Below are 461,373 nucleotides of genomic sequence, written 5' to 3'. Positions count from 1 at the left end.
TAGCTCTTCGGGATAAACCATTTGGGAAGTGTAATATTTCTCCAAATCGTAATCCCATTTCGCCCATCGGGGAGGCTCTATGGTTGACAAGTCTTTGATTGGCTTTCCGGATATTGAGGCAACGCCCTTGTTCCAGATGTCCTCTTTGCGCCAGATACTGTCCAGCCGATTTTCATTCTCACGCATCTTGGCAGGCGAATTAACGATATTGATGTATTTCACCGCCCCGACACCTATTGTCATCCTTTCCGGCAAGTAAAGGATAACCAGCGTACTGTCTGTGAGTTCAAGTATTTTATATTGTTTACGGTCATACGTTTTGATGGTATCACCGCATATCCCGTAGGAGGTTTCAAGCGTGTCTGTTTTCCCCTTGTACAAGAATGTAGACCTCCAAACATGGTCGCGAAACTCCATTTCCGTGACATATTGTTTCTCGTCCGGCAATTGTGCCCGCCAGATTTTGTTTTCCAATAAGACAAGCGTGTCTCCCTGAACGGTGTTTTCTTGTGCTTGGACAACACAGACGGTCGCAAGTAAAAGTATGAAGGCGAAGAATCTTTTCATGACACGATACATTTATGATATGACAAAAATAGCGAAAAGGAATAACCTAATCAATTATTAGACTATCCCTTTCCCGTTAGGTTTAAGCAAATTAACTCTTATTATCGAAGACTTTTTCTGCTTCGAGGCGATATGACACTTTTCCGTATGGACAAAAACAGTCTGTCAAACTGCTCCCCGAAGCATTCGCCAATCAGTCGCCCGTTGATAGCAAGCGTTCTCCCGTCACTATCGGCACAACCGTTGCACGGATGTGCGGTGTGTGCTCGTCCATGTGCAACACTGCCGATATGGTGTTCTCCTTGCCGAACGTGCGGTGCAGCCGCTGAAGGTTGTCTTCGTACCATTCATTTAGTCTGCCCTCGTCCTGCATTTTAATCATGTCCTCGTACGTTCCTGATAGCACGATGCGGATTGCCCGCACTTGGTCGGGCGGGTAATGGTTTGGAAGTGCATCATTTGCTGCACCGCCTAAATCCGTTTTCCGCCCTTAAACCATTTTGTGCCAATCGAAACCAAACTCTCTGACCGTCAGTGAGAATACCCAAATTCTATTTATTTTGCGTTTTATCCTATTATTTTATCTTAAAAAGAAAGACTGTTGTTTTTTTATTTTGAGCATTTGTTCATTACCTTTGCGGGCAGAAACAATATATATAATGTCACCACGTCCAAAAAACATCCGCAAAGTTAATGACATGCCCGTTGCCGCAGGATTCAAGCCCATAGGTCTGAACGGTTGTTGTAAGAATACCATATTCTTGCATTTTGAAGAGTATGAGGCGATACGGTTATGCGATTATGAAATGAAAACCCAGCAGGAAGCGTCTGTTTCAATGGGGGTATCACGTCCGACACTAAGTCGGATATATGTCAGCGCAAGGCAAAAGATTGCCAGGGCATTGGTTTGTGGTGTTACCATAATGATAGAAGGCGGAGCAGCGTACACAGACAGTGAATGGTTCCGTTGCGGAGCATGCGGTTTTTTATTCAATAATATCAATCCCGCGCTTAAAATCCGCAAGATGGAATGTCCGGTATGCCACTCCGACGACTTAAGCATAAGTAATATTAACATTAATAAAAATGAGATCATGATGAAAATTGCTATTCCGACCAGAGACAATGTAGTCGATAACCATTTCGGTCATTGTGAGTATTACACAATCCTGACAGTAGGACAAGACAATCAAATTTCAAGCAGCGAGACTATTCCCTCTCCGCAAGGATGCGGATGTAAATCCAATATCGCAGGAGAATTGGAAAACATGGGAGTCAGCGTTATGCTGGCAGGAAATATGGGGCAAGGTGCCTTGAATGTACTTACATCCCATCATATCAAAGTCATAAGAGGCTGTTCGGGTAATATTCTGGAAGTTGCCGCTGATTATTTAAGCGGGAAACTTACAGACTCGGGAGTGGGTTGTTCATCCCATGAACATCACCATGAATGTCATGGACATAGTCATAAAGAATGATGTCCGGAAAGAATAGGATGCCCATCATTCTCTTTTCATTGAAGGCTATCAGGTCTCTCCGGAACTGATAGAAAAGATACGTTCCGGGAACTGGAAACCGGAAGATGATGACAAGGAATATAAGAATGCATGGGTGGCCTATGGATATTATCAGACGTTTCCCTGATCAGATAAGGTCAACAATCGGAATAAGAACACCCGGTAATTTTTTATTTACCGGGTGTTTTTTGTTTTATCCATTTAATACTCGAACTTCATATTAGATGCTCATTTTTCATCACTACTGGAAATAATGCAAATATAGATGCATTGTATTGCTCTTCAATAATTTAGTATATATTGTTCCGTACTATCTCTGTGTAAAAGGAAGTTCCGTATACAACGCCGGGGAACTTCGATGAAAAATTACGGTTACAAGTGAATAAGAACCGTGTCTTCAACCTTTCCGCAGTTCTTCGTCCTACTCTTTCGATGAATCAAAACAAATTCGATATGGACGAAAAAATGCTTTCACTGGAACAGGAGACCAAGATCAAGGAAAAAGCCCTCAAACTGAAAGAGGAGAAAAAACTCCGCAAGATTTGTCCGATGGTCGTTTTCGGAGACACCGCAAACGGCGAGAAAGAGATTTATGTGGCCTACATGTCCGAACCGAGCTTTCCGCAGTTCAGCAAATTCATGGCCGCTTCCAAAAAGGACGAGGTAATCGCCATGCGCACGCTGGCCCGCGACTGCTTCGTGGACGGCGACAAGGAACTCGTGGACGATGAGTCACTCTTCCTGTTCGGCCTGATGGGACAGCTTTCCGAGCTGATCACCACCCGCCAAAGTGTCCTGGTAAACTTATAAGCCGGTGGGTAGTGACCGACGAGCAGCGCATCCGCCAGCGGATGATCTATGTCCGCCACTACTTTCCCGGCGTCAACCTTGACACGATTTCCGACGAGGAGTTCGCGATGCTTTCCGAAGAGGCGTTGTGGCTGCACGAGCAGATGCTCATCAGCCGTATGCCCGTTCCGATGTCATTGCCGGAGAGGACTCCCTGACCTGCCGCCGTAAGCCTCCGGTTTGCGGCGGCCTTCGTTTCATAATCTCCGCCCTTGCGGAAAGACTATTCTTTTAACGCAGTACCCATTACCATGGCCCAGGAACAGAACTATCAGGTCAACTACTCCATCAACGTGGATGCCTCTCAGGGCACCAGGCAGGTTATCGCCTTCGGTGAGGCGGTAGGCAAGCTGGTACAGGCGAAAGCGTCCCTGACCCCGGCCGTCACGAACATCAAGAATATGATGGACGAGATAGACCGCGTGTTCCGTACCAAGAACGGCAGGAAACGTAATTTTGATTACCGCCTGACCATCGATACGAAAAAAAGCGAAGAGAAGCTGGAACGTATCAAGGGGTTGCTCACGGATATTTCCTCCCTTTCCAAAGGCATCAGCCTGACCATCAATGCCGGGCAGGTCTTGGACAGCAAGAAAATCAAGGCCAATGCCAAAAGCCTTTACGAGAAAAAGGCTGCCGAGATGCGCAAAGCGGAGATCGAAAAGAATGCTACCTCGTCCGTTGGCACGATGACAGACGCGCAGAAACGCATTACCAAAGCCATCGGGAAAATCAACTCCGCTCTGGTTTCCATGGAACGTGGTCGGGAACTGCAAATCAAGACCGAAACGGCGGAAAACAGGTTGCAGCAGATTCTTTCCCTGTTGGGACGTATCAAGGGGGCTGCCGTCATTCCACTCAACATACAAGGTGGAATGCTCTCCGGAGGATTCCCGTCTTCCGTTCCGGTGCCATATGCCCCGCAGTCATTCGTAATGCCCGAAAAAGCCCGGCAGAAACTGATGGAACGGCTTTATGCCGGGCAGCAGTTGCATCGCCAGAAACTGGCCCACGTGGAGGAGATCTTTGCCGCAGAGCAGCGCCGTAAGGCGGCTCTGGCAGAAACGGCAGCAGCGGAAAAGCGGCGTGCCGATGAAGCGCGGGACAAGGAACGGGAGCGCAAGAATGCCGCCCGTGCAGCGGAGAAAATACGTCGGCAGGCAGAACAGGCACGCCGTAAGGCTGAAACGGAACGTGTAAAGGCCGAGCAGGCTGCAAGACGGCAGGAACAGCGCAATGCGATGCAGTCCGTCAGGCTCATGCAGCGGGAACATACCGCAGCCGGTACGCTCTACCGCAGTAAACGCCGTGCCGCCATCAACCGTATCCAGTATTCGAAAGCGCCGTCACTCAGTAACCTCCCGTTCGCCTCGATGCTCAATGCCTATATGGGGTACAGCCTGATCCGTTCGGAACTGACGAAGGCCATCGACTATTCCAACATCATGGAATCGGCACATTCCATTCTCCGTGTGGCGGACAGCGACCTCAAGACATTCGAGACCCGTTTTGACAGCATGGCCCGTCATGTCCGTAAAATCGGCATCGACACGAAATACACAGCCGTGGAGATTGCCGGTGCCGTCAAATACCTGTCGATGGCGGGCATGAATATCGAGACAATCAACAAGTCCATCCGCCCGATCACGAACCTGGCTCTTATCGGGGACAACGACGTGTCGTATATCGCTGACCTGGCCACGAACATCATGGCCGGTTATGATATCCATAACGACAGCATGGACAGCGTGGCGGACATCATCTCCTCCACCATTTCCCGTTCGAATGTGAATATCGTGGAGATGGCGGAGTCATACAAGATGGCTGCCGGTTACCTGCGTATGGCGGGCGTGGACTTCACGGAGAGCAGTGCCGCCATCGGTCTTCTGGGAAACATGGGCCTGAAGGGAACGCTGGCGGGAACCTCGCTGCGTGCTCTCTCCACACGTTTTGCCAAGCCTACCAAGGAGGCACAGGAAGTTCTGGACCGCCTGGGCATCCGGTTCACGGAAATGCGTGACATCGAGGGGGTACAGGTCGAGAAGCTCCGTCCTATAGCGGACATTTTCGAAGAGTTGAACAAGAAGGGCGCGTCGATAGCGGATGTCCAGGCAATCTTCGGGAAAATTGGCGGTAACACGGCGATGATGTTCCTGAAAAACTACGACAAGCTGCGCGAACTGACCTCGTACAATCGCGGCTCACAAGGCATTTCTTCTGAACTGGCATTGGTAAAGCAGAATACGACCAAGGGATTGTGGGCGCAGGTGACCTCCCAGCTGACCGAAGGGTTCATGCAGGCATACGAGGTGTTGGAGCCCTCTATCCGTACTGTACTCCGCACTTTTCTGGCAAAGTTCAAGGCTCCGGAATTTACCCGTGGCCTGGTGTCCATCGGGAATGCCCTGTTGGACATCTTCACCGTGATCGGCAATATCGGCGCATGGGTGACCCGCAATTTCCATTGGATAGAACCGCTTGTCTTTACAGGCGTTGTCGCGACCCGGCTGTTCAAAGTGGCGGGTGCCCTGACGAATATCGGCATCGCCATGGGTTTTATCGGCAAACAGTCTGCGGCCACGACATCGGTCAGTGCCGTGCAGGGACTGTTGGGCGCAGGCGGTATCGGCAAGGTTTCGTTTGCCCAGAAACGGGCCATCGTGTTGGCCATGCAGTCCGCTGGCGTGGCGGGACGGGGTGCGATGACCCGCGCCTTGATGGCCGGGGGCGGTGTCATCGGAGCCAAAGGAGTCCTGCAGTCGCTGTTTGCCACACAGGTGGCTACCGGCAGCGGACTGACCGGTGCTGCCGCCTCGTTGAGTGCCATCAGTACGGGTGCGGTTGCCGCCACGGCAGGTATAGCCGCATTGGTCGGGGCTTTGGGATGGGTGGCTTACAAGACCTGGAAGATAAAGGAGGCGAAGGATGCCGTACTGGAAGAGATCGAATCGAACCGCAAGTACCGTTATCCGTCCATTGATGCCCTTTATTCCTCGTTGAGCGAGACCTATAACATGGCTGTCAAGACAAAGCGTGCCGTGGACGAGGTTGTTGCCGGCAAAAGTATCGAAGAGGCTTCGGGACATAAAATCGGAGCTTTCACATCCAACTGGTGGGCCGGGTTCTTGGGGGAATTTGCCATCGCTTCATCGGAGGGGATGGTATCGCGAGACCATGTGTATAACATGGACAAAGCCCGTCAGGATGACATAAGGGATGCGCTTGTCACCCTTGCCAAACGCGACAGCCAGACACGTATCGATGCCGCGTACGCCGAGTTCGGGAAGATGGGTACGGTATTGGAAGTGGACGCTTTCCTCAAGACGGTAAAGGAGCGTTTCGGGCAACAGGAGAAGGATCTCGACAAGTCTTTGTGGCGTATGCAGGACGGCAAGGCCGTCTATGTGAATGATATCGGGGACAGGTCGGAAGCGGTTGCCGCCCGCACATACGACTATGCCCGGTACATGAACACGCAGACCGTTCCGGAGATTGTGCGTGCCGCCACCGCTTATCGTAATGCCATATCGAGTGCCGCCAATGCGCATGAGCTGATGCGTAAGGGAGGGTTCGACTTTGACCAGCTCAGGGCCTGGGGATTCGAGCAGGACGAAAACGGGCTGTGGAAGCAGCGGGCATTGGGGCAGAACGCCACCGATGCGCAGCGCGTAGACAACATCGCGCATCGCAAGCTGGCACATACGACACTCGTGAAGTTCTTTTCATCGCTCCGGCAGACTTTCGGAGGTTCGGCGGAGGCAGCCGAGAATATCCTCCGCGTGGCGGGCTTCACTCCCGACCAGTACGGCAACGAACCGGATTCCAACGATACACGTCCGTTTGCTGCCAACCCGATTACCAACACGCATCTGGATGACGGAGGGGCCGGCGGCAACTATTCCGGCACGGGGCGGTTGTCCTCGGCGGCACCGAAACAGGTCATCGTGAACATAGAGAGCCTGCTCAGTGTCAGGACCATCGACCTGATGAAGTCGAAGGAGGGGCAGACGGAAGAGATACAGAACCTGAAAGAACAACTGGCACAGGCGCTCATCGATGTCGTGCATGACTTCGATGCCTCCTGGAACGCATAAAATGAAAGGATTATGGGAAGACTGATACAAATCGCGGCCTCGACTTTGTTGAGCGGAGGCATACTCAACCACGGTTCGCTTGGCGGATACATCAGCAACGCCACGCGTCTGGCGTTGGGCATGGGGCTTGCCGAATTGCAGGACGGGCAGGTACATTACTTCTCCAGGCACCATGACCTGCTCAAACGGGCAGCCATACAGGTTGCCTCGCAGACGGCTTACGGGTTGCTACGTTCCTATCCCCGATACCTCAAATACTGGGAACAGCAGGTGCGGGACAAGTATCTTCAGACACAGTCGCAGTCCAGCCTTGCGAACAAGACCGGACAGTACTACCAGCTCATCAGGGAACAGCAGGCGGTGGCGCAGAAGAAAAACCATACCGATTCCATCGTCGGCCGGACAGTGGCGGATTTTCTGGAACTGTCCATATCAGAGGAGGGGAAGTATTATGACAACAGCGAGTGCAAGGTTTTGCCGAACAGCCGGTATGGACTGGTGACATTCGTGGACCTGGGACCGCAGGTACAGGTCAGCAGCCGGAACAATATCCTGCTGACCCGGGTACAGGGGCGGGACTATACCCGCAAGGAATATATATCCGGGGGTGACCTCGAGATTACCATCAACGGCAAGATCACCTCCAAATACCCGGACGTGTATCCCGAGGCGGAAGTGTCCAAGTTTATCAGGCTGGTACAATACAAGGGTGTCATCGATTGCGACAACACGGTATTGCGCCAGTTCAACATTTCACGGTTGATTATACAGGGCTATACCTTACAGCCTACGGATTGCCGGAACGTGCAGCCGTATTCGCTCAACTGTGTCGCCGTGGAGCCATCGGAAGCCGTGGAACTGAAACTGGCGGAACAGGAAAAGGTGGACACGGCCATCAAGCACACGAACAAGTGGATCAAGTATGTTAAATTCGGTACGGAGGTCATCGACCCCGCCTCGTTGCTTAAACTGACACGTCTATGGGTATAGCTGCAATGGATATCCTCTGCTGCCGCATCACCATCGGGGATGCCGACCCGTCCAATCCGATGAGGATACAGAACGGCGTGGAGATTACGGAAGTACAGTCGCTCGAAATCAACGAGAGTTACAAGAAGCTGATTGGAACGGCCAAAGTGATATTCCCGAAAGGGTCGGTATGCCGCTCCACGATTATCGGGAACGTGACATTGGAGGGCAAGGACGTGTCGAGGATAACGACGGAGGTGATGCAGGACGGTGTCATCATCGAAAAACGCAGCACGCAGCGGCTGGTCGACGAGACGACATTCAAGGTCGGACAGCGCATCAACATCAAGCTGGGCTACAACGGCGTGCTGAAAAATATGTTCGACGGATACATTACCGGCTACAATTCAGACAGCACGCTGGAAATCCAGTGCGAGAACATGGCCTACAAGCTCAAACTGAAACAGGCACCTCATTTCGAGACCCCGGCGAAAGGGACGACGGTAAACGAAGTGCTGGAAGGCAGGTACAATATCCTGAAAGATACCGGATTCAGAATACACTCGGATACGAAACGGTTTGAGATACATATCGGCAAGGTAAAGGTCACGGACAACTTCACGGTGGCGGATATCCTTTCCGAATGGTCGAAGTACAAGGTCTACTGCTTTTTGAAATACGATGCCGATAATGACGGGGCGATGCCGTCCATTGCCGTCGGGCGTCCTTATTCGTCCAGCAAGGCACAGCCGGTATTTCCGGAGGACGAATCGACAGGACCGTACAGGATATGCTTCAACGAGCATGTGGCGCAGAGCAACCTGAAAGTGGTCAGGACCGATCCGAAGTTTCTGGCGGTGACCGGCAAGGCTCTCGGGACGGATGAAAAATTCTTTGAGGTGACGGTACGCATGAATCCTGAATACGACCCGGCGACGCCGGGCAGCAAGGAGTTTCAGACGGTCAATGCCACGCAGATTTCAAAGAAGACACACAAGGTAACGGGCAACACGACGGCATCGGGAGCAAACACCAGGACCAAGGTGGATTTGTCCACATATACCATCGTGCCGTATATGTCACCTCATGTCGGAATCAATTCCGACCGGCTTGTGGAAGAGACGACGGAATACTTCCGGAATTACAATATGAACGGAATCACCGGCAATGTGACCATATTCGGGGATTTCGGGCTGTCGCCTGCCGTACAGGTGGAACTGATCGATTACCGTAATCCTTCCAAGAACGGCGTGTATCTCGTGGAAGAGGTAACGACTACTTTCGGAGTGGGTGGATACAGGCAACAGTTGTCAATCCCCTACAAAATCAGAAAATAACCTGCGATGAGGTAGCTGTGTATGGGCAGCCGGATTATTTAATCGAAAACATTGAGATCCCACGACAGGAATTCCTCTACCGGCACCCCTCCGGATCCGACCACAAATGAATGTACAGGCCGGAATTTAGTACTGAATACAGACAATCCCTTGTTAGTTGTACGACGGCCGCTTTTGACCTCGATAGCGACACATTGCCGGTTGCATTCGATCACGAAGTCGACTTCATCGTTCTGTTCCCTCCAATAATAGACCTTAAAGTCCTGCTCGTCTGCCATATTCAGAATATGTGCCCCGATAGTGCTCTCTACCCATCGTCCCCAGATTTTAGGGGTGGTAAATGCCTTTTTGAAGGAAATTCCGGATAATGCACTGAACAAGGATGTGTTAAACACCATCAACTTGGGAACCGAATTGTATTTTCTTGCATTGTCATTCGCATATTTCTGTAAGCCACAAAGCAGTTGCGATTCTGTCAGTGTTGTCAGATAATTAGCCAATGTCGTCACGTTACCGGCATCCTGTAACTGCCCGAGCAGCTTTGTCAACGAAATCTCTTCCCCGGAATATGTACACCCCAGCTCAAACAATTGTTTCATCAGTTCCGGCTTATATATGACTTTAGTCATCAGTATGTCATGTTCAATGGCAGGCGCAATGATGCTGTCCTTTATGTAACGGCGCCAGCGGGCTTCGCTCGCCGTCAGCCTGGCTCCGCCAGGATATCCACCGAAATAGATGAATTTGTCCAAATCCATCCCGAAGGCATCCCGCATCTCCGTATAGCTCCAATGCGGCATTCGGATCAGTTCGTAGCGACCGGCGAGGGATTCCGTAAGCCCGTCCTTGAGAAGCAGACGGGATGAGCCCAAAATGACGATCTTTAGATTTATATCATTGAAAGTATCTGCATCCCACTGTTTTTTGACTTCCTCACTCCAGTTGTCCAACTTGTGGACTTCGTCTATCACAAGCAAATATTCATTGTGTTTGCCCATCCTCATACGCGCCCGTGCAGTATCCCACATTTCACCAATCCATGTCGTGTTATTTTTTTGTACGGAATCGGCTGAAACCAGCATATTCGGAATGGACACCTCTTGCATTACCTGCTTGACCATGGTGGACTTTCCCACTTGTCGTGGCCCTGAAATTACTTGTATCTTATCCCTTCTCTCTGATAATCTGGATAGTAATTCGCTAAATTGCTTTCTCTTGTACATAATCAACTGTATATTACGGCACAAAGGTATATAAAATGTTCAAATTAGCAATGATTTTTACTCAATTCTATTATATGTTTTACTCAAATCTAAACCGAAATCTGCTCATTTCTTTACGAACAAACCAGTGCAACCGTCTATTTATCATCCTATTATATGTTTGCTTCTTGTTTTTTATGATCGACTGAAATCAAATTATCTTCCAGTATCCTATTCTTAAAAAAAACTCATGTCCTCAGACAAATCCAACCAGTTGCTTATCCGTGAGGCTATCCGCAAGATAGCCCTCGGCCGTAGTATGGAACGAATCAACCTGGCTCCCGGAGGCATGTCCGGTATCGGTACGGCCCGCATGATACACGGTTATGTCGCCAAGATACACGACGACCCCTCGGACGAGGAGTTTTCCGACTACGGCGGTACCATCGATGTCGGCGAGTACCCGGACGAGACGGCCTCCGCCGAACCTGTCATCCATAAAGGCGTGCTGCTCTCGGCCGCCACCAACAGCGAAGGCGGCTTCCTGATCGTACCCGTACTCTTTTCCGACGTGACCATCTTCATGGATGCCGCCACCCGCTATGCCTATGTGGTTAACTTCTCCCATGTGGATATCCTGCGGCTCAATGCCCGCACGGAAACCGTCATCGGCGTGACTGAAATGGAGGAGCTGGATCCGGAAAGCGATTCCTCCCCGGACTACGATGAATTGGAAGCCACCGGCAACGAGACCTCCACCCGCTATACGCCGACTGCCGTCACAACAACCGTCAGAAATGACAAGGACAAGGAAGCGGCAAGCGTTATCGATGCGGAAAGCATCACGCATACGGTGGACAAGTCTGAAGTCAGACAGACGGCGGACAAAGTGGTGCAAAAGGTCAATTCCACGACCGTTGCCGTTGCCGACAACAAGGTGACGCTCGGTGACGAAAATGCCACCGAGCCGCTGGTTCTGGGTAATGAGCTTGCCCGGCTGATGCTCGACTTCCTGACGGAATGTTCGAAAATCATGACCCCCACACTGATGGGCACAATGTCGCCGATCAATATGCCGAACTTCATCTCGCTGACATCACGTATCCAGAATTTTCTTTCCAAGACCAGCTACACCAAATGAGCGTACAACTGCATCCCGATATAGAAACCCTCGACAAGGAGAGCCTGTGCTATTCCATCTACGCACAGCTGTACCATAACTTTTTCAATGCCCAGCAGAAAAAGGACGACGAGCATCCTTACGGCATCGAGGAAGGCGACGAGACCAGCCTGAGACTGAAGAATACCGCTTACGGTTTTGCATCCGCCATTGCCGGAGCCGTTGCGGGGGAAGGCGGTTCCGGAAGCGGCGGTTTGCTGTTGGATTACCTGAAGAAATCGGGCGGTGACATGACCGGCAGGCTCAGTGCCAATTACGGCTTCGAAGCCGGCATTGGAAACACCCGTATCCTGGAAACCTATTCGCAGGACATTACCGATCCGGAAGGTGTGGTAACTGCCGTCGAGTACGGCATCAGGATTACCGGTAACCTGAAAGTCGGGGGTGACAGCCTGTACATCGGCGGCAGGCAGTTGCTCCGTTACGACGCGGACAAGACCACCGCTACAATCAATGCCTCCCATATAGACTTTCTGGATGCGACGGTACATTCCAAAGGGGCATGGATTATCGGGGACGAGGATACAGGAATATCCATCTCCCCGACACGGCTGGCCGTGGGCGGGCAGGATGTCTACCATCGTGGCAACGCCAATACGGACACGGCGGATTGGACGATGCGGGACGGCATGGTGAGACGGAATCTGACAGTGCGAGGGGGTACGGTCATGGACGGCGGGCTGAAAGCCCTGCAGAGCGTGGAACTGGGCGACAAAGGGAAATGTCTGCTTTCGTTCTCGGAAGAGGATGTCGCGCTCGGCGGATTCCTCTCGTTCCTGGACGGGTTCGGCATCCGGATCGGAGATGTTCCCGTACTGCTGCGTACCGACAAGGACAAGATACAGTTCGGGAGTATCGGCGGTGACCTTCTTTTAGGCGGCGACCATACCCCGAAGATACGCCTGTTCTCCGGCATATCAGACGTGGACGGCGAGTGTCTGATGCTTTCCCCTTACGGAAAGGCTTGTTTTCCGGGCTCGCTGACTGTCCGCCACAACTACGGCGCCGACCTGCTCTCCTCATACCGGGTAGACACTTCCGATGAAGGTATCGTTATCCACAAGCGCTTGCGGATGGGCACGGCAGAGGGATTCATGCTCACAGGCGACAGGGAGCGCGTATCGCTTTCTTCCGAGGTAATCTACGAGGAAGAGGACGCAAGGACGGCTATCCCTCACAGCACGGATTTTTCACACCGTCCGTCCGTGAGCTGTTATGCCCCGCAGAACCGTCACAGCGAATCGTTCCATATCCGCACCGATGCCGATTTCGTTACGGTCGGCGTTCCGTTGGAAGCAGCCGGGCATATCGGAATCCATGCGTCGCCCACCCGGATTACTGACAGAACCCTATACTTGACAGAGGCGTTACGCCTGCAAGCGGAGAAGGATGGTATCCGGCATTACGGAAACAGCGTCTTTACCGGGTCGCTCTCTTCGGAGTTCTTTTCCTCGGGCCTTTCCGGAAGCGGATGGGCTATCCGTCGGAACCGGACGACAGGAGGCGTCTCCGCCACATTCGACGAAGTGGTGGCCCGCCGTAAGTTCCGCGCCTATGAGTTCGAGGTCCAAAAGACTTCGGTAACCAACGGTTCCTTCTGGATCAGCGACAGCTGTTCGGGGGACACCGTGGAAAAACTGTCATAATCCATGTCCGTATTCCGTTATCCGACATACAAGATCCGTATCGCCCCCGACTCGCAGAAGACACAGGGACTGCAAGCCGGGGATATCATCCGCAGGCAATATGCCGAACGGGAGCGTACCGTCTATTCGCTGATGTGCGTGACAGAAACCGGAACGGAGCTTGTCGGGGACAGGAACGCCCCTTATTTCGTCGGGGCATTACTGGACGGGGACGAGCCGCAGGGCGGTGAACTGCTGGACTTCGTGCGGGTTACCAACCTGCTGGATACGGCACGCAGCGGGGCCTTGTACCTGACGGCTTCTGACAGCGATTCACCCTATATGGATGTCATCGACGGCATGGCGACCGAACGCTCCCTGTGCTATCCCGTCATGGATGGAGGCATGGCGGGAGTGCCGGACAAGTCCAGGTACGCCGTTTATGGCAGCATGCTGCAAACGGAATATCCGGATGCCGATTCGGAAGCGACACGCGTTGTCCGCATTATCCGCAACGCGGAACCGGCAGGAAACGCATCTTGCGGGCTGATACTGACATTGGAAGAACCGGTCGGGCATCCGGAACGCCTGCTGGTATCGTTCAAGGCCAGGTCCTCCAAAGCATCGGACTCCGTACCGATACGGTTCGGCTATACGAACCGTGAAAAGACGGATGCGGAAGATGTAATCTCCATCGACCGGGACTGGGAGTACAAATTATGGGTCATCACGGTGGATTACCCGGCACAGTACAGCCGGAGCCTGTTTCTTGACCTGACATCAAGCCTGACCGCCGAGGGGGACTGGTGCGAAATCGCCGACCTGAACATTGTCCGTCTTGCGTCCGTATCCGCCTTCAGCGAGGCGAGCAAGGTCCGTGTGGGAAAGGTCAGCGGCATCATCGATCCGGTCTTCGGTATATTGGACGGTTACGGGGCCTATTTCCAGAATCTCTATGCCACACGCAATGTCAATATAGCCGGCACGCTTACCGCAGGAGACGGGAACGGTTTTTCAAGCACGTTCTATGTGGGCAAAATCCATAAGAATGTCATACCCGACAGCCTGTCCTGCCGGTTCAGCCATTCGGAAGAACTGGATGAAACATCTCCCGCCGGACTCGGACGGTGCATACGGATAACGGAAGAGAGTCTCCTTACCATGCAAAGTGCCGCATGGCGGGAGGCTCATGCCGGAATCTATTATTGCTTCTCGGTCTGGATAAAAACGGAAGAGACGGCGACTGTCCGCTTCTATCAGGACGAACACCTTGTCGGAGAGCGGACGGCGACCGCTGTCAAAGGGTGGATACGCCATAGTATCCCTTTCCCTATACGCAAGTCGGATTCACCGGTCATGTATCTCGGCATTGCCGCTTCCGCCCCCTTGTCGTTGTCCGCCCCCCAATTGGAGGCCGGAAAGAACGTGACCCCCTATCAGGCGACTGATGAAGCCTTGTCCTACACGGACGATTACGGAGCCTGGTTCAACAAGGGAGGTATCGGAGGTACCATACAGAATCCTCTGTTGCGGCTGAACGAAGACGGCTCGATCGCTTCACGGGACGGTTCTTTCGTCATCAATCCGGACGGGACGGGGCATTTCGCTTCGGGGTGTTTCAAGTGGGACAAGGACAGCATCGAACTGCGCGATGTGACCATCCGTTGGGAAGACCTCGATGAGGAGGCGCAGGAACTGCTCAAGCCCCGTTCCGTCTCCCTGACAGGCGGCACGGCGTTCCATTTCACGGACGAGCTTTCAGGCGCATGCGAACCGGATAATATCCCGCTTGTGGCGACCGAATACAATTTCGAGCCGGAAAGCCGGCAGTGGGAATACCTTGCCGCTGACGGCATATGGAAAGATGCCGGGTGCAATGCCGCCGTATTTGAAATGACACCCCTGTTTCATGGCTGGGAAGGACGCGACGTGCTGACCCTCCGCTACACGGCGACATACTGTAATGAAAAAATCAGTGCGACCCATACCTTTTTCAAACTTTACGACGGATCTCCCTCCTATACTGTTTATGTAGAGTCTGAAAACGGCACGACATTCCGCAACGGAATCGTTTCGACGGTGCTCCGTGCCAGGGTGTACAGGGGCGGTGAAGAGATTACACCGCTCATTCCCGACGGCAATTTCCGCTGGATACGGACGAGCCGCGATACGGAGAGCGACAGGATATGGAACGCCGCACCGCATTACGGCAAGGAGATAGAGATAACCGGCGGGGACGTATGGCGCAAGGCCGTTTTCGACTGCGAAGTGAATATATCGACAACATTACAATAAGCATATGGCAATCAAAGTAGCACGCGGACAAGTCACCATCATTGACCAGAATGATGCTGTCTCCTTACAGGCGTTTATCGGTTCCTCGCAACCGCTGACCCAGGTGTTCAACAAGGATACCGGCGCGTATGCCCCCTCGTGGGCGGCATCCCCGTATCTGATATTGACCCCTTCTCTGTTTGTCAGCGGCAAGGCGGCCGTAGACCAGATCTCATCCGTCGGCAATGCGGCGACACTGACAGCCGGTGTCAAGAGCGGCTCCGCCAAATGGTACAAGGACGGCGCGGTCATAACTTCAGGACAGGACAGCTGCACGATCGGCGCCGCTTCCGCCAAATACGCCCTGACCGTCAAGGCAAACCACATGACCGTTTCCGTCCCGCAGGTACGGTATACTTTCGAGGCAATCTACATCGATGCCAACGGGTTGGAGATTCCTTTCCGTGCGGAGGTACAGTTCACCCAGCATCTGAACGCAGGAGCGATGATTGCCGCCGTGGCTTATGCTCCCGACGGCATTGTCTTCAAGAACGATGAAGTGGCTACGCTCAAGGCGCATTGCGACCTGTGGCGGGGCGCCACTATCGATACGACCAATGTGACCTATGCCTGGGGCATCAAGGACTCCGCGGTATTCGCCAACACGACCCTTACAGCCGAGGCAAAAACCGGCACGAACACCGTTACCGTCGCTTCCGTCGCCAATATGGAAGCCGGGGGTAAAATCTCTATCGGTTCCGTGCAGTACACCATATCGGCGGTAAGCGCTTCAACCAAAGTGGTAACGCTGACTTCGGCACTTACGGGGACCAGTGCTTCTGGCAGTCCGGTATCCTGTCCGTATTACAATGCAATGCTGGGTGCCGGATGGGCCTGCCTGACTTCCACCAATCCCCGTGGAGTGACGGCAGGTTGGACTACGAACGAGATTACCATTACGGCAGATGCCGTGCTGAATTTCGAGACATTCAAATGCGCCATCAAGGATACGGATACATCCGCAGGCAACAGTTCGGCAAACAAGGTAGTCTGCGACATCATCTCGTTCACGGACATGTCGGACCCCATCACGGTGGATCTTGTCAGCCAGAAAGGGTTCACGATAAAGAACAACGGCAACGATGTCGACGCCAAGGCGGTACTGTACCGCAACGGAGAGGAACTGGATGCGAACGGCACAGCCTACACTTATACATGGAAATTGTGGAACTCGGCCGGAACATCGGTCATAAAGACCTATACGGGAAAATCCATCACCGTATCGAAAGCGGATGTGACCGGCAAGGGCGTACTTATGTGCGAGGTATCGAAATAACAGAAACGCTATTGATTTTAATGGACGGCGACCGGTGCGAATCGGTCGCCGTATTTATTGAATGGCAACATTCTTATTTGTGACGGCAACCTGCCACCATTCTTTCATCCTATACTTTCCGTAAAGAGCTCATATGGCAAAGACATTGGTCGCCCGGGGGCAGGCGACAATCCACATACAGAAAGACGGCTATACCATCAGCCAGTCGCTCGGAGAATATGTCTTCCCTGCGGATGCGGACGGGAAGATCCCCTCCGCCATATCCGTCACTTCCACCATCCAGGTAACGCTCGGGGATTCCGATTTTTACGGATTCTCCATCGGACCGGTTGTCAAACCTGCCGGGTTCTCTTCCATATCCGTCAACAACAGCAACAAGACCATTACCTATAGCATTGCGGCGGGTACGGCCACGCTGGCCGACCATGGTACGGTTTCCATTCCCGTCATCATATCCGGAGCTACCTATACATTGTCTTTCGTCTGGTCAAAGGCCAAATCCGGTACGCCGGGCAAAGACGGTGCTGACGCCGCCATGCTCGACTGGGTCAAGGAATGGAATACGGGCAAGACGCTCATCAATGGCAATACGGTCATTACCCCGAAACTGTTTGCCGGTACCAAGAACAGTGACGGTACCGTTTCCGGTATCGCCATCGGTTCATTCCCGCTTTCCGTCAAGACAGCTTCCGGAACGGTAACTGTCGAAACTGTCAACGGCATCTATGGCTTCAAGGACGGCTACAAGACCTTCTATGTGGACAACGGGGGCAATGTGCAGTTGGGAAACGGCTGCCAGTCCATCAAATACAACGCTTCCACCGGTAAGATCGAGTTTGGGGCTGATGTCAGCCTGAACTGGGCCGGTGCGGCCTATATCGATAAGGACGGCATCTTTACCGGAAAACTCTCCGCCGATACCGTAAAAGCGTTGCATCTCGACGCCTCACAAATCACCTCGGGCACGATTTCAGCCTCGCGTATCGATGTGGTCTCCCTGAAAACCTCGCTCATCACGGCCGGAAACATCAATGCCCTGACCCTCACGACCACCAAGGGAACCATCGGAGGATGGAGCATCGACAGCGACAGCATCTATCGCGGTACGAAAAAGAATGTTGCCAACGCCTATACGGCGGCATCCGGTTCGATGACTGTCGGCTCGACGGGTATCCGTGGCTATAAATGGCGTCTTGAATCGACGGGAGCCGGTGCGGTGGCGGGCGGCAACATCGCGTGGGACGCTTCCGGAAATGTTACTTTCGCCGCTTCCGTTTCCCTTCAATGGACAGCCCCGATTGATTCCATAACCACCGCTTTGGGCGGTGGCACTTACCCCAAACTGACAAAAATCACCGCAGCGGGCATCTATACCGGAAGCATTACCGCCGGTCAGATTACTGCCGGCACCATTTCCGCCGACCGTATAGCGGCGGGCAGCATCAACGCCTCCAAACTGGATACGGCCAGCGTGAAAGCCTCGCTGGTTACGGCAGGCAACATCGAAGCCCTTACGCTGAATGTCACCAAAGGCAAGATAGGAGGCTGGACAATCGGAGCGGCGGCATTGACCGGCAGCCATATCCTGCTTGACAGCGGGAACAGGCGCGTGGTGGTCTATGGTTTGAACTCCAGCGCGACATCCGGACAGCGGGTACAGCTGTATTATGGCAGCGACAGCGATTTCGGGTTGTACGCGACCAACAGCGCGGGGGCATGTATCGCCCGTCTCGGCTCACAGAACAATATCGCCGGATGGACGATAGATGTGTCCTCCATCCGGAAAGGCAACGTGGTGTTGGGCAGCGACGGTTCGATAACGAACGGTACCAAATGGAAACTGAACAATGACGGCAGCGGACAGGTCGCTTCCGGAAACATTTCGTGGGATGCGGCCGGGAAAGTCTCGTTTTCCTCCGCTGTCTCCCTGCTGTGGAAAAACGACATAGAGGCGGCCAAGAAATCAAATTACGGCTATCCCTACTACCACAAAATCGTCATCAACGGAGAGGAAAATGTATATTATCCGGTCATTTTCAAAGGCGGCGAGCAAACCGTCAAGCGCGATATCCTGATCCGTCGCGGTTACAGCGAGCAGGCTCCTGCCAGTTGGAACACCTCCACCCATAAAGGCGGACTGATCCTGCTTATCAAAGCCAACTTCGGCGGTTGGGGTGGTATTGCCTATTCGTGGGACATCTATGAGCTTTCCGAGATGTACTGCCGCATGTTTGCCGGGGCTGCCCTATGCGGCAACAGCTGCATGTTCGCCGTGTTCCTGCGTGGCGGCGGGACAGGCGGTGCGGTCTACCATATCTATTCCGACCAGCCGATTGTCAGCAGTGCCATGAGTCCGTCCCCCATACCGGCGGCCCCCCAGATAGCCTATAACTCGGATTTGATTTTCCAGAGCGGTTCCACGAAAGCGAACGCCCCGGCCCCCCGTACGCTGACCGCTTCCGTGGAGGAAGAGATACGGCGCAGGCGCTTTATCGCGTTGGCGCAAGGCAGCGACAGTACCCTTGCCGCCCATCCGTTGACTTATATCGGCTCTACGGGAATTTACACCGGAACATTGACGGCGGCGCAGGTCAATGCCGTCAGCATCAACGCATCCAGCATCAAGGCCGGGACACTCTCGGCTGACCGTATTGCGGCGGGCAGTATCAATGCCTCCAAGCTCGATGCGGCCAGTATCAAATCCTCGATCATCAATACGGCCTATATCAACGGTCTGAGCTGTACCTTCACCAAGGGGAAAATCGGGGGCTTTACCATCGGGAGCGACAACATCACCGTCGGCAGTGTCGGAACAGCCGGTGCCATACCCTTGCAGATCCGCTCGGCATCAGCCGGAAGCGGTTACTGGTACACGGGAGGGTACAAACCATTGGGCATTACGCTGACCTGGCATCAGAGCAGCAATGCCGGCCATATTGTCTTCGGACAGATTGCGGCAAGCGGGAATACGGTCAAGACCGGATTCATCGGCATACAGATGATGTCCTGGGACCATCTGGAATACTTCTGCCTGTCGGCCAATTATACCAAAAGCGGAGCGAAGGAGGTCTATAACCGCATTGCAGGGTGGGCATTCGACCATAACCACATCTGGAAGAACAACATCTCGTTGGGCTCGGACGGTTCGATCACGAACGGTACAAAATGGAAACTGAACAACGACGGCAGCGGGCAGATTGCGGGCGGCAATATCTCATGGAACGCTTCCGGTTCCGTCACCTTTGCCTCTTCCGTGTCGGCACAGTGGACGACCGGCATTACGACCGCCCAGGAACTCGCCTCGGCCATGGCGTTCGGCAAGATGCTTTACCGTGACCCCACTTTCTGGAAAGGGAACAATGGTGTCGGTATCTATAACAATTCCAGTAACGGTATGGTGACGATTACCCGGGAGCAGAATTCGACCGCCCCCAATGACAGCAAGTATGTACTGAAAATACAGACCAAGGGTACGGCCAGCCCCGGCAACGGGGGATTCTATTTCGGAACGACTTGCAGTTCACGCAAGGTGCTGGTGGCCCGTATCATCGCCAAGATACCGACGGGACGCAACATCTGTTGGGCGAGCAACAATATCGGTACAGGCGGATCAAGCCGCTGGCTCACCCCCACAGCCGGAACGGGAGACTGGAAAGAGTATGTCTACAAGGTCGTCTGCGGAACCTCGAATTTCTCCACCACCCATTTCTTCTATATCGACGGGGCACAGGGAACGGCTTCCGCACCGCTGACCTGGTATGTGGCCTATGCAACGGTTTTCGACCTGACATCGACGGAGAAGTATACCACGACCATCGATGCCAACGGTATCTATACCGGTACGGTAAAGGCGAACCAGATAGTCGTGGACAGCGCACTGGTGGTAGGCGGCAGTTCCTATAACGGCAGCATATCGGTCAGGGATGCGGGCAATTCCGTCAAGGTTACCCTTGACAGGACTGGCATCACGGCCGTGGCCGGCAAGATTGGCGGATGGGCGTTAGGTACCAGCTCGCTTACGGCATCGGCTCCAAGTTCCGGACACCGGATTGTAATGGCGGCATCCGGATATATCTATCATGACAACCCCTCCACTGGAAAGGAGTATTGGGCATTGAAAACCGACGGGTCCGCTGTCTTCGGATGCGGCAAGATATCGTTTGCCGCTGACGGTTCCGGGTATCTTGCCAGCCGGAATATCAAGTGGGACGCAAACGGTAACGTGACCATGACCGGAACGATCAATGCCAACGCCGGAACCATCGGGGGCTTTTCCATCGGTCAGGGACGTATCGGCTCCACCGCTTCGGGCAGCGGCTCCGGGGGTGGCCTGGCCATTTACAACGACCTGTTCCGCGTGGGAAATACCACTTCCTATGTCCTTTTCGGGGCGAACACGTTCCCGGCATCCACCGGCGGCACATGCGCCACCGGCAGAATCGTGAACAACAAGTATAATTCATACCTGAACAACTACGGGTTGTATATCGAGGTAAAGAATGGATACAGGAACTATGGCGTGTGGTCCAATGCCTCGCTGGTCGGGTCTGCCGCCATAGGAATCAAGATGAAGACCGTATATTTTACGGGTTCCGGGTACACCATTGACTTCTCGGCCGCCAACATTTTCTGCATCTATGCCAATGCCACCTATAATGTCAACCTCCCGAGCGCATCTTCAGTCGCGAGCATGTTCGGGTATTCGAGCCTTCCGTCGGATTTCGCCTACGTGTTCACGCTGTTCTACAACTATAACAGAAGCGGACGTGTGAACATCATGAACGTGAGAAACCATAATGGCGGTACGACAAACTACGGCATGGAAAGAGGGGATTCACTGACCCTTCTTTGCTGCAACTACCCGTCATTTCACTACCAGGTATTAAATTACAGCAGTTAATAACCGGAATTCGCCATTTCACCCTATACTTGTTTAAAAGCCATAGCGTATGAACATTACCAATGTCACTGTTACCAAAATTGCTGAAGAGAAAACAGAGAACGCCTCCTACGTGTTGGAGTATTCCGTTGTCAATGACGAGCTGAACCGTCTTCATGTTTCCGTGAACGAGAAGGAAGCCGATCCGGAAGGAAACATAAAACCCGTCGGAATTATTTATATGGAACAAGGGGTCATCTCCTGCAACTTTCCTGCGGAAAAGGAGCTCGGGCCCATATTCCTGGACTTCGACAAGATACAGCGATATATCCGTGAAAGTATCAATCCTAAAAAAGAATCATAATGGAACTGAGTGTCAAGGACCGCCTTTACCTGCCGACTTTCCTGCCGGCACGCGGCAACTTCAAGGAATTCAACCTCAAAAAGGAAATCCTGCGTAAAATCGCCATCGGTGACGAGGAACGCAAAGCCATCAACCTTCGTGAAAATGCGGAAGACAAGCGTATCGAGTGGGACGTGGAGAAAGAGCACCCCTTGAAGGTGGAATTCTCCGCAGACGAGATGGCCTACCTGCAAGCCGCCTGCGAGAAGATTTCGGACGAGGAACTGCCCGACGACATGTGGGGTACCGTGGAGGCGATTTATAACGAAATCTCTAAAGAAGCATAAACCGAAATTTCTGTCTGCCGCTACTCTTTACACAAAGAGTACCCCGGCCGTACTCTTGGGTGCGGCCGGGATTTTTATATCAACACCATGGCCAGAGAGGATATCATAATGGATGCCGAATACGGGGAAGTGGAAATGTCCGGACGGGTTGCCGGAAAGACTTTCCATAACTTCCGCCTGCTTGACAGCGTGGAAGATGCCGACAATGCGGACTTCCGTCACGGGGAGATAACCGTACCGGCGGACTTCCTCTCATCGTATAGCGATGCAAAAGGTATTCATATCCGTATTCCCTATACGCCCGACAACCGGTTATTGACGGTACGGATTGCCATGGAAAGCGGTTCCGGCGGCGTGGAATATGTACGTTGCGCAGCCACCGGCAAATGCTGGTTCCCTGTCATGCAGGAATATGATGACGGGACGAGGCAGGCGGTGACCCTGCCTTCGCTCTATGCCTTGAATGAAGACGGCCTCTATAACCTGCTGATCCGGGAAGACTGCCTGGTTGTCTACAGCGGCGAGGAGACGGACTTCGGAATCGGAGCCTCCAAGATGCAGAACGGGACATTCCTGCTCAAGGCCGTGGCCGGCAATCTCTACCAGCATCCGACTACCGGTGTGGGGCTGATAGACTTCCTGCACTCCAACATGGAGAACAACGGCCTGGCCGCCAAACTGCAGGCGGAGTTTGGTGCGGACAAGGTCGTCATCAAGAACGCCTATATAGACTCGGCAACGGGAGAATTGTTGCTGGAAACCGAGGAGAAGGAGGACAACCATGGGTAATTACCGTGTCATCACCGGACAGAACATCTATGATGTGGCCCTGCATCTGTACGGAAGCATCGAAGGGATTGTGGACCTGCTTATCAACAATCCGGATCTTTCACTGGAAACGGAACTCCGCACCGGGCAGGAATTGACCTATACCGACGGATTCATCATCAATGCCGATGTGGTTGCCTATAACGGGATGCACGGCATTGTACCCTCCAACGGTGAACGGCATGTCTATCCCAAACATTTCACCCTCCCGCAGGCGGCCGTATTTTCGTTGTCAGCGGCACTTGTGTCCGTGCAGTGCGAGGTTTCCGGAACGGGAACGTTGGAAATCGACTGGGGCGATGACAGTGCAGCGGAAACCGTCATTCTCGGCCATATACCGTACACGCTGCACCATACGTTCGACAGCCGTGTACGCCACAAGCGCAGGATCCGGTGGTTTGCCGATGCCTCGTTCCGCCATATCGACTGGAGCGGCATGAATCCCTCGTCCGTCATCCTTCTCCGTGAGCTGCACGTGGAAGAACTGACGCTCCGGGATTGTGCCCTTGCACTGGACGGTTTCCGGATTTTGTCGGGCACTTACCGGATAGACCTGTCCGGAAGCATGATATCCGACCTCTTGCCGCTCGTCGAATGCCGTGGCCTGATGGAACTCGACCTGTCGGAGGCGCGGATCAGGCCGACCGTATTGGACGAATACCTGATGGCTGTCGTGGAACGCTACGGCAACCGGCGCAACTGCCGGATGACACTGCCTGTCTCCCCGACGGGGACTTACAGGGAGCCGGACCGGGACGAAACGACCGGGCGTTACCGTATCATATCGGGTATGGAGGCCATATGGGTCATCCTGCATGAGGAGAGCTGGAACGAGGGCGGAGCCTGGGAGTTTATCATCGACAATAAAACCTATACAGTGGAATGAGCCGTACGATCAAGGAAATATACAACGAGTCCGTTGCGGAACGCAACCGGAGACTGGAGCTGGCGGAGTTCGCCAGCGACTCCAAGCTGTCTGTCATGAACGGTATCCTGTGGGTAGTGGCGGCAGTCATATACAGTTTCGAGACCCTGCTGGATGTCTTCGCGGTGGATATTTCCGAAGCCATCAACGGGCGTATCAACGGTACGCCTGCCTATTATGCCAACGCCCTGCTGCAGTACCAGCAGGGGGACGAACTGACGGTGCGGGAAGACGGGCTGGCGTTCGGCTATCCGAATGTCGATGAGAGCAAACGCATCATCACGCAGGTATCGTATGTGGAGAGTACCGATGACCGGAATCTGGACAGCAAGCTGATCCTGAAAGTGGCCACCGGCACGAAAGGCAACCTTTCCGCCATACCGCCTGAAGACCTGGTACCCATCAACGCCTATATCGGCAAGTTGAAGTTTGCCGGAACACGGGTGGAGGTCATCTCCACCAAGGGCGATGTGCTGATACCGCGCCTGACGGTCTTCCATGACGGGGCCGTGCCCGAATCCGAGGTATATGACGCCATCGAGGAGCAGCTGAACGCCTATATGATGGAAATTGACTTCGATGCCGCTGTCTATGTCTCCCGTCTGACGGATGCCGTACGTCGTGCGGAACATGTGACCGATGTCCATATCGACGAGGATGCGGTACCCGAACAGGGAATCTTCATAGCCAGCCACGATACCGACGGCCATATCCGGCCCCCGCAACGTGTCACCCGCATGACCCATACCGCATCGGGATATTTGAAAGAATCATCCGGTAAGGACGAGGAAGCCGGCCTGCCCAACTTCCGTGAGGCCATCATCCTGAAAATAGAGAACCATGAGGTATAAGTTATCCATAGACCGCACCGTAAACCGCCTTGTCCCGCATTATCTGTCGGGACGGAAATTCATCCTGTTCGTGCAGAGCTGCCTCTACCCGTTGCAACGCACCAACGAGTGGTTCCGCAGTTTCACGAGGGAACGGCACATCGAGGCGCGCATGACCTCGCAGGTCATCTATTTCGAGTGGTTTCTGAACTACCGGTTCGGCAAATACATCAAGGACGGCAAGGACCGCATCTTCATCAAGGACAGCACGAGTGTCGGTGTGGACCTGTACCACGAAGGGGCGGAATACCAGCGTCCTTTCACCGTATGGTACAACGGGGAACAGGTTACAACGGACAACGAGGCGGAACGCCCCCGTCCGTTCTATCTGCTGGCGGAAGAGAAGCTGATCAACAAGGTCAGCTTCATGGTCTGCGTCCCGCCTGTCACCATACCTCCGCAGGAACTGGTCTATATGCTTTCCTATGTGGTGAACACTTACAAGACAGCAGGCAAGACCTACCTGATCAAGATCGACGAAGACGAATACACCCCCAATAAGAATACAGGACAATGAAAGAATATATTGCGGAAACCGGCGGACGGTATACCTACTCGGACGATATCCTGAACTTGCAGGAACTGGCTCTCAGCATGAGTGCCGTTTTTGACGGCTGCTCGGACTTCATCATCTCCGGATGCGAGATCGAGGGTCCCCGCGTCTCCCCGGGTTATGTCTGGCTCGGCGGAAAGGTACGCCGTTTCGACGGCTGCGCCGATGCCGTCTATCCCTATTATATATACGAAATCAACCGGCATGAATCGGTGGTCTACGCCAATGAGGTCAACAAGCGCGGGCGTACCTGTTATCTCTGTGCCGGAGCCAAGGCTGTCCCGGATACGGTCGATCCGGTTACCGGCAAACTGCCGGCGGCTATCGAGGTGACGGAGAGCTACGCGCCCCGGTTCATCGACAAGTTCTTCGGACGCTATGCCGTCCTGCTCGACACGCCTTTTGCCCGGCAGACCGTCAAGAAGGATCTGGTGCTGGCCGGCACGTTCACCGGGCAGAAAGAAATCAACTCCAAGACCGCCGTCTCCGTCAGCGGCGGGAACGGCTACATGCTCAAAGGCATCGTCAAGGCGGACGGCCATGCCGCCATCGGTGCCTACCTGCACGGTCTGCTTGTCAACGAGATTCTCATCCGGACGGACGGCTCGTTCAGTTTCATGAAACAGGGAAAGGAACTGGCCAGGGTTACGGAAGACGGCATATCCTGCGGTACTTCGCTGAGTGAAAACGCCCGGATCGGGGCTGTCCGCATCAAGGGATACGACATCTATAACACCTCGGATGTGACGGACGAGGGTTGTATCCGTATCAATTACCACGGCACGGAGGGCGGCGGAACAAAATACCGTGACTTCGCCGTGCATGACGGAAAAGCCTGCGCCACACCTGTTTTGAAAGTCATCGGGCGTACCGCCACCCTGCAGGTCGGCGGACTGCTCTCCCTGCAAAGCGCCGGACGGGGTATCGATATTCAGAATACCGCCTATACGAAAGACAATGCCAGGCTGACAAACCTGATTACCTGGCGCGACAGTGCCGCCGCGCTGCTCGCCACCGTCGGCTTCGACACCGCTGACAGTTTCCGTTTTGCGCTGAGGAACGCTCTGGGCGACATCGTGCTTGCCCCTTTGGGAGCGGTGGATGTGCTCGGTACGCTTAAAATCAACGGAAAATCCGTGTCCGACACCTATGTGACCGTCACGGCCTTTACGGAGGCGATGGGAAAGAAAGTGGATGCGGTAGAAGGCAAACAGCTCTCTACCGAAGACTTCACGACCGAATACAGGAAGAAACTGGCGGCTATCACTACCGGAGAACTGACGGAGGGCGGCGAAGGTTATGTCACATCGGGAACCGTCGCGGCGGCTTTGAAAATGAAACTCTCCGCCGACGGGAACCTTTCCGATGTCATGGACAAGGCTGCCGCCCGGAAGAATATCGATGTCTATTCCAAAGCGGAAGCCGGGGAGGTATTTCTGGAAATCTCCGAAGGATTAAAGGAGCTGGTACGCCTGACGGCGGACGAAATCAGCGGGCTGACGGCAGAGGAAGCCGCTGAACTGAAAGCAAAGCGGCAGGCGGCCGTCAGGGATACCCTCGATGCCGAAAAGAAAGGTACCGGGGAGCTGAAACTGGCCAAGACTTCGAACCTGTCCGACCTTCCGGACAAGGGCAAGGCACGCAAGAACCTCGAAGTCTATTCCACGGCCGAGATAGACCGGATGATGGACGGCAAGCTCGGGACTGACTCCGCTTACGAGGGCATTGTCTTCACACCCGAACTCAGGGACAAACTGCTGGAAATCAAGACCGGTTCGTTCGCTTACATAGATGAAGGTGGCATTTCGCACGCACAGGTCGAGGGATACGTGATGACCTCGCAGGTTGTCAGGGAACTTAAGAAAAAGGCGGAACGGCTGATGGGCGGCTACAACGCTTCCGAAAAGGATACCATCGCCGCCAACCTGAATCTGTATACCAAGGTCGGGGCGGACGCCCGCTTCGCCGCGCTTGAAAACCTGTTCCAGGATTACATCGACTTTTTGACCGGGCAAGGAAAATCCCCCATGGAAGCCCGGCAGCTCCTGCGGAACAAGTTGGACGTGCTGTCCAAAGACGAAATCGTCAAGGACTACCTGCGCAAGGACGGCAAACTTTCCGACCTGTCCTTGCCGACAGCGGAGGCGAAACGGCAGGCCTGCCGCGCTATCGGAGCCGCCTATGCGGAAGAATACCAGCCCCTGCTGGCGGATACGGGATGGATGCACATGGAGAACAGCGGCTCGGGAACAGATACCCAGGGGCTGTTTGTCCGCCAGATCGGGAATATCGTGTCCATACAGGGGTATATCAATACCGCACGCAGGGACGGCAGCAACTGGGGCGGCATCGTTGCCGTCATCCCGAACAAGATACAGCCCCCGAGATACAGCGTGCGCTGCAGCGCCGCTGACTGGAACGATGACCACAAGTACAACCGGGGCTCCTCGTTCACCATCTACGGCGGTTCGCGCAGGATACAGCTTTACGAGCGCGGTATGTACAATGTCAATGTAGAACTCAACTTCACCTATTTTGTATAGTCATGAAACATAAACTCAATGTAAACGGCGATATTGAAAGCCGCCGGAGGATTGCGGAGCGCAGGAACGTTCCCGTCCGTGAAACCGTACAGCAAACCATTCAACCGCAACATCATGAAACAGAAGAAAATCAGGCCGCAGCCGCAGAAGAAACCGTCTCCCCGGCAGCAGAAGCCCCGAAAGCGAGAAGACGGAAGACCGCAGGGGACGCTTAAGCGCTTTCCTTTCGACGAGACACGGATAGGCTTCATGCTCCGGTATGAGATGCCGGTAGTCTATCATCTGCTCCGCAGGTTATGCGCCACGCAGCAGCCCTTCGAGCCGGACTGGCAGGTCATACGGTCGGTGGCGGAGGCATCGAAAGACCCTTCCTGCGGCAAGGCGAAGTTCCGCCGCTACCTGGACGAGTACCGCCGGGACGGGGTCTATTGCCGGCGCGGGAAACGGCTCACGCCGGGGCGCAAAGCCTACTATGAAGGCATATGCCGCCGAAAGAGAGAAGAGTATATCCGCCGGAACCGCAGGAGGCTGCTTGCCGAAGTGCGGAACGCGCCGGGCGGCGACAGACTGCTCGGGGAGATTAAAAACATTCTTAAAATGAAACGGTAATGCGCTGAAGGACAATGCCGGTGACAAACATTCATGTACATGTATGGCTGTTCCGGGTGATTTGCCTAATTTTGTATTCCACGGTCGCTGCAAGACCTTTCCATATTGTCAAATGAGTATCCTCTTTCGGGATACGGTCAGCGAGACATCCTCTCCCAGTTTTATCAGTTGAACGCGGACGGTGCAACCGAACCCGTCCGTCCTGTTACCAGTTTCTTTGCGATGCGGGTATGCCGTGTCGCATTCTTCGGGCATTTTTAAATCCATAAAACAAAGCGTTTATGCAAGAAGAAGAAAAGAACAACGGCATGGAAGGCATGTCTGTCGAGGAAATGTTCCTCGGCGTTCAGGAATCTTATCAGGAGGCACAGTTGCGTGCCCAGGAGGAGAACAGGGCGTTCGCCCGCACGGAGTTCTTCCGCATGGACAAGTTCGGGACTTACCGTCTCCGTATCCTGCCCATCGCTCCCAATCCGGACGGCTCGCCGACACGTCCGGGCTATGAGTATCCCGTCCACCAGCTGCTTCTGGAGCTGGAGAAACCCGCTACGGGGAACAAGCCCCAGAAGATGTATGTCACTGTCACCCGCGCTACCGATGCCGGATATAGCATTGATCCCATCGAGACTTACCGCCGCATGGCCGTCGAAGCCGCAAAAGAGGACGGGGACGACAAACTGGCGGAAAAGATTGCCGGGGGCTCGTTCGGCGGCGGTCTGAAATACAGTTACGGCCACTGTCTCTATGTATTCGACCTGGGTGAACGTGCCAAAGGCGTGCAGATGATGACCCTTTCCCATGCCCAGTTCAAGGACCTGGATGAGAGGAAGTTCAAGCTGTGGAGCAAGAAACTGGCCAAGAATCCGTCTTACCCGTGCCCGGTTTCCTCGGTGTATGACGCCTATCCGGTGGAGATTGAAAAGCGCAAGAACGGAGCCAAGACCGAGTATGTCATTTCCATTGACAACGAATCGGAACCGGTACCGTTGACCAGGGAGGAACTGACCGCCTTGATGGGTGCGCCGCGTATCCCGGAAATCATCTACCGCTACACCCGTTATCATCTGGGAGCCACCGTCGAGTTCCTCAAACAGTGCGACGGTATCTACGGCATGTCGCTCATGGAGACGGATGAAATGAAGACGGTCATCGACACGCTGGACGGTGAACTGCCCAAGGAGGACACATCCGCGTTCTCGTTCGACCGCCGTACGAAAGATAACAGGGAAAACGGGCGTGAAGGCGGAGGCATCTCGCTGGACGACCTTTTCGAACGTTATGACGAGCTTCAGCGGCAGGAACTCGGTGACAAGACCGAGGAGGGCCAGGAGCTGCGTGCGATGATTCGCGGCTACATTGAGCAGGAAGGGCTCTCTGTGCGTGTCACACGCTCCACGAGCAACCGTGAACTGCTCGACCTGATCGAAAGCGAGATGGAGGGTCCGAAGCCCGGTGACGAACCGGAGGATGCCCCCGGGGAGGAAGAAGAGCAGCCGGAGGAAACGGAAGAACGCGCCGGGCGTCCCCGCCGCCGCAGATAAGCCTTTCACAAGTTCTTGAATTCTAATCCGACGGGAGGCATCCGGGCCTCCCGTCCTAATCACAATCGCTTAGTATGAAAGAGAACAAACCCTGCCTTTTGTTATTGAATGACATCCACATCTCGAAAGACAACATCCCTGCATTCCAGGCCAACTGGCAGGAGGCCATGGGAATTTGCAGGGAACGGGATATCCGGGAAGTGGTTATTGGAGGAGACCTGTTCTTTTCCCGTGCCGCCCAGACACTCGATGTCCTGCTGGCCGTCAGGGATATGCTTGTATCCGCCGCAGACCATGGCATCCATGTCACGCTGGCGGAAGGAAACCACGACAAGGTGAACCAGGAATCCCTGCGCGGATATTGTCATGTCTTCGACTCTCATCCGAATGTGACTGTCGTGGATGAATCCCTGACCCTGTGCCGTCCGGAATGGAAGTTCGCGCTCCATGTAATGAGCTATTTTCCGGAAGACGGCTCTTTTGCCGAAAGGCTCGGACGATTGGCTGCGGAAGCGCTTTCCGGAGAACCGGAGCACTTCCTCTACATCCATGAGGGTATCAACGGGGCATTGGCACAGCCTTCGGAAAAGGAACTGCCTGCCAGGATATTCTCTCCTTTCGACAAGGTCTTTGTCGGCCATTACCACAACCGTACCGTCATTCCGGGGACGGGAATCGAATATATCGGTTCCTCGCGCCAGCATAACTTCGGGGAGGACGAGGAGAAAGGATACACGGTGCTGTACACGGACGGCACGCACGAGTTTGTCAAGAACCGCGTGAACATGCGGTACCGTGTCATGGATGTGCCGGCGGAACGAGCCGGGCTGCACCTGATGGACGAGCTGCGTGAAATGGAGGCCGACGGCCGCTACAAGGTCAAGGTACGTGTCCATGCACCTGCCGCCGCAATGAAATCGGTGGACAAGGCCGCCCTGCTGGAAGCCGGAGCGGCGAAGGTGGAACAGGTTGCCGATGACGAGCAGCTGCCGGAGGCGGTAGCCTCTTCGCTCTTCGAGAAATTCGACAGCCGCCGCATCCGGGAAACCTACGAGGATTTCTGCCGGGAGAAACAGATCGAGGATGTGTCGATGGGATTGGAGTATTTATCTAAAATAGAAAACAGATCATGTGGAAATTAAAGACGATAGAAGCCGAAAACCTCTGCGCGTTCCGTTCGCTATCCTACACGCTGCGACAGGGCGTGACGACATTGATTTTCGGCGATAACCGGGACAATGACTCCCAGCAGTCGAACGGGGCCGGCAAGTCTGCCCTGTTGGAATGCATTGCCGTGGGTATCACGGGCAGCCCGCTTAGAAAGATACGCTCGGAGGAGATTATCAACGATGCGGCGGAAGAATGCCGTATCGCTTTGCGTTTCATCAACGATTCCGCCGCCGAGGAACTGCTCGTCAACCGCCGTATCCCGCGCAAGGGGGCCTCCTCTGTCAGCTGTACGCTTTACCGTGGCGGCAAACAGGTAGTAACCGATGAAGCGGTACAACCTTCGGTGGATGCCTATAACCGGTATATTCTTGACAAACTGGGTATCACACGCGACGAGCTGCTCAACAATTTCATCCTTTCCAAATATCGGTATGAGGATTTCCTCTCGTCATCGGACAAGGAGAAGAAAGAGGTCATCAACCGTTTTTCCAACGGTATCCTGGTGGATGAAGCCATCGCCAAAGTGGAGGAAGACATCGTACCGCTCTCTGAAAAGAAACGGCAGGTGGAATTGGAACTGGCCGGGTTGGACGGCCGTATCGGGATGTTGCAGGAGCAGATACGCAAAGAGGAGGAAGCCGGAGCCGAGCGGGGACGTACCCGTGTGGAACGTATCGCGGGACTGGAAGCGGCCATAGCGGCCAAGAGGGAGCAGATCCGCACCGGGCACGAGACCGTGGACAGGCTTGAGGAACAGCTTGCCGGAGTGCAGCGGGCGGACGAGGCTTTGCAGGAACTGGAAGCCGGAGATACCGCATTGGAAGCGTGTTTGGAAAAGATAGCGGAAATGATGTCCCTCTTTCCCGATGCCCGGCAGACGGACTGGGACAAGGTCATTGCCGAAAAGAAAGGACGGTTGCAGACCGCCACAGAGCGGCTGAAGGATTGCGATGCCGTCTTGAAGCAGGCGGAACAGGAACTGAAAAACAGGACTGACGGCTGGGAACAGTTCAAGAAGGAGTATGCCGCATTCTGTGAGGCATACAGGGATCAGTCCGATACGACTGCGGAGAGGCTGCGGGAAATCGACATCCGTCTGCGCGACCTGTCCGGCAGCATCGAGGAACTGCGCCATAAACGGCGTATCGTTTCTGCCGGTATCGACAGCCTCTCGAACAAACTGGCCGGCTCCATCACCTGTCCTTTCTGCGGGCATGAGTTTCTGGTGGCGGAACCGCAGTTCGACATCGAGGCCGGCATGAAGGAACTGAAACTCCGTCAACGGCAGCTCACGGAAATCAACGGCCGTATCGATGAGAAGCAGGAAGAGACGGATGCCGTGGAGTTGCAGCAGAACCGGCTGAACCATGAGCGCCGAACATTGGAAGGCAGACGCATCGGATGGGAGGAGCAGCTGGCCGGGCACGAACGGGCCGTCAGGAATGCCACCCGCCGCGTGGAAGAGGTGGAAAGCGGGCATAAACGCATCGCTTCCGAAATTACTGCCCTGCAAAGTGAAATCGAAGGTGTCCGCCGCAAGGTATTCGACGAGGTGTTCGGATTCATAGACGAGCGCAATGCCGCACTGAACCGCGGCATACGGGCAGGCAAGGAAGATATACAGGCCGCGGCCGGCGCCATCGACACCTTGCAGACCACGATCCGGGAGCTGGATGAGGCGGCTTCACCCGACCTCATACAATCGCTCAAGGACACTCTCCGTGAAACGCGCGGGAAGTCCAACGAAGCGGCAGGGCGCAAGACGGCCGTCGATGCCCGGGTCCGTGCCCTGAAGATACAGCGGGAACGGTTCGTGCAGTTCAAGACCTATCTGGCCAACACGAAAATCGAGGCGCTCAGCCGTATCACCAACGAATTCCTGCAAGACATCGGCAGCGACATCCGTATCCGCTTCGACGGGTATACCGTCCTCAAGAGCGGTAAGGTAAGGGAGAAGATCTCCATCTCGCTGCTGCGCGACGGCATGGACTGCGGCTCGTTCGGCAAGTTCTCGGCAGGCGAAGCCGCCCGTGTGAACCTGGCGACCATCCTTGCCATGCAGAAACTCGTGAACGGCAACTGCGACGGGGACAAGGGACTGGACCTGCTCGTGCTGGACGAGATACTCGAGGCGGTCGATGAAGCGGGGCTGGCCTCCATGTTCGAGGCGCTGAACTCGCTCGGCGGTACCGTGCTGGTCGTCTCGCACGGGAATGTGGCGGAAGGATATCCGCATAAACTGGTAATCGTGAAAGAGAATGGCGAATCGAGACTCGGAGAATAGCGTACTGACCCGGGAGCAGGTACTGGCGCTGGACATCGCCACGCATACCGGATACTTCTCCCTGCATGAGGCCGGGACATGGAACTTCACCGAAAGCAAACGGCGCAACGGCAACAAGATGCACGGCGCTTTCAGGACTACGCTGCTCTCGCTGCTCCGTCGTTACGGCATCCGCCGCATCGTGGCCGAGGATGTGAGCGTGAACCGCCATTTCTACGACATGCGGCGGCTCTCGGAACTCAGGGGCATCCTGCTCGAAGTGTGCGATGAACTGGATATCCCGGAACCGGAGTTCGTCAACCCGGCTGTCCTCAAGAAATGGGCGACGGGAGACGGACGCGCCACCAAGACGCAGATGGTCGCGGCCTGCAAGGACAAGTACGGTATTGTCCCGGTGGATGACAACGCGGCGGATGCCTGCCACCTCTTCTACTATTACATCCGCAGGCACAGGCTGTGACAAGTCGGCAGCGGTTTGGATTTTTCCGGGCGGCGGTAATGCTGCCGCCCGTTTTTTCAATTGACGCTCACGGTAGCTGACAGATTAGGACATGAGATTCATTATCAACCTTTTCAGTCAGTGGAAACGTGGAAAAGAAAGATGTGTTTATTGCGGTTCTCCAGCCTGAAGACGAATCCGCGAGACAGAGGGCGGAACTTCTCAGAAAATATGTGATGCCGCACAGGAATCTGATATACAGCATTTGTATCAAATATACCTATAACCAGGAAGATATCGAGGACAACTACCTCGAGGCGTTGGTCAACTTCTTCAAGTATATGGACAGTTATGACCCTGCCCGGCCGGTAAAGACCTGGATCTATGCCGTGACCAAACGGCTTGTGGCGGACCTGAACAACCGCAACAGGAACCGTATGCCCTCGGATGACAATATCGACATTTCGGAAATATCCTCTTCTCTGCCGGATGAGGACGAGCCGTCGGGAAACTGCATGGGGATGGACAACTACCGCGAGTTCTATAACGATGACATCCTCTGGGCGTTGGAGCAGCTCAAACCGATTTACCGGGAAGCCCTGCTCTTGCAGCAGGCAGGTTACAAACTCGGGGAAATCATGGAAATCACCTATAACAACGGTACTTTGCAGACCAGGAACGTGGAGACAGTAAAAAGCCGCCTCTTCCTGGCCAAGACGCAGCTGCGCAAACTATTGACACGCGATGGAGAGAAAAGAATGGATTGACGGGTGCAGGAGACTTTTTGCACGGCTGGTCCGCACCACGGTGTGGGCGGATTTCGTGTTCCCTGCCGGCGGCAAGGCGGACAGGCAGCTCGGGATGTGTTTCGACGGCTTGTGCCGGGAGGTTGTCTCCGTCAGCGCGGAACGCCTGTCCGACTTCTGCATCTGCCAGGCATATGCCATTTCCGGATATGATACCGCGTATCGCAAAAAATGGAACGTTTCGCATTCATTCGGAAAGAAAGCCATCGACCGCTATCTCCGCTCAGGAAAGGAACGCCGCTACCGGGAGGACCGGTGGCTGAAGAGTTTCGGGCTGTCACGGCATGATTTGGTGTGGGCGGTGGAAGACCGCCGCAGCCATCCGTTCGGACGTTTTATCTATCCGGAATACGAGGAGACGACCAAGCGGCGACTGCTCTCTACTGAAGCGGGATATCTCATCTGTGCGCTCTCCACGCTGATGTGGACACCTTTCTCCCCGTCATGCTCAAAATGTGCGAAAGCGGAGCCGTGCCGCAAAAGGACACAGGCGCGCTATCCGGAACTGTACCGTATTCGCTGTGAGACGTGGCGGAAAAAGGAGGCAAAGCCATGAGTGCCGTCAATCCGCTCAGTGCCGAGTTCCTGTATGAACTCTATGCCACGGCGCTCAGGCAGGAGCCGTTGTGTGCCGTCCTTGCCCGGCATATGCGTAAGGAATACCTGCCGGACCGTTCGTTCCAGCGGGTACAGGAGGCGATAGCCGCACATTTCAGGACATACAAGACACCGCCGTCGTATGCCGTGTTGGCACAGACCTTCCATGAGGATTACGACGCCATCGAGCTGATAGACACTTTCCGGGAGTATGACGAGGGACAAAGCGCCGAGGTGATGACCGACATGCTGGAGTCCTACATCAAGGGGGTCCGGTTACAGTCGGTCTATGCGGAGGTCGGGAAACTGTATAACGAGAACAAACAGGACAAGGCGGAGAAGACTCTTCGGGAATATGCCGAGTGGCTGGCAGGGTTCATGCTGAAGAGCACCTCGTTCGTCGATGTGGCCGCGACTTTCAAGGAGCGTTTCGAGAGGAACCGCCGGCGTGAGGAGGAAGAGGAACGCTCGGCCGCCCCTCGTGTGTCCCGCTTCTACATCCCGTATCTGGATGCGCTCAATGCCGGACGTAACCTGCGAGGTCAGCTGACCTGTTTCCTGGCCAGCACAGGCGTGGGAAAGTCGCACATCGCCAAATGGATCGGTGTCAGGGCGGACATCGATGACGGGCTGCATGTGCTGCATTTCCAGCTGGAAGGTTCGGAGGAAGAGGCGTTGAACGCCTATTCCGGCGGACTGATTTCCAGGAACACCTACTATTACGAGCGGGGAAAGATTTCGGATACGGAGATGAGACATCTGGAAAAACTGGTCGCCTCGTATGCCGGAAGCATCACGGTGCGCAGTTACCCGCGTTTCAATGCCCAGGTCTCGACACTCGACATCAAGAACGGCATTTCGGAATACAGGAAGCTCAAAGGATATAATCCGGACATCGTGATTGTGGATTCGATGGACTTGCTGACGGATGCCAACCGCCGTTCATGGGGAGCCGACCATGAACGGGCGAAGCGTATCGCGGTGGCCAATGACCTGAAGGACCTGGCGGCGGACGAAAAGGTATGGATGGTGGTGACTTACCAGTCTACCATCGAAGACCGGGAGTGGCTGAATGACGAGCGGAACGTGCTGACCGAGTACAACTGTTCGGAGGCCAAAGGTCTGGCACGCCCATGCACGCATCTTATTTCGCTCAACCAGTCATCGGCCGAGCGCAAGGAGAACGTGATGCGCCTGCATGTGGCCAAGAGCCGCTTTTTCAAAAAGGGCGATACCATTAAAATAGCGACGGACTATGATAACGAGGTGTTCTATGACGGGCAGAGGACGCTGAATCTGAACAGGGAATAAAAAGTCGTTCAAAATGAAAACTCAATAGCGGATAGTTTTATTCCTGTGAAAATGAACTGCAAAAGGCAGGCCAATCTCCCCCATATAGAGAAGGCTATGCTCCATGTTCTTCCGGCAGGTCATCCCGCCAGGCATGCTGTACAGAGCTCTGTAACAGGCAGGTAATAGCGGTACGGGACTGCCACCGGAAACCGCTTCATCCCGAGTAACGGAGAGTGATTACGGCATGCCCTTTTTCATAGCGTACCCTAAGTCCGAGTTTCTCCAGTTCCTCCCTGATAAGGGAGTCCTCTAACCCTTCGGACATGAATTTTTCCCTGAGCAGGCCGGTGATATTCTTCGTTCCGGTACTTCCGGAAAGAAAATCCTCCACCCACTGGCGGAAACTGCCACCCGTACGTATCAGGTTGTAGCGCCTCAGACAGAAATTCTCCACACTTTGCAAATCGAACTCCTTATAGGACAGCAGGGCGCAGAGAAGCGGCCCGTTAGTATCATCCTCCCTTAATTCAGCCGTCAGTACGCAGACCGGTATGCCTGTCCCGCTATCGGGTCTGTAATAAAGCCGGATGTTTTCCCTTATATACAGCCCCGTGGCGTATGTCATGCCATCCGGGGATTCCGTCATGACGGGAAACGCCTGCCACCCGGAGTCCCCTTCCCGTTTCAACAAGGTTATTGCCGGTTTCCCGGACTCCCCGTCTGATGTGGAGCGTGACCTCATCGTCCCGTTGGTCTTTTTCCATCCGAGAAACCGCAGACAGTTCTCAACATCTTTCAGAAGCTTTTCCTTTGCCGGATTCCCATTAAGGTACGGGCGGAGCGTATCCACTATTTCGGACCAGTCCTCGTTTGTCTTCATATACTACTTGTTGATAAATTTTATTAAACACTGTCGCTTCGTAATTGAAATATAGCAATTTTATCCTGACCGGTCAAATAAATTCCCTAAAAAATCATGGAAAGAGCCACTCATGGAATCTCCCCGAGGTCTTTTCGCATTCCGGTACAGTCTGTATGTCCTTGGGGCAGAGGTGAAATCTTGCCGGGCTTTTTTCCGCCCTTTCGTGCAGAGTCTGCCGACAGGTTCTTATTGTACAGATTTTTTCGATAATGCATGGGAATTTCCTCTATTATATCCTTTTTCGCCGGATAAGTTCGCGGTATCCTGCCATGAACCTCTGTCCGGGAGAAGGCCTGTTCCCATTGACCTCCTTGTTATCCGCACCAGCGCCTGCCACGACACATGGGCAGGTTTTCGTCCTGCTTTTTAAGGCATAGAGGCTCCCTCTCTTGTCGCGGCAGTGTGCGATACCCATTTCCACCTTGAGAAAGCGTATCAAAACAATGAAATTTATGAGGCGTTTTTAAACTTTAGTCCTTGTACTGCAGCTATACCTTTTATATGGAACTGTCTGTACAGGAATATCAATATCTGGTTTCGGAGATAACCCGCGAGACGGGTGCCAAACGGGACGGGAGCGGTAAGAACCTTATCGTTCCACGCTGCCCGTTCTGCGGAAAGTCGGGCGGTAAGTTCGGTATCTACATCGGCAAGGAGACTGCCCACCGCCGGCCTTTCATGGCCCACTGCTTCTCCTGCGGGGCATCCACCCGTACATTGGAGCAACTTCTGGCGGCTATCGGCCGCATGGACCTGATGGTTTCGCAGACAGCCGACATTGCCGCACCGTTGAACCTGCACCTGCTGGAGGAGGACGAGGCGGAAGAGATAGACGACGAACTGGTGCCGGTCGAATTGCCGGACTTTTACAAGCGCACTTTCCGGCATCCGTATTTGCAGCGGCGCGGCTTCTGTTTCGACGATTACGAGTATTTCCCGATCGGGATAACCGGCAGGCTCAATCCGCGCTACGCGGACTATGTCGTCTTTCCGGTCATCGATGACAGTACGGTTGTCGGCTATGTCTCCCGCCATACCTGGCCGAAAGAGGATATAGACACCCACAACCGCAAGACCAGACATAGCGGCGGGTACAGGATCCTGCGTTACCGGAACTCCACGGAAAACGACTTTTCCAAACTCCTTTATAACTACGATGCCATCCGTATGGATGAAACCGATACGGTCATCCTCGCGGAAGGTATTTTCGATGTCATCGCCCTGACCCGCAGACTCGAACTCTATGACAATTCCCATGTCGCAGCCGTGGCCACTTTCGGAAAGAAAATCTCCGATGTCCAGATCTACAAGCTGCAATCGAAAGGCGTGAGAACCGTAGTCATCGGTTACGACGGCGATGCCGTCGAGTCGGTAAAGCGGACGGCGGAACGGCTGAAACCCTATTTCGAGGTTTTCATCGCGGACATTGCCGATGCCGCCAAGGACTGGGACGAACTCACGGAATCGGAAATCTACGGGATTTTCGCCTGCCGCCTGCTGTCCGTCCTTGAATACAAACTCAAAAAAGTACAGGAAAAATGATACAGGAACTTTTCTCATGGCTCGATGCACAACGGATAACCTATATCCCGGTCGATACGGAAGTGGTGGATATTCCCGGCTTCGGGCGGCTTTTCACGGCCGACCTGTCGGGAGTGGAATCCATCTTCCGCAGTGATGGGGACAGGTTCGTGTTCAACCTGATGGAAAGTCCGGATGTGCTGATGGAAGAAGGAATCTTCCATGTGGCTTTCCCTTTCGGCAGGAACTGGTACTACTATGACCTGCGGGAAGAATTCCGTTTCAACCTGCTGAAATATATCGGCCGGCCCAAGCCTCCGGTACACGATGTGCCTTTCGTGAACCTTGGCATCCATACCTCCTACGAACTGCTGAACGCCTGCGGCTCGCCGGAGGATTTGTGCCGCAAGGCGAAATGGCTCGGGCATACGGCTGTCGGCATCTGCGACCGCAATACAATGGCCGCCACGCTGAACCTTCAGAAGGAGTGCGCCAATACCGGGCTGAAACATATATTCGGCTACTCGCTGACAATGATGCACGAAGAAGAACGTGTCGGGCTGAAGATTTATGCCCTGGATAACGAGGGGTTGCATAATCTGCTGCGCATCCAACGGGCCGTCATGGTCGATTCGGAAGACAACACCCTCCGCTATGAACAGCTGCTGATGTATGCCGCAGGTTGTGTGCCGGTCTTTGCCACCCGTTCAGTCTACTGGATGGCCGGACATCCCAAACAGGTGGAGCGTATCCGAAAAGGAGCCGAAGCGGTCTATTACCAGGTCGACGCCAACGAATACAAGGCGGACCGCATCGACAGGGAGCAACTGGAAGCCCTGAAATATTATTTCGGCAACTGCTATGATGCCGACACGGATTCATTTACAGTAGAACCGGTCCTGATTCCGGACTGCTACTACATGGACAAGGACGATGCGGGGTACAGAATCGTGGTGAACAAGATTGCCACGGGAGCAGCCCATGAACAGAGCGATGACCAGTATTTCAAGACAGCGGATGAATTGTATGACACGCTCCGTCCTCTGTTCTCCGGGCAATGGGACTTCGACTCCCTGTTCAGGCGCATGTGCCGTCCCACGGTGGAGATTGCCGGACGTGCGGACGCCTCATTCGAGACCGGGCGCATGTTCATGCCGGAATACCGTATGCGGCCACAAGAGCGGGAACGGTATGGCGACCGCCGTACGATGTTCCTCAGACTGCTTGACGACTGGCTGGACCGGGAAGTGCCGGAGCCGGAACGGGAACGCTATCGGGAACGGCTGGACGAGGAAGTCTATATCATTGAATCGACCGACAATGTGGACTATTTCCTGGTGCAGTGGGATATGGTGCGGGAGGCACACCGGAGAGGCATCGCAACCGGTATAGGTCGCGGTTCCGCCGGGGGATCGCTGGTTTCCTACCTGCTTGGCATAACCTCCATCGACCCGCTGAAATATGACCTTATATTCTCGCGCTTCCTCGTGCCGGAACGCTGCGGGCTCAGCTGGAAAGACGAACTGACGGTGCTTGCCCCGGACATCACACTCGGCAAAGGCGAGCGTTACGTGGAAATCGAGTCCGAAGGAAAGAGCTACCGTCTTTGCCCGGATGCCCGCCTGCGGGTAATCCGGGCTGGAGAAGAGCGGACGATATACGCAGATGAATTGATGTGTGGCGACGAAATCCTTTTTGACCGCCGAGATTGCTTGTGGAACTTAAAGGAACTCGAAACCCATGAATCCGATCTACGAACATCACCGTCCCTATGACGGTTGCGACCTTTACCGGGGCGATGCACTCGATGTGCTGCCCCTGCTGGCTGAAGAAGGCATCACTGCCGACATGGTATTGTCAGACCCTCCATACGGTACGACACATTGCCGCTGGGACGCCGTGATAGACATCCCCAAGATGTGGAATGCCGTACAGGGCATATCCAGACCTGACACACCCATCCTGCTGTTCTGCCAGCATCCTTTTACGAGCGTGCTGGGCAGCTCCAATCTTCGCAGGCTGCGGTATGCCTGGGTATGGGAGAAGACGCAGGCGACAGGTTTCCTAAACGCCAGGCGTATGCCGATGAAGGCGCACGAGGACATACTGGTCTTTTACGACAAGTTGCCGAAGTATCATCCGATCAAAACGGACGGGCACAAGCGCAAGGTCGTGATGGCCGAACACCAGCGGAAATGCGATGCCGGCGAGATATACCGGAAGCACGACAATTTCCGGGACTACATATCCACGGAACGCTATCCGCGCAGCGTGCTGAAATTCAAGACCGACAAGCAACAGTCCTGCCTGCATGCGACACAGAAACCTGTCGCCCTACTGGAATACCTGATACGCACCTACACCAAGGAAGGAGACATCGTCCTCGACTTTGCGATGGGCAGCGGCAGTACAGCCGTGGCCTGCCGGAATACGGGACGCCGGTTCATCGGCGTGGAGATAGACCGGGGAATTTTTCAGACAGCACTAAACCGTATAACCCATGGCTGACACCCGGGAAATCTGGGTGGATATCAAGAACTATGAAGGAAAGTACAAGATCAGCAACCTCGGGCGTGTCAAGAGTCTGGAACGGCAGGTTTCGCATAACGGCATTACCTGGATACAACCCGAACGCATTATGTGCCATTGGTGCGGGACGACTTCGCTCTATGACTGTGTCCGGCTCTACAAGGGCGGTGTCGGGAAGAAGTTCTCCGTGCACTGTCTGGTGGCACAGCACTTCCTGCCCGACTGGAATCCGGGACTGGAGGTGAACCATATCGACGGGAACCGCGACAACAACCGTGCGGATAACCTGGAGATGTGTACGCACCAGCGGAATATGGAACATGCCATAGCGGGTGGCCTCAAACGGGATTACGGCGAGAAAAGCGTGAACGCCAAACTGACCAACGGGCAGGCGGAAGAGATACGGGTGAGGTATTCCTCCGGCCAGGCTTCCCAGAACAGCCTGGCAAAACAGTACGGCGTCAGCCGCCAGACGGTAAGCGCGATAATACGATACAAGAAATATATACGATAATGGACGAGGAAGAAATTTGGAAAGATATTCATCATTACGAGGGAATTTATCAAGTAAGCTCCTGCGGTAGAATTAGAAGTGTCGGAAGATATGTCCGTAATGCCACATCCCAATATTGGAGGAACGGACAAATCATCAAACCGTGGGTCGGGGGTACATCCCCGTATTACAATGTTTCTTTGGCCTATGACGGAAAAATATGTAAAAAATTAATCCATAGACTTGTCGCAGAACATTTTCTTGATGATTGGAATGCGGCAAAGGAGGTTAATCATAAGGATGGCAATAAGCACAATAATCGAAGTGACAACCTGGAAATGTGTACCAGGCAAGAAAACGTCATGCATTCTATGGTGCATAAACTCAGGGATGATTATGGAGAGAACAGTGTGAACGCCAAACTGACAAATGAACAAGCGGATCATATCAGGCGGTTACACCGGTCGGGAGTCATGCAAAATGAACTGGCTGAACAATTCAAGGTTTGCAAACAGACGATATGCGATATCGTCCACTATAAAAAGTATAAAAATGAAAGTGACAAACGTAACAATTAAAAAAGCGAATGAAGCATTCACCGTAATGGATTCGTTCGTGGGGAAAGGACTTGTGGAGGGCGGACATTCCGCCCTCCCGTAAGGCGGATATAGATGTCGACTATGCCTCCGACCGGCGGCAGGAGATCAAGGATTATCTGGAAGAACGGTACAACGCGGACGGCCGCCAGCGTGTCTTTTCCGCCGGCACCTTTACCACGATGAAACTGAAAGCCGCCTTGAAGGACGTGGCCCGCGTACACCGCGTGCCTCACTCCATCGTGAACTATATTACCGCCATGATAGATGACGGCACGGACTGGACTGGACTGTTCAGACAGGCTGCCTCCAACAGAAAACTTCGGGACTTTATCCAGACCTATCCGCTGGTCATCGAGGACGTGCAAGGATTGCTCGGACAGCCCAAAGCGGCCTCCATACACGCCTCGGCCATCGTTGTCACACCGGACACGCGGGACGGCAGGCCCGCCGAATGCTTCGATTTCCTGCCGGTCCGCAAGATGGACGGGGCACTGGTATCGGAGTTCGACGGCTATTCGGTCGATGAGATCGGATTGTTGAAGGAGGATGTGCTGGCGACAAAGGAACTTGCCAAACTGAGTGCCGTCATCGCGTTGGTCAACCGGAATTTCAGGCAGGAACTCACCATCGGGCGTATCACGCAGGATATGCTGGAAGACGGGAAGACCTACCGGCTGCTCTCGGACGGTAACACGCAGAATGTGTTCCAGTTCTCTTCGCCGGGCATTACCCGGTTTATCCAGGATGTACGGCCGGAGTGTATCGAGGACCTGATCGCCATCAATGCCCTGTACCGTCCCGCCACACTCGACATCGGCGCCACCGATGATTATGTCCGTTTCAGGCGTGGCGAGGTGGCCCCGGTCTATAACTACGGCTGTTATGAAGCGACGAAGAACACTTTCGGAATCATGGTCTACCAGGAGCAGTTCATGTCCGTTGCCCATACGCTCGGGGGATTCGACCTCGGGAAGACCGACTACCTGCGCAAGGCCATAGGAAAGAAGAAAGCCGACCTGATGGCCACGCTGAAGGCGGATTTCATTGCCGGAGCCGTCGGAAACGGATGCCCGGACTATGAGGCGGAGGAAATCTGGCACAAGATAGAGGTAGCCGGGAAATATTCGTTCAACCGTTCCCATGCCGCGGCATACGCCCTGACAGCCTATTGCGGGGCATGGCTCAAGGCCAATTACCCCTCGGCATTCTACACGGTGGCATTGCAATGGGCGGACGACAAGGAGATTCCTTCGTTGATGGCGGAGATGGAACGCTGCTCGTCGGCCAAGATCGTGCCGCCGGACATCAACCGCTCCGGGACGGAGTTCTTCACCGACTATGCCACCGATGAAATCTTCTGGTCGCTTACCCGTATCAAACAGGTCGGTGTCAAGACAGTGGAATACATCGTCACGGAACGCGACCGGGGCGGGGCATATACCGGTATCGAGAACTTCATCCACCGCATATTCCGTTACAAACTCAAGAAATACAGTTACTGGGACGACCCCGACAACGCGGAAGAGGCCGTGAAAGTCCCCGTGAACGCCCGGCATGTCAAGCACATGATCCTTGCCGGATGCTTCGACCGTATCGAAAAAGTCGGGGCGGTTACCGAACGCTGCGCGCTGCTCGAACGCGCAGCACGGGAACTGGGATTCTCCCTTTCTGAAAAAGACTTCCCGCAGGACATGCGCGGGCGGCATTTCTTCTGGTCGCAGCAGCAGATTGCCGTGTCGGGCATAGGCAGCATCGATTATCGCCGCATCTTCAACAATTCGGAAGCCCGCAGGCAGGTCAAGGGAAAAGCCTCTTACCTGACCCTGGACGAGGTGGCACGGGACGAGAACGACGGCAGGCGTGCGACTGTCTGCGCCACGGTGGTGGATGTAACCGAACATACCTACAAGGACAGGGAGACGGGAAGCCGGAAGCGTTTCGCCAAGCTGACACTCTCCCAGAACAACCGTCTGGCGGAATGTGTATGCTGGAACGACTATTACATGGAACACCACACCGTGATCCAGTCGCTCAAAGACCGGGTGGTCATCCTCACTGCCGTCATCCGTTACAGCGACTACAACGGATGCAATACATTACAGACCTATAGGAACTCATTGTTATTCATTCAATCCTGAAAAGATATGGCACCCAAGACAGAACAGAAGATATATGTAGGCATCGGGCTGGACTTCGAGACCGGAGGGCTGGACTGCCGTGAATGCGCCTGTACACAGATCGCCCTGCAAGCCGTCCGTTTCGACACATGGCAGGTATTCGACCGCTATCAGGCGTATATCGCCCCCTACGGGAAACAGGACGCGGGGCTTCCCCGACGCAAGGTGTTGCGTACCCGCCATGAACAGGCGAAAGAACCGGAATATGTCCCGATGAAGTACGAACAGACGGCATTGGACTATTCCGCCATTACCATGGAGATGCTGCGCACACAGGGTGTGGACATGAAGAAAGTCGCCGGAGAAGTCATCGCCTTCGCCAAACGCAGCACCCTCTCGAAGGGCTATCAGTGCAAGCCCGTGCTGGTCGGACAGAACATCGCTTTCGATATCGGATTCCTGCAACAGCTGATGAACTATGCCGGACTGGCCGCCGAGTTTGAAAAGACCTTTTCCGGTACCAAGGACTATTACGGCAACTTCCAGCCGCACTACATCGACACGCTTGTCATGGGACGGTTGGCTTTTGCCGCTGATCCGGAGGTTACTTCGTATAAACTGGAACTGGTAGCCTCAAAATTGGGGGTGGAACTGGACGATGCCCACGATGCGGCTGCGGATGTGACGGCCACGCTTGACATCCTGGGGGTCTATACCTCCCGTCTGCGCCAGACGGAAGGGGCGGCAATCGCTACACAGAAGAAAGAGAAAACCCGTAAATATTTCAAGATATGAGTATGGACACGAATAAGGAAGCCCAAGGCATTGACCGGGAACAGATTCCCGAGACCATTACATTCCGTACGGCGGACCGGATGACCTACGGGGCGCTGGGCTATGACGGGAACGAACTGATGGCGTTCATATCGGGCTACGACCTGGAAATCAAGTTCAACCTGCGGCTCATCAACTCGCTAGCGGATGCGGAGGCGTGTGCCGATGCGTTGGCCCAGGTATTCTATGACGCATTAATGGAGCAGTTGCTCAATGAAAAGGCGGATTTTGTAAAACCTCCGGGATACAAACCCGCTACTCTTTCAGAAAAGGAAGGAAGAACCGATGTCAGACAAGATAACGAACACGCAGGATAGGCCGGAAGAGAAACCGCTCACGGAGCAGGAACTGCAATTCTGCAACCTCTATGTGAACGGCGGGCTGGAATATGCCGGACGGCCGAAAAAATGCTTTGTGGAGGTATTCGGTGAGGATACGGTGAAGAACCCGTATGCTTCGGCCAATTACCTGATGAACAAACCGCATGTGCTGGCACATATCAAGGCATTGCTCTCCTCGGAACGGTTCGAGATGGAGACGATGGCTGTAAAGCTGCAGGTGACCGAGACTCTCAAGGCAATCATGGACGAGACGGCCACTTCGGACTATACAGACCGTTTCGGTGTGCCGCTCTCTCCGGCACCGCTCAGGGCCGTGTCGGTCAATGCCGCCAAGGCGCTGATGGATATCTTCCCCATCAGGCACAAGGAGGAGAACCGCCTGCGTATCGAAGGCAGCGACGGCAATGTTATCTTCAATGTAATCGTACCCCAAAATCCTGTAAAAGATGGCGAAGCGGAAACGTAAAATCACTAAGGAAGAAATCGCCTGGTGGGTCTATCTGGCGATGATGATCGCGCTTGTCATCTATGGGTTCCGGGATAGTGCGGCAGCCGAGACTCTGCTGAGGGCTATCAGGGACGCATTCTCACTTTTAATGGAATAAGATATGGAACAACTCAAAGAATTTGTAATGAAGTACTTCAAGATCATTGTCGTGGTACTCTCGTTCTCGCTGACACTGTACATACAGCATGTCAACAACACCGCCCAAATTGCAGAACTGGAAACCAAATGTATCGGTTTGGAAGTGGAAATCAAGAACCAGTATGACCGTATCAACGCCATGAAGCTGGACAAGTCCGTGTTCGAGGCAACCATGATGCAGCTCAACACGGTACAGAATGACCTGCACGAAATCCGTGCCGATATCCGTGAACTTCTCAAATGTCAGGGAACGCACAAATAAAAACATTACCGGTCATGATCAGGAATGCATACATTACCATTATCGCTTCTCCCGAACTCTCGGAAATGAGGTTGGAGGAGTTGGACGGTTACCGCGGGCTACTTGTGGAAGACCTGTCACTGGCCAGGAAAAAGAACCGTGGCGGACTTGTTTTGCTGGAAAAAACCTATATGGATGAATTCCTATGGTTCATCCCTGAAGAATCAATATCTTATGAATAGACTTAACAAAACACTTCTGATAACCGTACTACTGCTCGGCGGTATCCTCTGGTTGCAGCACCGACGGACAATACGCCTCACGGAAGAACGAGACCGTTTCCGCATGAATAATACCGCCCTGCTTTCTGATGTGAAGCGGATGCGGATTGATTCAGCGACGATGGCCGTCGATGCCAAGGCACTGAAGCTGACCATAGACGAGTATAAGGAGTTTCGGGCCGAAGATGCCGAAACCATCAGGCGGCTCGGTGTGAAAATCAGGAATCTTGAAGCAGCGGCTCGGCATGAAGTCGAAGTGAAAGCTCCGATAGACGCCGCTATCCGTGATACACTCATTGTTCGTGATACCATTCCGCTACTGCGGCAGAAAGTGGAGATGGTTACGCCGCATATACACTTCAGCGGACTGATTGAAGAGAACCGTCTCAAAGGAGACATAAAGATACCCGTGACACTCAACCAGGCTGTATGGGTGGAATACAAAGGATGGTGGTTCTGGAAGAGGGTCAAAGCTATTCGTCAGGCCATATCCAGCAACAACCCGCATGTGGAAATTAGGTATTCGGAGTATATACGCATACGGTGACAGAACGTGTGTCTTTTATATGTGAAAAGTTCCTATCGCGTCGGTGCGTTAAGGGACTTTTTGCTTTTAGATGTGTTAAAGGGCGATGAATGTTTATGCAATGGTTCTCTATGGGGTTAGTTTTCAGGCGAAAATTTAAATTAATAAATATATTCATGGCAACAATAAAAGTTAAATTCCGTGCCTCTTCCGTCGAGATGAAGGAAGGCTCGCTCTACTATCAAGTGATTCACAACCGTCTGGTAAGACAAGTGCATACCGGCTACAGGCTTTTCCCTTCGGAATGGGATGCCGGCATTTCCGAGGTCGTGGTGGCTTCCGGCACAGAAGAGGGACGCAGGAATTACCTGCTCTCCATGAAGACCGCCATAGCAGACGATCTGTCCCGGCTCAGAAGTATCATCGCACGACTCGAACGTTCCGACACGGGATATACCGCCGACAAGGTGGTGGAATTGTTCTCCTCTCCGGCTGACTGTGGCGGTTTCCTTTCCTTTGCACGACAACTCATACAGGAACTGAAAAAGATAGGCAAAAGGCGCACGGCCGAAACGTATACGACCGCCTTGAACAGTTTTTTGCGTTTCCGGGGCGAGCGAGACCTGCTGTTCGAGGAGGTGGACTCCAACCTGATGGTGGAATACGAGACCTTTCTGAAAGGTATCAACGTCTGCCCGAACTCCTCCTCTTTTTACATGCGCAACCTGCGTGCCATCTATAACCGTGCGGTGGAAAGGGAACTGACCGTACAGCGCTATCCCTTCAAACATGTCTACACGGGCGTGGACAAAACGGTGAAACGTGCCGTCCCGCTGAAAGTAATCCGCCGGATACGGGATCTGGACCTGACGCTCAGTCCAGTGCTGGATTATGCGAGAGATCTGTTCATGTTTTCATTTTACACCCGGGGAATGGCATTTGTGGATATGGCTTACCTGAAAAAGAAGGATTTGCAGAACGGGGTGCTGAGCTATCGCCGTCAGAAAACGGGACAGCAGCTTTTTATCAAGTGGGAGAAACCCATGCAGGAGATTGTCGACAAGTACGATACGTCCGGGACTCCTTATCTGCTGCCGATCATCCGGGATATGGATACGGATGCCCGAAAGCAATACAAGAACGCCGCCCATCTTGTCAATGACAAACTGAAAAGAATAGGCCAGCAGTTAGGGCTTGTCATACCGCTGACAAGCTATGTTGCAAGGCACGCCTGGGCTTCTATTGCAAAGAGCAAGAACATTCCAATCTCTACCATCAGCGAAGCGATGGGGCACGATTCGGAGAATACCACGCGTATCTACCTTGCCTCGTTAGACACATCGATTGTTGACAAGGCCAACAGCCTTATTCTAAAATCACTGTAATCGGGGGAAGATTTGCATAATACCCGCACAACACCGGTACGAATGGTAAAAAAGCCATCCGAAAAATGGCTATAGAAACTGAAAAGTTGTGCAATTTAAAACATCTCTTTTTAAGAGAAGTATTTGGAGGTGCAAAGATACACAAAAATCAAATAAGTACTTCATGATTAATGAAATTTATTGTCTGTCAGAATAAAAAAAACAGATGAGCCGTTAAGCAGACATTTGCAATTTGTTTAGTAAAAATTACCGTTCAAAAAATAAACAGTAGAAAACCAAGCCTTTTCCTGAACGGTATTTTTCTTAAAAAGAGACAGACAAGAGACGGAATGATTTGACAGGAATCATACAACCGAAAAACGTTTTGCTAAACTTCAGAAAAAACATTGGAGTTTTAAAAAAACAAGTCGTTGAAATAGTGCGGGTAACTCCCGACAACGCAATAAACTGTTGAGTATTTGCCCGTTTTTCTCCGAAAGAGAAGTATTTAACAGTGCAAAGATACGTATTTTATTGATAATAACGGCATAAACGGCTTGTTTTTTAAGTCTCAATCCGAGTTCTAAACCGGTTCTACTTCAATGAATGTTAAGCATCTCCAATTACTTGAACCGAAAACAATCTGTTTTTCAGCCACTTATCATCAATATTATGTATCACTACTTCTCTTTCGGAGAGAAGTGGCGTTTTTGGAGTTGACGTGCCGGTTTTTCCGGCCCGAATGAGATAACAAGAATAAGGAAAATATGAAAAAATTGATCTTCGGTGTTTTTCTTGCGGTTTGTTGGTGCACGGGCACTGTCAAAGCGCAGGATATCGCAGTAAAGACCAATCTATTGTATTGGTCTAGTACCACGCCCAACTTGAGTCTGGAATTTGGGCTGGGCAAACGCACGACCCTTGACCTCACGGGCGCCTACAACCCGTGGACGCTGAATAAGGACAAGAACAAGAAAATCAAACACTGGATGGTAATGCCGGAGTTCCGCTACTGGCTCTGTGAACGCTATAACGGTCATTTCTTCGGCCTGCACAGCGGCTACGCGTTCTACAACATCAGTGGCGTGAGAATCCCGTTTCAAAGCAAGTCCACGAAGGATCACCGTTATCAGGGTTGGGCTACGGGTCTCGGATTGTCGTATGGCTACTCGTGGATTTTGGGCAAACGCTGGAACCTCGAAGCCACGCTCGGTCTGGGCTACGTCTACACGCAATACGACAAGTACGAGTGTGCCACTTGCGGCAAGTTCAAGGGCAACAAGGACAAGCATTATTTCGGCCCGACCAAGGCGGGCATCTCCCTGATATACATAATCAAATAACAATGGAATGACTATGAGACGCATATACATCCTATTATTGCTGATATTGGCATGTTGTCCCATGATGTTACATGCCGAAAATGAAACCAGTTACCTGTCTTTGATCGGGATTCGTCAGGGAGGGGTTGTCAAACAGGGTCGCACGGTAGAGCTGAAGATGTCCGTCGATTTGAGCAAGGCGAAAATCCGTACGCAGCACACCGTGGCGCTGACACCCGTACTCATGTCGGCGGACAGTAGCCGCGAAATAGCCTTTCCCCCGATAGTCATCGACGGCAAGACCCGTCACAAGGTTTACTTGCGGGCGCAGCGCCTCGAAAGCGTGGAGTTCCCCCCTTTCCATAATGATTCCGCACAGGTAATCATACGCCACAGCAGCAAGGAGCAGCATTACGATTATGCGGCCACTGTGCCCTACGAGCGTTGGATGCTCGACGGACGGGTCGAGATCCGCGAAGAGGTACACGGTTGCGTGAACTGCGACAAGGGAAAGGCGGAGCGTCCCCTGTGGGCGGGCATACTCCCTGCCTATGTTCCCGATTACAAGCTCGACAGCATAGCCCCTGAACCTGAACCCGTGAAAGTACGTGCCGAAACCCGCACCGCCCGGTTACAGTTCCGGCAGGACAGTTATAATATATTGCCCGGATTCAAGAACAACCGTGCCGAACTGGGCACCGTTTCCAACTCCATCGAGCTGGTAAAGAAGAATACCGACGTCAAGATTATCGGCATCTACATCACAGGTTACGCCTCTCCCGAGGGTAGCATGGCGCACAATATGACCTTGTCCGAGAACCGTGCCAAGGCACTGGCCGACTATATCCGCCGCCACGATGCCATATCGCCCGACATGCTCCACGTTGACTGGAAAGGCGAGGACTGGGAAGGTTTCGTCCGTGCGCTCGGCGACTTCCCGAACCTGCTCAAGCGCGACGAGGTGTATGAAATCATCGAACGCTATCCCGACGAACGGGACTTCTGCGAGTTGCAGCTCCAGAAACTCGTGCCGCCGACCATTTACCACAGGCTGCTCACCGAGATATACCCCGCGTTGCGCCGCAACGAGTACCGCATCGAGTACAACGTGCGCAACTTCAACCTCGAAGAGGCTCGCCGCATGGTCGATGAGCGTCCCGACCTGTTGAGCCTGTCGGAAATGTACAAGGTGGCCGGTTCCTACGGGAAAGGCACGCCCGAATACGACAAGGTGATGGCCACCGCGGTACGCTATTTCCCCGCTTCACCCGCCGCGCTCAACGAGAATGCCGTGAACGCCATCTCCCGCGAGGAGTATGCCGCGGCAGTAGAGTTGCTCGAAAAATCGGAAGTCACCGCAAAATCTGCCGAGTTACTGACTACGCTCGGCGTGGCATACGCCGGAGCCGGACAATACGACAAGGCGGAGGACGCGTTCCGGCGTGCTGCGGAGGCAGGCTCGGAGACTGCCCGGCATAACCTCGAAGAGGTGCGGCAGGTCATCGACCAGTTATAGACAAAATCCATAAATGAGATGTTATAAAAAACCTTTTTACTAATTTTTAAAACAACAAAAAAAATGAAAGTCAAGAGTTTTTTGTTGACAGCTTTAGCTGCTTCAATGACGTTTGTTGCATGTGACAACAAAGACGATGAAATGGGACAGTTGGACAACACCCCAAAGAGTGTAAGTATTGACCTGTCTAATGTGATTCCAGTAACCAGAGGCGCCGGCCAAGCGATAAAAGGCAACCCAAAAGTTTCTTTGGCAGATTTACAGGTATTCTTTACAGACGGAACTTCCCTGTATACAGGAAAAACAACCGAAGGAACTGATGCGGAGCATTACTTCAGCACTAAAGACAATTTTGACAATCGTACAGATAAGGTATTCCATTTTTTACCTGCTGAGGTGAACAAGGTAATCGTTGTAGGTAACAACGGTGAAAAAATAACTGCAACTACTTATGCACAGTTAAAAGAAGAACTGTTAATCGCCGAACAGCAAGATCCGGATGATCTTGACCTTTATAAAGAAGTTGCATTGACTTCTGTGATCGGTCAAGACAAATTTGGACACCCGCTTTACAAAGCGGATGTAAAGCTTGAACCGCGTGTATCCAGAATCGAAATCGGTGCATTCAAGTATAAGGCTCCTACTGAAGGTCAGCGTAAGTATAAGAGCATTGAAGTTCAGCAGGTCATGTTGAACAACTATTTCGAGAAAGCAGACAATCAGACGGGAATAGCCAATACAATAAACAATTCTACGATTACAGAAGCTACTGTATTCGGTATTTTCGAGAAAGCTGCTCAAGCCGATCCTGTGTGGTATAGCGATGTATTTAAAGAGACAGAGACTCCTACAACCACCTTGCCTTTGGTTACATTGGATGAAACAGCACAGTATGAGCATACTTACGCAGATGGGAATGTACGTCCTGCATATCACTTCTTTCCTAAAGATGATGCGATTGGCAGTACTAACCATCCTCAGATACTTGTAAAACTGATTGGTACAACAGCTGAAAACACCAAGGTTCCTCTTTACTTGGCTACCAATACATTCACCCCTGCTGTTACAGCAAATTTCGCCAAGATTTACGTTATGAACTTTGAATTTGACGATACAGACTTGGAAAATCCTCAAAAATGTGTGGAGGTAACTGTTGACGTCATGAGCTGGGATGTAGTTCCTGTCACACCTGAATTTTAATTGATAACCCGATAGGCGGCAGGGCGAAAGTTTCGCCCTGTGCCTATCTTTAACACTTCAATCACATATATATGAAATTGACGAATATTGTTTTCTGCCTGACGTTGCTCGCCGGAGCTGCCACATCCTGCATCCGTGAGGATTTGGACGACTGCCTGAGCACGAACACGCTGTTGCTCAGCTACAAGGGTGACGGCACCACGGAGATATTCCCCGACAAGATCTGCCGGGTGGAAATGTTCGTATTCGATGCAGAGAATCGATGCGTCAATTCGAGTATCTTACCAGAGGAACAGGTTAAGGGCCGCACGGCCACGCTTCCCCCGCTCGCTGCCGGAGACTACCGGATTGTCTGTCTGGGGAACACCCACCACACGAAGGTCGATGGCATCGCCTCGGGCGATTTCGGCCGGATGCTTTTTGCCGCCGGGGATTATTTCGACGAGAAACAGGTTACCGGCAACGATTCACTTTACTATGCTACGACCTCTTATACCGTACTGCCTTACAGCGGTGATGAAGAGGCAAACCAAACCAAAACCATAGAGTTCGCCAGCTCTCACTACGATCTGTCGGTGGAAGTGGCCGGAGTTCCTGCCCCGGGAACCCGCGCAGGCTCGTTGCCTGTGCTTGAGATATGCGGAGTCTCGCCCTGTACCGATTTTGAGAATCGGGCCTGTGGGGAGGCAACCGACTATTTGCTTGAAACCGAATACGAGGCCGGAAAAGCGTTGCTCACGGCCCGTACCAACATAATGCGTCACAAGGACCACGAGAATGTGAACATCCGCCTGAGCGCCGCCCCGAACGGGGAACCGCTGGCAGAAGTCAACCTCGCCAGGTTCCTTGCCGACAATCCCGTCATAGACTGTTCCAAACACGAAGTGCTCATCCCGATACGCATCGAGTTCAAGTCGGGAGAAATCACGGTAAGCGTACCCGAATGGTACATCGAACAAGTGAAACCTGAGTTTTAGACCGAACCGAAAAGAATATGCTGAATACAAGAAAAATATTATACTGGGCAGTTACAGCAGTATGCTGTGGCCTGTTGCCGTCCGGATGCGTCAAGGAAGATGTCGCATCGCTTGGGGAACGGCACGATGTGGCAGTGCGGCTCAACGTAGGGACACGCGCTGTCGGCGAAACCGACGGCACACCTGCCGATGTCGAGTCCGCCATCCATACGCTTCGTGTCTATGCTTTCGTCGGTGGCCGGCCTGCGGGACATCACTTGGTAGAAAACGTGGAAAAACTTCCGCACACGTTCTTCATGGATCTCACTTTCTATTCGGTCGCTGAACAGAAAGTGGACTTCTATGTCGTGGCAAACGAGAAAGCCATGGAAGCGGAAGGACCGGGTGCTCCCGCGCCTTTGTCACCGACCACAACGGAAAGTCAGCTGAACGGATACTGGTTCGCCAATCTGAATTCAGACATAGAAACATACGGTCTTCCCATGTTCTGCAAACAGCCTGCCACAATCGACTTCACAAAAGTAAAGGGAGAATCCCCGAATGACCCCAACCACGCCGGGCATACATTGCTCGATTACAACATCACGTTCGAGATGCAACGGCCTGTGGGCAAGCTCGGCGTATTTGCCGCCAAGCCCGAAGGCGAGACCGGCGACTTGCGGATAACGGAGCTGACCATGCTGGCTTCCGGTATACGTACACGCAATTACCTCATGCCGCAGAGCGAAGAGACACTAAAGAAAGTAACGGGTATCAAAGGGGACGTTTCTCTTGAAGTCATCAGCGGAAATGTTGCCAAGACCTTGCCTTCCGGCATTTCCGATACCGAAAGAAAGAATCCCGCGAACTATACCCCCGTGCAGAACTCACCTTTCTATCCGTTTGAGAATCCGTGGGGCAGCACTGCATGGAGCGTCAAAGGAGACGAGGAGGGCAACATTCTCCGGATTGGTTACACATACGGCGAAGGAGATGCACGTACCGGGTTGGTCTATCTGCCCCCGATTAAGAGGGACCACTATTACACAGTGTGCTGCCTGATGCACAACGACGGCAAGATAACCGTTGAATATACGGTAGCCGACTGGGAAGGCGTAACATACCCGCTTGAATTTGACTATCCGACTTACGACAATCCCATCACACCGGCGAACGGCACTCCGCTTCCCGGAGAAAGGAAATATCCCCAGCCGACAGTCTATTTCAATTCAGATCCTGATTCCCCGCTCGGAAGTTACTCTTTTCATTTCAAGATAACAGGCCCTACCGGACAGACCTGGACTCCCACGTTGCTCGACAATCCCGGGAAATTCGAGGTATCGGTTTTCCAGCACGGGCAGAAGATTGAAGATGCCGACAAGTTGGTGGCGTCCCCGGATGTTTATGAAATACGGGTCAAGGCGCTGTCAGCCGAAAATGTAGGCGAAACCGTAAGCCTTGGTATCAGTTATAAGCCGACCTGGAGCGACGCAAGTTCGCTGTTGCTGATTAACGGACGGAACGACGACCTGAAATGGGAAGGAAGTAAGCTTGCCGAGACTGTCGTGATAAAACAAATAGAAGTACCTCAAAATTGACGAGCTATGAAACAACTATTATATCATATTGTTTTCTGTTGCTTGACGTTATTGTGTCTTACCGCCTGTGACAAGAATGACACCCTGCCCGTTTCCGGGCCGGAGGGAGACGGTAACAGTATCATACTCGACCTTGCATCCACATCGTTACCCGTAACCCAGGCAACCGTGGATGCTACCGGTTCGGAAATAGCGGTCGATCATCTCGATGTGCTGATTTTCAGGGAAGACGGAACGAAAGAATGGCACGAACGGGTAAATGGCAGTACCGGGGGCAGCGGTAAAATCACCCTGTCGGCCCAAAGAAGCGGTTTCACTGCGAGAGAGGGATACTGGGTATATCTGATAGCCAACAGTACAGCGGATGCCGGTGTCTTCGAAGCCGAAACTTTCAATCTGGCCGGTCTCAAAGGACTGATGCAGGAAGACGAACGTATCCATGTAACCGGACTGGACGTCACCGGTGCACCGCAGACATTCCTGATGGACGGTATAGCCTACCCGAAAGGGACGGACGAACCTGCAACCGCGGCACCGGTCGTGCTGAACAACGGAAGGGAAGCTGACGACACGGAACTGCAGGTGGTGCTGCGCCGTGCTGCGGCCAAGATTGTGGTCAAAATAAACAAGGGCAAATACGTGGAGTTCGGTGACACTCCGGTAGGTCATGAAGCAGGATACTACCTGCGTAACATGCCTTACACCACCTCTGTGGTACCACCCGAGCATATGGATGAAGACCATGCCGGACTGAGAACCCCCGACCTATTAGGCAGTGGTAATTATTTTAATTGGACCTCCAATGTAATTACCGTGACGGCCTATGCCTATGCCCATGTTTGGGAAAACGCAAGTACCCTGGAAAAGGAGACGCGCCTGATCGTAAACATCCCGATGACCTATACCCCTCATGATGAGACGGGTCCTACCGGAGACGCACAATTCTTGGAGAGCAGTTATTACCAGATTCCGGTCAGCGCGAGCAAGGAACTGAAGCGCAATACCTGCTACAAAGTCGAGGTTACGGTGAATGCACCTGGAGGCAGCAACCCGTCAAAGCCGGTTGAGTTGACAGAAATAGCATATTCGGTGTACGACTGGGAGAAAGAACTGATAAATGTCGGTGGTGAAGAAGACCGTCCGGCATACCTCACGCTGAACAGGTACGAGATGGAGATGCATAATACCCAAGATGATTACGCGACCCTGCAATTCGCATCTTCGTCGGAGGTTACCTCGAATATCAAGGAGGTATATTACATCGATAAGTTCGGGCAGAAAAAGATTTTGGAACGGAATCCGGAAACCGGTCGGTACGGGGAGAAATACACTACAGGAGGCTGGTGGCCGACGACACATTGGAAAAATACATGTGATATTAAAGTCACGCCGGATGAGAATATTAACGGAAATATTCATGTACATAGCACCGTACCCGAAAATAACACGATACGATACATCGAGTTCGAAATAACGAATAACGAAGGGATAACCCGTCCGGTGAAAGTAATCCAGTATCCGCTGGAATATATCACCAATATCCAAAGTTGGTATTCGTACCGCGATGACTTCAAAAACGGGGATTCTAAACCTACTACTTATGAATATAAAGGCGACCGTATCGTTGGGGTAAGTTATAATTCTCGAAATGGCAATTATAGCTATCATACAAGTCGCGGTAACGGATTCTGGCGTTCAAAGGTAGCAAGCAGGCATAATAATGACGGAAGTTCGGAAATCGATTACTACTACTATGGTAATTATGCTAATAGACCCAGTACGAGTTCGGCCGAGACTGGCAATGCCCGTATGTACCATGTTCGGATTACGGCATCGTCCGGTGATTATACATTGGGGCGCCCTCGTATAACCAACGGCTATACAGACCCGGGAGCGGACAATGCCCGACTGGTTTCCCCGTCATTTATGATTGCATCGCGTTTGGGCTTTGTGAATACTAGCGAAGGAGGGGTATCTTGGGGGCAAGAGTATGCATTGGAAGTAGCCAGAAAGCATTGTAATGAATATGTGGAGGTCTATAAAGACGAACAAGGAAAGCCGGTTGTCTTGGATGATTGGCGATTGCCCACGACTGCCGAATTGGAGATTATCATGAAATACCAGGGAACAAAAAATGAAGATGCCGATGCTATCGACTACTTGCTGAATGCCGATTATTATTGGAGTGCCAGTGAACGTGTCCGTAATAGCAAAGGCTCTTCTTCGGGAACTTCAATCCGCTGTATACGTGATAATTTTGATAAGAAATAACGAAAAAGACAGGATATGATGCAAAGATTGATACATACAACCATGGCTCTTGCCGCGATAGCTGTCCTGCTGGTCGCTTGCCGACAGGACGAGTGGCTGGAGACATTACCCGCAGCCCGCGAAGGCTACGTGGCGCTCCTGTTCAGTGCGGACATTCCGGACATGCAGGAAGTGGCTACCCGTGCGGTAGATCCCGACGGAGGAGGCGTGCAGGATATGACGCTGTTCTGTTTCGACAGTTACGGCCTTTTCATCACGACCGTAACGGCAGATGTCAAGGCTACAACGGTTGCCGCAGGTACGTTCAAAGCCGAGGTGCCCGAAAACACCCGGACCGTGCATTTTGTCGCCAATCAGGTGATGACGGAGTTTGAGCAGGACCAGTTCCGCAACAAATCGGAAGCGGAAGTGATGGCACTGCTCGAAGGCTCGTCGGGACGCATGATTTACTGGGCGCGCTTCGCCTGTGACAATTCCACCGAGGAACAGAAGAAAAAGACCATTGCCGACCAGATGGCCGCCGCAGGAAACCAGATAAAGATGCTCCGGAACCATGCCAAGGTTTCCGTTTCCAATCCGGGTAGCCAGTGGTTCACCGCAACCGGTTTTGCCGTCTGTAACACCAATGCTTTCGGTACGGTGGCTCCGTTCCATCCGGAAAAAGGTTTTGATTTCGACGAGAGTGACTGGCTTGCCGACGACTTCGTTACACTTCCGGCCAATGATGCCAAGCTGAGCGATATTACGGACGTGACCACCGATATGGGACAATATATTTTCGAGAGCGAGAACAGAGCGGATGACCCCGTCAGCATCATCCTGCGCGGACGCAATGCGGGGGATACGGAAGAACTGTATTATCGCGTGATGCTGGTGAAGGAAGACGGAAACCAGATACTCATTCGCCGGAACCACGATTATCAGTTGAATATTACGGGCAGGCTCTCTTTCGGTCAGGCTACTTTTGCCGAAGCGTTGGAGGCGGCAGCCACGAACAACGTGTGGATTTCCATTTCCGACAAGGTGAACGAGGTGGAGGATAATGACTATATTCTCACGGTCTCACAAACCGACCATGTCCTTGGCGCAGAATATGCCAACGAGCTTTATACGCTCTCATACACCATAAAAGGCAAAGGAAGAAAGGAGATAACGGATTCAGACAAGGCGGATGTGACGTGGATAGACAACCATGTGGCCCGACAGGGGATTGCAAACAACTTCGTAGTCCAAAACGGTGTAGGCGAAGGTTCCATTTCCATCTCCCTGCTTCCTATGGGGGGCAACGAAAAATTGGAGGGTACCTTGCTCGTGAAGCACGGACGGTTGCAGCGTAAGATCAAGGTCATCATGGTGAAGGAGCAGTCGTTTGTCCCCTCGTGGGTGGGTACACAGATTTATGGAGGAATGGACGGGACAGACCCCACCAAAAACCGTTCGCACGTGACGGTGATGTTTACCGTTCCCGAGACCTGCCCGGCGGAACTCTTCCCGATGAAGGTCTACATATCCGTCGGGGGACTCGACATCCGTCCCGAATCGGGTATGGCTCTTACAGTGGTTAGTAACGGAGAGAAAGAGTGGTACAGCAGCGGTGACATCACTCCGGAACCGGATTACAAGTATATCTACACCGTAAAACAACCCGGCGTGCAACGTGTCTATTTCGAGAACGTCCTGTCTCAAGACGAAGACTATCAGGGAAGGCTCTATATCGAGGCGGAACACTTTGAAACCATGGAACGGGTATTTACTTACTCGAACAACAGAAACTCCATCACGGTAACCGGTCTGAATACCTGTAATGGAAGCGGAGGAGGTATCGAAGGATATCCTGAAGACGAATTGATTCTTTACCGCCTGGTTCCGCAGAAAAAACATGCCAATGTGCAATTCGACCTGCAGTTGCTCACGAAAAAGGGAGACGGAATAGATGTTTCCGGACAGGGAACACCGTTCAATGCAGGAGTAAAGGATGAATTCCTGCTCTATTCACAATTTTTGGATTATTATGAGGATGGAGAAGAGGACAAGGCAGGTGTGACTGCATTTGATTGTGAATTTTATCCCAATGAATCGAACAGTTGGTGGCAAGCCAACAACCCCCAAGGTGGCCGTATGCTGATGTTCAAGCCACGTCCTGACGTGATAGATCAGACGGGTGAGAATGTTGGGAAATATTCAATCTATATGAAATCCAGCCGTCCCAAAAGTGCCGAGGTTGTCCGTATTGCCTCAAACGTATCCGGCAGGGATGCTGTGTTGGACGCAGACAACAACGGAGTCGACCAGGGATATGGCGGCAATTCTTACCGCAGCGTCACTTTCGAGCTGGCAAACTACAATCCGTTCCGTTTCGGGGCAAGGCTGAAGTATAACAACAATGAATGGGCCGGGCAGGAACCGGACAATACTCCGACTGCGGACGTACCCGAACTTATCACCCCTTTGGAATGGACATACGAACCCGGCAAACCGGTAGACATCGCCATCGACATAACCAGTTTTGCCGGTTTTGACAAGAAGTCCGTGGATCCGTTCGGCGAGGAGTTCGAAATCTATATCGACGCGCCTATGCTGGCATTGGGCAACAATCCCGGTCTGGACAACAAACTCTATGAGGTAAGTCCGGGACGCTTTGTCTACAAGGTGGATGCGGATCGTGAGAAGGAACGGAACTACTTCCCGGGTACGCAAGTCGTCAATCAAGACAATACTCCTAATGCAAACGTGAACCAGTCGGGAGAACGCAAGACGCTGCGTTTTACCACGAAAAGCATCGTGAGTGCGGGGGACATCGTCATCTCTTCCAACGAGGAGCAGGTAGTGTTCTACTCCAAGACGTTCCGTGTAACGAACCGGTCGATGGGCGGAAACATCCATTATACAGATGAAACCGGAAGTCGGAAACCGGTGCCTGCCGGTGCATTCGTTGCGTTCGAGCGTGTCAGCAACAGCAGCCGTATCGGTGCCGTAACCGTGACAGCCGAAGGCCGGTACGAACTGCGCCTGCGCAAGGAGTACTCGTTCGACTGGTATACCAATCCGGTACAGTTCCATTACGAAGTGGATGGCAAGGTTTACCACCGCACGTACAATAATCTGGCAGAGCTGTTCGGCAGTCAGGAAAATGTGGAACTCACGTTGGGGAACTGATATTCTGAATGATACAAACGGAAACTCCGGGCGCTTCTACGTTCGGAGTTTTTCATAAACACGATATACAATGAAAATTTTGAATCTTACCTTTTTTGCGTGTCTCTTCTGTGCAGGAATCGCATCCTGTTCATATGCCCAGCGGCAGAAGAAGACCAAGGAATTCCGTCTGCCTGACGTGCCTGTCACGCTGACGGCGCCCGAAGACCGTGCCGCCTATCTTTCCCTGCATTATTGGGACCACTTCGATTTTGCCGATACATCACTTATCTCCCGACCTGAAATCACCGAGCAGGCCTTTGTCGATTTCCTCAGCATCCTGCCCTATACCAATCAGGCACCGGCTGCCGTTGACACCCTTTTCCGCCGCGCCGCAACCGGACAGGAGATGCTGTACCACTTCATCGGGCTGAGTGACAAGTACCTCTACGAATCCAACTCACCCATGCATGACGAAGAACTGCATATCCTCGTATTGCGGGCACTGCTGGACAATCCCCGCCTGTCCGATACGGACAAGGCACGTCCCCGCTACCTGTTGGAAATGGCCATGAAGAACCGTCCGGGAGACGTGGCGGCGGATTTTACCGTCACCTGCCGGGACGGCAGGCACAGGCAGCTTTCCGGCATAAAGGCCGATTACGTGCTGGTCTACTTCAACGACCCCGATTGCGAGGACTGCCGCCGGGTGAAGGAATTGCTCTCCTCGTCCCCGGTTGTGAACGGGCTGTTGGAATCCGGTCGCCTGAAGCTGCTTTCCATGTGCGTGGAGGGAAAGACCCCCGCATGGGAAAAGGAGGATTTTCCCAAGAACTGGATCGACGGCTATGACGACGGGCAGCGGCTTACCCGTGAACAGGTGTACGACCTCAAGGCGATGCCGACCCTTTACCTGCTCGATGCGGAAAAACGGGTGATACTCAAGGACGCTTCGTTCAAGCAGGTGGAAGAATGGTTGTCCGGAAAAAACGCTTCATGAATGGAAACCGATGAAAACAACCGGAAAAGACAGTAAAGAAAGCAACCGTTTCAGGGGCGTCAGGCCGGAGACGGAGGAGAAATACCGCCGGGCGATTGAAATGTACGCTTCCACGGAGCTTTCCGGCCGTGAGATATGCCGTATCTGCGAAGTGACGGAATCGGGATTCCGGTGTTACCTGACCAAGTACCACCGCGAACTTGTGCTGGCCCGTTACGCCATCCTGTGCAGCAAAGAGGAGGCCGGCCACATCAGGTTGGGACAGCTGCGGGGACAGTTGCCCGCTACCCGTGCCAAGTACAAGGACGCTATCGAGGCGTGCGGAAGCATGGAGCATATCAAGTGCAACGTCTCGCAGATTGCCCGTAAATTCGGGTTGGAAGGCACGAACCTGGGCAGGCAGCTGCGCACGCATTATCCCGAGATAATCGAGTGGCGCGAGAAGGTACGCGAATGGCTGGGGATCGGTGACGGGCTGCTGCGCGGCACACGCCGGGCCTGTAAGGAGCAGTATGCCGAAGCCGTGAAACTGTTGCGTCACAGCCCGTATGTCACGGTGCAGGAGGCCGCCGATTCATGCGGGGTTTCCTACACCGGCCTGGAACAACACCTGTTGTACTACCACAAGGAACTGGTAAAGCGGCGTATCAAGATACGCGAAAAGGCTCTACGCAATCAGCGGAAAGGGGAAATCACCGGCAGGGGTACCGTTCATGCCCCCTCGCGGGAGACGGCGGACAAGTATGCCGAGGCGGTGCGCCTGTATAGCACGACACCCATGTCAGCCGCGCAGATAGCCAAGAAGACGGGAGTGTCGAGAAAGGGATTCTACGAACACCTGCAAAGGTGGCATCTGGACCTGATATGCAGGCGGAAGAATATCCCCTACGAGGAAGGACAGCCCGTGGACTGGTCTAAAGTCCGGAAATACAATCCTGCAACAAAGGCCAAGTATGCCGAAGCCATCCGTCGGCTGAAAGAAAGCGGACTGCCGACAGCCCGGGTGGCTGCCGAGTTCGGGTTACAGCCGGAAGGCTTCCGTTCCTACCTGAAAGAACACGAGCCGGAACTGTATGCCCGGCAGGGAATGGTCAGAACGGATACTGGCGGTATGGTATCCCGTCGCAGTATGGAGAAATACAGCGAAGCCATAAGGTTGTACGCTACTACAACCGAAAGCGTGAAGTCGTTGGCCAGGCGGTTCGGATTCAATGACTGCCCGTTTCGGCAATTCATCAAAAGGAATTTTCCGGAACTGGTCGAACGACACAAGGAACTTCTCCGGAAAGAAGGGATAAAGGATATGTGATAGGCTTTTGTATGCCGATCCGTTGCGGAATGATAAACTGTCATAGACAGCCTGCCCCTCACCAATAATCATCAGGGAGATATAAACATTCATCTCGTTTTCCCTGTCTTTTAATACCGAGTGTTATATAAAATGATCGGATAACGATTTTGGCCCAACGCCACTGACTACTTTATCCACTTGGTTATCGTTTCTTGGGGCACGACCAAGTATCATGAACATTTTTCAGTATCCGGTTGCGACAAATACTACATTCTTTCTTGAAATACTGTTGTTGGGGAGCCAACATCATGCCTGACTCATAAAAACAAGGTATCTATATACTAACACCCTTCCAACTTTGTTATACTTTCTCTGGAAACAGATAAAGTTAAATTACTTATTATCTGTTTGGGAAATAGAATTTTCCCTCTGTTTATAAAGGAGACAAGCAATTAAATGAGTGTAAAAGAAGATTTGCTCATTATCTGCTAAACGTAGCCCATTTGAAATCCGTTCGGCTTCACTTAGTACGAAGTGACAAAAATTTGGCATGAAATCAAGTATTCCGTTCATGCCCTATAAAGTGGTACATAATCACCTTCTGCTTTAATATAGATAATAAGAAAACGTCTAATTCTTTTCAAGAGAAGTATTAATACGCACAAAGGTATGAAAAAAACGTGAAAGTTATTAAGAATAACCCAAAAAAATCTTTGAACAAATCTTCTTGGAAAGGAATAAAGTTTCGTGAATTGAAGTAAATGTTAAGCAAATTAGCCTTTTTATCTTAGTAATACATTAATAACCAAGCTTTTCAATTCTAATACTTCTCTTGAAAAGAGAACTATCGGAGACAGAATAATTTTGATAGAAATTATGCGGCTGAAAAACTTCCTTAACACCTACATGGGCACGAAGGAACTTTGAAACGGCAAGTTGTTGAACTAAGTAGATAATAGACTTGCAAAGCAGATAAGATGTTGAGCGTTTGAATGGTTTTCTCCGCAAGAGAAGTAGTAATAATGCAAAATTACATAATTTATTGATAATAGCGGCATAAAACGGGTAGTTTTTTTAGGATAAACCAATAGTTTAAAACTATTTACGTCAACATTTGCTGAGCAAATCTAACTTTTCCCAATTCTATTTCATCTGTTTATCAGCCAGTTATTATCAATATATCACCTTACTACTTCTCTTGCGGAGAGAAGTAGCAAAAAATGGAATCAAAAACGGTTTTGGATTCCTTTTGCAGGTGTAAAATAACAGAATCTTTTATAGCAAACATAAACAGATGTATAGACACGGGGAGTTACTCTCCCAAACTTTTGAAAAGAATGTTTGTAACTGCTTGATGTATAATACGATATGCAATCATGCAGGATTAGAAGAATTGTATTAACCCCCAAATATGGCTGTTTCGGAAGGAGAAAAGCAGATATGTTGGTACGTGATGCGCGACCTTAAACGGGCCAATGCCAAGCTGCCCGCATACAAGCAATTGTCGAACGAGAATTTTGAGGTGTTCACTCCCATGAAAGAGCAGTTGAGTGTTCGTGGCGGCAAACGGATTCGGGAAGACGTTCCCTTTATTCGGGATTTGTTTTTTGTCCATGGTACACGGGAAGCTATCGATCCGTTCGTGGAGAAGTATTCCACGATACAGTACCGTTTCCAGAAGGGAGGTGGTTACAAAAATCCGATGACTGTTGCAGATAGGGACATGGAGCGGTTCATACATGCCGTAAGCGTATCGAAGAATCCGAAATATTATCTTCCTGGCGAATTGACACCCTCTATGTGTGGACGGCACATCCGTATTGTGGGCGGCCCTTTGGACGGTTATGAAGGAAAATTGCTGACTGTACGCGGGTCGAAAACAAAACGTCTGTTAGTGGAACTGCCTGAGTTCTTTTCCGTAGGGGTGGAAGTCAATCCTGAATATATCAGACTATTATAAAATAGCGATATGTAAGTATGACCGATTCGATTTTGGATGATATATGGTCCAGAGTTAAAGCGGTGTTGCATTGATCATGATATGTCGGACGATCTGCAGCTTCGGTAGAATAGGATACACTAGTCACTCCATGAATTGAATGCGTGTATCCGTCGGGACGATACCACCAGGAAACGCTCCGCCATATTGTACTGGATAAAGCTGTTGGTTGACGAATACGTTTTCCGTTGCCGAGATTATAATGATCCCGGCAAATTGGGACGTTTTTTACCATTGCTTTACCGTATGGCAAACTCTGCGTGATAGTCAAAATATAAATGGCTGTATAGCTGCGTACGATACGGGACATCCTGTCAATCTATGGGTAAAACAAGAGTTCTTTTCCAGAAAGGAAGCTCATGGGGGCTATGTATGCTGTAATCTGACTGACAAGTGTGCTGAATGAATCCCTTTTCAGAAAATTACGCGTGGGAGAACACTTCGGATATGCAAAATTGAATATACGCTAATTTACAACAACGGATGAAATATTTTTGAAAGTAATGAATGATTATAACTCTGGAGCTGAACCTTGCTGGATACCATTGACGGAACTCATCGAAACACGCTTGTTCGACATCATTCGTACGGAAGATATAACCGGACGATTCATCCGTTTATATGGAGCAGGTGACTATTGGCACGCATTCGAAGAATCCGCCTACCAGTTGAGTCAGTTGTTCGGAACGCACGATGTAACCGTACTCAGGCATAAAGTTTATCCATTTCCCGTTTTAATGGCCAGCATCTCGGATGACGAACTCCAGGCTTACGGCAAGAATCACATCTTCAGAAAGAAAGTATCAGGGTACAGGGAACTTGTCGGGATGGGAATCTCGATGAAGCGGTACAAGGAATGGCACAAAAAAGAGGTGATGAAATTCTCTTCTCTTCCATGACTTTGCACAAGTAAAGAACAAATTCTGACATAATATGATTTTTTGGATAGTTAATTGCAGTATTGCATTCCTGATCTGTGTGTTCTGTGCGGGTATCATCATTCCCCAGATTTTGTTGATCGCTTTCCGCAAGCGGTTATTCGACCTTCCCGACGAACGGAAGATTCATCATTGTGCCGTGCCCCGGTTGGGCGGCATCGCATTCAAGCCGGTAGTGTTTTTCACCGTAGCCTTGTTGCTGGGGATCAATATGGTTATGGGGCATTCGGAGATGTTGTCCGAAATCGAGAACGATGTTCGGCCCTTGGCTTTCGCCTTCTGCTCCATCATGGTTCTGTATCTGGTTGGCATGGCCGATGACTTGATCGGCATCCGTTATCGAGCCAAGTTCGTTATCCAGATTCTGTGCGGCATGATGCTTATCGCCGGTGGTATATATATCGATAACCTGTACGGCATTCTAGGCATTCATTCGGTTCCATTATGGCTGGGGTATCCTCTGACCATTCTGTTCGTGGTCTTCATCATCAATGCCATCAACCTGATCGATGGCATTGACGGACTGGCTTCCGGGCTATGCAGTATTGCCTGTTTGCTTTATGGGTTGACTTTTCTTATGTTTCACCAGTATATATATGCCATGCTGGCGTTCGCCACATTAGGGGTGTTAGTGCCGTTCTTTTATTACAATGTTTTCGGGAATGCCGAGCACGGAAAAAAGATTTTCATGGGTGACACAGGCAGCCTGACCGTTGGCATGATGCTCTGTCTTCTCAGTCTCAAGTTGACTATGTGTGGGACAGATGATAATACGGTACATATAAATCCGATGGTGCTGGCATTCTCCCCGCTGCTGATTCCTTGCTGTGATGTGGTCCGGGTTTATCTGCATCGGGTACGCAACGGAAAGAACCCGTTCTTGCCGGATAAGAACCATATCCACCATAAACTACTTGCTGTCGGAATGCAGCAGCGAAGTGTCATGATTATCGTCATATCCGTATCGACCGTATTCATACTGTTTAATATTCTTCTCTCCCTTTATCTGAATGTAAACTGGATCGTACTAGTCGATATCCTGATATGGACTTTCACCAATATCCGACTGACGAAACGTATCGGACAGCTTCAGTCGAGACAGGCAACCAACAAATAAAAATCAATGAAATATGAAAATCAGATACATTTTACTCTTATTGACCGTGGCTTCCCTGCTAGGATCATGTGCCGCGCCGAAAGTCGCTTATTTTACGGACCTGAAACCGGGTATGGCAGAGCAGGTTCTTAATCCATTGGAAATCAGGGTACGTCCCGAAGACAAGATTTCCATATTGGTCAACAGCAAAGACCCTTTGTTGATGGACCTTTTCAACCTTCCGATTATATCCCGACAAATCGGTATAAGATCAGAAGCATCCAACAATCAAGGAATGTCAGGATACACGATAAACAAGGATGGAAATATCGATTTTCCCGTGCTGGGGCATATCCATGTGGCGGGAATGACACGCGAGGAGATTGCCTTGTGCATAAAAGAAGAGTTGATCTCGAAAAACCTCGTAAAAGATCCGGTAGTAACAGTGGAATTCATGAACCTGACCGTTTCCGTGTTGGGTGAGGTCGCCAACCCCGGACGTTTCAATATCGACAAGGACAGGCTGACGCTCCTGGACGCTTTAAGCATGGCCGGGGACCTTACCGTCTACGGGAAACGGGAGAACGTGCTGGTACAGCGGGAGGAAAACGGCAAAAAGACCCTGTACCGGGTCAATCTGAATTCGGGATATGACCTTTATGCTTCTCCCGTGTACTACCTGCAACAGAACGATATTGTTTATGTCGAACCTAACTCGGTCAGGGCAAGACAATCGACAGTCAATGGGAACAACGTGCGGTCTACCTCTTTTTGGTTATCGTTGGCCTCGCTGCTGACCACCATTACCGTGTTGATCGTGAAATAAATATAGAATCTGATATGGCCGTAAATCAAAAGAATACAAAACCGGGACAGCCGGATGATTTCCTGCGGATACAGGATCTGTTGTACCTGTGCCTCGCGAGGTGGAAGTGGTTCGTCCTGTCTTTGGCGATAACGACAGGTGTTGCTGCTGTCTATCTGCTGTGTACCCCTGCCGTATATACACGCACTGCTTCGGTGTTGATCAAGGAGGATTCCAAAGGCAAGTCGGTTTCCCCGGATCTGGAATCCTTTTCGGAGTTTGGGTTGTTCCAGTCCAGCACCAATGTAAATAACGAACTCATCACCTTTCAGTCGCCGGCTTTAATGACCGAGGTAGTTAAACGATTTCGTTTGGATATGAATTACTTCGTTCCGGGGAAATTCCACCGTCAGGTGGCCTATGGACTGACATTACCAGTGGATGTAACGATAAGTGACTTTCCTGAAAACGAATCGGCTGGGTTTACATTGGAAGTACAGCCAGACAGCACATTACTCTTATCCGACTTTACACGTAACGGGACGGAGCTCGACGGAAAGGATATAAAGGGCCGCTTGCTCGACTCCATCACTACGCCATTAGGGAAAATCATTATCCATGCAACCCCCAATTATGTGAAAGGCGAGACATACACATTGTATGTAGGTAAATCCAGTTTGTATGATGCTGTAAACTCCTGCTCGTCCAATCTGTCCGTTTCATTGAATAATGAGAAAGCGTCAGTTATCGACCTGTCATTCAGGGATAATTCTGTACAACGGGCGGAGGATGTATTGAGCATGTTGATTTCCGTTTATAATGAGAACTGGGTGAAGGACAAGAACCAGATCGCTATCAGCACCTCGATGTTCATCAACGAGCGTTTGGGCGTAATCGAACAGGAACTGGGCAACGTGGACGAGGACATTTCATCCTACAAGTCCGAACATCTGTTACCCGACGTGCAGGCGGCTTCGAGCATGTATATGGCGCAGAGCAGCCAGACGAATGCGCAGATTCTGGCTTTGAACAACCAGCTCTACATGACCCGCTACATCCGGAACTATTTGTCCAATGACGCCAACCGTACCCAACTGCTTCCGGCCAATTCCGGCATTGAAAGCGCCAATATTGAATCGCAGATTGCCGAATACAACAAACAACTGTTGCAGCGCAACAGCCTGGTTGCGAACAGTAGTACGGAAAATCCGCTGGTCGTTGATATGGATCAGGCCCTGGCATCCATGCGTGGGGCGATAATCAGGTCTATCGACAATCAGATAGTAACCTTGAATTCGCAGATAAAAAGTTTGCGGCAGACGGAGCAACAGACAACATCACGTATAGCAGCTAACCCTACACAAGCCAAATACCTGCTCTCGGTGGAACGCCAGCAGAAGGTAAAGGAGGCTCTTTATTTGTTCTTACTGCAAAAGCGTGAGGAGAACGAACTCTCACAGGCATTTACGGCCTACAATACCCGTATTGTTGCCCCGCCCCACGGTAGCATGTTGCCGATGTCACCCGTGCGCAAAAACATCTTAATGGTCGCGTGTGCTTTGGGACTGCTTATTCCGGTAGTCATTATCTTTATATGTGAGAACATGAATACCCGTGTACGGGGAAGAAAAGATCTGGAAAGCGTAACCGTACCGTTCATCGGTGAAATTCCGCTGTTCACAAGAAAGAAGAAAGGAATATTCAGAAAGAAACCACAGGAAGTCAGGGCCATTGTTGTCAAGGAGGGCAGCCGTGACATCATCAACGAGGCATTCCGTGTATTGCGTACCAACTTGGAGTTCATGACTGGCAAGGATAAGGCATCGAATGTCATCATCGTGACCTCGTTCAATCCGGGCAGCGGCAAGTCGTTCCTGACCATGAATATCGCCGTGAGCTTTGCCATTAAAGGGAAGAAAGTGTTGGTAATCGACGGTGACCTGCGTCACGGCTCTGCGTCATCCTATATCGACTCTCCTACCAAGGGGTTGAGCGACTATCTTGGCGGCAGGATTGACAATCTCAATGAAATAATTGTCACCAATCCGAAACAGAAATATCTGGACATCCTTCCTGTCGGCACCATACCTCCCAACCCCACCGAACTGTTGTTCGACGACCGGCTGAAACAGGTAATAGATACCGTAAGGGAACAATACGAATATGTGCTGATTGACTGTCCGCCCATCGAACTGGTGGCCGACACGCAGATAATCGAGAAGCTGGCTGACCGTACTATTTTCGTGGTTCGTGCAGGATTGCTTGAACTGAGTATGCTTGCTGAACTGGAGAAAATCTACGGGGAGAAAAAATACAAGAACATGTCCCTGATCCTGAATGGAACCGAGGGAAGCGGTGGTCGCTACGGATACCGTTATGGCTATCGGTATGGTTATCACTATGGTTACGGTTCGGAATATCACTATGGTTCCGATGAAAAATATATAGAGTAAATCGTTGATTATCAAGCAATTAAATACGGAGTAAGAATGTAAATTTGATTTCCCTATTGTTTCACTAAAAATCACAACTATGGCACAGAACGATTTTACAGAAGACAAAGCGACCTTATTCGGTGCGGGTATGGTTACTGTAGGTGTATTTGGTAAAACAGCATTGATTACCAAAGGAGTCGGAGTGGTTGCCGCAACAAAAGCCGGAGTATTGGCTGGTGGATTTATCTGTCCTCCTGCGGCTATCTGTATCGGTTTAGCTTGTGTTGGGGCCGGGTTGATAAATCATTTCGGCAAGCGAAACTGGTGGTGAAGTTTATCACCGGGACAATCAATTCATTCCCGGATTCCGCATATATGTCATGTGGAATCGGGAATGATTAAAAAGTTTTATGTCATTATATGTGGTTTTTTAAAAAAAGGGAAAAACAAAATATAATAAAGCTAATCGGTTTTACAGACTATCATTCGCATATTCTTCCGGGCGTGGATGACGGTGTACAAACGATGGACGAATCTTTGGAAATTCTACGTTTGTATGAGGAGCAAGGGATCAAATCCGTATGGCTCACACCGCACATCATGGAAGACATTCCCAATACGACTGCCCATCTTCGCGACCGTTTTGCAGAATTGCAGGCTGCTTACACAGGTGGCGTACAACTGCACCTTGCAGCGGAAAACATGCTTGACAATCTCTTTGAGGAACGGCTGGGAAAGAATGACCTGCTACCTTTAGGCGAGAATGGCGACCACCTGCTGGTGGAAACCTCTTATTTCAGTCCTCCGATGGGCTTGAAAAATATCCTGCTTCGCATCAAATCTAAAGGATACCACCCTGTTCTCGCCCATCCGGAGCGTTATGCTTATATGGATGAATCGGATTACCGACAGCTAAAAGACATGGGTGTGAAATTCCAGATTAATCTTCCATCAATAGCGGGTATGTATGGCAACCGGATTAAGAAAAAGGCCATGTTTCTTATGAGAGAACAGGCTATTGCTTATATAGGGACAGATATTCACAGTTACAGTATATTTCAAAAGTTCATTTGTACAAGCGTTACAAGAAACGTACAAAAACTGCTTGATTTATAGTCAAGATTATTGCGGCTATGGATAGCCAAGCTATAACAAAAATTCCTATTAATAAACAACAAGATGACAAGCGGAGAAAAGGCTCTTTATCATTCCATTATAGAGCAGTTAAAAGATAAGGAACTTTCCGATAGCCAAAAAGACAATTTTGTGAAAAAGCTGGATGAACTGTTCAAAAGTATGAATGACCAATCAAAAGAATTTCAATTAAACTCAATTTTATGAAAGCATGTTTTATGGGCTTGGGCTATATCGGATTGCCTACAGCCATTATCGCAGCAAAGCACGGAGTACAGGTAACGGGTGTTGACATCAACCCCAAAGTTGTAGAGCTGACCAATCAAGGTAAGCTCCACATCATTGAACCGGGGATGGAAGAAATGCTGCAAGAAGTTGTGAAAAACGGGACATTGCACGCAAGCACGAAGCCGGAGACAAGTGACGCTTACTTTATGGTTGTTCCCACCCCGTTCAAAGGTAATCATGAGCCTGATATTTCGTATGTAGAGGCGGCAACTCGTGCTGTACTTCCTTTTCTCAAGGAAGGTGACTTATATGTAATTGAAAGCACATCACCCGTTGGTACGACTGATAAAATGCGTGACTTAATTTTCGCTGAGCGTCCTGAATTGGAAGGTAAAATTTATATCGCCTATTGCCCCGAGCGTGTACTTCCGGGCAATGTGATTTATGAGTTGGTACATAACGACCGTGTCATTGGCGGTATGAACGAAGAAAGTACAACAAAAGCAATCGAGTTCTACTCGCAGTTCGTACAGGGGACGCTGCATCGGACTAATTGCAAGACCGCTGAAATGTGCAAACTGACTGAGAACAGCAGTCGTGACGTGCAGATAGCTTTTGCCAATGAACTTTCATTGATTTGCGACAAGGCAGGGATTAATGTTTGGGAACTTATCAGGCTTGCCAACAAACATCCGCGCGTAAATATCCTGCAACCTGGCTGTGGAGTCGGAGGTCATTGTATTGCTATCGATCCATATTTCATTACAGCGGATTTTCCGGTTGAAAGTCGCATAATTTCTACAGCACGCGAAATCAACAATTATAAATCGTTCTATTGTGCTGAAAAAGTAAAGAACGCCATGTTTGAATTTGAACTGAAAAATCACTGTAAGCCTGTGGTAGCAATGATGGGGTTGGCATTCAAACCGGACATTGACGATTTGCGTGAATCTCCAGCAAAATATATCACAACTAAAGTAATGCAAGGATGTAATAATGCCAACATTTTAGTGGTAGAGCCAAATGTGAAAGAACATAACGTGTTCAAGTTGACAGACTATAAAGAGGCTTATGACAAAGCCGATATTGTTGTGTTCCTTACAGCCCATACACCTTTCAAAGAACTACCGTGGAAAGATGATAAAGTGATACTTGATTTCTGTGGAATATTTAAGCAATAGAGGTAGACAATCATTAAGTTTACCAAGACTTACCCTCCCAATAAACGTACACATATACTGATTGCAGATTTACAGAAAATCTATTGCTTTAAGAAGATGACATTAAGCCAAGTTTTCAAATCAAGATTGTTGTCAAATATTTGGAATCAGTTTCTCCTTTATGGTTTCAGTAGCATTATACCAATTCTACTAATTCCATATTTGTTGAACGTTATAGGAGTAGAAAAATACGGTCTTGTAAATTTTGCCATTATATTTAGCTTTTACTTTCAGATATTCAATGAGTTCGGTTTCGATTTATCTAATGTCAGGCATGTCGTCAATAATAGAGACAATCAAGAAAAATTGGGAAGGATAGTTTCTTCTATTCTGCAATGTAAGTTTTTTCTCATACTCTGTTCTCTATTTGTTTATATTTTAGTTGTAGGGTTGATTCCTTCACTAAGGAATGAACTCACGCTTTATATATTAGCCTTTATTCGTTTGATAGGGGTTGTCATTGCTCCCTATTGGCTTTTCCGTTCAATGGAGGACATTAAATATATAACACGTATCAGCGTGCCAATAAAGCTATTATGTATATTGCCTATTTTTTTAATCGTTAAGTCTACTGATGATTATGCATTGGTGATGTTGTGCTATGCTCTTGAAACATTTGTTTCAGGTATTGTCGCTTTATTCATTGCCCAAAAAAGATACGGGATCAAACTTCAAATAGTCTCGGCACAAGAAGTGAAATTTTATCTTAAGGATAGTATTCCGTTTTTCTCATCAACTTTTTTGATGAGAGCCTATAAAACAATGAATACCTTAGTGCTTGGCTTTATTCTTGGAGATTTTGCAGTCGGATTATATACAGCTGCGGAAAAACTTCATAATGCGTATTCATCATTTGTTTCTCCGCTTTTATCTCAGATATTTTACCCATATTTCACAAGGATAAAAAATATGGGTAGAGCGACTAAGATGGTATTGCTTTTATGTATTGCCAATACAATCGCTTTAGCTTGTATATATTTCTTATCACCGTATCTTATACCGATTTTTATTAAGACTGAAACAGCAAGTATAACCACGTATTTCAACCTATTCTTGCTTTTATTGGCGATTAGTGTGCCAGCTGACATGTTCGGTTTCCCTTATTTGGGCGTACTTGGAAAAATCAATGAGGTAAATATGACAACCATTTATTCTGCAATCATATACATCATTGTTGTCCTTGTCTTGATTCTTACTCACAGTATTAGCATAGGAAGTGTTATTTGGGCTTTGATTATAGCGAACGTGGGATGTTTGGTTTTGCGCCTATATTTAGCCAATAAAGTAAGAGTTGGTAATGTTGATAAACAATAGGATATACAATATAGATACTAATTCTCGACATTGGGCTATTTCTTTAGCCTTAATTGTAATCTTGTCTGTAATAATGACATTTATTCCTTTTGTAGGACTGTGTTTGTCATTAATGTTTTTCAGACAAAGGTTTGCCCCCATTCTATTTATTATCTTTTCTTTCTATTTTGGTTGGTTTTATGAGCCACAAATGGATTTGTTGGTTCATTATGAGCATTTTCATCGTATTGCCGACAAATCATTGGTTGAGCAATGGATGGACTCTGGAACATCAAAATATGGCAAAGAAATATATCCTGTATTATTTAAATATTTCATTGGTTTAATTGCTGATAACCGGAATTTTTTCTCTGCTTGTGCGTGTGTGGTATATACTTCTCTATTTATATTTGGAGTCGTAAAACCACTCCAGCCATTATATATGCAGAAAATGTCAATTCCTGCATGGCTACTCTTCCTGGGAGTGATTTTTACTGTAGAATACTATTGGTTTCTCGGTTTTCGCTTTTGGAGCGGAGCATTTGTTTTTACTGGCTTCTATTTGAGATACCTTAATTCAGGAGCCGTTAAGTACCTTTGGTTATCTGCGTTATGTATTTGTTTTCACTATTCACTACTCGCCTTATGTGTCGCGGCTGTATTAAACCTACTCTTGCGATATAGGTTTAAAGTGTACTATTTAATTCTTATCGTATCATTCATCGTTCGCTTTGCGAAAATCGCGTTTGTCACTAATATCGCACAATTTGGCATATTTGAAAACTACGTCAAAGAGAGCGTTAGGAATCAAAATATCATACAGTCTGTTGGAAAGTATGCAGAGGAAATACGCGAGTATGGTAATCAGTTCTATTTGCTTCGTGAAACAATTGCCGTTTTCGGTGTCTTGGCTGTGATCTATATACTATATAAAAAAATAGGGAAAGAATTTTGGGAGCAGAATGTCAAATTCTGGGGGTTCTGTATTCTCCTATTGTCTTTTGCCAATTTCGGATATGTCAGTTTGACTTTTTATGATAGATTCTTCAAACTTGCCGTGCTATTCTTATATGTTTTTACATATATGTGGGTTATGGATATTCAATCCAAATTGAGTTTTAAGTCCCAGCTACTAATAACTATGGTTACAATTATACCGGTATTGTATTTCATTGTTACACCATTAGTTGAACAGAGGCACATGTTGTTCCAACTAAACTTATGGTTTAGTAATCTATGTTCATGATGAAAAATTTTGTAATCTGAATTTCTCATCGTGCTGATGTATGGTCTATGGATAGCTACCAATACGAACAACCAAAAAGGCATAACATCAGAAAACGAAAATAGATTAACCGTTGATGTTCAATGTTCTTAATTATTTTAATCATATCAATTGAAACACTAACAATGAGGGTATTAATAACTGTTCCCACTAAATCCGGATATGGAGGAGTAACTAATTATTATTTAGGGATTAAAGAGTATTGGAAAGAAAATATTGAATATTTTTATTTCGGTCGTAAGCCTTGGCGTAATATATTTTATCCATTTTTAATTATCCGTTTTATAATCCGATTGATTTGCTTTAAACCTGATATAGTACTACTTAACCCATCGCTTGGAGATAAAGCCTTAAAACGAGATTTTATATATTTAAACATTTGCCGATTTTTCAGAAAGAAAACATCCGTATTTATTCATGGTTTCAATTTCGAGTATGCTAAAAATGCAGATTGGAAATGGATAAGTGCCAATTTGAATAAGGCCTTGTGTATTTTTGTGTTATCCCAAGATTTCAAGAATGAATTGATAAGGAGGGGGATAAAATCTGATATACATCTAACTTCGACAAAAGTACCCGATTATTTTATTTCAGGTTTTGACCTTTCGATGAGACAAGGAAAAGCCGAAAACATTATGTATAGCGGGCGAATAGAAAAGGCCAAGGGTGTATATGAAACAGTCGATACATTTTCAATACTTAAGTCACAATACAAGGATCTGACATTGACCTTTGTCGGTGATGGCTCAGAACTTCCTATGTTGAAACAATATGTTGAGAATAAGAAAATAAAGGATGTCCGTTTTACTGGAGAGTTACGTGGGGAAGATTTTAAAAAGGAATACATTAACGCCGATATGTATTTGTTTCTAAGTTATACGGAAGGTATGCCAACTGTGGTTTTGGAAGCAATGATTTTCGGACTCCCTATTTTTACCAGAAAAGTGGGTGGCCTAATAGATTTCTTTGAAAATGGAAAGATGGGATATATATCAAGTTCGTTAGATCCGGCAGTTTTTGCAGAAGCAATGAAACCATATATCGAGAATCCTGCTAAAATGAGGAGTGTATCAATATATAATTCCGAATATGCGAAAACCCATTTTGTTGCATCCGTTGTTGTCCGAAAATTTGAAAATACACTAAAGAAATATATTGAGCTATGAATATTCTGAGAATCAAGAAGCTAATATTTTTACACCTCCAACATCTACCCATGAAATCAAGGGCATGGAGACCATTAGTTTGCAAATGGGGTGGAGTGCAGATAATCAGCCCCAAAAGAACGTTTATCGGTGAGGGCGTCATATTTGACACAAATTATCCACAAGATATTTTTATCGAAGAAGGTGTTCGTTTGACATCGGGGGTGAAAATAGTAACACATTTCATGAATCCTAATACTGGAAGTTACGACAGGGGGAAGGTTCATATCTGCAAAGGCGCCTATCTCGGAATGAATACTTTGGTGGTAAAACCTGTAACAATTGGAGAGCGAGCTATAATTGGAGCAGGTTCTGTTGTGACCAAAGATATACCAGCCAATGAAGTTTGGGCAGGAAATCCCGCAAAATTTATAAGAAAACGGTAGGATTAATTCATATGGACATTATATCATTCTATAGGGTAGAACGTTGGCTATTTGAACGCCATATTCCGGTTTTGCCCAAAATCGTACAACTATTGATTTTTCTCATTTTCAATTCAAAAATAACCGCTGATTCAAAAATAGGAAAAGGGTCATACTGTGTGTGCAAAGGGATTAGCACTGTCTTAATACCGGGAACAGAAATCGGAGAAAATTGCGTATTAGGATTGCGATTTTCTACTGTACGGCAGTTTCCATATAAAGAAGTTCCTTGTCTAAAGAATAATGTTTGGGTGGGACCTAATGTTATTATTGCTGGCCCTGTTGTAATAGAAGATGATGTGGTAATCGCTGGAAATTCATTTGTCAACCGAAGTGTTCCCAAAGGTGCTATTGTAGCAGGATGTCCGGCAAAGATTATTGGCTGGAGAAAGAATCTTGATTATGCGATTGAGACAAACCCAAAGTATAAAGATGGCCGTATGCCATTCTTGACAAAATGAATAACACCAATGAATGATATTGCAGATGCTTTTTATAAGCTAAAAATTTATTGTGAGACTGAACATTTCAAGGGTTGGGATCCGTATGATGGTCTCAACTCTAAAATTTTTCAGGCAATTCCGCTGCTGAAAAAGTCTGTATTGTGCAGATTGATGGTCATACAAGGTTTCAAGCGTTGCCCTTTCAATATGAGACGGATGGCTTTCGTTCCGAAAGAGTATAACGCAAAAGGTATCGGGCTGTTCTTGTCCGGATATTGCAATCTGTATAAAGTTGTGGAAAATCATCCGCAATTATCCGAAAAAATGGGAACGTTGGAGATGATAAAGGCTCGGATTGAAGAATTGGCAGAGTTGCTTATATCCTTACAATCTAAAGGCTACAGCGGTGCTTGCTGGGGGTATAACTTCGATTGGCAGGCACGCCGTCTGTTTCTTTTTCCCAAATTCACGCCCACAGTAGTTGCTACAAATTTCTGTGCCACGGCACTGATGCAGGCATATGAAATAACTAGGAACAAACACTATTTGGAGATTGCATTAAGTGCAGCGGATTTTGTAATAAAAGATTTGCATCGCACGCCGTATAATGGTGGCTTTCTCTTTTCTTATAGTCCGTTAGAGGGTAATGACACTGTGTTCAATGCTTCGCTGCTCGGTTCTCGATTGTTGAGTTATTGTTTTTATTATACACAACAGGAGGAATACAAAAGACTAGCGGAGCTATCCATTAAAGCCTGTTGTTCCGGGCAACGGGAAGACGGGGCTTGGGTATATGGAATGCTCCCCGTACAGAATTGGGTAGACAGCTTTCATACAGGATATAATTTAGATGCGCTGATCGCTTATCAAGAGTTGACAGAGGATCATGCTTTCAATGGTTACATCGAAAAAGGTTTCGACTACTATGTCAATCATTTTTTCGAAGCGGACGGAACTCCTAAATATTATGATAACCGAATGTATCCTATTGACATCCATTGTCCAGGGCAGCTATTGATAACATTGACCCGCCTACATAAGATGAAAAAATATGAGGAACTTGCCAAAAAAGTATTGCAATGGACAATCCGAAATATGCAAGATAAAAAGGGGTATTTCTACTACCAATTAAAACCTGGCATCAGTTCTAAAATCTCGTATATGCGATGGAGTAATGCATTTATGTTTAATGCAATGTCGCATTATTTACTCGCAATATAAAATTTCCAACATAAATGAATAAAGTTTCTTTAAACGGAGTCGAAATATATCCGTTCGATTCCGAACAGTCTTTGTTGTCTTTTGTAAACGATAATAAGGGCATATTAGTAGCCATAAATGCTGAGAAAATTTTACATGCTACAGATCAGACACGAGGAATTATCAATCGGAACATAGGGTATTGCGATGGAGCCGGCGCACAAATGGCTCTCAAACAAAAAGGTTTTGAAAATGCGTGTAAAATTCCCGGTTGTGAGTTGTGGCTCAAAATTGTAGCTCAATTTTATAGAGAAAAGACTTTTTATTTGATAGGTGGTAAACCTCAAATCATAGAAGAAACTGTGTCTAAACTGCGTAAAGAATATGCAGGGATTCACATTATCGGTTATCGGGATGGATATATCAAGGCAAACGAGGAACGGGAAAGACTTATAAAAGACATAACCGAAAAAAGACCTGATGTGGTATTTGTGGCTATGGGGTCTCCTAAACAGGAATTACTGATGGAAGAAATACAGCATAGACACAAAGCCATCTTTCAAGGATTAGGCGGCAGCTTCGATGTATATACTGGCCATGTGGAAAGGGCTCCTAAATGGTGGGTGAACCACAATCTTGAATTTGCCTATCGGTTGCTCAAAGAACCGAAAAGAATAAAACGGCAAATTCACTTGATAAAGTATGCCTGGTGGCTGATAACTAAAAAATTATAGAACAATGAAGAAGGTAATGCTGGTCTTCGGGACTCGTCCGGAGGCCATTAAGATGGCTCCGTTGGTGAAGGAGTTCCAAAAAAAATCAGCAGACTTTGAAACAATCGTCTGCGTGACGGGGCAGCATCGTGAAATGCTCGATCAGGTGTTGCAGATATTCGATATCAAGCCGAATTATGACTTGAACATCATGAAGCAGGGGCAAGATCTGTATGATGTAACCGCCCGTGTGCTGACCGGGATGCGTGATGTGTTGAACAAGGCGAAACCTGATGTGGTATTGGTGCACGGTGACACAACCACTTCTACTGCCGCCGCACTCGCAGCTTTCTATCAGCAGATCCCTGTAGGTCATGTAGAAGCGGGCCTGCGTACCCACAACATATACAGCCCTTGGCCGGAGGAGATGAACAGACAAATAACAGGGCGCATTGCCACCTATCACTTTTCTCCGACCGCTTTAAGCAAGAAAAATCTGTTGACGGAAGGTGTGCAGGAGGACAAGATAACCGTAACAGGGAATACGGTCATCGATGCCCTTCATATCGTTGTTGATAAAATAAAGACTGACGGAGCTCTACAACAAGAACTTGCCGGGGTGCTGGAAAAAGCGGGTTACGATACCTCACGGCTTGCTGATGGCAAGAAACTCGTTTTGATAACCGGACACCGACGTGAAAATTTCGGAGACGGATTCATCAGCATGTGCACAGCCATTAAGGATCTGACGGCAAAATATCCATATGTGGACTTTGTCTATCCGATGCACTTGAACCCCAATGTCCGCAAACCTATCCATGAAGTATTCGGGGAGAATTTGAATAGTTTGGGAAATATGTTCTTTATCGAACCATTGGAATATCTGAGTTTCGTGTTCCTGATGGAAAAAGTGACCCTTGTCCTTACCGACAGCGGTGGTATTCAGGAAGAGGCTCCGGGGTTAGGCAAACCGGTACTGGTGATGCGTGACACCACCGAACGTCCGGAGGCGTTGGATGCAGGAACGGTAAAATTGGTAGGAACCGATTATAACAAAATTGTCTCCGAGGTATCGATTTTATTGGATGATGCATCTGCTTATGAGCAAATGAGTAAAGCCATTAATCCTTACGGTGACGGAAAAGCGTGTATGCGTATAACGCAAACACTTAATGTTCGGTTGTAACTTTTGTATTTTCTTGACACATTCACCAGAAGAAATATGTTAGTACCGAAGGTGAATGTCGTATTGCAGGCGGACAAAGACATCGGCAGCATAACAGAGGCAGACATTTGGCTCAATTGTATGGACGGCAACGGTAACTTCTTGTCTGTGGCTGCGGAAGACCATACCGGCGACGGACATTACATTGCCACCTTGCCGTTAGACTACAGCCCGGTAGAGCCTTTCATCCAAGTTCACTTGAATGAAATGGTCTATGATTACCTGTCCATTCCGAATTTCAAAGCGGGACAGGAATGTCAAATCTCGCTTATACTCGGTACGGACGGGCTTCGCACACCGGGAATAGGAGCTGAAATCGACGACTGGGAAGTTGTGGAAGGAGATGTCACATTCGTAAAATGACAAAATATAATAAATGACGCCTGCTGGTTTTGTTATCATTGGCAGGCGTTTCACTTTTTATCCCTCATTCAGGAATCCCGGCATTTACCGAGTGTTCCGCTTGTTCTGCACGTCTTTTTCCCATTTCGATGTGAAGGATTTACCACAAAGGGCTTGGAGAAGAAGAAACACATAGCAGAACTGAAAATCCGACCTAGCTAAAAAGAAAAACAGATTTCTTATTTATGCCTTCAGACTCCGGACAAATTAACTCTATAGTTTTTTGAGCATTCCTTCGTTCGTATTGGGATTTATGGTTATTTTTGTAATTCAATCAATAATATGACGATAATGGCAAAGACATACCAAAGGACTAAATTACAAGAAGTCACGATCAGAGGATATAAATCCATAGCCTATGACAGACCTGTGACCTTGAAGCTGGGTGATGTCAGCATCTTGTTGGGTGCCAACGGTGCAGGCAAGAGCAATATCATCAGTTTTTTCCGGATGCTGAGCTACATGATGAGCAAGTCATTCGGGAGATATGTGGAAATATCGGGCACGTCTCATGCCTTGCTGCATTACGGCATTAAACGGACACCGGTCATGTCCGGAGAACTGAAGTTTGCCGACAGCAATTCCATGGATGTTTATGGCTTTTCATTGGCCAATGCCACTCCCGACAGGCTGATTATCACGGAAGAGCGGATTACATGGCATCGCAAGGGGGAGAAAAAGCCCTATGAGATAGCACTGGAACCGAATTTCAAGGAGTCCGCTCTCGCAGAGTGTGAGGATCCGGTTGCCAAAACTATTTTCCAGATGCTTTCTTACTGCAAGGTATATCAGTTTCACGATTCATCGACAGAGGGGCCGCTACGTCAGGCTTGTCCCGTCGAGACGGCCAATTACCTCCAGTCGCACGGAAACAATCTGCCTTCTTTCCTGCTGTTCCTGCGGGAGAACTACAAGGATGCCTACAACCGGATTGTTGACTATGTCCGTGACGTAGTTCCCCAGTTCCAGGACTTCTATCTGGAGCCCGTGGGTGGTATCATTTCTCTCCGGTGGATAGATAATTCTGCCACGGACTATCGTTTCAATGCCTACCAGTTCTCCGACGGATCTATCCGTTTCATTGCCCTGGCCGCCTTGCTTCTGCAGCCTGCCCAGACAATGCCCAACGTCATCATTTTGGATGAACCGGAACTTGGCTTGCATCCCTATGCCATCAGCCAGCTGGCAGAAATGATTAAGGATGCGTCCATACACGCACAGGTCATTATTGCCACGCAGAGCAAGGATTTGGTCGATCATTTCGACATCGGCGATATCTCTGTGGTGGAAATGAACAAGGAAACGCAGGCAACCTCTGTCACTCACCTTGACGCCAAAGAATATCATCTTTGGCTTCAGAACTATACGGTGAGCGAACTTTGGGACAAAAACATCATAGGAGGACGTCCCGTATGAAAGCGAAGATTATTCATGTCCTTTGTGAGGGACAGACGGAACAGGGATTTGTGGAGGAAGTGTTGCGTCCCTACCTGCAAGCGCAAGGTGTGGCAGGTGTAAAAAGCATCCTGATTACCACTAACAAGAAAAAGAATGCCCGTGGTGGAATGCTGAGCTATGCTCAGGCGGTGACAGACCTAGAACTGTTGCGGAAAATGAAGATGGACGGCGAATACGAACGTCATGTTTTCACAACGATGTTCGACCTCTACGCATTGCCGGATGATTTTCCCGGTTATGAAGCAGCCAAAGCAATCGGTGAGCCTTACGCCCGTGTCGCAGCATTGGAAACGGCGTTTGCTGAAGCAATCAACGATAGTCGTTTCATTCCCTATATTCAGCTGCATGAATTTGAAGCTCTGCTCTTTTGCGGTATTGACTATCTGGCAAAGCGTTACCCCGGTTGTGAGAAACGCTGCGAACAGCTGAAAAAAGACCTGGAGAAAACCAGCAACCCCGAGCTGATAAACAATAGTCCGGAAACGGCTCCGAGCAAACGTATTATCAAGGCGATAGAAGGAGACAAAAAACAGCATTACAACTACAATAAGCCGGCTACCGGCAAAGATGTTACCAAAAGTGTCGGCATGGATGAACTTCGTGCCCGGTGCAGTCACTTCAATGAATGGATAGAAAAGTTGATAGACTGCTGATTCTGTAATCAGATAATATCAAGGTTCTGACAGACAGGTTCGAGTGTTTATCTCAAAAATGGAAGAGATGGGGATTATACAGAAAGAGGGTGTAGGAAGAAATACTCGCTATATAAAGACTGCGAGTTTCCCATCTTTTAATTGAGAAGACAATTTTTGCTCTGTCCAAAAAACAAGTTTTTGGTCAAAAAACAGCACAAATAACTGATTATCAATTATTCTTTCAATGCCCGAAAATCTGTTTTTTTGTACGAAAGAGTTCTTTCACTTTTCTATCCCTCATTCCGGAATTCCGGCATTTACCAGATATTACTAATTAAAAAATTTAGATAAGTAACGAGATGCTAGATTTGATTAGTTGCTCGTAAGGTATAAGGCATCGACATTCTTCTGTTATTTAGTCAGTTGAAAAAATGTAACAATTATTTCTCTGATACCTAATACTTTTTCTATTTACACCATCCACGGATTCTTATACGGATCATAATCCGTCTGGAAAGTAGCCAGTTGCCAGTCGGTGACAGGTTTCTTCGAGTCATCGACTTTGCGGGGAATCTGCGGATTAAGCCGTAGTTTGGCGGCATCATTGAGCCATTTCATGCTATCCTCGTAATCGCGCATGCGGACAACACTGACATTATTCGGAGCAATGAGTTTCGTGAGTTCGTAGATGGCCAGCCGGACCATGTGCTTCTTGAGATTGTAGTTGCGGGGGTCATGCAACGAGAGGTTCTGCCCGACTTGCGGTGTGTCCGCGTTCACATCCGTTTCCGGGTAAAATACCCGTCCGTCATAAACGACATATTCGTGTTCCGACAACTCATAGGCATTGTATGATGAATCGTAATCGGCTATGGCTCCCCAGCAGTCGGAAACCATCGGGTCAAGATTGTAATCGAAACCTTCAAGCGTCATCAAAGTATAGAATGCTCCTTCATACTCGACGACTGCCCACAGAGGATACTCGACAGGCTGCCATAACGAGGCTTCCGCCTCGATCCAACCGCCGACCAACGGGATACGGACATCATCGAACTTGTACCCGTTTTCATTAAGACAAGTATAAACAATGCCGTTATAATTCACTTTATCTCCCGGATAATAGGTGTTGAACTGGGAATAATTTACAACTTGTCCCGCATCGACACGGATATCAGAACTCTCTTCCCAATAGACAACCGTTGCCGGCTTGCGATAGCCGCTGACGGAGCGTATCACCTCATGGATTTGTCCCTCGAAATAGACATGCACACCCACGGGATAGGTAATCCGACGGTCGTATTCGGCGATATATTTTCCTTTTGCAAGTTCCTTTTCAATCTCGTAGTTCTCCGACAAATATTCCACGATACTCATCTCCGTCGATTCTTCCGCCTGGATGAATCGTGCATCATTGCCCCGCGTGAGTTGTGCCAGGGCTTCCGGAGTAATTATCCCAAGATAGTCGTCATTATTGAGAAACCGTCTGTACATATCCTTGTTCCGTTATTAGTATGAAAATCCTTCCTGAATTACCGATGTGGATACCACATACCCGTTCCCGTCGCCTCCGCTCTTGAACTTGTACCAGCTGTCACGCAGGTAGTAACAGAGCAGGTAGTCAAGGCAGTCGGACAAGTGCCCGTACCGTTCATATTTGACACCGGTTTTCGGGTCGGTGGTCTTCTGTTTGCTCTTGGTACCGTCCTCGTTACGAAGCTGGTAAATCAGATCCTGGGTAAGTTTGCGACATTTGATATCGATTTGTATCTCCCAGCCTTCATAGCCCCCGAATACCTCGTTGACGAACTCGCACCGTGTAGCCTGCGGAGGCTGCTTGCGTAATAGCTTTACCTTCGGTCGCAGGATTCCTCTGCCGAAAGTGTCCGTGATGATGGTATAGTTGTTGATGCCGTCCTCGTTGGTGGTGGAGCGTTGTAACCCGGAAGGGTCACCGGTCACATCCACTCCGCCGATATGCTTGTCCCGGTAAAGTTTTAAGCGTACTTTCCGTGCCAACGCAGGTGTGTTGTTCTCCTTTTCCTCCGGCTTGCCGAGTATCTCTTCCAGTATATAGACCTTCCTGTTTTCATAGTCTATTTGTGCGGAGAGCACCGACATTTGGGGGGCAACATTGAAGTCCCACACCGTGATGAGCGGCTTGGTCGGATCGTATGCTTTTTCTTTCAGTCCGGTAACGAGATGCCGGGAGCCGTCGAAACTGTTATAAATCGCCATATCGTTGGCTTCCACGAAATCCCAGTTGCCATAGAGCAGGCGTTCCTTTGTCGCCTGATCCCGGATCTTGTTCAGGGCCGCCTCGTACACCTGACGGAAAGCGATATTCGGGTTGTCAAACACGGAAAAAGGTATATACGCTTCACCCTCGCGGCAGATGACCTTGTCTCCGTTTTCGTCCTGCACGAAGCGGGAACGCACCCAGTTAATCGTCGGATTGGTGGTGAGCAGCATTCTCGGAGTCTTGAATGTCTCATGGGTTCTCCAGCGGAGACGGGAGAACAGCACTTCGACGGCCCGTTCCGAGATTTCCGACACCTCGTCCACCATGGCGATGGTGTATTCCGAAGAGCCGAAACGCTCGAAGTTGGGGTCGCTGGGGATATCCGCCATCTCCTTCATGATGATGACCGAGTCATTCCAGAATGTGAGCGTGCCTTCGAGGTTGTTTATCTTGTAGTTTGTATCCTCTTTCAGTCCCCAATCCTTCAGAATCGACTTGATGGTATTCCATGTCGATTCCTTCAACGACTTGAGTGTCTTACGGGCCACCACCGCACGGATATTCTCGAACCGGATACATGAAGACACCAGCCAAACGCTGCCGATATACGATTTTCCGCCGCCGGCCGCTCCGCCTCCCAGTATCAGCTGCGGCAGGTTCTGCGACTTGCAATGCCTGCATTGGGGCCTGTACTGAGGGTTGCCTTGCTGGTCATAGCCGATAAGGATTTGCTCGATCTCCCCGCCACAATGGGGACAATAGTTCGGTTGCAACAGTTTCCAGAGTTCATACTGCCGTGGGGACGGTTTGAACTCGATGCGCAGGTTTCTGGGTGGTTTGAGCCTGTTGACCGCCATTAGATTTATACAATCTGAATGGTTATGTCCCTTTCGGACTCGAGTATAGCATACAGTTTTTGGAATGTAGTACGGGATTCCAAAACTTTTCCCTTGACCGTATTCTTTCCCACGATGATACAGCCGGCGGAATCGACTTCGGTATTGCCGGAATGGATCAGGATGCCGAGGAAATGCGGCACATCATGCAGATATGGCATTTTCTTCTTGTACCTGGGACTGTACTGAAGAGTGACTTTATAAGTCCCGGCAGGAATGGCAGTCTTGGCATAGACCTTTTCCTTGCAGGTACAGGAACGGCCGCGAGGAGTATCCGGACAGGTTGCCGGAAGTTCCCTCACGGCATCTTCGATGGTATTACAGAAAAATTTGCCGTCGATGGACAGGTCACCTATGGTATAGGTCTGACCTTTGAATTTGCGGTTGAGTGTCAGCTTCATACTTCGATACTATTTGTATCGAAAGAGTAGAGACGGACGCCGGCTAATGTTTATTATATGTGTTTGTAAAAGGAGGATATTTCAGGAAATGATGTATCTTTGTGAACGGATTGACAGTATTTAATCAAGAGTTAATATGACAAAAGCGGATATCGTCAGGGAAATAGCAACGCAGACCGGTCTGGAGAAGCAGGTCGTGTTACAAGTTGTCGAAGGATTCATGGATAGCGTAAAGTCTTCCATGATAAACGGCGAGGAGGTTTATCTTCGCGGCTTCGGCAGTTTCATCATCAAGCACCGTGCGGAAAAGACAGCACGCAACATAAGCAGGAATACCACGGTGATAGTGCCTGCCCACAATATCCCGGCATTCAAGCCGTCAAAAGCCTTTGCAGGAAGGATGAAATCAGACAAATAAGGTGATTATATGCAACAGGAGCGTTATTCAGATGATCCTGTTACTTTATACAGGGCAACGAGGTTGGCATTGTCCGATTGGAACAGGAAACGGCCGTTGCTTAAAAGGCATTCGTGGATGGTGTTGTCATTAGGATCCGACTCCAATAAAGCCCCCGCCTTGTTTTCATCGATAAGAAGCATTTCTATGCCTTGTACGGTGGCGGCAGTTGCATCAGCAGGAATTTTCAAAAGTTCATCCATCAGATTCATGTCGTTCATAATATCTCCGTATTTGGCTTGAGTCCCGTCAAGCATTCAATGTACCAAGACCAAAAAGCGTGGGACATAACCCGTAGCACCGAGGTTCTGGTAAACCTATCCGCAAACAAGTTAAGCCCACGCAAAAGCATAGGCGAAAACTGTTTGTCCTGCGGATAAGTGAAATTTACCAGATTTCGGTGCATGACAAAAGCTAACGCTTTCCGTATTTTATTATGTCGTTCTGCCAATATGGTTTTTATGCCGCATCTGCAGAAGAACCGGCATTATGTGATAACGACCGGACGTGTAAAGGCTATTTCTTGGATTCTTCCAAGGAAACCTTACGAAACTCTTTCATCAGTTTTTCCAATTCCAACGAAGTCTTGCGGGCACGGGTACCTGCGGCCTTGTTGCCTTTTTCAATCTGAAGTGCCGCATCCGTGGAGAATGTAGCATATACTTCCTGTATCTTTGAAACCAACTCTTTCATATAAATATTATTTAAGTTATTGACTACAAAGGTAGTGAAAATAATCAAGAATAAGAGCGATTCTGTCAATATAATAAATATCACATTGGTAATCAATGACTTTTAACAGCCATTATACCGTATGATTTATCCATCAGAGAAATTGTCAAGGTGTTTACAACTTTATGGATATGTCTGGTCAGAACATTTCTTCCATCTGCCGCTTGATTTCTTCCCGCTTTGTATTCTTGTAGTAATGCTTATAGATGGTCAATGGGCTGTTACCAGCCATCTCTGCAACCACATACGGATTATTACCGGCATCTACCATCTTCGATATGAAAGAGCCACGGGCGGAATACCATGTGATGTTTTCTTTAATGCGCAACATCTTGCATGCTTTCGTCAAGGTTTGTGAAAGGCGTGTGGAAATTTGCTTGACACGTGTAGTCTTCTTGGAAGTGGTCGTGTGTTTATGAGTAAAAACAGGAAATACATAATTTCCATAACTTTGCCCACGGTATTTATTCATGATGGCTTTTGCTTTACTGAGTAATTCCGGTTTGGCTGTTTTGGGAAACTTGATACGTTCATAGACGATGCGGTCTTCCTGGACCAAATCCCATGTCAGGTTACATACATCGACATTCGCCATACCTCCGGTATAGTAGCTGAACAGGAACAAATCAAGATGCAACTGCTCTTTTTTCGTAAACAAGGTACGGTCAACATTTGCGATTTTAGCTATGACTGTTTCCGGAACTGCTCTTGAAGTGGTTTCCGGCCAATTAATATCATCACCGAGACAGAGGAAGTTATCCATATTCACCCCGTACATCTCTTTCTTTTCTGCCTGCCTGCATACGGCACGGAGCAACCTTAGTTTGTGTGTAAGTCCGGCCTTGTTGCCATTTCTGATACCTCTTTCTTTAAGCCAAAACGCAAAGTCAAGAAGAAACTCTTCTGTAATATCCGTAAAGAAATAAGAGGAAAAGGCTTTTTCATATTTTTCCTTTGTAAACGCCTGCAGTTCACGCTTGAGATAGACATACCGTTTAGCATTGGTCGTGCTGTCGACAATCTGACCGTTCTTGATGCGTTTCTTGTTTTTGAATGTCTCTTCAAGATAATCGATCATCTGCTGGACACTCTTTACTTTGACCTCGGGTTTGGCCGCCTTGATTTCATCGAAGCAATGTGATAGCTGGACGGGCGACCAGTTCCTGCCTTCCATCTCCCAGGTATCGGCGACATGCAGATATTTGGTTCGCAAATCGAAAAGCAGTTTGTTCTTGGTAGTGGCCTCCGCACTCCCTACACGGAAACTCTGAGACTTGACATCCCAGTCTTTTAATAGCCCTGTGATGTTTATAACCTTCGGCACACGGGCGTAACCGGTCTTGAAGAAAATTATCTCCAGCTTGACCATCTTGGTGTCTTTCGGGTTCTGCTTACCCCTGATGTTAATCGTGTACATAGACTGATAACGAGTTAGTTAATGACTTATTATTAATTCGCATTAGTAGGAATCAATTGGTATTAATTAACCTACATAGAAACCTACATGAAAAGAGTAGTTTCCTTAGCGAAATAATGTTTATACGGATAAATCCGTACTTGTGTCATTTACTAACTCGTTATCAATCAACTATTTTCCCTAATCACAAAAGTTGTGTCCGAAAAAAGGGTGTGCCTTGTTAGATACGCCCTTTTTGATTGTTTGACATTTTTGAAATAATTGACTATTCTTTGATGAAGATAAATCCACTGGAAGCAGAATGAGGACCTTCTCCTCCAGCGTTTACGGCACTAACACGAAATTCAACTTCACTGCCTTCAATAAGATCTCTAATCGTTATTTTGTATAGAAGTTTCTCAGCACACCGTTCCCAAACTCCTCCTTTATATCTGCGATCAATGAGATAAGTGGTTATAGGAGAACCGTTGTCGGTTTCGGGTGGAGTAAATTTAATTGTACACCAATCATCCCCGACGTCAACCATTTCAGGTTTCCCTGGTGCTCCAGGAGGATCATACGCTCTTGCACTCATAAGCACTACAGCCATTAAGCCCAAACAAATAAACATGAATGGCTTAAAAATGTTTCGATTGATTTTTTTCATAACTTGATTATTTAGTAATTAATATATATGCAAATATAGCAAAATTGGTGTTGATTCAGAATGTTCTATTGAAATATGGGTAATTATATATCATTTTACAATGTATGAAAGTAATCATTGAAAATATCCAAACAAAACATATCGCTGGTATAAGATTTGATGCAACTCAAGTGTTGTTCATGGTAAACTTGTAACCCAACGTTACGGTATTCCGTAAACATATACTCAAACAAAGTAAAATGTCAGAAAAAGAAATTCATACGAAAGAGACCTTCCAAGTTTTGGGCATGAGTTGTGCCGTTTGCGCTTTGAACGTGGAAACGACACTTGGTGCTCAAGAGGGAGTTTACGAGGCAAAGGTAAATTTTGCTGCTTCAACCGTCTTAGTGGATTATAATCCGCGGGTAGTTACACCCGTGGAACTTCAAAAAGCCGTGGAGGCTGCCGGTTACGACCTGGTGGTGGAAAATACGGAAGATACGGATCAGGCGGATCGTTTGCAGCGGGAAGAATTTCTCGCGTTAAAACGAAAGACGATCGGGGCTATTGTTTTGGCAATACCCGTCTTCGTGATCGGTATGTTTTTCATGCACATGCCTTATGGCAACTGGATTATGCTGGCCTTTACCATCCCGGTGATGGCGCTTTTCGGGCGTGGCTTTTTTGTCCATGCCTACATGCAGTTGAAACACGGGCGTGCGAACATGGATACGTTGGTGGCTGTCAGTACGGGCGTGGCGTTTTTATTCAGCCTGTTCAACACGATTTGGCCGGAATACTGGACAAGTCGGGGACTGGAGGCACACGTGTACTACGAGGCCGCGGCGGTGATTATTGCCTTGATCCTGTTGGGACGCTTGCTGGAGGCAAAAGCCAAGTTCAGCACCTCGACGGCAATCAAGAAATTGATGGGATTGCAGCCCAAGACGGTGACTAAAATCCTTGCCGACGGTAGTGAGGAGGAGGTACCGATTCGTGAAGTGGCGGTAGGGGATATTCTGGTCGTGAAACCGGGGGAGAAAATCCCGGTGGATGGTGAAGTGACGGAGGGGTCTTCTTTTGTCGACGAGAGCATGATTACCGGGGAGTCGCTACCCGTGGAAAAGGTGAAGGGACAACCCGTGTATGCCGGGACGATAAACGAGAAGGGAAGTTTTCGTTTCCGTGCCGATAAGGTGGGAGGAGAAACCGTGTTGGCCAATATCATCCGGATGGTGCAGGAAGCGCAGGGAAGTAAAGCTCCCGTGCAGAAACTGGTGGATCGTATTGCCGGAATTTTTGTCCCGGTGGTGATGGGGATTGCCGTGATCACGTTTATCGTGTGGATGCTGGCAGGGGGCGACCTTGCTTTCACTCATGCTTTGCTGACCTCCATCACGGTGTTGGTTATAGCTTGCCCGTGCGCGCTGGGATTGGCCACGCCTACGGCAATCATGGTCGGGATAGGCAAAGGGGCGGAACATAACATACTGATCAAAGATGCCGAGAGCTTGGAGTTGATGTATCGGGTGAACGCGATCGTGCTGGATAAAACGGGAACGATCACGGAGGGAAAACCTGTCGTGACGGATATTCACTGGACGGGGGAATCGGAAGACGAGCGTTATCGATCCATCCTGCTGGAGATCGAACGGCGTTCGGAACATCCGTTGGCAGATGCCGTGGTGCAGAAATTCAAGGGAAGCGCCGTGAACGAAATATCGGTTTCGGACTTCGAAAATCAAACCGGTAAAGGCGTGACGGCAAAAGTCGGGGATGAGACATATCTCGTCGGGAACCGGGCTTTGCTGGAGGTAAATCATCTCGTTTTAGACGATGACAACGAGAAACTTGCCGTCCGGTGGGAAGGAGACGGTAAAACGGTTGTCTTTTTTGCCGGGGAGAACCGGGTGCTGGCTTTGATTGCCATTGCCGACAAGATCAAGGAGAGCTCCCGTCAGGCGGTAGCGACACTACATGAAAAAGGAATTGACGTTTATATGCTGACCGGGGATAATGCCTTAACGGCTCGTGCCGTGGCAGACCGGGTGGGCATTCGTCATTTTAAGGCCGAGGTGATGCCCGGAGAGAAGGCTGATTTCGTGGAGGCTTTGCAACACGAGGGGAAAGTGGTGGCCATGGTGGGAGACGGGATCAACGATTCGCAGGCATTGGCACGGGCCGACGTGAGCATTGCCATGGGTAAAGGATCGGATATTGCCATGGATGTGGCCAAGGTGACGTTGATTACTTCCGACTTGAACGTGATTCCCCGTGCCATCGCGCTTTCGCGTCAGACGGTGCGGGCGATTCGACAAAATTTGTTCTGGGCGTTTATTTATAACATAATCGGTATCCCTTTAGCGGCAGGGGTATTGTACGGGATCGACGGGTTTTTACTCAACCCGATGATCGCGGCGGCCGCGATGGCTTTCAGTTCGGTATCCGTCGTGACGAATAGTTTGAGAATCAAATGGAAAAAATTGTAGCCATAATATAAACCATGTTAGTTATTTTATCACCGGCCAAAACCATGGATATGTCCGTGGTGGAACAAGAACTCCCGGGCACCACCCCGGAGTACGCGGAAGAGGCGGAATACCTGGCGGAACAGATGCGTCGTTTCTCCGCGTCCGAGTTGGAGAAAATGTTGAAAATCAGCCCCAAACTGGCGGCGGAGAATTACGAACGTTATCAAAAATTCGGATCGCTTTCGAATCCTCGCAAACAGGCACTGTTGGCTTACAACGGGAGCGTGTTCAAAGCCATCGACCCGGCTTCTTTCTCGTTGGAGGACTTGAAGTACGCCCAAAATCGCGTGCGAATAATTTCGACGCTTTATGGTTTGGTGCGTCCGTTGGATTTGATACAGGCTTATCGGATCGCTTTTGCCGTGAAGTTGGACGGGGCAAACCTGTACGATTACTGGGTGCCGAAATTAACGACACCATTATTGGAAGACGTGCGTAAAGTGGGAGGGGTTATGGTAAATCTGGCCAGTATGGATATTCAAGGTGCGTTGAAGATGGACGAGTTGAGGAAAGAGGTGAGGGTGATCACGCCGGAATTTCAGGAATGGCGGGAGGGTAAATACGAGACGGTTCGCACGTATGCCAAAATCGCGCGGGGCACGATGACGAGATACATCGTGATGCACCGTGTCGAGGACCCCGAAGAGTTGAAAGCTTTCCATGGGGACGGGTACGCGTTTAACGCTGATCTCTCGGACGAGGAACATTATTTCTTTACCCGGATAAAGAAGTAAAACGCGAAAAATCGCAACTACTTATTTCACTTAGCCTCCCGGGGCGCAACTTTTTCTAAAATATCGGGTCCGGAAAGAAACAAAAAAGGCCTTTCGCGGGTATATCTATCGTAATAATTAATCTGATATACCTATGAAAGAACGTGAGATAGAACCGGGAACACCCGAAATCAATAAAAAGTATTCCATCGTGGTCGATAAAAAAGGACCTTACCTGGTGTACGGCCATCCGCTGTTGAAACAACAGTTTATCGTGCAGAATGAAGAGGGTCATTCGTGGTCATACCGGGATGGGGGTGAGTACGACACGCGCAACGAACCCACGGCTTTATGCCGTTGCGGGGCTTCTGCCAACAAACCGTATTGCGACGGGGCGCACCTGCACGCGCGTTGGGATCCCTCGCTGACGGCCGATAATATTCCTTTGTTGAAAGATGCCGATGTGGTTGACGGGCCCACGCTTGAGTTGACGGACAACGAGAAGTATTGTGCTTTTGCCCGTTTTTGTGACGCTTACGGGAGGGTTTGGAATCTCGTGGAGGAATCCGATGACCCGGAGGCCAGGGAGTTGGCCATTCGGGAGGCTAACTATTGTCCGGCAGGTCGTTTGAAGGCTTGGGATAAGGATAAAGGGGAATTTATTGAAAACGAACTGGCACCCTCGTTGGTGTTGTTGGAAGATCCGCAGGAGCGTTGTAGCGGTCCTTTGTTCGTGCGGGGTGGGATTCCGGTTGATGACACGGAGGGCGTGAGGTATGAGCTTCGTAATCGGGTCACGCTATGCCGTTGCGGGGCTTCATCGAACAAACCTTTCTGTGACGGGACGCACGCGAGTGTTCGTTTTCGGGACGGGTTGCCGGGACCGCGTGACGGGGTAAAATGAAATGATTCGTGCCTGTAAATGCGGTGATGATTGGGATGTTATGCCACATGTAACTAGCATCGTGTTATTTGATAGGTATTATGTACCTATCAAATAATAAATACTTACTATCTCGTTACAATATTTTGCATTTGTAATAGGAGCGGAATGGGAGGAGAATGGGAGCGGAATGGGAGCGGCTCGCAATTTGATGGCAATTTGATGGCAATAGGATAGTAATTTGATAACTTTGTTTTACATTATTTGGGATTTTGCTGTTTCTGAATTGATTTGATTTTTCGGATGTGAAAAACATAGGGGACGATGAAAAGTTTTTTCGTGCGGATTTGAATTTTTCTATCGTTCTTAACATTTATTGTTTATTGGCATGATATTTGTTAGCTACTTGTGTAATCAATAAAATTGTAGGATGGATTCGTTTCATATTTTTCTGGCCGTGATGACAGGAATTGCTGTTATTGTCTTTGTTGCCTTGTATTTCGTGAAAGCGGGTTACGGTATGTTTTTCGATGCCAAGTGGGGGCGACCGGTGGATAACCGCATCGGGTGGGTGTTGATGGAGGCTCCTGTTTTTATTGCTATGGCACTTTTCTGGTATTTTTCGGAACGGAGATGCGAGCTGGTGCCGTTGATATTCTTCGTTTTTTTCGAGATACATTATATGCAACGTTCGTTTATTTTCCCGTTGCTGTTGAAAGGGAAGGGACGGATGCCGTTGGGAATCATATTGATGGGTATCACGTTTAACGTGTTCAACGCGTGTATGCAGGGGGGATGGATATTCTATTTTGCCCCGTCGGATCTTTACACCCCGGGGTGGTTGACGTCGCCGCAGTTTATTATCGGGACGCTTTTGTTCTTTGCCGGGATGTACACGAATATCCAGTCGGATCATATCATTCGTCATTTGCGGCGTCCCGGTGATACGGGACATTATTTGCCGCGGGGCGGGATGTTTCGTTACGTGACTTCGGCAAATTATTTTGGCGAGATCGTTGAATGGGTCGGTTTTGCCATTCTCACGTGGTCGCTTGCCGGGGCCGTTTTCGCCATCTGGACGTTTGCTAATTTAGTACCGAGAGCTAATACAATTTATCACAAATATTTAGGGATGTTCGGGGATGAGGTGAAAAGACGTCGTCTTAAACGAGTGATTCCTTTTATATATTAAGAATATGACACGAGAATCCAAGTTATTCACGCCATTGACAATCGGACCGCTGACTTTGCGCAACCGGACGATACGGGCAGCGGCATTTGAGGGTATGTGTCCGGGGAATGCACCTTCGGAAATGTTACATGATTATCATCTTTCGGTGGCCCGGGGAGGCATCGGGATGACGACGATCGCTTACGCGGCGGTTGTTCGTAGCGGTTTGTCGTTTCCCCATCAATTGTGGTTGAGGCCGGAGATTCTTCCGGCGTTGCGACAGATCACGGATGATATCCATGCAGCGGGTGCGGCCGCGTCCATACAGATCGGGCATTGCGGTAATATGTCGCATAAGGGTATCTGTGGTTGCACGCCCATATCTGCTTCGAGCGGTTTTAATATCTATTCGCCGACGTTGGTGCGAGGGATGAAGAAGGAGGAGATCGCGGAGATGGCAAAGGCGTTCGGGCAAGCCGTGAATATGGCCAGGGAAGCGGGTTTTGATGCCGTGGAGGTTCATGCCGGACACGGGTATCTGATCAGCCAGTTTCTTTCGCCTTACACGAACCATCGGAAAGACGAGTTCGGGGGATCGCTGGAGAACAGGATGCGGTTTATGCGTATGGTGATGGCGGAAGTGATGGCGGCGGCGGGGGATGATATGGCCGTGTTGGTGAAGATGAATACCCGGGATGGGTTCCGGGGTGGGATGGAGGTGCCGGAATGTATCGAGGTGGCCAAGGCGCTGGAGGCGGCAGGGGCTCATGCCTTGATTTTGAGTGGCGGTTTTGTCAGCCGGGCACCGATGTACGTGATGAGGGGGGCTATGCCTATCCGCAGTTTGACGTATTACATGAAACAGTTCTGGTTACCGATCGGCGTGCGGCTTGCCGGGCATATGATGATCCCGACGGTACCGTTTAAGGAGGCTTATTTTTTCGAGGATGCCTTGAAGTTCCGGGAAGCGGTGAAGTTGCCCCTCGTGTACGTGGGAGGTTTGCTTTCTCGGGAAAAGATCGATATGGTGTTGGATGCCGGGTTTGATGGGGTTTCGATGGCTCGCGCCTTGTTGAATGAACCGGATTTCGTGAACCGGATGGCACGGGAGGAGAATGCCCGGAATGCTTGCGAACACACGAATTATTGCATTGCCCGTATGTATTCCCGGGAGATGGCTTGTCATAAGCATATTCCGGATTTACCCAAGAGGTTGTTGAAGGAATTGGAGGCGGAAGCAAAGAAAAATTGAAATATGGTGATTTATGGAAGTACAGAGTTTGTCTAGCGTTCATCCGGTTGCCATTGTGACAGGAGCCAGTTCGGGAATCGGGTTGGAGTACGCCCGGGAGTTATGTGCCCGGGGGTATGATGTCGTGATGGTCAGCAACGAGGAGGAGCGCCTCACGCGATGTGCCGGGGAGTTGTCGCGCACGTACGAGGTGCAGACGTGGCCTCTTTACATGGATTTGTCGCTGCCGGATGCGGCGGAGCATTTGCACGGTTTCTGCGTGGCGTTAGGTTTGCAGGTGGAGGTGCTGGTGAATAATGCCGGTATTTTCCGGTACGATCATGTGGTGAATCTTTCCGTGGGGGTTGTGCGGACCATGTTGATGTTGCACGTGAATACGGTCGTGCTGCTTTGTCGTTATTTTGGCGAGGATATGAGAAGACGGGGAAAAGGGTATATCCTCAATATGTCTTCCATGTCGGCTTGGTTTTCTTATCCGGACATATCGTTATACGCTTCCACGAAGTGTTTTTTGAAGAGTTTTTCCCGAGCTTTTCGTTTGGAGATGCTTGATTACGGGGTGAACGTTACCACGGTTTGTCCGGGTGCGGTTGCTACCAATTTATATAAATTGCCCCTTCATTTGCAGCGGTTGGCCGTGCGAATCGGCGTGATGATGAAACCGGAAACGCTTGCCCACCGGGCGATTAACGGGATGTTTCGTCGCCGTGCCCAAATGATTCCCGGGGTAATTAATTACTTTTTTATCGGCTTCATGTTACTTTGGCCTTACGGGCTAGTGAGGTGGACGATGAAGAAGGTGAAAAAGGCAATTGGGAATGAAAGAATCCATTAATTTATGATTTATGAATTACGATTTACGATTAAGAAAAGAAGCAGTTAGTGGGAGGAAATCACCTAATCTAAAATCATAAATCAAGAAATTAGTTGGATCAAAAATCATAAATCAAAAATCATAAATGGATAAAGGTTTGTTTATCATCACTGGGGCCAATGGCGGCATGGGAAAGGCGATCACGAGAGCGATTGCCGGGACGGGTGTTCCCGTGATTATGGCTTGTCGGAACGTGGAACGGGCGGCAGAAGTAAGGGATGAGATTGTGCGGGAGACGGGAAACGGGCGGGTGGAGTTGCACCGGTTGGATTTGGCGTCGGTCGCTTCAATTCGTTCTTTCGTCGACGGGTTGAATGGACGGGAGGTGCGTGTGTTGGTGAATAACGCGGGGATCATGTGCCGGGATTTTTCGACGACGGAGGATGGGGTGGAGACGACGGTGGGGGTGAATTACATGGGGACTTGGTTGTTGACGAATTGGTTGCTTCCGAATATGGGAAGGAGCGGGAGGTCTCGGATTATTAACACGTCGTCGGTTACCTGTAAGATGGGGAAGGTCGGAGATCATTTCTTTGCATTGGATCCGGAGCATTACCGTCGTTTTAAGGCTTATCCCGATTCTAAGTTGGCGATACTGATGTTCACTACCGAACTGGCCCGACGGTTACAGGGGCGTGCGATTACCGTGAATGCTGTCGATCCGGGCGTGGTGAACACGGGAATGATTACGATGCACAGGTGGTATGATCCTTTGGCGGATATTTTTTTCCGTCCGTTTATTAAATCTCCGGAACGGGGGGCGATGACGGCCATTCTTTTGGCTACTTCCGACCGGTACGCGAATGTATCGGGAGGTTTTTTCAAGAGTAAGCGTCAGGTGGGGTTACCCCAATCGGCTCTTGACGTGGAGGCTTGTCGGAAGTTGTGGTCGCAGACGGAGCAATTCGTGGCCGAGCTTGTACGCTCGAAATTGAAAAAAGGAGAAAATGAAGGTAGGTAAAAAGTTAATATTATGCGATTAGAGGAGAGGTACGATAAGGTGTTGGCATGGTTTAGAGAACGTATGCCGTTAGCTGATACGGAGTTGCAGTATAAGGATCCCTTCCAGTTGTTGGTGGCGGTGATTTTATCGGCGCAATGTACGGATAAGCGGGTGAATATGGTGACTCCCGCTTTGTTCGAGCGATTCCCGGATGCCGTGTCCATGTCCCGGGCGAGCGTGGAGGAGATTTTCGAGTTGATTAAATCAATCTCTTACCCGAATAGTAAATCCAAGCATTTGTCGGCGATGGCGAAAAAGTTGGTGGAAGATTTCAATGGGGTTGTCCCGGATGATTTCGAGTTGTTGCAAACGTTACCCGGGGTGGGGCGTAAGACTGCGAATGTGATGGAAGCGGTGGCTTTCAAGCGTCCGGCGATGCCTGTTGACACGCACGTTTTCCGGGTTGCCGATCGTATCGGACTGGTAACGGGTGCCAAGACGCCGTTGGAGACGGAGAAACAACTCGTGGCGCATATTCCTGCCGAATGGTTGTCCTCGGCTCATCATTGGTTGATATTGCACGGACGGTATGTTTGCATGGCAAGAAAACCGAAGTGTGAAGAGTGCGGGATTGCCGAATGGTGTCGATATAATCAAAAAAAGCTGTCTTGACATGAGACAGCTTTTTCACTATTTACTACTAACCCTAAAATTTGGAACTACTTCGAGCATCCATTTTTTGCAATAAGCCCGTTTTTATTACTTCGTGTGAATTCATTTATTAGATGCAGATTTTTGGAAAAGGTTGCGTGAAAAAATAAAAAAATAGAGGATTGTGGTTCACAATCCTCTATTTTTTTATTTTAATCCTTTGCGTTTTAGTAGCGGATCAATAGATGGTTCTTGCCCTCTGAATTTTTGGTAAAGGGTCATGGCGTCTTCGGAAGCTCCTTTGGAAAGGATGTTTTCCCGGAATGCTTTTGCTTTTTCGGGGTTGAAGATGTCACCCGTTTCTTTGAATGCTTCGAACGCGTCGGCGTCAAGTACTTCTGCCCACGTGTAGGCGTAATACCCGGAAGAGTAACCACCGGCAAATATGTGCTGGAAGTAGGGGCTGCGATAGCGTACTGTAATCTCGGGTATAAGGCCGATTTTTTCCAACGTGGCTTTTTCGAATTCATTCGGGTTGACGGGATCGGTCGTGTTACGCGTGTGGTAAGCCATATCCAGTAGGGCCGCTGCCATGAATTCGGTGGTGACGAATCCTTGGTTGAAATGTCCGCTATTCTCCAATTTGTCGATAAGTTCTTGCGGGATGGGTTCTCCCGTTTTGTAATGACGGGCGTACACTTTCAGTACTTCGGGATCGGCAGCCCAGTTCTCCATAATTTGGGACGGGAGTTCCACGAAATCTCGGGGAACAGAGGTTCCTGATACTTTATTATATGTGCATTGTGACAATAGGCCGTGAAGGGCATGACCGAATTCATGGAAAAGGGTTTGTGCCTCGTCGAAGCTCAATAATGCCGGAATGTCCCCGGTAGGTTTGGTGAAGTTGCAGACGTTCGTGATGATCGGGGTTACTTTTTTGCCTAACGCGGATTGCTTGCGATAAGCGTTCATCCAAGCTCCTGAACGTTTGCTTTCTCTCGGGTGGAAGTCCATGTAGAGGATCCCGATGTGGTCGCCATTTGCTTCTTTCACCTCGAATGCCAAGGCGTCCGGGTGGGGAACGGGAAGGTCGGTACGTTGCGTGAACGTGATTCCATATAATTTATTGGCCGTGTAGAAAGCTCCTTCTCTGACGTTTTCCAACGGGAAGTATTGACGAAGTTCGTTCTCGTCCAGCCCGTATTTGGCTTTCTTTACTTTTTCCGCGTAATAACGCCAGTCCCAAGGTTGTAATTTGAAGTTTTTGCCTTCTTTCCGAATCATGTCTTGAAGTTCTTTGGCTTCTTTTTTAGCGATCGGGAGGGCGGCGTCCCAGATTTGGTTACACAGGTTGTACACGTTCTCCGGGGTTTTGGCCATGTTGTTGTCGAGAACAAATGCCGCGTGGGTGTCGTAGCCGAGCAATTGGGCTTTTTGTACTCGCAGGGAAACGATCTTGGATATAATTTCTTTGTTATCGAATTCGTTGTCGTTGTTACAACGGTTGATGTAAGCCTTGTAGATTTTTTCTCTTAAATCCCGATTGTCGGCGTATTGCAGGAAGGGGATCATGCTCGGGTTGTGAAGGGTGAATACCCATTTCCCTTCCAGACTGGCATTTCGGGCCGCGGTTGCTGCCGTGGCGATCACGTTCTCGGGAAGACCGGATAAATCTTTTTCGTTATCGATGACCAGCTTGAAGCTATTGGTTTCGTTCAGCAGGTTTTCGCCGAATTGCAGGCTGAGCATGGATAGTTCGCTATTCAATTTCTTGAATGTTTCTTTGTCTTCGGGAGAGAGGTTTGCTCCACCCCGAACGAAGCCTTGGTAATATTTGTCGAGTACGGTTAGTTGTTCCGGGGTCAGGTTTTCTTTCTCCTTATTATTGTATACTGTTTTGATTCGCTCGAAGAGTTTGTCATTCAAGTTGATCGCGTCCCAGTGAGCGGTGAGTTTTGGAGTAATCTCTTTGGCAATGGCCTTGATCGAATCGTTCGTGTTCGCTCCTTGTTGGTTGCCGAACACGGAAGATACTTTGTTCAGTAGTTCGCCGGAAGTTTCGAGTGCGTCGATCGTGTTTTTAAATGTCGGTGCTTCCGGATTGTTGATAATCGCGTCGATTTCCGCTTGGTGTCGCTTCATCCCTTCTTCGTAGGCGGGGAGATAATGTTGATTTTTAATCAAGTGGAAAGGGGGAACTTCATAAGGGGTTCCATACGTGTTGAAAAATGGGTTTTCATTCTTCACTTGCCCTGATTGGCAGGATTGCAGCGCTAGTCCTACGCAACAAACTAAGTAAGTGACTTTTTTCATTTTAAATTTCATTATTTGGTTTTAGAATGTGACAAATATAATTAAGTCGGGTAGAATATACAAATAAATGATTTTCTCCTTATTTTTGTGTCTTCAAAAATGGATAAGATTGATATGAGTATTCAAGAGAATGTTGCGACTTTTGTCACGAAGTTACCCAAGGTGATTTTGTTATGTGTTGTCATTTACTTGATTTCGCTGAATTTTAAGACGGCCAACGAGGTTTCGAAGGGCCAGGAGGCGAAAGCAGAAGTTTCGAATGTTGTCCCTTTGGATGCGGTGAAGAAATATTTTCCGACCTGCACGGGTGTTGAAAAAGTGAACGAGGTTCATTACGTTGTGAAGGCCGACGGGAAGACGATCGGTAAATTGCTGGTTACTACCCCGATCGCGGACGATTTGATCGGTTATGCTGGGAATGTTCCTTTGTTTTTGGCGATTTCCGAGGAGGATGTAATTTTGGGGCTTACCTTGTTGGATAATAGCGAGTCGCCCGGTTTTTTAAGACGTCTGGAGAAAAAGAATTTGTTGTCGGCATGGGATGGTAAGATGCTGGAGGAGGCCGCGCTGCTGAACGTGGAAGCGGTGAGTGGAGCCACGATGTCGAGCGATGCTATCCGGGGAAGCGTGAAGAGGGCGTTGGAGTTTTACTTGGAACGTGACGGGGGAGGTTTTGACGTGGATTGGGTGAAGTTGTTGCAACATGTTTTGGGGGGCATCGTGGTTTTGTTGGCGTTAGCCAGTATGTTCTGGGGTAGCCGGATGAAGCGTTGGCGCTACGTGTTGCAGGTTGCTTCCGTGTTGATTCTTGGTTTCTGGTTCGGGTATTTCGTTTCTTTGGAGTTGCTGTTTAACTGGTTGTTGAACGGGATTCCATGGGGAGCACGTATTTTGTTGCCCGTGATTGCCGTGCTGGCGTTGGCTTTCCCGTTGTTCTTGAATAAGGCTTATTATTGCGCGTATTTATGTCCTTTGGGGGCAGCGCAGGAGTTGTTGGGAAAAGTGCGTAAGAAGAAAATAGCCCCGAAGGGCGTGTGGAAGAGTATATTTAAATATACCCGCGTGATCTATTTTATGGTGATTCTCGCTCTGTTGTTGGGGGGTATCCCGTTGGATTTGGCGTCGTTGGAACCTTTTTCGGCATTTTTATTGACCGCTGCAACGGGGTGGGTGATTGCTTTGGCTGTCATATTTTTACTTTTATCCGTATTCTTTGCCCGTCCTTGGTGTAACTATTTTTGTCCTACCGGGGCGTTGCTGGATATTTTGAGAAAGGCCGATACGAAGGCCAGTTTGGAGAGAAGAAAAAAAGTAATTAGGGAGTTTGTTGCTTTGGTAATGTTTCTCGTGATATTATATTTTATCCTGAGGTAAAAAAAACTTGAAACTTTTTTACTGAAACATTTGATTGTTTGAATAAAAAGTGCGTAATTTGCATCCTGTTTGGAAAGCGTTTATAAAAATATTGAGAGATGTCAAGAATTTGTCAAATAACTGGAAAGAAAGCGATGGTTGGTAACCATGTTTCTCACTCCAAAAGAAGAGTGAAGAGAACATTCGAGATCAACCTGTTTAAGAGGAATTTTTATTGGCCAAAAGAAGATAGATGGATCCGTTTGAATGTATCTGCAGCCGGATTGCGCCTGATCAACAAGAAAGGTATTAGTGCTTGTTTGAAAGAAGCTACTGCCAATGGTTTAATTAAGAACGTATAAAGTAAGAAGAGATGGCAAAGAAGAGCAAAGGAAACAGAATACAGGTGATTTTGGAGTGTACGGAACACAAAGAATCCGGAATGCCGGGTACGTCTCGTTATATCACTACCAAAAATAGAAAGAACACCCCCGAGAGAATGGAGTTGCGTAAGTACAACCCGATTCTGAGAAGAGTAACTTTACACAGAGAAATAAAATAATTAAGCTATGGCAAAGAAAGTTGTTGCAACACTTAAAACAGCAGATGGTAGGGGATATGCGAAAATCATCAAAATGGTGAAATCTCCGAAAACCGGTGCCTATACTTTTAAGGAACAAATGGTTCCTAATGATCAGGTGAAAGAAGCCGTGAAAAAGTAAGATTTAAGATCTTTATATAAGAAAGAGCGTCGTGAGGCGCTCTTTTTTTGTGTTCTTCGGAAACTACCCCTCTAACTCCCCCTTGCACAGGGGGAGGACATGCTACGTTGAGATATTGTGATGTTTGGTAATCAGCTCTCCCCCTGTGTAAGGGGGAGCTGGAGGGGGTAGTTTCTTTTTATATTTACTTCGAATTTCATCAGAACAAAAAAATATGATTTTTTACCTGAAAACTGAAACCTATCCCGGTAATTCCCGTTATACTCTATGTATTCACCATCAAGGAATGCTTCTTGATGATTGAAAACAGAAGAGTTAGTTTGAATAATTGAAAAAATAAAATTTCTCGATTTTTTTTCGAGAAAAACGAAACCTTTCTTTAGCAGTAACGTTAAAGAGGTAGAATAGATGATGAACTTATGATTTATTTTTAGCTGTTATTAGATTGAATCATCTAGCATAAAGAGAGGGGATAGCTTTGACTGAGGTTTAAGCTGATTTTCTGACAGAGTTCTTAAAAGTACTGGAATATATCCTACGGGACACCACGCACACACACCACACACACAGACGCACGCACACACACACATACATACAACATCTTTTCGTCAGTCCCAGAATATTCCATTTAAGACGCTACAGGGAATCCCTCCTTTTTTTATTTTTGATTTTTGATTTTCGATTTTTGATTCTTGATTCTGACCACACGTTTTACCATATATTTATTAGATTTCTTCTGTATCAGGTTTACACTTTTTTATTCGTAATTTGTAAATCATAAATTATAAATTTTTCTTTCATTCGAAATAGTTTCTCTATCTTTGTAAGTTGATTTTTAAGGAATAGGAATTCATGGAGAACAGAGAAGAAGATAACAATATAGCCATATTTGGTGCCAGAGAGCATAACCTGAAAAACATAGATCTGACGATTCCACGCGATAAGTTGACAGTAATTACCGGGTTAAGCGGGAGTGGAAAATCATCCTTGGCTTTTGATACGATATATGCCGAGGGGCAGCGTCGGTATCTGGAAACTTTTTCCGCGTATGCCCGTCGTTTCTTGGGGGGAATGGAACGTCCGGATGTGGATAAGATTACGGGGTTAAGTCCTGTGATTTCAATAGAACAGAAGACCACGAATAAAAATCCTCGTTCTACAGTCGGTACGACCACCGAGATTTATGACTTTTTGCGTTTGCTTTACGCTCGTGCAGGGGTGGCTTATTCTTATGCCACGGGTAGTAAGATGGTAAAGTACACGGATGAACAGATATTGGAATTGTTGCAGCGTGATTTTGCCGGACGACGTATCTTGTTGTTGGCACCCGTGGTAAAAGGGCGTAAGGGGCATTACCGGGAGTTATTCGAAAATTTGCGAAAGAATGGTTTTATCTCGGTACGGGTAGACGGTGAGTTACGGGAAATGAAGATCGGGATGAGTGTTGATCGTTACAAGATGCATGATATTGAAATCGTGGTGGATAAGATTGTTATGGATCAGATCGATCTGAAACGCTTGAAAAATTCCGTGGCTACTGCCATGAAGCACGGTAAGGGGGTGATGATGGTAAAAGATTACGCGTCTGACGAGATTAAATATTATAGCCGCCATTTGATGTGTCCGGATACCGGGCTTTCCTATAAAGATCCGGCCCCGCATACTTTTTCTTTCAATTCACCTCACGGGGCTTGTAAGAAATGTAAGGGGTTGGGGTATGTCAACGAGGTGGCAATGGAAAAGATTATCCCGGATAATTCTTTGTCGATTTATGCCGGGGGAATCCTACCCCTGGGAAAATATAAGGCATCTCTTATTTTCTACCAGATCGAAACGATTTTAAGAAAACATGGTGCCGATATTAAACAACCGATTCGGGATTTGCCCGAAGAGGCCTTGACGGATGTCCTGTACGGTTATCCGGGGCAATTTCGTTTGGAGAACGCGGAGATCGGGGTGTCATCCAACTTTCTCACGACGTACGAGGGGATATTGAAGTATGTCACCATGCAGGAGGAAAATTCGACTTCCAAGAAAGCGAATAAATGGGCGGAACAATTTATTTCCGTGTCAACTTGCGACGCGTGTAACGGTCAACGCTTGAATCAAGAGGCTCTACATTTCTATATTAACGGGAAGAATATTTCCGAGTTGGCTAATATGGAATTGTCTGATTTGTACGAGTGGATCAGTAACGTGGAGGAGCATTTGGAGGATAAGCAGAAACAGATTGCCGGGGAGATTTTGAAGGAGATCCGGACGCGTCTGAAGTTTACGCTTGATGTGGGTTTGGAGTATCTATCCTTGAATCGACAGTCCATGACGTTATCGGGCGGGGAATCCCAGCGTATTCGCTTGGCGACACAGATCGGGTCGCAGTTGGTTAACGTGCTTTATATATTGGATGAACCGAGTATCGGGTTGCACCAGAAGGATAACCGGAAGTTGATTCATTCTTTACAGGAATTACGGGATAACGGTAATTCGGTGATCGTGGTGGAGCATGATAAGGAGATGATGGAGAATGCCGATTACATCGTGGATTTGGGGCCCAAGGCGGGAAGGAAAGGCGGGGAGATCATGGCTATCGGGAAATATTCCGATATTCTGAAAAGTGATAGTCTGACGGCACAATACTTGACAGGGAAGAAGATGATCGCTATTCCGGCAGAACGTCGTGTGGGGAACGGAAAGAAGATTTCTTTGAAAGGATGTACGGGGAATAATCTTAAAAATGTGGATGTCGATTTTCCTTTGGGAAAATTGATCTGCGTGACAGGTGTGAGTGGGAGTGGAAAATCTTCTTTGATCAACGGTACTTTACATCCGATATTGAGTGCTTATTTTTATAATGCTTTGGCCGCACCGTTACCTTATAAATCGATTGAAGGGATAACCGACATCGATAAGGTGGTTGTGGTGGATCAAAGTCCGTTAGGTAGAAGTCCTCGTTCCAATCCAGCTACTTATACGGGGTTGTTTACTGATATTCGAAAGATATTTGAGAAATTACCGGAATCACAGGTTCGGGGATACACGGCCGGACGTTTTTCTTTTAACGTGAGCGGGGGACGTTGTGAGGTATGTAAGGGTGCGGGCGTGAAGACGATTGAGATGAATTTTCTCCCGGATGTTTACGTGCATTGCGAGGCGTGTGATGGTAAGCGTTACAATAAAGAGACCTTGGAGGTTCGCTATAAAGGAAAATCCATCGGGGACGTGCTGAACCTGACGATTAATCAAGCGGTAGAGTTCTTTGAAAATTTGCCTCACCTGCAATCCAAATTGAAGATGTTGCAGGATGTGGGGTTAGGGTATATCAAAATCGGACAACCTTGTACCACGTTAAGCGGTGGTGAGTCCCAGCGTATTAAATTGGCTACCGAACTTTCGAAGAAAGATACCGGAAGTACGCTGTATATACTGGATGAGCCTACAACTGGGCTACATTTTGAGGATATAAATATATTGTTGGGCGTGTTACAAAAACTGGTTGATAAAGGAAATACCGTGATTGTTATCGAGCATAATTTGGATGTGATTAAAGTTGCCGATTATCTTATCGATATGGGACCCGGGGGAGGTAAAATGGGAGGTACCGTTGTTTGCACCGGAACTCCGGAAGAAGTTGCCCGAAATAAAAAATCCGTGACGGCACCTTTTTTACGGGAGGAGTTGGGATGAAATGAAGATCTTTATAATGTTTTTGTTGTATAAATAAAAACAAGCTGGCTGATATGAAGAATTTATTACGGGATAATTTGGAAGGTAATGTCGTTTTTAAGAAAATCTTTGCGACTTATTATGCCAGAATCGTTTATTTTGCCTTCCAAATTATAGGTGATCGGGCTGAGGCGGAGGATATTGCTCAAGATACTTTCGTGAATTTCTGGAATCAAAAAGAGCATGTGAGTCAACATGAAAGCGCAATAAAGAATTACTTGTATCTGACGGCTAAAAATCTTTGCCTTAATCAAATCAGACATAATAATATCGTCAAGGAGTATCAGACTAAAAATCAATTCCCCGTATTTGATGATACGGATATCGTGAATGCTATTGTTTCATCTGAAATTTCTTCACGGATTTATCAAGCCATAGAAACTTTACCGGGGCAATGTCGGGAAGTTACTCGTATGGCCTACATTCTTGGATTGAAAAATCAAGAGATTGCAGATTGTTTACAAATTTCTATTAATAGTGTAAGAGCTCATAAACAACGTGCTATTCAGTTACTTCGGGATAAGTTGGATAAAAAAGATTTGTTGTTAATGATAATTTTTGAAAAAAAGTTGAATTTTTTTTAGTCGTTTTTTCTTTTCATGTGTCTTTATTATAAAACGAGATAGATTTCATGGATCGGAAAACGTATCATATTGTACAATTGCTTTTTAAGTATTATCGGGAAACACTGGGTGTTTCCGAGAAGGCTGAGTTAGAGGCTTGGTTGACAGAGGACGAGCGTAATCGTGAACTATTGAAAAGTTACGAGCATTTTTCCCGCTTTGTTCAAGATATGCACTTTTATGGAGAGACCGATGTGGAGAAGGGGTATGATCGTGTTTTCCAGAAAATCGAAACACAACGAAAGAAGAGGGTTTACCGGATGCGTTGGATTGCATGGGGACGTGTGGCGGCTTGTTTGATGGTCGTGGGTACATTTATGATATTGTGGCAGCAGGGGGCTAATGAAAGGGAACAGTATCCCATGATAGCTCTTGCCACCCCTGATCGTTCTGATGTGCAGTTGCAGCTTTCTGATGGGAAGACTATTTCTTTGGCTCATGTGTCAGAAGTAAAAGAGACCGATGGGAGAAATGTGGCAACAAATGACACGGCGGGAATTATTTATCAAAGCGAGCAGGGGAATGTATTGCGAGAGGAAGAGGTAATATATAACACGGTGATTACTCCTCGGGGGACGGAGTACATGTTGACGTTATCCGACGGTTCAAGAGTTTGGTTAAATTCCGATTCTCGTTTGAAGTTTCCGGTGAAGTTTTCTAAGGGAACGAGACGGGTTGAACTTGTTGGGGAAGGCTATTTTGAGGTAGCGAAGGATTCTTCATCACCTTTTATCGTGAATAGTGGAAAGTTAGAAATAAAGGTCACGGGAACTTCTTTCAATGTTACGGCTTATCCGGATGAAAAAATGGTGCAAACCACGCTGGTATCCGGTTCCGTTGACGTGAGTTGTCCGGAGTGTTCGAATTCTGAAAGTGTGTCGTTGGTTCCGAATGAGATGGCCGTTTTTGAAGCGGGGAGGCAAAAGATAGAAAAGAAGAGAGTTGATATCACTCCTTACGTGGCTTGGCATGAAGGCTTTTTGACGTTCCATGATGAGAGTTTAGGTTCCATCGCAAAAAAATTAGAACGTTGGTATGATCTTACTTTTGAATTTGATCAGCCGGAAACGAAAGAACTTGTTTTTTACGGGAGTATCAAACGACATGAAAATATCTCGCAGGTTTTGGATATGCTGAGATGCACAAATTTGATCAGTTTTACAATTATAGATTCGAAAACAGTACGCGTAACTCGATTATAAAAAACCATTATTTATTAAAATTAGACTATATGAATGAATTGAACGATTGGCGGCTACAATCGTGTAGCCCGAGGTATATCTTTTTACGAAAGTGTTTTTTTATACTTATCGTGATGTTTTTCAGCATGGTGACAAGCTTTACTTCTTTCGGACAGACGAAGGAGCGGATTACTCTCAAGTTGGAGAATATGACATTGGAACAGGTATTAAAAAGGATAGAGTTAGAGTCCGGCTATCGGATGTTGTACAACAAGGAGCTTGTGGCTCCGGTAAAAGGAATTACTATTCAGGTGAATAATGAATTGTTGGCTACCGTGATGGATAAATGTTTAGATGGAACGAATCTATCATACACGATTAAAGAGAATACAATTATTATTGCTAAAAAAGGTGCGGAAAATAGAATGAAGATGCCCACGACAATCGTTAAGGGGGTGGTGAAGGATAAGAAAGGAGAACCGTTAATTGGTGTTTCCGTCGTGATTGCCGGAACTGCAATGGGTACGGCGACAGATGGAAATGGTAATTTTTCTTTGCCGGTGAAGGATTCGACTGGAACTTTGTTGTTCACGTATATTGGTTTCAAAATGCAGCGGGTGGTATTTCACCGGGGCAAAGAGTTGCTGGTTGTAATGGAAGAGGATTTATCAGAATTGGATGCCGTGACCGTGATTGCTTATGGTTCTCGTAAAAATAGGGAATTAATTGGTGCTGTATCTTCAGTAAAGGCAGATGATATGAAGGAGTTACCGACTGCAGGTTTTGAAAATTTGTTGCAAGGGCGTATGGCTGGAGTGGAAGTTGTGAATCAGTCCGGGGCTCCGGGAGGAGGAGGAACATTGGTTGTTGTTCGGGGGTATAATACGTTTAATTCGCAGTTTGATGAACCTCTTAGTAATAGTGCTCCTCTTTACGTGATTGACGGTGTTCCCATGTATTCATTCACTTCTCCTCGTACGGGAACCAATACCATCGCGGAGATCGATCCGTCTATTATTGAGTCCGTGGAAGTGTTGAAAGATGCGGCTTCAGCTGCTATCTATGGTTCCAGGGCTGGAAACGGTGTTATTTTGATTACGACTAAAAAAGGGAAGCAAGGACATTCAACTTTTTCCGCTAATTTTTCATATACAGGTTCTATTTTCCCAAAAGCTCCGAAGCATTATGGTGGGATGATGGAACGCAATTATAATATAGCGGCGTTGAGAGGTTATCGTACGGCTAGTCTTTTTACGGGGGAATATCCCAATTCAATTGCAGATGCAAGTAATTTTATGGGGGGACAATATGATTATTTTTGGAATAAAGGTAATTCTATTGACAGAAATACGATAAAAGCACTTCGGGTTTTACAAGATAGTTTGAATCCATTTTATAATAATGCTACGGATTGGTATAAAGAGGCTTTCCGCACGGGGAAAATATATAATGTTAATTTGCAAGCTAGCGGGGGAACGGAGTTAATGCGTTATATGGTAGCAGCCGGGTATTATAGTGAATCAGGAATTATGTTGAGTAGTGATTTTAACCGGATGAATGTGAATGTGGGATTGAATATTCAACCTCATAAACGGATAAAGTTGGATACACGTCTTTATGCTGCTTATACGGATCGTAGTAGAGGAAAGTCTACGAATGGGAAAAGGTTGAATTATAAGGTTGAGGGATTAACCGTGGATCCGAGAACAGCCTCTTCTTTAACATTGAATTCTGGTGTAGTGAAAGATAAATTGTTAGAAGCTCTTAATGAACAGATAGATAAAAATAATTCTTATCGGTTCATGGGAAATATGGGGTTGAGTTTCGAGTTTATAGATGGATTGAATGTAAGGATAGATGGTGGTATTGATTATAATCAGAATAACCGTAACTTCTTTCGCCCTAGTACGATGGATGTAACTAATATGAATGAAAATTATATAGAAGAGGGAATTACTCGGAATATTTTCATGCAGGGTGAAGCTCTTTTGAATTACAGGTTTTCTATCCAGGAGAAACACAATTTTGAGTTATTATTGGGAATGTCTGTGGATAAATCTCAATTGTTTGAAAATGATGCAGATGCTCTTGGTACTCCAAGTGATTACATTCATTATATACAGGGGGTAACTTCTATTAAATACACGAATCCCGAATGGGGTGAGCCACAGCCTTATGAAACCGTGCATGCTTCTTCTAGTTTGGAAGAAAAGATAAATTTGAGTTATTTTGGTCGTTTGGCTTATAATTTTAAAAGTCGTTATTTGTTTGAGTTAACCTTGCGTCGGGATGGGTCTTCTGTTTTCGGTGAAGATCAACGTTGGGCAACATTCCCGTCGGTGGCTATAGGTTGGACATTTTCAGACGAGTCCTTTTTGAAATCAGTTGATTGGTTGAGTTTTGGAAAAATTAGAGCAAGTTGGGGACAATCCGGAGTACAGTTTGATAAGGCTTATCTAGCTCATGGATTGATGGGAATAGGTTCTATTTATGATGGAGAACGAGGAATGAGTGCTAGTGGTATATTGAATCGGAAGTTGGGTTGGGAACAATCCGATCAGTATGATTTGGGATTGGACTTGGATTTTCTTGATTATCGGATCAAATTTAAATTTGATTACTATTATCGTTATACGAAAGATAAATTATGGAATGTAAACCTGCCAAGTAGGGGAAGTTTTTTAGGTGGATTCTCTAAGCAATGGCGAAATGCCATGGAAGTTTCCAATGAAGGTATTGAGTTTGAGGTTACTTGTGATATTCTTAGAGAGACTAAAGTTACTTGGCGGAGTAAAATCACGGCTGCTAGAAATTGGAATCGTTTTGAAAAATCTTATTCGGGTAAAGATGAGGATTCGTTTATCATCGGTAAACCTCTTTTCAATATTTATCTATATAAAGACAATGGCTATTATAATTCACAGGATGAGGTTCCTGTTTATTATCAAACTGACGGATCTAAAAAGTATTTAATGCCGATGTATGCAACACAATATTTTACGGCAGGAGATCCTAAAATTATGGATGTCAATGGTGATGGTAGAATAGATATATCTGATCTCGTGAGAGTCGGTTCTTCCGTGCCGAAACTTTATGGCGGTTGGGCGAATGAACTGAAATGGCGGGATTTTGATTTAAATTTACTTTTTACCTATTCTTTGGGAAGGGATATGTATAAAACTTATGATATTCGTTCGTTAGATGCTTACGATGGTGGACAAGGTGGACAGGCATTGTATATCAATACAGATAAAGCCTCGTTTTGGACGGAAGACAACCATAAGGCTCAGTATGCTCGCTTGGGAACATTGAATGCCATGGGAGGTATGTTGGAATCTAATCTTGAAACAGTTTCTTACATGAAACTCAAACAACTCACGTTAGGTTATAATCTTCCGAAAGAATGGGCTAAAAAAGTGGGAATGGTTGGATTAAGAGCGTTTATTACAGGGGAGAATGTATTTACTCTTTCTAATTATTCGGGTGTTGATCCGGAGGTTGTCAGCATAGAGAATGGGCGGGATGATTTTAATGCTTACCCGTTAGCACGAAAATGGACCATAGGTTTAACTCTTAATTTTTAAAAACATGAGACTGAAAAGATTGTTGTATATAGCGGGATTATTACTATGTTGTTCTTGTGACAACATGTTGGATGTAGAGCCTGAGATTGCTGTAACCTATACGAATTATTTTCAAAATGAACAGGATGTGCATAAAACGTATATTGATATGTATGCTAAATTACGAGAAGTATATTTTCAATATCAATTGCAACCGCATCATAAAATGGGACTGGTATATGATCAATGTAATGAATATTACTCTTATGCCGATGAATTGAAAAATCTTTCTGCTGAAGCTTTTAAAAAAGTTGACGGAACGAGTTGGCTGCTTCATTATAATGTAATTTTTCAATCCAATTTGATATTGGATAATCTGTATCGGGTGCAGGATTTGCCTAAAGACAGAGAGAATTTTTATAGAGGACATTGTTATTTTGCCAAAGGGTTAATGTATTATGAAATTGCTCGGCGTTGGGGGAATGCTCCGATTACGAGAGATTCCAAAAGTATAGATCCGTTAGGACGTAGTGATGCGAAAGTTGTATTGGATACGGCGTTGTCCAATGCTTTGAGGGCTTTTGATCTGTTAAAGAATTACGAGGAAGCGGTTGATTATAACGGACAGAAATTGAAAAAATATTATGCACATAAAGGAGCGGCTGCGGCGCTTTTAGCTAACATCTATGCGTGGAAAGGTGGTGTGTTCAATGATCCGGATGCTTACAAAGAGACAGAAAAGTACTGTACTTTAATTATTGAAAATAAAGTGGGGATTTATAAAATGGTTGACACGCCCGAAGAAGTCTGTTCTGTTGTCATGGATCGCTTGAGTTCTGAGTCTGTTTTTGAATTGTTGAATAGTAGTATTGATTTTGGTTTCACGACCGGACGTTTTTCTCCAGGGATAAATTTCCATATAGGAGAAAACTATGGTTCTGGAGGTTATCCGTTAAATCCATTTGGCTCGTTGTCTAATAATCAATATGAAAATCTTTATTTGATAAAAAACGATCGGGTAAAGAAAATCTGGAGTGATGGAGATTTGAGACGTACGGCTTATTTCTGGAAATTTGATGAAATGGCAGCTGCTGATGAGGAGATCACGGGTGGATTCGCTTATCCCTATTTCTGGCGTAAACCATTGTTGGATGCTGCTTGGGATCCGGCAGAAATGATAAATGTGGATGGGAATAAAATATTCTGGCGTTTGGCAGAGATTTATTTATTACGGGCTGAAGCACGTTGTCGTGCAAATTTGCCGGGAGCAGAAGATGATTTGAATTGTGTTAGAAATCGGGCTCATGCAAAAGCATATCCCGCAGATACTGATACGGAAGGTTTGCAGATGGCAATATTCCGGGAGAGAGAACGGGAAATGTTTTTTGACGGAGAACGCTATTATGATATTGTTCGGAATGGGTATTATACTCTTCCGGGAATGATTTCGGAGGTATTTGAGCAACTTACCGAACAAGATGTAAAAGATGGAGCGTTATATGTTCCGATAATGGATACGGAAATGCAGCGCAATACTTTAATGCGTCAGAATCCGTATTGGTTAGCAAGATGGTAATGATTGGTAAAATATACAGTGTAGTTATGAGTAAATTATTAGTTACAATGATCGTACTCCTTGCATTAGGAGGGTGTTCTACAAATTGGAATTTTGAGAATACGGGATTAGCTAAAGAGCATTTCGACGGAAATATGTATGAATATCTAAAAAGTGATTCTTATAATTGGGATTCAATACGTTTGATAATAGAAAGGGCAGAGTTGGTGCCTTTGTTCGAGGGGGAAGACCCGATCACGTTTATAGGTCCCACGAATCACTCTGTTAGAAAGTGGATGAATAACAAGTTTATAACTTCCATCAATGACATAGATAAGGATGATTGTATTAAAATTGTTAAGGATCATTTGTTTGCCGGGAAAATATTGCGTGACGATATTCCCAAAGGAGAATATCTTACACAGGAAGGAGGAGATGTTTATACGACTCTTTCTGGGAAGAGTATTTGGATGGGGTTGTTTTATGAGGATTATGGCAATGTTGTAGAAGGGGGAGTGCGGGTGATCTATTTAAAGGGAAATGTGACTATTGATGTTGCTTCTTCTAACATACAGCCTACCAATGGGGTTGTACATTCGTTGAGCTATAATTACGTGTTAGGTGGATTATAATGAACTTTAAATAATGGATTATGAGAGGTTATTTTATATATTTAATATGTGTCGTGTTTCTTGTTGCGTGTAATGATGTTACGGTAGGATACTTAGAGACTGAAAATGCCGAATATATGCCTGATTACATGGAAATACCTCAAATCGGGGAGCTGGATGAGATTGCAGATGCCCAACGTATAAAGAATAATGCACCTTGGGTAACACAACCCATTCAGGGAATAGAGGGAACTGCTCCGTTGATTTATACTATCGAGGAAGTGACAGCAACAGAAGGAGGGGATGCCGTGATGTTTAAACAGGAATTGAGTATTATAGGAAACGGTAGTTTTTATTATCCTTTAGAACACAAAGCTCCAGCAGGTAAGTATGTGGTTTCGATCCGGATTACAAACGAGGGATATAGCCATGTTCTAAAAGATGTTTACACTTTTATCGTGAAGTAAACAAAGAGCGATCGTAGAGGCTTGAGGGGTCCGTGTTGTGCGGATCCCTTATTTTGTTTTCTTGAAAAAGCGTTGTCACACGTGGTCCTTTTATTTATGGTACTCGTGCGCCTTGAATATTCATCAAATATATTTTTATCTTTGTGATGAGTAAAATTATTCATTCCATTGAGTGAAAAATGTTAGTATGTATAATCGATAGTTATCAAGCAGGTATTGAAGGATTTCAGAATTTATAAGTGATATTGTATGAATACTTTTAAATCCATAGATGAACTTTTACGAGTTCTTGAAAGGGAGAAGGTTCTGCTAAAGGAAATGTTCCACAAAAGAACATCGTCTTCTTTTAAGTACGACTATGCCTTGGAGCTTACGGAGTATAAGGAAGAAAGGATAAAGTATCTTATTGACTATGGAATAATAAGAGACAGCGGAAATTTTCTCGAGATGGAGGATGTATATCTGAAATTTTTTGAAGATGTATTGCAAGTGAATGAAAATATCAATGTTTCTTTTGTTAATGATTATCTGGGAAGTCTCAATGAGAATATAGAATATTATCTGAAAGAAGATAATGAACAGCGTAAGTATAATTATCAGAGGGAAGTCAAACGATGTTTGAAAAATATTGCAATGATTACTGTGCGTAATGTTATCGATTTGAAACGTAATATTGACAATACATATAAGAATGAACCAAGTTATCAGATTAAACTTTCTAAACTGAGAAATTTGGATGAAAAGCGTAAGAACATAGCCATGCTCATCAATAGGAGTGAGGATGTGATAGAGAATCAGCAACCGGTGTTTTTTAGAGTTGCCATGGATACGCAGATGCGAATGGTTGTGAACGATGTGAAATATCAGTTGAACGATTCTTACCATAATCTGATCGAGATAGAGAAACAGATAATTCATTATTTGAATTTGATTGCTTATCAGAACCGTATTTTCGAGAAAGTGCGCCGTCTGAAGTATCTTCGAGATCAGTTTCTATTGGAGGAGAAAAGTGATATCCGTCAAGTTCTCAGTCTTAGGAATCCTGTATGGATGGAGTCTCAGACAAATTATCGTATAAAACTCTCTATCGATTATTTGCGAACCTCTACTACGGCTCTCGAATTGATAAAGAAAGTTGTTGCCAGAAGAAAAAAACAGAGTAAGGGACCCAAGAATATAGCCGGAGCCATTCCGGAAGAGTATTTGTATGGCAGTAGTGAAATCATGGATTCTGTTAATTTGCAGGAAGTCTATAATGCTTTTACAGCTTCGAGCAGTCATTTGTTTAAGTTTGTTATGAACTATAATTATCACAAGGATCTGAGTGTTGACTGCAAGATTTTGTATTTCTGTCAGATAGCATCGCAATATGCAGATAACCTGAATTTTACTGATGTTTATGAAACAAGCTATGGCGTGGAGTATCCTGTCGTGTATTCCAAATAACTTTAAAATTTAAATTCAACATGAGATATACGGAAGAAATATTCAATATACTAAGTAAGGGAGGTTTCATCTCAGCTAATAGTGTATCGTCTGCGATAAAACGGTTTTATGATGCTTTAGAAGAAGACTTCACGGATTATTATGAGTATTATAAAGGAATTGGTTTCTATCTTGAAGGTGGTGACGGGTATTATATGTTTACCCGTCAGGAATCCAAGGTGGATCTTGAGCGTAAACTTGAGGCGGTAATGAAGTGGATAGACTATTTGAGTTTCTTGAAAACCTATGATGCTACCTTTGGGCCGGGATTTAAATTTCGTCCTGCCGACATAGAGGTACAGATTAGTTGTCAGATAGAACTAAAGGAGAAGGCTTCCAAACTTTTTTCAGATAAGAAGAAATACAATGAAGTTGTAGAAAAACTTGTATTGGAACTTGAAAAGTCGGGGATGATTGAGTTGGAGAACGAGCATGACAATACGTATAAAGTATTAACTGCATTTCACTATATGGAGGATTTAGTGGACTGCATAACGATATCGGAGGAAATGAATGATGAGATATCTCAATAAGGTTATTTTTCTTAATAGCGCCCATGTGCCGTATGCCGAAGTAAAAGTTGACGGTAATGTACACTTTATAGGAACGCAGGGAGTAGGAAAAAGTACTCTTCTGCGTGCAGTTCTGTTCTTTTATAATGCGGATAAACTTAGGTTGGGAATTCCGAAAGAAAAGATGAATTTCGATACATTCTATCTCCCTTATGCCAATTCCTATATCATTTACGAGGTGATGCGCGAGAATGGCGCTTACACGGTAGTGGTAACGAAGTCGATGGGAAGGGCTGCTTTTCGGTTTATTGATACCCCCTACCGGAAAGAGTGGTTTGTAAACGGAGAAAACGAGGTGTCGGCAGACTGGAGCGAGATTCGTACACGCATTTCCAATTCCGGCAGTAATGCCTCTTCATTAGTTTCAGGATACGATATGTTTCGTGATATCATATTCGGTAACAACAGAAAGCCGGAGATGGTGCAGTTTCGTAAATATGCCATCGTGGAAAGCCCCAGATACCAGAATATACCCCGTACAATCCAGAATGTATTTTTAAATTCAAAACTTGATGCGGATTTTATAAAAGATACCATCATACAGTCAATGAATGATGATGAGTTTATTATTGATTTGGGATATTATCGCAGTCAGATTGAATCGTTTGAACAGGAATATTCCGATGTGATGCTTTGGATAAAGCAGGATAAGAATGGTGTTGTTCCGGTCAGAAGACAAGCCGATTCGGTAATAAAAGGATATAGAAAGCTTTTGTATTCAAAAAAGCAGATAGATGACGGCAGGGCAGAGCTTAATTATTCGGAAAAAATGGCATTGCAGATGCTTCCAAGGCTCGAAGAACAGATTGCTTCTTTGAACAAGGAGGTTGAACGTTATAATCGTTTGCTTAACGAAGAGAAAGACAAGTTTGAACAGGAGCGTGACAAACTTGTAAAGCAAAGTGGAATCATAGAATCAGATTTGAAGAGTGTCAAGAGAAAACATCAATATTATGAACAGGAGCATATAAATGAGGTAATATCAAGAGTAAGTAAAGAGCCTGCATTGGAATACGAGTTGAAATCTTTGACTCGGATGTATAACGAGTTGACGAACACGTATAGTGATATTATCCGCAAATATAATTTGCTTGAGCAAGGAATTGATGCTGAATTTGTAAAATTTGAAAATGAATCGAATAAAAGAATTCTTCTTTTGAAAGAGAAACTCAATAATAAAATATCTGCCCTGAAAAAGACATGTGACGAGCAGGTTGACGAAATAAGGACTATTTATGACGAAAAGCTGAAAACATTGTCAGATAATAAATCTTTCATACTAGAGGAGATATTCAATTTAAAACAGCAAAAGACCAAAATAGAGTATACGGTTCATTTTAAAACGGAAATAGATGATTATGAAGATCAGTTGAGATCTCTGTCTGTCGAAGAAAAAGATACAGCCATGAAAGTGGAGCGTATGAAGTTGGATTGTGACCGCTTCCGACAAAAATCACAAGAGGAAACAGGGCTCTCCGACAAGAAATATGATACAGAAATTGATGATATCGTATGTCATAGAAAACAATTGGATGTTGAAATGGAGGCCTTGCGAATTCTTATAGACAATAGTAAAGGCTCCTTTTGCGAATGGCTTGAAAAGAATAAGCCCGGATGGCAGGAAAGTATTGGTAAGATTGCAGACGAGAAACTGATTCTCTATAATCAGAATCTTAGTCCGCAACTTGGGGAAGACGGTAATAATTTCTTTGGTGTGAAGGTAAATCTTGCAGGAGTGGAACGTGATCTACGTACTCCCGAGCAACTAGAGGCGGAATTTGAAACTAAATCTTCTGAAAGAGATGCTGATACGAGAAAGATTAATCTACTGAATGAGGAAAAAGAAAAGCAAGCAGAATCTATAAGGAATAAATACAGAAGGCAAATTTCCGTGATATCAAACGAGATGCATCTTCTTGAGAGTCAGCTTCAGCAGTATCCGACAAAGATGAAAAACTTGAAAGCAGAATTGGTATCCTGGCAACGCAAGGAAGATGAGTGGAAGAAAAAACAGTTGGAAGAAATAGAAATAAGCATCGGCGGTAAGGAAAAGGAAAGACAGAAATGCTCTGATGATGAGGGAGTATTAAAAAAGGAAAGGGATAAGCGCATAGGTCTTATTTATGATGAACAAAGAAAGGCCGAAAAGAGAGAAAGGCTTGCTGTAGACAGCGAAACAGAGGCTATTGGAAATGAAATTTCTGATCATCGGTTGGAAATGGAAATCAAGAAAAAAGAGCTATTCAAACTTCAAAATGATGAACTAAGCGGTAAAGGGGCCGATACATCGGTTATAGATGTATACAAGTCAAAGATAAATTCTATAAAAAACGAATTGAAATACATATCTAGTAAACGTTCTTTAGTGTCGGATTATGAAAAGGATAAAAGAGAACTTTTTGACCGGGAGCAGCAATTGCGTGACGATAAGAAAAATAATGAGTTGCATCTTAATGACTTGAATGAAAAATATGCATTGAGGAAGAAAAAACTTATTGATCAGTATAATGCTGCAAAAAATGAAGTGGATGCCAGAGATAACGAGAGAAACTCTATAAAGAAGGATTTTGATGTACTTGATAGTTTTAGAAAGGATGAAAATTTTTGTCCACCGGAATCATACACGTCATGTGAACTTGTTACCAAAAAGACATGTGGAATTATTATTGAAGAACTGAAAAGTCTTATTATTTCCTTGAGTAAGGATACGGAGAATTTTAAGAAGGCCGTAAATCTTTTTAATAGTAATTTTACGGCAAGGAATACTTTCAGTTTTCCCTTGGCACTTGTAAGTGATTCGGACTATATGGATTTTGCATCCAATTTGAGTGAGTTTGTAGAGAATAATAAGATTGCTGAATATCAAAATCGTATAAGTGAAAGGTATGTGAATATAATCCGACGAGTATCAAAAGAAACGGGGAACCTTACCCAGAATGAAAGTGAAATACATAAAACGATAAATGATATAAACGATGATTTCGTGAAACGGAATTTTGCCGGAGTGATACGTAGCATCGAACTTCGTCCGCAGCAAAGTAACGATAAGCTCATGCAGTTGTTGACCGAAATAATGAAATTCAATAACGAGAATAGCTTCAACATGGGAGAGATGGATCTGTTTTCACAAGATTCGCGTGAAAATGTCAATCTTCGGGCCGTGAAATACTTGAATACATTCAGTAAACTCCTCAAGGACGAGCCGTCGCGCAAAAGTCTGGTTGTATCCGACACCTTTAATCTGCAGTTCCGTGTAGTGGAAAATGACAACGATACCGGGTGGGTAGAGAAAATTGCGAATGTAGGTTCCGATGGAACAGATATTTTGGTAAAAGCTATGGTGAATATTATGCTTATTAATGTATTCAAGGAAAAGGCTTCAAGAAAATTTAGAGATTTCAAAGTACATTGCATGATGGACGAAATAGGTAAACTGCATCCTAATAACGTAAAAGGGATACTTGATTTTGCTAATTGTCGAAATATCCTTCTAGTAAACAGTTCTCCTACAACATATAATGTTGAGGATTATAAATATACTTATCTGTTAAGCAAGGATTCCCGGAGTAATACCAGAATTGTACCATTGCTTACACGTAAATAGAAGATTTGTTTCGGTAATGCATTTTGAAATATGGAGAGAAATAAATTTACAGTTTCGATAGCGAGAAAAGTATTGCGTATGTTTGGCGGAGAGTCGCTTCCTTCAAGCTCTTTGCCACATTGGATCGCTGACGAACTTAAAGAAGAAGGACTCATCTCTGCTGTTGCTCGCGGTAGCAGGTATTCGTATCGTCTGACGGATGTTGAGGCCTGTCGTAGATATGTTAAAGATAAATACACCTCAGGCACGGCACTTGAACGGTGGATTGAAGTTTTGAGTGAAGATGATGATGCCTTGGGACGCCATATGCTTGTACAAGAAACAGGAAACTCTAAATCAGTGAAGTTAAGAACGTTCCGAGGTTTTCTTGTGAATAGTTATGAACCTGTAAAAGCAATGATGGGTGACTCTGATTTTATTATTTCGCCTACTGAGAGTACTGCTGTTTTTATACAAAATCCCGAAAAATTCCATATCCCATCCGACGTTGTAATTGTTGGTATTGAAAATGGAGAAAATTTTCGGTATATCCGTCATCAGAAATATTTGTTCGGTAACAAAAAGATACTTTTTGTATCCCGTTATCCGCAGTCGTCTGATTTGAAAGATTGGCTTAGGGGGATATCTAATGAGTACATTCATTTTGGTGATTATGATCTGGCGGGTATAAGTATATATCAATCTGAATTTTACAGGATTCTTGGTGAAAGGGCAAGTTTTTTCGTCCCTAAGGATATCGAGGAAAGATTGAGAACGGGTAATGAAAAGTTGTATAATGCTCAATATCTCCGATATAGGAATATGAAGATTATTGATTCACGTTTGAATTGGTTGGTTGAAATGATTCATCGTTATCGGAAAGTATACGAGCAGGAAGGGTATATTGTCTGATTCTAAAAATGGCAGAAATAACTTGAGGGTTTCCTGTAGTTTTTTGATTTATACTCCTTGCTTATTTCCAAAAAGAGATATATGCAGTCGATCGCAGAAACGCCATCCGTTTCGGATGCAATGTTCCAGTGTTTTAGGGATCGAGAGGTTTAATTCTTCGGGAGTGGCACCCATGGGCATTAACAAAATGTCTTCGTTTGCCCATCCGTCTAGTTGTCTCAAGAGTGCTTGAATTTCACTCACGTCGTTTTCCCCGGAGTAAACGAATTTTAGTTGAAATTCTTTTTTGTTTTTGCGTACGTGCGTGATAAATGATTGTATGGCCGGAATGTTGATACGGGTATTGTTGTGGTGCTCTGCGTAGGGAGTGGGAGGAACAGAGCCTGACAATTTGGGAGAAAGACTAAAAAAGTCGATCGTTTGGGCACACTCTTCTACATAAAGCGTGGCGTTAGTTTCGACGGTAATGTGAAAATGGGCCTCTTTTTTTAATTGCAGACACAACTCCTTGACTTTATCCGCTTGCAAGAAAGGTTCACCACCCGTGATCACGAGATGATCTATGTTTCCCCGGTTGTGACCGATAATTTGTATGATCTCTCTTATTGGTAGGGAGAATGAATTCTCAACTTTAAAAGCGGCATATGCCGTGTCGCATTCGCAAGTGTTCCCGGCAAGTGTTTTCCACGTGCAATGGAGGTTACACCCGGCTAACCGGATAAACAGGGAAGGTATGCCGTTTAATTTTCCCTCGCCTTGAATCGTTCCCGGCACGTGTAATCCCGAGGCAGGTAATTCCTTTAGCAGTTTTCCGTCCTTGTCTTTCGTGATGGGGAATATACCATCTTTTGCCAAATGCAACATGCTTAAGTTTTTAGTTTTTATCTTTTTTCATTTCTTCCCACCACAGCTCATCTTTCCATTCTTCCCGGATAGCCTCGGAAAAACGGATATCATGAATATTGAAGTTCACGAGTTTCAAGTCTTCCCGGAAAGCCTCGGCATACCCGGTTGCCGTTTCGTGTACCCGAACAGAAGAGAGCCGTACGTTTCCTTCTCCGTTTTTATGCTCCGTGTTTTGCAGAATTTTGTCGATCAAGTAAAGGAGCAACAAAGCGTACCCTTCTGCAGAAGGAGAGACGGGGATTTCTGCCACCCGCCGGTTATATTTGTAGATAAAAGTCTTCAAATCATCGGATTCTTCCTGCCACAGCGAGTAGGTGTGGTCAAAACTATCCACAAGTTCCTTCACTTTATCCAGCAGCACGAAGTCCATCACCATATATCCCCGGTCCAACTTGTCGGACGTGATAAACACTTCCACGATGTATGAATGTCCATGAATGTTCTCCCGACAACGATGTGAAGAACAATTCCGCACGATGTGTGCCCCCTCGAATTTGAATAACTTTCTGATTAACATGTATCAATTTTAGATTTTAAATCCGACTAATTTCTTGATTTTTGATATTACATCGTTTTTTTCATTTTCAATTCTCCATTTTCAATTAACTAACGGATCCTTTATTCCTGCCTCTTCAAATGCTTTGGCCCGGAGAAGGCAACTATCGCAGGTGCCGCAAGGTTTTTCATTGCCGCGGTAACAGGTCCAGGTGAGGCTGTAGTCAACCCCTAGACGATCGCCTAAACGTACCTCGTCGGCTTTGGTCATGTGCATGAAAGGAGCGTGAAGGGTGATTTTTTGTTTTTTCTCGGCACCGAGAACGGTTCCCAAGTTGATCGTTTGTTCCATGGAACGGATGAATTCCTCCCGGCAGTCCACGTACCCGGAATAATCCACTTCGCTGACCCCGATAAAAATGTCAGTGATATCGAGGGCGTCGGCATAGGAGGCCGCCACGGAAAGAAATACCATGTTTCGGGCTGGAACGTACGTGTCCGGAATAGTAGTCCGGTTTATATCTCCGTCGTGAATATCCATTTTCTCGTCTGTGAGGGAACATCCATCCCATTGGTTCAGCATGATCTTCACGAATTTGTGTTCTTTTACTCCGGCAGCTTTTGCCACGGCTTTTGCCGCTTTTATCTCTTTATCGTGTTTTTGCCCGTACTCGAAGGTGATGGCATATAATTCATCAAATCCTTGTTCTTTGGCAACGTATAGAGCTGTCGTGGAATCCAGTCCACCGGATAATAAAACAAGTGCTTTCTTCATGATTTTTCTTTCTTCTTTTATTTATAGATGCAAAGGTAATATATTTCGGGTTACGATCAATAAGATATGGAATGAGTAATTAATAAGACTTTTTGTCAGTTATTTTGATCATCGGAAATCTTGCCGTGCGGCATTAATTACGTTCGTTTTTCACTTTTATAAAACTTTTTTTATTTACTATTTTGCTCTTATTTTCCCCATTTATTTTATATTTGTCAGATACTAATATTTGAAAATCAAAGAGTGTTCATCTTTTTTAATGACTAATTCGTATTTGATATGTTTGGAAAGAAAAAGAATGAAGATGACTCTGAAAAATTAATAGAAGTCAGTGCTGACAACCTGACAATGCTAACAATAGGGACAATAGTGAAAGGGATAATTACTATTGCGGGAGGATTACATCTGGAGGGAACGTTAGAGGGAGACATTATTTGTAAAGGGAAAGTTGTCATTGGTTCACAAGGAAAAGTCAAGGGAAATGTAAACTGTGATATTGCGGTGTTATATGGTTCGTTGCAAGGAGATATTCACGCGACGAATGAACTGTACATGCGATCTGGGTGTATGGTAAAAGGTGATGTCTATACGCGTAAGCTGGAAATAGAACCGAATGCCAGGTTTGATGGAGTTTGTAATACTACCGGAATGAATGCACCCGTGAAGGAAAAAACATCAAAGTAAAAAAGGTCATGAAGGAGAAGAAGTTACCCAAGGCTGAATTATAGAACACTTAAATTGAAATCTAAATAGATAGAAAATGAAACGAGAATTTTTAACACAGTTTATGGAGCGACTTATTGTTGAGTTGGAACGAGAGCAGCGAGATGGTACTGCTCATGTTTATCAAAGTACTTTGAAACGATTGAAGAAATTTTCGAATGGGTGTGATGTTAGTTTTAAGCAATTGACCCCAGAATTGTTATCTCAATTCGAGCGAAAGTTATTGTCTGACCAGTTGAAATGGAATTCCATTTCAACATATATGCGGACGTTGAGATCCGTTTATAACCAAGCGGTTGAACGAGGAATTGCCCCTTATAAACCCCGTCTTTTCAGTCGGGTACACACCGGGATTGATTGTCAGGTGAAAAGGGCGGTTTCCCCAGAGGTAATCTGTCGATTAATGACAGATAAAAAGCCTCTGCCTGAACGACTTTCTTTTACCCGGGACATGTTTGTCTTGTTGTTTTTGTTGCGTGGAATGCCCTTTGTTGACCTAGCATTCTTGCGTAGATGTGATTTACAGGGGAATGTGATTGTTTATCATCGGCACAAGACGAGACGGAAATTGACTGTTGTGGTTTGCCCCGAGGCGATGGCTATTATCGAGAAGTACAAGGATATATATCCTGATTCTCCTTATTTGCTTCCTATTATTCAGAACTCCAAGCAGGATGAGTACCGGCAGTATTCCAAGATGTTACGCTTGCATAATTACCGGTTGCGGCAAGTAGGGTATTTTCTGAAGATCAGGGAGCAGCTAAGTACTTACGTGGCACGCCATACATGGGCAACGACGGCCTTGCGGCAGAATTATAATTCCAGTCTGATCTGTGATGCAATGGGGCATTCTTCGATAAAGGTGACAGAAACTTATTTCCAGCGTTATCGGGAAGATGAGGTGAATCGATTAAATAATGCACTTGTAGCTTTTGTTTTGTCTAAGAAAGTGTAGTGTTGAGAATAATATAGAAATTATGTGATGTTTGGGGATATAAATATCTGACAATTAGTCAGAAAAGATTCCGTTACTTTGTAGGTAACGGAATCTTTTAATGTGTGCAAATTTATATATATTTTTTTATTATTTCAAATAATGCGACGATTATTTTTCAATAGATGATAAAATAATTCAATTTTTTTTGAGTAGTAGTTTTGGAGGAGACAAAAAAACCTACTCCCCATCTCTAATTTCTAAAAATGGGTGTATTCAAGATCGCCTTCTCTGGGCTACAAAAATTCATTATATAAATAACAAACCGCCGAAAGACCTCTTTTTTATTTGAAATTTTATGTTTTACCGTTACCTACAAAGTAACGGTAAATTTAAATCGTGTATAGTAAAATTTTTTGATGACATTCTGTCAGATTTCAAATGTTAGGTAATTTTAAAGTATGGATTATGAAAAAAAAAATTAGTTTATTATGGCCATTGCTCGCAATGGTAGTAGTGTGTGCTTGTTCAAAGAATGGTGGTTCGGATTATCCGGATCCAGAAAAGGCCGGTTTAACGTTTCAGGTTACTTTTGACAAAACCGGAATGGAAGGAAGAGCTCCGCAATCCACGGCAATCCCGGAAACTTCATGGGCAAATATCAAGCAACTACAATTTTTATTGTACAACTCGTCTGGTCAAGTGGTTTATTCAACCATCGTGAATCCGTCAAGTGCATTGACTACTTTCACGTACACGGATGTACCGGTAGGAACTGGTTATACATTAGTTGCAGTTGCGAACGTGAAAAGCTCTTCCGATGCAATCACCACTTATATAGACGGAGGTACAACTCCAACTGAATGGACGATGTGGAATGTGCGTCAGAAAACAATTCAGAATTTAGTGATAAAACATAAAACAGGGGTTTTCCCGACATTCTGTTCAACTAAACAGACAACTGCAGGTAATACTGCTTATGTTGAACCGTCAGAGATTTTTATGGGAGCAGCAACAGGTATTAATGTTACAGCGGGTGTTACCACTTCCGTGCCGGCAGTTGCTTTGAAACGTGAAGTCGCCATGATGCGTGTTCGTCTGAATGTAAAGGATAGCGAGACGAATAATGAAAATACGATTGATTTTACAAAGGATGCTTCTATCATGATTTACCGTTTGCCTGAAAACATGAAAGTTGGGGCTACAACTGCAGGTGGGGTGAGTTCAACGTCGATTAATACCAATGTATTGACAGTAAAAGATGGAACTATTTTCAACACGGCTAATCCTACTTCCGGGTATAATCCTAAGGTTATTTTGGGTGGTAATTTTACGATGTGGAGAGATGTTATTGTGTGGCCGAATAATGGAGGACGTACTATTAATGGTGCTTCAACGGCAGATGCATCAGTAGATCGTCAATACTTTATCGTTGTTTCTGGACGTGGTAAAGTCGGTCATGTTCTGGCAAACGGAGATAAAATGCTCTCTGAGGGTCCTGTTTATTGGTCAGGTTTGATCAAGGAGAACTTTACACCCAATACTATTCGTGAAGTAAATTTGACTTTACGTTCCGGAGGTTCCACGGAGGTTCCAACTACTCCTAGAGAAGAGGGTGGTTTGACAATTGCTGTTACTGTACCGGTAGCTTGGAGTAGTAATATAGTAGAATCAGCACTTACATTGTAAAATTCCTTTTTATACACTCAGATGATTACTTGGGAGCGTGTGATTACTCTGCTCCCGGGTAATCTGAAATCGGTGTAAAATCAACAAAAATATTAAATATGGGAAAGAACAGACTTCTCATAGTATTTACGGGTGTGATTACCCTACTCCTGCTCGTGTCATGTACCTATGATTATTTTAAAGATGAAACCAATTACCAAGTTTACGTACAAGAAGTGGTTGATAATAAGGTTAGTGACTGTCGAGTTCTGGTTTATGATAAAACTGGAGTGTTGGTGGGAGCACGTTACGAGGCTGCCCCATGGAAAGATCCCCGTATGAGAGCAGGGTTGTTTAGTTTCAGATTACCCCCTGGTGAATATAAGGTCTATTGTTATACGAATACGGATAGCCTTTCATTTGTGGATGAACAACAACTGGAAACCTCTGCTTTTATGTTGAATAATAGCAGTTCCGGGAAAAATCAGTACGTGCATCCTTCGGACGTCTTGTTCCAGAAGTTTGTGCCTGTGATCGATCATCCTGGAATTTTACATACCGACACGGTAGAATTGGAACATTATACAGGACGGATAACTGTACGTTTTAAAAATTTTCCTGGCGACGTGTCTCGCATAGCCAATGTGCAATTGTTGGCAGAAGGGGTGTCCACCGTACAATATTTAAAGTATGATACTATTGCTGGTCGACAAACAGAGGATGATCATATGTTTCATTTCGGAAAGTTACCGACACAGACGACTGATGAGTATTTAGAGGTTGATTACCGTTATTTACCGTCTATAGAAGGCGAATTTATGCGGCTGAATTATACATTCCTAGATCGTGACGGTATTGCTGTCAATCATTTACCAGTGGAAGTGAAAGATAAACAGACCGGGTTGCCACTCAGGTTATTGCATGGTCAACGAATCATTATCGAAATCGATTCTTACGTGGTGATCAAAGTTTCGATCGTGGGATGGAATGAAGATATTGAGAGTGGAAATACGAATATGGAATGATATGATATTCATGAATAAAGAGAATAATATGAAACCAGTTGTACGATATATTTTACTTGTTTCCGTTTTACTTTGTTTATTTGGCGGGGTACGGGCACAAAGTGTTAAGGTAAATATACCTTTATGGTTAACCGGTTCACCTAATATCGGTTTTGAATACACGTTAACGCGACAATTGACGGTAAATGCCGAGGGGGCATGGTTACCGTATATGTTTAAAAAGCATGAAGAGGTTTTTCGCATATTAACGGGGGTTGCAGAGTTGCGCTACTACTGGAACCCACAAAATTTTTATACAAATGATTCATGGGATGGATTTTATATCGGTCCTTACGCTATGTATGGCAACTTTAATATCGGATTGTTGAAACATAATGATCCTCTCCAGAGTTATCGGCGGAAAGGATGGGGAATATCAGGAGGTATTACTTTCGGATACAAATTTGCTTTTAATTCCCGTTTGGGACTGGATTTGAATCTCGGTGTCGGGTATGTTCATTTCCAGTACGATAAATATAAACTAGGAGGAGAGTACGCGAATTTCCCGTTGGAAGTCAAAAAGACTAAGCAATGGATTGGCCCGACAAAGTTTGGCGTAAGTCTTACGTATAATATATTCCGCTAGTGTTACAGATAAAATGTTGCTGAAAAATGAGAAAAAAAAAGATACAAATTCTCTTGTTGGCTACCGCATTCCTTTTCTTGATGGATGGGGTAATTCCTGTTAAAGCGCAGGAACGTAAGTTGGGACGGGTGGAGAGGCGTGCTGACCGTAATTTTGTGGGGCAAAAGTTTAATAAGGCTATGATGCAGTATGAAACGGCTCTTAAAAAAGAAGAGAATGTGCAAAACCAAGCAGCTCTTCACTTGAAGATTGCGCGCTTGTATTTTATGGTACGGGATTATAATTGGGCTATAGAACATTACGAGAAGGCAATGGAACAGGAACGAGATTTATTTCTCGTGGATGACGTGTGTGATTATATCGATGCGTTGCGTTTTCAAGGTCAGGCTCGGAAAGCCGAGGCAATTTGTCTGGATAATGCCTATAAAGATCAGTATAGCAGGTACCAACGTTATCAGAATACCCTGGAGGCTCTTGCTATGCGTCATTCTGTGCAGGGATTTCCCGGATTCACGGCCAAACGGTTGTCTTTGAATACGCCGAATGCAGAATATTGGGTCGGAAATTACGGGGAACAACCTTTCTATGCCATTAGTTACAGTAAGTTTAACGATCCCGGGAAGTTATTTTTTCATCGTACACACTATTACGAGTTGAAGGAAGCCGGGGAAAAGGTGATGGCTCAGAAATCACCGAGGTATTCCGATTATTTCCGGAGGATTCCGGTGGATTTGCAGAATGGACCGGTAACGTTTTCATCAGATATGAAAATGATGGTGACCACTGTGATCGAGTATGATAAAAAGAATGTATCGGTGGAAATGGTGAATAAAAAGCATCGTCCTTTCCGTACCAAATTGTATTATTCCGTGATCAAAAGCCAGAGTAAACGTTTTGGGAAATACATTCCGATTTTTCCACAAAATCCGGAAAATTCGTACGCTCACCCTTATTTGTTTAATGATGGAAAGTCGTTGTTGTTTACTTCTGATATGCCGGGTGGGTTTGGTGGATTTGACTTGTATGTCGTTCATTGGGACGAAGAGATGCAAGAGTGGGGAACCCCGATGAATTTGGGTGCAGATGTTAATACGGAAGGGAATGAAATTTTTCCTATACTTTACGAAGGACATCTTATTTTTTCATCTAACGGGTTACCCGGTTTCGGTGGATATGACCTGTTTAATGTTGATTATGATCACGAAGGAGTAATCCCGGGCAGTGTGCGTCATTTCCCTTATCCGGTGAATTCGGTTTTCAATGACTATTTTATGTGTCCACTGGATTTGCGAACTGCTTATTTTGTTTCAGACCGGGAAATGAAGTTCCGGGATGATATTTATTATCTGCAAACAGAGGAAGATTTGGGGGTTCAACGGGGAGACCCTTATTTCGGAATGAGTGAAGAAAGTGCAATTCTAGGTGGAGTTTTGTTATTGAATGGGGCCACAGAAGCAGTTACCAAGGAAATTATTTCACTAAAACAATATGCACCAGAAGGTTTACTAATGACTCTTTATTTTAATTTCGATTCGGATAAATTAACTACAGAATCCATTCAATGCCTGGAGCGGTTTATTAATGAAATGGGCACTTATTATTTTTCTGAATTGAGGTTTGACGGTTTTGCGGACGAAATGGGTAGTGACAATTACAATTATGCCTTGTCTGCAAGAAGAGCAAAGAGGGTTGCCGAGTTTTTGCAGAATCATGGTGTCAATATAAATTTCAATATAAAAGCTCACGGTAAGGTGAAACTTTCTCCAGAAGAGATAAAGGAAGAAATGGAAAAACAATCGGAAGGAAATATTGATTGGATTCAATTGAATCGTCGGGCAAGACGTGTTGAGATATATCATAAGAGGTAGAATTAAAAAGTAAACGATAATATATGAAGAAGATAAGAATTCATAGCGTGTGGATGTTGTTCCTGCTGAGCGTTTTCACTTGTTTGCAGGTGAAGGCTCAGTATATGCCGGTGGTGTTCGATAAGGTGTATGGTGATAAAAATCAGATTCAACTGGTTTGCCCGCTGCCCGGTGATGAAATAGCTATAGTAGGTAAAGAAGGTCAGAAATATAACCTGACCTGGATAGAACGAGAAGGAAATGTGGTCTTTTCACTTTCTTTAATGGGTTTTACTGTCGTGAACGAAATTGTGGAGTTGGATAACAACCGGGTTTTGGTGGTAGGACAGTCTACGATGCAGTATGTTAAAGGTAAAAAAGGTAAAATTACATTATGTGGACGGGTCGTTGTGATTGAACGTAACGGACGCATCGTTACTGATATTTATGCAGGGGATCAAGGAAGTAATTTCTTGAAAGGAATGTTACTGCGGAGCGGCTCGTTCGTAGTGTCCGGCTCGGAACCGAAAGGAGCCGATGGTCGCCAGGGAATTCTGTTGAAACTGGACCCGACCGGTAGTGTTGTTTACCAGTATAAAAATGCCGGAGGGGGTATTGTGACCAGTTCGCTGTGATGGGAAATTCGATTGAATATATTTGTGCGGCGTTTTCAGCCGGAAAGGATAAAGAACAGGCACTGGTGGTTCGTTTGGATGATAAGGGAAAACCTTATTACATGACAACAATCCCGGCAAAACAGTTTGTCGTGACCGGGTTGAATGCCAATATCAATGATGGTTCGGTACTTGTGATTGGTAATTCTCCGGCAGAGGGGGGAATTATTTACAAGATTCGCCCGGAGGGAGATATTGTGTTTGCAAAAAATATGATTCCAGCTAATCAAGGAATTGCAATGTTAGATCATCTTCAAGTGGCTCGTAATGGTAATATTTTAGTTGGAGGTAGCGGGAGTCAAGGATATTACGCTTTGTTACGTAATGATGGAACAGCCTTGTATTCGGGTACATCCAAGGGAAATGTACAGGGAATAGGGATGAACCCGGTAACCGGAGAATCTGTAGTAACGACTTACGATGTGAATGGGCGTCGAGGGACGTTTATACGTATTCACCCGACGGGAAAAGTTGAGTTTGAACGTTCTCTGGATGGTAATTTTGATAAGATGAAGGTGACCAATAGCGGGGAGATATTATTATTATCTTCTTCCGAAGGGCGGGTTTGTATGTACTCCTCCACGGGTGAAAAAGAGTTTGACCGTTACGTGACAGATAATAAACCGACGGCTTATCGTCAGGCATATACGGCTTCTTCCGGAGAATTACTTTTCTTGGGAGCAGGAAGTCGTCTTGTGAAGCTGGGACATGGTCTTTATGTTTCGGACGTGAAGATTACGAAACCGGTGAATGGAGTTGCCACGGCGATCTTTACCGTTACGTTGACCGGATATGCGACAACCAAGGAAGGTGCACCTATTCCGGTAAGCGTGGGATATGCTACACAAGAGAAAACGGCTAATGTCATGAATAATTTTACCCCGGTAAAAGGCAAACTTTCGTTTACCCCGTCACGGGGAACAGCAGACCGTTATTTGGTAAAACAAGACATAGAGGTTTCCGTGAAAGCGAATAATTTGATCGAAGGGATGAAAGAATTCGAACTTGTGCTTTCGGATGCGCAACAAAGTTATTTGGTGAAGCCCGTGGGTAAAGCGGTTATAGAAGATCAACAGGCTGTTGTGAAGATGGTACGCACGGAACAGGGAGAAGAGGGAACAAAAGATATTTTGTACGAACTTGGATTGTTCAAACCGGATGGAACTCCTTTAACAAATTCGACGGGAGCCAATATAATCGTGGATGGTATCTACGGGGAAGGAACAGCCGATGCTCTTGATTTCGATATGGGTTTAACTCCAAGGGTGATGTTTGCTAATGGCTCGCAGAAGTCATCTTTCTCTGTAAAAACGTTGGAGGATACCCGTTATGAATTACCTAAAACGGTTGTGATAAACTTTAATAAGATACATTGCTTGAGTGGTTCGAACGTGGCTTTTGAAGGAGAGTTGTTGAGTTGTAGCGGGGTTCTTGTCGATCAACCGGCACGCTTGATGATCGCTTCTCTTGGTGATCACAGATTGAATAATAATGTTGTGTCAGGATTCTTCACCGTGTCTTTGGTACGGACTTCTGATGGGGCTTTGCTAATGAACGCGACGGGAAGTGATGTTATCGTGAATTGCACGACAATTCCGGATGCTTCTGCTAAAGAAGGTAAAGACTTTGTATTCACGAATATGCATGATCTTCGTATCAATGGTGATGGAAATCATAGTTCCGCGAATGTATATGGAGTGGTGTTATATAGTATGGATGCAGCGGAAAAACAAGTGAAATTGAAGATCAAATCTGTAGTTCAACCTACGGGTGCACAACCGATCAGTGTTTCGGATGCAGAATCCACGGCTGAGTTTACGATTCGTAAATAAACAGAAACTCCTTTGGGGGAGAAAATGGATAAAAAAGAGAATTTTATGGCAGGAAAATATATAAACATATTGTTAGGGTTATTGACTATTTTCTTATCTGCTTGCTCGGACGATAGGGATTCCCTGTCCGGGCAAGCGGGTGGAGATCCTCTACTGACGTTCAATATGACGAGAGCAGGAGGGAATATTGTCAGTAACACGTTGGTCTATCTTTTTGATGGACAGGGAAGTGATGCCGGAAAGTTCAACCATAAGGTTCAAGAGGTAACTTACGGCCCGGATCGACTTTCGATGACTGTCGCTGCCGGGACGTGGAATATAGCTCTTGTGACTGCCAATACAAATTTTAGTGGTGGGTTGATACAGCCTGTTCGTAGTGCTGCCCGCAAGGATTTGAAAATGTGGGAAACACAGCCGGCGGGAGGAGTATTGCCTTCTATGCCGGAATTACGTACGGCCAGTATTGATGGACAACAGGTTATAGGCGGACAGGATAATTCGGTTGCTGGTACAACGATATTGTCACGAAACGTGGCTTTGGTAAAGGTGGTTATTGCCGATGCGGGTGGGTTGGATGTGAACGGGACTCATAAACTTGAATTAAAAGATGTTCCTACTACCTTAAATTGGGAAGGGGGATTATTCCCGACGGCAAAGAATCCTCGGGTGAGTACCGTACCAATGACTGGGACTTTCCGTGTTAAGGATAGCACCTCGTTACCGGGCCACCAACGTAGTGACACGTTGTACTTTGTTATCCCGGCTCATAAAGGGAACGATTACTTGAATGCTAATCCCAAAGATACGATAGAGAGCCATATGAAAGTGAGTGTTGATCTGGCTTGTGTGGGGGGAAGTCATTTTCAAAAAACAGATGTGGTCATTCCCCGGGTTCCCCGTGTAAACGGTATATTACTTGTACGTCTTCTTGTAGGTGGAAAGCTGGATGTGACGGCTGATATTTTGGGTTGGGAGGATGTGGAATTAAATGCCGACCTATCCCAAACTCAGCTTTATACGGACAAAGCTTCCGTGGGACTATCGTATAAGGATACGCTTTACGTGAATACGAATGCTTCCGATTTTACGGTAAACTACCCGACAGGTGGCTGGATTACTTCCGTTCGGAAAATCGAGAATAATGGTGTCGAGATCACGGCTGATGTGAATTCTTACGTGGATGGTCAACCTCGTAGTTCTTATATCACGATTAAGGCGAATAACGTGACAAAGAGGATACCCGTGACGCAAAGACCGGATGAAGGGACAATCCGTGTGAATAATAAACGACTGGTTTTCTGTCCGAACCTTCACGAGAATAGGCAGGTTGAAATTACTAGTATTGGTGGGGGATGGAAATTTCTGACGGCAGACCCCAAGAAAGCTCGGGCAAACGTGCAGAGTGGAAACGCGGGAAAAAGTAATGTGAATTTTACGCGTTCTTCTGTCGCGTACAACAAGACGTTGGATGAAGGACATTTGGTGTATGGAGATACTCTTGTCATCGTAAAAAACATCATGACACTTGCTACCGATACGATACGTTTGGTTAATTGTTATATATATGTTGATAATGATAATACGATCAGTGCGGCAGCTCCGCAAGGAGGGGCAACAACTGCGGTGACTAACTCGGAGGATGTTATTGTATATGGTGGAAACAGAATGATTGAGAATTTTTCGTCACCACAGAGCTGGATTCATGATATTTCATGGGATTTTATCGCTCAAAAATTAACGTTTACAACAGATCGTAACATAGGAAATCCTAATCCGGAAGATGATGATGAACCGCGAGCGGGTACGATGAAATTTAGACATGCTGCGTGTCCGGATTACGAGGTGACTGCTGGTGTTTATCAAGATATATTAGTAACGATTCCTCCATTCCATTTCTTTGTAGTGAAATTTACATGGAATGGGAATGATGTGGATATTGCTGTGGAGTTTGCAGGTAATGATCTTGCTGGCAATGGGAATAATAATTCTCTTTATGACAAAAAAGCTGTAGGTTGGAGTTTACAACGTGATGTTTCGTATAAAGGACAAGTCCTTTTACAATGGGGAGGAGATGCCACGGGAGGACAAGGAGAAACTGCATTCTTTAATGCTCCGATATTGGAAGGGGATGTTAATTCTCCTCGAAAAATTAAACTTGACGTTTATGCTACGTGGTATACTAGTGGGCGAGCTCCGGATAAGATGACATTTACCATGTATGCTTATAAAGGAGGAACAATGAACCACGTCGGAACTAATTTTGTCAATGTCGGTGGCGAACTTTTGTATAATGAGGCTCATACCGTAATGATTACTACGACGAGAGGGGTGGGTAGTTATGCTACAGGAGGGTATACTAGAGTGGCAACCATTACTTATGATCGTGTTAAGCATTCTGCAAAAGTTCAAATTTGGGCTGCTAAAATATAGAATGTACGAGGAATGAACTTTCGTGTGTATAATGTGAAATATGCGATGAAGATGAAAATAGAATATATAATATGTATGCTTATTGCTTTGGGACTTGGTTCGTGTTCTGATAAGGGAGAGAATCAAGGAACCGTGTACGGTAAAGTGAATGTTGCTCTTTCAGTAACATTGCCGGAACCGGAAAACGTACATTCCTTCAGTCGGGCCTATACGGATAGTGAGATCAGAAACGTAGACGTGCTTGTGTTTGGAGAGGATGGTAAGTTCATTGAACGGGTGAAAGTTGACGGGGGAGAATTAACGCCGAGCGGTACGGAAATTTCTTTCTCCATTCGTTTGGATGCGACCTCAAAACGACGTGTCATCCATTTGATTACTAACGGGCGGACTCCTGATGGCATGACAGATCGATTAAATTTTAATGATATCACTCCGGGAATGTTGGAAAGTGCAGCTATCCCCGCGTTGAAGACAACAGCGATCACTTCCGGAAGTTGGGAGAATCACGTGATGCCTTTGATTATGTGGGGACGTGTTGAACTTCCGACAGGAATAAACATTGTGACAAAAGCCGAAGGGGTAAAACTACTACGTGCCGCGGCTTGCTTGCAAGTGAAGAAAGGGGTGACGAATTCGACGAATGGATTGAATGATTTTGTTATTCAAAGTATAACGGTGAACAAAGGATTTGATCGTGGTTATCTGACACCTACCAATTATTCGACAACGGTTACTCCGGCGACGGGACGTCCTCTTGCTGGTAGTACATTGAATTATGCAAATGGATGGTCTGCTGGTGAAACTCCTTCTTTGTATATTTACGAGTGTAATTGTACCATTTCCGATTATATGGGAGTGATTATTAAAGCTAAGTATAAAGGACAAGAGGGGTATTATAAAGTGATGATGTTTGATAATGGAGGGACACCTTTGAATGTCGTGCGGAATCATCGTTATATAATTACGATAATAAGCGTGAATGGTCCAGGGTACGCGAACGTGACGGATGCCATTAATTTTGCCCCATCAAATGCCTTAAAGGTGGAGTTGACGGATGAGGACGCAGATTTCCCTTGTATCGTGGCTGACGCTCAACACCGGATGACAATATCCAATAACGTGTTTAACTTGTATGGTAAAAATCAGGCTACTTCTGTTGCTAACAATATTGAAATTTGCACGGTGTATTCAAGCCGTGGTGTCACACCCGTGGTGACGGGAGGAACTGCTTGGCTTACCGGTTTACAAGTCCAAGCATTGGGAAGCAACAAATACAAGCTCGTCGGAAACTTCGGGGGAATGACTACTTTAGTATCTACAACATTGACAATTGCTTGTGATAATTTGTCTCAGACTGTTGATGTCAATTGGCATCCGGAAATTTCGAGTCAAAAGGATGGGAATTCGTATGTTCTGGATTTGGTGAACACAACAAATCATAATTGGTCTATACAGATTATGAATCCATCGTCTACCACCTGGTTGGCCTTGCATCCTACCGCCAGCTTGCCTGCAGCCTTCCCGGGAGTAGACGGTTTTTTATCGGAACTTAATAGTAATCACTATACTCATGCTTACCTGCATGTCGGCTTCGGAAATAACAGGAGCGGGAAGGTACAGATGAGTTCGGTTGTCAGCGGTAAGACAAAAGCGTATAAAATAATCATTGTTCAATAAAATTCATATGTGTATGGAACTGGAAGAGATATTACAAAAGGAAAAACGGAATGAAGAATATATTTTTCTTTATCAAGAGGATGGAAATTGGTATGCCTACGAGCATTCTGCTTTTTATTGTTATTCTCTTTTAGGAATATTCGATGTGGATTGGTTAACCTGTACTTCTAGGGTAGTAGAGAAAAGGGTTATCCGGATATGTGTTAACAACTTGGATAGGCTTTTGTATGCTTCCTCGTTACAATTAATCCGGAAACAAAGTACTGAATGTGTACTGATGTGTAAAATTTTGTGTGGAGGTTTTCATTTTTGGCGAGGAATAATAGAGATGAAATACCAAGGATTACAGAAAGAACGGATTTAAACATTAATAAGATCTTCATAACTTAATTGATAGAGACGGTCAAAGTCTATTTTTTAACGACTACCTCCCCTAACTCTTCCTAACACAAGAGGAAAAATCGCTTGGTAATCAACCTCCCCTCTGTGTAAGGGGGAGTTGGAGAGGATAGTTTGTAATTATATTAAACTTCTATTAAAATAGAGTTACAAATCATAATTACTAGCGGATCACTTCCGAATATAAAGTTTTCAGTATGCTTATAAAGCATTATTAAAACGCTATACAGAATAGCGTTTTAATAGCGTTCTAATAGGGTTTTAATAGCGTTTTACACGGTAGTGCTCCGGATGTAATCATGTGTTTATTCTCATTTGGTTAATAAAATCGGATTTAAAACCGGACTATTTCCCGACGCTTACCTCTTCTAATTTTTCTAAGTCCTTATGTAGTTGCTCTTCTTGTTTTGTTTTAAATTCTATCGGACGTGCGTAAATATTTTCAATTAATCCTTTATATTTGCACGAAAGAATGAATGTGCATGGTCTTGGATTATTCAGAAGATAGGGAATTGTTAACGTTATTGAGGCGTGGTGAGATCTCTGCATTTGTAGATATATACACCACGTATTATGATGCGTTGCTGAATTATGCCGATCGTTTGCTGAATGATGTGGAGACGGCCCGAGATGTTGTACAACAGGTGTTCTATAAAATATGGGAAAATCGGGATGCGTTGAGTATTTCTCTTTCTGTTAAAGCTTATCTTTTTAAATCGGTTTATCACGGTTGTTTAAACACGCTTGCTCATCAAAAGAATATTCAGAAGTATGAACAGGAACAATTGTCTGATTTTTATTTTTCCACGGTAATTCAGTCCCCGGAAGCAGAAGAGGTTTTGTGGAAGTCGGATATAGAAGAGGCTATTCGGGAAGCCATGGCTGTTTTACCGGAAAAGTGTCGAGAAGTTTTTGTTTTAAGCAAAATTGAAGGATTAAAAAATCGGGAGATTGCTGAAAAATTGGGTATTTCTGAAAAAACGGTAGAACGGCATATGTCGATCGCTTTGAGTAAGTTAAGGGAGGAGTTGAATTGGCTTCTACAATTTATTTTATTTTTTTCGGTTTCTCATTGGGGGTAAATTTTTTTTGAACTGTCTTTAGAGTGTAAAAACACAAAAAAGATGGACGATAGAACCGTAAATATAGAAGAATTATTACTCCGTATTCTAGAGAAAAAAGCGAGTAAGGAAGAAATTCGATATTTTTCTGCGTGGATTCGGGTGGAGGAGAATCGGATATTTTTTGAAAAATTCAAAAAGTTATGGAATCTTTCAACAGGATGTCATGTGAATAAAGAAATGTTGGAAGCAGGAGTAAAGGATTACCGTTTATTTATGGAAAATTCTTTGAAACCTCGACGAAATATTGGATTATTCAAGAAAATTGCTTCTGTCGCTGCCGTGTTGTTGATAGTATTATCGTCTGTTTTATGGATGCAGAAAGATGCTATGGTTGATTCTTTAAATCAAAAACAGGAAGAACGTCCGGTGTCAGGTGTGATTCTAAAACTTGCGAATAATAAAGAAATCAATGTACTTTCAGATTCATTATATTTGTCGGGAGAGGTCGGAGAGGTTGTAACGATTAATAAAACAGATCTGCGGGGAATCGCTTATGACGTTCGAGATTCGGTAGTTGTCGAAGAAGGTGAGTTGAATTACAACCAGATTATTGTTCCCGCGGGAGAACGTTTTTCTGTACGGTTGTCGGATGGTACTAAAGTATGGATTAATTCAGAAAGTTCTTTACGTTATCCGGCGTATTTCGGTAAAACTATACGAGAAGTTGAAGCTAGAGGGAATGTATATTTTGAGGTTGCTAAGGATTCGACTCGGCCCTTTGTTGTCGTTTCCAGAGAATTGAGGACAGAAGTTTTGGGAACTCGTTTTGAAGTGAATACTTACGGAGACCGGGATGAGGTGAGTGCCACGCTGGTGGAAGGATGTGTGCGTGTGAATGTGGGAAGTCGTTTTGTTGTTATGAAACCTAATCAACAGTTTGTATTTAACACGAAGAACGGGAAAATAGATGTAGCAGAAGTGGATGCATCTCGAAAAGTAATGTGGAAAGATGGCATTCTGGTGATTGATAACGAATCATTTCGAGATGTCGTTTGGAAATTGGAACGGTGGTATGGTGTGTCTATCGTGAATGAAACGGGTCTTGTATTTACTCAATCTTTTAGTGGTGAGTTTGATAGAGAGGATATTCGGACTGCAATAGAGACGATGTGTGTGAATTTGAATATTACTTATACGATGGATAAAGATCGAATTATTTTGAAAAGGTAACAAAAGAGCATCTCATGCTACCAACATATCAGATGCTCTTTGTATTAACCTTACTTATTTAATAAACTTAATATGACAAAATTATGAAAAAAAACAAGTATTCGTTGTCTTTGTCATTAAAATTTCTCTGTAGAGTTGTTTTAATGACACTTTTAGGGACAAGTTTCTTATGCTTTTCAGTAAAAGGGGATCCGGTGGAACCCCAGCGGGTGACCTTGAACGTGAAGGAGGTTTCTCTTTCTGTATTGTTTCAGGAGATAAAGAAACAGACTTCTTTCAAATTCTTCTACAATGATACGCAGGAGAAAGACATGGGAAAGATCACGGTTAACGTGAAGAACGAGACGGTGGAGGCGGTGTTGGAACAAGTGTTCCGAGGTAAGGGGTATACCTATAAGATCTCGGGAGAGCAAATTATTGTGGTTAAGCGAGAGGAGAAGAAAAAGTCTGTAGAGGAGGTTGTTATTGAAGGAACAGTTGTGGAAAAAGATGATACACCTATCATCGGTGCCACGGTTGTTTTACAAGGTACTACTACCGGTGTTGCCACAGATGTGAATGGTAAGTTTAGATTAGTGGTGCCGATAAGTAATGAAATTTACATTGAAATCTCTTTTCTTGGGATGAAAAAACAAGTGCATAAAGTGTTGGGATTACCGAAGCCTAAACCGTTACGTATTGTGATGCAACCGGAGGCTGTAGGTATGGACGAGGTTGTTGTGACAGGTTACGCAAACATTCGGAAAGAGAGTTTTACCGGTGCTGCCACAACTGTGACAAAGGATGAAATTCTAAAAATTTCACCAAGAAACGTTATTGATGTTTTGCAGGTTTTCGATCCCTCTTTGCGTGTAGTAAAAAATAACGAAATGGGAGCAGACCCGAATACATTACCGGAATTCTACATTCGGGGACGTACCGGAATGGACGGTGTGACCCAATTGGATAAGTTGGAAGCGCAACAGGGAGGAGATATGTCTAAATTTTCTTTAACAACGAATCCGAATTTACCTGTTTTTATTTTGGATGGTTATGAAGTGGATGTCCAGAAAATTTATGATATGGATCCGAATAGAATTGCAAGCATTACTATTTTGAAAGATGCTGCGGCAACGGCTATGTATGGATCGCGCGCATCCAATGGTGTGATTGTTATTGAAACGGTAACACCGGAATTGGGTAAATTGCAGGTGTCTTATACATTTAATGCATCGTTGACAGCTCCTGATCTTTCTGATTATAATTTAATGAATGCAGAGGAAAAATTGCAGGCCGAATTATTGTCTGGATTGTATGACCTTTCAAAAGCAAACGATATGACGGCTTATGTTACTAAAAAGAATTATATAACGAAAGGTGTTGATACGGATTGGATGTCGCAACCATTACAGAATCAATTTAACCATTCTCATAGTTTGTATATATCCGGAGGTACCGAAGGATTTCGTTTTGGAGCGGATTTAAGTTATAACCATGAAGGTGGAGTGATGAAAGAATCTTATCGTAATCGAATGAGTGTTGGTGTATATGTCGATTATCGTGTAGGAAAGTTGCAAATACGTAATCATGTATCATATGATTTGGCAAGATCATCTGATTCTCCTTATGGCTCGTTTAGCGATTATACAAAGCAGCAGCCTTATTATCCAATCTATGATGATAATGGAAAAATCCTTAAAACTCTGGCAATTGGTATTTCAAATCCTCTTTATGAAGCTACTTTAGGTAATTTCAGTCGGGGAGAAAGTTCGAATTTAACGAATAACTTAAGTTTTTATTGGTTTATTAGTGATCATTTGCAGTTGCAAAGTCAACTCTCTATATCTAAGCAAGATACAGAAAATAAAAAATTTACAGATCCATTGTCTACGACTTACGGTTCTTCTGACAATCCTTTTACTCGGGGAAGTTTAAATGTTGAGAGTACAGATAATTTCAATTGGAACTTGAATGCTTTTTTGGCATACAATAATTCTATTGGAAAGAATTATTTGAATCTTTCTTTTGGTGTAAATGCACAAGAAACGCAATCCAGTAATTTGTCTGCAGCATATAGAGGATTCCCTTCTGCTGCTTTGCATACGGTAGGTCATGCTAAAGAAATTGTAACGAAACCTTCCGGTGCTGATAACAAAACCCGGTTGATGGGAGTTTTCTTAAGTGGGAACTACTCTTGGGATAACATCTTTTTAGGAGATATGTCTATTCGTTTTGATGGTTCGTCAGAATTTGGTTCTGATTCCAGATGGGGTTCTTTTTGGTCTTTGGGTGCAGGAATTAACGTACATAATTTCCAATTTATGCAAGCGCTTCCTTGGATCAATCAATTTAAAATTCGTGGAACTTATGGTGCAACGGGTAAGGTGAACTATCCTCCTTATGCAGCTAGAGATATGTATAATATCTTATTTGATGATTGGTATTCCACGGGTATTGGGGCCACATTGCAGGGTGTCGGAAATGAGAATTTGGTGTGGGAGAAAACCAATACGACGAATATTGGTTTTGATCTCAGCTTTTTCAAAAGCAAGTATAACCTTACTTTTTCATGGTACAATCGCCAAACGGTGGATATGATTACGGATGTAACCATTCCTTCTTCTGCCGGTTTTACTTCCTATAAAGATAATATGGGAGAAACTCGTAATCGAGGATATGAAATTAGTTTGAATGCAACACTTGTGAATCACAAAGATTTCGGATTAAATATGTTTGCCAATTTTGCTCATAATGAGGGAAAATTGATGAAAATATCAGAATCTTTGAAAAAATATAATGAACGAGTTGATGCTTATCTAACACCAACGTATTCATGGTACAAACCGACAGCGGAACAATCTTTACCATTTTTGAAATATGAAGAGGGGGGATCTTTGACGGCTATTTATGGCATGAAGTCTTTGGGTATAAACCCTGCCGATGGGAATGAATTATTTTTAGATCGTTCGGGAAATGTAGTTGGAGAATGGATGGCTTCACAGCAACAAATTATAGGAAATACAGAACCTAAAGGTCAAGGTTCATTCGGTATTAATATCCGGTGGAAAAGATTGACGTTGTATACTAGTTTTATGTATGAGTTTGGAGGACAAGCGTATAACTCTACATTATTGAGTAAAGTAGAGTGTGTCGATTTATCTTCTAGTAATGCGGACAAGCGTGTGTTAACTCAACGTTGGCAGAAACCTGGAGATGTTACACCTTTAAAAAATATTGCGGATAGAAATAGAACAACTCAATCCACATCTCGTTTTGTACAGGATAATAATGAATTTTCTATTAATTCTCTTTCTTTATCTTATGATTTTAATCCGGAATGGGTTAAACGTATAGGGTTTGATGTAGTTCGAATTCAGGCTAGTACCAATGATTTGGCAACATTCTCGTCCATTAAACAAGAAAGAGGTTTAGATTATCCGTTTGCTAGAACGTTTAATTTTGGCTTAAGTGTTAGTTTCTAAAATCATGCGTTTATGAAAACATATAAAAATATATTATTGTCAATCTTGCTGCTTCTATCTTTTTCCTCTTGTTCTGATTGGTTTGAAGTGCAACCGGAAAACGAAATTGCCAAAGAGGATCTTTTTGCGACTTATGATGGTTACAGGACAGCATTGAATGGTATTTATCGAAATTTGTCAGATGCTTCATTGTACGGGAATAATCTGTCGTTTGGTTTTATTAGTTTGTTGGGACAGAATTATGAAGTTCCTGCATATATTCTTCCGTATGATGTTTCTGGAAATATAATGAATTATGAGTATGATAATGCTGATTTGAAGAGTATTACTCAAGCTATTTGGGAAAAAGCTTTTAATACTGTTGCAAATTGTAACGTGCTTATTCAAAATGCAGAGTCACGAGGAAATGATTTTTTTGATGAAGGAGAGAATGAAAAAAATGTTATTATTGGTGAGGCTAAAGGGTTGAGGGCATTTATTCATTTTGATATGTTGAGATTGTTTGCTCCTGCACCTGTTACTGGGGATGATGCAGCTTATCTTCCGTATGTATCGTCATATTTAACTTCTCATCCCGTGCATTTGCCAACTTCTGTTGTTTTGGATAGTATTATTAATGATTTGCAACAAGCCCAAAAGTTATTGGCGGATAATGATACATTGAAAAATGTAAAGATGATGCAGAACGCAAATTATCGTTTTGAAGGAAATTCTAATGGAGGAGGTTTTTTTGCTTACCGTGGAACTCGTATGAATTATGTGGCAGTGACTGCTTTGTTGGCTAGAGTTTATCAGTATAAAGGAGATAAAGCTACTGCTTATGAATATGCATGCGAAGCCTATCGTTTCTATAATGAAAAACGATGGTATAGTTTTACATCAGAGAGTAATTTAAGCAATACAAATATAGAATATCGTAGATGTAAATTATATGAAGATATTTTGTTAGCTTTTTACAATACCAATATATATGACATTTATGAAAATTGGCTACAAACACATTTTTATTGGAAAACTAATCATTTACCGATAAAGAACAGAGATGATTTGTTTGCCGAAGACGCTTCGGATTTCAGGTATCGTTATATGTTACATTCTTCCAATGGTTATTCATTGAAATGGCTCCCTGTGACTGATGCCAATGCATTATGGTATATATCAGATCAATATCCTTTATTACCAGTTATAAGAATGAGTGAAGTGTTTTATATCATGTGTGAATATTTGGCGGATAATAATCTAACAGAAGCAATTTCTTTATTGAACACGTTGAGAAAAGCTAGAGGAGCTTCACAATTGGGTGTTTCATTGACAAAAGATGAGTTTTTAACATCTTTATATAATGATGCTACACGAGAATTTATAGCAGAAGGGCAGACGTTTTATTTGTATAAACGTTTGAATAAGGACATGTACAATGGAGAGTATCCGATAAACATGAGTGGAAAATATGTAATTCCACTTCCGGATAGTGAAACTATTACACAATAAAGAGGAGGAAATTATGAAGAATAGAATATTTATCATATTGGTCTGTGTGTTTGTGTGGATGGGGTGTGATGAACGAGAGATTCCTGAATATAATACAGGGAAATATTATATAGAATTTGAAAATGAGACTATTGATTCAACCATTTTCACGTTTATTTACTATCCCAATAATGAGTATTATGATTTACCGATTCCTGTAAAAATTGCAGGAGAAGCTGCCGATAAGGATTTAACATATAAGGTGTCTGTAGATGGAGAACTTTCCACTGTCGAGAGTAAGCATTATGCTTTACCGGAAACAATGGTATTTCGTAAAGGGTTGTATCATGATACTTGTTATGTGCGTTTGAATAAAACGGCAGATTTGTCTAATGGTGCAGTAAGATTGGTTCTTTTCTTGGAAGCAACATCGGATATGGCGGTCGGAAAGTTGGAAAATTCAGTAGCTATTATTCAAATTTCTAACACGATTGCTAGACCTGCATGGTGGGATTCGAATGTGGAACAATATTACTTAGGTACTTATTCGCAAAAGAAATTTGTTTTGTTCCTTCGTGTAACAGGAGCGGATTTAACGGATGCGAGCGATAGTGAAAAACGTGCTTACGCTTTGGATTTTAAACAATATTTGATCGATCATCGCGGAGATCCGGAAACCATAGATGAAGATGGTCAGCCAATGACCGTACCTGTGTTAGGTTTGGAGTAATAACAATAGTTCTAGAGAAGTATGAAAACGATAAACTATATTTTGGGGTGTTTAATGATAATAACATTATTAAATGCCTGCATAGATGATAAAGGAAATTATGATTACTCGGAATTAAAAACGGTAAAAATTACTAATGTGTATAGTAATTGGTCTGTACCATTGGGAGAAGAGTACGTGATAAAACCGGAAATCGATTATGGGGATGCTGATTCATCGGAATTTGCTTACACTTGGGTAAGTGAAATTCAAGGGGAATGGAGTGATACCATATCACATGATAAGGAGCTGCATTATGCGTTTAAAGAGCTTGGTCGATATATGACAACTTTTGTGGTAGAACATGTGCCAACAGGCGCTTTAACTTCAACGCAGATAGACCTTAATACAACATCGCGTTATTCAACCGGATGGTTGATTTTGTCAGAACAGAATAATAAATCTGTTTTGAGTTATATTCGAGTTGAACAGTCTGGTGAGAGTAATGTAACTTATAATCTTTTTGAGAATATCTACACGACACTTCGAGGAGATGATTTAGGTACAGGGCCTATTCGAATGGGAAGACATTTTTCAAGTTCGAGTGACCAAATTTTAGTTCTGCAGGAAAGTGGAGCGGTAGAAATAAATGGGCAAGATTTTTCAAAAGCCATCACCACTCGAGAGGAATTTGTAGGTGGGGCATATCCTAGTGGTTTCGTACCAAAGCAAGCAGAATATGGTGCTAGATTGGAAGTGATTTTGGGAACGGATGGAAATGTGTATACAAGAGTAAATCCGAATGGAAGTTTTCAAATATGCCAGTATAATACACGTCCGGCATTTAGTAATGCTCGAATTGCTAACATGTATTATTGTGCTTATTTAGGATATATTTATATGTATGATGAGTTAAATCATAGGATGCTTGCTTTGACAGATGAACCTCAGGCTTATACGGGAATGGTAATCTATCCATCAATGCATCCTGATAGTACACATGTGAATAGTTTTACACCTGTAGATAATATGGGAAATGGAACAGAGGTGGTATTTATCGATTCTTATAGCGTAGCGGGAGCAACGGGACGTGATTTTATACAAATTATAAAGAAAGGGTCGGATTATTACTTCCAAACTTATAAAGCTTATTCACGTAGTGGATCATCAAATTTGTATGTTTTTGATGAAAAAGAAGAGTTATTTATTGGGAATAATTATGTAGATAATAATTCGAAATATTGTATAGACGGGAATTCGTATTTCTATTTTACAGCAGGGAATGTCCTTTATTGTTGGAATCGTCTTAATAGTGTTGAACCTTACTATACTTTTCCGAATGGAAGTGTAATTGTTGATATAGAACGTTATGCAAATGGAGAAAATCGAGAGGAAATAGCTGTCGGTTTGGATAATGGAGAATTCTATGTTTTAGATGTATCTTATGAAGCAATTAGTGGACAAAAAGATAAATTGTTATTTAAAGCAGAAGGATTAGGACGTATCGTGGATTTGCAATACAAGTACGGAAATTCATCGAATTTTAATAAAGAATCAAGGTTGTAGCCTTTTTTGCACACGGGATTGCCATTGTGGCTTTCCCCGTGTGCAATAGATTGTAAATTAGATAATTCTGGGATTGTAGAAAAACAATCTCTAAGGGAGTGTTGTGTATATAAATAGGTCATTGTAAAAAGAAATTTATGGAAGAACCAATTGTAAGAGTGGAACATTTATCCCATCGTTATAGCGTGCAGTGGGCGATCAGGGATATAAATTTTGAGATAAATCAAAAGGGAATTCTAGGGCTTTTAGGTTCTAATGGAGCAGGTAAATCGACCACGATGAATATTATTTGTGGCGTTTTGAACCAAACGGAAGGAACTGTTTACATTAACGGAATAGATACCCGTAAAAATCCTGTAGAAGCCAAGAAATATATCGGTTTTTTACCGCAGAAGCCGCCTTTGTACACGGATCATAACGTGGATGAATACCTGACCTATTGTGCCCATCTTCGGTTGATGGATGATAGAGAGGTAAAGGCTGCCGTGAAGTTGGCAAAAGAACGTTGTGGGATTGCTCATTTCAGCAAACGTCTGGTAAAAAATCTTTCGGGAGGTTATCAGCAACGTTTAGGTATAGCGCAGGCAATTGTGCATAATCCGAAGCTTGTGGTATTGGATGAGCCCACGAATGGATTGGATCCCAATCAGATATTGGAGATTCGGGAATTGATTCGAGAGATTGCACAAGATCATGCGGTACTGCTTTCCACGCACATCTTATCCGAGGTGGAGGCTATCTGTCATACGATTAAGATGATTGAACACGGGAATCTGATATTCTCCGGTTCAATAGATGAATTCCATAATAGCGTTAAATCCAACAATTGCATTGTTAGATTGGAAAATGCCCCGACAGAAGAGGAGTTGAAGAATATTCCGGGTGTTGTCAAAGTGAAAAAACTGGATGAACATACTTTCCGGTTACAATTCGAACGGGAAGGAGAGGAAGAAGCGAAACGTGTGGCAGAAATTTGTGTGAACCGGGGATGGAGGTTAAGTGAAATTCAGATGGAAAAAGTGTCTATGGATGAGATCTTTGCCCAGCTATCGGGAAAGCGAGTGGTCGATAAATTTTAATGTTATAGTGTATGAAAACAATATATAGAATAGCGAAATCAGAATTAAACTCTTTGTTTTGTTCGCCGATAGCCTGGTTGGTATTGGTGATATTCACGTTTCAGCTGAGTATGGTCTTTACAGACAGGATTATATGGGAATTGAAAGATTTTGTGGTAAATAACCGGGAAAGGGACGGATTGACCGTTTATTTCTTGCTTTCCGGTTTCGGTACGCCATTGTTTCCCGGGGTACTTTCTTATTTGTACCTCTATTTCCCGTTATTAACGATGGGGTTGATGAGCCGGGAATTCAGTAGTGGTTCGATCAAGTTATTGTATTCTTCCCCGATTACCAGTACCCAAATCGTGTTGGGTAAGTTCCTTTCCATGATGTTCTATGGGTTAATTATGCTGGCTATCGTTACGGTTTACGTGGTCTTTTATATGTTTATTATAAAGGATTTTGATTATCCAGTGGCTATCACCGGTTTAATCGGGATTTACCTGATCATGTGCCTTTACTCTGCGGTAGGGTTGTTTGTTTCTTGTTTGACCTCCTATCAGGTAGTTGCGGCTATCGGTACTTTTGCTGCATTGACTTTTTTACAAGTGATTGGTGGGGTTTTCCAGGGAGTTGATTTTTGGAGAGATATAACTTATTGGATTTGTAGCGGTCCTCATGGTCCAATAGCCGGTTTGATAAATAGCGGTGATGTTTTGTATTTTATTTTGATGCCTGCTTTGTTTATCGGAATGTCTATTATGAAATTACAGTTTGCAAGACAGAGTAAACCGTGGTACGTGAAAATGGTGAAATATTTGGCTTTGGTTGTCGTGATTGTAGGTATCGGTTATGCCACATCCCGTCGAACGACAGTATGTATCACGGATCTCTCTCGCGATGAACAATTGACGCTAACACCCAAAAGTCGTGACATATTAAAACGTTATGATGGACAGGAACTGACTTTGACAACTTATGTCAATATCATGGATGAACATATGGCAGCCAAGGTATTTCCAAAAAGTCGGATAGGGGATATGTCCGCGTTCAGCAAGTACTATCGTTTCAAACCGGACATGAAGTTTAAATATATTTATTATTATGACCACGTGTTGAACGGACATTCTTGTTGTGCCCCGGGAGATGATTTGGAGGAAGCGGCGCGTAAACAAGCTAAAGTGAACGGGTTGGATTTCGATGACGTACTTTCTCCTGAAGAGATGCGGGAAATTCATGATTTGAGCGGGGAGAATAATCAAGTTGTTCGTACTCTTGAAGACAGTGAAGGGAATTGGACGTATTTGCGTATGTATAATGATTTAAATCCTTATCCGAGTGAACAGGAGATTTCAGTTGCCTTATTGAGAATGAAAGATGGGGCTGTGAAAATGGGAGCTCTTTATGGACATGGAGAACGTGAAATGAACAAGAGTGGCGATCGGGAGATAGGGTGGCTTTTCACCAATGGTTCAGGCCGGCATTCATTGATCAACCAGGGATTTGATCCGGTAAGCATTCCGCTCACGGAAGATTGGGGTATTCCTGACGATGTGCAGATACTTTTAATTATAGATCCGAAAGAAGCCTTCTCAAAAGTAGAGCTAGAAAAAATAAGGGATTACGTGGCAAGTGGTCGCCATTTGATTATAGCCACGGATGTCAATCGTTCTGCCGTGATGGGTGAGTTACTTGCTGACTTTGGAGTGCAAGCATTACCGGGTATGTTGGTTTTACCTCGTAAAGATGAAAATCCTACAAATATAAATGCTGTTTTTACCCCGCAAAGCGGGATGATTAACCCGACATTTGCACATTGGTCGAGTAGAAACTATCCGTTAAGTATGACAGGGGCTGTAGCCTTGAATTATACGACGGATAAAGGTTACAATGTTGTACCGTTGGTTGCTTCTCCTGCAGGTTCATGGACGGAATTGGAAACGACAGATTTTGAGGGGGAAACTCCGGTTTTTAATCCGAAAGCAGGAGAAATCAATCAGCAATTACCCGTGGTGTTGGCATTAACTCGCCAAGTGAATGGTAAGGAACAACGAATCATGATTTTTGGTGATGCAGACTGGATGACGACTGGCGAATTCAGTAAACAGAGGGTTTACTGGGTTGCTAACGGGCAATTGACCACGCTGATGTGCAGCTGGATGGCCGATTATCGATACCCGACTTATTTCCCTCGTCCTGATCAACCGGATAATCATATAAAATTGTCGTACCAATCAAGAGGTACTTTGAAATTAGTATTTGTGGTTATCTTCCCGGCTGTGATACTATTGTTGTATTTCTTGGTATGGTTTAAGAGAAGGGGTAAATAGTAATTTTTAAACAGAAAAATCATGGAATCTATTGTAAGAGTAGAACACTTGTCCCATCGCTATACGGTGGATTGGGCAATTCAAGATATAAATTTCGAGGTAAACCGCAAGGGGATATTAGGCTTATTAGGGTCCAATGGTGCGGGGAAATCAACAACGATGAACATTATTTGCGGTGTATTGAATCAGACTGACGGAACCGTATATATTAACGGTATTGATACTCGCAAAAATTCAGTGGAGGCAAAAAAGAATATCGGTTTTCTTCCTCAAAAACCACCCTTGTATCCGGATCACACGGTGGATGAATATCTTACGTTTGCCGCAGAAATGAGACTCATGGATCCCAAAAAGATCAAGCAAGCGGTTGAAATAGCCAAAGAGCGTTGCAGTATAGCCCATTTCAGCAAGCGACTCATTCGTAATCTTTCGGGCGGATACCAGCAGCGGTTGGGAATAGCGCAGGCGATCGTGCATAATCCGAAGTTTGTCGTGTTGGATGAACCGACGAATGGTTTGGACCCGAATCAAATTCTTGAAATACGTAAACTGATTAAAGAGATTGCGGTCGATCATGCCGTCTTGCTTTCCACGCACATTTTGTCGGAAGTTCAAGCCATGTGTGATGATATCAAGATGATAGAACACGGGCACCTTGTATTCTCCGGTACGTTGGAAGAGTTTGATAATTACGTGAAACCGGATACATTTATCGTCAAACTCGATAATCCTCCTGCAGATGAAGACCTCCTTGCCATTCCCGGGGTTGTACGTCTCAAACATCTGGATAAAAATACTTTAAGAGTACAATTTGACAAGAGAGAAGATATAACAGAAGTCGTGGCAAATGCTTGCGTTCACGGTGGTTGGGGATTGTGTGAGATTACGTTGGAAAGAATTTCTTTAGAAGAAATTTTTGCTCAATTGTCAGGAAAAAGATTGATCGATAAATTTTAATAAACGTTATGAGAGCAATATATAAAATAGCAAAATCGGAGTTAGGTACACTCTTTTATTCTCCGATAGCCTGGTTGATATTAGTGATATTCGTATTTCAGGTTTTTGGCAGTTTTGTAAATATATTAGAGTATTCGGTGAACGCGAAGACTCTTGACCAGGTACAAGGATACCAGAGTTATATGCTTTTCGTTATAGGAGGTTTTGCTCCTTATACAACGATACAAACCACGCTCTACCTCTATATCCCATTGCTGACAATGGGTTTGATGAGCCGGGAATATAGTAGTGGTTCTATAAAACTGCTTTTTTCTTCCCCGATCAGTAGTTTCCAGATTATTTTTGGAAAGTATCTTTCCATGTTGATTTATGGTTTTATCATGATGGGAAGCGTACTGATACTGGTCATTGTTGCTTATTTTTCCATTAAGGATTTTGATCTCTCACTTGTACTTTCCGGTTGGTTGGGACTTTATTTGTTGATGGCCACTTACGCGGCGATCGGGCTTTTCATGTCGACGTTGACTTCTTATCAGATTGTGGCTGCTTTGGGAACGCTAACGCTGATCAGTTTCTTAAATTTTATCGGCAGCCTGTGGCAGCACATAGAGGGGGTTCGTGAGATTATGTATTGGTTCTCGATCAAGGGCCGTGCAGATGAATCCATTCGCGGGTTGATATGTAGTGAAGATATTCTTTATTTTATCCTTGTGTCTGCCATGTTCATCGGTTTTTCCGTGTTGAAATTGCAATTTGCCAGACAAAGTTGTTCTATGGGAGTAAAAGTGGGTAAGTATGTGGGTTTGGTCGTTTGTATCGCGTTTCTCGGCTATGTTTCCACGATCCCTCAACTCAAATGCTTTTATGATGCCACGGCCAATAAGGATCGTACGCTTACCCCCAATAGCCAAGAGATATTGAAACAGGTGGATGGTGGTCTTTCTATTACCTCCTACGTGAATCTTCTTGACCAATTGGGATATCTGGGAATGCCTACCAATTGGAATAATAACCGGCGTATATTTGAGACGTTTATTCGTTTCAAGCCGGAAATTAAATTGAAAAGCTACTATTATTACGATAATGCTGCCGGAGCCAATGCTTCACGCGAGGAAATGGATAAAGCAATTGAACGCCTTGTACTGACTTCCGACATCAATCCCAAGAGTATTCTTACACCTGAACAAATGCGGGAGAAGATAGATCTTTCTACACAGGAGTATCGTTATGTATTTCTTATCGAGCGTGAAAATGGTCAAAAAGCTTTCTTGCGTATGTTTAACGACCAAGGGAAATATCCTTCAGAAGCGGAAATTTCAGCCGCGTTAAAGACCATGGTTTCAAAAAGTCCTCAGGTAGCTTTTTTAGGAGGCCACGGAGAGCGTAGCATACATGACAAGTCAGGGATAAACTATACCTCTTTTACAACCATTCTTGATTCTCGTGGTGCCCTTATCAACCAGGGATATACACCATACACGCTTACGCTTTCGGCCGGAGGGGACATTCCTGCAGATGTGGATGTACTTGTTGTTGCTGATTTACGGAAAGCTTTGACAGATGATGAATTGATTCAAGTAAAACGTTACATAGAACGTGGCGGTAATTTGATCGTGATCGGGGAACCGCGTCGTCAAGAATATACGGCTCCGGTTTTGAAACAATTAGGACTTGCTTTTGTACCGGGAGTGTTGGTACAGCCTCGTGAAGGATATACAGCCGATTATCTTTGGACTACCTTTACACCGGAGGGAGCTAAGTTAGAGCCTATTTTTACCCGTATGGTTGAATTGAATAATGTACTTACGATGCCTTCTGCTGCAGCTATTTGTGAGACGGAGAATGTCGGGTTTGAGGTAATACCTGTATTTACAACAGATGCTACGGGATGTTGGAATGAACTGGAAACTAAAAACTTCTCTCTTGAAGAACCAACCTTGAATGAGGCTATAGGTGAAAAAGAGAAAGCTTATACGACCGGTTACGCTTTACGACGCGATGTGAAAGGAAAGGAACAGCGTATTTTTGTTCTTGGTGATGCGGATTGTATCAGTAATGCGGAACTTGGGGCTAATCGGGATTTCCGTAGGTCTAATTATGCTCTAATCGATGGCATGTTCAAGTGGTTGGTGAATGACGAATATCCCATTGATGTCAATCGTCCGGCAGCTAAAGATAATGATGTGTATTTGACTCCGGCAGGATTTGCTTGGGTTAAGATTTTCTTACGTTGGATATGTCCGGCATTGATTGTCGTGTGTGGTTGTTTGATTTGGGTGATGAGACGGATGAAGTAAAGGAATAAAGTAAACTTTTCCTAGATAATACACGTTTATCATCCATAGCATATTCGATGTTCTTAGGGATCAAAGACGTATTAATTTCGTATCAAAGACGTATCAAAGACGTTCACGAACGTCCGCGATACGTCTTTGTTGCGAAATGAATTGGCGCTTGTCTTGGAAATGAATCCCTTATCCATTTGATTACGAATGGTAAATATACCTTCTTGCATGTAGGAGTTAACATCTCACTACAAAATAGTATATAACTACCATATTTTTTTGTATTTTTGGCTCGGAAATCATTTAATAAGACGATATTATGGGATTCTTTAATAAAATATTCGGAGGTGGTGGAAATGATGGGAAGAAAGAGACTTCGGCAGATCGAATGCTGAGGATTATCAAGGAAAAAACGATGACGGAGTGTGTGAAGCTGATCCCGGAAAAGGGAGCGACCAAACCTTGGGAGAGTAAGATTGGGGGACTACCTTATATGCCTAAAGGGTTTGATTATCCTTATGAAGAGGCCGGGAGTACGGTGGTGACGGAAGGACAAGCCCCCGTGGAGGCTGCAAAGGTGGCAACCGGACCTTTTGCTGGATTGGACGGGAATACGGCTGCAATGCCTTCCGCGGCTTCGGGTGAGATCGTGGAGCAGGTGGAAGAACGGAAGTTGTTGCCGTTGCGTTTTTTGGCGCAGATAAATTTCAGTGAGATGCCCCCGTTGGAAGGTTTCCCGACCAAAGGAATTCTTCAGTTTTATATTGCAGGAGAAAATGCCCATGGCTTGAACTTTGAGAACCCGGAAGAGCAGAAAGGGTTTCGGGTGATCTACCATGAGGAGGTTGTAGAAGATGAATCTGCCTTGCTTTCGGCTTTACCGACGGATGGGGTGGAATATCCGGATGGATTCCCGGTAGATAGTGAATTGAAGTTGAATTTTGAGAAGTCATCCATGCCGATGGGGGGTGGCGATTATCGTTTCGATAAGCTGTTACTTGATGCATATAATGAGGCAAATCCTGATGCTCGGATACCCTCTTTGGATCGTGCCTCGGAGGATGATCTGGATAAGGTATACGACCAATTGGACATGGGAGGACACCGCGTTGGGGGGTATCCTTTCTTCACGCAACTTGATCCGCGGGAATATCATCAAGAGTTAAGGGGAAATTCAATCTTATTATTCCAGTTGGATTCTGAGGAAACCGATGATTATAAGATCATGTGGGGTGATTCCGGTGTGTGCAATTTCTTTATCCGTCCGGAAAATTTAGCCAAACGGGACTTTAGTCGGGTGTTGTATCATTGGGACTGCTACTAGAATGTAGAATTTAAAATGTAGAATTGACTATTTCATTCTACATTCTACATTCTAAATTTTAAATTCTATTTTTCCTGCATCCACTCCATGTTCGTCGGATATTGGAATACTTTCAGTTTGAAAAGCGGGAGGATGGCAAACAAATGATCGAAGATGTCGGCTTGCACCCGTTCGTAGATCACCCACTCTTTGCGTGCCGAGAAGCAGTAGATTTCCAATGGAATTCCCGTCGGGGTGGGTTGTAGTTGCCGTACCATGTGGGTCATATCAAGGTTGATGTTGGGGTTGGCGGCAAGCCATGCTTCCATGTATTCCCGAAAAGTCCCGATGTTAGTCAGATGGCGTTTGTCAAGCGGGTTCTCCACGTTGGCATTGTACTCGTTTAGCTCTTTCATTTTGCCTTCAATATAGTTTTTGAGCAGGGCGGATTGTTTTAAGTTTTCAAGGTCTTCATGGGTGAGGTAATGCACCGAATAAATGTTAATGTTGACGGAACGTTTGATGCGTCGCCCTCCGGATTCTTGCATTCCTCGCCAATTGGTGAATGATTCAGAAACGAGCTTGTAAGTCGGGATGGTGGAGATGGTTTTATCCCAGTTCTGCACTTTCACGGTGGTGAGATTGATTTCAATCACATCGCCATCGGCATTGCTGCTGGGCATGACGATCCAATCACCGATGTTTACCATTCTGTTGGATATTAGCTGTATACCTGCTACAAACCCGAGAATGGAATCCTTAAATACCAACATGAGAACGGCAGAGATAGCTCCTAGTCCGGCGAGTAGTGCGAAAGGATCTTTGTCAAGCAGTATACTGATAATGATGATGATGGCGGCACAGTAAAAAAATATCTTGATCACTTGAATGAATACCTTGATCGGGCGGTCTTTGGCTATCGGGTAACTGTCGTATATCCGGTTGATACCGTCCAAAATACTCGACACGATGAGCAGGAAGGAGAGCGTGATCCAGACGTTGATCAGTTGCATGAGGAAGGAAAATTGAGTCCACTCGAACTCCTTGAATACGATTTGTATGATGATAGGGGCGATAAGCAGACCCAGTCGGTTGAAAAATCGTTGACTGAACATGAGGTCATCCCAGTTCGTTGCCGTCCGTTTGGTCAGTTTAAGTACAAAGCGTGCCAACCATTGGCGGGTAAGCACGTGGGTGATCCAGTTGATCATACCGATAATCACAAGCAGAGCTAGGAAATAGATGATGTCGGAGATGGTTTCCGAGTAGACACCTAAATGTTGCAAGCCGGCTTGAATGTAATTTTCAATCGTCATGTTTCAAATATTTTAATTGGTTTAATGTGTGGGCAAAATTAATAATTTTAACCTGGTATATAGAATTTACGGATTAATACGTGACTACTGACGTTTGTTTTTTACCATCCATCCACACGGTTAACGGGGCTTTGAAGCGCACGTGGCGGGAGTATTTAAATTCCTCGATGACCTCCTGTTGTCGAAGAATGTCAAAATTGACGAAGGCGTCAGCAGATTGAAAGGGGATTGCGAAGTAACCCACTTTCATGGAAGTGACGTTGTGAAAAAAGTGCGAGCCAAGGGAGGCATCTAGCGGAAAATCGGGAAGTCCTTGTTCCACGATAACTTTGGCATTGGCGATGTCGGACCATTGCACGGGTATCCCGGTGAGTGGGTCGCGTGTGCCCCAGCGGCCTGGCCCGATGAGTAGGTAACTGTCGCCTTCCCGGGCGATCCGTGAGTTGTGGCGCTTGATCTCTTCGGCAATTTCCTCGGTACGCAGGCGGTCGAATTTGTCGGGATCGACGTACACGACGTCACGAATGTATTGCAATTTCCCGTTTCCCATACCCTTGTCGGCTTTCAGCAATACGTGGGTCGGATCGATAGAAAGGTCGTCAATGTCAATGTTATACTCGTTTTTAATCAACGGTTTGATCTGTAATAGGTAAAAGACAGGCATGCCGTTTTCAAAGTTGACAGAGAACTCAATCTCAACGGGTGAGCCCATGGCCTGTGAGAATATGTTTAGTAGAATCTGCAGGGTGGGGGCCAGTGGAAAATAGTCGTACTGGAGTATTTTGGAGAAGTCTACAATACGGGGTCCTTTGACAGAGAAATCATAGGTAATCTGGTCATTCATGAAATCGTAGACGGAGGCCGTGTATTCCAGCGTGCCGTCACGCTCTGCTTCAGAGATGTCGTATGCTTTGATAGCGGCATTTTCCCCGTCCCGGTAGAGGTCGTAATCCCGAGCGAGCATATCGATGCCATAGAAGTAGCGTTGCGATGCTTTAATTTTATCCTGCGTGGAGGCCAGTTGTAGTTTGGGATAGGCGGGACTGAAACGATGTGTCTTTTCCCCACCCACGACGTAGGCTCCTAATCCGATGGCGGTGACGGCGAATCCGTCTTCCGGCTGAATGTAGGAAAAGGGGTAGAAGTTGTAAGACTGGGCCACGCCGCTGATTTCAGGGTAGTACCGTCCGTTGTGTTCGTTACCGATGACCTCCTGTATGATGACAGACATTTTCTCTTCCTCGATCATGTAGTCGATAGCGTTGAAATAGGCTCGTGATTCCGGTGAATAAATGGAGGCAAAGACGAGCTTGATGGCGTTCTCGACATCCTCTAGCCGACGTTCGAAGTCCGGGTGATTGTTGGGGAGCAGGTAGGTGGAATACACTCCGGCAAACGGTTGATTGAGCGAGTCCTCGAAGAGTCCGGAGGAACGCACGGCTAGCGGTTTGGTCATAACTTGAAGATACTTCCGCAGATTGTCGCGCAGTTTATCGGAGAGGCGTGCCATGCGGAACGCTTCCAAAACGTGATCGTATTCCTTGTCCTCAAAGATAACGTCATAGAGGTTGTTGGTCTCTAGGAAATTGTCGAATTCATCTACGCCGATAATGGCCGTTTTAGGGATGGCCACACGTAGGTCGGGAATGAGTTTTTTAAGGTAAACGTTCTCGATGAAGTTGGAGAGAAACGCCAGTCCTCGCCCCTTGCCTCCAAGAGACCCGTCACCGAGCAGGGTGATATAACGATTGGAGTTCACGAGTTTTGGGTTGAACTTAATGATGCGTCCCCGTAGTTTTTTGAGTTTCGATGCTTCGAAGACGTTCGCTATGAAACGGCGTATCTCGTCCGGACTTTTGAAGTAGCTGAAACTGTAACGGCGTAATTTTTTCGCCAGGTTGATTTCGGCCCGTGCCATGAGCCAGGTGGAAATTCCATTGCGAATGGCATGGTATTCCAACGATTCATCGGGAATGATCATGAGTTTCTGGCGAAATTCTTCGATATTGTGCGCTCGGTCGATGACCTTTCCGTTGTGATCTCGAAAGATGAAATCCCCGAAACCGAGTTGTTTTTTGATGAAGTCTTGTATTTCCCTTGCCAGTGTGAGTGAATTTTTATTGATGAAATGGGCATTTACTTCCCGTGCTCGTTGTTCGTTTTCAGCCTCGTGACTTTGAAGTAGACAAGGGATCTTGTTGTCAAGCTGTTGTACGTATTTTATGAGGCTGACTCCGGCATCCTCGTCTTCCACACCGTTGCGGGCGTAGCGAACGTCGGAGATGACACCGATGATGTTATTGCGGTATTTGTTGATGATCTCTACGGCATCCTCGAAGTTACTGACAAGAATTAGTTTGGGTCGCACCCGCATCCGGAGGATTACGCCCATTTCGTCATTGGAGGGTTCCTCGGCAATGATGGCTTGTGTCTGGCTCATGATCTCGGTGTAGAGAAGAGGCAGGTAGCGGGAATAGTACTTGACGGAGTCCTCGACAACAAGAATTACCCGCACATCGCCCAATTTGGTGTCTGCCTCTAGGTTTATTTTGTCCTCCAGGTATTTGGCCATGGCAAGGAACACTTTCGTGGAACCGTTCCACACGAAGACCCGCTCGATGGATTCACTAATCTCCTTTTCCGACCGCAGGAGATAGGAGAGGTCGGCGTTGTTATTGACCAGCATGAGTTGGCAGATATCGGGATATTGCTCTTTTATGTGACGGCTGGTAAGAATTGGAGTTTCTTTGTCCAGCCCTGCCATGATGATAATTAAGTCGAAATGATGTTTCTTCAGTTCGTGCAAGGCTCCTTCCTCGTTTGCCACGGAGGTGAAACGGGGAGCGGTGAAAAGATTCAGTTGAAGGTATTCTCCGAATATCTTCCCGGAGAATTGTCCTTCCCGCTCGATTGTGTAAGAGTCGTAATAGTTGGCGATGAGTAGAATCTCCTTGACCTTAAAGGGCATAAGTTCTTGAAAGATATCGCGATCACTCTTTTTCCGTTTGTATATTTTGTTCAGGTCTATTTTTTCCATGATGTTTTGTTTTGTACAAAGCTAAAGATTTGTTGGCGGAATGACAAGAGAAAGATAGCGGTTAAAAGCTAAAAAACTAGAAGATTTTTATTAACTTGCGACGTTTTATAATAACGGTAACATTTGATATGAACAGACGCGTCATGCAATCCGGTTTGATGTTATGCTTTTCCCGTTGGAACAGGAAAGGATATGCCATTTTTGCCTCACTGGGCCGGAATATCCGGATCGGAAGACTGGCTATTCATATTTGTGAGATGTCGTTGCGAAAATCGTCAAGAAAGGGTGTCATCGTGGAGTTGGCAAAAGTATTCGAGCTACTGGAGAGGTTGTTTGAGGGGTACGAGAAGAAGGCGAAACGAGTGAGTTGTGAGTTATTGCCGGTTCGTGCCGGTATGGAAGATGTATTCATGAATTCTTATCATAGTTTAAATTGAAGGTATTTCTGTTCTTGGACAGGGTACCTTTTTGTTTTTTTATAAAGAACAGGAAATGAAAGAAGAAAATATTATAGAGGAATTAAAGCAAAAGATTGAAGCGGGTGGACAAATCACCCGGGAGGAGGCGCTGGCCTTGTCGCGAGTGGAGAACAAGAAAGCCTTGTACGAGGCAGCTGGGGCGATTCGGGATCGTTTTGTGGGGCGGTATTTCGACACTTGCTCGATCGTGAATGCCCGTTCGGGACGTTGTTCCGAGAATTGCAAGTGGTGTGCACAGTCGGCTGTGTTCAAAACGCACGTGCAGGAGTACGAGCTGATTGACGAGGAGAGTTGCATGGAACTGGCACGCTTGAACGCCAAGTACGGGGTGAACAAATTCTCGTTTGTTACGAGCGGGCGCTCTTTGTCAAACAAGAATATTGACAAGTTATGCGAGTATGCCGTGAAGATCAAGCAGGAGATGAAGATAAACCTTTGCGCTTCCATGGGCTTGCTGACGAAAGAACAATTGAAAAGATTGAAAGAGGCAGGCATAACCCGCTACCATTGTAACTTGGAAACGTCACGCCGTTATTTCCCAACCCTCTGCACGTCCCACACGACGGACGAGAAGATCGAGACCATTCGCCACGCGATTGAACTGGGGATGGAGGTTTGTTCAGGGGGTATCATCGGTATGGGGGAGACGATGGAGGATCGAGTGAACTTAGCGCTGACTGTTCGAGAGCTGGGAGTGAAATCTATCCCGATGAATGTGTTGAATCCAATTCCGGGAACCCCGTTGGAAGGAGCGGCACCACTTGCTGACGAGGAGGTGCTGACGACGGTGGCTGTTTTCCGATTCATCAATCCTGATGCCTTCCTGCGCTTTGCCGGGGGACGGGCGTTGATTGCCCATATTGAGGAAGATGCCATCCGGGCCGGGATTAATTCGGCCATTGTGGGAGATCTTCTGACCACGATTGGCTCGAAAGTGATGGAGGACATGGAGAAGGTGAAAAGATTAGGCTTTACAACAGATGGAATTTAGAATGCAAGACAGTCTGTATGTTTAAAAACTAAATGGGATTTCAGATTCTAAATTCTAAATTTTAAATTCTAAATTAGATAAAGTGAATACGGCAGAATTATTGAAATTTGACAGGGAGCATTTATGGCATCCCTATACGTCAACGGTTAACCCACTCCCGGTTTACCCGGTAAAGAGGGCGGAAGGAGTGTATATTGAACTGGAGGACGGGACACGGTTGATTGATGGAATGTCCTCGTGGTGGTGTGTGGTACACGGGTACAATCATCCGGCTATTAACGCTGCTATTGAAGAGCAATTAAAGAATATGTCGCACGTCATGTTCGGTGGACTGACACATCGTCCCGCCGTGGAGTTGGCGGAGAAGTTGGTGGAACTGGCTCCCGATGGGATTGACAAGGTGTTTTATTGTGATTCCGGGTCGGTGGCCGTGGAAGTGGCGATGAAGATGGCCCTGCAATATTGGTATGCTGCCGGGAGAGACGATAAACGCCATTTTTTGACGATCACAAAGGGATACCACGGGGACACGTGGAATGCCATGTCCGTGTGTGATCCCGTGACGGGGATGCATAGTATATTCCGAGGATCGTTGCCCATGCAGTATTTTATCCACCGACCGGAAGCTCGCTACGGAGAGCCTTGCCTGCCGGAGCATATCGAGGAGTTGAAGCAAAACCTGCGGAATAACCACAACCGTATCGCTGCCGTGATACTGGAACCTATTGTGCAGGGGGCAGGGGGAATGTGGTTTTACTCTGCGGATTACTTGCGGCAGGTGCGGGAGTTGTGTAATGATTACGACGTGTTGCTGATCTGTGACGAGATTGCCACCGGGTTTGGACGTACGGGGAAGATGTGGGGTGTGGATCATGCGGGAATAGTGCCGGATATTATGTGTGTCGGGAAAGCGATTACGGGCGGGTACATGAGTTTTGCGGCTACAATGGCGACGGAGAAAGTGGCCACCCAGATCTGTGCGAAAGATCCCGGTGTATTTATGCACGGTCCGACGTTCATGGGTAACCCATTGGCCTGTGCTGCAGCAAACGCCTCGTTGGATTTGATCCGGAGTTATGACTTGACAACCATGATCGGGCGGATTCAGAACCAGTTGGAAAGAGAACTTGCCCCGGCCCGGGAATTCCCGAACGTGGCAGATGTACGGGTGTTGGGAGCTATCGGAGTGGTGGAGATGAAGGAACCCGTGAACATGGGATTAATTCAAGCCGCTTTCGTCAAAGAGGGGGTATGGGTGCGCCCGTTCGGCAAGTTGGTGTACGTCATGCCGCCTTTCATCATCCGAGACTGGGAACTACAAAGGCTGACATCCGCCTTATTGCACGTGATCTCGTGTTTGAGATGATTGAAAATGAAAAGATAAAAAATTGAAATTTAGAGAGGTAAGAACTTGTAACTTTGCCGAAGGCAAAACATCATGAATAAGGAACGATATATTAATAAACTGAACAAGATTAAGGAATCGGGGAATTACCGGGTGTTGCGAAACGTGCAGCATAATGGATTCTTGATACATTATAACGAACGGGAAATGCTGAATCTCTCGTCGAATGATTACTTGGGGTTGGCATCGAACCCGGTGTTGTACGAGGATTTTCGCAAGGAGACAGACGTGAAGTTGCTGTCGTATAGTGCCGTGTCGTCCCGTTTGTTGTCGGGAAATCATGAATATTATAGCTTGTTGGAAAATGATTTGAGCGATTTGTACGGGAAGGAGGCTGCCTTGGTGTTGAATTCCGGTTATCACGCGAATATCGGGATATTACCCGCGTTAGCGGGTAAACGCGACTTGATCGTGGCAGATAAGTTGGTACACGCCAGTATTATTGATGGCTTGCGGTTGAGCGAAGCCGAGATGTTACGCTATCGTCACTTGGATTACGAACATTTGCGGGAAATCCTGTTTAATCACCGGGAGGAGTACGAGAACGTGTTTATCGTAACAGAATCCATATTCAGTATGGATGGTGACGTGGCGGACCTGCAGGAGTTGTGTGATCTGAAGAGAGAGTACGACACGTTCCTGTACGTGGACGAGGCGCATGCCGTCGGGGTGCGGGGCACGAATGGACTGGGGTGTTGCGAGGAACAGGGATGTATTGATGATATTGATTTTATCGTGGGTACTTTCGGGAAGGCTTTTGCATCCTACGGGGCTTTCGTGGTCTGTGACGAGATGTTCAGGGATTTTCTGGTGAACACGCAGCGTAGCTTGATTTTCACAACGGCATTGCCCCCGGTGAACGTGGCATGGACTCGTTTTATCCTTAACCGGATGCCGGAATTTTACTCTTACCGCATGAAACTGTCGGGTATCGCCGAGCGACTGCGTGCTACGCTGGCAAACCGGGGATTCGAAACACGGGGTGATTCTCATATTGTGCCTTTCTTGTGCGGGAGTAATGAGAATAGCGTTTATATGTCAGAATTATTCCAAGATAATGGTTTTTTTGTGTTACCTGTGAGATACCCGACCGTGCCGAAGAACGAGGCTCGTATCCGTTTCTCGTTAAATGCGGCGATACCGGAGGAAGATTACGATTGCTTGATGGAGTTTATAGAAATCAGTCTTTAATAATTTTAAATTTCATGATTTTAGATTTTAAATTCCAGTCGTACGGGTCAGATCCTCAACTTGAAACTTGTAACCCGGCAAAGGCGATTTTCATGAAAAGAAAATGGATTACTAAAGAAGGAAGCCGGGTACTTACGTTATTTTTTTGCGGTTGGGGTATGGATGAACGTGCCGTGCAACACGTGAAGGGAACGGGTGATTTGCTTTTGTTCTACGATTATCGGGATATATCCGGGGAGGAAGCTCCGGAGGTCGCGGGGTACGAGTGTGTGCGTGTCGTGGCTTGGTCGATGGGCGTGTGGGCGGCATCGGTATTGTTGGGGCGTTGGAATATCCCTGTTGCTTACCGGGTAGCTATCAATGGGACAGAACGTCCGGTAGATGAACATTACGGGATTCATCCTAAAATATATTTGTTGACCGAGCGGGGAATGACCGTGCAGGGGAGAGATAAGTTCTTTGCCCGTATGCTCTCGGGGAAGGAGGAGATGGAACGTTTCGAGGAAAACAAGCCTTGCAGGGATATTGATGAGCAAAGGGAAGAGTTGCGACTTATCCGGGAGCAGGCGGCACGGGAGATGCCCGAAATGCATTGGGACCGGGTTTATGTTTCCGAGGGGGATGTTATCTTCCCGGTGGAAAATCAACGGAACTGGTGGAGAGATCGTGTTGAGAGGATTATTACCCTGTCGGGAGGGCATTACCCGTTTTACGTGCTAGATAATTGGGAAAAGATATGGAAATAAATAAAGAAGAGGTAGAACAGCGTTTCAGGCGGAGTCGAGCCAGTTATAACGACAATGCACGGGTGCAGAAAATGATCGTAGACCGGATGGTTCCCATGATCTTGTCATCCGTGAAGCGTGTGCCGGAGAAAATATTGGAGATCGGTTGTGGTACGGGGTTGTTGACGTCACAGTTGCAACGAACCTTTCCGAACGTTGACTTGTACTTGAACGACTTGGTGGAGGAATTATGTTATCATGCGGCGACGATTAACCAGGTACCGCAGACGTGTTGTTTCCCGGGAGATGTGGAGAAGTTGTTTCTGCCCCTTAGTTTTGATCTGATTGCTTCGGCGTCCACCTTCCAGTGGTTTACGACTCCGGAAGAGACGTTCATGAAATTATCTAAACAGTTGGAACAAAATGGTGTACTGGTGTTTAGTACCTTCGGAAAGTTTAACTTGCAGGAGATACGACTGACCACGGGGGGCGGGCTTGATTATCGGAGTAAGGAAGAACTGGAAAAGATGCTGAAACCTTACTTTAAAATTGAAGGAATGGAAGAAGAGTTGCATACGCTTGAATTTGACAGCCCGTTAGCGGTACTCCAACATTTGAAAAAGACAGGGGTGAATGTTTCGGGTGATCCGACCATCTGGACGAAAGGACGGATGGATGCCTTTATCAAGGACTATAATGCCCGCTTTGCCGTAGATGGGAAGGTGACCTTAACCTACCATCCGTTTTATTTTGTGTGTAGGAAGAACAATTTATAACAGAGTACCCCAAAGGGAGAGGGTGGGAGTTTAATCATAAATCGTAAATCATAAATCAAAAATCAATAACGTGGTATATTTTGTAAGTGGAATAGATACGGATACTGGGAAGTCGGTAGTAACCGGCTTGCTGGCTCGCTCTTTGAGAAAAAGAGGGGTAAACGTGATTACCCAGAAGTTTATACAGACGGGATGTGTCGGAATATCGGAGGATATTCTGAAGCACCGGGAGATTATGGGGATCGAACCGCAACCCGTGGATAAGGACGGGACGACGTGTCCTTACGTGATGACGTATCCCGCCTCGCCTCATCTGGCAGCGGAGATCGACAAGGTAACGCTGGACATGGATCGAATTGAGGCGTCTACTCGTAAGTTGGATGCTTTGTATGACGTGGTGTTGTTGGAGGGAGCCGGGGGACTATACGTGCCTGTTACTCGGGATTACTTCACGATCGACTATATTCAAGAGCATGGACATCCGTTGATTCTTGTGGCCTCATCCAAGCTGGGAAGTATTAATCACACGCTGATGAGTTTGGAACTCTGCCGTACGCGGGGAATCGAGGTGGCTTCTCTCGTGTACAACCGTTTCCCGAATGACAGCGAGTGGATCACGAATGATTCGATCACGATATTCAAACAGTATCTGGAGCAGTATTTCCCGTCGACGGCATTGATCGAGGTACCCGTGGTACACGGAAACGATTACCCGGACGTGGATGTCAGTGCGTTGGAGGGCAGGGAATGAGAAGAGTGGAGCTACTTTCCCCGGCAAAGAATGTTGATGTGGCGATTGCTGCTATCAATAACGGCGCGGATGCCGTGTATATCGGCGGTCCGGCTTTCGGGGCTCGGAAAGCGGTGGGCAACAGTCTGGAGGACATCGAGAAGGCGGTACGGTATGCACATCGGTTTTATTGCCGGGTATTTGTTACGTTAAACACGATTCTCTACGACGAAGAGTTGCCGGAGGTGGAACGTTTGATTCATGACTTGTACAGGATAGGCGTGGATGCTATTATCGTGCAGGATCCGGCCGTACTGAAGTTGGATTTACCTCCGATAGCACTACACGCCAGCACGCAGATGCATAATTATGACTTGGAGCGAATCAAGTTTTTGGACCGACTGGGATTCCAACGTATCGTGTTGGCGCGGGAGTTGTCGTTGGAGCAGTTACGGGAGATTCGCCGGGAGGTGAAGGCCGAGTTGGAATACTTTGTCCATGGGGCCTTGTGTGTTAGTTTAAGCGGGCAATGCTACATGTCGTATTACCTGACGAATCGCTCGGCTAACCGGGGCGAATGTGCCCAAGCCTGTCGGATGCGGTGGACCGTGGAGGATGATGCGGGAAAGGTGGTGTTAAAGGATAAATATGTACTTTCACTGAAGGATTTGAACTTGTCGGCTCACTTGTCGGAATTGGTGGAGGCGGGCATTGATTCTTTTAAAATCGAGGGCCGGTTGAAGGAAGCGGATTATGTGGCAAATGTTACGAATTACTATTCCGGTCGTCTGGATGTAATCGTGGCTCGCGATGAGAATTTGGCACGTGTGGGTGCCGGATACGTGAAGGCCAGTTTCGAGGCCGATCCCGAGCGAAGTTTTAACCGGGGATACACGGACTATTTTTTCAAGCAGAGGAAACCGGGTATGGTGAACATGGATTCTCCGAAGTCAATGGGGAAGAAGGTGGCCGTGGTGAAACAGGTGAAGGGAAACCAGATGTGGGTGGAACCGTTGGAACCCCTGCATAACGCGGATGGATTGTGTTACTTTGACGGTCGGGAATTGCAGGGGGTGAAGGTGAACACGGCCGAAGGAAATCGACTGACATGCAACGAGAAAGTGAACGTGAAACCGGGAACGTTGTTGTACCGGAATTATGACCACGAGTTCGTGACACGCCTGGCGAAAGGAACTTCCGTGAGAAAAATCAAGGTGAAAATTGATGTCTACGCGGAGGATGCTCGGCTGGTATTGGTGGCCACGGACGAGAATGGTGTTTCTGTGAGTGTTCGGAGTGACGAGACATTCGAGAAGGCCACGAATCCTGTACAGGCAGAACGTGTAGTCGGGCAATTGCGGAAGAGTGGGGATACGGAGTTCGATTGTTGTGAGGTGGAGTATCACGATGAAACGGTGTTATTTATACCTTCTTCCGTGGTGAATGGTTATCGTCGGCAATTACTGGATGCTTTGAGTCGGGAACGGGAAGAGCAACGGGAGAGATGGGTGCAGGAGCCTTTGAACTGGGACGTGAAATATACCGGGCCTGCCGATTGGCGACTGAACGTGGTGAATCGTCTCGCGACGGAGTTCTACCGGGAGCATGGTGTGGAGACGCTTGAACCGGGGTTTGAAGCCGGAAACAGGAAGAGTGGCCGGGAGGTGATGACTACCCGCTATTGCCTGTTGTTCGAATTGGGTATGTGTCGTAAGACGGGGAAGGATAAGGCACTGAAGTTACCGTTGTACCTTTCTAACAATTTGGGGCGGTTCCGGCTTGAATTTGATTGTAAACATTGTTTCATGAAGGTACTATCTATGTAATAGATAATCTGTTTATAGTATTTATATACCACTTTGCAACGGAATGTATTATAAAAATACGTGATATAATTGGAATATATGGGTATTTTTTATTATTTTGCATGAGTTTATGTATTTATTATAAGGAAGTTATGCGAATTATACAATATATAGGAGTGATCCTTTTCTTTTTCCTCGTGTCCTGCGGGAAAGATGATGTGGAGCCGCAGAAGACGAGGACGTTGATGGTTTACTTGGCGGGTGATAATACTCTTTCGTCTGCAATGCAGAAGAATATCAATGATATGATGGTTGCATGGAAAAAGAGTTATAATGCGAATATTGTTATTTATTTTGATGGTCGCGGTTCCACTCCGGAACTTTACACGTTCCAGTTTAAAGGAAAAGAGGTGGAAAAGCAGGTGTTGAAAACGTATGAGGAGATGGATTCTGCAGATCCGGAAGTGCTGAAAGAGGTGTTGAACGAGATGCAGGAGTTGTACCCGTCAGATTCGTATGGATTAATTCTCGGTTCACACGCTTCGGGATGGCTGCCTCCTAATCTTGGGCGTAGTCGGTATTTGTATCAGGAACCCAGACTTACTCGGAGTTTTGGTGATGATGGTGGTAATTTGATGGATACGCGGGATATGGCAAAGGCAATTCCTTTTAATAAGGAGAATCTGGAGTTTATCTTGTTCGATGCTTGCATGATGTCTTCTATTGAAGTGCTTTATGATTTACGGGAAAAAGCAAAATACGTGATCGCTTCCCCCGCTGAACTGCCAGCACCGGGTTTCCCTTACGACCGAGTGATGCCTTATTTCTGGGGGAAGGGGGCCGATTTGGAAAAGGATTTGGTGAAAGTGTGTGATGAATTTTGGAATTATTATAACACGTATAATGCAGCTAGTCGATTTGGAACAATAGCATTAATTAAAATGGACGGGATGGAGCATTTATTTGATCTTACCCGGGAAATTTTGAAAGGGGAAAAAGAGGTGGTTGCCGGTTGGGGAAAAAATGATGTTTGGTGTTATCCTAAAGTGGAGTATGGTAAACACTATATGTTTTTTGATTTAGGAGAGTATATAAAGCATGTGACAGGGGGGGAAGGACGACTTTATGAGGAGTTTCGAGACTTTTTGGATAACCAGGTCGTGATCCATAAAAAAGCAACTAACCCATTTTATTATACAGAAATATCCGATGATACATTCAGTGGAATAGCAACTTACATTCCTCTTGGTGTATGGACTACCGAAACAAAGGCTTATTGGAACTTTTCCTGGGCGAGAGTTTATGATGCGGTGACGGAATAAGTAATATGTAATCATCAGAAACAACTTCTACTGAAAACGATGGGAAATCCTACTGAGAAGCTAGGGAAATACTCCCCCTTATTCGTAGCTCAACCGTTGTTCATCCGTAGCTCAGCCGTCCTGTAATGGTTGAGCTACGAGTAAACTTCAAATGATCTCTGAGTATGTGGGATTATTTGGGTATATTTACTACTTTATTTGGGTAAGATGTGAGTAATATCACGGGAGTCGGTTTCTTAGCATTCTATCGTGGTACACTTAATCATCTTTGATTTTCTTCAGCGATCATGTAAAACAGGGTTGCTCCCGTTTCAATCACCTCGTCCGGGAAATCGTATCGTGGGGAGTGGAGTGGAGCACAGTTTTCCCCGGCCCCCAAACCGAATAGGGCTCCTTTGTATTGTTGCGTGAATAATCCGAAGTCTTCTCCCCAACTGAAGGGTGTCTGTAATTCTATGTACGGCAAATCATTGCGAATGGCCGCACTTTTAATCAGGCTTACGGACTGCGAGTCGTTTTCATTGGCGGAGAAAGGTTCCAACCATTCCATCTCGTGTTGCAGGTCGGGGGTACGTTCACATTCGGTGGCAACCAACTCTTTCAATTGTTGAGCGTGTTGGTGTAAGAGTTTGTCGGTTTTGGCCCGGAGTGTGGCCCGGATTACGCTGTTGCCCGCCGATACTCCGTATGCCTCTTCACCGACGTGAATTTCCACGATCGTGGAAAGAAAGTAGTCGTCAGATTGAATGTCTGTGTTGTTCCAACGTAACAGTTTGTCAACAATGCTGAGCGTGGCGGGAATGGGACTGATGCCTTTTTGGGGTTCGGCCGCGTGTGATGTTTTCCCCGTGAGCGAGATGGAAACGCTTACTACGGCACACGTGAAGCTGCCTTCTTTGCAAAGAACGGCGGAAGCGGGATAGCCCGGGATGTTGTGTAGGGCAAACGCTTTGTCGATCTTGTAGTAATCTAGTACTTTCGTGTCCATCACGGCTTTTGCTCCGCTACCATCCTCTTCTGCCGGTTGAAAAAGGAGCAGTACGCGTCCTTTGGTCAACGGGTGTTCCGACAGCATTTGGGCAAACCGGAGTAATATGGTTGTGTGGCCGTCATGGCCGCATTTGTGTGCTACTCCCGGATTCTGTGAATGGTAGAGCATATCGTCCGGTTCCTGTACCGCAACGGCATCCATGTCAGCCCGAAACAGGAGGGTAGGGCCATCTTCCGAGAAGAAGTATTCAACGAGCAGCCCGTGGCCACCCACGTGACGAATGACTTTAGTCGGGTTGAACGCTTGTAATTTATCCTCGACGAAACGGGCCGTCTGAGCCTCGTGCCCCGAGAGTTCGGGATGTTGGTGCAATTCCCGGCGTATCTGGTAAAAGGTATTGCTTTGCATAATTTTTCAATTTACACCGCGAAGGTAAAATAATTAATTGTTCGTGTGGTTACATTTATTTTCTATCTTTACGTCGAATTATAAAAGAAAGCAGTCATGAAGTTAAATAAGTCACAAGGGGATTTGTTGAAACGAGTGATCGAGCAGTGGGAGGCGGAAGGCACGATTGACACGAGTACGGCGGATCGGTTGAAGGAGAGTTATACGGTGCGTTCTTTCGAATGGAAGGAATTGGCGAAGTACTCGTTCTGGATTGCCATCATTTGCGGGGTGATTGCCGTGGTATCGGTGTTGGCAGATCATTTGATCATGGGTTTACTCGAGAGATTGTTTCTTTCCTCTTATTCTTTGGCTAGCGGCGTGTTTGCCGTGCTGGCGACTTTGGTGTATTACTGGGGGTGGAAACGGCGGAAGCGGATGCCTTACAAGGTTTTCAGTAACGAGACGATTCTTTTTCTTGGCGTACTGCTGACGGCTGTATCGGTAGGTTATTTGGGGGCTGCCCTGGATAGCGGAAGCGGGCATTTCTCGTTGCTTTTTCTGTTGGCGGCGGTGATTTATGGCGTACTGGGTTTTTATTTCTTGTCGGTACAGGTGTGGGTGTTTGCCCTGTTGTCGCTGGGAGCGTGGTATGGGGCCGAGACGGGGTATTTGACGGACTGGAGCAATCATTTTCTAGGACTGAATTACCCACTGCGTTACGTGGTTTTCGGGGGATTGCTGGTGGCATGTCGTTTCCTGTTGGCCAAGAAGAAATGGTTCACAACTTTTGATTATTCGACATACGTGGTAGGGATGCTTTACCTGTTTATCTCGTTATGGTTTCTTTCTGTATTCGGGAATTCGGAAAGTTGGATTCGCTGGTATTCCACGAAACAGGTGGAGCTGTGGACTTGGAATTTGTTGATTCTTCTGGGGGCGGCGGTTGCCATATTTATAGGTTTGAAACGAGATGATGCTGTTGCCCGCGGGTTCGGGATCACTTTTTTTCTACTGGGTATTTACACGTTATATTTTTCCTTGTTATGGGATGTTATGCATGCCGGGTTGTTCTTTTTTATCCTGGCTGTATCTTTCTGGTTGCTGGGACGTAAAGCAGAGAAAATATGGCACTTGGAGTTTCTACGTGACTCGAAGAAACTGAATGATGATATGAATTAAAGTATGGATACACTGGTAAGTTTAGGATATTGGGGGTTGTTTATCGGTTCTTTTCTCGCGTCAACGATTATCCCGATGAGTGCTGACGTGCTGTTGGTAGGCGTGTTGGCATTAGGAGGAAACGTGTGGGGATGCTTGGCGATAGCCACGGTGGGAAACTGGTTGGGTGGGTTGACCTCGTACTGGATAGGATGGTTGGGACGCTGGGACTGGATCGAGCGCTGGTTTAAGGTGAAGCGGGAAAAACTGGAGCAACAAAAGGAACACGTAGATCGTTATGGCGTTTGGCTTGCTCTTTTCACGTGGTTACCCGTCGTGGGTGATTTGTTCGCCATTGCCCTCGGGTTCTATCGTGTCCGTCCGAGAATGTCTGCTTTCTATATGCTCGTGGGGCGTTTTGCCCGCTTTCTGGTGTGGGTGTTGCTGTACATCAAGTACGCCGATCGTTTTATCGAATGGATCCGTTGATCAAGTGGTCGGTTACCAGCTACCACTGGAACCTCCACCTCCGAATGAACCGCCCCCGAATCCGCCGAATGACCCGCCACCGCTGCTGAATCCGCCGAATCCTCCGCTACTGCTGCCTCCCATGGGGAAAATGAAGAATCCTCCGCTACCGGAGGTGTGACCGGGCGAGTAACCACCGCCTCCTCGTTTCCGGTATATGAGTGATAGGATGATCGCGAAAATGATGACCCCGATCACGATGTCAAGGGGACTGCCTTCACTCTTTTTCTTATACTCGTCTGCGGTATATTCGCCTTTGGATAAGTCGATTAGTACATCAGTGGCTTTGTCAATGCCCTTGTAGTAGTTGTCAGCCTGGAAAGCGGGAATGATTTCATTCCGGATGATGCGGGATGCCGTTATGTCCGGAACAACGCCTTCTAGCCCGTAACCGACGGAAATGGCTACTTCTCCTTTTTCTCTTCCGGATTTCGGTTTAATCAGAATGACAATGCCGTTGTCTTTTCCCTTTTGGCCGACACCCCATTTTTCCCCGAGACGGGCCGCGTAGTCGTTGATGTCGTACCCGTTGAGTGAAGGCACGGTGACCACGGCGATCTGGGTGGAGGAGTTGGTGTTGAAGTTTACCAGTTTTTTCTCCAACGCCTCCCGTTCCTGGGTACTGAATAATCCCGTGAAATCATTCACGATGCGTTTCGGGCTCATGGGTTCCGGAATATCTTGGGCTTGAACGGTAAACAGGGTTCCCGCGATGAAGGCGAATAATATGAAAAGTCTTTTTATCATTTTGCTATAAGTTACAAATTAGAGTACGGGTTTTCGTACAAAATCGTGATTCCTCTTTACTGGAAGGAGATTTCGTCGGGGAGTTCGTTCACGTCGTCAGCCTGGTAGGGGAAGTACGCTTTCAGTTGTTCTCCGGCGGTGACGACTGCCTCGCAGATGCCTTCCGTGATCTTGCCTTCCTTGAATTTCCCGATCATGTTTTTCATGATCGAATCCCAGAAGTCCGAGGGGACTTTGGCGTTGATCCCGGCATCTCCCAGGATGGCGGATTTGTGGTCGAGTAAGGCCACGTAGATCAAAACCCCGTTTCTTTGTGCCGTTTTGTGCATGTTTAAGCGGGCAAAAACGTCGGCAGCCCGGTCGAGTACGTCTATTTTACTATGATTTTCAATATGTACCCGGATTTCCCCGGACGTGTCTTTTTCTGCTTGCTTGATGGCAGCTACCATGGCGTCTTTCTGTTGTTGGGTAAAGGCCTTTTCGGGAGACATGAGCTGATGGATTTTAGATTTTAAATTTTAGATTTTGGATTCCGGCCGCACGAGGCAGGCGTTCTGACTTCCCCTTGTTCCGGGGGGAGACCAATACACGGAGCGCTATCATGCTACAATGTAGCGTGTCCTCCCCCTGTGTAAGGGGGAGTTAGAGGGGGTAGTAGTTGGTTAAAACTTAACTTCCGGAGCTTTTTCCGCACCGGCAGTGGCCTCGAAGTAAGGTTTCGGGGTGAAGCCGAACATTCCGGCAATGATGTTTTTGGGGAATGAGCGGATGTAGGCGTTATAATCTTTCACTTCCTCGTTGAATTTACGTCTTTCGACGGCAATACGGTTTTCTGTCCCTTCCAGTTGGGCTTGTAAGTCACGGAAGTTCTCGTTGGCTTTCAAGTCCGGGTATTGTTCGGAGATTGCCAGCAAACGGGAGAGGGCAGAGGAAAGTTCGCCTTGCATATTATTGAATTTCCTGATAGTTTGCTCATCCAGTTGATCAAAGTTCACCTGCATCTGCGTGGCTTTTGCACGGGCTTCCACGACTTGGGTCAACGTGTTCTGTTCATGCTCCGCGTAGCCTTTCACCGTGTTCACGAGGTTTGGAATTAGGTCCAGACGACGTTGGTATTGATTTTCCACGTTCGACCATTGGGAGGATACATTTTCACTCCGGGTTACCATTTGATTGTAACTTCCTTTGAACCACATGAAAATTCCAATCACGATAACGATAATTACTCCAATTACAATATAACTCTTTTTCATATGTTGCTTTTATTTTAGTGTTACGGGTACAAATATAATGCTTTATTAATTGTTTGTAGCAAGAAGTTCCTTGCAATTATTCCCATAAATGTGGTGTGAACTGAATTATATTGACTATCTTTGTGGCATGAAACATTGTGAGTTCATTTTGATCTTTATCTTCTTTGTATTTTCCGGATACGTTCCCTCCGGCTCTTTCCATCGTTGAATTGACCTTTGTAAGCTTTCTTTGTTCAGATAATTTTTTGCCCGAGTAAGTTTGTATGTACGAACTAAAAATAACAAGAGGCAATTTAAAACGTAACAATTATTATTATGACATTTAGAGAATTAGAAATTGCAGAGCCTATTCTTAAGGCTATCTGTGAAAAAGGATATGAAAAACCCACCCCGATACAAGAGAAGGGGATACCCGTGGCTCTTCGAGGTGGTGATATGCTGGGGATTGCCCAGACTGGAACCGGTAAGACGGCAACATTTGCAATACCGATATTACAACATTTGCTCGTTGAGCGTTCCACTGAAAGTCGTTCGGAAGCCCGGGGCAGTAAAGGACGGTTCGTGAAAAAACGAGCCGTTAAAGCTCTAATCTTGACTCCAACCCGGGAATTGGCTATCCAGATCGGAGAGAGCATCACGGATTACGGGAAGCACACGGGAATCAAGCAGGCGATTATATTCGGCGGGGTGAAACAGGGAGTGCAGACGGATCAGTTGCAGGCGGGAGTGGATATTCTTGTTGCCACACCGGGACGTTTGCTCGATTTGATCCGGCAAGGATACGTGAATCTTTCCTCGATCACGCATTTTGTTTTGGATGAAGCCGACAGGATGTTGGATATGGGATTTATCGCGGATATACGACGTTTGTTACCCATGCTGCCAGTAAAGCGTCAGACGTTGTTTTTCTCGGCAACGATGCCTAAGGATATCGTGAATCTATCGAAAAGTATTCTTTCAAACCCGACAAGGGTGGAGGTAACCCCGGTTTCTTCAGCCGTCGACACGGTAGAACAGTGCGTCTACTTCGTGGAGAAGCCGGAAAAGAAGAAACTTCTTGTTTCTTTGTTAAAACAAGAGAAAAAGTCGGTACTTGTTTTCTCCCGTACCAAACATGGGGCAGATAATATATCACGCTTGTTGAAGAAATCCGGAATCAAAAGCGAGGCGATTCACGGGGATAAATCACAAGGGCAACGCCAACGGGCCTTGTCAAACTTTAAGGCAGGCACTACCCGGGTGATGGTGGCCACGGACATTGCGGCTCGAGGAATTGATATTCAGGAGTTGGAGATTGTCATAAATTATGATCTGCCTGATGTGGCAGAAACATACGTACATCGTATCGGGCGTACCGGACGTGCAGGGCATCTCGGCACGGCGGTGACCTTCTGTTCCGAAGAAGAACAACCTAAGATTCGAGAGATTCAAGGTCTGACAGGTAAGAAAATCAATCGGTTGTCTTTTCAGATATGATACTGAACGTAAATAAAAAAACGACCGGTAATACCAGTCGTTTTTTTTATATGTGGAAACAATAGCTTATTTCACGAGATTCATGGTGTCTGTTGCGATAACCAATTCCTCATCCGTGGTGATACTCATCACGATTACCTTGGAGTCGGCGGTAGACAGTATTTTATCTTGTCCGCGAACGCCTTTATTGGCTGCAACATCGAAGTGGATACCCATGTATTCCATGTTGGTACATACTTGCTCACGTACTTCGCTGTCATTTTCTCCGATACCTCCGGTGAAGACAATCAAATCTGCTCCGTTTAGTGCGGCAGCGTAACTACCCACGTATTTCTTCACGTCGTAAGCGAGAATATCAAGAGCGAGACGGGCTTTATCGTTTCCGGCTTCAGCAGCAGCCTGTAAGTCACGACAATCGGAAGAAACTTCAGATACTCCTTGCAATCCTGATTTCTTGTTCACGAGGTCGTTTGCCTGTGCCGCGTTTAAACCTTCTTTTTCGCAGATGTATAACAATGCACCCAAGTCAAGGTCTCCCGTGCGGGTTCCCATGATCACTCCGGCATTGGGCGTGAAGCCCATGGAGGTGTCGACGGATTTGCCTTTGTTGATAGCGGTTATGGATGAACCGTTACCCAAGTGACAAGTGATGATTTTTTTCTCCTCGATGTTCCATCCCAGTATTTTACATGCTTTTTCTGCCACGAACTTGTGGGAGGTCCCGTGGAATCCGTAACGACGGATACGGTAATTTTCGTAGTATTTGTACGGGATTCCGTAAATAAATGCTTCTTTGGGAAGAGTTTGGTGGAATGACGTGTCAAATACTGCTACCTGTGGTACACCCGGTAATAGTTTTTCCATCGTCTCGATTCCTTTCAGGTTCGCGGGATTGTGAAGTGGAGCCAATTCGCAGCAAGCAGCGATCTTTTTCTTGGCATCCTCGTCAACACGGACGCTCTTGGCGAAGAATTCACCACCATGAGCCACACGGTGCCCCACGGCCTTGATGTCCGTCAAGGTCTTGATTACCCCATGTTTTGGGTCAACCAATGCTTTCAATATCAAGTCGATCCCGGCTGTATGGTCGGCGATAGGTTCTTCTACCACGTATTTATCTTTTCCTTCCGGTTTGTGAGTGAAACTTCCCACGGGTAAACCGATCTTTTCCACTAATCCTTTCGCGAGTAACGTCGGTTCTCCTGCCATGTCAAGTAATTGATATTTGATGGAGGAGCTTCCGCAGTTTAAAACTAGTACGTTCATTATAATTTAATTTGAAATGGTAATACTTGTTGAGTTTATTTTGCCGCGGCTTGATTTACCGTGATGGCAACGAGATTCACAATGTCACTTACTGAACAACCTCTTGACAAATCGTTGATCGGGGCTGCCATACCTTGAAGTACTGGACCAACGGCTTCGATTCCCGCGATGCGTTGTACCAGTTTATAGCTGATGTTTCCGACTTCAAGACTGGGGAAAATCAATACGTTGGCTTTACCGGCTACAGGGCTTCCCGGAGCTTTGCTAGCACCTACAGATGCCACGAGAGCTGCATCGGCTTGCATTTCACCGTCAATCATCACGTCGGGAGCCATCTGTTTGGCGAGTTCGGTTGCTTTCACTACTTTGTCTACCAATTCATTTTTAGCAGACCCCTTGGTAGAGAAACTTAACATGGCAACTCTCGGCTCGATTTTAGCGATAGCTCTGGCCGTTCCGGCAGTAGCCACGGCGATTTGTGCCAATTCTTCAGCAGTCGGGTTTGGCAACACGGCGCAGTCAGCACATACGATCAAACCGTTTTCCCCGTATTCAGGTTTATTGGTTAATAACAGAAATGCTCCTGATACAACAGACATACCCGGTAAGGTTTTCACGATCTGTAACGCGGGACGTAACACGTCTCCGGTAGCATTCTTTGCTCCGGCAACTTCTCCGTCAGCATCACCGCTCTTGATCATCAAAGTGGCAAGGTATAGTGGGTCAAGAACGAGCTTCATGGCTTGTTCTTTTGTCATACCTTTACTTTTGCGAAGTTCAACCAAAAGGTCTGCATACGCTTCCTTTTTCTCGTGGTTTGCAGGATCGATGATCGTGGCTTTACCGATGTTTTTCAAATCGAATTTCTCGGCCAATGCTTTAATTTCAGCCGGATTACCGATCAGGATGATTTGAGCGATACCTTCACCGATCAGGATGTCAGCTGCTTTCAACGTACGTTCTTCTGTTCCTTCCGGAAGTACAATGCGTTTGTTGTACTTCTTCGCATTTTCTTTGATTTGTTCAAGGAGATTCATGATATTTTTATTTTAATATATAGTTACTCGCAATCGTTAGCGCGAAAGTAGAAATAAATAATCAATTTGTAATGCAGACATTACAAAAAAGTTCATTGTTGCCCCCGTTTTATTTTCCGAGCTTGAAACGAATGCGTAATACTCCATCATTGAAATCGAACGAGATGATGCGGAAAGTTCCGATCTCGGCCGTGTTGGTGACATGAAGACCGATACAGGCGCATTGATCGTAATCCCCGATACGAATTACTCGTACCGTCTTGATTCCCGGTTCAGGAAGGCGAGTGAGATTGATGCAAGCCGGCACTTGATCGATCGGATAGAAGATTTCTTCCACGTTGATATTCTGTTGTATGATGTCATTTACCGCTTGCTCCACGGTGGCAATGTCTTCTGCGGAAGGAGCTGTCGTGAAGTGGTAATCACATTTGGATTTCTTTTTCTCGATATGGGCAGAGAAAGAACGTTCACAATGGAAGTATTTGACCATCTGAGAATTTAAAAGGTGTTCTGCTGTATGCATAGGTGCGAGTAACATATCCTGAAATTTGGGACTTGTTCGATTAATATTTATGCTTGTTTCCATATTAGAACGTTAAATGTTAATACTACAACAAATATAGGCATTATGGGACAGAAAAAAAATATTGCTATCTATTGTCGAGTGAGCACGCAAATGCAGACTACCGACAGACAACAAGAAGAGTTAACTAAGTTGGCGAATGAAAGGAGTGATTGGAATTATTCAAATGGTTATTCAACTGTTGATATTTGTTCGCTATTTAATAGTGAAGTGTTCTAGCCCCATATACAAAGAGAATTGAAAATTACAAAGAACTAAGAGCGAAAAAAGGGTTAGAACCTAAAGAGTATAAATATATTGATATTGACAATCTTAAATGGCGAACTAGTTCGTTATTAAGAATCTTGCGGAACAAATTATATATTGGCAGTCGGCATGAACAGCGAGAAAGGTAAAGTGTTGAAAAGCAGGGAAACGGAACGTGAACTTCTAAAACGATTGAAAGGAGCAGACGAAATATATATAACGATACGATAAATCAAAAGGGGAATAACAAGCTATTCCCCTTTCTTTTAACCACTTAATTAAGAAATTGTCAGATAACCAATTGAGCGGCTGAATTATTTATCTTGCAACTAATATCTTTCAAAGCGTGCCTAAGTACTTCAATTTCTTCTTTACTGAACCTTGCTTGTTTCCCGTTTACGATGTTGTTGTTAAGTCTTTGATAAAACCAAGCGGTTGTTTTGTTGAAGTAATTCTTAGCTATGTAACTAGCTGATATAATGCCTAGAATGTCTTTAAGTTTCTCTTTAATAATATATTCTTGTGCCTCCTTGTTAGTCGCTTTAATTGATTCAACAACCGCTTTTGAAAAGCTATCGTTGTCTTTACTTGCTAACACGCTAACCTCGTTAAGTATAGCTTCTTTCTCTTTCCCTGTCTTTGCCTCCCTGTAACTTAATTTTAGTCTTTCTATGTCGTTTAATACCTGTTCCATAATTAATTAGTTTGTGCCCTCTTTCGAGTGCTATTTTTAAATCTCTGAACTCTTTAGTAACTCGATTAGCAACTCTATTTCCTTGTCTAGTACCGCTTGCATCCTTAGAGATACTTGTGAGTAGATTTGCAAATAGAACTCCAAATCTTTCTCTAGTTCTTTTCTCTTTTTACTTTTTCGTTTCATCGCTCTTTTTTTATTTGATTATCTGACACCACAAAGATAATAATAAATTTGTTATTGAAAAAGAAATAATAATATTTTTATTATTGGATAAGGAGATGTTATTAGGAAGGCACTTTATTAAAAATTTAACATTTTCAAAGGTAGAGGAGGATATTCCTGTTTGTTGTGTGCATTTAGCTGGATTTCTTGTTCCATAATTAATTGTTGTGATTGATTAAATTTACTACTACTAAGGAATACATCGGGTTACATTTCTTTTTCCATCTGTTCGAACTTGTGCGATTTTTGCACAAGTTGATTCTGACTCCAATTCTTGTTTTTTTAAATATTGTTCATATGGCGCAAAATGGCTATACTGTCTGTTTGGAACAATTCACTCATTTGTAATCGTTATAAAATATTTGTTTATATCTTTTTATAGCGTAGTTCCAATGTTCCATCATCTTCTCGTAAATTATGATCGAATTATTCCTTAATTTTGAATCTGCATGAAATTCATAATAATCATTCCATCCCCAGTCTGGATGTTGCGGAATAATTCCCCAATATTTGTAAACATGTCCTTTATAAATTATGACCAAGAACAACTTGAAAGGCTCCAAACCACCTAGCTTATCTTTCGTGAAATAAAAAAAAGTTATAACTTCTTCATTTTGCAAAAAATAATAATCTAAAGAATGAACCACGTAAAATATATCTTGAGTAGACGTACTATCTATATCTATATATTTACTCACGTCATTTTTACCATAAACAATTTCAAGAGATTGATTAGAAGAGTTTGCACGATCCACGTATATCTTGAATGAAATTCGCTTAGAATCACCCAATAGTTCAAAACCATCAACACACCAATTATCAAAAATTAGAGGCTGTTTGACTTCAATACTATCTCTTAATTCCTGAGCATTTCCTCGTACAATTATATTTCCCAAGAAAAAACAAGGAAACAATAACAAAATTATTCTATCTCGTGCTTTCATTATTCGTTTTATTAAAATTATATTTTACTAAAGGTACATCATATTGTTCCATATATTAATTGTTGTGATTGATTTAATTTATATCTAACTTAGATTCAATTAGAAAATGCAATAATAAACAATTAATTTCCTGTTTTCAATTAATTTTCTAACTTTGTCGCTTGATCGGGCGGGATTTTTCCGCCGCGGGATTGCTTTACAAGTGGTTCCGGTTTAAATTTAGGTTTAAATAAAACTGTAATTATGAAGTTATTAGAAGGAAAGACTGCCATTATCACGGGGGCATCAAGAGGAATCGGAAAGGCTGTGGCATTGGAATTTGCCCGTCAAGGAGCGAACATCGCTTTCACCGATTTAAGATATGATGAAATAGCTCAAGAAACCGAAAAAGAAATTGCTGCTTTGGGTGTGAAAGCTAAAATGTACGCTTCCAATGCTGCCGATTTCGCGGCTACGAATGCTACCGTGGATGAGATTGTTAAAGAATTCGGACGTGTAGATATACTTGTAAATAATGCCGGTATCACGAAAGATACCTTGTTAATGCGCATGAGCGAAGAACAATGGGATGCCGTGATTAACGTGAATTTGAAATCCGTGTTTAATTTCACGAAGGCCGTGTCTGCCGTTATGTTACGTCAAAAATCAGGTTCCATCATCAGCATGAGTTCCGTGGTGGGTGTGAGTGGTAACGCTGGACAAGCAAACTACGCTGCCTCCAAAGCCGGAATTATCGGATTTACAAAGAGCGTGGCTAAAGAACTTGGTTCGCGTAATATTCGTGCCAACGCTGTTGCTCCGGGATTCATCATTACCGATATGACCGCACAATTACCAGAAGACGTGCGTAAGGAATGGGCTGCCAAAATTCCGTTGAAGAGAGGTGGTACTCCGGAAGATATCGCGAAAGTATGCGTGTTCTTGGCTTCTGATTTGTCTGCTTATGTGACAGGTCAAACAATCCATGTTTGCGGTGGAATGAACATGTAGACATCGCTGAAGGCGAGTTAAAAGTTGCAGGTTGTCAGGTTACAAATTGTACCGATAACCTGCAACTTTTTTTCTATCGTGAGAATTCGAGTCTTTTCGTTAAATACCGTGAAAAATAAAACTTTGTCACGCTTGTCTTGGTTATTTTCCGGAATATGTCTAATTTTAAAACATCGTAATACCACCATCTTCGGATGGCACTAACGAATTATGGTCTGGTTTTTGTAAGTTTGGATATTGAACAAAAGGAATAAACTCATGGGAAATAATGTCAGATGTAGAGTGAAGGCGGCTTGGCGAACAATAGGGGCGTGTCTGTTATTGGGAGGCATCGTGTCATGCAGTAGTTACAAAATATTGGATATTGACGTGTTGCATCCGGGGAAGTTGAACGTCGGAACCAAGAACGCCCAGATTTTGTTTATCGACCGGAAACTGGTACATCAGTTGGATTCTCTCACCGCTCACCAGTTGTTCTCTAGTTTGCGGTTACGGAGAAACGAAGTCGTCAATCATTTCTATAACGGGGTGCGTGACGGATTGCGTAACGGTGTACAGCCTATTTTATTGGTTAAAGGGTTAGGATTGAACACGGAATATATTCCGGACGGATATACCCCCGCACCTATTTCACCGGAAGGTATTGCCGCGTTGGAAAAAGTTTCCGGACAAATGTATATACTCTCGGTGGAATACTGTAAGTTCGGGGTGGATGATGCGGGTCGGTTGATGCTTGATTCCAACCTCTTTGTGCGTTTATATGACCCGGAGGGTGTCGTGGTGGATTCTGCAACTACCCACAAGTTGGACGACGTGGACGAGACACTCTTCGAGGGAAACAGTTATGATATAATTTGTAATTTCTTTTACAATAACGGGGTGAAATATGCAGAACGTTTAACGCCAACCTGGAAGCCTGAAGAGCGTAGGATTTACACGAATAACCGTCTGTTGAATCTCGGTTACTACTATTTTGAAAACGAAAATGACGAAGAGGCCCGGCGAATATGGAATGCGGCTTTGAACCTGAAACCCAAGGTTGCGGCTAGTGCCGCGGTGAACCTGGCATGGTTCTACGAAAAGGATGGTAACTTCTCGTCGGCGAAGGCGTTATTGGAAGCGGCATTGAAAACACTGCAAGCGAATAACATCAGTAATGGTTTATCCGTATATATTACGGATTACATAAAGCGTTTGGAGAAACGCATCAAGGATGAAACCAAAATTATGGAACAGTTATAAACGATTTTAAAGCATGAGAAATTTCGATTATTACAATCCCGTAAAAATCCTTTTCGGGAAAGGAAAAATTGCCGAGATCGCGAAATGGATTCCGAAAGGAATGAAAGTTATGATGACCTACGGTGGTGGAAGCATCAAGAAAAACGGTGTCTATGAACAAGTGATGGATGCGTTGCAAGGATTTGATATTGTAGAGTTCGGGGGTATAGAACCGAATCCGAAATACGAGACATTGATGCGGGCCGTGGAACTGGCAAAGCAAGAAAACGTGGGATTTCTTCTAGCTGTGGGTGGGGGTTCCGTGATTGATGGAACAAAATTTATTGCCGCCGCCACTTGTTTCGAAGGGAGTGAACCTTGGGACATCGTGGCAAAAGGAGCACGGGTGAATGCAGCTCTCCCGTTGGGAACCGTGCTGACTCTTCCGGCTACAGGATCGGAAATGAATAATGGAGGAGTGATCACTCGCCAAGCCACGTTAGAAAAATTGGCGTTCAGTTCTCGTCACGTGTTCCCGAAATTTTCTGTGTTAGACCCGATGGTGACTTATTCCTTACCCATGAAGCAAGTGGCTAACGGGGTGGTCGATACTTTCGTGCATGTCATGGAACAATATTATACATTCCCGGAACAAGCTGAAATTCAAGATCGTTTCTCGGAATCCATTTTGAAAACCCTGATTGAACTGGGACCGAAATTGATGCATGCCGAGAAGCCGAATTATGAGGATCGGGCCAACTTCATGTGGGCCGCCACGATGGGCTTGAACGGGTTGATTGCCTGCGGGGTATCGCAGGATTGGTCAACCCACCATATCGGTCATGAATTGACCGCTTTCAACGGGTTGGATCACGGGATCACGTTGGCGATTGTTCTACCGGGAGTGATGAATGCCACGAAGATCAAACGTCGCGAGAAACTGTTGCAATATGCCTCACGCGTGTGGAATATTGACACGGATCAGCCCGATGCTGCCGATCAGGCAATTGCTCGTACGGAACAATTTTTTAATGAATTGGGCGTGAAGACCCGCTTGTCTGATTACGGCGTGGGTATCGACACGATCGACCGTATCGAAAAGCGTTTCCGTGAGCGGGGAAATTTTGCCTTAGGCGGAATCGACGATGTGAACGTGGATAACGTGAGAGCGATATTAACTTCTAGACTTTAATAATTTAGAATGTAATATGTAGAATTTAGAATGTGATAAAGGACTTTCTTGATATACATGTTACATTCTACATTTTACATTCTACATTTTACATTTCATATCGTATGTTGCGTGTATATCGGGCTTCCGCCGGTGCGGGGAAGACTTTTGCTTTGACGATGGAATATTTCAAGATCGTTTTTAACGCTTCTTCCGAGTATAAAAACGTGCTTGCCGTGACCTTTACGAATAAGGCCACGGAAGAGATGAAATCCCGTATCGTGCGAGAGTTGAACAAGCTGGCAGAGGGACAGAAGAGCGATTACCGGGAGGAACTTAAACGGGCGCTGAAATTGACAGACGAGCAGGTGAAGGAACGGGCCGGCGTGTTACGTACCTTGATCCTGCACGATTACGGGCGATTATCCGTGACAACAATCGATCGTTTTTTTCAGCGGGTAATCAAAGCGTTTACCCGTGAACTGGGAATATTTCCCGGGTATAATGTCGAGTTGGATAGTGACTACGTGTTACAGCGGGCCGTAGATCAGGTAATGCAGCGCATGAACAAGGACAAGGAGTTGAGAACGTGGATTACCGAGCTGATGAGCGATAGCGTGGAGGATGCCAAATCGTGGAGCGTGAAGAATAAGATTGCGGAACTGGGGAAGGAGTTGTTTGGCGAAAGTTACATGCTTTTTGACAAGGAAGTGAGGGAAAAGTTTAACGATCGTGGGTTCTTGAAAGGCTATAAGATGTTCTTGCAGGGCGTGGTTTCCCGTTTTGAGGATCGCATGGAGGCGTTCGGTCAATCTGCTTGCCGGTATATCGAGGAGAGTGGATTACACGCGGAGGATTTCAAAGGAGGGAAGCGAAGTTTTATAAATTATTTTTACAAGCTGCGGGACAAAGGCTTGGATAAGATTCCCGATTCTGCCCGAAAGGCAATTGATAACCCGGATGAATGGGTGACCAAAAAGCAGGACTCCTCGCTTCGGGCATTGATCGAGAATGTTTACCCGGAGCTGAACACGAGCTTGCGGGAAAGTGTTGAATATTATGACAAGAATTTGCCGGATTACGTGTCGGCGGTTCTACTTTCGAAGAATCTTTACCAACTGGGGATTTTGAATGATTTGTACGGGGCCGTGAGGGATTATTGTGACGAGAAAGGGCTTATGTTACTGAGTGACACGACCCGTTTGCTCAACATGCTGATTGCTGGGAATGACACCTCTTTCCTGTTCGAGAAAACGGGAAACTTCTACAAGCATATCATGATTGACGAGTTCCAGGATACCTCCACCATGCAATGGGGAAATTTCCTGCCACTTGTCGTGAACACCCTTTCCGAAGGGGGGAGGGCTTTGATCGTGGGCGATGTGAAGCAGAGCATTTATCGCTGGCGTAACGGAGACTGGCGTTTATTGGCAGAAGGAGTGGAGCGGGATCTGGCAACATTTGGCACGGATAACGTGATTCTCGAGCATAATTGGAGAAGTTGCAAGGAGGTGGTGGAATTCAATAACCGTTTCTTTGTCTTGGCCGCGCGGCAGTTAAAGGAATTGTACGACAGCGAATGCGGGGAAGAAAACGTGTATTCCCGTTCCATCACGGAAGCCTATCACCACCCGGAACAACTCGTGAGCCGTTCGGGAAACGGGTACGTGGAGATCCGTTTCGGTGGAGAAAAACAAGAAGAGGGAAGTGACGTGGAGATCATGAATGCAGTCGTGGATGTCATCAACGATACGATACACCGGGGCGGAGAGTTGAAAAACTGCGTGATTCTTGTGCGTAACGGTAAGGAGGGGGCTTTCGTTGCCGATTACCTGATCGAATATAACAAGCGGGAGAATATCCCTTTCCCGATCACGTTTATATCCAATGATTCGTTATACGTTTCCTCGTCACCTTACGTGGAATTAATTATTAACGTGTTGCGCTACATGGTGGAACCGTATGATGCCGTGAACCGAACCGTGTTGCTTTATAATTATCGGACCTTTGTCCGGGGAGAAAATACTTCACAGGAAGATCTTCTTTTCAAGGCCGGTAGTACGGACGAGAGTTTTCTTGACACGATTGACTTGCCTTTTTTACGGGAGCCGGAGAAATTGACCTGTAGTTCCTTGTTCGAGATCACGGAATCGATTATCGAGGTTTTCGGCTTACGGGCACGAACGGAAGAGTTGCCTTACCTGATCGCTTTTCAGGATATTCTCTTTGATTACGAGAAAAATAACACGAATAGCATCCCTGTTTTTCTTGAATGGTGGGAGAAAGAGAAGGATAAAAAGGTATTATCCACCTCGGAAGAAGTGGATGCCGTGCGTATTCTCACGATACATAAATCCAAGGGATTGGAATTCAAAACGGTTATTATCCCTTTCTGTGCATGGGATCTCGATGACACTCGTCACGGACGTCGGATATGGTGTCAAAACCGGGAGAAAGGATTCCGGGAGCTGGAATACGCACCGTTAAACTATTCCTCTAAATTGCTAGATAGCCATTTCCGTGAGGATTACCTCCATGAACACGTGAAAGCTTACGTGGATAATTTGAATCTGCTGTACGTGGCATTCACGCGGGCGGAACGGGAGTTGTACGTTTTACCTTACGCTCCCAAGATAACGAAAGAGGGAAAACCCTCAGATATCGGTGCTTTCCTATTTCAAGTTCTGGAGACAGGCGAGATACCGGAATGGAATTCCGAAAATTCATCTCTGGTCATCGGGGAGAAGCAATTGATAACCGGTAAGGAAAAAGTGGAGGACGATAATACGTTAAGCCTGGCGGAATATCCGATTTATGAATTAAACGAGCGGGTCAGCGTACGGTATAAATATGAAGATTATACCGATCCGGAAAAGACGGAAACTTCTGCTGTTGACGAAGGGAAAATATTGCACGAGATTTTCCGTCGTATCGAAACGGTGGAGGATGTCGATCGTGCGGTAAATAATATGTATGCCTCCGGATTGCTAACCTCGGTGGAGCGTGCGGATTACCGGGAACAGGTAGTGGCTTATTTGAACAACACCCCCCATTCGGAATGGTTTGATGGGAAATATAAAGTTATTAATGAACGGGATATCCTTTTCTGTCATTCGGGAAAAGCTCGTCCTGACCGGGTTATGATTGATGGGAAAAAAGCCATTGTCGTGGATTATAAATTCGGTCAGAAGGAAGAGAAATCATATATCCGACAGGTTGGATTCTATTGTAAAACATTGCGACAGATGGGGTACACCGATGTCTCCGGTTATATCTGGTACGTTCCTTTGGGCAAAGTCGTGTCCGTGTGAGGCCCATACAAATATTCTATTAACCTACCACCCCTATCTCCTCTTAAGATTACACGAGAGGGAATAGGGGTGATAATCAACTCTCCCCTCGTGTAAGGGGGAGTGGTCGTGACGGCGGAATTTTATTTCCTGCGATAATCCTGCCGTTTTTTGCCAAGAGGCACGCTAACACCTAAGTAGACATTTGCCCGGTTAGCATCGCCTAGTGATTTGGTCATCAAGTAGTCAGAACCAATGAAAATAGAACCTAATTTCAAACCGATACCCAACGTTTCGAAGTCACTATGCAAGAAAGAGTAACTTAATGACACCCCGAACCAGTTTTTCGGGCGGTAGTTGGCTGAGATCGTTAATTCGGAGTAAGCTTCGGGCTGCGTGAACTGAGTGGAGGACAACAAACCGAATCCAAGCTTGTTATTCAGAAGGGTGTATTCTGCACCAAGATTCAAGGTTGAACGAAGACTGGTACTCCGGCTTTTGGCATTTTCTTCCGTTTGGAATTGAATCAAGTCGAAGTCAAAAACATCTCCTGCTTCAGTATTGTCCGGATCGTATTCATCTGAGCCGGAATTGGCGAAGTCACCGTAATCATGTTCACTGTTCGTCGTGGCGATTGTGGTAGATGATTTTGTCCAATTGATAAAACCGAGGTCAATAATGGCTGCTGATAAGTTAATGCAACCAAATAAATTGTAACTTGCACCTAAATCAAGACCCAATCCATAACCGGAAATCCCGGGAGAATCGAAATCAATATCATCAATGTATCCGCTGTCTGAATTATAAGAGAATTCCAAGCCTTTCATGGAAGCCTCCAAGCGTCCTTTTGTTTTAACTTTCCAAGATTGATAACTTGCAAGGTCGTCGGTATTTACGTGTGCGTAAATCTGATCTATTTTGGCGTCCAAATTTCCTAACCCGACTAATAATTTCACGCGTCCGCCGACAGTCAAATCCTTTGTTACCGGACGGGAATACCCTAATCCTATTTCAGTGAAAATATTTGCATGGAGCTCCATGTCCTTAATATCATAATTAAGATTGACATTCTCGTCGAGTTCCGGATTGGTATTGGCGTAACGGGCAAGTTCAAACATACTCTTCGGGATAGAGGCACTAATAATGGAGCGCGCTCCCAGGTTTACCGTCCAAAACCCTTTCCCGCTGTAAATACCAAAGGAAATAAGGTCCAGCGTCAGGTCGATGTTCATCGTGTTCTTGTTGTCCAGACGATTTATAAACTGATCACTATTCAAAAAGCCATTCTTATTTTGGATAATGTCGATAAAATCATCGATACTTAATTTGTTCGAAGAGGCAGATAATCCGATGGCACCGATAGCGGGAATATTAAAATATCCTCTAGCGGGCTGTAAGGCTGGGTTCATTTTAAGTCTGGACGGAACGTTGTCCATAAAATAAGAAGTTCTCAGTCCTTGCGCGAACCCCTCGGAAATGCTCATAACACTCAATAACATAGCTATGTAGCTAACTTTCAAAAAGGTAAAACTTTTTTTCATAAATAGTGTCGTTTATAAATCTGAATTGATATTTATTATGACGCAAAATTGCCATTTTATTTTAGAATAGACAAGGATTATTATTAATTATTTGTTTCATTTTGATATTTTGAAAACATAATTTATCATTTGATGTTTGGAGATGTAAAATGAATATTCTATCTTTGCACTCGCAAAACGAAAGGAGTTCTGCTTATATTGCGGGATGGAGCAGTTGGTAGCTCGTTGGGCTCATAACCCAAAGGTCGTCTGTTCGAGTCAGGCTCCCGCTACAAGTAAGGATCGATGAAAGTCGATCCTTTTTTATTACAAGAAATATTTCAGTTTCCCGCAAGCCCTTTGTTTTTTTCAAAAAAAATTTGCATTCATCAAGAAAATATCTACATTTGCGAATGTATAAAGAATTTATTAGTTCTAATCCTAAAACTGTCTATTATGAATAAAGCTCAATTAATTGACGCGATTGCTGAAAAAGCTGGTTTGACAAAAGCAGATTCTAAAAAAGCATTAGAGGCTTTTGTAGCTACAATCGGAGAATCTTTGAAAAAAGATGAAAAAGTAGCCTTGGTTGGTTTCGGATCTTTCTCTGTATCTGAAAGAAGTGCAAGATCAGGTAGAAATCCGCAAACCGGGAAAACGATCCAAATCCCGGCAAAGAAGGTGGTGAGATTTAAAGCTGGTGCTGAATTGGAAGGCCAACTATAATTACCATTTAAAAGATTAAAAAGGGGGGTGTTTTGAGACACCCTTTTTTTGTTCATCAACAAGTTGCAGGTACTTTGGTTGCAAGTCGCGAAAACTGGAGAAAAATGAACTTGTAACCTGTAACTTGCAGACTTGTGACTTTTAACGTGACGAAGTCACCTTAAAATGATATTATGCATACTGTAAAAGAACAAGTTGAGTATCTGAGCGAATTTGTGACGGATTATAAAAATGACTTGTTCCGTCGGTTAATCGCGGAGCGGACGAGTTATGTCACGATGGTTCTTGAAGATTTCTACCAGCAACATAATTGTAGTGCCGTCTTGCGTTCATGCGATTGTTTCGGGATTCAAAATGTACATGTAATTGAAAATACGAATACTTTCAAGGATAATTCCGAGATTTCGATGGGTGCTGCCGACTGGTTGACGGTTCATCGGCATCGGAAGAGAGAGAATAACACGGAGGAAACAATCGACATGTTGAAATCACAGGGATACCGGATCGTGGCGACAACCCCGCATGAACGGGATACTTTTATTGATGATATCGACCTCCACAAAGGGAAAATGGCTTTTTTCATGGGAACGGAATTGACGGGATTGTCGGACGACGTGTTGTCCCGGGCCGACGAGTTCGTGAAAGTACCCATGTACGGTTTTACGGAGAGTTATAACGTGAGCGTGTGTGCCGCCCTACTGATGTATAGCGTGGTACAGCGTTTGCGACAGACAGATATAAATTGGCATTTATCGGAAGAAGAACGCTATCAGGTTTTGTTCGCTTGGTACAAGCGTTCGATTAAAGCTTCGGCCCAGATATTGGAACGATTTAATCATAACGAGTGAGAGATGTATTATTTGAAATGTAAACATTGTAATCACCTGAACGAGGTGAAATCCGAATACCTGGTGGTATGCGGTTTGTGTAACCGGAAACTGGAGGATAACTATAAGGATTGGAAAGTGAAACATCCGGAGAAATCATTCGAAGACTTTCAGCGTGAAGTATGCCTGACGGAAGAACAGGTGAAGAGGGGAGATATCGTGAAACCGGGCGGAAAAAAAGGGAATAAAAAAGGATGGATTGCCGGGTGTATAGGGGGAATACTGGTGGTGACATTGATGGTCGTGTTTGTCATGAAGGGGATGAAGAATGATTCTGACGAATTGTACGGAGATGGCAATACCCCGGTGTCGGAACAACAATGGTACACGGGGACATACGCGGGAGGCGTGTCTCTTGCAACCCCCAAGGCCATGAAGTCCGCGGGGAACGTGATAAATAAGTTGCCCGAAGAGGAGCGTCCTTTAGTTAAAGAGATGCAAACCTTTAGTTATCATGCAAACGATTTGGAATTCACGTATTTATATGCCGAATACACCCCTGAAGCCGGACAAGTTGATTTGGAGAAAGCCGTGAACGCGGGATTGAATCAGATGAAGGATCAACCCGGCGTGTTCGATTTGAAAAACGATATCGCTTACGTGGAGGAGGGGGATTTGAGCGGAGTGGTTATGCAAGGAACCTACGTGAAAAGAGGAACGGAATATGAATTTAAAATTACTTTATACGCGGCCGGATTGAAACTTTATCAATTTATTTCCAGTAATAGAAAAGGAGATGACACGGCTAGAGAAGTTGCGCGTCGAATATACGGTTCGTTGAAAATCAGCGGATATGGAACAACTGCAGAAGGAGGTACAGAATGAAAAAACAAGCATATTTATTAGAACAGTTTGATGATATAAAGATATTGCGTTACGACGTCCCCGCTTTTGAAGGACTGTCATTGCGGGAAAAGCTATTTGTTTATTACTTGAGCCAGGCTGCCTTGGCCGGAAGAGATATTCTCTGGGATCAGAATAATAAATATAATCTCCGGGTACGGGAGGCTTTGGAAAAAATTCTTCGGGCATATCGGGGAAACCGGGAGACAGAAGAATTTCAGGCATTCCTGGTGTACGCCAAAAAAGTATTTTTTGCCAACGGGATACACCATCATTACTCGATGGAGAAATTTATCCCCTCCTTCACGCCCGAATACTTTAAAACCCTTCTTCGGGAAGTGGGGGCAGAACCGTTATACGGGGAAGTGGAACGCGTCATTTTTGATCCCGAATACATGGCCAAGCGGGTCGTGTTGGACGAGGGAAAGGATTTGGTCAAGGCTTCTGCCAACCATTATTACGAAGGAGTGACACAAGAGGAGGTAGAAAAATTCTACGGGGAGAAGAAAAAAGAGAACGCCTTGCTTTCTTGGGGACTAAACTCCACGCTGGTGCGTGATGAAAAAGGACAATTGCATGAACAGATTTGGTTTGCCGGGGGAAAATACGGGAAAGAAATTCGCCACGTCGCGGACTACCTGAAAAAAGCGTCGGAGTACGCTTGCAACGAGCACCAGAAAGAGGTAATTGAATGGTTGATACGGTACTACGAGACAGGAGATTTGTCCTGGTTTGACCGTTACTCTATCGAATGGGTGAAAGAAGTGGCTGCCCCGATTGACTTTATCAACGGTTTTATCGAAGTATACGGGGATCCGTTGGCATACAAGGCCAGCTGGGAATCCGTGGTTCAGATTATGGACGAGGAGGCTTGCGAGCGTACGCGCAAGCTGGCCGACAATGCCATGTGGTTTGAACAGAACGCCCCGATTGACGAACGCTTCAAGAAGAGCGAGGTGGTTGGCATTACGGCCCGGGTGGTACAAGCTGCCATGCTGGGAGGGGATTGCCATCCGGCAACACCGATCGGGATCAACCTGCCGAATGCCGAATGGATTCGGGAACGTTATGGTAGCAAGTCGGTAACCCTGGATAACATCACGTATGCTTATAACCAGGCCTCTCTAAATTCAGGAGTACTGGATGAATTTGCCTATTCGGACGAGGAAAAAGAACTGGTGAGAACGTACGGGTACGTTGGAGGAAACGTGCATACCGACCTGCATGAATGTTTGGGACACGGATCCGGAAAAATGTTACCGGGTGTGGGACAGGAAGCGCTGAAAAATTATTATTCCACGATAGAAGAAGCCCGCGCCGATTTGTTCGCCTTGTATTACGTGATGGATCCGAAACTGGTCGAGTTGGGAGTAATTCCCTCCCTGGATGTGGCAAAGAGTGAATATTGTAATTACATCCGCAACGGGTTGATGGTTCAGCTGACCCGGGTGAAATTAGGAAATAACCTGGAAGAATCGCACATGCGTAATCGCCAATTGATAGCCTCCTGGGTCTACGAGAAAGGAAAAGAGACGAACGTCATCGAGCGGGTAAACCGGGAGGGGAAGACCTATTTCACGATCCGGGATTACGAGGCCTTGCGGATGTTGTTCGGAAGACTGTTGGCCGAGGTGCAACGGGTGAAATCGGAAGGTGATTTCGAGGGGGCGCGGGATTTGATTGAAAATTACGGGGTACGCGTAGATCCCGTGTTACATCAAGAAGTGCTGGAACGCTATCAAAAACTAAACGTGGCCCCTTATGCCGGATTTGTTAACCCGAAATACAGATTGGTGGAGAAAGAGGGATCCGTGGTTGACGTGGAAATAGAATACCCGACGGATTTCCTGACACAAATGCTGGAATACGGAAATAATAATGAACCGGATTCCCCGTTATTTGAATAAATATTGCCAATAATCGAAAAGTGAAATTTAACACGCCATTCACTCCCCATAATTAGGGAACGAATGGTGTGTTTTTACCCCATTTTGAGGATGTGCGTGTTCCGGGGGTATTTGTAACTTTGAAAACTTGAAATATTACCAATAATTCTATAAACTAATGAATAAACTTGGCCTTGAATCAATTATTTCTAATATTTGCGGTAAAAATAGGGATATGAAATCGCATCTATTTTCCGCGGATATGAAACTGGCAGATGTCATTCATGCCGATTACTCGCTATTATTACTGTTGCATCGGTTTGGAATAAATCTGGGGTTTGGAGATAAAACGGTCCAGGAATGCTGCGAGGCAAACCATGTTTCGTGTACATTATTTTTGATGATTTGCAACGTGTACAGTAACGAGCAATACCTGCCAACGGAGGACGAAATCGAGGGAATAGGGGCAAACGTGGACCAGTTGATCGCTTACTTGAAAAATTCTCATTCCTACTACTTGGACAACAGGATGCTTGCCATCCAGGAACAATTGAAGGAAATTTCCGAGGGATGCGAACAGCAACACCAACAAATATTGTACCTCTTCTTCAATGAATACAAGAATGAAGTCATTCGCCATTTCGAGTACGAGGAGATAACGGTGTTCCCTTACATCTCTAACATGATGAAGGGAGTTCGCCCGGGCGACTACGACATCGGGGTGTTCCGGGGAAATCATAGTAATATTGATGATAAACTGAATGACTTGAAGAATATCATCATGAAATATTTACCGGGCGACACCTTGTCGGATATGCGTATCCGGGTGTTATTCGGAATTTTTGCCTTGGAAGAGGATTTGAGTAAACATTCTTTAATCGAGGATAAAATACTTGTTCCTTTAGTAATGAAATTAGAACAACGGTATGCAAAACAATAATAAAAGTTACAGGATTGTTATTATTGAACCGTCCATGATTATTTCAACCGGACTGAAGAAGTTGATCGAAATGCGGAATGAGTTTGAGGTCGTAGCGGTTATCGCGGACTGTTTCCATAGCCTGGAAAGAATTAATCATTTGAACCCGGATGTTATAATCATTAACCCCTCGGTCGTGGAATTGAAAAAACGGCAGCATCTGGAAGAGTTGTTTGACGGGGTGAAGGACACGGCTTTCGTGGCGTTAGTTTACCAGTATATCGATCCGGAGGTCTTGAAACAATACCACACGACGATTGACATTGCCGATGATGGGGATAAGATCGCCCAGAAGTTGCTACATTCAATCGACGCGTTGAGTGCCCCGGCTGATTTGCTCGACAAGAATGAACTTTCCGAACGGGAGAAAGAGATTTTGATTTCCCTGGCCAAGGGGAAGATTAACAAGGAAATCGCGGATTTGCATCATATATCAGTACACACCGTGATCACTCACCGGAAAAATATTATCCGGAAGACGGGAATAAAATCAGTTTCCGGGCTTACGGTGTACGCGATTTTGAACAATCTCATCGATATTAATGAGGTGGAATGATATTTTGATTGAAATATCCCCATTATAAGGGGTTGCGGGGAAGGGTGGAATTGTTGATCTTTGTAATGTTAATAATAATATGATTTTTTTCTTTTCAACGTAAGCCATTGAAAGAATTTTGCCAAAAAAGACTGTTTAACAATAAAAGTTATTCAGTCTTTTTTTATTTGTGAAATCTTCGTGCGAACCCGTGGAAATTTTTGTGTACAAGTATGCCCGTGGTTATGAAATATTCTAAAGCAGTTAAATCTGAAATCATACAATATCTAGCTATCAAATAGCGTTCATATTCCCATCATATAGCGAGCCGCTCCCATTCCGCTCCCATTCCGCTCCCATTCCGCTCCCATTCTCCTCCCATTCCGCTCCTATTGTAATAGTAAAATATGGTAGAATTGTAGAAAGTGTTAACGTTCGGGTGGATGTATGGTACCAACTTGCTCGCGAGGATGTAGCTCTGTGTGGTAGGTGCTCTATCCAAGAACCGGTTTGTCGCGGATAAAACTTCGCTTTCCCGCACGGGGCGGTTTCCCGTAACACGGTCGAGCGTTGTCAGTTCCCCATCAATTTCGAGCCTTTGTAAGCGATGGCGTACAGGATAAACGTGAGTAGAATCAGTCCGGCGATAAACCATTGCCAGCCGAAGTGGTCGAGAATAACCCCGGTGGCGGATCCCCAAATACTGGACCCCATGTAGTAGAACAGGAGGTAGATGGAGATGGTGACCGAACGTTTCTGGAGGTTGTAGTCACTAACGATTCGGTTGCAGATCACGTGTACCACGAAGAAATTGAACGTGAAGATAGCCAGACCGAGAGTGACGAGCCAAAAGTTGTTGATGTACAGCAAAAGTAATCCTGCCACGGAGAGGGCAATGATTGTTTTCAGTATTTTGAAGTGGTTGTACAATGCCGTCAATTTTGCCGTGGCAATCGAGCCGAATACTCCAAACAGGTACATGAAATAGATGTAGTGAATCAGGTACGGGGGAAAATTGAACGGTTCTTTTATCAGGTAAAAACCGAGGTAGTTGTACAAGCTCACGAATATCCCTAACATGAGGGAGCCGATCAGGTAGAACGGGATCAGTTTCACGGAGACGATGAGGTGAAGGTTGGAAACGATCAATGATTTGAAACTTTCCCGCTTGGGTTTGAAATTGACAGAGCGGGGACTGAAAATCAGGAATGATATGGCAAATAGGGCACATAATACCCCGATCGAGACGGAGGCAACACGCCACGAGAATTCACTGCTGAGGTAGGAGGAAATTACTCGTCCCCCCATTCCCCCCAAGGCGTTCCCGGCAATGTAGAGCCCGGTGATTTTTCCTTTGTTCTGGGGTTGTACTTCTTCCGATATATATGCTAATGACACGGACGTGGCTCCCGATAACAAAAATCCCTTCAACGTGCTTAGGGCTACCAACAAGAAGAAGGAGGGCGAGTAAGAGCAGATAACCGAAAAGACGGCTGACGATAACAGTGCCGCGCTGATCAGTTTCTTTCTTGGAATCGTGTCCGCCACGAACATGGCCGTGAATAGACCGATGACCATTCCCAGCGTGGAGAATGATATAGCCAGGCTACTATGGCTGGCTGATAGTCCAAACTCTTGTGCCAGATCGGGCAGGAGAGGTTGGAAATAGTATAACTGGGCAAAACAGGAGAAGCCGGACAGAAAGACACATATGGATATCTTTCGGTCCTTGGTTATATTTCCCGGTGTGATAATTACTTGACTTGTATTCATGACTTTTCTTTCTCCGGTGCAAAAGTACGTATTCTAAGTGCAGGTTATCCTTTCACGACGAAGTTTTTCATCGGAAGTTCTCTAGAAAGAACATTTGGCGTGTGGAAACATGAGGTGATTTGTTTTTAATCCCTTGATTTTATCATAAAATGAGAAAAATATCCCCTTGATTTTATCAAATTGTGTTATTTTTAATCCCTTGATTTTGTCAAAAATACTATCTTTGTATTTGAATATCAAATTATAAATTTAAAGAGATGGGTAGGTATCTTCCACGTTCAATTGATAATATTCTTTTAGCTTGGAAAAAAGAATCGAAGCATAAGCCTTTGTTGTTAAGAGGTGCTCGCCAAGTAGGAAAGTCTTCAGCTGTAAAGCATTTGGCTTTAGAGTTTGATAATTATGTAGAGGTGAATTTTGAGAAACAGCCACAATTAAAAGAACTGTTTGTTGGGGAGTTAGATGTGAAACAAATTGTAGCGAAATTGGCAGTGTTTTTTGGGGTAACCATACAACCGGGAAAAACCTTATTGTTTTTTGATGAAATTCAGATGTGTAAAGAAGCGATTTCTAGTTTACGTTTCTTTTATGAAGATTATCAAGAATTGCATGTTATTGCAGCCGGCTCTTTATTGGAATTTGTTTTGAATGAAATTCCTACTTATGGTGTTGGGCGGATTCGTTCGTTGTTTGTGTATCCGATGACTTTTGATGAATTTTTGATGGCAACGGGAAACGAGAAATTGATTATTGAAAAAAAAGCTGCTTCCGCTTCTCGACCGTTAATGGAGGTTTTCCATCAAAAGTTGGTTGAGTTGTTTCGAATTTACTTGATGGTGGGAGGTATGCCGGAATCTGTTGTGACGTGGGTGGATGAAGGTGATTATTTGCAATGTCAACAAGTGCAGGATGAGATTATTGTGTCTTATGAAGATGATTTCGCCAAATATAAAAAGAGAGTTGACACAACATTGTTGCGTTTGACCGTTCGTGGTGTTGTCCATCAGGTTGGCGAGAAATTGATGTATAGTCGAATCTCGCGTGATTATAGGAGTGGTCAAGTAAAGGAAGCTTTAGAACTTTTAAGGTTAGCCGGATTGATAATACCTGTTGTACATACAGCGGCTAACGGTTTACCGTTGGGAGCGGAATGTAATGATAGCTTTGTAAAATATTTGTATTTTGATAGTGGGCTATTATTACGTATTCTTAACATGGATTTAGGGGATATAAGTAAAATTACCGAACAACTTCTTGTTGGTGGAGCTACGGACTTGGTAAATAAAGGTTTTTTGACGGAGATGGTTGCAGGGTTAGAGCTTTTGCGTTATCAATCACCGACTCAACGTCATGATTTGTATTTTTGGATGCGTACAGAAAAAAATAGTATGGCAGAGGTTGATTATTTGATAACTCGTAATCTGAAAATTCTTCCGATAGAAATAAAAGCGGGGATTAAAGGTGGAATGAAAAGTCTTTTTAATTTTATGAAAGACAAAAATGTAGAAGTAGGTATTCGTTCATCTTTAGAAAATTTTGGAGAGATTATAAGTGATGGTAAACGGGTAGAAATCTGTCCTTTATACGCGTTGTCTAATTTGTAAGTTATTGTAAACAGAAAACGTTTATGATGTAGTGTCCATGAACGTCCTCCCTCCCCATTCGGGGTATTGAGCCCGAAAGGGACTCGAACCACCTTTCGTTCGACAGATTCCGAGCAAGCTCTTCGTCTGTTCTCGCTTACCCGGTGGTTTCCCTCTATAAACCGAGGAAGAGTTGAGTACTTACCGTTTTCGGGAAGAAGTACCAACTCTCCCCCTGTGTAAGGGGGAGTTGGAGGGGGTAGTGACGGAGGAGTTTGTGCGTAAAAACAAAGCTTGCATTTATTGGGTTTCGATCCAAAACCCGATAATCCTAATAATTTTATTAGTAATAACATTATTAGTAATAACATTATTACTTATGATAAAAAGAAGCTGAAATTTTAGTTCACTTCAGCTTCCAGGTCTGCCCGGCTTTTACTACGCGTTACGAGGAAAACGCCGGAGAAAACGCAGATAACGGCGATGATTTTGAGCAGGTTGAAGGAGTCCATACCCCAGTAAACGGCAACACAGCTCGCGATGATCGGTTGGACATAGCAGTACATGCTTACCACGGTGGGACGTAGATGGCGTTGTCCGATAGGTGACAACAGGTAACTGACGAACGTGCTACCCAGAAGGATAAAGCTGAGGCCATACCATGTATTGGGTTCAAGTGATAACCATTCCAGTTGTGTCATGTTTTGAAAGGAGAATGGAGTGATACATATTGCCGCGTAAGTGAACATCCATTTCATGAGTGTGATGGGAGAGTAGCGACTGATGAGTTGTTTGAACAGAACGAGGTATAGGGCAAAACTAAGTTCGGCGACGAGGCAGACGGTATCTCCCCAGATGTTACTGTTGTGGGTTGTTCCCCCGATATTTTGGTTGCTTACGATTAGTAATAGGGCTCCGGAAGCACCTAGGAATATTCCCGATACTTTTTTGCTCGTGATGGGTTCTTTCAAGTAGATAGCCGCGATGATCATCGTTAGGATGGGGGTGCTTGTGGTGATGATGGAGGCATCTACGGGGGAGGTCATGCCGAGTCCTATGGTGAATAGTCCTTGGTTGAAAAGTACTCCCAGCATGGCGGCAAAGAACAGCTTCAGCAAGTCGGGAGGGGACACGTGTTCCCGTTTGGTGAAAATGGAGGCAATCCAGAATAGAATTGCGGCCCCGATAATCCGGATTTCAACAATAATGAATGGTGTAATGATGCTGGTGATAAGCACCATTTTTGAGATCGGGGACATCAAGCCCCACATCATGTTTGCCGTGGTCATGGATATATGACCTTTCAACTCATCCTTTTTCACTTGTTATTTTATTGGTTTCCGGTTGCAAAAGTAGAATAGGAAAGAATTTTTATTCCTGTATATTTCAATCATTTTATTGTATTTTTGTACCATGAAAAGAGAGAATATGTTTCAAGCATTCGAGTTGATTGTTAGGGAATATAACACGTTTCCTTTACCGGTGCATCAACATACTTTCTTTGAATTGGCTTATATTGTTTCTGGTACAGGGACTTTTCAGGTTTCTCTGCATGATACTCCTTATTCGGCTGGTTCTCTTTTCTTGATCTTGCCTAACACGAGTCACGTTTTTAAAATTGAATCTTATAGTCATTTTGTCTATTTGCGATTTACAGAGCATTATTTGGAGCAGTATTTCACTTCTGATGAGAGGGATTTAATTCGATCCGTTCAACATACTGGAAGTGTACTTTGTGATCCGAAGGATCGTGAGAATGTACGTGATCTCGTGAATGTAATCGTACGTGAATACACGCAGGTTCGAGTGTATTCCAATGAGCTACTCAATTATTGGTTAAGGAGTATTATTGTTTTGATTGTCCGTAATCTGATTGTAAGTGAGAGCTTGGGCGTTTTTCGTGTTGAAGAAGAAAAAATTATGCAGATTATACAATACATTCAAGCCCATATCCGGGAACCTCGTTTATTACAATTGGCATCGTTGGGACAAAGATTCCATTTGTCCGAGACTTATATCGGGCGCTATTTCAAAAGGCATACGAATGAAAATCTCAAGGATTATATTCTTCGTTGTAGACTTGCTTCCGTGGAGGATTTATTGTTACATACGAGTATGCGGATTAATGAAATTGCAGCCATCATGAACTACACGGATGAGAGTCATTTGATTCGGGAGTTTAAGAAGTATAAGAATATGTCTCCATCGGATTTTAGAAGTGGGAGAAAGAACTAGAGATATTTTCATGTTGTTGGTTTTGAAAATTTTCATAATTCTCCCATAATAGGATTAAACTTTTTGGAAATAAATCACTATTTTTACAACATAATGAATGTAAATAAATGCCCCTTAAAATATGTGATTAGCCTATGCCTTACGGTATGGGCCGCGGGTGCTCTCTTTGCGCAACCGGTTGTTTCTTCGAGTGACAGCGCTTACGGTCGTGCATTGTACAAACGGATCATGCGTCTGAACCCCGACAGCCTGCTGCGTGCCCATGCCGATCCGGCCGTTTACCAACGCACCATCACGGCCGAAAGCGGCAGTGACAGTATTTATTCACGGGAGGACAAGCGGTGGTTTTACATCGACCGCAACGAATTTCACCGTGTGATAGCTGCTGGGCCGTCCTACGATACTTACGAATACATTTACGCCACCTACAAAGGCTATTTTTACCACCTGTCGCGCGAAAAGTTATTACACGAGGCTGATCTCGCGGAGCAGGCGGCCGACAAGTACCCCGGCGATGCGCTGCGCAACGAGGCCGACTATCTGCGGGTGTGGTACAACAACCTGGGCAGGGATTCCACGGTCTGGATTGCCGAGCAGCAGGCCGCCATAAAAGCTTTCCAGCGCAAAGGTGCCACCTGGTGGGCACTTAGGGTAAAGGGACACCTTTTCCAACTTACCGCCGGTTTCGGCACTTCCTATCCCGTGGCTTTCGCTACCGCCGAAGAGCTTATCCACGACATCGACGGTCTCGATTGCAGGCAGTATCCCTTTAACGGAAACATGTATGGCGATATAGGATTGCTTTATTATAAATTTCGTGATTACGAAGCCGCCGTACCGTTGCTGAAAAAAGCCACGAGGGAAACTCCGGGATTCTATTTTGATGACTCCAACCTGAAAGCCCGCAACTCCCTGGCCATTTACTACCGTCAGTCGGGCGACCGCAAGCGTTCGGATGACTATTTCATCTCCATCCTCCAAAGCCCCGACACCATCTATGCCCGCGCTGTTTACGATGCCGTGGCGCTGGCCAACCTGGCGCACAATCTCACCCGGGCTGGGCTCTACTGCGAAGCCATCGGGCTGTATGAACTTTCGCTGCCCATTATGATCAGCGATAACGACTATTCTTTTGCTTCGGGTATTGCCGTGGGCATGGCCGAATGCTACATGGGGCTGGACAACTGGGAGTGGGCCAAACAGTGGGCAGATACCGCCACCGCCTATATCCGCGAGCATATACATTTTATAAATCCTCACCGGGCCCGACAGATATACCCCATACTAGCAAAATATCACCAGCAGAAAGGCGATGCTGCCACGGCGGGAAAATACATAGACTCCCTTTCCATGGCTCATGCCGATTACAGGGATGAGTTTGACGCCATGTTACTCATGCGTACCCGGCAGGAACTGCTTGCCGAGAAAAACCGCTCTCAACATGAGAGGTTGCAACAGCAACAGACGGCGATTACCAGACTGGTCGTTTTTGCGGTCATCGCCGTGTTGGTTTCCATGCTTATATATTATCTATACCATAAAAAAAAGGCCGCTTACCGCGAGTTGGTGGAGAAAAACAAACGGTGGGCCGACAGCGACCGACTGGAACAGATAATTGATCCTGTTTCTCCCAATCACACAATCACGGAAGAAAAGGGCGAGGACGGTAACCGACAGCAGGGACCTACGGAGAAAGATGTTGAACTAGCAGCCCGTATTCATAAAATAATGGTCGAAGGACAGATCTACCGGGACAACTCCCTTTCGCTGGATACCCTCTCGCAAAAGCTGGAAGTAACCCGCGAAACTGTTTCGCGCGCCATCAACCGAACCACGGGCAAGAATTTCACCCGTTTCCTGAATGAATACCGCGTGAAGGAAGCCGTGCGTATCCTCTCGACGGGCCGCAATCATACGGTTAATTTCGATGAACTGGCCGAACAGGTTGGTTTCAACAGCCGCATCACTTTCCACCGGGCCTTCAAACAGCTTACCGGACTTCCTCCCGCCGAATTTAAAAGGAACAGCTAGATTTCGGGAGTTTTCACCCGTTTCGGAATACATTCTTACTCCCACAACATTCGGAAATAGTTTTTAAGGCTGTTTCCGGGTGTCTTTTTTTATGCCGTTTCCTCAAAATTGGATAAAAATATTTCGTTGTTAATCAATGTATTATTCGTTATCTTTTATCAAATCATATTTTGATAACGCATTTTATTTTCATCTCTTTACTTTTACTAACAAATAGTAATCAGAAGGATAAGAGGCTATGGGTTTTAAATTAAAAACAGAAATGATGAGAAAAACACTGCTTGCAGGATTGTTCCTGCTCTTTCTTAGCCTGCCGGGATACGGCAGCGAGACGCTGTACTCGGGTTCCCCTACAGGTGGCGATACGATTATCACCTTTCGCTTCGTTCCCGGTGAGGATATGTTCTATGTTCCCTACGGCGGCAACAATACCGAACTCGACCGGCTTTACGCGTTGGTGGACGAATACCGGGCGGAAATCACTTCGGGGCGAATGCCTGTCGATGTGGATGGTTACTGCGCCTCGGGCGAAACACCCGAAGCAAGTTTTAGGATAGCAGTAACCCGGAGTAACCGCGTAAAGTCGGAACTTATCGTGCACAAAAGACTGGCAGAGGAACATTTTATAACGAAAAATCATGTTTCGGCTTATACTGCACCCGACGGGAAAACCTATCGGGATATGGTGGTCGTAACCCTGCGTATTCCGGCAAAGGAGCAACCTAAACAGCCGAAGTTGGTAAAGGAGGAACCCCGGTGCGAAGAACCTCCGGTAGAGGAACGCCAGCCGGAGTCGGTTGTAGAGCAGCAGCCTGAACCTGTTGTGGAAATTGCCGTACCCGCAAAGTTCTACTGCTTTGCCGTGCGTACCAACCTGCTTTACGACGCCTTCCTGTTGCCGACTTTAGGTGTGGAATGGCGTGTCAACCGCCATATCGGTATCAAAGTGGACGGCAGTCATTCGTGGTTGGGAAACGAAAAGGGCAAGGTGCAGAAAATCTGGTTGGTCAGCCCCGAGGTACGCTGGTATCTGCTCAACAACAAACGCTTCTATGTGGGCGTGGGTGCGAATATCGGCGAATATAATATCTATAAAGGAATGCTGGGCAGCCTGTTCTCCGATGACACCGGTTACCAGGGCAAGTTGTGGGGTGCCGGCTTAACAGTCGGCTACCAGCTTTGTCTTTCGCACCGTTTTTCGTTTGATTTCAATCTCGGCCTTGGTTATACCCGTATGGAGTATGATCGCTTTACGGTATCGAACAAAGTGCGCGTATTCAAAGACAGGGATAAAACCAAAAACTTCTGGAGCCCGACACAAGCGGGGATCAGTCTTATTTGGACCATCGGCAGTAATAATATAGTACGATAAAAAGAGATGAACATGACTGTAACTAAATTAATGATGGCAGCCGGGGCAATAATATTCCTGACCGCCTGCGATGTGAAAGACCCCATCCACGAAACCGACCACCCGGACAAGGCGAAGATCACCGTAACGGCGGATTGGAGCGGTATAGGGCAGGGCATTGCCAAACCATCGGGTTACACGGTAGCTTTCGGCGACAGGACTTTTACGGCTATGGCAGACAAATATACGCTTCCCGACTTGATTGAGCCAGGCAATTATACCCTATATTTCTACCATGAGGCGGATAATATTACTATAAACGGCACCGCGTCAACGGCAGATTATGCAGCGGGGATGCCGGGGTGGTTCTTTACCGGGCGGCTGGACGCTGTGATAGACGGGGGCAAACATCATGAGCTTACCGTTGCGATGAAGCAGCAGGTACGGCAATTAACGCTGGTAATAGAAGCCACGGGCGGCACGGTAGACAAGATAGCAACCATTACCGGTACCCTTTCGGGTGTGGCTGGAAGCCTCGATATGTCAAACGATACGCACGGTACCCCTTCGGATGTGGCGTTGACTTTCGCCAAGGGCACCGATGGTAAATGGACGGCCACCGTTCACCTGTTAGGAATAACCGGGGCGAAGCAGAAGTTGAGCGGAACGATAAAGTTCACGGATGGCACTCCGGACGATATGATTCTGGACAGCGATTTGACGGCCGCATTAGCCACTTTCAACGACAACAAGAATGAACCTCTTACGCTCGGCGGGCAGGCGGAAGAAACACCGTCTCCGGCAGGGTTTACGACCATTATAAATGCCTGGAATAAAATAACCGGTGGTAGCGTGATAGCCAATTGAGGTAATTAATTAAGAACGATAATTAAAACAGAGATATGAACAAGAAGAAACTTTTACTGTTACTGGCATTCCCCTTGTTTCTGCTCGCGGGATGCGGTCATGACGATATAGAGGGCGACGGTCCGGACATCCCTGTCGGACAGAATGGCGATATAAAATTCAAGATAGGCTTTGTCCAACCGGATGGAGTTGCTTATGCAACGGAGGACAACGATGCACCCCGCACCCGCGTAGCCACGGACAATCAGTTTCGCAGCACTTGGGAGGATGGCGACGAGATAGGTGTTTTCGCCGTAACGCACGGGCAGCCACTTGCCGCCTCGGACAATTTTATACATAACGTAAAGTTGACGTACAGTAGCGCGGACGACTCGTGGAGCGGAGCGGTTTACTGGCCGACGGCAAGTAGCGGAATTACCTCGCTCGACTTCTATGCCTACTATCCTTACGACGATAACGGCGGTACTCCCGCAACGCTCGACCCGATAGCAATAACTTTCACCGTAAAGACCGACCAGAGCGGCAAGACCACTGTTGGAAGTGCGGAGAAAAGCAATTACAATCTTTCCGACCTGCTGACGGCCAAGGCCGACAACACCGGTAGCGGTTATGGCAAAGGTGAAACTGTTAGCCTGCAATTCTCTCATGCGCTGGCAATGGTTCAGGTAAGCATTGATGATGTCAAGTATAAAGCATTGAACACGAATGAAGATATTACCGTGGAACTCCGTAATGTACGTACCGCCGCCGGACTAAACCTTTTCTCGGGAGCAGTTGCTGCATCCGGAGACGCGGGTGGAGTAACGATGCGGCGGATAGAACAGCCGAGTGATGCCGATTACGAAAGTTCATTTACTTTCTGCGCCCTTATTCCGGCGCAGGTGGTAGCAAGAGACGCAAGGATATTCCTCATTTCCAATGGTGACCTGCTCCTTAACGGCTCGCCCCTGACCGCGCAGCTCGATATGACCGCTAGAACCGTCGAATCCTTTACACAGCAAATTCCTTATACGGCGCTGCCGTTTATTCCTGCCGGCTCTTTCATTATGGGGAGTCCCGGGAACGAACCGAACCGTGGTACTAATGAAACCCAGCATAAGGTTACCCTAACCAAGGGTTTTTACATAACAAAATACGCGATCACGAACTCTCAGTATGTGGAGTTTTTGAATGCCAAAGGGATTCAGGGTGAGATGTTGAAACATCCTAATATTCCCGGTGCAGGCGGTAATATGATTGGCGGAGAATATAGCGGTGAGCCTTTGATTTATGAAGGCAATACTAATCAATGGGGCGTAAAGTGGGATACGAATAAATGGATTCCCCAACCGGGTTATGAGGATCATCCTGTTGTATGGGTAACCTGGTACGGGGCAAAAGCCTACGCGGAATGGGTGGGTGGTTCATTGCCAACGGAAGCGCAATGGGAATATGCCTGTCGCGGCGATAAAGGATCTTTGCCTTTCGGTGTGGGTGACGGTTACAAATTGGACAATACCCTTGCCAATTTTGATTGGAAATATTCGTGGAGCTGGGATGGCAGTAGCCCGACAGCCGATATTACGGATACCGGCACTTGTCCTGGAGTGACGCAAGCCGTGGGCAGCTATTCACCCAACAGCTACGGTCTTTACGATATGCACGGCAATGTATTGGAATGGTGTCTTGATAACAGCGACTGGGTTCCAGCCGATTATGGCGAGGCCTCTGTTACCGATCCTACCGGCCCATCGGCGGGCAACCGCCGCGTGCTGCGCGGCGGCTATTATGGCTTCAGCGCCCAGTATTGCCGTTCCGCGTATCGGAGCAACTACGAGCCCGATGACGCTAATTTCAACTTCGGGTTTCGCGTGGTGTTTGTCCCATAGTTCACGTCGTTGCCTTGAGCTAAAAGAAAAACGAGCCTGCCTGATAAGCGAGGGAGGGACGACCGAAGCAAGGGGCAGGCAAGCCGAAAGCATAATACCGGCGTGGCCGGTCGATTTTAAAATTAAAAAAAAGAAACTGATTTTTGACACTCTATATATTTAAGGTATATGCAAATACAGATATTCAACATACCGCTGACCGATACGGGCGAAGCCCTCTCGGAAATGAACCGTTTTATGACCGGCCGCAAGGTACTGGAAGTGGAGCAACGCTTTTTCCAGAACGAAAAGGGTGGCGGATGGAGTTTCTGCGTGCGTTACCTGCCCGATGTTACCCAGAGTGGTGCAACGGGCAGCAGGGCTAAAGTAGACTATAAGCAGGTACTTACTGAAAGCCAGTTTGCCGTTTTCTCACGCTTGCGTGAAATCCGTAAGGCACTTGCGAACGAGGACGGCGTGCCGGCTTATGCCGTGTTTACCGATGAGGAACTAGCGGGCATCTGCCGCCTGGCCGAGTTGACCGAGAAATCGCTGGCCACGCTGCCCGGAATCGGCGAGAAAAAGATTATCCGTTACGGCAAATCGATGTTGAAAAGATACCATACCGACAATAATAATCACACGGCGCAAGCCGACGAAATACAGATAGGAGGACAGGGATGAAACGCGAAGGATACCTGATGGAACGCATCGCCGATCCGGACAACCTGCGGCTGGCATTCTGGAAAGCCCGCAAGGGAAAGAACTACAACGACGAGGTGAAGCATTACCGCTTTCGGCTGGATGCCAATCTGGCCGAACTGCGCCGGGAGCTACTTGCTGGCGACGTGCCCGTGGGCGATTACCGCTATTTCCACATTTATGACCCGAAAGAGCGGATGATCTGCGCGGCGGCATTCCGCGAACGGGTATTGCACCACGCCGTAATGATCGTGTGCCACCCCGTTTTCGAGCGTTTCCAGACCGATGACAGCTACGCCTCCCGCATCGGCAAAGGACAGTATGCGGCATTGGAGAAAGCGAAAACGCACACCCGGCATTACCGTTGGCTCTGTAAATTGGACGTGCGCAAATTCTTCGACAGCATCGACCACGAAACGCTCTATGGACTGCTATCCCGCCGTTTCAAAGATCCTGCATTGCTTGGTCTTTTCCGGCGCATCATCGACAGCTACCGGACGGCTCCGGGCTGTGGGCTGCCCATCGGCAACCTGACGAGCCAGCATTTTGCCAATTACTATATGGCATACGCTGACCACCATGTGCGGGAGGCACTGCGCGCTCCGGCCTATGTGCGCTACATGGACGATATGGTATTGTGGCATGATGACAAAACGGAATTACTGCGCATAACCGCAGGGTTGACCTCCTTTATCGGGGAACGCCTGTGGCTGACGCTCAAACCGCCCTGCATAAACAATACAGATAAGGGCGTACCGTTTCTGGGTTATGTGCTGTTTCCGGGACGGGTGCGGCTGAACCGCAACAGTAAAAAGCGTTTCAGGTGCAAGATGAACAGTTATGATATAAAACTTGATACGGGCGAATGGTCTCAGGCGCGGTATGCGCTCCATGTGCAGCCGCTGGTGGCTTTCACCCGCTTTGCCGATGCGCGGGAATTCCGGCAGATATCGGCAAAGAAAAGGGAGGTTGGCTGAAAACGGGCAACAACCGCGTGCTGCGCGGCGGCTATTATGGCAACAGCGCCCAGTATTGCCGTTCCGCGTATCGGAACAACAACAAGCCCGATAACGCTAATAACAACTTCGGGTTTCGCGTGGTGTTTGTCCCATAGCTCAGGGCGCCGATGGATTTCGGACGATATGAACCGGCCAGCCTCCCTCACCCATTGGGTGGAAAACAAAACGAAAGTCTTTCCCGGTTAGTAGCAGCCTATAGGTGGTCGAAAACCGGGGGACTTTAAAAATACCGACTACGGGCTGTAAGTCCAGCCAAAGTGAGTATAGAGGGATAACGAACAATATAATTCTAAAACAAATGTATATGACGAAAGAAACAATCAGACAGTGGCGACGGGGGATCGGAATTCCGGCTGTGGCGCTAATATTGTGTGCGGCTCTATTTGTGGGCTGTTCACGGGATGACGGACAGGAACCGGACGGTGGCGATCCCGTAGCGTTGAGCTTTACCGCCGCAGTGGATGGGGTGGCTTTTGCACAAGGTGGCACATCTGCGGGGCTACGCGGCACTTCCGATGCGTTTACAACCCGTACGACGGCAGGCGGCGATGAGTGGGTGCAAGACGATAAAGTAGGGATATTTATGCTTGACGCGGGTAGAAACCTGCCGGGAATCACCGGAGCGGAGAACCGTAAATTTAAGGTAAGCGATATTACTACCGGGGCATTGACGCTGGACGACGGAGGTGCGGAAATCTACTACCCGCAATCGGGCAATGTGGACTTTATCGCTTATTATCCATACGGTACGACCGGAACAGGAGCCGGCGAAATAACCGCTGATTACAAGTACAATGTTTGTGTGGTCGACCAAAGTGATCCGGCGGTTATCGATATACTGTATGCGAAAAAGACCGATGTAGCCAAGAGTAAAGCTGCTGTGAATCTTGAATTTTCGCACGCCATGAGCAAGATAACGCTTAATGTAAAGGCGGGTAACGGACTCACTTCTGCGGATATTTCGGGGCTTGCAGCTTCGACGATAGCGTTCGGCGGTATGCCCGTAACGGCGGAACTGGCTTTACAGGATGGTACGCCCACGACGGGAACAAACCTTGCGCGGACGTTTTCCCCGTTGAAAGCGGAAACGGTGAGCGCCACTTACGACGCCACTTTCTCGGCTATTCTCGTCCCGCAGGCGGCTGACACTTACAATGGTCGCACGGTGGTCTTTACCGTAGGCGGACAGTCTTATACCTGGGCTATTCCGGCTGCTGAAAAATTCGAGGCGGGCAACCATTACGTTTATCCGCTGACGGTGCAAAAGAGCGGCATCGTCGTGGCAGGCAGCCCAACGATTATCGACTGGACGGTCAATGACAACAATACAGGTACGGCAATAAAACTTCCCGAAATGGTTTTGATCCCCAAAGGCACATTCCTGATGGGATCATCCGACGGTAGCAATCTGGACAATACAAATAATTCCGGCCTCAATACGACTCCTACCGAGCCTAATCGTGGTACTAATGAAACCCAGCATAGGGTTACCCTGACCAAAGATTTTTACATAACAAAATACGCGATCACGAATTCTCAGTATGTGGAGTTTTTGAATGCCAAAGGGATTCAGGGTGAGATGTTGAAACATCCTAATATTCCCGGTGCAGGCGGTAATATGATTGGCGGAGAGTATAACGGAGAGCATTTGGTTTATGAAGGCAATACTAATCAATGGGGCGTAAAGTGGAATACGGATAAATGGATACCTCAACCGGGTTATGAGGATCATCCTGTTGTATGGGTAACCTGGTACGGGGCAAAAGCCTACGCGGAATGGGTGGGTGGTTCATTGCCAACGGAAGCGCAATGGGAATATGCCTGTCGCGGCGATAAAGGATCTTTGCCTTTCGGTGTGGGTGACGGTTATAAATTGGACAATACCCTTGCCAACTTTGATTGGAAATACTCGTGGAGCTGGGATGGCAGTAGTCTGATAGCCGATATTATGGATACCGGCACTTTTCCCGGTGTGACGCAAGCAGTGGGCAGCTATTCCCCCAATAGCTATGGTCTTTACAATATGCACGGCAATGTATTGGAATGGTGTCTTGATAACAGTGACGGGGTTCCAGCCGATTATGGCGGAACCTCTGTTATCGATCCTACCGGCCCATCTACGGGCGACAACCGCATGCTGCGCGGTGGCAATTTTGGGCTCGACGCCCAGTATTGCCGTTCTGCGTTCCGGTTCAACGACAGACACGATCATGCTACTAATCACTACGGGTTCCGCGTGGTGGTTGTCCCATAGTTCCGGGTGTCGATAGATTTCGGGCGATGTGAACCAGCCTGCTCGCAGAACGACTTATAGGAACCAGTGAAATAGCTGCTGATTACAAGTACAATTAATTTCTGGTTTAAACATCAAGCTAAAAACACCTAAAAATGACCATAAAATGAGAGAGAGTCACTTTCGTAACTCTCTCTCTTTCAGTGGTACCACCAGGAATCGAACCGGGGACACAAGGATTTTCAGTCCTTTGCTCTACCAACTGAGCTATGGTACCATCGCTGAATTGCGAGTGCAAATATAGGGGTTTTATTTCAATCTGCAAGGGTTGAGGTAAAGAATATTGAAAAATATTATTTTTCGCTTTGTCGAAGACGGATGCAGAGGTATATCATCCATACGATGATGACCATGGAAGCGTATGGAACAGCCGGAACGAACAAGAACCATAGCAAAAAGCCGATGATCAAGAGATAGAGGTAGATGAACAGGTATTTGTTGATGATCCACGGAAGGGTGCGTTTCCCGAGGAAGAAGGCGGCAACGAGGTTTAAGGGGTTTGCCCAGAAGGCATTGAAGTTGGGGAACATCGTGGGATGTTTCGTGAAGAAACATAAAAAGACGATGAGGCATCCAACAATACCTGTCACCACGAAGAATGGGATGGCAATTGCTTTTAGCAAACGCCGGCTTTTTATTTTTTGTAAAAGTGAAACGAGTGCAAGCGTGCAAATGGCAAAAACAAAGAACGGGGAGAAGTACCAGGGAGTTGAAAGATCTTGTTCCGGGGCTTCGTATACCGTCTCTATGGGTTGCACGAGTGGGGTTCCATTATATGCTGCGGAATCCAAATGATACATGAGGTAATCGGGAAGAAACATTTGTTCCCGGAGGGTGGCCGTGGAAGTTGCGGGAGATCCGAGGATCGTGTGGATGCCCCATTGAATCCACGGGGAACGACCGAGGTATTCGTCCAGAAGATTCCAAAAACTTTTCGTGGAAGGTTGAGCTATCCACGTGATTTGGTTGCCCGTGCTTTTCTCTATGATGTCCCGTACCCGGGTTGAACAGTTGTCGTATAGGAAGTTGTAGAGGTATTCCCGGTTGGCTGGTTGATAATTTTCAATGAGTAAATCCATTAAGTATTGCTTTTGGATGGAATCCAGGTTTAAGGTCTGGGAGTATACGCTACGCTTGTCATAGATGTAGGAGGATAGAAAACGGCGAAATTCGGAACATGATAATTGGTAGGGGAGTAGACCTCGTGCAAATTTGAAGTAAAATCCTTGGGTGTCGAAATCAAAGGTCCCGTAATTGAAAACAATATCCATGTTGTTTGCCTTGTCAACGACCCGGATGCCCGTGTGTCCGAACAGCGAGTAGAGTTCGTTACCCGGGGAACATGTCAAGATGCTGATCGTGGCGTCTTTGGACAATTTGACAGAAGCCGAAGTACTCACCGTGAGTAAAAACAGGAAAAGGGATAGGATGAATAGTTTTGTTTTCATGTGTTTCAATATTATAGTTTGCACGGGGGATATTCAATGTCGCAAAGAAATAAGGCGTTTCCGGGAACGGAGGTCCCTGCCTTGCATCGATCCTTGCTTTCGATGATCTGTTGGAATTGTTCCAGCGTGATACGTCCTTGTCCGACATCCAACAAGGTGCCCACGATGGCACGTACCATGTTACGCAGAAAACGGTCGGCCTTGATGGTGAATACCAGTTGTTCGTCCGTCTCTTCCCAGTTGGCTTCCATGATATGGCAAATGTTGGTTTTTACGTCCGTGTGCAATTTGGAGAAACTGGTGAAATCTTCGTAACGCATGAGACGTTCACAAGCCTCGTTCATTAACCGGATGTCGGGTAAGGGATGCGGACGGTAGGAGAACGGGTAAGTAAACGGATTTTTGTTTTTATCGATGTAGTATTTGTACGTGCGCGATATCGCCGAAAAGCGAGCGTGCATGTCAGGCAGTACGGCATAAATATCTTTGATCGCGATGTTCTTTCCCAGGAAACGGTTCAATTTGTCGACTAAGGCTTTCGTGTGGGGAATGACGATATCACTCTCAAAATGGGCGACAAAAAATGAGGCGTGTACTCCCGTGTCCGTTCGTCCGGCCCCGGTCACGTTGATTTCCTGTTTCAGCAGGAGGGAGAGGGCGTGATTGATTGTTTCTTGGACAGAGGGGGCGTTGGGTTGTATCTGCCAACCGTTGTATCCGCTTCCGTTATATGCTAATTCAATAAAGTACCTGTGCATGTTTTTGCTTTTTCAGGATTCAAAATTAGCAAAATTCAGTGAGAGTGGAAATGTCTTTCCCGGGTAAAATTCAATTAACTTGTAACTTGTGATCTGCAAACCAGTAACGGAAGGATGTAAACGTTAATTTTTAACGGTTGTATCCTGACATTATATACTGATTTTACGTTATATTTGTAAGTCCGTAGTTTTTCAAGGGCATGTTAAATGTTGAAAAGGAATGAGCAGTATTGTAGAAAATTTGAAAGAGATTGCCGGTAGTTTGCCGGATGGAGTAAAATTAGTCGCCGTGTCGAAAACAAAGCCCGTGGAGGCGATAGAGGAGGCATACAAGGCCGGACAACGCGTGTTCGGGGAGAACCGGGTGCAGGAGCTGGCAGAGAAATACGAGGTGCTTCCTAAAGATATAGAATGGCACATGATCGGTCATTTACAGACCAATAAAGTGAAATATATGGCCTCTTTCGTTTCTTTGATTCATGGCGTGGAGAGTTTGAAATTGCTGGAGACGATAGACAAAGAGGGAAAGAAGCACGATCGGGTGATCCCTTGTCTGCTGCAATTTCATATTGCCAGCGAGGAAACGAAGTTTGGGTTGGATATGGAAGAGGCGAAAGTTCTCTTGGAGAGTGACGATTACAAGCAGATGAAAAACGTGAAGATCGTGGGCGTGATGGGAATGGCAACGAACACGGATGACGAAGGACAGGTCAGACGGGAATTTCATCACTTGAAAGAGATTTTTGACGAGTTGAAGACAACTTATTTCGCGGGAAACCCGGAATTCAAGGAACTATCCATGGGTATGTCCGGTGATTACCGGATTGCCGTGGAGGAGGGAAGTACGATGGTACGCGTGGGGAGTGCGATTTTCGGGGCGAGAAATTACGCGAACGTGTAATTGAAAAGATTCATTATTAACTATTTAAATAAATCATTATGGCAGACTTGAAGACGACATACATGGGACTGGAGTTACGGAGTCCGATTATCGCGGGAAGTTGCGGTTTAACGTCTAACGTGGAGAAGATGGTGGAGATGGAGAAAGCGGGCGCGGGAGCCGTGGTGTTAAAATCTATTTTCGAGGAACAGATTAATGAGGAGACTTCCGGGGTGTTCAAAGCGGGTTACGGGATAAGTGATGCTTATCCGGAGGCAGAGGACTATATCAAGGCGTATATTCGTTCTAACACGATACAGAAGTACGTGGAATTGGTGCGTGATGTCAAGAGTCGTTTAACGATACCCGTAATTGCCAGCGTGAATTGTTTTGGTGGTGGTGAATGGGTGTCGTTTGCCCGTCAGTTGGAAGAAGCGGGGGCAGATGCCTTGGAATTGAATGTTTTTATTTTGCCGGTAAACGAGTTTAAAGAGAGTGCGGAAGTGGAGAACGTGTATTTCGAGATCGTGAAGTCCATCAAGAGTCAGGTGAAGATTCCTGTTGCCGTTAAGATCAGTCACTATTTCACGAATCTTACCGCTTTCGTGGATAAAATCAAAGCTTACGGGGCGGATGCGACCACGTTATTCAATCGTTTTTACGAGCCGGATATTAATATTAATACTTTAGAAATGGGGGCCGCTTCGGTGTTTAGCACGGCTGCCGAATTGAGGACCACTTTGAGATGGACCGGTATTTTGGCCGGGAAGGATAAGAGGTTGGAGATCTCTGCTTCCACGGGGGTGCATGGTGGTGAGGCTGTCGTGAAGTTATTGTTGGCAGGGGCTACGACAGTTCAGGTTTGTTCTGTCCTTTACGAGAAGGGGATTCACGTGATCGAGGATATGAATAATTTTATCAAGAGATGGATGGATTCGAAAGCTTTCAAAACGATTGAGGATTATCGGGGAATGCTTTCTTATTCGTCTATTGAAAATCCGGATCTTTATGAAAGGGCCCAGTTTATGAAATATTTTAGTAATAATCAATATTAATTTATGAAAAGTACATTTATCTTGTTGTTGTGTTGCATGTGCTTTGCATGTGCGAAGTATCCGGGAGTGCCGGAAAAATACCATGCTTTATTGGACAAAGCTTTAGAAACGTCGGGAACGAATCAGCCTGAATTGGCGAAAGCCTTGGAAAGTGCTACACCGGAAATGAAAGAGGGAGTGGCATTCTTGATTTCTTACATGCCGGAGCGGGATTTGAAAACGATGAAAGGGGATGATTTGTTGTCGAACGTGAAACTGGCGTATGAAGCTCGTAACCGTTTTGCGTGGGCGAAGAGCGTGCCGGATTCTATTTTTTTGAATGACGTGTTGCCTTACGCTTCTCTGAACGAGGAAAGAGATCAATGGCGTGCCGATTTCTACAAGAGATTTGCTCCCTACGTGGAGAATTGCAAGACTTTGGAGGAGGCAATTAAAGCCGTGAACAAGAATATCCGGGATGAAGTGAAAGTGGATTACAATACGGCTCGCGAGAAACCGGATCAGAATCCGTCAGAGTCTATTCGTCAGGGAATGGCTTCTTGTAGCGGTCTGTCTATTTTGTTGACGGATGCATTGCGGTCGGTGGGTATTCCTTCCCGTATTGCCGGGACGGCCAGCTGGCACGATAACCGTGGGAATCATAACTGGTGTGAGGTGTGGTTAGACGGTAAATGGTATTTCACGGAGTATTACCCGAATGAACTCGATCGTTCATGGTTCCTTGCCGATGCCGGAAAGGCTGATCCAAAGGATCGTATGCACGCGATCTGGGCATCTTCTTTCAAACCGACAGGGGAGAGTTTCCCGTTAGTTTGGGATTTTAATATTAATTATGTGCCTGCCATCAATGTAACCCAACGTTATCTGGATATTTATCAAGAGGTTTATCAATCTCAGTTGGCCGGGGGAAATTACGTGCCTTTGAAGGTGATGATGTTTAAAGATAAACGTAATATGCGTAAATCTGACGATCGCGTAGCTACCAACGTGGATATTTTCTGTGGTAAAGACCAAATTGGTGGAGGACGTACTGCCGGACCGAGACAGGATATGAATGACGTGTTGGAGTTTATGGTGGAGAAGAATAAAGTGTACACGTTGAATTATTTTAATAAAGACGGTAAGTGGGTAGGAGAAGAGGTGAAAGTGAAGGAAAAACCGGTAGAAGTGAAATTGCATTTGTAGTAAATAAAGGGCGGTTTTCGAAACCGCCCTTTATTTAATTTTGGGGTGTTGCAGATATAATCTTGAGATGGTTGGCATCTATCGTGACATCGAATTCCCGGTTTCCTTGTTTGACTTCAAAGATATAAACGAGGGAACCGTCAGCTCTTTCTTCATAATCAATGTCGTCTATCCGGTAGTTCGCGTAAGAAGAAGTTTTCAACACGTTCATCACATTAGCCGGTACATTGTTGTGTGGAACTTCCCAAGTGGTGACAACCCATTGATTCTGGTGGTTGAACACGACTTCTTTCATGATTTGTTGATCAATAATGTCAATCTTTAGTAATCCTTTATCTTGATCGATTTCCACAATATTGGCCTGCGGGTATTTCTGCTGAATGAATTGTAGAACTGCTTGGGGTGCGCTCTCCGGTTGATATCCCCGTCCATCGTTGTCCATGAGGGTTTTTACCAGCGTTCCATTTTCCAAGTAATGCAAGGCAACTTCTTGTTCCCCGAGTTCAGCCTCGATGATGTAGATGGTTTCCATGCCGGATCTTTCTAGCTTGTCAACGTCTTCTACTTTCCATTTCCCGTATTCTCCGGATTCAAAGCTATTGCGAATGACCACGGGTAGGGAACTATACTTGACGTTACTTTCTGTCATCACCCATTGACCGTTGTTGTCAAACCAAGCCTCGGCTTCCGTGAAACCGATATGGAATTCGGCTACTTGATACGTGTTCTTCACTTCCCATTCTACTCGTTTGGCCGAGGGGTATTTTACTTTAAAGGCACTCACAACGTTTTTGGGTGGAGTGTAGCCGTTGTCCTTGCAGCTACTGAAGGCTAGCGTGGTTGTGAGTAGGATTAATGTGGTAACTAATGTCGTTTTCATGATTTTTATTTTAAGATATTCTTGTTTTACGTCGAGACAACTTAAATGTTTCTTGTTTGTTATCCTACTATATTCCCCTCCATGTCAACTGTTACATATTTCTCGTGATCACCTTGTTCCAGTTCGAATATGTATACTTTACTGTTGTCGGCGCTTTCCTTGTAGTCAATGTCGTCAACGTGGAAGCCGGGATTTGCGGCTTTTACGTTGTCTGCTATTTCCTGAATTTCTCTTTCTTTAACCTCCCAAGTCGTGTATAACCATTCATTGGCACTATTGAAGTGTAATTCTTTTGCTTTGTTCTCGTGTAGAATGTCGATTTCGGTAATGCCCTTTTCGATTTCAATATCCACGATCGTGGCTTGCGGGTATTTGTTGTTGATGAAGTTTTTCAAGACTTCAGGAACCGTGTTGGGTTGATAATTGTTGTCAAGATCTTCTATGGCTTTGATTAAAATTCCGTCTTCCGCGTAGAATAGATCGAATTCCTGTTTGCCTTTTTCAACCTCGATCACGTACATGGTTTCCATTTCAACTCTTTCCAGCATGTCCACGTCATCAACTCTCCAGTCTTTATACTCCGACTCGCCAAATGCGGTTTGTATGGCTTGCGGGAGGTCCTCAAACGGGATGTCACTTTCGGTCATTACCCATTCGCCTTTGGTGTTAAACCATGCTTCTTTCTCGATATTATTGTCGCGAAAGTCTGCCACGTAATGATCGCGTTGCAGTTCCCAGTCAACACGTTGTGCATTCGGGTATTTTTCATATAATACATTCACGATTTCTTCACCCGGAGTGTAGTTGTCATTATCGTCATCACAGCTTGTGAAAGCAAATCCGGCTAACAATAAGGAAGTGAAAATAGTCATTCTTGTTTTCATAGCATATAAATTTTAATGTTTGTATTCTTTGTTCTAATTTCTGAGAACAAAGTAAAGGGGTGATTTGGGAAAGATTTGGGAATCTATTTATTTTTTCAATCGTAAATCATAAATCTAAAATCGTAAATCAAATCGGTGTTTGCCGTCGAAGGAGTAGGTGATGTGGAAATGGTAGAGGTGGACGATGCTCTGAATGATTGCCAATCCTAGCCCAGTGGAATCACTTTTTTTGTTGTCGGCTTGATAGAAACGAGTGAAAAGGCGGGATGGATCCAAGGTTTTTCCGTCCGTGCTGTTGGTGAAGGTGATGCCGGTTGATTGCACGCGAATGGTGACACTTCCCTCGTTTGGGGTGTGTATCATGGCATTTTTCAACAGGTTCGTGACTAGTATGTTTGCCAGTGATTCATTCATACGCACGTTGCAAGTGGCATTTTCTTCTATTTCTACGTGCAGGTTTTTATGCGCGTAGATTTCTTGAAAATTTTCCACGAGTTCTTTGATGACCGGGTTTAGTTCTACGTTCTTCGTCTCGTGGAATTGGCCATTCTCGATACGGGAAAGGAGTAACAGGGATTTGTTGAGTTTCACGATACGTCCCAAGTTCCGGTGGATGTCCTCGATTTCTTCTAATTGTCCTTCCGTGCAATCCGGCCGTTCTGCCAGTAATTCCAGTTTGTTTCGACAAATGGCTAACGGGGTCTGGAGTTCGTGAGAGGCGTTTTCGATGAATTGTTTCTGTTGGGAATACATTTCTTCGTTTCGCCGGGTCATTTTGAGTATCGTTTCGTTTAGTTGCCGGAACTCTTTTATCTTGGTGAGGTTGTCCAACGGGAGATTCTTCCCGCCCAGGGTAAATTGGTTCAGCCAATTCAATAGTTTATAGAATGGGGTCAAACTTTTTCTGAAAACAAATTCGGAAACGATCAGTATACAAATAAGCAGCGCGACGTATAGGATGACGATAGACCATAATATTGCCTCTATCATATCGTCTTGTTCCAGGGTTGAGATCATGATGGTTAACTCGTAAAACTTTTTATTCTCTCCCCGAAAAGCTGTCTTTAGTACTCGTACAGGATCAAAATCGTATTCAAGCTCGTAAAAACGAGTCGAGTCAAAGTATCGTTCTTTGTAATGAATTGCCTGCTCTTCAGATATTTCTTTTATGAAGTATTGACTCATTAAATCGCTACTATTATTAATTGCAGCCGTATCCCTCAAAACCTGTTGAATAATAAGATGCTTGTAGTTTTCCAAGCTATCATCCGTCTCGTCCAGAATTTCATCCAGTATGCTATAAAAGAAAAAGCCTGCCCAAAACGTGAGGATAATAATCATCACGATCGAGAGTTTGCTTATGGTATGGTGGATGAGTTTCATGCTTCCGGCGTTGTGATTAGTTTATACCCGAACCCGTACACGGCTTTTATTTCCGGGGTGGCTTCGGCGGTTTTCATCTTTTTACGTAAGTTTTTAACTTGTGAATAGATAAAATCAAGACTGTCGGCTTGGTCAATGTTGTCACCCCACACGGCTTCTGCCAACGTTGTTTTGTTGATCAGTCGATTGGGGTTGGTGGCAAAATAATAGAGCAAATCAAATTCTTTGCGATTGAGTTTTAGCTCTTCTCCATTGATGAACACGGTGTGATTGTCGGGACAAACGGTTAGGTTTTCAATTTCGATCTTGGTGTTTCCATCTGTTTGGTGTCGTCGGATCACGGATTTCACCCTTGCGTGTAATTCTGCCAGGTGGAATGGTTTTGCGAGGTAGTCATCGGCCCCAAGGTCAAGTCCCGTGACCTTGTCTTCAATGGAATCTTTGGCCGATACGATGATCACGCTTTCCCGTTTTTTTAATTTCTTCAGTTCTTCCAGAATCGAAAGCCCGCTACCCCCGGGAAGCATGATGTCCAGTAAGATACAGTCATAGTCGTAATCATTGATTTTTTGCAGGGCTGTAGAATAGTCTGCCGCTGTTTCCACTACAAAGCGTTCTTTTTCCAGTGATCGGGTCATCACTTCCCGCAAGCCTTTTGCGTCTTCAATGATTAATATTTTCATGGTATTGAAATTTTGTAGAACAAAAGTAGCAATTTATTCTGGAAAGAATCTGGAATAAATTTAAAATTAAGGACTTCGGTGTTGGTATTTCGATTTATTCCTGTATATTTGTTGCTAAGCAAAAAGAGGTTGTATAAAGGATGAAGACGTGTCTTCGGTCGACTTATCGGTTCGTGTTCTTCCGGGGTGAAAAAGGATTCTATGCAGGGATATCTTACTTTCTATGATCATGATTATTTGCGGGTTGGTATTTTTTTTTGAATGGAATAATAATTTAAATGATAGAAATATGGAATATTCTAGTATGGAGGAGTTAATGACTCAAATCAGAGATTGGGCAGAGGAGGAGGATTACAATGCAATTATTAAGGTTCTTCCGGAATTAAAAACTTCCGAACGATATTATTGTGAGGCTGTTTTATGTATTGCCGATTCTTATATAAACCAAGGGTTTTACCGAAATGCAGAAGAGTGGTTGCATAAAATTGAAGATCGGGGAAAATTGACCGGAGGATGGAATTATCGATTGTCTGTGGCGTTAATGCATCAAATGCGGTTGGATGAGGCATTAACGTATGCCGAGAATGCCGTGAAAGTAGAGGCTAATTATCCGTGGGGATGGTTGGTGTATAGTAAAACGCTATATGGCTGCCAGAGAACGGAAGAGGCTTTACTGGCTGCTAAAAAAGGATTGTCATTAGTTCCGGGGGATGACGAACTCATTTCGCTGATTGATGATATGTCCAAAGGATTGCCCTTTTCTGCGGTAACGGGAGTGGGGGAGGATGACGATGATTCTGAGGGAGGAGAAGATAAAGCCGGGACATTTTGTGGTTCAGTGTTGTTGGATTCGGTAGAGTTTGATATGAATGGTGTTTTGGCGAATTTGCAGGCAGAGTGGGGTATCATGTCTGATCGAAACCTGAAGGATGGGTTTGATGAGGAGATGAAGACAGTTGGATCGACCAGGGTGTTTTATTATGGAGAAACGGTGGTTGCCATCACCTTGGTACCGGACAGAATTCCGAATAATGAAGCTGAATATTTTGCGGAAGCAAATTATCTGTGGCCGGAAGCGGTTGAAGTGACAAAAACTCACAAAGCTCATTTGTTAGTGGCCGTTCTTGCTTATAATTTGTCCCCGGTAGAGGCTGGAAAGTTATTTGTGAAAGTCGTGGCGACTTGCTTGAAGCAGCCTAATGCTATCGGAGTCTATGTTTCCGGGACCGTGTTTCAACCGGATCTTTATATTGAAATCGCAGATGAGATGAAAAAAGATGATAATTTTTTACCTGTGATAAACTTGATATATTTCGGGGTATATAGAGACGAATCCGGGAATAATGCATATACGTCCGGGATGCAAGCCTTCGGTAAGGATGAAATGGAAATTTTGGGAAGTAAACATGATTTGATCGAGTTGCATGATCTTATGTTTCAAATCGCTTACTTTTTAATTGATCGAGACATAGTCCTGCATGATGGAGCAACTTTGGGAAATACGGAGGAACAAAAGTTGCCAATTGTCCGATCAGAAGGTGTATCCGTGGAAGGGATGAGTTTTAAGATTGCTTATTAGATTACTAAATTTGTTTTGTAGTGTTTCCTGATGTAAATTTATCCGGCAGATAAATTTGATATTGTCAGCGATTCGTTATCTTTGCGTGCGACAAACTCTTGGAACAGGAGATTATTGTGCATGGAAAGTGATTATATACTTGTGGGATTAAAGCATCGGGATGAGGTGGCTTTGTCAACTCTTTTTGATATGTATTACGAGAAGTTATATCTTTTCGCTGAAAAATATATTTATGATTCTGATAGGGCACATGACATTGTGCAGGATGTTTTCTTGAAAATATGGGAGAATGCTGAACGTTTGGAATTGAAGTCTTCTATCCAACACTATCTTTTTACTTCCGTGCGTAACGGTTGTTTGAATTATTTGAAAAGCTTACAAATAGAGGATCGTAATAACCGCAAATATGTTGAGGCTTACATTGAGTCTCAAAATGTTGATATGGTAGAAGATGAAGATTTGCTTGCCAAAATCCGACAAGTGCTGGATGAGTTACCGGATCGATGTCGAGAGGTGTGTTTATTGCGTTTTGTGGAGGGGTATAAATATAATGAGATTGCCGTTGCCTTGAAGATGAACGAGAATACCGTGAAAGTACAGTTACATCGTGGAATGGAACGGTTGAGACAGGCTTTTTCTACTTATGATTATATCGTATTGCTTGGTATTTTAGGTCGATTATTCGTGGAACGTTGATTTTATAAACGGTTGTCGGCACTACATTCAGCCCGAATGGTGCCTTATTTTCTAGTTTTTTTTCTGTTTTCTTTTTTTTGTCTTTTTTTGATAAAAAGATGATTTTCTTGTAAACATTTTGGTAGGGGAGTTTGTCTTTATCATGTGAGCAACAAGAAATTTATGAAAGAATCAATTGAATATATAGATTGGGAGATTATCTCGAAGAGTTTTCGGGAAGAGTTAACCGGGGAAGAGCGGGAAAAATTGGAGAGATGGTTGGTCGCGTCTGAAAAGCATCGTTTTTTTTATGAACGGGCAAGAGTGGGAGGCGAGACGAATCCGGCGGAAGGGGTGGATCGACAGGTGTTGCAGGTTCGAAAGAAAGAACTGATGCGTAAGGCATCGAAAATGAACGAAAAGAAAATTTACCGGAAACCGTTGCGGTTTATGTGGTATGCGGCAGCAATTGTGTTACCGTTGGTTGCCGCTATTGGCATGTGGTTGAGTATGAGAGGGGAGAAAGGTGAAGTGGTGGTAGCCGAGAGAGTACAACCCGGTAGCGGACGTGTTATTTTGGAATTGAATGACGGACGGACTTATTTCCTAGATTCGATCCGGAGTGTGGAGACGGGCGTTGAAGGAAGTTTTGCGAAGGCGGAAAGTAAGTCCTTGGTTTATGAGAAGCAGGAATCCGAAGAGTTGGTATATAATAAAATGATTGTTCCTCGTGCGGGGGAATATGCGTTGACATTGTCGGATGGGACACGGGTGTGGTTGAATTCAGAGACGGAGATTCGTTATCCGGTAGCATTTGGAAAAGATCGGCGAACGGTGTTTTTATCTGGAGAGGCTTATTTTGAGGTGGAAAAAGATGAGAATAAACCATTTTATGTCGTGTTGGATGATGTGGAAGTAAAAGTGTACGGAACTTCTTTTAACGTGAATTCACATTATCGGGGACGAGTTCAAACTACGTTGGTAGAAGGAAAAGTCGGTATTCGAGTGAATTCCACGGGAAAGGAACGAATATTGTTGCCGAATCAAATGGCTGAATATGACGTGAAAAAGAGAGAGATCGAGGTGAAAGATGTGGAAACATATTATTACACGGCTTGGAGAAAGGGAGAATTTGTATTTCAAGATGAAACCATCGAGGAGATTATGGATCGTTTGTGTCGTTGGTATGGTATGGAGGTGTTTTATGAAAATGAGCATGTGAAGGAGAAACATTTCTCGGGAATCATTACCCGTTTTTCTAATGTGACGGATATACTTCATTTGATAGAGGAGACGGCTACTGTAAAGTTTGACGTAAAAGAAAATATAATCACGGTAAGTGATTTAAAATAAACCGTAAGTTTTGCAACAACTTACGGTTTGAAAGATGCGAGAAGCATCATAGTGTTTAATATTAATCAACAAAATTATGAAAAAAATCAGAAAGCTATCTCTTTTTTCGGGATTTTCATGTCTTGAAAAAATGAGACTACGATTAGAAGGGTGGATTATAATGATGACATTTATGTGTGGAATGCCATGTTTAGTTTTTGCCCAAGATCAGAGAGTAACAATTCACGTGACAAATGTCGATATTCAAGTCGTATTTAAACAAATTAAAGAGCAAGCGAACTTGAATTTTGTGTATAACGCGGATCAGTTAAAGGAGATGAAAAGCGTGACATTGAACGTGAATAACGTAACCGTAAATTCAGTTTTAAAAACTTTGTTTGATGATACGCCTTTCGAATATAAATTTGAAATGTCATCTATTGTGATCCGTCAGAAAAAAGCAACTTCGTCTCAGGTGGATAAAAATATAAAAAAATCTGCCATGTTGAAGGGAAAAGTTGTTGATAATCGAGACAAGAAGCCCATTCCTGGTGTTACGGTTGTCGTAAAAGGAACTTCTGTTGGAGTAGTCACTAATATCGATGGATGTTTTTCTCTTATGATACCGGATACGACGGAACATGCGGAATTGGTTTTTTCTTTTGTTGGAATGAAATCTAGGGTAATTCCGTATTCTAGTTATCGAAATATTGGAGAATTGATTGTTTCCCTGGAGGAAGATTTGTTAGAGATGGATGAGGTTGTTGTGACTGGCTATACTACACTATCTCGTCGTGAAACAGCAAGTGCCGTGTCTCAAGTAAAAGCAGAGCAAGTGATGTTAAACTCAAAATCATCTATCGATCAAATGCTTATTGGACAGATCCCGGGAATGGCGATTATACAAACTTCGGGAGAACCTAGTGCCACGCCTAAGATTCGGATTCGAGGAACATCATCAATTACTTCTTCCAAGGCTCCAATTTGGGTTGTAGATGGCGTTATTTTGGAAGATCCTGTAAATGTAGATTATACCCAATTGGATGGCGATGATGCGGCTTATTTGATAGGTAATGCTATTGCTGGTATTAATCCTAGAGATATAGAAACCGTAACGGTTTTGAAAGATGCTTCTGCTACGGCAATATATGGAGTTCAAGCGGCCAATGGTGTGATTGTTTTGACGACTAAAATGGGTAAGGAAGGAAAAGCTCAGTTGAGTTATTCTTCTTCGATAACCTGGAATCAGAGAGTGTCTTATGGTGATTTGTATTTGATGAATGCTGCGGAACGTATTCAAGTATCTCAAGAGATTATTGATAAAAAAATAACCTATGGACGAGTACCGACAGCTTTGGGGTACGAGGGGTTGTACATGCGTTATATGAATCGTGAAATGACATACGACGAATTTGTTGGTAAAGTGAAGAAAATGGCGAAAGATAATACAGATTGGTATGATATATTATTTCGTAATGTATTTAATCACAATCATACGGTGAATCTCAGTGGAGGGTCTCGCGATACACGTTATTACACGTCTATCGGTCTAGATCAAAATTTTGGAACAGCCAAAGGGAGTGATTCTAAGAGATATACAGCATTAATGAAACTGGATTCTAAACTTAATGAAAGTTGTCGTCTCGGGCTGAGTTTAAACGGAAGTGTTCGACAGAACGGAGGATTTCATAGCTCGGTAAATCCTAATAAGTATGCATATGAAACTTCTCGTACAATTCCTTGTTATAACGAGGATGGATCGTTGTTTTTTTATAAAACGCGACAAAATTCATTACTTTCTTCTGCGGAAGCTCCTAAGGAAGAGATCGTGTATAATATTGTACATGAATTACAGCAGACCGGTTCTGAGGGAAAGGTTGTAGAACTCATTGGACAATTGAATTTTCAATGGCGTATAAAGTATGGTTTTATGTATGATTTCGCTGGTTCTTATAATTATCAGCAAAGTAAACAAGACTCGTGGGCAACAGAAGAATCGAATTTTGTAGCCTTGAAACGGAAATATAAAAAAGGATCTTTGGAAGCAAATTCTCCAGAAGAGAATCAGAGTGAGATTCCGGTAGGTGGAATTATTAATAAGTCGGAAACCGAAAAAATTTCATATATGGTTCGCAACAAACTTTCTTATGCGAATCAATTTGGCGAACATGAAATTTCCGGATCTTTTATTTCAGAAATCCGCAGTACGCGAACCAAAGGATTCAGCGGAACATATTATGGTTGGATGCCTGAACGCGGTCAATCGATTTCGCCTATGATAACCTCGGGGTATCAAAAAATATTATCTGGATTAAGTCCCAAAATTTTAGATAACCAGGTGAATTATGTCTCTTGGGCTGGAGTGCTTGCTTATACATGGAGGAATAAATTTACGTTGAATGGAAATATTCGAATGGATGGTTCCAATAAATTTGGTGAGAATCCCAAATATCGTTTTTTACCGATATGGTCCATTGCGGGACGCTATGCGTTGACGGAAGAAGCTTTTCTAAAGAAGAGTAAAGTGTTGTCGTTGTTTGCTATTCGTGCATCTTACGGGATACAAGGAAATGTAGATAAAAGCACTTCACCGGAATTAGTGATTCAGGTCGGTGCGTTGAATACTTCAACGCGAATGAACGAATCCTATTTTGAATATTTACCGAATCCTGATTTGCGTTGGGAGAAGACGACCTCCTATAATTTGGGTGCAGATTTTTCATTTTTTAATGATTTGATTGCAGGGACATTTGATTTTTATCATAAAGTGGGAGTTGATATGATTATGCCAAAGCAAGTTTCTCAATCTATGGGACTTGATTATGTGAAAATCAATGCAGGAAAGTTGAATAATACCGGTTACGAATTGGATTTAAGATTTTATCCTATTCGGAATACAAATTATTCATTTAATGTTAATTTTATTTATTCTTATAATAAGAATAAAGTGGTAAAGGCGAATGGCGGAATTGATGTTACGAATGCGGAAAAATTGGCAGGTACGGCGTTGATAGAGGGAAAACCTTTTGGCGTGTTCTATTCTTATCGTTTTGCAGGTATAAATGGGGAAACAGGATATCCGGTATTTTATGATAAGGATGGTAAGGATTATATGGAAGTGGATGGCGTTCGTTACCCCAATTATGCTTTGTACGAGGAGGAGTTGGCATTGGTCGAATCAGGGACAAAAGATCCGACTTCAAGTGGTAGTATAGGATTGAATTTTAGATACAAGAATTTCCGTTTAAGTGTTAATATGAGTTATTCTTTGGGTGGAGTTGATCGATTGCCTAACATTTATAGGAATGAGTATTATTCCGTTTTTGATCCAATAACGAACTTGCCTAAAGATTTAAAGGATCGCTGGCAAAAACCGGGAGATGAAAAAAAGACGATATTTCCAACGTTGTATGATTCCCGTGTTTACAAAGAAATTAGAAAAAGAAGCGTGTTGAATGGAAAAGTATATTATGCAACTCAATTGTACGATTACACGGATGCGCGTGTTGCCAAAACGGATAATTTGCGTTTGAGAAGTATTGGGTTGAATTATAGACTACCGGGTGAAATTACAAGTAAATTATGGTTACAAGAATTTTCCGTGAATTTTCAAGTAACAAACCTGTTTGTAATAAAAGCAAAAGAGTGGCGAGGGCGGGATCCGGAATCAGGAGATTCTAATATTCCAATGCCAAGAACTTATTCTGTGGGAGTAAATGTGACATTTTAAAATGATATATAATGAAAAAAATCGTGAAATATATAGTTGAGAGTGTCGTTGGAATCATGCTGTTGACCGGTTGTGAAGGTTTTTTAGAAACGACGTCTCAAGATTTGATAGTTCCTGTAACGGTCGAGCATTATAAAGAACTTTTACAAGGCGAAGGATATTTTAAGTCATTACTTTCTAAAAGTGCATTCGTGCTGTACATGACAGATGATGTGGAGTTTTTTGGAAGAGATGGTGTTGACATGATAACAAATGCTAATTTTTCATCTTATGGAGATGCTTATTGTTGGCAGGAAGAGGTTGAAAATGATCATATGACAGATGAATGCTATAAATACCTTTATAAGCAGGTATTGGTGGCAAACACTTGCATTAGCGCGTTGAATAAAATGGAAGGGAGTTCGGAGGAGAGGGAAATTTTAGCAGGTCAAGCTTATTTTACTCGGGCTTTTGCCTATTTCTTATTGGCCAATTTTTATGCTCAAGCCTATAATGAAGCCACGGCATCAGATCTATGTGTCCCGTTGGTTTTAGAACCGACCCCGACGGCGAATAAATTCCAACGAAATACAATAGAAGAGGTTTGGAATCGTATCGTGATGGATTGTGATCAAGCAATTGAATGTTTGAAAGGGAAAGATATTACGAGTATTTATGAGATTAATTATGGGGCCGCGTTAATTTTGGGAATGAGAATCGGGTTATTCATGGAAGATTTTGATAAAGTGATCGATTGTGGTGAAAAAGTTTTAGCACTTAATGATGCGCTTTATAATCTTACCGGTAAACCTCAGATTAATGGACCGTCTGCACCATCGGCTTCTCCTTTTATTGATAAATTTATTTATCCGGCCAATAATCCTGAAATTATTTGGTTGTATGATAATGGAGGGGCTGTATCGTTTTATGAATTGTTTAATGTAAACATAATCTTGAGTGCAAATACGATAAGTATTTCTTCTGTTGCTTCTAATTCTATCATGTCTGCCTATAAACATCAAGAGGGAAGTTCAGAGGGAACGTTAGAAGAAGATAAACGTGTCGCTTATTGGTTTATTCCGGCTCCATCGAATTATTATCCGGCGTATGTTCCCATGAAATTTGACCCTGATAATATTGCCGGAGATGATTATCAAAGTGCATTCCGAACCGGCGAAGTGTATATTTCTTTAGCCGAAGCGTATGTGCGAAAAGAAAATCCCAATAAAGATCGGGCATTGTATTATTTGAATAAATTACGGGAAAATCGTATAACGCACTATACGAACTTAGAAACTGCAGATTTTCTAAGTGATGATGCGTTACTGCATTTTGTCTGGGAAGAGAGAAGACGGGAGTTATGTTTTGAAGAACACCATCGTTGGTGGGATTTACGAAGAACCGGACAACCCGAATTAACCCATGTATGGCAAGGGGGCGAAGTATATCAATTGACAGAAAAGGATATGGCATATATCATAAATTTTCCAAAATCGGAACGAGAGTATAATCCGGACTTAAATAATCCTCGCCCTAAAAGAAATGGAATAAATTAATATAAAATGAATGAAATATGAAAAATATAATATGTTTATTCGTTGTTTTGTGGGGATACCTGATGATTGCTTGTGTTGATGAAGACGCCTCTACAGATGTTAACGTGCCATCTCAAATTGTTTTGTCGGATGATACCCCGGTAAATGCAAAAGTCAAAGAGATGTACGAGAAATATGGAAGTTATTTCATATACAAGTTTGATGATTTGGATCTTCGATATGATTGGTCAACGTTGATAACCTTGCCTAAGTATAAATATCCTAAAGAGAATTGTATTATTGATGTACTTGATTTTTTAGATACGGAGGTGTTGGGAATACTTCCTACGGAATTGCGGAAGTATATATCATATAATGTATATTTGACAGATTCTTTATGGGGATCATACAATGAATGGAATGGCCATTTATTGAAAAGCAAGCTTATTTTAGGACGAGTTGGAGAACGATTTGTTGATTTGGATAAAAAAGAGTTACGAGATGCTTGGTTATCACTTTTTGTAGAACGAATGCTTGATAGTTGGCCGGAACCTACGGAATTTGCTCAAATAAGTAATGACGGGTATAATCCGAGTGTCACGTTACCTTCTGGAACAGTCTCAAAAAACGCTTATCTTGCTTCTTCAACAGATATCGTGGGGAAATATGCCATTTTGAAATTTGGAAGGAAAGGTAAATATAATTCTTCTGGAACTAGACTGCATGTAACAACTTTTGCACAGGATTTTGGAGATTATGTAGCTTTTATAATGTTTAAAAGTCAGGAAGAAAAAGAAGCATATTATGCTAAAAATGAAAATGTAAAGAGAAAAGTTGATTTGGTGAAAGAATATCTCTTGACAAACTTTCATGTCGTATTACCTGAAAAATAATTGTATCAATTAATATGTAAAAAAATGATAAGTAGAATAATTCTTGCAGCATTATTTATTATAAGTTCAAATGTTTTATTTGGACAAGAAGAACAAGATGGAATTCATTTTATGGATAATCAACCTTGGCAAGAGGTTTTGAAGCAAGCAAAAGAGCAAAATAAAATGATTTTTATGGACTGTTATACAGTCTGGTGTGGACCATGTAAAGTTTTGGCTAAAGAAATTTTTTCACAAAAAAAAGTCGGTGATTTTTTTAATGCTCATTTTGTAAATGTGAAATATGATATGGAGAAGGGGGATGGCAAAATGTTGCAGAAAAAATATGAAAAATATATTATCGGTTATCCTTCGATGTTGTTGATTAATTCGGATGGAGAAGTGATACACCAAATGGCTGGATTTCATGTAGCTGATGAATTAATTGCAGGAATGAAAGGTGGGTTAGAAGGAAAAACACTTTTTGTCTTGCGAGAAAAGTATGAACGTGGAGAACGAGATTTCGAAACCGTTCGCGATTATGTTGACGCGTTGAATGGGGCTTTTTTACGAGGTCCGATAAAAAAGATTGTTACGGATTATGTAGAAACAATACCTGTTGAAAAATTACTGGATCCTGCAATTTGGAAACTTGTTGGCGCGTATATAACAGACCCGGAAACGGATGCTTACGAATTTATTTTAAATCAAATTGAAAAATTTCAGTTCCAATTGAATGTAGATCGTTATAAATTGGAACGACAGCTTAAAAGCGGAATGGTGCAAGTTATGAAAGAACTGACTAAAAAGACCATTTGTGTAAATGATATTGATTCCTTGGATGTCCTTCGTGCTAAAATAGAGAGATTTAGAGGGATGTTACAAACGAATATTGTTAAAGGCTTTCCTACATTGCTATGCGAATTGGAGATCATTAATTCTCGTTTAGATAATGATGTTGATATGATGTCAAAGTTATTGGATTTTGGAAATCGTTTAAATCTTTTGAAAAATGAAAGTCGTTTTGTTGTAAATAGTTATCGTTATATTGCTACACAAACGAAGAATAAGAATAAATTGAACCAAATCCTGAATTTATTAATCGAATTACAGGAAGAACAAAATAAAAGTACTGCAAAACTATTGAATTATAATTATTATGATGTAATAGCATTCGTTTATGAAAAATTGGGACAAAAAAAGAATGCAGAAAAAGCAATGCTTGATTATGAGCAACTTGAAAAAGTTAGGAGTGAGGAGGTGCATAGTATTATAAAGAAATGACAGAATGAAGGGATGTTTCCCGCATCTGAAAAAGATAAAGGTAATTTAAATTTAATATAAATAATGGTCGATATTTTATCGGCCATTATTTTATTGCGTTAGATACGAGTGAAATGTTTAAAAGGAAAGAATGCTATCATTTTTCTTCCTAAAATAGGAATTATACCATATTCTCATTATTTTTGGATGCCGAGAATATTTTGATTGTAAGATAACATGGAGATAAACGAACAAAATTTGTTGTTGAAATTGAGCCAAGGAAGTAGTCGGGCTTTTGCGGAACTTTTTCACTATTATTATAAAGATCTTGTTTTGTTTGCCGGTAGTTATGTGAAAAATATAACAGAAAGTGAGGACATTGTTCAAGAGGTATTTATTAAACTTTGGACCGGGCGTAAAGATGCATCTAAAATCTCTTCTTTGAAAGCATTTTTGCTAAAATCTGTACAGAATAGTTGCCTTGATGAATTGCGCCATCAAAATGTTAAGAATAAATATTTCGGATTAAAATCTTTATTTCAAACTGATGTTACATTGGAAACGGAAGAATACATATTGTATTCGGAATTGAATGTTCGTTTACAAGAGGCTCTTATTTATCTTACCTCCGAACAGCGCAAGTGTTTTGAAATGAATCGCATGCAAGGCATAAAACAAGCACAAATTGCGAAAGAGCTCAATATTCCCCTTCGAACCGTAGAATTAAGAATTGCGGAGTCTTTGAAAATATTAAAGCAACAATTGAAAGAATACTTTATACTAGTCGTACTTTTTTTACTTTCCTGATTTTTTTCTAAAATTCTTGCGGTTTTTCTTTCTTGATTCGTCTTTATAGTAGAAACTGTAAAGAAATATGGAAAATTGTAATATAGATGAATTAATTACTCGTTTTCTTGCTTCAGAAGTGACTCTGGAAGAACTTGAACGATTAGATCAATGGCTCATGGAAGATGAAAACCATTTGCGGCATTTCTTTAAATGTAAAAATTTGTATGATGCCATCCATCCTGCTTTTTCATTAGAAGATATTGATGAGAAGAAAGCGTATAGAAAGATAGAAGGAGTACAAAATAGGAACAGAAAAATTTTGCATTGGAAATCGATAGCGGCAGTGGCGATAGTCTTGTTTTCGGTAGCTTTAAGCATATTTTATTTTTCACGCGTAAATGATGAATCATTGCAAATGAGGATTGTAAAAGCGGATTCTTCGAAACAAACAGAACGACTAGTGCTGGAACTGGCTTCGGGAAAAAAGATTATGTTGGATGAACCTGGTGTAAGTGAAATTACCGATAACAACATTACAGTTGCGAGGGTTGAAAAAAATGCAATGAATTATATGTTGCAAGGTTCAGAGAGAAACGAGGAGATTTACCATCAGCTTCGGGTTCCTCGTGGAGAAGAATTTTTTCTCACGTTGAGCGATGGAACAAAAATATGGGTAAATGCAGATACCGAAGTCCGTTTTCCGGTGAAATTTGTGGGTAACGAAAGAAAAATTTTTATTAAAGGAGAGGCTTTTTTGGAAGTAGCTAAAGACTCCGTTATGCCTTTTAAAGTAGTTATGCCTAACAATGAGGTGGTTGTGTTGGGAACATCGTTTGACGTGAAAGCGTATCCAGATGAAAAAGAGGATCAAGTAACCTTGGTTTCAGGTAATATTAGTGTACAATCGAGTGTGACAGCTCAAAACTTATTACTATCCCCTGGAGAACAAGTGATTGTGGATAAAATGAATGGGAAAATGGAAAAACGAATCGTTGACACAGACCTTTATTGTAGTTGGCGGGAAGGTAAATTTATTTTCAAAAGCAGTTCGTTAGAATATATTCTCAACACATTAGCCCGTATGTATGATATGAACATCTGTTGGCAAGATGAATCATTAAAAGAGGTTTCTTTTTCGGGGGAGATAAAAAGATACGATCAAATTGATAAATTATTGAAAATGATCGGACTAACAGATGACGTGAAATTCTTGATACAAGGTAAGAATATCATAGTTTCCAATCCGTAAATAAAAAAGGGATGGAGGTGGTGGCACACCTCGAATCCCAATTCTTAAATATTCAATTAATTAGAATTACAAATCTATGAAAAAAAATGGACAATTACACCCTTTATTATTTGAGGGTAAGCTAAAAAAAATTAAATGGCTTTGTACCTTGACTGTTTTTTTCTTCTGCGGATGGATAACTTCTGCCGTGGGACAGGTACAAACAAAGAAAATTACATTAAATCTTAAAAATGCTTCTATGGCAGAATTTGTCAAAGAAGTAAAACGGCAAACAGGATGCTCTTTTTTCTATAACGACAAAGCATTGGCTGCAGTTGAGCCCATAACAATTTTGAAAAAAGATGCGACTTTAAAGGAGGTACTTCAAGAGGTGGTAGGAACAAAAGGTTTTAATTTCGTACTAGAAGATAGTACCGTTATAATTAGAAAAAATGTTCCCCAAGTAGTTGGATATGTTGTCAAGGGTGTGGTTGTAGATAACAAAAAACAACCGCTGCCGGGAGTAACTGTGAAGTTGGAAAAAATGAATATTGGGACAGCAACCGATTCCCAAGGAATGTTTAAATTGACATTGCCGGTGAAAGAGGGTGTGCTCGAATTTTCTTTTGTAGGTTTTAAACCTCAAAAGATTAATTTCACGGAAACCAATAGTACTTCTCTGCATATCGTGATGGAAGAAGATATACAGGCATTGGATGAAACTGTTGTCGTGGCATATGGTTCAACGACCAAACGAGAAGCAACGGGTTCTATTTCTGTGGTAAAAGCAAAAGAATTGGAAGGAATACCATCTCCAAGTGTGGCAAATTTATTGCAAGGGCGAGTAGCTGGGTTAGATGTAACTAACATGTCAGGAGCTCCAGGAGCGGGTGGTACCTCCATTGTAATTCGAGGTTATAATTCACTAGATCAGGATCTTTATCGAAGATTCTCGAATCCGTTGTGGGTTGTGGATGGTGTACCGATGAATTCGTTTACATCTCCGGTGACAGGAACGAATACATTGGCAGATTTGAATCCGGATATGATTGAATCGGTTCAAGTTTTGAAAGATGCTTCTGCCGCTTCAATTTATGGTTCGCGAGCTGCTAATGGTGTGATTATTGTAACCACGAAGAAAGGAAAAAAAGGACAAGATGCCACCTTTTCTGCTAATTTTTCTCAAACGTGGTCGGTACTTCCAGAATTACCAACTGTAACGATTGGACGTGAAGAACGAATATTGCGTTTGTATCAGCAGCGATGGGGAAGTATGCGTGCTTATCGGGATGAAAATACGATGTCTTACATATACCCGACCTCAAACAAAGATGCATACAACCACATGAATGATAGTAAATATGATGCCAACTGGATTCCGAACCCTGCCGGTAATCGTTTTAATGGTGGAGGCATTTTGCAAGATAGTTTGAATGATTTTTATAATAATGCTACAAATTTCTTTCCCGTATATTACCACACGGGACGAGTGACAAATGCTAATATTCAGACGTATGCAGGTTCTGAACGGATGAATTATAGTATTGGATTAGGGTATTATGATGAAAGTGGTGTGTTGCGTGGAACCGGCTATTCACGTGTAGATTTGAACTCTTCGATGACTGTAAGACCCGTGAAAAAATTGAGTGTTGACATGCAATTTAATGCATCTCTTGCTAATCGAAGAAGGGGAGATCACAGCAATAATCAGATAGAAGTGGTACCCGGAAATCCATTTGAAATGAGTTCTTTAAATCCAGGAAAAGGAAGTGCTGTTTGGAATGATGTGTTGGAAAAATTGAATGGGACGAAAGATAAAAATCGCTCTGTACGCTTGCGTGCTAATTTTCGATTAACGTACGATATTATGAACGGTTTGTCATTCAGTACTTCAGGTGCGGCTGACTATATGATAAATCGTCGAAACTACTTTGAACCCTCAACATTGAGTTCCAAAGGATATTCAAAAAGTACAGGTGAAACGGGAATCAACTTGATGGCATTGAATGAGAATACCTTGACCTATAAAAAAAGTTTTAATGAAACACACAACGTGAACTTGTTGGCAGGTTTTTCTTGTCAATACGATCAGTTGGAGAATAACATGGGATATGCCCAAAATTCCCCCAGCGACAAGATTTATTATGCACCCGCTTCTTTGCCTTCTTTGGGAACAGAGGTATCGGGGAATTATACGCGTTATTTCGCTTTCAAAGAGTACTCGTCAGACATGCAGGAAAAGTTGTTATTGTCTTACTTTTTTCGTGCGGAATATAATTATTTGAAGAAATACCTGTTTTCTTTGAGTTTTCGAAGTGATGGAAGTTCTACTTTTGGAAAGAACAATAAATGGGGATTTTTCCCTTCGGTGGCAGGAGCTTGGACTTTTTCGGAAGAGAATTTTTTGACTTCCCAAGCGCATTGGTTGTCATTTGGAAAACTTCGTGCTAGTTGGGGACGATCAGGGATGGATTTTGATTATTGTTATTTAGCTCAAGGTATTTTGGAGGTTGGCAATCCTTCCGAGGGAGCTTCTTCTTTACAGCCCAATTATAAAGAAGGATTGTATAATGATGACCTTTCTTGGGAACAAACGGATCAATATGATTTTGGATTAGATCTGGATCTCTTTGATTCCAGGTTGGGTGTAGTTGTGGATTACTATTATCGTTATACCAATAGAATGTTAGCTGCCGTGGTTTTGCCCAGTGCTGGTGCTGTATCTGGATTTGTTAAGCAGTGGAGAAATGCGGCCTCTCTCTCCAATGAGGGCTTGGAATTATTAGTAAAATATGAAATTTTTCGTCGACCTGATTTATATTGGAAAATTAGTGTAAATGCTGCGCGAAATTGGAATAGACTCCGATCCACGGCTTCTGGACGAGATGATATAGGTGTTATAGGACGTAGTATTAATGATATTCAAGTGGCAAAAACGAATGGATTTATTGATTATCAAGAAGATATTCCTGCCTATTGGCGAGCAGATGGGTATAAAGCTTATCTGAACGAGGGAAGTCCTCAGTTTTATTTGAAACCCGGTGATTATAAATACATTGATATGAATGGTGACGGTGTGATTGATTCCGAGGATCTTGTTTATGCCGGAAGTGCGTTAGCCGTGTTATACGGTGGAATTGTTAGCGAATTTAAATGGAAAAATTTTGATGTTAATTTATCTATGGCCTATCAAGTCGGACGCCACATGATCAATGCGGTGAAAATTACCTCGTTGAACATGAATGAAGCTCCACTCTTGTTTGATGTGAATAAAGTTTCTTTTTGGTCAAAACCGGGAGATCAAGCCGATTATCCCTTTGGGGGAAGGATGGAGGCCGTAGACCGAGATGTTGAAAAAGTAAATTGGTTGAAATTGAAAACCCTAACGGTAGGATATAGCTTACCTCGTGATTGGATGTCTAAAATCGGTTTAAGACAAATACGTTTCTTTGCGAGTGGCGAAAATTTGTTGACATTTTCGAATTATTCGGGACTTGATCCGGAAACTGTAAATATTCGTACAGGTTACGATGGAGGACGAAATTACCCTTTGGCTCGTAAATTTACATTAGGTGTAACTGTGAAATTTTAAATGACAATGATACGGAAACTACTATTAATATTGTGTTTATCGTTATCACTAATGAATTGTAGTGATATGTTGGAGATGGATCCGGAAAATTCAGTGACTTTTGAAAACGGATTGGAATCAGAATTGGATTTGGAGAGCACGTTGAATAGCATACAGTATAACATTAGACAAAATCTTGGAGTTGGGCAATGGGGTATGATTGTTCGAGGCATTATGTGCGATACGACAGAGGCCGTCGTTGCTCGAAATTTTGAATACTCGTATGCTCCCAAGCAATCATGGAATGACCATTATGAAATTATTGCAGGAGCAAATGTTGTTTTGCATTACGTGGATGAGATTCAAATGCCTGATACCCGTAAGAATTACTATCGAGGGGCAGCCTACTTTTATAAAGCATTTGCATACTTGGAATTAATTCAATATTGGGGAGATTGTGTGTTAGTTGATGAAAATGTTCCGATGGATAGTCAAGCGAAATCATATTGGACGGAAGTTGCCGATCATGCTATTGATTTGGCAGAAAAAGCTGCTGCTCTATTGCCTGATTTTGATAAAGTTACAACGGCAAATGGAGAAGCAGCTCGCTATAAATCGGCTCCCTGTAAAGGTGCAGCCAACACCGTATTAGCCCTATTGACATCATGGAAAGCGGGTTGTAAATGGTTCGCACAACCGTCCGAGCGTAATTATGATGAAAACGAGTTATGGAAAAAGGCTGAAGCAGCTTGTACGGCAATTATCGGTTCAGAAAGTGGGCAGGCAAAAGGTGTTTATCAATTAGCGACAACTCCGGAAGAGGTGTGTACGAGTGTTTTAGTAGGAGAAAGTAAAGAAAGTTTATACGAAAGCCAATATATCGGCTTTTGGGATGAATTTGATATGACCGGTTGGAATCCGTTGCAGGATAATGCAACGTTATTTCAAACTTGGCCGATGATGGATATTGGTAAAAAAGATGTACAAACGGCAACTGTTCGAATTTATGCAGAAACCGTGAAAAGAATGTATGAGAGCGGAGATTTACGAAGAGATGCTTATTTTTATGCTTTTGATGAGATGTCTCACCCGGATTCAGTATCCGTGACGGGAGGTTTTGCTTATCCGTACAAATGGCGTAAAGTTGCATTGGTGACTAGCGGTTCTCAAATTGGAAAATTTTTACATATAGATCAGAATAGAATCTGGTGGCGTTTAGCAGACATTTATTTGTTACGAGCAGAATGTCGAGCTCGCCTAAATAAAACGGAGTTAGCGATTGCTGATTTAAACGAAATTCGAAAACGAGCAAATGCCCCTCTTTATAATGCTTCGGAACATGGGGGAGATTTACGTATGACGATATTTAAAGAAAGAGAAAAAGAATTGATATTTGAAGGTTATCGCTATCTCGATATTGTTCGAAATAACTATGTACGAAGCATGCTAGGAAGAGGATTCCGCTTAGCGTCAGATCAAGACTATGTTGATGGTTGTTTGTTTTGGGCGATTAATACTTTTGCCTTTGTTTATAATCCAAGATTGCGTCAAAACACCTATTGGCAAAAATATGAACAATAACATTAGAAAGAAAAGGTATGAAAAAATTAATATTTATTCTTAGTATAATTTATTTGGCTTTTGCATGTACCAAACAAACGGTGATAGACACTGGAATATGTAGCCCTTATCACGATTGCTCTATTATGGATTATTTACGCGGGAATGATTATGAATGGAAATATACCGTGCAATTAATCGAGCAAGCGGGATTAACTGATTTGTTTGAAGGAAGAGTAGATTCTCTGCCTGAAATAACTTTTCTAGGAATTCCGAGCATGTCTGTGGAACGTTATTTGTATGATAGACAATATGACAGTGTACAGCAAATAAGTGCTAGCTTGTGTCGGATGATGGTGTTACAACACGTGGCGAAAGGAAAGATATTGAAAAAAGATATTCAATATCGCAATTTGGATTATAATGTGAACGATCCTCTACAAGATGGTTGTACGGACATAACTATGTTAGGTGGAAATAAAGTCCGTTTCTACCTTGAAAAATCAGATTATTCCGGAGTACCCGATGCCGGGCCGGTGTCCATGAGTTTGTGGTCATTGAGAAATGACTGGCAGATACCATTGTCTTCTCCGGATATACAACCTTTGAACGGAGTTGTGCATGCATTGAATTATAACTATAAATTAGGATGGACTTTATAAAAATAAAAAAATGAAAGGAATAATATATTGTATTATGACAGTATGCGTGTTGTTATCCTGTCATGACATACCGGAAGGGTATCTTTTTATAGAAGATGCTGGCTATTTGCCGGATAGCATGGTTGTGAAGATGAATTTAGACACGGCCTCCGTGGAGGCTCCTAATCCTATTTGGACGCAATATTATGATGGAGAGTGGAATGATTGGGCGTATAAGTACTACACGAAAGAACAATGGCGGGAGTTTTTGTATTCTCAAAATATTTATGAAACAATATTGGTGAAGGGACCTGACTATGATCGTGATAGATTGGATATTCCTTGGGTAAGTACTGCCATACAAGGGGTGGAAGGCACGAATCCGATTATCGTGACGATAACGGATGTGATTTCCGATGATGGAAATGCTGATAAAATGTTGCAGCACTTAACCGTGAGAAGTAATGGTATGTTGACCGTTCCTTGTCGTCATGATATTCCAGAAGGGCATTATAAAATTTCGCTTCACTTTAAAGGGCCAGGCTACGAGCGAGAATTGAGAGATATTTTTACCATTATTGTAAAGTAAAGAGCGTATGAAAAAAAGTTTTATTGTGTTGTTATTTCTATTTTCTGTTCTTATTGTTCGAGCAGACGAGGGGAAATGGCTGTTATCTCTGTTGAATAAAAATATTGCAACCATGCAAGATATGGGATGTAAATTATCGGCAGAAGATATTTATTCGATAAACCATTCGAGCTTGAAAGATGCTATTGTTGGATTGGGTACCGAAGAGCAACCTTTTCAATGTTTTTGTACGGGAGAGATAATTTCGGAGCAAGGATTAATGCTCACGAATCACCATTGTGGATTACCTTATGTCCAAAAACATTCGACCTTAGAACACAATTATTTGAACGATGGTTTTTGGGCTCGCAATTTTCAAGAAGAATTAACGAACCCTGGATTGACAGCTTCTATTTTGGAAGGAATTGAAGATGTCTCTGAACTTGTAAACCGTTATTTAAATGATAATATGAGTGAAAAAGAGCGAGGACAAACCATAGAATCCATACAACAACAAATTGTAGAACAAGTAACTCGGGGCACGAATCTATCTGCCCAAGTGCAGAGTATGTTCAATGGGAATCAGTTCTTTTTATTTGTATATAAAATTTATCGTGATGTTCGTCTAGTTGGAGTACCACCTCAAAGTATCGGAAAATTTGGAGGAGAATCTGATAATTGGGTGTGGCCTCGTCATACGGGAGATTTCTCCATGTTTCGTATTTATACGAATCCAGAAGGGGAACCGGCATCCTATTCTCCAAAAAATATTCCATTGAGACCCAAGCATTCTCTTCCAATTTCTTTGAAAGGAGTGCAAAAAAATGATTTTACAATGATTTTGGGTTTTCCGGGAATGACTAATCGCTTTTTGACTAGCTATGGATTGAGATCTGTAATGGATGATAACGCTGTTGTGTACAATGTAGGAAAAGAAAAACTGCGTATCATGAAAGAGGGAATGGATAAGGACCCTAAAACAAAAATTCAGTATGCAGCGAAATATGCAACGAGTGCTAATGCATGGAAATATGTCGATGCCCAAAATAAAGCGGTAGAAAAATTGCAATTGATTCACGAAAAAGAACAACTTGAAAAAGATTTTACAGAATGGGTTCATGCTGACCCCCAGAGAGAAGCTCTATATGGTCATGTGCTTGATTGGATTCGGATGGGAATAGAAAAAACGAAAGATTTTTCCAGGGTACAACAGTATGCAATTAATGCCTTGTTGCAAGGGGGAGAGGCTACTGCATTTGCTTATCGTGCCAGCGATCTTTTGGCGGAACTTTGCAATACTCCTCGCCGAGATAAGAAATATGCAAAAACTCTTTCTACTTTAAAGGAAGCTTCGCATGATTTTTTCAATGATTTTAATGGCGATGTAGATGCAAATCTAACTGCTAGCATGTTAAAATTGTATGCAACAGAAGTCGAACCAGCGATGTACCCTGATATTATTGAATGGATCAATCAAAAGTATAAAGGAAACTTCGAACGTTTTGGTCAGGATTTGAAAAAAAATTCCATGTTCATGGATGAAGTAAAATTCAATAAATTCATCGAACATCCGGATGCAATAAAATTAGAGAATGACCTATGTTATAGAATTGCCATTTCCTTAAGTGCCCTTTTTGATAAATTGGCAGCGGTACCTTCCGATTCTTATGAAATGATTTCTAAAGGATCTCGTCTACTTGTAAAAGGTATGTTGCTTCAACATTCGGAAAAAATGTGGGCTCCCGATGCTAATTTTACGATTCGTTTAACTTATGGTAAAGTGTGCGGTTACGTTCCGCGGGATGGGGTGTATTATGATTATTATACAACATTAAGTGGTGTCTTTGAGAAGGAGAACTCTCTGGATGGTGAATACGAAGTACCTGACAAATTGAAAGATTTGTATTTGGCTAAGGATTTCGCTCCTTATGGAAAAGAGAATATAAATGTTTGCTTTATTACCAATAATGATATTACTGGTGGAAATTCCGGTTCTCCCGTTATAAATGGCGATGGAGAACTAGTAGGTGTTGCTTTTGATGGGAATTATGAAGCTATGTCTGGGGATTTGAATTTTGAAGAAAACTTACAACGTTGTATCAGTTTGGATATTCGTTATGTGTTATTTATTATTGATAAGTTTGCGCGAGCTCATAATTTAATTCAAGAAATGAAGATTGTAGCTTAGAATAAAAGTGTTTGATATAAAAAAACGGTCAAAATTTTTTGACCGTTTTTTTTTGTATATCGTTCTCTTGCTTTACTTCAACCACTTATCCAACCAAGCAGCGAAAGTACGTTGCCACAAGATCCCGTTCTGGCAGCCGAGCACCCAGTGACATTCTTCCGGGAAGTATAAGTACTGTGCCGGGATGCCACGCATACGGGCGGCATTGAAAGCTCCCATGCCTTGAGAAGCATCGATACGGAAATCTTTCTGTCCGTGGATAACCAGAATAGGGGTATCCCATTCTCCGACAAATTTGTGCGGGGAATTGTCAAACGTGCGTTGAGCCACCTTGTTGTTCTTTTCCCACGGGGCACCACCCATATCCCAATTGGCGAACCACATCTCTTCGGTGTTGTAGTACTGCATCTCCATGTTAAAAATTCCGCAATGGGCGATGAATGCTTTGAAGCGTTTGTCATGATGTCCGGCAAGGAAATACACGGAGAAACCGCCATAAGAAGCTCCCACGCAACCCAAACGGTTTTCATCGATATAAGGTTCCTGCTTCACCTCGTCGATAGCAGAGAGGTAGTCCTTGATATTTTGTCCGGGGTAGTCTCCACTGATTTGTTCATTCCACTCCTGTCCGAATCCCGGTAGACCGCGACGATTCGGGGCAACGATGATGTAACCGTTGGCAGCCATCATTTGGAAATTCCAGCGATAACTCCAGAACTGGCTCACGGTACTTTGCGGGCCTCCCTCGCAATACAGAATTGCCGGGTATTTTTTGTTCGGGTCGAAATGAGGAGGATAAATAACCCACGTTAACATCTGCTTGTTATCCGTGGTCTTGATCCAGCGGGATTCAACCTTACCCATGGTTAATTGATCCAAAATTCCTTTGTTCACGAAAGATAATTCCGTGTCTTTGCCCGTGGTGGGGTCTACTTTGTAGATTTCGGCGGGTTTGCTCATGGATACTTTCGTGGCGATCAGATAATCGTTTACAGGGGTAACAGACGTGTAGTTGTGTACACCTTCCGTGAGTTTCTCGATCTTCCCGTCATTTAAGGTCAACTTGTAAATTTCATCCGTGGCGTGATAATCCGAGATAAAATAGATCGTATTATCATCTGCCCAAGCCAGGCCTCCGACATTTTGATCGAAATCTTTCGTGTACTCTTTTTTCTCTCCGGTTTTCAAATTCATCACGAACAGACGGATTTTGTCGGCTTCGTAACCGTCACGTTCCATGCTTTCCCATGCCATGAGTTCCCCGTTGGGAGAGATCACCTGGTTTTGGTCGTATCCCATCATCCCTTCCGTGAGATTCGTGGTTTTACCGGAATTCAAATCGTACAGGTATAGATCCGTGTTCGTGGAACTCATGTAAGCAATGCCTTCTTTTTTACGGGCCATGTAGATTACCCCCTTGCCGTCTTTCGTCCAAACGAGTTGTTCGGTTCCACCCCAAGGCCGAACGGGAGATTCCCATTTTTCACCTTCCATGATGTCTTTTCCCGTGGTTACCATTTGTCCGGGGATATAGTCAGCCACGAAAGGATGCGTGTAAGCTTCCACCCAGTCATTCCAATGACGGTAAACTTGGCCATCAATCAAACGGGCATTTGCCTTCGGAAGATCGGGGTGTAAATCATGAACATCTTGTTCTAATTTCACGTCTTTCAGGAAAAGAAGTTTGGACTTGTCCGGAGAGAAAATAAATCCCCCGATGCCACCTTCAACATTGGTTAACTGGGTAAGCCCGCTACCATCGGCATTCATCTCCCATAATTGTACGGAACCGGATTTGCTGGACATGAAAGCGATTTTACCATCGGAAGTCCAGGTCTCTCCGAATTCTTTGTAATCCGTGTCTGTTAATTGTTTGGATTTCCCGTCGGCTAAGTTCATCACGTAGATATCACTGTACGAGCGATCTTCTTCCTTGTTGAAATAAGTCACGTCATACAAGAGTGTTTTCTGATCGGGGGATACACTTACGCCACCGATTCTACCAAATGACCATAACACCTCGGGAGTCATCACGTCGGATGCTAGTTTCATATCCGGTGTTTTATAACTTGGTTTTACTGCTTCTTTCTTGCTGTCACACGACACCATTGCCAACAAGATGAATGCAGAACATAAATAATTCTTCATTGTAATTTTAGCTGTTTTTATTACACGATTTTCTTATTTTGTTGTCGGTTGTACGCCATTTTCCATGGCTTCCACGATCTTTTGGGTAAGCTCTTCTGCTAACTCCGGGTTATCCATAACCAATTGTTTCACGGTTTCCCGTCCTTGTCCCAGTTTACTTTCCCCGTAAGAGAACCAGCTACCGCTCTTCTTGATCACGTTGTATTCAACGCCCAAGTCAACAATTTCTCCGGAGCGGGAAATTCCTTCCCCGTACATGATGTCGAATTCGGCTTTCTTGAATGGAGGGGCAACTTTGTTTTTCACCACCTTCACGCGGGTGTGGTTACCGTAAATCTCCTCTCCGTCTTTGATTTGTCCCACGCGACGGATATCCAGACGTACGGACGCGTAAAATTTCAAGGCGTTACCACCCGTGGTGGTTTCGGGGTTACCGAACATGACACCGATTTTATCGCGCAACTGGTTGATGAAAATACAGCAGGTATTGGTTTTACTGATCGTTCCTGTCAATTTACGTAGAGCTTGTGACATCAAGCGGGCTTGTAATCCCATCACGCTATCACCCATGTCTCCCTCGATCTCGGCTTTGGGCGTAAGGGCTGCCACGGAGTCGATCACGATGATATCAATAGCGGCAGAGCGGATGAGTTGCTCTGCAATTTCGAGGGCTTGTTCCCCATTATCCGGTTGTGATATAAATAAGTTATTCACGTCAACACCCAGTTTCTCGGCATACGAGCGGTCGAAAGCGTGCTCCGCGTCAATGATAGCGGCGATACCGCCTTGTTTCTGGGCCTCGGCAATGGCATGAATTGCCAGGGTAGTTTTACCGGAAGATTCGGGACCGAATATTTCAATGACACGGCCTTTCGGGTATCCTCCCACGCCTAACGCCCTGTCTAATCCGATAGAGCCGGAAGGGATGACCGCAACATCTTCCACGACATTATCTCCAAGTTTCATGACACTCCCCTTACCGAAATTCTTTTCAATTTTGTCAAGGGTAAGTTGAAGTGCTTTTAACTTGTCTTGATTGGTTTCTGTGTTTGCCATAATTAATTTATTTTAGATTTATGATTTACGATTTTAGATTGTCAATTTTCCATTTTTAATTGTTCGAGGATTTGTTTCGCGTGATCCTTCGTGTTTACCTTCGCGATCACTTTTTCAATGATACCGTTTTCGTCAATCACAAAAGTGGTACGCACGACTCCCATGTAAGTCCTCCCGTATAATTTTTTTTCAGCCCACACACCGTATGCTTCCAGTATCTTTTTCTCGGTATCGGCAATCAGGTTAAATGCCAGGTTATATTTGGCGATAAATTTCAAATGTGAATTTGCCGAATCGGGGCTGACACCAACCACTTCAAACCCTTTCTCCGTGAGGGAAGAATAACCGTCATTCAGACTACATGCTTCAGCCGTGCATCCCGACGTGTTATCTTTCGGGTAAAAATAGAGGATTAATTTTTTACCTTTAAAATCATCCAGCGTGATTTTTTTCCCGTCCTGATTTATACCCTCGAAGCAAGGGGCTTTATCTCCTTCTTTTAATGATGCCATATTCATTTATAATTAGTGATTTACGATAAGGAATATAAACAATTTATGATTTGATATAACTTGTTTACTTCTTTTCCCGTAGTCTATGTACAAAAGTAGGAATATTTTGGTGAAATGAAATAGAGTTTTGGAATATTTGTACATTTGCATCAATCTAAAAATAGTCTATGGAACTTATTGAAACGTATAATTTGACAGGACTGATTATCGGGATTTGCACGTTTCTGATAATCGGATTATTTCATCCCGTGGTGATCAAAGCGGAATATTACTGGGGGACGGGTTGCTGGTGGATTTTCCTTGTTTTGGGAATCATTGGAACCGTGGCAGCTTTGTGGGTGACGAACGTGCTATGGTCTTCCTTACTGGGCGTGTTTTCCTTTTCTTCTTTCTGGACGATCAAGGAGATTTTCGAGCAGAAAGAGCGAGTGCGTAAAGGGTGGTTTCCCGCCAACCCGAAGAAACAGAATAAAAAGAATGTAAAATTTAAAATGTAGAGTTTAGCATAAAAAAGCTTTGTGTGGGAGAAAAATCATAAATCGGAAATCATAAATCAATAAATTAACATGGATAGTTCAGCAATAATAGAACGAATGAACCGGGAGAGTCGGGGAACGTTAATGGCGAGTTTGGGTATTGAATTTACCGGTGTCGGGGAAAATTGGTTGGAGGCAAAAATGCCTATTGACGAACGGACAATGCGTCCCGGAAATTTGTTGCATGGTGGAGCAATTATGGCGTTAGTGGAAACCGTGGGAAGCGGGTTGACTTACATCGGGGAGAATTTGGAAGAGAATCACGTGTTTGGAATTGAGATTAATGCCAATCATGTTCGAAAAGCACAAGGAAAATACGTGATCGGTCGTGCGGAATTCATTCATAAAGGCCATCGTACGCACGTGGTAGCTGTCAACGTGACGGATGAATTCGGGAATTTGGCTTCCGTGGGGCGGATTACGAATGTGGTGCTACCTAAATCATCAGATGGGAAGTGATAAAGTTGGATTGTTGTTTCAAGTAATCAATATATCTATCCGGTTCTTGTGGGGAGTCAACGTTAAGGAGACTTCCCTTTTGGATGTATAGTTGTTTCTATATCCAACGGAATTAAGAATAGGATAATTTTCATGAGCCCATTGTGAGCCCTTTTTGAATTTTGGAATGTATTGAAATACAATTAACTGATGGGATTGTCTTGTGAAATTAGTTCATTTATGAGCCCATTGTGAGCCCTTTACAGTATAATAAGTACCTTTTCCTGTTGTTCCCTGCATATCCAACCAATCTGTTAATTGTTGGAGTATACGTGAGGCTGTAGCTTTACTTACTCCTAAAATATTTTGTAAATCCGAATTCGTTATACTTCCATTTTTTACTACATATTCAATAACGGGAATATATCTTTCATCTACTTCTTGTGCTAATAATTGCGAACGTACGTCTGTATAATAAGTAATCATTAAGCCACTGATCATTTCTAATTTAGGTGGGAGTAATTTATAAGTATTGGTCGCTTCCAAAATACGTTTATAACCGCGTCCCCAACTTTCAATATCTCCGCTTCTGAAAAGAGTATTTGCAATAGTTTGGTTATATGGACGGGATGGATGATTTTCAAAAAGTCGTTTGATGGTCCAGTCCTCTGGTAAACGTCCTGCGTTCCAAAAAGTAATATGGTTAGGAAATACACTTATTTGCGTGGGTGTTGCATCAGCATAATCCTTATGTGCGATACAATTTAGTAATGATTCTCGTAATGCTTCAAGTGGGAATTGTGGAGTTTCACGTCTAGAAATTCCTTCGTATGAAATACTATATATTAAGTATTTGGTTTTTATCAAGTCCATTGCTTTGTCTATCTGTTCCATTAAGGAGCCGTGGACTTCGTCTTGAAAAGCCAAATTCCCTTTGTCATCTTTAAAGAAACCTATCTTTATATATGCACCATGTATAAATCTTTCTGGATCGGAATGAAACAGTAATACTGCTGCACGATTTAGTTGTCTTGTTTCTTCATCGATTAAGCGTAAGTCGTAAAGTAATTTTTCGGTAGTATCATTCAATACATCTGGATCTACACGTCCACTTCTTGCAGCTTCCTTACGGAATCGGTTTAAAGCAGTAATGGATAAATCCTCTATTTTAGCCCTTTCTATGGGGTATTCATCCCAGTATTTTCCTGTGCGTTGTAGGATAAATCGGTTCAATGCAGCACCTTTTAACTCTTGTTTTGTACTACCACTTCGGTAGTGGTACTGGCCTTTATAATTTATGGGATTAGGATAAGGTGGTACAATGATTTCAATATATTCTAATCCATTTTCTTCTAACAGATTTACATCAACTATAATCCCTAGTATATTGCGAACTTTGTTAGGAATATCTTCTAGTAACTTTTTAGCATCAGTTACTCCTACTATTTTACCCTGATCGTCCATACCTATATATAGCCTACCGCCTATGGCATTAGTAAAGCCGCATATCCATTTTAGGTACTCGTCACGCCAATTCTCTTTCCACTCTATATTTTGATTTTCATTCATGTATTTGTTCCCTTTTTGCAAAATTACTAAAAATACTGACTATCAAGAAGGAATGTTGTCAATTATTCTTTCTTTTTAATCAGATGATATAAGTTGAAGGGGGACTTTGTATAAGGGAACATTTCTCTTTTAATGTGGAAAAATGGAAGGAAAAATTAGAATACTCTGAATTATGAGATCATGCGCAAGAATTATTTTAGCAGGAGCTCTTTTAATTGTATTATTTCTTGTTTGAGTTTTCCTATTTCTTCTGCAAGTGCTTTTATTTCAGAGTCTTTTTGAGCTATAATGTTAAGAAGTTTATCTTCAATATTTTCGTTTACTGTAAAAAGTGGAGATGTTTCATTTTGTTGAGATTGAAGTTTTTCTCCTTTCCCGGTAAAAACCCAGATAGGTGACAGGTCGGGGAATGCTGTGAAAAGTTTCGTTAACGTGTCTTCTGTAATACCAGTTTTACTTTCTAAAGTCCCCCGTGATATACCGGTTAATGAGTAAAATTCCCTTTTACTTCTTCCTAATTCTGCTATAAATTGCAAAATTCTTTGTTTTATTGGCGAAATATTTTGTATTTCTTGTGACATTATGGCGAAATATTTTGTATGTTTGTAAAGTCTTAGCCGGTTAAGGCCGTGTAAATATACAGAAAATAACGCATCGGGCAATGATAAATTCATTGTCATGAGGAAGGAATATGTTTGTCATAAATGGTAAGGATAGAGCCATTTTTATCTATCTTAATTTTAAATTTTCCATTATGAATGGTATTGAAAAAGGTGATTCTTCTACGTCTCCGCTGAAGGATATACTTGCTGATCTGACGGTAAAAGACGTTGAGCGATTGAAAGATTATTATGTTGAAGAAGCGAAACGTTTGATGGCATTTTTTGGACAGGAGGAAGAGGATGCTTTAGGTTTTATGAAAAAGCACTTGCGGATTGTCGAGGCTTTGTTGCGAGAATTGCAGTTTCCATGGGAGGCTTGTATACCGGTACTGTACGGTAGTTTTATGCACTATATTGTTTTGGAAGAGGAAAAAGGGAAACGGAAACGTTTATCCAATCTAATGACAGAGTTGATAAAGAGAATGAAATTCTTTGCTAAAAAAGAGGCGTTAATCATGGGGACAACACGTCACTATCAAGAACAGCGGCAAGAAGTTGAAGCTTTGATCGCTTTACGAGATAATGAGTTTAATGCATTGCGATCGTGAACGAAAGGAGTGAAGGTGTTTTTTCTGACGGGATGTCGGGAAAGCAACAAGGTATGTCACTGAAAGATTATTATTTGATAAAATCACAAGTGGTGAGAAGATGCCGGAGGCATAAGTTGATGGAGGAAAATGAAGAAAATTTGTTGAGAGGTTTACTATATGATATGGATGAAATAAAACAACTCTTGGATTATTTGAAACTTCCCTGGATGAAGTTGGCAAACGTGTTTTTTCAAGGGTATATCGATTCTCCTTTGATGGGTAAGCACGAGAGAGTGTTGGCTTCACGCTTTATTGAATTGATGGTGAAGTTGTCTGGGGAAACTTCTTTTGTCGAGAAATGGATGGAGTATCATGCTGCCCAGATCAATGAAATTAAGGAATTGCAATCCGCCTGTAAGATAAAACAGGCTTGCAGTATTGCGGTCGGGGAGAAGTTGTTGCGAGATCTCCCGTTAAGGCAATTAGTTGAGATACATGATATGATAGAAACGTTTCTTGGATACAATCCTTGAGAAGTGAAGAGGAGGTGGAGCTTTTTCACTCCGTGGAGATATCGTTCAATGCAATGGCGATTGGCACGAAATGTCATACGCTACCCGTAATGATTTTTGTTGGTGAATCTCTATTTTTGTGTAATAAAAATTTACGTGGGAGGACGAGGGGAAATCAGAAGGTATGTGGGGGGAGATAAGGCAACACAAGCAGATGAGTGACGTGTTGCCTTCGTTTCATAGTCGTTTGGAAACTGGGTTTGATGCATTGGCAATACCGCCATGGTATTCTAGGCGTGATCGAACACCCCCTTATCAGGCAACTATTCGTGTTGAAAAAATAGGTCTTTAGGAATGAAGTCGTTTAATGGTTTCTTCCAATTTGAACATTTCATCCCGAAGGCGGGCGGCTTCCAGAAAGTCCATCTCTTTAGCGGCTTTTTGCATGGCCGCTTTTGTTTTTTGCAGCATTTTTTCCAGTTCCGGTTTGCTCATGTAAGCGGTAACGGGGTCGGCAACCATGTTCACGTGTTCTTCTTCGATGTAAGCACGGGAGGTCTCTTTCAGCACGGATTCCGTGGTTTTACGTATCTGGGTAGGGGTGATGCCGTGTTGACGGTTGTATTCCATTTGTTTCTCTCGACGATACCGGGTTTCATCGATGGTTTCCTGCATGGAGCGGGTAATCGTGTCGGCATACATGATGACTTTACCGTTTAGGTTACGGGCGGCACGTCCCGAGGTCTGTATTAGTGAACGGGTGGAGCGTAGGAATCCTTCCTTGTCGGCATCGAGGATGGCAACAAGGGAAACTTCGGGCATATCCAATCCTTCACGCAATAAGTTTACTCCCACGATCACGTCGATCACTCCTTTACGTAAATTTTCGATGATCTGTACTCGTTCCAGCGTGTCCACGTCGGAGTGGATGTATTGGCATTTGATGCGAATACGGTCTAAATATTTGCTTAGCTCCTCCGCCATACGTTTGGTCAACGTGGTAACAAGTACTTTCTCGTTGATCTCGATACGTTTTTGTATCTCGTTGATGAGGTGGTCTATCTGGTTTTTGCTGGGAACCACTTCTATTTCCGGATCGAGGATTCCGGTGGGGCGGATGATTTGTTCCACGACTACGCCGTTGCATTTCTCCAATTCGTAATCGGCCGGGGTGGCACTGACGTATATGGTTTGCCCCGTGTTCGCTTCGAATTCTTCGAACGTAAGCGGACGATTGTCAAAGGCTGCCGGAAGACGGAACCCGTATTCCACGAGGGTTTGTTTGCGGGAATGGTCGCCGCCGTACATGGCTCGCACTTGCGGGAGGGTCACGTGAGACTCGTCCACGACAAGCAGGAAATCCCGCGGGAAGTAATCCAGCAGGCAGAAGGGGCGAACGCCGGCTGCCCGTCCGTCGAAGTAGCGGGAGTAATTTTCGATGCCGGAACAATAGCCGAGTTCTCTAATCATTTCCACGTCATATTTTACCCGTTCATCCAGTCGTTTCGCTTCAAAATGTTTGCCGATGGAGTTTAAGAAATCAACTTGTACTACCAGGTCGTGTTCTATGTCATGAATGGCTTTCGCGAGCGTGGCTTTGTCCGTGACGAACAGGTTGGCGGGGTAGATGTTCAGATTTTCCATTTCATCAATCGTTTTCCCGGTCTGTGGGCTGAATGATGTGATCCGGTCAATCTCGTCATCCCAGAACTCGATTCGATAAGCCATTCCCTCGAAAGTTTCAATGGACGGGAAGATGTCCACGGTTTCTCCTTTTGCCCGGAAACTGCCTCGTTTGAATTCCAGTTCGTTATTCACGTAAAGGGCATCTATCAATTGGCGTAAAAGTTTGTTCCGACCAATTTTCAGTCCCCGCTTCAAGTGAATGATGTTCGAGCCGAAAGCTGTCGGGTCTGCCATACCGTAAAGGCATGAAACGGACGAGATCACGATCACATCCCGGCGTCCGGATAGTAAGGAGGCCGTGGTGCGTAACCGCAATTTGTCGATTTCATCGTTGATCATAAGATCTTTCTCGATATACGTGTTCGTGGTGGGCAGGTAGGCTTCCGGCTGGTAATAGTCGTAGTAAGATACGAAATATTCCACCGCGTTTTCGGGGAAGAATGCCTTGAATTCCCCGTATAACTGGGCGGCTAGCGTCTTGTTGTGACTGAGAATGAGTGTCGGACGCTGCACTTTTTGAATCACGTTGGCAATGGTAAACGTCTTTCCCGATCCGGTAACTCCCAACAAAACCTGTCCCGGGACTTCATCCAGAAGTCCTTGCGTTAGTTCCTTGATTGCTTCCGGTTGATCCCCGGTCGGTTCGAATTGGGAAGTTAGCTTAAACATGACTAAATATGTTAATTTCTTGATTTATGATTTACGATTTATGATTAATGAATGCATCGAATAGATGCAGTTGGAATCTAAAATTTAAAATCAGTAAATCTAAAATTATTTGAGTTTGCTCATGAATTTCTCCGGGTTGATGATAAAGCGGTCGTGGATGGCCGAGCCGATGGGGGCGGTTTCATCCCATGCCTCGATGGAGAAACGGATGCGGCGACCGTCCACTTCGGTGATGGTGGCTTTGCAAGTTACTTTTTTGCCAACAGCGGTGGCTTTCACGTGTTTGGTGTTGATTTCGATGCCCACGGTGTCGCTGTCTGCATCCAACATTCCTTCCAGGCATTTGATCGCCGTGTTTTCCATTAAACCGACCATGGCGGGGGTTGCAAATACTTCCAATTTTCCAGAACCGTAAACGGCAGCCGTGTCTTTATGTTGCACGGTAATTTCTTGTGTGAATGAGTGTCCTATTTTTATTTCCATAATCGTTAAATTTAGATTGCAAAGTTAACTAATAATCCTGTATGGAGAGATCGTTTTAGGAAGTTTTCACGCGAGGTTATGGTTTATTTAAATCGGTTAACTGAAAAGCAGGCGTGCAGCTACAATCACGAGTACCACGAGTAGGAAATACCGAATATATTTGGCTCCCCATTTGATGCTGAAACGTACTCCCAGCCATGCCCCGAGCATGTTGCCACAGGCTAGGATAAGCCCGACTTTAAGATCCACGAGGTCATTCCAAATAAAGATTGCCAGGGCGATAATCGTGTAGAATAGTACGATAAATAGTTTTATGGCATTGGCTTTTAACAGATCGTAACCACATCCAAGTACCAACCCTGCCAATAGGAAAAATCCAATACCGATCTGGATGAATCCGCCGTAAATTCCCAGGAGAAAAAAGATCACGTTGCGTAGCCAAGGGCTTTTCATTTTTGCCTTGTCCGCGTTTGCTTTGACCCAGGCATCCGGATTCAAGAGTAACATGAAAAACATGATGATCAGCAGTCCGGCAATGACTTTTTTGAATATCTCTTCGTTGATGTCCACGGCGATGAAGGCTCCCGCGATACTTCCGAGAGCCACGGGCAGCAATAGTTTAGAGTCCGTTTTGAAATCAAGTATTTTCTTTTGTTTGAAACTACCGACAGATACCACGTTTTGCAATAAAATGGCAATCCGGTTCGTCGCGTTTGCCACGTTCGCCGGTAGGCCAATAAAAATAAGAAAAGGTACGACCAACATGGAGCCGCCTCCGGCAAACGTGTTGATAAATCCCGCGGTGGTACCGAGGAGTATGGTGACGATGATTTCGGTTATTGTCATGGGGCAAAGGTAAGAACTAAAAACTAAAAGTTAAAAGATAAAAACTAAAAGTTTACCGTGAGTATTTCCGGGGATAGCGAAAGAATATAGCCAAAAGGGCGGCCACACCCATCAAGTACGGGTAGTAGAGGTACTGCATGATGGCTAGCGGGGTAATGGAGGCTAGGCCGGCGGCCATGAGTAATTGTGCCCCGTAGGGAATGATGCCTTGCACGAAACACGAGAAGGTGTCTAACAGGCTGGCGGATTTCCGGGGATCGACACCAAAACGATTGGCAATGTCTTTGGCTATGGGGCCGGACATGATGAGGGCTATCGTGTTGTTGGCCGTGCATAAATCGGCAAAACTGACAAGGGCGGCGATGCTTAGTTCTGCTCCTTTTTTTGATTTGACGTGGGTGGTTAGTTTTTGAATGATGTAGGCAATTCCCCCGTTGTAGCGAATCATTTCGAGCATTCCGCCTGCCAGCAAAGTGATAATGATCAGTTCTCCCATACCGGATATACCCGTACCTATGGCAGCGATCCATTCCCAGAATTGAATACTTCCGGTAATTATTCCGACTATGCCGGAACAGAGAATGCCGAGTAGAAGTACGATCATGACGTTCACGCCGACTAACGCGGTGGTAAGTACCAAAATGTAAGGAATTACTTTTAGCCACTCGATCGGGGTGACGGTGGGAGTTGTCGTTATTTCACTACCTTGAAACAGGTAAATGATGGTTATGAGAATGGCAACCGGGATGACAATTAAGCTGTTGACTTTAAATTTGTCTTTCATGTTACATCCTTGGGTACGGGTGGCGACAATGGTTGTGTCGGAGATGAAGGATAGGTTATCTCCGAACATGGCGCCCCCGACCACGATTGCTACCATGAAAGGTGTGTTTAGGTCTGTTTGTGTGGCAATACCGACGGCAACGGGGGTAAGAGCCACGATTGTACCGACGGATGTTCCCATGGAAAGAGAAATGAAACAAGCCGCAATGAACATGCCTGCTAGTAAGAGAGTATCCGGAAGTACGGATAAGGCCAAATTGACGGTTGCATCTACTGCCCCCACGGCTTTGGCTGTTTGAGCAAATGCTCCGGCAAGGATAAAAATCCATACCATGAGCATGATATTACTGTTGGCGGCTCCTTTACAGAATAGGTCTATCCGTTTGTGAAGTCTTCCTCCTGAAGAGGTTGCTACGGCTACAATCGAGGCGACTAAAAAGGCCACGGTGATGGGCATTTTGTAGAAATCACCCATGATAACGGAGGCTACCAGGTAAATGCTTAAAAAGATGATTAAGGGTGTTAGTGCCCAAAAGTTTGGTTTCGTTTCTTGTTGCATAGCTTAGAAGACTTGTTTTACAATTTCTTGGATATTTTCCGATTTCCCCATGGTATAATAGTGAACGGCGGGAACCCCGTGCGCGATGAGTTCTTTACTTTGCGCCACGCACCATTCGATACCGATTTGGTTGATTTCTTTGGTGTTTTTGCATGAACGGATCTCTTTGACCAGTTCGTGTGGGATGTCGATACTGAATGTACGCGGGAGCATTTCCAGATGTTTGAGTGTTGATATGGGTTTTAGTCCCGGTATGATGGGAACGTTAATTCCTTGAGCCCGGCATTTGTCGACAAACTGGAAAAATTTGGCGTTATCGAAGAACATTTGGGTGACAATGTAATTCGCTCCCGCGTCGACTTTCTTTTTCAGATTTTCGATGTCACAAGCCTGGTTGGGTGCCTCGTAATGTTTTTCCGGGTATCCGGCAACTCCGATGCAGAAGTTCGTGGGAACGGTATCTGTCAGCGTGTCATCCAGGTATTGACCGTGGTTCATGCGGGTGATTTGTTCAACCAGTTCGCAACTGTATCGGTGTCCGCCATCTTCAGGAGAGAAAAAACGCTCACCGGGTATGGGATCGCCCCGTAGAGCCATCACGTTTTCAATGTCAAGGAAATTCAAGTCGATAAGTTCGTTTTCGATCTTGTGGCGGGTCGCCCCTCCGCACACGATGTGAGGTACCATGTCCACGTTGTAGCGTCTCATGATGGCGGCAGCCAATGCCACGGAACCGGGGCGTTTGGTTATGGTAACTTTTTTAATTGTTCCGTCCGGATATTCACGGTATACCACTTCATCCCGGTGAAAGGTGATGTTGATGAAAGGGGGTGCAAGGGCAATCAGGGGTTCGATGGCCTCATATATTTTATTGATATCTCCACCTTTTAATGGCGGTATCAGTTCGAAGGAGAAGACGGGTTTGTCTGTATTGTTGAGTATGTCAATGACTTTCATGATTTAGAATTTAAAATTTAAAATTTAGAATTTGGGTTTAGAGTTTAGTCTGAATGTTTTTTCATTCTAAATTCTAAACTTTACATTCTAAATTGTGCTGAAATATTTCGCTTTCGGATGAGAAATCAGCATTCCACACAAACTTGTGGAAGGGTAGATGGAGTATCCTTCCGTGAGTTGTACCCCGATTTGTGCAGGAGCATCCAGTATGTCGAAAGCTAATTTCTTCATCGCGTGATCCGGACAAGTCGGGTAACCGAAAGCGGGGCGGATGACGTGAGTACCTTCGTTTATTTTTTCCTGCATCCATTCCGCACAAGCTTCAGCCAACCGGGCACACAGGCTTTCTCGTAGCAGGTGTTCAAAGTCATGGCAATCGTTGCATTGGTGATCATCCTTTACTTTTAAGCAGAATAGTCCTACGCTACCGATCCCTTTTTCTTTCGGGATAACGAAATCTGCCAGAGAAAGGCATTCTTCCAAGTCTGTTTGTTGTCGGGGCATCGTGAATCGATGTTGACCATCCAGAACGATGTCTTCATTTTCCGAATAGGCATCAAAGAAGCGGACAATGATTGAGGCGTCAAATTCATTTCCGGCAATTACTTTACCCAGCATATCCAGGGCTGCCTGGTAAGTACGGTCAGCCTCGTCGTTCGTGTAGATGATTTCCGGGTATTTGCCTTTAAATCCCCAGAAATGGAAAAATGGTGTCCAATCTATCTTTTCTACTAAATCTTCAAGGTTCAAACGTTTTACAAGTAGATTGTGTTCCCCGAAGGTCGTGGGTGTCACGTGGTCCCAATCGTACCGGGGGGCTCGCCGACGGGCTTCTTCGAGTGATATTTGTTTTTGTTGGTGTCGGTTGTACAACGTTCGTATGTTTTCTTGTTCATCTTTTATTTCACGAATATAGTTTTCCCGATCACTCAGCAAACGTTTGATGATTCCCACGGTTCGAGAGGCGTCACCGCCCGACACGACGCAATAATCATATTTGGGTGCCAGTTTAACGGCTGTATGTACAGTGGAGGTAGTAGCTCCGCCAACAATTAGGGGGATTTGTAATTGTTCTTTTTGTAGCAGTTCGCACAAGTTTTCCATTTCACCCAGCGAAGGGGTGATCAAACCGCTAACCCCGATAATATCCGCCCCATGTTCTTTGGCAGCCTTGATAATGCTTTGATTGTCAACCATGACACCAAGGTCTATGACTTCCAGGTTGTTGCAGGTAAGAACAATGTTCACGATGTTTTTACCGATGTCGTGGACGTCTCCTTTCACCGTGGCAATCACAACACGGGGGCGACGGGTTATGTTTTGACCGGATGCGTTGTGACGTTCGATTTCCGGCTGCAGGATGTGTACGGCTTCTTTCATGACTTTGGCAGATTTCACGACTTGCGGTAAGAACATTTTTCCTTCCCCGAAGAATTGTCCGACCCGTTCCATGCCTTTCATTAAAGGTCCTTCAATGATCTCGACCGGGCTGGTATATTGTGTGAGAGCTTCCTGCAAGTCGTCCGTTAGGTAGTCTGTGATGCCCTTGATCAGAGCATGTCCGAGACGTTCTTCCAAAGAATGGTTTCGCCATTCTTCCTGTTGTACGGTTTTTACTTCTCCTTTCGTTTCTTTGTATTTTTCGGCAAGGGAGAGCAGGGTTTCCGTGGCTTCGGGCGTACGGTTCAGTACGACGTCTTCCACGGCCTTCAGTAATACCGGGTCGATTTCGTCGTACACTTGTAACATGGCAGGATTCACGATCGCCATATCCAGTCCTGCACGGATGGCGTGGTACAGGAAGACGGAGTGCATGGCTTCCCGTACCGTGTTATTTCCACGGAATGAGAATGACAAGTTGGAGACGCCGCCGGATGTGCGACATCCTTTCAGGTTTTGTTTTATCCAACGTACCGCCTCAATGTAGTCTACTGCATAGTTGTTGTGTTCCTCGATTCCGGTTCCGATGGCTAGGATGTTCACGTCGAATATGATGTTTTCGGGTGTGAATCCGGCTTGTGTGGTTAACAGGTTGTAAGCTCTTTGGCAAATGTCTATTTTGCGTTGGAATGTTGTGGCTTGTCCTTCCTCGTCAAATGCCATCACGACTACGGCAGCTCCCAGGCGTTGAATCTCTTTGGCTTTGTAAAGGAACTCTTCTTCTCCTTCTTTTAGGCTGATCGAGTTCACAATACATTTTCCTTGCGTGTTTTTTAACCCAGCAAGGATGGTTTCCCACTTGGAAGAATCTATCATGAAAGCCGCTTTGGCAATATCGGGTTCGTTGCTGATGATACGCACGAAACGTTCCATTTCGGCTGTACCGTCCAGCATGGCATCATCCATGTTAATGTCGATAATGGATGCTCCTGCCTCGATTTGTTTTCGGGCAATGGTGGCGGCCTCCGTGTAATTTTTTTCCCGGATAAGACGGGCAAATTTAGCCGAACCTGCCACGTTTGTACGTTCACCGATGTTGATAAAATTGTTTAATTCTTTATCCACCACGACGGTATCTAGGCCACTCACTTTCAGTTGGTGTGTGGGTGTCGGGACTTTTCTAGGGGGAATGTCTTTCAAGGCGTTTGCGATTGCCCGGATGTGGTCCGGTGTCGTTCCGCAACATCCCCCGGCAATATTGATCAATCCCTCTTTTGCCATGTTTTGTAGACAAAGGGCGGTAAATTCCGGCGATTCGTCGTATTCTCCCATTTCATTCGGTAGGCCTGCATTCGGGTATATACTAATGTAACACGGGATACGAGGTGCCAGTTCCCGTAGGAAGTGGTGTAGTTCCTTTGCTCCGAATGAACAATTCAAACCAAAACTAAGGATCGGGTAGTGGGAGAGGCTCGTGAACAGGGCTTCCAGTGATTGTCCGGTTAGGGTGCGTCCACTTTTGTCGTTTACCGTGGCGGAAAGCATCACGGGAAGATTGGTACCTTTTTCTTCCTGTACTTTTGCAATAGCATAGAGGGCGGCTTTCGCGTTCAGTCCGTCGTAGATGGTTTCAACTAACAACAGGTCCACGCCGCCTTCTATTAATGCTGCCACTTGACCGGCATAAGCGTTAGCCAGCGTATCGAAGTTCACGATCCGATAGGTGGGTTGGTCGGGATCGGGGGCAAGGGTTAAGGATTTATCGGTAGGTCCGATACTTCCTGCCACGTAGATTTCACGTTCTTTACAAGCTGATGCGACTTCTTTTGCCAAACGGGCACCTTCCAAATTAAAGCGTTCTACCCATTCCGTGCATCCGTATTCGGTTTGTGATATGGCGTTTGCATTGAACGTGTTGGTTTCGATAATATCAGCTCCCGCATCAATGTAGTTTTGATGTACCTGGCGAATCACGTCGGGGCGAGTAATGTTCAGCACATCATTATTTCCTTTGAGGGGAATCGGATGTCGGGCAAATTCTTCGCCTCGAAAATCGGCTTCCGTCAACCGGAATTGCTGTAAGGCTGTCCCCGTGGCTCCATCCAATATGTATATGCGATCTTGTAAGTTCATGTTAATAATTTAGAGTTTAGAATGAAAGAGTTTAAAATCGAAAATGCCGTGTATCCCTATTTTGTCGTCCTTGATGCAAATGGCGGCAAGGATGTCTTTTGTTTTCCCGATCTTTTCGATGCAGGGGGCAATGTCGTCTGTTGTTTTGATCTCGTTGGCAAAAGCCGTGGCGTACGTGTCGGCTAAAGCACAATCTTTACAAATAATCATGACGGCATCCGCTTTCCCAAAGCTTAAAGAGGGACCTACGGTTCCGGATGAAGTACAAATTCCCAGGGGGGCATGGTCGGCCCGGATGGTGAAACCCACTTTTTCCGATAGAGGAGAGGTGCCGGCAAAGACGGCAATATCAATGTCTTTTTGTATGTCCGCGTAGATGTCTCCGCCATTCTCCACGATGATTTCCCGTACCCCGTACTTTTCTTTGATTTCCTGACCTATTCGGCGAGCAACAGCCCCGGCAACCCCACTCATCGGGCCGATACCGGATTTCAGAGCCACCTCCGACATCTCTTGAAAAATGGTTGGAGCTCCCGGCTTTGTTTCGTAGGGAACGAGTGATGTGGTGTAATCCGGATCGTTTTGCAAGTAGGCATCCATGTCTTCCCGCAATGTTTGGATTCGAGATTCGGTGAATGTTGGTATGCTTTCTTGGAAAGATGCTTGATCTATCCCGATCCACAGGTCAGTCTCTTTGTAGGCGACCGTGAATGAATGCCAACGTTCTTTCTGTAAATGCTCCCGATATGTGCGATTTTTGTACTCGATCATAACGAACTAATTTGTGATTTAAGTTTCCAACTACCCCCTCTAACTCTCCCTTACACAAGGGGAGGATGCGCTGCATTGTTATGTTGGTGTGTATTCTTGCGTTCGTTTCTCCCCCTGTGTAAGGGGGGAGCCAGAGGGGGAGCTAGTTTTTCATTTTCATGGTCTAGCAACTCTCCGGGTTACTGAATTCAATCTTAAAAAGTTTGAGAGGGCAAGCTTTCAAGCATAGTCTGCAGGCTATACATTTTTCAGGATTGAATTGTAGTTTCCAGTCGGGAGCCTCGATGGTCAAGGCGTGGGAGAAACAGGCGGAAGCGCAGCTGCCGCAATTGATGCATCGGGATTTGTCGTAAGAAATTTTGCTGGATACCGTGCTTACGGTTACCCCGTTGTCATTCAGGAAGGCGATCGCCTGTTCTATTCTCAAGGGATCTGCCTCGATTTCGATCAAGAGTGATCCGGTTTTTCCGGGTTGTATTTCTGCTTTAAGAATATTCACTTTTACATTATAGATACGAATTAAGTCGTATGTCAAGGGCCTGTCAGTTGCGTCTACCGGAAAGGTTAATATTACTTTTTTAGTCATAGTCGTTATCAATTTTAGATTTTTCAATTTTCAATTCTCCATTTTTATTTTTCAATTTCCTGGAGTTTTTTTAGTGAAGTTCCTGTTGGCATGGGGCGAACGGGTTCCGTGAGTAGGAAGTCTCCTTTCTGAATCCATGACTTTAAAATCTCGGCGATTTGCCGGGCTTTTGACAAGCTGGCAACAGGAGCCGTTTTGATTTTATGACCATTGACTTCGATCTCTCCGCTTTGTAGGGCGGCGTAATTTGTTTTACCTAAAATCTTATTCCCATTTCCGTAATCGACAACCGTGGTTTCTATTTGTTCATTTCGGATAGATACTCTGCGGGCAAGGTCTTCATCCAGAATTGGGATGGGTATACCGATACCGACAAACATGCTTACCCCGTATTTTTCGTAATACACTCCTCTTAAGAATTCCGTACTCATGTTTTTCAAGTCACCGATCACGGCGATGGTGCGGGCGTTGCTGGTGGGAATGCCGTATTCGTTTGTTTCTTTCGTGGAGTGGAATTGTGTTCCGTTCCAAGTGACGTATCCTTCCGTTCCGCAGAGGAAGATGCGAGTTCCCAAACCGATCGTGCGACATTCCGGATCATTCAACAGGGGAGATAATTCTCCGGCCGTGCTGTAAGAGGCGTTCCGCAATTTCGGCAATAAGGTTCCCATGTACGTGTATTTGATTTTATCCGTGGAGTTGGTGGCCACGTTGTAGTTTTGATAGGCATTTCTGGGATTATACAGGATAGCCTCGTTAATGGTGTCTTTGGTTATGACCGTTTTGATATGTTTTCGGGGATAGCAATCCGTGCCTTTTCCCCAAGCTTCCAGGGTGATTTCTTTACCCGCTACCAGATCTTCTATAATATGTGCTCCACCGTAACTGGGGTTTTCTGGGTTGCAGTCGGTTGCTCCCACGTAGGTGTCCACGGCGGCCAATCCTCCGCTAACCCGTACCCCGTTCAATTCGATTTTCTCCATGCGAATCGGTGGATTAGTGTGTCCGAAGTTTAGGAATGCCCCGGAAGAACACATTGCTCCGAAAGTAGCCGTGGTCACAACATCCACTTTCTCCGCAATTTCTTTCGGGGAGAGTGTTTTTGCCAGTTCTGATACCTCTTCGGCCGTCAACACGACAGCCGTACCTTTCTTGATTTTATCGTTTATTTCTGCGTATGTTTTAGCCATGATCTTGTACAGTTTTTTTTAATGAATAGATTGTTTGTTGGTGATTTTTTATACATAAGTTGCCTTGCAACTAGTTGATTTTTAATGCTTTTGTGGGAATATGATGACACGTTTTCATACGGTTTACTCTTGAAACCGATTCATGAAATTTTGAAAATTACCGTGTAATTTTCCCATCAAAAACCTGAAATCAAAAAAAATCTAAAATAAAAAGTCCGGGGTGTAAAAGATATTAGCGCATGCAGCGCATACGCATAGACATGGCGATAGAATGAATGAAAAGAATGCTACAATTTGTAGTGCAATAAATGCCAGTTTGTTTTGTTGTTTCTGTTTTCATTTTCTTTCAGCTTAAATTATAACTCCTGGTTCTCAGGTCGGGTTTTGGCACCTTGCAAGTCATCTTGCAGGTTGTCGGAGTTTCCATGAGCCCGTTCTCTCGACTCCTCTTTATAATTCAAACAATCTTCGCAGATTGAATTGATGGGGACAAAGGAAAACAGAATAAATGAATAATGCAAGTGTTTTGTGAGATTTTTTTATAATATAATTTTCTTCGGGTAGAAGTATATACTTTAAATGATCTGTATCGTTTTGTTTTTCTTTTGGTTATACACAATAAGCCCCGAAAGTTTGACAAAAAACTTTCGGGGTGCATATTAGTTATATTTTTCTTTTTTGTGATTAGATAATCTTGAATCCCAATGTCAAGTTCCAAGATTTGGGAGCTTTTATACCATCCCCGAATTTTTTTAATCCGAATTCGTAGTCAATATCGAAAGTGAGTTTCCATACATCAACTCCGGCTCCGATTTTCCCGTTCCACATCATTTTGTCCGTGTTGAAACCACTTTTTAAATCTTTGGTTACGAAGGAGGCAACGGGGCCCGCGAATCCGCGCAGTTTGAAAATGGGGAGTTTGAGAATGTTGTATCCGACCATGACGGGGATATCGATAGAGTTATATTTGAATTTCCCGATAGAGCCGATTTCATCATTGATTTTACTTTCTTTGTGGGCGAAGTTTAAGGCTGGTTCCAGGTAAATGCTACCAAGATTGATTCTGGCGAATGCACCGATCATGTATCCTCCATGTGAGTCTACCTTATATCCTTTTGTTTTGATTTTTGCATCATTCCAGCCGCCATGAATACCGAAGTTAATAGGTAAGGATTGAGCCATGGTGGTTAAACCGATAAGGCTGAAGAATGCTAAAATAACTAATTTTTTCATACTGTCCTTTTTTGTTTTAAATGGTTGATTTGTTTATTTATATTCTATTCGTTTGAATTCCGAGAGGATGATGCCGGTGGCGACACCCACGTTCAGGGATTCTGTCGAATAAAGACTGTGAGCAAAGCTGGGAATCGTTATTTTATGATTGACCAATTGTTCAATTCCCGCAGAGATGCCGTTTCCCTCGTTTCCCATGACGATAAATCCCTTGTTTGGGAGATGCATCCGGTAGATGTTTTCTCCTTCCAGAAATGTCCCGTAACAGGGAAAGTCCGGGTTCGCGAACTGGGGGATAAAACTGACAAGATCCAAGTAAAAAACGTTTACCCGGAATATTGCTCCCATGCTTGCTTGAACGGATTTCGGGTTAAAAATGTTTGCACAATCGTGATCACAAAATATGTTCCGGATACCGAACCAGTCGCACACCCGAAGTATCGTGCCGATGTTTCCGGGGTCTTGAATCCCGTTGAGAACCACGGAAAGCGAGTCTTTTATCTCCTCCGGGTTATATGTTTTGACGGGGATTTCAGCTAGTGCAATGACTTCCGGTAGGGATTTGAAATTGGAAATACGTCCCATCTCGATCTCGTTAACCTCGATCGTGTTATATTTTTTCACGTGTTGTTGATTGCTTTCGATCCACGAAGGACGGGCAATTAATGAATCTATTTTCATGTCAGAGAGGAGTAGTTCCTGTACCAGTTTATCTCCCTCGACCTTGTATAAATTATATTTTTCCCTGAATTTCTTTTTTTCAAGGTTTTGAATTACATTTGTTAGGTGTTTGCTAAGCATCATTTTTAAGCTTGCTGGTTAAAATTAAAACACAAACATAGTATTTTTTTGAGATTTTTGAGCATGCGGGTAGCGTACAAGATAAGTTTTATTTTTTTTATATTCTTCATTTTTTATTCGTGCTCACCGACGAAGTATGTCGGGAAAGACGAGTATTTGTTGGATCGAGTGAAGGTGAAAGTGGATGATCACAAGCTTAACCGGTCTGATTTGAAACGGAATATCCGGCAAAAACCGAATACCCGGATTTTGGGGGTAGCCCGTTTTCATCTGGGTTTATATAATTTGAGCGGGAGGAATGAAAAAAGGAAATTTAACCAGTGGTTACGACGCATCGGGGAGGCTCCTGTTATTTATGATCCCTTCACGACGCAACGAAGTGTCAGTCAGATTGAATTGTATCTCCATAATAAAGGGTTTTATAAAGTAGAAGTGTCGGATACGATTTTTTATAAGAAGAAGAAGGCGATTGTGGAATATCACGTGAAAATGGGGCCTGTTACCCGGATTCAAGAAGTGCGATTTGATCATAAAGAGGGAGGACGGGCGAACCAGATTGCCGTGGAAAGCGGGTTGATGGCTAATTTCCGGCGGGATACGGTGAACACTCTTTTAGAGAAAGGTGCTCCACTGGATCTTGACGTGTTGGATGACGAACGGGAACGCATCACGAAGATGCTTCGAGAAAAGGGATATTTTAATTTTTCAAAGAATTTTATCCAGTTTTTTGCCGATACGACAAGCGTGACCAGCGAGAATATGGCCAAAGTTTTCGTACGAGTGGTTGAAAATGCCGTGGATAGTAATGCTTATAGGCGTTATTTTGTGCGGAATATCAGTGTGAATTTTGATTATGACCCGATGCTAACGGCAGAACAGGTGGATTCTATGTATAATACGTTGTATTACAATGGTTACAATATCCTGTACAAGGATAAGTTAAAGATAAAACCTAAAATGATTATAGAGACCATTCAATTGCAGCAGATGGAATTGTACGATGCCCGGCGGGTGATTGATACTTACGTGCGATTGCAGGCACTGAATCTTTTTAAGATGGTGAATATCGATTTTAAAGAGGTGGAGTCGGATGGTGATGTAAAAGCCTTGGATTGCGTGATCCAGTTGTCGCCTGTGAAGAGGCAGTCTTATAATGTGTTCTTGGAGGGTACGCATAATTCCGGAAATATGGGAGTGGGAGGTAATTTTACTTATAATCATCGTAACGTGTTCCGTGCGGGAGAAAATATTTCAGCCAGTATTTGGGGAAGTTTGAGAAAAGAACAGGTCAATGGTGAGGGAAAGATATTTAATACTTCGGAGATCGGAGCGGAATTGAAACTTGTGACCCCGCAGTTTTGGATGCCGTTTTTCAAGATGAAAGATTTTCGGCGGAATTATGCCCCGAAGACTTCGATTTCTTTTTCGTATAGTTATGAATACACTCCCTATTATACTCGTTCGATTGCTAACGCCCGTTTCGGTTATTTGTGGCGGAAGGCAAATAAGAAGTGGCGGTATAATTTTGATTTGATCGATCTGAATTACGTGTTGATGAAGGATGTGGATCAGAATTTTATCGAAGGTTTGAGGAATGAATATATCAAAAATGCTTACACGGATCACATGATTCTTTCTGCTGTTTTCTCGGCTACCTACACGGATCAGCAGGTGAACGTGAAAACAGCGAATTATAGTTATTTTCGAGTAAACACGGAGACTTCGGGAAATCTTCTTTCTGTCATAGATGGGATTGCCGGGAGTAAAAGTGCCGCGAGTGGGACGTTGAATGAAAAATATTATAAAATTTTCGGAGTAAGATACGCGCAATTCGTGAAGGCGGATGCGGAATATCGTTATAATTGGTATATCAATCGGGCGAATACGTTAGCCGGACGTCTTTTTGTGGGATGTGGTTACCCGTATGGAAACATGAAGGTGTTGCCTTTCGAGGAAGCATATTACGGGGGTGGAGCAAATGATATTCGGGCTTGGCAGGCCAGAACATTGGGACCCGGTTCTTATCTGGCCACGGAGAAGTACCCGAATAGTGTGGGGGATTTCAAATTGGCGGGAAATATTGAATATCGTTTCAAGTTGATTTGGTTGTTGGAAGGAGCGTTGTTCGTGGATGCTGGAAACGTGTGGAATATTAACCCGAAAGAGAATCGTTCGGGGGCGAAACTGAATTATGATTTCTTTAACCAGATAGCTATTGGTACGGGAGCGGGATTGAGGTTGAACGCTAATTTCTTTTTGCTACGTTTTGATTTGGGAATTAAGGTGAAAGATCCTTCTATGTCCGTTGGAAATCGTTTTGTGTTGTTTGATTCACGGGGAGGTTTCCGACGGTCCGTGTTTAACGTGGCGATTGGGTACCCGTTCTAATAATTTAGGATTTAAAATTTAGAATGAAAAAGAATATTGGTTTGTGGGGTAGAATCTGTGGACGTGACTTTATCGAGTCAATTGTTGATAAATTTGTAAATTATATCGATATTTGGGGGAATGACTTTTGCATTCATTTTAAATTTTGAATTCTAAATTTTAAATTATTGAAGTTGTGGTTACACAAATAGTTGTATACTTGTCTTTGGTGTTGCAAATCGTTGCCATGGGTTTTGCGATCAGTTTGTTTAAACGGACGAAGTTTAATGCTGCTTGGATTTTGATTTCGACGGGCTTTTTCTTGATGGCGATTTACCGGGCTATCGAGCTGGTACCTTCAATGCATCGGGGAGAGTCGGAGGAGTTGTACCAGACGAAGGTGTGGTTGTCATTTGTTATTTCGCTAGCCTTTGCTATCGGGGCATTTTATATACGAAAAGTGTTTCAGTTTTTACGTCGGTTGGATAGCATACGGAGTGAAACGGAAAAAAGGGTACTGTCGGCTGTTATCCGTACGGAGGAACAGGAGCGTCAGCGTTTTGCCAAGGAATTGCATGATGGATTGGGTCCTTTATTAAGTGTTATAAAAATGTTGCTTTCCGGTTTTGAGGAAAAGAATACGCCGGAGGTAAATGACAAGATTAAGGGAAATTTGCAACAGGCTGTGGACGAAGCAATCACGAGCGTGCGGGAGATTTCTGCTAATATCAGTCCTCATATATTGAATAATTTTGGTTTACGGGATGCCACGGAGTCGTTTATTCGAAAGTTACGTCCGGCTGAAGGTATTGATATAAATTTTAAAACAAATATTGATAATCGTCGTTTTATATATAACGTGGAAGTAATCATGTACCGAGTGATTTGTGAGTTGATCAATAATACGTTGCGACATGCTAATGCCAGTAAGATTAATATTGACTTACAGTTACAGGGGGATGTTTTGTACTTGGAATACGAGGATAATGGCATGGGGTTTGACGTGAAACAGGCTGAAAGTGATGGTGGCATGGGGTTGAGCAACATGCAGTATCGGTTGAATTCGGGAAATGGAGATATTAAGATTTCCAGCGAGACGGGCCGGGGAATGATTGCCAGGGCTTTTATAAAGTGTAAGTAAATCTTGTTTTATGGATAAATTGAAAATATATCTGGTTGATGACCACAAATTGTTTCGGGAGGGGTTGAAGTTATTGCTTTCGACTCAGGATTTTGTTCGACATATTTATGAGGCTTCGAACGGGAGGGAATTTATTGAGAATTTGTCGTTTGTTGATTGTGATGTCGTGTTGATGGATATAGAGATGCCGGAGATGAACGGTATTGACGCTACAATCGAAGCGATGAAGATGAAGCCCAATTTGAAGATTATTGTTCTTTCCATGTACGGGGATGAGCAGTATTATTACAAGATGATTGATGCTGGAGCAAAGGGGTTCTTGCTGAAGAACTCGGGAATCGATAAAGTGGTAACGGCTATTCAAAAGGTGGCGGAAGGGGAGAGTTTCTTCTCGGAAGAGTTGTTGGTGAATATTCTGAACAATATGCGTGACAACAAAAGCGAGACACCGGAAACTGTAGATAATGATATTTCAGAGCGGGAACTGGAAATCTTGTATCACGTATGTAAGGGGTTGTCGAATCAAGAGATCGCGGACGAGTTGTTTATCAGTAAACGTACGGTCGATAAGCACCGGGCAAATCTGCTTAGTAAGACAGGATGTCGGAATACAGCAGCGTTGGTGATGTACGCGATTAAAAATAATATTATTGAGATATAGATGAATGGGATGATTTTTGCGGCCGGTTTAGGTACCCGGTTGCGACCGTTGACGAACGATCGCCCGAAGGCTTTGGTGGAGTTGAAGGGAAAAACTCTATTGGAACGGGTGATCGAGAGAATGAAAGAGGTGCAGGTGGAGCGGTTGGTGATCAATGTCCATCATTTTGCTGATTTGGTGGAGCGGTTTCTGAAAGAGAAGGGAAACTTCGGCATGGATATCGTTTTGTCTGATGAACGAGAAAAACTGTTAGACACGGGAGGTGGGGTTTTGAGAGCCCGGGAATTATTCATTCCGGGAAAACCCGTACTTATTCATAACGTGGATATATTGACGGATTTAGATTTAAAGGCTCTCATTTACCAGCATGAGTCACATGAAGCTTATGCCACGCTAGTTGTGCAACAGACGGTAGCAGATCGGGTGTTGAAATTTAATCACGGTATTTTGAAAGGTTGGGAGAACAAGCGAACCGGGGAACAGAAGATTGTGGACGAAGGTTTTCAGGGAGCCACGGAGTTTAATTATTGCGGGATTCAAATCCTTAGCCCGGAATATTTAAAGAATATTATTCATCGAGGAGTATTCTCCATTATCGACGAGCATTTGGCGCAGGCAAAAGATCATCCTATTGAACTTTTTCGACACGATGGCCAATGTCTCGATCTCGGTACCCCGGAGGCGATAAAAAAAGCGGCGAAGAATTTTAAATTTTAGATTTTAAATTGAATGATCGGGTGATTAGGGATATTCAGTAAATGTCCTTAAAAAAGATGGCATACTTTAATGATCTTGCGCAAATCATCCTCGAAAAAGAAAACGTAACGAACAAACTAAAAAATGTTCGTTACGCTTTTGTTTGGTTACCTATTTATTTTAGTAAGTTAAAATCTTTGACTCCAAATACTTCCGTGGAGTTTTCACCGAGCCATCCGCTTTTGGCGTTGGTGCCTACTTGTATTTTGACGAAGTCAATGTATTTCAAATTGGCATCTTTCCCATCAAATGTTTTTGCATTTGATATTTTGAAATGATTATCGGCCGGTGCTGCGTTGTAATTTATGTCATCTGTCAGTCGGTCGGAAGAGCTAAAATTGTCCACATATCCCCAATCGAACGAACCGTTTATCCAATAGGTGCCATTTCCTGACTTGTCGTAGTTGCGTGCTTGCAGACGAGTTCCGCGTAGTGTATAACTGTTTTCGGCAACCCAAGCCGGATAGTAATAATCTTGTTTATGAAATGCTCCCAGGTAGTCGATGGAACCGCTTTGGTTGTGGTTGTCAGTCCATTGTACCGGTTGTTTGGTGGCGTTCGGGCGATAATAGGTAACGGCATAATCCTGCCATGTTTCCTCTTTGCCATATTCGGAGCCAGCCAATTCGTACCAAGTGTCATTCGGAAGTCCGTCACCATTCTCGTCTTGCATGACCCACACAATGCCCGGTTCTGACGATCCGTCAAAGGCATTACCCGTGATGGCGAGGTTGTAGTCCCCATCGTTTTCTACGCTGTGGTCAAATCCGACAATGATGTAGCCACCGAAACCTCCCAAAGATACATATGCAGTTTGTTCCATGCGTTTTTGGGCATAGTCACAGGCTTCTTCCATGGTGGTTGCCGTGTAGTTTTCATTGACAAATTGTCCAGGAGCCGGAAGAAATTCGTAGACTTTGTTCCATAGCGCGGAACTAGATGCCGATGCCGGACGTTTATACTTACCTTCCGGAGGACACACATTTACTGTTAATTGGTGGGTGACAAGAAGATGCTGGTTTTTCATTTCAACAATAACATCGTGTTTGCCTTCGGTTTCTGCTTCGAAGGCAAAAGCACTTTTCTCAGATTGTTGGACGGTTTCTCCATTGACCCGCCACGTGAAGGTGGCATCAAATGCATTTTCTATGTCCACAGGCATTAAGCGAATGGTGCGGTTGAGTGATACGTTGTATTCCTCTTGCAGAAATGCCCATTTGAAATCGATTTCATCGGCGGAACAGACGTTTATCGTGAAGCTGATACTATCTTTACCATCTTCATTGTGCGTGGAGAAGGTCACTTGAAATTCTCCGAGTTCTTCTGTGGGGAAACGGAATTTTTTTTCAGTAGAAACTTCGTTGTTGTTGATGTTCCATGAATATGTTGTTTCGAGTAGAGAGGCTACGTCGGGCGAAAGTTCCAGTGAGGAGTGTTGTAAAACTTTAAGTCCGTCGGAAACGCCAGCCAAAGAGATGGTTGGTGGGGTAAGAGCCAAAACGTCGACTCTCAATTCTTCTTCCGTGGAACCGCCTCTATTTGTAGCTTTGATCGTGATAAAATACCTTCCGATTTCTGTTGTTGAAAAATGTAGCAGGGAGTCTGTCCCCAATAGATTCCCTTGGTCATCGATCCATTCAAAGGTGGCATCATTTAAATTTTCATAGGTGGGAGCAATGATAATTTCACGGCCGCATTTGGTGGTATAGATGGAGGTGGGAGAATCTAGAATAATGGTAGGGGGTGAAGGAAGGAGCTCCGGCTCCTTCTTCGTGCAACACGCCAATAAAAGCGTGATCCCCACTAGTATGATAAACCTTTCCATTAGAAAGCTACTACGACATCATCGTAAGCGAAATAAGCCGGTTGACTGAATCCATAACCGTTGTCGCTTGATCCGGTGACGTTAAAACCTACTTTTACAACTTTCCCCAATACGGACAAATCCCATTTGGTCCACTCTTTGATGATGTGTTTCGGCCCGTTTACCATGTAAAATTCTGCTCTACCGGTCTCTTTGTCATCGGCGTCATAACCAATGGCAACGAGTTTTACCCAGTCGCTCTCTCCGATATTTGTCGTGAGCCCATTGCCATTGATATAGCAATTCATGGCGTATAGAGAATTGTTGACAAACATGTGATCGATAATGCGAGCTTTGCCGTCATAAAATGTTATCTCGGGCAGGTTTTCGGTTGGATTGAAAGTTGAACCATCTATGTATCCGTAGTGCATACAGAAGTTTGAGGATCCATTGTGTCCGCTGTTACCGTACACCATTAATTGATGGTTGAAATCTCCATCAGCAAGGTTTGTCGATACGTAATTTGAAATGGCATGTCCTCCTCCCCAATAACAATAAGCGCTATAGTTATAAGGGAATATGTGGTATAGTTCGGTATTGTTTTGGTCGTACCAATAGTATTGAGTTTTGGAGTAGTCTCCGTAAAGTAGCGGTCCTCCGTATTGAGGATCGTCGATTAAGTCGGACCAGGTGTTTATTGTGAGTCCTGCTCCATTGTTGGCGTAATCCAACGTGTAGGGTGTTGCTTTGAAATCGGTATCTTCGAATGTCAAGGTACGGAACTCGTTTGTGACAAAAAGGTGTACTTTGTAAAGTTTTCCATAGGCATTTGATGAGCGACTTGTTGTTGTCGGTGCAATTGTGTTGATGGGAGAAACCAGAATTTTCAGTTCTCCATCAGATGCGGATGCCGGTGCGGTGACGGTGAGTTGATTCCCATTGACGGTGTAGTTCCATCCGGTAGAGATATAAAGTACGGTGAAGTCGTTCCCTTCATCCACGTTGACGGTGTATGTTTTGGTTTCATTCGGGATGAACACGGCGTTCTCAGAAGAATGGGTTAATGATAACATAAAGTCCGGAGTGCGAGGCAATGTGAACGTTGTGCCGTCGGCTAAGGTGAACGTTACGTTGTTTGCATCGCTAGTGTCTACTGATTTGAAGAAGGTATCCCCGTTTTTGCCGGCTTCACCTACTGCAACCACGTTGAGAGATGTCCAGCTCGCTCCGTTATCCGTGGAGAGTTCCCACATTTTTGTCGATTCGTTAATGCGTACTTGTGGAGCGATGGCGTTCATCCCTTCTGCCTGTACTTTTTGGTCATCAACAAGTAGCCATTCCCCTCCGATAGTCCAATAGAAAATTCCATCTTCGTCTTTGCGAACCGATACACTCGGAGCGTCTATTCCGTCTACGCCGTTGGAGATGGTGACGGAGGTGTTGTCTGTAAATTCGATGATATATCCGGATTGATCTTCTTTTTGTTTGACTTTAGAAACATACACATTTTTTTGCAGTGCGGTGAGTAAAGAGCGCAGCGATTCGATGTCTGAATTTGTTGTTTTTGCGGCTTTTTCGAGTGTTTCGACTCTCGTGTCCAGATCGTTGACCTTATCCCAAAGGTCTCCGTCGTCATACTTGGAACAAGCTGTTATGAAAACAGCGATCAGGCTAAAAATAAAAAATTTTTTCATGTTGATTGATTGTTAATGAATTATACTTATTGTATAGGTTTTAATTTTTTGCGTGTGAATACGAAATGAGCCGGAATATCTCCTGTTGTAACCGACCATTTTTTAGTTCCATCGGGATTGAAGCAGTAGAGTGTTCCGGGAGTGACGTAGTCTTTGGCGTCGGTGACGAAAAATTCTTTTGTTTCGGGATTTACAGCAATGCCGTAGGGAATGGCAATTTCTTTTTCCGTACCATCCGTGATGAAGTTACGCGTGACTGTTTTGCGTTTGGCAACATCGTAGATGGCATACGAGATGGTGTTACTATTGGTTAGATAGCTCCATTCGGTGCTGTATATATAAAGTGAATCTCCGCATAGGGTCATCTCGGTGTTAGGTAGTAAATTCAGAGTTTTAATGACTTGATCTGTTTTGGTGTCGATGATAAATGTTTTTGACGGTGTATAGTAGTAATCCCCGCGAGAGGACACGTATAAATAACCATACTTGTCTAATTCTAACCGATGTAGGTTGATGGCAACCTCTATTTTCTTGATTTCAGTGAATGTTTCCAGGTCGATGACTGATATGGTGTTGTCGTAGTTGGGTACGCGATACCCGCCAGAGTTTGCAACATAGAGTTTGTTGCCGACAACGACCAGTTCATCCGGTTGGTAGCCCACGGTACATGTATCTACGACTTGTAGAGTTACCGTGTCAACCTTTGCCACGTAGCCTAATCGTGCGTTGGGGTCGATTAATACGGGACCGGCATAAGAACTCACGTAAGCATACCGATCTTTGAAGGCGAGGTAGCGGCAGTTGGGTATAGAAATTTGTGTGATGTGTTTTGCCGTGTTTACATCCATTACTTCCACGAAGTGGGAGCAGTTAATGACGGCATAGAGTTTATCTCCATAGATTTGAATGTCATTACCCACATCGCCTAACTCTTTTACTACGCCCGGATTGCGCTCGGCGTAGATGTTTTTGGTGTATACTCCAGTTTCGTAGTCAAAGTAATCGATGGTTGCCTTGTTGCTTCCCATATTGCCTTCGTTGAGAAGGAAGAAGCCTTTGATGCTTTCGCTTTGTTCGCCTTCAGTCACGTTGGTGTCGGTGGAGTGAACGATCTCTTCCTCTTTACGGCATGACAATAACAGGATGATGCAACTTAGTAGTAAAGTGATTTGTCTTGTCATAATGCGATATTGATTTTAATTTTAAAATTGGTTCCCGGCATCGGGTAGCATTGCACTACCTCGTATTGTTGGTTGAAAATGTTGTTGATTTCGGCGGTTGCACGTAAAACACACCTTTTTAGCAGAATAGTTTTCGATAAAGAAAAATCGTGCGTGTACCAAGGTTGTGCGTAGTTTTCTTTGATATTGGCTACCGCTTCGTAGCGCTCGCCAGTGTAAATGAAGCTGTAGTGCCATGACCATGTTTTGTAGCCTCCATTGAGAATAGCCGTACAGCTGTGCCATGGAATATAGGGAATTTGTCCACCATACCATTGGCTGCTCCGATCGGTGAAGTCTTGTGCTTTTTGGTAAGTATAGCTCACTCGGGGAGATAATACCACGTTGTTGAAGATGCATGTACCTTGTATGGCGGCATCTATACCTAGAATTTCCACGTGTCCGAGGTTTATCATGGTCCAACGAAATTGATTGGAGGTCGGCATCGCAATGATCTTGTCATCGATCTGATTGAAATAGCCGTCGATTTGGGCTTCGAGACGAGTTAATTTTTTGTGTGTAAATGTTTTCGTGTAGGTTGCACCGATGTTGTATTGTGTTGTGTATTCCGGATTGAGGTTCTTGTTACCGATAAACGTGTAGTAAAGATCATTTAGCGTGGGCATACGAAACACTTTTTTGTAGAAGGCTCTGAAATTGAGATCTGTTTTTTGAAAAGGTTGCCATGATGCGACCACCGAAGGGGTAAATTCGTTTTTGTCGGGAGCTTGGCTTCCTTCGGTGTTTGTTTTCTCTCGTACAAACGTGTGTAGCAGGCTCGCTTGTAATTTGAATGTATTGAAATCCAACGAAGTGGCGATGGCTGACAGCAGCGAGTATCGGTTGGGATAGACGAAGTCAATGAGATCGGCATCCAGAGTATTCCATTGAAAATCATTTGCAATGGAGAATGACCATTGCGGAGAAATGGAAAATAAGTGGGCTGCGGAGAGGTAAGCCTCTTGTTGAGTGTAGTGATTGTTGACATACATGGTGGTAACGTCGAGCCTGGGATCGGAGAGGTAGTGCAAATAGTCATATGCATATTTCCCGTTTATCATCAGACTGTAGCGGGAGGAAAAACTCTTGTGGAATGTGCCTTGCACGAAGAAATTTTCATCCCATTGCCGGTCTTGGTGCCTGAACTTACCCGGTTCTTCTCGTACGGAAGCTCCGGGGTAGCCTCTTTCGGAATTGTAGTAGTAGACCTTGCTTTTCCATTCTCCGTGATTGATTTTACCGAAAAGGGCAAGTTCGGCTCGCAACATTTTCACATCGCCATTTTTGCGCACCTCTGTTGTGTCGTAACCATTTTTTTTGGCGTACGAGAATTTGTATTTACCTGAGGTGTACATGAATTCGGAACTAATTGACATAGTGATATTTTTGTGTAGCCGTTGTTCGTATAATAGTGATGGGTTGATGGTTTGAAACGATCCTCCCTTTATGCTGATATTCAAGTTATACAACTTGTTCTTTGGAAATACGGGTTTACGGGTTGTCATGTAGATGGCACTTGCGGAGGCGTAGTCTTTGGCAGGCTGAAATATGGCGCTTTTTTGACCATTATACATGGAGACCATTTCCATGTTATCGAGCGAGAAACGTCCCAAGTCGATCACTCCGTTTTGTGCATTGCCGAGTTCGATGCCATCGTAAAATACCCCGACGTGGTGACTACCCATGCTACGAATATTTACGGTTTTCAGTCCTCCGATGCCACCGTAGTCTTTAACTTGAACGCCTGAAAAGTAGCGTACGGCATCTGCGACGGAGTAAACGCTCAAATTTTTAAGTTCTTCTCCGGATAAAACTTGAACTGGGATGATCTCTTTTCCCATCCGTTTGGCAGTTACAGTTACTTCATCGATGCGAAGTAATGTGTCTTGAAGTGACTTGGGTTTAGTGGTTTGTGCAAACGAAGAGTGAATTGTTGATACCAGCAACGTGCATAGTAGTGTTTTAATAAAGAATTTCAGCATAACGCTACACTTCCGATTTAATAGTTTAACAATCGGATTTACAGCAAACGATGCAATGATTTACTTTTTCGAGCAATATTCAAATGAATATGTCGGTAGCTCATAATTGAAAGAGAAAATCTGCTTGTCAATTTGTTGATTTATGCCCATAACCCCGTAGGCTGTAAATCCCAAAATTGCATTGGCAGGTCTTCTGACTTATTCCTCAAAGATAGCGCCTTCTCAGTTTTGAAAAACCAATGGCAAAGAGTGCTATCTGAAAAAGTGGCAGACAAATGCTTGCGATCGGCCTGCTCCTTGGAACTTACAGCAGCGGGAACTGTTAGGGATTTTCACCCTATTCCCATTTAATTTCATTACAGAGGTATCTACACTGCAACGAAAACCATTGCAAATGCAAAGATAAGTGTTTTTAAGATTATTTTCTCCAAAATTTATTTAATTTTTCAATATAAAACAAATAGATCCAATTTGGGTTATTTATGAAAATAAAAAAGCTATGAAAGATGAATATCTAAAAATATTAAAAGCCAACTAGTTTACAATAAATTGTATGTGAATTAGTCGGTTAAGTTTTTGATATTTTATGAATATTCTTGATTGAAGAAACGTTGGCCTTGTGTGACTGGAATCTAAAATTTAAAATTAATAACGGTTTCTATTGCCAGGAATAAGTTGCATCCTATTCGTGTCCTCGAAGAACTTGAAATACATGTAGAGTTTGTAATTGAAATCAAACCCGTAGTTTCTGTTCAAGCTGTAATCGATGTAACTGTTGATCCTTGGATCTCCGGCAGCATATCTCCTGTTCCATTCGATAGCATACTGGTGATTCATGCTTTGGTAATAACTTTCTGAATGTTGATGAGCCACACTTTGGTGACTTGCCAACCAGAAATCGAATCCCGAATCAAAAACGATTAATTCGTATTGTGCTGAATCTTTTATAGCACAACGCCCTTTTTTATTTTGGGCTACCTCTTTTTGAGATGCACAAGAGAAAAATAGGGCAAGCAGAAAGAGTAAACCGAATATTTTCATCATGTAAGATTTAAGTTATGCACTATTTTCTCCTAAGGTAAGAAAAAAAAATGAAAAAACGGCTGAGCCAGCCGTTTTTATCTTTATTTTACAGCAATGGTTTCAATTTCAACCATGGCACCCATCGGAAGGGCTTTTACGGCAAAAGCTGCACGGGCAGGACAATCCGTCTTGTAATATTTAGCGTAAATTTCGTTCATATCAGCGAAATAAGACATATCTCCTAACAGACAAGTTGATTTAACCACGTTGTCAAAAGTATATCCGGCTTCTTCCAAGATGTAACCGATGTTTTTCAAACATTGTTCTGTTTGTTCTTTTACTCCCCCTTCAACGAATTTTCCGGTATTCACGTCAATAGGAAGTTGACCACTGATGTAGAGCGTTCCGTTAGCTTCAATTGCTTGACTGTAAGGACCGATAGCTTTCGGGGCTTTCGGTGAGTTGATTACTTTTTTCATAATGACTTTATTTTATCAATTAAAAATAGATTTCTGTTTCTTTGTCGCGAATATAACGAAAATCGAGTTGTGATTTCTTCGTGATGGATAAAAATAAAAAACTAAAAGCTGAAGCGATTGCCTCAACTTTTAGTTTTATATCCTCAATGACAAGGATAATTAGTAATTGTTTTTCTTTTCTTCGAAATATGCTTGAGGGTGAGCGCAAGCGGGACATGCTTTCGGGGCTGTTTTACCTTCGTAAACGAAACCGCAGTTACGGCATTGCCACAAGATCACTTCATCTCTCTCGAATACCTTACCGGATTCCACGCGAGCTAAAAGCGTTCTGTAACGAGCCTCGTGTTCTGCTTCCACTTTAGCAATATTACGGAATACGGCTGCTATGGCGGTAAATCCTTCTTCTTCGGCAACTTTAGCAAATTCCGGGTAGAGGTCTGACCATTCTTCGTTTTCTCCTTCTGCGGCAGCTTTCAAATTCTCTGCCGTTGTTCCGATTACACCTGCGGGGTAAGATGCGGTGATTTCAACCATTCCGCCTTCCAGGAATTTGAAAAATCTCTTGGCGTGTTCTTTTTCTTGTTCGGCAGTTTCCATGAATACTCCCGCGATTTGTTCGAATCCTTCTTTTTTAGCTACACTAGCGAAAAAAGTATAACGACTTCTGGCTTGTGATTCACCGGCAAATGACTTCAATAAGTTTTGCTCTGTTTTTGTTCCTTTGATGCTCATAAATTTAATCTTTTTAGTGGTTCTGTTTTGATAGCACAATGATATGACAATTTGTTTGTTAAAACAAATATTTAGTTTTTATCATATGATAAAAAATTACTATATAGTGTTTTCGTATCTTTGATGTGCTATTGTATGACCGATGTTAAGCATTCTTCTGGATGGAGTAGTCCGTGATTCCTAAGCTTTCGTAAGTCTTCATGAGAGCTTCGTCGTCATCCGTGATCACGAGTAACTTATCCCCGGTATGTAGTTTGGTTTTTCCCTTGGGAACACAGTAGGCATCATTCTTCTTGATCAAGGCAACCAACGTGTTATCCGGTAATACCAAATCCATTAATCTGTCGCCTTTTGTCAGCATGGAAGGAATGACTTCAATCTCTGACATGGCGGTTTTAATTTCTTCAGGTAGTTCGACGTTAAAGACGTTTTTACGTTCTTCGGGAGTTGATAGACCAAGTAATTTTGCCATGAAACTGACGGTTGTTCCCTGTACAATCAAAGAAAGAATGGTAATAAAAAATACCACGTTAAATATTAATGATGCATGCTGGATGTTTGCGATTAGCGGGTAGGTAGCAAAAATGATAGGGACTGCTCCGCGCAATCCAACCCATGAAACGTATGCCCGTGCTTTGGTTGTCATTTTCCGGAAGGGGACAAGGCATAAAAATACGCTTATCGGGCGAGCCAGTATAATCATGAATATTCCGATAAAAATACTTAAAGTTGCAACCGGAAGCAATTCTGCCGGGTTTACCAGAAGTCCTAACGTGAGGAACATGACGATTTGGAATAACCACGTGATACCATCGAAGAATGTCGTGAGACTTTTCTTGTGTACAACCTTATGATTCCCAACCACTAATCCGACTAAATAAACAGCCAGGTAACCGTTACCTTTTATCAAGTCCGTGAACGAGAAAATGAAGAACACGAAGGCTAATAAAAGAACAGGGTATAGTGCTTGATTGATGTTTAGTTTATTGATGCAGTACACTGCCAGTCTTCCCAATAGGTAACCGGATACGGCACCGATACTCATTTGCATGATAAATTGCAGTACCGTGTTACTTAAACTGCTTTCTCCGGATTGGATAATTCCGATAAGTAATATGGTTAACATGTAGGCCATCGGGTCATTACTACCACTTTCCAGCTCGAGCATAGGGCGTAAGTTCTCTTTTAGCCCTTGCCGCTTGGAACGGAGGATCGAGAATACGGAAGCTGAATCGGTAGACGACATGACGGAGGCAAGCAACAAGGATTCCGTGAAATTCAGCGTGATAAAACTGTTTTCAAGATTCGTGATATAGTAGATAAAATAACCCGTGAGAAAAGCGGTAAACATGACTCCCACCGTGGCGAGAACAACTCCTTGTCCTAGAACGGGTTTGATTTCAGCAGCACTTGTATCCATACCACCGGAAAATAAGATAATACTTAACGCGATAACTCCTATAAATTGTGCTGTTTGCGGGTTATTAAACTCTATTCCTAAACCATCGGTTCCGAAAAGCATTCCTACTCCCAAGAAGAGAAGTAAAGCGGGAACTCCGAAACGGAAACCAGCTTTTCCAACAACAATACTGACAAATAACAGGATGGATCCTATAAGTAAGATATTTCCAGCGTTTAGAATCATAAGTGTATAGTTTTAATAGGTTATTATTTTATTTTGAGCCTCCTTCTCGCTTGGCGGGGTTTTTCTTTTTTATGAAAGAACGATTGCCAAGTTTTCGTCCCCTGCCTTTTGAAGAACCATGTTCGAATGCTTTCGGATTGTATTCCGGTGCCGGTCCTAGATGAGGAGGGAGTGGTATCTTGTAAATTGTTTCTTCGATAAACTGTTCTATGCGGTAAAATTTCCCTTGTTCAGCCTCAGAAACAAAGGTCAAGGCAACTCCTTCTGCGCTGGCCCTTGCCGTTCGTCCGATGCGATGAATATAATCTTCCGGATCATGAGGAACATCAAAGTTGATTACCAACCCAATCTCATCAATATCTATACCACGGGATACGATGTCGGTGGCAACAAGGATATCTATTTTATTATTTTTGAAGTCCATCATAACAGATTCTCGCTCGGACTGCTCCAAGTCGGAGTGCATGGCTGCTACGTTGAATTTTTTACGTTTTAAGGTGAAGGCAAGGTCTTTTACTTTTTGTTTGGAAGAAGCAAAGATGAGTGTTTTGTGCAAGACTGGTTTGCTGAAAAGTTCTTCGATAATACCCATTTTCTGATTTTCGTGGCAGATGTAGGCGGCTTGTATGATAGCCTCGTTGGGTTTGGATACTGCCACGTTGATTTCTACCGGGTTTCGAAGTACATTTTGGGCTAACTGCCGAATCTTCGGTGGCATTGTGGCCGAGAAGAGTATCGTTTGTCGGTCTTTGGGTAGTTTGTTTACGATTTGCATGATATCGTCAAAGAATCCCATGTCCAACATTCGGTCGGCTTCGTCAAGGATAAAGTATTTTACTTGCGAAAGGTCTACATCGCTATGTTGAAGATGTGCGATTAACCGTCCCGGTGTTGCGATGGCAACATCTGCTCCCAGACGCAATGCTTTTTTCTGTTGATCCCATAAACTTCCATCACCACCACCGTAGACCACGACCGTTGAAACGGGGAGAAAATAAGAAAACCCTTCGAATTGTACGTCTATCTGCTGTGCTAATTCCCGGGTCGGAGCCATGATAACAGCTTTTACCGCATCCGATCGGCTCTCTTCTTTGATCAATCGATTTAAAATCGGAAGGGTGTAAGCTGCCGTTTTTCCGGTACCTGTCTGGGCGCAGGCGATTAAATCTTTTCCCTCTAAAATGACAGGGATTGTTAATTCTTGTATAGGGGTTGTTTCCTGAAAATTCATGGCATCTAATCCTTGCAATAATGAATCCTCTAGTTCCAGCTCATCAAATCTCATCTTTTATCTTTCTACTATTCTTTATTTTTAATGCTGCCTTTTTTCTGTTTTAAAGTACAGCGGCAGGAGAAAATTACACCTTAATCAATCACCGTGCCAATCTCTTCTGTTTGTTGCAAAGTTAAAAAAAATCATTTTGTTCCCATTCATTCATTCATAGAATCTTTTGAATTACGAGTAAAATACGTGGAGGTACGAGTGAAAGTTGTAAAAATTAGATTATATTTAAAGAAAAAGTTCACACCATTCTTCAAAACGAGCGGTGGTCTCTTTACCGTAAAAGGCCATTTCTGCTCGAATTTTGCCTAGTTTCTTTTCTCGTGTTAAATTGGTTTTCGAATAAAACTTATCGGCAAAAGCGATTAGTTTTTCTTCAAGTGTAATGGGGAGCATATCCCGCAGGGGTAATGGTAAATGATTTTCCTTGATCATTTCGAGTGATATACCGGCCCCCGTGTGGCGTTCACATACTAGGGCATGACGGGGAAGCCCCTCTGCACGCAGTAAATCGGCTCCTAGGTAACCGTGGCAGATGTAGGGATGTTCCCCGAAACAACCGATATCCGGGGCATTCGTGAGGAAAATCCCGATATCGTGAAGCATGGCAGCCTCTTGAATGAAGGGGATATCCAGATCCATTTCGGGATGCCTGATGGCCAAGGCTTGTGCTTTATCTCTGACAAGTTGACTATGTATGAGAAGGGATTGTCCGGCGAGAGAATCCAACGTGTAGTATTTACGAATAATATCTAATGGGTTTATCATTATTTGTTCTTTTTTTTAAACTTACAAATATATGAGGTTTGTTCGTGAAAATGTCATAATTGTATGTTTAAATGTTTCGTTCTACATTCATATCTTTTTGAAAATTCATTTTGTTTTCTTCTATTTTTCTTTTAAAGTTAATGTTATTTACGAATAAAAGTACATTTTGGTTATTAAAAAGTCTTCTAACTTTTATAATTTTGACTGTTTTTATGAAAGAGGATGGCGTGGACAGATGTGCAATTTCAAAATTTAAGTATATGATCAGGATAAATGTTACAATCGAGGTGAAGAGCGAGGTACGTGCTCAAGTTGTAGAACTTTTGCGTGAAATGTCTGAATTGTCAAGACAGGAAAAGGGGTGTATCGGGTACGAAATACTTGAAAATAATCGTTTGGATAACGTGTTAATGATTATAGAAACGTGGGAAAATGAAGATTTGCTGGCCGTTCATAAAGGACGTGAGCATTTCGTGAGAATTATCCCGAGGGTTCGGGAATTGGCAACGGAAATGTGTAGCCAGAAGTTCACGGATATGGCTTCTGTGAGCGAGGCTATTGTGGGATGTCGTAGTGTGAGAAATTATACTCCGGACAAGGTATGTTTGGAGACAATCGAGCGTTTGTTGAGAGCGGCCATGTACGCACCTTCGGTTAAGGATCGTCGTCCATGGGAGTTTTTTGTGATCGAGGATCGGGAGCATCTTGATACATTGGCCGAGGCTTTACCGGAAGGGCTTGCTTTAAAAACGGCTCCGGTGGCGATACTGGTTTGTTGTAATACCCGTCAGGCCGGTCTTGATGGGGAAAACTGGCCCCAAGAGCTGGGTGCATGTGTCCAGAACTTGATGTTACAAGCCTACGGGGAGAAACTGGGAACCACTTGGATTGAAATTTATCCTCGGATGCACGAGGTTCATCAAGTGAAAACGTTGTTCCATTTATCGTCTGAATTCGTGCCGTTTGCTGTCGTGGCAATTGGCAAACCGGTTGATGAACAAGTGGTTGTTCCAGAGTGTTACGATCCTTCTAAAATACATTTTATCACTCGTTAAAAATAATCGTAAAAAAATCACTAAAAAGAAAACCTTTTCATCTTTCAGTTCGTATAAATTAAATACGAACGTAAAAATAAAGAATATGAAACATGAAACTTCAAATCTATTAATAGGGCTAGGTATTGGCGCTGTTGTAGGAGTTGCCATCGGTTATTTAATGGTAGCTGATAATCGTAGGAAATTGGCAGAAGAATTCGATCATGCCGTCTCTAAAGTCAAGGAAGAGGTGAAGGACGTTTATTCAAAAGCAAAAAGCAAGGCCGAAAACATGAAAGAGCATATGGCCGAGGATGTCAATCATGTAGCTGAAAAGGTTGCGGGGGAGACTGCTACGGAAACGAGATAATAGCTTATGGAAAATATTGCCGAGAAAACGTTCGCTGAGTTGAAAGAGGATATTTCGACTTACGTGGAATTGAGGCTAGAGCTATTAAAATTGAATACCTACGAAAGGGTTGCCAAGACAATGGCAGTCTTTTCGTATGGTATTGTTTTGATTTTGCTGGCTTTTTTTACCATATTATTTTTATTCCTGGCGTTAGGTTTTTTCTTGGGAGAATTATTGGGTAGTATAGCTTTGGGGTTCGTATTGGTGGTTGGGATGTACCTGTTGTTGTTCGGGATTATAATATTTTTCAAGAAAAAGATTACATCCAAGGTGATGAACGAGATTATAATTGCAATGATGAGTAAGGATGAAAAAGATAATGAAGAAACAGCTGACCCCGCTGGACATATTGATGGCAGAACAACGCCGGGTGCGTGAGAATTGCCGGATACAGGAACAGAAGATAAACGAGGATTTTAAGTTTATACATGATCACTCCGGGCGGATTTTGTTTACTGGGATTTCTTCTTTGTTTTTCTCTAAACGAAGAGAAACTTCCGAGAATGACGGAGAGAAAGAGACGGAAGGAGAAATCCCAATGTTGGGAGCGATGTTTAAAAATATTTCGCCTTTATTGTTGGAGGCTGCTTTGCCAATCCTTATGCGATGGGGAATGGAACGGATTGGTGATTTGTTTAAGAGACGACCTAAGTAATAAAATTTAAAAATATGTAGAATCTGGAATAAATAACGAGTTTTATTACCTTTTATCATATAAATGAACGGGTTCACAATTTTCGTGAACCCGTTCATTTAAAAAATGTCTATTCATCGAGCGTTACGGCTCCAGAAAGAGCCACAGCCTCTTTATTACGGAAAGTCATGATCGGTGACACTGCTTCGTAGGCTGACATGATGTACTCGAAGAGTTGTGCCGTCACTAGTTTCCCGCGTTCTGCCAATGAGAGTTCCAATTTAATACCCGTGTCTTCATTCTCGACGCTCTGTAATGCGGAGAGCCCCGTGAATTGTTTGGTTTCTAATAAATATTGCACTCGGTGCAATTCATCTGATTCGAAAAATAACTCGTAATTTTTCTCGTCCCGGTTCTTACTGAATAAAGTTGTTTTCATCTTTTTATGTGTTGTGTGTGTATATGTATACAACGTTCCCAGCGTTGCTCTGTTTTTTATATCAAAGGATAACACTTAATCGTGTAAACATCTTGTATTAGTACAAGATATGTGCCATATTTGACGAGGAGTTTTAAATGATTAACAAGCAGAGTTCATGGAAATATCGCTTGGGGTGCGATATGAATACATCGTGTATTCTCGCGTGATCTGCCTCCTTGTTAATGGTAAGACTTTCATTTGCCTGCTTGTAGACCCCGTCCAGCATCACCCGGACCCGGTATGGTAACTCCGATTTTGTCATGCTGACAAGTGAAGTTCGAATTAACGGGTTGGGATATTGATTTTGAAAATCAAGGTTTTGCCCGTTGTCTATGACGTCATGTAATTGTGCTAACTGGTAGGTTATCGCTGTATGTTGAGATTCCGTCATAATCAATCCCATGGCAACATTGCTGAGCTGTGTTACCACAAGAATGAGGATACTATGTAATATGAATCTTATCATACTTAGTGTTTGTTTCAAATTTAGAGAATATAAATTACATTCGCAATGCTTTCTTCCTTTTTTCTACCAATTTGATTAAAAATAAGTATTTTTACTACTGTGAATTATTTTTTTTATCTCAAAAAGCTTACAAATTGACATTTCATATACCCCATCATTCTACAATCTATGTGGATTTATTACTCATTTATAATCTTTTTACGATAGAAGTTGGAAAAAGGTATAGAATAATACATAATTTTGAAACTCAGATTGCATTATAAAGCGGACTTCATGGAAATAAAAAGTAAACAGGGGAATTTTAGATTGCGGGAGTGGATGTTGACGGATGGGGTATCTCTAGCGAAACATATTAATAATGTGAAAATATGGAATAATGTGAGGGATGGGCTTCCGTATCCATATACCATATTAGATGCGGATAAGTATATCCGGATGGTACAGGTCCTGCCTTATGTCCAAAATTTTGCCATAGAGATAGCGGGGGAGACTGTGGGTGGGGTAGGGATTGCGCCTTTGACAGATGTGGAGCGCCTTAGTGCAGAGGTCGGTTATTGGCTGGGAGAGGACTATTGGAACCGGGGAATCATGAGCGAGGCTGTTGCGTTGCTGGTTGATTATGTGTTTCGGGAAACCCAAATTATTCGTTTGTTTGCCTCTGTTTACGACTACAATAATGCCTCGATGAAGGTGTTGGAAAAGGTTGGTTTTACCAGACAGGCTATTTTGCGTGATGCGGCGATTAAAAATGGTCGGGTGATAGATATGTATTATTATGATTTAGTAAAGCGTGGAATATGCCTCGTTTAAAATACAAGAATTTCAGAGAAGGGTTGGAAACACTATAAAAAATCTATTATATAAATTAGTTTACAATCAATCCTTGTGTAAAAATTTCAGTCGTTTCGAAAATGTGTTTATAATAAAAATATAGTTACATTTGCTGCATGGACACACTTCTTAATGATGTATTAATTGATCGAAGGCTTTTCGAATCTGTTAAGGCAGGAAACGGCAATGCTTTTGAAAGTTTATTTCATAAGTACTATGTGGTTTTGTGTAATTATGCGGCGACTTATCTGGATGAAAGAGTGGAGGTTGAAGATGTGGTGCAAGAGGTATTTGTCTACTTGTGGAGCCAACGGGAGTCGGTGGTGATACAAAATTCTGTGAAATCTTATTTATATTCTGCCGTGAAATATAAAGTTTTGGATGTATTGAAACATCGGGCAGTGGAACGTAGTCATAGCCAATTGTTGACTGAATTTTGGGAAGATCTTATGAGGACGACTTACTCGGAGGAGGAATTGTTTCAGTTGGAGCAAATTCGGAAAGTTGTTGACGGTTTACCGGCCCAATGTCGTATCGTATTTACGATGAGTTGTTTAGATGGGAAAAAATATAAAGAAATAGCCGAGGAGTTACAGATTTCTGTCAACACGGTGAAGTCCCACGTTTTAAAAGCTTATCGTGAAATTCGGGAGCATATTGTGTTAACCGATAAAGTTTCCGTTCTATTCTTTTGGTTTTTTCGGGTATATTCTGTTGAATATCAATCTAATATTCATTTGTAAAAATATTTTTAGAAAAAAAGTGTTTTTCGACTCACCCTTTTTTTATTTTCGATCGCCTTAGTGGAAATAGTTGATAAAAGAGCGTATGAAACCTCATTTTGCAGAAGATATATGGGAAAAGCTACTTGCTGTATGGCGGAAAGACTATCGTGCTGGGGAGGAACCCGATTACCGGGAGGAGCAGATGCGGCAATTGCTGAAAACGATGTTCATGTCCAGGCAGGCTTTAAAGTTACGTGAAAAACAAGAGTATGACGTGCACGAAGCGTGGCAGCGGGTGAATAAACGGACGAGAGCTAAGGGCAGCCGAAGAATGATTCGCGGATGGATGAAATATGCCGCTTTGTTTATCCTGTTTTTGGGGATCGTCTCCTTGTGGAGAGTATATGATAACAAGGAAAAACCGATTGTGGCTGCTGTGCAGTCGGATTCCATTCTGCCGGGTAGATTGAAAGCAGAATTAATTTTAGCGAACGGAGAGAGAATCGTACTGGATTCGGAAGCTAGATCAAAAGAGATGGAAGCGTTGGGGATAAAGCTGGAGAATGATACCGTGAATGGATTGTTGAAGTACGAGGCCGGAGCGGTTGATAATTCAATTGGTATGAAATATAACACGTTGAACGTGCCTAAAGGTGGGGAGTATTCTTTGATATTACCTGACGGGTCAAGGGTTTGGTTAAATTCGGAAACGACTTTGCGGTTTCCCGTGCAATTTGCCGGGGGAAAAAGAGTGGTGTACTTGAGTGGCGAGGCTTATTTCCAGGTGAAGAAAGACACGAGTGCGGCTTTCCACGTCTGTACGAAACAGCAGAAGATAACCGTGTTGGGAACGACGTTTAACGTGAGTGCCTACGAGAACGACAGGTTCACGGAAACAACCTTAATCGAGGGGAAAGTAGCGGTAGAGGGGGGTGCGGAACGTGTGGTGATGAAGCCGTCCGAACAGTATATCCTGGATAAAAGAAGCGGAGTGGGGGAATTGAAAGAGGTGGAGACGGAGTTTTACACGTCGTGGATTGACGGGAAGTTCTATTTCACGTCTTTCACGTTTGAAGAGATCGTGAAGAAGTTGGAACGTTGGTATGATTTTACGATGATATACGAGGAGGATGATATTCGACAGATGCGGTTCTCCGGCGTGATTAACAAGCATCGCCCGATAGAGGAAATGTTACGTTTCCTGGAAAAGACGACAGATATTCATTTCAAGATTTCCGGGAAAAATATAGTGGCAGGTAAGAATTGAATTTTATGAAAAAAGGGACAAGAGGTCGCAACTCTTATCCCCAATAGACTAAATAACGTCCGCAACCGTTCATTGGTAGTGGCTGGTTGAGGACTATTACTAATATTAAAATACAAATGTATGAAAAAAAATGATTACAAGGGCTTATTCTGCCCGTTAGGCAGGATAAAAAAATGGTTGTGGATTATGAAATTAATGGCCTTCTTTTTCTTTTTGGGTATGTTTCAGGTTCATGCTTCGGCATATGCGCAAAACGAGATGGTAACGCTTGACGTGAACCGGATGACAGTGGAAAAGGTGTTTAAGACGATTACCCAGCAATTGAGTTACGATATTTTTTAGTAATGACGAGTTGGATACGCGATGTCAGGTGACGTTATCTACCCGTAAAATGAGTGTGCAGGATTTGCTGGAAGAGGTGTTGAAAGGAAACTACAGTTATGAATTTGTAGGGAAAACGATTATTATTCGACCTGTAAAGCAGTCCGATAAGAAGATCGTGATACAAGGCACGGTGAAAGATCAGCAGGGAGGTTCCTTGCCGGGCGTGACTGTTCTCGTGAAAGGTTCGACAATAGGTGTGTCGACGGACGGGAATGGAAAGTTTAGGTTAGAAGTCGCCTCGGCAGATAGTTTGGTGCTGGTATTTTCTTTTGTCGGGATGGAAACAAAGGAGGTGGCCTACTGGGGTGAGACGGAATTAAATGTCGTTATGAAAGAGAAAGATGCGAAGCTGGATGAAGTGGTGGTTACCGGTTACCAGCAAATCGAAAAGCGTCAGTTGACGAGTGCCGTGTCGAGCGTGAAGACGGAAGATTTGAACATGATTGGGGCCACGAGTATTGAACAGATGTTGCAGGGACAACTGGCGGGGCTTTCCGTGATAAATATTTCGGCAGCACCGGGAGCGGCTCCCAAGATCAGGGTGCGGGGAACGGCCACAATTACCGGGAATGCTGATCCATTATGGGTGCTGGACGGTGTGATGCTTGAAAATTCGGTTCCTATTTCCGTGGCCGAGTTGAACAGTCCCGACGTGATGAATATGTTCAATTCTGCTATTGGCGGTATAAATCCGAGCGACATTGAAAGTATTACCGTGTTGAAAGATGCTTCCGCCACGGCTATTTACGGGACGAGAGCTGCCAATGGAGTGATCGTGGTAACGACGAAAAAAGGGAAGCGGGATGGCGGATTCAATATTTCATATCAACATACCTCCAGCGTGAGTTTACGTCCCTCTTATGATGATTTCGATCTTTTGAATTCACAGGAAAGGGTGGAGCTTACACAACAATGTTATGATGACGGGTTGAGGGTGAGTGGTGTTGTGGGAATGGAGAATTTGATGCAACAATACGGGTTGGGTAATTTAAGTTTGGAGGAGTACAAGCAAAAAGTTCGAGAACTGGAAACACGAAATACGGATTGGTTTAAAATATTATTCCGTAATGCCTATACACAGACACATAATTTAAGTATTTCCGGGGGGACGGAAAAGATGGATTATTACGTGTCGATGAGCTATAATGGAGAACAGGGTGCGGATAAAATCAGCGAGTATAAAAATTATGGGGGATTGGCAAAGATGAATGCCGAACTGTTTAAAGGTGTACGGTTAGGGACGACGCTACAGGTCGGACGACGGGATCGGGAGAGTTATCACACGAGTATTGATCCTTTTATGTATGCTGTACGAACTTCCAGAACAATTCCTTTGTATGATGAAAACGGGGATTATTTCTTCTATAAAAAGAGTGTTGGCGGGTATTATTTGTTCAATATTTTATTTGAACAGGAAAATACCAAGCGGGAATCTACCCAGACAGATTTGAAGGGGATAGTCAATTTGACCGTGAATTTGTATAAAGGATTGAAATATAACGGATTGTTTAGTTATTCATCGTCTCATTCTGCCAGCATTGATTACGCTAAAGAGCAAAGTGCTTACGTGGCTAATTTACGAGGGTATGATTTTGGAAATCCTACCGAGGAGGAATTGGCTGAAACCCCTCTACCGTTTGGGGGCGTGTATAACGAAACGGATTACGAGCAACGGACTTCGTTGATTCGGAATGGTTTGGAGTACAAGGGACATATCGGGGATGATCTTTCTATAGACGGGATGCTAGGGCAGGAATTCAGGACGACAAAGTACAGAGGGCTGACGACTCAAAATTACGGGTACATGCACGACCGGGGGAATATTTTTTATGAGCCTTCTTTGGGCGAGTCCACAGGACATTTGTTTCGAAACATGGTTATCCGCAATGTACCGGAACGTTCGTATATTTCTTATTACGGGGTTTTATCCGCCATGTACAAAGATCGTTACGTGATTAATGGAAATATCCGGTTTGACGGTTCGAATCTGTTCGGCTCTAATCCGAAATATCGTTATCTGCCTTTATGGTCTGTTTCCGCTAAATGGATTGTAAGTAACGAGAATTTTCTTGCAGGTGTGAGTATGTTAAATGATTTGGCTATTCGGGCTTCTTACGGGCTACGCGGGAATATCGTGGAAGATAGTTCTCCCCAGATTATCGCTTCGGCTTTGCCACCGAATAAATTTAATGATTTACTCGAAATGAAAATAGATCAAGCCCCTAACCCGGATTTGAAATGGGAAACAACTTCTTCTCTGAATGTTGGGTTGGAATTGAGTATGTTGAATAATCGTTTGTCCGTGGATGTAGATTACTACCGGGATGCCAGCCGGGATTTGATTGCTTCTAAAGACGTGTCGGCCGTAACGGGATTTTTGAACAAGTACGTGAATTATGCCAACGTGAAGAATCAGGGTGTGGATATTGCCGTGTCGGGGTATATCATTCGTTCAAAACAGGTGTCCTGGATGTCTTCCTTGAATTTGGGATACGTGAAAAACAAGGTGACGAAATCGAATATAACACCTCAAGCACAGAATTTGGTGAAAAGTGTTTATACCCCGGGAGAAGTATATTTGGGCAAACCGGTTAACGGTATGTTTTCTTATCGTTTCGCAGAGTTGGATGCGGACGGGATGCCTTTATTCTATGATCAGGATAATAACAAGTTAAATGCGGGTGACACGGAGTTGCCGACGGCTGTATTTAGTAATATCGAAAACTTGAAATATGAAGGTACCCGTGATCCGATTTTAACGGGAGGTTTTAATAACGTGATTAAATACAAGGAATTTACTCTCTCTTTCTTGTTTTCTTTCGGTTTAAAGAATGTGATTCGTTTACCGGAATATGCCTATAATAGCTCTCCTTCTGACGATCAGAATGCCAATAGACGGATTATGGAACGCTGGCGGAAACCGGGCGATGAGGCTACAAAAGTGATTCCTTGTCTTTCCGGGGGGAGTGGATATTTTACAACGGCTGATGGTACGTACTACACGACCGGACTTTTTAATCAAAGTCAGGTGACCGTGGTTCCGGGTGATTATCTTCGTTTGCGGAATGTTATGTTGGAGTATCGTTTACCTCGGCAACTGGTACAAAAAATAGTAATTGGCGGGTGCTCGCTGGGAGGAATATCTTTAAAGTTGCAGGCTCAAAACCTGTTTGTCCTTGCAGATAGGCGTTTGAAAGGATATGATCCGGAAACGATTAATTATACCACGACGGCTTATGGTTCACAACCGCTGCCAACTAGTTTTACTTTAGGTTTGAATGTTAATTTCTAAAATGGATAGTATATGAAAAATAAATATTTATCTATTATTATAGCGGTTTTAGTCGGAATGTTTCTGACGGCTTGCGAGTCTTACCTGGAAGAAATGCCACAGAATAAATTGAAGCCTTCTACCACGGATGATTATGCCCAGTTACTGAATAAAGGGTATGTTACGGGGCAGGTTGTTCCTTACTTGGATATTCTTTCGGATGATGTTGATCTGATCGCAGCGGACCATGTTATGCCCGGTACGGATAATGGTGACGTGTATATTTCTGCCTATATGTGGCAAGATCATCACGAAGCTTCTATGCTTGACGGGGATAAAGCTTTTGAGAAGTTTTACGAAAGTATATTTTATTGTAATGTCGTGATAGAAAATATAGATAAGGCTTCCGGAGTCGAGCTTAACGAGGTGAACGTGGAACGTACCCGTAAGAATATCAAAGGGGAAGCTTACGCATTGAGAGCCTATTCTTATTTCTACTTGGTAAACTTGTATGCTGTTCCTTATAACCCGGAAACTTGTACCACGGATCCAGGGATGCCAATAACGAAGAGTACTTCCGCGGAAGATAAGGCGTATACTCGGAACACGGTGAAAGAGGTGTATGATCTAATCGTTGACGATTTACTTGAAGGGATTAAATTGATGGAGGCCAACCCGATAAAGAAAGAGGCAAAGTTAAAATTCGATGCCTTATCGGCCAAAGCATTACTGGCACGGGTATATCTTTACATGCAGGATTGGGATAACGCTATAAAATATGCAGAAGAGGTGATTAAAGAAAATCCGGCAATATTTAATCTTTACGAGGCCGGGATGAAGCTTAACATGGAAAATAATTCGGGAACAGGCTGGAATGCCACGAATATCTGGGGCAAGGATTATCTGTCAAAAGACAATGATAACGTAATTTTCGTGAATGGAATTAACGAATTGATGCCAGCAATGAGTTATTGGTTGTTTATTACCACGTTTAGCGTGAATAAAGATTTGGCTCGTCAATTTGAGACAGGAGATGTTCGGCGTTTTTATTTCATGCAAACTTATTCTAGGGATACGTATGCAGGTTATAGAACGAAATTGAGTTATGCTAAAAACCGTTATATTGGACTGACATATACCATGCAAGATAGTAGGGAGAGTGGATATACTCGGGTGATTCGGATCGAGGAAATGTACTTGATATTGGCGGAAGCTTATGCGCATAAAACTGATGGAATGAAAAAAGCCGTTGACTATCTGAACACGTTGCGGGTGGAAAAATTCAGGGAAGGAGAATATACCCCGTTGAAAGTTGAAGATTTTAACCAGAATACCCTCTTGGAATTTGTAATGAAAGAGCGTCGTCTGGAGTTGTGTTTTGAGGGGCATCGTTGGTTTGATTTACGTCGCACGACCCGTCCTGCCATGGAACGTGTGGGCTATAATAACGAGACGGCCCGGTTAGAAAAGAATGATCCGCGGTATGTGTTGCAAATTCCTAAGAGAGAATTGAGTGTTAATCCTGCAATTGGTAGTAATCCCCGTTAAAATGAGAAAGTTATGAATACAATAAGAATACATAAATTACTAATCGTTTGTTTCCTTTTTGCTTGCTTGTCGGCATGTAACAAGGAGGATGCACCTAAGGCTAAATGGGAATATGCAGGACCGGTTCCAAAAATCACGAATGGTCCTTCCGAAGCCCAGAAAATGTGTTACGCTTTGTGGCAGAAATACGATTTGCACGTGTACTACAATTTGAGTGGCGAGGATGCCTTGAGGACGGAAGTTGGTTATACACAAGAAAATAGTATTATTTCTAATAATGGGGCAGCCATTCCCATGCAGGCAGCAGAGGAGGCCGTGGCCGAGAAATTCTTGAGTTTGTTGACCCAATTTTTTTCACTATTACCGGATGATATGGTGCGTGGTGATTTGCATAAGCGGCATGTGTTGGTAAAAATTAATCCCGGGTATAATAAATATAAAGATGAGGACGGGAATATTATTTTTTCGAATACTCACACGGAAGATCAACAAGGGATCATTCATTATGGTTATCTGAATAATGAAGAGGATACCGACGATAAATTTGTCACTAATCTTGTCGGTTGGAAGCGGGGAATTTGTCATGAATTTTTCAGAGGTCTGGCGTATACCTATTATAAAAATATCACCTTACCGGAACGTTTTGGGCTTGTTTCTAAAGGTTTATATTATTACGAGAATGAATCCGGGGTGGATGTATGTATGAGTGGAACTACCTATTTCACGGAAATAGGGAAAAAGTGTGGCTTTATTAGTCCGTTTGGAGCAAGAGCTTCTTCCGATAGCCCTTACGGTGACTGGGCTTCTTATGTAGCTTGGATTTTGACAGTCCCTCTAACTGATCGACAGGCAGATCTGGATGCTTGGCCCAAGATACGTGAAAAATATGAGTTGGTATTGAAGTATTATCAGAATCTTTATGAATTAGATATGGAAAAACTTGCCGTGAAATGGCAGGCTGTACAAATAAATTAAAAACGAATGACGATGAAACTATTATTACTTTTAGGAATTCTTTTTTGTGGAGTAGCTTGTAATCAAGTGAAGACATACACGATTGAAGGTCATATACCGGGAGCGGCTGATGGTGTGGTTGTGCGTTTAGCAGATTTGGGATATTATCCTGAAGTTATCTTGGATTCTACTATCATTAAAGGGGAGAAGTTTGTGTTGAAAGGGAAACAGCCTTTGATTTATCCAAAATATTGTAAGTTGATAATTGATAAGACTCCACAAGAGACAGATGGATTTAAGAAACAGTTGAAAGCTTACTCTTTTTTCGTTGATAACTCTCGAATAAGATTTGAATGCCAGATTGATAGTATGCCGAGTTATTATTGGGAACCGGTGAGTAAAGAGCATAACGTGACACTCTCGGGATCTCCGACTCAGGATTTATATAATCAATACCAGGGATCTGTCAGAGAATTAACAAAGCGAAGTGCCGATTTGTGGAATAAGTATTTGGAAGTGTATCATTGTCCGGCGATTGACGGAATATTTAACACAGAAGAAGGTATGCAAATTGTTCGGGAACGTGAAGCGGTCACGGAACAAATAAATCAAGCGACATTAGAATTTATTCGGAATAATAAGGCTTCCGTGGTAGGAATTTTTGTTGCCAATTGGATGCTTAACAGGAGGAAAAGTGATATGACTGTATCCGAAATTAAAGCTGTGGTAGATAATTTCGATTCTTCCGTGCAGGAATCAGAGCTGATGGACGGACTTCGAGAAACTGCGGAACGGATGTACTGTACGGCTAAAGGAGTTAAATACCATGATATTGAATTGACGGATCTGAAAGGAGAAAAAGTTAAGTTGTCCGAATTTGTGAAGCCGGGAGTGTACAATATGTTGGAATTTTGGGCATCCTGGTGTGGTCCTTGTCGTGGTGAGATTCCTCATTTACGGCATTTATACCAGTCGGGAGGTAAGGACAATTTGAACATGATTAGCATTTCTATTGATGAAAGGGATGCGGATTGGAAAAAAGCTGTTCAGGAAGAAAACATGGAATGGATACAATTATGTGATCAAAAGGGATTTAAAGGAGGGGTACGTTCCGTCTATCAAGTGAATGGTGTACCTTTCTGTTTGATACTGGACCCGGAGGGAAAGATCGTGCGTGGTGGCGTACGTGGGGCAGAATTGGATGTGGTTGTTAAAGATTTGCTGGGTGATAAAATAAAACTCTAATATCGGTATAAAAAATAATCACGCGATTTATAAAAGATTGCGTGATTATTTTTATATCCGAGAGAATAAATTACCAAGCAAACATCGGTCTGTCGCTCATCATGGCATTTACCTCTTTCTTTACTTGTGCAATTACGGTTTCATCGTCCGGGGCACTCAATACTCTGTCGATCATGTCCACGATGACAGGCATGTGCTCTTCCTTCAAACCACGGGTAGTGATTGCCGGAGTTCCAACACGAAGACCTGACGTGGAGAACGGGGTACGGGTATCAAACGGAACCATGTTCTTGTTGATCGTGATGTCAGCTTTAACAAGCGTGTTTTCAGCTTTCTTTCCGGTTAATTCCGGGAATTTGGTTCTCAAGTCGATCAACATGGAGTGGTTATCAGTACCACCGGAAACAACTTTATAACCTTTTTCCACGAATGCTTTCGCCATAGCTCTGGCGTTAGCCAACATTTGTTTTGCATATTCCGTGTACTCGTCGGATAATGCCTCTCCGAAAGCAACAGCTTTAGCAGCGATCACGTGTTCAAGCGGTCCACCTTGTTGGCCCGGGAATACGGCAAAGTTGATCACTTGTGACATCATCTTGATCTCTCCCTTCGGAGTTTTTAATCCCCAAGGATTCGGGAAATCTTTCGGAAGAAGGATCATACCACCACGAGGTCCGCGAAGTGTTTTGTGGGTAGTCGTGGTCACGATGTGGCAATATTCCATCGGGTTGTTCAATAAACCTTTGGCAATCAAACCGGCAGGGTGAGACATATCGCACATTAACAAAGCACCTACTTTATCAGCGATTTCCCGCATACGTTTGTAATCCCAATCACGAGAATAAGCGGAAGCACCGGATACGATTAATTTCGGTTTGTGTTCCAAAGCCAACCGTTCCATCTCGTCGTAATCAACCATTCCGGTCTCTTCTTTCACGTGGTAAGCTACCGGGTGGTAGTTGATACCGGAAAGATTCACGGGTGATCCGTGTGAAAGGTGACCGCCATGAGCCAGGTCTAGACCTAAGAAAGTATCACCGGGTTTCATGCAAGCGAAAAATACGGCAGCGTTGGCTTGTGCTCCGGAGTGCGGTTGCACGTTAGCGAATTCTGCACCGAATAATTGGCATGCCCGATCGATAGCCAGTTGTTCCGTTTGGTCAACAATTTGACAACCGCCGTAATAACGGGCTCCGGGGTATCCCTCTGCATATTTATTGGTCAGGCAAGATCCCATGGCCTGCATTACTTGCTCGCTCACGAAATTTTCTGAAGCGATTAATTCAAGTCCTTCTTTTTGACGATGACATTCTTTGTCAATCAAGTCGAAAATTTGAGTGTCTCTTTTCATTATTTAGATTTTTAATACTGTAGACGTTTATAAATCTAGGCCAAAATTATACTAATCGTCCATGTAAACAAAGTATTTGTCAACTTTTTTTCATCTCTTATTTTTTAATTTTCGAATATTTGTGTACGTTTGTTATATATAAAATTAATTTGATTATGGAAAATCCTTTTAGTGCAGAAAGACCGGTCAGACCGACTTTTCTCACCGTACTTTGCATCTTGACATTTATTGGTAGCGGTTGGGGCTTAATTAATAATTTGTTTCAACTAGCCATATTTACCCCGGAACGACTGGTTGCCCAGATTCAACAGATAACGACGATGGCCGGGGCCGAAGCACAACCTTCTTGGGTTTCTTCCCTCATGACTTCATCCTTGGAAGTGTTACAAACCACCATCATGCACGGGAAAGCTATCTATTCTTTAGCAGCCCTATGCTCCGTGGTCAGTTTAATCGGAGCTTTCATGATGTATAAGTTAAAAAGAAATGGTTTTTATTTATACGTGATCGCCCAGATCGGTCAGTTGTTTATCCTACCCGTTTATTCCGGTTGGAATAGTGTCGTGTTGATTTCTATGGCCATGTCCGGTTTTTGGGCTTTGGTATTTATTATATTATATGCTTTGAATTATAGTAAGTTGAAATATTGATAATTTGAACGTATATTTCTTTCTGAAAGGAATTTATGCTTGACGTGGTGCATATCATTAAACGATCGTTTATTGATATGCATTTTTTTGTTACCGGGGCTTCAAGAAAAAGAATTAAATAATTGAGAATGAATTTTTAAGAAAATGATTGAAAAGTCGATTTAATGCTTTTTATTTGCAACTATTATATGATCATTTCTAAATACAATCGTTTATGATATTTGATACTTCTAAATCAAAAGTTTACACCGGGAAAATGAATTATTTGAAGAGGGGTTTCTTGTTTTATGCCTGTGCCTCTTGCATGTTACTTGTTCAATTTGTGATTTATCTCGTGAATAGTAATTACTGGGAATCCTTGGATTTCACCGGAGGTCTTTATTATTTGATAGCGGCATTGGGGCAAGCTTTTCTTTTCACGTTGATTCCTTGGGTCATTTTATATCTTCCCTTCACGTGGTGGCAGAAAATGCGGAACGTGGGTACGATATTATTCACTTGTGCTATATTTTTATTGAACGTGCTGGCCTATTTGAACGGGATTGTTTTTCAGTTGTATAAATTTCATATCAACGGATTCGTGCTGGATCTGGCTTTTGGTGGGGGTGGGAGTCAGGTGTTCGTGTTTAACAACACGTTGATCCTGCATGGAGTACTTATCGGGTTACTTATCTTGCTGTTTACTTTGGCTGTTGTTTTTATTGCTTATCGATATGCCCGGTATGTTACTTCTAAACAGGTGAAAATAGGGATTTATCTTTTCTTGTTTTCTTGTATTGCTCCCCAATTAACTCATGCTTATGCCGCGGCTGCCAACGTGAACTCGATCATGGAAGTATCGGCTTGTTTGCCACAATACTATCCTTTGACGGCCAACCGATTGATGTTGAAGTTGGGGGTGGTCAAAAAGGAGGACTTGTATGTAAATAACCCGGATAAAGGGCAGGGGCATAGTTTCGTGTACCCTCTTTATCCTCTGGAAAAAGTGGATAGCGTGAAACCGTTGAATATAATCTATCTTATTTTGGATTCATGGAATTTCAGAACCTTTACCCGGGAATGCTGTCCCAACATCCGGGCTTTTGGCGATCGTTCTGCGGTATTCAATCGTCATTTGAGTTCCAGTAATGGCACACGAGGTGGGATATTCGGTTTGTTTTTCGGTATTTCCGCAACCTACTGGCAAGATTTTGAACGTACGGGAGTACAGCCTTTATTTATCGAGAATTTATTGGAAAGAGGATATGATATAGAAACATTCGCCAGTGCAACTCTCGTGAATCCTCCTTTTTATCGCATCATCTTCGGGGAGGTGAAAGATATTCGCAAAGAAACACCGGGAGCCACTCCTTTTGATCGGGATAACAAGATCACGGAAGACTTTCTGAATTACTTGGATGAACGGAAAGAGGTAAATAAACCGTTCTTTTCTTTCGTATTTTATGATTTGCTGCACGCGATAGACATTCCGGCTCCTTATCGTAAGAAATTTCAGCCTTCGTGGGATTATGCCAATTATCTGGCTTTGAATAATAACCTGGATCCAGAACCGTTCTTTAACTTGTACCGTAATTGCGCCTATTACGTGGATTCTCTTGTGGGAAAAGTGGTGAATAAATTGGAGGCGAACGGGTTGTTAGATAATTCCGTGATTGTTATTACCGGGGATCACGGGCAGGAATTTAACGAGAATAAGAAGAACTTTTGGGGCCATGGAAGTGATTTCTCGAATGCACAAGTGCATGTTCCGTTTATCCTGTATTATCCGGGAAACACTCCCGGAGTGTATTCGCATAGAACATCTCATTACGATGTGACGCCGACTTTAATGAAACAAGTGCTGGGAGTAAAGAATCCAGCGGGGGACTTTTCTATGGGAAAAGATTTATTTGATCCCGAGCGGCCGCCTTTTCATCTGGCCGGAGACCCGCAAAACTATGCTTTTATCATGGACAACGTGATCTACGAAAAAAAGGTAGCCGGGAATATACACGTGACGGATTCTTCGTTAAATCGTCTTTCTAGAAATCAGGTAAATGCCGGGTTACTGCTTGAAGCGATAGAATTTAAGAATATGTTTTTAAAGAAATAATAAAAAAGCTGCTTTCACAAGCAGCTTTTTTTATTTTGATTATCCTCCGAAGTTATCGTACATCACGTTTTCATCCGGAACTCCAAGGTCGTACAGCATTTTGGTTACTGCCGAGATCATCATAGGAGGACCGCAGAGGTAATATTCAATATCTTCAGGGTTTTCATGATTCTTCAAATAATTCTCGAAGATTACTTGGTGAACAAAGCCCGGTTTATAAGCCACGCCTGCCGCATCTGCCACGGGATCCGGTCTGTCAAGAGCCAGCGTCCAGTGGAAGTTCGGGTTCTCTTCTTGAATCTTGTTGAACTCATCCACGTAAGGAGCTTCTTGCAAAGCACGCGCACCGTACCAGAAAGTAACTTTACGATCGGTGTGCATCGTGTGGAAGAGGTTAAAGATGTGTGAACGCATGGGGGCCATACCGGCACCACCACCGATAAACATCATTTCATTATTCGTGTCTCTCAAGAAGAACTCTCCGTAAGGTCCGGAAATATTTACCTTATCTCCCGGTTTGCGAGAGAAGATGTATGAAGAACAGATACCGGGGTTCACGTTGGCAAAACCACCGATGGCTTTGTCAAACGGGGGAGTAGCGATACGAATGTTCAACATGATAATGTTACCTTCCGCCGGGGAGTTGGCCATAGAGTAAGCCCGGTAAGTAGCTTCCGGATTGTGCATTTTGAGATCGAACATCTTCATCCGCTCCCAGTCTGCCTTATACTTCTCGTCAATATCGAAAGTCTTGAAGTCAACATCGATTGCGGGTACGTCAATCTGGATGTATCCACCGGATTTGAATTTCAAATTTTCGCCTTCCGGTAATTTTACCACGAATTCTTTCAAGAAAGTAGAGATGTTTCTGTTAGAAACCACTTCACATTCCCATTTCTTGATTCCAAGAACTGCTTCCGGAATGTGCATTTCGATATTCTCTTTCACTTTCACTTGGCAAGCCAAACGCCAGTTGTCGTGTTGTTGTTTATAAGAGAAGAACCCTGTTTCTGTCGGTAGGATAGACCCTGCTCCGGATTCAACCTGACAACGACACATACCGCATGAACCTTTACCTCCACAAGCCGAGGGAAGGAAGATCTTGTTGTTTCCAAGGGTGGCCAACAACGTGGACCCCGGTTCGGTTACTAATTCCTTTTCGCCATGATTAATATCAACCTTCACCTCTCCTTTGGGAGTCAGTTTGGCCTTGGCGAACAAAAGCATGCCTACCAGAATCAGTGTTACGATAAGGAACACGATGACCCCCGACATGACAATTGTTGTATTTATTGCTAATAACATCATTTTAATTTTAGATTTAATGATTTACGATTTACAATTCTTGATTCATCGTGTGTAATCTGAAATCAAAAATCATAAATCAAAAATTACTTTACAGGTTAATTCCCAAGAAACTCATGAATGAAATAGCCATCAATCCCGTCACGATAAAGGTAATACCGATACCTCTAAGCGGGGCAGGGATGTTTGAATATGTCAGTTTCTCGCGAATAGCGGCAATACCCACGATGGCGAGCATCCAGCCGATACCTGAACCCAAACCGAAAGCGGTTGCCTCTCCAATGTTAGCGTATCCTCTTTCCTGCATGAACAAAGATGCACCCATGATGGCGCAGTTTACCGCGATCAACGGAAGGAAGATTCCTAACTGGTTGTAGAGAGCCGGGGCAAACTTTTCAACCACCATTTCCACGAGTTGCACGATGGCGGCAATAACCGCGATAAACATGATGAAACTCAAGAAACTCAAGTCGATATTTGCTGCACTTTCACCTAATAACCAGCTTAAAGCACCGGCTTTCAACACGAAGTTATCCAGCAAGTAGTTCACCGGAACGGTGATCAATAACACGAATACGACGGCAATACCTAATCCGAATGATGTCTTCACGGTCTTCGATACCGCAAGGTATGAACACATACCCAAAAAGTAAGCAAAGATCATGTTATCAATGAATACGGACCGTACAAATATATTTAATAGATTTTCCATATCGTTATTTCACTATTAGTTGACTATTTCTGTTCTATTAAATCCTTGTTCTTGGAACGGTGAACCCAGATGATCAGCCCCACCAGCATCAACGCCATCGGGGGAAGAATCATCAGACCGTTGTTTTGATAACCCCAATCGTAGAATATTTGCGGGATTACTTTTACTCCGAACAAAGTTCCGGATCCGAGTAATTCACGGAAGAATGCCACGATAACGAGGACTAAACCGTATCCGAGACCGTTACCGATACCGTCAAGTAATGAAGGCCACGGTTTGTTGCCCAAGGCGAACGCCTCGATACGTCCCATGATGATACAGTTTGTGATGATCAACCCGACGAACACGGACAATTGTTTACTTACCTCGTAAGCAAATGCTTTCAGTACTTGGTCCACGATGATTACCAGTGCGGCAACCACCACCAATTGCACTATAATACGTATACGTGTCGGGATTGTATTTCTCAGTAGCGAAAGAATCACGTTAGAGAATGCCGTTACGGCTGTAACCGAAAGAGCCATCACGATGGCCGGTTCCATTTTCGCGGTTACGGCGAGAGCAGAACATATACCCAGAATCTGTACCAGAACGGGGTTATTTTTGCTCAAGGGGCCGAGTAACAAGCCTCGGTTCTTAGCTGAAAATAATGTTTCTTTATCGCTCATTATTGTATTTGTTTTAAGAATTGTTCGTAACATTTTAAGTAGTCGGCAATCATGGTCTCAACTGCTTTTGATGTAATAGTACCCCCGGAGATTCCGTCAACTTCGTGTGCCCCGGTTGCGTTGCCGCCTTTCTTCACCGTGATGGCTTTTAAAGAGGAGTTCTCAAAAATAGTCTTTCCGCTGAATTGCTTTTGGAAAAACGGTTGAGTGATCTCGGCTCCAAGCCCGGGAGTTTCTCCTTTGTGATCGAACAAAACCCCGTAAACCGTGTTTTTGTCCTCGTTTAAAGAAATATACCCCCAAACAGGCCCCCAAAGCCCAACCCCGTAGGTCGGCAGGACATACTTGATGGCACCGTCAACATCGGCCACGAATACCGGGAATTTGATATCTGCCAATGCTTTGTCATCTTTGATCGTTTCTGAAAGCAGTTGTCCGTCCTTCAACGCTTTCTGAAGTTCCGGATTTTTTAGCGCTTTCTGAAGTTTCTTACCTTCCGTCGGGATGTCCACGGCGAAAGCGTTTCCTTCGATAGCCTCACCCTTGTAGTTCAGAATGAATTGTTTCGTGATGATCTTATTGAACAATTCAGCCGAAGTCTCCGGGGTAGAACTAACATTTACAGAACTCAGAATGTTTTGTCTCTTCTCGTTCTCTATATTCTCATCTTGATATGGCTTCAGTGAAAGAGACACTATCGCCAAAATGGCTGCAACTACGACAACCAAAACGATGGAATAAATAAAGGTATATGTATTTCCTTGTTTGTTCATCTCATTAAAGATTTAGTGATTTACGATTTATGATTTACGATTGTTTTTAGGTAATCTGAAATCATGAAATCTTAAATCTGAAATTGTTTAGCTCTTTTCAGTCTGCGCTTGATGTTGCCTTGGACAACAAACCAGTCAATAAGCGGAGCAAAGGTGTTCATTAACAGGATGGCTAACATCATTCCTTCCGGATAACCGGGGTTAAGCGTACGAATAAGGATGGCCATGACACCTAAAATGAAACCGTATATCCATTTCCCTCTTTCCGTTTGTGCCGATGTTACAGGGTCTGTAGCCATGAATACGGCTCCGAAAGCAAAACCTCCCATGATTAAATGGGTAATCGGGGTGATTGCCGCGTACGGATTGGTCGCGGGCAACGTGTAGTTAAGCAATAAAGCCATGCAGTAACCTCCGATGAAAGTGGAAAGCATGATCTTCCAGCTACCGATTCCGGTGGCAATTAACAGAATAGCCCCAAGCAGGATGCAGAACGTGGATGTTTCACCCACGGATCCCGGGATAAATCCCCAGAACATGGAAGACATATCATACGTCATAGGTAGCCCCTGAGATACCTCTGCAAGCGGGGTGGCTTGCGAGAACCCGTCGGGCATTCCGGCAATCCATACCTTATCTCCTGAAATCATGGAAGGGTAGGAGAAGAAGAAGAAAGCACGGGCTAATAATGCCGGGTTCCAGATGTTCATACCGGTACCGCCAAAGATTTCTTTACCGATAATCACCGCGAAGGCGGTAGAAACTCCTACCATCCAAAGGGGAGCGTTGATCGGCATAACCATCGGGATTAACAGACCGGATACGAGGAATCCCTCGTTGATCTCGTGTCCCCTGATCTGCGCGGCGGCAAATTCAATACCCAACCCGACCACGTAAGAAACAACGATCATGGGTAATACTCTCCACAATCCATAGAAGAACAACTCGAAGAAACCTGTGTTCGCCAGCGTTCCCATCGCGTTGAAATGCTGGTACCCCACGTTGTAGATACCGAATAAAAGAGCCGGAATAAGGGCCAGTACGACAACGATCATGGTTCTTTTCAGATCGATCGCGTCCCGGATATTACAGCCTGAAGATGTCGTGCGGTTAGGCACGAAAAGAAAAGACTCAAAACCCGTGAAAACAGAATGCAACTTGTATAGTTTGCCTCCCTTTTCGAATTTTGGCTTTTGCTTATCTAAATAATTGCGTAAAAAATTCATCTTTATAATTTTAAATTTTAGATTTTAGATTTTAAATTTTGAATCGTGTTCCATCAAGGAGTTGACAATTTAAAATTTGCAATTTAAAATTAGCTTAGTTCTTTTATCATTAACTCTATACCTTTTTCCAGGATCTCCTGTACCGGGGTTTTAGAGGTACAAACGAACTCGCATAAAGCCATATCTTCCGGGACAACCTCGTACATTCCGAGTTGTTCCATCTTGTCCAAATCCTCTGCCAGTACGGCTTTCAGCAGGTAAACGGGAAGAATGTCCATGGGAAGGACTTTCTCGTATTGGCCTGTCACCACGAAAGCTCTCTCTTCCCCGTGATAATTGGCATCAAGGGTGTATTTCTTCTTCGGGCATAAGAAAGAGGGGAACGTTTTTGATATGGAGAATTTATTGAACCCGGGAGCGGCCCAGCCCAAAAATTCGTAATGATCTCCTTCGGGAATAACCGTTACCATGTTATTATAGTATCCGAGATAATTCTCTTCGCTAACCTTGTAACCCGTGAGTACATTACCGGAAATAATACGTTGATGAACTTGGTTCTTCAGTTTCCCGTTCACGATGCAACCGATGTTTGCACCTAAAATAGTCTTGTAATAAGCGGGCTTTTCAACTTCCGACCCCACCAGAGCGATCGTCTTGCGGGCATCGAATTTACCGGAAATAAATAATCGCCCGATAATGGCAAGATCCATGGCATTTACCACCCAAACGATCTCTCCTTTATTGATCGGGTTCAAGTGGTGTATCTGGATTCCTGCATTCCCAGCCGGATGCGGTCCCGCGAAGTAATTTACCTCCACGTTTTTCAGCTTGGTGAACACGGACGATGACGGCGTACCTTCTTTCAAGTTTAAGTTCACGTTTTTACCGCCTAACTTGTTTAAGCAATCGATTCCGGATTGAAGCGCGGCCAACTCATCTGTAAGAGTAATGTCAAAATCCGGAGCGAGAGGTGCGGAATCAAAACCGGACACGAATATCGCTTTCGGCATATCGGCCGGGTTCGCGATGATGTCGTACGGACGTTGTTTGATCATGGGCCATACGCCACTGTCAAGCAATTTTTCGATGATTTCCTCCCTGGAAAGTTTGTTCACGTCGGCGGCTCCAAAATCTTTGTATTGGATCTGGGCATCCGCTTTAACCACGACTTCCAGTAATTTTCTTCTCTCTCCTCTGTTCACGGCTTCGACTGTACCGCTAACAGGTGATGTGAATTTGACTTCGGGCCTGTACTTGTTGATAAACAACACGTCGCCCGCTTTCACTTGATCGCCTGCCTTTACTGCAAGTTTGGGGGTAAGTAGACGAAAGTCTGTCGGTTTGACCGCGTAAAAATCACATTTCTCAATGCTTTTTACCAGATTCTCTGCTTCTCCTTTTAACTTGATATCAAGGCCCTTTTTCAGTTTTATAACCTTGGACATTGTTCTATTATGTTTTTGATATGTAGATAATTATTTCTAATTTACCCTATAATTATTCATTTTAAAAATACGTGCAAATATATAATCAATTATTGAATTTATTCAGTAATTCAAAGGTTAATTCGTCCCTTTAGTTGTTTTTTTTCACGGTACGTTTTTTTCAAACAAATGAATCTTTGAATGAGGTGGCAATGGTTGAGTACATGGCTTTTTGGCATAGTATTTGCTAACAAGAGTAAGAAAACGAATGACTACTAATTATCCAAAAATAGAGATTGAATTATGAAAGGAATATTTTTTTGTTGTCTACTAACAATATGGATGGCTTCGTGCAAATCGGCAAAAGAGAGTGTTTCTCTGACCGGGGTGAAATGGGTAGCGGAGAGTTTGAACGGAAAAGAAATTAAGTTCAAAGAAAGGGGAAGCGAGGTCTTCATCACGCTTGAAAGCGATAATAAGAAAGTATTTGGAAGGGCCGGATGTAATCGTTTTTTTGGTACTTACGAGCAAAATGAATCGCAATTAACTTTTAGCGGGATGGGAGCGACCCGGATGGCTTGTCCTGATATGGATATTGAAACCAGTTTTTTCAAGGTGCTGGAAGATACGAAGAGTTTTATCATCAAGAATGATAAGTTGACGCTGAAAGATAATAATAACGTGATCGCGGTATTCAAAGCGCAAAAAGAAACGCCTGAAAAGGAATAAGATAAAGTTTATAGTTTGATTTTTCGTGTAGTTAAAGAAAGAGTGTCAAACTGATTTTGACACTCTTTTCTTTATGACCTTATTTTAAATCACTTCCGCTACAACAAAGGTACTTCCCCCGATATATATCATATCCCGCTCGCCGGCAGCATCGCGGGCTGCTTGATAGGCTGCCGCGACGGTCGGGAAGGTTGTCCCGTGAAGATGATTTGCCCGGGCTTTCTCGGCTAAAATCTTTTCGTCCATGGCCCTGGGGATAGAGGCTTTGCAGAAATAATAGATAGCATCTTTGGGCAGAATATGCAACACGCTGTCCACGTCCTTATCATTTACCATACCGATCACGAAATGAAGTTTTTCGTACGTGCAGGTTTTTAGTTGCGCGACAATCTCGGTCAGTCCGTCGATGTTATGCCCCGTGTCGCATACCGTGTAAGGCGCTTGTGATAATTCCTGCCAGCGTCCAAGCAGTCCCGTGTTGCGAATGGTGTTGGCAATACCGTCATACACGTTTTGATCGGAAATATGCAAACCATTGTTCCTGAGGGTTAGAATAGTTTCCAGAACGGCCGGAATATTTTTTCGTTGATAAAGCCCCTTCAAGTCTGCTTGCACGGGGGCAAACACGACCCCGTTTTTGTTCTCCAACCGGTAAACATTCTTGTCATCCCGTGTTACTTGCCAGTTTTCGGACGCGAATTCAAGGGGACTTCCGCATTCTTTTGCTTTTTCAATGAAAACAAAATCACTGGAGGCATCTTTCGTCCCGATGATAGCGGGGATACCGGGTTTGATGATCCCGGCTTTCTCGCGTGCGATTTTTTCCAACGTGTCACCGAGAAGAGCCATGTGATCGAATGAAATATTCGTGACCACCGAGGCCAGGGGGGTAATGATATTCGTGGAGTCCAACCGTCCCCCAAGCCCTACTTCAATAACAGCGATATCAACCTGTTGCTCTGCGAAATATTGGAAAGCCATGGCTACCGTCATTTCGAAAAAGGAAGGTTTGATTTCGGCGAAAAACGATTTGTTCTCTTCCACGAAATGGATCACGTATTCTTCCGTGATCATCTCCCCGTTTATTTTGATACGTTCCCGGAAATCTTTCAAATGCGGGGACGTGTACAGTCCGGTTTTATACCCGGCTTCCTGTAAAATGGAAGCCAACATGTGAGACACGGACCCCTTGCCATTCGTACCTCCCACGTGGATCGTTTTGAATTGCTTGTGCGGGGAACCGAAGTGTTCGTCCAGTTTTAACGTATTATCCAAATTGGCTTTGTACGCGGCCTTGCCTTCTCTCTGATACATGGGAAGTTGGGCAAACAGCCATTCTAATGTTTCCTTGTAATTCATGTATGTTCTTTTAAATAAACTGGTTCATCTTATTGAGCGGGCAAAAATAGTAAAAATATACGGTGGGTGTAAGTCCGGACTTTGATATTTCTTTTTAGTGAAAAAGAGAAGGCATTAAAGAAATGAAAAGTTAATAATACATAATAAACATGTAACTTTTATCGCGTACGAGCGTGAAATGAATTTTAGAGATATAGGCTGTACGGTATATTCTTTTCATGTATTCTATTGGGAGAGCATGGAAAATGAAGTAAATAACGTGTGTATGTCGGTGAAAATGATATATGTATCTGATGGAATTTCGCTAACTTTAGACCCGGAATTACGATGTCATGGTAAGAAAACATGCTAATTGTTGGAATAAAAAATGAAATAGAAATATGGAAAAAGATGTACAGGCAATCTTGAATCTTTTGAGTGAAGGTGCTGTCGTGGAGGGTGATATTCAAACGCCAAGAGACATACGGATAGACGGCTCGCTAGTCGGGACGGTTCGTACTGATGGGCGTTTGATCCTCGGGCCTTCTTCTCGTGTTAAGGGAAAAGTTAATTCTCCGAATATCAACGTGTATGGAAACGTGGAGGGGGATATCGTCTCGACCGGTATTGTCGTGTTAAGGGCAAAATCAAACGTGAAGGGAACGATTTCCACGACAACGATGCTTGTTGAGGCCGGGGCCGTGTTTAACGGGGAATGTTATATGGTCGCGTCAGCCAAAACAGTTGTTCGTCCGGAAACAACAGATAAGAAATAATGCAAATTCTTTGTGTCGAATCTCGCCGAAAAGATATAACTTTGCAGAAATTTTAGAACGTTATATGGCTAATGATAGTAAAATTGTTCCAGTTCCTGTTTTGAGGCGGATGCCCGCGTATCTTTCTTTCGTGAAAACATTGCAAAAACAGGGGGAGAAATACGTTTCATCGACAAGAATTGCTGAATACATGGAAATAGACGCCACGCAAGTGACGAAAGATTTATCACATACCGGTATCTCCGGGAAAACTCGTGTCGGTTACGAGGTGGATAATTTCGTGGAGATACTGGATGACTTTCTTGGTTTCAATAAAATTAATAATGCCTTTCTGGTCGGGGCAGGTTCACTAGGGTGTGCCTTGCTGCAGGATAAGGGATTAAGGAATTTCGGGTTGAATATACAGAAGGCTTTCGACGTGGACAAGTCTAAAATCGGAACAAAGATTAATGATGTCGAAATTTTTCACGTGGACCAGTTCCGGGGTATGCCGGGAGAATGTAACGTGGCGATAGGTATTATTACCGTTCCGGCCGAATGTGCCCAAAATGTGGCCGATTTAATGGTTGCTTGGGGAATCAAGGCTATTTGGAACTTTACCCCGGCCCGGATCAAGGTTCCTGCCCATATCGCCGTGCAAAACACGACAATATACACGAACTTGGCCATTTTATTCAATAAATTGCACGGGCAGGAATAGCTTTATTAATTTCAGATGTTAAATTTTAGATTTTAGATTCCAGATTTTAGATTCCAGTTGCACGAACCGGTGCTTTTTTACGTTTACTTTTTTATCTTTACTAGCAAGGAGGGGGTTGATTACCAGGTGGTTTTACCCTCCCGTGCTAACCTCTACGTGTCGCCTTGTTTTAGACGAAGATGATCCCTGTTGTATAGGATGTTATAAATCAAATTCCTATATTCCATGTATTTGCTTGGTATCATAGATGAATCAGCTTGTATATAGAATATATTATATTTTAATATTTTTTCAATAGGAATAGGAGCGGAATGGGAGGAGAATGGGAGCGGAATGGGAGCGGGTGGCAATATGAAGGCAATGAAATAGATATAAGATAGCATTTATTTGTATTTGTTAAAGATGAAATGGGGGTGTTTCGGGGCATACATGGTGTCGGATTCTTTTTCAAGGCAAAGGGCATGTTTAAGCCGGGCTTTTTCTTTGATATCCCGATGTTTTTTTATAGTTTTGCAGTTCGTAAATTACAAAGAGTAATAACTAAAAGAAAGCAGAATGGTAAAGATTAAATTTCCCGATGGGAATGTAAAAGAGTTCGAGTCCGGGGTTACCGGCATGGACATAGCTAAGTCGATTAGCCATAAGCTGGCTAAGGAAGTGTTGTCTATATCCGTAAATGGCGTCACGTGGGATTTGACGCGCGGTATAACAACAGACTCCGAGATTAAGCTATATACATGGGACGATGAAGAGGGACGCCATGCTTTCTGGCACTCATCTGCACACCTTATGGCAGAAGCTTTGCAGGCTATTTACCCGAATATCAAGTTCGGTATCGGTCCGGCTATTGAAAATGGTTTCTACTATGACGTGGACCCGGGAGAAGGTGTTGCTATCCAAGAGAAAGATTTGGCGGAGATCGAGAAGAAGATGTTGGAATTGGCAAGAAAGAACGAGGAATATTGCAGGATAGACGTTAGTAAGCAAGAGGCGTTGAATCATTTTTCATCGCTCAACGAGACATATAAGGTAGAGTTAATCAACGATTTGGAAGACGGGACAATCACGTATTACCGTCAAGGTGATTTCACGGATTTGTGCCGCGGACCGCATTTGCCTAATACATCCTATATCAAGGCTATCAAGTTGACTTCTGTTGCGGGGGCTTACTGGAGGGGGAATGAACACAACAAGATGTTAACCCGTATATACGGAATTACTTTCCCGAAACAGAAAATGTTGGACGAGTGGTTGGTGATGATGGAGGAGGCCAAACAACGCGATCATCGCAAGATCGGTAAGGAGATGGAGTTGTTCATGTTCTCGCAAGCGGTTGGTTCGGGACTCCCGATGTGGTTGCCGAAGGGTGCCATGTTGAGAGATCGTCTGGAGGCTTTCTTGCGTAAAGTGCAAAAGAAATACGGTTACCAGCAGGTGATCACGCCGCATATCGGTAACGTGAATTTGTACAAGACTTCAGGACATTTCCAGAAGTACGGTAAAGATAGTTTCCAGGTAATCACGACCCCGCAGGAAGGCGAGGAGTTCATGTTGAAACCGATGAACTGCCCGCACCATTGCGAGATGTACAAGTTCAAACCGCGGTCGTACAAGGATCTTCCGGTGCGTTTTGCCGAGTTCGGTACGGTGTATCGTTACGAGCAGAGCGGGGAATTGCACGGGTTGACAAGGGTGCGCGGGTTCACGCAGGATGATGCCCATTTGTTCTGTACGCCCGATCAGTTGAAAGAGGAGTTCAAGAAAGTGATCGATATTATTTTCACGATATTCAAAGCGTTGAGTTTCGATAATTTCACCGCGCAGGTTTCTTTGAGAGACCCGAATAACAAGGAAAAATACATCGGAACCGACGAAAACTGGGAGAAGGCCGAGAGTGCTATTATCGAGGCTGCTGCCGAGAAAGGATTGAAAACGACGGTAGAGTTGGGTGAGGCTGCTTTCTATGGACCGAAGCTGGATTTCATGGTGAAGGATGCTATCGGTCGGAAATGGCAGTTGGGAACGATTCAAGTGGATTACAATTTGCCGGAACGTTTCGACTTGGAATTCACGGGTGCCGATAACCAGAAGCATCGTCCGGTTATGATTCACCGGGCGCCGTTCGGAAGTATGGAGCGTTTCGTGGCCGTGCTGATCGAGCATACGGGTGGAAAATTCCCGTTGTGGTTGACGCCGGATCAGGTCGTGGTGCTCCCGATCAGTGAAAAATACAACGATTATGCTCAAAAAGTTGTAAATTTCTTAAATAATTCCGACATTCGCACCGTTTTAGACGATCGTAACGAAAAGATTGGTCGTAAGATACGTGATAACGAGTTGAAAAAGATTCCTTACATGTTGATTGTCGGTGAGCAGGAAATGAACGAGAATAAAGTTTCTGTTCGTCGTCAAGGGGAGGGAGATAAAGGATCGATGACAACGGAAGAGTTTGCTGAAATGATAAATAAAGAGGTAGAGGCTCAGTTGAACTCTATCTACAATGAATAATAATAAAAGGAGGATTAATTATAGCAAGAACAATGGAAATTAGGGGCAGAGGTCAAAATGACAAGCCACAGCACAGAGTGAACGAGCAAATTCGGGCTGCTTCTGTGAGAGTTGTTGGTGAAAATGTAGAAGCGGGTGTTTATTCTTTAAAAGAAGCTTTAGCCATGGCTGAAGCTGCCGGAGCTGATCTGGTAGAGATATCCCCCAATGCCGATCCACCTGTATGCAGGATCATTGATTACAGCAAGTTCCTGTATCAGTTGAAGAAAAAGCAGAAAGAGATTAAAGCCAAGAGCGTGAAAGTCGTTGTAAAGGAGATCCGTTTCGGGCCTCAGACAGATGATCATGATTTCAATTTCAAGTTGAAACACGCGATCGGGTTCCTGCAAGAAGGTGCGAAGGTGAGAGCTTACGTGTTCTTCAAGGGTCGTTCGATTCTGTTTAAAGATCAAGGGGCTGACTTGTTGGAACGCTTTGTCAACGCGTTGGAAGATTACGGGAAGTTGGAATCCGCGCCCATGCTTGAAGGGAAGAAGATGATCGTGGTTATCGCCCCGAAAAAATAGTGAAAGTTTAGCATTTAAAATTTGGAATTTGGAATGAATCGGTTTCTGTATTCAAAATCATGGAATGTTTCAATCTGAAATCTAAAATCATTAAATCTAAAATTAATAAGGTATTTTATAATTACATATATTCTGAAACAAATTAAAATTAGAACAAATGCCAAAGATGAAGAGTGTAAGTAGTGCAAAGAAAAGATTTTCTTTGACTGCTACCGGGAAGATTAAGAGAAAACATGCTTTTAAAAGTCATATTCTGACCAAGAAAGCAACCAAGAGAAAAAGAAATTTGACTCATACGTCTATCGTTGACATTGCTAACGATGCAACTGTGAGAAAAATGCTTTGTATCTAAGAAATTTAAAAAAAAACAGTAATTAACCGGGATGTTATGCCAGTTAAGTTCCTTGAGGGGCGCTAACATTCAAAAAACAAAAGATTATGCCAAGAGCTAAAAATGCCGTTGCTTCAAGAGCACGTAGAAAAAAGGTGTTAAGTCAAACCAGAGGTAACTTTGGTGCAAGAAAAAATGTCTGGACGGTTGCCAAAAACACGTATGAAAAAGGCTTAACGTACGCGTACCGTGACAGAAAGAAGAAAAAATCAGAATTTAGAGCGTTGTGGATTCAGAGAATTAACGCTGCGGTTAGAATGGAAGGTTTGTCTTACTCTAAGTTTATGGGCTTAGTTCATAAAGCTGAGGTAAACATGAACCGTAAAGTTCTGGCTGATTTGGCCATGAATCAACCGGAAGCTTTCAAAGCGATCGTTGCGAAAGTGAAAGAGTTAGCTTAGTAATTATAAAATATCAGAAAAGGCTGCCCTCGGGTGGCCTTTTTTATTTTTAAATATTATCTTTGTAAAATAGTGATACATTATTTTTTTTAATTAATAGAATGAAGATTGCATTACTTGGATACGGGAAAATGGGAAAAGCGATAGAGCGTTTGGCTCGGGCGCGAGGGCATGAAGTCGTGTTGATCGTGGATGAGAATAACCGGGCAACGTGTACGGATGATCAGTTGAAACAAGCGGATGTCGCGATTGAATTCACAACCCCGGTCGTGGCAGTCGATAATTATAATTGGTGTTTCCGTAATCATGTTCCGGTGGTGTCCGGCACGACGGGATGGTTGGAAAGATGGGACGAGGTGATGATGTCGCGCGAGCAACTGGGGGGAGGCTTCTTTTACGCGTCCAATTATAGTATCGGGGTGAATATATTTTTTCATCTGAATCGGTGGCTGGCACGGACGATGGCTCGATTTGCCGATTATAAAGTTTCTGTCGAGGAAACCCATCATATTCATAAGCTGGATGCCCCCAGTGGGACAGCGCTTACTTTGGCAAAAGATATTTTGAAAGAGCATCCGGAATACACGTCTTGGGTGTTGGACGAGGGGAAGGTGGAAGCGGGAGAGTTGCCCGTGAAAGCTAAAAGAGAGGGTGAGGTTCCGGGGATTCACTCGGTAACGTATAAATCGGGCGTGGATGAAATTCAGATATATCATTCCGCTTATTCCCGGGATGGTTTTGCCCAAGGGGCTGTGATGGCAGCGGAGTTTTTGATGGGGAAAAAGGGGATGTTTGGAATGGAGGACCTGATTAAGATAAAAGATGAAAACTAAAAGATAAAAGTTGAATTTAGTTTGAAATTTAAAATTTAAAATTTAGAATTTAGAATGAAAGAAGTGTTGGTCTTGTTCGGTTGGAATCTAAAATCTAAAATCATAAATCAAGAAATAATATGAGTAGGATATTGACAAATAGATGGTTTAAATTCGGGTGTATGCTTTTCGTGTACCTGCTTTGGACGTTATGGATCGGGAGTTGGTGGCTGTTGTTAGGCGTGCCTGTCCTGTTTGATATTTATATCACGAAGAAGGTACACTGGGCTTTCTGGAAGAAAAAAGGAGTGGAAAAACAGAGCAAGGCGGTGGAATGGATTGATGCTTTGATTTTTGCAATTATCGCGGCTACATTGATCCGGATGTTTTTCTTCGAGGCGTACACGATCCCGACTTCCTCTATGGAAAAGTCCATGTTGGTCGGGGATTATCTTTTCGTGAGCAAGGTGGCTTACGGGCCGAAATTGCCTAATACCCCGTTGTCAGTACCGTTCACTCATCATACCTTGCCTTTCACCCAGTCAACGAAGGCTTATTCGGACTTGATACAATGGCCCTACAAACGGATTGCCGGGTTGGGAGAGGTCAAACGAGAGGATATTGTCGTGTTTAATTTCCCGGCGGGGGATACGGTTGTCGTTGGAAGGGAGAACCCGGATTACTATTCGCAAATCAGAGGAAAGCTGCCTGATGTTCAGGATGCAGCATGGGAGCAGGGATTGAGTGTAACCCCGGAGGAAGCTTGGTCTATCGCTCGTAAAAAAATCTGGCGGGAGAATGAGATTATCGCTCGTCCGGTGGATAAACGGGAGAATTATATCAAGCGATGCGTCGGGATGCCGGGTGATGTCCTGGAAATGAAAGATGCCGTGCTTTACGTGAACGGGAAGAAGTTGGAGGACAATGATAAGATGCAATATAATTATGATATTATCGTGAATGCACCGTTTAATAGGGTGAAGTTGCAGGAGATGGGTGTTTCCATGGAGGATATTAATAGCGGTTATAGGGGAAATAATTGTTACGTGTTGCCTTTGACGGTTGAGATGGTGGAGAAGATCAAGAAGATGTCGAATGTCCTGTCGGTGACTCGTGAAGAGGAGGACAGACTGATATTCCCGTATAGCCCGAATTACCCGTGGACCCGTGATGATTTCGGACCGCTACCGATCCCGAAGAAAGGGGAAACGATCGATCTGACGTTGGAGAATTTACCGCTTTATGACCGTATTATCGGGGCATACGAGGAGAATAAGCTGGAGGTAAAGGATTCTGTAATATATATTAACGGCTCCCCGGCAGATAAGTATACTTTCAAGATGGATTACTTCTGGATGATGGGGGACAACCGTCATAATTCGGCCGACTCCCGTTACTGGGGCTTCGTTCCGGAGGATCATATTGTCGGGAAGGCTTATTTTATCTGGCTTTCTTTGGATAAGGATAAATCTTTCTTGGGTAAGATACGTTGGAACAGGTTGTTCCGGTTTATACATTAAAAAAAAAGCGGCGTGAGCCGCTTTTTTTGTTATTATATTTTGTAACTTGTCATTGTTTTTAAAAATTACATTATGGCTAAAACGAAGAATAAGAAAACATTTGTATTAGATACGAATGTGATTTTACACGATTACAGATCCATCTATAATTTCGAGGATAATGATATTGTTATTCCAATCACGGTATTGGAGGAATTAGATAAGTTTAAACGCGGGAATGACCAGATTAATTATCATGCCCGTGAGTTTGTCAGGGAATTGGATCAGATTTCCGGATCGGATTTTTTTGAAAAAGGAGCCCCGCTAGGTAAGGGACGGGGGCGTTTGTTTATCCAGACGGGTGTCCCGTTCTCCCCCAAGATGAATGACTCTTTTAGCGAAGATATACCCGATCATCGGATATTGGCCATTGCCGAATATGTAACAGAGAAGAGAAAAGGGGAAAAGGTCATTCTGGTGTCGAAAGATATGAACTTGAGGATGAAGGCGAGGTCTCTGGGTATTTTGGCCGAGGATTACAAGACCGATCAGGTGAAAGATCTGGAGGTGTCGCTGAACAAGTGTATAGAGACAAAAGAGGATTTTTCTCAAGAGCTGATCGCCAAGCTTTACGAGAGCGGTGAAGCGGGAGTTCCCGTGGAAACGTTCTTCCCGAAAGAAGAGATAAAAGGCAACAATTATTATATATTAAAGAATGGTAGTAATTCGGTGTTGGCTTGTTACGATCCGGTTCGGAAAGTAGTACGGAAGGTAGAGAAGTTAAATACTTTCGGTATTTACCCGAAGAATTCGGAGCAGGCGTTTGCATTGGACGCGTTGATGAACCCGAATATATCGTTGGTTGCCTTAAGCGGTAAGGCCGGAACGGGAAAGACGTTGCTGGCTTTGGCCGCGGCATTGCAACAGAATAAGGCGTTCGAACAGATTTACCTGGCACGTCCGATCGTGGCTTTGTCAAATAAGGATTTGGGGTATTTGCCGGGGGATGTGAACGAGAAGGTTAGTCCGTATATGCAGCCCTTGTTTGATAATCTGGCCGTGATTAAGCATCGTTATAATATGCATAGCTCGGAGAACCGGCTGATCGAGGATATGTTGAAAGACGAACGTCTGGTGATTTCCGCGCTGGCTTATATCAGGGGACGGAGTTTGTCAAACGTCTTTTTCATCGTGGATGAAGCGCAGAATCTTACGCCGCATGAGGTTAAGACGATTATCACCCGTGCGGGAGAGGGCGTGAAGATGGTGTTCACGGGGGATATTGACCAGATTGACTCTCCTTACTTGGACAGACAGTCGAATGGTTTGTCACACTTGTTTGATCGAATGCAGGGACAGGATATTTTTGCCCACGTGCATTTGGAAAAAGGGGAGAGAAGTTATTTGGCAGAGGTGGCAAGTAACTTGTTGTAGAAATAAGGACTAAAAGATAAAAGCTAAGAGTTCAATGATTAGGACTATTAGCTTTTATCTTTTAGTCTAAACTAGTTTTTAACTTTTAGCTTTTTCAAGTGAATATACTGGGTTTTCTAAGTGCAGCCATATTATTGACCCTGATGCCGGGGCCGGATATTTTATTCGTGATCACGCAAAGTATTACCCGGGGAAAGAAGGCGGGGATTATTTTCGCTTGCGGTCTGTGTACGGGGTTAATCGCCCATACCGCGGCTGTAAGCCTGGGGCTTTCTTGGATCCTGTATAATTCTCCGGTGGCATTTAGCGTGCTGAAGTACATGGGGGCGGCTTACTTGATCTATTTGGGTGTGAAATCATTTATCCACCGGAAGGAAAATTCACTGGCTTTACCAACGGTTGCCGGGGTGGAGTATAAGCTGTACCGCAAGGGGATTCTGATGAATATTCTGAATCCGAAAGTATTGTTGTTTTTTATCGCGTTTTTCCCCCAGTTTGTAAGTCCTGCCGCGGAGAATCCGGCAGGAGAGTTACTGGTGCTGGGGTTGCTTTTTATGGCGCAAGCTATTGTTATCTTCTCTTTGATAGCTTTGCTGGCAGATCGTTTGTCTCGTCGGTTGATGCAAAATGTTCATTTCTCGTTGATTATGCATATCATCGAGTCGTTGGTTTATTTTGTCATCGGAATCAGTTTAATCTTTGTGGTCGTCTGATTAAAATTTTCTTAACCGCAGTATTCGAGGAATGTATGTCGAGATGTGACGGGCTTTTTTGGTTTCGTACACATCTGCAATCTTGATCAGAATAGCTGTTTCTTCCACACCGCCAAAGCCTGAATTTATGGCCGTCCCAAAGGTTTTCATGGAAGGCGACAGGCTCATGTAGGCATTTACCAGGGGGGGGATGTTTTCTCCATGTTCCCTGACATAGCGGGAAAGAATACGGTAATCTTCGTCATAGTTATTCCCGCAAAGTATTTTTCCGAGTTTATTGTCATCGATATGAATTTCCAGCGGAGTAATCGGTTCGACAAGTTTTTCTGTATCCTTAAAGTACTTTCGCATAAAGAATAAAATCATGTCGCGCGCTTCGATGTTGAAGCTGGTGTACATGGTTACTTTCCCGAAGAAATATTCCATGTTCGGATTTTCCACGGTAAGGGCTCCCAGTCCGTCCCACAAGTTATCTAAGGCGAACAGGGACTTGCGTCCCATTTTTGTAGACTGGTACAAAGGTTGTACGAAAGAACGTCCCAGTTCGATCATTTTAGGGAGATATTGCTTTTTGAATGTCTCGGAGAAACGGAAAAGTTCGGTGGTGGCCAGGTTGGGTTCTCCTTCTTGATTTAAAGGAAGGTTATCGCATAGAATATACCGGTAGCCGCCTAGAATTTCTTGTTCTTTCGGGTCCCACACGATTAATTGCTGGTAGGGAACCTGTTCGTCAACGTCAAACGGGTCAATATCAACCTCTTTTCCTGTACCCCCTCCGGCTGTTCTGAAAGTTAATTCCCGTAACCTGCCTACTTCTTTCATCAAGTTAGGACTGTTGAAAGCGTTAAACGAGTAAATTTCGTTTCCTCCCTTGTTGGTTTTACGAATGAATCTTTCTTCTGTTAGTTCTGCTAATAATTTCGCTTTATTTACAGGATAGATAACTGGTTGCATAGTTTATGTAGATCTATAATTGGTAGACAATGTTCTTTATTTCTTCCGCCCATTCTTTCGGTGTCTTGCTTTTATCCAGCGTTTCCCATTTAATAGGTTTTCCGATAATCAGAGTAAATGTTGAACCTTTTTTGTTGAATGTTTCTTTGGGAAGATACATCATTTCGAGATTTACTTTTAGTCCTATTTTGGTACGAAAGTTTGCTAAATTATAAAAGAATTTTGAATTTTCCGCTTTTACTCGTATCGGAATGATGTCCCGCTGGTATTTAACGGCTTTTACCACGAAACTTTTTTGCCATTCCAAATCTTTCACCACGCCTTTAATTTTGCGGCTTACCATTCCGGCAGGGAAGGTGATGACCTGGGCATCGGAGGCAAAGGCGTTTTCCAAGTCAACCGCGGCTTCCTTGGCTAAGGCCCCGTGTTTGTTAACCGGTAAAAAGATGTTATTAAGATTTTTGAGATTCATCAGTAAATCATTTACCGGGAATTTCAGTTTTTTATATATTTTCCCCAAGAAAGAGATCAGGATGATACCATCCGGTCCTCCCAAAGCGTGATTGGCCGCGAAGATATAACGTCCGTTGGGGTCCGGTAAATTTTCTTTACCTTCGATAATGTAAGAAATATCAAGATATTCCAAGATGCCTTCGGCAAAATCCAAACCTTTCCGATCCCCGTATTTAGAGATGAAGTCGTTGATCTGGTCTTGGCAGATGACACGTTTTAAAAATGAATAAACGAATTTCGGAATCCAGCGGGCCAATTTGGGATTCTTACTTTTAAAAAGCTGTTCAATGTATATCGGTTTAACAGTTTCTTCCATAATAAATGTGAATTGAATCTCCTTGTTTTAAAACTTTTGGCAAAGATAAAAAACCTTATTCAATAAAATTCGTTAGAGAGGATATGAATTGAAAAATATGAACATTTTTAATGGATAGAATAAGTTAAACGCAAAAAAAGAGAACTATGAGAAAATTATCGTTGATAACGAGTGGAGTTATTTTGATGCTCTCTTTCTTGATGGTGGGGTGTAATACCATGAAGAAGTTGGAGAGAGAGGCCATCGAAACGGCCATTGTGGGGAAAGTTTCTCCTCAGCAGTTGACTGCGGTGGATGGGGCAGTGAATTTTAATTATAATATTGCTTTTGCCCCGAAGCAATTTTATAAAAAGTTAATCTTGAAAGTGACTCCTAAAATGCAATATCCCGGTGGGGAAGAAGCGATGGGACCGCTTTATTTTCAAGGAGTGAAGGTGAAGGGAACCGATTATCCGGTGGTGGAATACAAGGGGAATACGCTAGGTACATACAATTTGTCATTCCCTTATCGTGACGGTATGCAAAAAGGGGTACTTATCGCTGATATTGAGGCGATCATGGGGAATAAAACCGTTGAGTTTACTCCGGCTATATTGAATACGAACGGGGTGAAGGAATGGAAAACATACATGTATTCTCTACCGGATAATCCGGATGCAATTCCTTTGTTTACCGAAACTTTCGTGAAAGATGTTCCGTCCACGGGTGTGGGAATTATTAGCGGGTACGTGTTATTCCCGTTATCTAAATCCGTGATCACGGATGCACAACGAAAGTCGTCTGTCATGACGCAGGCTGCTCAAGAGATGAAGAAAATATTGGCTGAAAAGAATGCCAAGATTACTAATATGTTGATGTACGTTTCCAGTTCTCCGGAGGGACCGGAAAGGCTGAACAAGAACTTGACCACGAATCGTTTCAATACGGCCAAGGCTTATTTCATGAAAGATTTGGGATTGGCTAACACACCGATGGCAAAGAATGCTAAATTTATCGTTTCCAACAAGGTGAGCGAGAATTGGGAAGGGCTGTATATGTTGTTGAATGATTCCAACTTGAAGAATAAGGCGCAAATGGTGAAAGATTTGCAGAATGCCCCGAATTTGAAGAAACGGGATGCCGTGTTGGAATCATATATTAAGACGGTACCGGAATTGAAAGATGTGATTCTTCCGACCTTGCGGCGGGCTGATTTCTATATTTTTTATACCGTGCCTGAAGTGACGCAAGTGGAGGATCAAGTGACGACTTATTACGTGCCTCAATTACAAGAGACTTCTGTTTTATCTGCTCGTACGGATGTAAACTTGCTGAATGATTTGGCCGTTATCGCTATCCGGAACAAGGATTATAGAAAAGCTAAAAAATTACTGGAATCGGCAGTTGTAATTAATCAAAAACCGGAAGTGATGAACAATCTTGGAATTGTTTATCAAAATGAAGGGAATAATACTCAAGCTAAAGATATGTACACGAAAGCTTCTATAAAGAAGGAGGCGAAGTACAACTTGGGGATATTGTTATTGAAAAATAAAGAGTACAATAAGGCTATTCCTTACTTGAAAACGATGCCGAACGTGAACTTGGCTTATGCTCAGTTGATGGCTAATGATAATCGGGCTGCCCTGGAGACATTGAAGAAGTTGAATTTGACGGAAGGGTATGAATATTATATGATGGCCGTGGCTGCGGCAAGAGTGAAAGATGTACAGACGATGGCTAGCGCTTTACAAAAAGCGATACAACTTGACCCGCAATTGAAAGGAATGGCAAGTACTGATAAAGAATTTTATCCTTACGCTCAAGAAAGTATTTATTTGAATATTGTTGATTAAAATTGTTTGACTTTGCATGTTGAATCGGGCCGTAGCGGGAGCTATGGCCCGATTTGTTACAGGTTACAAGTTAATTGGTTACAAGTTTGTCATAACTTGTAACTTTGTAAAACAATTTATTGTTTTACAAAACCTTATCCGGATTTTGTTTGATGAAGTCACCCCAATCCTTGCATTTGGGGTTTCCCGTGGTAGGCAGGTTGCCTTGTAGGTGGTGGCAATAGGCGATGGCGATGGCATCCGTTTCGTCCAAGGTGGAAATGGTGGTCGGTATTGTCATGAATTTGCCTAGCAGAAGGGCAATCTGTTCTTTGGAAGCTTCTCCTGTGCCCGTGATGCTCATTTTGATTTTTTTCGGGGCATATTCGAAAATGGGGATATTCCGTTGTAGAGCGGCAGCAATGGCGACCCCTTGTGCCCGTCCGAGTTTTAACATGGACTGGATGTTTTTACCGTAGAATTGCGATTCGATGGCCAGTTCGTCCGGGTGGTAAGAGTCAATGACTTGCAGCGTGCGTTGGAATACTCTTTGCAGTTTGAGATACGGATCGGTCATTTTTTTCATGTCAACGACTCCCGACACGACAAGTTCCGGTTTACAATTCTTCCCGGTTGTTTTAAGAATTGCATATCCCATGAAGTTTGTACCGGGGTCTATCCCCATGATTAGTTTTTCCATTGATCTGTTTTAGTTTATAAATATAGCGAAAATCTGCCTGAATGTCAATTTATTCGATTTCTTCGAGTGTCGTGCTGAAATATAAGAGGTTCTCTCCGAACACATCTACCAGCATGTGTAGCAATCTATCCTTGTAGACTTCGATGAAGATCGTGTATTCTTCGGCAGAGGGAAATATGAGTTGCAAGGATAGAGATAATCCTTCTCCTTCGCGAATCATGACACGGGTAAATAGGATGTCATTACAAAGATTTTTGCTTTTAAGATAAGCGATGTAGCCGCCTTGAACGACTTGAATGAACTCCTCTGCAATGTTTTCGTCAATACTGAATGTGGTGTTGTATATAAATCGCATGTTAAATCTAAAAGTTAAAAACTAAAAGATAAAAGATCCGTGGAGGATTAACTTTTATCTTTTAGTTTTCAGTTTTTATTTTATATAGTCAACACCCATGAATCCGCGGAGTACATCCGGGATCCGGATCCCTTCCGGTGTCTGGTTGTTTTCCAACAATGCGGCCACGATTCTCGGTAATGCCAAAGCGCTACCATTCAGAGTGTGTGCCATTGTTGTTTTCTTGTCTCCTTTATCTCGGAAACGCAGTTTCAGTCGGTTTGCCTGATACTCTTCGAAATTGGAAACAGAGCTTACTTCCAGCCAACGATCTTGTGCTTTTGAATATACTTCGAAATCGAAGGTTAGGGCAGAGGTAAAACTCAGATCACCACCGCACAGGCGTACGATACGATAGGGTAAACCTAACTTAATGAGTAATCCTTCCACGTGTTTTACCATGTCGTCAAGAGCCTCGTAAGATATTTCCGGACGGGTGATTTGCACGATTTCAACTTTGTCGAACTGGTGCAGACGGTTCAACCCGCGTACGTCTTTCCCGTATGATCCGGCTTCCCGGCGGAAACAAGCGGAGTAGGCCGTATTTTTGATTGGCAACTGATCGGCATCCACGATCATGTCCCGGTAAAGGTTGGTGACGGGCACTTCTGCCGTGGGGATAAGGTATAGCTTATCTTCGTTCACGTAGTACATCTGGCCGTCTTTATCGGGCAACTGACCGGTGCCGAAACCTGAATCTTCATTGACAACAAGCGGGGGCATGACTTCTTGGTAGCCTGCTTTGATGTTTTCTTCCAAGAAGAAATAGATTAAGGCTCTTTGTAGACGGGCTCCCAAACCTTTGTAGACAGGGAATCCGGCACCCGTGATCTTCACGCCTACCTCGAAATCGATCAACTGATACTTTTTCGCCAATTCCCAGTGGGGCAGTTGGCCTTCTTCATGGGCAGGCACGTTATCGCAGATCTTTACAATCACGTTGTCCGCATCGCTCTTTCCGGGAGGTACGGATTCGTGTGGTAAATTCGGTAAACGGACAATCAGTGAGTTCAACTCATTCTGAGTGCTATTATGTCGGGCAGTCAAAGCTGCAATCTCTTCTTTCAGACGGGTTGTGTTAGCCCGTGCTTGTTCGGCTTCCTCTTTTTTTCCGGCTTTCATCAAGGAGCCGATTTCTTTGGAGATGCTATTCATTTCGGATTGTTTGTTATCCGATTCTTTTTGTAAATTTTTTCTCTCGTTATCGAGAGCAATAATTTTCTCAACTAATTCCTTGGCATCAAAGTTTTTTACGGCTAATCTCCGAATGACCGTGTCTTTGTTTTCCTGAATAAATTTAAGGTTTAGCATCTCTGGTAATTTTAAATTTTAGCTTTCAATTTTAAATCATCGAAACGGGAACATTGATGTTCTTGTTTCGAGGCGTAAAAATAAAAAAAACTCCTGTACTTTGTAAGGACAGGAGCTTAAATATGTTCATTTTTCTACTTATTCAGCGATAGCCTCAATAGAAACGTAAGATTTGTTGTTTTGTTTTTTTCTGAAAACAACTTTTCCGTCGATCAATGCAAATAAGGTGTGATCTCTACCCATACCCACATTTAATCCCGGGTTGTGTACTGTTCCTCTTTGACGAACGATGATATTACCTGCTTTAGCAAATTGTCCGCCAAATACCTTTACTCCTAATCGTTTACTTTCTGATTCACGACCGTTCTTAGAGCTACCGACTCCTTTCTTGTGTGCCATATCGTTTTAAATTTTAGAAGTTACAAAATAAATTAAGCGTTGATAGCTTCGATTTGAATCTGAGTCATACATTGACGATGACCGTTTTTCTTACAATATCCTTTTCTTCTCTTTTTCTTGAAAACTATCACTTTGTCAGCTTTCACGTGAGATAATACCTTTGCCGTAACTTTAGCTCCTTCTACAACCGGAGTTCCGATTTTGATGTCACCTTCGTTGTCTACTAAAAGCACCTTGTCGAATTCAACTTGAGCGCCTTCTTCTGCAGTCAGTCTGTGAACATAGACTTTACGGTCTTTTTCAACTTTGAATTGTTGTCCTGCGATTTCTACAATTGCGTACATTGTTCTATTTCATTATTAAGTTAATACCGTGGGGTGGGATTTCTCCACTTGTTATACCCCTGAGGTTAAATTTTCGCTCGGCAAAAGTAGTAATTGTTTTTGTATGAACCAATAGTTTACCGAAGTTTTATCAATAATTTTATCTTTCCTCAAAAAACACTAACTTTGACGGAATTTCAGAAAACAGAATGGTTATGAAACATATTGCACGGCTGATATTGAAGATGTTCGGGTGGAAACTTAGGGGAGGTTTGCCCACGGATAAAAAGGCGGTAGTCATATCCGTACCGCATACTTCTGTTATGGATTTTATCTGGGGAAAGCTGACTTTTATAAGTCAAGGGATTCCTACTTATATTTTGATGAAGAAAGAATTTTTCTTTTTTCCGTTAGGACCGATTTTGAAAGCATTGAACGTGATTCCCGTTGATCGAGGAAACAAGGAGAATCATATCGTGGAGAGGATGGTGGAAGAATTCAAAAAGCGGGATGTTATGTATTTGACCATAACCCCGGAGGGAAGCCGGAAAAAACGGAAAAAATGGAAAAAGGGATTTCTGGTGATTGCCAAGGAGGCTGGGGTTCCGGTATATCTGGGGCGTATTGATTACAAGGATAAATATTGTACGTGGGGACCTCGGTTTGAACCGACAGGTGATCCCGATGCGGATTTAAAATACATCATGTCAACTTATAAGGATGTGAACCCGCGTCATCCGGAAAACTTTTCCGCGGGCGATTAAACGAAATTAGTTACATAATAATATAGTATATATGAATGTTGCGATCGTACAGGCACACCTGGAATGGGAGAATGTGCCGGTGAACTTGAAACTTTTTAACAAGCGGATAGCGGCGATAGAAGGAGCGAATGTGATCGTTCTACCCGAGATGTTTGCTTCGGGGTTTACCATGAAGGGGAAAGAACGGGTGACACCTTTTTACGAGGCTATTTACCAGTGTATGCAAGAATGGGCCAGGGAAAAGGATGCCTTGATTATGGGATCGACTGCTTATTTCGAAGATGAACATTATTACAACCGTTTGCTGGCGGCTTTCCCGGATGGTAAAATCTTGCATTATGACAAGAAACATTTGTTCACGATGGGAGAGGAAAAAGAGCATTTTACGGCAGGGAATGAATTGTTGGTGTTTGATTATCAAGGGGTCAGAATCGCTCCATTCATTTGTTACGATTTACGTTTTCCCGTGTGGAGCCGTAACACGGGTGCGTATGACTTGGCCGTGTACGTGGCTAATTGGCCGGAGGCGAGAAGACAACCGTGGCAGATATTATTGATGGCCAGAGCAATAGAAAATCAATGTTACGTGGTCGGGGTGAATCGCGTAGGCGAAGATGGGGTAGGATTGAATTATTCCGGCGATTCGGCGGTGATCTCTCCCAAAGGGGAGGTACTGGCTGCTTGTGAACCTTTTGCCGACGAGGTGAAACAGGTGAATATTGATTTGAAGGCTTTACGGGAATTTCGACGGAAGTTTCCCGTGTTGGAAGATCGGGATGAATTTACAATTGAAGATTAATAATAACAGCTAAAAGTAAAGCATGAAAAGGATGTTTTTGGCAATAATCGGATTAAGTATGATGTTCGATTTGAGTGCACAAAAGAAGGTTTTAACCATGGAAGAGGCCGTGATGGGATATCATTTGTATCCCCGGTCTAAGTATATTCAATGGCAAGGCGACAAGAATCAGTTGACCTATCTGGATCGGGAAGGTTTGATGAGTGAATCTGTCGATAAAGGTGAAAAAAAGGTATTACTCACGGTGGCGGAACTGAACAAAATATTGGGTGCCGAATTAAAAGGATTCCCAAATTTTTCTTGGTTGGATGCCAATACGCTGGTAATCGCTCGCCAGGGAACTGTTTATCACATTGATGTAGTAAAGAAGCAGGTGAAACAGAAATTTACTTTCCCGAAAGGGGCAGCTAACGAAACTTATTCTAAAGCAAGCAACAGGTATGCTTACACGATCGGTAACAACTTGTATTACATGGATGAGCGTGGAAATAGTTATACCGTTACCGCGGACGAGGATAAGAATATCGTGAACGGACAGGTGGTTAGCCGGAATGAATTTGGAATCACGGGAGGTATCTTTTGGTCTCCGGATGGGAAGAAATTGGGATTTTACCGTAAGGACGAGAGTCAAGTGACTAATTTCCCGTTGTTGGACATCAATACTCGTACGGGTGAATTGAAGGAGATCAAGTACCCGATGGCGGGCATGAAATCCGAGCTGGTAAGTCTTGGTGTTTATGATATCGCTTCTGCCAAGACGATTTTCTTGGATGTGAATGATTTTGGCCGGGAGCAGTACTTGACGGGAATTACTTGGGCCCCGGAGTCTGATATGGTATATATTCAGGTGCTAAATCGGGGACAGAACCATATGCGTTTGAATAAATATGATGCGTCAACAGGTAAATTCATTGCTACCTTATTCGAGGAAAAGTCCAATACTTACGTGGAACCGCAAAGCGGGCTGGTGTTTTTGGCTAACAATCCGAAACAATTTATCTACTCTACGAATAACCGGGATGGTTTCATGAATCTTTACCTGCATGACGTGAATGGTAAATTAATTCGTCGTTTGACAGATGTGGATGCCGATGTGGTATTCGTTGCTGCTGATGCTGCCGGAAAATACGTGTATTACCTTTCATCAGAAATCTCTCCGGTAGAGAAACAACTTTTCAGGGTAGAGGTGAAAAGCGGAAAGAAAAACCGTCTGACAACGGAAGAGGGATGGCACAATATCACGATGAGTGGCGACTGTGCTTATTTTATAGATAATTATAGCAGTATTAAAGTACCTCGTAACGTGGATTTGACAACAAATGCCGGTAAAGTAGTACGTCGTTTGCAGGAAGTGGAGAATCCGAATAAGGATTATAACTTCGGGGAGATCACGTTGGGTTCGATTAAAGCGGATGATGGTAGTGATTTATACTATCGTTTGATCAAACCGATGGATTTTGATCCAAACAAGAAATATCCGGTGATTCATTACGTGTACGGGGGACCTCATGCACAATTAGTGACCAATACGTGGAACGCTTTATTGCGGACGTGGGAGATGTACATGGCTCAACATGGTTACGTGGTGTTCGTGATTGATAATCACGGTACGCCGAATCGCGGTAAGGCATTCGAGGATATTATTCATCGCCAGTGTGGTCAAGTTGAAATGAAGGATCAAGTGAAGGGAATCGAGTGGTTGAAATCTTTCCCATGGGTAGATGCGAACCGTATCGGGGTTCACGGTTGGAGTTACGGTGGTTTCATGACGATTTCATTGATCACCAATTATCCCGATATCTATAAAGTAGCCGTTGCCGGGGGGCCTGTGATCGATTGGAAATGGTATGAAGTGATGTACGGGGAGCGTTACATGGATACCCCGCAGGAAAATCCGGAAGGATATGCTAAAACGAGCTTGATCGCCAAGGCAAAAGACTTGAAAGGGAAGTTGTTGATTTGTCAGGGAGCCGTTGATCCGGTTGTGGTTTGGGAACAAAGTTTGAGCTTTATCCGGGAGTGTATCAAGAACAACGTGCAAGTGGATTACTTCCCTTACCCGTGTGCCGAGCATAACGTGATGGGACGGGATCGGATTCATTTAATGCAAAAAGTGACGAATTATTTCGAGGATTATTTGAAGTAATTGAAAATGAAGAGGGGCTGAAAAGTCCTGTTGATATTATCAACTCTCCCTCTAGCACTTCAGAGCTAGAAGGGAGAGTTTTTTTTCGACTTTTAGTTTTTGAAGGCAGTTGCTAATATTGTGGGAATTTTGTATTTTTGGGAAGTTTAGAGCGAGAAGAATAGTATTTTTTTTTGATTCTAACCTCTTAAATTTAAATTCTGAAATCTATGAAACGAATTTTTGTTTTTCTTCTTGTTTTATTTGTCATTTTAGATGCTCAAGGACAACGGAAAAAGGTCGGGTTAGTGTTGAGTGGTGGGGGGGCGAAAGGCGTGGCACATATCGGTGTATTGAAGGTGTTGGAGGAAGCCGGGATCCCGATTGATTACATTGCAGGGACAAGTATGGGGTCCCTTGTCGGGGCGTTGTATGCGATCGGATACGATGCGCACGCGATGGATTGCTTGGTAAGAAGGCAGGACTGGATGTTCCTGTTGAGTGATAAAGTATATCGTTATAATCTCCCCTTCTCTGAGAAAGAGGAAACGGAAAAGTATTTGGTTTCCGTGCCGATAAAGAATAACCGGGAAATCAAAATTCCATCGGGATTTATCAGTGGGCAGAATGTTTACAATCTATTCTCGGACTTGACCATCGGTTACCATGATTCGTTGGATTTTAAGAAATTACCTATTCCTTTTGCCTGCGTGGCGAGTAATTTGGTGGATGGTAAGGAGGTGATACAGGATTACGGAGTGTTGCCCTTGGCTATGCGTGCGAGTATGGCCATTCCGGGGGCTTTTGCTCCCGTACGACAGGATAGTATGGTATTGGTGGATGGAGGAATTTCCAATAATTTCCCGGTGGATATAGCTAAAGCGATGGGTGCCGATATAATTATCGGGGTGGATGTGCAGGCCGAGCTGAAAAATGCTTCCGGACTGGAATCTGTGATGGGAATTCTTGACCAGATGACCTCTTTTCTGGGTATACAGAAGTACGAAGAAAATAAAAAGATGGTAAACATCTACATCAAGCCGGATGTTACCCCTTATTCGGCAGCCAGTTTCTCGTCAAGTGCTATCGACACGCTGATCCTGCGAGGGGAGGATGTGGCTCGGAGTCAATGGGATGAATTGATGCAATTAAAGAAAGAGCTGGGACTTGCAGAAAGTTTCCAACCCAAAAAAGTATCTGAAGATATCATTATCAAGAATGATACGATACGGGTGGCACGCGTTCATTTGTCAGGAATTAATGAACGAGATGAGAAGTGGTTACGGAAAAAGATACGGATAAAAGATTATAGCCAAATCACGTTGGACGATCTGCACGAGGCAATTGCTGAATTATACGGGATCGGGGCATTTTCGAGCGTAAGTTACAGGCTTAGCGGTGGTCCGGTGTATGATTTGGAATTGATACTGAAACAAAAATCAATGAGTTCTTTGAACCTGGGTTTCCGGTTTGATTCAGAGGAAATGGCAGCTATTTTGTTGAATACCACGCTTACACACAAGGATTTGAGAGGTTCGCGGCTTTCCCTGACCGGACGTTTGAGCATGAATCCCTATGTGAAGTTGAACTATTCGCTGGGAAATACTTTCCTGCGGCGTTTTGAATTGGAATACATGTTCAAGTACAACAACCTGGATATTTATACCAAGGGAAAGAAAACGGATAACGTGGATTACGGGGTTCATCGGATAAACCTGGGAGGTTCTGATATTTATTTCCGTAACTTCAAATTACAATTGGGTCTTCGTTACGAGTATTACAATTACGATTCATTCCTCTTCTCGGACAAAGATCATAATATCTCCGTGAAACCGGAAGGGTTCTTTAGTTATTATGGACTGGCACACTTGGAAACCTTCGATAAACGCTATTATCCGACACGGGGAATGTCGCTGAAAGTGGATTATTCCTTGTACACGGATAACTTGATTACTTATAATGATGGAGCCCCCTTCTCTGCCATCGGGCTGGATTTCGAGTCTGTGCTATCCATCACCCGTCGAGTGAAATTTATCCCGTCGATCTACGGACGAGTGCTGGTGGGACATGGTGTTCCCTATCCTTATTTGAATTGCATGGGAGGGGATGTAGCCGGGAGGTATGTCGATCAACAGTTACCTTTCTTGGGAATTCAACATCTGGAGATATTTGATAATTCACTCATGGTGGCCAAAGTCAAGGTAAGATATAATATCGGTCGTAACCATTATGTTTCTCTGGCCGGAAATTACGCGAAACAAGAGGCCAACTTCTTTGATATATTGGGTGGCAATGATATTTGGGGTGGAGGTGTCGGATATTCATACGATAGTATCGTGGGACCGATTGATTTCGTGTTCAGTCTTTCCGATTGGTCAAAGAAGCTGGGCTTTTATTTTAATTTGGGATATTATTTTTAGAAAAGTGTATGAAAAAATTGGGGATTATCATTTGCGGGCTGGTGTTGGTGATGGGATGTCAGCGTAATGTATACCGTTTTACGGAAGGCCATGTGTATGGTACCGTTTACCATGTGTCATACCAGAGTGAAACGGACTACGCCGTGGAAATCCGTCAAGAGATGGAACGGGTGAATCAGTCCTTGTCAATGTTCAACAAAAACTCTGTAATTGCCCGGTGGAACCGGGGAGAATGTGAACAGGTGGACTCGCTTTTTGTAATCATGTACAGGAAAGCAAAAGAGGTGAACGAAGCAACGGGTGGGGCTTTTGATGTAACCGTGGGTCCGCTGGTGAATGCTTGGGGATTCGGTTTTAAAAACGAGAAATTGCCTTCGGGCGAGAAAGTCGATTCGCTGTTGCAATACGTGGGAATGGATAAAGTGCAATTAGAAGGAGAGCGGTTAGTGAAACGGGTGGAGGGGGTACAGATGGATGCCAGTTCCATTGCCAAAGGATTGGGCGTGGATCTTGTAGCCGAGTTTTTTGATCGGAAAGGAGTACAAAATTACATGATCGAGATCGGTGGTGAAATCCGCGTGAAAGGGGAAAGTAATAAGCAACGCCCGTGGCATATCGGGATCGACAAACCGATTGACGATGTGGCAGCGGCAAACCGGGAATTGCAGCTCGTGTTGGCTTTGCGGGAAGGTGCGTTGGCAACATCCGGGAATTATCGCCGTTTTTACGTGGTGGATGGAAAAAAATATTCTCACACGATAAACCCTCGGACCGGTTATCCTGTCCAACAAGATATATTGGGAGCTTCCGTATATGCTCCGACATGTATGGAGGCAGATGCTTATGCGACGGCATGTATGGTATTGGGAACGGAAGAAGCTAAAAAAATAGTGTTAGATAATCCTTATATAGAGGCTTGTTTTATTTACCAAAATAAACAGGGAGAACGAGAGGTTTGGATGTCTGATCGATTGAAAACGTTAGTGTTAGAGGAGTAATTTTATTGGAAAGGAAGCGTGTGATTATTCGTTGTATGATATGGATGCTGACATGGGTGTTACTCGTGGAAAGTCAAGCAAATGCAAGGCCTTTATCATTCAACGTGCGTGAGAATAAAGGGTATGACCTTATAAAACTTCCTGATTCACTGAAACAAAGTAACGTGGTTTTCCTGCCGGATAGTTTAATTCGGGATACTCTCCAATATGAGTATTCCAAGATCAAGGAGGTCGCTTATCGTAGAGGGTGGACGAAAGAGTTGTACAAAATGATTTTCGTGAATCCTCGGAAGATTAATATCGATATTGTACAAACGGAGAATAGCGAGGATCGTTACAAACCTTACCAAGGAAAGACCATCCATGATATTTACGTGAAAATCTTATCTCCTTTCGGAACGAGTGTTAACGACACGCTTCCTTTACAGGACAGTTTGCAATGGCTGTTGAGTATGGCAAATTCCGTTCACCAGAAATCGTCCGAACGGGTGATAAAAAAACAGTTGACCGTGAGGCCGGGAATGCCAGTTGACCCTTTCGAGTTGGTACAGAACGAACAGTTGCTGAAATCGATGTCGAACGTGGATGATGCGTTGATCGAAATACAGGAAGTGCAAAACGACACGAATCAAGTCAATCTGGTGGTTATTTGCAAGGATGAATTTTCATGGACGGGGGAGGTGTGGAGTAACTTCTTGAACGCAGTAGACCTGGGATTGGAAACCAAAAACTTGTTCAAACTGGGGCATAGTTTGCATTACGAAGCCAGTTTTCGAGGAAATAAAGATCAAGCCTGGGGAAACTTGGTCGAGTATAAAGCCAGTAACCTTCTTGGCTCTCACATGGACTTCTATGGGCTGTACGAGAACTCCTATAATCAGAATATTTTGCGGGTGGAACTGGATAAAGAGTTTTTGACGTACAAGACGAAATGGGCTGGAGGAGCGGCGTATAGTCGAGTGTATTCCTCAAAATCATTAGTCGACCGGGATATAAATAAGCCCGTGGAATTATTTAATTATCGCTTGTGGGACTTTTGGGGAGGAACATCTTTTTATTTACCGGAAAAGCATAGTTACAACCGGATATTCTACCTCACGGGACGTTACACAGGAACGAGTTTTGTCGATCGTCCGCAAGTGTCGAGCGATTCCAATCATTTCTATTATGACCGTAATCGCGTCATGGGAGCCTTGACATTCACCAAAATCAAGTACTTCAAGGCTAACTTGATCTATGATTTCGGGCGAACAGAGGATATTCCATCCGGACTTTCAGGAACATTGCTTTTCGGGTACGAGAAGAGCGACTTCACGAAGTACGGGTACTTGGGAACGGAATGGCATTATTCGTGGTTCAACAAGTACACGGAAAGATACCATTCTTGGTACGCGGCTTTAGGTACTTTTTTGAACGGTTACACGGCGGAGAGTGGCGTGTTTAAAGTCGGAAGCCAATACATCAGTCGTTTGTACGATCTGTCCCGCCACCGCTTGCGCTTTTATGGTAACGTGGATTACGTGTTAGGAATCAAGCGGAATCCGGATGATTGTATTTATTTCGAGGATGCCAACATCCGGGGATTTGATTCCGATACCACGTGCGGAACGCAACGACTTTCTGCTTCCATGTCCGCAACGTTGTTCATGCCTTATATCAAAAGAGGATTTCGGGTGTCGGTTACCGGGTTCGTGGATTGGGGCGTGCTGGCCCGGGAGAAGAAGAATATATTGAATAGCCAATCGTATTGGGGGATCGGTTTTAGCCTGAATTTGCGAAATGATAACTTGATCCTCAAGAACGTAAGTATACGTTTTGCTTTTTATCCCAAAGGTCCACCCGATATGCATAGCATAGAGGTGAACGTGTCCAGTCGTCGAAGAAATGGATTTTATGATTACCGTGTTTATAAACCTGATGCGATTAAATACGAGTAAATCAAGGATTTTGATGTACATTTTTTAACTAGATACATTTTAAATAACGATAGATAATTGCTTGAAAATCCCTATCTTTGTGATAAATTAATTTCAATGGGGATGAAGAAAGTTTTTTTATTTTCTATTTTCTTACTTTGCGGCTTATTTTTTTCTCAAATACTTCCCTCAACCTTAGGAAGTACGTATGGAACGTTTGCATCGATAAGTAAATGGTTACTTTTTATTTGTCTTGCTTTTATCATGATCAACGTGGGGAGGGAATTCGAGTTGGATAAGGCAAAATGGCGTTCGTACACGAAAGACTATTTTATTGCTATGGCAACGGCGGCTGTACCTTGGCTTCTGATAGCTTGTTATTATATCTTTTTCTTGGACACGGGATTGTCGTGGGAGAATAATTTACTGATCAGCCGGTTTGCCGCTCCCACCTCAGCGGGAATTCTCTTTACGATGCTTGCTGCTGCCGGGTTGAAAAAGGAGTGGATCTACAAGAAAACACAAGTGCTGGCTATATTTGATGACCTGGATACTATCTTGTTGATGATTCCGTTACAAATATTGATGATCGGTTTCAAATGGCAATTGTTTGTTATTATCGGGGTGGTTTGTGTCCTTTTAATATTCGGATGGAAACGGTTGAATTCATTGAACTTGTCACAATCCTGGAGGGCTATTCTGCTCTATTCCGTGTGTATAGTGGCTGCATTCGAGAGCGTGTATCTGATTTCAAAAGCATTGATGGGACAAGACGGGGCGATTCATATCGAGGTACTGTTACCGGCATTCGTCTTGGGAATGGTAATGAAAACCGTACACAATCACTCGCGGGAAGAAGAAAGAGCTTCTAGTTTTATTTCATACCTGTTTATGTTTTTGGTCGGGTTGAGTACGCCTATTTTTATCGGTTTGGAAACTGGGGGAGACATGCCCGGATGGGGAATTCTGATTTTTCATGTAATCGTTGTAACGATTCTTTCAAACCTGGGGAAAATGTTCCCGTTATTCTTCTATCGAGACCGGAAAATTCAAGAGCGTTTGGCACTTTCGATCGGTATGTTCACGAGAGGAGAGGTCGGTGCTGGAATTATCGTGATCGCCATGGGATACCAGTTAGGAGGTCCCGCGTTGATTATCTCTATTCTAAGTTTGGTACTTAACCTCGTTTTAACTGGCTTCTTCGTGATCGCCGTGAAACGTATATCCCAAAGTGTGTACGGGGTGAAAGAATAAAGGGTTTATGACCTTCTAAATTTGTTCACCAGGGCATAGATTCTCCACCAAAGATAAACGATAATTAACACGGATAAAGAATAAATAATCCAATCATTCGTTTTAAAGAATCGTTTGAACATGAGTGGTACGGCCTGAACGGTATTCCACGGGTTCAGCCCGTGCCAAGAATAACGCATTTCAGCCGGGGCTGCAATCATGGATATAATACTGAAAGCAATGGCCAGTATGATAAGAGCAAGGAATAGAGAGGTCTTGTTTATTGTTTTCATGGTGAATTATTTTTTGTCTTTTTTCTTGAACAGGTCCCCGATTTTCCGGAAGAAACCTTTTTTCTTGGGAGATTCGGTATCTTTTTCTGTATCTTGTTTCTTTACTTTTTCCAGTTTTTGGTTGGTCAATCTTTCCCACAAATTTATGTTTTCCTTGAACGTGGGAACTTCCAGTTCTTTTTCTACCTCCACGGGTGGAACCGGGAAGGACAATCTGGACCAATAGGCGTAAGTATTACTTTGCAGGCATTCCTGCATGAATAACCCGAAGATGGGGAGAGCCATGTTGGCTCCTTGTCCTAATGCCGTGGAGTTGAAATGTACGCGGGAGTTGTTGGCCCCGACTCTTATGCCCACGACGATACGAGGGTTGTAGCCAATAAACCAGCCGTCGGCTTGATTCTGGGTGGTTCCGGTTTTTCCGGCTAGGGAAATATCCAGCCCGTAATTATTGGGCAGTCTTTTTCCTGTTCCTTCTTGGATAACGGTGGAAAGCATGGAGGACATAATATGAGCCTGCTCTGCCGGGAGCACCCGTTCTCCGCGGGGAGGTTCGGCCTCGTAAAGAATACGTCCTTCCCGGTCTTTTATGGAAAGCAGGTAATGGGGCGTTGTCGATATGCCGTTATTTGCATAACACAAGTAGGGAAGAATCATTTCCCGGAGAGGAATATTGGCAGCTCCTAAGGCGAGGGAGGGGACCGCGGGCAGTTCACTTTGTATCCCCAAACGACGGGCATGTCCTATCGTGGCGTCAATCCCTGTTTGTAGAAGAACTTGCACGGCAATCGTATTGATGGATTGACTTAAAGCCCCTTTCAGCGTGTAGTAACCACCGTACTGGTTGTTCGAATTTCGAGGCGTCCAGTTGTCGTATTCCGGGTAACTTTTTTGTTCATTATTATAGTAGGCATCGACTCGGGCTCCCTGTTCAATGGCTGCACTGTAAACGACCGGCTTGAACACGGAACCGACTTGACGGGGGGCCAACACTTGATCATATTGGAAATACTTAAAATCCAGTCCCCCGATCCATACTTTTATTTTTCCGGATTGGGGTTCCACGGCAATCATGCCGGGTTGAAGTATTTTCAAGTAGTGCTTGATCGAGTCGATGGAAGACATTTGCATTTCGACCTCCCCTTGATACGCGCTATAAATAGTCATGGGCTTTTTCTCGTTCATGGCGGCGAGGATGTCTTTCTCGTTAAGTCCCTGACGTTTCAACTCCTTGTACACCTCGCTTTCCCTAATGGCGTTATCGAGAAGATTTTTCTCCTTATCCCACGGTTCTTGTTTCCCCAGATGCGTGTAGAAAGCGTGTTGCAATGATTTCATGTGCTGCCGCATCGCTTTTTCCGCGTAACGTTGCATCTCAGCATCAATCGTGGTGACCAATTTTAGCCCGTCTTTATACAAGTCATAATTGGTACTGTTTGCCTCGTTGTATTCGGCAATGAACTTGACGGCATCTTGGCGGATTTGTTCACGTAAATAGGGTGCCAGACCGGAATAGTGATTTAAGGGCTTGAAGCGGAGATGTAACTTTTCTTGTTTCAAGGCTTCTCCTTCCTCTTCCGTCAGGTAATCGTACTTGACCATCTGGGCGATCACCGTGTTGCGTCGTTGTAACGTGCGATCGGGATGTACGCGGGGATTGTAGTAAGAAGGCCCTTTCAAGAGTCCGATCAGCGTGGCGGCCTCCGGAACGGAGAGACGTGTTGCCGTCGTGGAAAAATACTTTTGGGCGGCACTTTCAATACCGAATGTGCCTTCGCCAAAAGACACGGTGTTTAAATACAGCGTGAGAATTTCATCCTTGGAGTATAATTTTTCAAGGCGATGCGCCGTGATGATCTCTTTGATTTTGATCACCGGAATCATGAAACGACTGTTGTACTGACGGGGATAGAGATTTTTGGCCAGTTGCTGGCTGATCGTACTTCCCCCTCCCGAACTCTTGTCTCCCAGTAGTAACGTCTTGAACAATACCCTCAACATACTGATTTTATCGAATCCATGATGCTCGTAAAAGCGCACGTCTTCAGTAGCGATCAAGGCGTTTATGGCATGGTGGGATATACTGCCGAACATGACGTTCGTACGATTTTCCACGTAATATTTTCCGAGCAACTCCCCGTCCTCACTATACAGGGAAGAGGCCTCGTTATTACGAATTTCCCTCAAATCCTGGTAGTCTGGAATTTTTCCCCACGTTCCGTAGTACACGCAACATACGAAAAGCCCGACGAGAATAGCAGCCAGTAAACTACTCAATAATATCGTTTTGAAAACACGAGCAAAGATACTTTGTTTCTTCTTCGCGGCTTTTTTTCGTGTTGTAGTCTTTTTTTTGTTCATATTTTTGATTCCGGAAATACCTGCGAATGTACTAAATTACAATGTAATTTTCAAGAACAGAAGTAATGCAGTATAAATGTTTTCGTACACTTATATGCAATATTGCTAATTTTACAACAAAATTAATAAACTGTTTGATTTATTTCGTATATTTGTAATTACAAGGAGATAATAGCATTTATAATGCAAAAAGTGTAGGTAAATTGTTTCGATAAATGAATAAAACCATGACAAAAGAAGAATATCTAACTTCTATGAGAGATCTGGAAGAAATTATAGCCGGATATCGGGAGCAGGAAAGGCAACTGAAAGAGCAGTATATTAATGAAAACAAGCAGTTTGAGGTGAATGAAAAGGTGAAAATTACAACTCCTGCTTTCCGGCGGGTTATTCCGGACGAGGAGGGGCGAAAATACATAAAGGAAGAAGCTAGATATGGATTCGTGGAAGATTATGAAGTTGATAACCAGGGAAATATCAAGTACATTTTGTCTAGAATGAATGCGACGGGCAAAAAATCATACCATCGAACCTATTACTCGGGGCTTGACATACTTGAAAAAGTGGAAGAGTAATTCACACGAATGACTTTATCATGAAGTCTTTTAAATATTGGAATTCATGATTATGTAAAAATGATGCTATTCAAAACATAAAATTAGAAAATATTCTGACTTTTCTATTTTATAATTTGGATTAAAGTATACCTTTGTGCCTGAGTTCATAAAATGAAACAATTAATACATCAAAAGGAATAAAATAAAGTTATTGTCATGCTGAATATTGCATTGTTTGGCCCTCCAGGAGCCGGGAAAGGTACTCAGGCGAAAAAGATTGTTGAAAAATACAATCTGGCGCATCTGTCAACAGGGGAGATGATTCGTAAAGAGATAGCCGAAGGAACGGATTTTGGTAAAATGGCTGCCGGAATTATTAATAAAGGCGAGTTATTATCTGACGAGTTTGTGGTTGCATTAATCAAAAATAGCATCGAACATCACAAAGACGTGGATGGTTTTTTGTTTGACGGGTTCCCCAGAACGGTAAGACAAGCCGAAATTCTTGACGAGATGCTGGCTAAAACGGGACATCCGTTGAGCGCGTTGGTGAGTATTGATGTCCCTCACGACGAATTAATGCGCCGTATGTTGGAGCGTGCTAAGATTGAAGGACGTGCCGATGACAACGAGGAGGTGATTGAAAATCGTTTCCGCGAATATAGGGCCAAGACACTGCCCGTGGCTGATCATTACAAGGTTCAGAAAAAACATTTTTCTGTGAATGGACATGGTACCGTGGAAGACGTATTTCAGGCTATAACCAAAATACTCGAAGACATAAGGTAAGTTTCTGTCGGAAAATAAAATGAAGAGAGGTTGTCGTTAAAGCTAACCTCTCTTTTGTTTTCTTGTGATATATTTTACACGGAAGGTTCTTTCGGCTTGTAGCGATATTGCAGGATCAAGAAGAGCAACCCGGGTACGAAAATAATAACGGCCGTGGCTTGCAGGGCGATAGAAAGAGAATACAAGTCGTGTAACCAACCGACAAGCGGTGCCATGGCCGCGAACATGAGCCGGATGACAAAGTTACGGATGGACAACACGGTAGCCCGCATTTCGGAAAAGGTGATTTGATTGATATATCCTTTTAATATCGGAGTGGCAAAACCCCGCACGATATAAAAAAAGAATAGGCATACCAAACCGATATACGAAACGTTAAAGGCCACGGCAATATATCCCCCCGTGATAAAGAACAAGATTAACGTGTACATCTTCATGCTCCCCAGGCGTTGGTCCAGTTTGTCCGAGTAAAGGGCCGAGATCCCGACGGTGAGATTTAGAATGGTCCAGATGATCCCAAACCAAGTGGTCGGAGTATCCAGTTCTATCAAGAGAGGTTGAACAAACCAAGCCATCGTGAGCGTGGCTGCCCCGATGATACCGGAGAACATGATGTTATAACACAACTCCTTGTTCGTGAAAAGCGAGTATCGAATAATCTGTACGATATTGGCAAAAGAGTTTTTTATCCTGGTTTTCGCAGCGTGTTCGGTTAAGGCAATGGCGGCCGGAATCCCGATGAACGCGATCCCGCTTTGCACGTAAAACGGGAGCCGGAGGGAGTAAACAGCCAGTAGGCCGCTGAATATCCCGGCAAAAGCCTCCGAAAAATTCCCGATCATGGTGACTCTTCCCTCGTATTTCAGGTACTCATCCTCTTTTTTGTAATGTAGCATGGTGTCGTAGAGTAGGGCGGAATCGGCCCCGGATACCAAACTTTGACCGAATCCAAGCAACACCTCCGAGAGAAAAAATGCCGTGAACGTGTCGGAGATCGAATAGTTGGAGAATCCCAGGAAGCAGAATATGCACCCCGCGATCAAGCAATTCCTGCGTCCCCACACGTCGGCCAGATAACCCGTCGGTATCTCCAGCGACACCATGGCGATGGAGTAAATGCTCTTCAAGATGAATATATCCGCCAAATCCAGCCCGCATTCCTTGTAAAATAGCACAATGATAGGCATCACCAGGGTAAACCATTTGGAAACCTTGATCAAGTAGAGTGCTATGATATTTTTTTTTAACGACACGTGATTTCTATTTTTCTTTTCGAAAGACAAAAGTAATTTAAAATTAAGAATAAACGAAGTGATTAGAATCTAAAATCAAAAAGCATCTTTTTGTTTCCATTTTCATCAAAAAGCGTTATTTTTGCTTCCAAATTTTAAACATAAATCACTAATTAAGTAAAAAATAAGTTTGCCATGGCAATACAGAAAATTGATGACATCTACGAGTTATTGAAGGGAAATACCCAAAAAAAGCGTTTGGTTGTAGCTTATGCTAACGATAGTCACTCTATTGAAGCTGTAAACAAAGCAGTTGAAATGGGACTTGTTGAAGCAACCTTATGCGGTGACGAGAACGAAATCAAAAAAGTGTGCGCTGAGCATGGTTTTGATATCTCCCGTTTTAAAATTGTACACGAGCCGGTGGATACCAAAGCAGCTGCCAAAGCCGTACAAATGGTACGTGACAAGGAAGCTGACTTTATCATGAAAGGTTTGGTTAGTACCGACAAATATATGCGTGCCATCTTGAATAAAGATTGCGGTTTGTTGCCCCCGAAAGCCACCTTATCTCACGTGGTTGTGATGGAGTGCCCGAATTACCACAAATTGTTGGTGTTCAGTGATGCCGCTATCATTCCGGCTCCGGATTTCAGCCAGAAAATGGCTATCGTGAAATACGTTACCCAGATTGCCAACGCTCTCGGTGTGCAACGCCCGAAAGTGGCCATGATTTCTGCCACGGAACAAGTACTTCCGAAGGTGGAATCTACCACGGATGCCGCTATTCTTGCCAAGATGGGAGAGAGAGGCCAGTTAGGTAATATCGACATCGACGGACCGTTGGCTCTTGACGTGGCTATCGATAAGGAAGCTGCCGAGATCAAGAAAATCAAATCTCCGGTAGCGGGAGATGCCGACTGCTTGGTATTCCCGAACATCGAATCCGGTAACGTGTTCTACAAAACGAACACGAAGTTGGCTAACGCTCGTCAAGGTGCCATCCTTGTGGGTGCAACTGCCCCGAGCGTGCTCTCTTCCAGGGGTGACAGCGTGGACGCGAAATTGAATTCTATCGCGCTGGCTGCTCTTTTTGCAAAGTAAGATAAGCAAGATACAAGTGAAAAGCCGAAGTTGTTGCATAAACACTTCGGCTTTTCTGAATTATTTAAACAACTAAGAACACAGGCTTATTCATTTTCCTCCGTGATGACAATTTTGATTATTTTGTCTCCCTGACGGATGGCATCAATGACTTCCAATCCCTCGTAAACCTGTCCGAAACACGTGTGGCGTCTGTCCAGGTGAGCCGTGTTTCTACGGTTATGACAAATAAAGAATTGCGATCCTCCGGTATCCCGCCCGGCATGAGCCATGGATAGCACTCCCCGGTCATGATACTGGTTATCCCCGTTTAATTCACATTTGATGGTGTAACCCGGTCCCCCGGTCCCGTCGCCTTTGGGACAACCGCCCTGGATCACGAAATCCGGGATAACCCGGTGGAACGTCAATCCGTCATAAAAGCCTTCGCGGGCGAGTTTTACAAAGTTGGCAACGGTATTCGGCGCGTCTTTTTCAAAAAAAAGAACCTTCATGACACCTTTCTCGGTGTGTATTTCTGCTCTGTACATTACGAAATTGATTTTGAATTATCGCAAACAAATGTAGAGTATAATCCGAATGAATGCAAATCGTCCAAGTTTATTTAACGCAATTTCTGTTATTTGAATATAGTTAAAAAAAGAGGGTTTCCCCCGAATTTCGCGCCTTGAAAGATCGAAAATATCGGCATGTATTTAAAAACTTCGTCGTATATTCGCGTACGATAAAAAAAAGAGAGTATGACGTGTTGTAATAGCAGACGAAAACCGGAATGGTTGAAGATCAAATTACCGAAAGGGCAGAGTTCCACGGAGGTATTAAATATAGTTAGAAAGCATAATCTACATACGATATGTACCAGTGGTATGTGTCCCAACCAGGGCGAATGCTGGGGAAACAGGACGGCAACGTTTATGATTGGCGGGGACGTGTGTACCCGTTCGTGCAAGTTCTGTAACGTGAAAACCGGGCGTCCGGCCCCGTTGGATCCCGCGGAACCGGAAAACATCGCTAATTCAGTGAAATTGCTCGGTTTGAAACACGCCGTGATCACTTCCGTGGATCGGGATGATCTGGCTGATTTGGGTGCGGCTCACTGGGTGAAAGTGATCGAGGCCGTGAAACGGGTGAATCCCGAAACGACAATGGAGGTGCTGATCCCGGATTTCCAGGGACGGCGGGAACTCGTGCAACAGGTGATCGAGGTTCGCCCGGAAGTGATTTCACACAACTTGGAAACGGTGAGAGAATTGTCGGACGGCGTGCGTAGCCGGGCGAAATATGATACCTCCTTGCAGGTGATCCGCCAGGTTTCGGAATCGGGTATCGTTTCCAAATCCGGGATCATGTTGGGATTGGGGGAAACGCGTGAACAAATTCTCCGGACAATGGATGATCTGCTGGCCGTCGGCTGTAAGGTGATGACAATCGGTCAGTACCTGCAACCGTCCGAGGCGAATCTTGAAGTGAAAGAGTACGTGACGCCGGAAACCTTCCAGGAATACGAGCGTATCGGGTTGGAAAAAGGGTTCCGTTACGTGGAGAGCGGTCCGTTGGTTCGCTCCAGTTACCACGCCGAAAAGCATGTGAGATAAGTTATGAAACGGACACGGTTAATTGATCTGGGAACCGCGAGCTACATGCCCGTGTGGCGGCAGCAGGAAGAACTGCATAACGAGATTATCGCCGCGAAATTACGGGGAGAGGAAACGGGGAATTGCATGATTTTCGTGGAGCATAATCACGTGTACACGCTGGGGAAGAGCGGGAACGAGGCCAATATGCTGATTGGTGCCATCCAGTTGCAGGCTGCTCATGCTGAATTCGTGAAGGTAAACCGGGGTGGGGATATTACGTATCACGGCCCCGGCCAACTGGTCGTGTACCCGATCATTGACATGGCCAATTTCGGGGTGGGTGTAAAAGAGTACGTGGATCGGTTGGAAGAGGTGGTTATCCGTACCGTGGGAGAGTTCGGGATTACCGGGGAACGGTTGGAAGGTGCCACGGGAGTATGGTTGGATGCCCACACGCCCCGGGCCCGCAAGATATGCGCGATCGGGATTAAATGTTCCCGTTACGTGACAATGCATGGTTTCGCGCTAAACGTGAATACGGATTTGAATTATTTCAATTACATCAACCCGTGCGGCTTCGTGGATAAGGGGGTAACTTCTATTGCGAAGGAGGTGGGGCACGAGGTCCCCGTGGCAGAAGTGAAAACGATCGTGAAGAAGTATTTCGAGGAACTTTTCGGGATGGATTTTTACACGCTTTAATATAATTTGGCGGGAAATGTCATGCACTTCCCGCCATGAATTTGTTCTCGATTGTTTTAATTTTGTAGCCGAAATAAACGGGAACTAGTGGAGAGTTAGGCGGGAAATAAGGGCCGAAAAAGGAATGACAGACAGATCCCCTTCGTTGCAAACTCGTTTGGAGAGTGACTATGCTGTCGGGGAGGGGCAAATGTATTTTAATGCCGCATGCTTATTTCTCCCTTTATTCTTTTTTGATACATGATACTTTCTTGAATACATGTGAGTTAGAAGCAATTTAAGAGACAACGTGCATTTTATCCTTGCTTTTTATTTGAAGTTTAGCAATAATTTTGTTATATTCGTAGAACGAAATAATAAATTGACAAGGCGGAATGAAGAATAATATCGAGGTCGAAATATGTACTTTTTCTTTGGAATCGTGCTTGAATGCCCAGCAGGCAGGAGCGTCCCGGGTGGAGTTGTGCTCCGGGATGTATGACGGGGGAACCACCCCTTCCGCGGCCATGATTCGTATGGCCCGGGAAAAGTTATCCATACAACTTTACGTGATGATTCGCCCCAGAGGGGGTGATTTTCTTTATTCAGACCTGGAGTTTGAGGTGATGAAGGAGGATATCCGGTTTGCCAAAGCGTGCCGGGCGGATGGCGTCGTGTTGGGGATATTGAACGCTGACGGTTCGGTTGACGTGCAACGCACGCGGGAATTGGTCGAGTTGGCGGCTCCTTTGAAAGTAACGTTTCACCGGGCGATAGATATGACAAGGAATATGGAAGAGGCTTTGGAGGGGATTATCGAGGCCGGGTGCTACCGGGTGTTGACCTCGGGAGGACGCAACACGGTAAACGAGGGTATGGAGCAAATCGAAGCCTTGGTGAAACAGGCGGGAGGACGCGTGCAAATTATGGCGGGAAGTGGCGTGAATGCCGCGAATGCCCGTGCATTAATGGAATTGGGGGTGGATGCCATTCACTTGAGCGGGAAGAGCAGTCGGGATAGTGAAATGAAATTCCGTAACCCGAACGTGTTCATGGGCGGGGTTCCTGGACTGCCGGAGTACGAGCAGTACTATAGTGACGCGGAGAAGATAAAGGCCGTTTTAGATCATGTGCAAGGTAAAATTTAGAACATAAAATTCAGGGGGAGATGTTCATTCTACAGGTTGACTTCTAACTTCTAAATTCAATATATGCGAACATTTGTAGAGAAGATATTAAATGCCGAATGTGGGAGTATCGTGGTCCGTGAACCGGATTACGTGATGAGTCACGATAATTCGGCACGGGTTAGGTTTTTGTTTGAACGAATTCACGGTACCCGCGTGTACAAGCCCTCCCAGTTGGTGATCGTGCTGGACGGGAAGGTGTCGGGAGTGATCAACGAGTTGTCGTTGGAATATAATTCGATACGGGATTTCGTGGAAGAGCAGGGTATAGAGCATTTCTATGACTGTGACCGCGGGATCGGGCACCAGATTATTTCCGAACTGGTACGTCCGGGGATGTTGGTTGTCGGGAGCGATTCGCATACCGCCACGGCAGGAGCGTTCAACACGTTGGCCATGGGGATTAATAAAACGGAGACGGCCGTGTTATGGAAAACGGGGAAAATGTGGTTCCGGGTGCCCGAGACGGTGAAGATCGTTTTAAAGAACCGTCTGCCGGAAGGGGTGTTTGCCAAAGATTTGGCTTTGTGGATCAAGGGTATATTGAGTAAGTTGGACGTGAACGGGTTGGCGATCGAATATCACGGGGAAGGGGTTGCCTCCTTGTCCATCGATGATCGAATGACGATAGCCAATATTTCTACGGAAATGGGCGTGGTCAGTTCTGCTTTTCCTCCGGACGATCGGTTGGCCGACTATTTTAATGAACCGGCGGTACGGGGTGTTTGGGCGGACGAAGAGGCCGTTTATTCCCGGTTTATAGAGATCGATCTGGCGAATGTCTTTCCCATGGTGTATGACACGGGAAACAATGTTCTTCAAGCAGTTGAGGAGCTTGTCGGGCTGAAAATACAGCAAGGGCTCATCGGGGCTTGTGCTTCGGGACGATTGGAAGATTTGCGGTTGGTATCCATGATCTTGGAAGACAAACATATTGCTAACGGGTTCCAGTTATTCGTGGTCCCGGCTTCCAGGGATATATATTTGCGGGCGGTTGAAGAGGGCATTATCGATAAGATCGCACAGTCGGGGGCCGTGGTGCTTGGTTCCAGTTGCGGGCCTTGCCTGGGAGTGGGACGCGTGGCGTCTGTCGGAAACAGCTGTTTTATCTCTACTGCCAATAGTCAGTACATCGGGGGGAACAATCACTCCGGAGTCGAAAAATATATCGCTTCTCCGGCAACCGTGGCCATGACCGCACTGCGAGGGGAACTGACCCCGATGATTCATTTCGAGGGTGCCCAATATAAATATAATGTTCCCCGGGTTGAACCCGTCGTGCTGGGAGAGTATGATTATCGCAAGAGTAACGGGGTGTGGAATTACGGGGATATAGATAATATATCCAGTAGCCAGATTTTCTCGGAAAAGTTGACCTGTCGATTGACACTTGAACAGGTGGAAGAGATTAAACCTTATTTGTTTAAAGGGTTGGATCCGAATTTCACTTGCGACGTGAAGCCGGGAGATATTATTATCGCCGGGGAGAATTTCGGGTGTGGACGACTCGTGAAGCATGCGGCGACGGGATTGGTGGCCGTGGGGGTGAAACTGGTCATCGCGAAATCGGTGAACCGGGATTTCTACCGGATGGCTATTAATCACGGGTTACGGATTCTTATTGATTGGGCCGTGGTGGATGCTTACACGTCAGGGGAACGGCTGACAATAGATGACGAAAATCATGTACTATATTTGAACGAGAGAGCGTATAAGCTCCCTCATGTTGACGCGGAATTTCAAGACATCCTTGCGAAAGGAGGATTGGTAAATGCTTTTTCTTGAATACGGGAGTAGGAAGAAGAAGCTATTGATATTTATGTGTGTGTTGTTTTTTTCTGTGTCGGGGTGCCGAGGCAGGGAAGAGGGCAACCTTTAAAAGGTTGCCCTTATTCATGTTGATTTTGTAAATCTAAAACAACGGGATGTGGTAGATTAACCCGATGGATAAAGTTGAGGTGGAGTAGTTTTCGGCTCCCAACGCTTTGGCTTTACCCGTGAATCGATAAGAACGCCCGATATACGACGCGAAGAAGTGTAGGTTTTCCGTGGTGGGATAGTATTCGATTCCACCGAAATACCCATAAGCTGTCCGGTATTTCCCTTTTTCTATTTGATCGGCATATTTGTAAACAGAGGCATTCTCGTACATTCCTTTCACGAAAATATTCCACTTGGGTTGGAACCGGTAGTTTAATTTGGTAACCCAGGATTCGTAACGGGCATTTTTGATGCAATCGGCATTCCCTTGAAGACGTTGGAGGCTTGAAACAATGCCTCGGTTGTCGAGTTCTTCGTCAGAAAGGTAGAAATCGAGGTACATGTTGAACTTTCCTAAATCCAGTTCGTTACCGATGGCGTAAAAATGGTTGTTGTATCCTTTGGCCAGACTGAGTAGGGAGTATGACCAGCGGGTTCTCAACTTGTCGTTGAAGAAGTTGCCGTTCCAGTTGGCCGTGTAAGCGAGAGGTGCATGGCTTTCTTCCACGTCTCCCGGGAGTTGCCCGTAAATATCGTCCATGGAAGCCGTTCGGCTGTTCACGATTTGTAATGCAAGTTCTTGGGTTGGGGTGACTTGATACGAGAAGGTGATACCGGTCATGAAATCGAAGAGCATGTAATCGATCATGTCACTGTACTGGTAGATTTCAATCGGGTCCAAATCGTACTCGAAACCACCGTATGCTGCTGCCTGTTTCCCGATGGAGGTGACGAGTTTATCAGTCAAACGCACGGAGATCATGGCATAATCGATGGAGGAGGGGAGGTTGTCCAACGCGTGAGGGGTGTTGCTGCTGTTCAAGCGTTGCCGCCAACGGTAGGAAAGCCAGTCGTTGAGGTCACCGCGGGCTTCCAGTCGGAGCTGGTTCATTTTGAAGGCAGCCTGCTCGAATGTTCCGTCTGTAAATGTCCCGTTGAACGTGGTTTGCATGTGCAATTTCAAGTTGAAGAGATTATTCTTTTTCTCGATGTTTGCTACTCTTTCGAAAAGGGTTCGTCTGCTTGTCGTGTCGTTCAGATGGGATAACAGGCCTTGGGCTGACAGCCCGTGTAGCGATAGTGCTAATAGCGTGATTAGTAATAGTTTTTTTCTCATCGTTGTTATTGGATTAAAAAAAAACTAAAAGCTGGAGATCGTTCGAAAACAGCCTTCCAGCTTTTAGTGTTATTTGCTGATTGTATCTTATTTCAAGGTACCTTCTTCTGCTTGTTTGATCATGTTCGCGCTTGCCGTGATGTACACTTCTACACGACGGTTTTTAGCACGTCCTTCTGCCGTGCTGTTGTCGGCTACCGGTTGATCGAACGCGAGTCCTTCCGTGGTGATTCTGTTGCGGGCGATTCCGTTGCCAACCAAGAAGTTTGCAACAGCTTCCGCACGTTCTTTGGAGATTCTTTCATTCACGGCACGGGTTCCGGTGTTGTCCGTGTGGCCGTAGATCGTGATGTCCGTTTCCGGAGAGTTCTTTAGTGACGTGGCGAATTTTGTCAAGGCATCTTTGGACGACGCGCTTAATTGACTGGAGTTCGTGGCGAACAATATACCGTTGTCAAAAGTCACTTTAATGGCTTGCAGGTCGTTGGCATCAGTAACCGTTTCTACTTGAGCCCCTTGGATGGCTTCCAGTTCTTTTTTCTGTTTGTCCATCTTTCTACCGATCAAGGCTCCTGTTCCGGCTCCCACCGCACCACCAATGGCTGCCCCGATGGCTGCCCCTTTACCTTTTCCGACTAATGCTCCGATACCGGCACCAAGTGCAGCACCACCGCCGCCTCCGATAGCGGCACCTTTTCCCGTGTTGCTCATGGAGGCACATCCTGAGAAAATAATGCTTCCGCTTAACACTAAAATAGTGAGTAGATTAGCTCTTTTCATAGTGATAGTTTTGTTTATAAATTTAAATTGTAAATTCGTACTTTATTTGTGGTGCAAAAATAACATTCACTCAACCAATTTCAAAATAAAACAGGGTAAATCAAGCGTGGGAATATTTTTAAGTATCCCCCACGTTTGATTTACCCTGTTTATGAATCGTTAGAACATCGGTAATTGGTAAATAAATCCGACTTCCAGTCGTTGTGTGTTGTATCCTTTTTGTGCGGCACGGTCCGTGAATTTGTAAGAACGTCCCACGAAGGTGCAGAAGAAATGCAAGTTGCTGTCTTCTAACGGGTAGTACTCGATACCTGCCAAGTAACCGTAGGAGGTACGATAGTTCCCTTTTTCGATGTCACCGCGTGTTTTTGTCACGGAGGCCGTTTCATACATTCCTTTCACGAAGGCATTCCATTTCGGTTGGAAACGGTAGTTTATTTTTGTCACGACTGACAGGTATTCCGCGTCAAGAGCGTTGTGGTCATCGAGATCTGCATTCTGTTCTTTTAGGATTCCGGTAATGATACCTTTCCGGTCGATCTGTTCGTCGGAATACATGAAGTCGACAAACATATTTACTTTTTTTGAGAAAGTAAAGTCGTTACCTAACGCGTAGTAGTACATTTGTTTGTTTTTTGTTTCTGACATCACGGATGCCGACCAACGGGTTTTATATATCCCGTCGAATAGGTTTCCATTCCAGTTCAACGTGTACAAGAGTGGGGCACGGCTTTTTTCAAAACCGGGACCGTACGTTTCCTCTTGGGAACCGTTACGGCTGTCCAGGATTTGGAATTGAAGTTGATGGTTGTCACAGATTTGGTAAGCGATGTTCAAACCGGTCATGAAGTTGCTCATGTTCTCGATCATGTCGCAATACTCGTAGATTTCGATCGGGTTCAAGTCAAATTCGATTCCACCGTACGCGGCACATTGTTTTCCGGCGAAGAATGAGAATTGGTCATTCAATTTTACCCCGATGCCGGCAATATCAATGGAGGTCGGCATGTTGTCTATGTTGTTTCCCCCGTTGTTCCCGCGGTTTAAACGCTGTCTCCAACGATAGGATAACCAAGGGGTAATGTTCCCTTTTGCCTCGATACGGAATTGACGCATTTTGAATGCTGCCTCGCTTAGCCCGCTTTGGTCATAATTGAAACTGGCATCAAATGAACCTTGCATGTTCAAATAGAAGTTGAACCAGTCTATTTTTTTCTCTATGTGGGTTACTCGTTCGAAGAGGGGCTTTTCGTTCGTGGTATTTTGTGCGAAAGCACCTGTCGCACAACCGATAACAAGTATTAATAAAGCTAATTTTTTCATATTCTGAGTTTTTCTTCTTTCACGCGTTAATATTCGTTGAAATATTGTTGAATCTGTTGCCAGTCGTTTGTCTTGGTCAAAGCTAACATCAAGAGGATTCTTGATTTCTGGGGATTCAATTCTTGCGATGCGATGAATTTGTATTGATTGTCATCTACTTCCGCATCCAGTGTGGTAGGTCCTGTCGGAACACGGGTGGAACGAACGATAAGGATGCCGTTGTTGCGTGCGTTGATTAATTCGGGGAACACGTTTTTGTGGATGTTTCCGTTACCTAATCCGGCATGGATAATTCCTTTATAACCGCTGTTGGCCATCATTTTAACGACATCACCTTCCATGTTTGAATAACTGTACACGATACCTACTTTCGGAAGAGTGTTCAGATTTGTTACATCAAATACGGATTGGCTGGTGTGTTTTTTCAACGGGGATTGATTGTAGAATACTTTACCGTTGTAGACATAACCGAGGGCTCCAGAATTGGGGGCTTGGAAAGTTTGGACGTCAATCGTGTTCATTTTTAAAACACTGTGAGCCCCGAGGATGATGCCGTTCATGGAAACCAAAACTCCTTTGCCCATGGATTCTTTTGCTCCGGCAACCACCACGGCATTGTATAAGTTTAACGGACCGTCGGCGCTAAGAGCGGTAGAGGGGCGCATTGCACCTACGAGTACGACGGGTTTGTTGCTTTTCACAACGAGATTCAAGAAATAAGCGGTTTCTTCCATCGTGTCGGTCCCGTGGGTGATCACGATTCCGTCAATGTCTTTTCTTGCCAGTAATTTGTTGATTGTTTTGGCAAGTGTCAACCACACGTTGTCCGTCATGTCTTGAGAACCGATCTTAACGATTTGTTCTCCGGTTACATTGGCTATTTTCTGAATTTCCGGTACGGCAGATAGAAGCGTACCGATGGCAACTTGTCCGGCCGTGTAGTTGGTTCCGGTTGAAGAAGCTCCGGTTCCGGCGATCGTACCTCCTGTTGCCAGGATATGGATGTTAGGCAACTTTTGCGCGAACGTGGTCGCGACAGTGAATAGCACTAAGGCTACCAGCAAACTTAAATTCTTAAACATTTTCATAACCTGTAGTTTAAAATTTACTTATAATTGAAGTATTTAGAAAATCTGTATAAAGAGTAGTCCAAGTCCTACTGCCACAACCGTAGCAACAAGTCCGGGCATCATGAACGAGTGGTTTAGCACGTATTTGCCGATTCGTGTTGTACCCGTTCGGTCGAAATTGATGGCAGCGACTACGGTCGGGTAATTGGGGATGAAGAAATACCCGTTGACAGCCGGGAACATGGCGATCAGCATGTAAGGCGATATTCCCAAGGCTATTCCGAGGGGCATGAGTGCCCGAACGGTAGCTGCTTGGCTATACAACAGGATAGACATCACGAATAGGGCTATACCGAACAACCAGGGCATTTGGCTGACAATTTCTTCGATAGAGGATTTTAGTTCTGTCATGTTCCCTTGTAAGAATGTATCGCCCATCCAGGCTATACCGAAGATGGCTACCACGGCTTGCATGCCGGCACCGAAGACGGAACCTTGTGCGGCTTTCAACCCGTCGGTACGAGTTATGAGTAATATGAGCGCTGCTGCGGATAACATGATTATTTCAATGATGGATGGCATATCCAATACTACTTGTTCGTCGTTGATTATGAATAAAGGACGCATGGTATCGAATGAACCGAATAGCACGATGAATACCGTGGCAATGATAAAAACAAAAACCGATAGACTTGCTTTTCTCTGGTTGGCAACATTTTTCAGTTCGTATTTTTTGTCATTGAAAACGCCTTCTTTCAAACGTTTTTGATATTCCGGGTCATCAACGAGTTCTTTGCCAACCTTCATGGAAAAGAATGCCCCGACGAGTACGCCGATTAGCGTGGCGGGAATCGTGATTTTCAAAATGTCAAACAAAGTAATGTCGAAGCCGGCTAGCAATCCCAGCAATGCAACCGTGGCTGCAGAGATGGGACTGGCGGTAATGGCTTGTTGAGAAGCGATCACCGCTATTCCCAGGGGGCGTTCCGGACGAATCTTGGTTTCCGTGGCTACCTCGGCGATCACCGGAAGTACGGAATAAGCCACGTGACCCGTACCGGCGATAAACGTGAAGATGTATGTTACTAATGGGCTTAAAATGGTGACCTGTGCCGGATTTTTTCTTAATAATCGTTCGGCCACCTTAACCATAAGGTCCAATCCTCCGGCAGCCTGCATACACGCTGCCGCGGATATAACTGCCACGATCATGAGCATAACGTCAATAGGGGGTGCCGTTGGTTGCAGGCCGAACACGAATGTCAGTATCCCCAATCCGATACCTCCCATGACACCTAGTCCGATGCCACCTAGACGCGCTCCGATGATGATTGCTGTTAAAACGAAAGCTAATTGTAAAATCATTTCATTTATTGGTTTAAGGTTATATTTTTCCAATCATTATCAAGTGTTACACAATATGTCCTACGATGATCTCGAAATGAATGTTTCACTTTTTACAAATAAATGAAACTTGTTGTTATTACGCTAAAATCTGTATAAATGTGGATATCCGTTTAGGTCTTCGTTGTTCGGCTTTTATATAGTAGTACAATATTTGAGCCAAAAGTGTTATTTTTGTACTAAAATTTAACAAGCATGCAAGATTTGTACCTGTTTAATCCGGATAATGAAATTTCAATAGCCAATGGAACAAATGGTTATACACCCAAAGCAAATATTTCCATCATGGCTGGTGATCTGGCATTTTTATCTGCATATTTAGCGAAAAATGCTGATTACGTGTTGGTTGCGAGAATGCCGGACTTGAATTTTATGAAAGGTAGAAGAGAAGTTTTTGGGTTGGATTGCCAACCGATTATCTGGGAAAAAGCTCAATTACTTTCTTTTAACGAGATAAAGCCTTGGGGATGGAGTCCCCGGGTTCATAATTTATTGAAAGATTTGAAAAGTCGTTGTAACGAGCAGTTTAGGGAGAGTGTGATGGCCACGTGGAGTGAGGAACGGAGAGGTTTGTATAGTCGGCGAGTGGCTGCTGCTTGTTTGACGGATATGATACGCGCTATTCCCGGTATAGGAGAAGAGGTTATCCCTTGTGAATGTAGGACATTGGCAGAAATTCGGTTGTTGTCAGAAAAGAGGGATATCGTGGTAAAAGCTCCTTGGTCTTCTTCCGGTAAAGGGGTACTTTTTATCCCGAAAGGGCAGATGACCGGTAAAGAAGAGGAAGTTTTATCCGGTTTCTTGCATAAACAAGGGTACGTGATGGTGGAAAAAAGGTTGAACCGGGTACTGGATTTTGCCATGGAGTTTGAGATGGATCGTTTGTTTCACTTGAATTTTCTTGGGTATTCTGTTTTTCAAACTAGTCGCCGGGGGGAATACGAGGGGAATAGGGTGGCATCGCGTGCTCGTTTGGAAGGGATGATCTCAAGATACACGGGCATGGGTCTCCTGCATGAGATACGGGAACAGTTGGAGAAGGTGTTGACCTCGGTGTTTCACGGGAAGTACGTGGGATGTTTGGGCGTGGATATGATGATATACGAAGATGAGTCGGGAGGATTTGGCGTACAGCCTTGTGTCGAGATAAATCTGCGTTATAATATGGGGATTGTTTCAATCGCTTTGCAGCGTTTTTTGCAAGAAGAGGTCGAGGGTGTTTTTACGATTCGTTTTTCTCCAAAGCCGGGAGAGATTATGCAATCGGTGGAAGAAAATAGAGATGCGTATCCTTTGCAAGTAAAGACGGGGCGGATAACAGCCGGATATATAAATTTAACACCGGTATCTCGCGAGTCACGCTTTGTCGCTGAATTATATGTAGGTGATAAATAAAAAGTTTGTAAACTTTATGAACTTTTATAGGGAAAATAAAGAAAATTTTATTCTCTTTGCCGTTGATAAAAAGGATGAGTAATTTATAGATAAGCATATGCATACGAGAATGAAAGGTGAGGGTATCAAGGGGCTTTTTATTGAGCAAATTGTTCCGGTCATGGAGAGGCATGGTTATCATTTCATGAAGGCTAAAAATGCATTTGTTTATGAGGATCAGGAGTGGAGGAACGAGTGTGTTCTTCGGTTTACAAACTGGGAAAATAATCAGTTGTCTTTGCGTACGGAGTATTTTGTCACTTGTAAGAAAGTCAGCCAATTCTACAAGGCGGCGATATTGGAAAAGGATTCCATGCCTATTTGTGGTGTGCTGGATGTCGGGTGGGTTTACAAGTATTTGGGAATACCTTTGAATGACAAACCTTGGTTTCGAATGAAAATTGCAAAACTTCATTCGCTCGTGCAGAAATGGATTGTGGAGTTCGAGAGCGTGGGGCTTTCTTTTTTCAAGGAAATGAACGATTATGAGAAGTTAGAGAAAGCGTTGGATATTTTCAATGTTTCGGGTTGGGCTCCTTTGGCTGTTTGGACCGGGGAACGTGTTTTGCATGGAATTTGTTTGTATTATTTGAATACTCATGACAAGCGGGGGACTCTCGGCTTGTTCGATTTGTATCGTGATAAAGTAGGGGAAATGGAATATTCCCCGATTCGGGAACAGTTTGAGCGTTTGGAGCGATACATGAAATGTTTGCCCGAGACGATCAATCCCCAGAAGATATGAAGATAAAGAGGGAATTGTCGAGAGTGGGGGTGACGGTGTATTTGAAATCCGGTATTAAAGATGGTGATTCGTTGATGTGTTAACGAAAGAAAAATATATATTGAAACTTTCGATATTATAGCCGATTTTTCCTATATTTGTATGTTTTGTATTTGGACTAAATACTCGCTGTAAATGAGTGGTTTAGTGAATATGAGGAATAAGGAAAAACAATTAAATATATCATATGAATGAAGAATTAGAGCAGAACATGAGTGAAGAAATAGAGCAAACGAATAACGAATATTCGGCTGATAGTATTCAAGTGTTGGAGGGGTTGGAGGCTGTTCGTATGCGTCCGTCCATGTATATTGGAGATGTTAATACGAAGGGATTGCATCATTTGGTGTACGAGGTGGTTGATAACTCGATTGATGAAGCGTTGGCCGGTTATTGTAAAAATATAGAGGTAACGATTAACGAGGATAATTCGATCTGTGTGAGCGATGATGGTCGTGGAATCCCGACCGGGATGAATCAGAAAGAGAATCGCTCGGCACTGGAAGTTGTGATGACGGTGTTGCATGCCGGAGGTAAATTTGATAAAGGTTCTTATAAAGTTTCCGGAGGGCTTCACGGGGTAGGAGTATCTTGTGTGAACGCGCTCTCCACGAAATTGGTTGCTACTATTTACCGCGAAGGTAAGATTTGGCGTCAGGAATATAGTAAAGGAGCCCCGCTAGCTGATGTACAAGTGATTGGCGAAACAGATCGGACGGGTACAACGATCTATTTCAAGCCGGATGATTCTATATTTTATGTAACAGAATATAAATATGATATTTTAGCTGCCCGTTTACGGGAACTGGCTTATTTGAATCGGGGCATTCGCCTGTCGTTGACAGACAAGCGAACAATTGATCCGGATACTAACGAGTTTAAATCTGAAGTTTTCTACTCGGAAAAAGGGTTAAGTGAATTCGTGGAATATTTGGATGAAAACCGGGAGAAATTGATTGATGAAACCATTCATATCACCACCGAGAAGAATGGTATTCCGATAGAGGTGGCCATGCATTACAACACGGAGTTCAAAGAAAATGTTTACTCTTACGTAAATAATATCAACACGGTTGAGGGAGGAACGCATCTTGCCGGGTTCCGTCGAGGGGTGATGCAAACCCTGAAGACGTATGCAGACAATTCCGGGATGTTAAGTAAATTGAAGTTTGATATTAGCGGGGAAGATTTCCGGGAAGGTTTAACGGCCATTATTTCCGTAAAAGTGGCAGAACCTCAGTTTGAAGGACAGACGAAGACAAAATTAGGTAATACCGAGGTGGGGTCGGCCGTGGCTCAGGCCGTGAGCGTTGCATTGGCAAACTACCTGGAGGAGCATCCGAAAGATGCCCGCGCTATCGTGGATAAGGTGATCCTTGCCGCGCAAGCTCGTCATGCGGCTCGTAAAGCCCGTGAACTTGTGCAACGGAAGACTGTACTTTCCGGTTCCGGTTTACCCGGTAAATTGGCAGATTGTTCGGATAATAACCCGGAGAATTGTGAGATATTCCTCGTCGAGGGAGATTCGGCAGGGGGTACCGCCAAACAAGGTCGCGACCGTAAATTTCAGGCTATTCTTCCCTTGAGAGGTAAAATCCTGAATGTGGAGAAAGCGTTGGCTCACCGGGTATGGGAAAGTGAGGAGATCAAGATGATTTTCCAAGCTTTGGGAATCACGATCGGTACGGCAGAAGATAGTAAAGCGGTTAACTTGGAAAAAATACGTTATCACAAGATCGTGATCATGGCCGATGCCGATGTCGACGGGGCGCACATTGCCACGTTGATTATGACGTTATTCTTCCGTTACATGAGATCTGTGATTGAAAACGGTTACCTTTATATTGCCACCCCGCCTCTTTATTCCGTGAAGAAAGGAAAGGAGCAACGTTATTGTTGGACGGAGGAGCAGCGTTTACAGTTGATTCAGGAGATGGGAGCAGGCAAGGAGAGCAGTTTGCATATCCAGCGTTACAAAGGTCTTGGTGAAATGACAGCAGAACAGTTGTGGGACACGACCATGTCTCCCGATGGTAGAACGTTACGCCAAGTGACAATCGAGAATGCTGCTGAGGCAGACCGTATTTTCTCCATGCTTATGGGTGACGATGTTCCGCCTCGTAGACAGTTTATCGAGCAGAATGCTACATATGCTAACATTGATGCTTAAGCATCAATGTTGTTCCAAATTGCAGGTTAATGGGGTACAGGTTTATGCTATTAATCTGCAATTTGTTTTATGAAGGGATAACTTGCAACCTGTAACTTTTTTAATCTATGAAAATTTGTGTGTTTTGTGCATCATCGGAGAGTGTTGATGACGTGTATTTTGAAGCTGCGGCTGATTTAGGGAAAGAAATCGTGATGCAGGGATGGGAGTTGCTGTATGGCGGAACAAATTGCGGGTTGATGCGTGAGGTGTCGGATGCCGTGAAGAACAGTGGAGGTAAGGTGACCGGAATCATTCCACAATGCATCGTGGACCGGGGTGTCTCGGCGGAGGGTATTTCTGAATTAATCGTGACTTCCGATATGAAAGAACGAAAGAGCATGATGCGTGAAAAAGCGGATGCTTTTATTGCTTTACCCGGAGGATGGGGAACACTGGAAGAGATCACGGAGGTGATTACCTTGAAACAACTTGGAATACATAATAAACCGGTTATTTTCCTTAATACGAATGATTTTTACGAGTATTTTTTTCTTTTTATCAGTAATATTCGCAAAGAAGGATTCGTGTCGGAGGCCTATGATGGGTTGTACACGGTTGTGAACACGGTGGAAGAGGCGGTGGCGTACATCAAAAATTATCGGGCTAAAGATTTTTCAAGTAAATATTAATAAAAACTTGTTTTTTTAATATTTATATTCTATATTTACAAGGCTAATATAGCGTATGAGTTGACTATTGTAGTGATACAAAAGTTTGGTTAGTTTAGTTTAGAACGTGAAGGGTGGCAAAAGCCACCCTTCACTTATAGGAATAAAATCGTTGATATTACTATCAATATCTCTATTTTTTGAAAATTCTCACAATCTTATCATGTTTGAATTCTTCTATTGTAAAAATAAACCGTTCCTTTGTTGAAAGAATAACTAAATACGTAATGTATGAAAATAAAAATTTTGTATGCGGAGGATGACACGTTTGCACAGGAATTTAAAGTGAAGATGTTAAAAGAGTGTGGATTCAATGTATGTTTGGCTGAGGATGGGCAGAAAGCTTGGGATGAATATCAAAAAGGCCGTTATGATGTATTGCTTCTGGATGGAAATATGCCGGAAATGACGGGAGAAGAGGTGATGCGTCTTGTCAGGGCAACGGGAGATGATATTGCTATCGTGATGTATAGTAATCTGCCGGATTATACTCTCTTGAATGAGGGTGCTGATGAATGTATTGATAAAGGAAATTGTTATCCGAAAGAATTGGAATGGCGTATCAAGGCGGCATTTAGACGTTCTCAAGAAAGAAAGGAATGGAAGCGTTTAGAAGTGCCAAAGACTGAAGAACGGAAAACATTCTGGAGTAGATTCAGACGAAATTCATAAACGAAGAGGGGCAATCCAAAAGTGAAGTTCGGGAAATGGATATGGTCTCTAGCTCTCGTTACATAGGTGGGAATCCGCCTGGTAATCAGCTCTCCCCCTGTATGAGGGGGAGCTGGAGGGGGTGGTATTACTCCATTAAACCTCGTCCGACTTTTCTGATTTCATTCTTTTCTTTCAGAAGAGCCACCGTTTTGTCGAGAACACCATTGATAAACCCGCTACTTTTCGGGGAACAATAGTTCTTGGAAATCTCGATATACTCGTCTAAGGTCACTTTTACGGGGATTGACGGGAAATATTTCAGTTCGCAAATTGCTGCATCCATGATTAATTTATCCATATCGGAAATACGGTCGAGTTCCCAGTTGGTTGTAAACTGATCCACTAATTCCAAGTTTTCCTTCATGTCGAGAATTGACTTTCGGAACAGGGTTTTTGCAAAACTCAAGTCTTCTTCCTCGTTATACAAGGAGATAAAGAAAACGGTGTCTTCAGTATAGCTTTCTTTCATGTTCTTCACCGTTTTGTACACGATACTCAGTACGAGTTCGAAATCATCATTCCAGAAAATGTTCTTTTCTTCCATTGCTTGGTCGAAATCTTCATCTTCCGCGATTAAATCCGTGATCATGTCGAGCACGAGTTTCTTATGATCCTCGTAAGTCACGCTGGGTTTAGACATATAAAGCTTGAAGAAATCCATTTCCAACAAGCGGTCATATAACAAGGCAACTACATCTTGACACTCGTTCAAAGAGATCAAATTCGTGGAAACATAGGTCTTGAATTTCCGGTTGTTGGCGATTTGATTGATTACCGGGTTATCGATAAAACGAGTATTGGGGTTTAACTCTCGTTGCGATGCAAGTTTCCGATTACGGGCAGCATCTATTTTTAAAAATGCACGACGTTGGATTTCAGTGATTAAGAGGAATATGTGGTAGTATAAATCCGTGCTTTTGGTTATACTTTTGAACAAATCTCTTTCTACTTCCGTGATTGTCACTCCCTCTTTCTTCGTGTAAGAATATAAAAGCTGTAAAACTTTAATTCTAATTAATCTTCTACTTGTCATTTTATAAAGAACTATATGTTTAAACCGGTGAGCAAAAGTACGAATTAAATTGAAAACGGAAAATTGAAAATGGAAAATTATTAGTACTTTCGCATGAATTATGCAATAAAGGTTGTAGAAATGATAAAGAACATCCATATAGGGAATTACGCTTTGATCGATAGAACGAATATCGAGCTAGAGAAGGGTTTTACAATTATTACCGGGGAAACGGGTGCGGGAAAATCCATTTTGTTGGGTGCGATCGGGCTGACATTGGGACAGCGGGCTGATGTTGCAGCCATTATGGATAAGAATAAGAAGTGTGTGGTTGAAATCACATATGATGTTGTGGGGTACGATTTACAGCACTGGTTTGCTGATAATGACTTGGATTATGACAACGAGGTGGTTGTGAGACGGGAATTGACGGCAGATGGCAAATCAAGGGCGTTTATTAATGATACTCCCGTTAATAACAAGTTATTGAAGGAGTTCGGGAGTTTTTTGATTGACGTGCATTCGCAGCATCAATCCTTACTTATCGGGCAACCGGAATATCAGCTGGAAATATTAGATGCTTTTTGCGGTAATCAAGTGTTACTGAAAGATTACCGGGTAAAATATATTCGTCGGCAGGGGTTATTGTCGGAACTGACCTCGCTGAAACAGCGAGCGAAGGAGGCGGCTCAAGAGGAAGATTATCTGAGATTCCAGTTTAATCAACTGGATGAAGCCCATTTGCGCGAAGGAGAACAACAGGAATTGGAGGAAGAGTTGGCCGTGTTGAATAATGCGGAGAATATTAAATCCGCCTTTTCAGAATCAACGTATATATTAACGGAATCGGATAATCCCGTTATCCAATCCTTGAAAGGTTTGAAGAATAAAATGGCGACCTTGGAGGGAATCGTGAAAGAAGCTACCGATTACGAGCAGCGTTTGAGTTCGGTGATTCTCGAATTGGAGGATATTGCCGATGAATCGGAACGGATGGCGGAACGGGTGGAATACAACCCGGCAAGAGTCGACGTGATTAATGAACGCCTGAACGTGATGTACGATTTATTGCACAAGCATCGCTTGGAAAAAGTCGAGGAATTGATCGCTTTAAAGGATGAGTTAGGCGAAAAGTTGAAAGGAATACAATCCTTTGCAGAACAGATCGAAATGTTAGAGGAACAGATCAAGTCTGTGGAGACGGAAATGGATTCGTTGTCAAGTAAGATGCATACAGCTCGTGTGGCATCGGAGGAGAAGTTGAGAGAAGAGATGCAGGGATTGTTGGTAAGCATGGGGATTAAACATGCCGTGTTCAAGGTTATGATTACCCCGTTGGATCATTTTACGCCCACGGGAAAGGATGACGTGAGTTTTCTGTTTTCGGCAAACAAGAACCAAGAGCCGGGAGAATTGGTGAAAGTGGCTTCCGGAGGGGAAATCTCTCGGTTGATGTTGTCGCTGAAATATATTCTGTCCCGCACAAAACAGTTACCGGTCATTATCTTTGACGAGATAGACACGGGTGTTTCAGGGGAAATCGCTCACCGGATGGCCGAGATGATGAAAGAGATGGCCTGCCGGATGCAGGTGATCAGTATTTCCCATTTACCTCAGATAGCAGCCGCAGGCGATCACCATTTTAAGGTATATAAAGAAGACGACCAGATGGGAACAATTTCACGTATCCGTCGTTTAACAGATGAAGAGCGGGTAGCGGAAATAGCCGGAATGATCAGCGGAAGCGTCATCAGTGAAGCCGCGTTAGAGAACGCCCGGTTGCTGCTCGGCCAGTCTTGATTGTAGAAAGAATTTTTTAATTTAATACTGTTTTATGAGTTACAATTTATTGAAAGGAAAGAAGGGGATAATATTCGGTGCGTTGAACGAAATGTCTATCGCGTGGAAAGTGGCAGAGAAATGCTTGGAAGAGGGAGCAGAGATCGTGCTGACGAACACGGAATTATCTATCCGGATGGGACAGATCAAGGATTTTGCGGAGAAGAATAATGTTCCATTGATTCCTGCAGATGCAACTAGTGAAGGTGATTTGGAGCGTTTGTTTAAGGAGGCGATGGAGTTGTTGGGAGAAAAGATTGATTTTATATTGCACTCGGTGGCCATGTCGTTGAATGTGAGAAAAAAACGTCCCTACGATAACCTGGATTATGACTTTTTGCAGAAAACGTTGGATATTTCAGCCATTTCTTTTCATAAGGTGCTCCAAACGGCAAAGAAATTGGATGCGATTAATGAATGGGGGTCGGTTGTGGCTCTTTCATACGTGGCTGCACAACGTACGATGTTTGAATATAATGATATGGCGGATGCCAAGGCCATGTTGGAGTCCATTGCCCGTAGTTTCGGGTATATTTACGGACGAGAAAAGAGGGTTCGTGTCAACACGATTTCTCAATCACCGACGGTAACCACGGCTGGTAGCGGAATTAAAGGTTTTGATTCTCTGATTGATTTTGCAGAACGGATGTCCCCGTTGGGAAATGCCTCTGCTGATGAATGTGCAAATTATTGTATCACCTTGTTTTCTGATTTGACCCGTAAAGTGACCATGCAGAATTTGTTCCACGATGGTGGATTTTCCAGTATGGGTATGAGCTACCGGGCAATGCACCAGTATAACAAGAGTTTTGAAAACGGCGAAACAAAATAATTTCGGATTTACGATGTATGATTTTAAATGTAGGTGTGGTGAAGAAAATCATAAATCGTAAGTCATAATTCGTAAATATATAGTAAAGATGTTCTTATTTTTTGATACGGAAACAACGGGACTTCCCCAGCGTTGGAATGCTCCCGTGACGAACGTTGATAATTGGCCCCGATTGGTGCAGCTTGCGTGGATTATGTGTGATGATAAGGGGAATATTATTGAGGAACGTAGCGATATTATTAAACCGGAAGGGTTTTCTATTCCGGTGGAGGCTTCCCGTGTACACGGGATTACCACGATAAAAGCCCAGGAGGAAGGGAAAGATTTATTATCAATCTTAGAGCTGTTTTCGGATAAGATTGATGCGGCCGATGCCTTGATCGGGCATAATATCAGTTTTGACGAATGTATCGTGGGCGCAGAATTCGAACGGAAACGGATGATGACTTCTTTGTTTCTGAAACCAAAATACTGTACGATGAAAATGTCCACGAATTATTGTAAATTGCCGGGTGGAAAACAGGGATTCAAGTCTCCGAAATTATCCGAGTTACATCAGATTTTGTTCGGGGAGGGATTCGAGAATGCACATGATGCCTTGGCAGACGTGCGGGCAACTGTTCGTTGTTTCTGGAAATTGAAAGAGCTAAAAGTAATTTAATATGGCGAAGAAACCGGAGTATAATTACAAATCATTGCAAACCGAGTACGGGAAAATGCCACCGCAGGCCGTGGATCTGGAGGAGGCCATTTTGGGATCTCTGATGTTGGAGAAAGATGCGTTTATTACCGTGAGTGACTTCTTGAAACCGGAATGTTTCTATAAGGAGGCACATCAAAAGATATACCGGGGAATTCAAAACCTTTCCTTGAATAACGAACCGGTGGATATTCTTACCGTAAGCGAGGAGATGAAGCGTTTGGGGGAATTGGAAGAGATCGGGGGATATTACTATTTGGCTCAACTGACCTCGAAAGTGGCTTCGGCGGCTCATATCGAGTTCCATGCCCGTATCGTGGTGCAGAAATATATCCAGCGGGAATTGATTCGGGTATGTACCGATATACAGAATAAAGCCTATGACGAGGCGACGGATGTGGCTGACTTGGTGGATATGGCCCAAAAGCAGGTTTTTGAGATTGCCGAAGGGAATATTAAGAAAGAGACGACGGCTATAAACGCCTTGATTGATGAAGCCATCAAGGGGATTGAGATTGCCGGAAAACGAGCGGATGGATTAAGTGGTGTTCCTTCTGGTTTCACGGCTTTGGATGAAGTGACTTCCGGTTGGCAGCCGTCCGATTTGGTGATTATTGCCGCCCGTCCTTCCATGGGTAAGACGGCTTTTGTGCTTTCCATGACTCGTAACATGGCGGTGAATCACAACCAGCCCGTTGCTTTGTTCTCGTTGGAGATGTCTTCGGTGCAGTTGGTGAATCGTCTGATTGCCAGCGAGACCGAATTGGGATCGGAGAAAATACGTAATGGAAAGTTGACCGAGGAAGAGTGGCAACAGTTACATTCGAAGATTAAGGCCTTGATCAAGGCTCCGATATACGTGGATGACACACCGGCTCTTTCTATTTTCGAATTGCGGGCCAAGTGTCGTCGTTTGCAACAAAGATATGGAATCAAAGTACTGATTATCGATTATTTGCAGTTGATGACTGCCGGGGCGGATATGCGAGGCAATCGGGAGCAGGAGGTAAGTATGATTTCGCGGCAGTTGAAGATTATTGCCAAGGAACTTAATATACCTGTGATCGCTTTGTCTCAGTTGAATCGTGGTGTTGAGCAACGTACAGGAGATGCAAAGAAACCGATGTTGTCGGACTTGCGTGAATCCGGAGCCATCGAGCAGGATGCCGATATGGTGCTTTTCATTCACCGTCCGGAACGTTACGGAATTATGGAGGACAGCATGGGAAACAGCTTGAAAGGGATTGCCGATATTATTATAGCCAAACATCGTAATGGTGCGGTAGGAGAGATTCAATTGCGATTCCGTAATGAGTTGGCACAATTCTGCGATTTGGAAGAGGTTTCTCCGTTTGCATCAGGAGGTGCTACCGTGAAAACGGTTACTTTCGGTTCTCGGATGAATGAGGATGCTGCCCCGCAAATGCCACAACTGGACACCGGTTTTCAGGAGGGAGGCAAGAGCTTTGAGAATCCGATGAATAGTAGTAAAGCTCCATTTTGATTTACGATTTACGATTTATGATTTACGATTTATGATTTCGGATTTACGATTGAGAAAAGTGTAATGATGGAATCTAAAATCTAAAATCCAAAATTTAAAATTTAAAATTATTTATGCGTGATAAATTACTGTTTTTGCTGAAATATTATCTCTTTTGGGTTGTATTTTCATGGGTGGCCAAGGTGGTATTCTTGATATATCAATACAAGGAAACGGCCACTCTTACCGGATATGATTATGTGATGATTTTTGCCAAAGGGTTCCGAATGGATCTTTCATTTGGGGGTTACGTGATCTTGTTGTCCTGTGTGTTAATGGCAATAGGAGTTTTTTTATCCGCAAAAATATTGAAACGTATTTTTTCTTGCCTAACGCTTTTGCTTTTAGTGATGTCAAGTCTGATTATTGTTGGAGATCTCGAGTTATTCAAGAATTGGGGATACCATATGGATGCCACTCCCTTGTTTTACTTGAAGACACCCGGTGAGGCAATGGCTTCAACTCCGACAGGGTTAATCGTATTGCTTTTATTACTCTATGCTGTTATGGTGGTTGTCTTTTATACGTTTTACCGTCGTTGGGTGGCCAAGACCTTTTACTCGGATAGGCGTGAGGCATTGTGGCATGGTATAATATATCTTATTTTAGGAGGCGTTGCGTTTATTCCCGTGAGGGGAGGTTTCAATGTGGCTCCGATGAACGTGAGTTTCGTGTTTTTCAACAACAAAAATATGTATGCGAATCAGGCTGCAATTAATCCGGTATGGAATTTCTTGTACGAGGTGATGCATATTAACAAGATAAAAGGAAATTATGCCTTTATGCCAGAGGAGAAGGCTCAGCAGTTGGTAGATAGCGTGTATATGGAAACGGGTGATTATCCTCGGGTATTGAAAACCGATAGACCTAACGTGGTAGTACTCCTATTGGAAACGTTCACGTTGAATGCCTGGGATGCCATGCCGAATTTACAAGCGGTAGCCAAAGAAGGGATATTTTTTTCTAATATATACGCGACCGGAAATCGTTCAGATCGGGGAATATTGGGGGTAATCAGCGGTTTCCCCGCTTATCCGAATGTATCCATGTTGAAATATCCGAACAAGACTTATGAACAACCCCGTTTCCCGTTGGATTTTGAGGCGGAAGGTTATTCCACCCGTTTTTATTATGCCGGAGATCTTAATTTTGGTGGCTTCCGTTCTTACGTGACTATGAGTTTCCAAAGTGTGGTTACCGAGGATGATTTTTCGGGAGAGGCTATCGAGAACCGTTTCAAATGGGGGGTACATGACGGGTATATGCTTGATCGTCTTTATGAAGATTTGCGAATTGCCCAAGTGCCATTCATGTACATGGCGTTTACCATGAGTAGTCACGAGCCCTTTATCGTTCCCATGGAGACAAAGATTCCGGGAGATGATAACGGTTCCAAGTTGAAAAATGCGATAGCTTACACGGATCAATGTTTGGGAGAATTTTTTGAAAAGTGCAAAAAATCGGGACTCTGGGATAATACTTTATTCGTGTTGGTGGCTGATCATGGAACCCGTCACGTGGGAAATTTGCAACCTCATTTGCCGGAGGCTTATCGTATTCCGATGATTTTTACGGGAGGAGCCTTGAGTGTTCGGGATTCCGTGGTAAACACGCTAGGTTCTCAAACGGATATGGTCGCCACTTTGTTCGCCCAATTGGGAATGGATGCTTCTGCATTCCATTATAGTAAGAATTTGTTGAATCCGGCGGCAGTTCCTTTTGCTTTTTATGCCTTCACGAATGCGGCGGCGGTGGTGACGGATAACGGGGCTTATATTTATGATTTGAAAACGAAAAAGCCGATAGGACCCAACACAAAACCCCAGGACGGTGAGTTGTTGAAAGCTTATTTACAAGTAGTCGACCGGGACTTTAAGAAATGATTCAAAGAGAAAGGGACCTAAAATGTTATTTCTTATTATCTGCAATTGTTTGTTAATTCTATCAGTGTGATTTCCGGTCTTTGACCGATACGTCCGGCGAACCCCAGATACCCTACTCCTCGGGAAACGTATAATTGTTGACCGTTTGCTGCATACAGCCCATTATATTCCGGGTAGACGTATACTGCCGGACTCCACCGAAAACTGCCGATGCTGATTCCCAGTTGCATGGCGTGCGTGTGACCTGCCAGCATGAGATCCACGGGATAGTTTAATACCTCGTGTCGCCAGTGGGATGGATCATGGGAAAGGAGGATGACGGGATGGCCGTCCGTTCCCTCCAGTGCTTGTGCTAATTTGCCAAAAGAAGGGAAGGGGGGAAGGCCCCAGTTTTCAACTCCGGCTAGGTAAAGCGTATCATTTGCGATAACAAGCGGGACATTCGTGTTATTCAACATCACGAAATCAGCTTGTTTCATATTTTTAAAAAACTGTTTCAGGTTGTTCTCTTGGTCTGTTTTCGTGGGCCACTTCACGTAAGTACCGTAATCATGGTTTCCGGTCGTGGCATATTTGCCGTATTTGGCTTTTAATTTCTTTAAGGTTTCAATCCAAGGGTCCATTTCCGAGGCAAAACTGTTTACCATGTCTCCGGTAAACACGATCAAGTCAGGGTTTAATCGGTTTACTTCATCCACGAGTTTTGTGATTCCGGGATAGTGTTTTCCGTAACTTCCCAAGTGTAAATCGGTCAGTTGCACGATGCGAAAACCATTGAATGAGTCGGGTAGGGTTTTGATACACACGGTTTCCTGCTCGATTTTGTAGCTGTATCTATACCACGTGATTCCGTTCAATATAACGACAAAGCAGACCAGTGCGATACCCAATGCCAGCCTGCTCACGATTCTGGCAGCCGGAATACATTTTACCTTCCGTAATAAGATGGAAAAAGCATTTACAATGATATACAACGTCTTGGGAGTATAGAACAACAAAATAATAGAAATACATTTTTCCACCCAAAAATAGGCTTCCGGACCTGTAAGGGTGGGGATGAACAGGTGATACCACACGATACATGCCACAAAAAACAGAGAATGCAGCCAAAATAGATACGAGTATATTTTCCGCTTGAAATAATGTCTGATCTGTAAGAATAGGAGCGAGTCATTCAGCAACACGCAGCAGATACCGACTATCAGTATGATTAATCCTGTTTTCATGGTTGGTTATTTAAAAATGAATGTTCCGAAGAATTCCGGTCGGTGAAAATCCGGTTTCTCCGTTAAAATCGGGTGCCAAGTAACAAAGTGGGGATGGGGCAGTTTGTTCCCACATTTATGGATGTTTCCCTTGATCGTACTTCCGGAAGTGGGGGTAAAGTTGTGTTTGAAAAAAGCCGAATGGGGAAATTTGATAATCAGCGACCATTGATAAAAAGCTTCATTTTGATTCTCGTTGTTAAATTTTATGGTAGAATCCCTGAGAATGGTGGTACTTATTTCTGTCGGCATGAGACTGCGCGTTTTCCGCCCCGTTCCGTAAGCACATAAAATCGTACCGATGGCATTGATTTCAATATTGTAATATCCGTCCCCGTCTTGCAATTGAAGGAAAAGTTCCACGCAGGAATCTTCCCACACGTGCCCGCAATCCCTGATTTCCGTGGCCCGGAATTCATTTTCGTACACGTCAAATTTCAGGAAAATATATTGTTCATTATAAGCCATTCGGAAGTAGGTGGCCGGGCGATAAGGATAACGGTCCGGCCAGTTTATTTCCTTTAAGGTGATACGATTACACTCCCGGTCCAGGTGGTAGCTTAACGCTTGTAATGTTTCGTTACTCGCGTACGGGGGAAACTTGACAATATCAATGGTATCCATGGCTCAGAACGAAAATGAGACGTGTCAAGAAGCATAATCTTGACACGTCAGTTAATTTATTTAGAACAATCCGGTGATTTTACCGTTGTTATCTATGTCAATTTTCTCGGCAGCAGGGATATCCGGTAAACCGGGCATTCTCATGATGCTACCCGTGATCGGGATGATGAATCCGGCTCCGGATGCAATCTCAATCTGCCGAACCGTTACCACGAAATCTTTTGGGCGACCAAGTAATTTCGGGTTATCCGACAATGATTTCTGTGTCTTGGCTATACAAACCGGGAGTTTATCCAAGCCCAAGTCCATCACTTTCTTCAAGTCAGATTTTGCCTCTGCCGTGTAGTCGATGGCAGCAGCCCCGTATAACTCTTTGGCAACAGTCTCAATTTTCTTTTCAACGCTCCATTCCCAGTCGTACAATGGCTTCATACTACAAGTACATTGTTCTGCTACCTTGGAAACCAAACGAGCTAGGTTTTCCGCACCTTCACCGCCTTTTGCCCATACTTCGGCTACCTCCATGGGTACGTCAAGTTCTTTACATTTATCGGCAAGGAATGCAATCTCTTCGTCTGTATCCGTAACGAATTTATTGATAGCTACCACAGGGCAGATGTTGAATTTTTTCATGTTTTCGACCTGCTTTTCCAAGTTGCCAACACCTTTCCGCAACGCTTCCAGATTCGGTTCTTTTAATTGATCCAACTTGGCCCCTCCGTGGTATTTCAATGCCCGAACAGTTGCCACCATAACGACGGCATTGGGTTTTAATCCGGCTTTTACACACTTGATATCGAAGAATTTCTCCGCACCGAGGTCAAAACCGAATCCGGCCTCTGTTACCACGTAGTCGGAGAGGGTTAATCCCATGCGGGTTGCAATGATTGAGTTGGTTCCTTGGGCGATATTCGCGAACGGACCACCATGTATGATGGCCGGATTACCTTCCAGGGTCTGCACCAGGTTCGGTTTGATAGCATCCTTCAATAAAGCAGCCATAGCGCCGTGTGCATGTAGATCCCGTGCATAAATCGGTTTTTTGTCGAACGTGTAGCCGATAAAGATATTACCCAGTCTATTCTTCAGATCCTCAAAATCATCCGACAAGCAAAGAATAGCCATTACCTCGGAGGCTGCGGTGATGTCAAATCCCGTTTCCCGCGGTATTCCGGCAGAGGTACCACCCAATCCCACGATAATGTGGCGCAAGGAACGATCGTTCATGTCCATGACTCGTTTCCAGGTTACCGTGCGAGGATCGATGTTCAGTGAATGTGTTTTGTTCTGAATATTATTGTCAATGAGGGCTGCTAGCAGATTGTGGGCTTTTTCGATGGCACCGAAATCGCCTGTGAAGTGCAGGTTAATATCTTCCATTGGAACGACTTGCGAATAACCCCCACCGGTAGCACCACCTTTGATTCCGAATACCGGACCGAGTGAAGGCTCGCGGAGTACAACAGTTGCCTGTTTTCCTATCCGGTTTAATCCTTCGGTAAGACCGATAGAAATAGTTGTTTTACCTTCACCTGCGGGGGTTGGGGATATAGCAGACACAAGCACTAGTTTTTTACCGTCTATCTTTGATTTATCGATTAGGCTTAACGGTAATTTTGCTTTATATTTTCCGTAAGGCTCCAGTAAGTCCCTATCAATACCTAATTTATCTGCAATCTCGTAGATCGGTTTTATCTCTATCGAGTTCGCGATTTCAATATCTGTTTTCATGTTATTATTTTTAATTGCAATTACAGGTTAGAAGTTACATGCTAATTAGGTTTACTGATTTTCCTGCAATTTGTTTCTTTTTATTTTAAAATAAATTTGAGAGAACCGATTTGTTGATTATCCGAGAATAGATCGGCAACATATTCTCCTTTCGTCAAGCTACCGTCATTCGGCCAATAGATGGCAACATCCAACTTTTCTCCCTCGTACGTGATCTCTCTTTTGGCGGAATAGGTTAAGGATGCATTCTGGAATTTAAAGAATGATTTGCTGGAAGCAGCCAGAACTTCTCCATCCGGCCGGGTTATCCTCAGGTAAATCATTCTCGGTCCTCGTTTTGTCGTGATATTACGGGAAATGGTGAAGTCGGCTTTCAATTGAAAACATTTTTTTAATGTAGTTTCCTTGTCTCGTTTGTTGATGGGATAGACGTGGAAGTTTTCAACGGCCAACGTGTTGGCTTTTTCCAGTGTCTCTTCCATTTTTTCTGTTTTCTTTTCCAATGTTTTGTTACGCTCGCGCACCCAGTTCATCTGTTTTTTCACCTCTTTGTTCTCGGCAAGTAGTTTTTGATTCAGTTGATTCAGCGAGTCGATTTGTACCACGTAACTTCTTAAAACGGTTTTCAACGTTCCGATTTCACGTTTGTAACGATTAATTTCGGCGTAAGAATCGTTCCGGAATTTCTTCATTTTATTCATCAGCGTGGCAATCTTTTCCTGCTCGTGTACGAGTTTGGCGTTTAGCGTGTCATTGTCTGTTTTCAGATTATCGTAATGATGGCTCAGATCCGTCAATTCTTGTTGCAATTCTTCCTTTTCGGCCGTAATGGCAATCATATTTTCTCTATTTTCTTTTTTCTCTACAAGAAAAAATACAAAAAGTATAATTAAAACTGCAGACAACACCCCGATAATTATCATTAACGTCTTATCTTTCTTGTTTTTAATTAAATTTTCGTTTCCCATATTCGTTTCCAGTTTTATTGTTACAATCAAAGTTTGGTTATTCTTTTCAACAAATATAAAGATAAAACATGATAGAAAAGAGAAAGGATTAGAATTTAAAAAAATTTAGCACTTGCTTTTTCGTGAAAAAGAGCGTAATATTGTAAACGGCGTTTTTAAAGTCTAAAATGCTCTGATCAATTAACAAGTGAATTTTATGACAGAAGAGTTTTTGCAGTATGTATGGGCGAATTCGCTTTTCACGAGTACGGTATGTGTTTCAACCAAGGGGAAAAAAGTGGAAGTTTTGAATGTCGGTTTTCAGAATCGAGATGCCGGACCGGATTTCTTTAATGCTAAAGTGCGCATTGATGATGTCGTGCAAGTGGGGAACGTGGAGATTCATCAGAAAGGAAGTGATTGGTTTCGCCATGCTCACGAAAAGAATTCGGCTTATAATAATGTTATTCTCTCCGTGGTAGGTGAAGCCGACGTGGAAGTGTACGATTCTTGCGGTCGAGAAATTGATGCGATCACCTTGCTCTATGACAATCGGTTGTGGGATGAGTATGTTTTCATGCAGGGAGTACCCGTTGAACCCCGTTGCCATCGACACTTGAAACAGATCGATTCAACCCGCATGGAAATGTTATTCACAGGGTATGCGGTAGAACGTTTGGAACGTAAATGTAAAGATATTCAAGTGATGTTACTGGAGACTAAAAATGATTGGGAGGAATGTTTCTACCGGATGTTGGTACGTTATTGGTCGGGGAACGTAAATGCCGATGTTTTCGCCCAATTAGCCCAAAACTTATCTTACAAGAAAGTGATTCGTAGCAGTGAATCACTTTTCCGGGTAGAAGCTTTGCTTTTAGGATATGCCGGATTGTTGGCTGACGTACCGGAAACGGACGAGTATGCCCTTGGTTTACGGGAGGAATACGAGTACCAGGCTGCCAAATTTCAATTGAAAGCCATGAATGCTTCTCAATGGAAATTCATGCGGATTCGTCCGACCGCTTTTCCCACGGTTCGCCTGGCCTTGCTGGCTTCTTTGATGATGCGTTTCAATTTCTTGCTTTCCAGCGTACTGGATGCTTCAAATATATCGGAAATTTACGGATTATTGGATGTAACTGCTTCTTCTTATTGGGATACTCATTATAAACCGGGCATAGTTTCCATGAAACAGGTGAAGAAACTGGGGGATAGCATGAAAAATGTGATTATCATTAATGCCTTGATTCCATTCCTGTTTGTTTACGGGAAAGAACGGGGGGAAGAACGGTATTGTGATAAAGCGTTACAATGGCTGGAAGAGTTGAAGGCGGAACGTAATCATGTTTCAGAGGCATGGACTCGTTACGGGGTAAAAGTGAATTCTGCCTTGCAATCCCAAGCCTTGTTACAGGTGAAACGGGAATATTGCGATACGCATCGTTGTTTACATTGTAAAATAGGAGCGGAAATATTCCGTCGGGTAGGGAGAGATTGATTTGCCTCTAATTGAGTTCCTGTTTGAGAACATCCGGCAGTTCGATCCCTCGTTTTTCCAAACTGATAAACCAGTCAGACAACTCTTCGGGACGGATCGTGTAAAGGATTTCCCGGAACTGATCGATTTGTTGATCATCGAAACTGTCGGAGGGAATACCTTTGTATTGATCGAGTTCTTCATCATCGAAATACTCGATCTTTTCATCTATTTTTTTCAGTCCTTTCTCACAGATGGCATGGGCCCCACAACAGTCGACCGGAGGAGCCACAACAGGAGGCTCTTCAACTTTCGTTTTTGATTTTGAAGAGTATGTAAAAAGGGCAACTATTACTAGCAGCCCTATTATACTGATAACGATATAGATCATTTTGGATTACCTGCTAAGTTCTTTTTTCAGAAGATTTACTTGGTTTGTTAGTTTTTCAACCTCTTGTTTTTTCTTGGTTAACTGGATTTTGGTATCTGCTAACTGTTTCTTTACCCCGGCAATCTCTTTTTCCAAACGGGCAATCTCGCTGTCTTTGAATTTGAGATTTGTTTTAATATGTTCCACCTCATTGCTCAATTTGCGGTTGTCCCAATCGGCGTTGGTTTTATAGTCGGTCAACTGTTTCCGAATTTGATCCCGTTCCTCGGTTGTCCTTTTAAGTTGAAGTTGTAATTCGGCTAGTTGTCCTTCACTACTTTGTACTTTGGATTTCACCTGTTCTGCCACGTCTTTTAATTCTGATTTCAAGGCTGATTCCTTGTTTTGTAAAGCACGTAGCTGGGTGTATAGATCATCAATTTGTTTGTCCTTGGCGGCATTGTTAACCGTCAACTGGTAGCGAACAGCATTGAAATCATCTTTAAGTTTCTGTATTTCGGATTCTAATGATTTTTTGTCATTCACCAAAGTTTCAACTTCCCGGTCAATACTTCTTTTTGCTCTGGCTAATTCCTCGTATTTCTTTTTAGAAACACAAGAAGAAAAGAGGAAAGTGAATATTAAGATGCCTGATATATAAATTACTCCTTTTCTCATATTTGAAATGTTTTAATGGAACTTTTCTATTGTTGTGTGACAAAAGTAGTAAAAAATTTGTGGAAATCAAATACACAGAGTAATAAGCATCGCTTATTACTCTGTGGTTTCAATTTTTATATGTCTATTTATTTTGTATAAAACATAAACTATTTTCTTGCCGATATCGGCAAAAATGGCTACCTTTGTTTAAAATCTAAATGTAAAACTTGCCGATAAATCCACAGTATGAAATACATTTCAGTGAATGAATTTGCCAGAAAATATGATATTTCGGAACGTACTGTGCGCAACTATTGTGCGAATGGGAAGATCGAGGGAGCATTTTTAACGGGTAAAACTTGGAATATACCTGAAGATGCGGGATTGCCCACGCATAAGCGTTCCAAAATAAAGGTTATGCCATTGCTTGCAGTGTTACGTGAACAAAAAGAAATGAAGTTAAAAGGGGGAATTTATCACCGTACGCAAATAGATCTCACGTATAATTCCAATCATATCGAAGGAAGTCGTTTAACTCATGACCAAACGCGTTATATTTTTGAAACGAACACGATCGGGATAACAGATGAAAGTGTGAACGTGGATGATATTATCGAGACAACTAACCATTTTCGCTGCATTGATCTGATTATTGACCGAGCGGAAGAGCGGCTCACAGAAGAGCTTATTAAAGAGTTGCATTATATCTTGAAATCTGGAACTTCTGATCATCGTAAAGATTGGTTTGCTGTTGGTAGTTACAAGCGTTTGCCAAATGAAGTTGGTGGTATTTTGACAACTCCTCCGGAGTTCGTACATCGGGAAATAAAAAAGTTATTGACTGAATACAATATGAAAAAGTCAAAGACCTTTGAGGATATTATTGACTTACATCAAAGATTCGAATCCATTCATCCGTTTCAAGATGGTAATGGACGTGTGGGGCGATTAATCATCTTCAAAGAGTGCCTGGCGAATGGTTTTGTCCCATTTATTATCACGGATGAGTTGAAAATGTTTTATTATCGCGGGTTACAGGAATGGAATCGAGTCAGGAATTATTTGCTTGATACTTGTCTTACGGCACAAGATAATTATAAAGAGATCTTAACTAGGTTTAGAATCAAATACACGGAGTAAATTATTCCGTGGTTATAGGTTGGCAAGTTACAGCTTGAATACATTTAATCGAGAGGAGTTGTTTTTAATAACTTGCGACGGGTAAACTTGTAACCTGCAACTTTTTTATATCTTTGCATAGGAAAATTAATTTTGAATAATAGAAATGCTATGAACAAAAAAATACTATCATTAATTATTTTGTTTTTGGGTGTATTTTCGACCATACAAGCGCAAAATGACGGAAGAATTCGAGTAAAAGGTGTTGTACTGGACGAAACAACGCGACAACCTATTGCTTTTGCGAATATTGGAATTATTGGAACTGCGGCAGGGGCGGCTTCGGATATGGATGGTTTGTTTGAACTGGTTGTTTCGGAGAAATTGGCGGTTCACATGATGAGAGTCTCCGCTGTGGGATACGCGTCGACAGAGATGAAGGTGTACGAGGCAAGAGATAAAGGGGAGATACAAATTCTTTTGAAACCGGTTACTTACGGGATCGGAGAGGTGGATGTGACGGCCGAATCATTAGTGTTGAAGAAACTGTTGGAGAACGTGGTGAAGAATATCGGGAGGAATTATATTCCCCGTCCCTATAATTACGAGGGATATTTCGAATATGGTGTCGAGGTAAACGACGGGGAGAAGAAATTTAAGGAAGCGATTGTGAATATTTATGATAATGAAGGGTATAAGCGTTCAAATGTAGAGCAAACATTTAAAGCTTTGAATTACAATTTTTCGCAAGTTCGCCGGAGTGGAGAAAGTGGTTCTGCAGTTGACGGCTTGATCTATTTTGATGACATAATTACGGCAGACATTGTTCGTAATACCCGTAATATCCTGGATTTGCAAAACTTCCGTGACTTCAAGTTGAGAAGTAAAGGAAAATTTATGTATGAAGGCGATTCCGTGCAGATTGTTACTTATGAATGCTTGAAACCTTCCTTGTCAAATTCCGGTACGGCAAATGTAACGAAATTCAGCGGGGAATTATACGTAGAATTAAAGAGTTTCGCGATCATTAAGAACGTGATGCGTGTAACTTCTTCTGCGTTTAACCTCTTGGGACGTAATTTACTGCTTGCCGGAGATAGTCCCCGTCACGAGGTGATGGCCACAATCACAACAAACTATAAACGTGTCAGTTCATACTATTTTCTCAGTGGCGTAAGTATCGTTTACACTTACAAGGATGGAGCAGACCGGATTAAGGGAGAGATGCAGTACCAGACCACCAAGGTCAGTGTGAACAAGACCACCCCGATTGCCGGAAGAGTGTACTACGAGGAAGTACCCACCGATCACAATTTCTGGGATCGTTATACGATTTATCTGGAAGAAGAAGAATAAATTAATTTTAAATTTAATAATTTTAAATTTTAGATTTTAAGTTCCAGTTGCACTCATCAACGCACTTGATTTAACTCTAAACTTTAAACTCTCATTTTCAATTATCATGTTGAATCAAATTTGGGAAAATATCCAGCGGGTGAAGGCAGAATCTCCGCTGGTGCATAACATAACGAATGCCGTTGTGATGAATAACACGGCAAATGCATTGCTCGCCGCGGGGGCATCACCGATTATGGCACACGCCTTGGAAGAAATTGATGAGATGGTAGCTTTATGTCGTGCCACGGTAATAAACATTGGTACGTTGGATCGTTTTACCGTGGAATCCATGAAAGCGGCTATCCGACGGGCAAACGAAGTGGGACATCCCGTGATACTTGATCCCGTTGGAGCCGGAGCTACAAGTTTTCGCGATCAAACGTTGCGAGATATACTGGCAGCCGGAACCCCGACTTTTATACGGGGAAATGCTTCTGAGATTATGACTATGGCAGGATTATCAACACAATCCAAGGGTGTGGATAGTTCTGAATCTTCTTTAAATAGCCTTGATGCAGCCAAAGCGTTAAGCCAGCGTGTCGGGTGTATTGTTTGTGTTAGCGGGGAGACGGATTTAGTAGTAGAAAATGAACGGGTAGTATACCTGTATAACGGTTCACCGATGATGGAAAAAGTGACCGGTTTGGGGTGTACGGCTTCGGCTATTTTAGGTGCGTTTGCTGCGGTTGTAAAAAATCCTTTTATGGCTGCCGTTAGTGCTACCGCTTTCATGGGGGTATGTGGTGAGATCGCCGTGGGAATGTCTCAAGGCCCTGGAACATTACAACTTCATCTATATGATGTGATGTATAACTTGAGTCAAGAACAATTCATGGGAATGATACGAGTTTCAGAATAAGAGGACTATGCGAATCTATTTAGTTACGGATGAAAGGTTATTGTTCGGGAAGGATTTGTACCGTACGGTCGAGGCTGCCGTAAAAGGCGGGGTTGGCATGGTGCAATTACGGGAGAAAGAGTCGTCAACCCGAGAATTTGTTGAACGGGCAATCCGGTTAAAAGAAGTGTTGGCTCCTTACGGGGTTCCTTTGATTATTAATGACCGTGTGGACGTTGCGTTGGCGTCTGATGCTGATGGAGTACACGTGGGACAAAGCGATATGCCCTATGAAATGGTGAAACGGTTACTACCGGAAGGGAAGATCATCGGCTTATCCGTGGAGTCTCCGGAACAAGTGCTGGAGGCTAATGACTATGATTTGGATTATGTGGCAGCAAGCCCGGTGTTTTCAACTGCGACGAAAACAAATACCATCGTGGAATGGGGATTAGACGGTTTGCGCTGGATTAAGTCCGTTTCACGCCATCCGTTAGTTGCCATCGGAGGAATTCATCCCGATAACGTGGCGTCGATATTTCAAGCCGGAGCGGACAGCGTGGCGGTAGTTTCGGCGATTATCTCTGCCGATGATCCGGAACGTGCAGCATGGGAATTACTGGAAAAAAGTAATAAGTTGCACTAGTTTATTTCACGATAGCTTACTCATGGTTTTGTATGAGGGGTATCGAAAAGGATGATTAAAATAGTCCTAGCGAGTGTAATAGTATCACGAGAATAAACAGGGGTGCAACATATTTTAGGACGAATATCAACGGTTTCAGTAACCATAGTTTCAATTCTCCATTATTGGTTAATTCCGCTTCCAGTAAACGGCGGTCGAATCTCCATCCCACGTAAATGGAAATCAGAATTCCACCCACGGGTAACAGTATGTTGGAACTAATGTAATCAAATATTCCGAAAATCGACAAATTGCCGATATGGACTTCTTTTAACGGTCCAAAAGAAAGGGTACATAAAATCCCGAAGATTATGACTACTGTCGTGGATATGATGGTTGCTTTACAGCGACTTACGTGCTTTTCTTCCACGAAAAAGGCAACAATTACCTCCAAAAGGGAAATAGAGGAGGTGAGGGCGGCCATGGTTAGCAGGAGAAAGAAAAGAATTGCCCATAGTTGTCCGAAAGCCATACTTTGAAATACCTGCGGTAGTGTGAGAAACACGAGGCCCGGTCCGGAATCCGGTGCGATGTTGAAAGCGAACACGGCAGGAAATATGGCAACTCCTGCCAACACGGCGATCAACGTGTCCGCACAAATCACTTGCAAAGATATAGAAGTCAGGTTTTCACCCTTTTTGATGTAAGAGGCATAAGTCAAGAGAACACCCATGCCGATTGACAAGGAGAAAAAGGCTTGTCCCAGAGCAGAAAGTACCCCCCGCGAAGTAAGTTCTGAAAACTTGGGTAAGAAAAGAAATTTTATCCCTTCCATGGCCCCGTCCAGCGTACATGCCCGGATTCCGAGTATCACGATAAGCACGAAAAGGAGGGGCATCATGAGTTTGGTGTATCGTTCGATACCTTTTTTTACTCCTGCCAGCACGATAAACCCGGTAAGAGTCATGAACACGATTTGCCAAAACACGGGTTTATAGGAATTCGTGATAAAGTCTGAATACATGGTATTCAAGTCAACGTCGGTACCGGCATGAAAGGAGAAAGTGAAAGATTTAAAGACATATTCCAACGTCCAACCGGCAACTGTCCCGTAAAAAGAGAGAATCATCGTGGCCGCAAGAAGAACCAGTACCCCAAAATAACGCCAGGCTGTTTTAGGTTCCAAACGATCGAAGGTTCCGAAAGCATTTCTTCCGGAATAGCGTCCTAAGGCAAATTCCGAAAGCATTACCGGTAATCCTATGGCTACTGTGAAAAATATGTACACCAGAAGAAATGCACCTCCGCCGTTACACCCCGCCTCGTAGGGGAATTTCCAAATATTTCCCAAGCCGACTGCAGAACCTGCCAGCGCAGCTATTGCCCCGAATTTAGAACCAAAACTATCTCTCGTGTTGTGCATAAGAATAAAAGTTACAAGTTTGCAGGTTACAAGTTACAGGTTAAAATTGTAAACTGCAAGTGAATTACGGTTTCTGGGGATTTAAGGTTACGAAATAACGTCATTTTTGATGCTGCATATCAGTATGTTATAAGCATATTGATAACTTGTAACTTGTTAACTTGTAACCTGTAACTTTTTCGTTGTAACTTTTTTTAAAGTTCCAGCGAAAAAAACGTATATTTGTCCGAAAATAAATAAGCGATTCACATGCAAGAAAAAATTCTAATACTGGATTTCGGTTCACAGTACACGCAGTTGATAGCGAGACGCGTGCGGGAACTGAATGTCTATTGCGAGATTTACCCTTTCAATCATTATCCTGCACTTGACGCTTCCGTGAAAGGTGTGATCCTTTCGGGAAGTCCTTTTTCCGTGCGCGACGAGAAGGCTCCACAACCGGATTTGTCTTCTATAAAAGGAAAATTGCCGTTACTGGGAGTGTGCTACGGGGCTCAGTATTTGGCCCATTATTTCGGGGGGGAAGTCAAAGCTTCAAACAAGAGAGAGTACGGTCGGGCGAATTTATCGTTTGTTGATAATTCCTGCCCGTTGTTTAAAAATATCAGCCAACATTCACAGGTGTGGATGTCTCACGGTGACACGATCGAGGTATTGCCTTCGCATTACACGGTGGTTGCCAGCACGTCTGACGTGGAGAATGCAGCTTATCGCATCGAGGGAGAAGAAACTTTCGGTATTCAATTCCACCCGGAGGTGTACCACAGCACGGAAGGAACTGCCTTGCTGAAGAATTTCGTGGTAGATATCTGCGGTTGTAAACAAGACTGGACACCGGATTCTTTTATCGAGACTACGGTTGCCGAATTGAAAGAAAAAATCGGCGAAGACCGGGTAATTCTTGGTTTATCGGGGGGAGTAGACTCTACCGTTGCCGCCATGTTATTACACCGGGCTATCGGTAAGAATTTGACTTGTATTTTCGTGGACAATGGTTTGTTGCGGAAAAACGAGTTCTCGGATGTACTTGAGAATTACAAGGAACTCGGGTTGAACGTCATCGGAGTGGATGCAGGTGATCTTTTCCTTTCCCGTCTGGCAGGTATCGAAGATCCGGAGAAGAAACGTAAGATTATCGGAGCTACATTCGTGGATGTATTCGACGAAGAGTCGCGTAAAGTGAAAGATGCAAAATGGTTGGGACAAGGTACGATTTATCCTGACGTGATTGAATCATCGTCAGTGAACGGGCCGTCACAGACCATCAAGTCACATCATAACGTGGGAGGTTTGCCCGATTACATGAAACTGAAAGTCGTGGAGCCTTTACGTCTGTTATTCAAGGATGAAGTTCGCCGTGTGGGTAAGAGTCTCGGATTGGCAGATAAGTTCTTGAAACGCCATCCTTTCCCCGGACCGGGTTTGGCCATCCGTATTTTGGGCGAGATCACGAAGGAGAAAGTGAGGTTGTTGCAGGAAGCGGATCACATCTATATTACCATGTTGCAGGAAGAGGGTTTGTACGATAAAGTATGGCAAGCCGGAACCATCTTACTTCCTATCAAGAGTGTCGGCGTGATGGGTGACGAGCGTACGTATGAAAGCGTGGTTGCCCTGCGTGCCGTGGAGTCAACGGATGGGATGACAGCCGATTGGTGTCACTTGCCTTATGAATTCCTGGCAAAAGTGTCTAACAAGATCATTAATAATGTCCGAGGAATTAACCGCGTTGTTTATGACATCAGCTCAAAACCGCCAGCCACGATTGAGTGGGAATAGTAGCGGGATTTAAAATAAAAGAGAGCGTTCGACAGTTTTGGAGTCGGACGCTCTTTTTATTTAAAGAAAAACAATTCCCTATATAGAGCAAAGCCGGGAGGGAGTTTAAACATGGAGTTTTGACACATCATTGTAAAACTAAGAAATTTACTCCCGTGATATTACTCAAATCTTACCCAAATAAAGTAGTAAATACACCCAAATAATCCCACTTACCCGGCGCTTATTCGAAGTTTACTCGAAGCTCAGCCGTTCTGGGACGGCTGAGCAACGTGTGTACAACGGTTGAGCAACGATTAAGTGGGATTATTTCCATAGCTTTTCAGTAGGATTTCCCCTAGTTTTCATTATATCATGGAAAGAATCAGTACTTTTCTGATTACCAGTCGTTGTTTTTTGATATTCGTAAAACTTTAAAATTATTCCGTCTCACATACTTGTTCCACGATCCATGCCCACATGTTGGCGGTCAAACGATCGAAGTCTGTTGTGATTGTACCGTTTGAAGATAATGGCCCATTTTGATTGAGATTGGCATCTCCATGATATATGATGCGTTTTTTTAGATTTATTCCCAGCACTTGTGCCTTGCTATCCGTATTGCTTACGGCAAGAGGGGTTACATCTTTGGGATAATCGGAGCATAGACCAAAGATTCCGTCAACGCGTTGGATGGAAGCATCTTTTGTCACGATGCCAAAAGGGGAGGAAAAAAAGCGTTTGTTATCTTCCGTTTGCGGGGCGCATTTAAAACCGTTGTTAGTATTGTTGAATGTCCATGTTCCGTCTTGTGTCAAGTGTTTTAATAGTGCCAAATTGGTTGCCTGAGTATCTGTTCCCACGATTAATACCCGATTGGGACTTCCTTCAAGCCATGCAAGTATGACTTGTGCTAGTTCTTCCGAAATGGGCGTGTTGTAACTCAGGTAGATGACATCTTGCGCGTTCAATGTTTGTTTGATACTGTTATATGTTTCCTTGTTGCTTGTACTGGTTTGTTGTAAATCGCTAGTACTGCCTTCAGAGAACGCAAATCCTCCAATGATTACGGTACCCTCGGGTGAAAAATTTGTAGGATTATCCAATATTCGTCGTAACGCTAACCCACTTGTGTTGGAAGGTGGATTTGCTCCCAATGAGCCAACACTCCTGACAGAAAAGACTCGAACGACACGGTTACTGTATTTGCTTGGATTTTCCTGCGTTACGGTGATGTCTAATATCCAGCGACTTGCAGTTATCCGTAATTTAGAAGTTACGTTTTGGTCCGTGCGGTTGTCTTTCGTGGTGGTGAACACTAAATGCGAGATGTTTTCCCCGGTATCTTGTTGGATTTGAACTGAAAAATTTTCGTTATTCGGTAAAATACTATCGTTTCCTATTATTATATTCCCTATGGGGGAGCCGGCGAGGTCTAACCATTGTATGGTAAAAGGTACACTTGTTTGGATATCAATGCTTTTTGTTTTCCCGCTCAGGTAGCCGAGCGATACATTTCGTGAGGACACCCCAAAATAGTTGTCTCCCTCGAAAAACATGGTTGTTGTGAAATCTTCCCAAGCTTCAATTTCGGCCGTGATACCCGTGGCTTTATGGGTCGCGGCTAGGTCCGGTTCGCTCCAGCCGGAACCGTTCACTTGTTTGATGCGAAAAATATATTTGTGGTTTCTTAATATTTGTCCGAACGGATGTTCTGCATACCCCGGATTGAAGTCAATTCGATAGTATGTAGGTTTTGTTTGTCCGTCATAATAGCCACCGACAACGATACAGGTGGCTTCCGTCAATTGTGCTTCCGGATCGGATTCGCTGTTGGCTTCCGACACGTAAATGCCCGTGATGGAAGTGGGGTCGTCTTCTTTTATTTCCACGTTTATGGGGGTGGTTGATTTTTGTGCATGGGTGAAAATCGACGGTTTCGTAACGATTGGATTTACTTCGTCAATGGCTTCTTGAGGTGCTATTTGTAATTTGTTATTCGGACGATAAACACGTACACTTTCAATCACGAAAGGACGTGAAATTGCATTAAGAGACTTTTCGATATCGATTCTTGCCACGGAACGCAACATCTTGACATTGAAATTATTGTCTTCATTCGTGTGTAATCCTTCCTTTATGGTGATTTCACCGTACATGGGCAGGTTTTCCAGAATACCAGTAAAAGTAGTTCCCATATTTGCTTTGACTTCATCCTCGCTGTTACCGGGGGAGGGAGCGTATTCTGCAAAGGCGTCACCGTAATTACCTGCCAGCATTAACTTGATCGACTTTGTGGTACCGGTGAGTTTTGCTTGGAATTGTGTCGTGTTGTTGGTAGCTTGAATTCGCTTTCCTGTTGCCATGTAACGATAAATGTATTGTTCGTTTTCTTCTTCGAACACGAGTATGATGATTTCTTCTATTCGATTTTCGATGTTATCAGTCTGGTTGATTGCTCTTGTGGTATTTCGGGGAACGGATGATGACGGTAAGTTTACGGTTAGGTGTACCAAAGCTTCGTTGTCGCGCAGATTCTCTGTTGTCAATTCATTTTGTATTTCATCGGAACAGGCAACAAAAAAGAAGTAGAACGGCAGTAACCCAATCATTGTCAATATAGAGTGGACGATTTGTCCCTTCATGCCGAAGTTAATGTGATGTATGTTTTTATACTTATTCATGGCTCTTTCTTTTTATGTTTACCAGATTGTCCATTGGTAAATTTCGTCCCACGGCGTGATTCGCGTGTAGACGGTGATGTTTGTTCCCTCTCTAAGATCTATAAGTAAATTGACGGTTTGTCCCGAGGGGAGGGAAAGTGGTTGTCCGTAACGATCTTGTGTTGTTGCAACGAGCAGGCGTTCTGTCGAGCGTCCGGAAGATTTTTCGTAGAGGCAAACTGTCACCCCGCTGATTGAGGCGGTGTTTTCTTCATCCGTGTGAATTAGGTTGAACGTTTCCCGAGTGGAAAAGTCCCCGTTGTCCTCGAACTTTCCTGTTTCTCGAAAGGTGGTAACACCATCTGACGGTTTGCCTGAGAAATTATAACCGTTATTCGGGATTTGTATGGTCAGATAGTAGTCGTCTTCCGGTGTATTTGTGTCTAATCCCCTTACGGTGATGTGCATTCGTGCATTTTTGCGGACAAGTGTTATTTTTTCGGGAGAACTCTCTTCTATCGCGGAAAGGTTCGTACTCCCGAAAAACAGATTATCCGGGTTTTGTTGATATTCGTTCTCTCCCTTAATCAGGAAAACGGCTTGTTCTTCAATCTGGCTATTTTCGGATGGAAGGAGAAAATGCTGGCTTGTTCCCATGTTTGCCCAAGCGGTGACATGGTATTTATCGAGTTTTCCGGTGGGCAATAAGATGGGCGTGTGATTTTTGATTTGCTCACTACTTGCCAAGAATTGCCCGGCATATTCTCCTTCCGGTGAAAATAGGTAAAGTTGTGCGTTACCAGCTTCCCCTGTTTCCGTGATGTCCTTTCCTGTAGCTTTGTCCACTATTTGTAAAATGATGTATCTGTCCTTCATTTTGGGTGAACAATCGTCTCCTTTAAAAATACAACCGTTCAAGAGGAAGCCGAGCAAGGGTAGTATTTGCCATAACTGATGTGTTTGATGTTGTATATTTTTCACGGTGGGCTAATGGAAAAGGTTTATAATTTACCACTCTACATTTTGAATGATCTCTGTTTCCCAATCTTGTGGCTCTACCGTTACAACAAGTGCTGCAGGATCACCAGGTTCAGTCGGATCAACACTACCGTTACCTAAACGCTTGATTGTTATATTAATTGTGTAGATATGGTTACGTTCTATAAATTTCCCATCAGTAGTTTCACCCTCGGATTCCGCTGTTTTGTTATTGATGCGAAATGGGAAGTAGGTAGGTATTCCTTTGTAGGTTGCCGCTAACGTGATGAGTGTGGTATGACCGTCATCATTGTCGCTAGGTAATACGTAGAAATAACGCCCCGTGTAGTCTGCTGCACTAATTGTTTCGGATAGATAAGACTTTTCGATGTTACCATTTACCGGCATTGCCCCGTATAGATAATTCAATGTGTAATTCGTTGCCGGAAGTCCCATGAGTGCAGATCCTCTGGCATTCATGATAAGTACTTTTTCTAGGTTGAACTCGCTAATGTCATGTCCTGCTTCCGGTTCGATGGTTACCTTGCCTAATTTCACTTTGGCAACGAGTCGACTGATCGGTATTGTCGTCTCTTTGGTTTGATTGGCGACTAATTCTACGGATGCCTGTCCGCTCATGAAAAGCCCTTTATCGATTGTATATTGTGTCTCTAGGTCGATAATGTTCTCGCTTTTGTTAAACCAATTGTAATTAATGGATTCTGGAAAATTGATGCTTTCCGGTACATTGGCTACGACAACCACATTCTTTTTCCCGGCTGTTAAATTCTCGATTTTCACACTTTTGTCTGGAGATGTGATGTCTGCTTTCTTATCTAAAACGCCATTTGTATTGAACACGAATACTGTAGCCTTGTATATTTTATTTTCGGCTTCTTTGAGGGTTTCGTCATCTCCTTGACCTATAGTTGCCCGTCCTTTTCCGTATTCTCCTTTTAATGAGATTGTCAAGGAAGCATTTGCCTCTGTTTTAGGGGTGCTTTCCTCGTCTTTGTTACAGGATATAGTCAAAAAAATGGAGAGTACGAGACTGGTACATATTGCAAATAAGTCTCTTTTTCTGTTGTAATTGTTTATTTTCATAATATTCTAATTTTACAAATCTATAATAGATACGGTGGAGTAGCCTTTAGGTTACATGATAATGAATCATTTTCCCCTCTTTGTAGTATTATTTTTAATATGATCATTACTTTATACAAACAATGTGATGTCCTAAATTTTAGGATTATCCCTATAGAAGAATTATGTAACAAGTGTTAAATAGATGTTTTAAAAGCGAAGGACAAAACAGCAATTATTTTAGGTTTACGTGCATTTAAATTTCATATTTCATATCAGGAAAGCAGTTTTTTTCTACTTTTGCGAGAATTCATACTTGGAAAAGAATAGAAAAAGGTCATGCAAATGTACGAAACAATCATAGAGAAAATAAAAGAGAAGCTTGCCAACAGGAACTTAAAGGTCGTGATTATACCTCATATATCGCCGGATGGAGATGCAGCCGGATCATGTTCCGCCTTGTGGCAGGTGTTGGATCGGGTGGGGATACAGGCACAGTTGATGACATGCGATTATATTCCGGATTATTTAAAATGGTTGAAACGTATCCCGGATGCTATATCTTTTCAGAATCGTCCGAAAGAGTGTAAACAGTGGTTACATAAAGCGGATATATTATTTATGCTGGATCACAATACCGTGGCTCGCGAGGGAGATTTGGAACCTTTCGTGAAGGAATTTGAGGGAGAGGTGATTATGATCGATCACCATCCGGATCCGGATAAGGTGACATACCAGATTTCAGATACAAGTGTTTCTTCCACGTGCGAATTGCTTTATAACGTGATCGCCAAGGTGTGGGGTAAAGAGATCATAGACACGGATATAGCGAATGCTATTTATACCGGAATTTCAACGGATACGGGTGGGTTAAGTCACAATTCATCTCATCCGGAGACTTATCGGGTGATTGCCGATTTACTAGCCTTAGGACTGAATAAGGATTATGTACACGAACAGCTTTATCAGCGGAATACGCTTTCCCGGTTACGCTTGACGGGGAATTGCCTGTTGAATAAATTGACCGTGGATGAGCATTTTCCAGTAGCAACGATTCCGATTACTTTTCAGGAGTTGGAATTGTACAATTATAAAGACGGGGATCTGGAGGGACTGGTGAATATTCCGTTGTCTATAGAAAATGTACTGGTTTCCGTACAAATTACCGAGCGTAAGGACAAAGTGAAACTGTCGTTTCGGTCCAAAGGGAATATCCCCGTGAATTTGTGGGCGAAAGAGTTCTTCAATGGAGGAGGACATTTAAATGCTGCCGGAGGACAAATGCCATTGCCGTTAGATGACGTGGTGAAGAAGGTGAGGGAGACGGCAGAATGGTTCTTTAAGCAATTGAAAATGGAAAATTGAAAACGGATAATGATTGCTTTACGAGAACCGGGAAAAGATATATTTGATGTATAACCTTGTAGGAAAGAAAATTATTTTCAATTCTGCATCTAAATTAATTTGTTATGCCATTTTTAAGGTTTCATGCAGTAGAAAAAAGTAGATTGGACTTGGTTGGGGAGCGATTGATTTCGGAAATCGTTCGCACCCTGGGATGTCCGAGAGAGACGGTTGTGCTGGAGGTGGTGAATTCCTCTTTTGTCACGGGAGAAAATCAGTCATCAGCTTATCCTTTCGTGAAGGTAGAGTATTTTAAACGTTCGTTGGAACAGCAAAATATGGTGGCAAAGATTATCTTCGAGTGTCTGAAAGAGATCGGATACCCGGAAAGTGATGCCTATTTTTCTTTCTTGGAAAAGGATTGTTACTACGAGAATGGAGAGGTGATAAAGTAAAGATGACAAGATAGAAATAAAAAAACGGTAATATTTTAGCAGATATTACCGTTTTTTTCAATAAAAATAATTAAGTTTGTGCATAGTATAAAATGCAACGACCATGACGGAAGTAAGTGAATTAGTAGCTCTTTTGAGCAAGGCCGAAAGAGGTTACACGAAAGTTTTGAATCGAAGTTTCCAAAATGCCGGGTATGATCTTAGCCGGGAGCAGTACGAACTTCTGGAAGTATTGTGGGAACAGGATCATGTGAACCAGCAAAATATTTCCAAACGTCTTCAAAAGGATAAGTATAATGTCACGAAACTATTGAATACCTTACAGAAAAGAGGGTATGTACAACGAAAGATGGATAAGGAGGACAAACGGAGTAATTTCGTGGTCCTGACGGAAAAAGGGGTAGAGTCTCGTCGGGAGTTAAGGCAGATCGTGGATCAGGTACATACGGATATAAGTTTCACCTTGTCTTCGCAGGAGTTGAAGTCCGCGATATGGGTATTGAAAAAACTGAATTTACAATAAATTGTCTGTGGCAACTAACAAGTTAACAGATTACAAATTGAAATTTGAAATCATAAATCTAAAATCATAAATTGTTATGGGAGTTTTTGAAGGATTAAAACCGGAAGCTGTTTGGGGATATTTTGAAGAAATATGTCAGGTTCCCAGACCGTCAAAGAAAGAAGGTAAAATTGTCGCTTATTTACTAGATTGGGCGAAAAAACACCATCTGGAAGCAAAACGCGATGAAGCAGGTAACGTGTTGATTAAGAAACCTGCTACCCGGGGAAAAGAGAATGCACCGACCGTGATCTTGCAGGCACACATGGATATGGTTTGCGAGAAAAATTCGGATACGGTACATGATTTCGATAAAGACCCGATACAACCCTACGTGGATGGGGAATGGGTTCGTGCTAAAGGAACGACTCTGGGAGCTGATGATGGGATTGGTATGGCGGCTCAAATGGCCGTGTTAACTTCTACCGACATTGCACACGGGCCGATTGAGTGTTTGTTTACCGTGGATGAAGAGACCGGATTAACGGGGGCTTTCGCTCTGCAACCGGGATTCCTGAGCGGGAATATACTTTTGAATTTGGATTCGGAGGATGAAGGAGAGATGTTTATCGGTTGTGCCGGAGGAATCGATACCGTGATTAACATGGGGTATAAAACAGAGAAAACCCCGGCCGGATCTTTTGCCGTGAAGATTCAGGTGAAAGGACTTCAAGGTGGACATTCCGGAGATGATATTAATAAAGGCAGGGGAAATGCCATCAAGATTCTGAACCGCTTTTTGTGGGATTTGAATGCAAAGTACGGGATTCGCGTTTCCGCGCTTGAAGGTGGTAATTTGCGGAATGCCATTGCTCGTGAATCTTTCGCGGTGATCACGTTCCCTGATCAGTACAAGGAAAACGTGAGAGTAGACTTTAATGTATATAGTGCGGAAATGGAGAACGTGTGGAAAATCACGGAACCCGGATTGCAGTTAGCATTAGAGTCAACGGATGTGCCGGAAAACGTGTTGACGAAGGAGTGTACGGATGTGCTTGTAAACGCGTTGTATGCTTGTCCTCACGGGGTGTTCTCCATGAGTTACCGTATGCCGGGGTTGGTTGAAACATCGACAAACCTTGCCGCGGTCAGGTTCAACGAGCCGAATAATATCTTGATCACTACTTCACAACGAAGTGACGTGAATTCAGAGAAATTTAATATTGCCAATATGGTAGAATCTGTGTTCACGCTGGCAGGAGCCAAGGTTGAGCATGGTGAAGGATACCCGGGTTGGGCCCCGAATCCGGATTCTCCCGTGGTAAAAGTTGCCGTGGATTCCTACAAACGTCTGTTCGGTAAAGAACCGATCGTGCGCTCTATCCATGCCGGATTGGAGTGTGGCTTGTTCCTGGAGAAATACCCGAACATGGACATGGTTTCTTTCGGACCGACACTGAGAGGCGTTCACTCCCCGGATGAAAAGATCAATATCAAGACAGTACAAATGTGGTGGAGCCATTTGGTGGATATATTACAAAACCTGTAAAGCTTTTGATTTATGATTTACGATGGATGAAGTTATGAATCGTAAATCATAAATCTTAAATCAAAAATAGCTTATGGAAACTTCAAGAAAACTGGCAAAATATGATCGGTTGTATGACCAGATCAAGCAGTATATTCAAACTACGGAAGATATATGGGCCCGATTGGCGACAATGGAGGCCGTGTTGCATCACAAGATGCAATCTTTTTTCTGGACGGGGGTGTACGTGCTGATTGACGGGAATTTAATTGTACGTTCCTACCAAGGACCGGTGGCTTGTCAAAAACTTCGAAACGGGGGAGTATGCTGGGCTGCTATTAACTCCGGGGATACGGTTATCGTGGATAACGTGGAAGAATTTCCGGGACATATTGCTTGTAATGCCGCCTCGAAAAGTGAAATTGTAATCCCTTTACGGGATCCCGAAGGACGCATTTTTGGCTGTTTGGACGTGGATAGTGACCAATTAGGGGCTTTTGACAGGGAAGATGAAGCCGGTTTAAAGAAAATATTGTCTCTTCTATATCAATCAGATAGCGTGAAATGATTTGTAGAATGTGAAAAATAAGTTAAGAGATTTTTGATTTTTCTTTATAGAGTGTTATCTTAGTCGGCATAAACAACAAATTTATTCATGTTAAACAAAAACACACGGAAAATATGAAGAAACTACTTTTATTTGTTCTAACGAGTTTGTTTGTGGGAGGAGTCCTATTTGCACAGACCGACGAATCCGGCAAAGTTAAGAATGAAGGTAATGCTGCTTGGAGAGCCAAGAATTATAAAGAGGCCTTTACCAAGTGGGAGCAATACCTGAAATTAATCGAGTTCAAGGATGATGCGACGGTTTATAACGTGGCTGTTTGTGCAAATAAATTGAAAGATTATACCAATGCCGAGAAATATTTTGGTATGTCAATCAAAAATAATTACAAAGTTGCCTCTTCTTATCAAGGAATGGCTGTTGCTCAAGAGAACTTGAAAAAGATTCCTGAAATGTTGCAAACATTGCAGGACGGGATTAAAGCAACCCCGGGACAGAACTTGAAGTTGGAAAAAGCATATTCTGATTATTTCGCTAAAGAAGGTCAGAAATTCCAAAAAGCAAACGATATTGTCAAGGCTGCTGAAAACTTTACCAAGAGTAGTCAGGTTTCTAACAAACAGTTGAAAGCACGCGGTTTGTTGAGTTTAGGTACGTTGTATTTTAATAACGGTGCTTCTATTCTTCAAAAAGCAACTCCTTTTGCTACCACTGAGAAAGAAAAATATGAAGCAGAAAAAGTAAAAGCTTTGGCTGATTTCAGAAAAGCTCAGGATTATTTGAAACAAGCTGCAGCTGTTGAGCCAACAAACGAGGCTGTAAAAGAAACGCAAAAACAAGTGGCTGATGCTATCGCTCCGCTAGTTGAAAAGAAATAAAGATTAGGCTGAATATTTACGACTACCTCCTCTAACCTTCCTTACACAAGAGGGAATACCGTTTCGGTAATCAACTCTCCCCCTGTGTAAGGGGGAGTTGGAGGGGGTAGTTTGTTAATGGAGAATAAGAACTTATCCTTATACCACGCAAGAGTCAGTACTGGATCTTGGCGTCAGAAATAGACATTAATAGTATTGTGAAATGACTTCTGCCGCTTTCGAGTAGCCGAGGCGTTTGGAGATTTCCAAATCTTGAAGGGCTTCTTTGTAATTGTCTATAACCAACTTGGAAATTGCCCGGTTATAATAGGCCCTAGCGTTGGAAGGGTCGATTTCAATGGAACGGGAGTAGCTTTCTATGGCGTCACTGAGTTGGCCTTTCTGGTGAAAGATGACCCCCCGGTTGAAATATACAGCACTCGATTTTAATCCGAGGGAAATGGCTTTGTTGTAATCAGCAAGAGCCCCGTCCAGATCTTTCATGCCATAACGAACAATACCGCGATAGTGGTAAGCTTCCAGTAAATCCGGTTGCAGGTTGATAGCATGACTGTAGTCCTGAATCGCTTGAGTCGGCTGTCCGAGATTCTCGTGTATGATTCCCCGGTTATAGTAAGCTAAGGCATGATCGGGGACGTTGGCAATCACGTAATTCATGTCTTTAAGCGCTTCTTCATTTTGCTTGAGGTTTGCCCGGACAATTGCCCGGTTGTAATAGGCTGAAAGGAAATCCGAGTCCAACGAGATGGCATGATTGAACTCTTCCAGGGCTTTTCGAGGTTGTTCTCGGGTAATGTAGTCCATGCCTCGCTGATTGCTCTCCACAGCTTGGTGGTGAGTACACGAGGTAAATAGAGAAAGTAACATTATCCAAGTATAATAGCGCATATTCCTTTTAATTACGTGATTCAAAGTTAATGATTAATCATGAAAAATTAAATATTTATTTTATTTTTATTTGAATATAACCGTTTTACGAGGTCCGTTCTTTTCAGTTTCGTGAGAATAGCGATAATTTCACTTTTGAATTCCCGTTTGTACCAGAAGAAAAATATATTCTGGCGCTTTTTTTCGGCTTCTGTTTTGGCCGATTGGATTTTACGCAGGGAGTAGGGATGAAAACCGGAATAGTACATATCCGTGGCTAACGTCATGGGTGTAGGTGTAAAATCCTGTACTTGTTCCAACTTGAAATCCAGCTCTTTGGTGTTGATGGCCAAGTCAACCATATCCTCAAGACTGCATCCAGGATGGGACGAGATGAAGTAGGGGATAATTTGTTGTTTTAAATGCTCTTTGTTGTTTATGGCGTTAAAACGAGCGGTCAATTCCCGGAAAAGTTTGAACGAGGGTTTGCGCATCAGGTGTAGCACCTTGTCGGAAGTGTGTTCCGGTGCAACTTTAAAGCGACCGGATACGTGGTGTCTGATAACGGTTTCCAAGTATTCCCGGTTTATTGCATCGATCTCTTTATTTCCCGTGCGATGCATGGAAAGATCGTAGCGGATACCGGAACCCACGAAACAGTGTTTCACCCGAGTATCTTTACGCACTTGATTGTACAGGTGCAAAAGGTGCGAATGGTCGGTATTCAGGTTTTTACACACGGTAGGGTGTAGGCAGGACGGACGCTTACATTGCTCGCAGATATGCTGATCTTTTCCTTTGATCATATACATGTTGGCGGATGGCCCCCCTAAATCGGTAATCGTTCCCTTGAAATCGGGCATGTCACAAACATGCTGAACCTCTCGCAAAATGGATGCTTCGGAACGGGAAGAGATAAATTTACCCTGATGTGCGGAAATCGTGCAAAAGGCACATCCCCCGAAACAACCGCGATGCATGGTAATGGAGTGGCGAATCATGTTGTAAGCCGGAATTTCTTTGCCCCGGTATTTGGGATGGGGTAAACGGGTAAACGGCAGATCGTAAACGGCATCTATTTCCGCCGTGGTCATGGGTGGGTAGGGAGGATTCACGATGATTAATTCATCCCCGATAGCTTGTACCAGTTTTGCGGCATGAATACTATTGGATTCTTCCTCGATGTACCGGAAGTTCGTGGCATATTTTCGCTTGTCCGATAAACACTCTTCGTGAGAGGCGAGCGTGATGGTTTGCCATTTCTTGTTGGTGGCATATTTTTCATCTTTGTGTCTGATCACGGATGTTTGCGGGATATTGGTAAGGTTTTGAAAAGGAATGCCTCGTTGCAACATTCGACAGATTTCCGTGAGAGGCTTTTCTCCCATTCCATATACCAACATATCCGCCTGACTTTCATATAGAATCGATGGTTTAAGTGAATCTTTCCAATAATCGTAATGAGTGAAGCGTCGTAAAGAAGCTTCTATACCCCCGATAATAACAGGTGTATCCGGAAAGAGTTCTTTCAGTATCTTCGTGTAAACAATGGTCGGCATGTCAGGGCGTGCGCCACTTCGGTTGCCGGGAGTATAGGCGTCGTCTGATCGGCGTCTTTTAGCTGCCGTGTAGTGGTTTACCATGGAATCCATGCACCCCGGACTGATCCCGAAAAACAGATTCGGTTTACCCAGTTTCTTGAAATCCCGCAGATCATCCTGCCAGTTGGGCTGGGGAACAATTGCCACGTTTAGTCCTAGAGATTCGAGAAGTCGTCCGATAACGGCTCCGCCAAAAGAAGGATGATCCACGTAGGCATCTCCCGTGAAAAGAATCACATCAATACTTTTCCATCCCCGCTGTTCGACTTCTTTTTTGGTGGTCGGTAACCATTGTTGTATATTATAATCCATATTGAAGCATTTGCTTGAATTCAGGGACAAAGATACGGAAAGTCGCTGAAGATTTTATTACCTTTGCGGCCAAATTAGAATATGGCATGAAGAAAGTAAATATTATCAGCTTGGGATGCTCCAAAAATTTAGTGGATACGGAGTTATTGATGAAACAACTGGAGAAAGCGGGGTACAGTGTTGAAGTAGATGTTGAAAATTCGAAAGCAAAGATCGTTGTAATCAACACTTGCGGATTTATCGGGGACGCGAAGGAAGAGTCTATAAACACGATTCTGGAGCAAGTGGAACGGAAACAGGAGGGAGAAGTTGAAAAGATATATGTCATGGGATGTTTGTCCCAGCGTTATGATCAGGATTTAAAGAAAGAGATTCCGGAAGTGGATGCTTATTTCGGGAAATTCGATTGGAAAGGGATTCTTGCTGAGTTGGGAAAAAGTTATGACGATAAACTTCGAAACGAGCGTCATTTGACGACTCCGAAGCATTATGCTTACCTGAAAATATCCGAGGGATGTAACCGGGGATGTTCTTATTGTGCCATTCCGATTATGACGGGGGAATATAAATCACGACCATTTGAAGAAATTGTTGATGAAGCCGAGCGACTGGCAAAACAGGGGGTGAAGGAGTTGTTGGTATTAGCTCAGGATATTACTTACTACGGGATCGATAAATACGGGAAGAATAGACTGGCCGAGTTGGTTGACCGGATTGCGGATATACCCGGAATCGAGTGGATCAAGTTGCATTATGCTTATCCGGCTGGATTTCCCATGGAACTTCTTACCGTGATGCGGGAACGAAAAAACGTGTGTAAATATTTGGATATTGCCTTGCAACATTGTAGTGATCATATGCTCAAAATGATGCGAAGAGGGGTTACGAAACAACAGACAATAGATCTCATTAATAAAATACGGGAAGAAGTTCCCGGAATTGCATTACGTACGACACTCATGGTCGGCCATCCCGGAGAGACGGAAGAGGATTATCGGGAATTGGAAGATTTCGTTAAAACGATGAAGTTTGAACGTTTGGGAGTGTTCCCGTATTCTCATGAGGAAGATACTTATTGTGACAAGCATTATCAGGATGATGTGCCCGAAGAGACAAAAAATAAACGGGCTGAAAAGCTGATGGCGTTACAGGAAGGAGTGGTTGCTGCAATCAATGAATCATGCGTGGGTAAACATTTTTTGGTTTTGATAGATCGGGTAGAAGGGGATTATTTTGTCGGGCGTACACAATATGATTCTCCGGAGGTGGATCAAGAAGTATTCGTGACAAGTGAAAAAGCGCTGCAAATAGGGGAGTTCTACGAAGTCCTTATCACGGAAGCGGGTCAATTTGAACTTTACGCTAAGTATGAATAGCGATTTTTTGAGAGGGAGGTTGAAAAGGGCTTAATTTTAATCGTAAAAAAATTAGGACATCGAGAATATCTTCTCATTTTTATTCGTACTTTTACTTATCAGGGTTCGTTTAAATCTTGAGAAGTATTTTTTTGTATCATTTTTACTAACTACAAATACATAATACCATGTTAAACGATCTATTTTGGATAGTACCTATATGTGCTATTATCGCTCTCCTTTTCGCAAGGATTTTTTTTAAAGGAATGATGAAGGAGTCGGAAGGAACCGACACGATGAAACGTATTGCCGGGCATGTCCGCAAGGGGCTATGGCTTATTTGCGCCAGCAGTACCGGGTGGTAGCTCTTGTTTTTCTTGTTTTATGTGCGCTTTTTGCATGGATGGCTTACGGGCCCCGTTTACAGAACCCGTGGGTTTGGTTTGCGTTCCTGACGGGAGGATTCTTCTCCGGATTGGCCGGATATATCGGAATGAAAACGGCCACTTATGCATCAGCAAGAACGGCCAACGCTGCACGTAGAAGTTTGAATGACGGGCTGAAAGTGGCTTTTCGTTCCGGAGCAGTCATGGGATTGGTCGTTGTCGGTTTAGCACTACTGGATATTTCTTTATGGTGGTTATTATTAGACTATTTTGTAGAGGAAGCAACGGCATCGGAAAAGGCTATCATGATTACAACCACGATGCTGACCTTCGGTATGGGGGCATCTACACAGGCTCTTTTCGCCAGAGTAGGAGGAGGTATTTTCACGAAAGCGGCAGATGTCGGTGCGGATCTCGTGGGTAAAGTAGAAGCCGGAATCCCGGAGGATGACCCACGTAACCCGGCTACTATTGCTGATAACGTGGGTGATAATGTGGGTGACGTGGCCGGAATGGGAGCCGATCTTTACGAGTCCTATTGCGGTTCTATATTGGCAACCGCGGCATTAGGGGCAGCGGCATTCCGGATGGAACCGAATGCACAATTCAATGCCATATTGGCCCCGATGTTGATCGCTGCTTTCGGAGTGATCTTATCATTGCTTGGTATATTTCTGGTAAAGACAAAAGAGGGGGCTTCTCAACAACAGTTGTTGCGGGCTCTTGATCGGGGTATTAACGTGAGTTCCTTGTTGATCGTGGGTGCCAGTTTCTTAGTCATTCATTTACTCGATTTGAGTTATTGGATATGCGGATCGGTAATCGTTGGATTGGTTACGGGTATTATTATCGGAAAAGCAACAGAATATTACACTTCTCATGCCTATAAGCCGACACAGGATATAGCCAAGAGCGCGGAAACAGGCCCTGCAACCGTGATTATCAAGGGGATTGGAACCGGAATGATTTCAACGGCTGTCCCGGTACTTACGATTGTTGCCGGGATTATACTTTCGTTCCTGTTTGCGGCAGAATTCAGTTTTGCCAATATGTCCATGGGATTGTATGGAGTGGGTATTGCTGCCGTGGGAATGCTTTCCACGTTGGGGATAACCTTGGCTACGGATGCTTACGGACCGATTGCTGATAATGCTGGAGGTAACGCTGAAATGAGTCAATTGGGAGAGGAAGTTCGTCACCGTACGGATGCGCTGGACGCTTTAGGTAATACCACGGCTGCCACGGGGAAAGGATTTGCTATCGGTTCGGCTGCATTGACCGGGTTGGCATTGATTGCCTCTTATATTGAAGAGATCAAGATTGGTTTGTTACGGATGAACGAGGAGGTACTGAAAATTGGAGACCATGTGGTGAGAACGGCTGATGCCACGTTGACAGATTTTATGAATTACTATGATGTTACCTTGATGAATCCAAAGGTGTTGTCCGGAATTTTCATAGGTTCGATGATGGCATTTGTGTTCTGTGGTTTGACGATGAATGCGGTAGGACGTGCAGCCCAGAAAATGGTGAATGAAGTCCGTCGGCAATTCCGTGAAATCAAGGGTATTATGACAGGAGAAGGAGAACCGGATTACGCCAAATGCGTGGAGATTTCCACGAAAGGGGCTCAACATGAAATGGTTTTCCCGTCTTTGCTGGCGATTATCATTCCGGTTGTTATGGGATTGATTTTTGGAGTTTCAGGAGTAATCGGGTTGTTGGCCGGAGGATTGGGTACCGGCTTCGTGTTGGCTATTTTTATGGCAAATTCCGGGGGAGCTTGGGATAATGCTAAAAAGTATATTGAGGAAGGTAATCTTGGCGGTAAAGGATCTGATAATCATAAGGCAACGGTTATTGGAGACACCGTAGGTGATCCATTTAAGGATACGTCCGGACCGAGCTTGAATATTCTGATTAAATTGATGAGCATGGTGGCTATCGTGATGGCGGGGGTGACTTGTGCTTTTAGTCTTTTATGATATTTTATACTACTCCCTCTAACTCCCCCTTGCACAGGGGAAGTCGGAGGGGGTAGTCATTCTACATCAAAAAATCACTCTCATTATTCAATTTGCATAATTAAAAACAAATAATTAATTTTACCGGAAATAAAATGTATATGGCAAAAGAGATTAATCCTTTCATTGTTACTGGTAAAATTGCTCCGGAGTATTTTTGCGATCGAGTACAGGAATCAGCCCGATTGATCAAGTCATTGGTGAATGGTAATAACATGGTAATCATTTCACCTCGACGTATGGGTAAGACTGGATTGATTCAGTTTTGTTATGAAAAACCGGAAATCAAAGGACATTATTACACCTTCTTTATTGATATTCTCCATACATCGAGTTTAAGAGAGTTTACCTATATCCTTGGGAAGGAAATATTTGAAACTTTAGCACCTAGTAGTAAGAAGATGGCAAGGCTTTTCATGCAGACGTTAAAGTCTATCAGTGGAAAGTTCGGTTTTGACCCTTTGACGAATCTACCTACATTTAATTTGGAATTAGGTGACATTGAACGCCCGGAATATACCTTGGAGGAGATATTCAAGTATCTCATGTCTGCGGATAAACCTTGTATTATTGCCATTGACGAATTTCAACAAATTGCCAAATATCCCGAAAAGAACATTGAAGCTTTGTTGAGGACTCACATCCAAAAGATTGAAAATAGTCATTTCATTTTTGCCGGAAGTGAACGTAGTATGATGCAGGCCATGTTTCTCTCTTCGGCTCGTCCATTTTATCGTAGCTCGGATGTTATGGAGTTGGAGGCCATCAATAAAGATATTTACGTGGCGTTCATTGCGGAACATTTTGAACATCGTGATCGCCGAATCAATACAGAGGATATCGAGAAAGTCTATGACTTTTTTAAAGGGCATACATTCTATATTCAAAAGACATTTAACGAGTCGTTTGCAGATACTCCCGTGGGGAGCGAGTGTACTCTAGGCATCATTCGAAACGCAATCAATTCCATGATTGATTACAACGATACGATATTCCGCGAGATATTGTCTAATATTCCGGAAAATCAAAAGAAAGTGTTATACGCAATCGCTAAAGAAGGTGATGCCATGCAAATTCTTTCGGCCAGCTTTATTAAGCGGCATAGTTTGGCCTCGGCCAGTTCTATTCAAGCCGCCACCAAAAAGCTATTGGAAAAAGACATTATCACGGAAGTAAACAAAGTCTATTCTGTTACAGATAAACTTTTTGCCATGTGGATAAACAGACTATATGGCAAAAGCAAAATATTGTTCTGATATTCACGAACTTGATTTATTCTATATTCCCTAACTTTTTCAGGAAAAAGGCGTATATTGTAGAAAATAAATCAGTGAGATATGGAAAGAAAATTTAAAGAAGCTTTGTTACACAGGAGAAGTTATTATGCTCTCTCGAATAAATCACTTGTTTCTGACGAGGAAATAGAGAATATTGTAAAATTTGCAGTTAAGAATATACCCTCTGCATTTAATTCACAATCAACGAGAATGGTCCTTTTATTAGGAGTACAACACGTGAAATTGTGGAATATTGTGAAAGATACCTTGCGGAAAATAGTTCCCGCAGAAGCTTTTAAAACAACGGAAAATAAGATCGATAAATCTTTTGCATCCGGTTATGGCACGGTGCTTTTCTTTGAAGAACGGAAAGTCGTGGAAGGATTACAGAAATCATTCCCGACTTATCAAGAGAAATTTCCGTTATGGTCACAACAAACTTCAGCAATGCACCAATTGGCCGTGTGGACCATGCTGGAGGATGTCGGCTTCGGTGCCTCACTACAACATTATAACCCGTTAATTGATGAAGTAGTACTTAAAGAGTGGCAATTGCCTGAAACTTGGGAATTAATTGCTCAAATGCCTTTTGGTGTACCTTTACAGGAACCCGGGACCAAAGAGTTTAACCCGATAGAAGAAAGGGTGCGTATTTTTAAATAATCACTCTTTTACCTGAAAATTAACCCACACCTTCCCCTGATTCCTCCTGCATAAGGAAAAACCACTTGGTAATCAACCCTCCCCCTGTGTAAAGGCAGGGCTGTTAAGTTTCTACAGAAATACAACCACTAGTTCTTTGAAATAATTATCTTTGCATAAAAACCAAAAATGAACTTGATCAGATGATTGTTTATGAGAAAGTTGTTAATAATTTACTTAGTTATATCATTCTTATTGGTTATTGTTTATGCCATATTTGCTGTAAATGCATATGTTAGCATAAAATACGAGGTGGAAACTATAGATAACGATATAATAATAAGTATGATTTACCAGATATTCGACGCCGGTGTTATTGTTAATTTTATTTGGTTTGTCATAAATATGCTAATAATTGGGGGCTTGTATATAAAGTTTCGTTGTAAACAAAAAAATTATTGAGTGGCAATTTATTACATCACTAGTATTGAGTATCTTCAATAAAGGTACAGGAATATCAATGTTTGGTATACCCAATGAGGCGTTTCGTCTCTTTTCTTTAAATCACATTCAAACTGGGCCTATTTTTGTCCCGTAATCAAAAAGTATTGAATGATGAATAAAACAGAAGTAATAGCAGAAATATCACAAATGACAAATATTAGTGTTTCCGACTGTGAAAAGGTTTTAGATGCCTTTGAGGATGTTTTAGGGGGAGAATTGAATCGTAAAGGATGGAAAGGGCTGTTTTGTCATCAAGAATGTTCCAATCGGGCGACATAATATACAGGTTTCTTTTGTGGGATATGAGTCGACTATTTTCCGGGAGATACTGGTCACTTCCTCAAAAGAAGTCAATTTGACCATCCCATTGAAAGAATGTATTAAAGAACTGGATGAAGTCATGATTAGACCGCAATTGAATAAAGAGCAACCATTAAACAAGATGGTCACCACGGGAGCCCGGATGCTCAGCGTGGAAGAGGCAAGCCGATATGCCGGGGGAATGGATGATCCGGCCCGCTTGGTAAGTTCCTTTGCCGGAATTTCTCCCAGTATGTCAACGAATGGAATATCCATTCACGGGAATGCCCCGCATTTGTTACAATGGAAACTGGAAGACGTGGAAATTCCGAATCCCAATCACTTCGCAGATTTATCCATTCTCGGAGGGGGAATATTGTCGGGATTGAGCAATCATGTACTGGGTAATTCGGATTTCTTCACGGGTGCTTTTCCCGCCGAGTATGACAATGCCGTATCAGGCATTTTTGATATGAAATTGCGTAACGGGAATAACCGGAAGATGGAAAATACCTTCAAATTGGGGTTACTCGGGATTGATTTTGCCTCTGAAGGTCCCTTGACCCGGCGTCACAATTCTTCTTACATTTTTAATTATCGTTATTCTACCACGGGGTTGTTGGGAGAACTGGGAATGATGGATATTGACGGAACGTTGGATTATCAGGATTTGAATTTCAAGTTTAACCTGCCTACACACAAGGCTGGCGTGTTCTCGGTTTGGGGAACTGGACTGATTGATAAATCGAAAGGGGATTTCGAGGAGGATACCGACAAATGGGAAACCACGGGTGATATGGTGAAATCAAACACGAGCCAGTACATGGGCGCGGGCGGTATAAGTCATCGTTATTTTTTTAACAACGAGACTCAACTGAAAACGACTTTGGCTGTGACCTATTTCCGACACGAGGGAAGAATGGAGAGTTATAACTGGGATCTGAAATCGGCTCCTTATCTCGATCTGAACCGGAGCAATACGAACCTGATATTCACGACGGCGCTGACCCGGAAGTTTAGTGCCAAATTTTCGAATAAAACGGGATTTACTTACACGAAGATGTACTACGATATGGATATGAACCTGGCCCCACATCTGATGCAGCCCCTAGAGTTGATTTCCGAAGGGAAGGGAAACACGGATCTGATTTCTGCTTACACGAGTTCATCTATCGGGTTGAGCGACCAGGTGACGTTAAACGTGGGTATAAACGTGCAAGTGTTGACATTGAATAATAGCTGGGTACTCGAACCTCGTGCGGGAGTCAAGTGGCAGGCTTCACCGAAAAGTTCTTTCGCTCTCGCTTACGGTTTGCATAGCCGGATGGAGAAAATGGACGTGTATTTCGTGAAAACGCAAGGCACGGGTGATCGCTCCGTGAATAAAGACCTGGATTTCACGAAGGCTCATCACGTGATGTTATCTTATGGTTTTAAGGTGTCGGACAACATGAACGTGAAGATCGAACCTTATTTTCAATACTTGTATGATGTCCCGGTTATTGCCGATAGTTCCTATTCCGTGCTGAACAGGCGTGATTTTTACGTGGAGGATGCTTTGGTAAACCGAGGAAAGGGACGCAATATCGGGATAGACCTCACGCTGGAACGTTATCTGAACAAGGGACTTTATTACATGGTGACAGCCTCAATTTTTAATTCGAGGTATTATGGTGGCGATCGGAAGTGGCGCAACACGTTGTACAACCGAAATTATATTGTTAACCTGCTGGGAGGTAAGGAATGGATGGTTGGTCGGGATAAACAGAACATGTTCAGCGTGAACCTGAAGATGACGATACAGGGAGGAGATCGTTACGCCCCGGTGGACGAGGCGGCCACGATGCTTGACCCGGATCGGGTGGTGCAACACGATGAAACCAAGGCTTTTTTCAAACAATTCTCACCCATGTTTATCACAAATTTATCGGTGGGATATAAGATAAACCGTAAAAGAGTTTCGCACGAATTCGCTATCAAGAGCCTGAATACGACGGGATGCAAGGAATATTACGGTCACGAATATAATTTCAAAACCGATCGGATAAAACCTATTCGTGGAGTCACATCCTTGCCCAATATTAGTTATAAGTTGGAATTTTAAACTAGTTAAGGAATAAAGGTTGTACATTTGTTTTCATGAAAAAAAGAATACACACGGGATGTTTAGAACAAACCTTTCTCTATAATCTTTTAATGAATTCTGAATTACGGATATGGCGACACATGCTATTGGCCATAGTGCTGGCCATTATATCTTTCAACCAGACTTATGTTATTTTTCAACAGAACATTACGGAACTTGGATGTAACCTGTATTGGATAACTCTTTGTAATTTAGCCTCCTATTTAGTTGTAGTTTATTTGAATATCTATCTGTTGATACCCCGCTATCTCATGCGGAAAAGATACCTGCTCTACACGATCGTGTTGTTCGTTATCGTCTTTGTACTCATGTGTTTATTGACGATTATCGAGGAGGGAGTGCATGTTATCTTGGGGCAGGATATTTCCTATTTTCTCAATCCTATATTTATCTTGAATTATGTATCTTCTTTTGCCACGATCGTTTTGTGCCTGCTTGGAGGAGCGATCACGATCGTATTAAGACATTGGACAATAGATAATAAGCGAGTGAATCAGTTGGAGTGGATACATATTCAATCGGAAGTGGAACAACTGAAAGCGCAAGTAAATCCTCAATTGCTATTCAATATCTTGGATCGTACGGCTGTTTTAGCCCGCAGTAAACCGGATGAAGCTTCCGGAATGTTGCTAAAATTGAGCCAGCTATTAAGATACCAACTCTACGATTGCAGTCGGAAGGCGGTATTACTGAAGGGTGAGATTAATTTTTTGACAAACTATCTGGCTTTGGAACAATTATACTCGAAACGTATCTGGTATTCGGTTGCTGCGGAAGGTGAAGTTTACCGGACTTTCGTTCCCCCCTTGTTGTTTATCCCTTTCGTGCAACAGGCTATTGTTTATATTTACAGACAGAATACGTTTGCCTCTATCGATCTCCAATTTCGTGTCAAGAATAGCCGGATACATTTTATTTGTAGCTTTAATAACGGAAATTTACTGGATCAGAATGATTTTTCGAGCATCAAACAGCGATTGGAATTATTATACGGGGATAACTATTCCTTGTCAATATCCAAAAGAGTCATTATCTTGAAACTTAATATGCTAAATTATGAGTAACTTTATTGATAGCCGTGTTCCGGATTTTCTATTGGCACCCCGTTTCAAGTTTGCAAGGCACTTCCTGTTGTTGTTGACTCTTTTTTGCATCACGATTAGTATATTTGTCAACCAGTCGGGAGAACTTGTACTCACGCTAGAACGTTTCTGTGGATGGCTCTATTATTTTGTAATCACGAGTACTATTATTTATTTCAATTTGTATGTATTGGCTTCTCGTTTCTTGATTAAGGGACAAATTTTAAGTTATTTGATATCTGTCATATGCTTGATCTCGGTGTCACTTTGTCTTATCATGGTATTACAGAGTTGGTGTCACGATGTTGGCGGAACGTATGAGGAGGGTAACTTATATATCATATTAAACGTGCTGGCATCCATGGTCTCTTTGAGTTTATTAATATTCGGAACGTCAGCCCTGCTACTATTCAAATACTGGATTGGTTACAACCAACGCATAGATGAATTGGCATCTTCGACATTACAATCGGAGTTGAAGTTTCTGAAAAAACAAATAAACCCGCATTTCTTGTTTAATATGCTGAATAATGCCAATGTGCTGATCAAGAAAACTCCGGAAGAGGCCTCCCGGGTTCTTTTCAAACTTGAAGATATGTTACGTTACCAGATCAATGATAGCGCAAAGGAACAGGTGTTGTTAGACTCTGAAATCCGTTTCTTGAACGATTTTCTGAACTTGGAAAAAATACGACGAGATAAGTTCGAATGCGTTATTTCGAAAGAGGGTAATATCAGCGAGGTGTGGTTACCACCACTTCTATTTATTCCTTTTGTAGAGAATGCTGTGAAACATAACGTGGATAGTGAAAACTCCTCTTTTGTCTATCTCGGTTTTAAGGTGTGGGACAAAAATTTAGAATTTCAGTGTGTGAATTCAAAACCCGCAATCGCCCCGAAAAAGAATGAAGTGGGAGGGTTGGGATTAAAGAATATAAAACGTAGATTGGAACTATTATTTCCAGAACATTACACGCTGGAGATAAAAGAAGACGAGACAAGTTATACCGTATATTTACACTTGACATTATGAATTGTATTATAATAGATGATGAACCTTTAGCACGTGAAGCAATAGAAATACTAGTAAAAGATACCAGTCAACTAAATTTACTCGGTATGTTTAATAACGCTTTAGCTGCTTCAAAATTTATGGAAGAGAATCCGGTGGATTTAATCTTTTTGGATATTCAGATGCCGGGAATCACGGGCATCGAGTTCGCCCGAAATATATCCAAGAGAAGTTTGGTCATTTTCACCACGGCGTACTCGGAATACGCCGTGGATAGTTACGAGGTAGACGCTATCGATTACTTAATTAAACCGATTGACCCAGAACGCTTTCACAAGGCTGTCAACAAAGCAATTGCTTACCATTCTTTATTATTAAAAGAAGAGAAAGAGAATATCGAAGCGGGTAACACGGAATACTTCTTCGTAAAGTCTGAAAGACGCTACTTTAAAATCAATTACAAGGATATACTATTTATCGAGGGACTGAAAGATTACGTGATTATTCAATTGGATGAACAACGGGTGATTACCCGGATGAATCTGAAAAATATATTTGAGTTATTACCTAAACACGATTTCCTACGTGTCAACAAATCCTATATCGTAAATACCAAGCATATCGATTCCTTTGACAACAACGATATTTTCATTAAAACACATGAAATAGCTATTGGTAATACCTATCGGGATGCCTTTTTTGAGGCGTTCATGAGGATGGGGTAGAGTAAATTAATACTTGAAATGGCGATGCGTTCCTGTCGGAAGGCTTTGAAATTAGAATATAATTGTTTAAATTTGTTGAAAGAGATATAGTTACCTTGCTGACGGGATGAAATTGGAAATTCGTGATGTGATAATAAGTAAAATGGGTTGAAATTTGTGATAATATGAAAATGAGAATAATTTTTATTGGCATAATAGTATTAATTATAGGATTATTATTCTATTGTTATAACTCTTCTCAAAACTTAAAAATGACCCGTGAGGTTAAAATGATATTAAGTTTTGATGATATGGATAAGAAAATATTTGTGAATGCAAAGTCTTGGGGTATCTCTGGAAATCATGATGAAATAACATTATCAGAGAGAGAAAAAACAGTTCCAGACAAGAATATGGACTATATATTTTATACGTCTGAAATTTTTTATAAAATAGAGTCAGGTGGGAGATTAATAATATATGCTCCTAAAGATGCAGTAAGTGAACCATTAAAAAAATTCAAAGATGTTGTTGTTGTTATAAATAGATTGACAACTGCAGAGGAAATAAAAGAATACAATAAACATTTTCGTAAATATGGTTTAAAAAAGATAAGTATGTCTTATACAGAGAAGAGTGAACAAGTTATTATTTGACAATTTAATACCTAAGAAAATAATGAATAGAATGGCATTATTTTTAATAGTTTTACTATTCGTATGTTGTAAAGATATCAAAAAGAGAAGGCAAAATATGGTCATTCCGAGGGATGAATATGGAGAATATGGAGAATATATAGAATTATTAAATAGAGATTTAACACGGGAAGTGAAGTCATGGATTCAGTTTGTTACAACAAAAATAGATACTGTTTCTAGTAAAAACGTTTGTTTTACAATAAAATTTTCTTATGAAGATGTGAATAGTACCTCATTGGAAAGAGATACTATGATACTGATTTCATATTATAATAAACATACTGGTAGTTATACGGGATATAAAGGAGTATTACTAGTAAATAATTATTTTGTCGCAATTCTTGACAAAGATGATATCGGAACGGGTTTTTATAGTAAAGACATGCTATTAAATAGTTCAATATATAACTTTGAAAGTATATCTGTTAAACACAATATGCGCCCGATGATACTATATAGAATAAAAGATGGTAAATTGAAAAAAGAACAAGGGTTATTATAGTAGATTGCAGGAAAACAGATGCAATAACTATTGGCAAAATGGAATAAGGGTAGTAATATCTTGAAAAAAAATATTACTACTTCGTATTTATTTTGTTATTTTTGATATCGATTTGCCACCATGTAAAATAAGAAATCATGTTCGTCAATTCTCGCATATTAGAAAAATATTTTCAGTGGATGTATAGACCGTTATGTCTATATGCACTAAATATAACCGAATCATACGAGGATTCGGAGGATATTGTACAACAGATTTTCGTGGAATTGTTGGAAAAGGCGATTGCTGGAAGTTTGGAAGTGGGAGATATGAAGGGGTATTTATACACGGTGGTGCGGAATCGGGCGGTGAAATATGCAAAAAAGAATCAAGAAAAAGTTTCCGTGGAAAGCGCAATGTATCTGACAGACGAGAAGGCCTTATCCATATCGGTAGAGGAGGAGGCTTTAGTTTGGGACTGGATAGATGCTTTGCCTACCGAACGACGGAATATATTTTTGATGGCAAAACAGCAAGGCATGAAATATAGGGAGATTGCCATTCAACTGAATATTTCGATTAAAACTGTTGAGGGACAAATGGGAAAGGCATTGAAGACATTAAGAGATAAGGCAATAAAAATCTATTTATTTTTCTTCGGGTAAAATAACCTCATAAATATCAAAAGTATGAAAAATGAATTACTAGCAAAATATATTCTTGGTGAGGCAAACACAAAAGAAGAACAAAAAGTCGGACAATGGTTAGAAGAAAGTGAAGATCATCAACGAGAATTTCAACAAATCAAGCGCCGCATAGAACTTGGTTCGAAACGTTATAAATATGGATTTTTCGATTCTCGACAGGCCATACAAAAAATAAAATTCCCTGCGAAGAAACAACACTTGCGAATTTTACAGGTGACTGCATCCATCATGGTTTTATCATTTGGAGTATTATGGTTTTGGAATAGATCGTCACTTCAAGAAACGATATTATTATCTCGAATTGGGGAAACAAACGTATTTTATTTGCCGGATAGTTCCCGAGTAACGCTAAACGGAGATAGTCGTTTGGCTTACAATTCTCAATTCGGAAAGACAAATCGAGAGCTTTCCTTACGGGGAGAGGCATTCTTCCAAGTAAAACAAGACACGGTAAAACCTTTTATCGTGGAAACATCTTTAATTCAAGTAGAAGTATTAGGTACTTCCTTTCAAGTTATTGCAGAAAAACTTCGAGCAGAAGTATCTGTAGAAAAAGGGCGGGTGAAAATTACTACCCAAGATAAAAAACAAAAAAGTGTACTTGAGACTGGAATGTCTGTTGTGTATGGAAAAAAGCAAGGAGAATTAATGATCTTCACGAAAGAAGATAAAGGTGAAATGCAAATCCTCAAATTTGATAATGCACCTCTATCTGAAGTCATTGAAATACTGAATGAATACTATGGTAGTCATGTAACACTACCTGCTGATTATGCGACACTTCGGATAACTGTTGTTTTTAAAGATGTTTCACTAAAAGAAGCGATCGACATCATTAACAGAACTTTAGGTATTCAATTAACAATTTAAGAATGCGTGCCAGACTTATACTTATCTTGTTGATTTTTTGTATCGTGAGGGGAAATGCTCAAGAAGTTTTTTCATTTACATTTCGTGAAACTCCCGTGGAAGAAGTGTTGGAAAAAATTGAGCAACAGACAGGATATATATTTTCATATTCACCTTCTATTTTACATCAATTATCATCAAATAAAATATCTATAAAACAGGCTAATCTTGAACAGGTGTTAAACTTTTTGTTTAAATCATCAAATATCTCTTGGGAGAAATTAGGAAGATATATCATTTTAAAACAAGGGAAACGTTTTTTCATTGTTTATGGAAGAATATATGACAAAGAATCTCGGGAAAGACTGATTGGAGCCTCCGTTTATGATTCTCGATTGCACGTGGGCGCTGCTACCAACAATTACGGGTTCTACACGTTAATCGTACCGGAAGGAGAAGTATGTTTAAATTATTCCTACGTGGGGTATCAAAGTGCTTCATGTCAATTCTATTTGAAATCGGATACCGTGCTTCATGTCGAATTACAGCCCATGTTGAACTTGGATGAAATTGTTGTGGTTCAACCCTATATTCCCGGATGGGTAAAGAACTCGCAACCGGGACAAGTGGAATTCCCGATCTTTACTGCAACTATGATCCCAAAACTTTTAGGAGAAAGTGACCTTCTGAAAGCAGTTCAACTATTTCCCGGGGTGCGGGTAGGCATGGAAGGAATAGCCGGGATACAGGTTCGAGGGGGAAATCGAGATGAAAATCAATTTCTGATAGATGACATTCCTTTGTATAACGCGAATCATTTATTAGGATTTTTCTCGGTATTCAATTCCGATGCCGTGAAAAACGTAAATTTCTACAAATCAAGTTTTCCCGCTCGTTATGGTGGACATCTTTCTTCCATCATGGATGTACGATTGAAAGAGGGAAATTTACAAGAATATCATGGTAGTTTTTCTATTGGTCTTTTGTCTAGTAACTTTAATATTGAAGGTCCTATTGAAAGAAATCGTAGTTCGTTTCATATCACAGCTAGAAGGACTTACATCGATTTAATTGGAGCTCCTATTTATGCTGCAATAAACAACACGAGTGATAGTAAAGAAAAGATTGGGTATAATTTCTCGGATATAAATATCAAGCTGACCCGTCTATTCTCGAAACAGAATACAATTTCTTTTATTTTTTTCTATGGGAACGATCATTTGAAATATAAAAAGAACGAAAAGGATTCTTATTTTATGAATCCAGATCGTGTACGGGATGATATGCGTAGTGCTTGGGGAAATTGGGGAATCGGTTTACGATGGGATAAAATGATTTCTCCGAATTTGTATATGAACACCGTATTTTCTTATAATCAATATCGTGCCTCCATGAATAAAAGATATCGACATGAAACATCTCTCGGTGATACCGTCCAATTAAAGAAAATCCATTTTAAATCAGGTCAGAAGGAATGGAGAATGAAAAGTGATTTCACTTATGCCTTGAATCATTGGAATCGTTTATATTTTGGAGGACATTATATTTATCATGTTTACGTGCCGGAAAAACGAATAACTTTAAATAAAGTGAAAGATATGGAGCAAATTTTTGAAAAACAGGTAAATTATAAAGAATATGCTCATGACGTGGCTCTTTATGTTGAAGATGAAATTGCTATAAAAGAAAAATGGACCATACATCCCGGACTCAGGGGTACATTATTTCACGTTGGCAATACAAATTATTTCTCTTTGGAGCCTCGTTTTTCCATGCAATATAATTGGAATACCCGTTGGGCAGCGAAGGCTTCTTACACGCTTATGTCGCAATATATTCATCAGCTGGGAAGCAGTATGTTGAATATGCCTACCGATTTGTGGGTTCCGGTTAGTGACGAGGTGAAACCGATGAAATCACATCAATGTGTTTTGGGCATTTACTATCACCCGCGTGCGCAATGGCATTTTTCCATGGAAGGGTTTTATAAAACACAGGCTAATTTGGTGGATGATTATCACGGAATGGATATCACCCCGGAATATTTGGATTGGAAAGAGAATGTTCATTTCGGGAATGGTCGCTCTTTTGGCTTGGAATGGATGCTTCAAAAAAAAGGAGGAAACACAAGCGGATGGATAAATTACACGCTCTCGCACGCCTATCGTTGGTTCTCGGATGGTTCGATAAATCAAGGACACCATTTCCCGGCAAAATATGATAGTCGTCATATTCTTAACCTGGTTCTGCTACATAAGTTCAGCGATTTTTTTGATATTAGTGCAACTTGGACTTTTAATAACGGATTCTATACGACGCAACCATTAGAAAGATATGATAGTCCGGTTGCCTTGCCCGGAGAAAAAGGGGACGGGCAAACGGATGTTATATTTCATATTGAAAAACGCAATAACGTGAAGACTCCCGATTATCATCGGTTGGATTTGGGATTCAATTTTCATCGCCGTCGCCGACACGGGACTTCCACGTGGAGTATTAATTTATATAATGCTTATTGCAGGTGGAACACGGTTGGGTTAAGTCCCGATTTTGACACGAAATACAGAGGACGGGAAGAACGCCAATATTTTAGTAACGATTGGCTTTTCCCGATTATTCCCTCTTTTTCTTACACGTTTACTTTTTAAAGTTATGAGAATAGTGATTTTTATTTTATCAGTTTGTTTCTTCTACTGCGGGTGTAATCGTTCCGAGGAATACGATTTTCGAGGAAAAGTACCTGAAAGTCGGTTGGTTATCTATGCTTACGCGGAAGCGGATTCGTTACTATATGCTGAAATCTCGAAATCAAGGACATATACAGATAACACGGAGCTTGATTCTACATCAAATATAAGATGCCAAGTATACGTGAACGATCTTTATTCCGGAGAATTACGGCCGATAGGCAATAACAGGTATTTGTCAGATATTCGTCCTAAAGTGGGAGATAAGATCACGATAAAAGTTTCGTGTACGGGATTAGAGGACGCAACGGGTTCAACCATTGTATGTAGCCCGTTTCCGGAAATTGAATTGGATACTTCCCGAAACTGGAATATGCTTCAATTGCGTATCGGCATGAAAGATCAAGGAGATACAGAGAATTATTACAGGTTAGTAGTTGAGAATGAAACCTTTTACCGTGGGAGCTTCCGGAGGAATGGGCATGTAAAAATAGATTCTTCCATAACGTACACTTATGATGTTGATCTTTCGGGAGACGAATTATTATCGAAAGAAATCGTGTCAACGATTTGGGGGAAAGAGATAAATACTAATCCTTATCAGGTATTTACAAATAAAACTTTCCGGGGAAAGAAACAGATTCTTCAGGCAAGTATAACTTATCCCTATTCTTACGAGAGGAATGCGTGGGCGATTGAGAATAAAGACACGATTCGATTCGTGGAAAAAGAATATCATCGTTTACGTGTAAAGATCCTTCGGATGGACAAGCCTTTGTTTGATTATCTGTATACTCTGGGACTTCACGAGAAACAACCGGATATGTACAAGGAACCCATTCAAGTGTATTCCAACGTAGAAGGCGGGCTCGGTGTAGTAGGGAGTTGTTTTACTCGTGAAATAATCATGGATTTTCGGGCAAAGTCACAAAAATGAAAAAATAGAATAGGGGTTTTTCTGTTTATTGACTCTTAAGAGTAGAAAACTTAAAAGATTCAATACATGAAAAAAGAAGTTGTCGGAATATTCCTCGTGTTGTTAACATGGGAATTATTATTAAACGGATGTGAGCAAAAATTGCACCTTGATTTAAACGCCCAATCTCCCGTTCCGGTTGTAAATAGTATTTTAATGGCTGGTAACGATACGGTTCGGGTTCGGGTCACTTGGACAAAAAACGTCTACGAACAAGGCGATTTTCCTGTAGAGGCAAATGCTTTGGTTAAATTATATCAGGACGATCATTTCGTGGGAGAATGCCACTACCGAAAAGAGGGATGGTATACCATAGTCCACCACGTGGAGGCAACCAAAGTTTACCGGATAGAAGTAGACATTCCGGGCAAATCGCTTGTTTGGGGGGAAACCAGAGTACCGGCACCCTTGTTGAATGCTAGTATAGAATGTGACAGCCTGCAGGAACGGATTATCAATCGATGGACTGATCGGGAAGAAGAAAAAAACTATTATTGGCTGTCTTCCACCCATTCTTCTCAGAATGGAGTTCCGGACACCTTGCATACTAAACTCTTGGCGTATCTTAGAACAAATAGTACATTGCCAGATGCCTTTAACCGCAGTTTTGACTTTGATGAAGAAATCCCGGCGGAATACGATTACTATTTAAGAGTAGAGGATAGCGGTTTGTCGGGAAAGGAGATCGAGTTAAGCTACAAAGGACGGCGTTCGGGGTATTATTACTGGGAACCGGACACGGGATGCTATAAAAGTACCCGTTTTATACTGAGTCTTGATGAAAATTATGATCGTTATTTGAAATCGTCGATTGTGAACGACGATTATTTATCGGCAATGGATTCAGAACCCCTGTTTTATGCTCCTTTATGGACTTATTCTAACATACACGGGGGAACCGGGCTGGTGGCCTCTTATTCAAAATATGAAGATGTATTCATTCAAGTATTCACGAAACGGAAGGAGTGATAAGATGAAGCGTATTTTCTTTATATTCAGTATTCTGAATGGAGTAGTATTTACTTCTTTCGCACAAAACGTGACGTTAAGCGGGTATATTGAGAACAAGACAACAGGAGAACGATTGGTAAATGCCACGATCGTTGAAACGAAAAGCGGGCGGGGAATAACCTGTAACCGATATGGATTCTTTTCACTCTCGTTGCCTCGCGGCGAGAACCATTTATCTGTAAGTCACGTGGGATTTACCCGTGTGGAATCTACGATTAACCTAAAAACAGATACGTTGATTATCATCTCCTTGTTTCCCGGAAATTACCTGGAAGAAGTGTTGGTTGTGGAGAAAAAGAATGCTTTTTCATCTGCCGTGGGAAAACATTCCTTATCTTTGGATAGGGTGAAACGAATGCCTGCGGTCCTAGGGGAGGCTGACGTGTTGAAATCCCTTCATTTTCTCCCCGGAGTGAATCCCGGTCAGGAAGGGTTAACCGGTTTTAGCGTAAGGGGTGGTAGTCCCGACAACACGCAATTTTTACTGGATGGTCTTCCCGTGTATAACGTGAATCACGCTTACGGGTATTTTTCCGCTTTTAATGGGGATGCCCTGCAAGATGTCACGCTCTACACGGGTGATCTTCCCGCTCGTTACGGAGGTAGCTTGTCCTCCGTGCTGGAATTGACCATGCGGGAAGGGAATCGCAAAAAATATTCAGGCGACATTCATGTTAGTCCGGTAGCAGGATCCGCGGTTGTAGAAGGACCACTGAAAAAAGATAAGGCTTCGTTCCTCATATCGGGAAGAAGAACTTGGTTGGACGGTTTACTATGGGCGGGACAAAAGATCGCCGGGAATGATTTTTCCACCGGTTATAACTTTTATGATTTGAATGCTAAAGTAAATTGGGAAATAAATCCACATAATCGACTGTATATAAGCATGTACAATAGCCGTGATTCTCGTTTTGCAACATGGAAAGTAAAGGGTTCCATACATGCAGACCGTTTCCAATTTTACTGGGGAAATCTAAGTGTTTCGGGGCGTTGGAATCATCTTTTCAGCCCGACTTTTTTCTCTAATATCACCTTGTATTATAGTCAATTCAATAATAGCCAAATCATGACGGTATATAACGAGAACGCCTCTCAACGGGAACAATCGAAGACAACTTCTCGATTACGGGACTGGACCTTGAAAACCGATTCGGAAATTTCTATCGGGGAGAAGCACCGCACCCGATTCGGAACGGTTTGCTCTATGAAATACTTTGCCCCGGAAATGTCATATATCGGTAGTGTAAACTTGAATGAACACGTGAGAGACACAACCACTGGTAATGTATATTCGATAGAAGCTTATCTGGAAGATCATTGGCAACCGAATGATCGTTGGAGCTTGGATGCCGGAGTGCGTTTTAGTTTACTGGCAGTGCCTAACGCCAGTTACTATTCCCTGCAACCTCGTCTCTCTATTTCGTACCGGATGGGAGAGAGCCTATTATTAAAAACCTCATGGGCAAGGATGCAACAATCGCAGCATCTATTGACGAGCAATTCGATGGGTATGAATACCGATTTGTGGGTTCCTGTTACCCAGCGGGTAGCTCCTGCATCTTCAGACTTATTCTCAATAGCTTGCTTTTATGCCTTTGCAAATACCTGGAATTTTTCAATCGAAGGCTATTTCCACCGGATGAACCACGTGGTGCGTTACCAAGATGGTATTCTTTTTCTTAAAACGAAAGACAGAAGCTGGCAGGATTATGTGGACATGGGTAAAGGACGAGCTTATGGAATAGATCTTATGCTAAAGAAAACTGCCGGAGCCTTGACGGGGTGGTTTTCCTATTCGTGGTCAAAATCAGAACGTCGTTTTGATCATGTAAATAATGGGGAATGGTTTCCGTTTGAATACGATCGTCGGCATAAGTTGAACATAACGACCAATTACACGATCCCCATAAAAGAAAAATGTAAGTTTAACAAATCATTTTCAATGAACTTTACCCTTGCCACCGGGAATTATATCTCGATAGGGAAACAATTCTATCATGCGGCTCCCATGCCGGAAAGTTCTCAAACCGATGCAGACAACATGCAATACCGGGAATATATTGAACGTCCGAATAATTTTCGAATGCCAACCTATCATCATTTGGATATATCATATGTTCTGGACAATCGAAAAGGGAAAGGGAGTTCATGGGTATTTGGCATTTATAATTTGTATGCCCGTAAGAATCCTTCTATCATATACCACAAACAAACGAGAGAAGGGGTAACTACCCGAAGTTGGAGTTTACTTCCGTTTGTACCATCCGTGACGTGGAGTTACCATTTTTAAACTACCCCCACCAACTCCCCCTTACACAGGGGAAGGGCTGATTACCAAGCGATCACCCTGTGTTAGGAGGAGTTAGGGAAGGTAGTTTATGAATAAATCGTTAGATTTTTGAATTCACTATATTCAAGATATCCGTTTCCATTTGTTTGGCCATTTCAACCACTTTTTCAGCTCTGGAAATAACATCGTTAGCGTATTCTTTATTATCCAATCCGGTAGCATTAATCTTCACGTTCAAGAAAGCACCGATTACTCCGGAACGAGCGGCCAAAGCACCAACTCCGGCATCTGTTACAGAATTCGGGTTACCGATCTCGGCCATGGCTTTCACCACTTCCATACATTCGTAGCAAAGCATCATCGTTTTGAACGGTACTTCAGTAGCGAACTTGGTTGCCTCTTGAATGGCTTGGTGACGAGCAACTTTTTCTTCTTCCGTTTTCTTCGGTAATCCGAAGGCATCCATAATACGATTGAAAGCGTTAGTATCCTCGTCAACCATTTTGATTAATTCAACTTGATAAGCTTTTCCTCTTTCAGCCCAATTACTAAATTCTTCCCAACGATCATCCCAACCGCGTTTGTGTGAAGACAAGTTAGCAACCATCGTGGCCAGTGAAGAAGCAAGAGCTCCCATGTATGCTGAAATAGAACCACCACCGGGAGCCGGAGACTCTGATGCCGTTTCATCGGCAAACTCACGAAGATTCATGTCAATCAGGAATTTTTTACCTTGATTCATCTCGTCTTCCAAAATATACTCGATGATCTTCTTTCTGGGTTCGAACGGGTACAACTCATCCAAACCTAAAGATTTCACGGCAATCTTGATCAATTCCTTATCTGATACTCCGGTAGAGCGTTGTTGTTTGTGCAAGAAATAACGTCCGGCATCCAACATAGCTTTCAATGGAATTACACCCACTAACTCAGAACCAGTTACCCGGATTCCGCGATCCTGTGCTTTACGACATACTTCGTCAAAAGCCTCATGCATAGAAGTCACGGAAATATCTGTTAAGTTCATGGAGATTTGTGCAATTCCGTATTCTTCGATATACCAACCAATAGCTTTTACAGATTTCAAGGTTCCCGGAATCATCACATTCTTACCGTTTGCGTCTTTCACGATCTTTCCGGTAATAGGATTTCCTTCTCTTTTAGCTCTTCCTCTTTCGCGTACGTCAAAAGCGATTGCATTGGCACGACGGGTAGAGGTGGTATTTAGGTTCACGTTATAAGCTACCAAGAAATTACGGGCTCCCACGGCAGTGGCTCCGGTTTTAGCCGTCCACTCGTTCAACTCGCGAGGCCCGAAATCGGGATGCCATTGTTCACTGCTCAAACGCTCTCCAAGAGCTTCATACTCTCCGGCACGGCAAGTAGCCAAATTCTTTCTTTCCGGGACAAAAGCCGCACTTTCATAGCAATATACCGGAATATTCAATTCTTCCCCGATACGTTTTGCCAAAGCACGAGCGTACTCCACGGTTTCTTCCATCGTGATGTTTGAAACCGGAACCAAAGGACAAACGTCAGTAGCTCCAAAACGGGGATGCGCACCCTTGTGTTTTTTCATATCAATCAATTCGGAGGCTTTCTTTACGGCACGGAAAGCAGCCTCGCATACTTCTTCCGGAGTACCAACCATGGTAACCACCGTACGATTCGTTGCTTTTCCCGGATCCACGTCAATAAGACTAACTCCTTCAACAGCCTTAATTTCTGCTGTAATCTGATCTATAATGTGCATATCGTTCCCTTCACTAAAATTCGGAACGCATTCGATTAACTTTTTCATATATATTAATTTTAATAATTGACAAAATAAAAAATCAACGTACGATTTTAAATCTAAAATTTAAAATCTAAAATCCCAAATCTAAGGATATCTTATCCGGTACGCTTTCCGGATCCATACCTTTTTGTAATGTGAATAGGGCATCGCTTCCTTAAATTTGTTCTCCGTTTAAAAATACTGCTTCAACTAAATCAGTCCCATAAGCATAGGGAAGATACTCTATTCCTGTAATCGGAGTTGTTACATAGAAATTCGCTTTTTTACCCACGGCGATACTACCCAACTCTTCCTCTACACCCATGGCGTATGCCGAGTTGATCGTGGTTGCGTTAATGACTTCTTCCGGTAACATTTTATAATTCACACATCCGAGAGACATCACGAATTTCATATTTCCGGAAGGTGAGGAGCCAGGATTAAAATCCGAAGCCAAAGCAACTGGAAGTCCGGCATTGATCATTTTGCGAACCGGAGAATAAGGCATATTCAAAAAGAAAGCAGCTCCCGGCAACACGGTCGGCATGGTCTCGCTACCTTGCAAGGCAGCGATTTCTTCATCCCCGACATATTCAAGATGATCCACGGAAAGAGCATTGTATTTTACCCCGACTTGAATACCACCCGAGTAATCCAATTCGTTCGCATGTATCTTCGCACGCAATCCGTATTTCATTCCGGCATTCAACATCCTGTCCGTGTCTTCCACCGTGAAGAATCCTTTATCACAGAACACGTCTATATAATCTGCCAAATCTTCGGCAGCAACAGCCGGAATCATTTCATTGATAATCAAATCCACGTATTCCGTCTGCCGTCCCTTGTACTCTACCGGCACGGCATGCGCTCCCAAGAAAGTTGACTTTATGGTTAAAGGTGTTTCTTGACTTAGTCTTTTAATCACACGCAACATTTTGAGTTCGCTCTCCGTGTCCAACCCGTAGCCACTCTTGATTTCCACCGCTCCCGTTCCGAGAGAGGCGATTTCTTGTAAACGACCATAGGCAGAATCGTATAACTCTTCTTCTGATGCCTTCCGGATACGTTCGGCGGAATTCAAAATACCACCCCCTCTTTTGGCAATTTCCTCGTATGATAAACCTTTGATTTTGTCAATATACTCTATTTCCCGACTTCCGGCATATACCAAGTGTGTGTGTGAATCACAGTAGGCGGGGAGAACCAAACGGCCTTTGGCATCTATTTCTTTCACCGTATCTGTACCCTCATAAATTGAATCTTGATTCAATTCGCTCATTTTACCGAAAGCCTCTATTTTATCTTCGTTAATCAGAAGATAAGCATCGTCAATGATACCCAGTTTTGCCATATCGGCACCGGCAACCCATTTGCGCGGTTCTTCCTCAACTTGAACAAGTTGCTTTATGTTTATAATTAATGTTTTCATCTTCTCGTGTTTAATTCATTTGGGAACGAATGTATTAAAATCCTTGAAAATCCACAAGGAAAGCGTTCAGAAAGTTTATTTATTATCTAAAGACTTGTAAACGATTGGCATCCAATCTCAAAAATATAAATATAAGAATGGTAAAAGACCATAGTGATGACCCCCCGTAACTAAAGAAAGGAAGGGGGATACCGATAACAGGTACCATCCCGATGGTCATTCCAATATTGACTGCTACATGGAAGAATAGGATAGAGGCTACGCCATAACCATATATTCGGGAAAAACTGGAGCGTTGACGTTCTGCCAACTTGATAATTCGTAAAATAAACGCCGTTAAAAGTGCGACGACGATCATACTTCCCATAAAACCCCATTCTTCGCCAACGGTGCAGAAAATAAAGTCTGTACTTTGCTCCGGAACGAAGTTCAATTTTGTCTGCGTCCCTTGTAAAAATCCCTTACCTAACAACCCCCCGGAACCTATTGCAATTTTGGATTGCGTGACATTATACCCGGTTCCCTTGGGGTCGACTTTTATCCCCAGCAATTCATTGATACGATCCTGTTGATGGGATTGAAGATGATCAAAAACATAATTCACGGAAGGAGCAGCCCCTACACACAACCACGAAATCAACAACAAGGGAATCATATTTTTCATCTTCCGTTTATATATCGGATATATAGCGGTTATACTTGTAATCACGTAAACAATTAGTAGCATGTAATAATCGGAAATCGACAGATTGAAAATCCATTTTATCAAGGCAAAAAGCCCAAAACCACACCCGATGAACAAGATGATTTGGAATAATTCCCGAATATCGTGTCGATAATAATAAAAGGCAATCAAAGAACCCCCGATGATAACGAGCAATACCGTGAAAGGAGAATACAGCAACGCCATGACAAATATCGCCGCCGCCACGAAACAAAGCAATAGGATAGAACCATGTAACCCTTCCCGAAAAAGCACAAGGATAAAACTACTGTACACGAGAGCGGATCCCGTGTCATTCTGTAAGATAATCAATCCCGCGGGAAGAGCCAAAATTAACCCGATGGTCAGAAGACTGGAAAATCGCATCACCTTAAAATTATGACGGCTCATGACGTAAGCTATGGCCAAATTGGTTGCAAACTTGGCAAACTCAGCCGGTTGAATGCGGAAATCCCCGATTTCAAACCATGAACGGGCACCCTTTGTTTCTGTTCCCAAAAATAAAACGGCAATCAATAAAAATATCATGATGCCGTAAATGACCATCGAAAACGTGGTAAAGAATTTACTATCCGTGAGTAGAACGAGGAAGGCAAGCACGAAAGCTGCCCCGATCCAAACCAACTGTTTTCCATATTTCTGCGAAATATCAAAAATACTGCTATGATTTTCATCATATACTGCCGCGTAAATATTTAACCACCCGATGAATACAAGCAACAGGTATAATAGAATGGATACCCAATCTATATTGGCAAGTAAGTTATTAGATCTGCTATTCATTGCTCGTTTCTTTTACTTTACTGGTTGTATTATGGATCAGACTTCCTTGAAACATCTCTTTTTCAAGAGGTTTCTTTCTGTCGGATATTTTCCCTTTCAAATATTTCTCTATCAACAAACCGGCAATCGGGGCCGCGTAACGTGATCCCCAAACCCCGTTTTCAACATATACAATCAACGCGATTTTAGGATTTTCTACCGGGGCAAAAGCGATAAACACGGAGTGATCGTCACCATGTGGATTTTGCACGGTACCTGTCTTTCCGGCTATGGTAATCGAGTCTATCTGAGCCCGACGTCCGGTTCCTTCCTTGATAACCATTTGCATTCCTTCCACGATAGGGTCAAAATGTTTCCGGGCAATAGGGATAACATGCTTTTCTATCTGGCTAGAAGTCGAGTCGTTTATTGACCTGACAATATGGGGTGTAATATAGTACCCCCGGTTAGCCAGAATCGTGGCTAAGTTTGCCATCTGAATCGGCGTAATCATCAATTCACCCTGACCGATAGAAAGGGAAATCATGTAAGAAGGGTACCATTTTTGTGTTTTAAACACGTTGTCGTAATATTCCTGTGTAGGAATGGAACCGGACACTTCATTGGAAAAATCCGGGCATATTTTATTGCCAAATCCGAAAGACATCACGTACTTCCGCCATTCCCCGTAAGCATTTCGCACCGTTCGATATTCCGGTAATTCCAGGATTCTTTTAAAAACATTAGCGTAATAAGGGTTACAGGAATTTTCAATGGATTGAAGTAAATTCACGGGAGAACTATGATGGTGACACTTCATAAATTTTCCTCCCACGATATAAGCTCCTCCACTACAAGTACATTGCGTTTGCAAGGAAATGGCCTTTGTTTCCAAACCAATCAAAGCCTGAACGGTTTTGAAAATGGATCCCGGGGGATATTGTGCCATCGTCGTTCTGTCGAACAGGGGTTTTAGCGGATCATTAAGCAATTTGGAATAATTTTTACCCCGATCCAAACCGACCATCAGTTGCGGATCATAACCGGGACTGGACATCTTGACCAATATCTCTCCCGTGGAAGGTTCAATAGCCACGATCCCGCCCTTTTTGTTCTGCATGAGCTCGTAAGCATATTCCTGCAAATCGACATCCAAAGTCGTGTATAGATTTTCACCGACAATGGCGTCTTCATCATATTCTCCATCAGCAAACGAACCCTTCACCCGGTTTTTATTGTCAACAAGAACAACACGCTTTCCCTTGGTACCGCGCAGGTGTTTCTCGTATGTTTTTTCCAGGCCACTGATCCCGATATAATCCCCTTGTGCATAATAGGGATCTTTCAGCTGCTCGGAATTGACCTCTCCGATATAGCCGAAAACATCGGCAGAATGATTGACATTATACTTTCGTAATGTTCTGGTTTGTATGTAAAAACCCGGATAACGATAAAGCTTTTCTTGAAGAATGGCATATTTATTTCCGGGGATCTGTGAAACCAAAATGGAAGGTTTGAACTTCGCGTAATCCCGACAATCCTGCATCCTTTTTTGCAAAGATTCTTTCGTTATATCCAAAATGGAAATTAATTCCAACGTATCGAATGCTTTTACCTGGTTAGGAATAACCATTAAATCGTATGCCGCTTGATTATCAACCAAAAGTTTGTTATTCCGATCATATATTAATCCTCGTGCCGGATATTCGGTTTCCGTCCGTTGAGAATTATTCTCGGCCATAATTTTATATTTATCGGACACCACTTGATAGGTAAACAATCGCAGGAGGTACACGACACATACTGTGACAATAATCCCTGATATAATTCCTTGTCTATACCCGAATTTATTCATTTCAAGAATTCATTAATCGATTAAAATCACGCTTTCATTGCTGCACTTTCTTAATTCCGATGAAATAGTAGAGTAACATGAATAACATTGAGATAAAGGTACTTAAAATAATCCGGATAATCGAGATCAGAATATCATTAAAAGTAAAGGCTTCTGCAAAAATCAGTATGATATTGAATAACAGGGTGGAAACAAACGTGTATTTCAAAAACCACCTGACATCCGTCAAACCTTGTTCACCATGCGTGTCGTCTATTTCTTCCCGGGTAGAGGTGAGTTGTAATAAACGGGGACGGATGTAAGCGATGAAAGTAGACGCGGCAGCATGAATGCCTACCGTGTTATCAGCCAAGTCCATGATTAAACCTAAAAAGAAACCGAATAACAATAATGGTATACCTTTCACCTTGTAAGGTAAGATATAGAGAGCCAGAATATAAATATTCAAATAGAAATAGGAGCCAAGGTGGATATTATCCACGATTACAATTTGTAACAAAAATAGTATCAACAAATGAATGAAATAGTTTATATTATTCATGATAGTTTATGGCTTCTAAACTTGTTTGCTCGTTTTTCTTGTTATTCAATATGACATAAACATGGTTTATGCGTTTAAAATCAACAGCCAGCTTGACCTTTATCTTTAAAAAATTCGCAGTTACCTTGTCAACGGATTCTACGTATCCCACGACAATTCCTTCCGGGAAGATTTTTGAAAGACCGGAAGTGACAATGGTGTCTCCGGCATTTACCTCCACGTGATAGGGAATATCATTTAAATAGGAGTAGGCATAATCATTACCGTCCCATTGCAAGGAACCGTAATAGTTATTCTTTTTTATTTTGGCAGAAATCCGGGCATCCACGTTAATCAAGGGAATGACCACGGCAAAATGGTCACTTAAATCCTGAATAAGTCCCACGATCCCTTCCGGGGTACAAACGGCCATTTCTTTCTGAAGACCGTTTTTCCGTCCTCGATTTAATGTGATGTAATTTTTCGTCCGGTTATATGTTGCGTTGACCTGTTTTGCCCCGATATACTCGTAAACAGGTATACTACCTTCTACAACCGTTCTCTGGATAATCGTATCCTGTAAAAACTCATACGCTTCCAAACGATTTTTGAGCAGGATATTTTCCTTGGCTAAAGATTCATTTATCTCTTTTAAACGGAAATAATCTTTTATGCTCGTGATCGTTGACGAGATATTCCCGAATAGGGTAGAAGCGCTTTCCGAGAAAATGGCTCTCTGATATTCGTTATGACGAATAATCAGAGAGAAACTTACGATTTCCAGTAATATAAAAATAATAGTAAAATGATATTTTAATATCAGTTTTATAATCTCTTTCACATCACTATCTTATAAGGAATGAGAACTTATCCACGTTCTTTAATGCAATTCCCGTACCTCTGGCCACGGCACGCAACGGATCTTCAGCAATATGGAATGGTATATTCAACTTGTCGGTCAGACGTTTATCTAACCCGCGTAACAACGCACCACCACCTGCCAGGTATATGCCTTTGTTTACAATATCCGCATACAACTCGGGAGGAGTTTGCTCCAGAGCTGCCAAGATGGCAATTTCAATTTTAGAAATGGATTTTTCAATACAATGGGCAATTTCTTGATAGGAAACTGGAACTTCAACCGGAAGAGAGGTCATCTGATTCGGTCCCTGTACCACGAAGTCGGCAGGAGGTTCATCCAATTCGGATAAAGCCGATCCCACGTGAATTTTAATTTCTTCTGCCGTACGTTCTCCAATCTTTATATTGTGTTGATGTCTCATGTATTCCTGAATATCATCCGTCAAGTCATCACCCGCGATACGGATGGACTTATTCGTAACGATACCCCCCAAAGAGATCACGGCGATCTCCGTGGTACCACCACCTATATCCACGATCATGTTACCCTCCGGTGCTTCCACGTCCAAGCCGATACCCAAAGCGGCAGCCATCGGTTCGTATATCATATAGACATCGCGCCCCCCGGCATGTTCGGCTGAGTCGCGTACGGCACGTAATTCAACTTCGGTACTTCCGGAAGGTATACAAACCACGATTCGCAAGGAAGGAGAGAAGAACTTGCTCTTCCCGTTAGCCATTTTGATCATACCGCGAATCATCTGCTCGGCAGCGTTAAAATCCGCGATCACACCATCCCTCAACGGGCGAATCGTCTTTATATACTCGTGTGTCTTACCCTGCATTTGGCGAGCTCTCTCACCAATAGCAATTACTTTCTCTGTTTTTTTATCCACGGCAACGATGGACGGCTCGTTCACAACCATCTTGTCATTCATGATAATGATCGTGTTAGCCGTTCCCAAGTCGATCGCTATATCTTGTGTTAAAAAAGAAAACAAACCCATAATCAATTAATGTTTGAAGTGTCTCATTCCAGTAAAAATCATCGCAATATTATACTTGTTGGCCGCATCAATCGAATCCTGATCATGGATAGATCCGCCCGGTTGAATGATCGCGGTGATACCTGCTTTATGAGCAGCCTCAACACAATCTGCAAAGGGGAAGAAAGCATCCGATGCCATCACGCTCCCTGCAATCCGATCCCCGCCTTGACGAATAGCATTTTCCAACGCCCAGATTCGACTTACTTGTCCGGGACCAACCCCCGTGGTGCATTTATCTTTTGCAATTGCGATGGCATTAGATTTAGTATGCTTTACAACCTTTAATGCAAACAACAAATCTTCCAGCTCTTTCTCCGAAGGACGACGCTGGGTAACGTATTTCAATTCACCGTCAAGCAACTGCTGGTCCATATCTTGAATCAACAGACCACCCAATACGGTTTTTGCCTTGGGTGAAGTGTAATCTCTTTTGCTAATATTGGATAATTGTAATAATCTCAGATTTTTCTTTTTGGTCAGAATCGCCAAAGCTTCTTCCGAGAAAGAGGGCGCCACGATCACTTCCAAGAAAATAGGAGACATGATCTCTGCCGTTGCCTTGTCTACTTCCCGGTTTACCGCAACAATTCCCCCGAAAATAGAAACGGGATCGGCCTCGTAAGCTTTCTTAAAGGCTTCCGCGAGAGTAGCGGCGCTAGCCACTCCACACGGATTGGCATGCTTTGCTGCTACTACCGTCGGCTCATCAAACTCTTTCAACGCTTCTAAAGCCCCGTCGGTATCACCTATATTATTATATGACAATTCTTTTCCATGCAACTGGATCGCCCCCGTCAACGTGCCCTCGGTCTCCTGGATTTGAGTATAGAAAGTAGCTGACTGGTGAGGATTTTCCCCGTAACGAAGATCTTGTTTCTTTTCGAAGGTTAACGTCAGGGTCTTCGGCGATTGAATATTCAATCGCTTGGAGAAATAGTTGGCTATTAGAGCATCATAGTGTGAAGTATGAATAAATACTTTAGCTGCCAATAACTCTTTCGTCTCAAGAGAAGTATCTCCATGAACTTGAATTTCCTCGATAACTTTCGTGTAATCTTCCGGATCTGTAATCACGGTCACGAAAGGATAATTCTTCGCGGCTGCCCGAATCATTGTCGGCCCGCCAATATCGATATTCTCGATGATCTCCTCGTGTGAAACACCTGCTTTAAGAATGGTTTCCTTGAAAGGATATAGATTACAAACGACCATATCAATAGGTTCAATTCCTAATTCGGCCATCTGTTGCTTATGCTTCTCGTTGTCTCTGATCGCTAAAATACCTCCCTCAACATTCGGGTGAAGGGTTTTCACTCTTCCGTCAAAACACTCGGGGAATTGGGTTAAATCTGAGATGTCTTTCACCTGTAGTCCCTCTTCTTTCAGTTTTTTAGAGGTTCCTCCGGTAGAAATAATCTCCCAACCCATAGAATTTAGCGATTTAGCAAAATCAACAATCCCACTTTTGTCAAATACACTGATTAATGCTCTTTTCGTTCTCATCCGGATATTTAATTTTATAGTTCCAAACGTAATATTACTTGCAGGCAAAGGTAAAAAAAGAATATTATTTTTTTATATAAAAAGGCGTTTCGTGTAATATTTTTCTTGCGATCGTTTTCCCGTGTTCAAAAAAGCAGTATATTTGATAAATCATTGGGTAATAATAACGGTTTCGAAATAACTTATTTCTTGATATTATGAACGATAACGGAGTTGATTTAATTATTTACTTGCTGCTGACATTAGGGGCCAGTGCGATTGGGTGGTTTAAGGCTGCCAAGGAGAAGAAAGCAAAGAATGCATCCCCCGATTTAAATTTTCCGGAAGAAGAGCATGATGATGTGGATGATGAGATTATCGTGATTTCACAAGAACCGCAAGCCATGCCTCCCGAACCCGTTTTTGCTCCCGTATCAGCCCCTGATGAACTCATGGAAAGGGGAAAAAGAGAAATAAACATGGATAATTTCGGTAAAACGGATGAAGAACGTTATGCCATGCTCGAACAACTGCAACAAGCGAGGAGAGGACGGGGTAAGAAAGAAACAACACTTGTTAAAGAAGAGGAAGAGTATAACGAGCAACTAAATGAAACGACTCCCGAATATTTTGATTTCGATATTCGTCAGGCAATCATTTCCAGCGAAATATTAAACCGAAAATACAATTAGAAATTAATCCCTATTCCCGTGGAGAACGTGAACGAGTAGGGTTTAAAATTAATTTCCGCGCTCTTGCTCAAAGATTGCAAATAATATTTGAATCCCGGTTCTACTTTTAGGTGAATTGATTTCGAAAGGGGATACTCGACACCGAAACCGATATTCGTGCTGATGTTAAACGTTCTGATATCTTCGGCTTCTCCCATAAATTCTTTCTTCCCGTTGTAATTCACGTACGTGTGATTACGTACCATAAAACTAGCGCCAAATCCACCTAACACGCTAAATCTTACTCTATTATCATTTAAATGATAACGAAAGATTAGAGGTATCTCGATGGCATCGAATTGTTGTTCAATACTTCCCTCTTCATCTTGTTCCGTTTTTAAGGAAACAAAACTCTCGGGAGAAGAAACGGTTGCATTAGCTTTGTTTTTCACGCTACCAAGTGGGGTATATGCATGCGTGTTGGCATTATAGGATACCATGCCTGAACGAGGTACATAAACTTGTGCGTCGTCCGTCTTTTGTCCCACGCGGGAATACCCCAAACCGGTTTCAATGGAGATGCGCTTCGTAGGTTTAACAGCGAAAGTCAACCCTCCACCTACATTGAAAATACCACTCATTTGATTGCTTTCATATTGAGCCGAACGAGCATTGGAGCCGCTTGTTTTATAACTGCCGGATGAATATCCGGGGGAGACATATCCTCCCACGGTAAACATTTTATCGTCTTCGTCTTTTGCTTTAGGCGTTGTCTTTACCGCGGTTGTACTTTTTCCATCCAGAAGTTCCGCGTACTTGCGTTGATTTTCTATCGCGTTTTGATTTACCAAAGGGATAAATGCCGTACGAACGGAGGCTTTTTTCAAATCACCCTCCGGCTGCTCGTTTTCCAGACCGGTCATAGAGGAAGTGGAAACCGGGACCGGGGCTAGATGTTCCATGGAATAAGCTTCGTTTTTTCTTTTTATTTCCGGAATTGAATGAGGGGTAGAAGTAAATGCCAGTATCTTATTATCATCCTGATTGTTAATAGTCGAGTTTTGAGCTGCAATAGACGCGGTAGGATAGAGGTCCGTCTGTTTACTTTGCATGAAAAATCCCACCCCGAATAGCAATATTACGGCAGCAGCAATACCGCTATACGTGTACATTCGCCTCAGACGTTTTTGCTTCATCGCGAAATGGGAGTTTATGCCTTCCCACACTCGTGCTGGAGGTTCAACGGAAACCTGTTCCAAAGCGTTTTTAAATAATTTCTCAATCTTCTCACTCATCTCTCATATATGCATTTATCTTCCTTTTCAAAATTTCCTTCGCCCGTGCCAGGTTGGATTTTGACGTCCCGTCGGATATACCTAATAATGCCGCGATCTCCTTGTGTTGCATGCCTTCCATGACATACAAGTTGAAGACCAGCCGGTATTTCTCCGGTAATTGATTGACAAACTCGAACAACACCTCGGGAGGAATGTTCACGTCGTCATCAACATCATCTTCGTCCACCACTTCCGGAACTTCTTCGACAACTTGAATGGATCGTTTTTTTCTGAATTTCTCTAACGCCGTGTTGATAAAAATGCGTTTCATCCAACCTTCGAAAGAGCCCTTTCCTTTGTATTGGCTAATTGACTCCAACACTTTAATGAAACCATCCTGCAAATTATCTTCAGCCTCTTCGCGTGATTTGGAATATTGAATGCATACGGCAAACATTTTAGCCGAGAACATGTGGTAAAGTTGTTCTCCCGCTTTTCTGTCCCCCTTTCTGCATTTTTCGACTATTTTTTCCAAATTACACATTGATAACTATGGCTTAGATGCGCTATTTTGTAAATGGTTGCGTTCACTACGCGAAAAAAATGAAAAAAAATCATTATCAGCTAAAAAGCTCTCTTTTTTTTTGCATCGTATTGTTTTTTTGCGAATATTCGCAGTGTGAAATAAAAATATGTGGTGACAATCACGGAATTTTAAAAACTATAAAACAACTAAAATGAAGACAATCTTAAATTTAAAACAGTACGTAATTTTATTGGTTACGGCTTTCGCGATGGCATCTTGCTTGGGTAGTAATGATCCGGATTTCACGGTTGGAGGAATCGGATATGTAATTCAAACTGTTTACGAAATACCCGGAGAAGCAGAAGCAACAACTATTAGTAGTCAATTTACGCCGGTTATTTATACTGTAGCCAATGAACCGATGACGAAATGTAGCGTAAAAGCTCCTGGGGGTGAATCCATTTTGATGACTCAAATGGAAAGTTTTGGCGGGTATTACTGGTTATCCAACCTTTCATATAATAGTAGTATGGATAAACTTCCTAGCGGTACGTTTACCATAACTGCTTATAATCAAGACGAAGAACCGGCACAAGGTACAGCCGTTATAAACAACACGACTGAGATGAAGACAAAACTGAAAGGAAACGTGGAGTGCAACAATGCCGAAATCACGGCAACATTCAATAAAGTTGAAGGAGCAACAGATTACTTGGTGGTGCTAAAAAAATCATCATCTTCCACTTTATATGACAATTTTGTTATAGTTGCAAGTTATAAGGATACTGCACTTGATCAAGCTGAAAGAAAAATCACATTACCTGAAAGTGAATATTCATCTAAAATCACTTCTTTAGAAGCCGGATCGTATTATCTGACCATTGCTGCTGCAATTGTTTCATCATCATCCGTTGTCCTTTACCAAGAAAGTGATGTGCATACAACTTTTACGAAGAAGTAGTCGCGAATTTATCGCGTATTAATATCGAAATTGTACGCGACGAGGGATAAACCAATATTTTCCCTGCAGGTCATAGCCGTTTCACTACACGTGTTTTAAACGTAGGGGAAACGGCTATGATTTGTTTATGATGTCTTATCTCGAGGTTAACTCCGGCTTAATTCTTGTCAAATTGCTTTTGTCTTGTTTCGCAACCAAACCCTTTCCTGTTCTTCAAGATAAGGAGATACTTCTTGATAAACCCGCTCGTTGTAAGCATTCAGCCAATCGATTTCATCTTGATTTAAAAGTTTAGTTAGCAGGGCAGAAGTATCGAAATAACAAAGAGTTATTGTTTCAAATTGATAGAATTCACCAAACTCATTTACCGCCTTAGGTCGGCACACGATCAAGTTCTCGTGGCGAATGCCGTGTAATCCTTCACGGTATAGCCCCGGTTCGTTGGAAGTGACCATACCCGGCAATATTTCTTGATTCTTTAAATCCGGACGAATGGATTGCGGACCTTCATGCACGTTCAGGAAATACCCGACACCATGTCCTGTTCCATGACCGAAATTCCGAAGATTCATATATAATGGCAACCTGGCAACTATATCGATGTTGCACCCTTTGGATCCTTTAGGAAAATACAACATGCTAAGATCGATCATGCCTTTTAAAACAAGCGTGTAATCCTCCTTTTCCAATTCTGTCAGTTCTCCCAACGGCATCGTGCGGGTAACGTCTGTCGTTCCATGCATGTATTGCGCACCGGAGTCCACGAGATACAATCCTTTGGGTTGTATTTCCGATTGTTGTTCCGGGGTGGCTGAATAATGCGGTAAAGCAGCATTGGGGCCGTAAGCAGAAATACACCCGAAACTATCCGACACGTACTCTTTATCTCGCGAACGGAACCTGGTTAATTGTTCCGCTGCTTCCAATTCCGTCACAGGCTGTTGTAACAATCTATTTTCCAACCAATAATAAAATTTAGATAACGCAACGCCATCTTTTCGGCAAGCCAATCTAAATCCCTCCAGTTCAGTCGCATTTTTTACAGCTTTCAGCAAAGGGATGGGAGATTCGATTTCACGTACCTCAAATTTTTTCGCCAGATGATTAAAAACAGCATAGTTGCACGTATTAGTATCCGCGAAATACACGTTTTCTTTCTTTTGTTCATCTAAGAAAAGGAACAAATGGTGGTAATCATGTAATTCAATTCCATCTGCAGCCAATTGCAGTGCTATTTCTTGAGAAATCTTGTCCAATTTAATAAACAAATGGGCTTTGTCTTTTTCTACAATAGCGTAAGATATGGCAACCGGATTGTAAGCAATGTCATTACAGCGAATGTTGTATAACCAAGCAATTTCATCCAAACAGCTGAATAACATGGCGTCACCACGATGATCGCGTATAAATTCACGAATTTTATCAATCCGTTCTCCCGCGGATTCCCCGACATATTTTGTTTCTAGACGCGTTATTTTTTCCATGGGAAGGGCCGGACGATCAAACCACATTTCGCCCAACAAATCAATTTGCTCCTGGATGGTTATATTTTTAGGACCCAACACGTTTTTCAGGTTGCGTACATCACTAACAGACATACAAAAGCCATCAATTCCCACCTTATTTCCAGGTTCAAGTACTTCTGCCAGCCATTGAGGATAATCCACAGCCCCGGGAATACGCAATTTATGGAGCTTTATCCCGGAACCGGCCAATTCTTTCTCCGCTTGAATGAAATAACGGGTATCCGTCCACAATCCCGCTTCGTTTTTGGTCACCACGACAGTTCCATACGACCCGGTAAAACCGGAAATCCATTTTCTCTGTTGCCATGGCGCGGGAAGGTATTCGCTATTATGAGGATCTGTTCCGGATATGATATAAGCCGCAATATTTTCTCGATTCATAATGCGTCTTAACTCGATTAATTTCTCTGGTATATTCATGACTTTATTTTTTTATTTTCCAAATGTAGAGTTTTTGTTGAATATAACAAAACAGGGGTATATTACATTTGTAAAGATAGTGAAATTACAAATGTAGTTTACGGATGTAATGAAAATATAAGCGAAAAAACAGGAGGGAGGATTACATGTGTAATTATTACAAGTGTCAGTCAATTTGAGGCATTTTACCCGTTAACACTTGTAAATATTTGAATCTATTATATTGAATACCAATAATTAATCATTAAACACGTGATGTTTATATTTAACCCTGATTTAACCATAATCAAAAATCCTACATGTATCTTTTATTAATTAAACTTAAATGACAAATGTAATGTATTGATAATCAATTGTTATAATATCTATATGTGAAGTTTAAGTACAAGCCGTGTTCAGCACGACGAATATATGTAAATCATTGATTTTAAGTGATTATTGTACCGTGCGAAACGTGTTGTATAGCAAAAAATGGATCAACATGGAGGATTATATTGATAACAACTATATTATAAGGAATAATCGAGATTTCGTGTGTATTTCCAGTATTTTCTTGTTACATTTGTAATTCTCGATCATTACAAATGTAATTTTGTTTTTTTCGCTCGATTGATTACATTTGTAACACCGAAATTTACAAAATAACAGGTCTATGCAAGAACGTTTGAATCAAATTATTGAGAAAAAGGGACTGACTGCAACAAAATTTGCAGCCATGATTGGCGTAAATGCTTCTACAATTTCCCATATTCTTGCAGGTAGGAATAAACCCGGTTTTGATATTATCAATAATATCGCCAAAACATTTCCGGATCTTAATCTGACTTGGTTAATTACAGGAAACGGATCGATGGATAATTCTCCCGTGCAAAAAGAAAAAAATCCGGTGATGTCCGAACCGACTTTATTTGATATGGAACCGACGGAAAAACAAAATGCGTCTGTTATTCCCGATAAAAATGTGAAATCAGAAGAAACTAGAGATCCGATAGCATCCGTCAGGCCTTTCACGAAACAGACCAAAAAAATAAAACGGATTATACTGTTTTTTGAAGATGGCAGTTTTGAGGACTATGAAAAGGAATAAGGGGACGCTAAACTACCCCCTCCAGCTCCCCCTTACACTGGGGGAGAGCTGATTACCAGTCGGTTTTCCATCCTTTCTTATATCACCCCAATTATTTCTTTTACCGACGTGAAGCCGTTTTGGTCCAAGTAATCGTTAATGCCATCAATTACTTTTATTGTTACCGTCGGATCGATGAAATTTGCCGTCCCGATCTGTATGGCTGAGGCTCCGGCCAATAGGAATTCGATGGCATCGTTAGCACAACTTATTCCACCTAAACCGACCACGGGGATTTTCACGGCCTTGGCAACTTGCCAAACCATACGAAGGGCCACGGGTTTCACGCAAGGACCACTCAAGCCGCCTGTAATTGTGCTTAATACAGGTTTTCTAGTTTTTACATTGACAGCCATCCCCATCAACGTGTTGATGAGTGACACCGAATCCGCGCCAGCACCTTCCACGGCCAAGGCAATTTCCTGTATACTCGTGACATTAGGAGATAATTTGACCATCAAATGTTTTTTGTAGACTTTCCGAACTTCCTTGACCACCTCGGAAGCTGAAATGCAACTCGTTCCAAAAGCCATACCCCCTTCTTTCACGTTAGGACAGGAGATGTTCAGTTCGATGGCCGGGATACGATCCAAAGCGTTGATTTTTTCTGCCGTGGCAACGTAATCGGCGATAGTTGAACCGGATACATTCACCAGTATATTCGTGTTCACGTCTTTTATTGTCGGGTAAATATGCTCTATGAAATAGTCTACACCTTTATTCTGCAATCCCACGGCGTTTAACATTCCGGAAGGTGTTTCGGCCATCCGGGGGTAAGGATTTCCTTCGCGATGTTTTAACGTTGTTCCTTTCACGATAAACCCGCCTAGACGCTCTAAATCAATAAAATCCTGAAATTCAGTTCCATATCCGAAAGTCCCGGAAGCGGTTAACACGGGGTTTTTCAAGGATAAACCGTTGATATCTATATTTAAATTTGCCATTTTAAATCTTTTATGTTGAAAATAGGACCTTCCGTACACACGCATTTATGACCTTCTTTCGTGTCGGTTACACAACAGAGGCATGCACCGATACCACAAGCCATCGTGTTTTCCAAAGATACTTCACAATGAATATTATTTTGATTCGCATACCCTGCAACTGCTTTCATCATCACTTCCGGACCGCAACAAAAGATATGATCAAATTTTTCTTTCAAAACAGAATGTTGCGTGACATACCCTTTTTCCCCGAAAGATCCGTCTTCAGTTGTATAGTATACAGTTGCATATTTTTCGTATTCTTCTTTTCGAAGAATGTCTTTACCGGTTCGGGTACCGATCAACACGACAGGCGATAACCCTTGTTTTTTCATCACCCGGGCCAGGTGTAACATCGGGGCAACTCCGCAACCGCCGCCAATGAGCAGAGGTCTGCCGGAAGACGGGATTGAGAAATGATTACCAAGGGGTAGCATCACGTTTACTTTATCACCGACTTGTAATTCACTCAAGGTTGATGTTCCGCATCCCACGATTTTGATGAAAAGGTAAAGTAACCCGCGTGATTCGTCCACGTCATGCACGGAAATCGGTCTCCTTAAAAAAGTTGAGGGTGAGTGATCCACCCGTACATTCACGAATTGTCCCGGTTGAATTTCAGGCAATTCCTCCGAATGCAACACCAACAAAATGGTGTCGTGATTTAATTTTTTGTTCTCAGTAACAGTGAAATCTATTAACTTCTTCATATTTAAATATTCCAAGTAAGCATGTTCGTTATTTATTTTCCTGCAATTTCTCGGCAAGATATTTCCCGGTATAAGAGGCTTCACATTTTATCAAGTCCTCCGGCGTTCCCTCGAAAACGAGATAGCCACCTTCACTTCCTCCTTCCGGTCCTAAATCGATAATATTATCGGTACATTTGATCACGTCCATGTTGTGTTCAATGATCAATACCGTGTGTCCTCGTTCGATCAGCGCGTTCAGGGAATCCATCAACTTATGAATATCGTGGAAATGCAACCCCGTGGTCGGTTCGTCAAACACGAAAAGGGTCGGTTCCGCGTTTTCCTGGCTAAGATGGTAAGCCAGTTTTACACGTTGACTCTCGCCGCCACTTAACGTGCTGGATGCCTGACCTAATTTTATATACCCCAGACCGACATCAACCAATTTTTGCAGTTTGCTAACGATGCTGCGTTCGCTATGACTTGTCCCGGAAGAGAAAAATTCCACGGCCTGGTTCACGGTCATCTCCAAAATATCATATATATTCTGTCCTTTGTACTTTACTTCCAGAACTTCATCCTTGAAGCGTTTCCCTTTGCAATGTTCACATTCCAAATAGACGTCCGCCATGAACTGCATCTCGACTTTGATGATTCCTTCTCCCTGACACTCTTCGCAGCGGCCGCCCGGTACGTTAAATGAAAAATGTGCCGGTTTGAACCCGTTTAATTTCGACAATTTTTCGTCAGCAAATATTTTACGTATATCGTCCCATGCTTTCAGGTAGGTAACCGGGTTGGAACGGGAAGATTTACCAATCGGGTTCTGGTCAATAAATTCCACGCCATGAATAGAATTCAAATCTCCACTCAAGCGGTTGAAGCTTCCGGTACGGTCGGAATAGTCGCCATAATATTTTTTCAGGGCAGGTACCAGAATCGTTTTGATTAATGTACTCTTACCCGACCCGCTAACCCCGGTCACGGCTGTCATTATTCCCAAAGGAATTTTGACATCAATGTTTTTAAGGTTATTTTCCGTAGCCCCGGAAAGGAGTAGGTAACGCTTTGATTTTCTTCTTTTTGCCGGAACGGGAATGTTCTTTTTCCCATATATATAGTCTGCCGTGAGGGTGTCCGCTTTTTTCAAGTTTTGCAATGTTCCCTGGTATACAATTTCTCCACCCAATCTTCCTGCCAAGGGGCCGACATCAATAATTTCGTCCGCCGCTTTGATAATATCCTCGTCATGCTCAACGACCACCACGGTATTACCGATATCGCGAAGACGCTGAAGTACTTGTATCAAGCGATCCGTGTCCCGGGAGTGCAACCCGATACTCGGTTCATCCAAAATATATAGCGAACCGACAAGAGCAGAACCCAAAGAGGTTGCTAGGTTGATGCGTTGTGACTCTCCACCGGATAATGAGGAGGATAAACGATTCAGTGTCAAGTAGCCAAGACCGACATCCAACAGAAAATCAATCCGGTTGTGAATATCCGGGAGTACTCGTGCTGCAATTGTCTGGTCGTGTTCGGATAACTGAAGGTTGTCAAAGTAAGTTTTCAGTTCCGAGATGGGTATATCTACAAGTTCTGTAATCGATCGCCCGTTTATTTTCACGTAGGAGGCTTCTTTTTTCAAGCGAGTTCCGTGGCACACCGGGCATCTGGTTTTTCCCGTATACCTGGCAATCATTACACGGTTCTGTATTTTGAACTTTTTAGCCTCCAGGTGTTCAAAAAACGCGTATATTCCGTATTCACTATTCCAAAGAAGATCTTTTTCCTTGTCTGTCAGTTCAAAATAAGGGGTATGTACCGGGAAATTGATCTTATGAGCACGTTGTACGAAAAAATGTTTCCACTCGCTCATTTTTTCTCCTCGCCAGCACATGACCGCGTCATCGTAGACGCTCAACGATTTGTTGGGGACCACGAGATCCTCGTCGATCCCGAGTATTTTTCCGTATCCTTCGCATTTCGGACAAGCTCCGATGGGGGAGTTGAAACTGAACGTGTTAATGGTAGGTATTTGAAATTCAATACCATCCGCCTCGAATTTATTTGAAAACGAGCGTGTTACACCGTCAATGTCAATGTAACAAGTTCCGTTTCCCTCGTAAAGAGCCGTTTCAACGGAATCTTTTATCCGGGATACCGTGTCTTTCTCGTCATTTATCCGGGTTCGGTCAATCACGAGAAACATCTCCTTCGAGGCATCCAGCGGGATATTTTTTTCGATCAAATCGGAAATTCGTATGAATTCATCCCCGTATTTTATTCGTGAGAATCCCTGGCTGATTAAAAGAGGAAGATTTTCATTTGTCGTCTCGGCCAATTTTGCCATGATGACCACCGTCTGATCGGTATGGCCTTCCAAAATATACGAGTAGATATCATCCACGCTATGACGCTTAACTTCTTCGCCCGAAACAGGGGAGTAGGTTTTACCAATTCTGGCATACAGCAGTTTGATATAATCGTAAAGTTCCGTGGATGTTCCCACGGTTGAACGCGGGTTCGAGGTATTCACTTTTTGCTCGATTGCCACGGCAGGTGGGATACCTTTAATGTAGTCACATTCCGGTTTGTTCAATCTCCCCAAGAATTGACGGGCGTAGGAAGACAAGCTTTCCACGTAGCGTCGTTGTCCTTCTGCATATAACGTGTCAAAAGCCAGTGAAGATTTGCCGCTTCCGGAAACCCCGGTAATCACGACAAACTGGTTTAACTTGATGTTCAAGTCGATATTTTTCAGGTTATGAACCCGTACACCTTTCAACTCAATGCTTTGCTTACTCATATATGTCCTTCCAAAATATATACAAAGATAAGGTTTTTCGCAAAAAAAGCACCCTTTGGGGGTGCTTTTAGCGTTTGGAATATGTTTGGAAATACGTTTAAGTCTTGTTAATGACTTGTTTTAATTATTCTGAAACTACTTCGAACTCAACATCAACTTTCACTTCTCTGTGAAGTTTGATAAGAGCGGTATAAGTTCCAACTTCTTTTACATCTTTCAGCACGATCTTCTTCCGGTCGATGTCGAAACCTTTCTCCTTCAAACTTTCAGAAATCATGATGCTGTTAACAGAACCGAAGATCTTACCGGTAGAGCTGGTTTTAGCCCCGATCGTAAGTTTTACCTCAGCCAATTTTGCTGCTAATTCTTCTGCCTCTGCTTTCAATTTAGCTTCTTTGTGAGCTCTTTGTCTTAAATTCTCTGCAACAACTTTTCTAGCAGAAGGTGTTGCTAAAATAGCGTAACCTTGAGGGATAAGGTAGTTACGTCCGTAACCTTGTTTTACATCAACGATGTCATCCTTATGTCCTAAGTTGGCTATGTCTGTCAATAATATTATCTCCATTTGTGTCCTCCTTCCTTAAAATTATTTCATCAAGTCGGTTAAGTAGGGCAACAAAGCAAGATGTCTTGCTCTCTTCACAGCGGTTGCTACTTTCTTTTGGTACTTCACAGAAGTTCCGGTAATTCTTCTAGGAAGAATCTTTCCTTGTTCATTCAAGAATTTCTTTAAAAATTCCGGATCTTTGTAGTCGATGAATTTGATTTTTGCTTTTTTGAATCGACAGTACTTTTTCTTTTTGATTTCAACCGTTGGGGGGGTTAAATATCTAATTTCGCTTTCGTTCTGTGCCATGGCTTATTTCTCCTCTTGTTTTACTTGATTTTTAGCTCTTCTTTTCAATGCATACTCGTAAGCATACTTGTCTAATCTGAACGTCAAGAAACGAATCACTTTTTCGTCACGTCTGTAAGAAGTTTCCAGTTTATTAACTAGTGTACCTTCTCCTTCGAATTGGATTAAGTGATAAAAACCTGTCGTTTTCTTTTGGATTGGATAAGCCAGCTTGCGTAGACCCCAAGCCTCCTCGTGCTCGATATTACCGCCATTCTCGGTAATAACAGCTTTGAATTTTTCTACCGCTTCCTTTACCTGTATTTCAGATAAAACGGGAGTTGTGATGAAAACGGTTTCGTAATGATTCAACATAACTGATTGTTTATTAATACATTAATGTAATAAAAATTTATTTATCGCCCGCAAAGTTACTACTTTCCTTCGGATTTACAAAGAAATTTACCATTTTAGATTTTAGATTTAAAATTTTAGATTCCAGCCACACAGGAAAAGTTTAGAATTTAAGAGTTCATTTAGTTTTTGGCTTTTCCACGTAATTTTACTTCCATATCTTCCGTTTGTTCAATTCTTGATGGTACTCCCGGGCATAGATGTTATGCTGGCGGAGTGTTTTCGAGAAGTTGTGGTAGCCGGAAAAGTCACTTTTAGCGCAGAAATACAGATAATCATGCTTTTGATAATTCAACACGCTATCAATGACCTTGATGGAAGCCATCCGGATCGGTCCCGGGGGAAGCCCGGCGTACATATATGTATTGTAGGGTGAATTTATCTTCAGGTAACGATCCAGAATACGACTTATCGTGAAATCTCCCAGTACGAATTTAAGTGTCGGACAAGCATCCAATTTGATTCCCCGGTTCAGTCGATTGATGTAAACGCCCGCGATGACGGGGTACTCCTCTGCTTTCACGGTCTCTTCTTCAATGATCGAGGCCAACGTAATTACTTGTTCCGGGGAAAGTCCAATTGCCGATGCTTTTGCCATCCGGTCTTCATTCCAGAAACGATGGTATTCTTTTTTCATTCGTTTCAACAGATCAAGAGCCGGGGTGTTCCAATAGATCTGGTAGGTATTAGGAATAAACATGGCCATGATCGTGGTAGTATCAAATCCTAAATCGGCGAGCACATCAGCATCTTTCAACAGGGTTAGCAATTCTTCTTTGGAGGTATTTAATTCTTCATGAGCTTTCCCGGCAAATTCATCCAGCGTCCGCATATTATTAAAGGTGAAGTAAACCGGGTATTGGTTTCCGGACCGAAACATGTTGATCAATTCATTATTGTTCATTTTGTCCCGAATTTTATACCTTCCGGATTTCACGGGTGAAGTAAAACGTTTCAGTCTGGCGACCACACCGGGGGTGTGGGTATTTTCGATATACCCATATCTTCGCAGGGCGTCGAGCACCTGTGATAGGGTACTGTTATCCCGCAAGTAAATAATACCGTCATCCTTGACATTCGTGTTTGGAGCCAGAATATAATAATATCCTAATCCCGCACAGATGCCAACGGCAACGACCAATATACCTAATATGATAACGATGTTCCTGATTTTTTTGCTCATAAGCAGGAAATATTAGTTTTCTTCTCTAAAATATAACTTGTAATAATTCATATCCCGGTCCGAGTCGTACCCTTTCTCGATGTATTTCTTTTGTCCGTGAATATAAACATGAAAGTTTTTGTCCAATTTCAACACGTGCTTAAAGTATTTTTTTTCATCTTTTACCGCACTGTTGGATACATCAAATTGGTCTTTTAACGCGAGTTCGTTCTTTTCTTCATAATAGTTTTTGAAATTCTCAAAAGCATCGATGATTTGCGGATCGGAGACCACTTCTTCTTTGAACAAGTTTTCATTGAATGTATCTGCTTTTTTAAAGTAATCAATAGAGCGATTAAGCATATCAATTTGGTCAGCTTTCGGAATATCATTTTCCTGGTTATAAACCTCCTGAACAAAATCTTTGCAGAGTTTCAAATAGTTGGATGTCTGGAAATAGTTATCCTCACATTGTTCCAATCCTAAAAAATCAGTCGTCCAGTAAACTGCTTCCGTGGAATTGGTCTTGTCCAAAATGCTTACCCGATAACCGTTTTCACTCTCAATATTGAATACCAAACAGGCCTTATCTAATTTCTTGATATTGATTCCCGATTCGCTTTCCAGCTGATAACTATTATCATTCATGATGATTTTCAGGAAAGTATCCTTCGTTTCTGATTTGAAAATACCGATAGCATCACAAGGTCCTTCTTCCAGCACGCAGTTTTTGAAATGGACCATGTATAACTCTCCGGCTTTTATGTTCGGATGGTTCGACTGGTCGAATAGATGCTGTGCAATATTTAACGAAGCCTCGTAAAAATTCGTGTTATCTTCAAATATGGAATTTATCGCATTATACACCAAATTATGGTATAAGTTATCCTCGATAGGGGCAAAGCGGAAATAAGCATCCTTTTTAAAAGGTGCAAGAAAATAACTTTTAAGTAGGTTGTGAACATCCATATCATCCGGTAAGAAACAAGCTTCCGAGAAACGCAATTTGCCGTCCTCGTACTTATTACCGATATCATGGATCACGATATTGTTGATCTCGCAGGATTCAAAATTCATCATATGTTTTAAAATCTAAAGTAAACTCCTAAGTTTAATGTCTGTTTTAATTGTATCTTTTTAGAATCATTCTGATTGTAAACGGCATTGGCGTAAATGGAGGTCTGCATGAAATAATTGATTTTAAAATTCAGCGTCAGTCGCCAGTCCATTGTCAATTTTTCCGGTTGTTCATAGTAACTGGAGAATATAATCAGATGATTGTCAATTTTTAAGAATTTAAAGAATTCATGCTGGTTTTTCAATTCAACTTTAGCACCGGCATCACTTTTGAATTTTTTCCCTGCTTCCAATCCATAACGCTTGGGTGCGACAAGGTTTGTATCACGCATATATACCCATTGTCCGGCGATAGGAGACAGGTACAAAGAAATGTTACTCTTGGGTTTATAGTCCAAACCCAAAGACAAGGTGAAATTTCCAGGTGTTAAAAAGGCTGCAACGACTTCTTTATTCGGGTTGTTTTTTGCTTTGAACAACACGGTATTCATATCGAACTGCGTGGCGTAGTTCCAATGTTTAAAAGCTTTTATTCCCAGTTTCGATTGGAGTTCCAATTTATCTTCATTTTTACTCAAGTCTTCACTACCGCTTTTTAAGGCTCCCAGGCGATAACGGATCGAGTTTTCCCACGTTGTGTTATTCTTTTTATACGTTGCAAAATACTTTAAGTCAGAGAGAATGGATAGCGAGTTTTCACCACCGCTGGCCCAGTTGCTACTAATAAACCCTTGTCCAAAAGAAAAAGTGACATCGGAATAGTACATCCAGTACCTTCGGGATATGGGACCGACATTCATTTCCGACAGTACAAAATATATTGAATCAGAGGATTCTAGAAGGCATTCTTTAATAATTTCTTTGGGTTCAGAATATTTCTGATATTGATAAACATTTTCATCCAGAAAGAATTTCAGTTGATTTCCCCGCGGCATTACTTTTACCCAAGTACCGATCGTGTCACCAATAAAGTTCTCTGCCATAAAGCGATAATATTGTGTTTTTCCCGTGTTTAGCCACAAGTTTTTAGGATGGTTAGAGGCTGACAATAAGGTGATTTGTACGGAATCACGACTTTTTTCCTTCATCCATTGATAATTCACATCCTGCTCCATAAAGGAGAGTAATGTCTTCAAATTCTGGTTTAACAATTTATCGTAATGTATGGAATCTTCTGGATGTTCTTTATAGAATTCGATACTATCTTTTTTTATACGGTCCTGAATCTGATGAATAGCTTCTTCTTTTGCCTGTACGGTTTCAAAATAGTTCCTCACGTAATTGAGCATATATTTAATATGTTCATTTTCAGCGTAATCACTTAATGTATTGATGGCCTTGTATAACTCATAATATTTCATTCTTTCTTTTTTCAAGTTTTCCAAAGCATAGCGAACGTGCGGATCATCAATATGTTGATTTTTATGATGCAAATAAATGTATTTGAGTTGAGGACGAGTATGATAAAGAGAATCTATTTTGTTATGTTTCAAGGGTAACACGCGAGAAGATGACAATTTAGGCATAACACGTGTATGTTCTCTTTTCTGGGCAAAAAGGGAAGTTATGGATATTAGAAATATAAAAGTGACAAGTACAAGATTTCTCATGTGCTTTATATTCGTTATTTAAATGGTGAATCGGGCTCTTTAGCCATGTGGCTGTAAGCAAGTTTGTCCAATAAGCTAGGGAACCATTTGCTTAAGAAGACGGATATTTTTCCTTCAACCAGTGTCATCACGATTTCCCGTTTACGTTTCACAACGCCATTCACAATTATTTGGGCACATCTTTCTGCACTCATCATTTTGTCTTCAGCCCGCGGACTATCGCCTTGTTGACGGCCGTCAGCGACTAAAGCTGTTTTCCGTATATTAGAAGCCGTGAATCCGGGTGCAGCAACAAGGACATGCAATCCTTTCTTTAAGTTTTCGACCCGCAATGTGTTCAAGAATCCGCGCACGGCAAATTTGCTGGCAGAATATCCGGTTCTGCCGGGTAACCCCAAAAAGCCGGCAACAGAAATAATCCCGACTAAACTACCTTTCGTTTTTAATATATAGGGTAGCGCGAATTTGGTACAATAAACCGTTCCCCAAAAATTCACGTCCATTAAACGACGTATGACATCCAATTCCAAATCCACAAATAGTGCACGCATGGATATTCCGGCATTATTTACAAGAACATCAATTTTACCAAATCGCTCAACCGTTTTTTCAATTAGATTTTTACAATCTGCCTCTTGAGTAACGTCTGTTTGAACGGAAAGAGCATCAACACCTTGCGCTTTCAAATCTGTCTCGATTTTTTGTAATTCATCTAAATTCCGAGCACCCATGGAAATTTTTGCACCACGTTTTGCAAATTCATAAACAAGTGCTTTACCGATGCCAGAAGAAGCTCCTGTAATAATTACAACTTTATTTTGCATGAATATTATTCTTAGATGTTTGTAACTTACAAATATAGTAACTTTTGAAAGATCATGAAAAGAAAAAGTAATCTTTTCTTCTCGCATAATAAATGTCTTATAATTGATATTATGTTAATAATTAAACACTAAAAAAAGAAGGAGAATCATATATCTCCTTCTCCTTGTGATCTTTACAAGCTTTTTAACTTCTCCATTGTTTTGTCATATTTCTCTTGATAAACTTTATTTTTTGTTCTCAAGCGGAAATATAATTCTTTCAAAGTAGACAACGTGTTACTGTCATTAGGATTTAATTCCAATGCTTTTTCAAAATAAGGAATTACGGCCTCGTATTTATCCATAATTTTGTCCAATGCGGCATTATATTCCTTTGCATCAACGATATCCTGTACAACTTTATGATCTTCAATAACCCGGTTTAAGTGAATATTCCCTAAGTTGTATTGTGCGAAGAAGTCATTTGGATTTAGCTCCAACGTCTTGAGATACATGGCTTCAGCCTTTTCTGGTTGATTCAATTTCTCGTATAAAGATCCTTTAGCTCTATAATATTCTGCTTTATTCGGCTCTTGTTTGATGGCTGCATCCAAGAATTCTTCAGCTTTTGCCGGGGTATCTCCCATCAAGTAGTAGTTGATCAATTCAACCAGCATGTAGTTATCATCCGGATATAATTTGTGTCCTTCGTGTAAGAAATTAACAGCTTCTTCCTGTTTTGCTTTTCCCGTAACAGAATCTCCGGCTTCATTAGCGGCACGGCTTTGTCCCAAAAGGATATTTGCTACCATCGCGTAAATCTTTCCGGCTTCATAGTTTAATTCCAAAGATTTTTTGTAGAATTTGATTGCTTCATCCAAATCTCCGGCTTTGTGGGCAGCCACTCCGGCATTATAGATGACAGTCGTGTCCACTTTTTTAGAACCTAACGGAGATTCGTTGATTTCCAATACGCGTTTGAAATTGTTTACAGCGTCTTTAAAATCTTTGGTATCATCTGTTTTCATTCCTTGGTTGTAACAAATAACACCTTGGTTAGTAAAGTCTATAACCAAGTTTGCATACTGAGTCTTTAAATCTTTCTCAAATTTATTCTTATCGTCCAGTTGGATAACTTTTTGATAAGAGTCCCACGCTACGCTTAACGGGTCTTTGGAGAGTTTTTTGTAATTCTCATCTTGAGTTTCGAAGATTGCTTGGTAGATTTGTCCTCTAACCATATAGGCTTTCGCCCAGTTTACGCAATTCTCATGACCAATAGCCTCATCTATCAGTTCTTTCGCTTTATCCAGCTTTCCCTGCGTGAAAAAGCTAACAGCAGATGTTACTTTCCCCTTTTGCGCGAAAGATATATTCACGCAAAGCAGAAGGGCAATGATAAAAGATAGTCTTTTCATACATTAAAAATTTGTGTTCCAATTAGATATCATGTGTAAATAATTATTCTTCATCGTTTGACTCTGCTATTTCCGTTCCCTCCTGCCCTTCTTCCGGAAGATTCTCTTCTTTCGAAGCGGATACTTTCGCTACAGCGGCAATAGCATCATCATTTCTCAAATTAATTAATCTCACTCCCTGCGTGTTACGTCCCATAACTCTCAAAGTGCTGACATCCAGTCTTATCGTCAATCCAGACTTGTTAATAATCATCAAGTTATCTTCATCCGTAACGTCAAGTAAGGCTATCAGATTTCCTGTCTTTTCCGTCATGTTGATCGTCTTAACCCCCTTACCACCTCTATTGGTGATACGATAATCCTCTATACTGGAGCGTTTTCCATATCCATTTTCAGAAACAACCAACACGTCGGATTTACCGGATTCGATGCAAATCATACCGATTACCTCGTCTCCTTCGTTATCTAGCGAGATACCTTTCACCCCAGATGCCGTTCTACCCATGGGACGAACTTTTTCTTCCGGGAAACGGATGGCTTTACCGGATTTGATTGCAATCATGATGTCACATTTGCCATTGGTCATTTTTGCATCCAGTAATTGATCTCCTTCTTTAATTGTAATGGCATTTACACCATTTGCTCTCGGACGAGAATAGGCTTCCAAGGTCGTCTTTTTCACAATACCTTGTTTAGAGCATAATACGATATAGTTATTATTAATATACTCTTCGTCTTTCAGATTGAGGATGTTGATGTAAGCTTTCACCTTATCATCCGGCTCGATATTTAACAGATTCTGGATAGCTCTACCTTTGGATTGTTTGGTGCCTTCCGGGATTTCCCATACTTTCAGCCAGAAACATTTTCCTTTTTCCGTGAAGAATAACATGGTGTTATGCATCGTGGCCATGATCATGTGTTCAAGGAAATCTTCATCTCTCGTGGCCGACCCTTTCGAACCTACTCCCCCGCGGTTTTGAACTTTGTATTCAGATAATGGTGTCCGTTTGATATATCCCATGTGAGAAATGGTGATCACCATTTCTTCATCGGCATAAAAATCTTCCGGGTTGAATTCTTCGGATGCATAAACAATATCGGTTTTACGTTCATCGCTATATTGAGCTTTTACTTGAAGCAGTTCTTCCTTGATAATTTGCATTCTTAATTCCAAACTAGCCAAAATTTCCTTCAAATGCTCGATCAGTTTCATGATGTCGTCATACTCGGCTCTTAGCTTGTCTTGCTCCAGACCGGTCAGTTGACGCAATCTCATTTCCACAATCGCCCGAGCCTGAATTTCTGTCAAGGAGAAGCGTTCAATCAAATTGTTTTTCGCTTCATCCGGAGTTTTAGATGCCCGGATAATTCGGATCACTTCGTCAATATGATCACTGGCAATGATTAAACCTTCCAAAATATGAGCTCGATCTTCCGCTTGTTTCAATTCAAATCGCGTCCGGCGTGTAATGACATCGTGACGATGTTCTACGAATAACCGGATCAAGTCCTTCAAATTCAACAAACGAGGTCTACCTCCAACGAGTGCGATGTTGTTTACCCCGAAAGAAGTTTGAAGAGCCGTATGTTTTAATAATGTATTCAGTACGACATTGGCAATGGCATCTTTTTTCAAATCAATCACGATACGCATACCGCTACGGTCTGATTCGTCATTGATATTAGAGATTCCATCTATTTTTTTCTCGTTTACCAAGTCTGCAATGCGAGAAATCAATTCCGCCTTGTTGACCATATAAGGTATTTCGTGAACGATCAGTTTTTCCCGTCCGTGAGGAGTTGTTTCCACAGATGTTTTCGAACGAACAACCACGCGGCCTCTTCCCGTATGATATGCTTCCTTCACCCCGGCATACCCGTAAATTGTTCCTCCCGTGGGGAAATCGGGGGCTTTTATGATCCGGATCAAATCGTCTATCTCTATATCCGGATCATCGATATAAGCACAAATCGCGTCTACCGTATCGCTTAGATTATGAGGAGGCATATTCGTCGCCATACCCACAGCAATACCGGATGCACCATTCACGAGCAGCAAGGGGATTCTGGTGGGTAGAACGCTGGGTTCTTTTAATGATTCGTCGAAGTTCGGAATCATGTCCACGGTATCCTTATCCAAATCCACCAAGGTGTCCTCGGTTACCTTCATCAAACGAGCCTCAGTATAACGCATTGCCGCAGGGCTATCTCCATCCACGGAACCGAAGTTTCCTTGCCCGTCAACCAGCGGATAACGCAAAGACCAACTTTGGGCCATACGTACCATCGCCATGTAAACCGAGCTATCACCATGAGGGTGGTACTTTCCGAGTACCTCTCCGACGATTCTCGCTGACTTTTTGAATGGTTTACCAGACGTAACACCCAATTCGCTCATTCCATATAATACCCTTCTCTGTACCGGTTTCAAACCGTCCCTAACATCAGGTAATGCACGCGACACAATCACCGACATTGAATAGTCAATGTACGAAGATTTCATCTCCTCCTCGATGTTGATCTTGATAATTTTTTCTCCGACGTTTTCCATTTATAATATTAAATTACACTATTAACGCATTGTTTTATAGGGTATTATTCTAAATTTCACCCCTATATTACTAAAATCCCACAAATGTAATAAAAACAGTGGATTAACGGAAATTTTAAATCCTTTTTTATTCACTTTCACACCTTCCTTTCAGCAATTATTTAACAAAAAGAGAACCAGAAGGAGTAAGTAAGATTTTAAAATTCAAATGATAACATATCATGTGCCAGGTGTATATTCTCCGGCAACTCCAGCGACACTTCTTTATGCAACCCCATTTGATGGCCGATATGTGTGATGTAAGCTTGTTTCACATGTAAGTTTTTCGCCACTTCAATGGCTTGATCCAGTGTAAAATGAGAAAGATGGACTTCTTTACGCAAAGCATTAATGACCATGTATTCGACACCCTTCAATTTTTTCATGCTCGTCTCCGATATGAAATTCGCATCTGTGATATAAGCGAAGTTATCAATACGGAATGCCGTGACAGGAAGTTTGTAGTGCATTACCGTGATGGGTTCTATTTTAATATCATCAATCCAGAATGGAATTTCATCTATCACATGGATATTCATTTCCGGAACACCGGGATAACGGAATTCCGCGAAAGCATAATCATAATCCTTGCAGATAACGTCTTTAGTCCGCTGATTACAATAGATGTCAACTTCTCCATTTTTGACCCAATTAAAAGCTCGAATATCGTCCAGTCCCCCGATATGATCTTTATGTTCATGCGTCAACAACAAGGCTGTCACGTTTTTTACCCCTGCTCGTAGCATTTGTGTTCGGAAGTCAGGCCCGGCATCTATAATCAATTTTTTGTCCCCAATGTCAATCATAGCAGAACACCTTAACCGTTTGTCATGCTCATCTGTTGAGTGACAAACAGAACATTCGCAAGCAATAACGGGAACCCCTTGTGAAGTTCCACTTCCTAAAATCGTTACTTTCATTTGTTGAAGACTGAAAAATAATTATATTCTGACATCGAAAATTCCATGTGGAATGTTTTATTATATCATGCAAAAATAATAAGATTCGGAATAATCCTGTATATTTGCCCCAAACATTTTATCATGGGAAAATTATATTTACTCCCCAATTTACTTGGGGAAACACCGATAGGACGGGTTATTCCTGATGATGTAATCCATATCATTAAGAATATCAAAGTTTTTGCAACGGAAAACGTGAAAAATACCCGACGTTATCTAAAGAAAATAGATAAGGCGATAAATATTGACGAACTTGTCTTTTTAGACTTAAATGAACATTCGGATATAAAGGATATTGAAACCTATCTCCCTTATCTGGCCGATCAGGACATGGGTATCATCTCCGAGGCCGGATGCCCCGGCATTGCAGACCCAGGAGCAGAATTGGTGGCATTGGCTCATAAACATGATTATCAGGTAATTCCTTTAGTCGGTCCCTCTTCTATTTTACTGGCATTGATCGCCTCCGGGGCTAACGGGCAAAACTTCTCGTTCAATGGTTATTTACCTATTTCTAAACCGGAACGTATTAAAACGTTGAAAGCTTACGAAAAACAATCCGCCGCAGAGAATCGTACTCAATTATTTATAGAGACTCCCTATCGGAACGTGCAATTATTCGAGGATATGATAGCCACCTTGTCTCCCATGACACGTCTTACGATTGCGTGTGATATTACGACAGAAAATGAATATATAAAAACCATGGTCATAAAGGATTGGAAACATGTAAAACCGGATATAAATAAACGACCGACGATTTTCGTATTATACGCTCGACCGTTTTGATCCGATGATCAATGTGTTTTAAACCAGCGGAAGACATTCCGTACCGTTTTATCCAGAACAAGAGGATCTTCAAAATATTGTGCATGAGTAACAGAACCTTCCCATATGGCTAATTTTTCCTCGGCACAAATCGTGTCGTACACGCATTGAGCGGATTGGTACTCCTTTTCGTTTTCCCCTCCATGAATAACAATTGTCGGAACTTTTACCCGGGACGCCTCTTTGCGTTTGTAGCATCCTGCCACCAAGGCAATGGCTTTTAGTCGTTTTTCCGCTTCTGTACTGGCCAAAACTTCATTTGTCCCATTACATATTCCCAGGGCGTACATTTTATTCGGGTCAACTTCATCTTTCAAGCTCAAATAGTCAATGGCTGCTTTTACATTTTGAGTCTCCTCCATCCCTAAAACGACAAAACCATAGTTTGCCAATCGCGTGGCATATTGTAATAATACCGCATTGTTCGAGGCATCTTTAGGACCTAAAACAAGTATAGCCGGTTTTTTACCTTTTTCTTGTGGATTACACAGCCAGCCTTTACTATCAATTCCTCTATTGGATAAAGTGACGTCTTCGCATCTATAAGTTTCCATACAAATTCTCCGTATTAAATTCAATTTCGAGTATTATTACGGAAATTTGTAAGATGAAGTTTCATAAAATACAATAAAAAAGGAACTGTTGAATAAGTCTATTTTTAACGACTACCTCCCCTAACCCCTCCTACACAGGAGGGGAAACTGCCTGGTTATCAACCCTCCCCCTGTGTAAGGGAGAGTTGGAGGGGGTAGTTCATTGATACTAGATAAGATTTATTCGACAGTTCCATTTTTTATAGATTACTTGAAATAACGATTGTATAATCCTTCGAAACCTTTACCGTGACGGGCTTCGTCCTTACACATTTCATGAACCGTATCATGAATGGCATCCAAGTCCAATTTTTTAGCTAAGGTTGCAATACGTTTTTTATCCTCGCAAGCACCAGCCTCGGCTTCCATACGCTTTTTCAAGTTTGTTTTGGTATCCCAAACACATTCTCCTAATAATTCTGCAAATTTAGCGGCATGTTCTGCTTCTTCACAAGCATAACGTTTGAAAGCCTCTGCAATTTCCGGAAAACCTTCACGATCTGCCTGACGGCTCATAGCTAAATACATCCCGACTTCTGAACATTCGCCATTGAAATGTGCTCTCAATCCTTCGAGAACTTCAGGATCAACACCTTTTGCAACCCCGAGACGATGTTCGTCAACAAATGTCAGAGCACCTTCCGTTTCAACCAATTCTTTGAATTTGCTTTTCGGTTGCTTACATTGAGGACAAAATTCCGGAGCTTCATCTCCTTCATGAACGTAACCACATACGGTACAGATAAATTTTTTCATAATGAACTTTTTTAAATGTTATAATAATATGTTTTTTCTTTTCTCTTTGACACATTCTTTACAATAGCCTTTGTAATAAAGATGGATCTCTGTAACAACCAGCTCCCCTACTCCTTCTAATTGTATGGCTTCTTGGTTCTCAATTGGAAGGTCATACACGCAACCACATTCCAAACACATGAAATGAGCATGCCTTGACGTGTCAATGTCAAATCGTACGTTTTTCTCATCGATCATGAGAGCTTTCACCGCTCCCTGTTCCACGAATAATTTCATCGTGTTATATATTGTCGTTTTAGACAAAGTAGGTATGGTCGGATATAAAGCATTGTAAATTTCGTCAGCACTCGGATGTATTCGGTGTGACATCAAATAATCCATGATAGCCATTCTCTGCACAGATGGTTTAATGTCATACTTTAGTAAATATTCCCGTGTTCCTAAATCTGTATTCATTTCTTATTTGTAATTATTACAATTTTATATCGAGTACAAATATCGTCATCTTTTTTATAAATGCAATATTTCAGATTGTATTTTGTGAAAATTTAGAACAGTTCTAATTAATCATGCCCATAAAGAATTTAATTATCATATCCAATTATTTTATAGATTTGTACCATGTTTTTCATCGGACCATCGGTAAACATATTCGTCTATTTGCTTGTTTCAGCGTTTTTTGTGATATGTTTTTATTCACAAACTGAAATAAGATTCCCGGAAGCTATTCCGGGACAGGAAAAAATTATCGAATATCGAATTGGGAAAAATGAAATATACGATTGTCAAACCGTAGAAGACGAGGAGATCATTTTTTCTCCCAATTCTCCTTATTTAAAGATAACAGACGATCGATCGAAAACCAAGCAACGTGTCTATTTTGCTACCTATGACGATCCTAACCTTATACTGCTAACGTTAAGGGCCCCTCCCGTTATCTACTTATCGTAATCCTTTAAAAGGAAAGAGTAGAATAATTCACGGGATATATTAATTAAAAACAATATCAAATGCGGATAATATATAGCACTTTGCTATTGACATTCATTTCCGGTCATTTGTTTGCACAACGGTCCGAGACCATGCAAACAAATGACTCTACATTCAGTGTCATTAAACAACTAAAAGAAGTTATCATTACGGCTGAGAAAAGGGAATTATCCATTAGCGAAATACCTGTTGCCCTCAGCGTGATTAGCGGGAAAAATTTGTTAAACGAGAATAATCCGGATCTCCGAAACCTATCGGGAATCGTTCCGAATTTCTACATGCAGGAAGGTGGTTTGAAACTATCGACCCCGCTCTATATTCGCGGAATTGGAACGGTATCCGGTACCCCGCCCGTCGGTTTGTACGTGGATGGAGTCCCGATCTTTGACAAAAATGCCTTTATATTTGATTTGTATGACATCAAGCAAATAGAAGTACTGCGAGGCCCGCAAACCACTTTATATGGACGAAATAGTATCATCGGTTTGATTAATATCCGGACAAATCCTCCGGTGACAAAATTTTCTTTACAGGCAAAAGCCGGTGTTTCCAGTTACAATTCTCAGAATTACCTATTTATGGCTAATTTACCCATAAACAGAGTCCTATACAACAAACTGTCTTTTGCTTACAATCGTACGGACGGGTATTTTAAAAATGATTTTACCGGAGGAAAATCGAATAAATCAGATTCATACGATATCCGCTATCAAGGCAACGTGTTCACGGATGCTACTTGGGAAATAGCGCTCGGTATAAACTACAACCATAGCTTTGATGACGGTTACGCTTATCATGCTGTCGATTCGTTAAAAGTACACCGCTACCGAGTCAATTATAATGCGGACGCATCCTATAAACGGGATTTATTGTCCACGTATGTAAACATGCAAAAGCATTTTTCTCAAACTCTGTTGAACTGGATCACGTCTTATTCTCGGGCTAAAGATAAACAGGTTCTGGATGCAGATTTCACGTATCATGATGTATTTCAAAATGAAAAAAAATCAAAACAAGATCTGATCACGCAGGAGATCAACTACCGGTCCTCTCAAGGCGAGAAAATTGATTGGACAGTAGGAACATTTGGTTTTTACAAGGACTTGAAGAATGATTATCTGGCCACTTTTGGTACGGAACGCCATTTACTTCTCCCACTGGATTTGGATCAAGTGTTGTATTATAATAACACATCCACTTGGGGTATTGCCGGGTATGGGCAGGTTACCGTGAAAAATCTTTTACCAGGGATGTTCGTTACAGCTGGAATCAGATATGATTACGAGAAAGCGTCTCTCTCTTACCGAGATAGTTTGTTGTTTCACGATGCAGAGCAATTTACCGGTTATCATGATTGGGATGAAAAACATGCTTACGCGGCTTGGTTGCCTAAATTCTCTGTTCTACAAAAATGGAACGAACAGTTATCCACCTATTTAAATATATCGAAAGGTTACAAGGCCGGCGGATATAATATCATTTCCAACAAGATGACCACGCAAGTGGTAGAGTTGGAATACGGCAAAGAATCCTTGTGGAATTACGAAGTTGGAGCTAAATACTTTAGCGTTAATGGACGTTTTAACATGAACGGGGCACTTTTTTACATTGATTGGAAAGACCAACAAATCTTTGTCATGGAGATGATGGGGCCGATTATTAAAAATGCGGGAGACGCTCGCAGTATTGGAGCGGAGATCGATTTAAGCTGGGAATGCCTGCCACGACTGGTTTACTTCCTTTCCTCCGGATACAGCAATTCGGAATACTATTACCACTTAACCAAGGAATACGAGGGTAATAAAATCGTCATGGCCCCGGAATTCACGATGAACACGGGGGCATCGTACACCCAAGCAATAAAGTCTTCTTTATTTAAATTTTTCACGGTCACCACGTCTATTACCGGTTTCGGGACCCAATATTTTGACGAAGCAAACACCATGAAACAAGATCCCTATTTCCTTTGGAATATGGAGCTAGGCATTTCCGGTAAAAACATCGATTTCCACGTGTGGGGTAAGAATATTTTAGATAAAAGTTTCTTTTGCTATATGTTCAACAGTCCCGTGGGAAAGCACTTACCGGAATACATGAAATCCGGCCAATCCGGGGCCCCCTCTCGATTCGGGGCATCTATAACAATAAAACTATAAACAATCATTTTAAACTTAACTACCCGTTTTATTTTTTCATAGCAAGCAGAAACTTTATTCATATTTTATCGTAAACCTATAATAAAGTTTGTAAATTTGAAAGTAGTAACTTAAAACATAAATATATGAAAACAGAAGAGTACAAAGAATTGGACGTATTGGTGTCATCAGAGGTTATAAATACCAAAGGTGAGGACAAAAAATTCAAATTGCCTTCTCTACCCTATAAAGAAAATGCATTAGAACCTTACATTAGCGAACATACTATTCAATATCATTACGGAAAACATCTTGCTACTTATATCGCGAATTTAAATAATTTGATCGCGGGTACTGAATTCGAGAAGATGTGTTTAGAGGGTATCGTGATCAAATCTGAAGGTGGTATTTTCAATAATGCAGCACAAACATACAATCATATTTTCTATTTTGAAACCTTCCAAGCTCATCATGCTGCACAGGTTGCACCAACAGGAAAAATAAAGGAATTGATTGATAAATCATTTGGAAGTTTTGATGCTTTCAAAGAGGCGTTTACGAAAGCAGCCACTACCTTATTTGGTTCAGGGTGGGTCTGGTTAGTTGTAAGCAAAGACGGGAAATTGGAAATCGTTCAAACCGGTAATGCTGATACCCCACTGAAACATGGAAAGAAATCTGTGTTGACAATTGATGTCTGGGAACACGCTTACTATTTGGACACTCAAAATGCTCGCCCGAAATACATTGAGAATTATTGGAACATTATAAACTGGGACGTTGTAAACAAACGCTTGGGATAAAAAAATCGGGAGTTTTACTCCCGATTTTTTATTACTTAATGAATAATCACCATCTCGTCAATTAATCTTTGCGCTCCTGCATATTTATCAATGATAAATAATACATAGCGAATATCAACAGCAATATTCCGGCAAATCTCCGGGCTGTATTGCATATCTGACATCACTCCTTCCCAAGCACGATCAAAGTTTAAACCGATCAAATTTCCTTCCGCATCCAAAACCGGACTACCGGAATTACCGCCAGTCGTGTGATTCGTCGCAATAAAGCAAACGGGAACTTCCCCGTCTTGAGTGTAAGGGCCGAAATCCCGGTTCTTGTACAAATCCCGTAATTTCTGGGGTACGTTATAATCATAGATGTTCGGATTATCCTTTTCCATGATACCTTTCAATGTCGTGTAGTGCATATAATAAACAGCATCAGTTGCATGGTATCCGGCAATTTTTCCATAAGCCACGCGCAAGGTTGAATTTGCATCCGGATAGAACGTTTTTTCAGGCTGCATCTCCATTAATCCGGCAATCCACAAACGATTCAATAATTTCAGTTCACTTTCAATCTTACTCAATTCAGGACGAATTTTATTCGCATACAAGGTATAAATTCCGGTAGCTACTCCAAGAATCGGATCTTTTTCAATTTTCGTGATTGATTTCTCAGATAGATTGTCAATGAATTTCAGTAAATTATCCTTGTGCGTGAATATTGATTTTTTAAACAAGTTGGCAGCATAACGATCATAATCATTCAATTTAGCATATTTCGGGCTTAAGCGAACGACAGACGGGATCCACTGCTCCCCTATTTCTTCATTATTATATAACTTGAACATTTCGGTCAATATCCGTTGATCCGTGGCCACATCGTAATCTTTGTAGAATGCCTCAATGTAATTCTTCAAAGATTTTTTAAGTTGTTCCTTATCCGCAAATTTGTCATAGTTAGTCAATGCATGCTCTATTTCACGGGCAAATTTTATGATTTCTGCACCTCCCAGCCCGGCTTCTGAAGCGTAAGCAGCAGCTAAAATATATTCTTTACGAGCGTCATATAACGCCTTGTAACGATCCGTTAAACCTATATACTCGGTTTTTCCATTACTTTTAGCCCAGTTATTGAAATTGTTTTCAAGCACTCTTTTGTTATCAACCGTATTAAAACGATCCAATCCTTTAATCTCTCCCTGCCATTTTTTCCAGGCATTAGCAACACTTGCAGCTTTAGCGGCATATTTTATTCGCAACAATTCATCCGACTCCATCGCCGCATTGATAACATCCAATTTTGCCGTACGGATTTTAATCTTGTGTGGGTCTTCAACAGTAGCAATTTGATCTATCGCATAGGAAGTCAAATACTCGTTTGTCGTCCCAGGATAACCAAAGACCATCGTAAAATCACCTTCTTGTACACCACGTGCAGAAATTTTAAAGAATTTAGCCGGTTTATAAGGCACGTTCTTATCGGATATCGCTGCCGGTTCATTGTCTGGTCCTGCATAAATACGTAAAACGGAAAAATCTCCCGTGTGACGCGGCCATGTCCAGTTATCCGTGTCCCCACCAAATTTACCGATAGCAGAATTCGGTGCTCCCACCAAACGAACATCCCGGAAGATTTTAAACACGGAAAGAAAATATTGATTCCCGTTAAAATATGGCTTTATGTTAGCCGCCAGATTGGTTCCTTTAACAGCTTCGGCTTCCAATTTCCGGCATATTTCATTTACCTTCTTCGTACGTTCGTTTTCAGACATTCCGGCATTCAATCCTGCATTGATTTTATCCGTAACATCCTCCATCCGAACTAAAATAGAAGCTGTTATCTTGGGATTAATCAACTCGTCTGCCATAGATTGTGCCCAAAAACCATCACGCAAATAGTTGTGTTCCAAGCTGGAATGAGCTTGAATCATGCCAAAAGAACAGTGATGATTCGTGATCACCAATCCTTGATCACTTACGATCTCCCCGGTACAAAAGTGATGAAAGGGTGAACCTTCATTACCCAATCCGATAACAGCATCTTTCAATGAGGCCTGGTTGATGTCATAAATATCCTCTGCTGTTAATTTAAAACCGGCTTTCTGCATGTCTTCTATGTTGTATTTCTTCAACAACATGGGAATCCACATACCCTCGTCAGCTAAACTTGGTAAAGTTAGCAGAATGAAAGCCAAAAAACATAATGCAATTTTTCTCATTTACTGGTATTTTTGAATGTTATTTATTGAAATTGTAATTTCCGCAAAGTTTCATATAATTTCTGTATCGGTAATCCCATTACGTTATAGAAAGAACCTTCAATACGTTCGATTCCGATGTACCCGATCCATTCCTGAATCCCATAGGCTCCCGCTTTATCAAATGGCTTATACGTATCCACGTAGAACGCGATCTCTTCATTTGATAAATGCTTGAAAAACACATCTGTCTGTGATGAGAAGGAAAGCTGTTCCGTACGGGTAGTCACGCTCACTCCTGTCACCACCTGATGACGATTTCCCGACAATTCCTGTAACATGGAGATAGCCTCTTCCCGATCCGCAGGTTTCCCTAAAATCCGGTCATGAATACAAACCACCGTATCGGCAGTTATCAATACTTCATCCGCCTTTAATTCTTCCCGAAAAGCCTCGGCTTTCACTTTCGACAAGTATTCCGGTACTTTTTTCAGATCAATTCCCTTAGGATATTTTTCTTCAACATCTCTCAATCGGACCTCGAATGTAAACCCTGCATCTTTCATTAATTGCTGTCTTCGTGGCGATGCAGAAGCCAATATCAATTTATAATTTTTAATAGAATGCATCATTCACATAACTTACAAAACACACTGATTCCTATACATAAAACCATGATCAAACGAATCATTCGCAATTGAAATTTCATTTTGTCATTCTTCAATACCGCATAGCCGTAAATCAAGTACGGGATGATCAAGGCTACAAAAAAATAAATCCATACGATCGGGGTTCGAGTAAATCCGAATAACAAAAACAGGATCAACGATATAACGGCTATCGCAATTAATCCCGCCATAATCTTTCTCGTGGCCGGAACACCGAATTTTACAGGTAAAGTAACAATTCCATCAGCCCGGTCGCCGTTTATACTATATATGTCCTTGTTAATCTCGTATATCAGCATATTTATAAAAAGAAAATACGAGAAGCATGCCGTCCAGTGGAACACGTAGGCAAAACTAACATGTGTTTTCAAAATGATATCCGAGTACACGTCACTCAATAACGGGATTTCGAATGTAACCACGGTAAGCGGGATTAATCCGGCCAAAATGGCCACGACGATATTTCCCCATATAAAACGTTTTTTTATCCGGGAGGAATAAAACCACAGTACCAACGATATGATTAAAAATAAGAACACGATTTCAGCATGATGAACTTCTTTGGCCAGATAATATGCGATTCCCACAGCCACGACATTCAAAATGGAATGCAGAATGATCGCAACCCTTCGACTAATTGTTTTCCCAACAATCACGGGTCTGTTTCCCGAAATACGATCCGCTTTCGTGTCAAAGTAATCATTTATGACATAAGCGGCTGACACCAGACAACACACGGCTATTACCAGCAACGAGAAATTGCCTTCCGGCATTTGCAGGGTAAAACCAGCTTTCTCCAGCACGGGCTGGACAACAAAGAAACGCATGGCATACATGGTAAATGCCGTGAATGCAATCGTTCGTAGGCGTATTAACTTGAGAATCTCCAACATCTTATTCTTTAACTTACATACATTTCACGTAGCATTGGGTATCCATCCATTCACCTTTTGCTTTCAGGACTTGAGCCACAACGTCCCGTACGCATCCAAGCCCCCCGGGCGTGTCTGAAATATAACGGGAAATGGCTTTGATCTCTTCGCACGCATCTGAAGGACATACCGGCATTCCCACAATTTTCATCACATTGTAGTCAGGTATATCATCTCCCATGTACATCACGTTCTCCGGGTTTAAATTATATTTTTGCAAGAACTCGTTCAACGCTTCCACTTTATTTGCCACGCCAAGATACACGTCCTTCACGCCCAATTTCTCAAAACGTTCTCTTACCCCGGGAGCCTGTCCTCCGGAAATGATACAAACCGGATATCCCTTCTTCGTACAGTACATCATGGCATAACCGTCTTTAGTACAGGATGTACGAATCAAGTCTCCTTCCGGAGTGATATTCATCTCATGACGTGAAAAAACACCATCTACATCGAAAGCAAAAGCTTCTACCTTCTTTAATTCCTCTTTGAATAATCTCATAACGTTTGTATTTATCTAATTTACCACAACGTGGGCATATCTATTATATCTTGCGAAAGTTTTTGCTCTCCGGTCTCTTCTTTATTTTGCATTTCCTTTATCCCTTCCGATAATATCGTGTATATTTTCAACAAGTCTTTATCGCCTTTCAACATACTCTTGTGCATATTCATGATACTCTCGTCTCCCCGCTTGGCCGGTCCTGTTTGAGCCTCTTCAGGATTCAGTAACATCACTTTATGCGCCGTCTCGAAAATCAACGGACGTAACATGGCAAAAGATAGTCCCTTATTTTCTAGCAATTTACCTGCCACTTGATATAAATAATTAGGGAAATTGTTAGCAAAAACAGCAGCCAAATGTAATCCTTTACGCTGGGCCGAGTTGATCTCGTATATTTTATCCGATAACCTTTCTGCCAACTCTTTAATACGTTCCTTCACGGAAACCGTGTTTCCTTCCACGCATAGCGGGATCTCCCTGAAATCCAGCTCTCGTTTCTTGGAAAAGGTTTGTATAGGATAAATTACCCCGTAATATTTGGAATACGACTTGAATACATCCATCGGTTGACTTCCCGAGGTGTGTAAAAGTAACGCATTTTCCGAAACTCTAATTGTCTTAACAATAGATGGTAGTACATCATCACTTACACAAAAAATGTAGATATCTCCATCCGGATATATCTCATTTAATTCTGCCGTGTAAGATATTCCTGTCTTCATACCTAATTGCCGAGCCGTATCTAGTGTCCGACTGTATATCTGACATAAATTCTCTCCTGCTTTCAAAAGAGCTCCGGCCAGATGGTGGGCGACATTTCCTGCCCCGATCAATATAATTTTATCTTGTTGTTCCATGTATTTAGTAAGCAATATTTTTAGGAGATAATACTCCGTTTTTAATGGCTTCTAAAAGACGTTCACTCGCCTTGTGAATATCTTCATTGAAAACTTCGGAAATTAAAACTAATTTTCCTTCGACTATTTGTAAATGTTTATATCCGTTTTTATTATCCGCTTGATTCAATAATATTAAGTCACTCCCGGGGATGAACGTGTGAGTCATTTGGTTGCGAAGTTTATCATACAAGAATCCATTATCATTTAACAATCGATAACGTCCCCCGAATAATTTCTTTACCCCAAGAGAAAAACGTTTGGCCGACTGGCCTTTGGCTTTCATAGGTTTATTATCTAAAAAGCTTCCCAAAACCTCAATTGCTTGTCCCATGATGACAAATTGCATATATGACAAGCCCACACCCTGCAATTTCGTGATTTCATCCACAACCACTTCACGTATGAAATGCTCTATTCGTTCTATTTGCTCTTGTGTTTCCATATATCAGCCAAAAATAGCGCAAATTATCGAAAGTAACAAGCCCCATTTCTTCTCTCTAAAATTTCTAAACATTTCCGGTTATATAATCGTTTTAAAGCATAAATTCGCGATACATAAAAGGAGATAAATTATGATGTTAAATAATAAACCCATCGATAACAAGGAATATTCCGAGGACATCCTAAATGAAGGACTTAGCATATATGAAGTATGCCGGGTTTTTAGAGGTAAAGTTATATTTCTAAATGACAATCTTTTACGACTTGATAATTCAATAAAAAAATCAAATATTGCCATTGATTTAAATTCTCTTCACGTGGCCGACCAATTAAATCGATTGATTCAACTTGAAAACATCAAGGAAGGAAACATTAAGTACGTACTTAGAGTCACCCCGAAGGGAATTGAACAATATGTCTATCAGATAAAACACTCCTACCCGTCGGAAGAAGCTTATCAAAACGGAGTAGACACCGTTACGTGTCATGCTATCCGTGAGAATGCCGAAGTGAAATATGTCAATTCCGGGTTACGGGAAATGACCAACAAGATCATTCAAGAACAAGGTGTTGCTGAAGTTCTATTGCTCGATCAAGACAACTGTGTAACAGAAGGTTCTCGTTCAAATGTATTCTTTATCCGGGATAACGTGTTTTACACGGCTCCTCTTCCCCATGTTTTGCCGGGAACCAGCCGAAAACGGGTACTGAATATCTGCAAGGAAAACGGGCTGACCGTAGTGGAACAAAGAGTGAATTACAAAGACATTGCCTCCTATCAAGCTGCCTTTATAACGGGGACTTCTCCGCTCGTGTTACCCATCGCTCATATCGACGGGATCGCTTTCGACCCACATCATCCACTACTGGTGAAAGTTATGGAATACTATTTCGATTTATTAAGTAAGAATTTTTAAAGGTGTTTTACATCTGATTGCTTTGAATAAAAATGTATTTTTATTAATATTGCAAGCGTAATATTCTTTTGACCTAGAATATTACGCTTTTTTCCTTAGATTGCAGATGTAATGAAATATACTATACTAATTATACTATTTTTTCTAGTTATCAGTTTTAGGCCTTGGAATTCTTTCACGAAAGAAATTCAAGTTGAAACAGATTCTGTTCCTCAAGATACACTTGCCGTAGCGGTGCATGATTTATTCACGAATGAATATTCAGATCTAGTTGAAACCAAACGTTTAGATCAAACAATCGAACGTTTTATGAATCAATGGGAAATAAAAGGAGCTTCCCTTGCAATCATGAAAGATGGAAAACTAATTTATAGCAAGGGCTACGGTTATGCAGATGAAGAAAATGAGGTAAAAACAGACGTGAATCACATCTTCCGGATTGCCTCGGTTTCCAAGCTAATCACCGCAGCTGGGATCATGAAACTAGTTGAAAACGGAACTCTATCCTTGGATGACAAAGTATTTGGTAAAGAAGGCATTTTGAACGATACGACGCTTTACGCCCCGATAAAAGACAAACGGGTGAATGATATCACTGTGGAAAACCTTCTACGTCACCAAGGTGGATTCACCAATCGTGCGGGAGACCCCATGTTCTGTCCGGTAGATATCGCAGAAAAAATGAATGTCCCGGCACCAGCCGATTTGAATACCATCATCAAATTTGTTTTATCCCGACGTTTAGGTTTCACTCCGGGAACAAGCACGTGTTATTCAAACATAGGGTACGGAATACTATCAAAAGTAATAGAAAAAGTTTCCGGAAAAGACTACGAAAAATTCATCCAGGATAGCATACTCATTCCAGCCGGATGTTATGACATGCATTTGGCTCATAATTTAGACAAAGACCGATATTTCAATGAGGTTAAGTATTACGAACAATCGGACGCAGACCTTATCCGTTCATGCGATGGGCGGGATACACTCGTGTATCGTAGTAATGGGGGAAACAACATCGAGGCCCTTTATGGCGCCGGCGGTTGGGTGGCCTCCTCGACGGAATTATTACGTTTCCTTTCTGCCATAGACGCAGAGGATTCATATCCGGATATATTAACCAAAGAGAGCGTGGAAACCATGACAAAATGCGTGAAAAACGCTTTGCCTCTTGGATGGATGAACACCAATGACCAGGGGGATTGGTGGCGTTCCGGTACCCTGGCGGGAACCAGTGCCATGTTAAAGCGTCAACGGGACGGGTTCTGTTGGGCGTTTATCACTAATACGAGTAATTGGACCGGACCTCGTTTTCCCCATAAGATCGAAGGTATGATGGCTCGTGCCATGGATCGGGTAAAAGAATGGCCAGACAGAAATCTGTTCGATCCTGATTACTGCAAGGCTTTCGAAGACGAGAAAAAATTGCTGGCCAACGAAAAGAGAGTCCAAATACATCCTGAGCACCCTGACAACATTTAGCCATGAACCTCATAAATAATCGTAATATTCTTCTAGCTCCCAACTCATTCAAGGGGTGTTTGGATGCTTTCGAGTTTTGTCGAATTCTGGCTTCTGAATTAGAAGAATGTGGATTCCATACCATCTCCCTTCCATTAGGAGATGGCGGTGATGGAACAGCTCGAATTGTTGCACATTACCTTCATGCTTCCCCCATCAAAACGAAAACGGTAGATGCCTTGGGACGTGAGCACTTCGCCTCGTATTACTTAAAAGACAGCACGGCGATCATTGAATTAGCAGAAGCTTGTGGTCTGAAACATTTGAAACGAGAGGAATATGACATTTTGAACACGAACACGGCTGGATTCGGTATTTTAATCAACCATGCCCTCTCGCAAGGAGCAAACAATTTGATTCTTTGTGTCGGTGGGAGCGCCAGCGTGGATGGAGGAACAGGGGCTCTTCGGGAAATGGGATTGACAATTGTCAACAACTCCCAGAATCGAAATTACATCACAGATATTAAGCGTATTAACACTGAATTATTGCAGCAAAAGTTTAAAGAAATTCATATTACAATATTGTGTGATGTTGATAATTCTATTTGTGGACCGGAAGGTGCAGCCGCTGTGTTTGCCCCACAAAAAGGGGCATCACGAGAACAAGTTGTCATGCTTGACAAGCAATTGGGATTATGGAGTGATCTATTAAGACAGAATACAGGTAAAGATGTGACCCGATTGAGGCATGGAGGTGCCGCAGGAGGAATCACGGCGGCCATGTACGCTTTACTAAATGCACAACTTGTTTCAGGTTCCGAATACTGCCTGACACTCTCCCGTTTTCACGACTATCTTTTACAAGCAGGAGTTGTCATTACCGGAGAAGGGAAAATTGATCTACAGTCTTTTTATGGCAAGATTCCGGGAACTATTGCAAACTTTTGCCAAAAACAAAATATTCCGGTTTATGCCGTTGTTGGACTGGCAGAAAAACAAGTCCTTCCCCGTTTCGATAAAGTATTCACTATGAGTCAGTATGCCCGTTCTGTTCAAGATTCTATAAAGAATGCCCCGTCCTACTTAAAGATCATTGCACAGGCTATTGTTGACACCCTTTATTTATCCGCTTATTCGGATTGAATCTGTAAAAATACGAGTCCCAAATTTATCTGAACAACCTCCCTGTTCCCCCCTTTCTCTATGACATGAACATAGTTGAACATTGGGAGGATATGTGTTGTGTTTGTGTCATAGAGAAAGGATAAAGAAAAGATTGGCAAGGGGGAGAGAACAGGTGTGAGAAACAAAGTAATTTTACTTAAATAAAAAAAATAAATAAAATACTCTTTTTTATTGTTTTATAGGCATTTTGAATTTATATTTGTTCTATTACTAATTCTGAAGAATGAAACTATGGATGATAAAACACTTCTTTCCTACATTATGGAAAATTTTCAATTACAATATATAACTGAAAAATTTTCAATTGCCTATGAAAATTCAGAGGGTGATATCGAGATAAAAAAAAGAATTTCCCCAACATTTTTTCTGCAGGTAGAAGATATTGATCCACAAAAAGTGGTGTGGATGAATTGGAAAGGACTGTCTTTTCCTTGTTTGGGGGATTGTAATGTGATTGAAGAAATTATAACTATCGAAAATAATCATCCGGTTATTCATGTCGATATTATTTTTGGTGTTTTTTATTTCTTAAGTGGATGGAATGAATGTTTTCACCTTAATAAAGACGCTATTGGCCGTGTCTCGTTCAAAGAAAGTATGATTTACCAGTTGAATATAATAAATATACCCGTTGTCAATATCTATTTTGATATTTTGTCAAAGGCCCTTACGATGGCAGGCATTGTCAATCGAAGGAAACAACCGGAAGGTTTTGAATTTTCCGCGGTTTTAACACATGATATTGATCAGTGCCAAAGTGCTTGGTTGGAAGGAGGGTTTAGCGAATTGAAACAAAGGCGATTAGCGACCGTAACCCAATTACTGTGGAAAAGAATCCTGGGACGGGATGATTGGTTTAATTTTGAAACAATTATGTCCATAGAACATCCATTTGAGGCCTCTTCAAGCTTCTATTTTTTGCCACACAAAGGAAAAAAAGGAGGTTTAAAAAATGCCGACTATGATGTACGATGTAAAAATATCCAAAAGATAATCCAGAGGCTCCGCGAAACAGGCCGAGAAGTTGGAGTCCACGGCAGCATCGGTTCCCATCATGATTCTAATCAATTAAAAAAAGATATTTCTTGTCTGGGAGGATCGATAGTTATGGGTAACCGATTCCATTATTTGATGTTCGATCCTGAGAAAACAGTACAAATTTTGGAAGATTGTG

Annotated in this window: 400 protein-coding genes, 2 tRNA genes, 3 pseudogenes and 2 riboswitches (2 of these 407 cut by a window edge); of the genes and pseudogenes, 263 read left to right on the top strand and 142 right to left on the bottom strand. The window is 43.8% G+C overall.

Features of this window, described 5'->3' with window-relative positions:
- Positions 1–567: the beginning of a WG repeat-containing protein gene (locus D8S85_RS04130; protein WP_127074841.1), read on the bottom strand. The gene continues 1,086 nt to the left of window position 1, outside the view; 567 of the gene's 1,653 nt are visible here — the first part of the coding sequence; the start codon lies at positions 565–567; its stop codon lies off the left edge, out of view.
- Between the two features lie 214 nt (positions 568–781).
- A pseudogene (locus D8S85_RS04120) lies at positions 782–1,000 on the bottom strand (plasmid recombination protein); the annotation flags it as partial.
- 226 nt (positions 1,001–1,226) lie between these two features.
- Between D8S85_RS04120 and D8S85_RS04115 the strand changes: the two are divergent.
- The 6 genes from D8S85_RS04115 (at position 1,227) to D8S85_RS04090 (ending at position 9,333) form a co-directional block, all read left to right on the top strand.
- Entirely contained in the window at positions 1,227–2,045 is an 819-nt protein-coding gene (locus D8S85_RS04115) for a DUF134 domain-containing protein (protein WP_127074840.1), read from the top strand.
- A gap of 492 nt (positions 2,046–2,537) precedes the next feature.
- Positions 2,538–2,894, top strand: coding sequence for a hypothetical protein (locus tag D8S85_RS04110; protein WP_004322807.1), 357 nt, complete (start codon positions 2,538–2,540; stop codon positions 2,892–2,894).
- A gap of 11 nt (positions 2,895–2,905) precedes the next feature.
- A complete protein-coding gene (locus tag D8S85_RS04105; protein WP_004293597.1) occupies positions 2,906–3,091 on the top strand; it encodes a hypothetical protein in 186 nt (61 codons plus the stop codon).
- Positions 3,092–3,184: 93 nt separating this feature from the next.
- On the top strand, positions 3,185–7,027 hold the full coding sequence (locus D8S85_RS04100) for a phage tail tape measure protein (protein WP_127074839.1): 3,843 nt from the start codon (positions 3,185–3,187) through the stop codon (positions 7,025–7,027).
- Positions 7,028–7,039: 12 nt separating this feature from the next.
- Entirely contained in the window at positions 7,040–8,017 is a 978-nt protein-coding gene (locus D8S85_RS04095; protein WP_117859797.1) for a DUF6046 domain-containing protein, read from the top strand.
- A complete protein-coding gene (locus D8S85_RS04090; protein WP_127074838.1) occupies positions 8,008–9,333 on the top strand; it encodes a hypothetical protein in 1,326 nt (441 codons plus the stop codon). Before D8S85_RS04095 ends, D8S85_RS04090 begins: the two co-directional genes overlap by 10 nt.
- Positions 9,334–9,371: 38 nt before the next feature.
- Here the strand turns inward: D8S85_RS04090 and D8S85_RS04085 are convergent, their stop codons facing one another.
- The gene (locus D8S85_RS04085) at positions 9,372–10,556 is read right to left on the bottom strand and encodes an ATP-binding protein (RefSeq protein ID WP_127074837.1); all 1,185 of its coding nucleotides are present in this window, start codon (positions 10,554–10,556) and stop codon (positions 9,372–9,374) included.
- 229 nt (positions 10,557–10,785) lie between these two features.
- On the opposite strand from D8S85_RS04085, the gene D8S85_RS04080 reads away from it, so the two are divergent.
- The 3 genes from D8S85_RS04080 to D8S85_RS04070 are packed head-to-tail and all read left to right on the top strand — an operon-like array spanning position 10,786 to position 15,635.
- Positions 10,786–11,676 (top strand): hypothetical protein, encoded by an 891-nt coding sequence (locus D8S85_RS04080; protein ID WP_127074836.1) that lies wholly within the window; start codon positions 10,786–10,788, stop codon positions 11,674–11,676.
- A complete protein-coding gene (locus D8S85_RS04075) occupies positions 11,673–13,361 on the top strand; it encodes a hypothetical protein (RefSeq protein ID WP_127074835.1) in 1,689 nt (562 codons plus the stop codon). The genes D8S85_RS04080 and D8S85_RS04075 overlap by 4 nt, the downstream gene beginning before the upstream one ends.
- Before the next feature lie 3 nt (positions 13,362–13,364).
- The gene (locus D8S85_RS04070) at positions 13,365–15,635 is read left to right on the top strand and encodes a hypothetical protein (protein WP_127074834.1); all 2,271 of its coding nucleotides are present in this window, start codon (positions 13,365–13,367) and stop codon (positions 15,633–15,635) included.
- Here D8S85_RS04070 and D8S85_RS21785 read toward each other — a convergent pair.
- Positions 15,627–15,926 (bottom strand): hypothetical protein, encoded by a 300-nt coding sequence (locus D8S85_RS21785; RefSeq protein WP_240648858.1) that lies wholly within the window; start codon positions 15,924–15,926, stop codon positions 15,627–15,629. The genes D8S85_RS04070 and D8S85_RS21785 overlap by 9 nt on opposite strands.
- 73 nt (positions 15,927–15,999) lie before the next feature.
- Between D8S85_RS21785 and D8S85_RS04065 the strand changes: the two genes are divergently transcribed.
- A complete protein-coding gene (locus D8S85_RS04065) occupies positions 16,000–16,950 on the top strand; it encodes a hypothetical protein (protein WP_240648856.1) in 951 nt (316 codons plus the stop codon).
- Positions 16,951–17,059: 109 nt separating this feature from the next.
- Here the strand turns inward: D8S85_RS04065 and D8S85_RS21780 are convergent, their stop codons facing one another.
- From D8S85_RS21780 to D8S85_RS22080, 4 genes are all read right to left on the bottom strand, one after another.
- Entirely contained in the window at positions 17,060–17,377 is a 318-nt protein-coding gene (locus tag D8S85_RS21780; RefSeq protein WP_240648853.1) for a hypothetical protein, read from the bottom strand.
- 38 nt (positions 17,378–17,415) lie between these two features.
- A complete protein-coding gene (locus D8S85_RS21775) occupies positions 17,416–17,673 on the bottom strand; it encodes a hypothetical protein (protein WP_240648851.1) in 258 nt (85 codons plus the stop codon).
- 150 nt (positions 17,674–17,823) lie between these two features.
- A complete protein-coding gene (locus D8S85_RS21770) occupies positions 17,824–18,030 on the bottom strand; it encodes a hypothetical protein (protein WP_240648848.1) in 207 nt (68 codons plus the stop codon).
- Positions 18,031–18,342: 312 nt separating this feature from the next.
- Positions 18,343–18,477, bottom strand: coding sequence for a hypothetical protein (locus tag D8S85_RS22080; RefSeq protein ID WP_259300732.1), 135 nt, complete (start codon positions 18,475–18,477; stop codon positions 18,343–18,345).
- A 688-nt stretch (positions 18,478–19,165) separates the two neighbouring features.
- Between D8S85_RS22080 and D8S85_RS21765 the strand changes: the two genes are divergently transcribed.
- From D8S85_RS21765 to D8S85_RS21755, 10 genes are all read left to right on the top strand, one after another.
- A complete protein-coding gene (locus D8S85_RS21765) occupies positions 19,166–21,850 on the top strand; it encodes a hypothetical protein (protein ID WP_240648845.1) in 2,685 nt (894 codons plus the stop codon).
- 49 nt (positions 21,851–21,899) lie between these two features.
- Positions 21,900–22,193 (top strand): hypothetical protein, encoded by a 294-nt coding sequence (locus D8S85_RS04055; protein ID WP_127074831.1) that lies wholly within the window; start codon positions 21,900–21,902, stop codon positions 22,191–22,193.
- Positions 22,193–22,519, top strand: a complete 327-nt coding sequence (locus tag D8S85_RS04050; RefSeq protein WP_127074830.1) for an RNA-binding protein — start codon at positions 22,193–22,195, stop codon at positions 22,517–22,519. The genes D8S85_RS04055 and D8S85_RS04050 overlap by 1 nt, the downstream gene beginning before the upstream one ends.
- A gap of 108 nt (positions 22,520–22,627) precedes the next feature.
- The gene (locus tag D8S85_RS04045) at positions 22,628–23,308 is read left to right on the top strand and encodes a hypothetical protein (protein ID WP_127075713.1); all 681 of its coding nucleotides are present in this window, start codon (positions 22,628–22,630) and stop codon (positions 23,306–23,308) included.
- Positions 23,301–24,233, top strand: coding sequence for a leucine-rich repeat domain-containing protein (locus D8S85_RS04040; RefSeq protein WP_127074829.1), 933 nt, complete (start codon positions 23,301–23,303; stop codon positions 24,231–24,233). Before D8S85_RS04045 ends, D8S85_RS04040 begins: the two co-directional genes overlap by 8 nt.
- A complete protein-coding gene (locus D8S85_RS04035) occupies positions 24,230–25,123 on the top strand; it encodes a hypothetical protein (RefSeq protein ID WP_127074828.1) in 894 nt (297 codons plus the stop codon). The genes D8S85_RS04040 and D8S85_RS04035 overlap by 4 nt, the downstream gene beginning before the upstream one ends.
- Positions 25,113–25,679, top strand: a complete 567-nt coding sequence (locus D8S85_RS04030) for a hypothetical protein (protein ID WP_121972117.1) — start codon at positions 25,113–25,115, stop codon at positions 25,677–25,679. The genes D8S85_RS04035 and D8S85_RS04030 overlap by 11 nt, the downstream gene beginning before the upstream one ends.
- Complete coding sequence (locus D8S85_RS04025; RefSeq protein ID WP_127074827.1) at positions 25,676–28,258, top strand: hypothetical protein; 2,583 nt, start codon at positions 25,676–25,678, stop codon at positions 28,256–28,258. Before D8S85_RS04030 ends, D8S85_RS04025 begins: the two co-directional genes overlap by 4 nt.
- A 2-nt stretch (positions 28,259–28,260) precedes the next feature.
- Positions 28,261–28,473 (top strand): hypothetical protein, encoded by a 213-nt coding sequence (locus D8S85_RS21760; protein ID WP_191835317.1) that lies wholly within the window; start codon positions 28,261–28,263, stop codon positions 28,471–28,473.
- 34 nt (positions 28,474–28,507) lie between these two features.
- Entirely contained in the window at positions 28,508–28,867 is a 360-nt protein-coding gene (locus D8S85_RS21755) for a hypothetical protein (protein WP_240648839.1), read from the top strand.
- Between the two features lie 108 nt (positions 28,868–28,975).
- On the opposite strand, the gene D8S85_RS21425 is transcribed toward D8S85_RS21755, so the two are convergent.
- The gene (locus D8S85_RS21425; protein WP_004322843.1) at positions 28,976–29,134 is read right to left on the bottom strand and encodes a hypothetical protein; all 159 of its coding nucleotides are present in this window, start codon (positions 29,132–29,134) and stop codon (positions 28,976–28,978) included.
- Positions 29,135–29,148: 14 nt separating this feature from the next.
- Here D8S85_RS21425 and D8S85_RS04015 point away from each other — a divergent pair, with 14 nt between their 5' ends.
- From D8S85_RS04015 to D8S85_RS03985, 7 genes are all read left to right on the top strand, one after another.
- Complete coding sequence (locus D8S85_RS04015) at positions 29,149–30,408, top strand: hypothetical protein (protein ID WP_127074825.1); 1,260 nt, start codon at positions 29,149–29,151, stop codon at positions 30,406–30,408.
- Positions 30,409–30,482: 74 nt separating this feature from the next.
- Positions 30,483–31,550, top strand: coding sequence for a metallophosphoesterase family protein (locus D8S85_RS04010; RefSeq protein WP_127074824.1), 1,068 nt, complete (start codon positions 30,483–30,485; stop codon positions 31,548–31,550).
- Positions 31,538–33,862 carry an AAA family ATPase gene (locus D8S85_RS04005; RefSeq protein ID WP_127074823.1) on the top strand — a complete coding sequence of 775 codons (2,325 nt, stop codon included), beginning with the start codon at positions 31,538–31,540 and terminating at the stop codon, positions 33,860–33,862. The genes D8S85_RS04010 and D8S85_RS04005 overlap by 13 nt, the downstream gene beginning before the upstream one ends.
- On the top strand, positions 33,837–34,322 hold the full coding sequence (locus tag D8S85_RS04000) for a crossover junction endodeoxyribonuclease RuvC (RefSeq protein ID WP_127074822.1): 486 nt from the start codon (positions 33,837–33,839) through the stop codon (positions 34,320–34,322). Before D8S85_RS04005 ends, D8S85_RS04000 begins: the two co-directional genes overlap by 26 nt.
- 128 nt (positions 34,323–34,450) lie before the next feature.
- Positions 34,451–35,068 carry an RNA polymerase sigma factor gene (locus D8S85_RS03995; protein ID WP_240648837.1) on the top strand — a complete coding sequence of 206 codons (618 nt, stop codon included), beginning with the start codon at positions 34,451–34,453 and terminating at the stop codon, positions 35,066–35,068.
- Positions 35,046–35,663, top strand: a complete 618-nt coding sequence (locus D8S85_RS03990; protein ID WP_127074821.1) for a hypothetical protein — start codon at positions 35,046–35,048, stop codon at positions 35,661–35,663. Before D8S85_RS03995 ends, D8S85_RS03990 begins: the two co-directional genes overlap by 23 nt.
- Positions 35,660–37,015 (top strand): DnaB-like helicase C-terminal domain-containing protein, encoded by a 1,356-nt coding sequence (locus tag D8S85_RS03985; RefSeq protein ID WP_127074820.1) that lies wholly within the window; start codon positions 35,660–35,662, stop codon positions 37,013–37,015. Before D8S85_RS03990 ends, D8S85_RS03985 begins: the two co-directional genes overlap by 4 nt.
- A gap of 196 nt (positions 37,016–37,211) precedes the next feature.
- Here D8S85_RS03985 and D8S85_RS03980 read toward each other — a convergent pair whose 3' ends face one another.
- A complete protein-coding gene (locus tag D8S85_RS03980) occupies positions 37,212–37,847 on the bottom strand; it encodes a hypothetical protein (protein ID WP_240648836.1) in 636 nt (211 codons plus the stop codon).
- Positions 37,848–38,420: 573 nt separating this feature from the next.
- Here D8S85_RS03980 and D8S85_RS03970 point away from each other — a divergent pair.
- The gene (locus D8S85_RS03970) at positions 38,421–39,461 is read left to right on the top strand and encodes a toprim domain-containing protein (RefSeq protein WP_127074817.1); all 1,041 of its coding nucleotides are present in this window, start codon (positions 38,421–38,423) and stop codon (positions 39,459–39,461) included.
- Positions 39,462–39,475: 14 nt separating this feature from the next.
- Here the strand turns inward: D8S85_RS03970 and D8S85_RS21750 are convergent, their stop codons facing one another.
- Positions 39,476–39,952, bottom strand: coding sequence for a hypothetical protein (locus D8S85_RS21750; RefSeq protein WP_240648964.1), 477 nt, complete (start codon positions 39,950–39,952; stop codon positions 39,476–39,478).
- On the opposite strand from D8S85_RS21750, the gene D8S85_RS03965 reads away from it, so the two are divergent.
- The 42 genes from D8S85_RS03965 (at position 39,839) to D8S85_RS03765 (ending at position 83,857) form a co-directional block, all read left to right on the top strand.
- A complete protein-coding gene (locus D8S85_RS03965; RefSeq protein WP_240648952.1) occupies positions 39,839–41,215 on the top strand; it encodes a PHP domain-containing protein in 1,377 nt (458 codons plus the stop codon). The two genes, D8S85_RS21750 and D8S85_RS03965, sit on opposite strands and share 114 nt — an antisense overlap.
- Positions 41,181–41,948 (top strand): DNA-methyltransferase, encoded by a 768-nt coding sequence (locus tag D8S85_RS03960; RefSeq protein ID WP_004322854.1) that lies wholly within the window; start codon positions 41,181–41,183, stop codon positions 41,946–41,948. The genes D8S85_RS03965 and D8S85_RS03960 overlap by 35 nt, the downstream gene beginning before the upstream one ends.
- Positions 41,941–42,483: an HNH endonuclease gene (locus tag D8S85_RS03955; RefSeq protein ID WP_127074815.1), complete on the top strand. Its 543-nt coding sequence runs from the start codon at positions 41,941–41,943 to the stop codon at positions 42,481–42,483. Before D8S85_RS03960 ends, D8S85_RS03955 begins: the two co-directional genes overlap by 8 nt.
- Positions 42,483–43,040, top strand: coding sequence for an HNH endonuclease (locus D8S85_RS03950; protein ID WP_127074814.1), 558 nt, complete (start codon positions 42,483–42,485; stop codon positions 43,038–43,040). Before D8S85_RS03955 ends, D8S85_RS03950 begins: the two co-directional genes overlap by 1 nt.
- Positions 43,041–43,090: 50 nt before the next feature.
- Positions 43,091–45,199: a helix-hairpin-helix domain-containing protein gene (locus D8S85_RS03945; protein ID WP_127074813.1), complete on the top strand. Its 2,109-nt coding sequence runs from the start codon at positions 43,091–43,093 to the stop codon at positions 45,197–45,199.
- Between the two features lie 6 nt (positions 45,200–45,205).
- Positions 45,206–45,973 carry a 3'-5' exonuclease gene (locus D8S85_RS03940; protein WP_008860772.1) on the top strand — a complete coding sequence of 256 codons (768 nt, stop codon included), beginning with the start codon at positions 45,206–45,208 and terminating at the stop codon, positions 45,971–45,973.
- Entirely contained in the window at positions 45,970–46,329 is a 360-nt protein-coding gene (locus D8S85_RS03935) for a hypothetical protein (RefSeq protein WP_009316565.1), read from the top strand. The genes D8S85_RS03940 and D8S85_RS03935 overlap by 4 nt, the downstream gene beginning before the upstream one ends.
- Complete coding sequence (locus D8S85_RS03930; protein WP_009316566.1) at positions 46,298–46,819, top strand: hypothetical protein; 522 nt, start codon at positions 46,298–46,300, stop codon at positions 46,817–46,819. The genes D8S85_RS03935 and D8S85_RS03930 overlap by 32 nt, the downstream gene beginning before the upstream one ends.
- A complete protein-coding gene (locus D8S85_RS21420; RefSeq protein WP_008860769.1) occupies positions 46,800–46,958 on the top strand; it encodes a hypothetical protein in 159 nt (52 codons plus the stop codon). Before D8S85_RS03930 ends, D8S85_RS21420 begins: the two co-directional genes overlap by 20 nt.
- A gap of 3 nt (positions 46,959–46,961) precedes the next feature.
- Complete coding sequence (locus D8S85_RS03925; RefSeq protein ID WP_004322861.1) at positions 46,962–47,261, top strand: hypothetical protein; 300 nt, start codon at positions 46,962–46,964, stop codon at positions 47,259–47,261.
- Positions 47,262–47,275: 14 nt separating this feature from the next.
- Complete coding sequence (locus D8S85_RS03920; protein WP_127074812.1) at positions 47,276–47,482, top strand: hypothetical protein; 207 nt, start codon at positions 47,276–47,278, stop codon at positions 47,480–47,482.
- The gene (locus tag D8S85_RS03915) at positions 47,475–48,068 is read left to right on the top strand and encodes a DUF6549 family protein (RefSeq protein ID WP_127074811.1); all 594 of its coding nucleotides are present in this window, start codon (positions 47,475–47,477) and stop codon (positions 48,066–48,068) included. The genes D8S85_RS03920 and D8S85_RS03915 overlap by 8 nt, the downstream gene beginning before the upstream one ends.
- A 155-nt stretch (positions 48,069–48,223) precedes the next feature.
- Positions 48,224–49,432 carry a site-specific integrase gene (locus D8S85_RS03910; protein ID WP_127074810.1) on the top strand — a complete coding sequence of 403 codons (1,209 nt, stop codon included), beginning with the start codon at positions 48,224–48,226 and terminating at the stop codon, positions 49,430–49,432.
- 746 nt (positions 49,433–50,178) lie between these two features.
- Complete coding sequence (locus D8S85_RS03905) at positions 50,179–50,754, top strand: DUF3575 domain-containing protein (RefSeq protein WP_127074809.1); 576 nt, start codon at positions 50,179–50,181, stop codon at positions 50,752–50,754.
- 13 nt (positions 50,755–50,767) lie between these two features.
- Positions 50,768–52,249 (top strand): DUF3868 domain-containing protein, encoded by a 1,482-nt coding sequence (locus tag D8S85_RS03900; protein ID WP_127074808.1) that lies wholly within the window; start codon positions 50,768–50,770, stop codon positions 52,247–52,249.
- 63 nt (positions 52,250–52,312) lie between these two features.
- Positions 52,313–53,449: a hypothetical protein gene (locus D8S85_RS03895; protein WP_127074807.1), complete on the top strand. Its 1,137-nt coding sequence runs from the start codon at positions 52,313–52,315 to the stop codon at positions 53,447–53,449.
- Between the two features lie 71 nt (positions 53,450–53,520).
- Positions 53,521–54,426, top strand: a complete 906-nt coding sequence (locus D8S85_RS03890) for a FimB/Mfa2 family fimbrial subunit (RefSeq protein ID WP_127074806.1) — start codon at positions 53,521–53,523, stop codon at positions 54,424–54,426.
- 269 nt (positions 54,427–54,695) lie between these two features.
- Positions 54,696–56,003 carry a hypothetical protein gene (locus D8S85_RS03885; RefSeq protein ID WP_240648833.1) on the top strand — a complete coding sequence of 436 codons (1,308 nt, stop codon included), beginning with the start codon at positions 54,696–54,698 and terminating at the stop codon, positions 56,001–56,003.
- Positions 56,004–56,009: 6 nt separating this feature from the next.
- The gene (gene fimD / locus D8S85_RS03880) at positions 56,010–58,274 is read left to right on the top strand and encodes a fimbrial tip adhesin FimD (protein WP_127074804.1); all 2,265 of its coding nucleotides are present in this window, start codon (positions 56,010–56,012) and stop codon (positions 58,272–58,274) included.
- 15 nt (positions 58,275–58,289) lie between these two features.
- The gene (locus D8S85_RS03875) at positions 58,290–61,430 is read left to right on the top strand and encodes a hypothetical protein (protein ID WP_127074803.1); all 3,141 of its coding nucleotides are present in this window, start codon (positions 58,290–58,292) and stop codon (positions 61,428–61,430) included.
- Between the two features lie 70 nt (positions 61,431–61,500).
- Positions 61,501–62,409, top strand: coding sequence for a DUF5106 domain-containing protein (locus tag D8S85_RS03870; protein ID WP_127074802.1), 909 nt, complete (start codon positions 61,501–61,503; stop codon positions 62,407–62,409).
- A gap of 10 nt (positions 62,410–62,419) precedes the next feature.
- On the top strand, positions 62,420–63,718 hold the full coding sequence (locus D8S85_RS21745) for a hypothetical protein (protein ID WP_240648829.1): 1,299 nt from the start codon (positions 62,420–62,422) through the stop codon (positions 63,716–63,718).
- Between the two features lie 1,393 nt (positions 63,719–65,111).
- Positions 65,112–65,660, top strand: coding sequence for a UpxY family transcription antiterminator (locus tag D8S85_RS03855; protein ID WP_127074801.1), 549 nt, complete (start codon positions 65,112–65,114; stop codon positions 65,658–65,660).
- A gap of 542 nt (positions 65,661–66,202) precedes the next feature.
- Positions 66,203–66,598, top strand: coding sequence for a hypothetical protein (locus D8S85_RS03850; protein ID WP_127074800.1), 396 nt, complete (start codon positions 66,203–66,205; stop codon positions 66,596–66,598).
- Positions 66,599–66,632: 34 nt separating this feature from the next.
- Entirely contained in the window at positions 66,633–67,754 is a 1,122-nt protein-coding gene (locus tag D8S85_RS03845) for an MraY family glycosyltransferase (protein WP_004293533.1), read from the top strand.
- A 13-nt stretch (positions 67,755–67,767) separates the two neighbouring features.
- Positions 67,768–68,559, top strand: a complete 792-nt coding sequence (locus D8S85_RS03840; RefSeq protein WP_004293532.1) for a polysaccharide biosynthesis/export family protein — start codon at positions 67,768–67,770, stop codon at positions 68,557–68,559.
- Between the two features lie 14 nt (positions 68,560–68,573).
- Complete coding sequence (locus D8S85_RS03835) at positions 68,574–70,991, top strand: GumC family protein (protein ID WP_004293531.1); 2,418 nt, start codon at positions 68,574–68,576, stop codon at positions 70,989–70,991.
- 79 nt (positions 70,992–71,070) lie between these two features.
- Complete coding sequence (locus D8S85_RS03830; protein WP_004293530.1) at positions 71,071–71,304, top strand: hypothetical protein; 234 nt, start codon at positions 71,071–71,073, stop codon at positions 71,302–71,304.
- A gap of 89 nt (positions 71,305–71,393) precedes the next feature.
- Positions 71,394–72,089: a tyrosine-protein phosphatase gene (locus tag D8S85_RS03825; protein WP_004293529.1), complete on the top strand. Its 696-nt coding sequence runs from the start codon at positions 71,394–71,396 to the stop codon at positions 72,087–72,089.
- Positions 72,090–72,152: 63 nt separating this feature from the next.
- Entirely contained in the window at positions 72,153–72,314 is a 162-nt protein-coding gene (locus D8S85_RS21415; protein WP_004293528.1) for a hypothetical protein, read from the top strand.
- The gene (gene wecC / locus D8S85_RS03820) at positions 72,311–73,516 is read left to right on the top strand and encodes a UDP-N-acetyl-D-mannosamine dehydrogenase (RefSeq protein ID WP_004293527.1); all 1,206 of its coding nucleotides are present in this window, start codon (positions 72,311–72,313) and stop codon (positions 73,514–73,516) included. Before D8S85_RS21415 ends, wecC begins: the two co-directional genes overlap by 4 nt.
- Before the next feature lie 96 nt (positions 73,517–73,612).
- Positions 73,613–74,869, top strand: coding sequence for an oligosaccharide flippase family protein (locus tag D8S85_RS03815; RefSeq protein ID WP_004303994.1), 1,257 nt, complete (start codon positions 73,613–73,615; stop codon positions 74,867–74,869).
- Entirely contained in the window at positions 74,853–76,094 is a 1,242-nt protein-coding gene (locus D8S85_RS03810; RefSeq protein ID WP_004293525.1) for a hypothetical protein, read from the top strand. Before D8S85_RS03815 ends, D8S85_RS03810 begins: the two co-directional genes overlap by 17 nt.
- 122 nt (positions 76,095–76,216) lie before the next feature.
- Positions 76,217–77,299: a glycosyltransferase family 4 protein gene (locus D8S85_RS03805; protein ID WP_004293524.1), complete on the top strand. Its 1,083-nt coding sequence runs from the start codon at positions 76,217–76,219 to the stop codon at positions 77,297–77,299.
- The gene (locus D8S85_RS03800) at positions 77,296–77,724 is read left to right on the top strand and encodes an acyltransferase (protein ID WP_004303995.1); all 429 of its coding nucleotides are present in this window, start codon (positions 77,296–77,298) and stop codon (positions 77,722–77,724) included. The genes D8S85_RS03805 and D8S85_RS03800 overlap by 4 nt, the downstream gene beginning before the upstream one ends.
- An 11-nt stretch (positions 77,725–77,735) precedes the next feature.
- Positions 77,736–78,224 (top strand): serine O-acetyltransferase, encoded by a 489-nt coding sequence (locus tag D8S85_RS03795; RefSeq protein WP_004293522.1) that lies wholly within the window; start codon positions 77,736–77,738, stop codon positions 78,222–78,224.
- Positions 78,225–78,233: 9 nt separating this feature from the next.
- Positions 78,234–79,427: a glycoside hydrolase family 88 protein gene (locus D8S85_RS03790; protein ID WP_004293521.1), complete on the top strand. Its 1,194-nt coding sequence runs from the start codon at positions 78,234–78,236 to the stop codon at positions 79,425–79,427.
- 14 nt (positions 79,428–79,441) lie between these two features.
- Positions 79,442–80,140 carry a WecB/TagA/CpsF family glycosyltransferase gene (locus D8S85_RS03785; RefSeq protein ID WP_004293520.1) on the top strand — a complete coding sequence of 233 codons (699 nt, stop codon included), beginning with the start codon at positions 79,442–79,444 and terminating at the stop codon, positions 80,138–80,140.
- Positions 80,141–80,144: 4 nt separating this feature from the next.
- Positions 80,145–81,305, top strand: a complete 1,161-nt coding sequence (gene wecB, locus D8S85_RS03780; RefSeq protein ID WP_004293519.1) for a non-hydrolyzing UDP-N-acetylglucosamine 2-epimerase — start codon at positions 80,145–80,147, stop codon at positions 81,303–81,305.
- A gap of 36 nt (positions 81,306–81,341) precedes the next feature.
- A complete protein-coding gene (locus tag D8S85_RS03775; protein ID WP_004293518.1) occupies positions 81,342–81,707 on the top strand; it encodes a hypothetical protein in 366 nt (121 codons plus the stop codon).
- 330 nt (positions 81,708–82,037) lie between these two features.
- Positions 82,038–83,162 carry an AAA family ATPase gene (locus tag D8S85_RS03770; RefSeq protein WP_004293517.1) on the top strand — a complete coding sequence of 375 codons (1,125 nt, stop codon included), beginning with the start codon at positions 82,038–82,040 and terminating at the stop codon, positions 83,160–83,162.
- Positions 83,159–83,857 carry a DUF4276 family protein gene (locus D8S85_RS03765; RefSeq protein ID WP_004293516.1) on the top strand — a complete coding sequence of 233 codons (699 nt, stop codon included), beginning with the start codon at positions 83,159–83,161 and terminating at the stop codon, positions 83,855–83,857. Before D8S85_RS03770 ends, D8S85_RS03765 begins: the two co-directional genes overlap by 4 nt.
- Before the next feature lie 453 nt (positions 83,858–84,310).
- Here the strand turns inward: D8S85_RS03765 and D8S85_RS03755 are convergent, their stop codons facing one another.
- From D8S85_RS03755 to D8S85_RS03745, 3 genes are read right to left on the bottom strand one after another with little or no spacing between them, the layout of a single operon-like run.
- Entirely contained in the window at positions 84,311–85,330 is a 1,020-nt protein-coding gene (locus D8S85_RS03755; protein ID WP_004293514.1) for a hypothetical protein, read from the bottom strand.
- 15 nt (positions 85,331–85,345) lie between these two features.
- Positions 85,346–86,935 (bottom strand): phage terminase large subunit, encoded by a 1,590-nt coding sequence (locus tag D8S85_RS03750; RefSeq protein ID WP_004303996.1) that lies wholly within the window; start codon positions 86,933–86,935, stop codon positions 85,346–85,348.
- A 5-nt stretch (positions 86,936–86,940) separates the two neighbouring features.
- On the bottom strand, positions 86,941–87,375 hold the full coding sequence (locus D8S85_RS03745) for a DUF5675 family protein (RefSeq protein WP_004293512.1): 435 nt from the start codon (positions 87,373–87,375) through the stop codon (positions 86,941–86,943).
- 136 nt (positions 87,376–87,511) lie between these two features.
- Between D8S85_RS03745 and D8S85_RS03740 the strand changes: the two genes are divergently transcribed.
- Positions 87,512–87,793 carry an HU family DNA-binding protein gene (locus D8S85_RS03740; protein WP_004293511.1) on the top strand — a complete coding sequence of 94 codons (282 nt, stop codon included), beginning with the start codon at positions 87,512–87,514 and terminating at the stop codon, positions 87,791–87,793.
- Positions 87,794–87,816: 23 nt separating this feature from the next.
- Here D8S85_RS03740 and D8S85_RS03735 read toward each other — a convergent pair whose 3' ends face one another.
- The 4 genes from D8S85_RS03735 to D8S85_RS03720 form a co-directional block, all read right to left on the bottom strand.
- Positions 87,817–88,053 (bottom strand): hypothetical protein, encoded by a 237-nt coding sequence (locus tag D8S85_RS03735; RefSeq protein ID WP_004293510.1) that lies wholly within the window; start codon positions 88,051–88,053, stop codon positions 87,817–87,819.
- A 295-nt stretch (positions 88,054–88,348) separates the two neighbouring features.
- The gene (locus D8S85_RS03730; RefSeq protein ID WP_004293509.1) at positions 88,349–88,525 is read right to left on the bottom strand and encodes a histone H1; all 177 of its coding nucleotides are present in this window, start codon (positions 88,523–88,525) and stop codon (positions 88,349–88,351) included.
- 178 nt (positions 88,526–88,703) lie between these two features.
- Positions 88,704–89,981 (bottom strand): phage integrase SAM-like domain-containing protein, encoded by a 1,278-nt coding sequence (locus tag D8S85_RS03725; RefSeq protein ID WP_004293508.1) that lies wholly within the window; start codon positions 89,979–89,981, stop codon positions 88,704–88,706.
- A 265-nt stretch (positions 89,982–90,246) separates the two neighbouring features.
- Positions 90,247–90,627: a fibronectin type III domain-containing protein gene (locus tag D8S85_RS03720; protein ID WP_106624931.1), complete on the bottom strand. Its 381-nt coding sequence runs from the start codon at positions 90,625–90,627 to the stop codon at positions 90,247–90,249.
- A 239-nt stretch (positions 90,628–90,866) separates the two neighbouring features.
- Here D8S85_RS03720 and D8S85_RS03715 point away from each other — a divergent pair, with 239 nt between their 5' ends.
- The 8 genes from D8S85_RS03715 (at position 90,867) to nth (ending at position 99,645) form a co-directional block, all read left to right on the top strand.
- On the top strand, positions 90,867–93,095 hold the full coding sequence (locus tag D8S85_RS03715; RefSeq protein WP_106624930.1) for a heavy metal translocating P-type ATPase: 2,229 nt from the start codon (positions 90,867–90,869) through the stop codon (positions 93,093–93,095).
- 14 nt (positions 93,096–93,109) lie between these two features.
- A complete protein-coding gene (locus tag D8S85_RS03710; RefSeq protein ID WP_106624929.1) occupies positions 93,110–93,871 on the top strand; it encodes a YaaA family protein in 762 nt (253 codons plus the stop codon).
- A 133-nt stretch (positions 93,872–94,004) separates the two neighbouring features.
- Positions 94,005–94,754 carry a CDGSH iron-sulfur domain-containing protein gene (locus D8S85_RS03705; protein ID WP_106624928.1) on the top strand — a complete coding sequence of 250 codons (750 nt, stop codon included), beginning with the start codon at positions 94,005–94,007 and terminating at the stop codon, positions 94,752–94,754.
- Positions 94,755–95,193: 439 nt separating this feature from the next.
- Entirely contained in the window at positions 95,194–95,925 is a 732-nt protein-coding gene (locus D8S85_RS03700; protein WP_127075708.1) for a DUF1295 domain-containing protein, read from the top strand.
- Between the two features lie 4 nt (positions 95,926–95,929).
- Positions 95,930–97,156 carry an NADH:flavin oxidoreductase gene (locus D8S85_RS03695; RefSeq protein ID WP_127074799.1) on the top strand — a complete coding sequence of 409 codons (1,227 nt, stop codon included), beginning with the start codon at positions 95,930–95,932 and terminating at the stop codon, positions 97,154–97,156.
- Positions 97,157–97,169: 13 nt separating this feature from the next.
- Positions 97,170–97,991 (top strand): SDR family NAD(P)-dependent oxidoreductase, encoded by an 822-nt coding sequence (locus D8S85_RS03690; RefSeq protein WP_127074798.1) that lies wholly within the window; start codon positions 97,170–97,172, stop codon positions 97,989–97,991.
- 124 nt (positions 97,992–98,115) lie between these two features.
- Entirely contained in the window at positions 98,116–98,991 is an 876-nt protein-coding gene (locus D8S85_RS03685) for an SDR family oxidoreductase (protein ID WP_228423347.1), read from the top strand.
- Between the two features lie 12 nt (positions 98,992–99,003).
- On the top strand, positions 99,004–99,645 hold the full coding sequence (gene nth, locus D8S85_RS03680; RefSeq protein ID WP_106624925.1) for an endonuclease III: 642 nt from the start codon (positions 99,004–99,006) through the stop codon (positions 99,643–99,645).
- Positions 99,646–99,831: 186 nt separating this feature from the next.
- Here nth and D8S85_RS03675 read toward each other — a convergent pair whose 3' ends face one another.
- Positions 99,832–101,937, bottom strand: a complete 2,106-nt coding sequence (locus D8S85_RS03675) for a M3 family metallopeptidase (protein ID WP_127074797.1) — start codon at positions 101,935–101,937, stop codon at positions 99,832–99,834.
- Between the two features lie 99 nt (positions 101,938–102,036).
- On the opposite strand from D8S85_RS03675, the gene D8S85_RS03670 reads away from it, so the two are divergent.
- From D8S85_RS03670 to D8S85_RS03600, 15 genes are all read left to right on the top strand, one after another.
- Positions 102,037–103,311 (top strand): 4Fe-4S binding protein, encoded by a 1,275-nt coding sequence (locus D8S85_RS03670; protein ID WP_127074796.1) that lies wholly within the window; start codon positions 102,037–102,039, stop codon positions 103,309–103,311.
- A 98-nt stretch (positions 103,312–103,409) separates the two neighbouring features.
- Positions 103,410–103,652, top strand: a complete 243-nt coding sequence (gene rpmB, locus D8S85_RS03665) for a 50S ribosomal protein L28 (RefSeq protein ID WP_127074795.1) — start codon at positions 103,410–103,412, stop codon at positions 103,650–103,652.
- Between the two features lie 11 nt (positions 103,653–103,663).
- A complete protein-coding gene (gene rpmG, locus D8S85_RS03660) occupies positions 103,664–103,852 on the top strand; it encodes a 50S ribosomal protein L33 (RefSeq protein ID WP_027202636.1) in 189 nt (62 codons plus the stop codon).
- Positions 103,853–103,859: 7 nt separating this feature from the next.
- Positions 103,860–104,012, top strand: coding sequence for a DUF4295 domain-containing protein (locus tag D8S85_RS03655; RefSeq protein WP_106624923.1), 153 nt, complete (start codon positions 103,860–103,862; stop codon positions 104,010–104,012).
- An 852-nt stretch (positions 104,013–104,864) separates the two neighbouring features.
- Positions 104,865–107,696, top strand: a complete 2,832-nt coding sequence (gene uvrA, locus D8S85_RS03650) for an excinuclease ABC subunit UvrA (RefSeq protein WP_106624922.1) — start codon at positions 104,865–104,867, stop codon at positions 107,694–107,696.
- Between the two features lie 53 nt (positions 107,697–107,749).
- Positions 107,750–108,319 (top strand): RNA polymerase sigma-70 factor, encoded by a 570-nt coding sequence (locus tag D8S85_RS03645; protein WP_106624921.1) that lies wholly within the window; start codon positions 107,750–107,752, stop codon positions 108,317–108,319.
- A gap of 47 nt (positions 108,320–108,366) precedes the next feature.
- Positions 108,367–109,560 (top strand): FecR family protein, encoded by a 1,194-nt coding sequence (locus tag D8S85_RS03640; protein WP_106624920.1) that lies wholly within the window; start codon positions 108,367–108,369, stop codon positions 109,558–109,560.
- Between the two features lie 29 nt (positions 109,561–109,589).
- Positions 109,590–113,123, top strand: a complete 3,534-nt coding sequence (locus tag D8S85_RS03635; protein WP_158641706.1) for a SusC/RagA family TonB-linked outer membrane protein — start codon at positions 109,590–109,592, stop codon at positions 113,121–113,123.
- A 4-nt stretch (positions 113,124–113,127) separates the two neighbouring features.
- The gene (locus D8S85_RS03630) at positions 113,128–114,678 is read left to right on the top strand and encodes a RagB/SusD family nutrient uptake outer membrane protein (RefSeq protein ID WP_106624918.1); all 1,551 of its coding nucleotides are present in this window, start codon (positions 113,128–113,130) and stop codon (positions 114,676–114,678) included.
- Positions 114,679–114,704: 26 nt separating this feature from the next.
- Positions 114,705–115,289: a fasciclin domain-containing protein gene (locus D8S85_RS03625; RefSeq protein WP_158641705.1), complete on the top strand. Its 585-nt coding sequence runs from the start codon at positions 114,705–114,707 to the stop codon at positions 115,287–115,289.
- Between the two features lie 20 nt (positions 115,290–115,309).
- Entirely contained in the window at positions 115,310–115,735 is a 426-nt protein-coding gene (locus D8S85_RS03620; protein WP_106624916.1) for a hypothetical protein, read from the top strand.
- 249 nt (positions 115,736–115,984) lie between these two features.
- Positions 115,985–117,181 carry a hypothetical protein gene (locus D8S85_RS03615; RefSeq protein WP_106624915.1) on the top strand — a complete coding sequence of 399 codons (1,197 nt, stop codon included), beginning with the start codon at positions 115,985–115,987 and terminating at the stop codon, positions 117,179–117,181.
- Positions 117,182–117,201: 20 nt separating this feature from the next.
- Positions 117,202–117,753 (top strand): condensin complex protein MksE, encoded by a 552-nt coding sequence (locus tag D8S85_RS03610; protein WP_106624914.1) that lies wholly within the window; start codon positions 117,202–117,204, stop codon positions 117,751–117,753.
- Positions 117,737–121,396: an ATP-binding protein gene (locus tag D8S85_RS03605; protein WP_127075706.1), complete on the top strand. Its 3,660-nt coding sequence runs from the start codon at positions 117,737–117,739 to the stop codon at positions 121,394–121,396. Before D8S85_RS03610 ends, D8S85_RS03605 begins: the two co-directional genes overlap by 17 nt.
- A 30-nt stretch (positions 121,397–121,426) precedes the next feature.
- On the top strand, positions 121,427–122,287 hold the full coding sequence (locus tag D8S85_RS03600) for a DUF7281 domain-containing protein (RefSeq protein WP_106624913.1): 861 nt from the start codon (positions 121,427–121,429) through the stop codon (positions 122,285–122,287).
- Between the two features lie 48 nt (positions 122,288–122,335).
- Here the strand turns inward: D8S85_RS03600 and D8S85_RS03595 are convergent, their stop codons facing one another.
- The 3 genes from D8S85_RS03595 to queC all read right to left on the bottom strand — a co-directional run bounded on the left by D8S85_RS03595 (position 122,336) and on the right by queC (position 124,463).
- Entirely contained in the window at positions 122,336–123,151 is an 816-nt protein-coding gene (locus D8S85_RS03595; protein ID WP_106624912.1) for a 7-carboxy-7-deazaguanine synthase QueE, read from the bottom strand.
- A gap of 10 nt (positions 123,152–123,161) precedes the next feature.
- Positions 123,162–123,710 carry a 6-pyruvoyl trahydropterin synthase family protein gene (locus tag D8S85_RS03590; protein WP_106624911.1) on the bottom strand — a complete coding sequence of 183 codons (549 nt, stop codon included), beginning with the start codon at positions 123,708–123,710 and terminating at the stop codon, positions 123,162–123,164.
- Between the two features lie 81 nt (positions 123,711–123,791).
- Positions 123,792–124,463, bottom strand: coding sequence for a 7-cyano-7-deazaguanine synthase QueC (gene queC, locus D8S85_RS03585; protein ID WP_106624910.1), 672 nt, complete (start codon positions 124,461–124,463; stop codon positions 123,792–123,794).
- Positions 124,464–124,742: 279 nt separating this feature from the next.
- On the opposite strand from queC, the gene D8S85_RS03580 reads away from it, so the two are divergent.
- The 21 genes and pseudogenes from D8S85_RS03580 to D8S85_RS03480 all read left to right on the top strand — a co-directional run bounded on the left by D8S85_RS03580 (position 124,743) and on the right by D8S85_RS03480 (position 155,754).
- Positions 124,743–125,147, top strand: a complete 405-nt coding sequence (locus D8S85_RS03580) for a bactofilin family protein (RefSeq protein ID WP_106624909.1) — start codon at positions 124,743–124,745, stop codon at positions 125,145–125,147.
- A gap of 76 nt (positions 125,148–125,223) precedes the next feature.
- On the top strand, positions 125,224–126,141 hold the full coding sequence (locus D8S85_RS03575) for a tyrosine-type recombinase/integrase (protein ID WP_106624908.1): 918 nt from the start codon (positions 125,224–125,226) through the stop codon (positions 126,139–126,141).
- Between the two features lie 447 nt (positions 126,142–126,588).
- Positions 126,589–127,809 (top strand): FimB/Mfa2 family fimbrial subunit, encoded by a 1,221-nt coding sequence (locus D8S85_RS03570; RefSeq protein ID WP_106624907.1) that lies wholly within the window; start codon positions 126,589–126,591, stop codon positions 127,807–127,809.
- A gap of 98 nt (positions 127,810–127,907) precedes the next feature.
- Positions 127,908–128,813: a FimB/Mfa2 family fimbrial subunit gene (locus D8S85_RS03565; RefSeq protein WP_106624906.1), complete on the top strand. Its 906-nt coding sequence runs from the start codon at positions 127,908–127,910 to the stop codon at positions 128,811–128,813.
- Between the two features lie 28 nt (positions 128,814–128,841).
- Positions 128,842–129,438 (top strand): DUF3575 domain-containing protein, encoded by a 597-nt coding sequence (locus tag D8S85_RS03560; RefSeq protein ID WP_106625265.1) that lies wholly within the window; start codon positions 128,842–128,844, stop codon positions 129,436–129,438.
- 26 nt (positions 129,439–129,464) lie between these two features.
- Positions 129,465–131,306: an OmpA family protein gene (locus tag D8S85_RS03555; RefSeq protein WP_106624905.1), complete on the top strand. Its 1,842-nt coding sequence runs from the start codon at positions 129,465–129,467 to the stop codon at positions 131,304–131,306.
- Positions 131,307–131,329: 23 nt separating this feature from the next.
- Positions 131,330–133,791 (top strand): annotated as a pseudogene (locus D8S85_RS03550) (Calx-beta domain-containing protein).
- 45 nt (positions 133,792–133,836) lie between these two features.
- Positions 133,837–136,221: a BACON domain-containing protein gene (locus tag D8S85_RS03545; protein WP_127074794.1), complete on the top strand. Its 2,385-nt coding sequence runs from the start codon at positions 133,837–133,839 to the stop codon at positions 136,219–136,221.
- Positions 136,222–136,272: 51 nt separating this feature from the next.
- On the top strand, positions 136,273–137,898 hold the full coding sequence (locus tag D8S85_RS03540; protein WP_106625264.1) for a FimB/Mfa2 family fimbrial subunit: 1,626 nt from the start codon (positions 136,273–136,275) through the stop codon (positions 137,896–137,898).
- A gap of 13 nt (positions 137,899–137,911) precedes the next feature.
- Positions 137,912–138,262 carry a hypothetical protein gene (locus tag D8S85_RS03535; RefSeq protein ID WP_106624902.1) on the top strand — a complete coding sequence of 117 codons (351 nt, stop codon included), beginning with the start codon at positions 137,912–137,914 and terminating at the stop codon, positions 138,260–138,262.
- A gap of 517 nt (positions 138,263–138,779) precedes the next feature.
- A complete protein-coding gene (locus D8S85_RS03530) occupies positions 138,780–139,379 on the top strand; it encodes an RNA polymerase sigma-70 factor (protein WP_228423345.1) in 600 nt (199 codons plus the stop codon).
- A 42-nt stretch (positions 139,380–139,421) separates the two neighbouring features.
- The gene (locus tag D8S85_RS03525; protein WP_106624900.1) at positions 139,422–140,591 is read left to right on the top strand and encodes a FecR family protein; all 1,170 of its coding nucleotides are present in this window, start codon (positions 139,422–139,424) and stop codon (positions 140,589–140,591) included.
- A gap of 83 nt (positions 140,592–140,674) precedes the next feature.
- A complete protein-coding gene (locus D8S85_RS03520) occupies positions 140,675–144,052 on the top strand; it encodes a SusC/RagA family TonB-linked outer membrane protein (protein WP_106624899.1) in 3,378 nt (1,125 codons plus the stop codon).
- Between the two features lie 12 nt (positions 144,053–144,064).
- Positions 144,065–145,543 (top strand): RagB/SusD family nutrient uptake outer membrane protein, encoded by a 1,479-nt coding sequence (locus D8S85_RS03515; RefSeq protein ID WP_127074793.1) that lies wholly within the window; start codon positions 144,065–144,067, stop codon positions 145,541–145,543.
- A gap of 13 nt (positions 145,544–145,556) precedes the next feature.
- Positions 145,557–146,252: a DUF4843 domain-containing protein gene (locus tag D8S85_RS03510; protein ID WP_106624895.1), complete on the top strand. Its 696-nt coding sequence runs from the start codon at positions 145,557–145,559 to the stop codon at positions 146,250–146,252.
- A gap of 21 nt (positions 146,253–146,273) precedes the next feature.
- The gene (locus D8S85_RS03505) at positions 146,274–147,797 is read left to right on the top strand and encodes a PKD-like family lipoprotein (protein WP_106624894.1); all 1,524 of its coding nucleotides are present in this window, start codon (positions 146,274–146,276) and stop codon (positions 147,795–147,797) included.
- Positions 147,798–147,934: 137 nt separating this feature from the next.
- A complete protein-coding gene (locus tag D8S85_RS03500; protein WP_106624893.1) occupies positions 147,935–148,876 on the top strand; it encodes an ABC transporter ATP-binding protein in 942 nt (313 codons plus the stop codon).
- Between the two features lie 11 nt (positions 148,877–148,887).
- Positions 148,888–151,188: a Gldg family protein gene (locus D8S85_RS03495; protein ID WP_127074792.1), complete on the top strand. Its 2,301-nt coding sequence runs from the start codon at positions 148,888–148,890 to the stop codon at positions 151,186–151,188.
- Positions 151,189–151,206: 18 nt separating this feature from the next.
- On the top strand, positions 151,207–152,145 hold the full coding sequence (locus D8S85_RS03490) for an ABC transporter ATP-binding protein (RefSeq protein WP_106624890.1): 939 nt from the start codon (positions 151,207–151,209) through the stop codon (positions 152,143–152,145).
- 8 nt (positions 152,146–152,153) lie between these two features.
- Positions 152,154–154,442 carry a Gldg family protein gene (locus D8S85_RS03485; RefSeq protein ID WP_127074791.1) on the top strand — a complete coding sequence of 763 codons (2,289 nt, stop codon included), beginning with the start codon at positions 152,154–152,156 and terminating at the stop codon, positions 154,440–154,442.
- 307 nt (positions 154,443–154,749) lie between these two features.
- Entirely contained in the window at positions 154,750–155,754 is a 1,005-nt protein-coding gene (locus tag D8S85_RS03480) for a YwqG family protein (RefSeq protein WP_106624888.1), read from the top strand.
- A 65-nt stretch (positions 155,755–155,819) separates the two neighbouring features.
- Here the strand turns inward: D8S85_RS03480 and D8S85_RS03475 are convergent, their stop codons facing one another.
- Positions 155,820–157,049: a mechanosensitive ion channel family protein gene (locus D8S85_RS03475; RefSeq protein ID WP_106624887.1), complete on the bottom strand. Its 1,230-nt coding sequence runs from the start codon at positions 157,047–157,049 to the stop codon at positions 155,820–155,822.
- A gap of 73 nt (positions 157,050–157,122) precedes the next feature.
- On the bottom strand, positions 157,123–160,086 hold the full coding sequence (locus D8S85_RS03470; RefSeq protein WP_106624886.1) for a PEP/pyruvate-binding domain-containing protein: 2,964 nt from the start codon (positions 160,084–160,086) through the stop codon (positions 157,123–157,125).
- Between the two features lie 128 nt (positions 160,087–160,214).
- Here D8S85_RS03470 and D8S85_RS03465 point away from each other — a divergent pair, with 128 nt between their 5' ends.
- The 9 genes from D8S85_RS03465 to D8S85_RS03425 all read left to right on the top strand — a co-directional run bounded on the left by D8S85_RS03465 (position 160,215) and on the right by D8S85_RS03425 (position 169,510).
- Positions 160,215–160,523: a hypothetical protein gene (locus D8S85_RS03465; RefSeq protein ID WP_127074790.1), complete on the top strand. Its 309-nt coding sequence runs from the start codon at positions 160,215–160,217 to the stop codon at positions 160,521–160,523.
- Between the two features lie 55 nt (positions 160,524–160,578).
- Positions 160,579–161,556, top strand: a complete 978-nt coding sequence (gene bioB, locus D8S85_RS03460; protein WP_106624884.1) for a biotin synthase BioB — start codon at positions 160,579–160,581, stop codon at positions 161,554–161,556.
- 82 nt (positions 161,557–161,638) lie between these two features.
- Entirely contained in the window at positions 161,639–162,922 is a 1,284-nt protein-coding gene (bioA, locus tag D8S85_RS03455; protein WP_106624883.1) for an adenosylmethionine--8-amino-7-oxononanoate transaminase, read from the top strand.
- A 72-nt stretch (positions 162,923–162,994) separates the two neighbouring features.
- Positions 162,995–164,152 carry an aminotransferase class I/II-fold pyridoxal phosphate-dependent enzyme gene (locus tag D8S85_RS03450; protein WP_106624882.1) on the top strand — a complete coding sequence of 386 codons (1,158 nt, stop codon included), beginning with the start codon at positions 162,995–162,997 and terminating at the stop codon, positions 164,150–164,152.
- Positions 164,153–164,166: 14 nt separating this feature from the next.
- Positions 164,167–164,898, top strand: a complete 732-nt coding sequence (locus D8S85_RS03445; protein ID WP_106624881.1) for a DUF452 family protein — start codon at positions 164,167–164,169, stop codon at positions 164,896–164,898.
- Complete coding sequence (gene bioC, locus D8S85_RS03440; RefSeq protein ID WP_106624880.1) at positions 164,889–165,653, top strand: malonyl-ACP O-methyltransferase BioC; 765 nt, start codon at positions 164,889–164,891, stop codon at positions 165,651–165,653. The genes D8S85_RS03445 and bioC overlap by 10 nt, the downstream gene beginning before the upstream one ends.
- A gap of 61 nt (positions 165,654–165,714) precedes the next feature.
- Positions 165,715–166,404, top strand: coding sequence for a dethiobiotin synthase (gene bioD / locus D8S85_RS03435; RefSeq protein ID WP_106624879.1), 690 nt, complete (start codon positions 165,715–165,717; stop codon positions 166,402–166,404).
- The gene (locus D8S85_RS03430; protein WP_106624878.1) at positions 166,401–168,209 is read left to right on the top strand and encodes a peptidase U32 family protein; all 1,809 of its coding nucleotides are present in this window, start codon (positions 166,401–166,403) and stop codon (positions 168,207–168,209) included. Before bioD ends, D8S85_RS03430 begins: the two co-directional genes overlap by 4 nt.
- Positions 168,210–168,340: 131 nt before the next feature.
- Complete coding sequence (locus D8S85_RS03425; RefSeq protein WP_158641704.1) at positions 168,341–169,510, top strand: clostripain-related cysteine peptidase; 1,170 nt, start codon at positions 168,341–168,343, stop codon at positions 169,508–169,510.
- A gap of 262 nt (positions 169,511–169,772) precedes the next feature.
- Here D8S85_RS03425 and D8S85_RS03420 read toward each other — a convergent pair whose 3' ends face one another.
- Positions 169,773–170,909, bottom strand: coding sequence for a M20 metallopeptidase family protein (locus D8S85_RS03420; RefSeq protein WP_106624876.1), 1,137 nt, complete (start codon positions 170,907–170,909; stop codon positions 169,773–169,775).
- Between the two features lie 96 nt (positions 170,910–171,005).
- Here D8S85_RS03420 and D8S85_RS03415 point away from each other — a divergent pair, with 96 nt between their 5' ends.
- Complete coding sequence (locus D8S85_RS03415) at positions 171,006–172,070, top strand: DUF2157 domain-containing protein (RefSeq protein WP_106624875.1); 1,065 nt, start codon at positions 171,006–171,008, stop codon at positions 172,068–172,070.
- A 3-nt stretch (positions 172,071–172,073) separates the two neighbouring features.
- Positions 172,074–172,538, top strand: coding sequence for a YqaA family protein (locus D8S85_RS03410; RefSeq protein ID WP_106624874.1), 465 nt, complete (start codon positions 172,074–172,076; stop codon positions 172,536–172,538).
- Between the two features lie 12 nt (positions 172,539–172,550).
- Here the strand turns inward: D8S85_RS03410 and D8S85_RS03405 are convergent, their stop codons facing one another.
- The 3 genes from D8S85_RS03405 to D8S85_RS03395 form a co-directional block, all read right to left on the bottom strand.
- The gene (locus tag D8S85_RS03405; RefSeq protein WP_106624873.1) at positions 172,551–173,324 is read right to left on the bottom strand and encodes a TPM domain-containing protein; all 774 of its coding nucleotides are present in this window, start codon (positions 173,322–173,324) and stop codon (positions 172,551–172,553) included.
- A gap of 56 nt (positions 173,325–173,380) precedes the next feature.
- Positions 173,381–173,815 (bottom strand): TPM domain-containing protein, encoded by a 435-nt coding sequence (locus D8S85_RS03400; RefSeq protein WP_106624872.1) that lies wholly within the window; start codon positions 173,813–173,815, stop codon positions 173,381–173,383.
- A gap of 171 nt (positions 173,816–173,986) precedes the next feature.
- Positions 173,987–174,577 (bottom strand): LemA family protein, encoded by a 591-nt coding sequence (locus tag D8S85_RS03395; protein WP_106624871.1) that lies wholly within the window; start codon positions 174,575–174,577, stop codon positions 173,987–173,989.
- A 315-nt stretch (positions 174,578–174,892) separates the two neighbouring features.
- Here D8S85_RS03395 and D8S85_RS03390 point away from each other — a divergent pair, with 315 nt between their 5' ends.
- Entirely contained in the window at positions 174,893–176,053 is a 1,161-nt protein-coding gene (locus D8S85_RS03390) for a DEAD/DEAH box helicase (protein WP_106624870.1), read from the top strand.
- Between the two features lie 66 nt (positions 176,054–176,119).
- Here D8S85_RS03390 and D8S85_RS03385 read toward each other — a convergent pair whose 3' ends face one another.
- The 3 genes from D8S85_RS03385 to D8S85_RS03375 all read right to left on the bottom strand — a co-directional run bounded on the left by D8S85_RS03385 (position 176,120) and on the right by D8S85_RS03375 (position 178,942).
- Positions 176,120–177,319: an acetate/propionate family kinase gene (locus tag D8S85_RS03385; RefSeq protein ID WP_106624869.1), complete on the bottom strand. Its 1,200-nt coding sequence runs from the start codon at positions 177,317–177,319 to the stop codon at positions 176,120–176,122.
- A 35-nt stretch (positions 177,320–177,354) separates the two neighbouring features.
- Positions 177,355–178,356, bottom strand: coding sequence for a phosphate acetyltransferase (gene pta, locus D8S85_RS03380; RefSeq protein WP_106624868.1), 1,002 nt, complete (start codon positions 178,354–178,356; stop codon positions 177,355–177,357).
- Between the two features lie 109 nt (positions 178,357–178,465).
- Complete coding sequence (locus D8S85_RS03375) at positions 178,466–178,942, bottom strand: alanyl-tRNA editing protein (protein ID WP_181951176.1); 477 nt, start codon at positions 178,940–178,942, stop codon at positions 178,466–178,468.
- Positions 178,943–178,984: 42 nt separating this feature from the next.
- On the opposite strand from D8S85_RS03375, the gene D8S85_RS03370 reads away from it, so the two are divergent.
- Positions 178,985–179,158, top strand: coding sequence for a recombinase family protein (locus D8S85_RS03370; protein WP_106624867.1), 174 nt, complete (start codon positions 178,985–178,987; stop codon positions 179,156–179,158).
- Between the two features lie 316 nt (positions 179,159–179,474).
- Here the strand turns inward: D8S85_RS03370 and D8S85_RS03365 are convergent, their stop codons facing one another.
- Positions 179,475–179,879, bottom strand: a complete 405-nt coding sequence (locus D8S85_RS03365) for a DUF5053 domain-containing protein (protein WP_106624866.1) — start codon at positions 179,877–179,879, stop codon at positions 179,475–179,477.
- A 563-nt stretch (positions 179,880–180,442) separates the two neighbouring features.
- Positions 180,443–181,048: a hypothetical protein gene (locus D8S85_RS03360; RefSeq protein ID WP_106624865.1), complete on the bottom strand. Its 606-nt coding sequence runs from the start codon at positions 181,046–181,048 to the stop codon at positions 180,443–180,445.
- 243 nt (positions 181,049–181,291) lie between these two features.
- Between D8S85_RS03360 and fabG the strand changes: the two genes are divergently transcribed.
- The 4 genes from fabG (at position 181,292) to D8S85_RS03340 (ending at position 187,741) form a co-directional block, all read left to right on the top strand.
- On the top strand, positions 181,292–182,038 hold the full coding sequence (gene fabG, locus D8S85_RS03355; RefSeq protein ID WP_106624864.1) for a 3-oxoacyl-[acyl-carrier-protein] reductase: 747 nt from the start codon (positions 181,292–181,294) through the stop codon (positions 182,036–182,038).
- Positions 182,039–182,296: 258 nt separating this feature from the next.
- Complete coding sequence (locus tag D8S85_RS03350) at positions 182,297–183,280, top strand: DUF6340 family protein (RefSeq protein WP_106624863.1); 984 nt, start codon at positions 182,297–182,299, stop codon at positions 183,278–183,280.
- Positions 183,281–183,293: 13 nt separating this feature from the next.
- Positions 183,294–184,451, top strand: a complete 1,158-nt coding sequence (locus tag D8S85_RS03345) for an iron-containing alcohol dehydrogenase (protein WP_106624862.1) — start codon at positions 183,294–183,296, stop codon at positions 184,449–184,451.
- Positions 184,452–184,555: 104 nt separating this feature from the next.
- Entirely contained in the window at positions 184,556–187,741 is a 3,186-nt protein-coding gene (locus D8S85_RS03340) for a UvrD-helicase domain-containing protein (protein WP_106624861.1), read from the top strand.
- Positions 187,742–187,863: 122 nt separating this feature from the next.
- Here the strand turns inward: D8S85_RS03340 and D8S85_RS03335 are convergent, their stop codons facing one another.
- The gene (locus D8S85_RS03335) at positions 187,864–189,261 is read right to left on the bottom strand and encodes a DUF5723 family protein (RefSeq protein WP_106624860.1); all 1,398 of its coding nucleotides are present in this window, start codon (positions 189,259–189,261) and stop codon (positions 187,864–187,866) included.
- 199 nt (positions 189,262–189,460) lie between these two features.
- Between D8S85_RS03335 and D8S85_RS03330 the strand changes: the two genes are divergently transcribed.
- The 7 genes from D8S85_RS03330 (at position 189,461) to D8S85_RS03300 (ending at position 195,117) form a co-directional block, all read left to right on the top strand.
- Positions 189,461–189,533: transfer RNA gene (locus D8S85_RS03330), tRNA-Met, on the top strand.
- 163 nt (positions 189,534–189,696) lie between these two features.
- Positions 189,697–189,966, top strand: a complete 270-nt coding sequence (locus tag D8S85_RS03325; RefSeq protein WP_106625262.1) for an HU family DNA-binding protein — start codon at positions 189,697–189,699, stop codon at positions 189,964–189,966.
- Positions 189,967–190,139: 173 nt separating this feature from the next.
- Positions 190,140–190,814 carry a TrmH family RNA methyltransferase gene (locus D8S85_RS03320; RefSeq protein WP_106624859.1) on the top strand — a complete coding sequence of 225 codons (675 nt, stop codon included), beginning with the start codon at positions 190,140–190,142 and terminating at the stop codon, positions 190,812–190,814.
- Positions 190,815–190,817: 3 nt separating this feature from the next.
- On the top strand, positions 190,818–191,678 hold the full coding sequence (locus D8S85_RS03315; RefSeq protein ID WP_106624858.1) for a hypothetical protein: 861 nt from the start codon (positions 190,818–190,820) through the stop codon (positions 191,676–191,678).
- The gene (locus tag D8S85_RS03310; protein WP_106624857.1) at positions 191,675–193,603 is read left to right on the top strand and encodes a dipeptidyl-peptidase 3 family protein; all 1,929 of its coding nucleotides are present in this window, start codon (positions 191,675–191,677) and stop codon (positions 193,601–193,603) included. Before D8S85_RS03315 ends, D8S85_RS03310 begins: the two co-directional genes overlap by 4 nt.
- Before the next feature lie 214 nt (positions 193,604–193,817).
- Positions 193,818–194,522, top strand: coding sequence for a hemerythrin domain-containing protein (locus D8S85_RS03305; protein WP_240648817.1), 705 nt, complete (start codon positions 193,818–193,820; stop codon positions 194,520–194,522).
- Positions 194,509–195,117: a response regulator transcription factor gene (locus tag D8S85_RS03300; RefSeq protein WP_106624855.1), complete on the top strand. Its 609-nt coding sequence runs from the start codon at positions 194,509–194,511 to the stop codon at positions 195,115–195,117. Before D8S85_RS03305 ends, D8S85_RS03300 begins: the two co-directional genes overlap by 14 nt.
- Positions 195,118–195,669: 552 nt before the next feature.
- Here D8S85_RS03300 and D8S85_RS03295 read toward each other — a convergent pair.
- Positions 195,670–196,869 (bottom strand): MFS transporter, encoded by a 1,200-nt coding sequence (locus D8S85_RS03295; RefSeq protein ID WP_106624854.1) that lies wholly within the window; start codon positions 196,867–196,869, stop codon positions 195,670–195,672.
- 257 nt (positions 196,870–197,126) lie between these two features.
- Between D8S85_RS03295 and D8S85_RS03290 the strand changes: the two genes are divergently transcribed.
- On the top strand, positions 197,127–198,473 hold the full coding sequence (locus D8S85_RS03290; RefSeq protein WP_106624853.1) for an ATP-binding protein: 1,347 nt from the start codon (positions 197,127–197,129) through the stop codon (positions 198,471–198,473).
- 380 nt (positions 198,474–198,853) lie between these two features.
- On the opposite strand, the gene D8S85_RS03285 is transcribed toward D8S85_RS03290, so the two are convergent.
- On the bottom strand, positions 198,854–199,774 hold the full coding sequence (locus tag D8S85_RS03285; RefSeq protein ID WP_106624852.1) for a DMT family transporter: 921 nt from the start codon (positions 199,772–199,774) through the stop codon (positions 198,854–198,856).
- A gap of 91 nt (positions 199,775–199,865) precedes the next feature.
- Here D8S85_RS03285 and D8S85_RS03280 point away from each other — a divergent pair, with 91 nt between their 5' ends.
- The gene (locus D8S85_RS03280; RefSeq protein WP_106624851.1) at positions 199,866–200,687 is read left to right on the top strand and encodes an AraC family transcriptional regulator; all 822 of its coding nucleotides are present in this window, start codon (positions 199,866–199,868) and stop codon (positions 200,685–200,687) included.
- Between the two features lie 465 nt (positions 200,688–201,152).
- On the opposite strand, the gene D8S85_RS21410 is transcribed toward D8S85_RS03280, so the two are convergent.
- Complete coding sequence (locus D8S85_RS21410; protein ID WP_172726471.1) at positions 201,153–201,422, bottom strand: hypothetical protein; 270 nt, start codon at positions 201,420–201,422, stop codon at positions 201,153–201,155.
- 45 nt (positions 201,423–201,467) lie between these two features.
- Here D8S85_RS21410 and D8S85_RS21405 point away from each other — a divergent pair, with 45 nt between their 5' ends.
- The 8 genes from D8S85_RS21405 to D8S85_RS03240 all read left to right on the top strand — a co-directional run bounded on the left by D8S85_RS21405 (position 201,468) and on the right by D8S85_RS03240 (position 210,758).
- On the top strand, positions 201,468–202,718 hold the full coding sequence (locus tag D8S85_RS21405; RefSeq protein ID WP_172726470.1) for a helix-turn-helix domain-containing protein: 1,251 nt from the start codon (positions 201,468–201,470) through the stop codon (positions 202,716–202,718).
- A 262-nt stretch (positions 202,719–202,980) separates the two neighbouring features.
- Positions 202,981–204,090, top strand: a complete 1,110-nt coding sequence (locus tag D8S85_RS03270; protein ID WP_127074787.1) for a DUF3575 domain-containing protein — start codon at positions 202,981–202,983, stop codon at positions 204,088–204,090.
- A 12-nt stretch (positions 204,091–204,102) separates the two neighbouring features.
- Positions 204,103–204,936, top strand: a complete 834-nt coding sequence (locus D8S85_RS03265; RefSeq protein ID WP_106624848.1) for a FimB/Mfa2 family fimbrial subunit — start codon at positions 204,103–204,105, stop codon at positions 204,934–204,936.
- A gap of 35 nt (positions 204,937–204,971) precedes the next feature.
- Positions 204,972–206,804, top strand: coding sequence for an SUMF1/EgtB/PvdO family nonheme iron enzyme (locus D8S85_RS03260; protein ID WP_127074786.1), 1,833 nt, complete (start codon positions 204,972–204,974; stop codon positions 206,802–206,804).
- A 168-nt stretch (positions 206,805–206,972) separates the two neighbouring features.
- A complete protein-coding gene (locus D8S85_RS03255; protein ID WP_106624847.1) occupies positions 206,973–207,467 on the top strand; it encodes an HRDC domain-containing protein in 495 nt (164 codons plus the stop codon).
- A complete protein-coding gene (locus D8S85_RS03250) occupies positions 207,464–208,462 on the top strand; it encodes an RNA-directed DNA polymerase (RefSeq protein ID WP_127074785.1) in 999 nt (332 codons plus the stop codon). The genes D8S85_RS03255 and D8S85_RS03250 overlap by 4 nt, the downstream gene beginning before the upstream one ends.
- Entirely contained in the window at positions 208,351–208,599 is a 249-nt protein-coding gene (locus D8S85_RS22210) for an SUMF1/EgtB/PvdO family nonheme iron enzyme (RefSeq protein ID WP_127074784.1), read from the top strand. Before D8S85_RS03250 ends, D8S85_RS22210 begins: the two co-directional genes overlap by 112 nt.
- 260 nt (positions 208,600–208,859) lie before the next feature.
- Positions 208,860–210,758 (top strand): SUMF1/EgtB/PvdO family nonheme iron enzyme, encoded by a 1,899-nt coding sequence (locus tag D8S85_RS03240; RefSeq protein ID WP_172726469.1) that lies wholly within the window; start codon positions 208,860–208,862, stop codon positions 210,756–210,758.
- Between the two features lie 183 nt (positions 210,759–210,941).
- On the opposite strand, the gene D8S85_RS03235 is transcribed toward D8S85_RS03240, so the two are convergent.
- From D8S85_RS03235 to truA, 3 genes are all read right to left on the bottom strand, one after another.
- Positions 210,942–211,014: transfer RNA gene (locus D8S85_RS03235), tRNA-Phe, on the bottom strand.
- Positions 211,015–211,090: 76 nt separating this feature from the next.
- Positions 211,091–212,245 carry an Lnb N-terminal periplasmic domain-containing protein gene (locus D8S85_RS03230; RefSeq protein WP_106624844.1) on the bottom strand — a complete coding sequence of 385 codons (1,155 nt, stop codon included), beginning with the start codon at positions 212,243–212,245 and terminating at the stop codon, positions 211,091–211,093.
- Positions 212,246–212,256: 11 nt separating this feature from the next.
- Positions 212,257–213,003: a tRNA pseudouridine(38-40) synthase TruA gene (truA, locus tag D8S85_RS03225; RefSeq protein ID WP_106624843.1), complete on the bottom strand. Its 747-nt coding sequence runs from the start codon at positions 213,001–213,003 to the stop codon at positions 212,257–212,259.
- 220 nt (positions 213,004–213,223) lie between these two features.
- Here truA and D8S85_RS03220 point away from each other — a divergent pair, with 220 nt between their 5' ends.
- Genes D8S85_RS03220 through D8S85_RS03210 form a run of 3 tightly spaced genes read left to right on the top strand, consistent with a single transcriptional unit; the run spans position 213,224 to position 216,123 of the window.
- Entirely contained in the window at positions 213,224–213,904 is a 681-nt protein-coding gene (locus D8S85_RS03220; protein WP_106624842.1) for a YggS family pyridoxal phosphate-dependent enzyme, read from the top strand.
- A 38-nt stretch (positions 213,905–213,942) separates the two neighbouring features.
- Positions 213,943–214,938, top strand: a complete 996-nt coding sequence (locus D8S85_RS03215) for a dihydroorotate dehydrogenase-like protein (protein ID WP_106624841.1) — start codon at positions 213,943–213,945, stop codon at positions 214,936–214,938.
- A gap of 3 nt (positions 214,939–214,941) precedes the next feature.
- Positions 214,942–216,123, top strand: coding sequence for a transglutaminase-like domain-containing protein (locus D8S85_RS03210; protein ID WP_106624840.1), 1,182 nt, complete (start codon positions 214,942–214,944; stop codon positions 216,121–216,123).
- Positions 216,124–216,157: 34 nt separating this feature from the next.
- Here D8S85_RS03210 and D8S85_RS03205 read toward each other — a convergent pair whose 3' ends face one another.
- The 4 genes from D8S85_RS03205 to D8S85_RS03190 all read right to left on the bottom strand — a co-directional run bounded on the left by D8S85_RS03205 (position 216,158) and on the right by D8S85_RS03190 (position 219,953).
- Positions 216,158–217,003: a PepSY-like domain-containing protein gene (locus D8S85_RS03205; RefSeq protein WP_106624839.1), complete on the bottom strand. Its 846-nt coding sequence runs from the start codon at positions 217,001–217,003 to the stop codon at positions 216,158–216,160.
- A gap of 59 nt (positions 217,004–217,062) precedes the next feature.
- Positions 217,063–217,887, bottom strand: a complete 825-nt coding sequence (locus D8S85_RS03200; protein ID WP_228423342.1) for a PepSY-like domain-containing protein — start codon at positions 217,885–217,887, stop codon at positions 217,063–217,065.
- 114 nt (positions 217,888–218,001) lie between these two features.
- The gene (locus tag D8S85_RS03195) at positions 218,002–219,270 is read right to left on the bottom strand and encodes a sensor histidine kinase (protein ID WP_106624838.1); all 1,269 of its coding nucleotides are present in this window, start codon (positions 219,268–219,270) and stop codon (positions 218,002–218,004) included.
- Positions 219,267–219,953 (bottom strand): response regulator transcription factor, encoded by a 687-nt coding sequence (locus D8S85_RS03190; RefSeq protein ID WP_106624837.1) that lies wholly within the window; start codon positions 219,951–219,953, stop codon positions 219,267–219,269. The genes D8S85_RS03195 and D8S85_RS03190 overlap by 4 nt, the downstream gene beginning before the upstream one ends.
- Before the next feature lie 289 nt (positions 219,954–220,242).
- Between D8S85_RS03190 and D8S85_RS03185 the strand changes: the two genes are divergently transcribed.
- The 14 genes from D8S85_RS03185 to D8S85_RS03120 all read left to right on the top strand — a co-directional run bounded on the left by D8S85_RS03185 (position 220,243) and on the right by D8S85_RS03120 (position 241,463).
- Positions 220,243–221,532, top strand: coding sequence for a DUF4261 domain-containing protein (locus tag D8S85_RS03185; RefSeq protein WP_228423341.1), 1,290 nt, complete (start codon positions 220,243–220,245; stop codon positions 221,530–221,532).
- Between the two features lie 120 nt (positions 221,533–221,652).
- Positions 221,653–222,228 carry an RNA polymerase sigma factor gene (locus tag D8S85_RS03180; RefSeq protein ID WP_106624836.1) on the top strand — a complete coding sequence of 192 codons (576 nt, stop codon included), beginning with the start codon at positions 221,653–221,655 and terminating at the stop codon, positions 222,226–222,228.
- 162 nt (positions 222,229–222,390) lie between these two features.
- The gene (locus D8S85_RS03175; protein WP_106624835.1) at positions 222,391–223,560 is read left to right on the top strand and encodes a FecR family protein; all 1,170 of its coding nucleotides are present in this window, start codon (positions 222,391–222,393) and stop codon (positions 223,558–223,560) included.
- A gap of 160 nt (positions 223,561–223,720) precedes the next feature.
- Positions 223,721–227,269 carry a SusC/RagA family TonB-linked outer membrane protein gene (locus D8S85_RS03170; RefSeq protein WP_172726468.1) on the top strand — a complete coding sequence of 1,183 codons (3,549 nt, stop codon included), beginning with the start codon at positions 223,721–223,723 and terminating at the stop codon, positions 227,267–227,269.
- A gap of 11 nt (positions 227,270–227,280) precedes the next feature.
- Positions 227,281–228,804, top strand: a complete 1,524-nt coding sequence (locus D8S85_RS03165) for a RagB/SusD family nutrient uptake outer membrane protein (RefSeq protein WP_106624833.1) — start codon at positions 227,281–227,283, stop codon at positions 228,802–228,804.
- A gap of 17 nt (positions 228,805–228,821) precedes the next feature.
- Positions 228,822–229,676 carry a hypothetical protein gene (locus D8S85_RS03160; RefSeq protein ID WP_106624832.1) on the top strand — a complete coding sequence of 285 codons (855 nt, stop codon included), beginning with the start codon at positions 228,822–228,824 and terminating at the stop codon, positions 229,674–229,676.
- A 24-nt stretch (positions 229,677–229,700) separates the two neighbouring features.
- Entirely contained in the window at positions 229,701–230,939 is a 1,239-nt protein-coding gene (locus D8S85_RS03155; RefSeq protein WP_127074782.1) for a thioredoxin family protein, read from the top strand.
- A 216-nt stretch (positions 230,940–231,155) separates the two neighbouring features.
- A complete protein-coding gene (locus tag D8S85_RS03150; protein ID WP_106624829.1) occupies positions 231,156–231,725 on the top strand; it encodes an RNA polymerase sigma-70 factor in 570 nt (189 codons plus the stop codon).
- A 67-nt stretch (positions 231,726–231,792) separates the two neighbouring features.
- Positions 231,793–232,956, top strand: coding sequence for a FecR family protein (locus D8S85_RS03145; RefSeq protein WP_106624828.1), 1,164 nt, complete (start codon positions 231,793–231,795; stop codon positions 232,954–232,956).
- Positions 232,957–233,194: 238 nt separating this feature from the next.
- On the top strand, positions 233,195–236,527 hold the full coding sequence (locus D8S85_RS03140) for a SusC/RagA family TonB-linked outer membrane protein (protein ID WP_240648814.1): 3,333 nt from the start codon (positions 233,195–233,197) through the stop codon (positions 236,525–236,527).
- A gap of 75 nt (positions 236,528–236,602) precedes the next feature.
- Positions 236,603–238,087, top strand: a complete 1,485-nt coding sequence (locus D8S85_RS03135; RefSeq protein WP_240648813.1) for a RagB/SusD family nutrient uptake outer membrane protein — start codon at positions 236,603–236,605, stop codon at positions 238,085–238,087.
- Positions 238,088–238,104: 17 nt separating this feature from the next.
- A complete protein-coding gene (locus D8S85_RS03130; RefSeq protein WP_106624826.1) occupies positions 238,105–238,728 on the top strand; it encodes a hypothetical protein in 624 nt (207 codons plus the stop codon).
- 10 nt (positions 238,729–238,738) lie between these two features.
- Positions 238,739–239,296: a hypothetical protein gene (locus tag D8S85_RS03125; protein ID WP_106624825.1), complete on the top strand. Its 558-nt coding sequence runs from the start codon at positions 238,739–238,741 to the stop codon at positions 239,294–239,296.
- Between the two features lie 7 nt (positions 239,297–239,303).
- Complete coding sequence (locus D8S85_RS03120; protein WP_106624824.1) at positions 239,304–241,463, top strand: S46 family peptidase; 2,160 nt, start codon at positions 239,304–239,306, stop codon at positions 241,461–241,463.
- 72 nt (positions 241,464–241,535) lie between these two features.
- Here the strand turns inward: D8S85_RS03120 and D8S85_RS03115 are convergent, their stop codons facing one another.
- From D8S85_RS03115 to bcp, 3 genes are read right to left on the bottom strand one after another with little or no spacing between them, the layout of a single operon-like run.
- The gene (locus D8S85_RS03115) at positions 241,536–243,611 is read right to left on the bottom strand and encodes a S9 family peptidase (protein WP_106624823.1); all 2,076 of its coding nucleotides are present in this window, start codon (positions 243,609–243,611) and stop codon (positions 241,536–241,538) included.
- Between the two features lie 33 nt (positions 243,612–243,644).
- The gene (gene recA, locus D8S85_RS03110) at positions 243,645–244,667 is read right to left on the bottom strand and encodes a recombinase RecA (protein WP_106624822.1); all 1,023 of its coding nucleotides are present in this window, start codon (positions 244,665–244,667) and stop codon (positions 243,645–243,647) included.
- Between the two features lie 41 nt (positions 244,668–244,708).
- Positions 244,709–245,179, bottom strand: coding sequence for a thioredoxin-dependent thiol peroxidase (bcp, locus tag D8S85_RS03105; protein WP_106625257.1), 471 nt, complete (start codon positions 245,177–245,179; stop codon positions 244,709–244,711).
- A gap of 167 nt (positions 245,180–245,346) precedes the next feature.
- Here bcp and D8S85_RS03100 point away from each other — a divergent pair, with 167 nt between their 5' ends.
- Entirely contained in the window at positions 245,347–245,676 is a 330-nt protein-coding gene (locus tag D8S85_RS03100; RefSeq protein ID WP_106624821.1) for a DUF4491 family protein, read from the top strand.
- Between the two features lie 69 nt (positions 245,677–245,745).
- Positions 245,746–246,174, top strand: a complete 429-nt coding sequence (locus tag D8S85_RS03095; RefSeq protein WP_106624820.1) for a PaaI family thioesterase — start codon at positions 245,746–245,748, stop codon at positions 246,172–246,174.
- 213 nt (positions 246,175–246,387) lie between these two features.
- On the opposite strand, the gene D8S85_RS03090 is transcribed toward D8S85_RS03095, so the two are convergent.
- Complete coding sequence (locus tag D8S85_RS03090; RefSeq protein ID WP_106624819.1) at positions 246,388–247,722, bottom strand: RNA-binding domain-containing protein; 1,335 nt, start codon at positions 247,720–247,722, stop codon at positions 246,388–246,390.
- A 191-nt stretch (positions 247,723–247,913) separates the two neighbouring features.
- The gene (locus D8S85_RS03085; protein WP_127074779.1) at positions 247,914–248,303 is read right to left on the bottom strand and encodes a hypothetical protein; all 390 of its coding nucleotides are present in this window, start codon (positions 248,301–248,303) and stop codon (positions 247,914–247,916) included.
- Between the two features lie 173 nt (positions 248,304–248,476).
- Here D8S85_RS03085 and D8S85_RS03080 point away from each other — a divergent pair, with 173 nt between their 5' ends.
- Positions 248,477–248,932 (top strand): hypothetical protein, encoded by a 456-nt coding sequence (locus D8S85_RS03080; RefSeq protein ID WP_127074778.1) that lies wholly within the window; start codon positions 248,477–248,479, stop codon positions 248,930–248,932.
- Positions 248,929–249,447 (top strand): hypothetical protein, encoded by a 519-nt coding sequence (locus D8S85_RS03075; RefSeq protein WP_127074777.1) that lies wholly within the window; start codon positions 248,929–248,931, stop codon positions 249,445–249,447. Before D8S85_RS03080 ends, D8S85_RS03075 begins: the two co-directional genes overlap by 4 nt.
- A 327-nt stretch (positions 249,448–249,774) precedes the next feature.
- Here the strand turns inward: D8S85_RS03075 and uvrB are convergent, their stop codons facing one another.
- The 11 genes from uvrB to D8S85_RS03020 form a co-directional block, all read right to left on the bottom strand.
- On the bottom strand, positions 249,775–251,781 hold the full coding sequence (gene uvrB / locus D8S85_RS03070; RefSeq protein ID WP_106624815.1) for an excinuclease ABC subunit UvrB: 2,007 nt from the start codon (positions 251,779–251,781) through the stop codon (positions 249,775–249,777).
- Positions 251,782–251,886: 105 nt separating this feature from the next.
- A complete protein-coding gene (locus tag D8S85_RS03065) occupies positions 251,887–252,264 on the bottom strand; it encodes a thioesterase family protein (RefSeq protein ID WP_106624814.1) in 378 nt (125 codons plus the stop codon).
- A gap of 96 nt (positions 252,265–252,360) precedes the next feature.
- Positions 252,361–253,110 carry a sulfite exporter TauE/SafE family protein gene (locus tag D8S85_RS03060; RefSeq protein WP_106624813.1) on the bottom strand — a complete coding sequence of 250 codons (750 nt, stop codon included), beginning with the start codon at positions 253,108–253,110 and terminating at the stop codon, positions 252,361–252,363.
- A 52-nt stretch (positions 253,111–253,162) separates the two neighbouring features.
- A complete protein-coding gene (locus D8S85_RS03055; protein ID WP_106624812.1) occupies positions 253,163–254,452 on the bottom strand; it encodes a Na+/H+ antiporter NhaC family protein in 1,290 nt (429 codons plus the stop codon).
- 3 nt (positions 254,453–254,455) lie between these two features.
- Entirely contained in the window at positions 254,456–255,409 is a 954-nt protein-coding gene (gene metF / locus D8S85_RS03050) for a methylenetetrahydrofolate reductase [NAD(P)H] (protein ID WP_127074776.1), read from the bottom strand.
- An 87-nt stretch (positions 255,410–255,496) separates the two neighbouring features.
- A complete protein-coding gene (metH, locus tag D8S85_RS03045; protein WP_106624810.1) occupies positions 255,497–258,922 on the bottom strand; it encodes a methionine synthase in 3,426 nt (1,141 codons plus the stop codon).
- A gap of 9 nt (positions 258,923–258,931) precedes the next feature.
- Positions 258,932–259,693, bottom strand: coding sequence for a UPF0280 family protein (locus D8S85_RS03040; protein WP_240648809.1), 762 nt, complete (start codon positions 259,691–259,693; stop codon positions 258,932–258,934).
- Positions 259,694–259,856: 163 nt separating this feature from the next.
- Positions 259,857–260,279 carry an NIL domain-containing protein gene (locus tag D8S85_RS03035; RefSeq protein ID WP_106624809.1) on the bottom strand — a complete coding sequence of 141 codons (423 nt, stop codon included), beginning with the start codon at positions 260,277–260,279 and terminating at the stop codon, positions 259,857–259,859.
- 44 nt (positions 260,280–260,323) lie between these two features.
- Positions 260,324–261,469 carry a homocysteine biosynthesis protein gene (locus tag D8S85_RS03030; protein WP_106624808.1) on the bottom strand — a complete coding sequence of 382 codons (1,146 nt, stop codon included), beginning with the start codon at positions 261,467–261,469 and terminating at the stop codon, positions 260,324–260,326.
- Positions 261,470–261,822: 353 nt separating this feature from the next.
- A riboswitch (SAM riboswitch) is annotated at positions 261,823–261,928 on the bottom strand.
- Between the two features lie 225 nt (positions 261,929–262,153).
- The gene (locus tag D8S85_RS03025) at positions 262,154–262,702 is read right to left on the bottom strand and encodes a porin family protein (RefSeq protein ID WP_106624807.1); all 549 of its coding nucleotides are present in this window, start codon (positions 262,700–262,702) and stop codon (positions 262,154–262,156) included.
- Between the two features lie 33 nt (positions 262,703–262,735).
- Entirely contained in the window at positions 262,736–263,506 is a 771-nt protein-coding gene (locus tag D8S85_RS03020; RefSeq protein WP_228423337.1) for an RNA methyltransferase, read from the bottom strand.
- Positions 263,507–263,551: 45 nt separating this feature from the next.
- Here D8S85_RS03020 and tamL point away from each other — a divergent pair, with 45 nt between their 5' ends.
- The 4 genes from tamL (at position 263,552) to D8S85_RS03000 (ending at position 268,389) form a co-directional block, all read left to right on the top strand.
- Positions 263,552–265,891: a translocation and assembly module lipoprotein TamL gene (gene tamL, locus D8S85_RS03015; protein ID WP_228423336.1), complete on the top strand. Its 2,340-nt coding sequence runs from the start codon at positions 263,552–263,554 to the stop codon at positions 265,889–265,891.
- A 175-nt stretch (positions 265,892–266,066) separates the two neighbouring features.
- Positions 266,067–267,011, top strand: a complete 945-nt coding sequence (locus D8S85_RS03010) for a sensor histidine kinase (protein ID WP_106624805.1) — start codon at positions 266,067–266,069, stop codon at positions 267,009–267,011.
- A gap of 10 nt (positions 267,012–267,021) precedes the next feature.
- Positions 267,022–267,672: a response regulator transcription factor gene (locus D8S85_RS03005; RefSeq protein ID WP_106624804.1), complete on the top strand. Its 651-nt coding sequence runs from the start codon at positions 267,022–267,024 to the stop codon at positions 267,670–267,672.
- Positions 267,673–268,389 (top strand): sugar phosphate nucleotidyltransferase, encoded by a 717-nt coding sequence (locus D8S85_RS03000; protein WP_228423335.1) that lies wholly within the window; start codon positions 267,673–267,675, stop codon positions 268,387–268,389.
- Between the two features lie 154 nt (positions 268,390–268,543).
- Here the strand turns inward: D8S85_RS03000 and D8S85_RS02995 are convergent, their stop codons facing one another.
- From D8S85_RS02995 to D8S85_RS02950, 10 genes are all read right to left on the bottom strand, one after another.
- Positions 268,544–270,253, bottom strand: a complete 1,710-nt coding sequence (locus D8S85_RS02995) for a PKD-like domain-containing protein (protein ID WP_106624803.1) — start codon at positions 270,251–270,253, stop codon at positions 268,544–268,546.
- On the bottom strand, positions 270,253–271,926 hold the full coding sequence (locus D8S85_RS02990) for a DUF4465 domain-containing protein (protein ID WP_106624802.1): 1,674 nt from the start codon (positions 271,924–271,926) through the stop codon (positions 270,253–270,255). Before D8S85_RS02990 ends, D8S85_RS02995 begins: the two co-directional genes overlap by 1 nt.
- A 26-nt stretch (positions 271,927–271,952) precedes the next feature.
- Positions 271,953–273,107 carry a YncE family protein gene (locus D8S85_RS02985; RefSeq protein WP_106624801.1) on the bottom strand — a complete coding sequence of 385 codons (1,155 nt, stop codon included), beginning with the start codon at positions 273,105–273,107 and terminating at the stop codon, positions 271,953–271,955.
- Complete coding sequence (locus tag D8S85_RS02980) at positions 273,104–275,128, bottom strand: TonB-dependent receptor (RefSeq protein ID WP_172726467.1); 2,025 nt, start codon at positions 275,126–275,128, stop codon at positions 273,104–273,106. Before D8S85_RS02980 ends, D8S85_RS02985 begins: the two co-directional genes overlap by 4 nt.
- 166 nt (positions 275,129–275,294) lie before the next feature.
- A riboswitch (cobalamin riboswitch) is annotated at positions 275,295–275,533 on the bottom strand.
- Positions 275,534–275,773: 240 nt separating this feature from the next.
- A complete protein-coding gene (locus D8S85_RS02975; RefSeq protein ID WP_127074775.1) occupies positions 275,774–276,172 on the bottom strand; it encodes a DUF6146 family protein in 399 nt (132 codons plus the stop codon).
- A gap of 80 nt (positions 276,173–276,252) precedes the next feature.
- Entirely contained in the window at positions 276,253–276,630 is a 378-nt protein-coding gene (locus D8S85_RS02970; protein WP_027201119.1) for a RidA family protein, read from the bottom strand.
- Positions 276,631–276,789: 159 nt separating this feature from the next.
- A complete protein-coding gene (gene rbr / locus D8S85_RS02965) occupies positions 276,790–277,362 on the bottom strand; it encodes a rubrerythrin (RefSeq protein ID WP_106624798.1) in 573 nt (190 codons plus the stop codon).
- A 145-nt stretch (positions 277,363–277,507) separates the two neighbouring features.
- Positions 277,508–279,007: a potassium/proton antiporter gene (locus D8S85_RS02960; RefSeq protein ID WP_127074774.1), complete on the bottom strand. Its 1,500-nt coding sequence runs from the start codon at positions 279,005–279,007 to the stop codon at positions 277,508–277,510.
- 28 nt (positions 279,008–279,035) lie between these two features.
- The gene (locus D8S85_RS02955; protein ID WP_106624766.1) at positions 279,036–280,292 is read right to left on the bottom strand and encodes a DEAD/DEAH box helicase; all 1,257 of its coding nucleotides are present in this window, start codon (positions 280,290–280,292) and stop codon (positions 279,036–279,038) included.
- Positions 280,293–280,517: 225 nt separating this feature from the next.
- Positions 280,518–281,054: an HD domain-containing protein gene (locus tag D8S85_RS02950; RefSeq protein ID WP_106625251.1), complete on the bottom strand. Its 537-nt coding sequence runs from the start codon at positions 281,052–281,054 to the stop codon at positions 280,518–280,520.
- Positions 281,055–281,317: 263 nt separating this feature from the next.
- Here D8S85_RS02950 and D8S85_RS02945 point away from each other — a divergent pair, with 263 nt between their 5' ends.
- From D8S85_RS02945 to D8S85_RS02930, 4 genes are all read left to right on the top strand, one after another.
- On the top strand, positions 281,318–282,112 hold the full coding sequence (locus D8S85_RS02945) for a nitroreductase family protein (RefSeq protein ID WP_158641697.1): 795 nt from the start codon (positions 281,318–281,320) through the stop codon (positions 282,110–282,112).
- An 85-nt stretch (positions 282,113–282,197) separates the two neighbouring features.
- The gene (locus tag D8S85_RS21395) at positions 282,198–282,461 is read left to right on the top strand and encodes a YtxH domain-containing protein (protein WP_158641696.1); all 264 of its coding nucleotides are present in this window, start codon (positions 282,198–282,200) and stop codon (positions 282,459–282,461) included.
- Positions 282,462–282,467: 6 nt separating this feature from the next.
- Positions 282,468–282,881, top strand: a complete 414-nt coding sequence (locus D8S85_RS02935) for a phage holin family protein (protein WP_106624763.1) — start codon at positions 282,468–282,470, stop codon at positions 282,879–282,881.
- A complete protein-coding gene (locus D8S85_RS02930) occupies positions 282,823–283,158 on the top strand; it encodes a hypothetical protein (protein ID WP_158641695.1) in 336 nt (111 codons plus the stop codon). Before D8S85_RS02935 ends, D8S85_RS02930 begins: the two co-directional genes overlap by 59 nt.
- Positions 283,159–283,267: 109 nt before the next feature.
- Here the strand turns inward: D8S85_RS02930 and D8S85_RS02925 are convergent, their stop codons facing one another.
- Together D8S85_RS02925 and D8S85_RS02920 are read right to left on the bottom strand one after the other, a co-directional pair.
- Positions 283,268–283,576, bottom strand: coding sequence for a hypothetical protein (locus D8S85_RS02925; RefSeq protein WP_106624761.1), 309 nt, complete (start codon positions 283,574–283,576; stop codon positions 283,268–283,270).
- 133 nt (positions 283,577–283,709) lie between these two features.
- Positions 283,710–284,084, bottom strand: a complete 375-nt coding sequence (locus tag D8S85_RS02920) for a hypothetical protein (RefSeq protein WP_106624760.1) — start codon at positions 284,082–284,084, stop codon at positions 283,710–283,712.
- A 273-nt stretch (positions 284,085–284,357) separates the two neighbouring features.
- Between D8S85_RS02920 and D8S85_RS02915 the strand changes: the two genes are divergently transcribed.
- The 8 genes from D8S85_RS02915 (at position 284,358) to D8S85_RS02880 (ending at position 294,309) form a co-directional block, all read left to right on the top strand.
- The gene (locus tag D8S85_RS02915) at positions 284,358–284,894 is read left to right on the top strand and encodes a GNAT family N-acetyltransferase (RefSeq protein WP_181951173.1); all 537 of its coding nucleotides are present in this window, start codon (positions 284,358–284,360) and stop codon (positions 284,892–284,894) included.
- Positions 284,895–285,031: 137 nt separating this feature from the next.
- Positions 285,032–285,658: an RNA polymerase sigma-70 factor gene (locus tag D8S85_RS02910; RefSeq protein WP_106624759.1), complete on the top strand. Its 627-nt coding sequence runs from the start codon at positions 285,032–285,034 to the stop codon at positions 285,656–285,658.
- Between the two features lie 85 nt (positions 285,659–285,743).
- Complete coding sequence (locus tag D8S85_RS02905) at positions 285,744–286,907, top strand: FecR family protein (RefSeq protein ID WP_106624758.1); 1,164 nt, start codon at positions 285,744–285,746, stop codon at positions 286,905–286,907.
- A 120-nt stretch (positions 286,908–287,027) separates the two neighbouring features.
- Positions 287,028–287,249 (top strand): hypothetical protein, encoded by a 222-nt coding sequence (locus D8S85_RS02900; protein ID WP_127074772.1) that lies wholly within the window; start codon positions 287,028–287,030, stop codon positions 287,247–287,249.
- 10 nt (positions 287,250–287,259) lie between these two features.
- Positions 287,260–290,583, top strand: a complete 3,324-nt coding sequence (locus tag D8S85_RS02895; protein WP_148114318.1) for a SusC/RagA family TonB-linked outer membrane protein — start codon at positions 287,260–287,262, stop codon at positions 290,581–290,583.
- Positions 290,584–290,595: 12 nt separating this feature from the next.
- Positions 290,596–292,110 (top strand): RagB/SusD family nutrient uptake outer membrane protein, encoded by a 1,515-nt coding sequence (locus tag D8S85_RS02890; protein WP_106624756.1) that lies wholly within the window; start codon positions 290,596–290,598, stop codon positions 292,108–292,110.
- A gap of 12 nt (positions 292,111–292,122) precedes the next feature.
- Positions 292,123–293,085: a hypothetical protein gene (locus D8S85_RS02885; protein WP_127074770.1), complete on the top strand. Its 963-nt coding sequence runs from the start codon at positions 292,123–292,125 to the stop codon at positions 293,083–293,085.
- Between the two features lie 12 nt (positions 293,086–293,097).
- Positions 293,098–294,309, top strand: coding sequence for a TlpA disulfide reductase family protein (locus D8S85_RS02880; RefSeq protein ID WP_158641694.1), 1,212 nt, complete (start codon positions 293,098–293,100; stop codon positions 294,307–294,309).
- Between the two features lie 70 nt (positions 294,310–294,379).
- On the opposite strand, the gene glyA is transcribed toward D8S85_RS02880, so the two are convergent.
- A complete protein-coding gene (glyA, locus tag D8S85_RS02875; protein ID WP_106624753.1) occupies positions 294,380–295,660 on the bottom strand; it encodes a serine hydroxymethyltransferase in 1,281 nt (426 codons plus the stop codon).
- A gap of 155 nt (positions 295,661–295,815) precedes the next feature.
- On the opposite strand from glyA, the gene D8S85_RS02870 reads away from it, so the two are divergent.
- Together D8S85_RS02870 and D8S85_RS02865 are read left to right on the top strand one after the other, a co-directional pair.
- Complete coding sequence (locus D8S85_RS02870) at positions 295,816–296,310, top strand: hypothetical protein (protein WP_106624752.1); 495 nt, start codon at positions 295,816–295,818, stop codon at positions 296,308–296,310.
- 214 nt (positions 296,311–296,524) lie between these two features.
- Positions 296,525–298,402, top strand: a complete 1,878-nt coding sequence (locus D8S85_RS02865; protein ID WP_106624751.1) for a DUF3413 domain-containing protein — start codon at positions 296,525–296,527, stop codon at positions 298,400–298,402.
- Positions 298,403–298,441: 39 nt separating this feature from the next.
- On the opposite strand, the gene nqrF is transcribed toward D8S85_RS02865, so the two are convergent.
- From nqrF to D8S85_RS02835, 6 genes are all read right to left on the bottom strand, one after another.
- On the bottom strand, positions 298,442–299,710 hold the full coding sequence (gene nqrF / locus D8S85_RS02860) for an NADH:ubiquinone reductase (Na(+)-transporting) subunit F (RefSeq protein WP_106624750.1): 1,269 nt from the start codon (positions 299,708–299,710) through the stop codon (positions 298,442–298,444).
- Positions 299,711–299,798: 88 nt separating this feature from the next.
- A complete protein-coding gene (gene nqrE / locus D8S85_RS02855) occupies positions 299,799–300,419 on the bottom strand; it encodes an NADH:ubiquinone reductase (Na(+)-transporting) subunit E (protein ID WP_106624749.1) in 621 nt (206 codons plus the stop codon).
- Positions 300,420–300,442: 23 nt separating this feature from the next.
- Positions 300,443–301,087: an NADH:ubiquinone reductase (Na(+)-transporting) subunit D gene (locus tag D8S85_RS02850; RefSeq protein WP_106624748.1), complete on the bottom strand. Its 645-nt coding sequence runs from the start codon at positions 301,085–301,087 to the stop codon at positions 300,443–300,445.
- Positions 301,087–301,860: an NADH:ubiquinone reductase (Na(+)-transporting) subunit C gene (gene nqrC, locus D8S85_RS02845; RefSeq protein WP_106624747.1), complete on the bottom strand. Its 774-nt coding sequence runs from the start codon at positions 301,858–301,860 to the stop codon at positions 301,087–301,089. The genes D8S85_RS02850 and nqrC overlap by 1 nt, the downstream gene beginning before the upstream one ends.
- 71 nt (positions 301,861–301,931) lie before the next feature.
- A complete protein-coding gene (locus tag D8S85_RS02840; protein WP_106624746.1) occupies positions 301,932–303,086 on the bottom strand; it encodes an NADH:ubiquinone reductase (Na(+)-transporting) subunit B in 1,155 nt (384 codons plus the stop codon).
- Between the two features lie 89 nt (positions 303,087–303,175).
- Positions 303,176–304,531: a Na(+)-translocating NADH-quinone reductase subunit A gene (locus D8S85_RS02835; RefSeq protein ID WP_106624745.1), complete on the bottom strand. Its 1,356-nt coding sequence runs from the start codon at positions 304,529–304,531 to the stop codon at positions 303,176–303,178.
- Positions 304,532–304,813: 282 nt separating this feature from the next.
- On the opposite strand from D8S85_RS02835, the gene D8S85_RS02830 reads away from it, so the two are divergent.
- Positions 304,814–305,239: an META domain-containing protein gene (locus D8S85_RS02830; RefSeq protein WP_228423331.1), complete on the top strand. Its 426-nt coding sequence runs from the start codon at positions 304,814–304,816 to the stop codon at positions 305,237–305,239.
- Positions 305,240–305,323: 84 nt separating this feature from the next.
- Here the strand turns inward: D8S85_RS02830 and D8S85_RS02825 are convergent, their stop codons facing one another.
- Positions 305,324–306,598 carry a bifunctional folylpolyglutamate synthase/dihydrofolate synthase gene (locus D8S85_RS02825; protein ID WP_106624743.1) on the bottom strand — a complete coding sequence of 425 codons (1,275 nt, stop codon included), beginning with the start codon at positions 306,596–306,598 and terminating at the stop codon, positions 305,324–305,326.
- A gap of 380 nt (positions 306,599–306,978) precedes the next feature.
- Here D8S85_RS02825 and D8S85_RS02820 point away from each other — a divergent pair, with 380 nt between their 5' ends.
- The 10 genes from D8S85_RS02820 to D8S85_RS02775 all read left to right on the top strand — a co-directional run bounded on the left by D8S85_RS02820 (position 306,979) and on the right by D8S85_RS02775 (position 316,377).
- Entirely contained in the window at positions 306,979–307,353 is a 375-nt protein-coding gene (locus tag D8S85_RS02820; RefSeq protein ID WP_106624742.1) for a bactofilin family protein, read from the top strand.
- A 64-nt stretch (positions 307,354–307,417) separates the two neighbouring features.
- Positions 307,418–308,053 (top strand): redox-sensing transcriptional repressor Rex, encoded by a 636-nt coding sequence (locus D8S85_RS02815; RefSeq protein ID WP_106624741.1) that lies wholly within the window; start codon positions 307,418–307,420, stop codon positions 308,051–308,053.
- 555 nt (positions 308,054–308,608) lie between these two features.
- Positions 308,609–310,561 (top strand): threonine--tRNA ligase, encoded by a 1,953-nt coding sequence (gene thrS / locus D8S85_RS02810; protein ID WP_106624740.1) that lies wholly within the window; start codon positions 308,609–308,611, stop codon positions 310,559–310,561.
- Between the two features lie 32 nt (positions 310,562–310,593).
- The gene (gene infC, locus D8S85_RS02805; RefSeq protein WP_106624739.1) at positions 310,594–311,127 is read left to right on the top strand and encodes a translation initiation factor IF-3; all 534 of its coding nucleotides are present in this window, start codon (positions 310,594–310,596) and stop codon (positions 311,125–311,127) included.
- 157 nt (positions 311,128–311,284) lie between these two features.
- Entirely contained in the window at positions 311,285–311,479 is a 195-nt protein-coding gene (rpmI, locus tag D8S85_RS02800) for a 50S ribosomal protein L35 (RefSeq protein WP_106624738.1), read from the top strand.
- An 86-nt stretch (positions 311,480–311,565) separates the two neighbouring features.
- Positions 311,566–311,919: a 50S ribosomal protein L20 gene (gene rplT, locus D8S85_RS02795; protein ID WP_027200086.1), complete on the top strand. Its 354-nt coding sequence runs from the start codon at positions 311,566–311,568 to the stop codon at positions 311,917–311,919.
- A 101-nt stretch (positions 311,920–312,020) separates the two neighbouring features.
- Positions 312,021–312,752: a 4-hydroxy-tetrahydrodipicolinate reductase gene (dapB, locus tag D8S85_RS02790; RefSeq protein WP_106624736.1), complete on the top strand. Its 732-nt coding sequence runs from the start codon at positions 312,021–312,023 to the stop codon at positions 312,750–312,752.
- A gap of 119 nt (positions 312,753–312,871) precedes the next feature.
- Entirely contained in the window at positions 312,872–314,251 is a 1,380-nt protein-coding gene (gene lepB / locus D8S85_RS02785) for a signal peptidase I (protein WP_106624735.1), read from the top strand.
- Positions 314,252–314,323: 72 nt separating this feature from the next.
- The gene (locus D8S85_RS02780) at positions 314,324–315,664 is read left to right on the top strand and encodes a PhoH family protein (RefSeq protein WP_106624734.1); all 1,341 of its coding nucleotides are present in this window, start codon (positions 314,324–314,326) and stop codon (positions 315,662–315,664) included.
- 98 nt (positions 315,665–315,762) lie between these two features.
- Positions 315,763–316,377, top strand: coding sequence for a LysE family translocator (locus tag D8S85_RS02775; RefSeq protein ID WP_106624733.1), 615 nt, complete (start codon positions 315,763–315,765; stop codon positions 316,375–316,377).
- Here the strand turns inward: D8S85_RS02775 and D8S85_RS02770 are convergent, their stop codons facing one another.
- A complete protein-coding gene (locus D8S85_RS02770; RefSeq protein ID WP_127074769.1) occupies positions 316,378–317,331 on the bottom strand; it encodes a GNAT family N-acetyltransferase in 954 nt (317 codons plus the stop codon).
- A 13-nt stretch (positions 317,332–317,344) separates the two neighbouring features.
- The gene (locus tag D8S85_RS02765; RefSeq protein ID WP_106624731.1) at positions 317,345–318,160 is read right to left on the bottom strand and encodes a glycerol acyltransferase; all 816 of its coding nucleotides are present in this window, start codon (positions 318,158–318,160) and stop codon (positions 317,345–317,347) included.
- A 146-nt stretch (positions 318,161–318,306) separates the two neighbouring features.
- Between D8S85_RS02765 and D8S85_RS02760 the strand changes: the two genes are divergently transcribed.
- A complete protein-coding gene (locus tag D8S85_RS02760) occupies positions 318,307–319,995 on the top strand; it encodes a tetratricopeptide repeat protein (protein WP_228423330.1) in 1,689 nt (562 codons plus the stop codon).
- 124 nt (positions 319,996–320,119) lie between these two features.
- On the opposite strand, the gene ruvC is transcribed toward D8S85_RS02760, so the two are convergent.
- The 5 genes from ruvC to rplU all read right to left on the bottom strand — a co-directional run bounded on the left by ruvC (position 320,120) and on the right by rplU (position 323,122).
- On the bottom strand, positions 320,120–320,674 hold the full coding sequence (gene ruvC, locus D8S85_RS02755; RefSeq protein ID WP_087420425.1) for a crossover junction endodeoxyribonuclease RuvC: 555 nt from the start codon (positions 320,672–320,674) through the stop codon (positions 320,120–320,122).
- 49 nt (positions 320,675–320,723) lie between these two features.
- Entirely contained in the window at positions 320,724–321,029 is a 306-nt protein-coding gene (locus tag D8S85_RS02750) for a DUF4286 family protein (protein ID WP_106624730.1), read from the bottom strand.
- Between the two features lie 75 nt (positions 321,030–321,104).
- The gene (gene serS / locus D8S85_RS02745) at positions 321,105–322,379 is read right to left on the bottom strand and encodes a serine--tRNA ligase (protein WP_106624729.1); all 1,275 of its coding nucleotides are present in this window, start codon (positions 322,377–322,379) and stop codon (positions 321,105–321,107) included.
- 138 nt (positions 322,380–322,517) lie between these two features.
- A complete protein-coding gene (rpmA, locus tag D8S85_RS02740; RefSeq protein WP_106624728.1) occupies positions 322,518–322,778 on the bottom strand; it encodes a 50S ribosomal protein L27 in 261 nt (86 codons plus the stop codon).
- Between the two features lie 32 nt (positions 322,779–322,810).
- Positions 322,811–323,122: a 50S ribosomal protein L21 gene (gene rplU / locus D8S85_RS02735; RefSeq protein WP_027200098.1), complete on the bottom strand. Its 312-nt coding sequence runs from the start codon at positions 323,120–323,122 to the stop codon at positions 322,811–322,813.
- Positions 323,123–323,316: 194 nt separating this feature from the next.
- Here rplU and D8S85_RS02730 point away from each other — a divergent pair, with 194 nt between their 5' ends.
- From D8S85_RS02730 to D8S85_RS02700, 7 genes are all read left to right on the top strand, one after another.
- Entirely contained in the window at positions 323,317–323,865 is a 549-nt protein-coding gene (locus tag D8S85_RS02730; protein ID WP_106624727.1) for a 1-acyl-sn-glycerol-3-phosphate acyltransferase, read from the top strand.
- Positions 323,866–323,896: 31 nt separating this feature from the next.
- Positions 323,897–324,664 (top strand): amidohydrolase, encoded by a 768-nt coding sequence (locus D8S85_RS02725; protein ID WP_106624726.1) that lies wholly within the window; start codon positions 323,897–323,899, stop codon positions 324,662–324,664.
- Between the two features lie 22 nt (positions 324,665–324,686).
- Positions 324,687–326,810 (top strand): S9 family peptidase, encoded by a 2,124-nt coding sequence (locus D8S85_RS02720; RefSeq protein ID WP_106624725.1) that lies wholly within the window; start codon positions 324,687–324,689, stop codon positions 326,808–326,810.
- Positions 326,811–327,019: 209 nt separating this feature from the next.
- Complete coding sequence (locus tag D8S85_RS02715; RefSeq protein ID WP_106624724.1) at positions 327,020–329,209, top strand: patatin-like phospholipase family protein; 2,190 nt, start codon at positions 327,020–327,022, stop codon at positions 329,207–329,209.
- Positions 329,210–329,217: 8 nt separating this feature from the next.
- Positions 329,218–330,207 carry an FAD:protein FMN transferase gene (locus D8S85_RS02710; RefSeq protein ID WP_172726466.1) on the top strand — a complete coding sequence of 330 codons (990 nt, stop codon included), beginning with the start codon at positions 329,218–329,220 and terminating at the stop codon, positions 330,205–330,207.
- 35 nt (positions 330,208–330,242) lie between these two features.
- Positions 330,243–332,144 (top strand): BamA/TamA family outer membrane protein, encoded by a 1,902-nt coding sequence (locus D8S85_RS02705; RefSeq protein WP_106624723.1) that lies wholly within the window; start codon positions 330,243–330,245, stop codon positions 332,142–332,144.
- A gap of 102 nt (positions 332,145–332,246) precedes the next feature.
- Complete coding sequence (locus D8S85_RS02700) at positions 332,247–333,377, top strand: cation:proton antiporter domain-containing protein (RefSeq protein WP_106625246.1); 1,131 nt, start codon at positions 332,247–332,249, stop codon at positions 333,375–333,377.
- 5 nt (positions 333,378–333,382) lie between these two features.
- On the opposite strand, the gene D8S85_RS02695 is transcribed toward D8S85_RS02700, so the two are convergent.
- Positions 333,383–333,649 carry a hypothetical protein gene (locus tag D8S85_RS02695; RefSeq protein ID WP_106624722.1) on the bottom strand — a complete coding sequence of 89 codons (267 nt, stop codon included), beginning with the start codon at positions 333,647–333,649 and terminating at the stop codon, positions 333,383–333,385.
- Between the two features lie 6 nt (positions 333,650–333,655).
- A complete protein-coding gene (locus D8S85_RS02690) occupies positions 333,656–336,010 on the bottom strand; it encodes a penicillin-binding protein 1A (protein ID WP_106624721.1) in 2,355 nt (784 codons plus the stop codon).
- A gap of 227 nt (positions 336,011–336,237) precedes the next feature.
- On the opposite strand from D8S85_RS02690, the gene D8S85_RS02685 reads away from it, so the two are divergent.
- Both D8S85_RS02685 and D8S85_RS02680 read left to right on the top strand, forming a co-directional pair.
- The gene (locus D8S85_RS02685; protein ID WP_127074768.1) at positions 336,238–336,585 is read left to right on the top strand and encodes a hypothetical protein; all 348 of its coding nucleotides are present in this window, start codon (positions 336,238–336,240) and stop codon (positions 336,583–336,585) included.
- A 198-nt stretch (positions 336,586–336,783) separates the two neighbouring features.
- Positions 336,784–337,356, top strand: coding sequence for an adenylate kinase (locus D8S85_RS02680; protein ID WP_106624719.1), 573 nt, complete (start codon positions 336,784–336,786; stop codon positions 337,354–337,356).
- Between the two features lie 74 nt (positions 337,357–337,430).
- Here the strand turns inward: D8S85_RS02680 and D8S85_RS02675 are convergent, their stop codons facing one another.
- Positions 337,431–338,543: an MFS transporter gene (locus D8S85_RS02675; protein ID WP_106625245.1), complete on the bottom strand. Its 1,113-nt coding sequence runs from the start codon at positions 338,541–338,543 to the stop codon at positions 337,431–337,433.
- A 240-nt stretch (positions 338,544–338,783) separates the two neighbouring features.
- Here D8S85_RS02675 and D8S85_RS02670 point away from each other — a divergent pair, with 240 nt between their 5' ends.
- Positions 338,784–339,692 (top strand): bifunctional enoyl-CoA hydratase/phosphate acetyltransferase, encoded by a 909-nt coding sequence (locus tag D8S85_RS02670; protein ID WP_106624718.1) that lies wholly within the window; start codon positions 338,784–338,786, stop codon positions 339,690–339,692.
- Between the two features lie 86 nt (positions 339,693–339,778).
- On the opposite strand, the gene D8S85_RS02665 is transcribed toward D8S85_RS02670, so the two are convergent.
- A complete protein-coding gene (locus D8S85_RS02665) occupies positions 339,779–340,222 on the bottom strand; it encodes a peptidylprolyl isomerase (RefSeq protein WP_106624717.1) in 444 nt (147 codons plus the stop codon).
- Between the two features lie 210 nt (positions 340,223–340,432).
- Here D8S85_RS02665 and lipA point away from each other — a divergent pair, with 210 nt between their 5' ends.
- The 4 genes from lipA to D8S85_RS02645 all read left to right on the top strand — a co-directional run bounded on the left by lipA (position 340,433) and on the right by D8S85_RS02645 (position 344,922).
- A complete protein-coding gene (lipA, locus tag D8S85_RS02660) occupies positions 340,433–341,287 on the top strand; it encodes a lipoyl synthase (RefSeq protein WP_127074767.1) in 855 nt (284 codons plus the stop codon).
- A gap of 3 nt (positions 341,288–341,290) precedes the next feature.
- Entirely contained in the window at positions 341,291–341,971 is a 681-nt protein-coding gene (lipB, locus tag D8S85_RS02655) for a lipoyl(octanoyl) transferase LipB (RefSeq protein WP_106624715.1), read from the top strand.
- Between the two features lie 374 nt (positions 341,972–342,345).
- Positions 342,346–343,098, top strand: a complete 753-nt coding sequence (locus D8S85_RS02650; protein WP_181951172.1) for a copper homeostasis protein CutC — start codon at positions 342,346–342,348, stop codon at positions 343,096–343,098.
- 63 nt (positions 343,099–343,161) lie between these two features.
- On the top strand, positions 343,162–344,922 hold the full coding sequence (locus D8S85_RS02645) for an aconitase family protein (protein WP_127074766.1): 1,761 nt from the start codon (positions 343,162–343,164) through the stop codon (positions 344,920–344,922).
- A gap of 127 nt (positions 344,923–345,049) precedes the next feature.
- Here the strand turns inward: D8S85_RS02645 and D8S85_RS02640 are convergent, their stop codons facing one another.
- The 5 genes from D8S85_RS02640 to D8S85_RS02620 all read right to left on the bottom strand — a co-directional run bounded on the left by D8S85_RS02640 (position 345,050) and on the right by D8S85_RS02620 (position 350,772).
- On the bottom strand, positions 345,050–346,234 hold the full coding sequence (locus D8S85_RS02640; protein WP_127074765.1) for a porin: 1,185 nt from the start codon (positions 346,232–346,234) through the stop codon (positions 345,050–345,052).
- 87 nt (positions 346,235–346,321) lie between these two features.
- Positions 346,322–347,014, bottom strand: coding sequence for an OmpA family protein (locus D8S85_RS02635; RefSeq protein ID WP_106624712.1), 693 nt, complete (start codon positions 347,012–347,014; stop codon positions 346,322–346,324).
- Between the two features lie 159 nt (positions 347,015–347,173).
- The gene (locus tag D8S85_RS02630; RefSeq protein ID WP_106624711.1) at positions 347,174–348,337 is read right to left on the bottom strand and encodes a porin; all 1,164 of its coding nucleotides are present in this window, start codon (positions 348,335–348,337) and stop codon (positions 347,174–347,176) included.
- A 26-nt stretch (positions 348,338–348,363) separates the two neighbouring features.
- Positions 348,364–349,425, bottom strand: coding sequence for an L-asparaginase 2 (gene ansB, locus D8S85_RS02625; protein ID WP_106624710.1), 1,062 nt, complete (start codon positions 349,423–349,425; stop codon positions 348,364–348,366).
- A gap of 36 nt (positions 349,426–349,461) precedes the next feature.
- The gene (locus D8S85_RS02620) at positions 349,462–350,772 is read right to left on the bottom strand and encodes an anaerobic C4-dicarboxylate transporter family protein (RefSeq protein ID WP_106624709.1); all 1,311 of its coding nucleotides are present in this window, start codon (positions 350,770–350,772) and stop codon (positions 349,462–349,464) included.
- 234 nt (positions 350,773–351,006) lie between these two features.
- Here D8S85_RS02620 and D8S85_RS02615 point away from each other — a divergent pair, with 234 nt between their 5' ends.
- From D8S85_RS02615 to D8S85_RS02595, 5 genes are all read left to right on the top strand, one after another.
- Positions 351,007–352,206, top strand: coding sequence for a hypothetical protein (locus D8S85_RS02615; RefSeq protein WP_106624708.1), 1,200 nt, complete (start codon positions 351,007–351,009; stop codon positions 352,204–352,206).
- A gap of 97 nt (positions 352,207–352,303) precedes the next feature.
- Complete coding sequence (locus D8S85_RS02610) at positions 352,304–352,990, top strand: hypothetical protein (RefSeq protein WP_127074764.1); 687 nt, start codon at positions 352,304–352,306, stop codon at positions 352,988–352,990.
- Positions 352,991–353,240: 250 nt separating this feature from the next.
- Positions 353,241–355,199: a DNA topoisomerase (ATP-hydrolyzing) subunit B gene (gene gyrB, locus D8S85_RS02605; RefSeq protein WP_127075702.1), complete on the top strand. Its 1,959-nt coding sequence runs from the start codon at positions 353,241–353,243 to the stop codon at positions 355,197–355,199.
- A 107-nt stretch (positions 355,200–355,306) separates the two neighbouring features.
- A complete protein-coding gene (locus D8S85_RS02600; RefSeq protein ID WP_106624671.1) occupies positions 355,307–355,870 on the top strand; it encodes an LOG family protein in 564 nt (187 codons plus the stop codon).
- Positions 355,871–356,140: 270 nt separating this feature from the next.
- Positions 356,141–356,581 (top strand): response regulator, encoded by a 441-nt coding sequence (locus tag D8S85_RS02595; protein WP_106624670.1) that lies wholly within the window; start codon positions 356,141–356,143, stop codon positions 356,579–356,581.
- Between the two features lie 127 nt (positions 356,582–356,708).
- On the opposite strand, the gene D8S85_RS02590 is transcribed toward D8S85_RS02595, so the two are convergent.
- Complete coding sequence (locus D8S85_RS02590; protein WP_172726465.1) at positions 356,709–357,656, bottom strand: transcription antitermination protein NusB; 948 nt, start codon at positions 357,654–357,656, stop codon at positions 356,709–356,711.
- Positions 357,657–357,776: 120 nt separating this feature from the next.
- Here D8S85_RS02590 and recN point away from each other — a divergent pair, with 120 nt between their 5' ends.
- The 5 genes from recN to D8S85_RS02565 all read left to right on the top strand — a co-directional run bounded on the left by recN (position 357,777) and on the right by D8S85_RS02565 (position 364,432).
- Positions 357,777–359,435: a DNA repair protein RecN gene (gene recN / locus D8S85_RS02585; RefSeq protein WP_106625238.1), complete on the top strand. Its 1,659-nt coding sequence runs from the start codon at positions 357,777–357,779 to the stop codon at positions 359,433–359,435.
- A 34-nt stretch (positions 359,436–359,469) separates the two neighbouring features.
- Positions 359,470–360,306 (top strand): enoyl-ACP reductase FabI, encoded by an 837-nt coding sequence (locus D8S85_RS02580; protein ID WP_106624669.1) that lies wholly within the window; start codon positions 359,470–359,472, stop codon positions 360,304–360,306.
- 88 nt (positions 360,307–360,394) lie between these two features.
- Positions 360,395–360,967 (top strand): 3'-5' exonuclease, encoded by a 573-nt coding sequence (locus D8S85_RS02575; protein ID WP_106624668.1) that lies wholly within the window; start codon positions 360,395–360,397, stop codon positions 360,965–360,967.
- Between the two features lies 1 nt (position 360,968).
- Positions 360,969–362,510 carry a replicative DNA helicase gene (gene dnaB / locus D8S85_RS02570; protein ID WP_106624667.1) on the top strand — a complete coding sequence of 514 codons (1,542 nt, stop codon included), beginning with the start codon at positions 360,969–360,971 and terminating at the stop codon, positions 362,508–362,510.
- A 113-nt stretch (positions 362,511–362,623) separates the two neighbouring features.
- Positions 362,624–364,432 (top strand): LTA synthase family protein, encoded by a 1,809-nt coding sequence (locus D8S85_RS02565; protein WP_106624666.1) that lies wholly within the window; start codon positions 362,624–362,626, stop codon positions 364,430–364,432.
- Positions 364,433–364,467: 35 nt separating this feature from the next.
- Here D8S85_RS02565 and D8S85_RS02560 read toward each other — a convergent pair whose 3' ends face one another.
- The 4 genes from D8S85_RS02560 to D8S85_RS02545 form a co-directional block, all read right to left on the bottom strand.
- On the bottom strand, positions 364,468–365,658 hold the full coding sequence (locus D8S85_RS02560) for a metallophosphoesterase (RefSeq protein ID WP_106624665.1): 1,191 nt from the start codon (positions 365,656–365,658) through the stop codon (positions 364,468–364,470).
- Positions 365,659–365,664: 6 nt separating this feature from the next.
- Positions 365,665–366,321: a carbohydrate-binding family 9-like protein gene (locus tag D8S85_RS02555; protein ID WP_106624664.1), complete on the bottom strand. Its 657-nt coding sequence runs from the start codon at positions 366,319–366,321 to the stop codon at positions 365,665–365,667.
- A 60-nt stretch (positions 366,322–366,381) separates the two neighbouring features.
- Entirely contained in the window at positions 366,382–368,052 is a 1,671-nt protein-coding gene (locus D8S85_RS02550) for a formate--tetrahydrofolate ligase (RefSeq protein WP_106624663.1), read from the bottom strand.
- A gap of 80 nt (positions 368,053–368,132) precedes the next feature.
- Complete coding sequence (locus D8S85_RS02545) at positions 368,133–369,020, bottom strand: coiled-coil domain-containing protein (RefSeq protein ID WP_106624662.1); 888 nt, start codon at positions 369,018–369,020, stop codon at positions 368,133–368,135.
- 196 nt (positions 369,021–369,216) lie between these two features.
- Between D8S85_RS02545 and D8S85_RS02540 the strand changes: the two genes are divergently transcribed.
- On the top strand, positions 369,217–370,497 hold the full coding sequence (locus D8S85_RS02540; protein WP_106624661.1) for a DUF2851 family protein: 1,281 nt from the start codon (positions 369,217–369,219) through the stop codon (positions 370,495–370,497).
- 7 nt (positions 370,498–370,504) lie between these two features.
- Here the strand turns inward: D8S85_RS02540 and D8S85_RS02535 are convergent, their stop codons facing one another.
- Both D8S85_RS02535 and D8S85_RS02530 read right to left on the bottom strand, forming a co-directional pair.
- On the bottom strand, positions 370,505–370,768 hold the full coding sequence (locus D8S85_RS02535; protein ID WP_240648806.1) for a hypothetical protein: 264 nt from the start codon (positions 370,766–370,768) through the stop codon (positions 370,505–370,507).
- A gap of 105 nt (positions 370,769–370,873) precedes the next feature.
- Positions 370,874–371,524 (bottom strand): hypothetical protein, encoded by a 651-nt coding sequence (locus D8S85_RS02530; protein WP_106624659.1) that lies wholly within the window; start codon positions 371,522–371,524, stop codon positions 370,874–370,876.
- Positions 371,525–371,752: 228 nt separating this feature from the next.
- On the opposite strand from D8S85_RS02530, the gene D8S85_RS02525 reads away from it, so the two are divergent.
- From D8S85_RS02525 to thiE, 4 genes are all read left to right on the top strand, one after another.
- A complete protein-coding gene (locus tag D8S85_RS02525; protein WP_106624658.1) occupies positions 371,753–372,646 on the top strand; it encodes a Fic family protein in 894 nt (297 codons plus the stop codon).
- 150 nt (positions 372,647–372,796) lie between these two features.
- Positions 372,797–373,981 (top strand): carboxypeptidase-like regulatory domain-containing protein, encoded by a 1,185-nt coding sequence (locus tag D8S85_RS02520; RefSeq protein WP_127074763.1) that lies wholly within the window; start codon positions 372,797–372,799, stop codon positions 373,979–373,981.
- A 106-nt stretch (positions 373,982–374,087) separates the two neighbouring features.
- A complete protein-coding gene (gene thiM, locus D8S85_RS02515; RefSeq protein WP_106624656.1) occupies positions 374,088–374,882 on the top strand; it encodes a hydroxyethylthiazole kinase in 795 nt (264 codons plus the stop codon).
- A gap of 7 nt (positions 374,883–374,889) precedes the next feature.
- Complete coding sequence (gene thiE / locus D8S85_RS02510) at positions 374,890–375,507, top strand: thiamine phosphate synthase (protein WP_106624655.1); 618 nt, start codon at positions 374,890–374,892, stop codon at positions 375,505–375,507.
- A 55-nt stretch (positions 375,508–375,562) separates the two neighbouring features.
- Here thiE and D8S85_RS02505 read toward each other — a convergent pair whose 3' ends face one another.
- Positions 375,563–376,909, bottom strand: a complete 1,347-nt coding sequence (locus D8S85_RS02505; protein WP_106624654.1) for a sodium-dependent transporter — start codon at positions 376,907–376,909, stop codon at positions 375,563–375,565.
- Positions 376,910–377,158: 249 nt separating this feature from the next.
- Here D8S85_RS02505 and guaA point away from each other — a divergent pair, with 249 nt between their 5' ends.
- Complete coding sequence (gene guaA / locus D8S85_RS02500) at positions 377,159–378,688, top strand: glutamine-hydrolyzing GMP synthase (RefSeq protein ID WP_106624653.1); 1,530 nt, start codon at positions 377,159–377,161, stop codon at positions 378,686–378,688.
- A 419-nt stretch (positions 378,689–379,107) separates the two neighbouring features.
- Here the strand turns inward: guaA and D8S85_RS02495 are convergent, their stop codons facing one another.
- The 3 genes from D8S85_RS02495 to D8S85_RS02485 all read right to left on the bottom strand — a co-directional run bounded on the left by D8S85_RS02495 (position 379,108) and on the right by D8S85_RS02485 (position 383,412).
- Positions 379,108–381,351, bottom strand: a complete 2,244-nt coding sequence (locus tag D8S85_RS02495; protein ID WP_240648802.1) for a hypothetical protein — start codon at positions 381,349–381,351, stop codon at positions 379,108–379,110.
- A gap of 18 nt (positions 381,352–381,369) precedes the next feature.
- The gene (locus tag D8S85_RS02490; protein WP_127074762.1) at positions 381,370–382,206 is read right to left on the bottom strand and encodes a FimB/Mfa2 family fimbrial subunit; all 837 of its coding nucleotides are present in this window, start codon (positions 382,204–382,206) and stop codon (positions 381,370–381,372) included.
- A 132-nt stretch (positions 382,207–382,338) separates the two neighbouring features.
- A complete protein-coding gene (locus tag D8S85_RS02485; RefSeq protein ID WP_106624651.1) occupies positions 382,339–383,412 on the bottom strand; it encodes a fimbrial protein in 1,074 nt (357 codons plus the stop codon).
- 324 nt (positions 383,413–383,736) lie between these two features.
- Between D8S85_RS02485 and D8S85_RS02480 the strand changes: the two genes are divergently transcribed.
- From D8S85_RS02480 to D8S85_RS02455, 6 genes are all read left to right on the top strand, one after another.
- On the top strand, positions 383,737–384,756 hold the full coding sequence (locus tag D8S85_RS02480) for a DHH family phosphoesterase (protein WP_106624650.1): 1,020 nt from the start codon (positions 383,737–383,739) through the stop codon (positions 384,754–384,756).
- 104 nt (positions 384,757–384,860) lie between these two features.
- Positions 384,861–385,190, top strand: coding sequence for a DUF1904 family protein (locus tag D8S85_RS02475; RefSeq protein ID WP_106624649.1), 330 nt, complete (start codon positions 384,861–384,863; stop codon positions 385,188–385,190).
- A gap of 103 nt (positions 385,191–385,293) precedes the next feature.
- Positions 385,294–385,713, top strand: coding sequence for a MarR family winged helix-turn-helix transcriptional regulator (locus D8S85_RS02470; protein ID WP_106624648.1), 420 nt, complete (start codon positions 385,294–385,296; stop codon positions 385,711–385,713).
- A gap of 76 nt (positions 385,714–385,789) precedes the next feature.
- Positions 385,790–387,241 carry an aminoacyl-histidine dipeptidase gene (locus tag D8S85_RS02465; RefSeq protein WP_106624647.1) on the top strand — a complete coding sequence of 484 codons (1,452 nt, stop codon included), beginning with the start codon at positions 385,790–385,792 and terminating at the stop codon, positions 387,239–387,241.
- A gap of 73 nt (positions 387,242–387,314) precedes the next feature.
- On the top strand, positions 387,315–387,788 hold the full coding sequence (locus D8S85_RS02460) for a GAF domain-containing protein (protein WP_106624646.1): 474 nt from the start codon (positions 387,315–387,317) through the stop codon (positions 387,786–387,788).
- Positions 387,789–387,901: 113 nt separating this feature from the next.
- Positions 387,902–388,663 carry a hypothetical protein gene (locus D8S85_RS02455; RefSeq protein ID WP_106624645.1) on the top strand — a complete coding sequence of 254 codons (762 nt, stop codon included), beginning with the start codon at positions 387,902–387,904 and terminating at the stop codon, positions 388,661–388,663.
- A gap of 186 nt (positions 388,664–388,849) precedes the next feature.
- Here the strand turns inward: D8S85_RS02455 and D8S85_RS02450 are convergent, their stop codons facing one another.
- Entirely contained in the window at positions 388,850–389,551 is a 702-nt protein-coding gene (locus tag D8S85_RS02450; protein WP_228423321.1) for a tetratricopeptide repeat protein, read from the bottom strand.
- A 47-nt stretch (positions 389,552–389,598) separates the two neighbouring features.
- Positions 389,599–391,443, bottom strand: coding sequence for a YgiQ family radical SAM protein (locus D8S85_RS02445; protein WP_106624643.1), 1,845 nt, complete (start codon positions 391,441–391,443; stop codon positions 389,599–389,601).
- An 86-nt stretch (positions 391,444–391,529) separates the two neighbouring features.
- Here D8S85_RS02445 and rimO point away from each other — a divergent pair, with 86 nt between their 5' ends.
- The 17 genes and pseudogenes from rimO (at position 391,530) to D8S85_RS02360 (ending at position 412,574) form a co-directional block, all read left to right on the top strand.
- Positions 391,530–392,819 carry a 30S ribosomal protein S12 methylthiotransferase RimO gene (rimO, locus tag D8S85_RS02440; protein ID WP_106625236.1) on the top strand — a complete coding sequence of 430 codons (1,290 nt, stop codon included), beginning with the start codon at positions 391,530–391,532 and terminating at the stop codon, positions 392,817–392,819.
- A gap of 167 nt (positions 392,820–392,986) precedes the next feature.
- Positions 392,987–395,169 (top strand): annotated as a pseudogene (locus D8S85_RS02435) (sodium-translocating pyrophosphatase).
- A 140-nt stretch (positions 395,170–395,309) separates the two neighbouring features.
- The gene (locus tag D8S85_RS02430; protein ID WP_106625235.1) at positions 395,310–396,464 is read left to right on the top strand and encodes an AAA family ATPase; all 1,155 of its coding nucleotides are present in this window, start codon (positions 395,310–395,312) and stop codon (positions 396,462–396,464) included.
- Between the two features lie 81 nt (positions 396,465–396,545).
- Positions 396,546–397,148: a nitroreductase family protein gene (locus tag D8S85_RS02425; protein WP_106624641.1), complete on the top strand. Its 603-nt coding sequence runs from the start codon at positions 396,546–396,548 to the stop codon at positions 397,146–397,148.
- 591 nt (positions 397,149–397,739) lie between these two features.
- A complete protein-coding gene (locus D8S85_RS02420) occupies positions 397,740–397,910 on the top strand; it encodes an HU family DNA-binding protein (protein ID WP_106624639.1) in 171 nt (56 codons plus the stop codon).
- On the top strand, positions 397,852–400,035 hold the full coding sequence (locus D8S85_RS02415) for a TonB-dependent receptor (protein ID WP_228423372.1): 2,184 nt from the start codon (positions 397,852–397,854) through the stop codon (positions 400,033–400,035). Before D8S85_RS02420 ends, D8S85_RS02415 begins: the two co-directional genes overlap by 59 nt.
- Positions 400,036–400,070: 35 nt before the next feature.
- The gene (locus D8S85_RS02410) at positions 400,071–401,141 is read left to right on the top strand and encodes a sensor histidine kinase (protein ID WP_127074761.1); all 1,071 of its coding nucleotides are present in this window, start codon (positions 400,071–400,073) and stop codon (positions 401,139–401,141) included.
- A complete protein-coding gene (locus D8S85_RS02405; protein WP_106624637.1) occupies positions 401,134–402,192 on the top strand; it encodes a sensor histidine kinase in 1,059 nt (352 codons plus the stop codon). Before D8S85_RS02410 ends, D8S85_RS02405 begins: the two co-directional genes overlap by 8 nt.
- Positions 402,189–402,896, top strand: coding sequence for a LytR/AlgR family response regulator transcription factor (locus tag D8S85_RS02400; protein WP_106624636.1), 708 nt, complete (start codon positions 402,189–402,191; stop codon positions 402,894–402,896). Before D8S85_RS02405 ends, D8S85_RS02400 begins: the two co-directional genes overlap by 4 nt.
- A 164-nt stretch (positions 402,897–403,060) precedes the next feature.
- Positions 403,061–403,531, top strand: a complete 471-nt coding sequence (locus D8S85_RS02395; RefSeq protein ID WP_106624635.1) for a hypothetical protein — start codon at positions 403,061–403,063, stop codon at positions 403,529–403,531.
- Positions 403,532–403,562: 31 nt separating this feature from the next.
- A complete protein-coding gene (locus D8S85_RS02390; RefSeq protein WP_106624634.1) occupies positions 403,563–404,075 on the top strand; it encodes a hypothetical protein in 513 nt (170 codons plus the stop codon).
- Positions 404,076–404,212: 137 nt separating this feature from the next.
- Positions 404,213–404,719, top strand: coding sequence for a sigma-70 family RNA polymerase sigma factor (locus tag D8S85_RS02385; RefSeq protein ID WP_228423320.1), 507 nt, complete (start codon positions 404,213–404,215; stop codon positions 404,717–404,719).
- A 24-nt stretch (positions 404,720–404,743) separates the two neighbouring features.
- Complete coding sequence (locus tag D8S85_RS02380) at positions 404,744–405,631, top strand: FecR family protein (RefSeq protein ID WP_106624632.1); 888 nt, start codon at positions 404,744–404,746, stop codon at positions 405,629–405,631.
- A gap of 2 nt (positions 405,632–405,633) precedes the next feature.
- The gene (locus D8S85_RS02375) at positions 405,634–408,258 is read left to right on the top strand and encodes a TonB-dependent receptor domain-containing protein (RefSeq protein ID WP_106624631.1); all 2,625 of its coding nucleotides are present in this window, start codon (positions 405,634–405,636) and stop codon (positions 408,256–408,258) included.
- A 4-nt stretch (positions 408,259–408,262) separates the two neighbouring features.
- On the top strand, positions 408,263–409,234 hold the full coding sequence (locus tag D8S85_RS02370; protein ID WP_106624630.1) for a DUF4249 domain-containing protein: 972 nt from the start codon (positions 408,263–408,265) through the stop codon (positions 409,232–409,234).
- 66 nt (positions 409,235–409,300) lie between these two features.
- The gene (locus tag D8S85_RS02365; RefSeq protein WP_106624629.1) at positions 409,301–410,242 is read left to right on the top strand and encodes a DUF4249 domain-containing protein; all 942 of its coding nucleotides are present in this window, start codon (positions 409,301–409,303) and stop codon (positions 410,240–410,242) included.
- Positions 410,199–412,574 carry a TonB-dependent receptor gene (locus tag D8S85_RS02360; protein WP_158641688.1) on the top strand — a complete coding sequence of 792 codons (2,376 nt, stop codon included), beginning with the start codon at positions 410,199–410,201 and terminating at the stop codon, positions 412,572–412,574. The genes D8S85_RS02365 and D8S85_RS02360 overlap by 44 nt, the downstream gene beginning before the upstream one ends.
- 100 nt (positions 412,575–412,674) lie before the next feature.
- Here D8S85_RS02360 and ftcD read toward each other — a convergent pair whose 3' ends face one another.
- From ftcD to purH, 8 genes are all read right to left on the bottom strand, one after another.
- The gene (ftcD, locus tag D8S85_RS02355) at positions 412,675–414,375 is read right to left on the bottom strand and encodes a glutamate formimidoyltransferase (protein ID WP_106624627.1); all 1,701 of its coding nucleotides are present in this window, start codon (positions 414,373–414,375) and stop codon (positions 412,675–412,677) included.
- 151 nt (positions 414,376–414,526) lie between these two features.
- Entirely contained in the window at positions 414,527–415,780 is a 1,254-nt protein-coding gene (hutI, locus tag D8S85_RS02350) for an imidazolonepropionase (RefSeq protein ID WP_106624626.1), read from the bottom strand.
- Positions 415,781–415,862: 82 nt separating this feature from the next.
- A complete protein-coding gene (gene rodA / locus D8S85_RS02345; protein WP_106624625.1) occupies positions 415,863–417,287 on the bottom strand; it encodes a rod shape-determining protein RodA in 1,425 nt (474 codons plus the stop codon).
- Positions 417,280–419,121, bottom strand: coding sequence for a penicillin-binding protein 2 (gene mrdA, locus D8S85_RS02340; protein WP_106624624.1), 1,842 nt, complete (start codon positions 419,119–419,121; stop codon positions 417,280–417,282). The genes rodA and mrdA overlap by 8 nt, the downstream gene beginning before the upstream one ends.
- 34 nt (positions 419,122–419,155) lie before the next feature.
- A complete protein-coding gene (gene mreD / locus D8S85_RS02335; RefSeq protein WP_106624623.1) occupies positions 419,156–419,662 on the bottom strand; it encodes a rod shape-determining protein MreD in 507 nt (168 codons plus the stop codon).
- Positions 419,655–420,482, bottom strand: a complete 828-nt coding sequence (gene mreC, locus D8S85_RS02330) for a rod shape-determining protein MreC (protein WP_106624622.1) — start codon at positions 420,480–420,482, stop codon at positions 419,655–419,657. The genes mreD and mreC overlap by 8 nt, the downstream gene beginning before the upstream one ends.
- Positions 420,483–420,486: 4 nt before the next feature.
- Positions 420,487–421,509, bottom strand: coding sequence for a rod shape-determining protein (locus D8S85_RS02325; protein ID WP_106624621.1), 1,023 nt, complete (start codon positions 421,507–421,509; stop codon positions 420,487–420,489).
- Positions 421,510–421,515: 6 nt separating this feature from the next.
- Complete coding sequence (gene purH, locus D8S85_RS02320) at positions 421,516–423,054, bottom strand: bifunctional phosphoribosylaminoimidazolecarboxamide formyltransferase/IMP cyclohydrolase (RefSeq protein ID WP_106624620.1); 1,539 nt, start codon at positions 423,052–423,054, stop codon at positions 421,516–421,518.
- A 197-nt stretch (positions 423,055–423,251) separates the two neighbouring features.
- Here purH and D8S85_RS02315 point away from each other — a divergent pair, with 197 nt between their 5' ends.
- Positions 423,252–423,725 carry a hypothetical protein gene (locus tag D8S85_RS02315; RefSeq protein WP_106624619.1) on the top strand — a complete coding sequence of 158 codons (474 nt, stop codon included), beginning with the start codon at positions 423,252–423,254 and terminating at the stop codon, positions 423,723–423,725.
- Here the strand turns inward: D8S85_RS02315 and D8S85_RS02310 are convergent.
- On the bottom strand, positions 423,722–424,999 hold the full coding sequence (locus D8S85_RS02310; protein ID WP_106624618.1) for an outer membrane beta-barrel protein: 1,278 nt from the start codon (positions 424,997–424,999) through the stop codon (positions 423,722–423,724). The two genes, D8S85_RS02315 and D8S85_RS02310, sit on opposite strands and share 4 nt — an antisense overlap.
- Positions 424,992–425,525 carry an RNA polymerase sigma factor gene (locus D8S85_RS02305; RefSeq protein ID WP_106624617.1) on the bottom strand — a complete coding sequence of 178 codons (534 nt, stop codon included), beginning with the start codon at positions 425,523–425,525 and terminating at the stop codon, positions 424,992–424,994. Before D8S85_RS02305 ends, D8S85_RS02310 begins: the two co-directional genes overlap by 8 nt.
- Before the next feature lie 193 nt (positions 425,526–425,718).
- Between D8S85_RS02305 and D8S85_RS02300 the strand changes: the two genes are divergently transcribed.
- Positions 425,719–426,468 (top strand): hypothetical protein, encoded by a 750-nt coding sequence (locus D8S85_RS02300; protein WP_106624616.1) that lies wholly within the window; start codon positions 425,719–425,721, stop codon positions 426,466–426,468.
- Between the two features lie 167 nt (positions 426,469–426,635).
- Here the strand turns inward: D8S85_RS02300 and D8S85_RS02295 are convergent, their stop codons facing one another.
- A complete protein-coding gene (locus tag D8S85_RS02295; protein WP_106624615.1) occupies positions 426,636–428,414 on the bottom strand; it encodes an aminopeptidase P family protein in 1,779 nt (592 codons plus the stop codon).
- Between the two features lie 652 nt (positions 428,415–429,066).
- Here D8S85_RS02295 and D8S85_RS02290 point away from each other — a divergent pair.
- Complete coding sequence (locus D8S85_RS02290) at positions 429,067–429,501, top strand: helix-turn-helix domain-containing protein (RefSeq protein ID WP_106624614.1); 435 nt, start codon at positions 429,067–429,069, stop codon at positions 429,499–429,501.
- Positions 429,502–429,578: 77 nt separating this feature from the next.
- Here the strand turns inward: D8S85_RS02290 and D8S85_RS02285 are convergent, their stop codons facing one another.
- From D8S85_RS02285 to D8S85_RS02225, 13 genes are all read right to left on the bottom strand, one after another.
- Positions 429,579–430,484, bottom strand: coding sequence for a dihydroorotate dehydrogenase (locus D8S85_RS02285; RefSeq protein ID WP_106624613.1), 906 nt, complete (start codon positions 430,482–430,484; stop codon positions 429,579–429,581).
- Positions 430,472–431,233, bottom strand: a complete 762-nt coding sequence (locus D8S85_RS02280; RefSeq protein WP_106624612.1) for a dihydroorotate dehydrogenase electron transfer subunit — start codon at positions 431,231–431,233, stop codon at positions 430,472–430,474. Before D8S85_RS02280 ends, D8S85_RS02285 begins: the two co-directional genes overlap by 13 nt.
- A 28-nt stretch (positions 431,234–431,261) precedes the next feature.
- A complete protein-coding gene (gene uvrA, locus D8S85_RS02275) occupies positions 431,262–434,024 on the bottom strand; it encodes an excinuclease ABC subunit UvrA (protein WP_106624611.1) in 2,763 nt (920 codons plus the stop codon).
- 124 nt (positions 434,025–434,148) lie between these two features.
- Entirely contained in the window at positions 434,149–434,589 is a 441-nt protein-coding gene (gene rplI / locus D8S85_RS02270; RefSeq protein WP_106624610.1) for a 50S ribosomal protein L9, read from the bottom strand.
- Positions 434,590–434,610: 21 nt separating this feature from the next.
- Positions 434,611–434,880 carry a 30S ribosomal protein S18 gene (gene rpsR / locus D8S85_RS02265; protein WP_018336357.1) on the bottom strand — a complete coding sequence of 90 codons (270 nt, stop codon included), beginning with the start codon at positions 434,878–434,880 and terminating at the stop codon, positions 434,611–434,613.
- Between the two features lie 3 nt (positions 434,881–434,883).
- On the bottom strand, positions 434,884–435,231 hold the full coding sequence (gene rpsF / locus D8S85_RS02260; RefSeq protein ID WP_205702828.1) for a 30S ribosomal protein S6: 348 nt from the start codon (positions 435,229–435,231) through the stop codon (positions 434,884–434,886).
- A 190-nt stretch (positions 435,232–435,421) separates the two neighbouring features.
- Entirely contained in the window at positions 435,422–436,456 is a 1,035-nt protein-coding gene (mltG, locus tag D8S85_RS02255; protein ID WP_106624608.1) for an endolytic transglycosylase MltG, read from the bottom strand.
- Between the two features lie 12 nt (positions 436,457–436,468).
- On the bottom strand, positions 436,469–437,515 hold the full coding sequence (locus tag D8S85_RS02250; protein ID WP_106624607.1) for a nucleoid-associated protein: 1,047 nt from the start codon (positions 437,513–437,515) through the stop codon (positions 436,469–436,471).
- A gap of 5 nt (positions 437,516–437,520) precedes the next feature.
- The gene (locus tag D8S85_RS02245) at positions 437,521–439,122 is read right to left on the bottom strand and encodes a DUF3078 domain-containing protein (RefSeq protein ID WP_240648796.1); all 1,602 of its coding nucleotides are present in this window, start codon (positions 439,120–439,122) and stop codon (positions 437,521–437,523) included.
- A 14-nt stretch (positions 439,123–439,136) separates the two neighbouring features.
- A complete protein-coding gene (locus D8S85_RS02240; RefSeq protein WP_106625234.1) occupies positions 439,137–439,946 on the bottom strand; it encodes an SDR family oxidoreductase in 810 nt (269 codons plus the stop codon).
- A gap of 173 nt (positions 439,947–440,119) precedes the next feature.
- Positions 440,120–441,343, bottom strand: a complete 1,224-nt coding sequence (locus D8S85_RS02235) for a tetratricopeptide repeat protein (RefSeq protein ID WP_106624605.1) — start codon at positions 441,341–441,343, stop codon at positions 440,120–440,122.
- A gap of 43 nt (positions 441,344–441,386) precedes the next feature.
- Complete coding sequence (gene gyrA / locus D8S85_RS02230) at positions 441,387–443,897, bottom strand: DNA gyrase subunit A (RefSeq protein ID WP_106624604.1); 2,511 nt, start codon at positions 443,895–443,897, stop codon at positions 441,387–441,389.
- A 197-nt stretch (positions 443,898–444,094) separates the two neighbouring features.
- Complete coding sequence (locus tag D8S85_RS02225) at positions 444,095–444,856, bottom strand: MBL fold metallo-hydrolase (protein ID WP_106624603.1); 762 nt, start codon at positions 444,854–444,856, stop codon at positions 444,095–444,097.
- A 123-nt stretch (positions 444,857–444,979) separates the two neighbouring features.
- Here D8S85_RS02225 and D8S85_RS02220 point away from each other — a divergent pair, with 123 nt between their 5' ends.
- Complete coding sequence (locus D8S85_RS02220; RefSeq protein ID WP_394345036.1) at positions 444,980–445,687, top strand: SAM-dependent methyltransferase; 708 nt, start codon at positions 444,980–444,982, stop codon at positions 445,685–445,687.
- 8 nt (positions 445,688–445,695) lie between these two features.
- On the opposite strand, the gene D8S85_RS02215 is transcribed toward D8S85_RS02220, so the two are convergent.
- From D8S85_RS02215 to D8S85_RS02205, 3 genes are all read right to left on the bottom strand, one after another.
- A complete protein-coding gene (locus D8S85_RS02215; RefSeq protein WP_106624602.1) occupies positions 445,696–446,280 on the bottom strand; it encodes an alpha/beta hydrolase in 585 nt (194 codons plus the stop codon).
- A 246-nt stretch (positions 446,281–446,526) separates the two neighbouring features.
- Complete coding sequence (locus D8S85_RS02210) at positions 446,527–447,075, bottom strand: NADH peroxidase (RefSeq protein ID WP_127074760.1); 549 nt, start codon at positions 447,073–447,075, stop codon at positions 446,527–446,529.
- Between the two features lie 18 nt (positions 447,076–447,093).
- Entirely contained in the window at positions 447,094–447,531 is a 438-nt protein-coding gene (locus D8S85_RS02205) for a Fur family transcriptional regulator (RefSeq protein WP_106624600.1), read from the bottom strand.
- A 554-nt stretch (positions 447,532–448,085) separates the two neighbouring features.
- On the opposite strand from D8S85_RS02205, the gene D8S85_RS02200 reads away from it, so the two are divergent.
- A complete protein-coding gene (locus tag D8S85_RS02200) occupies positions 448,086–450,221 on the top strand; it encodes a TonB-dependent receptor (protein ID WP_106624598.1) in 2,136 nt (711 codons plus the stop codon).
- A gap of 125 nt (positions 450,222–450,346) precedes the next feature.
- Positions 450,347–451,003 (top strand): superoxide dismutase, encoded by a 657-nt coding sequence (locus D8S85_RS02195; RefSeq protein WP_106624597.1) that lies wholly within the window; start codon positions 450,347–450,349, stop codon positions 451,001–451,003.
- Between the two features lie 35 nt (positions 451,004–451,038).
- Here the strand turns inward: D8S85_RS02195 and D8S85_RS02190 are convergent, their stop codons facing one another.
- The 6 genes from D8S85_RS02190 to D8S85_RS02165 are packed head-to-tail and all read right to left on the bottom strand — an operon-like array spanning position 451,039 to position 456,635.
- Positions 451,039–453,210, bottom strand: a complete 2,172-nt coding sequence (locus tag D8S85_RS02190; RefSeq protein WP_106624596.1) for a S46 family peptidase — start codon at positions 453,208–453,210, stop codon at positions 451,039–451,041.
- 23 nt (positions 453,211–453,233) lie between these two features.
- Positions 453,234–453,821, bottom strand: coding sequence for a Maf-like protein (locus tag D8S85_RS02185; RefSeq protein WP_106624595.1), 588 nt, complete (start codon positions 453,819–453,821; stop codon positions 453,234–453,236).
- The gene (locus D8S85_RS02180; RefSeq protein ID WP_106624594.1) at positions 453,818–454,750 is read right to left on the bottom strand and encodes a geranylgeranylglycerol-phosphate geranylgeranyltransferase; all 933 of its coding nucleotides are present in this window, start codon (positions 454,748–454,750) and stop codon (positions 453,818–453,820) included. Before D8S85_RS02180 ends, D8S85_RS02185 begins: the two co-directional genes overlap by 4 nt.
- 13 nt (positions 454,751–454,763) lie before the next feature.
- On the bottom strand, positions 454,764–455,291 hold the full coding sequence (locus D8S85_RS02175) for a KdsC family phosphatase (protein WP_106624593.1): 528 nt from the start codon (positions 455,289–455,291) through the stop codon (positions 454,764–454,766).
- 20 nt (positions 455,292–455,311) lie between these two features.
- Entirely contained in the window at positions 455,312–456,151 is an 840-nt protein-coding gene (locus D8S85_RS02170) for a Rossmann-like and DUF2520 domain-containing protein (RefSeq protein WP_106624592.1), read from the bottom strand.
- A gap of 4 nt (positions 456,152–456,155) precedes the next feature.
- Positions 456,156–456,635 (bottom strand): hypothetical protein, encoded by a 480-nt coding sequence (locus D8S85_RS02165; protein ID WP_106624591.1) that lies wholly within the window; start codon positions 456,633–456,635, stop codon positions 456,156–456,158.
- Between the two features lie 130 nt (positions 456,636–456,765).
- Between D8S85_RS02165 and D8S85_RS02160 the strand changes: the two genes are divergently transcribed.
- The 4 genes from D8S85_RS02160 to D8S85_RS02145 form a co-directional block, all read left to right on the top strand.
- Complete coding sequence (locus D8S85_RS02160) at positions 456,766–457,551, top strand: aminotransferase class IV (RefSeq protein WP_228423319.1); 786 nt, start codon at positions 456,766–456,768, stop codon at positions 457,549–457,551.
- Between the two features lie 111 nt (positions 457,552–457,662).
- Positions 457,663–459,033: a serine hydrolase domain-containing protein gene (locus D8S85_RS02155; protein WP_106624589.1), complete on the top strand. Its 1,371-nt coding sequence runs from the start codon at positions 457,663–457,665 to the stop codon at positions 459,031–459,033.
- 2 nt (positions 459,034–459,035) lie between these two features.
- On the top strand, positions 459,036–460,157 hold the full coding sequence (locus tag D8S85_RS02150; protein WP_106624588.1) for a glycerate kinase: 1,122 nt from the start codon (positions 459,036–459,038) through the stop codon (positions 460,155–460,157).
- A 273-nt stretch (positions 460,158–460,430) separates the two neighbouring features.
- Positions 460,431–461,373, top strand: partial view of a polysaccharide deacetylase family protein gene (locus tag D8S85_RS02145; RefSeq protein WP_106624587.1) — the 5' portion only. 383 nt of this gene lie beyond the right edge of the window; only the first 943 of its 1,326 coding nucleotides appear in the window; its start codon is at positions 460,431–460,433; its stop codon lies beyond the right edge, outside the window.

The organism is Butyricimonas faecalis (genome assembly GCF_003991565.1).
Taxonomy (GTDB): Bacteria; Bacteroidota; Bacteroidia; order Bacteroidales; family Marinifilaceae; genus Butyricimonas; species Butyricimonas faecalis.
This window is presented reverse-complemented; position numbering and strand designations above follow the sequence as displayed.

What these genes read in the sequence shown, in the direction of transcription:
- D8S85_RS03720 (WP_106624931.1), bottom strand. Translation starts at nt 90,627, where the DNA reads ATGAAAAAAATCAATCGAAACATTTTTAAGCCATTCATGTTTATTTGT.
- D8S85_RS02550 (WP_106624663.1), bottom strand. Translation starts at nt 368,052, where the DNA reads ATGAAAACAGATATTGAAATCGCGAACTCGATAGAGATAAAACCGATC.
- D8S85_RS02620 (WP_106624709.1), bottom strand. Translation starts at nt 350,772, where the DNA reads ATGATTTTACAATTAGCTTTCGTTTTAACAGCAATCATCATCGGAGCG.
- D8S85_RS03600 (WP_106624913.1), top strand. Translation starts at nt 121,427, where the DNA reads ATGGAGAGAAATAAATTTACAGTTTCGATAGCGAGAAAAGTATTGCGT.
- D8S85_RS03805 (WP_004293524.1), top strand. Translation starts at nt 76,217, where the DNA reads ATGTTCTTAATTATTTTAATCATATCAATTGAAACACTAACAATGAGG.
- D8S85_RS03675 (WP_127074797.1), bottom strand. Translation starts at nt 101,937, where the DNA reads ATGAAAAAAGTCACTTACTTAGTTTGTTGCGTAGGACTAGCGCTGCAA.
- D8S85_RS02565 (WP_106624666.1), top strand. Translation starts at nt 362,624, where the DNA reads ATGCGTGATAAATTACTGTTTTTGCTGAAATATTATCTCTTTTGGGTT.
- D8S85_RS03770 (WP_004293517.1), top strand. Translation starts at nt 82,038, where the DNA reads ATGGCAAAGACATACCAAAGGACTAAATTACAAGAAGTCACGATCAGA.
- D8S85_RS03345 (WP_106624862.1), top strand. Translation starts at nt 183,294, where the DNA reads ATGAGAAATTTCGATTATTACAATCCCGTAAAAATCCTTTTCGGGAAA.
- ftcD (WP_106624627.1), bottom strand. Translation starts at nt 414,375, where the DNA reads ATGAAAAAGTTAATCGAATGCGTTCCGAATTTTAGTGAAGGGAACGAT.
- D8S85_RS02780 (WP_106624734.1), top strand. Translation starts at nt 314,324, where the DNA reads ATGGCTAAAACGAAGAATAAGAAAACATTTGTATTAGATACGAATGTG.
- D8S85_RS03670 (WP_127074796.1), top strand. Translation starts at nt 102,037, where the DNA reads ATGGATAAGATTGATATGAGTATTCAAGAGAATGTTGCGACTTTTGTC.
- guaA (WP_106624653.1), top strand. Translation starts at nt 377,159, where the DNA reads ATGCAAGAAAAAATTCTAATACTGGATTTCGGTTCACAGTACACGCAG.
- D8S85_RS02885 (WP_127074770.1), top strand. Translation starts at nt 292,123, where the DNA reads ATGAATACAATAAGAATACATAAATTACTAATCGTTTGTTTCCTTTTT.
- D8S85_RS03125 (WP_106624825.1), top strand. Translation starts at nt 238,739, where the DNA reads ATGAAAGGAATAATATATTGTATTATGACAGTATGCGTGTTGTTATCC.
- D8S85_RS02670 (WP_106624718.1), top strand. Translation starts at nt 338,784, where the DNA reads ATGGCAATACAGAAAATTGATGACATCTACGAGTTATTGAAGGGAAAT.
- D8S85_RS03150 (WP_106624829.1), top strand. Translation starts at nt 231,156, where the DNA reads ATGGAGATAAACGAACAAAATTTGTTGTTGAAATTGAGCCAAGGAAGT.
- rplU (WP_027200098.1), bottom strand. Translation starts at nt 323,122, where the DNA reads ATGTACGCAATTGTAGAAATCGCAGGACAACAATTCAAAGTTGAAAAA.
- D8S85_RS02155 (WP_106624589.1), top strand. Translation starts at nt 457,663, where the DNA reads ATGAAATATACTATACTAATTATACTATTTTTTCTAGTTATCAGTTTT.
- D8S85_RS03795 (WP_004293522.1), top strand. Translation starts at nt 77,736, where the DNA reads ATGGACATTATATCATTCTATAGGGTAGAACGTTGGCTATTTGAACGC.
- D8S85_RS03525 (WP_106624900.1), top strand. Translation starts at nt 139,422, where the DNA reads ATGGACGATAGAACCGTAAATATAGAAGAATTATTACTCCGTATTCTA.
- D8S85_RS02680 (WP_106624719.1), top strand. Translation starts at nt 336,784, where the DNA reads ATGCTGAATATTGCATTGTTTGGCCCTCCAGGAGCCGGGAAAGGTACT.
- D8S85_RS02580 (WP_106624669.1), top strand. Translation starts at nt 359,470, where the DNA reads ATGAGTTACAATTTATTGAAAGGAAAGAAGGGGATAATATTCGGTGCG.
- D8S85_RS03815 (WP_004303994.1), top strand. Translation starts at nt 73,613, where the DNA reads ATGACATTAAGCCAAGTTTTCAAATCAAGATTGTTGTCAAATATTTGG.
- D8S85_RS02930 (WP_158641695.1), top strand. Translation starts at nt 282,823, where the DNA reads ATGAAGAAACAGCTGACCCCGCTGGACATATTGATGGCAGAACAACGC.
- D8S85_RS03155 (WP_127074782.1), top strand. Translation starts at nt 229,701, where the DNA reads ATGATAAGTAGAATAATTCTTGCAGCATTATTTATTATAAGTTCAAAT.
- nqrC (WP_106624747.1), bottom strand. Translation starts at nt 301,860, where the DNA reads ATGAACAAACAAGGAAATACATATACCTTTATTTATTCCATCGTTTTG.
- D8S85_RS02545 (WP_106624662.1), bottom strand. Translation starts at nt 369,020, where the DNA reads ATGGGAAACGAAAATTTAATTAAAAACAAGAAAGATAAGACGTTAATG.
- D8S85_RS02985 (WP_106624801.1), bottom strand. Translation starts at nt 273,107, where the DNA reads ATGACAAGACAAATCACTTTACTACTAAGTTGCATCATCCTGTTATTG.
- D8S85_RS21750 (WP_240648964.1), bottom strand. Translation starts at nt 39,952, where the DNA reads ATGTTTCAGCCCGGTATTGGCGCACTCCTTCTGAAGGTTCAGCGTGGC.
- D8S85_RS04050 (WP_127074830.1), top strand. Translation starts at nt 22,193, where the DNA reads ATGGAACTGAGTGTCAAGGACCGCCTTTACCTGCCGACTTTCCTGCCG.
- truA (WP_106624843.1), bottom strand. Translation starts at nt 213,003, where the DNA reads ATGCACAGGTACTTTATTGAATTAGCATATAACGGAAGCGGATACAAC.
- D8S85_RS02920 (WP_106624760.1), bottom strand. Translation starts at nt 284,084, where the DNA reads ATGATAAGATTCATATTACATAGTATCCTCATTCTTGTGGTAACACAG.
- D8S85_RS02685 (WP_127074768.1), top strand. Translation starts at nt 336,238, where the DNA reads ATGACAAAAGAAGAATATCTAACTTCTATGAGAGATCTGGAAGAAATT.
- D8S85_RS02445 (WP_106624643.1), bottom strand. Translation starts at nt 391,443, where the DNA reads ATGGATTATAATATACAACAATGGTTACCGACCACCAAAAAAGAAGTC.
- D8S85_RS03710 (WP_106624929.1), top strand. Translation starts at nt 93,110, where the DNA reads ATGTTAGTTATTTTATCACCGGCCAAAACCATGGATATGTCCGTGGTG.
- D8S85_RS02170 (WP_106624592.1), bottom strand. Translation starts at nt 456,151, where the DNA reads ATGGAACAACAAGATAAAATTATATTGATCGGGGCAGGAAATGTCGCC.
- D8S85_RS03615 (WP_106624915.1), top strand. Translation starts at nt 115,985, where the DNA reads ATGAATACTTTTAAATCCATAGATGAACTTTTACGAGTTCTTGAAAGG.
- D8S85_RS03745 (WP_004293512.1), bottom strand. Translation starts at nt 87,375, where the DNA reads ATGAAGCTGACACTCAACCGCAAATTCAAAGGTCAGACCTATACCATA.
- D8S85_RS02635 (WP_106624712.1), bottom strand. Translation starts at nt 347,014, where the DNA reads ATGAAAAGAGCTAATCTACTCACTATTTTAGTGTTAAGCGGAAGCATT.
- metF (WP_127074776.1), bottom strand. Translation starts at nt 255,409, where the DNA reads ATGAAAGTCATTGACATACTCAACAATACAGACAAACCCGTCTTCTCC.
- D8S85_RS04065 (WP_240648856.1), top strand. Translation starts at nt 16,000, where the DNA reads ATGACCGTTTCCGTCCCGCAGGTACGGTATACTTTCGAGGCAATCTAC.
- D8S85_RS03545 (WP_127074794.1), top strand. Translation starts at nt 133,837, where the DNA reads ATGGCAGGAAAATATATAAACATATTGTTAGGGTTATTGACTATTTTC.
- D8S85_RS03690 (WP_127074798.1), top strand. Translation starts at nt 97,170, where the DNA reads ATGGAAGTACAGAGTTTGTCTAGCGTTCATCCGGTTGCCATTGTGACA.
- D8S85_RS03905 (WP_127074809.1), top strand. Translation starts at nt 50,179, where the DNA reads ATGAAAAAATTGATCTTCGGTGTTTTTCTTGCGGTTTGTTGGTGCACG.
- D8S85_RS03755 (WP_004293514.1), bottom strand. Translation starts at nt 85,330, where the DNA reads ATGTACAGACGGTTTCTCAATAATGACGACTATCTTGGGATAATTACT.
- D8S85_RS03190 (WP_106624837.1), bottom strand. Translation starts at nt 219,953, where the DNA reads ATGAAAATATTAATCATTGAAGACGCAAAAGGCTTGCGGGAAGTGATG.
- D8S85_RS04005 (WP_127074823.1), top strand. Translation starts at nt 31,538, where the DNA reads ATGTGGAAATTAAAGACGATAGAAGCCGAAAACCTCTGCGCGTTCCGT.
- D8S85_RS03830 (WP_004293530.1), top strand. Translation starts at nt 71,071, where the DNA reads ATGGCACAGAACGATTTTACAGAAGACAAAGCGACCTTATTCGGTGCG.
- D8S85_RS03295 (WP_106624854.1), bottom strand. Translation starts at nt 196,869, where the DNA reads ATGAATACAAGTCAAGTAATTATCACACCGGGAAATATAACCAAGGAC.
- D8S85_RS03095 (WP_106624820.1), top strand. Translation starts at nt 245,746, where the DNA reads ATGGATAGTTCAGCAATAATAGAACGAATGAACCGGGAGAGTCGGGGA.
- D8S85_RS02880 (WP_158641694.1), top strand. Translation starts at nt 293,098, where the DNA reads ATGAAACTATTATTACTTTTAGGAATTCTTTTTTGTGGAGTAGCTTGT.
- D8S85_RS03505 (WP_106624894.1), top strand. Translation starts at nt 146,274, where the DNA reads ATGAAAACGATAAACTATATTTTGGGGTGTTTAATGATAATAACATTA.
- D8S85_RS02150 (WP_106624588.1), top strand. Translation starts at nt 459,036, where the DNA reads ATGAACCTCATAAATAATCGTAATATTCTTCTAGCTCCCAACTCATTC.
- D8S85_RS03605 (WP_127075706.1), top strand. Translation starts at nt 117,737, where the DNA reads ATGAGATATCTCAATAAGGTTATTTTTCTTAATAGCGCCCATGTGCCG.
- D8S85_RS03000 (WP_228423335.1), top strand. Translation starts at nt 267,673, where the DNA reads ATGAATGGGATGATTTTTGCGGCCGGTTTAGGTACCCGGTTGCGACCG.
- D8S85_RS02955 (WP_106624766.1), bottom strand. Translation starts at nt 280,292, where the DNA reads ATGAGATTTGATGAGCTGGAACTAGAGGATTCATTATTGCAAGGATTA.
- D8S85_RS03855 (WP_127074801.1), top strand. Translation starts at nt 65,112, where the DNA reads ATGGCTGTTTCGGAAGGAGAAAAGCAGATATGTTGGTACGTGATGCGC.
- D8S85_RS03640 (WP_106624920.1), top strand. Translation starts at nt 108,367, where the DNA reads ATGGATCGGAAAACGTATCATATTGTACAATTGCTTTTTAAGTATTAT.
- D8S85_RS21785 (WP_240648858.1), bottom strand. Translation starts at nt 15,926, where the DNA reads ATGACCGCGCCGTCCTTGTACCATTTGGCGGAGCCGCTCTTGACACCG.
- D8S85_RS02485 (WP_106624651.1), bottom strand. Translation starts at nt 383,412, where the DNA reads ATGAAAATAAACAATTACAACAGAAAAAGAGACTTATTTGCAATATGT.
- D8S85_RS03325 (WP_106625262.1), top strand. Translation starts at nt 189,697, where the DNA reads ATGAATAAAGCTCAATTAATTGACGCGATTGCTGAAAAAGCTGGTTTG.
- nth (WP_106624925.1), top strand. Translation starts at nt 99,004, where the DNA reads ATGCGATTAGAGGAGAGGTACGATAAGGTGTTGGCATGGTTTAGAGAA.
- D8S85_RS03895 (WP_127074807.1), top strand. Translation starts at nt 52,313, where the DNA reads ATGAAAGTCAAGAGTTTTTTGTTGACAGCTTTAGCTGCTTCAATGACG.
- D8S85_RS21395 (WP_158641696.1), top strand. Translation starts at nt 282,198, where the DNA reads ATGAAACATGAAACTTCAAATCTATTAATAGGGCTAGGTATTGGCGCT.
- D8S85_RS03835 (WP_004293531.1), top strand. Translation starts at nt 68,574, where the DNA reads ATGGCCGTAAATCAAAAGAATACAAAACCGGGACAGCCGGATGATTTC.
- D8S85_RS02300 (WP_106624616.1), top strand. Translation starts at nt 425,719, where the DNA reads ATGAAGACAATCTTAAATTTAAAACAGTACGTAATTTTATTGGTTACG.
- D8S85_RS02970 (WP_027201119.1), bottom strand. Translation starts at nt 276,630, where the DNA reads ATGAAAAAAGTAATCAACTCACCGAAAGCCCCGAAAGCTATCGGTCCT.
- D8S85_RS04025 (WP_127074827.1), top strand. Translation starts at nt 25,676, where the DNA reads ATGAAAGAATATATTGCGGAAACCGGCGGACGGTATACCTACTCGGAC.
- D8S85_RS02465 (WP_106624647.1), top strand. Translation starts at nt 385,790, where the DNA reads ATGGGAGTTTTTGAAGGATTAAAACCGGAAGCTGTTTGGGGATATTTT.
- recN (WP_106625238.1), top strand. Translation starts at nt 357,777, where the DNA reads ATGATAAAGAACATCCATATAGGGAATTACGCTTTGATCGATAGAACG.
- D8S85_RS02165 (WP_106624591.1), bottom strand. Translation starts at nt 456,635, where the DNA reads ATGGAAACACAAGAGCAAATAGAACGAATAGAGCATTTCATACGTGAA.
- D8S85_RS02590 (WP_172726465.1), bottom strand. Translation starts at nt 357,656, where the DNA reads ATGACAAGTAGAAGATTAATTAGAATTAAAGTTTTACAGCTTTTATAT.
- D8S85_RS03950 (WP_127074814.1), top strand. Translation starts at nt 42,483, where the DNA reads ATGGACGAGGAAGAAATTTGGAAAGATATTCATCATTACGAGGGAATT.
- D8S85_RS02945 (WP_158641697.1), top strand. Translation starts at nt 281,318, where the DNA reads ATGATCAGGATAAATGTTACAATCGAGGTGAAGAGCGAGGTACGTGCT.
- D8S85_RS02390 (WP_106624634.1), top strand. Translation starts at nt 403,563, where the DNA reads ATGGCATTATTTTTAATAGTTTTACTATTCGTATGTTGTAAAGATATC.
- pta (WP_106624868.1), bottom strand. Translation starts at nt 178,356, where the DNA reads ATGAATCTCCTTGAACAAATCAAAGAAAATGCGAAGAAGTACAACAAA.
- D8S85_RS04080 (WP_127074836.1), top strand. Translation starts at nt 10,786, where the DNA reads ATGTCCTCAGACAAATCCAACCAGTTGCTTATCCGTGAGGCTATCCGC.
- D8S85_RS02360 (WP_158641688.1), top strand. Translation starts at nt 410,199, where the DNA reads ATGAAGATGTATTCATTCAAGTATTCACGAAACGGAAGGAGTGATAAG.
- D8S85_RS03425 (WP_158641704.1), top strand. Translation starts at nt 168,341, where the DNA reads ATGCGAATTATACAATATATAGGAGTGATCCTTTTCTTTTTCCTCGTG.
- D8S85_RS02235 (WP_106624605.1), bottom strand. Translation starts at nt 441,343, where the DNA reads ATGAAAAGACTATCTTTTATCATTGCCCTTCTGCTTTGCGTGAATATA.
- D8S85_RS21775 (WP_240648851.1), bottom strand. Translation starts at nt 17,673, where the DNA reads ATGCCGTTGACAGTTTCGACAGTTACCGTTCCGGAAGCTGTCTTGACG.
- D8S85_RS02310 (WP_106624618.1), bottom strand. Translation starts at nt 424,999, where the DNA reads ATGAGTGAGAAGATTGAGAAATTATTTAAAAACGCTTTGGAACAGGTT.
- D8S85_RS03060 (WP_106624813.1), bottom strand. Translation starts at nt 253,110, where the DNA reads ATGACAATAACCGAAATCATCGTCACCATACTCCTCGGTACCACCGCG.
- D8S85_RS04070 (WP_127074834.1), top strand. Translation starts at nt 13,365, where the DNA reads ATGTCCGTATTCCGTTATCCGACATACAAGATCCGTATCGCCCCCGAC.
- D8S85_RS03935 (WP_009316565.1), top strand. Translation starts at nt 45,970, where the DNA reads ATGAGTATGGACACGAATAAGGAAGCCCAAGGCATTGACCGGGAACAG.
- D8S85_RS03370 (WP_106624867.1), top strand. Translation starts at nt 178,985, where the DNA reads ATGGGACAGAAAAAAAATATTGCTATCTATTGTCGAGTGAGCACGCAA.
- D8S85_RS03990 (WP_127074821.1), top strand. Translation starts at nt 35,046, where the DNA reads ATGGAGAGAAAAGAATGGATTGACGGGTGCAGGAGACTTTTTGCACGG.
- bcp (WP_106625257.1), bottom strand. Translation starts at nt 245,179, where the DNA reads ATGGCATCATTAAAAGAAGGAGATAAAGCCCCTTGCTTCGAGGGTATA.
- D8S85_RS03595 (WP_106624912.1), bottom strand. Translation starts at nt 123,151, where the DNA reads ATGTTGCATTTGGCAAAAGATGGTATATTCCCCATCACGAAAGACAAG.
- D8S85_RS03180 (WP_106624836.1), top strand. Translation starts at nt 221,653, where the DNA reads ATGGAAAGTGATTATATACTTGTGGGATTAAAGCATCGGGATGAGGTG.
- D8S85_RS03250 (WP_127074785.1), top strand. Translation starts at nt 207,464, where the DNA reads ATGAAACGCGAAGGATACCTGATGGAACGCATCGCCGATCCGGACAAC.
- D8S85_RS02890 (WP_106624756.1), top strand. Translation starts at nt 290,596, where the DNA reads ATGAAAAATAAATATTTATCTATTATTATAGCGGTTTTAGTCGGAATG.
- D8S85_RS02245 (WP_240648796.1), bottom strand. Translation starts at nt 439,122, where the DNA reads ATGAGAAATCTTGTACTTGTCACTTTTATATTTCTAATATCCATAACT.
- D8S85_RS03930 (WP_009316566.1), top strand. Translation starts at nt 46,298, where the DNA reads ATGTCAGACAAGATAACGAACACGCAGGATAGGCCGGAAGAGAAACCG.
- thiM (WP_106624656.1), top strand. Translation starts at nt 374,088, where the DNA reads ATGTTGAATCAAATTTGGGAAAATATCCAGCGGGTGAAGGCAGAATCT.
- mrdA (WP_106624624.1), bottom strand. Translation starts at nt 419,121, where the DNA reads ATGAATAAATTCGGGTATAGACAAGGAATTATATCAGGGATTATTGTC.
- D8S85_RS21755 (WP_240648839.1), top strand. Translation starts at nt 28,508, where the DNA reads ATGCTCCGGTATGAGATGCCGGTAGTCTATCATCTGCTCCGCAGGTTA.
- D8S85_RS03065 (WP_106624814.1), bottom strand. Translation starts at nt 252,264, where the DNA reads ATGGAAATAAAAATAGGACACTCATTCACACAAGAAATTACCGTGCAA.
- D8S85_RS03765 (WP_004293516.1), top strand. Translation starts at nt 83,159, where the DNA reads ATGAAAGCGAAGATTATTCATGTCCTTTGTGAGGGACAGACGGAACAG.
- D8S85_RS04075 (WP_127074835.1), top strand. Translation starts at nt 11,673, where the DNA reads ATGAGCGTACAACTGCATCCCGATATAGAAACCCTCGACAAGGAGAGC.
- D8S85_RS04095 (WP_117859797.1), top strand. Translation starts at nt 7,040, where the DNA reads ATGGGAAGACTGATACAAATCGCGGCCTCGACTTTGTTGAGCGGAGGC.
- D8S85_RS04085 (WP_127074837.1), bottom strand. Translation starts at nt 10,556, where the DNA reads ATGTACAAGAGAAAGCAATTTAGCGAATTACTATCCAGATTATCAGAG.
- D8S85_RS02460 (WP_106624646.1), top strand. Translation starts at nt 387,315, where the DNA reads ATGGAAACTTCAAGAAAACTGGCAAAATATGATCGGTTGTATGACCAG.
- D8S85_RS03495 (WP_127074792.1), top strand. Translation starts at nt 148,888, where the DNA reads ATGAAAACAATATATAGAATAGCGAAATCAGAATTAAACTCTTTGTTT.
- D8S85_RS04015 (WP_127074825.1), top strand. Translation starts at nt 29,149, where the DNA reads ATGCAAGAAGAAGAAAAGAACAACGGCATGGAAGGCATGTCTGTCGAG.
- D8S85_RS02175 (WP_106624593.1), bottom strand. Translation starts at nt 455,291, where the DNA reads ATGAGATTATTCAAAGAGGAATTAAAGAAGGTAGAAGCTTTTGCTTTC.
- ruvC (WP_087420425.1), bottom strand. Translation starts at nt 320,674, where the DNA reads ATGGAAAAACTAATCATGGGGATAGACCCCGGTACAAACTTCATGGGA.
- D8S85_RS02220 (WP_394345036.1), top strand. Translation starts at nt 444,980, where the DNA reads ATGGGAAAATTATATTTACTCCCCAATTTACTTGGGGAAACACCGATA.
- D8S85_RS03735 (WP_004293510.1), bottom strand. Translation starts at nt 88,053, where the DNA reads ATGAACGACATGAATCTGATGGATGAACTTTTGAAAATTCCTGCTGAT.
- D8S85_RS02595 (WP_106624670.1), top strand. Translation starts at nt 356,141, where the DNA reads ATGAAAATAAAAATTTTGTATGCGGAGGATGACACGTTTGCACAGGAA.
- mltG (WP_106624608.1), bottom strand. Translation starts at nt 436,456, where the DNA reads ATGAGCAAAAAAATCAGGAACATCGTTATCATATTAGGTATATTGGTC.
- D8S85_RS02935 (WP_106624763.1), top strand. Translation starts at nt 282,468, where the DNA reads ATGGAAAATATTGCCGAGAAAACGTTCGCTGAGTTGAAAGAGGATATT.
- D8S85_RS03685 (WP_228423347.1), top strand. Translation starts at nt 98,116, where the DNA reads ATGGATAAAGGTTTGTTTATCATCACTGGGGCCAATGGCGGCATGGGA.
- D8S85_RS03445 (WP_106624881.1), top strand. Translation starts at nt 164,167, where the DNA reads ATGATTTTAGATTTTAAATTCCAGTCGTACGGGTCAGATCCTCAACTT.
- D8S85_RS02280 (WP_106624612.1), bottom strand. Translation starts at nt 431,233, where the DNA reads ATGAAGAAGTTAATAGATTTCACTGTTACTGAGAACAAAAAATTAAAT.
- D8S85_RS03270 (WP_127074787.1), top strand. Translation starts at nt 202,981, where the DNA reads ATGATGAGAAAAACACTGCTTGCAGGATTGTTCCTGCTCTTTCTTAGC.
- rbr (WP_106624798.1), bottom strand. Translation starts at nt 277,362, where the DNA reads ATGAGCATCAAAGGAACAAAAACAGAGCAAAACTTATTGAAGTCATTT.
- D8S85_RS03715 (WP_106624930.1), top strand. Translation starts at nt 90,867, where the DNA reads ATGTCAGAAAAAGAAATTCATACGAAAGAGACCTTCCAAGTTTTGGGC.
- D8S85_RS02225 (WP_106624603.1), bottom strand. Translation starts at nt 444,856, where the DNA reads ATGAAAGTAACGATTTTAGGAAGTGGAACTTCACAAGGGGTTCCCGTT.
- purH (WP_106624620.1), bottom strand. Translation starts at nt 423,054, where the DNA reads ATGAGAACGAAAAGAGCATTAATCAGTGTATTTGACAAAAGTGGGATT.
- D8S85_RS03320 (WP_106624859.1), top strand. Translation starts at nt 190,140, where the DNA reads ATGCATACTGTAAAAGAACAAGTTGAGTATCTGAGCGAATTTGTGACG.
- D8S85_RS02195 (WP_106624597.1), top strand. Translation starts at nt 450,347, where the DNA reads ATGAAAACAGAAGAGTACAAAGAATTGGACGTATTGGTGTCATCAGAG.
- D8S85_RS02470 (WP_106624648.1), top strand. Translation starts at nt 385,294, where the DNA reads ATGACGGAAGTAAGTGAATTAGTAGCTCTTTTGAGCAAGGCCGAAAGA.
- D8S85_RS03120 (WP_106624824.1), top strand. Translation starts at nt 239,304, where the DNA reads ATGAAAAAAAGTTTTATTGTGTTGTTATTTCTATTTTCTGTTCTTATT.
- D8S85_RS03620 (WP_106624916.1), top strand. Translation starts at nt 115,310, where the DNA reads ATGAGAGGTTATTTTATATATTTAATATGTGTCGTGTTTCTTGTTGCG.
- D8S85_RS03390 (WP_106624870.1), top strand. Translation starts at nt 174,893, where the DNA reads ATGACATTTAGAGAATTAGAAATTGCAGAGCCTATTCTTAAGGCTATC.
- D8S85_RS02450 (WP_228423321.1), bottom strand. Translation starts at nt 389,551, where the DNA reads ATGCGCTATTATACTTGGATAATGTTACTTTCTCTATTTACCTCGTGT.
- D8S85_RS03115 (WP_106624823.1), bottom strand. Translation starts at nt 243,611, where the DNA reads ATGAAGAATTATTTATGTTCTGCATTCATCTTGTTGGCAATGGTGTCG.
- D8S85_RS03465 (WP_127074790.1), top strand. Translation starts at nt 160,215, where the DNA reads ATGAACAGACGCGTCATGCAATCCGGTTTGATGTTATGCTTTTCCCGT.
- uvrB (WP_106624815.1), bottom strand. Translation starts at nt 251,781, where the DNA reads ATGTTTAAGCTAACTTCCCAATTCGAACCGACCGGGGATCAACCGGAA.
- D8S85_RS03145 (WP_106624828.1), top strand. Translation starts at nt 231,793, where the DNA reads ATGGAAAATTGTAATATAGATGAATTAATTACTCGTTTTCTTGCTTCA.
- D8S85_RS03165 (WP_106624833.1), top strand. Translation starts at nt 227,281, where the DNA reads ATGAAAAAAATCGTGAAATATATAGTTGAGAGTGTCGTTGGAATCATG.
- D8S85_RS04040 (WP_127074829.1), top strand. Translation starts at nt 23,301, where the DNA reads ATGGGTAATTACCGTGTCATCACCGGACAGAACATCTATGATGTGGCC.
- bioC (WP_106624880.1), top strand. Translation starts at nt 164,889, where the DNA reads ATGGAAATAAATAAAGAAGAGGTAGAACAGCGTTTCAGGCGGAGTCGA.
- D8S85_RS03810 (WP_004293525.1), top strand. Translation starts at nt 74,853, where the DNA reads ATGTTGATAAACAATAGGATATACAATATAGATACTAATTCTCGACAT.
- D8S85_RS02905 (WP_106624758.1), top strand. Translation starts at nt 285,744, where the DNA reads ATGAAACCTCATTTTGCAGAAGATATATGGGAAAAGCTACTTGCTGTA.
- D8S85_RS03970 (WP_127074817.1), top strand. Translation starts at nt 38,421, where the DNA reads ATGGAACTGTCTGTACAGGAATATCAATATCTGGTTTCGGAGATAACC.
- D8S85_RS02285 (WP_106624613.1), bottom strand. Translation starts at nt 430,484, where the DNA reads ATGGCAAATTTAAATATAGATATCAACGGTTTATCCTTGAAAAACCCC.
- glyA (WP_106624753.1), bottom strand. Translation starts at nt 295,660, where the DNA reads ATGAAAAGAGACACTCAAATTTTCGACTTGATTGACAAAGAATGTCAT.
- lepB (WP_106624735.1), top strand. Translation starts at nt 312,872, where the DNA reads ATGAGTAGGATATTGACAAATAGATGGTTTAAATTCGGGTGTATGCTT.
- D8S85_RS02870 (WP_106624752.1), top strand. Translation starts at nt 295,816, where the DNA reads ATGGAAAATCCTTTTAGTGCAGAAAGACCGGTCAGACCGACTTTTCTC.
- nqrE (WP_106624749.1), bottom strand. Translation starts at nt 300,419, where the DNA reads ATGGAAAATCTATTAAATATATTTGTACGGTCCGTATTCATTGATAAC.
- D8S85_RS03535 (WP_106624902.1), top strand. Translation starts at nt 137,912, where the DNA reads ATGGAACTGGAAGAGATATTACAAAAGGAAAAACGGAATGAAGAATAT.
- D8S85_RS21415 (WP_004293528.1), top strand. Translation starts at nt 72,153, where the DNA reads ATGACAAGCGGAGAAAAGGCTCTTTATCATTCCATTATAGAGCAGTTA.
- D8S85_RS03645 (WP_106624921.1), top strand. Translation starts at nt 107,750, where the DNA reads ATGAAGAATTTATTACGGGATAATTTGGAAGGTAATGTCGTTTTTAAG.
- uvrA (WP_106624611.1), bottom strand. Translation starts at nt 434,024, where the DNA reads ATGAGTAAGCAAAGCATTGAGTTGAAAGGTGTACGGGTTCATAACCTG.
- D8S85_RS03775 (WP_004293518.1), top strand. Translation starts at nt 81,342, where the DNA reads ATGTTAGTACCGAAGGTGAATGTCGTATTGCAGGCGGACAAAGACATC.
- thiE (WP_106624655.1), top strand. Translation starts at nt 374,890, where the DNA reads ATGCGAATCTATTTAGTTACGGATGAAAGGTTATTGTTCGGGAAGGAT.
- D8S85_RS02315 (WP_106624619.1), top strand. Translation starts at nt 423,252, where the DNA reads ATGAACGATAACGGAGTTGATTTAATTATTTACTTGCTGCTGACATTA.
- D8S85_RS03260 (WP_127074786.1), top strand. Translation starts at nt 204,972, where the DNA reads ATGAACAAGAAGAAACTTTTACTGTTACTGGCATTCCCCTTGTTTCTG.
- D8S85_RS03035 (WP_106624809.1), bottom strand. Translation starts at nt 260,279, where the DNA reads ATGACTAAAAAAGTAATATTAACCTTTCCGGTAGACGCAACTGACAGG.
- D8S85_RS21780 (WP_240648853.1), bottom strand. Translation starts at nt 17,377, where the DNA reads ATGGTCGGCCAGCGTGGCCGTACCCGCCGCAATGCTATAGGTAATGGT.
- D8S85_RS21770 (WP_240648848.1), bottom strand. Translation starts at nt 18,030, where the DNA reads ATGCTCCATCCTCCGATGGTTCCCTTGGTGGTCGTGAGGGTCAGGGCA.
- D8S85_RS03340 (WP_106624861.1), top strand. Translation starts at nt 184,556, where the DNA reads ATGTTGCGTGTATATCGGGCTTCCGCCGGTGCGGGGAAGACTTTTGCT.
- D8S85_RS03025 (WP_106624807.1), bottom strand. Translation starts at nt 262,702, where the DNA reads ATGAAAAAATTAGTTATTTTAGCATTCTTCAGCCTTATCGGTTTAACC.
- metH (WP_106624810.1), bottom strand. Translation starts at nt 258,922, where the DNA reads ATGAACTTACAAGATCGCATATACATATTGGATGGAGCCACGGGGACA.
- D8S85_RS03725 (WP_004293508.1), bottom strand. Translation starts at nt 89,981, where the DNA reads ATGTACACGATTAACATCAGGGGTAAGCAGAACCCGAAAGACACCAAG.
- gyrA (WP_106624604.1), bottom strand. Translation starts at nt 443,897, where the DNA reads ATGGAAAACGTCGGAGAAAAAATTATCAAGATCAACATCGAGGAGGAG.
- D8S85_RS03080 (WP_127074778.1), top strand. Translation starts at nt 248,477, where the DNA reads ATGAATGGTATTGAAAAAGGTGATTCTTCTACGTCTCCGCTGAAGGAT.
- lipA (WP_127074767.1), top strand. Translation starts at nt 340,433, where the DNA reads ATGACGTGTTGTAATAGCAGACGAAAACCGGAATGGTTGAAGATCAAA.
- D8S85_RS02600 (WP_106624671.1), top strand. Translation starts at nt 355,307, where the DNA reads ATGAAAATTTGTGTGTTTTGTGCATCATCGGAGAGTGTTGATGACGTG.
- D8S85_RS03415 (WP_106624875.1), top strand. Translation starts at nt 171,006, where the DNA reads ATGAAGTTAAATAAGTCACAAGGGGATTTGTTGAAACGAGTGATCGAG.
- D8S85_RS03925 (WP_004322861.1), top strand. Translation starts at nt 46,962, where the DNA reads ATGGAACAACTCAAAGAATTTGTAATGAAGTACTTCAAGATCATTGTC.
- D8S85_RS03205 (WP_106624839.1), bottom strand. Translation starts at nt 217,003, where the DNA reads ATGAAAACGACATTAGTTACCACATTAATCCTACTCACAACCACGCTA.
- D8S85_RS03700 (WP_127075708.1), top strand. Translation starts at nt 95,194, where the DNA reads ATGACAGGAATTGCTGTTATTGTCTTTGTTGCCTTGTATTTCGTGAAA.
- D8S85_RS04000 (WP_127074822.1), top strand. Translation starts at nt 33,837, where the DNA reads ATGGCGAATCGAGACTCGGAGAATAGCGTACTGACCCGGGAGCAGGTA.
- infC (WP_106624739.1), top strand. Translation starts at nt 310,594, where the DNA reads ATGGAAATTAGGGGCAGAGGTCAAAATGACAAGCCACAGCACAGAGTG.
- D8S85_RS02525 (WP_106624658.1), top strand. Translation starts at nt 371,753, where the DNA reads ATGAAATACATTTCAGTGAATGAATTTGCCAGAAAATATGATATTTCG.
- D8S85_RS02995 (WP_106624803.1), bottom strand. Translation starts at nt 270,253, where the DNA reads ATGGAAAGGTTTATCATACTAGTGGGGATCACGCTTTTATTGGCGTGT.
- D8S85_RS03520 (WP_106624899.1), top strand. Translation starts at nt 140,675, where the DNA reads ATGAAAAAAAACAAGTATTCGTTGTCTTTGTCATTAAAATTTCTCTGT.
- D8S85_RS21405 (WP_172726470.1), top strand. Translation starts at nt 201,468, where the DNA reads ATGTATGGCGATATAGGATTGCTTTATTATAAATTTCGTGATTACGAA.
- D8S85_RS02560 (WP_106624665.1), bottom strand. Translation starts at nt 365,658, where the DNA reads ATGAAAACAGGATTAATCATACTGATAGTCGGTATCTGCTGCGTGTTG.
- rimO (WP_106625236.1), top strand. Translation starts at nt 391,530, where the DNA reads ATGAAGAAAGTAAATATTATCAGCTTGGGATGCTCCAAAAATTTAGTG.
- D8S85_RS02190 (WP_106624596.1), bottom strand. Translation starts at nt 453,210, where the DNA reads ATGAGAAAAATTGCATTATGTTTTTTGGCTTTCATTCTGCTAACTTTA.
- D8S85_RS03890 (WP_127074806.1), top strand. Translation starts at nt 53,521, where the DNA reads ATGAAATTGACGAATATTGTTTTCTGCCTGACGTTGCTCGCCGGAGCT.
- D8S85_RS04045 (WP_127075713.1), top strand. Translation starts at nt 22,628, where the DNA reads ATGGATGCCGAATACGGGGAAGTGGAAATGTCCGGACGGGTTGCCGGA.
- D8S85_RS03315 (WP_106624858.1), top strand. Translation starts at nt 190,818, where the DNA reads ATGTATTATTTGAAATGTAAACATTGTAATCACCTGAACGAGGTGAAA.
- D8S85_RS02830 (WP_228423331.1), top strand. Translation starts at nt 304,814, where the DNA reads ATGAAAGGAATATTTTTTTGTTGTCTACTAACAATATGGATGGCTTCG.
- fimD (WP_127074804.1), top strand. Translation starts at nt 56,010, where the DNA reads ATGAAACAACTATTATATCATATTGTTTTCTGTTGCTTGACGTTATTG.
- D8S85_RS03385 (WP_106624869.1), bottom strand. Translation starts at nt 177,319, where the DNA reads ATGAACGTACTAGTTTTAAACTGCGGAAGCTCCTCCATCAAATATCAA.
- D8S85_RS03910 (WP_127074810.1), top strand. Translation starts at nt 48,224, where the DNA reads ATGGCAACAATAAAAGTTAAATTCCGTGCCTCTTCCGTCGAGATGAAG.
- D8S85_RS03985 (WP_127074820.1), top strand. Translation starts at nt 35,660, where the DNA reads ATGAGTGCCGTCAATCCGCTCAGTGCCGAGTTCCTGTATGAACTCTAT.
- D8S85_RS02205 (WP_106624600.1), bottom strand. Translation starts at nt 447,531, where the DNA reads ATGAATACAGATTTAGGAACACGGGAATATTTACTAAAGTATGACATT.
- D8S85_RS03870 (WP_127074802.1), top strand. Translation starts at nt 61,501, where the DNA reads ATGAAAATTTTGAATCTTACCTTTTTTGCGTGTCTCTTCTGTGCAGGA.
- D8S85_RS03610 (WP_106624914.1), top strand. Translation starts at nt 117,202, where the DNA reads ATGAGATATACGGAAGAAATATTCAATATACTAAGTAAGGGAGGTTTC.
- D8S85_RS03580 (WP_106624909.1), top strand. Translation starts at nt 124,743, where the DNA reads ATGTTTGGAAAGAAAAAGAATGAAGATGACTCTGAAAAATTAATAGAA.
- D8S85_RS03350 (WP_106624863.1), top strand. Translation starts at nt 182,297, where the DNA reads ATGGGAAATAATGTCAGATGTAGAGTGAAGGCGGCTTGGCGAACAATA.
- D8S85_RS03170 (WP_172726468.1), top strand. Translation starts at nt 223,721, where the DNA reads ATGATGACATTTATGTGTGGAATGCCATGTTTAGTTTTTGCCCAAGAT.
- D8S85_RS03955 (WP_127074815.1), top strand. Translation starts at nt 41,941, where the DNA reads ATGGCTGACACCCGGGAAATCTGGGTGGATATCAAGAACTATGAAGGA.
- D8S85_RS03635 (WP_158641706.1), top strand. Translation starts at nt 109,590, where the DNA reads ATGAATGAATTGAACGATTGGCGGCTACAATCGTGTAGCCCGAGGTAT.
- D8S85_RS03305 (WP_240648817.1), top strand. Translation starts at nt 193,818, where the DNA reads ATGAAATCGCATCTATTTTCCGCGGATATGAAACTGGCAGATGTCATT.
- fabG (WP_106624864.1), top strand. Translation starts at nt 181,292, where the DNA reads ATGAAGTTATTAGAAGGAAAGACTGCCATTATCACGGGGGCATCAAGA.
- D8S85_RS02395 (WP_106624635.1), top strand. Translation starts at nt 403,061, where the DNA reads ATGAAAATGAGAATAATTTTTATTGGCATAATAGTATTAATTATAGGA.
- D8S85_RS02325 (WP_106624621.1), bottom strand. Translation starts at nt 421,509, where the DNA reads ATGGGTTTGTTTTCTTTTTTAACACAAGATATAGCGATCGACTTGGGA.
- D8S85_RS02750 (WP_106624730.1), bottom strand. Translation starts at nt 321,029, where the DNA reads ATGCGATTTATATACAACACCACATTCAGTATTGACGAAAACATTGCA.
- D8S85_RS02865 (WP_106624751.1), top strand. Translation starts at nt 296,525, where the DNA reads ATGATATTTGATACTTCTAAATCAAAAGTTTACACCGGGAAAATGAAT.
- D8S85_RS03800 (WP_004303995.1), top strand. Translation starts at nt 77,296, where the DNA reads ATGAATATTCTGAGAATCAAGAAGCTAATATTTTTACACCTCCAACAT.
- rpmG (WP_027202636.1), top strand. Translation starts at nt 103,664, where the DNA reads ATGGCAAAGAAGAGCAAAGGAAACAGAATACAGGTGATTTTGGAGTGT.
- D8S85_RS02520 (WP_127074763.1), top strand. Translation starts at nt 372,797, where the DNA reads ATGAACAAAAAAATACTATCATTAATTATTTTGTTTTTGGGTGTATTT.
- D8S85_RS04055 (WP_127074831.1), top strand. Translation starts at nt 21,900, where the DNA reads ATGAACATTACCAATGTCACTGTTACCAAAATTGCTGAAGAGAAAACA.
- D8S85_RS02925 (WP_106624761.1), bottom strand. Translation starts at nt 283,576, where the DNA reads ATGAAAACAACTTTATTCAGTAAGAACCGGGACGAGAAAAATTACGAG.
- D8S85_RS03590 (WP_106624911.1), bottom strand. Translation starts at nt 123,710, where the DNA reads ATGTTAATCAGAAAGTTATTCAAATTCGAGGGGGCACACATCGTGCGG.
- D8S85_RS02475 (WP_106624649.1), top strand. Translation starts at nt 384,861, where the DNA reads ATGCCATTTTTAAGGTTTCATGCAGTAGAAAAAAGTAGATTGGACTTG.
- D8S85_RS03960 (WP_004322854.1), top strand. Translation starts at nt 41,181, where the DNA reads ATGAATCCGATCTACGAACATCACCGTCCCTATGACGGTTGCGACCTT.
- D8S85_RS21420 (WP_008860769.1), top strand. Translation starts at nt 46,800, where the DNA reads ATGGCGAAGCGGAAACGTAAAATCACTAAGGAAGAAATCGCCTGGTGG.
- D8S85_RS02455 (WP_106624645.1), top strand. Translation starts at nt 387,902, where the DNA reads ATGAAGAAACTACTTTTATTTGTTCTAACGAGTTTGTTTGTGGGAGGA.
- D8S85_RS03570 (WP_106624907.1), top strand. Translation starts at nt 126,589, where the DNA reads ATGAAAAAAAAAATTAGTTTATTATGGCCATTGCTCGCAATGGTAGTA.
- rplI (WP_106624610.1), bottom strand. Translation starts at nt 434,589, where the DNA reads ATGGAGATAATATTATTGACAGACATAGCCAACTTAGGACATAAGGAT.
- D8S85_RS04100 (WP_127074839.1), top strand. Translation starts at nt 3,185, where the DNA reads ATGGCCCAGGAACAGAACTATCAGGTCAACTACTCCATCAACGTGGAT.
- D8S85_RS04035 (WP_127074828.1), top strand. Translation starts at nt 24,230, where the DNA reads ATGAGCCGTACGATCAAGGAAATATACAACGAGTCCGTTGCGGAACGC.
- D8S85_RS02555 (WP_106624664.1), bottom strand. Translation starts at nt 366,321, where the DNA reads ATGGATACCATTGATATTGTCAAGTTTCCCCCGTACGCGAGTAACGAA.
- D8S85_RS03555 (WP_106624905.1), top strand. Translation starts at nt 129,465, where the DNA reads ATGAGAAAAAAAAAGATACAAATTCTCTTGTTGGCTACCGCATTCCTT.
- D8S85_RS02240 (WP_106625234.1), bottom strand. Translation starts at nt 439,946, where the DNA reads ATGCAAAATAAAGTTGTAATTATTACAGGAGCTTCTTCTGGCATCGGT.
- dnaB (WP_106624667.1), top strand. Translation starts at nt 360,969, where the DNA reads ATGGCGAAGAAACCGGAGTATAATTACAAATCATTGCAAACCGAGTAC.
- D8S85_RS02420 (WP_106624639.1), top strand. Translation starts at nt 397,740, where the DNA reads ATGATGAATAAAACAGAAGTAATAGCAGAAATATCACAAATGACAAAT.
- D8S85_RS02815 (WP_106624741.1), top strand. Translation starts at nt 307,418, where the DNA reads ATGGCTAATGATAGTAAAATTGTTCCAGTTCCTGTTTTGAGGCGGATG.
- D8S85_RS03500 (WP_106624893.1), top strand. Translation starts at nt 147,935, where the DNA reads ATGGAAGAACCAATTGTAAGAGTGGAACATTTATCCCATCGTTATAGC.
- D8S85_RS03100 (WP_106624821.1), top strand. Translation starts at nt 245,347, where the DNA reads ATGGAACTTATTGAAACGTATAATTTGACAGGACTGATTATCGGGATT.
- D8S85_RS03540 (WP_106625264.1), top strand. Translation starts at nt 136,273, where the DNA reads ATGAAAATAGAATATATAATATGTATGCTTATTGCTTTGGGACTTGGT.
- D8S85_RS02690 (WP_106624721.1), bottom strand. Translation starts at nt 336,010, where the DNA reads ATGAACAAAAAAAAGACTACAACACGAAAAAAAGCCGCGAAGAAGAAA.
- wecB (WP_004293519.1), top strand. Translation starts at nt 80,145, where the DNA reads ATGAAGAAGGTAATGCTGGTCTTCGGGACTCGTCCGGAGGCCATTAAG.
- D8S85_RS02215 (WP_106624602.1), bottom strand. Translation starts at nt 446,280, where the DNA reads ATGGAAACTTATAGATGCGAAGACGTCACTTTATCCAATAGAGGAATT.
- D8S85_RS03405 (WP_106624873.1), bottom strand. Translation starts at nt 173,324, where the DNA reads ATGATAAAAAGACTTTTCATATTATTCGCCTTCATCGCGGGAACCCTG.
- D8S85_RS02410 (WP_127074761.1), top strand. Translation starts at nt 400,071, where the DNA reads ATGAAAAAAAGAATACACACGGGATGTTTAGAACAAACCTTTCTCTAT.
- D8S85_RS03220 (WP_106624842.1), top strand. Translation starts at nt 213,224, where the DNA reads ATGAGCAGTATTGTAGAAAATTTGAAAGAGATTGCCGGTAGTTTGCCG.
- D8S85_RS03575 (WP_106624908.1), top strand. Translation starts at nt 125,224, where the DNA reads ATGAAACGAGAATTTTTAACACAGTTTATGGAGCGACTTATTGTTGAG.
- D8S85_RS03625 (WP_158641705.1), top strand. Translation starts at nt 114,705, where the DNA reads ATGAGTAAATTATTAGTTACAATGATCGTACTCCTTGCATTAGGAGGG.
- D8S85_RS03920 (WP_127074812.1), top strand. Translation starts at nt 47,276, where the DNA reads ATGATCAGGAATGCATACATTACCATTATCGCTTCTCCCGAACTCTCG.
- D8S85_RS02900 (WP_127074772.1), top strand. Translation starts at nt 287,028, where the DNA reads ATGAAAAAAAATGATTACAAGGGCTTATTCTGCCCGTTAGGCAGGATA.
- D8S85_RS03530 (WP_228423345.1), top strand. Translation starts at nt 138,780, where the DNA reads ATGGTCTTGGATTATTCAGAAGATAGGGAATTGTTAACGTTATTGAGG.
- D8S85_RS02975 (WP_127074775.1), bottom strand. Translation starts at nt 276,172, where the DNA reads ATGATGAAAATATTCGGTTTACTCTTTCTGCTTGCCCTATTTTTCTCT.
- D8S85_RS03730 (WP_004293509.1), bottom strand. Translation starts at nt 88,525, where the DNA reads ATGAAAGAGTTGGTTTCAAAGATACAGGAAGTATATGCTACATTCTCC.
- D8S85_RS02615 (WP_106624708.1), top strand. Translation starts at nt 351,007, where the DNA reads ATGCAAGATTTGTACCTGTTTAATCCGGATAATGAAATTTCAATAGCC.
- D8S85_RS04090 (WP_127074838.1), top strand. Translation starts at nt 8,008, where the DNA reads ATGGGTATAGCTGCAATGGATATCCTCTGCTGCCGCATCACCATCGGG.
- D8S85_RS02630 (WP_106624711.1), bottom strand. Translation starts at nt 348,337, where the DNA reads ATGAAAAAATTAGCTTTATTAATACTTGTTATCGGTTGTGCGACAGGT.
- D8S85_RS21745 (WP_240648829.1), top strand. Translation starts at nt 62,420, where the DNA reads ATGAAAACAACCGGAAAAGACAGTAAAGAAAGCAACCGTTTCAGGGGC.
- D8S85_RS02910 (WP_106624759.1), top strand. Translation starts at nt 285,032, where the DNA reads ATGGACACACTTCTTAATGATGTATTAATTGATCGAAGGCTTTTCGAA.
- D8S85_RS02305 (WP_106624617.1), bottom strand. Translation starts at nt 425,525, where the DNA reads ATGTGTAATTTGGAAAAAATAGTCGAAAAATGCAGAAAGGGGGACAGA.
- D8S85_RS04010 (WP_127074824.1), top strand. Translation starts at nt 30,483, where the DNA reads ATGAAAGAGAACAAACCCTGCCTTTTGTTATTGAATGACATCCACATC.
- D8S85_RS03785 (WP_004293520.1), top strand. Translation starts at nt 79,442, where the DNA reads ATGAATAAAGTTTCTTTAAACGGAGTCGAAATATATCCGTTCGATTCC.
- D8S85_RS02290 (WP_106624614.1), top strand. Translation starts at nt 429,067, where the DNA reads ATGCAAGAACGTTTGAATCAAATTATTGAGAAAAAGGGACTGACTGCA.
- D8S85_RS02730 (WP_106624727.1), top strand. Translation starts at nt 323,317, where the DNA reads ATGAAACATATTGCACGGCTGATATTGAAGATGTTCGGGTGGAAACTT.
- D8S85_RS02540 (WP_106624661.1), top strand. Translation starts at nt 369,217, where the DNA reads ATGACAGAAGAGTTTTTGCAGTATGTATGGGCGAATTCGCTTTTCACG.
- D8S85_RS03265 (WP_106624848.1), top strand. Translation starts at nt 204,103, where the DNA reads ATGACTGTAACTAAATTAATGATGGCAGCCGGGGCAATAATATTCCTG.
- D8S85_RS02980 (WP_172726467.1), bottom strand. Translation starts at nt 275,128, where the DNA reads ATGCTGAAATTCTTTATTAAAACACTACTATGCACGTTGCTGGTATCA.
- D8S85_RS03210 (WP_106624840.1), top strand. Translation starts at nt 214,942, where the DNA reads ATGAAAAGTACATTTATCTTGTTGTTGTGTTGCATGTGCTTTGCATGT.
- D8S85_RS02530 (WP_106624659.1), bottom strand. Translation starts at nt 371,524, where the DNA reads ATGAGAAAAGGAGTAATTTATATATCAGGCATCTTAATATTCACTTTC.
- mreD (WP_106624623.1), bottom strand. Translation starts at nt 419,662, where the DNA reads ATGAATAATATAAACTATTTCATTCATTTGTTGATACTATTTTTGTTA.
- D8S85_RS02425 (WP_106624641.1), top strand. Translation starts at nt 396,546, where the DNA reads ATGGAAAGAAAATTTAAAGAAGCTTTGTTACACAGGAGAAGTTATTAT.
- D8S85_RS02160 (WP_228423319.1), top strand. Translation starts at nt 456,766, where the DNA reads ATGATGTTAAATAATAAACCCATCGATAACAAGGAATATTCCGAGGAC.
- D8S85_RS02715 (WP_106624724.1), top strand. Translation starts at nt 327,020, where the DNA reads ATGAAACGAATTTTTGTTTTTCTTCTTGTTTTATTTGTCATTTTAGAT.
- D8S85_RS02210 (WP_127074760.1), bottom strand. Translation starts at nt 447,075, where the DNA reads ATGAAAAAATTTATCTGTACCGTATGTGGTTACGTTCATGAAGGAGAT.
- uvrA (WP_106624922.1), top strand. Translation starts at nt 104,865, where the DNA reads ATGGAGAACAGAGAAGAAGATAACAATATAGCCATATTTGGTGCCAGA.
- D8S85_RS03430 (WP_106624878.1), top strand. Translation starts at nt 166,401, where the DNA reads ATGAGAAGAGTGGAGCTACTTTCCCCGGCAAAGAATGTTGATGTGGCG.
- D8S85_RS21760 (WP_191835317.1), top strand. Translation starts at nt 28,261, where the DNA reads ATGAAACATAAACTCAATGTAAACGGCGATATTGAAAGCCGCCGGAGG.
- D8S85_RS03850 (WP_127074800.1), top strand. Translation starts at nt 66,203, where the DNA reads ATGAATGATTATAACTCTGGAGCTGAACCTTGCTGGATACCATTGACG.
- D8S85_RS02380 (WP_106624632.1), top strand. Translation starts at nt 404,744, where the DNA reads ATGAAAAATGAATTACTAGCAAAATATATTCTTGGTGAGGCAAACACA.
- D8S85_RS02700 (WP_106625246.1), top strand. Translation starts at nt 332,247, where the DNA reads ATGAAGAAAGTTTTTTTATTTTCTATTTTCTTACTTTGCGGCTTATTT.
- D8S85_RS03375 (WP_181951176.1), bottom strand. Translation starts at nt 178,942, where the DNA reads ATGGAAACAAGCATAAATATTAATCGAACAAGTCCCAAATTTCAGGAT.
- D8S85_RS02695 (WP_106624722.1), bottom strand. Translation starts at nt 333,649, where the DNA reads ATGAAAACAATAAACAAGACCTCTCTATTCCTTGCTCTTATCATACTG.
- D8S85_RS21765 (WP_240648845.1), top strand. Translation starts at nt 19,166, where the DNA reads ATGTACTGCCGCATGTTTGCCGGGGCTGCCCTATGCGGCAACAGCTGC.
- D8S85_RS21425 (WP_004322843.1), bottom strand. Translation starts at nt 29,134, where the DNA reads ATGGATTTAAAAATGCCCGAAGAATGCGACACGGCATACCCGCATCGC.
- D8S85_RS03360 (WP_106624865.1), bottom strand. Translation starts at nt 181,048, where the DNA reads ATGAAAGCACGAGATAGAATAATTTTGTTATTGTTTCCTTGTTTTTTC.
- D8S85_RS03200 (WP_228423342.1), bottom strand. Translation starts at nt 217,887, where the DNA reads ATGAAAACAAGAATGACTATTTTCACTTCCTTATTGTTAGCCGGATTT.
- D8S85_RS03280 (WP_106624851.1), top strand. Translation starts at nt 199,866, where the DNA reads ATGAAAAGAGAGAATATGTTTCAAGCATTCGAGTTGATTGTTAGGGAA.
- D8S85_RS03840 (WP_004293532.1), top strand. Translation starts at nt 67,768, where the DNA reads ATGAAAATCAGATACATTTTACTCTTATTGACCGTGGCTTCCCTGCTA.
- D8S85_RS03845 (WP_004293533.1), top strand. Translation starts at nt 66,633, where the DNA reads ATGATTTTTTGGATAGTTAATTGCAGTATTGCATTCCTGATCTGTGTG.
- D8S85_RS03790 (WP_004293521.1), top strand. Translation starts at nt 78,234, where the DNA reads ATGAATGATATTGCAGATGCTTTTTATAAGCTAAAAATTTATTGTGAG.
- gyrB (WP_127075702.1), top strand. Translation starts at nt 353,241, where the DNA reads ATGAGTGAAGAAATAGAGCAAACGAATAACGAATATTCGGCTGATAGT.
- D8S85_RS03005 (WP_106624804.1), top strand. Translation starts at nt 267,022, where the DNA reads ATGGATAAATTGAAAATATATCTGGTTGATGACCACAAATTGTTTCGG.
- D8S85_RS03750 (WP_004303996.1), bottom strand. Translation starts at nt 86,935, where the DNA reads ATGGCGGTCAACAGGCTCAAACCACCCAGAAACCTGCGCATCGAGTTC.
- D8S85_RS02400 (WP_106624636.1), top strand. Translation starts at nt 402,189, where the DNA reads ATGAATTGTATTATAATAGATGATGAACCTTTAGCACGTGAAGCAATA.
- D8S85_RS03485 (WP_127074791.1), top strand. Translation starts at nt 152,154, where the DNA reads ATGAGAGCAATATATAAAATAGCAAAATCGGAGTTAGGTACACTCTTT.
- D8S85_RS02665 (WP_106624717.1), bottom strand. Translation starts at nt 340,222, where the DNA reads ATGTACAGAGCAGAAATACACACCGAGAAAGGTGTCATGAAGGTTCTT.
- D8S85_RS03290 (WP_106624853.1), top strand. Translation starts at nt 197,127, where the DNA reads ATGGGTAGGTATCTTCCACGTTCAATTGATAATATTCTTTTAGCTTGG.
- rpmI (WP_106624738.1), top strand. Translation starts at nt 311,285, where the DNA reads ATGCCAAAGATGAAGAGTGTAAGTAGTGCAAAGAAAAGATTTTCTTTG.
- queC (WP_106624910.1), bottom strand. Translation starts at nt 124,463, where the DNA reads ATGAAGAAAGCACTTGTTTTATTATCCGGTGGACTGGATTCCACGACA.
- D8S85_RS03875 (WP_127074803.1), top strand. Translation starts at nt 58,290, where the DNA reads ATGATGCAAAGATTGATACATACAACCATGGCTCTTGCCGCGATAGCT.
- D8S85_RS02645 (WP_127074766.1), top strand. Translation starts at nt 343,162, where the DNA reads ATGCGAACATTTGTAGAGAAGATATTAAATGCCGAATGTGGGAGTATC.
- D8S85_RS02370 (WP_106624630.1), top strand. Translation starts at nt 408,263, where the DNA reads ATGAGAATAGTGATTTTTATTTTATCAGTTTGTTTCTTCTACTGCGGG.
- D8S85_RS02365 (WP_106624629.1), top strand. Translation starts at nt 409,301, where the DNA reads ATGAAAAAAGAAGTTGTCGGAATATTCCTCGTGTTGTTAACATGGGAA.
- rpmA (WP_106624728.1), bottom strand. Translation starts at nt 322,778, where the DNA reads ATGGCACACAAGAAAGGAGTCGGTAGCTCTAAGAACGGTCGTGAATCA.
- D8S85_RS03560 (WP_106625265.1), top strand. Translation starts at nt 128,842, where the DNA reads ATGAAACCAGTTGTACGATATATTTTACTTGTTTCCGTTTTACTTTGT.
- D8S85_RS03365 (WP_106624866.1), bottom strand. Translation starts at nt 179,879, where the DNA reads ATGGAACAGGTATTAAACGACATAGAAAGACTAAAATTAAGTTACAGG.
- D8S85_RS02640 (WP_127074765.1), bottom strand. Translation starts at nt 346,234, where the DNA reads ATGAGAAAAAAACTATTACTAATCACGCTATTAGCACTATCGCTACAC.
- rpmB (WP_127074795.1), top strand. Translation starts at nt 103,410, where the DNA reads ATGTCAAGAATTTGTCAAATAACTGGAAAGAAAGCGATGGTTGGTAAC.
- D8S85_RS03655 (WP_106624923.1), top strand. Translation starts at nt 103,860, where the DNA reads ATGGCAAAGAAAGTTGTTGCAACACTTAAAACAGCAGATGGTAGGGGA.
- D8S85_RS02375 (WP_106624631.1), top strand. Translation starts at nt 405,634, where the DNA reads ATGCGTGCCAGACTTATACTTATCTTGTTGATTTTTTGTATCGTGAGG.
- thrS (WP_106624740.1), top strand. Translation starts at nt 308,609, where the DNA reads ATGGTAAAGATTAAATTTCCCGATGGGAATGTAAAAGAGTTCGAGTCC.
- D8S85_RS02610 (WP_127074764.1), top strand. Translation starts at nt 352,304, where the DNA reads ATGCATACGAGAATGAAAGGTGAGGGTATCAAGGGGCTTTTTATTGAG.
- D8S85_RS02575 (WP_106624668.1), top strand. Translation starts at nt 360,395, where the DNA reads ATGTTCTTATTTTTTGATACGGAAACAACGGGACTTCCCCAGCGTTGG.
- rpsR (WP_018336357.1), bottom strand. Translation starts at nt 434,880, where the DNA reads ATGGCACAGAACGAAAGCGAAATTAGATATTTAACCCCCCCAACGGTT.
- D8S85_RS03915 (WP_127074811.1), top strand. Translation starts at nt 47,475, where the DNA reads ATGAATAGACTTAACAAAACACTTCTGATAACCGTACTACTGCTCGGC.
- rodA (WP_106624625.1), bottom strand. Translation starts at nt 417,287, where the DNA reads ATGAATAGCAGATCTAATAACTTACTTGCCAATATAGATTGGGTATCC.
- D8S85_RS02405 (WP_106624637.1), top strand. Translation starts at nt 401,134, where the DNA reads ATGAGTAACTTTATTGATAGCCGTGTTCCGGATTTTCTATTGGCACCC.
- D8S85_RS02385 (WP_228423320.1), top strand. Translation starts at nt 404,213, where the DNA reads ATGTTCGTCAATTCTCGCATATTAGAAAAATATTTTCAGTGGATGTAT.
- serS (WP_106624729.1), bottom strand. Translation starts at nt 322,379, where the DNA reads ATGCTAAACCTTAAATTTATTCAGGAAAACAAAGACACGGTCATTCGG.
- D8S85_RS22210 (WP_127074784.1), top strand. Translation starts at nt 208,351, where the DNA reads ATGGTCTCAGGCGCGGTATGCGCTCCATGTGCAGCCGCTGGTGGCTTT.
- nqrF (WP_106624750.1), bottom strand. Translation starts at nt 299,710, where the DNA reads ATGATGTTATTAGCAATAAATACAACAATTGTCATGTCGGGGGTCATC.
- D8S85_RS03175 (WP_106624835.1), top strand. Translation starts at nt 222,391, where the DNA reads ATGAAAGAATCAATTGAATATATAGATTGGGAGATTATCTCGAAGAGT.
- hutI (WP_106624626.1), bottom strand. Translation starts at nt 415,780, where the DNA reads ATGAAAACATTAATTATAAACATAAAGCAACTTGTTCAAGTTGAGGAA.
- D8S85_RS02820 (WP_106624742.1), top strand. Translation starts at nt 306,979, where the DNA reads ATGGAAAAAGATGTACAGGCAATCTTGAATCTTTTGAGTGAAGGTGCT.
- D8S85_RS03395 (WP_106624871.1), bottom strand. Translation starts at nt 174,577, where the DNA reads ATGAAAAAGAGTTATATTGTAATTGGAGTAATTATCGTTATCGTGATT.
- dapB (WP_106624736.1), top strand. Translation starts at nt 312,021, where the DNA reads ATGAAGATTGCATTACTTGGATACGGGAAAATGGGAAAAGCGATAGAG.
- recA (WP_106624822.1), bottom strand. Translation starts at nt 244,667, where the DNA reads ATGGCAAACACAGAAACCAATCAAGACAAGTTAAAAGCACTTCAACTT.
- D8S85_RS04110 (WP_004322807.1), top strand. Translation starts at nt 2,538, where the DNA reads ATGGACGAAAAAATGCTTTCACTGGAACAGGAGACCAAGATCAAGGAA.
- D8S85_RS03195 (WP_106624838.1), bottom strand. Translation starts at nt 219,270, where the DNA reads ATGAAACTCATCCACCATACCATAAGCAAACTCTCGATCGTGATGATT.
- D8S85_RS03020 (WP_228423337.1), bottom strand. Translation starts at nt 263,506, where the DNA reads ATGATGCTTAGCAAACACCTAACAAATGTAATTCAAAACCTTGAAAAA.
- rplT (WP_027200086.1), top strand. Translation starts at nt 311,566, where the DNA reads ATGCCAAGAGCTAAAAATGCCGTTGCTTCAAGAGCACGTAGAAAAAAG.
- D8S85_RS03400 (WP_106624872.1), bottom strand. Translation starts at nt 173,815, where the DNA reads ATGTCTCCCGAAAAGGCCTTTACCCAACAACAGAAAGACGCCATGGTA.
- D8S85_RS02180 (WP_106624594.1), bottom strand. Translation starts at nt 454,750, where the DNA reads ATGTTGGAGATTCTCAAGTTAATACGCCTACGAACGATTGCATTCACG.
- D8S85_RS02185 (WP_106624595.1), bottom strand. Translation starts at nt 453,821, where the DNA reads ATGATGCATTCTATTAAAAATTATAAATTGATATTGGCTTCTGCATCG.
- D8S85_RS03410 (WP_106624874.1), top strand. Translation starts at nt 172,074, where the DNA reads ATGGATACACTGGTAAGTTTAGGATATTGGGGGTTGTTTATCGGTTCT.
- D8S85_RS03475 (WP_106624887.1), bottom strand. Translation starts at nt 157,049, where the DNA reads ATGACGATTGAAAATTACATTCAAGCCGGCTTGCAACATTTAGGTGTC.
- D8S85_RS02760 (WP_228423330.1), top strand. Translation starts at nt 318,307, where the DNA reads ATGAGAAAATTATCGTTGATAACGAGTGGAGTTATTTTGATGCTCTCT.
- D8S85_RS03705 (WP_106624928.1), top strand. Translation starts at nt 94,005, where the DNA reads ATGAAAGAACGTGAGATAGAACCGGGAACACCCGAAATCAATAAAAAG.
- D8S85_RS02495 (WP_240648802.1), bottom strand. Translation starts at nt 381,351, where the DNA reads ATGAATAAGTATAAAAACATACATCACATTAACTTCGGCATGAAGGGA.
- lipB (WP_106624715.1), top strand. Translation starts at nt 341,291, where the DNA reads ATGAAACGGACACGGTTAATTGATCTGGGAACCGCGAGCTACATGCCC.
- D8S85_RS03310 (WP_106624857.1), top strand. Translation starts at nt 191,675, where the DNA reads ATGAAAAAACAAGCATATTTATTAGAACAGTTTGATGATATAAAGATA.
- ansB (WP_106624710.1), bottom strand. Translation starts at nt 349,425, where the DNA reads ATGAAAATGTTTAAGAATTTAAGTTTGCTGGTAGCCTTAGTGCTATTC.
- D8S85_RS02765 (WP_106624731.1), bottom strand. Translation starts at nt 318,160, where the DNA reads ATGGAAGAAACTGTTAAACCGATATACATTGAACAGCTTTTTAAAAGT.
- D8S85_RS02850 (WP_106624748.1), bottom strand. Translation starts at nt 301,087, where the DNA reads ATGAGCGATAAAGAAACATTATTTTCAGCTAAGAACCGAGGCTTGTTA.
- D8S85_RS02200 (WP_106624598.1), top strand. Translation starts at nt 448,086, where the DNA reads ATGCGGATAATATATAGCACTTTGCTATTGACATTCATTTCCGGTCAT.
- D8S85_RS02490 (WP_127074762.1), bottom strand. Translation starts at nt 382,206, where the DNA reads ATGAAGGACAGATACATCATTTTACAAATAGTGGACAAAGCTACAGGA.
- D8S85_RS02770 (WP_127074769.1), bottom strand. Translation starts at nt 317,331, where the DNA reads ATGCAACCAGTTATCTATCCTGTAAATAAAGCGAAATTATTAGCAGAA.
- D8S85_RS02915 (WP_181951173.1), top strand. Translation starts at nt 284,358, where the DNA reads ATGGAAATAAAAAGTAAACAGGGGAATTTTAGATTGCGGGAGTGGATG.
- D8S85_RS03630 (WP_106624918.1), top strand. Translation starts at nt 113,128, where the DNA reads ATGAGACTGAAAAGATTGTTGTATATAGCGGGATTATTACTATGTTGT.
- D8S85_RS02430 (WP_106625235.1), top strand. Translation starts at nt 395,310, where the DNA reads ATGGCAAAAGAGATTAATCCTTTCATTGTTACTGGTAAAATTGCTCCG.
- D8S85_RS04115 (WP_127074840.1), top strand. Translation starts at nt 1,227, where the DNA reads ATGTCACCACGTCCAAAAAACATCCGCAAAGTTAATGACATGCCCGTT.
- D8S85_RS03480 (WP_106624888.1), top strand. Translation starts at nt 154,750, where the DNA reads ATGGGATTCTTTAATAAAATATTCGGAGGTGGTGGAAATGATGGGAAG.
- D8S85_RS03510 (WP_106624895.1), top strand. Translation starts at nt 145,557, where the DNA reads ATGAAGAATAGAATATTTATCATATTGGTCTGTGTGTTTGTGTGGATG.
- D8S85_RS02990 (WP_106624802.1), bottom strand. Translation starts at nt 271,926, where the DNA reads ATGAAAAAATTTTTTATTTTTAGCCTGATCGCTGTTTTCATAACAGCT.
- D8S85_RS03130 (WP_106624826.1), top strand. Translation starts at nt 238,105, where the DNA reads ATGAAAAAATTAATATTTATTCTTAGTATAATTTATTTGGCTTTTGCA.
- D8S85_RS03055 (WP_106624812.1), bottom strand. Translation starts at nt 254,452, where the DNA reads ATGCAACAAGAAACGAAACCAAACTTTTGGGCACTAACACCCTTAATC.
- D8S85_RS03300 (WP_106624855.1), top strand. Translation starts at nt 194,509, where the DNA reads ATGCAAAACAATAATAAAAGTTACAGGATTGTTATTATTGAACCGTCC.
- D8S85_RS03160 (WP_106624832.1), top strand. Translation starts at nt 228,822, where the DNA reads ATGAAAAATATAATATGTTTATTCGTTGTTTTGTGGGGATACCTGATG.
- D8S85_RS03420 (WP_106624876.1), bottom strand. Translation starts at nt 170,909, where the DNA reads ATGCAAAGCAATACCTTTTACCAGATACGCCGGGAATTGCACCAACAT.
- D8S85_RS03940 (WP_008860772.1), top strand. Translation starts at nt 45,206, where the DNA reads ATGGCACCCAAGACAGAACAGAAGATATATGTAGGCATCGGGCTGGAC.
- D8S85_RS02710 (WP_172726466.1), top strand. Translation starts at nt 329,218, where the DNA reads ATGAAAAAATTGGGGATTATCATTTGCGGGCTGGTGTTGGTGATGGGA.
- D8S85_RS04030 (WP_121972117.1), top strand. Translation starts at nt 25,113, where the DNA reads ATGAGGTATAAGTTATCCATAGACCGCACCGTAAACCGCCTTGTCCCG.
- D8S85_RS02675 (WP_106625245.1), bottom strand. Translation starts at nt 338,543, where the DNA reads ATGCCTATCATTGTGCTATTTTACAAGGAATGCGGGCTGGATTTGGCG.
- D8S85_RS03470 (WP_106624886.1), bottom strand. Translation starts at nt 160,086, where the DNA reads ATGGAAAAAATAGACCTGAACAAAATATACAAACGGAAAAAGAGTGAT.
- D8S85_RS03090 (WP_106624819.1), bottom strand. Translation starts at nt 247,722, where the DNA reads ATGAATGAAAATCAAAATATAGAGTGGAAAGAGAATTGGCGTGACGAG.
- D8S85_RS03085 (WP_127074779.1), bottom strand. Translation starts at nt 248,303, where the DNA reads ATGTCACAAGAAATACAAAATATTTCGCCAATAAAACAAAGAATTTTG.
- D8S85_RS02295 (WP_106624615.1), bottom strand. Translation starts at nt 428,414, where the DNA reads ATGAATATACCAGAGAAATTAATCGAGTTAAGACGCATTATGAATCGA.
- D8S85_RS03900 (WP_127074808.1), top strand. Translation starts at nt 50,768, where the DNA reads ATGAGACGCATATACATCCTATTATTGCTGATATTGGCATGTTGTCCC.
- D8S85_RS03565 (WP_106624906.1), top strand. Translation starts at nt 127,908, where the DNA reads ATGGGAAAGAACAGACTTCTCATAGTATTTACGGGTGTGATTACCCTA.
- D8S85_RS02725 (WP_106624726.1), top strand. Translation starts at nt 323,897, where the DNA reads ATGAATGTTGCGATCGTACAGGCACACCTGGAATGGGAGAATGTGCCG.
- D8S85_RS03825 (WP_004293529.1), top strand. Translation starts at nt 71,394, where the DNA reads ATGTGGTTTTTTAAAAAAAGGGAAAAACAAAATATAATAAAGCTAATC.
- D8S85_RS02250 (WP_106624607.1), bottom strand. Translation starts at nt 437,515, where the DNA reads ATGATGAATTTTGAATCCTGCGAGATCAACAATATCGTGATCCATGAT.
- D8S85_RS03450 (WP_106624882.1), top strand. Translation starts at nt 162,995, where the DNA reads ATGAATAAGGAACGATATATTAATAAACTGAACAAGATTAAGGAATCG.
- D8S85_RS03515 (WP_127074793.1), top strand. Translation starts at nt 144,065, where the DNA reads ATGAAAACATATAAAAATATATTATTGTCAATCTTGCTGCTTCTATCT.
- D8S85_RS03030 (WP_106624808.1), bottom strand. Translation starts at nt 261,469, where the DNA reads ATGGCTAAAACATACGCAGAAATAAACGATAAAATCAAGAAAGGTACG.
- D8S85_RS02720 (WP_106624725.1), top strand. Translation starts at nt 324,687, where the DNA reads ATGAAAAGGATGTTTTTGGCAATAATCGGATTAAGTATGATGTTCGAT.
- D8S85_RS02825 (WP_106624743.1), bottom strand. Translation starts at nt 306,598, where the DNA reads ATGAATTACAAGGAAACATTAGAATGGCTGTTTGCCCAACTTCCCATG.
- D8S85_RS03335 (WP_106624860.1), bottom strand. Translation starts at nt 189,261, where the DNA reads ATGAAAAAAAGTTTTACCTTTTTGAAAGTTAGCTACATAGCTATGTTA.
- D8S85_RS02960 (WP_127074774.1), bottom strand. Translation starts at nt 279,007, where the DNA reads ATGATTCTAAACGCTGGAAATATCTTACTTATAGGATCCATCCTGTTA.
- D8S85_RS03135 (WP_240648813.1), top strand. Translation starts at nt 236,603, where the DNA reads ATGGATCCGGAAAATTCAGTGACTTTTGAAAACGGATTGGAATCAGAA.
- D8S85_RS02705 (WP_106624723.1), top strand. Translation starts at nt 330,243, where the DNA reads ATGATATGGATGCTGACATGGGTGTTACTCGTGGAAAGTCAAGCAAAT.
- D8S85_RS03695 (WP_127074799.1), top strand. Translation starts at nt 95,930, where the DNA reads ATGACACGAGAATCCAAGTTATTCACGCCATTGACAATCGGACCGCTG.
- D8S85_RS02505 (WP_106624654.1), bottom strand. Translation starts at nt 376,909, where the DNA reads ATGCACAACACGAGAGATAGTTTTGGTTCTAAATTCGGGGCAATAGCT.
- D8S85_RS02840 (WP_106624746.1), bottom strand. Translation starts at nt 303,086, where the DNA reads ATGAATTTTTTACGCAATTATTTAGATAAGCAAAAGCCAAAATTCGAA.
- D8S85_RS03140 (WP_240648814.1), top strand. Translation starts at nt 233,195, where the DNA reads ATGGCAGAATTTGTCAAAGAAGTAAAACGGCAAACAGGATGCTCTTTT.
- D8S85_RS02835 (WP_106624745.1), bottom strand. Translation starts at nt 304,531, where the DNA reads ATGTCCAAGGTTATAAAACTGAAAAAGGGCCTTGATATCAAGTTAAAA.
- D8S85_RS03185 (WP_228423341.1), top strand. Translation starts at nt 220,243, where the DNA reads ATGGAATATTCTAGTATGGAGGAGTTAATGACTCAAATCAGAGATTGG.
- D8S85_RS03255 (WP_106624847.1), top strand. Translation starts at nt 206,973, where the DNA reads ATGCAAATACAGATATTCAACATACCGCTGACCGATACGGGCGAAGCC.
- D8S85_RS02650 (WP_181951172.1), top strand. Translation starts at nt 342,346, where the DNA reads ATGAAGAATAATATCGAGGTCGAAATATGTACTTTTTCTTTGGAATCG.
- D8S85_RS03215 (WP_106624841.1), top strand. Translation starts at nt 213,943, where the DNA reads ATGGCAGACTTGAAGACGACATACATGGGACTGGAGTTACGGAGTCCG.
- D8S85_RS02480 (WP_106624650.1), top strand. Translation starts at nt 383,737, where the DNA reads ATGTACGAAACAATCATAGAGAAAATAAAAGAGAAGCTTGCCAACAGG.
- bioB (WP_106624884.1), top strand. Translation starts at nt 160,579, where the DNA reads ATGAAAGAAGAAAATATTATAGAGGAATTAAAGCAAAAGATTGAAGCG.
- wecC (WP_004293527.1), top strand. Translation starts at nt 72,311, where the DNA reads ATGAAAGCATGTTTTATGGGCTTGGGCTATATCGGATTGCCTACAGCC.
- D8S85_RS03230 (WP_106624844.1), bottom strand. Translation starts at nt 212,245, where the DNA reads ATGAAAACAAAACTATTCATCCTATCCCTTTTCCTGTTTTTACTCACG.
- D8S85_RS03740 (WP_004293511.1), top strand. Translation starts at nt 87,512, where the DNA reads ATGACAAAAGCGGATATCGTCAGGGAAATAGCAACGCAGACCGGTCTG.
- D8S85_RS03040 (WP_240648809.1), bottom strand. Translation starts at nt 259,693, where the DNA reads ATGATCGAGTACAAAAATCGCACATATCGGGAGCATTTACAGAAAGAA.